We start from the raw sequence: 457,746 nt of genomic DNA, 5'->3' as shown, positions 1-457,746 counted from the left end.
CATCGCGGATTCGAGCAGCCGTTCGGGTCCATAATGACCGGTGAGCGACAACTCGGGCATGACCAGCAGGTCGAGCCCCGCCTCGTGGCCTTGCGCGATCCAGTCGAGATGGCGGTCCATATTGGCATCGACATCGCCGATCTCGCTGGCGAATTGCGCCGCACCGACCCGCAGTTTTCGTTCGCTCATAACCCGGCTCCCTTAGGCAAAGTGGCGGGCCGTCGCGCGGCCCGCCGATGGGTTCGTCAGATCAATCCGTTTTCCTTGAGGAACCCGGCGGCTACGTTCTCTACCGAAACCTTGTCGACATCCACCTTGGCGTTGAGGCCAGCCATCACCTTGTCGGTCAGTTTGGCCGCGAAAGCGTCCATCAGACCCGCCAGTTCCGGATGTTTGTCGAGCACGTCCTGGCGGATTACGGGTGCCAGAGCGTAGGAGGGGAAATAGCCTTTATCATCCTTCAGCGTGACGAAATCGAAGGCGGGAATGCGGCCATCGGTGGCGAAGACCACGCCGACATCCACCTGGCTGTCTTTCAGCGCCTGATAGACCAGCCCCGAATCCATCCGCTTGATATTCGCGCGGCCGAAATCGAAGCCGTAATCCTTCTGCAGAGGCTTGAGCCCGTCGGGCCGCGCGTAGAATTCCGCATTCGAGGCGAGGGTCAGCTTCGCGCCCCCATTTTCTTTCGCAGCCAGATCCGAGATCGTCTTGACCCCGAGCTTACCGGCCTCGCCCGCGCGCATCGCCAGCGCGTAAGTGTTGTTGGCCTCCGAGGGCTTGAGCCAGACGATCCCTTTCTTGGCGTCGAGCTCCTTGACCTTGTCGTAGGTCTGCTGCGCATTCAGCTTCTCGGTCACCTTGTTATAGGTGATCAGCGAGGTGCCGGTATATTCCCAGTAGATGTCGATCTGGCCATTTTCCATCGCCTGACGGACCGCGGCCGAGCCCATGCCCGAGCGGTCGGAGACGTCATAGCCCTTGGCGCTCAGATATTGTTCGGTGGCCGAGGCAAGGATTTGCTGTTCGGTGAAGTTCTTGCCACCGACGACAATTTCTTCGGCCTGAACGCTGCCTGCGGCCCCGAGAAGCGCGGCGCCCAGGAAGGCCGCCTTGAGAGTGTGAAACATCGCGTTTCCTCCGTGTTGGATTTGAGTTGCTTTTCTTGTCGTGCCCGCTGCTTCAGCGCAGCGGGTTCACCCCTTTGGGCACCAGGCGGAGCTGGGCCTGTCCCATCGTGAAATCGACCAGCACGGCAAGTGCGGCGGTCGGGATTGCGCCCGCCAGCAGCATGCCGGTGTCCATCAGGTCGATACCGGTAAAGATCAGTTCCCCCAGACCGCCTCCGCCGATCAGGAAGGCCAGCGGCGTGGTGCCGACATTGATCGCCAGCGCCGTGCGCACGCCCGAGAAGATGACGTAGAGCGCGTTGGGCAGCTCGACCTGGAAGAGGATCTGGCGCGGCGTCATGCCCATGCCGGTCGCGGCCTCGATCAAATGCGGCGGAACGGCGAGCAGGCCGGTATAGGTATTGCGCACGATCGGCAGGAGCGAGGCCACGAACAGCCCGAAAAAGGCGGGCGCGAAGCCGATGCCGAGCACCGTCATCGACAGCGCGATCACCGCGAGCGTCGGGATCGTCGTGCCGATGTTGAAGATCTGCATCACCGTTTCGGCGTAACGCTCCATCGCCGGGCGCGAGAGCCAGATCCCGGCCGGGATGCCCACGAGGATCGCCGCCCCGCCCGAGGCCGCGACGAGCACCATATGCTGTTTCGAGAGATAGACGATATCGCCCCAGTTATCGCCGATCTGACCGAGCAGCCCCGAGCTGCAGACCCAGATCCCCAGAAGGAACACGACGAGCAATTGCACATTGCGGCCGATCCCCGTTGCCTGTCGCACCATGCCCATACCCTCAGTTCAGTTCGGAACGCTTGTAGGTTTCACCCAGTGCGGCTGTGACCGCAGGTTGGGTGACGAGCCCGGCGAAGCGGCCCTGATCGTCGGTGCAGGCCAGCCACATCACGTCATTGGCGAACATCTCCGAGACCACGGCGCGCAGATCGGCACGCACCGGCACGGTCGCGGGCAGGCTATGGGCGAAATCGGCGATCGAGCCATCCGCGCCCTCCAGTTCCTCGGTCGTGACATAGCCCACGGGACGGTGGTCGGCGTCGATCACCACGACGATGCGTCCCGCGCTGCTGCGTGCGGCGTTGCGGGCCTCCTGCGGCGAGGCGCGACGCGAAACGACCGGGCAATTCGTATCGGTGACCTCTTCGGCAGTGACCAGACGCAGCCGTTTGAGCGTCCGGTCGGCACCGACGAAATCGGCGACGAACGGGTTCGCGGGATGGGCGAGGATCTGGTCGGGCGCGTCGAATTGCTCGATCTTACCGGACCGGAAAATCGCGATCTTGTCGCCCATCTTCACCGCCTCGTCGATATCGTGGCTGACGAACATGATGGTTTTCTTCAATTCCGCCTGCATCTTCAGGAACTCGTCCTGGATGATCTCGCGGTTGATCGGATCGATTGCGCCGAAGGGTTCGTCCATCAGCATCACCGGCGGGTCCGCCGCCAGCGCACGGATCACACCGATACGCTGTTGCTGGCCGCCCGAAAGCTCCTTGGGATAGCGGTGCAGGAATTGCCGCGGATCGAGCCCCACGAGGTCGATGAGCTCGGAAGCCCGCGCCCGCGCCTTCTTGATGTCCCAGCCCAGCATTTTCGGGACGACGCAGATATTTTCCTCGATCGTCATGTTCGGGAACAGGCCGATCTGCTGGATCACGTAGCCGATCTGGCGGCGCAGCTCGATATCGTTGAGCCTAGACGTATCCTCGCCGTTGATCAGGATCCGCCCCGAGGTCGGCGGGATCAGCCGGTTGATCATCTTCAGCGCGGTGGTCTTGCCGCAGCCCGAGGGCCCGAGCAGCACGCAGATATCTCCGCTGGGCACCGTCATGTTCACCTTGTCGGCGGCGACGATCGTCGTGGTCGGCAGGGTGAACGTCTTGGTCAGGTTCTCAAGCTCGATCATGTCTGTGGTCCTTTGAAGCTGGGGCCAAAATTGGGCGATTCAGTGCTTGAGTCCGGCTGGCGTGAGGCGCTTTTGCAGTTGCAAGAGCGCCCAATCGGCAAGGATCGCGAGAAGGGAAACGGCGAGCGCGCCGGTGATGAGTTGGCGCGGATCGGTCTGGCTGATCCCGCGCGAGATCAGCACCCCCAACCCGCCAGCGCCGATATAGGCGGCAATCGCGGCGACCCCGATATTCATCACGACAGCGGTGCGCACACCGGCCATGATCACCGGCACCGCGATCGGAATCTCGACCTGCCAGAGCCGCTGCGCGGCCGTCATGCCCATCCCCCTCGCAGCCTCGCGCAAGGCGGGGTCGACATTGGTGATCGCGGTGTAGGTGTTGCGCACGATCGGCAGCTGCGAATAGAGCAGGATCGCGATCACCGCGGGCAGCCATCCGATCCCCTGTCCGATATGCGACAGGATCGGGATCATCAGGCCGAACAGCGCGATCGAGGGGATCGTGACGATGATCGAGGCGATATAGAGCACGATATCGGCGGCACGTCGGTTTTGGGTAATTGCAATGCCGAGCGGCACTCCGGTCAGGATCGCGAGGCCGACCGCAGTGCCGACGATGGCGATATGCTGAAGCGCCATCCCGAGGATCGAGCTCCAGTTGTTAGCGATGAATTGGATGATCTCCATGCGTCCTCCGAAACCGCCAAATCGCGCATCTCGGAGACACACGTTCACTTTCGAGGGACGTTAGTGCAGGCGACAAGAGCCGGACTGACAGAGTTCCGCCACTTAATAGCAACAAATCGCCATCTCTACTCGCGTCAGGTAAATTCGGTCGATGGGGCTGTGGGTGTCGCGCTTGCTCTGCTCATCGCCGCTGAAACAGCAACCTGAGGCAGAACGCAGTCTCTGCGAGGATCGTCAGCCCATATGCAGGGGCGAAAGCCGCCGAGAGGTCGGGGGCGAGAAACCGGATCCCGCTGCCAATCAGATAGACCAGACCGGCCAGCGCGAGCCCCGCTCCGAAGATTTTCGCGAAGAGGCCCGAGCGCCAGACGAGAACGCCCATCATCAGGCTGTTCACACCGAAGAATACCAGCCCGAGATCGTAGCCATGACCATGCAGGTCGAGAAAGATCAGCGCCAGCGACTGGGCATCGGCCACATCATGGGCGTTTGTCAGAAGCAGCCAGGCCGTCTGCAAGGCCATCAGATTTGCCGCGATGAGGACGGCCTGAATCAACCGAAACACCATAGCCGACAGGGCAAGACCCGGAGCGACGCTGCGGAAAATCAGATAGAGCAAGACGGCAAGCCCCGCATCGCTCAGCGCCATCACCAGATCGGCTATGATCGCCAGCCGGAACTGGCCCGGTGCCGCCAGTATCGCTGCGGCCGTGCCTGCGGCATCCGAAAGATCGATCAGGGGAGCGCGCAGGCCAAGCTCGGCGCCGAGCCCCATGACGATGATGATGAGGTAGAGCAGCCCGGCGAGGCGCGACTTTCGGATCAGGTCGTCGGTCAGGGAAAGTTGGGCCACGCGGAAGTCCTCCGTTGATTGACGCTCACGCCGCTCTCGATTGCGCTACGCGCGAAGCGCGGAAGCTATTGGCAACCCGCGGACGGTTCCCGCGCTGCCCGGCCCAGACCGAGATCAGAACGATAGCCGCGCCGCTCATCTGGAGCAACGACAGGCCCTGCCCCAGCCAGAGCCAGCCGAGGGTGACCGCCGTGACCGGGCTCATCATCCCCAGCATCGAGACCGCGCCGGGCTCGAGACGGGCAATGCCCCGGAACCAGATCGCATAGGTCGCGCCCGCCCCGATCAGGCCAAGCCAGATCAGCCCTGACAGGTTCAGCGCAGTCAGCGGCGGCAGGGACGGCTCGACGATCAAAGCCAGCGGCAGCAGAACCAGCCCGCCCGCCGTCAGTTGCCAGCCGGTGAAACTCAGCGCCGAGACAGGCGGCTGCCATTTGCGGCTCAGCACGGTGCCCGCCGCCATCGACGCGGCTCCGCCAATACCGGCAATGACACCGACGGGATCGAGCGCGGCCTCTGGCCCCAGCAGAAGAAGCGCGACGCCCAGAACGCCCGTCGCCGCAGCAGTGACGGCCCCGGTGCGCACCGGCGTGCCAAGCCAGCCGCGCGCCATGAGGATGACCATCATCGCCTGAAGCGAGCCGAGCGTCGCCGCGACCCCGCCGGGCAGACGATAGGCCGCCACGAAAAGAAGGCTCCAGAACAGAGCGAAGTTCAGGCTGCCAAGGAGGAAGGTGCGGCCAAGCCATGCACGCGGCGGCAGCGATCGCGTGAGCGCAAGCAGCAACAGCCCCGCAGGCAAGGCGCGCAGGGCCGCAAGCGTGATGGGGTAGCCAGCGGGCAGCGCCTCGGTGGTGACGAGATAGGTGCTCCCCCAGATAGCGGGGGCGAGTGCCGTGAGGAAAATATCGGTAGTGCGTGACATCGGACGACTCGTATTCAGGGACAAGCGAGAGAGAGAGAGAGAGAAGACGGGGCCTCGGGGCGGTATCGGTGCGCCGCGTGAAGGTGCCTTTGGCGCCTTCGGTCGGGGCGTTCACAGAAAGTGGCGCGGAGAGAGGCAGGGACGCTCAGGCCAAGGCTCGAGCCCGATATCGCGCATCAGATGGGGCGAGAGATCACGCGGCACGCGACGCGGATGGAAGCGCTGATGCCGGAGACCACGGAACAACAAACGGATTTTCATCAGGGGCCCTCCTCACGCGACGAGTTTCAGGGAACTGCGCAACTGTGCCGCGAGATCTTCACGCGTCCCGTTCACGAGCCGCGCGCCCGTTTCCCGGACGATCAGCGCGGGGATGGAGCGGACCTGAAGGGCGCGGGCGCGTTGCCGATCTGCTTCGACGGCTTGGGCTGTGGCCGGATCGTCGAACGCCTCTGCGAAGGCCGCCGCCTCGAACCCGAGGCTTCGCGCGACGTCGCGCACGATGACCGGATCGGCGATGTTCCGGGCCTCGGTGAGATGCGCGCGTTGCAACCGGTCGAACATGTCCCAATGGCCGTCCTGCCCGCCCAGCGCCTCTGCGGCCTTGCATCCGAGCGCGGCGGTCATCCCGTGGGGATAGTCGAAATCAGCGGCCCGCATGGCCTCGATATCGACAAGCTCTGGCCGGTCGCTGACCTCTCTGCAGACCGCCCAATGCTCGAGGATGGTCTCGCGGGCGGCTTCGGGGGAGCCCCAGCGTGCGGCCATTTCGGCGCGATCTGCCTGCAGGACGAAACTGCGATGCCGGATGTCGAGATCGAACTCGGCGGCGAGGCTGCGCATCCGCGACGAGATGTTGAAGCACCAGCAGCAAACGACATCGTGAAAGAAATCGATGGTGAGCTTGGGCATCACGCGGCCTCCTCGTTCAGAGCGGCCCCCGCGAGCCGCGCCGCAATGCGCGCGACATGAGCGCCCTGGAAGCGGGCGCCCGCGAGATCGGTCTCGGCCGGTGTCCGTGACCCGTCCGCCCCGGCGATCGTGCCGGCGCCGTAGGGCGCACCGCCGACGATCCCGTCGGCCCGCGTCTGATCGGCGAAAGTGTAGGGCATCCCGGCGATGAGCATCCCGAAATGTTGCAGCGGGATCTGCGTGGAAAGCAGCGTCGCCTCGTGCCCGCCATGCTGCGAGCCGGTCGAGGTGAACACGGCGGCAACCTTGCCGACCAGCGCATTGCGCGCCCAAAGCCCGCCCGCCTGATCGAGGAAGGACTTCACCTGCCCGGCCATCATCCCGAACAGCGTGGGCGTGCCGAAGATGATCGCATCATAGGCTTCGAGATCGGCGGGGCTGGCGACGGGCGTATCGTCGGCGGCGAAGCCAGCCTTCTGCCGGATGTCATAGGGCAGAGTTTCGGGAACGCGGCGCAGATCGACATGCGTGCCGGGCACGCTGCGCGCCCCCTCCGCCTCGGCTTGGGCGAGCGCACGGACATGGCCGTAGCTGGAATAATAAAGAACGAGAACGCGGGTCATTGGATCCTCTCAGGGCATGGGTTTCATTGCCTGAGAAGATCGCGGATCAGCCGCGTCGGAATAAGCGGCCGAGGCGCAAATCACTCTTTACGCCGGTTGAAGAATGTCAGGCTTCCATCGCCGCCCGCAGATGATCGAGAAACGCCGTCACTTTGGCATCCATACCCAGCCGAGAGGCCGTCACGGCGAAAATCTCCGGTGCGGGCAGTTCCCACTCGGGCAGCACGCGCACCAGATCGCCGCGCCTCTCCGGCTTGTTCGAGACAAAATCCGGCAAGGTGCCGATGCCCTGACCCGCGATCAGCAGGTCGCGCAGCACGAGGCTGTTGCCCACGCGAATGGCGGGATCGAGATCGAGGCTGATCGCGCCCTCCGGCCCGTGCAGCGCCCATTTCGTCAGATGGTCGGCCAGCAGGAAGCCGATGCCCCTATGCCCCGCGATATCCTCCGGTCGCTGGGGACTGCCAGCCCGCGCGAGATAGGCGGGCGAAGCGAAGATGCGCTGCCGCATCGTGCCGATCTTGCGCGCGACCAGAGCCGAGTCCGGCATCGCCGGTCGGATGCGGATCGAGACATCGAAGCCGCCCTCCACCATGTCGACAACTCGGTCATCGAGCGAGAGCGACAGCCGCAGATCGGGATGCGCCTCCAGAAACTCCGGCAGGATCGGGGAAATCACCGTCTGCCCGAAGGAGCTGGAGGCGTTCACCTTCAGATGCCCGCGCACCGCTCCGGCCCCGTCGCGGATACGCGTCTCCACCGAAGTCACCGCGTCGAGGATGCCGCTCGCCTCGTCATAGTAGAGCCGCCCGGCATCGGTCAGAGACATCGAGCGCGTCGTGCGTGTCAGCAGCGAGCTCCCGAGGCTTTCTTCCAGCAGCTTTATTTCGCGGCTCAAAAGCGCAGGCGACACCCCGAGATCCTCCGCCGCGCGCGCGAAACTGCCGCGCTCGACGATGCGGCGGAAGGCTTGCATCACGGAAAGCTTGTCCATCTCGGAAGACCCTCGAAGCGGTCAGGTAGCGCTCCGAATAGCACGAATTTCGCAACAGGCGAACTGACTTGCCCGGTGCGATGAAAGGCCACTCAATCCGACGCCTTGCCGCGAAGTGAAATCCAGCGGCGAACGCGTGTCAGGCCGGGCTTCGACCCGGAGCCGCGCCCCCGCCTCGCCAGTATTGCCCCCGGCCTTTAAACGACCAGCTAAGCTGGCACAGTAATCTGGCGCAGTTCCTCAAGCTCTTCCTCGGACATGTCCAGCGCATCGCGGGTCAGATCGTGAAGCTCTTGCATCAACGATTGAGCCTGCTCGATCTCCTCCTGCGTGATCGGACGAGACGGATGGGCAAAGAAACCGAGTGAGCGGTCCAGTTCCCCGAGCGCAATGGCTTTTCCGAAGCGCAATCCGAAACGCGCGGCGGCGCCGAACACGTCACTCTCGTCACCGTCGGCGAGATCTGCCCAATCACAAATGCCCTGGTTGGAGATCGCCCAGCGGACCGCCGGGTCCACAAAAACGAGCTCTTTTTCAGTGTAGTAATCCACCCACTCTTTTGGATATGTGAGGTAGCGGAGGGTCGGATTGGCAAAGCGAATATGCAAGCCTAACGCGAATGTCCAATCGGAAACCCGATTCAGACGTTGCAAGCGGTCCTCGATTATGCGCAGTCTATCCAATCTTCGCCTCCTGACCACATCGGGTTAATTCTCGCCGATGTCTATGGCGTATTTAGCGCCGTTTTCCCAGAGCCTACGATTAGTACATTAGGAATAAAAGACCTGACCAATGAAGCCCAGCGATTGCAAGCCCCTTTTCGCAGAGCTCGCACCTGAAGGTTGTTATGTGGCAATCCGCGTGGGCTTTTACGCGCCCGAAGTAGAGATGAACCTCTTCTCTGCCGAATGGATCGACCACTACACCCGGATAGGGGGCGCGTTATCAGACCCTTTGCTGCACTGGGCGCGTGACAATTCAGGACATGCGCATTGGCACGAAATTTCGGTTCCGGGTAAGACTTCTATCCTTGCAGATTACGAGCGCTTTGGTCTGTCACACGGTTGCGTTGTCTCGATCCCAGGGTCCGACGAAGTCCCGAAGCGCTCCGTAGGCATTTTTGCCCGTCACGACCGGAACTTCTCAGCTTCGGAGCTGTCCAAGCTCGAACAAGCTTTGAAGAACTTGCACGAAGACGGCGCAAAGCCTCTCACCGGCCCGCAGCTGGAAGCGCTCAAGCTCTATTCCGAGGGGTATCTCTATAAGCAGATCGCTCATACCCTCGACATTTCTCAAGGTGCGGTAAAGCTGCGCCTCAAGAACGGAGCCGATCGGCTGAAGGCTCGATCCGTTCGGGAAGCGGCTCACATTGCCGCCAGCCGCGGCTTGCTGTAACACTATGTTATGAGAATGCCTCAACGGCAGATGTCTGATCCATAGAAACGCGCATTGCTCTCAAATCTATCGGTCAAGATACAGGGGGGCCGCAGTGGACATCATTGATCTTGGCTCGCGACGCCCAACGACTGAAGACTACGTGTCCTACATCGAGACGATGTGCGATACGCTCGAACTCGACTATGGCTCTTACGCTTCGGTCAACCCGGTAACCGGGGATGTCGTCGGATATGCAAACTACGCAGACGACTGGAAGCAGCACTATATCTCGCGAAATCTCCACCGCGTCGATCCGACACTGCATGTTGCAAGCCGAAGCATAGCTCCCGTCGACTGGCAACGCTTCGAACGGGATCAGAAATTCCATTCCGTATTCCGGGCAGCTGCCGATTTTGGGGTGAGCTCTCAGGGATTGACGGTGCCCATCCGGGGTCCCTATGGCGATCGCGGATTGCTGTCGGTGACGAGGCACTGCTCGCTCGAGGAGTGGGGGAAACTGAAGAAGCACATCATGGGGCACCTTCAGACCGCAGCGGTTCACATGCATGACTCTGTCATGCGAAGCACTAACCTTTTCAATGCTTTGGGCTTCCCTGCCCTCTCCGCGCGCGAAGTCGAAATTCTTCAATGGACGGCTGTCGGGAAGCAGCAGCAAGACATCGGCGACATTCTCTCGATCTCCCATCGCACGGTCGAAATTCATCTGCGATCGGCGAGAACTAAACTTGGTGCGATGACAACGAGCCAAGCTGTCGGGCGGGCCATCGGCATGGGTTTGATCCTGCCCGGCTGAAATCTACGCACAAGCCCCGGAGCATGCCCCCAACAGGCGTCGTGCCGCTTCCCCGGCCCCTTGCAGGCGCGCTCGTCGCCCAAGCACCACGAAAAAATCCGCCAGAATTTCGTCGCAGCGCGTTTTCGCGATCGAAACGTCAAAGTGAAACCCGATGTTCCTGCGAGGTGTTCCGCACCTATAAGGGGTTTCCCTTATTCACAGAGCCGTCGTTTGAAACCTATAAATCGAGCAAGAAATCAAACGGTGGACACCAAAATGATCATTATCGTCGACTCGCTCAACTCTCACGAACATTCTGATCTTCTTGCGGAAATGCACCGGCTAAGAGCGCGCGTCTTCGAAGGCCGCCTGGGCTGGGACGTAAACGTCTCCGACGGCATGGAGCGCGACGCATTTGATGATCTCGACCCTGCCCATGTCATTAGCCTTGACGACCAGGGCCGGGTCGTCGGCTGCATGCGGCTCTTGCAAACGACTGGCCCGCATATGCTGTCGGATGTCTTTTCTTGCCTGCTCGACGGGGAGCCGCCAATCCGCAGCCCTCATGTCTGGGAGGCGACCCGCTTTTGTGTCGATACGAGCTTGCTCGGGCGCGGCCCGACCCGCAATTCGATCTCCTATGTCACCAGCGAGGTGATGATTGGGGCTTTCGAATACGGGATGGGCGCTGGCATCACCGACGCAGTGGCCGTGATCGACCCTGTCATGAACCGCGTCATGCAAAGGTCCGGGAACGCACCCTACGGCTATCTCGGCTCGCCGCATCCGATGGGCAAGGTAACCGCACTCGCAGCACTCATGGATTGCTCTGAAAAGCGCATCGAGAGCCTGAGAGCGTTCTCCGGCATTCGCCACGATGTGTTTGAACTTCAAGCCTACGAGGAGACCTCCTGATGGACATCGTCCAGCTCCTTCAGATGTCGAATTTTTCCTGGGGCCCTTCGATTGGCGACAATGATCGCGACAATCATCAGTGGATCTCCTGTCTCTTGGCTGATCTCGTAAGCTATTCCGAAGACAACCATCTGGACGAAGTCGGCGACATTCTTGCTGAAGCGCTGGAGAAGATCGCGCCTTTGGTGGCAAATCATGACGAGAATACGCAGGCGGCAACCTTCTCTCATATCGCGAGACCGGAAAACGTCGTCTTGCTGCGGGCTTGATCGGGGAGCAATTTGCGGACTGATTCCGCATGCCTTCAATCTTGGGTCTCGGTCAGAGAGAAAATGCATCGAGCGCGGACTGTAGAAGGTCTCTCCTTTGAGCAGTTCATCGTGGCACCGAGCGTTGAAGCTTTCGTAACATCCATTCTCCCAGGGTGACCCAGGCTCGATGCACGCGGCCTTCGCGACAACGGCGGCAACCAGTCCTGAACTGCCTGCGCCACGATCTACGTGCCGTTGTCCGAGCGGATGTAGGCTGGAACGCCGCGTGAGGCATGACCAACAAGCACCGCACCCTGCCGCGCTATCGGGGCGTTCGCCGCGCCACTGGCACGACTCTCACCCTTTTCGGAGAGCGTGAATCACGAAGCCGCGAACGGCGCCAGCCAAGTAAAGGGCTCTGCCCCCGGCAAACGCGCTGAGAAGCTTGGATTCAGCCAATAAAACGCCGCCCCATAACCTTGCCTTATGACTATGATTATAATTTCCAAATTTTTATTTATCACGCCATCTGCTATGAGCATCGGGCAAGGCGGGGAGCCCCGCGCCGCAGCCCCTATTTCGGACAAGCAGCGGCATGTCAGACCCTGACCGGTCTCCCCGATCAACCCGTGCTCAGCAGGAGGAAGCACAGATGGATGGAAACGAAGTGAACACCGGCGGCAAGTGCCCGGTGATGCATGGCGGAAATACCGAGCTTGGCTCGAACGTGATGAATTGGTGGCCGCAGGCGCTCAATCTCGACATCCTGCACCAGCATGACACCAAGACCGACCCGCTGGGGCGCAGCTTCGACTATGCCGAAGAGGTCGAGAAGCTCGACTACGAGGCGCTGAAGGCCGATCTGCATGCGCTGCTGACCGAAAGCCAGGAGTGGTGGCCGGCTGACTGGGGCCATTACGGCGGTCTGATGATCCGCCTCGCCTGGCACTCGGCGGGTTCCTACCGTCTCGCGGACGGGCGCGGCGGCGCGGGCACCGGCAATATCCGCTTCGCACCGCTCAACTCCTGGCCCGACAATGCGAGCCTCGACAAGGCCCGCCGCCTTCTCTGGCCGCTCAAGAAGAAATACGGCAACCGGCTCAGCTGGGCGGATCTGATCATTCTCGCAGGCACCGTCGCCTATGAAAGCATGGGCCTGAAGACCTTCGGCTTCGGCTTCGGGCGCGAGGACATCTGGCATCCCGAGAAGGACACTTACTGGGGCGCCGAGAAGGAATGGCTCGCGCCGTCGGACGAGCGCTACGCCAATGTCGACAAGCCCGACACGATGGAAAACCCGCTCGCCGCCGTGCAGATGGGCCTGATCTACGTGAACCCCGAGGGCGTCAACGGCCAGCCCGACCCGATGAAGACCGCGGCGCAAGTCCGTGAGACCTTCGCGCGCATGGCGATGAATGACGAGGAAACCGCCGCGCTGACCGCGGGCGGCCACACCGTCGGCAAGACCCACGGCAATGGCGATGCGTCGGCGCTCGGCGCGGAGCCTGAAGCGGCCGATGTCGATCAGCAGGGCCTCGGCTGGTTCAACCCGAACCTCAAGGGGCAAGCGAGCAACGCGATCACCGGCGGGCCGGAAGGCGCCTGGACGACGAACCCGCTCGAATTCGACATGGGCTATTTCGAGATGCTCTTCGGCCATGAGTGGGAAGTCACCCAGAGCCCCGCTGGCGCGAAACAGTGGAAGCCGGTGGACATCGCCGAAGAGGACATGCCGCTCGACACTTCGGACCCGAGCCAGCGCCGGATGCCGATGATGACCGATGCCGACATGGCGATGAAGGTCGACCCGATCTACAACGAGATCTGCCAGAAATTCATGACCGATCCGGAGTATTTCAAGGAGACCTTCGCCCGCGCATGGTTCAAACTGACCCACCGCGACATGGGTCCGAAGGTCCGCTACAAGGGCCCGTGGGTGCCCTCGGAAGATCTGGTCTGGCAAGACCCGGTCCCCGCCGGTTCGACCGATTGGGACGTGGCGGCTGTGAAGGCGAAGATCGCGGCCTCGGATCTGTCGGTGGCCGAACTGGTTTCGACCGCATGGGACAGCGCGCGCACCTATCGCGGCTCGGACATGCGCGGCGGCGCCAATGGCGCGCGCATCCGTCTCGCCCCGCAGAAGGACTGGGAGGGCAACGAGCCCGCACGTCTGCAAAAGGTGCTCTCGGTGCTTGAGCCGATCGCGGCGGAAGCCGGTGCCTCGGTGGCCGATGTGATCGTGCTGGCGGGCAATGTCGGCGTCGAGCAGGCGATCAAGGCGGCCGGTCATGACGCGACGGTGCCCTTCGCGCCGGGTCGTGGCGATGCAACCGACGAGATGACCGATGCGGACAGCTTCGACGTGCTCGAACCGCTCGCTGACGGGTTCCGCAACTGGCTCAAGAAGGACTACATCGTCTCGCCCGAGGAGATGCTTCTGGATCGTGCCCAGCTGATAGGGCTGACCGCGCATGAAATGACCGTCCTGATCGGCGGCATGCGGGCCATCGGCACGAACTACGGTGGCACCAAGCACGGCGTCTTCACCGACCGCGAAGGCCAGCTGACGACCGATTTCTTCGTCAACCTGACCGATATGGGCTACAGCTGGCATCCGGTGGGCGACGGCACCTACGAGATCCGCGACCGCAAGACCGGCGCGGTTAAGTGGACCGCGAGCCGCGTCGATCTGGTCTTCGGCTCGAACGCAATCCTGCGCGCCTATGCGGAGGTCTATGCCCAGGACGATGCGGGCGAGAAGTTCGTGGAGGACTTCGTAGCCGCCTGGACTAAGGTGATGAACGCCGATCGCTTCGATCTGGCCTGATCGCCTGTCTTACAGAAAACCGCGCCCCTCGCAGGATGACCTGCGGGGGGCGTTTTCGTTTGGGGGGCCACAGTTTGCGTAGCAGAGGGCAGCGCCCGATCGCCGGGTGGGCGCCCTGCCCTTCGTGGTCAGCGCTTTATCCCGGCCAAATCCGGATGACCTCGACCCGCGCGCGCAGGTCACCAAAGCGCCCGCCCGAGGGGGCGGTCGGGCGCTGCCCGGGCCGCTTTGCGGCTACTGCGGGCGGGGCATCGTCCAACTTAAAGCGCCGCCGTCGTCACGTAGCGCAGCGCGCGGGCCACCTGTTCGGGGGTGCGCGCCACCGCATTGGCCGCCGCGTCGACCTCCTTGAGCGCATGGTCATGCTCGGGCGGCTGGATCACGATGATCGGCTTGCCGAGCGCCGCCGCATAGCCCGCGTCAAAGGCCGCGTTCCACTGCTTGTATTTCTCGCCGAAACACACCACGAGCACATCGCAGCGCTCGATCCCGGTGCGGATACGGATCGCGTTGAGCGACGCGCCCTTGCGGTCATGCCAGAACTTGTCCTCTTCCGCGCCGAAGATCTCGACCCCGCAATCATCCGAGGCCCCGTGATCCGTCACCGGCCCTGACCATTCGATCTCGAGCCCCTCGCAGGCAGATTTCACTGCCTCGCGCCAATCGGTGTGAATCTCGCCGGCCAGATAGACATTCAGTTTCATCGCATCCTCTTTTCGCTGTCGCGAGGCCCCGCTTCGGGCCGCCTCGCTTTTCCGGCGTGATCCTTGAGGATCGGGACCAGCTTGGCAACCTCTCCGGTTGTCCGCCCCCCGATCCGCTTCCGAGGCATTTGATCCGGCAGCGTCCCCAACGAGGGGCTTCACAGCGCTGACGACAAAGTGGAGCAACCGTCATCGTCCTCACCTTCATGCAATGCGAAGGATGATCGACACAGTGAAACATCGCTGGGGAAACCACAAAATGCCTCGGAGAGAACAGGCTAGTCGCGCGAACCGCGGCGCTCGACCTAGAGGATCGCGGTGAACCCTATAGTTTCTCATAGATTGCGTGGACTTGGCACAGTGGCGTGAAATGCGCGTGATCGGCTCGATCTGCCGGGCCGTGATGACACACTCACAACTCGGGGTATTCTCATGACATTCAAATTCGCGCTCGCGGCGTCAGCCGCCTGTCTTGCGCTGTCCGCTTGCAACAGCAGCAATGGCTCCTCCGGCGCCCTAACGTCGGCAGAGGCGCAAAACATTGATGCTACTTATTCTGACTATCAGGCCCGGATCGACGACGGCAGCCTGACGACGACCACGCCCACAGGGCAAGCGTCAATGTCGGGCTATATGGGCGTTAGCGGCGTCAATCCCGAGGACCCCACCACGACGGTGCTCGGGGAATTGGCGATGGATGTCGATTTCGATGCTGGCACGCTGACCGGGAAAGGGTCCAGCTTCGGCATCTATAGCGGCGACGTCCTGACCAAAGAAACCGATGTAACCGGCTCGCTCGACGTGGCGGGCACTGTCTCTGGCTCGGACATGGCCGCGACCGCAACGGGCACGATGTCGGATGGCAGTTCTCCGGGCGCAGATTTCGCTCTGGATATGAATGGCAGCTTCTATGACGACGCGGGCACGCTGACTGCGGTGGGCGACGTCTCCGGCACAATGACCGATGCAGGCAGCGAGCCCGTCAATGTCACTGGCAATTACTACGCCACCGAGAATTGAGGCACGGCTCTTCCTGCACAGGCCGGGCGTCCTGCGCCCGGTCTCTTTCCGACTCGCCGAGAGGCAATCGACGAACGCGATGCGACACCGCTCTTCCTTTCACATGATCTGGCTTGCCCTCGCGCTTGCAGCCTCCATGCTCCTGCCGACGCGCAGCTTCGCGGAGCAGACAGTCTCAGATTGGCTCGGCGTGGCCAATGCGCAGCTCGCGCAGGGAAAACCGGGGCGGGCGCTGCTGATTTTCGGCGCAATCGCGGCGCGCCATCCGGAATTTTCTCCGGCACAGACCGGGTTGGAGCAAAGCTTCAAAAAACTTGGCTCCGTGCGCCGCAACGAGGCGTTCCTGCGCTATGCGCTCGCCAAGGATCCAAAGCACGAAGACACGCTTCTCGCGGCCTGGCAGGCACTTGATCGCATGCATCCGCTGCGCTTCTCTGTCACCGCCTCGATCCTGCCGAGCAGCAACGTCGATCACGTCGCCTCGGAGCGTTATCTCGTGACCGATTTCGGCACATTTCTGATCGATAGCGGTGGGAACGAGACCTCCGGGGTCGGGCTGGGCTATGGCGCGAAGCTGGACTGGTTTGTGCAGCCGCGACCGGGGCATCGCATCCGGCTTCGCGCCTCCTTTGCGGGGGCGTGGTATCACAGTGCGACCCTACGCTACTCGGAGCCCGCGCTTGCCGTGCAATACCAGCATCTCGGTGGTCGCGCGCCGTGGTCGCTAGAGGCATATATCCGCGACAGGCGCTATGGCGGCGGGTCGCAGGACATCACCTCGGACAATTTCACACGCGGCGTGTGGTTCGCGAAAGCGTGGCGGTCCGCAGGGGCCGGGCGCACGCTTCTCCGGCTGGGCGGCGAGTATGTTAACTACAGCGAAAAGCCCTATTTGACTGGACCGAGATATCGCGTCGACCTTGCGCACCGAACCCGATTAGGGAGGCGCAGCAGCTTGAGCTACGGCCTGCGGTTGGAGCGCGCCTTGCCCCGGAAGGACTATCATCGCTATTCCGGCGCAGAGCTGCGCGTGGGCATCGAGCGGCCCTTGATCGAAGGGCTTCGAGGGGGGATGTCACTCAGCTACGGAGAGCGTCACTACGACGCGGCCTTTCCGATCGTTGGCGTGCATCGCCGGGACCGGACGGCAAGCCTCGGCCTGAGCCTGAAGTTGGAACGCGCCAAAATCCTCGGTCGAGCCCCAAGGATTACCTGCACCGCGCGCCGCACGCGGTCGAATGTTGCGTTATACACGACAAACTCGGTCGATTGCGCTCTTTCCCTCAAACTTGATTTTTGAGGAAAATCTGGCACCGTATGTCAAAAGATAATCGGCATGCTCTTTCTGTTTCGTTTTTTCTCGAGCGTATGGCTCGACGGTTCGGTAGCCGATCATCCAGTTGATTTCTTTTTTGGGGGGGAAGCCGACTTGCCATCTGCCACATGTGTTTTTTCAGAAACCTTCGCGCTTTGAGGCATGGCCCGTCTGCACAGACCAAACTGACCTAATGCCGAATATTATTTCGCATCATGAGATCTACGACGCCGCGCTTGACGATGAGCTCTTCACCTTGCTCCCCGACATGCTCGCGCGAGAGATCGACATCCCCTCCGCGGTCTTCATCTGGCTTCATCCAGGCGACTACCGAGAAATAACAGCCGGAACACAGGCGGAGGCCAATCTCGACTACAATTCCTTCGAGGGTCACGACCCTTGGTTGGCCCATGGCACACCGGAGAAGTGCGGCAAGGGGCTTTTTCGGCTGTCAGACCACGTCGGCCCACAAGAGTTCGAACGCAGCGAAATGTATAACGACTTCATCTTGAAGAACCGGATCGATCGCTACTGGTGTCTCGGGATGATGCAGAGCACGCGCGACGGTCTGGTCGCGACGGCGTTTCACAAGGGCAAGCGCGGGGGCGATTTCACTGATCCCGAATTGCAGACTCTCGACGCGCATGTCGAGGATCTGGGACGGCTGCACAAAATCCGCCGGGAGCTGCACCGCGCCAGTATCCGGCAGGTCACCGCAACCGACCACAGCCTGCTCAACGATGCCCCGATTTTCGAACTCGACCATGAGGGGCGCCTTGTGCGCATGAACGGGATGGCCGAGATCCTTGTCGAACTCCATCCGCTTCTGGTGCTCGACTTCGAACGGAAATTGCGCTCACGCGGTGCGATACACCAAGGTTTGCGCCAAGCCATTGGACGCTCGACGGATGCGGAGAAAAGCGAGGCGGGGTCGCTCGATCTACCTCAGATGCGCGCAACTGACGGACGCATTGTCCCGAGGCTGAGACTGAACCTGCTGCCGCGAACCGACGGCGGCCGAAAGGTCTTGGTTATCGTGACGAGCGAAGAAGAGGATGGGCTACGTAATCTGGCCGAAGCCCCGCGTGAGAAGATGCGGCTCACCCCACGCGAGCGGAACGTTCTGCACGGATTGGTCCGAGGGCGCCGACGGGACCAGCTCGCCCATGACCTCGACATCGCTATACCGACAATCGATCTGCACAGCGCCAATCTCCGCCGTAAACTCGGGGCACGGACGATCGTAGAGGCCGTCGCGATCGCCTTGAAGTTTGGGCTGATGTAAGTCCCGCGACTTGCGTGCCTGGCATCGCTCACCGGTATGTCGCGATGATCTTAGTGGGGTTCGAGGCATTTGCCATTCTGTGAGCCGATATAGGCATTCCCACCACAGTCTGCTTCGGCGGCGCGCTCACTGGAACCGCCTGGCTTGGGCCAGACGGAACCATGTCATCCGGTCGACGATCTGTTCTTTTGCTTGAGCGTTTGCAGCCGGCGAGACGCTTGCGCAATCAGCCCAGCACCCGCGACCTTGTCCGCAGCAAATCAAGCGGATTGTAGAGTGTCATGATGTAGAAGAAGGCGATCATGTAAATTGTCGCTGCGCCGAAGAGCTGAGCCGCCTCCGCTGACACGCCCATGCTGTAGGGCCCACCCCAGGTTTCGGCCGTGCTCCAGATTGCGAATGACAGCAGGAAGCCGACCGGCGCCATGATTCTCAGCCCGCGCCCGCTGATTAGGGACGCCGCCACCAGTGCCTCGGTCAGCGCCACAAGAACCGCGACCAGATGTGGACCCATTGCGTTTGTCACACCCAGAAACAACTGGTCGTAGCTGGCGGCAAGCGTGCCTTTCATATCCGCCTGCGCGGATGTGAGGAAATCCGTGAAGTGGTTCAGGAAGTAGGGCTGAAATTTCAGCAGCGCATCATATCCCCAAAGCAAACCAAAGCCATTCCGCGCGAGGGTCAGCATCTCGTTCTTCGACACATCCGGATCTGTCCGCAGACGCTGCACTCCGATCAGGAACGCGAAGACCACGACATAGGGAAGAGCGACCCCGGGGTCTGTCCCATCTTGGCCGAAATCCCCACCATGCTGAAACACGATCCAGACGAACCCGGCATAGCAGATCCCGACCCAACTCATCGGGACCACACCGCGGTTGGACATGATCGAAAGGGCCACTGCCAACTCCACGAAAGCCAGGACGATCACCAGCAGATGCAGAACCGGGCTCGAGGTCGGAAGTCCCAGCGCCTGAGCCGACGCGACTTTGTGCTGCCAGCTCAGAGAGGTCCATGCGTCGTAGATGAGCACGATACCGAAAAGGATCTGAATCCATTTGAAACTGGCGTAGCTGACCGAAGATGTCCGCGTGCTGTCCTCGCCCTCCATCCCAAGCGCGGCCAGCGCTCGACGAAAACGCCCTTCTGAAGCAGGAGCGCCGCCAACAGGTTTCTTTATCGCAGATTTCATTGTGCTTTCCTCCTCTGGGACGCCATGCAAGACAAAGCTTCATCGCTGATGTCCCGACGTCTGAGGATGTCTGCGTAGGTCTCCTTGGTCTCTGTGAGCATTGACTCTCGTCAACACGCAGCTTCACACCATCGACATCCCAAAGTGAGAGCCCATTGGTCACGGGACCTGGAAGCGCGAATTTCGTTTCGCCGAGCAGGAAAGCTGTCATCAGGATGTCAGCGCAAAGCGTAGAATGGTTGTTTCGCGCGGTTTGAATGCGGCGCCTTGTGGCCCTCCAAGCTCGCCGTCATCGGCAAAGTTGCTTGGCATCGGATCGCGCAGTTTCTCGACATGTTCCATACGCACTCGGATCGCCCGGACAGGTTCGGAAAGGAGCGATCGTTTTTGCCCGACGATGCTCCTTTCCCAACGCCAAGCGACCGGGAAGCCATTGACGTCCGTCAGTGCGCAAAATCGGTCACCTGCTTTGCTGAGAAGTGTTCGAAATCCTGGGAGGAGAAAGCAATGAACGGTGTGGTGGTTTCAAGCATGGCAGCACTCCTGCTGCTGACAACAAGCGCTCTGGCGCAGGAGGATGCCGGTCGCGAGGAATACATGGTCGCCTGCGCTGGATGCCATGGCGAGTCCGCGAAGGGGAATGGCCCGTTGGCAGGGCTGCTGGATATCCAGACACCCGACCTCACGAGCCTTGCGGCGAAGAAGGACAATGGCGAATTCCCGTTCGACTACGCGCTTCGGATGATAGATGGGCGAAACGAGACGCGGGCGCATGGTAGTAAGATGCCGGTCTGGGGGGACCGTTACGCGGCCTCGGCGACCAGCGAGCGCGGAGAGACGGCGGACATGGTGGCCCGGGGGCGCATCCTATCCCTCATCTATTATCTGGCCTCGATACAGCAGTAACGCCCGCGCGCGACCCGTATTCCGACCGGCCGGATCGTCGCCCGAGCGGCCATCCGGCGCACGGGTATTCCGTGCTCAGCCCGCGACACCCGTCCTCGCGGGCTTCAGTGCCGCGCCTCCCTGTCTGACGACTTTCGGCTTTGGGCCGCCTGTGAACGGCGGCCCAGTTATCCAGACCTCTAAAGGCCCGGAAATCCCACGCGCGTCTTCTGGCAGCATCCCGCGCCGGGGTGCCATGCTTGACGCGTCATGGAAGGACACCTGCATCTCTATCTCTCAAGGGCAAGACCTCGTGGAACTTTCCGCTCGCCGTGAATTCCACCGCCTCAAGGCTTGCCCTCACCGCGACATTCTCCAAGCCATTATCGCGAAACACCCGTTGGACCGACGCGATGACGTCTTCGAAGACTGGTCCTGCCGTTACCTTGCCAGCCAACTGCACGCGCAGTTCGAACTCTCTCTCGCCCGTCTGGATCAGCTGGACACGCTGAGCGTCGTCATGCTCCAGATCGAAGACGAGCGGCGACAGCGTCACCTCGCCCACGCGAACCAGCGTCGCCTGGCGCCCCTCCACCTCGAAACTGCGGAATGGCGACCCGCAGGGGCACGCGTCCTGATGGAACCGAACGCAGTCACCGAGATCGTATCGGATGAAGGGCTGCACCTCGTTGGCAAGCACCGTCAGGAGCACGGCCGCCGACAGCCTTCCATCTGGAACAGGCCGCATAGCCTCGTCGACCGCTTCGAGGATGACCCAGTCCTCGTTCACGTGCTTTCGCCCGTGGCTGCAGGTGAAAGCAAGCGCAAGGCACTCGGTGCTGCCATAGAAATCCGCGATGCCGTATTTCAGCGAGGGGAAGGCCCGCAGGGCCCTCCTGCGCAGGTCCTCGGTGAGCGTCTCGCCTCCCGTGCTGAAAAGCGCCGGTTCGACATGCAGGCGCCCCGCTTCCTTTTCCCGGACGAGGATGGCCAACATGCTCGGGTAGGTCACGATCCAGGCCACGCTCGGGATCGCATTGAGTTTATCGACGAGCTGGTCGATCGGCTGTTCGGCCTCGATGAAGTTCAACCCAAGTCCCTTTGCCAAGGACGGATTGAGCCGCTGCATCAGCTTGTTGAACCCGTTGCCGGCGAAATGACCGTTCCCGCCGGTGACCGTCACTCTCACGCCGAGCTTGCGCACGTCGCGCATGAGCCGCCAATGGTAGCGCTCGAAGCGCGCCATCATGATTCCGTAGTAATATTCCACGAAAGACGCGGGCAGGACGATGACCGCAGGTTCCCCCGACGTTCCGGAGGTCTGGAAAACGGCGACATCGTCAATTGGCACACCCGCATTTTCGATGTCCCGGAGATGCGCGCGCGCTTGTTCGAAGGAAAGCGTACGGATCGTCAGCCACTCGTCGAATGCCCTCATGAGATCGGGCTTGCGCGTCACCGGCAAATCGCGGAGCTCGATCTCGCTTGAAGGTCGCAGCTCTCGATAGAGCCTGCCGAACAACGGCGAGTCGCGCCGCGCCTTATCCACGAGGTGTCGCAGTCTCCGAAGCTGCCTGGACTCAATACGCTTTCGTCCGCCCCAGCCCGTCCAAAGCCCGTCGGCACAGTATCCCAGTGCTCTGAGTAGACTGAAACGCATGTCTGCCTGCGATGCCCTTCCACCTGTGGCGTTAAAATACCCGTCGGTTGCAGAATAGAGCACCGGGGTCAGCGCAAATTGACCTTCGTCAAAGCGCAACAATATGCTGGATCGTCATCACATAGCATATCCTGAGAACCGGTATTTGCGCGGTGACCGACATTCAGGCGAAGGGCGGTTTCGGGCCGAGATATTCCTTCTCCCCAAAAGGGAGCATGGATATTAGCTTCGCCAAGCACGAATGGCCGGTTCCATGCTCAGGCTGTGTGGGCAGTCCGCCGTATGACGCGCCTGCCCCGCCCCCCATGCGAGCGGGTGGAGCAGGAATAAACTCGGCGAGCAATCTTCTTCGTCCGTTTCTCATAAAATGCTAGAATTCGCCGTCTCGCCAAGGATTTCGGCGGCGGCGACGGAAATTTGGACTGCAGAGAACGAGGCTTGGCGATGGAAGCGACAACGGAACGACATCACATCGTTGGCGGCGGCATCGCGGGACTTGCCACGGCGGTCTTTCTGCTACGCGACGCGGGCGTGGATGGCGCGGCGATCCATGTCTACGAACAACTCGGCACTGCGGGCGGTTCGCTGGACGGATCGGGCGATGGCGAGGACGGGTATCTCGTCCGCGGCGGCCGGATGTTCGAGGAGCATTTCGCCTGCACGTTCGATCTGCTCGGCTCGATCCCCTCGGCGGACGATCCCGCCACCTCGGCAGCACAGGACATCTTCGCCTTCAACCGCATGGTGCCCGGCTCGGCCAATTGCCGCATCGTGCGCGGCGGCAAACCGGCAGAGGACCGCTTTGACCTCACGCTCACGGCGCAGGACATCGTCGATATCAACCGCCTGATCCTGCATCGCGAAGGGTCTCTCGGAGCCCAGACGATCGAGGACTGGTTCCAGCCCACCTTTCTGAACAGCAACTTCTGGCTGATGTGGTCGACGATGTTCTCCTTCCAACCATGGCATTCCGTGGTCGAGATGCGGCGCTACCTGCGACGGTTCATCCATCTCTTTCCCGGTTTCACCCGGATCGCCGGCATCCTGCGCACCCGCTACAATCAATATGACTCCCTGATCGCGCCAATCGTGAGCTGGCTGCGCGACCGAGGCGTGCAAATCGTCACCGGCACGCAGGTCGTCGACGTGCGGATCGAGGGTTCGCGTCAGGGCCGCCGCGTCAGTGCGCTGGCCCTTGCCAGCGGCGAGGAGATCCCGGTCGCCGAGACCGACAGGGTCTATCTCACGCTCGGGTCGATGACCGATGCCTCGGTGACGGGGGCGAACGATCGCGCGCCCAGCCGTGATGACCGCGAGGGCGGCGCCTGGACGCTGTGGCGCAAGCTGGCGGCGGAACATGAAGGTTTCGGCCGCCCGGAGGCGTTCTGCGACGAAACTGACAAAACCGCGTGGCATTCCTTCACGGTCACGCTCGACAGCCCCGATTTCTTCGAGTTCATGGAGGATTTCACCGGTAACCGCACGGGCACGGGCGGGCTGGTGACCTTCGCGGATTCGGGCTGGACGCTCTCGATCGTGCTCTTTCACCAACCCCATTTCCGCGGCCAGAAACACGGCACCTATGTCTTCTGGGGATATGGCCTGCGCGGAGATCGTCCCGGCGACTTCACCACGAAACCGATGTGGGAGGCGACCGGCGACGAGATCCTGACCGAGCTGTTCGGCCATATGGGCCTGACGCCTGAACAGCAGGCCTGGTTCAAAACCGCCCGCGTGATCCCCTGCCGGATGCCGTTCATCACCAGCCAGTTCATGCCGCGCCAACCCGGGGATCGCCCCGACACGAGACCCAGCGGTGCCAGCAACTTCGCGATCATCGGGCAATTCTGCGAACTCCCGCGCGATTGCGTCTTTACGGTGGAATATTCCGTCCGCTCGGCCCGGGCCGCGGTGGCGAGCCTGACGGGACGGATCACACCTCCCCCGCCGGTCGCACGCACGGACCTCGACCCCAAAGTGCTCTTCAACGCCGCGCGGGTGCTGATGGGCATGTAGCCCTTCAGAACGTGCGGCCTGTGGCCGATGCCGGCTCGGTCTGCCACAGCCTTCGACGACGCGCTGACAGGAGCGGCGACGCGGCTCAGGAGGCCAGCTTTTTCTCGGCAGCGAAGGGGCTGAGGCCCAGCCATTTCTGCATCGAGGCCACCACCTCTCGAGGCCCGATAAGGTCGAGCTTGCGGGCGGCCTTCGATACGGTCGTGAGGCCCATCCAGATCTCCGTCATCGTGCGCAAATCCGTCGTGACAAAGAGGTCGACATCGAACCCCGGATCGACCTGACACAGATCGACATCGCCGTTCGCCTCTACGATCAGCCACCACGAGGATTTTGACGCCGCGAGCTCGGGGAAGTGGAAATTCAGCACAGTCCGGCCCGGTGGAAGCGGGGAAGGATCGAGATTGCGGCGCATGTCCCACATCAGCAGCGACACATCGAGCCGCTCCAGAGATGGCTCGGATTCCACCCATTTCTGCCCCCAGATCCCGAAGGCCTCGACAAGCGGCAGCAGGTCCTTTCCCGCATCGGTCAGAAGGTAGTCGACGGCTTGAGTGCCCTCGACCGGGTGTCTCTCGACGATTCCGGCCGCCTCCAGCTCCCGCAGGCGCTGCGCGAGCAGAGAGCGTGACATTCGCGGCACGCCCCGCCGGATATCGTTGAACCGGGTGGAGCCCGCCACGAGCTCTCGCACGAGGACCATCGTCCACCGCGTGCAGAGGATTTCGGCGGCCATCGCGACCGGACAAAACTGGAAATAGCTGGCGTTGGACATCGGAGACCCCCTCCCTGGCTGTCTCCATCATAGCGCAAATTGGCGTTTCTGTATCCAACCCTGTGTCCGCGGTGGCCAGTCCAGTTTCGCCACTGGTTTGAGATTCGCAGCGCCGTCATCCTTCTAGAACCGTAAACAAGCGAACTTGGCAGACACGCAAAGGAGTAAATCGCATCGCCGTGCGCCATGGTCTCACAGGGAGGAAGACATGTCGGAATTCATTGAACTGAACGGGTTGGACGGTGCACGCAAGAAAGTCACCAGCGCGGACCGCGAGCCCCTTGCAGCCGCCTTGCGCGGCAAAGTCCTGATCGAGGGAGATGAGGGCTATGACACCGCGCGGTCGATCTGGAACGGGATGATCGACCGCAAACCGGGGCTTGTCGTGCATGCGATGGGAGCCAGTGACATTCAGGCTGCGGTCTCTTTTGCCGCCGAGAAGGGATTGCGCATGGCCGTGCGGTCCGGCGGCCACCAGATCGCCGGCCTCGCAGTCGAAGACGGCTCGCTGATGCTGGACCTGTCGGGCATGCGGTCGGTTCACGTCGACCCCGAAGCTGGGACAGTCCGGGCCGAGCCGGGAGCGACGCTGGGCGATGTGGATCGCGAGTCGCAGGTGCATGGGCTTGCGGTTCCTGTCGGCGTGAACTCCACCACCGGGATTGCGGGGCTGACACTTGGCGGCGGCTTCGGCTGGATCACCCGGAAATACGGGATGACCATCGACAACCTTTTGTCGGCTGATGTCGTGCTGGCCGATGGGCGCTGCATACGGACGTCGAAAACGGAGCATCCGGATCTCTTCTGGGCGCTGTGCGGCGGGGGCGGCAATTTCGGGGTGGTTGCCTCTTTCGAATTTCAGGCACACGCCATCGGCACCGAGGTCCTGTCCGGCCTTGTCATCCACCCATTCGCGGAGGCTGCCGCCCTGCTGCCGAAGTTTCAGGAGATATGCGACAAGGCCCCGGACGAGCTGACGGTCTGGTCGGTCCTGCGCAAGGCGCCTCCCCTGCCATTCCTTCCCGAAGACTGGCACGGGCGCGAGGTGCTGATCTTCGCGGCCTGCTACGTGGGCGACATGGCCAAGGGCGAAGAGGCCATGTGCGAGCTGAGGGCCCTCGGCACGCCCATCGTCGATGTGATCGGGCCGCACCCCTTTACCGGCTGGCAGGCGGCCTTCGACCCTCTGCTGACGCCCGGGGCGCGAAACTACTGGAAGAGCCGGGATTTCCTGAAACTCGGATCCGGCACGATGGAGGCGATCCTCGGCGCGGTGGAAGACCTGCCCGATCCGCAATGCGAGATCTTCATCGCCCATGTCGGCGGCGCGATGGCCCGCGTCCCGTCAGAGGCGACCGCCTTTCCGCAGCGCGACAGCCACTTCACCATGAACGTCCACACCCGCTGGGACGATCCGGCGCAGGATACGGCCTGCATCACCTGGGCGCGCGATCTGTTCAACGCCACTGCGGCGGATGCGGCGCCCAGCGTCTATGTGAACTTCCTGCCCGAAGATGACGCCGACCGCCTCGCGGAAGCCTACGGTGGAAACCTGAACCGGCTGCGGGAGGTCAAGGCGCGCTACGACCCCACGAACCTCTTCCGGGTCAACCACAACATCCAGCCGCAGCAGGTGCGGCAGGCCGCGCAATGAGCCTCCACCCCGGGCGCGCGCCAGCGCCCGGGGTCACGCTGCCGATGCACTGCATAGTCACCAAGGAGCCAGAACGATGGAACAGACCCTTTACGAACGGCTGGGCGGGAAGCCCGGGATCAAGGCCCTCGTCGATGACGTCCTCGAGGCGCATATGCAAAACCCGGAGATCAGCGCCCGCTTCCTGCCGTATCGCGAAAGACCGGACGACCTGAACACAGCCAAAGCCCATCTCTGCGATTTCTTCGGCGCTGGCAGTGGCGGTCCCGAGCAATATACCGGCCGCGACATGGTGGCAGCGCATCGTGGCATGAATATCAGCACGGGCGAATACATGGCTGCAATCGATGACATCATGTCGGTCATGGCCGCGCATGACATCGACGAACAGACCCGCAAGGACGTGCTGATGATCAGCTATTCTCTCAAGGGCGACATTACGAACCAATGAACACTGTCTGACGGGGAGGCTGTGTCTCCAGTCATCGGGCGCAGTTTTGAGAGCGTCGATGCCTTTCACGCACCGATTGGTCGGCACTGACACTCGGCGCGCCAAGCTCAGGCGACCGAGAGGGAGGAAGTTGAACCGAGGTGCCCGGTCCACTGGACGCGAGACCGAGCACTACCCCGTTCGTTTGCTCTCCCAAGCGTCGCAATGGTCACGACTCAATCCCAATTCGCGCCTCCAGCCGCCTCGGGCGACGCGCTCTTGCAGAGCCCTGCCCCTTCCTTTAGAGGCCCGCTCAACCGGTCGCAGCCTACCCGGTCATCAAAACAAGGGTTCAAATATGAAGACTCTCGTCATCTGCTCGGGCGGACTCGATTCCGTATCGCTCGCCCATATCGTCGCCGCTGAGGGTAATCTCACGCGGCTCGTCTCCTTCGATTACGGACAACGGCACCGCAAGGAGCTTGATTACGCCGCCGCCGCCGCGCGCCGCCTTGGCGTGCCGCATCACCTCATCGACATGCGCCCGATCGGGGCCGCGCTGACCGGATCGGCGCTGACCGACGATATCGACGTGCCCGACGGGCATTACGCCGAAGAGACGATGCGCATCACCGTTGTCCCGAACCGCAACGCGATCATGCTCGCCATCGGCTTCGGCGTGGCCGCCGCAAATGGCGACGAAGCGGTGGCGACTGCGGTGCATGGGGGCGATCACTTCATCTACCCCGATTGCCGCCCTGCCTTCACTGAAAGCTTCGATGCGATGCAGCGCATGGCGCTAGACGGCTATGCCGATGTGCGGCTCCATACGCCCTTCGTGCATCGCTCGAAGGCCGACATCGTGGCCGAGGGCGCCAAACACGGCACGCCCTTTGCTGAGACGTGGTCGTGCTACAAAGGCGGCGAGGTGCATTGCGGGCGCTGCGGCACCTGTGTCGAGCGGCGCGAGGCGTTCCACCTTGCGGGCGTCGAAGACCCGACCGCCTATGTCGATCCCGATTTCTGGGCCAAGGCCGTCGCCGAGAAGGAGGCCCGCTGATGTTCCGTATCCGCAAGGAATTCCACTTCTCCGCCTCGCACCAGCTTTCGAATCTGCCCGCCGATCACCAATGCGCGCGGCTGCACGGGCACAATTACATCGTGGTGGTCGAGCTCGCCGCCGCGACGCTCGATGAAAACGGGTTCGTGCGCGACTATCACGATCTGAAACCGCTCAAGACCTATATCGACGACACCTTCGACCATCGCCACCTCAACGACGTGATGGAGGTGCCCTCGACCGCCGAGAACATGGCCAAGCATTTCTACGACTGGTGCAAAGCACGCTGGCCCGAGACCAGCGCGGCACTGGTCAGCGAAACGCCCAAGACCTGGGCGGAATACCGTCCATGACCACCCTGCGCATCGCCGAGATTTTCGGCCCGACCATTCAGGGCGAAGGCGCGCTGATCGGCGAGCCCACGCTCTTCGTGCGCGCGGGCGGCTGCGATTACCGCTGCGCGTGGTGCGACAGCCTCCACGCGGTCGACAGCGCCTATCGCCACACATGGGCGCCGATGAGTTCCGAGGAAGTCTGGGCAGAGCTGCGCCGTCTGTCGGGCGACCGGCCACTGACGATCTCGCTCAGCGGAGGCAACCCGGCCATTCAGGATTTCGGACCGCTGATCGCGCTCGGGCGGGCCGCTGGCTACCGTTTCGCCTGCGAAACACAGGGCTCTGTCGCGCGGCCGTGGTTCGGCGATCTCGACACGCTGGTGCTGTCGCCCAAGCCGCCCTCGAGCGGAGAGCAGGTCGATTGGGACGCCTTTGCCGAGTGCGTGGCAGCCGGACACGCGGCCCGCAGCACCGTGATGAAGATCGTGATCTTCGACCGGGCGGATTACGACTGGGCCAAGTCGGCCCATGCCCGCCACCCCGATCTGCCGCTCTTTCTTCAGCCGGGAAATCCCGAGGTCGATCCCGAAGTGCCGGTCGATCCGCAGGGCCTGGCCGACCGGCTTGGCTGGCTGACGGAAACCGCCATGGCGGACAGCTGGTTCGTCCCCCGTATTCTGCCGCAGTTGCATGTCCTGATCTGGGGCAACAAACGCGGCGTCTGACACATCGGAGACCGAAAATGACAGACTCGATCTATAGCGATCTCAAGCAGCTCGGCGGCGCGACCCGCATCCCGGCAAGCCCGGAAGAGGCCGAGCTCGAACGCGTGGCCAATCCGCAGGCCGATATCAGCTACAACGTGCGCTTCACGGCACCTGAGTTTACCTCGCTCTGCCCGATGACGGGGCAGCCCGACTTCGCGCATCTGGTGATCGACTATGTGCCGGGGCAATGGCTGGTGGAGTCGAAATCGCTGAAGCTTTACCTCACCTCGTTCCGCAATCACGGGGCGTTCCACGAGGATTGCACGATCTCGATCGCGCGGCGGCTGGTCGATTTCCTCGAACCGCAATGGCTTCGCATCGGCGGCTACTGGTATCCGCGCGGCGGCATCCCGATCGACGTGTTCTGGCAGACCGGGGCGATGCCCCAGGGGGTCTGGATCCCCGATCAGGGTGTTCCGCCCTATCGCGGGCGTGGCTGAGCTTCGCCGCGTCACGGCCTCGGGGCTAAGCTTTCATGCTTCGCCCCGGGCCAAGCCTTTGCGTGGCGGTCGTCGGACCTGTCGAAGTTATTCTACACGCACCAGCGTCCACATCCCCATGACGTAGTGGCCAGGAATGTTGCAGTAGAGGATGTATTCGCCCGGCTTCAGCGTCACCGTAAGCGAGCCGCTCTGACCGGGATCGAGTTCCGAGACCTCGCCGAGATGGCCGGCCTTTTCTTCTTCGACCCGCATCTCGTCCTTGTCGTATGGCAGGTCCTCGGTCGCGCTCTTGATCGGGGCCACGATCATCTCATGCACGGTGCCCTTGGAGTCGTTCTTGACCTCGAAGGTGACCTTGCCCGCAGGCACGATCGACGGTGTCGCGGCAACTCCCATCGTAGCCTTCGAGACCCGCTCGCCGGCGCCAGCCATGTTGAAGCCCATGGGCAGCAGCTGCCCCAGATCGTCCATCGAATTGTCGCCCTTGTCCCAGAGCGAAACATTCACGGTGGTTGCCTCGGCGGCCATTGCTGGCGTGATAGCCAAAGTTGGCAGAGCCGCGAGGGCGAGGGCAATAGCGGAGCGTCTCGTGAATTTCATCTTCAATTCCCTTCTCTGTCTTGAGTTTTCTAGTTTTCGGAGCAGGGATAACTCCTTGTGGGACAAGCTGTTTTGACCCAGATCACGCATCACGCCACTGTGACGGCCCGGCCCAACTCGCGTAGCGAGCAGCCATGTCGTGACGGCTTCCAGTAAGTGGGGACGCGCCGCACTCCACTGGCGTTTTCGCGCGGGGGCATGACGATACCAAAGGGGTTTCTCCGATGATTGGGCGTCTTGACCGTTTTGGAAGTAATGGCCGCGCGTCGGACCGCGCATTTTTCCCAGAACATCGATATCTATCGCGCGCCAACCTGGGACAGTGGAGATACCTGGCTATCTACGATGCAGCGCATCGCGCGCGAGGGAGGATGCGCGACTGGAACGCCTTCGCGTCTAAGCATGGGATCCGACCTCAACCAGACGAAACCCACTATGTGGCTTAATCCTCATAAGTCGACCGAACAGCATGGAGAGCGCGACCCTTCGGGTGGAAACCCTTTCTCTGCAGGATGCACATGCCGCAGCTTCTCGGGGTTTCGGACAATCCATATTGCTTTGATCTTGCCGGAATGAACCGCGAAGGCCGTGGTTTGCAGGACTCCGTTTTCCCGCACGACATATCCTGTTGCTCCGTTGATCAACTGCTGTCTCGGAATAGGCCCATTCGTCAGCTTGCCCTTCCGGGCCAAGCCTTCGAAGAAGCGCGCGGCGTTCCGGCTCCCTCTCAGCACGTTGATCGCCGCCGGAACTTTGCCGTCGCCATCCGTATGAACCTCGATATCTTCAGCGAAGATTTCCAGCAGCCGATTCATATCGCCCTCGCGGCTTGCGGCCCAGAATGCCGCGACAAGCGGGTGGGTCTCCTCTGCCCGTTGCGGCGCGCTCTGATCGGCACCGGCAAGCTTGCGTCTTGCCCGCGAGACCAGCTGCCGACAATTTGCGGAAGACCGCCCTACGACCGCCGAAATCTCGTCGAAACTGTAATCGAACCCGTCGCGAAGTATGCGTATCTCACCAACGACCCGGCTTTTGAAAGGGGCGCCATTTGGGCTTTCGGGACCACCGTTGCCAACTCCGCTCCCAGCAAGAAATCTTAGCTGAACACTCCAGTTTCAAACTGCCAGCTTTCAAAGCTCAGACCACATAAAGCGATTGCCGGTTGGGGCTGGATACAGCTTCAGTGGCAAGTCTCAAGAGATGCGCAGATGCCCAAATTTCGCCTTAAGGTTGTTTTAATCTAGGACGAGGAAGCACATTTTTGCTTCTCATTGATTTTGGAATTTTTCTTAGGACTTTGAAATGGATTGGAAGTTTTCCAGAAGCGTCGCTGCTGAGGCGAGCTCTCTCGATGAATCTACGCCAGGTCAAGACAACAGCGCCTCAACGAGCAGAAACTCACGTTGCGTGGCTCGGCGCCTTCTCCCAAAGCGTTGCATTGTCTACTGCGGCGAACCCGGTGTGATCAGAGATGAACTCGCCCAAATCTGCGAACATGAGGGCGCAAGGCTGCTCACTTGTTCGGAAGGAGCGCTACCCGGCGCTTGGCTTGCGCTTCACACCGAAGAGATCGACATCTTGATGGTCGATGGCGATTACTTGGGGGAGATGGAAGACACAATTGATTACTGCATGCGCGTGAGACGTGCCTGCCCCTCACTCCCTGTGATACTGGTCTCCAGCGAAATGCGGGCGGATGACCTCACCTGCGAGCGTATGCAAGCCTGCGATGTAACTCTCAAGGCACCCGTCTCTCAGGCTCGGCTTGAAAACGCGCTTATAACCGCCCGTCAGAACAATGCGTTCTTTCTGTCACGCCTTCATCCTCAGATTACGGTGCATGTCCACTGGGCTTAGGTAGCGGCCACCGGTCCGATCCGGCGTCCATGACTCCGCGTCGACACGTTAGGCATCAACGGCATCGCTGCGCAGAGGAGCGGATGGCGATTCAGCAGGACTTGTCGATCGTGCAGAATCGAAACGCACTGCGACACCAGCCTCCGATCGCGGCTGGGCGAGAGACCCCTGGCAGGTCAGGGGCGCTGCAAGGTCGGCTAAGGGCCCAAAACCTCCTTCCGCCCAAAAGGGCGGAGAACCGCCGTTCGCTGCGATCTCATGAGGCTTTTGGATATTGAGAGAAGGGGCATTCAGCAACAAGACTGACGCTATCGATCATTCGATTATTCGATCATTTCCTGAAGCGCCTCCAGCGCTGAAATTTCGATGCACCGGGCACTATGCAGCCGAATTAGCCCGTCCTTCTTCAGCCTGCTCAGGCCGCGGGATACTGTCTCGATGGTCAGACCAAGGTAATCCGCGATATCGGAGCGGGTCATGGAGAGTTCCACGTAATGCTGCCCTCCCTGACGGTTGGCCATATCGAGCAAGAACGATACAAGACGCTCGCCCGCGTATTGCCGACCAAGAACCAGCTGTTGACCTTGCGCGGCGAGAAGGTGTGCCTTGAGTGCGCTCAGCCAAACTTCAGTCAGGGAAACCTGCACATCGTGAACGGCAACCGAGCTATCCTCGATCGCTTCCGCAAAGAACTCATAAGTGCCGTGCGCGGCAAAACCGAAGACCTCGCCCGGCATGCAGAAGGCCAGGATCTGGCGCCGGCCATCAGCGAACAGATGGTAGAGACGGACCATCCCGCCTTTAACCGTGAAAATCTTTCCGGCGTGGTCACCCTGTCCAAAGATGAGTTCGCCCGCAGCATAGTTGGTCACCGGGTTCACGGGGGAGGTGGCAAACGTGTTCTTGTGATTTCCAACCTTCGCGATCCGGGCCAGTGCGGCGAATTCGCGGTTGCTTTGAATGGTCATGGTGATCTCCCTGTCCTACGCAGGAAGATTCATCGCGCATATCCATCGTTTGCGAAATTCGGAGATGTCCGTACGGGATTCTACTTAGAGCGAACCTTTGGATTGAGGCTGCGCGCGACTGCCTCGACAAGTCGTTCCCCAAGGAGGGGCTTTAGCAGGATGGTGCCCCTGAAGGTATCAGGCATCGTCGGTAGGCGGTCAGCCAAAAGAACGATTGGAACGGCAAAACCCATGACCAAGTGCCACCCATCTTCCTCTGAGGAAATGGCGTCTTCGTCGATCACCGCGCAGCCGATTTCTGCTGACCCCGATACCTCTCGCATCGTCCGGAGACTGCCAGACGACATAACAAGCAAACCCTCTGCCTCAAGAGCAAAGGCTATGGATCGTCGCAACCCGTCATCCCGGGCAACGACAAAGACGAATCGCCGCGTGTCCAGCTGTCCTCTCCTTGCGATAACGCAGAGATAGTTTTTCCCCTGCGCACGCTATACTGCCTCAGACAAGCGCGTCCGGCGTTGAGGTAAGTCAATTTGAGAATGTGTGCGGGCGCCCGGCTATTGCGCGAGGAACCCCGCTGCGAGTGCCATTCGCACGAGTTCGGGCAGACTCCCGGCTGCCATCTTGGACATCACCGACGCCCGATGGACTTCGACCGTACGGGGACTGATATTGAGATCGTAGGCGATCGTCTTGTTCGGTAGGCCTGACACGACACCGGACAATACCTCCTTCTCCCGTCCGCTCAGACGGTCGAGACGGCTGCGAATGGCATCGGTGTTCTCAATCTCGACTTCTGCTTCCAACTCGGAGGCGATGCGGTTTATCGCCTCGATCAGGCTTTCTTCTTCGAAGGGTTTCTCGATGAAGTCGCGGGCGCCCGCTTTCATCGCTTCGACCGCCAATGGCACGTCGCCGTGGCCCGTAACCACGATCGCGGGAATGCGAACCTGAAGGCGTCTCAGCTGGCGAAGTAGCTCAACACCATCAAGATCTGGCATCCTCAGGTCGGTCACCAAGCACGCTTGTTGGATCGTTGGCGCTGCAGCGAGAAAGTCGGTCGCAGACTGGTGTTGTCGCACCGTGAAGCCCGCCATCGTGAGCATAAAGGCAAGTGACTTTCTCACCACTTCCTCGTCGTCGACGAGGTGAACCATAAAATTATCCGGCAGCATGTGCTCTCTCATCTTCGTAGATTGGCAAGGTGAAACGGAAGGTCGCACCACCGTCGGCATTCTTCGACACTTCGATGGTGCCTCCATGGGACTCGATGATGCGCTTGGAGATCGAAAGCCCGATCCCCATACCTCCGGACTTCGTTGTCACGAACGGTTTGAAGAGTTGCGACGCGATTTCCTCAGATATCCCTGGCCCGGTATCGGAGACTTCCACGACCACTTGCTCAGGGCCATCTGCGAAAGTCCGTACGCTCAACCTTCTTGCATCACTGTTGCGCATAGCTTCGATCGCATTGCGCATCAGGTTGGTTAGCACCTGCTGTATCTGAACGCGATCGACCAACAGCGGGCCCACTGTGGGATCGAATTCGAAGTCTGACTGAACGCCCGCGTCGTTCGTACCCATCAGCGCGAGAGCGCTCGCTTCCTCGACAAGTCTGCGGAGATTCTCGACAGAATTCTGGCTGTCACCTCGGACAACGAGTTCCCTCAGGTGGCGGATGATCTGGCCCGCCCGAAGCGACTGTCGAGCCATTTCCTCGACCGCTTCCCGCATTCTCGCGGCAGTTGAGTCGGGGACCTGTTGCAGCAGGCGAGTACACCCCTGCGCATAGTTGGCAATGGCTGACAACGGCTGGTTCAATTCGTGGGCCAGAGTGGAAGCCATCTCGCCCAGTTCGTTCAATCGTGCGAGGCGCGCCAACTCCGCCTCGACCTCTTGCAGCTGTGCGCGCGAGTTGGTGCGTTCGGTCAGGTCTTCTACGAAGCCGGCGAAGAAAGTCTCCTCACCGTGGCGGATCTCTCCGACCGTCAGCTTCATGGGAAAGGTTGAACCGTCCTTGCGCCGCCCGACAACGATCCGGTCGATGCCGATAATGCGCTTCTGACCCGTAGTGAGGTAGCGCTGGATGTAACCGTCATGCTCGCCATGATAGGGCTCCGGCATCAGCATTTTGACGTTCTGCCCGACGACGTCGACTTCGGCGTGGCCAAACTGTCTTTCGGCTGCCGCGTTGAAGGATGTCATGATTCCATTGGCATCGATGACGATCGTTGCATCCGGCGACGAGTTGAACAGGGTACGCAGATGTGCCTCGCGTTCCCGAAGCTCCTTCTCCGTATCATCCATCTGCCGACGCGTGCGATGGAGCATCTCGCCCATCCAGGCGATGACGAAAGCGACAACTACGAACACCGCATAAGGCAATAGAGGCATCGCCTCGAGACTATGTAGGCTGAACAACGCCGCACTTCCGATGACCGACAGTCCGATCGCGAGTAGAGCCGGACCTATTCCCCCGATCACCGAGGCGGTCAGGATTGCTGGAAGGAATATGATAAGGAGCGAGCCGTCGTTGAGCACGCCCCGAAGAGCGAGCCCCATCAATGCAACGGTGGCCACCGCGACTGCTGCGATCGCATATCGATAGAGGTTTCGCCGAAACAGCGCACCAGCGGCGGCGCGCTGATGCTCCTTCCTACTTTCTTTTGCCCGCTCCGCCGTCACGGCTCCCAGCCTCCTGGCTTAAACCCAGCTCGTCGGCGACGTCATTATCATCGCCGTCAAACAGGTGATTACGCCCTATGAACCATGTCACTCGCAGGCCGCGGCAGCGCGAGACCGCACATTTCCGAAAAGGAGTATCTCCCGCATAGCTTTGTTTCTCAACCCATTGAGGTGAAGGAAATCCAACAATGCTCAAGTGCGTTGACGAAACACCGCGAACTCGAGCAGACACGCCTGCCCTCTCAATGTTGCGCCGGATAAAACCTGCAAAGCCCTGCTGCTCCGCAGCACTTAATGAGGCAGGAGGACAACCGCCATCGGTCGTTCACGGCATCCCCCGTGACGGGCGGAATTCGTTCCTTCGCTGCGCTCATTGCGAATGTCTGGTTCCGCTCAACAGCGAAGGTTATCGCGCCCGAAACCAGATTATCTCTGCGCTCGATATGCTTTTCCCTAAGCGGAAACTGCCTATCAAACCTCGCTCTCCAACATTTTGAATCCAGATCTCTGGCACCCTTGGTCAAGACGGCCCGACGGTCCACTTTCAACGCGATCTGTCCGCTTGCCTTCCGATATGGCCGTCGGGCGGCGGCGACACGAAAGTGACGATTTGTATTGGCAAAGGCTCAGCCCCGCCTTCCCGTCTCTATTCCGCAACACTCACACCGGATCACGAACTCGTTGATGCAAATCAACTCAAGCGGCTGGGGGATGTGTTACCCCGAGGCTGAAGTCCGTGCGAGGGAACTTCAGAAACGCGCCGAGGCAAACGCACGGACATATCGTCAGTACGATCGAGTGAAGAGTCGCTTGTTTCGCGTGCGAAATTTATCGTGGCGATCGCCTTGGGAATGGGACAAAAAATGACAAATACTCTGCTCACCAATTTGAAAAGAACCGTAGCGCCGGCGGCTTTGCTGCTGTGCCTCGGGAATCCGGCCTGGTCGGGCACATTTGATGACGCGCCCGTCATCAGCGTGACCGGTGACGGGCTCATCTTCTCCGATCCGACGGAAGGCGTCCTGCCTCCCGGGCTCAAAGCCGTCACGGGCGAGGTCAACGCCGACTTTCCCAACACGGACAATCCGAAGGACATCACCAACTGCCTGATGTCGAACACGCCGGACTTCACCTGCACGGCCCCTCCCGGCTCGGGCAAACGGGTGAAGACGCAGCTGACCGGCCCGACGCCGATGGATATCATGCTCTCGACGCAATCGAGCAGCGGCGTCACGGAATACTACACCTACGGCAAGACCTCGAACCTCACCGGCGCCCGTATTCTGGCCTTCAAGGTGCAGCTCGGCACCGGCTCGGGTGACAGCTTCACCCCCTTCGATACGGCCGATCCCGCGACCGCAGCGCTGTTCGATCAGGATTACAACTCGAAATTCAACCTGCCCGACGGGCTCTTCGGGGATGGCGGTCAGGAAGAGGCAGGCATCGGCTTCTTCGACAGCACCTCCGCCGAGATGACCATTGCGAACACCGACAACACGCTCGACGCGACCGACCTGTCGAACAGCGTTCTGGCCAACTATTTCGGCAACTCGCTGATCGACAACAGCATGCTGCCGAAAGCCTTCTTCTGGGACGCGACCGGCACGCCTGTCGCCTCGGACGAGGCCCAGCTCATCGCGTGGTACAACCTGAGCGCCGGCCAGTGGCAGTATGGCAATCTGGGCGTCGACAGCTCGACCTATCTGGATGACAAGCTGCAGGCGATGGCCGACTCGCTGGGCGTGACGGTCGCGGATCTCGGCTATACCGGCGGCGGCGCCGTGCCTGCCGATATCGTCGCGGCGATGCAGGCCAATGGCCTCTACACGCAGGACGTGGTCGAGGATCTTCGTAACCTCAACCTGAACTACATCATCGATCTCGGCGATGTCGCGGGCAACAACGTCACGATGCGCATCGCGCCGATCTTCGCGCCGATCGTCGAGCAGACCGCGACCCGCTACCAGTTCGCAACCGCCGGGCGCCTCGATGCGGCCGCCAACATCCCCTATCTCGATATCGGGAATGCGGAGACCTATCAGACCGCGATCAGCGACATCATGGCGATCGAGGATCCGGTCGCGCGCAACGACATGCTCGAGACGACGGGCTACAGCTTCCTGCCCGCCTTCAGCGCTGTCGGCTTCGAGTTCGGTCAGAACATCACGAATGGGATCGGTCGTCCGGTTGCGCAGAAGCAGAACGGATCGGTCACGCTTTCGACGATGGGCGGGCCGACCTCGTGGAAGATCGGGGACGACACCTATGCCTTCGTCTCGGCGGGTGCGCAGAAGGCCAATTACGACCGCACCACCAATGCGATCGGCTATGACGTCAACTCGCATTACATGATGGTCGGCGGCGAGAAATTCGTCGACAATCAAGTCTCGGTCGGCCTCTTCGGCGGCTACTCGGACGGCACCTCCGATGCCGATCAGAGCCGCGGCAGCATCGATGGCTCCGGCGGCTTCGTCGGTGGCTTCGTGCGGACGGCCTTCGGCAATGGCGGCGCGGCGCAGTTCATGATCGGCTATCAGGACCTTTCCTACGACATGAGCCGCAATGTCATGGGGTCGACCGCACGGGCGAGCACGGACGGCCATCAGGTCTTCGGCGCAATCGATGCCGAGTACATGTTCGGCCAAGATCGTCTTCGCTTCGGCCCGACGGGTTCGCTCGAAATGTATCACCTCTCGGTGGACGGCTTCGACGAAACCGGCGCGGGCGCGTGGAACCTCTCCGTCGGGGATCAATCCGGGACCGTAACCGTCGCCTCCGCCGGGATGCGTGGCCAATATGCGCTGTCTTCGAGCGCACAGGCCCCGACCCTGTCCGGTGCGATCAAGTACAACAAGGTCAGCGGCGACGATCAGCTCGTTCAGACCGCTTTCGTCGGGCTGCCCTCCAGCGCAACCCCGGTCGATGGCTTCGACATGAACTGGGTGACGGCGGATGTCGGGATCGACGTGCCGCTCAGCCAGACCGGGACGTTCTCCTCCAGCCTGCATGCCGGGATCTCGGGGACCTTCTCGAGCGACTATGAGAGCCACGCGCTGCAGGTTTCCTTCAACGCGAAATTCTGAGCGCGAAGCTCTGAGCGCTCACAGACCTAAACGAAGACACCGCGGCGCTTTTCAGCGCCGCGGTGCATGTTTTTGAGGCTCCATAGGAAAACAGTCGCTACTGATGATGACGGGCTCTCCAAGATTCTTATGCCCTCGCCTTATCGCACCTTCGTCCAGATCGCGTTCTGCTCGTGCAACGATTCGTCGATATAGGGCTGTCGACAAGAAGGCCCCCGGAATCGCATTTTGAACCCGTTCCGGTCATTCGCTGCGAATGGTTTGATGGTCCACTTCGGGCCGCTTCCGATCGCTATCACTGTCAAGATGCGAGAGCTGTAGCGCTTTGATTTTTCAAAAGTGCGATTAACTACCAGTTCCTTTCTCCTCGCCTTTCTTGTCGCTGTCGACCTGTTCCTGCATGTTGCTTTCTTCGGGGACCGTGGGATGCACTTCCGCCGCCGACTTCTCGGCCGCTTCCCGTTCGGATTCCCGCATTAGAAGGCGTTCAATCCGCGCTTCGAGGAGCCTGGCTTTCGCATCTTGTGCCGCAATCTCCTTCGCAAGATCCCGATAGAGAGATATTGCTATTAAGATCATCAGGATCATGAACGGAAAGGCCGCGATGATGGACACTGCCCGCAGGCTCTCAAGGCCACCTGTCAGCAGCAGAACCACCACCATCAAAAGCTGCAATGTGCCCCAGAGAAGTCGCACTGCCCGTGTGGGGTTGAGCACGCCCTTGGACGTGAACATGCCCAACACGAAGGTGGCAGAGTCGGCCGATGTCACGAGAAACATCCCCACAAGCGCGATTGACGCGACCGTTAGAATCGTGCCGCCGGGTAGTTGCTCAAGCAGGACATAGAGACCAGCCGGCACTTCCTTGGCCACTGCATCGGCAATACCGGCATGCTCGTAGATCTCGAAATGAATGGCAGCGCCTCCGAAAGTCGCGAACCACAGCATGCTGAGCGCCACTGGCACGATCATAACACCCAAGACGAATTCTCGGATCGTCCGCCCGCGCGAGATACGCGCGATAAAACTGCCGACGAACGGTGCCCAGCTCAGCCCCCAGGCCCAGTAGAAGAGCGTCCATTGCTCGACCCACGCTCCGGTGGAATAGGGTGAGGTGACAAGGCTCATCTGCAGGACGTTTCCGAGGTACTCGCCCACGGTCTGGGTCAACACCCCGAAAATGAAAGACGTGGGACCGAACGCCAGCACCAGTATGAGCAACGCGGCGGCGAGAAGCATGTTGGCGTTGCTCAGAAGTCGGACGCCACGGTCGAGAGGTGTCATCGCCGAGACCATGAAAAGCCCTCCGATAATGGCGACAATCACGAACTGCGCCGAAAACCCGTATGGCACCCCGGCCAGGCGTGCTATTCCACTGTTGATCTGAAGCGCGCCGAGACCAAGCGTCGTTGCCACCCCAAAAACCGTCGAAACCACGGTGAGCACGTCGATGGCCTTGCCCCATCCGGAGTCCACATGATCCCCGAGCAGGGATCGAAACGTCTCGCTGATGAGGCCGTGACTTTCGTGACGGAACCGGACATATGCGATCGCGAGGCCCACCAAGGCGAAGTTTCCCCATTGATGCAGTCCCCAATGGAAGAAAGCGAAGCGCATGCCGCTCTGGGCGGCATCGGCCGTGCGCGGCAAGCCAGCCCCAAGCGGTGGCTGGTTGAAGTGCATCATCGGTTCGGCCACACCCCAGAAGACAAGCCCGACACCCATGCCGCCGGAAAAAATCATCGCAAGCCAACTCGCGAAAGGGAACTCAGGCGGATCGTCTGCAGCGCCAAGCTTGATCGTTCCGAAGCGCGAGACGGCCAAGAACAGCATGAAACCGACAAAGCTGGTCGTCACCAGAAGGTACATCCAGCCAATATTGGTCGCTGTAGCGTGTAGGATCGCTTGGGCGACCCGGCGAATGGCCTCCGGGGCGATAGCGGCGGCAATGACGAAGATCACCACAATACCGATCGAAACGCGGAACACGGCGCCCACATCTCCGAGGAGTGAAGCTGCAGGACCTTCTGCTGGCTTCATGAGACGTCTCCTGTGCATTCGGTAATCTCTCGTCGTCCGTCCCCATGTATGCCTGTCTTATGGCATGGTTACAACTGGGCCCCGGCCCTTCGCGACAGCCAGCATTCGGCCACATGGCGGAGATTCTCTGCAGCAGCCTCGAATGTCGGCTCTGGGCCGAGGCTGTGTGGAAACTGAAGTCCATGGTATATTTCCGCAAGGCAGCGGGAGGCACGGATGGCGGGTTTCATTGATGGCATCGACCGGGAGCAAGCCACGCTTTTCCCCGAGCGTCTCGAAGATTGGATTGGGGAGGATCATCTGGTCCGTGTCGTCGACCTCTTCGTCGATGAGCTCGATCTTCTCGCGCTCGGGTTCGGACGCTGTGTGCCTGCTCGAACCGGTCGCCCGGGCTACCATCCATCCGTCCTCCTGAAGCTCTTCATCTATGGCTACCTGAACCGGATCCCGTCCAGCCGCCGCCTGGAACGCGAAGCCGGTCGCAATGTCGAGCTGATGTGGCTAACCGGTCGCCTGGTGCCCGACCACAAGACCATCTCCGACTTCCGGCGGGACAATGGCCCGGCCATCCGCAGGACCTGCGCACAGTTTGTGGAACTATGCCGCCGGATTGGCGTGCTGAAGGGGGATTGCGTTGCCATCGACGGCAGCAAGTTCAAGGCAGTGAATAACCGCGACCACAACTTCACGAAGAACAAGATCGCCAGCCGTCTGGCACATCTCGAGCGCGATGTTGAGCGCTACATCGATGAGATGGTGCGCATAGACCGTCAGGAGGAGGGTAAGGCCCGGGCCGAAAAGGTTGCCCATCTCGCCCGTCGCTATGGCCGCATCCGGCAGGAGATCGCGCGGCTGAAGTCAATGGAGAAGGCTTTGGCCGATGCGCCCGACGGGCAGATATCGCTGACCGATCCCGATGCCCGCGCCATGTCGACCAGCGCCCGGCACAGCGGCATGGTCGGCTACAATGTGCAGACAGCGGTCGATACCGAGACGCATCTGGTCGTGGTGCACGACGTTACCAATCAAGGTTTCGATCGAGACCAGCTCAGCCCAATGGCGACCGCCGCCAAGGAAGCCCTGCGGCGCGACGACCTGCACGCCGTCGCCGACAAGGGATATTTCAGTGGGGCTCAAATCCTGGCTTGCCATCAAGCGGGGATCACCACGACCGTGTCGCGCCCGGAAACCTCGGGCAACCGGGCCAAAGGTATGTATGTGAAGGCCGATTTTGCCTATGACCCGGCACGCGATGTCTATACCTGCCCCGCGGGTGAAGAGTTGACCTACCGCTACACGCGCGAGGAAGACGGGCTGCAGGTCGGTCGCTACTGGACCAATGCCTGTCAGCATTGTCCGGTCCGGCACCGCTGCACCAGTGGTAAGGAACGCCGGATCACGCGATGGGAGCATGAGCATCTGGTCGATGCGATGCGCGAAAGGCTGAGCGGGGACGCGGACCCGATGACCCTGCGCCGCTGCACGGTCGAACACCCGTTCGGCACGATCAAGGCTTGGATGGGGCACACCCATTTCCTGACGCGGAGGCTGAAGAATGTCAGCACCGAAATGGCGCTCAATGTTTTGGCCTATAATATCAAGCGAGTGATCGCGCTGATTGGCCTCCGGCGCCTGATGCAGGCCATTCCGGCCTGATCGGGCAGCCGCCCCGGGCTCAGTCGTCATGCTCTGCCCAGCAAGGGCTCACCAGGCCGCGATGCGCGCGAAGGAATGGTCGAAGGCCGCGAAAAACGAGCCGTGCGGAAAACTTGCATCAGAAAGCCCTCGTCGACGGGTTTCCACACAGCCTCGGCCGAATTCGCCTCTATTGATAGCAAGAACAGGGACCAACTTGGCGCCCCGAGGTGCAAAGGTCCTACGTCTGATCGGGATGCAATTTTAGCTAGGATCCTGAGGCGACACAGACTCACGCGGCGCGACTTCCCTACAAGTCCGGACACCAGGAGGCTCACGAACGCTCTGATGATAGGCCGCTTCCGCGAACGTGGCGACGACCGGGAATTCCAGATCTTCGAACGCTCTCGGCCAAAGCAATGCCTCGCTCGCCCTTAGGCGATCACGGCCCCCAGTCAGTATCTACCAGCGCGCGACAGAGTTCCGTGCACGATCTAGCGGACAGCGCGGACGGCTCGAAAGCGCCATTGACCGTATGGCGCTCGACTATCTCCGCCTTGATACGTGACGCTTGGATATGGTGCATGCTCCAGTCAGCGAACATGCGCATGTTCGCATCTGCTGCGCATATCACTTGGACCTCTGTGTGCCGATTGTCCTGCATGATGCGCATGAACGTTCCGGCGACCGCAGATCGCTCGCCCTCGAGCACTTGCATGAACCAGTGATCGTCGACAACCAGCGCGCCAGTTATCTTGTCGCGAAGGTTGTTGATGCGGGATCGATCGAGAAGTCGATCCAGCTCTCCGGCGGCCAATGGCTCATGTTTCGATGCGTAGAGAAGCCTCGTTAGCAGCATTGTGCCCCCTTCGTGTGACGCATTGCGCTGCGTCAGCCTGACTTGCCTCATCTCCGGTGGATAGTGCGAAATACCAATTAGGCCCCCTTGGAATCTTCGCCTTGTCACGGTTTAGCAAGACGGCATGCGAAGACGCAGATCCGTTATCCCAACCGCGACTTGGCCGGCCCTCACCAAGAGATCCAGCACGCCGCGGATCATCCGGTCATGCCACAGGCCATAGTCCCACTCAGGTGACCAAGTGGTTATATCCGCGACGATACACGCCACATCGGCGCAGCGCAGCCCAAGCCGCGCTGGGCGCCGAGCACAAACTCAGACAGGTCGAACAGGGAAATGTCGCGCACATCAAGGGCGAACAGGCCATCGACAACCCTTGAGGTTCCTCCACCAACGTCGATCACCGGGCAGAGAGACGTAAAACTGGCAAGTTCGCCCAGTTCGAGCGATATCTCCGGACTGTCCTGACGCCAGCTGAGCTCGTCTTCACTCTTGCCGCCCTATTTCCGTTCCCAGTGGTCCTTTGGAGCCCCGTTCACTTATCCTCTGCGCCCGCGGTCCGGTAGGGCATAGCGAACAAGGATACGATTGTCTGCAAGCCATCTAAGAAACGCGAGGCTATCCACCAGAAGCCCAAGCTTTCGGCATTTCTAAGACCACTGTCCACGTAGATGCAAACACGGCAGTCGCCTTTGCAACAAGCTTCCATTTCCTGGCTCAAGAAAATAACGGCCACACCGGCTCCGATGCCTTGCCACTCAGCCAAAAGACATTCGCATTACGCCACAAATCGGGGAGCATGCACTATGCCGAGCACGTCCCTGCGAGCTCAGCGAAGGATCTTCTAGGGTCGAAATTTACCTTGGATGAGAAAATCGAATTCTCTCTCCGTGAAAGGCTTGTCGTTCAGCCTCTCCTCAAGAAGAAAACGCTCGACCGTAAAATAACTAAGGCGGAATACTCGGACGCGAGGAAACTGCCGCATGTCGAAGAAAACATATCCATCGAAGACGCCATCGGGGTCAACTTCATAAAAAAGAGGGGTGTGGCACTCGTTTTCAGCTCCCTTTTCCTCAACAAGAGAGGCGGAAAACACCAAACGCGGAATAATCGTGAGTGGAGGTAGGTTTGAGATCACGTTGCGGCGGACCGCGATGGCTTCGGCCCGATTATGGACAATCTTGAAGCCATTGGGATCAGACAGATCCAGCACCACGCCCGCCACAAAGTCATCTAGGACGGTAGAAGACCGACCAAGATCAATCACCGCCTCATTGCTCATCCCGAGAGCTACAGAAATGGGACGGGGGTCAATGCCAACCTCAGGAGCTCTGGGTAGATGTAGATCGCGTTCGAAGTCTTTCATGAGACAACCTTTCCAAAGAAAAATGCCGAACCTTAGGCGCCACGGCTAGAACAAGCATATTGGAGGCAGCGTAAATTTTCAGGCTTTTTGTGCCACCTCTTCTCGGAAAACTGTGGACAACCGAAGCACAGCTGAAGCGCGCCAAATACCGAAAAATCGCCTCCATTCGGCGAAGATTTTCTGGCTCGATGAAAGAAGGAAAGAAAAACCGTCAGGTCGTTAGGCTCAGGCCTCATAACCAGAAGAGGACTGTCGCCGCGAGGGCTATAGCAGAGAGGAATACCTTCGGGCATCTATCGCAGCGGGCCGCCAGGCGCCGCCTACCCTTGAGCCTACCGAACATGATTTTGATCCGGTTTCGGCGTTTCTAGTGTGAACAGGCATGCAATTTTGTCCCTGTAGCGGGGTAATCGGCATCCCCACCCCCCCCCCCCTTAACACTGATGTAGATGATGCCCCGCGGTCATCGGGGAACACAGTGTGGGATGTCGGTTGTGGAGACGATCGCAAAGATCCGGCTGGCGTATTTTCAGGATTGAGGCATTTAGCCGCCATTGGTTCGAGGCCAATGCCGAACAAGTCGAGCAAGCAGATTTGCCGAGAGCTGCGGGTCTCACGGAACACGGTGCGCGAGATGGTGCGCCTCGCCGACCATCCTTGGCAATGCGTGACCGAAGACGCCTGAGCGCCGCAAGCGACGCCCTCCGAAGATGACGAGCGCTACGCCCTCTTTCGAGGAGGCGCAGCCGAGATCTCAGATCGCATTGGACGCAGGCCCCCCCCCGAAATCGCGTTCACCCACGTAACCGCACCGCGGGCTCTGGTCGCCCCGCGACTCCGGCGGGGGCGCAATAGACCCGACCCTGCGCGGCATCCGGTGTCTCGATCCCTTCCTGAGCCGTGGTCACGAAGAGCGTCGTGAACTCCGCTCCGCCAAAGGCCGGGCAGGAGCTGTGCCGCCCACCGACCGCGATCGCCCGGTCGAAGCGCCCGTCGGGCAGGTAGCGCGCCACGCGCCCTGCCCCCCATTGTGCGCTCCAGAGTGCGCCCTCGGCATCGGTCTGCGCGCCGTCAGGGTTCAGCCCCTCGGCGCTCAGATCGACGAAGATCTCCGGCGCGCCCTCGGGCCAGCCCTGCGCATCGAGCGCGACACTCATGATCTTTCCGGTCGGGGTGTCGGCGAAATAGGCGCGCCGCCCATCGGGAGCGAAACAGATCGAATTGGGGATCGTGATCTCGGGAAAGAGCCGCTCCAGCGTGCCCTCGAAATAACGATAGATCGCCCCCGTGCCCGTCTCCGCGTTCTTGCCCATGGTCGAGGCCCAGAAGCCCCCCATCGGATCGGCCCGGCCATCGTTGCAACGGGTATCGCGGCGGTCTGCCTCGATCGCGGCGAGCGGTCCATGCGCGCCCGAGGCGATGTCGAAGCGGCGCAGCCCGGTCTCGGTCGAAATCACCAGTGTCTCGGCATCGACCCAGCCCGCCGCGGACGCCATCTGACCAAGCGCCCATTCGCGCGGCCCGGTCGCGTCGCGGCTGAGCATCCGACCCGCGAGGATGTCGAACCAGAACAGCTGGCCGCGTCCGGGATGCCAGAACGGCCCCTCGCCAAGGAAACAGGCGCGGTCGTCGTAAATCTCGAAACTCATGCCCCGCAGGCCTCGTCATAGCTCGCGACCAGCGCGCGGGCCTTCTCGGCAACGGTCTCCACGCTGTCGCCGGGTTTGTAGATCGACGAGCCGATGCCGTAGCCGGCCGCGCCCGCCTCGTGCCACTCGGCCATATTCGCGGCCGAGACACCGCCCACCGCATAAAGCGGCACCTCGTGCGGCAGCACAGCGCGCATCGCACGCAGCCCTTTGGGCCCGATCAGCTCGCCCGGGAACAGCTTGAGCCCATCCGCCCCTGCGGCGAGCGCCGCGAAGGCCTCGGTCGGGGTCATCACGCCAGGAAAGCTCTGCAGCCCGGCGGCTTTCGAGGCGGCGATCACCTCGGTGTTGCAATTGGGCGAGACGATCAGCTTCGCGCCGGTCGCGGCGACGGCCTCGACCTGATCCGTGGTCAGGACCGTCCCCGCCCCGATCAGCGCGGCGGAGCCGAAGCGCTCCACCATCGCGGCGATACTGTCGAGCGGATCGGGCGAGTTCAGCGGCACCTCGATCCGGGTCACGCCCGCGGCGATCAGCGCCTCGCAGACGGGGAGGGCTTCAGCGGGGGTGATCCCGCGCAGGATGGCGATGATGGGACGGCTCATGTGTCAGCTCCGATGGTCTGGCGCGCGGCATAGAGCCCCGCGAGGGTCACGTCTTCGGCGTCATGGCTGGCAGCTTGGATGCCGCAACCGGCCAGCGCCCGGGTATAAAGCGGGCTGAGAACCGGGCTTCCGATCAGCGCGACGGGCTGGCCCTGCCAGAGATCGCGCGCGGCGGCCAGTTCCCAGCCGATCAGCAGCCCAGAGAGGCGCGCGGCGGCGGTCTCGGGCGATTGCGCGCCCAGAAGCGCCCCGGCGCGCAGCGCGAAAAGCGCGCCATAAGCTGCCGCCGGATCGGCCAAAGCCTCCGCCACAGCAGCATCGAACGCGGCCATGTCCGAACACCCTTCCCCGATCGTGTGGCGCAGCACCGAGCGATGCGCGAGCAGGTCGTAGATCTCGCCGGTCATACAGCTGCGGAACCGCCCGATCCGGCCCGCGCGCAGGGCCACCCATTTCGTATGGGTGCCCGGCAGGCAGATCGTGCCCTCGAAATCGGGCGTGCGCAGCAGAAAGCCCGCAATCTGGGTCTCCTCGCCGCGCATCACGTCGGGCGGGCTGTCCTGACGCAGGCCGCAGGTGATATAGACCGGGCGCGCCGCGTGATCGGGCACCCGCACGAGGCGCGGCTGGGCGGCGCAAGGCACCGGTGCGTAAGGCGCCTCGGCCCAGCCCTGACGCGAGCCGACCATGCCGCAGGTCACGACCGGGGCCGCGCCCCAGCCTGCAACGGCCTCTTCCAGCACCGGGCCGAACTCGGCGGGGGTGAGCTTGCCCATCCCCTGCTCCGAGCTCCGTCGGTCGAGCACCTCGCGCCCGCGCATCGCCCAGACGCGCAGATGCGTCGTGCCCCAATCGGCGGCGATCCAGTCGGGAGCCGCGTCACTCATAGTCTTTCTCCTTCAATCACGTGAATGCGCTCGGGGAAGGTCCAGGGCAGGGTGATCCCCTGCCCCATCAGCGCTTGCCCGCTGAGCGTAATCGGTCCGGTCTTGAGCGCAGGCGTCCCACGCGACAACCGGGGCAGGTCTTCCAAGGTGATCAGCCGCAACCGGTAGCGCGCCGCGGGATCGAGCCCGGTAAGCCGCAAGGGGCGCGGAAGGATCTGCGCGGAACTCGTCGCCTGCCCCGCGAAAGCCACGAAACGGCTGCCATCCTCGGCCAGTTGCAACTCGGCGATCACAGCCGGGTCGGCGCTGTCGAGCCGCAGGAGATCCGCGCGCATCCGCCAGTCGCGGTTGCCCTTCCACCAGCGGGTGACGTTGGTCAGAACCTCGGCCTCTTCCTCGGTCAATTCGCGCGGATCCATCTCGAAGCCCATATGGCGTTGCGCCGCGACCCATGCCCGGGTGCGAATGTCGATCACCCGGCCCGAGGTATGGCACTGGCGCGGGCCGACATGAGAGCCGGTGACGCAGCTCGGCAGGAACAGTGCCGCGTCATGCTGGATGCGCAGGCGTTCGAGCGCGTCGTTGCTATCCGAGAGCCAGACCCGACCGGTGCGCTCGAGAATGCCGAAATCGATCCGCCCGCCTCCCGAGGCGCAGCTTTCGAACTCGACCTCAGGATGGGCCGCGCGCAGCCGGTCGAGCAGATCGTAGAGGCCGCGCGCCTGCGCGGCGTCGGGATACGGCAGCACCCGATTGTGGTCCCATTTGACGTAGGAGATCGCATAGGCCGAGAGCACCGCGTCGATCGCCGCGAAAAGATGGTCACGCACCGCAGGGTTCGCCATGTCGAGCACGCGCTGCTGACGGCCTTCGATCTGATCCTCCGGGCCCAGCAGCCAGTCGGGATGGGCCCGCGCCAGATCGCTGTCGCGATTGACCATCTCCGGCTCGAACCAGAGGCCGAACTCCATCCCAAGGCTTTGGACATGATCGACCAGCGGCGTCAGCCCGTCGGGATATTTGCGCGGATCGACAGTCCAGTCGCCCAGCGACGTGGTGTCGTCGTCGCGCGTGCCGAACCAGCCATCATCGAGCACGAAACGCTCCGCGCCAAGTGCGGCGGCGCGCTCTGCGATGGATTTCAACTCGGCCAGATCGTGGTCGAAATAGACCGCTTCCCAGCAGTTGTAATGCGCCGGCCGCGCCTTCGCCCAAGGGGCGTGTTTGCGCAGATGGCGCTGGAAGGCGACCGCGCAGCTATTCGAGCCGGCCTCCGAGAAGGCGGCATACAGCGTCGCAGTCTCAAACCGCGTCGCCGGTTCGGGCTCGGAACCGCTGGCGTGGCCAAACTGGATTTGGCGGCGCCCGTCGGGCAGTTCCTCGGCGACCATTCGGTGCCCGCCGGACCAGCCGTAATGGAAGGCACGGGTCTCGCCTTGGGTCTTGGTGGCGCCGCGAGACGGCAGGATCAGCCCGGGGAAATGTTCGTGCCCGGTGCGACCGGTATGATTGTCGCGCAGGCGCTGGCCGGGACGCCACGGCGTCGGCTCGATCTGGAATTCACCGATCCAGCGACCCGAGACTTCCAGCATCTCGTCGGCCAGCTGCGGGCCGGGGAAAACCGGGGCGGCGAGCCAATGAAGCGTGATCGGCGTGGCGCTCTCCAACTCCGCCCGCGCTGCAATCAGTCCGGTCTCGGCGTCGAGCGTGAAGCTGGCCCTGTAGCTCACGCCCGACGCCGCATCGCGATAGACCAGCGTAAGCCGATCCTCGCGAAGCTCTTCCGACGCGAAGCGGAAGGCAGGCCGCAGCGGCCGCCCTGCCCCGTCGCGCGCGATCAGGCCCGGCTCTCCGGGGAAGCTCTGGCTGGCCTCGGGGCAGATCGAAATCTCGGGCGCGCGGTCGAGCATCCCGCCGGTGACATCCGGCACACTCGCCGCGGCCAAGCCCGCGAGGTCTTCCCCCTCGGGCAGCGCCGCGCCCCAATAGACGATCTCGGGAAGCCGGTCGTCTTGACCCGCCAGAACGAGGCTCTGGCGGGCGTCTTGCAAATGCCATGTGCGGATCATTTCACCGCCCCGAGCGTCAGCCCTGCGATGAAGTGTTTCTGCATCAGGAAGAACATCGCCACGGGGGGCAGCGCGGCAAGGATCGAGCCTGCCGACACCAGTTGCCACGCCGCGACCCATTGGCCGTTGAGCGATTGCAACCCGGCTGTGATCGGCTGGGTATCCGCCCCCGTGGTCAGAACCGTCGCCCAGAAATAGTCGTTCCAGATGAAGGTGAAGATCAGCACCGACAGCGCCGCGATCGCGGGCCGCACCAAGGGCAGCACGATATGCCAGAAGATCTGCCATTCGCCGACACCTTCAACGCGAGCGGCCTCGATCAGTTCTTTCGGCAGCGCCTTGATAAAGTTGCGCATGAAGAGCGTGCAGAACCCGGTCTGGAAGGCGACATGAAAGAGCGCGAGCCCGGTGATCGTGTCATAGAGCCCCATCTTCACCGTCAGGTCGCGCACCGGCACCATCAGGATCTGGAAGGGCACGAAGTTCCCCGCCACGAAGATGAAGAAGATCAGCAGGTTGCCCTTGAACTTGTAGACGGCGAGCGCAAAGCCCGTCAGGCAGGACAGCGCCACCGCCCCGATCACCGTCGGGATCGTCACCTTGAACGAGTTCAGCATGTAGCTGGCAAAGGGCGAGTTCTTGAACACGTCGAGATAGTTCGAAAACGCCAGATAGGACGGTATGCCGAAATAATTGCCCTGCGCGAGATCGCTCGACGGGCGGATCGAGGTGACGGCGACGCCCAGAAGCGGCAGCAACCAGACCACCAGCATCACCGGAAGGGCGACCTGATAGGTCAGCCGGGCGGCGGGGCTCATGGATTGAATGGGTTTGGGAAACATCTCACAGGCCCCTTTCGTCGCGCCACATCTTCCAGATGAAGCCCGAAATGAAGATCATCATGATCGCGAACAGCACCACCGCGATCGCCGCGCCATAGCCCATGCGATAGCCGTATTCCGAAAGCGCCTGCTCATACATGTAGTAAGACAGCACCCTCGAGGAGCCGAAGGGCCCGCCATCGGTCATGATCGAGACGAGATCGAAGCTGCGCAGCGCACCGATCACGGTGACGACGACAGCGATGAAAGTGGCCGGGCGCAATTGCGGCAGCACCACATACCAGAGCATCTTGATCCCCTTCGCCCCATCCAGACGCGCCGCTTCGATCTGGTCGGGCGCGACCGCGTTCAGACCGGTGAGATAGAGGATCATGCAATAGGCGATCTGCGGCCACAGACCGGCGGCGATGATCCCGTAGGTCACCGTGTTCGGATTGGCGAGGATCGCGATCCCGGTCCCGTCGAGCCATTTCGTCAGCTCGAAGAACAGCCCGAAGCCCGGTGCGTAGAACCACGAGAAGATCAGGCCGACCACGACCTGAGAGATCACGAAGGGGAAGAAGAACAGCGATTTGTAGATCCGGATTCCGCGGACGGTCTGGTTCAGGAACAGCGCGATGAACAGCCCGAACGGGATCGCCAGCATATAGAGCACCAGCCAGATCAGGTTGTTCTTGAGGCTGGTATAGAAAGCGTCGTCATCGAGCAGCTCGAGATAGTTCTCGATCCCGATCCAGTGCTTCGCGCTCAGCCCGTCCCATTGGAAGAAAGAGATCCACATCGACTCGCCGATCGGGATCAGCACGTAGATCAGGAACATCAGCGCGCCGGGGGCGAGAAACAGCCAGGGCGCAAGTTTGCGGTTCAACCGGCGGCGGCGCGGTGCGGGTATGCCGGTCTCCGCGCGCGGCTCGGACATAGCGGGTGAGACGGTCATCGTCGCACTCCTCGGATCTGGAAAAACAGGAAGGGGCGGCGCCCTGTTGCAGGCACCGCCCCGTGGGGAGGATCAGTTCTTGTAGACGCGCTGACGCACCTTCTCGAGGCGCTCGAGGATCGCGTCGAGATGATCGGGATAGGCCATGAACTCCTGGAAGCCTTCCATGCCCGCCTTCGCCATCTGCGCAGGCGCATCACGATCGAAGAACTGCGCAATACCGCCATCGGCCGTGGACAGAACCTTGAAGCCCGCCTGCAGATAAGGGTCGTCGCCCACCGAAGAGTTCTTGTTGATCGGCAGCTGACCGAGCTCTTCGTTCATCTTGGTCTGAACATCGGCCCGCGCGACATAGGCGAGGAACTTCTTGGCGTCCGCCTTGTTCTTCGCGCCTGCTGGGATGTGGATCGTATCGGTCGGCGCTTCTTCGGCGCGCGGGATATCCGGGTTGATCGTCGGGAAGTCCATGAAGCCCAGCGTGTCATTGGTCATCCCGCCATCCTTGAAGGTGGCGACGGCGAAGTTGCCCATGACGTAATTCGCGGCCTTGCCCTGCACGATGTTCGATACCGCATCCTGCCAGTCGATCGCGGCGACGTTCTTCGTGGTGTAGGGCAGAACCTTCTTCCACTCCGCGAAGACGGCCTTCACCCGGTCATCGGTCCACGGAATCTCGCCGCTGGTGAGCTTCATGTGGAAATCGTAGCCGTTGGTGCGCAGGTCGAGATAGTCGAAGATCCCTGCCGCCGGCCAGAGCGCCTTGGTGCCCGTGGTCAGGCAGTCGACGCCGATCTCCTTGAACTTCTTGCAGTTCGAGATGAACTCGTCCCAGGTCTTGGGCACGTCCACCCCGGCCTTCTTGTAGACGTCTTTGTTATAGTAGATGCCCCACTGGTAATAGGTATAGGGCACACCCCATTGCTTGCCGTCGATAGTCATCGACTTGAGCGCGGAGCCGAGGCTGTCCTTGAGCCCGTTCTCCTCCCAGACATCGGACACATCGGTGAACTGCCCGGCATTGACGAAGGGCGCCATGCGGTTGCCCGCATACCAGTTCGCCAGATCGGGGCTGTCGGCGGTCAGGAAATTGCGGATCGCGGTCTTGTAGCCCTCGTGATCGAAGGTGTTCACCTCGACTTTCACATCCGGATTTTCGGCCTCGAAGCCTTTCACGAGCTGTTCGAACGCGGCTTTCGGCGCCGGGTCGGACGCATCGGTGAAGAGCTTGAGCACGCGCTGCTCGGCCATCGCCGGAATGGCGATAGAGCCCATCAGCGCCACAAGCGCGGTGGTTTTCAGGAAATTCATTCGGTTCTCCTCCCGTTTCAGTAGCACATGGCTCAAAGATTTTATTTTCAAATATTGGAACCATGTTTTACATATTGAAATGCTGCCGCGAATCTCTCATCCTGTCAACAGCCCTGAGGAGGAGCCCATGAACGACGCCACGCCAAAGCCAGAGAAATCGGACGGCACGGTTGGACGCACGCTGACCGTGCTCGACCGCGTTGCCGAATTCGGCCGCCCCGTGCGTTTCGCCGAGTTGCTGCCGGTCTGCGATCTGCCCAAGGCGACCCTGTATCGTTTCCTGCAAACCCTGACGAACCAGGGCATGCTCGCCTTCGACGAGGAGCGTCAAACCTATAGGCCGGGCCTGCGCCTCGTGCGCCTCGCCCATGCGGCCTGGGCGCAAAGCTCGCTCGCGCCGATTGCGGCGCCCTACCTCGACCAGCTGTCGAAGGAGACCGGCCAGACGCTGCACCTCGCGCAGCTCGATCAGGGCATGGTGCTCTATGTCGACAAGCGCAACGCCGCGCGCCCGGTCGAGATGTTCTCGCAATCGGGCAAGGTCGGTCCGGCCTATTGCACGGGCGTGGGCAAGGCGATGCTCGCCTATCTGCCGGAGGACGCGCTGCAGAACGCACTGACGCGGCAGAGCTTCCATCGCTTCACCGAACATACTCTGACCGACGCGACGAGCCTGCGCGCGGAGCTGGAGAACATCCGCAAGCGCGGTTTTGCCTGGGATGATGAGGAGCATGAACCCGGCATCCGCTGCATCGCCGCCCCGATCCTGTCGCCGCAGGGCCGCGTGCTGGGCGCGCTCTCGATCACCTCGGGCCAGCCCGACGGCCACAAACAACTCGAAACCTATGCCCCGCTGATCCTCGAGACGGCGGAGAAGATCGCGAAAGCGGCCAGTGACTGGCGCTTTCCGGAACAGAAACGCGCCGACTGAACCCCGGCGCGTAGAAAAAGGGAGGAGACCCCGTGAGCGGAGTCGCATTGGAGAAGATCGTCAAACGGTTTGGCGATGCGGAGGTAATCCACGGCGTCGATCTGGCGGTCGAGCCGGGGGAATTCTGTGTCTTCGTCGGGCCATCCGGCTGTGGCAAGTCGACGCTTTTGCGGATGATCGCGGGGTTGGAGGAGACCTCGGACGGTGCGATCCGCATCGGCGGACGCGAAGTCACGAAGGCCGAACCCGCCGAGCGCGGCATCGCGATGGTGTTTCAAACCTACGCGCTCTACCCGCATATGACAGTGGGCGAGAATATGGGCTTCGGGCTGAAGATGAACGGCCATCCGAAGGCCCAGATCAGTGACAAGGTGCAGGAAGCCGCGCGGATCCTGAAGCTGGAGCCGCTTCTGGACCGTAAGCCTGCCGCACTCTCGGGCGGTCAGCGCCAGCGTGTGGCCATCGGCCGCGCGATCACCCGCGGCCCGGAGGTGTTCCTCTTCGACGAACCGCTCTCCAACCTCGATGCCGAATTGCGCGTCGAGATGCGCGCCGAGATCGCGCGTCTGCACCGCGAGATCGGGGCGACGATGATCTACGTCACCCACGATCAGGTCGAGGCGATGACGATGGCCGACAAGATCGTGGTGCTGCGCGCGGGCAATATCGAACAGGTCGGAAGCCCGATGGAGCTTTACGACGATCCCGACAATCGCTTCGTTGCGGGCTTCATGGGCTCGCCTTCGATGAACTTCCTCGCCGCGACCGTGGTGGAGGGGCAGCTTGACGTGCCAGCTCTGGGTCAGCGCGTCGACAGTCCCGTCGCCTTGCCTGCTGACGGCACGAAGCTGGAAATCGGCATCCGACCCAACGCGCTGCGCCTGAGCGGCTCGGAGGGCAATTTCACCATCGAGATGGCCGAGAACCTTGGCGGCGTCAGCTATGCGCATCTCGACGCGGCCTCCGGCGAGCGCGTCGTGGTCGAAACCGATCAGCGCCTCCACGGCGCGGTCGGCAGCAAGACCGGGATCAACTTCGATCCGGCCTCGGTCTATGTGTTCGACACCAGCACGGGCGCACGGGTGCGCGGATGAGCCTTGCCATCGGCCTCGTGGGGCTGGGAGCGATCGCCCGCGCCCAGCACCTTCCCGCGATCGCGGAGACTGACGGCGTGCATCTCGCCGCCATCGCGAGCCGCAATGCCACCCTGCCCGACTTGCCAAGCTATCCCGACCTGCGCGCGATGCTGGACGCCGAGCCCGAGATCGGTGCCGTCTCGCTCTGCACACCGCCGCAGGGGCGGTTCGATCAGGCGATGGCGGTGCTGCGCGCGGGCCGTCACCTGATGCTCGAAAAGCCGCCCGGCATGACGCTGAGCGAGGTCGAGGCGCTGCGGGAGACCGCGGCCAAGGCGGGACTGACGATCTTCGCCACCTGGCATTCGCGCGAGGCGGCAGCCGTGGAAGCCGCGCGCAAGTGGCTCGCCGGGCGCGAGATTTCCGAGATCCGGATCGACTGGCGCGAGGATGTACGCAAGTGGCATCCCGGGCAGGAGTGGATCTGGCAACCGGGCGGGCTCGGGGTCTTCGATCCCGGCATCAACGCGCTCTCGATCCTGACCCGCATCCTGCCCCGGCCCGTGCGGCTGACAGCAGCCGCGCTCAGCATCCCGCAGGGCCGCCAGACCCCGATCGCCGCCGATCTGGAGATGCGCGCGGGCGACACCGCGATCACCGCCGCCTTCGACTGGCGGGAAACCGGCGACGAGCTGTGGCGCATCACCCTTCAGACCGAACGCGGCACGGCCATGCTCGACAAGGGCGGCGCGGAGTTCAGCACCGATGGCGAGGTGATCGCCACGGGCGAGAACCGCGAATACGCCAATCTCTACGCCCGGATGCGCGATCTGGTGCGCGCCGGCCAAAGCGATCTCGACCTCGCGCCGATGCGCCTTGTCGCAGACGCCTTCATCAATGCACGTTTCGCGATCACCTATCCGTTCGACACCTGATCGCGCCGACCAACTCCGAGGACCGTTATGAAAATCACCGCCATCGAAACCTTCATCGTGCCGCCGCGCTGGTGTTTCGTGAAAATCTCCACCGATGAGGGCATTTCCGGCTGGGGCGAACCGGTGCTGGAAGGTCGCGCAGCCTCTGTCGCCGCCTGCGTCGAGGAACTGTCGGATTACCTGATCGGCAAGGATCCTAGCCATATTCAGGACCACTGGACGGTGATGTATCGCGGCGGGTTCTATCGCGGCGGCGGAATCCACATGTCAGCGATCGCCGGGCTCGATCAGGCACTTTGGGACATCAAGGGCAAGGCGCTAGGCGTGCCGGTCCATTCGCTTCTGGGTGGCCAGCAGCGCGACCGTATCCGGGTCTATAGCTGGATCGGCGGCGACCGTCCGGGCGACACCGCGCGGATGGCACGGGACTGCGGCGACCGGGGCTTCACGGCGGTGAAGATGAACGGCACCGAGGAACTGCAATTCATCGACTCCCACGACAAGATCGACGCCGTGCTGGCGCGCGTGCAGGCGATCCGCGAGGAGATGGGCCCCGATTTCGGCATCGGCGTCGACTTCCACGGTCGCGTCCATCGCCCGATGGCGAAGCAGCTCGCGAAGGAGCTCGAGCCCTACAACCTGATGTTCATCGAAGAGCCCGTGCTGAGCGAAAACGCCGAGGCGCTGCGCGAGATCGCCAACCATTGCTCCACCCCGATCGCACTGGGCGAGCGGCTTTACACGCGATGGGATTTCAAATCGATCCTGCAGGGCGGTTACGTCGACATCGTCCAGCCCGACCCGTCCCATTCCGGCGGCATCACCGAGACCTACCGGATCGCGGCAATGGCCGAAGCGCATGACGTGGCTCTGGCGCTGCATTGCCCGCTGGGGCCGGTCGCGCTGGCGGCGAACCTGCAGCTCGATGCGGTCTGCTACAACGCCTTCATTCAGGAACAGTCGCTGGGCATCCATTACAACAAGGGCTCGGACCTGCTCGATTATCTGAGCAACCCGTCGGTCTTCGAATATGACGACGGCTTCGTCGCGATCCCGCAAGGCCCCGGCCTCGGCGTCGAGGTCAACGAGGAGAAAGTCCGCCAGGCGGCCGCTGAGGGCCACCGCTGGCGCAACCCGATCTGGCGCCATGCCGATGGCAGCTTCGCGGAGTGGTAATCATGAGAGAGATCAGCAAACTGAACGAAGGCTGGACATTCGCAGAAGGCTTCGACGCATCCAAGGTCGCAAAGCCGCTGCAGGGCGAGACGGTCACCCTGCCCCATAACGCCGCCGACCTGCCGATGAGCTATTTCGACGAAGCCGCGTTCCAGCGCCCTTTCACCTATCAGCACGAGATCGCGTGGGACGATGCGTGGACGGGCAAGCTGGTGCGGCTGCGGTTCGATGCGGCGATGGCCGATGCCGTGGTCTATGCGAACGGCTCGGAAGTGCTGCGCCACCGCGACGGCTACACGCCCTTCACCGTCGATCTGACGGAGCGGTTCGCAGACGGCAGGGCGCTGGTGACGGTGCATATCGACGGGTCGGAAAATCCCGAGATCCCGCCCTTCGGTGGCCGGATCGACTATCTCACCTATGCCGGGATCTATCGCGATGTCTGGCTGGAAGTACTCCCCGAGGCCCATATCGCAAGCGTGAAGATCGAGACGCCCGACGTGCTGGCCGAGACCAAGCGCGTTCTGATCAAGCTCGACGCGCCGGGCGCGGTGGAGGCGGTTCTGTCGGACGCCGAAGGGCGGGAGATCGCGCGCAGCCAAGGCACGGGCGAGATCTCCTTCGAGAGCCTGAGCGGTATCACGCTCTGGTCACCCGAGACGCCCGCGCTCTACACGCTGACGCTGACCCTGAGTGAGAGCGGCGACCGCCTCACCCAGCGCTTCGGCTTCCGTCACGCCGAATTCACGCCCGAGGGCTTCTTCCTCAACGGCAATCGCGTGGTCCTGCGCGGCCTCAACCGCCACCAGAGCTTCCCCTATTCGGGCTATGCTCAGGGCAAACGCAGTCAGGAACGCGACGCGGACATCCTGCGCTACGATCTGGGCTGCAACATCGCGCGCACCTCGCATTATCCGCAGAGCCCCTATTTCCTCGACCGCTGCGACGAGATCGGCCTGATGGTCTTCGAGGAAATCCCCGGCTGGCAGCATATCGGCGGCGATGTCTGGCAAGACGAATCCGTCGCCAATGTCGAGCGGATGATCCGGCGCGACTGGAACCATCCCTCGATCATCATCTGGGGCGTGCGGATCAACGAAAGCCCCGATGCGGAAGCGTTCTACAAGCGCACCAATGCCCTCGCGCATGAGCTGGATGCGACGCGCCCGACCGGCGGCGTGCGCTGCATCACCGACAGCCAGCTGCTCGAAGACGTCTACACGATGAACGATTTCATCCTTGGCGATTTCGAACTGCCCTTCTCGAACCGCCCGCGCACGAGCTTGCGCGACCAGCAGGAGGTGACGGGGCTACCCAAGCGCGTGCCCTATCTGGTGACCGAGTATAACGGGCACATGTATCCGACCAAGTCGGGCGACCCCGAGCATCGCCAGCACGAGCATGTGCTGCGCCATCTCGACGTGCTCAACGCCGCCCATGACCCCGATGCCGGGCTCGCGGGCTGCATCGGCTGGTGCATGTTCGACTACAACACCCACAAGGATTTCGGCGCGGGCGACCGGATTTGCCATCATGGCGTGATGTCGATCTTCCGCGAGCCGAAATTCGCAACCTACGCCTATGCGAGCCAGCGCGACCCGGACGAGGCAATCGTGATGGAGCCGGTCACCGTCTGGTCGCGCGGCGAGCGCAATATCGGCGGGGTGATCCCGCTGATCGTGCTGACGAATTGCGACGAGGTGGAGCTATCCTATGCCGATGTGGTCAAGCGCGTCGGTCCCGACCGCACCCGCTTCCCGCATCTGCCGCATGCGCCGGTCGTCATCGATTACGAGCATTTCACCCCCGACGAGGTGACCGCCTGGGGCGAGAGCTGGCATGCGGGTCGCCTGCGCGGCTATCGCAACGGCGAATTGGTGATCGAGCGCGACTTCCCCGCCGATGCGATGTTCGATCGGCTGGAACTGGCGCCCGATGTCACGAAGGCCGAGGCCGATGCGAGCGATGAGATCCGGGTGATGATCCGCGCCCGCGATCAGGCCGGCAACAAGCTGCATTTCCTCAACGAGCCGGTCTTCCTGACCGTCGAGGGCCCGGCTAGGCTGATCGGCCCCGACTGCCCCGTTCTTCAGGGCGGCGCCACGGGCTGCTGGCTGCGGCTGACCGGCGATGCGGGCACGATCCGGGTCACGGCACGGCTACGCGACCGGGTGGAAATCGTGGAGATCGCGGCACTGTGAGAGCAGCGCAGGATGGCGCTGCCTCTGCATTGTGGATAGGGATTCCGCGGGGGTCGGGTCAGATAGTCTCGCGGTGGCGGAACTTACCCGCGCCGACCTGCGCGCTCACCGCGCCGAAACCCACTACACCCGCAAGCGCTTGAAAGCCTCGGCGGGCTACACGAAAGAGGATGAACCCGCATGAGCGCCCTGATCCCGGTCTTCGACGGTCATAACGATTTCCTCCTTCGCCTACTGCGCGATCCCGAGGCCCGCGAGACGACCTGGCTGAGCGACACCGGCACGGGCCAGCTCGATCTGCCCCGGATGCGCGCGGGCGGTTTCGTGGGTGGGTTTTTCGCGGTCTATATCCCCTCGCCGGTCGCCCATGACGATCCCGATTTCGACGCGATCATGCGCAATCCGCCCTTTTCGCTGCCGCTGCCCGAGGCGATCCCCTTCGAGGACGCGCTGCCGGTCGCGATGAAGATGGTCGGCCACCTGATGTGGATGGAGCGCGAGGGCAGCCTGAAGATCTGCCGCTCGGTCGCTGATATTCGCGCCGCGATCGTGGGAGGCAAGATCGCCGCGATCCTGCATTTCGAGGGCGCCGAGCCGATCGGGCCCGACCTCGATGCGCTGCACGTCTGGCATGCGATGGGGCTGCGCTCGCTCGGGCCGGTCTGGTCGCGCCCGACGGCCTTCGGCCATGGGGTGCCCTTCGCCTACCCGTCCTCGCCCGATACCGGCGACGGGCTGACCGAGGCAGGCAAGCGGCTGGTGGCGGAATGCAACCGGCTGAAGATCATGATCGACCTGAGCCATCTGAACGAGAAGGGCTTCGACGATGTCGCGGCGCTGTCCGATGCGCCGCTGGTCGCCACCCATTCCAACGTGCATGCGCTCTGCCCCTCGTCGCGTAACCTTACCGATCGGCAGCTCGCGATGATCCGCGAAAGCGATGGCATGGTCGGGCTGAACTACGCGCTCGGGTTTCTGCGCGAGGACGGCAAGGCAGAGCCCTTCGCCGGATTCGACCCGATGCTGCGCCATCTCGATTACCTGATCGAGAAACTGGGCGAGGACCGGGTCGGGCTAGGGTCTGATTTCGACGGAGCGGCGATCCCGCCCGATCTGGGCGATGCGGCGGGGCTGCCGCGCCTGATCGAGGCGATGCGTGCGCATGGCTATGGCGAAGCGCTGATCGAGAAGCTCGCGCATGGCAACTGGCTGGCGGCTCTCGAGCGGAGCTGGGGCGGCTGAGCGGAGCAGTTCACGGCGTTTGAAGCCCGCGTCTCGAGGAGACTCGGAAACGCACATGCGCCGGCATGCAAACCGGGCCACGCGGGCGGGCCTGCCGCCTATTTGAAGAGCTTCAGCAGACCTTTCGCAGCCTCCTCCTTGAGCTTCTGCTTCGCCGCATCCTCGGTGCTCTGGCCGTCTTGGGGCGTAATCCCGAGCTTCTTGGCGATCTCTGCATCCGCTTTCGCCTTCAGGTCCTGCTTCGCCGCATCGACCTTGTCGCCCGAGAGCGCCTTCATATCGAGGCCGAATTTCGGCTTCGCCCAGGGACCCGTGATCGAGAGCGGCACCTTCACCCCGCCCGTGCCATCGGCCTTGCTGAGCGCGGTCGGCGTGACGGTGTAATCGAGGCTCTGCGCCCCGATATCGACAAGCCCCTTGCCTGCAGCACTCAGAAGCGGCGCTTTCAATTCGAGGTAGTCATTCGACAGCACCCCGTTGGCGATGGTGAAGCTCGCGGTGATCTGATCGAAGATCGTCTTCGCTCCCTCCCCCACATAGTTCAGATCGAGCGTGCGCAGCATCCCCACCAGATCGAGCCCCTCCAGCGCCCCCTTGCCGAAGGCGACATCGCCCGAGCCCGAAAGCGAGCGCACCAGCGCGGCCTGGCTGTTGCCCGAGGCCAGAAGCTTCACCGCCAAATCCGCCTTCGCATCGAGCCGCGTGTAATCGGCCAGATCGCTCAGAAGCGGCTGCATCGAGACGCCCTTTGCCACCAGATCGGCGGAGGCCGAGAACCCGCTGCGTGCATTCGCCACCACCTGCCCGGTGACGCTGCCGCCATAGGCCGAGACCTGACGCAGATCCGCCACCGCGCGGCCGTTCTCGATCGTGATCTGCGCTTTGGTCGGGCCCAGCTTGGCAGTGCCGAAATCGATGGAACTCGCATCGAGCACGATCTTACCATCCAGCGCCCGTAGGCCCGTGGCGTCGATCGGCGCGTTCGACCAACCGCTGGTGCCAGAGCCAGAACCGGAGGAGGCCTCGCCCGATCCAGTCGCGCCCGACGCCCCGGCCAGCGCCGAGAGATCAAGCGCGCCCGCATCGATCTGGGCATCGATCCGCGGCTTGCCTTTCGCGAAGGAAAGATCGCCCGCCACGCTCAGCGCATTGTCGTCGAGCGTGAGATTGCCGCCGCGTAGCTGCATCGCGCCATCCGCACCCAGGGTCACATCGCCCTTCGCGGTAATCGTATCACGCCCCAACCCTTTCGGCAGATCCGGCGCAGCCTGCCCGAAGACCGCCGCCAGCGCGGCCGGGTCCTTGACGTTAGCAGTGAGCGCCCCTTTCGCCGCCAAGGGAGCCGTCCCGAAGGTGCCCTTGAAGCCGATCGACGACGCATCGAGGGTCAGCGCAAGATCGGTGGGGGCCGGATCGCCCGCAAGGAAGGACGCGAAGGCTCCGAGCGTGCCATTGACCTTCAGCGCCTTACCATTGACCTGCCCCGTCAGGTCCAGCCTCGCCGGACCGTCGAAGGACGGAAGCGCGAGGCTCGCATCGAGGTGGGTGAGCGCAAGGCGCTGGCCACTCGCATGATCGATCCACCTCACCGATCCGTCGCTGATTTCCCCTTTGTCGAGACTGAAAGCCATGAACCTCCCCCACCAATCCTGTAGGTTGGAAGGGGTTTCGGATCAGGCGGCAGCCTGATCCCCGACCGTCCCGGCCGGGTTGATCGTTTCCGCGTTCTGGCGACGGCGGCCCTCCGCGAGCCCCCAGTTCAGCAGGACGCGGGCTGCGGCTTCGTCTCGCCCGAGACGACAGCCACAGTCGCAATCATGGTGGCGCTTTGCGAGTGCCTTCTTCCGCACGGCGCCGCAGTCCGGGCAGCGCTGTGACGGCTTCAGCTCTCGCGTCTTCGCCTCAAGGAACTCCGCACCAGCCTCTTCCGCTTTGTATCGGAGCATGTTCAAAAACCCGGCCGGGGCCGTGTCCAGGATCGATCTGTTCAGGCCCGCCTTCTGGGCCACATTCCGGCCCGGCGCCTCCGCGGTGCCCCGGGCTGAAGCGGTCATGTTGCGCACAGCCAGCGCCTCGGTCGCGATCAGGCGGTGCCGACCGGCGATCCGCGCACTCGCCTTGTGCAGGAAGTCCTTCCGGCGCGCGGCGATCTTCGCATGACGCCGCGCCAGATCGCGTCGATGCTTTTGCAGCGCCCGCCGGGAGATCTTTCGCGCCCGGGCCGCGGACGAGAGCCGGCGTTGCTCGGCTTTGAGGCCCTCGGCCTCGAGGTCAAGGTAGCGCGGATTCGGCAGCTCCTCGAAGGCGCCATCTTCAAGCGCGAGCGTGGCAAAGGTCGAGACGCCCCAATCGAGCCCCACGGCCTGCCCCTCGGCCGACGCACGCTCGGCGCAGCTGGTCTCGACGACCACGTTGAGCATCCAGCCGTGGATCGTCCGGGTCACATCGGCCTTGAGCACGCGGCCCGGCGTGCGCGCGACGCCCCGCATTCGCATGCGCCCGATGCCGAACAACGTGGCGTGGCCGTGCCGGCCGCCGTCGCGCATCTCGACCCTGAAGCCTTTGCCGTGCTCCTTGTAGCCCCAACCACGGAAGCGCTCGGCGCTCTTGAAGCGAGGGAAGCCCGGCGCCTGCCCCGCGCGCAGGCGGCGAAAGAAGGCCTGGAAAGCAAGATCCAGGCGCTTCAGAACGACCTGGGCCTCATGGGTGTGCACGAGCCCGCGCCAGCCCTCGAGGCCGAGGCGGATCTCCTTCAGCGCCTTTTCCTGGTCGGAGCGCGAGACCCGGGTCTCGCTGTGTCGCCAGGCGCCGATCCGCTCCTCGAGTGCGGCGTTCCACAGGTCTTTCAAAAGCAGGTGCTTGCGCCACAGCGCCGCCGCCTGAGCCGGCGACGGATAGAGCTTGAAGGAGAGGGATCGAGTTGCGGCCATGGTCTAATTATTATATTGGTTCCCAAATGACATATCAATACTACAGACATACAAATAATTGCATTTTTAGCATCCACTACCATATGGTTCTGGTGACGAAACAGCGCCGGGAGGTGCTGACATCCGAAATGCTGCGGGCGGCAGAGACTGCGATCCGGGAGCGCTGCGATGTTCGCGGCGGGTCGCTGGAGGAGTTCAGCGCGGAGGCCGATCACATCCATATCCTGTTCTCGTTGCCGCCCGCCGAGGCGGTCGCCGATTTTGCAAATGCGGTGAAGACCACAACGTCGCGGCGGCTCCGGAGGGACTTCCCGAGCCTGAAGCGCCTTGGCGGCGCCCTGTGGTCGCCGAGCTACTTCGTCAGCAGTTGCGGCGGCGCCCCGCTGGAAACGATCAAGGAATACATCCGCTCGCAGGAGCGACCGGACTGACCTCACCAGCCCGAAGGTCTTCCCCACCAATCCCGTAGGTTGGAAGGGGCTTGTGGTGAGGCCTTTTGGTGATGCTTGAACGCGCTCGCGACTACTAGCGTCTCGCGGCTGATTTTGGTGACCTCACCGAGGAAGAAGTGCAATGACTCAAGAGCCAACCGATCTCCGGCGGTGCCTACTTCGAGGGTGGTGGCTGCGATGCAGGCCCGGAAGATGAAGAAGCGCACTGAGTGATTGCGCGCCTCACACCTCGGAAGAGGTAACCTTACGCATGACGCATGGCGGCTGCATTGCCAATCTCGCAGAAGTTCTCGACGCAACACGTGCTGGAACGTAAGCGCAGGGGCACAGCTTGCCTCCCTAGACTGTGGGTCCGACATCGGCCAACCTGACAGCAACTTGGCCCTCGTCCCCCTCCAGCGCGACCACGCCACTCGCACCGTCTGCTTGGTCCGATCACATTCGCTGAAGTAGGACACGGCACGGTGCGCAACGATTTTTCCAAGGCACTCATTGCTGAAGGGTAAGGTTGCGCAACCCCCGTCCAAGAACCATATCCCTCCCGCCAATAAGAGGGGGACCGTATGACTTTGCGCGACCGGATCGCGATGGCGCTCGACACATCAGCTTTCAGGAACACGATCACGGCCGTGATCCTGTTCAACGCATTGCTTCTAGGACTGGAGACGTCGGAGCGCGCGATAGCCTTGGCTGGCGATCTGATCCGGCTGCTCGATATGCTATGCCTGTCGGTTTTCGTGATCGAGATTGGACTTAAGCTCGTGGTGCATCGGCTAGCTTTCTTCCGCTCCGGCTGGAACCTGTTCGATTTCACCATCGTCGGTGTATCGCTTCTGCCCGGCGCGCAGGTCTTCAGCGTGCTGCGGGCGCTGCGCGTGCTGAGGCTCTTGCGCATCATTTCGGTCGCGCCACGCCTGCGCCGGGTGGTCGAAGGACTGATCAGCGCCTTGCCGGGCATGGGCAGCGTGTTCCTATTGATGGGCATCATCTTCTACATCGCGAGCGTGATGGCGACGAAATTGTTCGGCGCGAGTTTCCCGCAGTGGTTCGGCTCGCTGGGACAATCAGCCTATTCGCTGTTCCAGATCATGACGCTCGAGAGCTGGTCGATGGGCATTGTGCGCCCAGTGATGGAAACCCACCCTCTGGCCTGGGCCTTCTTCGTGCCCTTCATCATGGTCACGACCTTCGCAGTGGTGAACCTTCTGGTGGGCCTGATCGTGAATTCGATGCAGGACGCCCATTCCGAAGAGGAGACCACGCGTGCGCCGGCGGATGTCCTTCACCATCGACTCCGCCGTCGGCTTCGCTGTTCCGGGTTTCTGTCTCATCTTCACTCCTGAGCTACTCCCCATCTCTTGGACAGGATCTGGCGTAAATTAAGCTACTCGTTGCATCTGCTGACCGGGTTGGTTGATATCATTTCTCTGGCCATAGACCAGCGCCGGTGGCTTGCCGCCGAGGGCTGAGTGCGGGCGCTGGTGGCTGTAGAAGGTCATCCATTTCCGGATCGCCGCCTTTGTCTCCGATCCTGTCTCCCAGGCATGCAGGTAGACGCATTCGTATTTCAGGGTTCGCCACAGCCGCTCGATGAAGATGTTGTCGAGGAATCGGCCTTTCCCATCCATCGAGATGCGCACGCCCGACCGGCGGAGCCGATCCGTCCAAGCGAAGGACGTGAACTGAGAACCCTGATCCGTATTCATTATCTCGGGCGGGCCGAACTTGTGGATGGCTTCGTTCAGCGCCTCGACACAGAAGTCGGCCTCCAGGGTGTTCGAGATCCGCCAAGACAGAACCTTGCGGGTGTGCCAGTCCATGATCGCCACGAGGTAGAGGAACCCGCGCCGCATGGGCAGGTAGGTGATATCCGAGCACCAGACCTGGTTCGGGCGATCCACCCGCAGACCTCGCAGCAGGTAGGGATAGGTCTTGTGCCCCTTCGCCGGCCTGCTTGTGTTGGGTTTCTGGTAAATCGGCATGAGCCCCATCAGGCGCATCAGTCGCCGTATCCGCTTCTCGTTCACCAGGTGGCCGTCGTTACGCAGGTGCCAGGTCATCTGGCGGACACCGAAGAACGGGGTCTCCAGGAACTGCTCGTCGATCTGCCGCATCAGGCCGAGGTTCTGTTCGGTTTCGCCCTTCGGCTCGTAGTAATAGGATGAGCGTGCGATCGACAGCAGCTTGCACTGCTGCCCAATCGACAGATCCGAATGGTTCGGCTCGATCATGCCACGCCTCACTTCCCGCCCCAAGGCTTCAGCTTTCGTTCCAAAAAAGAGTTGGCCACCGCCAGCTCCCCGATCTTGGCGTGGAGCTCCTTCACCTGCTCCTCGTCGATCTCGGGCTTCCTTCGGCCCCCGCGCTCGAACACGCCCGACGCGCCTTCGAGCAAGGCCCGCTTCCATTGATGGATCATCGTTGGATGCACCCCGAACCGGCTCGCCAGCTCGGCCGCTGTCTCTTCACCCTTCAGGGCTTCCAGCGCGACCTTTGCCTTGAACTCGGGCGCGTGCTGCTTGCGTTTCGACATCTCTGATCTCCTTCTCGTCGAAGATCAGCAGACTGCAAATCGTAGCTTATGTCAGTGTCCGAATTTCAGGGGGTAGCTCAAATCTCCCAATGCGCCTCATGACATTACGCGAGCGTAGATCAACTCAACGTTATATGAACACAAGGTCAGGAAATCCGCAATAACTGGTGGCCCGTTTCATTGCTACGAAAGTCGGGTTAGCGATAAAATTTTTTTCTATTTATTTTCAAATGGCCCCGGTTGCGTCGCGCGCCCCGCTGGCTCTTATTATATACAGGCGGAGATTTTCATGGCCGCAGACCACATCGAAATTGAGTATCTAGAAGGTGGCATAATCCAGATTCGCACAGGGATCTGGTCGGACAAGATGCCGCTCAAGCTGGCAGCTCCGGTCGCGGACTGGTATGAGTTGATGCACAGCAAAAAAGGCTATGGCGGGTATCTCAAAATGGCGCGTGCGCTGCGGGAGGCATCAGAGAAATATTGTTCTGATTACATGGTCATGCCTTCGAACCCCAAGACATCAGATAATCGTAGCGCACAGTTTTTTTGTCCTGCCACTGATAACCTTCTACGACAGCCTGAACAGGTCAGGGCATGATAATTGGCGCTCGTCGAACCCAAGCGGCTTCCTGAAAATAAACAGGTTTCTAGAGGAATTGAAGACGCGCCGCCAACTAGCGCGCCTTTCCATTTTGGGGGCGATGCAGTATATTTAAACGCCTTTTCTGATCATCGTTGAGCTTGTTAATACGTTGATTTTCATCTTGACCGTCAATTTTCTTCGGGTAGAGCGCTGCGCGCGCGAGACAGCCAAGGGGCGGCGTTTCCCGATCGGTTTAGGGGCGCGTCAGGGAAAAACTGCGAAAATCAGGCTCTCCCGATCTGCTCGTCACGGGGCCTGAGAGTATAGTATGCGCAACGCCTTGCGCGTATCTGTGGTTGATAGCACATCATTGAGCGTCTCGAATTGCTTGCGTGCGGCGGTGGTGTCGCCGATGTTAAGATAAGCATAGCCGCGCAAAAGGGCGAGATCGCGCGATAAACCATTTTCCATCTCTTCTAGCGCATCGAAATAATCAATTGCGTGCTGGTACTCCTTGCGATCATAAGCCTGAATACCGCGCTGGTTTAGAATTATGGCTTCCACTTGGCGACGTTGTGACGGGGTATAAGAGGTCTGGGCCGCGATGCGTGCGGCTTCCTCCGTCATGTCCAGCTTGAGGTAAGACAGCGCTAGGCCGAATTTGGCGTCGCGGATAGCATCGCCACTCAGCCCGCTTTGCGATGCGGCTAAGAAATAAGCCATGGCTTCAAGCGGCCGCTCAAGATTATAAGCGCACCAGGCCCGCTCATAGGCGATATCGATCGAGCGCGGGTTGGCAGAATTCGCCAGGCATGCGTGGTTGTTTCCTGCTTTCGCGGCTGCCCGCGTGGCGTTCAGCCGCCGATCTCCGTGCAACGGTAAGCGAGTGCGCTTTGGAGCCGTTGCAGTGGTGACCTGGGTAGCAGGCTTTGGTGTGGTCAGCTTTGCGGGACTGCTCGGCTTGGCTTCGGCGCCAGCCGCTTTGGGGCTTGTCGCTTGGGTGCCGCGCCCCTTGAGCAGGCGCTCTTGCAAGCCCCTGAAGGTTGTCGCTTGGGACGGGAACCTCTGTCTTGCAAGATCGACCAAGCCGATAAGCTGTTGGTTGGTCGTTACTTTCTCGGCTTTCTCAATCGTCGCGATGATGTCTGGCGTATTTGTGCATGTGCCGACGATCTGGCGATAGGCAGCCAGTGCGCCGCGTGCGTTGTCATTGCTGATTTGCAGCTTGGCAAGCTGCCAGATATTATTGATCCTGTTGCAGCTCATCAATACAGGGGACCGAGATGCAATGTTGATCGCCGCCGCGGTATCTTCTGCGCTGATGGCGCGATCAAATTTCGCTTGACTTTCTGCTAGATCAAGTTGGTTCTGCATTTCCGCAGGAACTTTCCACGTCGGATATTTCTCGGAGACTTGCTGGACGAGCTTGCGCGCGCCATCGATATCACCGCGTGAAATGAGCGTATAGATATCGGAAATCTCTGTTGTCGGTTCAATCTGCGAGAGATCTGCCAAATTGGAAGGCGGTGTCCAATTCGGGAATTTTAATTTCAGTTGGCGGGCTTCAGCCTTCACAGCGGCTTCATCATTGTTCTCAATGTAGAAGCGCAATGCACGCAGGTCTTCAGCACTTGGAGCGTTTTGTGCGTCGGCTTGAACATGTAAGAGCAATGCTGCCGCAAAGGTCATAGAGAGAGTCGCGGGCCGAAAAGCGCGAGGGAGATATTTCATATCGGTACACATTCGGGGGCAGAAACGATCTGCGCAATTAGGGTCATAAGATGCAGCGTCGCAGGATAGTAGGGTTGTTCGTCGGTTCGAAAGAACGGAATTTTCGCTCCGAATCGGGAGTGCGAGGCGCATTCTGAAAAAGCGGCAAGCGCCCCGTAGCCAAGACTTGAGCTTGCCTCAAGAACCGCACCGCTCTTTCGGTCCATTACGGTCACGTATTCGCCGTTCTGAAGGTTGCCGCTGGTCTCTGCCTGTAAATAGGCTCTCACTTGATCTGCAACGGCCAAGTGTGCCGCATTGCCCGACCAAATTAGGAACAGCGCAACACGCATTGCCTCGTATCCATTCTTGTCCGACATGTTTACCGCCGGTGTCATGCCGCTCGTGCCAACCTCAATCCAATCCGGCATCAGCCCTTGAGTGGCCAGGTCGGTCATTAAGGCCTCGCCGTCCGAGGCGCATGTGGCGAGAGCGTTGATACCAGTGGCGGCGGCAATTTCGCGCATCGCGCGCGGCATATAATAGGACGGGTTGATGATCTGCGCGTTCTTGCGCGCAAAGCCCTCAGCGGCGGGTGTCAGCAAAAGCCGCCCTGATCCGTCCCTGGCCTCAACAACACAGTTCTTGACCAGACTCTCGGCGATCGCAGTCGCGCGACGTCGCAGGGATAGCATTCCGGTTGCCCGACTGTGGAGGACGAGCGCCCATGCATAGAATAGATCACCATCGGTGGCGTTGTTCCGGTCGGCAACGCTCACCGTTTGATTGGGCAGCCAGCGCCACGCGAGAAGCGCATCGCTGCGGATCGCAAGGTTGGCTTCGGTCCAGCGATAGATCGCGTCAAAGGTTGCGTTGTCGTGAAAAAGTGCGGCCATGAGTAGCCCATAGCCTTGGCTTTCTGAATGGCTAGCCCCTTGCTGCAGCTTGTCGATGACACGGCCCTCAGGGCTCAAAAAGGCAGCTTTCCATGCCGACCAGGCCTCGGCGAGCGGTTGGTTTGGGCCCGCGAGGCTGTTCGGCATCGACTGCGCCACCGCCGAAGTGCTTCCTAGCAGGGGAAAGAGGCCGACACTGGCGACTGTGCGCAAAGCTGCCCTTCTATTCATTTTTTACGTTTCCCTCTGGTTGAGATGACAAATACCAGGGCCAGAACGATTGACAAAACGGTCAGGCCGAACAGCAACAGAACAAAATACAACGGCGACCATGATGCGAAATTCCCCGCTACAGCCCTGAAGTTCCCAAGGCTCAAGGGTTCTTCCAGCACGGGGGGAGCACTTGCGTCCTGCCAATTCTCCCACTTCCCGTCTTCCGTAAGCAGGGAGAATTGTCCGCGTGGCGCGTTGGAGGACAGCCGCGCTCGTGCGATCGCATCGGCGATTTGGGCCGCATCGCTATTCGGAGGCACGATCAGCGAGAGCTTATGCGGACGTTTGGGGTCGGTGAGCACGAGGGCGGCTTTCCCCCGCCGGTTTGCAAGCCACTCCTTGAGAGGTGGATCGCCCGGCTGGGCGAGATCGGAAATTTTTTTGCCGATAGCCTCCAGCGAAAAGAGCAGCTTCGAGGCGTTGAAAAACCCATAATCCGGGTTCTCGATCGACGCTTGGGCTCGTGTGTCAGGCGCACCAAAAAACACGTTTTCAAGGGTGCGCGGTTGTACGCCAAGCTTTCCGAGCGAGACGTTTTGCAGGTTGTCGAGTGCAACGATCTTCAACTGTGCATCGCTGATCGGCGGTATGCCACTGATTGGACGCAAAGACGATGCGAGTGTTGTCGTCAATTTTTCGATGTGCGATTGGAGTGCAGCGGACCCGCTCGCAACAAGCTGGTTGGGACGGAGCGCGGCGACCAGGCTATTCATGCCGATAAATTTCATGCGCGGTGAGGACGGAACCAACAGGGAAGATCCGTCGAGGATCGTCATGAGGGGCGTGTCGCTCTTGGGGCAGGGACGATCTGGCGGGTTACCAGGTGCGATTGTGACAAAGGTCACGTTGTTAACCCCCGATTTGAGTATATTCGCCGGAAACCTGATGTCGAGTGGGGGCTGCACCTTGCCGCCGTTTGTGTCCAAGGGCAGCAATCGAACAGTGACCCCATCAACTTTCACCAGCATCAATGCGCCTTGCGGCAAATCTGCTGCGAAGCCATATGACAGACGCAAGGTGGCCTTGGCAGAGGACAGAATAAGCCAGTCGTTAGGCAGCCGGAATTGCAAAGACTGTTCTGTATACCGATTATACGCGTTGAGATCGGTGAACTGCAGTTCCTTTAGGCTTGTCGCGACGCCCGGCATCAACTTACCGATGTCCGGCACCGGAGCAGATTGTGGTAAAATCTTATCCAATGCGGACAGAACGTCTTTGGCTTTGGGATTCAGCATCAAGACTTCCGCCCCATCAGCGCCGCGTCTGACCTCCAATGGCGTGGGTAGATTGTCGCGCAGGGTTATCCGTGCGATTGGATGTGTAGCTGCGCCGTTGGCGTAGAGCCCTTCCGTAACAAGGGTGATCGCCTGGGTGCCAGCGCTGGCAGCGGAGAGCTTTTCTGACATAGAGCGCATAAACGTTTGGGGCGGCTCGCCGGCCGCGCGCACAGTCACGCGACCGTAGCGTCCCACCTGAGCGGCCAAAGCCATTCTAAAGCCATTGGCATCAGTGGGCAAATTGGTAGATGAAACGATAGCGCCGCTCTGGGCCAGGTCGAACTCAGTCCAGATCTGAAAGCTTGCTTTGGGTCCGCAGAAAATCCGATGCGCCTGTTTGGCCTGCACCGTAATGGTATTGCGGCCTTCAACCAAGAGGTTTGAGGGCACAGAGATGGTCTTGAAGCCTTCGAAAGCAGCCGGGGCGACCGCTGGAAGCGGGGTTCCGTTTACGTTGATCAGGATCCGCGATTGGCTGGATTGCACATTGATGCTGTTACGATAGCGTAATTGAACACCTTCGACCGGCTTGAGCGCCGGAATATCTAGCGTGAGGTGGGCAGTTTGGCGTTCGCCTGTAAGGCGCATGACGTGGTCGGTCACTGCCCTATCGGCTTGGAATGGCAGAAGCAGCAAATGCGAAGGCTGTGCGAGGGATGATGGGCCAGCTTCCGTCTTGCGCGCATATTGGTGCAACGACATCGCTGGCTCGCTCGCGGCATCACCTCGGTCGGCTTGCGCCTTCAAAGTCTCAAGCAGTGGACTCAGGTCTATCAATTGTGGTTGGGAGGTCGAAAGAGCTCCACGCGCACCAGGTATGGTTTGCGCGGGAAGGGCTTCACGAAATGGCCCAATCAAAAGGCCAATGGCCAAAACAGCCAGTTTGATGCCAACGCGATTTCGCTGTTTTCTCATCACAAAACGCTCTCTTTGGCTGCGTTGGCCTCTTCGAGGGCACGTTGACGCTCCTCACGCTCTTGGGCATCGATATCCACACCGAAGGCCAGGAGGTGCGCAGGGGGGCGTTCCGCCACTCCGGTAGCGTCGACGTTATTGCGCCGAGCAAAGGCGCGTCCAAGCTCCAGCAGCAAATTAGGAAAGCCGCGGATGAATAGCGATCCCGCAAAGGCAAATCCCGTGATCACGCCCTTGCCAGTCTCCAATGAGCGTCGAACCCGAAGCCAGTTCTCGCTGTCGCCAAAGATCAGGAAGGCAACGGCTTCTTGAACATTCTGTGGTTGTCCGGCCTCCAGCACCAACCCAAGCATCTGTCCATTGGGTGTGGAGGAGACCGTTCTGATACGTGCCAGAACCGGGGCCTCCAGATGTGGCGAATTCACGAATTTCGGCTGGAAATAGACACGGCTGCCCGCTTGAAGCTTTGGGTTAGCAACGGCTTGCTCCAGCAACAAACGAACACCGGTGGTCGAAGCATCCTTAATAGTAACAGGCGCTTCCAGAGGCACATCGGTTTCCAGGCCTTCGGCCGACCACATTTTTCCGGCAACATTCATGTCCACACGTGGCGAGGCCCGTCGCTGCTGTTTCTCTGAAATGGCGCTGTAAGCGACGGACGCCATAAGGAAATTGAAAACAGCCCATCCGCCCACGACGCTTAGCACGGGTCGGTCGCCGGGGAACAACATCCAGCGTACCACGAGCGCCACGACCCCGGATAGCATGGCTAACCATTGAAAGGTCAATGGCCAGTGAATCGGTGAGATGTAATCCTCGTTCAGCGTCTCATCCTTGGCGGTAACGTTGAACCGTGCCCCGCGCGGTCGCAGCACCGTCCGGAGTACTGCCCGGGCGAGGTAGGGCGCTTGCGCGATCTCGTATATTTCCGAGATGAGTGGCCAGCGAAAACGCTTGTAAATTGCGTTCTGAACCATAAAGGCAATCGCGAGATAACTCAGCATATAGGCCATTACTTCTGGGAAGGTTGCTACAAAAATCTCAACCCCGAAGAACAGGTAGATAAGCGGAACGTAAAGATAAGTGAGCCGCATCAACGGAAACAGCCAGAAGCTCATCGAATTGATGTAGCATAGCCGTTGAGGCAGCCGCAGACCTTTCCGAAATAGCGGGTTCTTAAGCATTAGCATCTGCATCATGCCTGCGGCCCATCGGCCGCGTTGCTGAATGAAAGAAGCAAAAGTTTCGGGCTGCAATCCTGCAATCATGGCTCGGTTGAGGTAAAAACTCTTCCAGCCGGAGGCGTGGATCTCCAGCGCCGTTTCGGCATCTTCCGTGATCGTCTCACCGGCAAAACCGCCAACGCTGTCCAAGGCCGCGCGCCTCAGTACGGCGGCCGAGCCGCAAAAGAAGGCTCCGCCCCAGCGATCCAGTCCGCGGTGGATCTGAGAATAGAACATCTCATTTTCAGGGGGGCAGTTGCGCGGTAGCCGCAGATTGCGCTCAATAGGATCGCTGTTGATGAAAAAGTGGGGTGTCTGGACCAAGAAAAGTTTCGGATCGTCGACGAAATACCCTACGGTACGTGCGAGAAAGTCTCGCGAAGGAACGTGGTCGGCATCGAACACAACGACGAGATCCCCCGACAGCGTTTCCAGCGCTGCACTCATGTTTCCGGCCTTGGCATTTTCGTTGCGTGCCCGGGTGGAGTATTTCACGCCAAGATTGGCACAGAGCGCCTGAAGTTCTGCCCGCCGCTTGCGGGATGCTGCAGCCAGTTGAGGGTCTGAGGAGTTGCAGCGTTGGTCGGTCCCCCCGTCGTCACATAGGACGACCGTGCGTTTCTCGGGCGGGTAGATCATGTTCTTGGCTGCGGCGAGCGTGACGCTCAGCATCTCGACCGGCTCGTTATAGGAGGGCACCAGAATATCGACCGTCGGCAACTTCTCGGGCGACACTTGGGGAGGGAACGGCCGTTCGGTCGGGTCCGCCGAGATGAAGGCGTTCAGGAAAAATACGAGGATTGAATAGGTTTCGACCAACAACAAAAGCAAGGCAACGAAGAAGGATACCGAAACCGAAGGATCGGGCAAAGTTTCGGTGACCCGCCATATCCAGTAGCGCGAGATGATCACCGAGGCCGTAGCCAAGAGTGCGAAGCGCGGGATGATCTTTGTGGCGAACGGCTTGAGGATCGCGACCGTGGCGACCGCAACAATACCCAAGAAGGCCTGACCCGAGACCGAAGTGGGCACACTGATCAGAACGGCGATGGGAACGAGAACAAGACACCACAAAATGAATGTAGGTGCATTTCGCGTGGTGCTTCGGGCGCCAAATAAGCTCATTGTCAAGGTCTGCTTTCGTGATGGATCGGCCGCGTCATTGCAAAGGCGCCGCAAGGGGTGACAATGTCAGATTGCCACCCGACCGCGTGCTTACATCTGCCACCACACCAAGTCGGATTTGAGCATCTTGAATAGGTTTCAACGCTGTTTGGGTGGAGCCATGGACGCAATTGCGCAGCATCACATCCATCGCGTTGGCCCCCTTCGGCAGAACGCGGGCATGGGGCTCTAGGCGACGAAATGCCAAGACACAGCGTGTCTGCCTTCCGGCATCATATTCCTGCCAGAAATAGACGCCGAGGCTGTCGGTGGTGCTGCGAAGGTTTCGTTCGTCGATTTTTTTGAAGGGAGCGGGCACGCCGCCTGCGTGTTCGATGAACTGGTTCAGCTCGAACCGTCCTGTCGTCCGTCCATTCGTAGCGAGCGCCATTAGGAGCAAGAAATTATCTCCCGGCAGTGTCGTAGGGTTTGCCAAACCAATTTTCTGCTCGTATTCCGTGCCCACCTGACGGTGCAACATGATCAACGCATCTTCAGGAGATGCCCAAAGCTGGCTTAGGCGGCCAAGTGCATATTGTGTGGTTGTTTGCACTGCGGAGCCAAGCTGCGAAAACGAGGGGGCGGAGGTGCAGGCTGCAAGAGCCAATACCCCACCTAGCACCGCTCTGCGCAGGAAAATATTCGCAAGAGAAACCGCGTTTCTTGTCGTCACGTCCATCTCTTTCGCTTGTTGTGTTGAACGCCCATAGGTTGAAAGTTGAGGATAGACACATGCATGTAGTATTAGAGTATAGAAATGATTTCTATGTGCATTGAGGTCTTTGTCGATTTTGTTGCTTTTTTGCCTGCTCCGAAACGCATTGCGAAGTCTGCCCGCTGGTAGAGCGTTGCAAGTTATCGCGACTAGAAATTTGATTTGATTTTAGTCAGTCTTTTTAGGAGGTTGAAGGGTGTGTTGGCCTTGGTCTTGGCCCCGAGTTGGTCAGGTGCGTCTGTGACCCTTTCCTTCTCGATGGTTGTGGGCGTGATGTGCAAATCGACGAACTTTCGTCAAGCCTGCTTTGGGCTGAACGTTGCTTAGGCTCCGCTCTTCCCCGTTGGGTTGAGTGAGGCGCCACGTCGATAGGCGGTCGCAGCAAAGGTTTCAGGGGGCATGGGCTTGCCGCTAAGATACCCTTGGATCGTATGGCAGCCTTCGGCCTTCAGCCATCTCAATTGGGCCATGTTCTCGACGCCCTCGGCAACGCAGCGCAATCCAAAGGAGTTGGCTAGCTTCAAGATCGCGCGGACGATGGTCTCCGAATCTTCGGCTCCATCGGCGCGACCAAGCCCCTCGATGAAGCTTTTGTCGATTTTAATCTCTGAGACGATCAGTCGCTGCAGATAGCTGAGCGATGAATAGCCGGTACCGAAATCGTCAATCGAAAGGCGGATGCCTGCTTGTCGAAATTGATCAATATTATGAAACGCATTTTGCGACGACGACACAAGAGAGGTTTCTGTGATCTCGATTATGACGTTCGAGAAAGGTACGCCATGCGTGGATATAAGCTCTAAAAGATGTGGTGCCAAAGTGGGGTTTTCGAAGCTTTGCGGAGAGAGATTCACGCTGGCTTTGACCTCAAACCCGTCTCTCAACCAGCTGCCAAGCTGACGTGCGAACATCCCTAACACATGGAAGTCAATTTCCGAGATTAGCCCCGCGGCGTCCGCGATCGGAATGAATTCGGCGGGGCTAACTCTGCCGAGAGCTGGAGAGTTCCAGCGCAAAAGGGCCTCGGTCCCAACAAGCGCGAAACCATCGGACAGGGAGAATTTTGGTTGGAAGGCCAGTTCAAACTGATCGCTTTGCAGAGCGTGCCGCATCGCTTGCAAAACGGCGCTGCGGCGCGAGAACTGGGCGTCCATTGTCTGGGTGTAGAGGATGTATCGATTGCCGCCCGCAGACTTTGCCGAGTCATTCGCCATTCCCGCCTGCCGGATCAAGGCTTGGGGGGAGGCTTCTGCTGAGTTGTGGGTGGTTACGCCGATACTGGCGGTGATGAAGATCGTGGTGTCGTGCAGGTCGAACGGTTCGGTGATGGCCAAGCAGATTTGGTTCAACAGGTCCTTGGCCTCGTTTTGAGGCTTTCGGAAAAAACATGCAAAGGAGTCGTCTCCAAATCTCGCTATTACCATGTCCTTGCGGGCAATCTTGCGCAGTCGCGCTGCTGTGGCTCGCACGAGGTCGTCGCCGAGATCATATCCAAGGACTGTTTTGATCTGCTTGAAGCGATCAAGGTCGATGATTGCAAAGTAAAGTTCGGAAGGGGCCTGGGAGCTCTCGGTCATTGCCGATGCAAGCAGGCGTTTCATATGGGGGTGATTTGGAAGACCGCTCAGCTTGTCGTATTCTGCGTCGTGAAGCGCCTTGGCTGCAGCGCGGCGTTTGACCTCTTCGGCCTCGTACTGAAGGCTTATATCCGTCATGATGATAAGCATGCGCGCGTTTGACGCTGCCTCGGTGAGCGGGGAGGCATTGATCGACAGGACGCGCTGGGCCTTGCCGGGCATGTTTAGTGCCATAATCATATTTCGGATCTTCGCCCCGCTTTCCATCACTTGCGAGAGTGCTGAATAAGGGGCGGTAGCCGCGTCGTCGCTCAAAGGGGCTAGAGGCCAGTCCCTGGCGGGCGGGAAGGTGCCGCTCGTTTCTGTCTGCAAAAGCCGTCTGGCTTCGTCATTCGCAAAAACGCATTCGCCTGCGCTGTTGCAGGCGATGATTGCAGAGATGCCGGTCTCGGTGATAGCGGCAAGAAAGTCACGCTCAGCTCGCAGCGTGCTTTCAAGTTCGCGGCTTTTGGTGATCACTGTTTCAACAAAGACAAAGCCAGAGAGTTGGCCTGTTGTGTCTTTGAGTGGCTGCATGTTGAACGTCACCCAATAGGGCGTTCCCGCTGCATCGTAATTGATGTTCTCTCCCTCAAACGGCTTGCCTTCAGAGATCGCACGCCTCACATTTCGTACGGTCTCGCGATTGCTCGCCTCGCCTATCAGCAAATCACTCAGATCGAGCCCGCGGATGTTGCGCAGCGCGTAGCCCGTTTGCTCTTCGAATGCGGTGTTGGTCCAGACAATCCGCTGTTCGGTATCGACGATTGTCGTCAAATTCGTGATCATCTCGACGATGCGGCTAAGGTGTTTAGAGGCGTCGGGAGGGGGTATGCGAGAGCCGGCTTCACGCAAGATCACCTGATACCTCGGTCCCTCGTCGCCAGAGTCACGATGTAAGCATGCGACTGAAAGGTCGTATTTGCGGATGCCCTTCGCAGCCTTCAACTCAAATCTGCGGGCTTGGATTGGGCCGTTCGTGTCAACGTCACGTATTGCTTGGCGGATTTCGTGCGTCAACTCGGACGAAAAAACCTCCTCGATCATCATTCTCGCCTCGGCGTTGGCGGGTCCGATATCAATTTCGGGTGCAGCGGCATCCATGCGCATTACGCGCCCCCCGGCGGACAGTTCGCAGAAAATACAGTGCGGGTCTTGCAGTGGTTCCGCATCAACTTGCGTCGGCTCGATATAGGGTATCAATCTGCGGACATGCGCATTTTGATCTTTGCGTCCGCCCAGTTGGCGCATAGTTGTTTGCACCAATTCTCCAACAACACCAAGGAACTGATTTTCTGCTTCAATGTCGATACTGGCCGGGCTGGCGTTCTCTATCCCAATGAGGCCCGTCAACCCGGCTTCGCCGTTCATAGGAATTAGCCAGGTGGTGCCGGCAAGGGGCTCAGGAAAGCGCTCGCCAGCGCGGACACGGGTGCCAAAGCCGTCATTCAGCAAATCACGCCAAGGTGAGATTGCGGCGGCTGGCAATATTGAGGGCGCTGCGTTCCGATCGACCGCGCTCGCAGCAATCCACTGAGCGATCAGGTGCAGGGCCCCGTTTTCTTGCATCTGATAGACATATGCGCGACTGGCCTTGAAAAATTCCGTTGTGCGTCGAAGTGCCGTGTGAATGGATGCTTCGAAATTTTCCGCCGTAGAGCTGAGTGCCAGACGCATCATCGTCGCAAGATAGTCCTGCCGCAGCTGTGGCTCAGTTTCGGAGTGAAGCGGTGTCATATGTCAATCTGATGCGTGTTGAAGGGGCAAACTGGGATCGGCAGGGCATGTTGCGAACGGCGTTTCATCGGTGCCATGAAGGTAGGGCTTTGCGAGAGAGGCCGCCAAGCGGGTTTCAGGAAGCCGGACGAGACAGCAAGCATGGCGTTAGGTCACGGAGGCGCGAACTTTGTGTCTGTTTTTGGTTTTTGGGCCGGTTTTGTCGGGCGTTTGTCCGCGAGGCATGATCTTGCCGTTTTATGTTACTGTTCACCGTTCGTGTCTTCCCTAATAGTGAGGCGCGCAATGTGCATCGCGAGCAGCATCGCGCCGAGGCGGCGTATGGTTGGCTTTGCCCCGATCTGTAAGGTCGGATAGGGGCAAAGCAATTGCCCCGGCACAAGATTGCGCCGCGTAAGTTCGATTGTACCGTGCGGCGCATCTGTATCAATGTCTTATGTTATTATGGCCGTCCGGGCCAATCGTTCGGTTGCGGCCAGCGGATTTGGCTGCGTAAAGTCGTTTGTCGGCCATATCAATCAGGTCAGACAAGGCTGTCCGATCAAGAGGACGTTCGGCGATCCCAGCAGAAAACCTTAACTCCAGACCGTCGAGGCCAAGATTTTCTCCGGCCGCAAAGATGATTTCACGCAGCTCTTCAATGCGGTCTTCGAGCGTTTTGATGTCGAGGTTCGGAGAAAGTACCACGAACTCTTCGCCGCCGATCCGGAAAAGACGGTCTTCGCGTCGGAACGCCCGACGCAAAGCTCCTGAAACCGCAATGAGCGCGCGGTCGCCAGCTGCATGGCCAAAACGGTCATTGATCGATTTAAAGTGATCGATATCGATCACCGTCACCATGATGGGCCCCTTTTCTAAGCTGCACGACGCGACCATTTCGTCGAACTCGTCCGACAGAGCCCGTCGATTAAGTAGTCCTGTTAATGGGTCCGATAGGGCTTCATTCTTAATACGATGATGTTCCATGCGCATATCGCGCAACTTCTCATCATTCACACTCAATTCTTTCTTGAGCGTTTTTGTTGCAATTTTCCGCTCTGTAATATCGAAGAAAACGAAGAGCCAACCGAGAAACCGGTCATCTGATCCAAAGGGTCTGGGAATGTGCGAGGTCTGCACCTCGAATTCGCGTGTCCCGATTAAGACGTCTTCTACGGCACCCGGTTGATATGCTTGCATCAACGTTTCGAGCAATTTTTCAAGGCCTGGGATTTCGCTGGCGGGAATATTGGACGAATCTCGCAACGAAAACAGTTCTGTGGCTGTCGCGTTATGCTCCAAAACACGTCCGTCGCGACCAACGACAAGTACTGCGTTGGGTAGGGTTTCAAAGACCATATCCCGTGCCACTGAAGCGATCTGGAACGTTTGATTGGATAAAATCAGTAGAGAATAAAGCAACAGGATCACCGAAAACATGAACGGTGTCGGATCGATTCCTGCGATAGTCCAGCCGCTGAATACATAGGCAATATTTGCAACTATTGGCACAATCGTCAGAATGAAAATCTGCAAAAAATGGAGCCGGTAGCTTCCATGCGCGCGCGCGGCAGCGCGAAAGAGGATGACGAAGCCGCCCAGAATAAATACGTAAAGCAGAAGTGATGATAGGGCGAAAAAGGGTCCGTGATCATAGTGAAGCGCGGCGCCTCGGACATCTGAAACCGGCGCCGATGCACGGCTGTAAAACAGCCAGTGCCATGGGTTGGTAAAGCACAGAAGCGAAATGAAGCTCGGAACTACAATAAGCAGCGCTTTTTGCCATCGCTCCATTGGGCCGGTTTCGCCCCGCGCATAACGATAGACGAACAAGAACCAAGATACAGGGACTAGGCCAATGGCTGGAAAGGCTAAAGTCCCCCAAGCGGCCTTGCAGAATGGCACAACCGACCATAGTTCCATGATGGCGGCGAACAGCCACCATATCAGCGCGAGATTGGTGATCATGAAAAATCGCTTGCCAAAAAATTCTTGGTTGCGAGCTATCCAGAAATAAAGAAAACAAAATCCAAAAAGTATGGAGAGTGCAAAATATCCTGCAAGCCCATGTGGCTGCAATTCGAAAAACTGATCAAAGCTGGTTAGGGGAGCGATCACGATATTAGTTCCATTTTAAAAGATCTTTGTTCGTGGAGGCGGCGACGATTGGCGAGGGGCTAAATCGTTGAGTGCGAAAAGCGCTGAGTGGGCGTAACGAGCACTTCCGTGGTTCCGGGCGCAAAATATTTCCCGAAACATAGGGCAACGATCTGCCTGACGCAGTGTAACTCTATTTTGCCTCCAAAATGTTCAACTTCTAGATGCTTTCATCCATACCCGGCATTTGCACGCCACGGGGCGGTGCCGTTGATCGGAACATCACTCGTATGCTCAAGTGTGGCGGGCGGATGATGCATCTTTTCCTCTGACGGAAGAGTGGATAGCGCGATTTCGACTGTTTGTCGCTGAAAAAAACATGATCAGCGACGCTCTTGCGTTCGGTTGTAGCGGTGCGACCGTGTCGAGATCATGTTCGACAGACTCAAGAGCTGGTGCTGCGTTGTGATCCTCAGTGATAGAAGCTCGAAGCCTTTCCCGTCTGCTTTCGTCCTCGCTGTAGTCGCCACCTTCTTGTTCTGGAAATTGACGAGTCTGGAGTCTGGCCTCTCAACCTTCCTTGATGGGACATATCCCGCCGCGGCCAGCGCCTTGCAGGCGTGCGAGCCGATATAGCCCGCACCACCCGTTACCAACACATGCTTCATTGCTTACTCGGCAGCCTGCCGCATCGCGGAGAGATCGGAGAGATACTCGCCGAACTCATCCTTCAAATCGGGACGCTGGAGGCCGAAGACCACCGTTGCCTGCAGGAAGCCCGCCTTCGAGCCGCAGTCGTAGCGCTGCCCGTCGAAGCGATAGGCGTAGACCGAGTTGCCGCCATGGATTTCCTGCGCGATCGCGTCGGTAAGCTGGATTTCGCCGCCAGCCCCCGCCTTGCGCGCATCGAGGTTCCACATGATGCGCGGGGTGAGGATGTAGCGCCCGATCACCGCGAGGTTCGAGGGGGCATCCTCGGGCTTGGGCTTCTCGACCATGCCGTTGACGGGCAGGCGCGGACCGTCGCCGGGGCCGACATCCAGAACACCGTAGGAGGCGGTCTTGTCGGCGGGGACTTCCATCGCCGCGACGTAGTTCCCGCCGGTCTCGTTATAGGCTTCCATCATCTGCTGCAGACAGGGTTTGTCGGCGGCAATGACGTCATCGGTCAGGATCACGGCGAAGGCTTCGTCATGCACCATGCGGCGCGCGCACCAGACCGCGTGGCCCAGACCCAGCGGCTGGTTCTGGCGGACATAGGCGATCGCGCCGCTGTCCATATTGGTCTGCTGCAATTCTTCGAGGATCTCGGTCTTGCCCTTCCGCGCCAGCGCGTTTTCGAGCTCGGGGGCTTTGTCGAAATAATCCTCCAGCGCCGATTTGCCGCGCGAGGTGACGAAGATGAACTCCTCGATACCCGCAGCACGCGCCTCGTCGATGGCGTATTGGATAAGCGGGCGGTCCACCAACGTGAGGATCTCTTTCGGGATCGACTTCGTCGCGGGGAGGAAGCGGGTTCCGAGGCCGGCCACCGGGAAGATCGCCTTCGTCACCTTGCTTTTCATTCGTCACCTATCGAGTTGCTGCAAATATATCGTCAAATGTTGGTTCATTGTGTCCCCAAAAACGCAATTCAACAAGGCATGCGTTTTGACCTGCCTGAATAGCTCTGTCTATCATGGACGCCTTCTTCGCTAATTTTGAGGCAAGGAGGCCATGATGACAGCGCCACAAGTCACCTTGTTCGCGATCCTCGGCGCAACCCTCTCGCTGTTCTTATGGGGGAGGCTTCGCCACGATCTGGTAGGCTTGGCCTCGCTGATGGCCTGCGTCTTGACCGGATTGGTTCCGGCCGATGCGGCGTTTGCGGGATTTGGTCATCCTGCCGTGATTACGGTGGCCTGCGTTCTGATACTAAGTCAGGGCTTGCAGAATACCGGGGCGGTGGACTGGCTGGCGCAGGCAATTCTACCTTCCGAGGCAAAGCGTCTGACCAGCATGACGGCGCTCGTCGCTCTTTCGGCTGTTCTTTCTGGCTTCATGAACAACGTCGGAGCGCTCGCGCTTCTAATGCCGATCGCGATCCGGCTCGCAGGGCGGCTGGACCTGACACCTGGGCAGATGCTGATGCCCCTGGCCTTTGGCACGATCCTCGGCGGCATGACCACGCTGGTCGGCACACCGCCTAACCTGATCGTCTCGGGCTTTCGCGCCGAAGCCGGATTGGGGCAGTTCGGTATGTTCGACTATGCCCCCGTGGGTGTGGCGGTCGCCTTCGTCGGCGTGGCTTTCATCGTGCTTCTGGGATGGCGCATCGTGCCTGCGCGCAAACCGATGAGCACGGCAGGTTTCGACACTGGCAGCTATCTGACCGAGGTTCGAGTGCCGGATAAAAGTAAGGCCGTGGGACTGACCCTGCGCAAGTTCGAACGCGGGATTGAAAAAAGCGGCGCGCAGATCATTGGGCTGGTCCGCAACAACGTGCGGATGACGGCGCCAAATGGCGGACGGCGCATACAGGCGGACGACGTTTTGATCCTGGAGGCCGAGGCTCAAGAGCTGGCCGAAGTGTTGTCGGCCTTCGGCATCACGCTTGAAGAGGAGGAGAGCGGCTCGGCGCGAGCGGAACGGAAATCCGGAGAGACAACACCGCAGACTGAAAAGGACGAAGCCGAGACCAATAAGTCCGCCGAGGACACCGATGCAGCGACGAAGCCTTCGGACCGCGACGAGGATATCGTGTTGCGCGAATTCGCGGTGCTGCCGGGCTCCACGATCGTCGGGCTGTCCGCGACAGACCTGCGGCTGCGGACGCGCTACGGCCTCAATCTTCTGGCCGTCTCACGCGAAGGGCGTCCCCCGCGGACGCGGCTGCGCACACTGAAGCTGAAGCCTGGCGATCTGCTGATGATGCAGGGGCCCGCCGAGATCATGGCTGATTTCATGAACGAGACCAGCTGCGCGCCTTTGGGAGAGCGCGAATTGCATCTTCCCAATGCGCGCATGGCAATCATCGCCAGCGCGCTCTTGCTTGGCTCTATCGGAATTGCCACCTTCGGCCTGCTGCCGGCATCCGTGGCCTTTACCTTGGGAGTTCTGGGCTCGATGCTGCTGCGAACCGTGCCGCCCAGGCAGGTCTACACAGCCATCGACTGGCCTGTCATCGTCCTGCTGGGATCGCTGATCCCGGTGGCTGGCGCGATGCAGACCACCGGTGCGGCAGATGTTCTGGCGCGTTTCTTGGTCGAAACTGTTGCGCGCGGGAACGCCATCGCGGCTCTGGCGGCAATCCTGATCACTACGATGTTCCTCTCCGATTTGATGAATAATGCGGCCACGGCAGCAGTTCTCAGTCCAATTGCCCTGGGCATTGCAGCGTCGCTAAAAGTGAACCCCGACAGTTTCCTGATGGCCGTGGCGATCGGCGCGTCTTGTGCTTTCCTCACGCCAATCGGGCATCAGAACAACACACTCATCCTCGGGTCGGGCGGTTTTCGCTTCGGCGACTACTGGAAGCTTGGGCTGCCGCTCGAGGTGATCGTCGTTGCCGTAAGCTTGCCGCTGCTGCTGATCGTTTGGCCGCTCTAGGCTCCAGCGAAGGCACGCCCTGACCGGCAGGCCTCCAGAACATCGCCATCGGCCCGACACTGTCGGCCAGCCGACACACTCAGGCTCACTGCGCCCGGCGGCCTCACTTCTGGCTTTTACACGGGTGACCGCAACAGTGTCTTCGTTGTGTTAACGGGCTATTTACTCTCAACTTGTTAGCGTGCCCACTCGTGCAGTTGCTAGGAGAATGCAATGAAACAACCGACCCAACCTGACACGGCAGAAGCCGTTCTGCTCGACTACGTCGAGCGATATGGCTTAACGGAGAGAGCGCGAAGATACTTCCTCAACCTTGGCCAAGAGGAAGCATCCGATGGATCACGCGCCGAAGCTCGATACCCAAAAGACGATCAACACACTTCCTGAAAGACGGGAGCCTTATTGGAACATTCTCGAGTATTGTCGCCACATTGGCCTCGAGAAAAAACCAGCCAAGCCCCTTCATTGGGTAGCTCGGATCCGTAAGAAGGATGGCCGCTATAAGCAGCAGCGGCTCGGACCCGCAGTTTCGGAAAACTCACAGGGCCTTTCCTACGAAGCGGCGATCACGCTCGCACGCGCCTGGTTCGCCGAGCAGGAACTCCGGGGCATCGCCTCTGCGAGCTTCCCAGTGGGGACCACACAGCATCTGCGATATTCGAAGAGTGACGCTGGCTTCACTGTGGGCGACGCCCTGATCGACTATGTGGAATGGAAGCGCATTGCTGCCACGAAGACGACCTTTGAGACGCTTGTCGCACTGATCAACTTTCATATCCTGCCGCGCCTCGGAACAGTTCAGCTCGATGACCTCACCGGCAACACAATCACCAAGTTCTGTCGTGCCATCCTTGAGACGCCACCCAAGCGGGGAAACCAGGCGCTCGGGACAAAGGTGAAGATTGAAAGCCTCGACCCGGATGCATTGCGGCGCAGGAAAGGAACACTGAACACACTGCTGGGGATCTTGCGAATTGCCATGCAGATGGCATGGGAGAACGGCCACACCGCCTCAGAACGCTCTTGGCGCTGCATCCACCGCGTCCCGAATTTGGAAGTGCCTCGCCAGATCTTCCTTACCCGCGCACAGTGTCGCGAGCTGATCGACGCATGCCGCCCAGATCTTGCGGACTTGGTGCGCGCAGCGCTTTACACGGGCTGTCGCGTGTCTGAGCTTTCAGCGCTTCGCGTGTGCGATGTCGGAAAAGACATCTTTGGCATTTACGTCTCCTCCCCCAAAGGCTGGCGACCACGCTATGTTTATCTCCCGGAGGAAGGGATGCGATTTTTCTTGGCCAAATGCGCCGGGAAAGCAGACGACGACATCGTCTTTCGCACCGGCGGAGGCCAGATCTGGAAAACCTGTCACAAGCATCTCTTCAAAGCAGCTGTCGAGAAGTCCGGGCTGCCGCATGAATTCGTGTTCCACGGGTTGCGGCACACTTATGCCAGTCAGCTTGTGCAAGCCGGTATGCCGCTTGCCATCGTCGCGCGTCAACTCGGCCACGCGAACACGGACACGGTGAGCCGGACCTACGGCCATCTGTCTTGCGAAAGCATCGAGCGTGAACTCGCTCTACGATTTGCCGCGTTAGAAAATCAGCCTCGCGAATATGACGTGCGAATGCGGTCTTTACGGAAATCTTTGCAAGCGCTGCCTCCCGTGATCCCCGCCTCTTCGTGGCCGCGGAGCAACTTCGCACTGTGCCGAGGTGACGAACTTCAGTTTGTCAGCCGCAGAGGAGCCTGAGGCATTCGCGGCCTTAGTGCAGAGGACGTGACCTGCCCTCCGCGGAATTCCTCAACGTAGTGTAGAGTCTGCGCCAACTCTGAAGGAGCAGACGAATGCGAAAATTTCGCCCGCAAGAGTGGGCAGAACTGCGTTCGATTTCAGCAGTTGGGCATCAATCCCGCGTGCTTGCTGCGTCGGGAACCGAATGCGCTGAAAACGCCATGCCGGAATTGCGGTGGCGACCCTCAGACACGCGACTGGCTTTACCCCATTTGGCACACGCGCAGCTTCTCTCTAACGCTGGGCCTCCCTCGCCCCGAAACGAGAGAGAACACCTCTTCGAAATTGTCGCACCATCGGTCGAAGCGCGCCCTCCGTCGCCTCCAAGTATACTGCCAACCCAAAGATGAGAAGTGAGGCGATGAAAGCCGTCTCACGCAGTGCCGCGCTCTCCCAAACATAGGAAATATCCTCAACAAACATCATCGTCGACGCAACGACGAGAACACCAGACATCACTAAATATCCGTAAGGCGAGACGACAAGCATGAACAGCGAGAGCCCGAGAAAACCGCCACAGACACCGATCAGATAGAAGACAAATTCCCGCAAAGAAGATCCATCGGGGGCATAAATGAGCCCCCAGGTGAGTGGAGCGCCCAACATCGAAAAACAAAAAATAACGAAACACGCAGCGGCTATGGTCAACTTTCGCCGCAACGCGAGCGCCAAGAGGGAAAGAGTTACGACGAGAAGAACAGCTTCTAAACCGACCAAGGGCGGGCTTGTAAGACCTAAACCATTCAAGTTTTCACCCTCTAAGTTTCGCTAAAGCAGCGCCGTGCTTGAGACCAACTCACCGCGTGATCAGCACAACGCCCGCGAAAACCACAAAGATCAGCAGAAATCCCCACACGCCGGACCGGTTCAGGAGAGGCGCGCTCCGACCGCAAGCGCCACATCGATTTGCTCCGAAACGCATCCGATGCGAGCAAGACTCGCATTTGAAAATACGCAGAGAGCGGCCTTTGGCTTTTTGAAATTCACTCATTGCTATGCCTAAATAAATCAGTAAGAAAATTTTTAGCAGATCGTCTAAAAGCGATGAAAATTAGAAGCTTTCATCGCCCTGAAAGGCACCGAAGCACGCTGCGATCAGCTCCGATAGATTAATGCAGGCTTCCATTCTAGTTGCAAAATAAATTCTTCCTTTTTAAGTTCAGCAAATTGAGATCACCACCTTGAGTTGAAACACTCCAAGACATCCGACCATTACACACCCAGTGCGTGTATAGCCTTATCGAGAGCTGAGCCTGAGTGTGTGCACGTCGCAAATTGCGAACGGGCTACGCAATTTGATTCGTTTATGACATACTTGCGAAAGTTATGAGCCGCCTCGAAGATACATTGCAGAGCAGCACGCGATATAGAACCCCGGTCTTCCACCTGTAGAAACCGCCTATCGCGCCGCGCAATTCGCCGCAGAAAGCTTTGCAAGGCATTCGGACATTTTACCTCCGGGTGATCCGGATATTTGAGGCATCGTCGCTCTGATCGCTCAACGGCTGCGTCTGCTCGGATCCGGACTCTCTCCGAGGTCGAAGACTTTCCGCGTCTCGCAGATGACCCGAGCAGTTATCGGGCTCACTGACTACACGACTGGCGAGCCTGTCGGCACGCTCAGGCTCATTGCGCCCGGCGGAGCCGCCTGCGGCTTCCACGTGGGCGCCCAGCTCTGAATCGATGAAGACCATCGAGGCTCGGCCCTATCGAAAACACTCGTCGAAACCATGGGAGATCTGCTCGGGGGATCGCCCAGCAAGAACGAGGACGGGTTGGGGTTTTCTACGGCTGGCTATCGGGCGCGCGAACGAGTTCGCGAGAGCATCGAAGCGGCTGTGCGGCACGCTGGATACCCGAGAGAGAATGTCGCTTGCGAAATGCGAGGCACACGGGCCGACAAACATGTTCGTCGGCCTGGCTGGAAAGGCAAAGGCGACCTACACTGGGCGTGGCTTTTTCTTAGTCCGGCGAGGCCCCGTCAGACGCAGACGTCTGTTAGCGCCTGTTGGCCGAGGCGCAAGACGGGTGCGAGGAGCTTTGAGTTGGGCATCAATCTTGATGAATCGAGGTTCGGGAAGGTCACAGGCCTCGAGCGCCTTGAGATCCTCTTCTGTCATCTTCGCTGGCTCCGAAAGGGTGGCTCGCAAGACATAAGCGGCCACCGCCGCTCCGCCGGAGAGCACGGTGAGCACGCCCGCAATGATGTATTCGGCCAGATCAATGACACATCCTTTTCCCGGCACTGTAGCGACGAAACATCAAAAAGATCAAACTCGGAATTGCTCGGGTTGGACCTGCGATATCGGCGAAACGCATCAATGTCATAGCGGATCGATCAGGGTTGGCCCCGCCTCCTTTGCGGAATACTGACGCGCGACGAGCCCTCGAAGCAGCCGTTGTTGCCGGTCAGTCACCAGCGCGCTGTCGCGCATCTCGAATTCGCGAAGTCAGCATCTCCGATCAAGCGAGACAGAGCACGGGCTTTAAGGCTCTAATTAAGTTTCACCGAGGACCACGCATGGAAGATCGTAAGGCTCCGGGGAGGACCGTCTTTCGGACTTGAGGCTGGCGGCGTAGGTCCGGAGCTATGTCCGACCATAGATACAGACCCGAAATTGAGATCCTTTCTGTCACCGATACCGGGCGCCGTCGGCGTTGGACGGATGAAGAGAAGGTGCGCATCGTTGAAGAAAGCTTTGGCGGTAGAGGGCGTGTCGCCGAGACAGCCCGGCGTCATGATATTGGCCGCACCCTGCTGGTGCGCTGGCGTCGCCAATACCGCGAAGGCAGGCTGACGAGCGGCGATGCACGACCGCAGTTCACACCGTTGGCCATCGCCGCTCCTGAAGAAGCGGAGGATCAAGGCGGACCGTTTGCACCGGTTCCGACGCCAGAGACAGCCGAGGTCCTGATGGCAGATATTACCCTCGCGAATGGCCGTCGCCTGTCTGTGGCGGCCACGATTGACCCGATGGTGCTGGCGCGCCTCGTGCAAGCCCTGGATCCGTCATGATCGCGTTCCCGGCGGGGGTGCGCGTCTGGATCGCGGGCGGAGTGACTGACATGCGGCGCGGTATGAACACCTTGGCGTTGACGGTGCAGCAGGGTCTGGGGCGCGATCCCCATGCCGGCGAGATCTTCTGCTTTCGCGGGCGCAAGGGCGAGCTGGTCAAGCTTCTCTGGCACGACGGGGTGGGCATGTCGCTCTATACGAAGCGGCTGGAGGCGGGGAAGTTCATCTGGCCGACCAGTGGAAGCGGCGAGGCGGTGCAGATCTCCGCGGCCCAGCTCGGTTATCTTCTGGAGGGGATCGACTGGCGCAATCCACGCTGGACCCAACGCCCTGCAAAGGCGGGATAAATTGGCCTCATCGACCTTATTTGCATGGGCTTTCCGATGCCGGCATGGTAGGTCTTGGCCATGTCGAACAACGCTTCCGAGATTGCCAGATTGCGCGCCGCGCTCGCGGCCTCCGAGGCCCGTGCCGAGGCCGCCGAGAGCGAGCTGGCGCAGACCCGGGCGGTGGTCTCGACCTCCGAGGCGATGATCAAGCATCTCCGGCTCGAGATCGCCAAGCTCCGACGCGAGCAATACGGCCACAGCTCGGAACGCCGCGCCCGACTGATCGACCAGATGGAATTGCAGCTCGAGGAACTCGAAGCCGCGGCCACCGAAGACGAGATTGCCGCCGAGAAGCTGGCGAAGACCACGATCGTCGCGGGGCTCAAACGTCGCCGCCCGGCGCGCAAGCCTTTCCCGGAGCATCTGCCGCGCGAGCGCGTGGTGATCGCGGCGCCCACGGCCTGTTCCTGCTGCGGCTCGGATCGCATCGTGAAGATGGGGGAAGACGTCACCGAGACGTTGGAGGTGATCCCGCGGCAGTGGAAGGTGATCCAGACCGTCCGCGAGAAGTTCACCTGCCGGACCTGCGAGAAGATCAGCCAACCGCCGGCGCCCTTCCACGCCACGCCGCGCGGATGGGCTGGCCCGAACCTGCTGGCGACGATCCTCTTTGAGAAGTTTGGACAGCATCAGCCGCTCAATCGCCAGGCCGAACGCTATGCCCGGGAAGGCGTCGATCTCAGCCTGTCGACCCTCGCCGACCAGGTTGGCGCCTGCGCCGCCGCGCTGGAGCCGATCCATGCGTTGATCGGTGCCCATGTTCTGGATGGCGACCGCTTGCATGGCGACGATACGACAGTGCCGCTGTTGGCGAAGGGCGGGACAAAAACCGCCCGGCTCTGGACCTATGTCAGGGATGACCGACCCTTCGGCGGCGGGGCTCCACCTGCCGCGCTGTTCCAGTTCTCCCGCGACCGAGGAATGACCAACCCGAACCGGCATCTCGCCGGATGGCAGGGTATCCTGCAAGCCGATGCCTATGGGGGCTACAACGACCTCTACCGCGCCGACCGTGACCCGGGGCCGGTCGAGTCTGCGCTATGCTGGAGCCACGCCCGGCGCAAGTTCTTCGAGCTCGCCGACATCAAGGGGAACGCCCGGAAGGGCAAGCCGGCCCATGATATCTCCCCCGTCGCGCTGGAGGCCGTGGCCCGTATCGACGCGATCTTCGACATCGAGCGCGGAATCAACGGGCTGACGGCTGCAAAACGGCAGGCGGCCAGGCACCAGCTGTCCCGGCCTCTGGTCGAGGAGCTTCATGACTGGCTGCGTGCCGAGCGCGACCGGCTGTCGAAGCACAACCCGGTCGCCAAGGCGATCGACTACATGTTCAAGGCGGAGCGCTGGCCAGCCTTTACCGGGTTCCTCGAGGACGGCAGGATCTGCCTGACGAACAATGCCGCGGAGCGGGCGCTGCGCGGCATCGCCCTTGGCCGCAAGTCCTGGCTCTTCGCTGGCTCCGAGCGCGGCGGGGACCGCGCCGCCTTCATGTATTCCCTGATCGTTACCGCCAAGATGAACGATGTCGACCCTCAGGCCTGGCTCGCCGATGTCCTCGTCCGGTTGCCTGGCACGACCGCCTCCCGGGTGCCGGATCTGTTGCCCTGGAACTGGGCCCGGGCTGAGCAAAGGATAGCCGCATGACCCTGATCGCCCGCCTCCGGATCATCCTGAACGACGTCGACCCGCAGCCGATGCGCCATATCGAGGTGCCGCTGAAGATCAGGCTCGACCGGCTGCATGCGGTCATACAGGCTGCCATGGGCTGGACAGATACCCACCTCTACGAGTTCCGCGCCGGTGATGCCGGTTGGGGCGTGCCCGACCCGGACGGGTTCTACGACGGCCCCATGGACGCGAAGAAGACGACGTTGGAAAAGGTGCTCGAGGACACCGGCGCCAGGACGATCCAGTATATCTATGACTTCGGCGATGACTGGGACCACAGCATCCGTATCGAGCGGGTCTACGAGGCCATCCCCGGCATGATCTACCCACGGCTTCTCAAGGCGACCGGTGCCTGTCCACCCGAGGACGTCGGCGGTGCCTGGGGCTACGAGGAGTTCCTCGAAGCCCTCGCCGATCCCGATCACGAGCAACACGAGGACATGCTCCACTGGTCCGGTGGGGACTTCGACGCCGAAGATGCCGGGATCGACAGCATCCTTGAACGCTTCAACCGGCTTGCCAAGAAATGGGCCCCGCGGGCTCGCAAACCCAAAGCCCCCAAGGGCACGACCTGAGAATTGCTCCCATGTGCGGTCCACGCCGGATGGTTACGGAAGATCTCTACAGAAAACGACAAGAAGAAAAGGCGCGAAGCCGCGCTGAGGATGAAGAACGCCTGGCTAGGGGCGAAGTCAGCTCCAGCGAGCTGCAGCGTCAGAATCTCGCGTTCAAGGATGTCCGAACTGACCGGGTCAGCTTCGTGAAGAGCCGCGAGCCGAAATCCATCAAGTTCCTCAGCCTTTGAGGCTGCTATACCCAGCGATCAGGAACCGGCTCCCAAGCGAGGAATTGGCCCGCAACTGCGCGACGGCTTGCGTGTATGAGAGAAGATCCCTTCTGCGAGATCAATATGCTAAGCGTCCGACGTGATCAGTATCGCTTTCAGGTCGATCCATTCGAAGGATCATCCCCCTCGTCGCCGTCGTCATCCGTCGTTCTTTCGCCAAAATAAGCGTCTCCGGAAAGGGGCTGCGAATTGACCCAACGGATGTCTTCCGCACTCAGGCTTGTCACATCTTTGATATGCCGGCGCTCACGCATCACACTCCAGAAGGCCGCCACAGCGAACACGCCCATGAGGATCATACCGGCTGTCACATTCCAGTCCATACCGCGCTCCTTCCGTCGAACTTAGACCGGATAGGGCTAAATAAGTCAAACTGGCCCGAGATCATTGCTTCACCAGAAGCGCCTCTGAGAAGAAGCGTAGGGATGCCGATGCTTGTCGCAGTTTTCGCCGCAGCGCTGAGGGCAGATCACCTCCCCGTGTCGGCACGTCTGCGACAACCGCGATAGCCGCTCACGAGGAGCGCGCCGTCGCACATCTCCAAAACGCGAAGTCGGCGTCCCCGATCAAACGAGACAAAGCAGGCACTTTCAGGCTATAAGTAGGTTTCACGGAGGACCGCGCATGGAAGATCTTTACAGGAAACGGCAAGAAGAGAAGGCGCGAAGCCGCGCGAAGGATGAGGAGCGCCTGGCGAGAGGCGAGGTCAGTCCCAGCGAGTTGCAGCATCAGAATTTCGCGTTCAAGAAAGTCCGAGCCGACCGGGTCGGCTTCGTGAAGAGCCGCGAGCCAAAATCCATCAAGTTCCTCAGCCTTTGAGGCTGCTATGTCTAGAGATCAGGAACTGGCGAGAGCGAGAACTCAACGCCCAAGGGTCCTCGGCGAGCTGGAGGCACTGCTGCGAGCGGACAATCCAGACCTCAACCTCTTTATCTCGGCCCGCGCCCATTATGGCGAGGCTGGCTTGGCCCATCTACATCTCTATGGGGTCGAGGGCGACCGCGAACGTAAATCCCGGCTGATGAAATTTGCGACAGCCTGGCTTCTGGAACGCGGCATATCGATCGAGCTTCAGGAAGGACACGACGTCTACGACATTCGTCCATGGCGCGAGGCCCAGGGGGGCAGAACTCAAGATATGGGATCTCTGGACGAGCTGGACGAGATCTGAAAGCGCGTGAACCAGGGTCGGCAGAAGAGAAATTGCGGGGGACACTAAGAGGCTTGTGCGCCCCCTCCCCCTCGAAGCTGGGCGACCTTCCAATGCCCCGAATACCCTTTCTTCAAATGGGCCGCGACGATCTGAAAGCCGCTTTGTGGCCAGCTCTTCGGTGTGTCGACGAAGAGCAATTCCGCAATTCCGAATCCGGCCTCCTGGAGATCCCGCAACCGCGCCTTCGTCGTCAGGTTCGTGAGTGGCGCGAGCCAAACGACATTTTCCGAGACCTGCATAGCGTGTCGCGTAAATGTCCTAAGCTCGGACCAGGGAGGATTGGTGACAACCCACTCCACGCGATCGGACCAAGACAGAAAGTCGCGCCCTTCACTGATCTCGCACCAGTGGGGCTCCACGTGATCCGGGAAATGATCGAAGAACGCCCCTTCCCCGCGCGACGGATCGAGGACTCGCCCGGCCATCGCATGCGAAAAATGTTCGATGATCGCCTTGGCGAGGTCAGGCGGGGTCATGACCCGGTCCTGTTCCGCCTCATTCTTAGGCGGCGCCAACCCGCGTCCTTTCGCGAGATCGCTCCGTTCCAGTGGGTTGCGGAGGCGGAGCAGTCGCAAGGCCGCGGCAAGCGTCGCAACCCGTCCGGAGAACTCTGCCTCCAAGGCAATTATCCTCACGCGGCTGCAGCCGATCTTGCGGGCGAGAGCCTGCTGCGAAAACCCGTGCGCACGCCGCCGCTCCGCGAGCACACGTCCCATATGTTCCGCGGGCTCAGTGACACGCCAGCGTAAGCCAAGGATCGGCAAGACGGCCTCGAGCGTGAGGATCGTGCCTGCCCCGGTCTCCAGGGCGCGCACCGTCGGGATGCTGATATTGGCGCGGGAGGCGAGTTCGGCCTGCGTAAGCCCGCGCCCCACGCGTTCGGCTCTCAGGATCTCGAAAAAGGCCATGTGCGAAAATCTTTCCATCGAAAGCTCACAGATAGAAAGAAAAAGCGACACAGTGCAACCGCTAGCGCTAGCGCTAGGCGCTCCCGAAAACGAGCGGCAATGAGCTCCGGCGAAATTTTCTCTACTTCCTAAAAAATCGAGAATCCGTTTTTTTCAGCCTCGGCACTTAGACTGAACGCATCACCAGATCCGCCCCGGATCACCTTACCCGTCCCCGCCGAGCCTCGCTCGCGCGGTCTCAGGAGATGCATGCCATGGCCCAGCGTCCTTTTGCGCCGAATATGCGAAAATCTCATCGTGCAACTGGGTTCACCAAGGCCGACGAAGAGCTTCTCGAGCGGCTCATGAAAGCCCGGCTGCAGGTCGCCGAACTGATGCTGGAAAAACCAATTTATGCCCCGATTTTCGAGAGACTGGAGCGCGAAATCGCGGCCATCGAGGCGCGCCGGATCGAGGACCCTCTGGCGCGCGCAAGGGCGATCCTGCGTGGCCTACCAAGTGACGCGGCCTCCCCGTCCGACGATCAAGACGATATGCCAGAGCCTTGGTAGGTTTGACTGGCTTATCCGTCTTTGAGGCCAAAAGGCTGCAGTGTAGGGCAGCCAAGCCATCATGCAGGAAAGTAAGAAAAAATCCAAAATTCAATCAAAACAAACTTTAACAAAAATCACCTTCATACCTACCTAATTCAACAACAAAGAACCAAGACGCTCAAGAAACAACAAACAGCTCAGAAATCTCAAACAAATTTCGCGAAACCACGCCGCGATGCTGACGACCATGCCCCCACCACCAGCACGCTTCAAATATCCGACCTCGAAAAATCCTGGTCCGCGCTGGCATGCGAGAGCCGCGACCAGCTTCGAGACGACATGTCGAAAGCTTACGCCCCCTATATTGTCGCTCCCAGTAACGCCGTCGCCCCCCCCCCGCCCAACTTGGGGTCAACGGCTATTTTGATCGGTCTCGGCGCATACATCAAAACGACCTCGAGAATATTCCGGTCTTCTGGGTAGCGGGTTTCCTGTTCATCATGGTCGACCCCGCGCGTCGGGTGGCAGAGGCTCTGATGTTTGCGTTTGTTGCCACAAGGATCGCGCACTTCTTGGCTTATGCGACGCACCAAACTCGCGAAATCCGGGCGGTCCTCTACACCATCGGCTCTCTGCTCGTGAGCTACATGGCTCTTCATGTTCTCTGGAATGCGATCGCATAGGAGCGAGCAAAAGGGAGGGGCCTGCGCCTTTCAGCGCAGCTAGGCGCCGGAAGAGCCGTCTCGCTGGTCTAGGCGCATGCGTTCCGTAGCCACAGAGACCAGCGCTATCGTCGAAACCGCGGTTCTTGCAGCATTTGCACGGCGATGCCCGGCCCGTCCTTCGCACATCAAATCTAAACTCACACGCGACGCGCCCTCGGATACACCCTCATCCGAGGCTTTCTACCTCCCGCAGCGCCACCCATGTTCTGCAACGGATATCCGATCGACACGTTCATGATCCGCGTCTTACCGACAAGGAGCTCAGTTCGGTGATGCGTATGCCCGAAGAACCAATCGGCCGGCTGATATTCTAGGATGAGATCCTTCAGATCGCTCGCATAGCACCAGCTGAGTTTCTGGCCAGCCGGCAGCACATCGGCGATCGGCGCGTGATGGGTAACCACCGCGGTTTCCCCATCAAAACGCTCCACCAGCTTTGAGCGCAGCCAAGAGAGATGCTCGCGGTGTCTCGCGATCGTATCAGCCGGCCGAGCTTTCCTGTATCCGGCAGAGGCAACCCGGATGTAGCGGTAATCGTTCATCTTCGCCCGGGCATCAAGATCACGACTCTCGAGAGTTCCTTGTCCCTCCTGGAAGTCCGTCCAGAGCGTGCAGCACAGGTAGCGCTTGTTGCCGAAGATGATCTCCCGCTTCTGAGCGAAGTTTGCCCCAGCGTCGCGCGCGATCTGCTCGAGCCGATCGTCACCGTCCAACGCGTGATGATAGTAGTCGTGGTTGCCAGGAACGATGAATACACGCTCAAGATCGATGCACTGACCGATGATCTCGAGCGCCTGCTTCCATCTCACCTTCGGCTTGTTCGTCAGATCACCTGCGATGATCATCGCATCGAAACCGCGGTTTCCGAAGAGATCGAACGGATTGCGTCCTGCCTCGAGCCACATATCAAGATGCAGATCCGCTGTGATGAGCACGCCGTTTTTCATCTGATGCCTCCATTTGCAACGGCACAAGTTTACCGCGGTAAACTCGGGCCAGAACTACACGCACAACTCCAAGACCGAGGGTTCAAGAGCGCTCAGTTTACCGCGGTAAACTCGGACCAGAGCCACCTACACAATTCCAACGAAGAGGCGTTTAAGCTCACTCAGTTTACCGCGGTAAACTCAAAAACCATACGCAACTACAATAGGTTACGACGGCCGCATTGACGCATTGTGCGCGCCATTCGGCCCATCTGGCGCAGGCTTGGCGGCCTCCCGATCTCGCACATCTCCTCTACGAACACGCGCACGCGTTCCATCTCATCATGCTCCACATCATCCCCGGCCGCACGCTTGAAGAACGCCACGAGGTGCGCAGGCTTACTCACATCGACCCGGAAAACCTGGCACCGGTCGAGAAGCGGAGCTGGAATCTGGTGCTCGTAATTGGCGGTCAGGATCCAGTTCACATGGCTCATATCGATGCGCGTGCGCAAAAATGGACAAGTGAAGTGTTCCGCGCTCGATCTCTCGAGGACCTGTAGAAGCGATGTTGTGAGAGATGTCGCAGACCTGTAACTTGAGTTAATTGCACCGCCAGCCTTGCAAACCTCATCCACAACGATCACCGGATTTGCAACCGCGGTTGCAGTGATCAATTCTACCGGAACACCTGACCTCGCGGAGGCCCAGCCATGTTCAACGCCTGCGATCCTGAACCCGGCCCCGCCTGCGCCAACATCGATGATCTCGCGCGGCGTTCGCGCAAGATCAGCGACCAGCCGCGCGAAATGCGTCTTCCCGCATCCCGGAGCACCGACGAGGATCATCGGATCGAAACGCAGCCCGACGCCTCCAGAGGCGACATGTGCGAGCCCTTGGTTCATGATCGAGGTCGACACCTGGTCGAGCCATGGCGCCTCCGCATGCAAAGAAGCCGCAAGTTCATAGACGGACTCCGCGGTTTCCGGACCCGCAAGTCTGGCCCCATGCGTATAAAGGTGATGCAGCCGTTTGACGGACCTATCGCTGATATTCTTGTCGACCTCGAAGGTGCCATTGAACTTCTGATCGACAAGTCGCTCGACAGCGCGATTGATCCGGCGTCTTCGTTCGCCAGCTTTCCATAGATCTTCGTCCTCAGCAAAGAAGTCGTCGACTTCGACATCATCCGCGTCTGGCGGGAACATGCGTCCGCTTCGGATCGCGAAGTCTCCGTTGACCGCATTTGTAACTGATTGCCTTGAATGGCTGGAAGAGATTGGCTTTTGAAAGAGAACTTGAACGCGCTTTTGCGGCATGGCTATCACCACCGTTTGAGAAATGACCTGACTGAAATCTCGACACCGATATGCACCCGGTTAAGGGCACTGCTCACGATATCGAGCAGGTAATCTCCAACGTGGTGGTTTGGGTGTTCATGGTGAGACGGTATCCCGGGATAGGCGAATGCGTCAAGCGCGCCACATCCGGATAGGTCAAACCTGTCGGGAATGGTCTTTGGATTGCGGACGATATGGGGGGCGTGGAGGTATTTCGCGAATTTCTCAAAGCAAATCACTCCAGCGCTTCTGCGGAAAGTGCGAGCGATCGACGGTCTGGATGAGACGATCCCAGTCGAAGAATGATGCGAAAATACGAGCGGAGGTCCTGCCGGAAAAATTCGGAGACCAATTTCCTTCGCGCGAGAGCCGCTCGGCGGCGAAGTCTTCGTCGCGCGGTGCGTTCGCACGAACATCTGGAAACTCGAAACGCTCCGATGCTGGCATGACGATCCGCGCGAGGATCGGCTCATCTCGGAACTTGAGCGCGTATAAAAAGTGCTCTCGCGCGAGGCAGGTCAGCGCTCACGGACGCCCTCATAAAAGCGCGCCATGAAAGTGGGCTCACCCAACGCGACCTTGCGAAAAAACTCGGCTGTCTCCCGGCTACGGTCGCAAACATCGAAACCGGTCAGCGGCGTATCGACGTGATCGAACTGATCGCCCTCGCGGACGCGCTCGAAGTTCCTGCCCGCGATCTTTTCGAGATCGCCCTGCAAAACACGACCCCCGAAGAGCTCTTCAACAATTTCAGCCGGGCCACACGTCCGCGCGGTGCGAAAAACACCTGACCTCCCTCATGCGACAAACGGATAGCGCTGGCTGGCTCGGGGCAGTGGACTGAGCTGCCACATGCCGTGGGTCGACGATTCATTGCGGCGGCCGACCGGGTAGACCAGAAACTGCAGTATCTGGCCCCCTTGCGAAAACAGAGCAGAGAACCCCGATCTTTGCTCTGGCGATGTGAGAGAAGTCTGCGTGCGAAAATCCATCGAGTGCCTATCCTGATGGCCTCCGTTCGAAGATTGCCCGAGGTCCCGCACTCGGGGAAGCGAGCTCCATGAAGGGTACTCAATCGGAGAAGCCCCGCTGCAGAAAGGCGAAGAGATCCCGCGCCTTCACCCTAGGAGCTCACTCGCCCGAGCTCCGCATCGGCACTCCATTCTCGACGACCAATTTCTATTCCAGTCTAAAGCGCGGTCTGTGCTATCGTCCCTCCTGGGAGGCGACGCGCCATGAGAGATGCAGGGCATGTCGAGGAAATCGGACGGGTGCTGGACGGCAGCCAGACCGGGCGGGACAGTTTCGTTTCGGCCTCTTGGCGGCGTTGTGTCGAGCTATACGGCATGGATCCGACGCGCTCCGACCCTGCCCATATCGTGACCGAGGCAGAGCTGCGCGATCATCGCAAGCAGGCGGAATGGATGATCGCCGCGGCGCGCTCCGGGTTGCAGTCGCTCTTCCGGCAGGTGGCAGGACAGAATTACGTGTTACTGCTGACCGATGCCAAAGGGGTCTGTGTCGATTTCTTCGGCGACGATCTCTTCACCGAAGACCTGCGCAGCGCGGGGCTCTATCTGGGATCGAACTGGTCTGAGGATCTGGCCGGAACCTGCGGTGTCGGAGCTTGCATCGTGACGCAAGAGCCTGTGACCGTGCATCAGGACGACCATTTCGGAAACGCCCATACTGTTTTGTCCTGCACCGCCGCGCCGATCTTCGACAGTCTCGGGCAATTGGCGGCGGTTCTCGACATTTCGCTTTTGCGCTCGCCCACGCCCAAGAGCAGCCAGAACCTCGCGATGAACCTCGTGACCTCTGCGGCACGACGGGTCGAGATGGCCAACCTGATGGCCGAGAGCCCGCGCGACTGGGTGCTGCGCCTGTCCGCCAGCCCTGAGTTCCTCGATGTCGATCCCGAGGCCGCTGTGCGGCTCGATGGCTCCGGTCGCGTGCTGGGCTATACCCGCGCCGCGCGGCGGTTGTTTCCCGAAGGCGCCCCGATCCTCGGGCGCGGGATCGATGAGGTGCTCAGCATCAGCGTCGATGACCTGCCCGACCTGATGCGTGACCGCCCGACCGAGGAGCGGGTGATCGAGATGCGCGATGGCGGGGCGTTGTTTGGCCATGCGATCGCACCGAAATCGCCACGTCGTCCCCATCAGGGAATGAGCCGGGGCGGGCCGCTCGCGGGTCTGACCGGGGGCGATCCGGAGATGAATCGTTTGATCGGACAGGCTGAGCGGCTGGCGCCAGGCACAGTGCCCCTGCTGATCTGTGGTGAGACCGGCACCGGAAAGACAAAACTCGCCCGAGCGATCCACATGACCAGCAAGGCGCAAGGGTTTATCAGCCTCGAATGCGCAGGGCTCGATCCGCAAACGCTGATGCAAAGCTGCGCCGAGGCGATGGGGCCGACGACGCTCCTGCTACGCCGGATCGAAGAGATCGCTCCGGAGACGGCGATCGCGCTCGGCGGGCTCCTTGACCGGCGCCCCGAATTGCGAACACTCGCGACGAGCTGCTTTGAGCCCAGCCAGATCGCGCTGCCCCGCCCGCTATTCCATCGGCTCGCAGGGGGTGTGCTCAACGTGCCGCCACTGCGGATGCGGCGCGATCTCGACTGGCTGATGTCGCGTCATCTGCGCCGTCACGCCGGCGACGCGGTTCGGCTGTCGCCCTCGGCGCGGGCCGAATTGCTGGGACGTAGCTGGCCCGGCAATATCCGCGAGCTCGAACAAGTTCTCGACGTGGCGGCGGCGCTCTGCGTCGGATCGGTGATCGACCTACTCGACCTGCCTGCCCCCCTCGAAGTAACCCCGCAAATCGAGAAGGCTCTGCCCGCACCGAGTGACCCGTGGGACACGCTCGAGGAGGTTTTGGACGCCTGCGAGTGGAACATGGCGCGCGCCGCCCGGCGGCTCGGGGTCAACCGCTCCACCATCCTGCGCCGGATTCGCAAGGCCGGGTTGCGTCCGCCCGAGTGATCTGTTGCGCCCTTGTTGCGCGCGCAACATGCCGCGCCGCAGCAGTCGCTTTTCCTCCCTTTGCACGCGTCGCGACCATGGATCGCTCAGCGATCACGCGCCGATACTCCTCCTAGAGACACGCGCAGAGGAGGAGACGCGATGCTTGATACCACCATCAACACCCAGACCCAGGACATGCTGGACAGCCTCAACGCCGCGCTGGAGAGCGGCGATATCGACCGCGCGGCCGCGCTGTTTGCGACCGACAGCTACTGGCGCGACCTCGTCGCAGTCAGCTGGAACCTGAAAACCGTGGAAGGGCCGGACGGCGTGGCCGACATGCTGAGAAACCAGCTCGAGCACACCCGCCCCGGCAATTTCGAGATCCAGTCGGGCGAGATCCCCGCCGAGGAGGGAGGCGTGATCACCGTCTGGGTCACTTTCGAGACGAAGTCGGGCCGCGGCTGGGGCCTGATGCGCATCCGAGATGGCCGCATCTGGACGCTGCTGACCGCGCTTCAGGAACTCAAAGGCTTTGAGGAAAACCGCGGCACGCGCCGTCCGATGGGCGCTGAACATGGCGCGCGCAAGAACCGGACCTCGTGGAAGGAGCGCCGCGAGGCGGAAGAAGCCGATCTCGGCTATGGCACGCAGCCTTACGTGCTGATCGTTGGCGGCGGACAGGGCGGGATCGCGCTGGGCGCGCGGCTGCGCCAGCTTGGCGTGCCTGCGATCGTGCTGGATAAGCATGACCGGCCGGGCGACCAGTGGCGGAGCCGTTACAAGTCGCTCTGCCTGCATGACCCGATCTGGTATGACCATCTGCCCTACATCAAGTTCCCCGACAACTGGCCCGTTTTCACGCCCAAGGACAAGGTCGGCGACTGGCTCGAGATGTATACCAAGGTGATGGAGATCAATTACTGGACGCGCTCCGAGGTGACGCGCGCCAGCTATGACGAGGCCACCGGCAAGTGGACGGTCGAGGTCAATCGTGACGGAGAGACGGTGACTCTGGAGCCGACGCAGCTTGTGCTCGCGACCGGAATGTCTGGCAAGCCGAACATGCCGCATTTCCCCGGCATGGATGATTTCAAGGGCACGATCCAGCACTCGTCGCAGCATGAGGGGCCCGACCCGTGGGCCGGCAAGAAAGTGGTCGTGATCGGCTCGAACAACTCCGCCCATGACATTTGCGCAGCGCTCTGGGAAGGCGATGCGGATGTGACCATGGTGCAGCGATCCTCCACCCATATCGTGCGCTCGGACTCGCTGATGGAGATCGGGCTCGGCGCGCTCTACTCGGAAGAGGCGCTCGCCAACGGAGTCACAACCGAGAAGGCGGACATGATCTTCGCCTCCCTGCCCTACAAGATCATGCATGAGTTCCAGATCCCGCTTTATGACCAGATGCGCGAGCGCGATGCGGAGTTCTATGCAGGACTGGAAAAGGCGGGCTTTGATCTGGACTGGGGCGATGACGGCTCGGGGCTGTTCATGAAATATCTGCGCCGCGGCTCGGGCTATTACATCGACGTGGGCGCCAGCCAGCTGATCATCGATGGCGAGGTGAAGCTGGCCAAGGGTCAGGTCGATCATTTCGAGGAGGACGCAGTGGTGCTTGCCGATGGCACGCGCTTGCCCACCGATCTGGTGGTCTTCGCAACGGGCTACGGCTCGATGAACGGTTGGGCAGCCGATCTGATCAGCCAAGAGGTCGCCGACAAGGTTGGCAAGGTCTGGGGGCTTGGCTCGGACACGACCAAGGATCCCGGCCCGTGGGAAGGCGAACAGCGCAATATGTGGAAGCCGACCCAGCAGGAGCATCTGTGGTTCATGGGCGGCAACCTGCACCAATCGCGGCATTACTCGCTCTATCTCGCGCTGCAACTGAAAGCGCGGCTGGAGGGGCTGGAGACGCCGGTCTACGGGCTCCAGCGGGTCCACCACCTCTCCTGACCTCATCCCTATCCCGGCCCCCTCACGGGCCGGGAGAACTTTTCCCATTGAACGGAGACATTCCATGAAAGCTGCACGTTGGCACGGCGTGAAAGACATTCGCGTCGAGGAAATCGACACCCCTACCCCCGGTCCCGGAGAGGTCGCGATCAAGGTCGCATGGACCGGGATCTGCGGGTCCGATCTGCACGAATATTTGGCGGGCCCGATCTTCGTCCCGGTTGAGCAGGATCATCCGCTCAGCCATGATAAGGCGCCGATCACCATGGGGCACGAATATTGCGGGACCGTGGCGGAGCTGGGAGAAGGCGTCACGGGACTTAACATCGGCGACCGTGTCGCGATCGAGCCGATCTTCGCCTGCGGCACCTGCGCCGCCTGCCTTGAGGGCAAATACAACCTCTGCGACAGCCTCGGTTTTGTCGGGCTCTCCGGGGGGCATGGCGGTTTCGCAGCGACCTCGGTTGTGCCCGCACGGATGGTTCACAAGATGCCCGACGCGCTATCGATGGAACAGGGCGCGTTGGTCGAGCCCGCCGCCGTCGCGCTGCATGCGGTGCGCATGTCGAAGATCAAGGCCGGGGACACGGCTGCTGTCTTCGGCGCGGGGCCGATCGGGCTTTTGGTCGTCGAGGCACTGCGCGTCGCGGGCGCGGCCCAGATCCATGTCGTAGAACCCTCAGTTGAACGCCGCGAAAAAGCGCTCGAACTCGGCGCCACCAGCGCCATCGACCCGACGGCGGAAGACCCCGTCGCGAAAATTCGTGACGCCACCGGCGGTGTTCATGTCGCTTTCGAAGTGACCGGCGTGCCGCGCGTTCTGCCGCAATGCATCGACAGCACCCGCCACGAAGGTCAGACGCTGATCGTCTCGATCTGGGAGGGGGACGCTTCCTTCCAACCCAATACGGCCGTTCTGAAAGAGCGCCAACTGCAGGGCACCATCGCTTACCGCAATGTATATCCGGCGGTGATGGAGCTGATGGTGCAGGGCTATTTCAGCGCCGACAAGCTGGTGACCAAGCGGATCAAGATCGACGAAATCGTGGAGCAAGGTTTCGAGGCGCTCGTCGCGGAGAAATCCCAGGTGAAGATCTTGGTGGAAGCGCCAGAGTGAAACCTTACCGCTCGATCTGCGCTGCGCGCGCCGCATACTAAAACTGCGCGCAACAGATCGGTGAGTCTCCCTCGCAAGACACCGACATCTCTTCAAAGCAGCTCTGGTCACATAGAGCGGCGCCCCGGCGCTCGACGGATAGAGCGCCGGGGTGGGGTATCAACCGATCTGCGCGGCAGCGGGACCGAAGAACTCATAGTGGATGCGAGCGTCTGGAACGTTTGCAGCCTTCAGGCCGGAAACCATCTCCTGCATGAATCCCGTCGGGCCACAGATGAAATAGTCCGCCCTGGCCGGATCGCTGATCTGCACGAGCCAGTTCGGATCGACGCGGCCGGTATGAACCCCGTTTGCGACATCACTCTTTTCCGGCACCTCGTAGAAGACGTGGCTCTCATGCGCCTTCGCGCGGGAGGTCGCGGCAAGCGCATGGGACTGGCCGTTCCGCGTCGCGTGGACATAGACCATCCGCAGATCGCCGCCGCCGTAGCTCTCCAGCATCGAGATCATCGGAGTGAGGCCAACGCCGCCTGACAGCAGAACCACCTCTCGCTTGTCTGCGGGATCGAGGAAGAACTCGCCAGCGGGCGCGGCCACGTCTAACTCGGCGCCGACCTCGACCACATCATGCAGCCAGTTGGAAATCCGCCCGCCGGGCTCGCGCTTGACGGTGATGCGGTAGGACTGACCATCCGGCGCCGAGGAGATCGAGTAGTTGCGCCGATATTCCTCGCCTTCCGCAGGAGCAAAGCGGAAGCTCAGATACTGACCGGGGCGATGCTTGAGAACAGGCAACCCATCCACGGGATAGAGCGTGAAGGACGCGATCTCGGAGGTTTCGCTGTCCTTCGCACCAACCTTGAAGCGCCGCCACCCGCGCCAGCCGCCGTCCTTTTCTTCCGCACCGGCGTAGATCTCTTCCTCCCGCGCGATGAGCGTATTGGCAAGGAACCAGTAGGCCTCCCCCCAGGCATTCAGGATCTCGGGGGTCGCGGCCTCGCCCAACACCTCGGCGACAGCGCCCAGCAGCGCTTCGCCGACATGGGGGTAATGCTCGGGGAGGATCTGCAAACCGACATGTTTCTGTGCAATCCGTTCCAGCGCATCGGCCAAGACCCCGGGATTCCGGATATGGGTCGCATAGGCCACCAGCGCCCCCGCGAGCGCTTTGTGCTGCGGCGAGTTGCCATGCTGATGCGACATGTTGAACAGCGCCCGAATTTCGGGAGCAGCGAGCAGCCTGCGATACATGACCGGCACGATCTGATCGACGTGCTCGGCGACGACGGGTGCAGTGGCTTCGATGATCGCGAGTGTGTTTTCCGAGAGCGGCTTGGCCATCATTGTCTCCTAGGTTATAAAACATGCCGATGATCCGCATCTATTCTCCCGCGAATTAAGATGCCAATCACAGGTATGTTTTTCCTGTGCGACATTCTGTCCGGCCTCGTGATACGAGACGGGTCGCTTGGGAGCCCGATCAGGAGAGATGTGCGAATGCGCTTGAACGACACCACGGACCTCGCCTTGCGCGTCATGATCTATGCGGCGTCGATGAAAGACCGCCGTTTCACGATCGATCATCTCGTCGAGGCCTATCATGCGCCCCGAAGCACGGTCATGAAGGTTGTCAACGCGTTGACCCGAGGCGAATTTCTGACTGCACAACGCGGTCGGTCCGGCGGCTTGGGGCTTGCACGTGCCGCCCAAGAGATCGGCGTCGGAACAATTGTGCGCCACATGGAGACGGATTTCGATCTGGTCGAATGTATGCGCAGCGGCGGCGATTGCACGATCACAGCGTCCTGCCGTTTGATTTCCCCCTTGGCGGAAGCCCGCGCGGCTTTCTTGGCAACGCTGGACAACTACACGATTGCGGATATCGCGATCTCGCCGCGCGATTTCGGGCTGGCGATCTCGTAAGGCCGATACACCGAGCTGCTTTTGGGGTTGGCACGGCACTTATCTCGATGGGTCAAAGAGCCTTCAACCCGATGTGGAAGAAGGGAAGCGCGCGCCCTATCGCTGAGCTGCTCTCTGATCGTTGAACAGAATCTGGCACAATATAACCTACTCGTTGCACCTTCTGATCGGGTTGGTTGAGGTCGCCTCTCTGCCCATACACTAGCGGCGGTGGCTCACCGCCAACCGGGCTCCCGCGCAGATGAATGAAACCTCAGTTGTGAGTCACCACGAAAAAAGCGCGAACATCTTTCCTTTCTTCCTAAAGAGGATAGGGTCGTCACATTAACGTGTAAAAGACGGATCCCATCCGGGCATGCATTGGGGCAACGACAAGACAGGTTCAGTATTTCTGGAACGATGTGTGGCAATCGACCTCGAGGTCGACCCATCGACGGCTCGCATATTTTCCCTTGCAGCGGCCAGCGCCGTCATCGGCAGCGAGGCACTCGTCCTCGGGCCCCGCGTTGAGGCAGGGTTGCCCAGGCTCGAGGAATTCTGCGCCGACTTCGACCACGTGATCGGACATAATATCCTGCGCCACGACCTGCCCCATTTGATGGCGGCATCGCCTCGCTTCGCGCGTCTCACCCAAGCTCCAATAGACACGCTTTGGCTTAACCCGCTCGCTTTCCCACGTAATCCCTACCACCACCTGGTGAAGCATTATCAGGACGGACGCTTGCAGAGCGGGCATGTGAATGACCCCGAGTGCGATGCGAGGCTCGTCTTTGAAGTCTTGGGCAATCAAATCGGCGCCTTCGCGGAGATCGGGCGGCAATCCCCCGATGCCTTGGTCGCTTACCACTATCTCTGTAGCCGGATGCCCCGCAGCGAAGGGTTCGATCGGCTTTTCACGGCAATCCGAGGCGCGCCGACGCCCGGTTTGGCAGAGGCCCGCAACGCGATCGAACGCCTGCTTGAGGCGTCATCCTGCGCTGCGCAGCGGACACAAGTTCTGAAGGGTCTCGACGATAGCTCGCTCAGCTGGCCCCTGGCTTATGCACTGTCCTGGATCTCGGTTGCGGGCGGTGACTCCGTGATGCCCCCTTGGGTCCGCGCGCAGTTCCGCGACGCCGCGCGGATCGTTCGCACCTTGCGCGACACGAGATGCGACGACACTGCCTGCCAATATTGCGCGGCTCACAACGACCCCAAGCAAGCGCTGAGCCGCTGGTTCGGCTTCGAAAGCTTTCGTCCGGAGCCTGTCGATGAATTCGGGCGCCCCCTTCAGGAACGCATCGTCGAGACTGCGATGCGACGCGAAAGCCTTCTCGGGATCCTTCCGACCGGCACGGGAAAATCCATCTGCTATCAGATCCCTGCCCTTTCGCGCTTCGACAAGACCGGGGCGCTGACCGTTGTCATTTCCCCTCTGGTCGCGCTCATGGCGGATCAGGTCCAGGGCCTTGCACGAGCCGGAATTTCCACTGCGGTCACCATAAACGGCCTGCTTTCGCTTCCGGAACGGCAAGACGCCTTGGACAAGGTGCGCCTTGGCGAGGCTGCGATCTTGCTGATCTCGCCTGAGCAATTGCGCAGCACCTCGGTCCGCTCGGTGCTCGCCCAGCGCGAAGTCGGCCTCTGGGTTCTCGACGAGGCACATTGCGTCTCGAAATGGGGGCATGATTTCAGGCCGGACTATCGCTATGTGAGCCGTTTCATCAAGGAAAGCTCGGGCGAAGACGTAGCCCCCGTTCTCTGTCTGACCGCCACGGCGAAACCCGATGTCGTTCGGGACATCCGTGAACATTTCAGCACGCGTCTCGGGTGCGAGCTCACGCTGCTGGACGGTGGCGCATCACGGACGAACCTGAGCTTCAGCGTGTTGCCAACTCAGAGGCAGACGAAGCTGGCCGATATCCTTACTGCGCTCGAAGAAGATTTACCGGCAAGCGGGGTTTCAGGGGCTGTTGTCTATTGTGCCACTCGAAACTCCACCGAACGTGTGGCGGAATTTCTTCGACAGCAGGGGCTTGCGGCGGAGCGCTATCATGCGGGGCTTACCGCCGATGAGAAGCGCGAAATCCAGGAAGCGTTCCGAGTGGGTGAGTTGCGTGTGATCGCCGCCACCAACGCCTTCGGAATGGGCATCGACAAACCCGACATCCGGCTCGTCGTGCATGGGGATGTGCCGGGTTCTCTGGAGAATTACCTGCAAGAAGCCGGGCGTGCGGGACGAGATCGGGATCCTGCGAAATGTATTCTCCTATTCAATTCGGAAGATGTCGACCGGCAGTTCAATCTGAGCGCTCGCTCTCGCCTCGCCCGTCACGAGATCGGAGCAATCCTGAAGGCAGTCCGAAGGCTCGATGTTCGATCGGGCAAAAAGGGTGAAGTCATCGCCACCCCAGGCGAAATCGTCCACGAGGAAAAGGACCGGGATTTCCAGCGAGACAGCGCCACCGAAGACACCCGCGTGAAGACAGCTGTGGCTTGGCTCGAAGAGGCGACACTTCTCCGGCGGGAAGAAAACCGCGTTCAGGTCTTCCCTGCTTCGCTTCTCGTGCGAAGCGTCGATCAGGTCCGCAAAATCCTCGATGCCGCGGAGATAACCGGAAATCGCAAGAAGCAACTTCTCGGCATCGTTCAGCACATCATCAACGCGCCAGCGGATGAGGGTATCTCGACCGACCAACTGAGCGGCGCAAGCGGCCTCACCGGGCCGGCATTGCGAAAGGCGATGACTGATCTAGAGGCGCTCGGGATCGCCAATAACGATACCAACATCGCGATCCATATACATATTGGCGGCGCAACGTCTTCACGCGCACGCTTCGAGTCTGCAGCGAGGTTGGAGCGCGACCTGATCGCGCAGATGCGCGAGGACGCACCCGATGCCGATAATGGCGAAGCATCCGCATTCAATCTTGCCGCGACGAGCCAGGCACTGCGGGAGAAGGGCCACGGCACGGTCCGTCCGGATGTCGTTGAAAGCCTCCTGCGCGGGATGGCACAGGACGGGCGCGACATGGAAGGCGGGCGGGGCAACCTGCATTTGCGCAAAGCCTCGCGTTCGAGTCTGTTCGTGCGGCTGCAACGCTCATGGTCCGTGATCGAAAAGACTGCAGAACTTCGACGGCTTGGTGCGGAACGGCTCCTTGAGCATCTCGTCGGCCGGGTCCAGAAAGGGCTACGCGGAAAAGATATCGCCGTCGAGACCACCTTGGGAGCGCTACTTGGCGCCATCACCGGCGATGCGATGCTGCGCAGCTCCGTCAACGATCCGAACAAGCTGATGGATCGCGCCTTGCTCTGGTTGCACGAGCAGCAGGTTGTGGCTTTGGGCAAAGGGCTATCCGTCTTCCGTCCCGCCATAACCCTGCATCTCAATCCGAAGGGCGGTCAATTCACGACGCAGCACTTCGCCCCTCTGGAGGATCATTACACCGAACAGACCATCCAGACGCATGTGATGGCTGCCTATGGCGAGAAAGGTCTCAATAGCATCAATGATGCAGAACGGTTGGCGGCCGATTACTTCGTGCTCGATCGCGACGCGTTCATGCGCCGCTGGATGCCGGGGCGCGGGACCGAATTTCGGCGGCAAGCCACGGGCGAGGTCTGGAAGCAGATCGTTGAAGACTTGGGCAACAGCACGCAGGAAAAAATCGTTCAGGACGCACGCGAGCAGACAAATGTCTTGGTCCTTGCCGGGCCAGGCTCGGGCAAGACCCGCGTGCTCGTTCACCGCATCGCCTATCTGGTGAAAATCAAGCGCGAGGATCCAAGCGGCATTCTCGTTCTTGCCTATAACCGGCACGCCGCAGCGGAAATCCGGGAACGTCTTCGTCGTCTTATCGGCGACGATGCGCGTTTCGTGACCGTCTCCACCATTCATGCGCTCGCAATGCGGCTCGTCGGCGCAAGCTTTGCCGGCCGCGCCAGTGCGGAGGGCCAAGACTTCGACACGCTCCTGATGGATGCGGTGCGCTTGCTTCGCGGTGACGGTCTGGACAAGGTCGAAGCTGAGGCGCTGCGCGACACTCTCATTCAAGGCTACCGCTGGATACTCGTCGATGAGTATCAGGATGTCGGCCCGGAAGAATATGCCCTGATCTCAGCCGTGGCCGGGCGGAGCTTAGAAGATCCGGATCTGCGGATCAGCCTTTTTGCCGTCGGCGATGACGACCAGAACATCTATTCCTTCGCAGGTGCGTCCATCCGCCATATCAGACAATTCGAGCAGGACTACAGCGCCAAGCCATTCTTCCTGACCGAGAACTATCGCTCGAGCCATCATATCATCACCGCCGCGAATGCCGTGATCGAGGCGGCCTCCGAGCGAATGAAACTGGGTCACGACATCACGGTCGACAAAGACCGGGCCAAAGCCCCACCCGGCGGCGTTATGGAGAGTCTGGATCCTGTGGCACAGGGGCGTGTACAGATCCTGAGTTGCCCGTCAGGAAATGACGCACAGGCGATGGCGGCGCTAGAGGAAATGGTGCGCCTGTCGCAATTGATCCCGGACTGGACGTGGTCGCGGGCCGCAATCATCTCGCGAGACTGGCGCAAACTCGCGCCAGTGCGCGACTTTGCGGAAGCGCTCGGCATTCCGGTCGAGTTCGCGAACGAAAAACTGCCCGGGCTGTGGCGCATGCGCGAGATGCAGAGCTTCATAGAGGCGCTTCGCGCGGACCATGGGCGCGTCGTCTCGCTGGGCGATCTCACCGAAATTCTCAATGCGATCCCGTCCTCGCGCTGGACCGATCGCATCGGCGAGGGTCTTGGCCTGCTCGCGCGAGAAGTGGATGGTCGAAACCTACCGGCACCGGATGTGATCGAATGGTTCGCCGAATGGTCACGCGAGGCCTGGGGCGAACAACGCGGTCTCAAGCTCCTGACAGCGCATCGGGCCAAGGGGCTCGAATTCGACGATGTTGTCATTCTCGATGGTGGTTGGGAACGCCCCTCGCGCAACGAAGATCAGGATGCGCCGCGTCGACTGTTCTACGTCGCCATGACGCGGGCGCGCCGCAACCTGATCGTCATGAGCAACGACAATCACGAATATCTGCCCGCCCAGTCGACCTCTATCGTGAGCCGGACGGCAAATCCGGATTTGACAGCTTTCCCGGGCCCGCGGCGCCACTATCAGTCGGCAGAGATGCGGATGGTCGATCTATCTTTCGCGGGCCGACAACGCACAGGTCACCCCGCCCTGCGTGCAATCCTCGAAGCGAATGTTGGAAACGCGATCTCCCTGACGCAGGATAATGATCGCTGGTATCTAAAGGATGCTCAGGGCCGCAGCCTCGGTCGAATGTCGAAGAGTTTTGTTCCGCCGCCGAATACCCGTTTTGCCCGAGGCGAAATCGCCGCAATTCTACGCTGGCGGAAGGAAAACGGTGACGAGGCCTTTCACCATATGCTGAAGCGCGATGCTTGGGAGGTGGTGATACCGGAACTGGTGTTTGAGGCGGATTAATTCACCGCAACGGCTATACTTTCCCTCAGTAGACAGGGAGGCCATGCAGCCGAGAAGCTATTTTCGGACGCTCTCTCGCCGGAGCCAAAGTCCGGAAATTTTGACTTTTCCGGACTTTCCTTGTGGAATTGAAACCCTCAATGGAGGTCGCCATGGGCGCACATGAGATCGTCGGTATGCTCGGGTTCATCGCTTTTGGCGCGGCGGCGATCATTCCTGTCTTGATTGAACGCGCTCGCGACTACAAGCGTCTGGCCGCTGAATTTGGCGCCCTCACCGAGGAAGAAGCGCAATGGCTCATAAGCCAGCCGATCTCCGACGATGTCTACTTCGAAGACGGTGGCTACGGCGCCAGCCCGGAAGATGAAAAGCACACTGAGTGATTGCGCGCCTCACATCTCGGACGAGAGAACCTCGCGCTAGGCGGTCGGCGTTTTCAAGACTGCCGCCCCCTTCATGCGAGCAGGCGGTTTCGCAGCCTGAAGGTGCTCGACCAACGACATCGCGTCGCCTGAATGTATAGTGTCGAGCATGCAAAAGACGGGAGCGCCCCTGCTCGACTAACGTCATGGAGCAGCTTTGAGGGTGCTCGGATCACGACATCCCGTGCAGTCAGTCGAGCACCCCACACTCCCCGCAAGGCATTGAATTATATCGAATCGAGATAATGTCCCATGCCGCAAAACGAGCCCCCCTCTTTGGTAGTTACGTGGCTATGATCGCCCCCGGCTGCGCGATCACCTTGAGCGCGCAGCCGGGGACGCGAGAAAGACAGTAATCACGGCTTGCTCTGGAGTGCATCTGGGCCGAAATTCGCAGAAGCTTTTGCTTAGCGCCTCTGGCGATTGCTCCAACCTGTCTCGTTCGGCGTCAACACCAATCAGCGCAGGTCGCGGCTGGATTAATGTTTCATGGGAAGTCAAAATGTGTCGCGAAGACCTGAAAGTCGCTCTTAGGCGAAGATATTTGAGGACGACCCACACCACACGTTCGCACCATTTCAGAAAGTCGCACTCCAAGTTATCCGGAAAATGTGTGGAGGACGCGGCCTCACCGCACGACGGATCGAGAACTCGACCGACCATCGATGAGCGCCTTGTCGAAGTCAGACGGAATCCTGAAGCAGTCCTGGTCCGCGCCGTTCTGCGGCGGGACTGGATACCTAGCCCGCCGTCTCTTCGGTCTCTGCGTTTTCGGCAGCCCAGTTGGCTGCGTCCTCCACCGCGACCGCGGAAGCCGTGGGCACAAGGTTCAAATAGGCATCGGTCTCTGATGCCGGGAGCGCCTCGGTTTGGCTCATGCGATAGAGTGCGTAGAACACGATAGCCGAGAAAGTGCCGCCGAGTACGATCCAAAAGAAGAACGGGCCGAAAGCATCCATGGCAACACCTACCGCTATCGGTCCGATAATAGCCCCCAGGCCAAAAGTGAACACCAGACCGCCCGAGGTCGCTGGCATGTCCTCGGCGGGCACGTTGTCGTTGGTATAAGCTAGAAGTAGCGCATATAGCGGCGTGGTCGTACCACCGGCAAAGAAGGCCGCGCCCATGATCGGAACCAGTGGGTCGGAAAAGAGCCAGGCAGGCGGGCTCTGTGCGATCCAACCCATCCCGCAGGCCACCATGCCAAGAAACGCCGTGCCGCAGATCACCTTGCGTCGGTCCAGCCGGTCAGACAGCCAGCCGATGGGCACCTGCATCAGCATTGCGCCACCGAAGAGCATCGCCACGAAGAGTGCGATCTGGTTGGCACTCAGGCCGATCTCGCTACCGAAAACCGCCCCCATCCCTGACTGGCTCGCATAGATGCTCCCCAACAGGAAAATGCCGATGGTGCCCAGCGGAGAGGCGGCGAAGAGCTCCTTGAGACCGCCGGGTTTGGCCACCTCAACAGGGGGCACAGGCTGAATCGAGAGCAAGATCGGCGCAAAGGAGATAGACACTAGGATCGATGCCCCGATAAAAAGTGCCGCATTGGCCGCGTCGCCGAGCGTAAGTAGGCCCTGTGCCGCGATAATGCCCATCGTTTGGGCAAGCATATAAGCAGAGAGCATCTTGCCGCGGTTTTCGTTCGTGGTGGCATTGTTGAGCCAGCTTTCGGCAACAACATAGATGCCCGACATGCAAAAACCGATGAGGATACGCAGAGCGGTCCATGACCAAGGCTCTGCCCATAATGTGAATGCGATCAGGGCCGCGGACATGAAGCTGCCCAGCGCCGCGAAGACGCGCACATGGCCAACCCGTTGGATCAGGACAGGAGTGAAACGCGCGCCAGACAGGAAACCGAGAAAGTAGCCTGAGGTCACGATAGATAGCTCCGCCGAGGAGAACCCTTCAATCCCGCCGCGCAGCCCCATCAGGGTAAAATGCATCCCGTTACCGAGCATGATAAGCACGATGCCTAAGAGTAGCGCCCAGACGGAGGCCAACATTCTTGTCATCTGAAGCCTCCGTGCTGCTGTAGGTAGCCTACATATTTATCAAGCTTGAAATAGGTCATCGCTGCAAGAGGAATGCCGCAACGCGGAGGATGTCCCAACTTGGCACAACATGCACATGTTTATCCAAGCGTCGGAACCACCGAGAAAATGTTGACATGATCACAGATTGAAAACGGTCAGCTCGCCTCTCCGGTTGGCAACCAAACTCATCCGCACGCAACGCCTTACGACTCCTAACCTGTGATCAGAGGATGCTCTGCCCGGTCGCGGCCCAGTCCGCCGTGAAAGTCTCGAGCCCCTTGTCGGTCAGCGGATGCTTGACGAGTGCCCCGATCAATCCGGGCGGTAGGGTGCCGGCATCCGCTCCCGCTAACAAAGCTCCGGTGACGTGATTTGCAGACCGCAAGGATGCCGCCAGTATTTGCGTGTCCAGCGTAGAATAGGTGTCGAACACCTGCCGGATATCCCGGAGCAGTTGGGTGCCGTCGAGATTGATATCGTCGAGGCGACCGACGAAGGGCGAGACATAGGTTGCGCCGGCTTTCGCCGCAAGGAGCGCCTGATTTACCGAAAAGCACAGCGTTACATTGGTCTCGCGGCCCTCTTCTCGAAGGGTGCGGCAAGCCCGGAGCCCCGCCATAGTAAGCGGCAACTTGATACAGACGTTGGATGCGATCTTCCCGAGCACCGCCGCCTCGCGCATCATCGTCTCGTAATCGGTGCCCGCGACTTCGGCGGAGACCGGGCCATCGACCATCGCGGCGATCTCGGCGATCGCTTCGAGAATATGTGCGCCGCTCTTGGCGATCAGGCTCGGATTAGTCGTCACCCCGTCGATCAGATGCGCCTCCGCAAGCGCGCGGATCGCCTCGATATCGGCGGTGTCAGCGAAAATCTTCATGTCGTTTTCCTTTCGTCGTCAACTCGGCTCACCGGTGCAATGACCGGTAAGGGTGAGGTCGGCCTCAACGCTCTGCTCGAGCACACGGCGCGCGTTTTCGAGGTCGTTCCGGCAGGCCCGGGCAAGCGCGTCCTCGGGGGACAGCCCATGCTCGATCCACCGCGAGACGAGCCGGGCCTTGAGCACCTCCATGGGCAGCGCGAGCATCACGGTCGCGTCGAACAACCGCGCGAGCCCGGCCCAGTCACCGGCGCCAAACAGCAGGTAGTTCCCCTCGACGATCACGATCCGCCGGTCCGGGGGCAGCACGCCCGCCTCCGGAAGGGTTCGGTCCTGCGCGCGGCTGAACAGCGGGTAGCGGATCTCGGTCCGGTCATCGCGCAACCGGCGCACCAATGCCCTGAAGCCCACCACATCGAAGGTCGCGGGCGCCCCTTTCACCGTGCGCAAGTTCCGCCTGTCGAGCTCTTCGTTGTCCAGATGGAACCCGTCCATCGGCACCAGAGCCGCCGCGTCCGTCGCGCGGCCGCGGGCGTTCAGGGCCACGGTCACGGCTTCAGCCATCGTCGATTTCCCCGAACCGGGCGGTCCCGCGATGGCAATCAAAACTCGCCCGTGATCACGGGGCTGCCTGTCGACCAGATCGAGAATGGCCTCCAGCTGTGCCTTGGTCGCGCCCATCGCTTAGGCTGCCTCGTTCACGTCATCGGGCTGCTTCGCGCCGGTCATGTAGGCAACCGCATCCGACATAGAATGGTTCTTCGGATCGATCACGCAAAGCCGCTTGCCCAACCGGTGGACGTGGACCCGATCCGCCACCTCGAAGACGTGCGGCATGTTGTGCGAGATCAGGATGATCGGCAGACCTTTTGCCTTGAGATCGAGGATCAGGTTGAGCACCTGACGGCTCTCTTTCACGCCGAGCGCCGCCGTCGGCTCGTCCATGATGATCACCTTCGACCCGAAAGCCGCCGCACGGGCCACCGCCACGCCCTGACGCTGACCACCCGACAGCGTCTCGACCGCCTGATCAATGTCCTGAATGGTCGCCAGCCCCAGATCGTTGAGCTTCTCTCGGGCGAAGGCGCGCATCGCGGGTTTGTCGAGCATCCGCAGCCATTTGCCCATCGGACCGGCGCGGCGCAACTCGCGCCCGACGAACATGTTGTCGACGATCGACAGCGCGGGAGAGAGCGCCAGCGTCTGGTAGACCGTCGCGATCCCGGCATCCTGCGCCTCGAGCGGGCTCTTGAAGGAGATCGATTTGCCTTCGAGCTTGATCTCGCCCTCGTCGGCCGTAACGGCCCCGGAAATCGCCTTGATGAGCGAGGATTTTCCGGCCCCGTTATCGCCGATCACGGCAAGGATTTCGCCCGGGTAGAGATCGAAGTCGCATTCGTCGAGGGCGGTGACGCGGCCATAGCGTTTGACCAGACCGCGTGCGGTGAGAATGGGTTCTTGCGTCATGCCGAAACCTTTCTGATCCATTGGTCGATAGCGACCGCGATGATGATGAGCCAGCCGATGGCGAAGACCTGCCAGAGCACGTCCACATTCGCGAGCCGCAGCCCCGACTGGAACACGCCCACGATCAGCGCCCCGAACAATGCGCCGAGGATCGAGCCGCGCCCGCCGAAGAGCGAGATGCCCCCGATCACCACGGCGGTGATGGAATGCAGGTTCGCCTCGTAGAAGGCCTGCGGCGAGATCGAGCCCACGCGGCCGATCGATGCCCAGGCCGCAATCGCGCAGACGAGCCCGGCCAGACCGTAGACCGACAGCAGCGTGCGGTCGGTGCGGATGCCCGCCAGTTCCGCCGCGTCCTTGTCGTCGCCCACGGCATAGACGTGGCGGCCCCAGGCGGTCTTGTTCAGCAGATACCAGAGCACGAGGAACACCACGACCATCAGGACCGACCCATAGGTCAGTCGCGCATTGCCGACGGTGATCGTGTTGCCGAAGAACTTCAGAAGGGGCGCGAACTTGTCGATATCCTGCGAGCGGATCGACTGCGCGCCCGAAAGCCACAGGTTCAGCGCGTAGAAGATCGACCAGGTGCCAAGCGTGGTGATGAAGGGCGGCAGTTTCACCTTGGTGACGAGGAAGCCGTTCAGTAAACCGGCGCCGGTGCCGCCTGCGAAGGAGATCAGCAGCGCGATCGGTGCGGGCACGCCCATATAGACGGCAAGGTTGCCGGCGATCACCGACATCAGCACCATGATCGCCGCCACCGACAGATCGATGCCTGCAGTCAGGATGATCAGCGATTGCGCCGCAGCCAGCATCCCGATGATCGAGACCTGCTGCATGATCAGGGTCAGGTTGAAGGCGGAGAAGAACTTGCCCCCTGCGACCAGGCCGAAAACGGCGACGGACAACAGCAGCACGATCACCGGCACCATCGTCGGATTGCCGTGCAGCCCGTGCTGGATCGTGCCGAGAAGCCCGCGCTTCTTAGTCTTGAAGGCCGCGACAGTCTTGTCGCTTTGGTCGAGGCCGTGCTCGAAGGACTGGCCGCGAGGCGGAACGGTCTGGGTCATGTCCGTCATCCTCTATGTGCAATGTGGAGTGAAGGGCCGTCACCCGGCCCAATGGAAAGGGCCACCGCGCGGGCGGCCCCTTCCGATCTTTCAGGCGGGGATCAGCCCCAGCACTGCTTCAGGCCTTCTTCCGACGAGATCGAGTCGACGCCGTCGACCGGCTGGTCGGTGATCAGCGTCACGCCGGTGTTGTAGAAGTCGAGACCTTCGGAGTTCTGCGGCTTGGTGCCGTCCTTGGCGAAGGCCGCGATCGCTTCGATACCCATCGAGGCCATCTTCAGCGGGAACTGCATCGAGGTCGCGCCGATGATGCCTTCCTTGACGTTCTGCACGCCCGGGCAGCCGCCATCGACCGAAACGATGATCGCCTGATCCTGCATGCCGACCGATTTCAGCGCCTCATAGGCACCGGCCGCCGCGGGCTCGTTGATCGTGTAGACGACATTGATGCCCGGATCTTTCTGGAGAAGGTTCTCCATCGCGGTGCGGCCACCCTGCTCGTTGCCGTTGGTCACGTCATGGCCGACGATACGCGGATCGTCTTCGTCGCCGATCTTCTTCGGATCTTTGATGTCGATGCCGAAGCCCTTCATGAAGCCCTGATCGCGCAGGTAATCGACCGAGACCTGGCTCGGGTTGAGGTCGAGGAAGCCGATCTTCGCATCCGCGGCCTTGTCGCCCATTTTCGCCTTGGCCCATTGGCCGATCAGTTCGCCTGCCTTGAAGTTGTCGGTGGCGAAGGTCGCATCGGCGGTGTCGGCGGGCTCGAACGGGGTGTCGAGCGCGATCACCAGCGCACCGGCGTCACGCGCCTTCGTGACCGCAGGCGCAAGCGCGCGGCTGTCGGACGGGGTGATCAGGATACCCTTGGCGCCTGCCGCGATGCAGCTTTCGACCGCCGCGACCTGGCTTTCCACGTCGCCGTCGAGCTTGCCCGCATAGGTGTTGAGCGTGATGCCCATCTCTTTCGCCTTGGCCGTCGCACCCTCTTTCATCTTCACGAAGAAGGGGTTGGTGTCGGTCTTGGTGATCAGGCAGGCGGTGGTTTCCGCCCAAGCGCCCGTCGCCATCAGGCCAAGCGCGGTTGCACCGAGAATTGCGGTTTTCTTCATCATGTCAGGTCTCCTCCCTTTCTGAGATGCATCCGGTGCATCCATTCAAACTTCATGGAAAAGTGTCTTCGCGTCCGATCGCGATGCGCGTCGCACCCGCTTTGACGGTGCCGCCGCGCTGCCGACGGAGCCTCCCTCCCCAGAAGCCACCAAGAGCTAGCGCTCTGAGCTTTCTCCTGTCAATAAAAACTTTCGGATGAATTTTTAATTAGTTCAAATTCTCAATGTTGCTTGCGCCCCTCCGGGCCTCCGCGTAGCATCCGATCATCCACGAACCACGCATGAACCCGATGCGTGACCTTCCCGGTCCGGTGAGAGATGACGACAGCACGCCCCGAAAAAACCCTGAATGCCGTTCCGCTCATGGGCACCAACCAGCTCACGGTAAGAGACCTTAACGAGCGCCTCGTGCTGCACTTGATCCGCCGCCACGGCACGCTTACGAAGGCCGAGGCGACCCGCGCGACCGGCCTTTCCGCCAACGCGGTCTCGGAGATCTTCAAGGCACTTGAGCAAGACGACCTGTTGCTGCGCGGTGACCCGGTCCGGGGCCGCGTGGGCCAGCCCTCCGTGCCGATGCGCCTCAACCCCGAAGCGAAACACTACCTCGGCCTGAAGATCGGCCGACGGAGCTTCGACATGGTCGTGATCGACTTTACCGGCGCCGTCATGGCCCGCCGCTCGGCGCGCCACGATTACCCGACCCGGACCGCGCTCCTCTCGTTCATCAAGGACAATCTCCGCCCGCTGCTACGCTCGGCGAAACTGAAGCGCGAAGACGTGGCTGCCAGCGGCATCGCGATCCCCTCCGAGCTCTGGCATTGGGCCGAAGATTTCGACGCGCCGGCTGAAGAGCTCGAGAGATGGCGGAGCTTCGACGCGCAAGTCGAGCTGGACTCCCTTCTTCCCGGGCCGATCTCCGTCGAGAATGACGGCACCGCGGCCTGTCGCGGCGAGCTGGTTTTCGGGCCGCCCAACGACAAGCAGGACTACATCTATTTCTTCATCGGCACCTTCATCGGGGGCGGCGTCGTCCTCAATGGCAGCGTCTTTTCCGGGCGGTCGGGAAACTCCGGAGGCTTCGGGCCGCTGCGGATTCCCGATGAACCCGGCGGGCATCGGCTGATCGACCACGCCTCGCTCTCCGTGCTCGAGCGCCTCCTGGCGGATCAGCAAAGCGACCCCGGATTGGTCCATGATGACCGTGCCGACTGGTCGTCCATCGAGCCGGCGCTCTCGCTCTGGATCACGCGCGCCGCCAGAAGCCTCGCCCATGCGATCGTCTCCGCACAGGCGGTGATCGATTTCGAGGCGGTCATCATCGACGGCGCGCTTCCCCAAAATATCCGCGACAGGATAGTGACGGAGGTCGACCGGCATTTCTCTCACCTCGATCTTCAAGGGGTCTATCACCCCGAAATCCGTGCCGGGCATTTCGGCTCGATCATTCGCGCCGTAGGTGCCGCCGCTCACTCGATCTCCACCGACTTCATGATTGACCAGAACACCCTGCTTCGGAAAGCACCGCCCGATCAATTCTCAAGATAGGTATTCACTGCCAGTGATCGACCAACCCGATGACGGCGTGGCTCCCCTCCCCTTCCGGCGCGGACGGATTACTCACCCCATCGAGTTGGTCACGCGTCGCAACGCGCACATTCCTTGAGGTGTGCCGCGGCATGCTGTGCAGCGATTTCTGTAAGGCACTCATTGCTTAAGGGTAAGGTTGCGCAAGCCGCGCCCAGGGACCATATCCCTCCGGCCAATAAGAGGGGGACTGCATGACCTTGCGCGACCGGATCGCGATGACGCTCGACACGTCGACTTTTAGAAACACGATCACGGGCGTGATCCTGTTCAACGCATTGCTTCTTGGACTGGAGACATCGGAGCGCGCGATGACCTTGGCTGGCGATCTGATCCGGCTGCTCGATATGCTATGCCTGTCGGTCTTCGTGATCGAGATCGGGCTGAAGCTCGTTGTGCATCGGCTAGCTTTCTTCCGCTCCGGCTGGAACCTGTTCGATTTCACCATCGTCGGTGTATCGCTTCTGCCCGGCGCGCAGGTCTTCAGCGTGCTGCGGGCACTGCGCGTACTGAGGCTCTTGCGCATCATTTCGGTCGCGCCACGCCTGCGCCGCGTGGTCGAGGGGCTGATCAGCGCCTTGCCGGGCATGGGCAGCGTGTTCCTATTGATGGGCATCATCTTCTACATCGCGAGCGTGATGGCGACGAAGTTGTTCGGCGCGAGTTTCCCGCAGTGGTTCGGCTCGCTGGGACAATCAGCCTATTCGCTGTTCCAGATCATGACGCTCGAGAGCTGGTCGATGGGCATTGTGCGCCCAGTGATGGAAACCCACCCTCTGGCCTGGGCCTTCTTCGTGCCCTTCATCATGGTCACGACCTTCGCAGTGGTGAACCTTCTGGTGGGCCTGATCGTGAATTCGATGCAGGACGCCCATTCCGAAGAGGAGACCACGCGCACCGATGCGTATCGCGACGAGGTTCTCCTGCGGCTCGACGCGATCGAGCGACGGATCGGCGATGTTCGGAGAGGCGACCAAACGGGCGAGTGAGGCGGGGAGCCGGGGCGCGTATGAGGCAACCTCGACCGGACTTTGAAGGCGTGAGTTACCATGGGGGAGCCCACTATCGATCATAGTCCGCCCTATCTGATTGCGAGGCTCTGCGGACATACCTCTCTGGCTGCAAAGGCGCGCAGATCCTCGTAGAATTCGACGAACGCCATTACAAACGGAGCAATTGGACCACGACCATGTTCAGTAGAAAAAAAGAAAGCGTCAGACACAAATCCGTCATCTTCCCGTCGCCCTCTCGCCACCTTCTCGCGCAAGGGTTGAGTGGATGTCGCTTCAAATTAAGGAACGACATTTTCTCCAAATAGCTATCTTGGAGCCGAAAATGCATATTTCTTCGTCTGTTTCTTACTTGATATCTCTGCTTTGTCCGAGATGTGATCCCATTTTTTCAGCCCGCCTTGAGGCCCTCAAGGCCATCCAGGCTTTTCCACCCCACCGCTATCGACGGCGTGAACCACCCACACCCTTTCAAGCACATCGTCAAATGACCTGACGCAGTGAGCCCCTCAATCTGTCAGGTGGATAGCGGGAGCAGCCGGGCAATTGCCCGGCTGCTTCGCGTTAATATGTAAATAGATGGAGTGGTTGGGCGGCGTTCGTGCCGGCCTTGAACCGGTGGCGACTCGGCCCTCGCCATCACGCCAACGCAATCCATTGCGATTGATGAAGATAATCCCGCTCAACACCCGCCCGTCATCGACCCGTGGCCTTCCGTGCGGCTTCGGAAAGCAGGGCTCAAGACGTGCCATCTGTGTGTTGCTCAACCAGAAGAGATCAGACATGTCACCGATCCGTTTTACGAGCCGTGAATTACGCAGCGCGGCGAAAATCAATGCATCCTGACCCTAAGATCGACCAGGCATTTGAAATATAAAATCTCCGCCGCCATTAATAAAACGACGCCACTCATCGAAAATCCCACATTCAGCGCGCACAAGAATACTTTTCTTATATAACATGCACACATTAATTAGGAAAAAATAAAAAATAAAACTCAAAAACCCACAAAACAGCATCGCAAACCCAAAATCGCCGACCATCCTAATCACATCACACTTTTGCGATCACGCCAGGAGGGCGCCAATTCAACTTGCACCCACAACAACAACAAGATAGCCACAATCTTACATTATCTAAAAGCACGTTTTAAATATTCCAAAACATTCCTTATGACTACCATCCACGAGATAAGGCAAGCTGTATTTGACGTCTCATCCAGCGGAGAGATCGTCAACTACGATCGAGCTGGAAGCGAATTCCTCAAGCAACACTTCAACATCATAAATATTGATGGCCTGACGATTTCGACAATCACACAGAACCGAAAAATCCTCGAAGCCATAACAAATGCCACCACCCGAAAGGCACCAACGGCAACCATTATAAATACGCCACGGGAAGAATTCCGAGAGCTACGGCAGATAAACGTCATCCCGCTGGTCGAGAATACCGCCAGAGTTATTCTTTTTCTAGAAACAAAAAAAGATTCACTGTGCAAGCCTCACTCACGCAAGCTTACGAACCGCGAACACCAAGTATTAGATCTCGTCGCCAACGGGAAACGTCGCGGTCAGATAGCTTTCCATCTGTCAGTCTCCCTGCCAACTGTTGACCATCATCTGTCAAACATTCGCAAGAAACTCGAGGCACGCACGACGAGTGAAGCCCTTGCAACCGCAGTCAAACTCGAACTCGTTCACCACTGACTAGGCGTTTAGAACTTTGCGATGAGATTAATCCCGCAATCGACCGAGCGATAGCTGTAGAGCGCGACGTTTGAATGGCTTTGATGCATGGTGCATTCCACTTTAGGGATGCCATTCAGGACCTTCATCGACAAAAACCTGGCCGAAAGTGTCACAGATAGACCTCGATCCCGCCGCGCGTATCCAAGCAAGGGAAAGGTGTGGTCAAACCCGCGCCAATCGCCTGTGACCTCAATCCCGCCGACAAGAGACTTCGTGATCAACTTTGTAATCCCGGCGTGAGCGGATACTCGTTTGAAACGCTGATATTCCAACCGAGGCAGAGACCGCTCAAGATTCACTCCATAGCTTATAGACATGCGATCGCCGAGCGGTCGCGAGATCGTCATGCCGACCACATAATCTGGGCCGCTCAAGTTTGGCTTTTCTAGATAACTGCGGTATTCGCCACGCATATATATGCCTAGGCGTTTTCGACTGGATAATATCCAATGCTTGTCGAAAGAGAGTCCCTTCGTCGCGACATCCGAAGTAATCTCATTCGGCTTGCCATCATAGACACGTCGGCGTGCAAAGGCCTCGAGCCCCCAAGGAGCCGGAGCTTCGAGCGCCTCAAAGCGCGCCGATACCATCGGCGCAATCGATCGCAACGACCCTCTTCGATACCAGCCTCCACGCGCGCCAGTGCGGAAACGAAATCGGTAGCCGGGGTGAGGATGGATTATAAGGTCCCCATAGAGTCCAAATCCGATTCCGACACCGGTCTTCTGCGACCCGCCGTCGCTGATCAGGAATGTCCCCGCGTTCGTGACGAAATACCTGCTCGACGAGGAATGCCCGAGATTGGAGGTCGGCAACACGCCAAAGTTTGCGGAAATCCGAAACGGGTGCGTCCGGTCGAGGCGCTGCAAAGCGGCGGCATAGGCAGACATATGCTTGCGATCATGCTCGATCGCGTATCGCAGAAACCTATCGCTGCGCCTCACGGAACCGAGGCGCGCGAAGGTGCCATCAAGCGCCTGTTGCGCAGGCGCGTAATTGGGTCGGCGCGCGATCACCTCTCCTAGCACGAGCACCGATTGCGGGATCCGCCCCTGAGCGGCGAGATCCTCACCGAGCTTTGTCCAGTCGGCGAGACTGCGCACCGTCGCCCCCTCCGCCGCGACCCCGAATAGCACATAGGCAAGCACGAGTCCCAGGAATCGAATACTCGAGGCAATAGTCATTCTTCGCTCCGAACGGCAAACCGGGGACCCGTCAGGCCCCCGGTCGATGTCAGTTTTCGGTGTTTACTCGGAAGCTTGGAACGCACCTTCATTCAACTGAGAAGTGCCAGTCGCGTCTGTCAATGTGCCTTGCATCGTCCCATGCGCGAGCAGTTTGCCGGAATTATCGTAAACGGTGCCCGTCATGTTGAGATCGACGTTGCCGGTCTCCGATCCAGTCGACAGTGTCCCGGTTGCCTGCGCGTCGATTTGGTTGGTATTCACGACATTACCTTTGATATCGAGCGAGCCTGAGAGGTCACCGACATAGGTTTTCTGCGTCTCGTTATACTGGCCGAGATCGGTTGCCTTCCCCGTCACAGTCGCGGCATCGAAATCAACATCCATTGCCAACTTACCTGCCGCGAGAATCGTATCGGTGTTATTTGGATCGTTCGGGAGCACAACCCCCATCACACCTGTCATCGATGCGGTGCCGGTCGGGTCTGCTGCCGGCTTAAGCGAGCCCTTGTCGATTTGGTTTTGCGTAGCGTCGTAGCCCTGCACTGCGTTCATCATGTCTGGCACAGACAAGGCCCCAGACGTATCGCCAACGCCCCCACCAGTCACACCCGAAACGCCCCCACCAGTCACACCCGAAACCGCGTCAGTCGAAGTCCCCATGCATGCAGATAAAAGAAAACACCCAGCCATCGCTGCTGCCGGAAATACAATGCGCATAATGCACCCCTTATTTTTTTTGTCCCTACGCCCCCCAGTCCGATCCCGGGCAGGTCCCGGGCAATTGATGAAACGCGAGCGAAGCACGCAACTTATGGCTTTTCATAGCTATGGGACCTTATAAGTTGACACGCATTGCCGAAGGTGCGGCGCGCGCCGTCATGACATGCGCGGCTGAAACCGCCCACTGCGCCGACACTCTCTCCCCAGCCTTGTCGTCAATGAAACAAGCCCGGAGCGCGGACCTGAACAGTCGGCGGAGCGTCGGCAACGCATTGAAATGAGAGAGCTTTGAACTCTGACGAACGTGCTCGAACTCAACACCTGCACAGGGCTCACGCCCGGATCGCCCATCAATTTCGCGTGATGTCCCCGGGATGACGTTAAGTAAGAGACGCCGACGCGTGGATCGCTTCAAACGCTCCCGCCTTTCGACAACAGCCCCCATTCTCGTCAAGCCGCGCAATCGAGCTGCGAAGTCAGGACGAGCCGATCGCTCCGATCTTCTACCCCAAGGGCAAATAATGGAAGAGAGGGCGAACCGAGCGCACGCCCGAAATGAGACGTCGATCTGATACGAATGCAAAGGTAGCGCCAAGATGCTCGATTAACAGCATGAGGGGTTCGGTTCGCGACATGGCATGTCGTTGGTCGAGCGCCCCAACCCTGCCGCAAGTCATTTCCGACCGGGCCACGGGACTACTGGATGAAAGACCCGTGGCAGGTCACTGCCCATGCTCACCACCGATAGGAGCACCGCAGAGCATCGAAGCGTCAAGAATGGCGACCCGCGAAGACCGAGCGAACGATGATGTGGAAGCGCGTCGACACTTTCTTTCGCGCTCGCCGACGGCCTTTCGACGACAGAACACCTCATCTCGGCTCAAGCTCCACCCGACACGATGATCTTCCGGATATTTGCAATCTTCATGGACGTTCATGGTCGAAACTCGCTGCATTGAATCCCGACCGACTGCACCGGGCTTATAACCGATTGGCGATCTTGGTCTGAGAAAATCAGCAGAGTCTTTCGGGATAGCGGTCTCTCTTGGGGCCTCTCTTCATTTGGGCAATCGGCATCGGACACCCCATCCCGGCTCGTCCGTTTCCTCAGCGTGCGAAGGCCGCGAGGCACCGACCCCGAGGTCCCTGGACAGCGCACCGTGCGCCCATGCTTGAAAAGCCGACGCACGGGTCCCACCATAAGGAGACCCGGGGAAGACCTCGCCCGACTACAAGGTCTGCACGCTGGACCCCTGACCTGTAAACGAAGACATTCTATGCGCAGCACCCCAGACCGTATCCGCCAAGCCGTGAGCTTCGAACTCATTGGCCTCCTCATCGTCACACCGCTCTTCGCCTGGGCCTTCGATCATCCCATGGAGGAAATGGGCGTGCTGGTCGTTCTCGGGGCGACTGCGGCCACCGTCTGGAACTATCTATTCAACCTGGCCTTCGATCACATCCTGCTCTGGCGCCGTGGCGATGTCCGCAAGACAATGCCGCTTCGGATCTCTCACGCGGTGCTTTTCGAGGTGACGCTGCTTACCCTGCTCCTGCCGATTTTCGCATGGTGGCTCGACGCCTCTCTGCTGACCATTCTCATGATGGAACTGTCCTTTGCAGGCTTCTACCTCGTCTACGCCTTCGTTTTCACTTGGGGATACGATACGATCTTTCCGCCTCAGAAACGCGAACGGATGGCATAAATATGGAAGATGATGCTACCGGAGGAGCCCCCGCCTGCTTTGCCCATCTTCTGGTCGATGGGCATCTGGTCGATCCCGAGACTGCACGCGACGTGGCGCGGTTCAGGTGGGCGGAGCGCGCTCGGCTTGTGGCCGCGCGGGCCTTGTCAACAGAAGACCGAGAACGCGTGACCGCGCGCTTGATTGACGGTCTCGAGAGGATCGTGCCCCTCGATCCTGCCACCACTGTGGCGGTCTATTGGCCGGTCCGGGGCGAACCGGATCTGCGGCTCTGGATGCGCAAGGCACACGACGCCGGGGCCGAAGTTCTATTGCCCGTCGTCATCGCGCGAGATGCGCCGCTCGAATTCCATACGTGGTCCCCGGAATGCCGGATGGTGCGCGGCGTCTGGAACGTTCCCGTGCCAGCCGCAGGCGAGCCTCGCACGCCCGACATCGTGATCGTCCCACTTGTTGGTTTCGATACGACCCTGCACCGCCTCGGAAACGGGGGTGGCTATTACGACCGCACGCTCGCCCGTTTTGAGAAAAAGCCGCGGGTGGTTGGCATCGGCTTTTCGAACTGCGGCTTGCCGACCATCTACCCGATGTCCTGGGATGTGCCGATGGACGAGATCCTTCTGTCGGATGGCACGCATATGACGAGATAGCGCAGAGACGAGCTGAGCCGTGGCGCATCGCCGCCTCTAACGGCAGGGCTCCGCGCCGAACCTCTTCGACCGTAACCGGCGCGTCGGATGCCGCGTTCGATTTCGCGACACAGGCCACCCGCCTTGCGAGCAAGCATCGACAGCTTTCGTCAGATCAGACATTGCATTGATGCCCAACGGGCAATCGGTATGACCGCATGTGTTGGACGTGCTGATGATGGTTGAGGTGATCGGTCTTTCTATTGCGGCTCTTACCACGGCGGGCGTGATCCTGCGTCCCTTCGGCTGAGCCGACTGGATCTTTGCCGTGAGCGGCGCCGCAGCGGTGGTTCTTCTGGGGGCACCACCACACTCCGACGCCCCGCATGCCATCGAAGGCCGAGAGGTCTACTTCTTTCTGGTCGGCACGATGCTTCTCGCAGAAGTCGCGGGCCGCGAGGACCTTTTCGAGCATCTTTCCGCCCGCGCGGTGCGGGCGGCGGCGGGGTCTGCGCGGCGCCTGTTTTTCATCCTCTATCTGGTCGGCGCAGGCGTGACGGTTTTCCTGTCGAACGATACTACGGTCGTCGTGCTGACGCCTGCCGTCCTCGCGGTGACGCGCCATGCGCGCGTGCCGCCCCTGCCCTATCTCTTCACCTGCGCCATCGTCGCAAATGCGGCGAGTTTCGTCCTGCCGATCTCGAACCCTGCCAATCTCGTGCTCTACCATGGTGTCCTCCCGCACCTCGGCGATTGGCTCGCGCGGCTCGCTTTGCCTGCTCTCGTTGCGATCGTCGTCAGCTATCTCTCTCTTCGCTAGGCGACGCGCCATGATCTGGGCACAGAGCCCGGGACGCCCGATGTCCCCGCGCTTTCGCGGGGTGGCTGGGTCGCGGCGGCCGGGCTGAGCCTTTCGGCGGTGGCGCTGGTCACGGTCTCATCTCTGGGCGGCAGGCTGGGACTTGCGACGCTCAGTGCCGGAGCCGTCGTGGCGCTGGTGGTAGCGTTGACCACCCGGCGGTCTCCCTTGCCCCTCTTACGGCACCTGACATGGGGCGTGCTGCCGCTCGTCGCCGGGTTTTTTCGTGCTGGTCGCCATGCTGGACCGCATTGGGTTCCTTTCGCCCCTCGACCAATGGCTTGGGCAGATCTCCGCAGCCTCGCCGCGCGGGTGGCAGCGGGGGCAAGCGGCATCGCGAGCAACCACGCCAACAACCTGCCTGTCGGACTGGCTGCCGCCGCGGCCGCGACAGCAGGAGACCTCGGGGATCTCATGCGCGACTGCCTCTTGATTGGCGTGGATCTTGGACCGAACCTCCCGGTGACTGGGTCGCTCGCAAACACTCCTCTGGCTCGCGACCCTTCGCCGGTCCGGCCTTCACGTCTCCGCAGCCCCGTTCCTGGGCGTCGGGCTCAGGGTCATGCCGCCCGCGCTGATCCTGGCACTTCTGATCCGCCTGCGCCTCCCGGGACAAGGGGCTTGAAGAAACTAGGTGCCATGTGGCGAGGCCAGCGGGCATGGCCCGCTGAACACGCGCCCAAAATAGATAAATATTAAATCCGCCAGGGAACCGCAGATGTGCGATAGCGTTGATCTAGGTCTTCTGACCACAAGTTGGTCTATCGCAATCGCGTATTGTCCCTGTGTCCTGGCAAAGCGCACCTTCTCCTCAGGCACCAAGGTAATATGATGCGCAACGATGCGACCAAAGTTCTCGTCGTCGAGGACGAGGCCATCATAAGGATGGATCTCGTTCTTGGGCTCGAAGAACTCGGCTATTATGTGCTTGAGGCGAGCTCCGCTGATGCTGCACTCAGCCTACTAGACGCGTGGCAGGAAATTGACCTGCTAATTACCGATATCGACATGCCCGGCAAAATGAACGGAGCGGGGCTCGCGCATGAGGTGCGGCGCAGGTTTCCCGCATGCCAGATCATCATCATGTCGGGGCATTCAGCGCCCGAAACGCTAGACCTCCCCAAGCGCAGTGCTTTTATGCCAAAACCGATCAGCCCTGGCGAACTCGCAGCGACCTTCACCTGACGAAAAGCTCTGAATATCCGCGATTGCGCCTAAGACGGCATCCTCAGCGTGAAGGTCGTGCCGGCTGACGCGGCGTCCGGTTCCCGGATTAGAATTCTGACAGCCGAATGACCTATCCGCTAAGAAAGCGAAGCGGCAGGAGTTTCCTCCCGCCGCTTTGCCTCCCGACGAGTCGTGTGGCGCGCGTCATTAAGTTTTTGCGAAACCTCACATCGCTCAGCCCTCTTGCCAGGAATTCCGGTCCCGAATTTCAGACAAACTATTCCTGAATACCGCCCGGTAGGGCGCTGCGCTCGTCCGGTATCTTTTCTTCGGACAAACTCCGGAAGAAGTGATGCCAAGCAAGAGCAGCATGGCCCTTGGAATGCGCGAGGTCCTTCGTCTGGGACGTCTTGCCCGCAGGCATTTTTTCGACAGCCATATTTCGGCCCTCCCTTTAATCCCCGAGAGATACTCGGAAAATTCCTGTGGATGACCGAAATATCCGGTCAGCGTCGCGGCTTTTTCTCGCGCGGGGACGGTGCCGCAGCACTTTCGTCCGAATTCCGTTCCAAACGCGCCGCGCGCAAACTCGCGGTCAGCTCCGCTCTTTTCTCGGCGTCATCGTCACGGATGAGGCGCACTGCGGCATCCGTCTTGTCCTGAGCCGTCGCGGCTTTCCGAGGCAGATCACGGAAAAAGCCGTCCACGTTGTAATTGCGGGGCATATGCCCTCCTTGGTCGCGAAATCCGGCCCACCGGGCCGGATATGGAACCTTTGAGTTCAGCCGAGCGCCAGATTGCAGGCGGACTCACGCCCGTCGCGTCCGGTTTCGATCTCGTAGATGACGGCCTGTCCGTCATCGAGCTGCGAGAGGCCCGCGCGCTCGAGGGCCGAAATGTGGACAAAAATGTCACGTCCACCCGTCTTCGCTTCGATAAAGCCGAAGCCTTTGGTTTGGTTGAACCACTTCACGGTGCCATTGGCCATCGTGATGTCTCCTCAAATATTGCGGTCCGCGGAATGCGACAGCCCGGCTCAGTCAATTCAATAAGGCAGACTGAAGCCAAGTAGGGAGACAGGTTGCAGAAGGGAATAACGTAGCCTGTTTATTCTACGCCAATTTGGCTCATTTAGCAAAGGAAATGCGCGGCGCTCCATCGCGTTGTCCGGCCTCCCCTGACGACAGCCGATTAATATCGAGCACAATCAATCTGTTGTGCGAAAACGCGGGCGCGCGCTGCAATTTCCTCGCAATAGTGGCGCAGATCGCTTATCTGTGAACTCGCATATCTTAATTCTCGGACCCTGTTCCTTCCGGCTCAGCGACGATCTTGAGCTTTGTCGGGCCGCGCGTTTTCGAAGGCGGCATAAGGAAAAGGAGCCTCACCCGGCCCATAGCGCCGTTCGAGCAGACGAGTCGCTCACAAAACGTGCCGTGCGGGTTCTGGCCGATTGCACATATTCCACCCCTTGCGCGTTCGCCGCGAGCTTCGCACATCGAAAGTGCCCGATAGTGAGCCGCGCGCGTTGACGCTGACGGGGCACTATCCGAACGCAAAGACATCTCGCGCGCAATACCGCGCGTCGACCCAATTCACCGCATGGCGCAGGCCTCGCCCGCACCGTGCCTCCGTGATCGCGCGACCAGTCAAACTGGTCCCCTCACGAATTCTTGGAAAGATACGAACCTTGATCGAAATTTACTGGGGCAAGCCCATCTCTCTTGTCGTGTCGCCTGAGGGCGACGTCAAAAACTTCAGCACCATCGAGCAGGTGCATCACTGGCTTCGCAAGAAGTGGCCCGTCGCCGACACCGCGCAAGACCATGCGATCGGGCGTGTCGAGGCCGCCATGGACTGCCTCGGTTCCGTGGGAGATGCGCGCAGCGCCTTCCTTGGCGCCGCCTGCACCGCAGGTTTCGTGCCATTTGAACCAGCGGCTCGTGCCCTTGCGGCCTGACCGGTTAGACCCCGCGGCAGCCCGTCCGCAGCGGAGCCCTCCGGGCGAAGCGCGAAGGCTACAGGCTCTGCGATCGAAACTTTTCGACGGCCTGTTTGTCTCACCGCAAGCTGACCCCACCGATCGTGCAAGATGCGGACAATGTCTGGCGCAAGGGCATGGGCGCCTCCTTCTTGATGATCCCGCCCTGGCTTCCGGCCGCCGAAGCGAGCGCGCAGGTCGAGGCCTTTCTCGATATCGAGAAAGGCCGTCCGCCCTCAGCCTCGAACGCGCACCTGAGCTAAGAGACGCATTTCTCATCTCATTCCTCGGTTGCATCTTGTATCGCCGCCCGCCAGCCCCATCTATAAGAGGCTTAGTTATTCCGACCGCACCCTGTCTCCTTCATCGGCCTCAGTTTGCTTTTCGATCTGACCGGCCGACCTGTCGCATCCTGCGGGCAGATTTTCAAACAAGGAGACAACACGATGGCCAATGGCACCGTGAAATGGTTCAACCCCGGCAAAGGCTTCGGCTTCATCCAACCCGAGAACGGTCGTAAGGACGTATTCCTGCACATCAGCGCGCTCGAACGAGCGGGCCTTTCCCAGGTCGACGACGGTCAGAAAGTGACCTTCGAGATCGAGACCGGCCGCGATGGCCGGGAATCCGCCAAGGATCTCGAACTCGCCTGATAAAATCGTTCGCGGTCCGGTGTCTTCCGGTCCGCGAACGCACCCATGTTGCGAGAGTCTTCTCTGCTCGAATACCTTTGCGCAGTCCAGGTTCGAAACATCTGTAGAACCACCCATCCGGCATTGCGGATCAGGATGTGCGGGCGGGTTCAAAATTCACCTGTCTACGCGGAGAACGATCATGGGCTATTCCCCTCAAAAGAAACAACTCGACCTCAAGGATTTCCTGAGCCAGCCCGCCAAGAAAGGCTTTCGGAAAGGCGTCGGTTTTCGTCGTGCGCCAACAAATCCGACCCCAGTCAAAGCCGGCGCAAAACAGGCTGTGACGAAATAAAAAGCTGCGCCGAGTTAATTGATTTCCCCGCTCCCCGAGTGAACCTGCCTGATGGCCGCCCCCCGAGAGACGGGGCTGATCAGTCGGCGTTCAGTGCAAGCCGTTTTCCTGAAGGCCTATTGAGACGTCTTGATCCTTGTTTTGGGCCACGAAACCCTCATGGGTGATGGCCTCCTCGCTGGCCAAGTTCGCCAAAGATTCGGTGCACTACGACTCTTCTCCAGCTTTGGTGATGACCGTTACGCGACATCGTTTCTCTCGCACCGCGCTACCGGCCTTCGGATTGCACTGATAAAAGTGAGACAGGTTGACTGACGCATCCGCCATAGCGGATGTTTGGCTTTCTATCGGGCATTCGAAGCGATGGTAAAAACTGGTGGCCGAACAGGCATATAACGCCGCAAGCCGCTCCGAGCGATTGGCCCGCCGCCTGCATCCAGCAAGATGGGGCGCACACTCGCAAAAGAACAACACAGCTTGAAGTGTCTTGCGGTAGTCGTCGAGAACTCGGCCATGCCAGGTCGGCGTGTGGGATGCAGCGAGCCGCCGCTTGGCCCCAAATCAGTCAGCACAGTCAATCGTGACATTTCCACATTGACGTGGATCACGGACTTAAGCTCCCTTCTCATGGCATCCAACGACAAGTGAACCCACTTTCGCACGCGTTTTGCCTTACCAAGCATTGCTCGCCGAACAGGATATCTGGATGCCCAATGATCCATACGAAACCCTTGGCCTGACCAAGACTGCGACGGCTGACGAAATCAAGAAGGCGTATCGCAAACTGGTGCGGACAAGCCATCCGGATCTGCACCCGGATGACGCGGGGGCCGAAGCGCGGTTCAAGGCGATCTCGGCCGCCTATGAGATCTTGAAAGATCCCGATACGCGTGCGCGCTATGACGCGGGAGAAATCGACAGTCTCGGCGCAGAACGTCCGCGGCGACAGTATTACCGTGATTTCTCGGGGGCCTCCGATAACACCTACCAGCACGGGCGCGGGTTTGGACCAGATGTTGATCCGGCAGATATCTTCGCGGACATATTGCGCAATCGCGGGCGGCCTGGCGCTGGCGACTTCGGCGACCGTGGGTTTTCCGCGCGCGGCGCCGACGCGCGGTATTCGCTCACCGTGCCATTTCTGGATGCAGCGCGGGGGGCGGAAACCCAGATAACGCTACCCGATGGACAAAGCCTGACCGTCAAGATCCCACAGGGCACCGAAGACGGCCAGACACTTCGGTTACGCGGCAAAGGTGCGCCTGGATATGGAGATGCCCCCGCGGGAGACGCGCTGATTACCGTTCTCGTGGGGTCCCACCCGGTGTTCGACCGCGAGGGGGATGACATCCTTGTAACGCTCCCGATCACCATCGAAGAGGCTATTCTCGGTGGCAAGGTCACCACACCGACCATTGACGGCCCAGTTGGGCTCACCATCCCAGCGGGCGCAAATTCGGGCCAGGTCTTACGTTTACGGGGACGTGGCATCGCCAACGCAAAGCGCAAAACCAAGGGCGATCAGCGGGTTGAGCTGAAGATCGTTACACCGCCCGACATTGACGAGGCCCTGCGTGATTTCCTCACCGAGTGGCGCAAGACACATAGCTTCGATCCGCGTGTCGACTTGATGAAAAGGGCCAGCGCATGACGGACAGTTTTTCCGAAGAGGACGTGATCTCCAACGTCACCCGGCTCACACGAAGTCAGCTTTTGAGCTATGTCGAAGGCGAGCTCGTCCGACCGGAAAAGAGTGACACCGGCTATGTTTTCCGCCGCGTCGACATCGCGCGATTGGAGTTATTGTGCGATCTTTCCCATGATCTTGACCTCGACGAAACGGCGCTGGCTATCGTGATCTCGCTCCTTGACCAGCTGCATGCTGCGCGACAGGATCTCGTTACGATTGCCCGCGCGCTAGACAGCCTGCCACCGGAACTTCAGACGCGTGTCCTGGCAGCAATGAAACGGCCATGAACACAATGCGCCTCTCCCCCTTTGGAGAAAAGACTAACCTCAAAACGAGGACATTTCAGGGGAACAGGTCACCTGCCTTGTAGTAGTATGGCGGCTCGTTTCATTAACTGCCTCGAAGTGCGGACACTACAGGGAGATTAGAAATGGAAGACCCAATTCAGCTCGGCCAAGGCGTATTCGTGACTGGCGCAGAAAAAACGATCTTCCGATTTGAAGGACGCGCACGGGATGGCTTCGTCACTATTAGCGGACCAGGCGGATTCACGTGCGATGTGCCGGAAGATTGTATTCAAGCTGTCAAAAAGCGCAGCCGGAAGGAATTCGGAAATATCGACTTCCATCGCGACTGACCGCCTGGAATTGAGCCACTGGAACACTCTGAGAATGTCGGCTCCAACACGCTTTGCGCAGCCGCACGAGCGATTGAACCCACAAAACGCGCATCATCTGATTAACGCCTTCACAGGTCGTCGAAACCTACCTCCTCCGCCACGGACACGGCGGCCCGCCCGCTTTGAACGGAGACCTCAACAGAGAGATCGTAGAGCGCGTTGCCATATCCTGAAAAGCTGCCCGAAATCGGTGAGACCTGATGGATGCCTCGACCGACCGCGACCGGTATCAGGTTCTGCGACCCGACGCTGCGATTTGTCGGATCGAATGCGATCCATCCGGCACCGGGGACGAATATCTCGACCCATGCGTGGGTCGCCCCTGAGCCAGCCGACCCCACAAGGTTCATTTCGGGATTGAAGAGATATCCCGAGACGATGCGGGCTCCGAAGCCGAGATGGCGGACGGCCTCGGCAAGCAGGACCGCGAAGTCGCGGCACGATCCCCAGCCTCGGTCGAGGGTTTCGGTCGGCGACTGGGTGCCCTCGTCGTCCCGGCTCTGGTAGGCAATCTGCGTGAACACACCGGTGCTGATGTCCTTCAACAGAGACAATGTGTCGGTCGGGCGCGCCATGACGAAGCCCTCGACCCAGCGGGAAAGGCTGCCTTTGGGGTCTTGGTATTGCGGGGTGGTCAGCGCCCCCAAGTCCGTCCAGTCGTCCGCGGCGTAGAGAAAAGGATACTGGGCTGCCGAGGAAGCGATAGCAAAGACCGGCCAGGCCGACGCGGTCAGCTCCACGGACGCGCGGCTTTCGATTGCCAGATGATCAGTCTGACCGTCGAACACGGCGGTGGCGATCGCGTTGCCGGCCACATCATGCGCCCACGTTATGTGCGCCGTCGGCGTAATGGAAAGTGCGTGCGAGAGCAGCCGCAATTCGCGCGTCTCACGCGGGCGCAGCATCAACCTGTGCGGCCCGAGAGAGACGTCTCCCCGGTATCGGTAGGTCGTGGTGTGAACGATGTCGAGACAGGCCAAATGGCGCTCCAATAAGGTCCGAAAAAAGTGGCGCCCGCGCCTATGCCCTTGCCGGTCAGCGGTGTCGCGATGGAGCCGGCCTGACCGCCAGGCGCTTCGCTAAGCCTCTCATTTCTCGCGGTCCTGACGGATACCGCGCTATGTTTCAAGCTTGCGAGGGCTCGCGTGTTTCCGGCCTCGTCGGCATCCCTTCGTTTTCTGCCGCCCGAATGGACGCTTCGTAGCGCCGTCTTTCGGGGGCCGTCAGGGGCTCCAGTCCGGGTAGATCGGGATCAGGCGACCGGAATACCGAGTAGAGATGGCGCAGATGCGCCTCCGAGACACCATCAGCCTTCATGACGAGGCGCACCATCGGATCCGAAAGCATCTCTTCCACGAAAAAGTCCGACAGGGCGCGGCCCGTAAGCCTGTCCTTGGCACGCGCGTGATCGAGATCGGCCAGAGAAACCGTCAGCGTCCTCGCAAGCCCTGGATGCGAGGCCTTGGGATGCAGCTTCACCAGAACGGACGCTTTCCAGGTTTCGGGGTCCTTCCGATCCGGAGGAGAGACCAGCTCCGTCTCGATCTCATACTCTCCCGCCGGGAGTGTCTCGGTAAATCCCGGAAGGCTGAACGGGCGGGAAAAAACCGCAATGGTCTTGCGTGTAAACTCTTCCACCGGCGCAATCCTCTCACATGATGAGCGAATGGCTCGCGCCCCTTGTCAGGAGCGGGGCGCGGGCCTGTTCAGGTCTCACGAAGTCTTGGATTTCGCGGGCGCGTCCTCACTGGCGGCTTTGGGCTCGCTCTTCTCTGCAGGGGGCTTGGCGGTCTTCTCGGGCGTTGGCTTCAGCGCCGCAGCGGCCCGAGTGGTCAGGTCCTTGAAGGACATGTCATCGATCCTTTTATCGCCCGACGTCAACTCTTGGTCCATGTCGGACCGGGATGCTTGTCGTCGGTCTGATCTATATGGGGACGAGGGACCTACTTTACGACGGTCAGGCGCCGATGAATCTGAGATCAGGTGCAATTTCCGGTCCAGCCCCCGAACTCCTTAAGCGCATCCCGATCCGATGTCCGGGACATTCGCACGGGCCAGTCAATGGCGAAAGACCCGTGGCAGGTCATCGCGAGAACAACCGGCAGATAGCTGTGTCGGGAACACCGGTGCAAATCACGTGACACCCCGTGGAGCGCAAATGAGCTTCATGCAACTTCTCTGCAATGGCCTGGCTTGCGCAGGGCGGAGCGCCTGGCGATAGTTCGAAAGGAAAATTCAGGACAAGTAGGGATGCGCATGCAAACACTCCGACCTCATGGCCTCGAGTGTGTCACATGGAATGTCCATCGGGGACGCGGGCAGGACAACCGCGTCGATCCGGAACGCATTGTCGACGTGCTTGCATCGGAAGTCTGCGCGCACGGCCCGGAGGTTCTCGCCTTGCAGGAGGCTGATGAGGAAACACCTCCACACGCAGGACTTCTCGATCTCAAAAGGATCGAAGCCGAGACCGGGCTTCGATCCATCCATAGCAACGCGGCGCTGCGCTGGGGGCCGCAGAGCGATGGGTTTCTGGGCGCCATCCTATTTCTCCATCCCGATTTCGAGATCACCGCCACCCATGTCCTCGACCTGCCCGGCCATTGCCATCGCGGCGCGGTGGTGGTGGACACACGAAAGAATGGCAAGGCGCTGAGAATCCTGACCACCCATCTTTCGCTGGGGCAGATGCTGCGCGCCGCGCAAATGCGCACGATCGGGCAGTTCCTGTTTCGGCGCCCGGAGATGCCGACGATCGTGCTGGGAGATCTGAACGAGTGGCGGCCCTGGGGTGGTCTGGCATTCTCGAAAAAGCTCGTCGGGCTGCGCCTGTCGGGCCCGGTGCGCAGAACCTTCCCCGCCACCCGCCCCCTATTGCCGCTCGATCGGATCCTGAGCGACCAGCCCGCTGCCGTGCGCGAAGCGCGGGTTCTCGACGGGCCGGGTATTCGCGTGGCCTCGGATCACCGGCCGCTGGCGGCGCAGGTGCTACTGGCCTGAACGGCGCGGCCACATCCGGCGTAGAAGCCCGTCGCGCAGCCAGAGCGTATGATAGAAGGCTGCGCCGATATGCAGCGCGATCAGGGCAATCAGGCCAAGCCGCGCATAGGCATGAATCGCCTTCGCGGCCGTTTCGAGCCCTTTCTCCTTTGCCACGAGGCGCGGCAGGCCCAGAGCGTCGAGCCCTTCGATCGGATAACCGCCCGCGCGCACGCGCGTGTAGCCCGAAACCACCATCACGAAGACCAGAAGATAGAGAAGCGCATGTGTCACATGGGCGACGCGTGCCTGCCAGTGCGGCGTGGTCGCGGGCAGCGGCGGCGGAGGATGAGCGATCCGATACCCAAGCCGGATCAGCATCAGCGCACCGATGATTACGCCCGCGTTTTTGTGAAAGAGGTAAAGCAGATCCCGGACCGAAGGCGCCAGCCCTTCGGCGATCATCACCTGCCCCGCAGCGATCAACCCGAGGACAAGCACCGCCACGCTCCAGTGCAGCCAGCGGGCCGGGGCCGAATATGCCGCATTCTCCTCATGTCGAGTCTTGCGCATGCTTGCCCCCCAGATTCTCCGAATTATTCGGCTATTCGCTTGCCATAATGAACCATATCATGCGCCATTGCGTTTCTTTAACTATTGTCACGCCGGGGTTGTCTTCATGATCCAGTCGCCTCTCGCGCCACAACAGTTTCAGCGCCTTCTGGCTGCGGCACGCGCGGACCGTCCGTCGGGGGCGGCGTTGCGTATGGCATCGCTGGGGCTGCCGCTGGGACTGGTGGCGGCGTCGATCATCGCGCCCTGGGGGGGCGCCCTTGCCTTCCTGAGCTTCAGCGCCGTCGCCTTCGGAACGATCGCAATTTCACTCGCCTTCTGGCGCTCCTACCCACATGGCCGGCTGGGCCTGTGCAACGTGGTTACGCTTTCGCGCGCCGCCCTGATCGTAACCTTGCTCGCCCCGCTTCTCGCGCGCGATCCGACCACGGAAATCCTTGCCTGGTCGATCACGGCGATCGCGACACTGGCCTTCGCGATGGACGGGCTCGATGGCTGGCTGGCGCGCCGCACTGCGCTGGTGTCGCGCATTGGCGCACGCTTCGACATGGAAACCGATGCGGCGCTTGGCTTCGTGCTGTCGGTCCTTGTCTTTGCCTCGGGCACGGTCGGGGCCTGGGTCCTGCTGCTAGGTTCGATGCGCTATATCTACATTGCGCTGGCGCAGGCCCTTCCCTGGCTGAATGCCCCGCTGCCCGAGAGCTTCCGGCGCAAGACGATCTGCGTGGTCCAGATCGCAGCACTCATCGTGCTGACAATCCCCGGCGTTGATGGCCTGCCCGCGCAGATCATCGCCGCCGCCGCCACGCTCGCGCTCGCCTGGTCTTTCGCGACCGATATCCTCTGGCTCTCCCGGGCCCGCGCTTGATGAGCGCAGGGCGTAAAATCGCGGGGCTGCTGCTCGCGGCTTGGGTATTTCAGATCGCTCTGGTGCTGCCGGACTACCCGGATGGCCTCGTGCTCAAGACATTTCTGCGCGTCCCACTCGAGCTGCCAGCGATCTTGCTGAGCCTCGCCGTTCTGTCTAGGGGATGGCGCGCGACCAACGCCATCCGAGCCCTGCTTGCGGTCGCGCTGGTGGTGATGGTGCTTCTGAAAATCGCCGATATCGGCAGCTTCATCGCCTTTTCCCGACCGTTCAATCTCGCGGTCGACAGTTTCGTTTTCGATGCTGGACCGAGGCTTGCCGCACGCACGATCGGCCTGCCGCTGACCCTGCTGGCCGGGATCGGCTTGATTGTCGGACTTGGTGCCCTGATCACCGCGCTCTGGTGGGCAAGCGGACAATGGACGGGGCTCGTGCGCGGGGTCGGATGGCGTGCGGGCGCAAGCCTTGGCGCGGCGCTTTGCATTGCTGCCGTAGCACTTCAGGTTTCCGGAACAGCACTCAAGCGTTGGCCCTGGCGCGCCGATACGACCCGGATCGCGGGGTATCACCTCACCCGCTATGTCGAGACCACGCGGAGCCTGCGGCTGTTTTATGCGGCAGCCCAAACCGACCCTTACGCGGGCGCAACCGATCTCTTCACGCGGCTTCAGGGCCGTGATGTACTGATCGTCTTCATCGAGAGCTACGGGCGCGCGAGCTTCGACAACCCGCTCTATGCACCGACGCATCTGGGCACGCTCAAGGCCGCCGAGCCGCGCCTGAGACAGGCCGGCTTGGCGATGCGGTCGGGTTGGCTGACCTCGCCCACGGCGGGCGGGCAGAGCTGGCTTGCGCATTCCACGCTGGAATCAGGGCTGACGATTTCCGATCAGACGCGTTATCGGGCCTTGCTCGCGAGCCCCCGCAAGGCCCTGTTCGATCTTGCCGCGGCCTCGGGACTGCGGACGATTGCGGTAATGCCAGGCATTACGATGGACTGGCCCGAGGGGCCAAAACAGGGGTTCCAGACCATCCTCGCCGCAGCCGATCTCGGCTATCGCGGCGATCCGTTCAACTTCGTGACGATGCCCGATCAGTTCACCCTTGCCGCCTTTGACCGGCTCGTGCCGCGCAGTCGGCCCGACGATCCGCTGCTTGCACAGATCGTGCTGCTGTCCTCGCATGCACCCTGGGTCCCGGTGCCGCATCTCGTGCCTTGGAACACGGTCGGCAACGGCACGATTTTCAATGAGATGGCCAATTCCGGCGATCCGCCCAAAATCGTCTGGCGTGATCGCGACCGGGTGCGCGACCAGTATCGCAAAGCCATCGACTATTCGCTGCAATCCATTCTGGCCTTTGCCGAACGGCAAACACGCCACCCCCCGCTGATGATCGTTCTCGGCGACCACCAACCCGCCTCTTTCGTAGCCCAGAGCGAGAGCCGGGACGTGCCGGTTCACCTGATCGGCCCGCCCGATCTGGTCGCCCTGTTTGACGGTTGGAACTGGACCGAAGGGCTCGTGCCCGATGCGCAGACCCCGGTCTGGCCGATGCGCGATTTCCGCGATCGCTTCATCAAGACGCTCAGCGCAGAACCGTCGGAGGCAAGCGGATGACGCGTCTGGCTCTCAAGTTGATCACGGTCGCGACCGTTCTGGCGGTCACGCTCTATTTCGTCGATCCGACCATCGTATTGTCGCATCTTCGCATGGCGGATTGGCGCTGGCTCGCCCTTGCGGGGATCGCGGTCAATCTGCAGACGGTGCTCTCGGCGCTGCGCTGGCAGGTCACCGCGCGCGCGCTTGGGCAGCGGATTGAGACGGGCGAGGCGATCGGGGAGTATTACCTCGCGCAGCTGGTGAACCAGACCCTGCCCGGCGGGGTGCTTGGGGATGCGGGCCGGGCGATGCGGGCGCGCCGCTCGGCCAATCTCTTGCGTTCCAGCCAGGCCGTCGTGATCGAACGGCTGGCGGGGCAGATCGCACTGGCCGCGGTGGTTCTGGTTGCACTGCTGCTGACGGGACGATTGGTGTGGGCGCTCGAGCTTTTGGGGGCCGCGCTGACGCTGTGGCTTCTCGCGCGCAGCTGGGACCGTTTGGCGCGGCTTCTCGCGCCGCTGCGTCGTGCGCTTCTGGGGCGCGAGGTGCGGGCACGCCAGATCGCGCTCGGGCTGTCGATCGTGACCTGCAATCTTCTGGCCTTCGCCTTCGCCGCGCGTGCGATCGGCACGCAGCTTTCGCCGAGCGCGATCGTGACGCTCGTGCCGCTTATCCTGAGCGCGATGGTGATCCCGCTCAGTATCGCCGGATGGGGCTGGCGCGAGGGGGCAGCTGCGGCGCTGTTCCCGCTGGCGGGCGCAACGCCCGAGGCGGGGCTTGCAGCCGCGACCGCCTTCGGCGCGACCCTGATCGCCTCGGCGCTGCCCGGTCTCGGCTGGGTGCTGCTGCGTCGCGACGCGGCCGCCGCAACTACGTCAAAAGCAAAATGAAGCCCGCGCAGGACGCGCTAAGTTGAACAGCAAGGATAGCGAGGAATTTTTCATGAAACGAAACGCTCTTACCCGCCGCGGATTTCTGGCGACCGGCGCCGGCGGCGTTCTCGCCACGAGTTTAGGGCTGCACCCGGTGCTCGCCGCAGGCACCGTTAACCTGCAGCTGTCCTGGCTGCATTCGGTGCAGTTCGGCGGCAGCTATATCGCGAAGTCGAAGGGCTACTGGTCCGATCAGGGTCTCGACGTGAGCCTCACGCCGGGCGGGCCGAACGCGCCGGTCGAGCCGCCGGTCGTCTCGGGCACCGCGCTCGTCGGCATCTCGGCGGCCGATTATACCGCCGCTGCGGTCGCTCAGGGCGCGCCCTTCAAGATCATCGCCGTCGCGATGCAGAAGAACCCCTTCGCCATCGCCTCGCTGCCGGCGAACCCGGTGAGAGAACCGAAGGATCTAGAGGGCAAGAAGATCGGCATGGCGCTGGCCAATACGCCTGTGCTCAAGGCGCTCTGCACGCTCAACGACGTGAATTTCGACGCGATCGAAGTGGTACCGACGCAATATGACGCGGCGCCTCTGGTGGCTGGTCAGGTCGATTGCCTGCTGTGCTGGGCCACCGATCTGCCCGTCGCGATGACGATGAAGGGGCTCGATCCGGTGACGATGCTGATGGCCGATTTCGGCTATGCGGTGCAATCGCAGACCTATATCGCAACCGAGGACAGCCTCGCCAATCGCCGCAAGGAACTGGTCGAATTGCTGCGCGGCGAGATCCGGGGCTGGGCCGATTATCACAAGGACACCGATGCCGCGGCCGAACTGACGGTCAAGATGTTCCCCGATGCGGGGCTCGATCTGGAGACGCAGAAACTGCAAGCGAAACGTCAGGTGCCGCTGATGTTCTCGGACGTCACCGATGAACACGGTTTCGGCTGGTTCACCGATGAGAGCATCGCGGAAAACGTCAAGACGCTCGCGCTGCTGGACAAGCCGGTGATGGCGGATCTGTGGGATCGCTCGATCCTCGAAGAGATCCATGCCAGCTGAGCGCGCGCCCGACACAGCGCCGGGCATCACCTGCTCGGGGCTTTCGCGAAGCTTCGGAACGGGTGCGGCACGGATCGACGCGCTGGCCCTAATCGACCTGCATCTCGAAGGCGGCCGGACGACCGCCTTCGTCGGCCCGTCGGGCTGCGGGAAATCGACCCTGCTGCGGCTGATCGCGGGGCTTGACCCGCCAAGCGCGGGCCGTGTGCGCATCGGCGTCGAGACGCCGCTGGAAATGCGCCGCCGCGCCGGGCTGTCGGTCGCGTTTCAGGATGCGGCCCTGCTGCCATGGCGATCGGTGCGCGGCAATATCGCGCTTGCACGCAAGCTCGCGCGGATGGCGCCGGACCCTGCGAAGGTCGATGATCTGATCGCGACCGTGGGGCTTGCAGGCTTCGAGGATCGCCGCCCTGCGGATCTCTCGGGCGGGATGCGCCAGCGCGCGGCGATCGCACGTTGCCTCGCGACCGATCCGCAGCTGCTGCTCCTCGACGAGCCCTTCGGCGCGGTGGACGAGCTGACGCGCGCACGGCTCAATCAAGAATTGCCGGCGCTGTGGCAGGCGCGCGGGGTGACGGCGGTGATGATCACGCATTCGATCTCGGAGGCGGTGCGCATCGCCGATCGGGTCGTCGTGCTCTCGCCCCGCCCGGCGCGGGTGGTGGCCGATATCACCGTGCCGCTACCGCATCCGCGCGAGAAGGGTCCGGCGCTGGATGCACTGATCGAGGAGGTCGGCGCTGCGCTCGCCCGCCACGCGCCCGCGCCTCCCCCGGCCCGGATAGCCTCATGAGCGCGCCCGCATGATCCTCTCCCCCGCCCGATGGCGCAGGCCCCGGACCGACTGGCTGCGTAGCATCGCGACCGCGCTGGTGGCGCTGATCGCGTGGGAGGCTCTGGCCCGCGCGCTCGCGGGCACCTATCTGATTGCCGGACCGCTGGAGATCGCCTCATACCTTTCCGATCACGCCGGACTGATCCTGCGCGCGACCGGCTGGACCGCGCTCGCGGCGGCGGGCGGTTACGTGATAGGCAACCTCACCGCGATCGCGCTGGCGGCAGTGGCAATCCTGATCCCCGGGGCGGCGCGGCTGATTTCCTCGCTCGCGCTGATTGTCTTTTGCCTACCGCTGGTCGCGACCGGACCCATCCTGCGTGTTCTCTGGGGGCCGGGACTGGGGCCACAGGTGACGTTGGCCGCGCTCGCGGTCTATTACACGACGTTCCTGCCGCTGCTGGTGGGGCTGCGGGCGGCCCCGCCGAACTGGTTCGACCTCGTGCGCAGCTATGGGCGCGGCGGTTGGACCGCGCTTGTCGAGGTGCGCGCGATGGCCGCGCTACCTTACCTTATCGCCGGCCTCCAGATCGCCGCCCCCGCCGCGTTCCTGGGCGCGCTGGTGGGAGAGTTCACCGGGGCCGAACGCGGCATGGGCGTGCTGACGATCCGCGCGATGCGCAGCCTCGATGTGGCGGGCACCTGGTCGCTGGCAACCATAGCCGCCGCGGTGTCAATGCTGGCCCATGCCGGAATCGGATGGCTCTGGCGCAGGCTCGACGACGCGCCGCCGCCGCTGATCCTCGCGAGCCTGCCCGATGCCCGCACGGACCGCCGCTGGGCGACCCGGCTGAACCTGATCCTCGTCGTGCTGGTGGTGATTGCCCTCTGGTGGCTGTCGATGGAGTTCGCCGGGCTGAACCGGTTCTTCGCCAAGCGGCCCGACGACATCTGGGCCTTTCTCGTCACCGCAAGCGGCGCCGCCGATCACCGCACGACCCTCTTTGCAGCCCTCGGACAGACGCTGAGCCTTGCCCTGCCCGGCTATGCCCTGGGCCTCGCGCTCGGGCTGGGCCTCGCCATCGCGCTCCTGATGCTTCCTGCGCTGGCGCGAGCGATCATGCCGCTCGCGGTGGCCCTGCGCGCGATCCCCATCGTCATCACCGCCCCGCTCGTCGTGGTTGCGATGGGGCGCGGCGCGACAGGCACGATCACCATCACCGCCGTGATGACCTTCTTTCCAACTTTCATCGCCTGCTATCAGGGCCTCAAACGCACACCCGCCGCGCTGATCGACCTCTTTGAGAGCTATGCCGCGACCCGGTGGGAACGGCTGACGCTGGTGCAGTTTCCCGCGATGCTGCCCGCATTCTTCTCCGCCGCACGGATGGCGGTGCCAGCGGCAATTCTGGCGACGACCACAGCGGAATGGCTAGCCACGGGACACGGGATCGGTGGGCTGATGGCACTAACCGCCTCCACCTCGGATTACGGAATGCTATGGAGTTCTGTCGTTCTGCTGGCTCTCGTCGCAGTCGCGGCCTATGCCGCCATTGAACGGATCGAGCGCGCTGTTCTGCGCCGCTACGGAGCCGAGCAACTGGTCCGCTGATATTGTCGAGGGAGTTCACATGACACGAGCCGCCTTCGCCATCCCGGGCGACATCACGCAACTGACCGGGGGGCATCTACGAGCGCAAACTGCTTGAGGCGCTGCGCGCGGCAGGCCGCGACGTCGCCCATATCGAACTGCCCCCCAGCTTCCCCGGCGCGTCGGCGCAAGAGACCGCAACGGCGCGCGCCCAGCTGACCGCCATTCCCGCCGACCGGCCGGTGATCCTCGATGGGCTGGTCTTCGGCTCGATCGAGACGGAGGTGCTCGATGCGATGGCGGCGCCCGTGGTCGCGATGCAGCATCACCCGCTGGGGCTCGAGACCGGCGTGCCCGCGCCGCGCGCGCGACATCTGCTGGCCCGTGAGGCCGAGAACCTCAAGCGCGCCGCGCATGTCGTCGTGCCCAGCCCTCATACCAGCGCGATCCTGCAGGCTGAGTTCGGCGTCGCGCCCGAGCGGATCTCGATCGCCCTGCCCGGCTTCGACCGGCCCGCCCATTGCGACATCGCTAAATCCGCCCCCCCTGATCCTCTCGGTCGGATTGCTGGCCGCGCGAAAGGGGCATGACGTTCTGATCGACGCGCTGGCGCGGATCACCGATCTCGACCGGCAGGCGCAGATCGTGGGAAGCGCGCATGCTCCTGAGGTCGCGCGCGCACTCGCCAAACAGATCGAAAGGCTTGGGCTGGGCGGTAAGGTTCTCCTGATGGGACGGGTGGAACGGGAGGAGCTTGACGCATCCTATCATACCGCGACCCTTTTCGCCTTGGCGACGCGATGTTGCATGGTTTGCCGATCGTGTCCTGCCGCACCGGCGCGGTCCCCGATACTGTGCCAAAGAAAGCAGGACTATTGGTGCCAGTCGATGCGCCTGTGGCTTTCGCAAACGCCTTGAGAGGCCTCTTGCGCGATTCCGAATTGCGCGTCGAAATGGCGGCCGCGTCCCGTGCAGCTGGCGCCCGGCTTCCAGACTGGAGCACCGCGGCAGATATCATGGGGGCAGCGCTCGATCGTGTGAATTCAGCCCTCGATTGAGACGATGGCGCGGTTTGCGCGGCATGCCATGCATCTCTCGCGGTGATGCAGAAACAAGCAGTTGCCCCCAAACTGTCTGGTCACACGGGGCCTTGGTATATGGTTCTCGCACTTCCGCCGGACCTGACTGGACCCATTTTATCATCTAAGGGCTCGCGTCTTTTCGAGAAGCGCTGATCGCTCCTGATCGCGATGCCAAATCTCGGGCGGCGAAGATCTTACGCCGTAGCTCCCTTGTCGCGACAACTTTGTCAGGGTCGGCGCATTTCGCCTCGTCGCCTTGGCGTTGGAAAGCATGGACATCGACACCTTGCGAATCCACGATGACGAGGCTCTTCCGCCACATCCCCGCGAGCGTCCAGCGTCGAAACTGGCGATAGACGCTGGATCATTTGCCGAACTCCTGAGAGACCGAGCGCTCGAGGAACGCCCATTCTTCATCCGAAATCACACCGCGTTCCGAATTGGCCTCCATCGTTAATCCCATGTCTTGAAAAACGCTCGACATATCTTGTGAAGTTGTTTCGCGCCCTCAATCCTCGATGACGAGACTAAGGACTGAACCAGCGGCTGGGTGAGGAAATTTCGTTCACGTCACTGGTTTTCTTTGTTTGCGAATTCAAGGGGACCTTTCGATTATCTTCGCTTCGGCTCCGCGCCGCCGTGATGTCAGCGCCTCAGTTCAGTGAGGATCACGGACTGGCGGAGAGGCGCCGAGACCTGCGACATGTGCAGGCCTGAGTTGTGCTCACTTTCTCAGCTCATCTTGGACTTCAAGCGTCATCCTATTTTGCTGAACGCGCAGCTCAACTTTACGGCTCACGCGCCGGGATACCCCCCTCCGCGAGCCGTCCGCGCAGCCGCGCCGAAACCTCGACAGTGGTTCCATCAGTCGGAAACTCGACCGTCGCGCTGGGATGTGGGTGGCCGTCCACGATGACCTCGACAGGACCGCCGCCTAGGCCCACCGGATCTTCGACCTTGAGCGCTATCGTGCCGGCTGCCCCGCGGATGCGAGCGCGGTAACCGCCCCAACCCTTTGGCAAGCAAGGAGCGATTCGCAAAGCGCCCCCAACAAGTTCCAGCCCGAGGATCGCCTCGACGCCCAGCCGCCAGGACCAGGCGGCGGCACCGGTATACCAGGTCCAGCCCGCGCGCCCCTCGAATGGTGCCGCGCCCCCGACATCGGCAGGCATCACATAAGGCTCTGCGCGGTAGCGCTCGGCATCTTCCCGAGAGGCGCTGCGACGAATCGGATTGATCAGGTCGAATATACGGAAGGCTTCCTCGCCGTTCCCGATCTTTGCCTGTGCCATGCCGAGCCAGGTAGCGGCGTGGGTATATTGGCCGCCGTTCTCGCGCACGCCGGGTGGATAGGCCCGGATGTAGCCCGGATCGCGGGGCGTGCGGTCGAAGGGTGGCGTGAGGAGACGCACGAGGCGCAACTCTCGATCGACCAACCATTCCGACGCTGCTTTCATCGCCTGCAGGCTACGATCTCTCTCGAGCCCGCCGGCCAGAACCGACCAAGATTGGGCAATGCTGTCGATGCGGCACTCGTCGCAGTCCTGCGAACCCCAGGGTCGACCGTCATCGTCAAAGGCGCGCATATACCATGCGCCATCCCAGGCCGCATTGTCGACCGCCCGTTTCAATTCTCGTGCGCGGCGTTGCCAATGCTCAATCTGGTCGTCGCGCCCGCCCCACCGGGCCAAGTCGGCGAAACCTTCCGCGCAATGGGAGGCAAACCAAGCCAGCCAAACGCTTTCTCCCCTTCCGTGATTGCCGACACGATCCATCCCGTCGTTCCAATCCCCAGCCCCGATCAGTGGCAGGCCGTGCTGCCCCGAGGTGACACCACGGGTCAGTGCCCGACGGCAATGTTCGAACAGAGGCGAGGCCTGTGCGCTGCACGGGAAGGCCGCGTATCTATCGTCTTCGTCCTCAGCGAGCGTTGGCGCCACAAGAAACGGAACCTCTTCGTCGAGAATGCTGATATCTCCGGTGGAGCGCACGTAGCGATGGGTGGCGTAGACCAGCCACAGCATGTCATCCGAGCAGCGCGTCCGCACGCCGCGGCCTTCCGGCGGATGCCACCAGTGCAGCACATCGCCCTCCTCGAACTGATGTCCGGCGCAGTCGAGAATATGGGCGCGAACGCGAGCGGGTTCCGAGAAGAGGAAGGCCATCATGTCCTGCAATTGATCGCGAAAGCCGATGCCACCGCCAGCCTGGTTGAACCCGGCGCGTGCCATAATACGGGAGGAGAGCGCCTGATAAGGTAGCCAACGGTTCACCATCAGGTCAAAGGCGGGATCGGGCGTCTCGACCGTCACCGCCCCTAACCGCTGGTGCCACGCCGCGAGAGTGGCCTCCAAGGCCTGGGCTGCACGCCCGACATCGGCCCATTCGATCGCGAGCGCCTCCGCATCCTCGATATTCGCGCCATCCCCGAGCACGAAAACTACCTCCTCGCTGGCCCCTGGAGCGAGATCGAGATGGACCTGATATGCCGCGCAGGCATCGCGAATTGCATCGCATTTACCTCCGAGCGACCAACGTCGCAGCCCTTCGGGATGTTTGACATCGTTATCCGCGCCGTAGAACGCAGCCCGATCGCAGGTCAGGCTATGCGCTGGATGGCTGGCGGTGAGAAACGCGACACGCGCCGCGAATTCCGGTTGCCAGCCGTTTCGGGCGATCAGCGCCCGGCTGGCCGCGTGATATGCACAGGTCACATGTGGCCGCGAGGCACTGGGCAACCCGCCGAGTTGCCATTCGGCGATATAGGTTGCGGTGATGCGGCGCGGACGGTCGGTGGTGTTGCGCAGCCGCAGGTAGGCGAGTTTTACTGATGCTTCGGGAGGCACGAAAACGGTGAGTTTCTGTTCGAGCCCTTGGCTTGTCCGTGTCCATTCGGTGCTACCGGTGCGGTGAACTGCTTCGCAAGGAGCTTCGTCCCCCGCGGGCAATGGCGTCGGTGTCCAGACTTTCGCTGTTTCCTCGTCTCGCAGATAAAGGGCCTCGCCCTGAGCATCAGTTACCGGATCGTTCGACCATGGCGTCAGTCGGTGCTCTCCGGCATTGAGGCTCCAGGTAAACCCGAGGCCTGCCTCCGAGACGATGGTGCCAAAGTGGTCATTCGCGAGCACGTTGCACCAGGGGGTCGGCGGAACGCGGCTGGCATCAAGGTGAATGACATAGGCGTCGCCATCCTTTGAGAATCCTCCGTAACCATTTTCGAAGCGCAGCCCCTGCGCTGGGGCTCGCGGTGGTTGGATCTCTCTCTCTGGTTGGCCATCAGGCGTGAAACGAGGCGACTTGTCGCGCAGTTCCTCCATCGATTGTAGCGCCTCTGTCAGCGTCTCGGCCGCTCCGTCGAGCACCACCCGCGCCAATTCCTCGAGTGCGCGGCGCTGGGTCTCGGCAATGCGGTCGGCGCTATGCAGATGCACGCCTCCGTCACCACCTAGCCCCTCTGCCAGACCCGCATCGCGCAGCGCGTCGCGTAATCGTGCATTGATCGGCTCCTCATAGCTGGATGCCCCTGTGCTCAGGATCACCAAATCTGTCCTCAACCCATGCCGATGCCACCATCGATGCGCACGCACCGCCGCGGGTAAAAGCGCCGCGTGGTCGGCATCAGCCACCCGCACGAGCACGATCGGCAGATCGCCTGACAGCCCCAGCCCCCAGAGGTCGTGCTGACCGGGCAGGAAACCGGTCAGAGACTCGGCACGCTTGACCGGCGGTCGGACGAGTTCTGCGGCAACCGCTTGAGCTGCGCGCAGCTCTGCACCGGACGCCCCGAGCTGATCCGCCTCGATCGCAATGCTGCGCTTGGCGTCCTCAAATGCCCAATCGAGCGTCTCGCCGCCGGAATAGCGGCTGGCAATTTCGATCGCGGTTTCACGCGAACCAGCGGCGACGGTCATGAATGCCAGTTGCACCCGTGCGCCCGGTGCGAGCCGAACCTTAGCCCGCAGCGCCGACGCTGGGTCGAGCGTCCAACCCGCGGTCGCCTCCGGTGGGCGCTGCAGCCAGTCCAGTGGTTCGCTACTACCATAGCGACCAAGGATCGCACGGCGGTCGCTGTCGAAGCCGCCGAACTGCACCGCGTTAGACCCGCCTAGCAGGCGTTGGAGCATGACTGGCGGTCGGTCGGAGGGGCGGCGCGGGCGCCGGGTAAAGAGCAATGCATCGAGCCCGACCAGCGGCTCGCTCTGCACGAATAGCTTGCTGAAAGCAGGGTGCCGCTCGTGGGAGGCGAATGAGGCCAGGGCGACCTCGGCATAACTCGACACCTCGATCTCGCGCGTGGCCTGACTCTCATTGACCAAGGTGACTCGGCGAAGCTCGACATCGTCTGCTTGGACGGTAACGATTTCCTGCGTCGCGGCGATCTCGTTCTTATGCAGGTGGAAGCTTGCTCGGTCAGGATAAAAGGTGATATCCACCGCTTGGTTGGATCTTCGGCGGAAATCCCAAATCGTGCCGTTCTCGGCATCACGCAGGAACAGTCCAGCCCGGGCTGCGTGGCCGAGGTCGCCCGGCCAGAGCGTTAAAGATTGCCCCTGCCACCACAGTGCGCTGTCTCCACCATCGCTGATCCAGGACGACAGGCGACCGTTGCCGATGACATGGAGCTGCGGCGCCCCGATATCGGGCGCTGGCCAGCCATCCAGAGGGGGCACGGCCCGGCGCTCGAGCTCAGGCAGGGGCGGCGGGCCGGCCTTGGGGAGCGGCTCGGGGACGTATTCCCATGGCACCCTCTCCTGCAGCAGCATTTCCATCGCCGCAACCCGCGGATCGCGGTTAAAGCGCCGCACGAGCCTGTCGCCTGTGAGTGCATTGTCGATGGCCGACAGCAGCATTCCCTGATGATGGGCCATGAAGGTCTGCACCGGGGTGAAACGCGCGCCGGGGCTGCGCTCAGTGGTGAAGTCAGCCGCGTCGTAGAAGCCGTATCGCCCTTGCATTCCCATGGCATCCAGCCGGCGCAGGTTGGCAACCGCGGTTGCCGGCGCCACGGCAAGCGCCAGCGCGCTGGCATAGGGCGAAACCACGTAGTCTTCATCGAGCCCGCGCTTGAGACCCAGCCCGGGGACGCCGAAGGCGCGATACTGGTAGCGATGCGAAGCGTCGCGCGTGGCGAAGGCGGCTTCCGACACCCCCCAGGGCAGACCCAACCTTTCGCCGTAGCGCTTCTGCACCGCGACCGCCGCCGCCTCGCTTTGCCCCAGGAGCCGCCCCGGACCGCTGCGCAATAGCAGCGCGGGCATGAGATATTCGAACATTGAGCCGTTCCAGGACAGCACGGTCAGGTCGCGGCCCGGATGCGCCAGTGGTCGTCCAAGGTGGAACCAGTGCTCGACGGGGACATCTCCCTTGGCGATCGCAAAGTAGCTTGCCAGCCGCGCCTCAGAAGCCAGCAGGTCATAGCGGTGCTGGTCCATCTGGTCCTGGCTCAGATTGTAGCCAATGAAGAACGTTCGGGTCTCGCGGTCGTAGAGCAGACCGAATTCCATCGCCAGAGCTAAGCGATGGGCATGCTCGGCGCTGACCGTGAGGCTGTCGCGAAGGGCGCTTCGCGCAGCCAGCCCTTGCGTGAACGCAGCGCGAAGGGTGTCGTGCCAAGGATCGGCCTCCCCGTCTCCAATCAGACCCCGTGCGGTCTCAATTGCGGTCTCAGTGTCCTCGAGGCGAAGATCGGGCGGCAGGACCTCGGCAAGCTGAGCGGCGAGTGCCTCCTGCCCAGGTGGCGGCGCGGCGACAAGGGGCGTCCACGGGCAAAGCGTCTCTAGATCTCGAATGAAGCTGATCACATGGTGGATGCTGCGTTCGAGCCAGAGATGGATCTCTCGGGAATCTGTCGCCGGCGCGGCTTCGATCGCGGCCGGAAGCTCCGCTGAGAGCGCGGGCAGCCCCGTGTCCCGCATTGCGTCGGCGCTCGCGGCCCAGTCCTCCGGCCGGTTGCGAACCCGCGCCGCTTCGGCGATCAGGTCGTCGAGACGAGCGAGCAGCGGGGCGGACGGTTGCGACGGCATCGCCGCGAGGGCATCGCGCAGCAGTCCGAAACTGTCCGCAAGACCGTCCCACGAAACAGATGACACCGGCGGACCTTGGGCCGCCTCCCGGCACCCCTCCGCGAGCGTCACCAAGGCCACCGCAAGGTTGCCGCTGTCGACGGTGGAGACATAGCGCGGCTCCAACGGTTCGAGGGTGCGGGTATCGAACCAGTTCAGGATATGACCGTGGTAGCGCTCGAGCCGCTCAAGCGTGGCCAGCACATTAGCCGCTCGCGCGACGAGGGCGGGCAACCCGGAATGACCAAGGTCAAACGCAGAGAGCGCTGAAAGTAGCAACATGCCGACATTGGTGGGTGAAGAGCGGTGAGCTATCTCTTCATGCGGCTCGGTTTGATAATTGTCGGGCGGTAGCCAGTTGTCCTCAGGCCCTGCATAGGTCTCGAAATACAACCAGGTGCGACGCGCGAGGTGGCGCAGGAAACGCTGGTCGTCACAACTCAGAGCTTCTTCAGGGCGACGCAGAGGGCGGGCGATCAGCTGCGCGATCTCGGGAGAGATCAGCCATAGGAGCAGAAGCGGCGCTGCACCGGGCAACGCTTCCGGGGCAAAAGCCGTCAGCGTGGCCGCCATAGCCACGGCCAATATCGGTGCGCCAGCCATCTCCTCCCAGGCACGCCTGCGATCCGCGCTGTCCGCGGTGGCGACATGGGCAGAGGATGTCCATTCGAGCATCCGCCTGCGCGAGACCATCATTCTCCACAGCGCACGACAAATTGCGTCGAGCGAGACGAATGCTTCATGAGCCATGAAAACGACGGCAAGGGTCCAGCGCCGGGCGTGATCGAGGAACTGGCGCGTCCGCTCGCGCACTACGCCGCGTCTGCGCCCGTGGATAAAGCCCGCAATGGCGTCTGTTATCAGGTAGACTCCCGGAGCGACTACGGTGAGCACAGACCACACAAACGCATCCGACGGCACGAGAAGCCAGCCGATCAGAGCGAGTAGCACCAAAACCGGCGGGATCAGGCTGCGGCGCAGGTTGTCGATGATTTTCCAGCGGTCGAGAGGCGAAAGCGGATTCTTGAATTGCTTTTCGCCGCGCCCGGGCACAGTGCGCTGGAGCCAGGGCAACAATTGCCAGTCGCCGCGTATCCAGCGGTGCCAGCGGCGGGTAAATTCGGGATAGTTGCCCGGGAAATTCTCATAGAAAACGATGTCTGACGCGAGCGCGGCCCGCCCGTGCAGGCCTTCGAACAGGTCATGGCTGAGTATCGCATTCTCCGGCACCCGCCCGCGCAGGCTCTGGCTGAATGCTGCGGCGTCATAGGCCCCCTTTCCCGTGAAAACGCCCTCGCCAAAAAGGTCCTGGTAGACGTCCGACACCGCCCGACTATAGATGTCGATCGCCGTGTCGCCAGTATAGAGCCGGGCGAAAAGCGAGGCCGACCCCGCCTCTGGCGAAATCTCGATCCGCGGCTGGATGAAGGTATAGCCCGAGATCACGCGCTCGCCTGTCGGATCGAACTCCACTCGGTTGAGTGGATGGGCAAGCGTGCCGATCAACCGGTGGATCGTGCCCGGCGGGGCGATGGTGTCTGCATCCAGCGTGACCACGAAGCGCACGATACCAAGGGCGTCGGTATTGCCCTCGGTCAGGGGAAAGGCCGACACTGCATCGCCGTGAAGGAATGCATTGAATTCTTCGAGCTTGCCGCGCTTGCGCTCCCATCCCATCCACACGCCTTCTGCCGGGTTCCAGCGCCGCCGCCGGTGCATCAGAGCGAAGGGGTGACCGGGGCTGTATCGGCCGTTCAGCTTCCGGATGCCCTCGGTGAGAGCGTCTTCTACGCCCGCATCTGATGACAGGGTTTCGCTGGCGGCGTCTGCCAGGTCGCTCAGGATCACGTAGTGCAGGCGCGGGTCGGGGTTGGTAAGCCAGTGCCGCTCGAGTTGGGAGATGAGCCTCGAAACCTCGTCATGCGCGGCGATGATCACCGGCAGGACGACGGCCGTCTCGCAACCTTTCGGCAGGCCGTCACGGAAGTCGAGCTTGGGTAGCGTCCGGGGCGGGATCGTCTGAGTTACAAGCCAATTGACAACAGTGACGGCGATGATCGAGGCCGGCATGAGCGACAGGAGCGCGGTCACGATCGACGCAGTGACCGACGCGTTGTTCACAGCAAGCAATACCAGCGGCACGGTCATCGCCACCGCTCCCACCGCTATCAACGCGACGGCATAGGAGGCGCCCGCATGAGCCAGGACCCAGCGTCGCCACGCCGCCGCGGCATGTGCGCGAAAGCCCACCTGACGCTCCAATTGGTGGCGCCCGTCGCCGACAAGCCACCAGCCCACATGGTTGGCGCGGGGCGCCCCGGCATGGGCGGTAGCCACCGAGATCGCCTCATCGGCGACCCGTGTTTCGGACCAGTCGGAGCCCTCGGAAAGCTCCTCCACCGCCTTGCGATAGCTGTCGCGCGTGTCGAAATCCATCGCGTCGTAGATACCTGCCGGATCCTTCCGTAGGATCGCCTCGACCCGGCTCGTCGCCTCGAAGACCTCCTCCCACGGCACGCGCGAGATGGCCGAAAGCGCCATGATGGCACGCGAGACCGCCTCGGTCGGGTCGTGGGCCTCTCCGTAAGCGGCTCCGGGCGTCGCTCTGAAAGGAGGGTCGATCTCTTCGATCAATTCAGAGAAAGCCACGACGATGGTCTCGAGGCATGCCAGCCGCAACATCGCCGGAAAGGCCCAGAGTTCCGCGATCGTCAGGGCCGTGCCGCGTTGAAAGGCGGTCAGGAACCTCTCTGCGGCCCCGAAATTTACCTGCATATGCGCAGCTTCGAGGAATCCATGCGCGGCCAGAAAGATCCGCGGCAGACCGCGGCACTCGGGCGTAGCGAGGCTGGGCAGGCGGCGATAGAAATCGGGCGGCATGTCTGCCTGAACCTGACGAATGGCGCGGCGAACGTGATACTCGTTGTCGAGCAACCATTCGGCGGCCTTGGTCGCTGCCGGAGGCGGATGAAACGAACTGCGCTGTGCCCTGACAAGCCATTTCGGGATCGCATTAAGCTCTTCCCAGACCGGTGCGGGGCGCGGAGCGCCCGTGCAGATCTCGAGGTGGTGGCTCAAGCTCTCGGCTGCGTGATCGAGCAGTTCCTCCGGCCCGGCGCCAGCTGTCCGATCTGGCGCCTCGGTCACACCGGCGCCCTAACCATACGTGATCGCCATGGCGCGGCCTGCGCCGAAGGCCTCGATCCGGCTTCGGGGCGGCGCACCAGAAGCACGGGAACAGTGGCCGCCGAGATCAGGTATTCCGCCGTGCTGCCGATCGGCAGGTCAGGATGCGCCCCCTGCCCGCGCGCACTGAGCACCACCAGGCTGGCGGCTTCCTCGTTCACGGCTCGGGCGAGCGCCCGACGCGGGTCTTCACCACTGAGCAGGCGCACGCGCGTGCGCAACGCGTCGGCGGGCAACAGTGCCCGGATTCTGTCGAGATAGGCTTGGGCCACGCGTTCGTTGCGGTGGCGCAGATCGGCGCGCAAGGCCTCGTCATGGGCGTCGGGCGGACTGTTTCCGGTAAGGCTTATGTCCGGCACCGCGTGCAACAGGACCAATTCGGCGCTCCGGCTCTGGGCGACACGCAGGGCAATCGGCAACACCGCCTCCGCCCAGGTCGAGCTGTCGAGCGGCACCAGAACACGCTCCCCGGACTTCTGTCGCGTCACGTCATTCGCGGGGGTCTCGGGGACGATCAAGACAGAGCCTGCGGCGTGCTCGGCGACCTGACGCACCGTGCTGCCGAGACCCCATTCGGTCCAGCGGTCGCGTCCACCGACGCCCAGCACCGTCAGATCCACTCCGGTTTCATGCGCCTTGCGGCAGATGCAGTCCGCAGTGGCTCCGCTCATCACCTCCGTGTGGATATCGGGAAGGGTGCAGATTTCGCCGACAAGCCGACCAAGTTCGGCCTCTTCCTCTCGGCGACCGAGGTTCCAATCGACTGGATCGACCGGACGTCGCATAGCTTGCGTGCCAGTCTCCATCACCCGAAGCACCGTCAACTCGGCTCCCATGACTTCGGCAATGGCCGCAGCCTCCGCCAGAACCCGACGCGACTGCGGCGAATGATCGAGACAGGCCATCACGTGACGAAAATACAAAGAAGAACCTCTGGGGCGGCCCATCGCACCCAACAAGTCGCGCGCCGAATTTGGATGCAATTCTCGCATCGAAACCTCCTTGGCGAGATATTTTATGTTAAGGCAACCCCTTACTGGCCTGCGACTTCTTTTCTACCAGATACGGGATGCAGAAACATTGATACAACGCAACGAGGTGGAAGGGGCTGAAGCGCGTGATCTGTCACTCGAATAAACTCTCGTGTCTTCGATCATCCGTCTCCAGTGGCGCTCGGAGGCGTGAATGTCGCGCTGCGAACACTATTTCGATCCGGCGCGCATCGAGTTCGCCAAGCATCGGATGGAAGCGGCGATGTACGGGCCCAATCCTCGCCTGAGGCACGGGCAATGTAGTGAAGCCCCCTCGTCTCAACGGAGTTGCCCGATAAAGTAATCTCCCACATGATGACTGCCGAGTTTCCTGCAGATCAGATTGCACCTGACGCCGCTCCCCGACGCGAGAAGGAGCCACATGCCGTCCCCACCCTATCCGCCCCCGACAAGCGCGGCAAATCTTCACCCAGTCGACACCCGGCTTCTGGCGGAAGAGCAGCATATCATCTCGAGGCTCCATGCACTGCCCCCGAGTGAGGCCCTTCAGGCGGTCTCAGCCAGGGCGGAAGGACTTAGCAGCGAGGAAGCCGCGCATCGCCGGGTCGCGCACGGTCCCAACCGGCTTCCCGAACCGCCCCGACGAAGCCCGCTGTTGCGCTTCCTGGCGCACTTCCACAACGTGCTGATCTATGTGCTGCTCGCCTCCGCCGCGGTGACGGGGGCTCTTCAGCATTGGCTGGACACGGGCGTGATCCTCGCCGTGGTAATCGTCAACACGTTGATCGGCTATGTCCAAGAAGGCCGCGCCGAGCAAGCGATGGCCGCGATCCGGGGTATGCTGGCGCCGCGCTCGGCGGTGCTCCGCGACGGGCGCCGACAAAACCTTGACGCGGCCGATCTGGTGCCCGGCGACATCGTGCTGATCGAGGCAGGTGATCGGGTGCCAGCCGATCTGCGGCTGATCGCGGCCCGGGGGCTGAAGGCAGAGGAGGCGATCCTGACCGGCGAATCCGTGCCGGTCGACAAGGGCACGGCATCGGTCGCGGAGGAAGCGCCGCTGGGCGACCGGAATTCGATGCTCTTCTCGGGCACGCTGGTCGCCGCCGGGGCGGGCCGCGGCGTCGTCGTGGCGACAGGCGCACAGACTCAGATCGGCCGGATCAGCGGCATGCTGAACCAGGTCGATACGCTGACGACGCCGCTCGTCGCACAGATGGACCGCTTCGCCCGCTGGCTGACGGTCTTCATCCTTATGGTGGCGGTGACGCTACTGACCTACGGCTACTTCGTCGGACACCTGCCCTTTTCCGACCTGTTCATGGCCGTCGTCGGGCTCTCGGTAGCTGCGATCCCCGAGGGATTGCCAGCGGTGTTGACGATCACCCTCGCTGTCGGGGTGCAGGCGATGGCCCGACGCAACGCCATCGTCCGCCGCCTGCCGGCGATCGAGACGCTGGGCGCGGTGTCGGTGATTTGCTCGGACAAGACCGGAACACTGACGCGCAACGAAATGACGGTCGCCTCCCTGGCCGCGACCGGGCACATCTATTCCGTGATGGGCAGCGGATACGCGCCCGAAGGCGCGGTGCGCTGGCGCGATGCCGATATCGACCCGGACGACCACGCGGTGCTGATGGAATTCGCCCGCGCCGCGGCCCTTTGCAACGATGCGCTGCTGCACAGTCATGCCGAAGGCTGGCGTGTCGAGGGCGACCCGATGGAGGGCGCGCTCATGGCGCTCGCAGGCAAGGTCACTCGAGATGGGCCCGAACCCTTCCGCGAATGGACCCGTGCCGATGCAATCCCCTTCGATGCCGCGCATCGCTACATGGCCACGCTGCACCGCGACCGCGAAGGCCGCGCCTTCATCCACGTCAAGGGCGCGCCCGAGGCGGTGCTGGCGCTCTGTGACGACCAGCGCAGCGCCGACGGCAGCACGGAACCGCTGGACGTCGATCACTGGCACGCAGCGATCGAGGAGCTCGCTGCCGAGGGCCAGCGGGTAATCGCGGTCGCCACACGCGCGGTGTCTGCGGGCCACACCGAGTTGATGTCGGCTGACCTTGAGGGTCAGCTGACCCTCGTCGGATTGATCGGCCTGATCGATCCCCCGCGGGCCGAGGCCATCGACGCGGTCGCCGACTGCCATGCCGCGGGAATCCAAGTGAAGATGATCACCGGAGACCATGCCGCCACGGCGCGCGCCATCGCCGGAAGAATCGGGCTGAAGAACGCCGAGCGCGTGCTCACCGGAGCGGATATCGAGGCGATGGACGACGCCGAATTGGCCGACGCGGCCGTGAAGACAGACATCTTCGCGCGCACCTCTCCGGCCCACAAATTACGGCTCGTCACCGCCCTGCAATCGCGCGGGCTGACCGTCGCCATGACCGGAGACGGGGTCAATGACGCACCGGCGCTCAAGCGCGCCGATGCCGGGATCGCCATGGGTCGGAAGGGCAGCGAGGCGGCCAAGGAGGCCGCCGAATTCGTGCTCGCCGATGACAATTTCGCGTCTATCGCCGCCGCAGTGCGCGAGGGCCGGACGGTTTATGACAACATCAAAAAGGTCATCAGCTGGACACTACCCACCAATGCTGGCGAGGCAATGACGATCATCGCGGCGCTCTTCGCCGGCATGACATTGCCGATCTCGGCGGTGCAGATCCTCTGGGTAAACCTGATTACCGCCGTGACGCTGGGCGTCGCGCTCGCCTTCGAGCCGTCCGAGCCCGGCACCATGCGTCGCCCGCCTCGCCCGCGCGCCGCGCCTCTGCTTGCGGGTCAGCTGATCTGGCACATCGTGCTCGTCTCGGCGCTGTTTCTGATGGCGGTCTTCGGGGTTTATTTCCACGCCATCGACCGGGGTTATCCACCCGTCCTCGCGCAGACGATGGCAATGAACACGTTGGTCGTGCTCGAGATTTTTCATCTCTTCTTCATCCGTAACATCCACGGCACCTCACTCACCTGGGCGGCTGCGCGGGGAACGCCGATCATCTGGGTCTGCGTGCTGACCGTCGTAGCCGCTCAGCTCGCGATCACCTACGCCCCCCCTTTGCAGAAGGTGTTCGGAACACAAGCGGTGCCGTTCCCCGAAGGCGTATTGATCATCCTGATCGGCGTCGTTTTCTTCGTTTTGATAGAGATCGAGAAGCAGATGCGGCTCGCACTTCGAAGCCTCACGCCCTGATAAGAACCGATTTCAGGAAGATCAAAAGGGCGGACCTCTTCGCATTGTTGCGCTAACTCCGGCTCTCGAAAGAACCCTAAATCCCGGTCAAAGCCTGCGCACGGAATTTCCGCCTGCGACGATTGCGCGGATCAGCTCTGCCGTGGCCAGGTGCGCCTCCCCTGCGAGAGATACGGCAGCCGCGTGTTCATGACTTGTGGCCGCATCTTCGAGCACGCCGACGACCTCGGCCTCCGACAGCAAACCGCGATCGTTCATCGCCAAGAGCAACGCCTCGCAGATCGACAGCGCAGCGATCCCTGCATATTCCGATTTCGAGGACATTGGTTTCGGCCTTTCCTTGTGGAATTTGGGTCGCCACCGGCTGGTAATGGTGCCAACATGCAATATGACAGAAATTCCTTTCGGCTGGACTGATCGAAAGCAGCTTAAGCTTGCGATACCAGGTCTGTGCTGACCGGGACCAATGGAAAGCAAGCCACGGATGGAAAACACACCACTCGCGCGTAAGCTTTCGGCATTCGTCACCCTAACGGATCAGGAACGCACGGCTCTGAAGCTCTTATTTCGCCACCGCCGCTCGTTCGCGGCGGGACGCGATCTGGTTCATCAGGGCCAATCCGAACACGCCACCTATATTCTCTCGAAAGGATGGGTCTCCTCCTACAAGATCCAGCCCGATGGCGGGCGACAGATCGTCGACTTTCAGGTCCCCGGTGACTTCCTGGGCCTGCGCAGCATACTTTTGCGCACCTCCGATCACAGCTTCGAGCCAGTGGTCGAGATCGAGGCGGCAGAAGTGCGGCTGGATGAGTTGCTCGATGTTTTTAAGACCACACCGCGGCTTGCGACCGCCATACTTTGGGCGGCCTCTCGCGACGAGGCGATGGTCGTCGAGCATCTTGTGGGGATTGGCCGTCGCAGCGCGGATAAACGCGTCGCACATTTTCTTCTCGAGCTTGGCGCACGGCTCTCCTTTGTCGGCTTCGCAGACAAGCGCGGCTTCGATTGTCCGCTCACGCAGTATCATCTGGCCGATGCCCTGGGGCTCAGCGCGATACACGTCAACAGAGCGCTGCGCCAGCTGCGCGAGGTTGGGCTGGTCACCTTTCGCTCCGGCCGCGTTTCCTTCCACGATTACAACCGGCTGATCACCGAGGCAGAGTTCGATCCCTCCTACATGGATCAGGACGGCCCTTTGCTGACTTGATTGCGCTCGGCACGCTGATCCATGTCAGGACCGATCCTTGTGATTGCGATTATGTTGACGGGAAGTTCTCAGCGGAGGTCATCAAGACTGACCTGAAAAAACAATTATTTAGGCGAGGTCTACATGCTGCTTGATAGTCAACTCACCTGCGCACCAACATCGACCTGTCTCCAGTTCGTGGAGGATGGAATTGGATTTTTCGGGGAGATTGACGCGTGCGCGGCGAAAGCCTTGGCAATGCGAACACACGTCGCCCGCTTCCCGTCGGGCACGACCATCTTTGCCCAGGGCGAACCCGCGATCTGGATCGGCATTCTCTGTTCGGGAGCCGTGAAAGTCGTCAACCAGACTGAAGACGGTGAAATGCACATCCTGAGCCTGCTCTCTACCGGCGACATCGTTGGTGATATCGGTGCTACCGAGAACAGACTGGCCTGGGAAGCTGCAACGGATGTTACCCTGTGCTGGATGACGCGTTCGAGTTTTGAAACGCTGCTGTCCGAGCACGAAGCGTTGCAGAAAGGCTATCTCGCCGCGACCATCCGTCAGCTCGAGAAGGAGCGCCTCTGGATGTCGTCCCTGCGCGGCAAGGGAACAACTCAACGTATTGCGGCCTTATTGTTCGCTCAGCTGCCGCCCCAGTCCGGCACGACCGAGACACATTTGCCGATATCGCTCAAGCGGCGCGACATCGCCTCTCTGCTGGATATGTCCTCCGAGACGCTTTGCAGGGCTCTCAACAAGATCAGGGGGATTGGGGCAATCCGCATGCCGACGCCCGCTCTGATCGTCGTGCAGCAGCCTGGCACTTTGCTAGCGATCGCAAAAGGCGTGGAGCCGCCGCTCCCCAACGGCATGATGAACTACGGCATGAGGAACCGACCGAAACTCAACGACTCGTTTCCGATAACGGCCCATACGCCAAGGCGCATGAAGTCAGTCATGATCAAGGCCATCGAAGATGAAATCGGCTTTCTGCTGCCAATCGGGAGGCCATGAGCAGACGCTGCGACCGCGCATCTGCGCTCGAAACCACCTTGCTGACAGCGTGTTATACGAGGACCCAGTGGTCAATCCGCCGAGATTCATCTGAGGCGTCGGCGCAACGGGTGCTCGCCGCATGCAAGGCCCTGAAATCGGGATAGCTGAAAGTGAATGCTCCCCGTTCTCTGCTCACACATCGTGTTCCGAGAAAAGGGAGTTCGTTCGGTCAGCGCGAGCGTCAGGATCTGGTCGTCGCGGGGAAGGTGTCCGGTTCCAAACCATCGTCCTCGCGGATACCGGCAGCTCAGTTTCTCTGTGAGATGAGCTGATGGGATGAACTGCCTTCAGATCGCTCGATCAACGAGGATGAGCGATCACAGCGTCCTGCCGTTTGATTTCTCCCTTGGCGGAAGCCCGGGCGGCTTTCTTGGCGACGCTCGACAACTACACGATTGCCGATATCGCGATCTCGCCGCGCGATTTTGGGCTGGCAGCATCATAAGGCTAACGAACAGGTAGTTTTGACGTCGTGCCAGCCTCGTTTCGGAAAAAACACCCCGCTTGGAGCTTTCGCCGTGCGCGCAAGTCCACCGACACCGCCTGATCCAGCCGATAAAGGCTTGGCCCTCACGGGCCAAGGCAGCCAGTCAACCGCCAGCTATCTGGGGAGCGCGGCTGACTGGCCGCCGCCTCATGGCGCGCGTCGCGCCCAAACCCCGAAGCGGCCGGTTTTTGCGCCGCCCAATGGCAGGATTTTACTCCGCCGTTGCCACCGATAACGCTGAGCGGAGTGTTGTCGCCTGAAAACATATTGAGCACAGCGACCAGCAAACCCGCGATCGCAAGTGGAAAGATGGTAAAAAATTGGAAATCCTCGAAGACATGGGCCGCCCAAATTGATCAGCAAGCGCTTGGAGCGAATCAAAAAAGCTGCCGATCGCCCTCTTGCCTTCCGTGACGGCCTCCACTGCCCAACGTCTCACCCGCGACGCTACTTCAGGGCCCCGCGCGAACCCCGGACTTGTCAGAGCCATCCGGGTGCGCGCCCGGATATGCGGCGGAAAATCTCGATCGAGGGCAACAGGCCCGTCGCGCAAACCGAGAGACACCAGCTCAATCTCAAATCGGCGCTATTCGCGGCACTTTCCTGGCCACCTTGGCGAAGCTGCAAGGCAGCATGAATATTGGAGACGAGTGTCCTGTGCGGACCGACAGCGGTCAGACCCGGCTTGAACGAAACACCGCTTGGCACTCCGAGACTGAGTGTTGCGCGCGCTGCAACCAGTCAAGCGCGCGCAACGGTGTCGATGGCCTGCCGCCACATTGGATGAGACCGAAGGCGGCCCTGTTACATCTTCGGCATAATCACGGTGTCGATGACATGGATCACACCGTTGCTGGCCTCGATATCGGCCTGTGTGACATTGGCATCGTCGACCATGACTGCGGGTTCGGTCTTGATCGTCACCTGCGAGCCCTGGACGGTCTCAGCCATCATCCCGTCGGTCAAATCTCCCGACATCACCTTGCCCGGCACGACGTGATAAGTGAGGATCGCGGTGAGCTTATCCTTGTTCTCCGGTTTGAGCAGGTCATCGACGGTGCCTTCGGGAAGTTTGGCGAAGGCCTCGTCCGTCGGGGCGAAGACGGTGAAAGGACCATCGCCTTTGAGCGTATCGACGAGGCCCGCCGCCTGAACGGCGGCGACCAACGTACCGAAGCTGCCTGCGCCGACGGCGGTATCGACGATATCCATCTTGCCGTGATCATCTGCGTAAATCGGCGTCGAAACGAAGGCAGTGCCTACGATGACCGCCGCCATGAAAGTTCTTCTCAGCATACTCATACTCCCTGATTGGGCCCCGTTTTGGCCATGAGAGGGATACGCCATTTAAGCGGATTCGGATCACGAGGGCCTCTTGAATTTGCACGCGATCGCGAGATCGCGAGATCAGGTGGACCCGCACATGTTCAGAATTGTCAGCCGGTCCGCGCTCAGTGGAAGCCGTTTTCCTGAATGTCTATCAAGAACTTCGCAATCCTTTCTTTGAGCTCTGACGAATGTGTTCGAACTCAACACCTGCACAGGGCTCACGCCCGGAGCGCCCATCAAATACGCGTGATATCTCTGGGGTGACGTTAAGCAAGAGACGCCGACGCTTACCTTGCGTCAGCTCACCACATCACAACCCAGAGTTATTTTTATATTTACTTCAGCACCTTGCATGCATATTATGTCTGAGCGATCCGGTTAGTGTTCTCTCTTCGGAAGGATTGAAATGTCCTTCCGAAAGGAGGATCGGCAACGATAGCACGCCGAACAGTTCGAAGATCTCTCAACTGGGAGATCAGCGGGCCGCAAGGTGCAAGACCGGATCGCACTCCCCCCCTGAGAACGACGACCAGTTCTATGCCCATCAGCCGTTGCGCGGCGCCGTGGATCAACGCGCGCAGAAAATTCGTGTCATCGCTCCCGACGATCAAGCCCGGAAGGTCGATCATGATCTCAGTCATCGTGCCCTCCTTCGTTTTCATCGGTCGTTGAACAAACCTAAACTGCGAAGAAGCACGGTGGCCGTCAGCCCAGCCGCGCGCTGCGCTACGTCAGAGGCTTCGCGCGCGGCCCCTTCCACCATCTAGAGAAGCGTTACCGTCTATCACCGACACCATGAAGCGCGTGCTTGGAGAGAACGTCCCAAGATTTCGCCCGGGAGACCGGACCTGAGACGCCTGCGAGCGCTTGGCGGCGGCAGAAGTGACGAGATTCGAAAGAAAAGCGCTCAAAGTGAAGGAAATCGACACGAGGTGACGGTTCTCTACGCGGATGATCTTGCAGATTTGGTGAAAAAAATCTAACTAAACATTATCAAAGTGATTATTTTCGTGGCGCGGTGATGAATTTCTACGGACGCAAGCTCCCTGGCCCAGGCCAGGTTGCAGGATATGGCTGGCTGATCAGCGAGCTCGACCTGCGCACGCCCATGCCGCGCCGCCTGGCTCTCGTCTCCGATCACCACGAACGCCGGTCCGAGCCGGAATGGGAGATATTTCGATCGGAGCAATGGCCGGGTGAGGCCGTCTTTGATCACCTGACCTTTGCCATCAAGAACGAAGGCATCGATCTTCGGATCATGCATGAGGTCACAAGGGTTGCAGACCCTTCCGAGATTTCCCGAGCCTTGATGGGAGCGACCGGCCTCGTCGCGCGTCGACTTTGGTTCTTTTGGGAATGGCTGACAGGCGAGATGCTGGACCTGCCTGACCTTGGGAAAGTGAAGTATCAACCCGCGCTCGATCCAGACATCTATTTCGCTATCGATCCAGGGATTCGATCGGCCCGCCACAAGATTATCGATAACTTGCCCGGCACCCCGGCCTTTTGTCCTCTCGTGCAGAGGTCCCAGAAGCTCGAGCGGCTGATCGCGCTGCAACTGCCAACTCTGGCAAGGGAGATCACAGGAAAGGCGCCGCAGCATATCGTGTCGCGCGCCGCGGCTTTCCTGTTGCTTGACGATTCCAAGGCTTCCTTTGCGATCGAGCAGGAGAAACCAGGCCCCCAGCGAGCAGCCCGCTGGGCACGTGCAATCGGCGAGGCGGGAAGCCATCCGCTATCGCAGGGCGAGCTTGAGCGCCTGCAACAGATTGTCTTGCGAGATGCACGCTTCGTGACGATGGGGGTTCGCAAGGAGGGTGGCTTCATTGGTAGCCACAGCCGCGACGGAAGGGTCCCGGAGCCGGTGCATATCAGCGCCCGCCATGAAGATCTGGCTGACCTCCTCGAGGGAATCGCACTCTATGAAACGCGGGCTCTCGAGGGCGGTTTTGACCCGATGGTGGTCGCGGCCGCGGTGGCGTTCGGTTTTGTCTACATCCACCCCTTCGAGGATGGGAACGGTCGTCTCCATCGGTATCTGCTGCACCATGTTTTGGCCCGTGGCGGGTTCAACCCGACGGGCCTGGTCTTCCCGATCAGCGTCGTGGTCCACCGGCGTATCGAGGAATACAGCGTTGTTCTAAAGTCCGTCTCGGAGCCTATGATGGAGTTCATCGAGTGGAAGCCCACGGCCCGGGGGAATGTGGAAGTCCTGTCGGATACAGCGGCGCTTTACCGCTTCTTCGACAGCACCATGCATGCCGAGTTCGTCGCCGATTGTGTCAGGGAAACGGTCGAGCAGGACCTACCCAGGGAAATTGACTACATTGAGCGCTATGATCGGTTCAAATCCAGTGTCGACGCGTTACTGGACATGCCCGCCCCAATGGTGGATTTACTGCGAGGTTTTCTGGAACAAGGCAACGGCACGCTATCCAGACGTGCCTTGCGCAAGGAGTTCTCGACGCTGACGGAAGAGGAAGTCACCGTGATCGAGGCGGCCTACGCGGCAGCCTGGCCTCCCGACTGAACTCCTCCAGGCCTACCCCATTCCCGGCCCATTAACCTCCTCATCGCACGACTGCTGCAGGCCGCCGACCCCGACCTCCCCGGCACGCACCAAGAGATCCAGCACACCACGGATCATCCGGTCTTCGTCGCTCTCGCCAAGCTCCGCGAGGCAGAGCGGCATATACTTCATCACGATGACGCCTTCCGAGATATCAGCACGGCCGTCGGTGAGCGCGGCAGTGACCTCGCCAACGGCGGCCTGCGTTTCCACGCGCGTTGGTGGTCGCAATTGAACGAGATGAACGGCCCCGCCTGGAGGCCCTGCCATTATCGAAGCGTATGCTCAAATCCGCTAATCGATCCCCTGATGTCATAGGAGACCCTTCAACTTTTCTTCGGGCTCGCCAGCTTATCTTCAGGGGAACTGTCAGCGACTTTTGGCTCTGACGATCAATAGATCTTCATGCACGAACGAGATCCGCTCCGAGAAATCGGATCGGGCGGGAGAGCTTTCGAAAAACCAGTGTCAGCTGAAGCGAGTCTCTATTCGGCCGTGTGGGGAGCTCTCAAATGCGACTGCCGCGCAACGAAAGGACAGGCCATGCGTTCGACCCGCGGAAGCAGGGTCGATTTCGCCCGCAGCTGCCGGGCGCACCAGCGCCCCATCTCGCCATGCGGAAGAAGCACGGTGGAGAGCGCGGGCGAGAGGTGCTGCGCGATCTCCTGGTCGTCGTAGCCGACCACGGCGATATCCGCTCCGACGCGCACGCCATGTTCCTTCAGCGCTTCGTAACACCCGAGTGCGGTCAGGTCGTTGGCGCAGAAAATCGCTTCGGGGGGCGCATCGAGGGAGAGCAGCGCGCGGCTTTCGCGGTAGCCGCCGCTCGGCATGAAATTCCCCTGTCGGATCAACTCGGGTTCAGGCTCCAGGCCGCTTTCGCGCATCGCGCGGATGAAACCCTCCTGACGCTGCTCGGACGCTTCCATCCAGGCTTCGCCCGCGATGAACGCGATCCGTCGATAGCCCTCGCTAATCAGCGCCCTCGTTGCGGCGTGGCCGCCGCGCCGCTCCGCAGGCACCACCGCGCGGAACAGGCCCTCCTTGTCATGGCAATTGAGCAGCACCGCGCGATGCTTGCGGAGCGCGACATGGGGTGACACCTCGCGCGTGAGGATCGAGGCATAGACCACCCCATCGAGCCCGTCGCGCTGCCATTTCTGCAAAACTTGCTGTTCGTAGCCCGAATCCCCCCCTGTCATCGCGATCTCCACGAGCGCGCCGTCGGACCAGGCCTGTTCCTGGAACGCCTCGATGGAGATCGACGCGAAGGGGCTCGTTGCGATTTCGTCGATCATGAAACCGTAAGTCGCGGGACGACTGCGCGACGGCGGGCGCCCGGCTGAACGGTATCGGTAATCCAGCGCCTCGGCGGCCTTGAGAACCCGATCCCGGGTCTCCTTGCCGATCCGCATGTCCTCCTGCCCGTTCAGCACGAACGATACCGTCGATTGCGACACCCCGGCTGCGAGGGCCACGTCCTTCATCGTCACTTTCGCTTTTTTTTGCTTTTTCTTTTCAGGTTCTTGCATCGCGAAAATCCGGGATCCGAGGAAATTTCATTGACAGGTGGCGGTCTCTATCTGACATTGCTAATATTATTAGCACAAGAGCTAATGCGAGCTTTGGGAGGAGGCGCATGGCACGGCAAACGACCGGGAAACGCAAAAGGACGCTCTCGCAGCAGCAGGCGGCATGGGCGCTTCTGGCCCCATTTCTCGCCACCTATTGCGCCTTTCTCGTCTACCCTTTCTTCAAAGGCGTCTGGATCAGCCTGCACGACTGGAATCTTCTCGCAGTGGCAATGAACCCCGCGGCAGCGAAATGGGTCGGGCTGCACAATTACGTTCACATGCTCTGGGGACGAAACATCACCTGGGGGCCACTGTCGCACCCCCTCGTCCAGCTTCTCGCGCTCGCCGTTCTGGCTGGCGCGTTCGGACTTCACCGGGCGGGCCGTTTGAGTGGCCGCAGCGCGATCCCGATCGCGATCGCGGCTCTACTCATCTTTCTCCTCCTCGGCTTCACGCCCGGTGAAGGCGGTCGCTGGTTCGATCGCAGGTTCTGGCCGACCGTCGGCAACACGGTGCTGTTCGTGACGCTCGCAGCCCCGGGCACCACCATTGCGGCGCTTTTGCTGGCAGCCGCGCTCAATCGCGAGACCCGGATGATGGCCGTGTTCCGCACGTTGTTCTTCCTGAGCCAGGTCCTCTCGGTGACGGTCGTCACCCTGATCTGGCAGATCATGTTCTCGCCCACACAGGGGCTGATCGACAACGTGATCCGGGTGTTCGGCGGCTCTCCGGTCAGCTGGCTCACCGATCCGCATTTCGCGATGCTGGCGATCGTGGTCACGACGATCTGGTGGTCGCTGGGCATCGCCATGATCCTGTTCCTCGCCGGGATCCAGGACATCAACCGCGAAATCTACGAGGCGGCGGCACTCGACAATGCGCGGGGATGGAAATCGTTCTGGTTCATCACCCTGCCGAACCTCAAACGAACCATCACGCTCGTCGTCGTCTTGCAGATCATCCTGCATTTCCAGGTCTTCGGGCAGTCGCACCTGATGACGCAAGGCGGCCCGGATGACCGCACCCAAGTGCTTGTGCGCTACATCTACCAGTCGGCTTTCCGCGACAGCGAGATCGGGCGCGCCTCGGCCATGGCGGTCTTCCTCTTCGCGATCATGAGCGTCTTCGCCGTGATCCAGTTCCTCATCGGTCGGGAGAAAAGCGAATGACGTCGAAACGTAGCTATTACTGGCTCTGCATAGCGCTCGCCATTCCCGCCTTTATCTGGCTCGTGCCGACGCTCTGGATGGTATCGCTCTCGTTCCAGCCGAACGAGGTTCTGGCGCGAACCACCGCTTCGACCTGGCTGGGTATGATCCCGATCCCTTTCACGTGGGACAATTACGCAAAGCTCTTTTCCTTCGGGGATACGCCGCGCTGGTTTTTCAACTCGATCGTCGTTGCAGGTGGCATGACCCTCGCGGTGCTCGCCGTCTCGACGACCGCAGGCTATGCGCTCGCCCGGCTCGAATTTCGCTTCAAGACCGCAATCACCATCTTCATTCTGCTCGGCCTGATGGTGCCGGAACAGGCGATCTTTATTCCGCTCTACACGATGTTGGCCAAGTTCGGCTGGCACAACAGCTATGGCGCGCTGATCCTGCCGCGCGTGGCTGTGCCGATCGGCGTCTTCCTGATGATGCAGTTCTTCAAGGCCGCGCCGAAGGATATCGAGGACGCCGCGCGCATCGACGGGGTGGGACCGTTCCAGATCTTCTGGTTCGTGATGCTGCCCCTCGCGCGTCCCGCAATGATGACGCTTGCGATCCTTACGTTCCTCTACGCGTGGAACGACTATCTCTGGCCGCTGGTTTCGGCGAGCCACAAGGAAATGTTCACCATCACGCTGGGCCTTGCGAGCCTGCAATCGAACTTCGCGCAATCGGAAGGGCTGGGCCGCGTCATGGCCTCGGGCGTGATCGCCTCGCTTCCGGTCGTCGTCCTTTTCCTGATCTTCCAGCGCTATGTCGTGCAAGCGATGACCGTAGGCGGAAGCAAGGGATAACCGGGGCGCAATTGCCCCATTCATACGGGAGGAAACCATGAAACATCTTGCTCTGGGCCTGGCGCTTGCGGCGGGACTGGCAAGCCCGGCCGCGGCCGAGCCTGTCACCGTCAATCTCGCGCGGTTCTTCGGTGCTTGTGAGAATGCCGGAACCGACACCAAGACCAGCGTCGGCGAAGCCTGCATCATCCAGTCGATCATCAACGCGGCCAGCAAGGAGATTCCCGATGTAACGGTGAAGACCCTGCCGACCGATTGGGGGAATTACTATGACCACGTAAAGGCGATGTTCGCGGCGGGCAATCCACCCGATATCTTCGTCATTCATCGTTCCTCGATTCCCGAATTCGCCTCGCTGGGCGCCCTGGCCGATATTGGACCGGACCTCAAAGCCGCGGGCATCGACACGTCGGACTGGACCGAAGGCGCGAAGAAGGCCGTGACCTACGACGGCAAGATCGTCGCCGTGCCGATGGATTTCCACGCCAACCTCTGGCACGTGAACATGGACATCATGAAGAAGGCAGGCCTCGTGAAGGACGGCAAGCCGATCCTTCCTCACAGCCCCGAGGAACTGCTCGCCCAAGCCAAGAAGGTGAAGGAGGCGACCGGCAAGGACTATCTCGCCGCCGATTTCTCGCAATTCCCGATCGGCGTGCGGCTGGTCCTGTCTCTGATCTGGCAACAGGGCTCTAACATCTTCGACGGCGACACCGCGACAATCGACACGCCCGAGGCCCTCAACGCGGTCAAGGCGATCACCCAGCTCTTCGATGGCGGCTATGCCAACCCCAAGCTGAACTATGCCGACAGCCAGCAGGAATTCCTAAACGGCAACGCGGCGGTGCTCGTCAATGGCACTTGGGTCGTCAACGAATATACCAAGCAGGCAGAGAACCCCGACACAGGCCTCAAGGACTACTACGTATCTGACTTCCCGCAACTTTTCGGCCAGCCCGCGACCTGGGCGGACAACCACACCTGGGCGATCCCCTCGACGCTGAAGGATCAGCACCCGGAGAAATACAAGGCCGCACTGAAGGTCGCAGCCTTCATCTACAATCACGACGCGGATTGGGCGCGCACGGGCCACATGGCGGTGCGCAAGTCGGTGCTCGAGAGCAAGGCCTATCGCGATCTGCCGCACCGTGCCGAATACGTGGGCACCGAGAAGATCGCGCACGATACGCCGGCCTCGCCGGAATACAGCAAGATCCAGGACGCGCTGAACCGCAACCTGCAATCGATTTGGCTGACCGGAAAGGACCCGAAGAAGGCCCTCGCCGAAGCGCAGAACGAGGTGCAGGACATCCTCGACCAGTAACCGAACTGCGCTCGCAGTCACCCCCGGAGGCGTTCGATCCGCACGCCTCCGGACCTCCCAGCCCCATGAGGACAAGATGAAAGACGACAGGCTTGAGCAGGCAGACCGGTGGAGCGCTGAACGCGCCTGGACATGGCGCCGCGAGATCGGATGGCTTTGTGGCTTCAACTACCTGCCGAGCGTCGCGGTCAACTTCGTCGAGTTCTGGCGCGGCGCGGATTTCGCCCCCGAGGTCATCGAACGCGAACTGGGCTGGGCGCGCGAGATCGGGTTCAACGTCGTGCGCGTCAACCTGCCCTTCGTCGTCTGGCAGGCCGAGGGGACCGCGCTGCTCGACCGGGTGGACCGCTTCCTCACCATCGCGGCCTCTCACCGTCTTGGCGTCATCCTCTGCCCATTCGATGATTGCGAATTTTCTGGCAAGCCGGCAACGCCCGGGCCGCAGCCCGACCCCGTGCCCGGCATCCATAACAGTCGCGCCGTAGGCAGCCCCGGCAGAGCGATCGTTGAGGATCCGTCCCGCCGGCCCGAGCTTGAAACCTATCTGAGGGCGATCGTCATGCGGTTTCGCGCAGACTCCCGCGTCATCTTGTGGGACCTCTATAACGAACCGGGAAACCGGATGATTTTCCGCTCCGGTCGCTATGAGAGCTACCCCGAAAGGCTTGAGGAAGCGAGCCTGTCTCTGATGTGTGACTGCTTTGCTTGGGCACGGGAGTGCGCCCCCAGCCAGCCGCTCACCGTGGCCGCATGGTCGGTGCCTGGAGATGGCACGCCCTACACGACGGAAATCGACCGAACCGCGCTCGCACTCTCCGATGTCGTGACCTTCCACGCCTATGTGCCGCGCGCAAGAATGGAGGCGACGATCGCGGCGCTCAGCGCGCTGAAGCGGCCCTTGATCTGCACCGAATGGATGGCACGCAGCCTCGACAGCACGATCGCCGAGCAGATTCCGCTGTTTCGCGAAACCGGCGTCGGCGCGTTGCAATGGGGCTTCGTGCGCGGCCGCAGTCAAACCTGGCTGCCTTGGCCCGACGGCGTGTCCGGCACGGCCAAGATCGGCGCGGACGGCGCGTGGTTCCACGACCTCGTGGACGAGACTGGTCAGCCCTACTCGTCGGCAGAAGTTTTGGAGATCAAAGCCGCGACCCGGCGTTAAACTCGCGGAGAACCTGTCCTGCGGGATCATGGTAGAAGGACGCTCCGCAAATCCGGCATTCGCGTCGCCAGGATCGAAAGTCCGGTAGGGCCGAACGATGTGTCAGCACCACGAAACACTGAGCCGCGCACCATCGCGCTATCGCTTGGCTCTCCTGCGTCAGTCAGCTTTCGCCGCCTCAGGCTCGCGCGCCTTCTCCAGCAGCTCCGCTACCACCGGGTTCGGAAACCGGCGCTGCAGGGTCACGGCGTAGAAATCCTCGCCAATATCGAGATCGAAGGGCGCGGTCACCAGCAAGCCCTCGCGAAGCTCGTCGGCCAGAACCACCGCGGGTGTAATTGCAAGGCCTGCATCCTCCCGGGCCAGAAGGCGGATCATGGCCATGTCGTCGACTTCCGCCGCCACTTGCGGGCGCAGCCCGAGTCGCGTGATCAGACTGTCGAACCCGGTCCGGATCGAACTGTCGGTGGGCAGGATCACAGGCTCCTCGCGCAGCATCTCCTCAAGCGTGGCGTGCCGCAGCCGGTGCGGCGTGCCATGCAAGAGAACCTTCTGTTCTGCGACGCGATGCGCGATGAAGCTCGAGAACACGTCACGGGCGGGCGGCTCGGTCGTCAGAACCACGTCGAGCGCCATCGCCTGCAGCGCCTCGAACAGCACGTTCGCGCTGCCTGAGCGAAGCACGATCTCGACATCCTGACGCCCGATGATCGGTGCGAGAAACCCGATCTGGAAGTTCCGCGAAAGCGTCGAGAGCGCCCCGATGCGCACCGCTTGACGCCCCGCCGAAGCTTGCCGCAACGTGGCTTCAAGTTCTTCGCCCGCCTCGAAAATCCGCTCCGAATAGTCGAGCGTGATATGACCCACCTCAGTCAAAACCAATTGGCGACCGCGGCGCTCGAACAGCTGGTGCCCGATCCGCGCCTCTAATGTGCGGATCTGCGTCGAGAGCGCCGATTGCGAAACGTTCAAACGATCCGCCGTGCGCGTCAGGTTTCCGTCCTTCGCGACCTCGTGGAAATAGCGCAGATGATGATAGTTCAGCTCCGACATCGTTCCATTAAACAGAACGATATGAGGCAAACAATGAATTTTTATTCAAGATGAACCACCGCTACCTCTCCCCGGAACGGAATGGAGGTTGCCATGTCTTATCTTCTACTGCTGCCCTCGGCGCTTTTGATCGCGGTCGGGACAAATCTGCTTCTTCGACCTGCGACACGGGCCGGGGCGCGCCTGCGTGGGCCGGAACTGGCCGCGGTGCTGGGGCTGCTCGCTACACTCATCGCGGCGGTGACGCTTGCGCTGTCAGGGCCTCAGACGAGCCCGCTCCTTGGCGCGGCGGGCATCGGGCTGTCGGCGCGCAGCGATATCATCAGCATCTCGCTGGCGCTGACGGTCGGCTTCGTCGGCTGGGTGACGCTGCGCTTCTCGCGGGTCGCCCTCGATGGCGAGGCGCGGCAAAGCTGGTTCATGGGCTGGATGAGCCTGACACTCGCCTGCGTTCTGGCTCTGGTGGTGGCGGGCAACCTGTTCCAACTGATGGTCGCCTGGGTCGCAGTCGGCTCGGGCCTGCAGCGACTCCTGCTCTTCTACCCCAAGCGTCCCGGCGCGCAGCGGGCGGCACGCAAGAAATCCCTTAGCGGGCTGATCGCAAGCGGCGCGCTTCTGATCGCGGTGAGCCTGCTCGCGTATGGTTTCGGCACCACCGACATCGCGCGTATCGCCGAGGCCGTGCGCGCCGGAAACGGGCCGTCCTCGCTCTGGATCGTGGCCGGGCTTCTGGCCGTCGCTGCGGTGTTCAAATCCGCGCTGATTCCGACCCATGGCTGGCTGACCGAGGTGATGGAGGCCCCGACCCCGGTCTCGGCACTGATGCATGCGGGCGTGGTCAATGCCGGAGGCTTCCTGCTGATCCGCTTCGCGGACGTGATGCTCGCAGCGCCCGGGGTCCTGGCGGCGCTGGCGCTGATCGGCGGGCTCAGCGCACTCATCGCGGCAGCGGTGGCGACGACGCAATCGGCGGTGAAGACCTCGCTTGCCTGGTCCACCTGTGCGCAGATGAGCTTCATGGTGCTGCAATGCGGGCTGGCGCTATTCCCGCTGGCGCTGCTGCATATCGTGGCGCATTCGCTCTACAAGGCGCATGCCTTCCTGTCCTCCGGCAGCGCGGTCGCCGCAGTGGCGCAGCAGCGCCGGCCCGGCCCTGTCGCTGTGCCGGGCGCCGGGGCGGTGCTGCGTGCTTTCGCGCTCTCGCTTGCGATCTATGGAGGGGCGCTCGCGCTCTCCGGGCTCTGGCACGAGCCGCCACAGGCGATCGCGCTCGGTGCCATCCTCGTCTTCGGTGTGGCCTACCTGATCGCGCAGGGGCTGGCGGAGGCCGCACCCTGGCCTCTGTTCTGGCGCACGACGCTGATGTCTCTGGGCGCGACCCTTGGCTATTTCGCGCTGCATTGGGGGGCGAATGCGCTCTCGGCGGGCACCCTGCCGCCGCCGCCCGTCGCCGATCCGCTGATCTGGCTCGTGATGCTCCTGACCGTCGTGGGCTTCGGTCTCGCAGCCTGGGCGCAGGCGACCTTCACGCTCTGGGGCAGCCATCCGGCTGCGGCGGGGCTGCGGGTCCATCTGATGAACGGTCTCTATCTCAACGCGCTCTCCGATCGGTTGATCGGGCAGACGCCCCTCAAGAAAGGTTAAGGCAATGAGTTTCCACAGCTATCAGTTTCCCGGCGCCACACTGCAACTCTTTGCCGCCGCCGAAGATGCGTTGGCACAGATCCCGCCCGCCTTCGGTCTGGAGGCGACGGTCGCGGTAAACCCCTACCTCGGTCAGGCCGGAGAGAGCCGCCTTCAGGCCGCGAGCCGGCTGGCGCGGGTGGCGGGCGCGCGGATCACCGCCCCGCGCGAGGTGATCGCCGCGTGGCTCGAGGCCGGGCGCGTGACGGAGCAGGACATCGCCGCCGCCGCTTTCGAGGCCGGGCTCGATCCCGATCAGGTGCAAAAGGCGCTTCATGCCCCTTCGCCCGCCTTTTGCCCCGATCCAACGCTGGCCGATCTGGCGGCGCGGAAAACCGGGCAGGATTGGCCCGCTCTGATCGCGGACCGGGTCGGTCTGTGGGCTGGCGGGCATTTCGACAAGGGGCAAGCGCTCTGGCCCGCACCGGGCGGATCGGCCTTCAAAGCGTGGCGGGCTTTCGCGCTACGCGACCTGACGCCGGGCTTACACGGACTGCGCGGCTTCTGCGCCTTCGTAGCGAGCCTGCCCACGGATCCACGTGCAGCCTTCGCGGAACTGACAGGACGGCTTGATCTGAGCGCGGAGGCCGCGCCGCTCTATCTGCACCGGCTCGCGATGAGCCTTGGCGGTTGGGCACAATATGTGCGCGGGCTCGGCTGGGCCGATGGGCTGAAGGGCGAACGCAACGCGCTGGGGTTCGAGATGTTAGTGATCCGGCTCGCTTGGGAGGTGGCGCTGCTCGACTGCTTCGCCGACCAACTCGCCATGCCCTGGACGCAGGCGCTGAAAGCTCATGCCGCGCCGCTGGAGCCGAGCCTCGATCTACGCATCGATCTGGCCCTGCAGGAGGCTGCCGATCAGGCCGAGGAGCGGGCGCTGGCCGAAAAGCTCGCCACCTCGGGAGGCAGGGCCGGCGCGCCGCCGCCGGACATTCAGGCGATCTTCTGTATCGATGTGCGCTCCGAACCGTTCCGGCGGGCGCTGGAATCCGCTGATCCCGGGGTGCAGACGCGTGGCTTCGCGGGGTTCTTCGGCCTGCCGATCGCGCATCTCGGGCTCGCCTCGGATCAGCGCGAGGCGCGGGCGCCGGTGCTGCTGGAGGCGGCGCTCAACTCGCAGGTCGCGGTGGGCGGCAAGGCCGATCAGGCGGAACGGATCACCCGGCGCGCGACCCGCGCCTGGGGCCGGTTCAAACTGGCCGCGGTTTCGTCCTTCGCCTTCGTGGAGGCGGCCGGACCACTCTATCTGGGCAAGCTATTCGGGTCGGCGATGGCGCAGGACGACGCCCCGTCCCCTGAACCCGTGCCCGCACTCGACCTGCCCTCGGACGAGCGGATCGCACTCGCGGGCCGGGTGTTGCGGGCAATGTCGCTTACCTCCGATTTCGCGCCAGTGGTGCTGATCGCGGGGCATGGGGCGCATGTCACAAACGCGCCGCATGCAAGCGCCCTGCAATGCGGGGCTTGCGGTGGTCATGCGGGCGATGTGAACGCGCGGCTTCTGGCTGAGCTGCTCAATGATCCGGTGGTGCGCAAGGGGCTGTCGCGGAACGGTATCGCGATCCCACCTGAGACGCGCTTCCTCGCGGGGCTGCATGACACGGTCAGCGACGCGCTGCACCTGTTCGACGAAGGGCTCGGCGCGGTGCCGCAGGCGCATCTGGTGCGGCTGCAGGCGGCGCTCGCGAAGGCGGGCGAAATCGCGCGGACGGCACGGGCGCAGGCCCTGCCCCGCGCGGCTTTCGAGGCTGATTTGCCTCGGCGCGGCAAGGACTGGTCCGAGCTGCGGCCGGAATGGGGTCTGGCCGGATGCCGCGCCTTCATCGTGGCACCGAGGGCGCGCAGTCTGGGCTGTGATCTTGGCGGGCGAGCCTTCCTGCACGATTACCATTGGCGGCAGGATGACGGCTTCGCGACGCTGGAACTGATCCTGACCGCCCCTGCGGTAGTCACCAGCTGGATCGCGCTGCAATATCATGGCTCAGCCACCGCGCCCGAGGTCTTCGGGGCAGGCAACAAGCTGCTGCACAACGTTGTCGGCGGTATCGGCGTGTTCGAGGGCAATGGCGGCGATCTGCGGGTCGGTCTGCCGATGCAGTCCCTGCATGACGGGGAACAGTTGCGCCACGATCCTCTGCGGCTCTCGGTCGTCGTCGCGGCCCCGAAGGAGGCGATCTCCGGCGTGCTGGAGCGGCATCCGCAACTTAAAACCCTGTTCGACAATGGCTGGCTGTCGCTGCAGGCGATGGATGACGCGGGCCGGATCTGCGCGCGCTATGAACAAGGCGCGTGGATCGCGAGAGATCAGCCGCCCGCGATCCGCGCCGCCTGAGCGCACAGGTTGACGGATCGAAGCGCGGCCCTGTCCCCTCGTTGCGGCGCAAGGGGCGGAGCCGCGCGATCGTCGGTCTGCGAGGGGCCGACCAGTCCGCATTCAGTAAAAGCCGATTTCCTTAACGTCGACGGAGGCCTCATAATCCTTGCCATAGGCAACGACGCCGATGGATTTGAGGTCTTTCGCGCGAGGCTCGGCGCGCAGCATTCCGCCCGATGGCGTGAAAGCTGTGAAGGGTAGTTGAACCTCCGTCCAGCGTGCAGTCGCGTGAAAACGAGCCTGATAATATTGCCAGGGCAACAGCATCGTGCGGCTGCGCAGATGGACAAAGTAATCCTCGTCATTGCCGCGCATGACGATCCGCACGCCGCGCGCGCCCTCTGGTGGCGCATCGAGTTTCATCTGCATCTGGATGAAACCACCGCGGTTCTCAGTGCTGACCTTGCCGCTGAGGCGGGCGAAATGCGTGGCGCCCTCGCGCTCGAAGCTGACCTGCCCCGTCGAGACGCCGCCCATCACCGTATCGGTGAAGACACGCCAGCGGGTCTCTGGGTGGTTCGAAAAGGTCTCTGGGGGCATTTCTGGGGGCATCGGTTCACCTTGGGCAGAGATCGTCGCGCCAACGAGCATTGCGATCGTGAGCAGGAATTTGAGGGGCACGGGTATCCTCCAGCCTCAGGTTGCGGGGTCAAGAATATCACGCGGCAATCGCAGCACGAGGGCGATCGCCGCCAGTTTCAGCGCGCAGGGCACGAGCGCATAGCTGACATTGAGCGCATCGAGTGCCGCCCGGCTGTTCTCGCCATCGGGCTGGTAGCCGAAATACTGAAGCAGCGGCAGCACGGTCCCGGCGGCGATCGCCAGCGTCGCCTTGGCGCTGAAGTTCCAGATCCCGAAGGCCTGCCCCGCCTGAAGCCCCGCACGCGACAGGGCGGCGGCAAAGAGCGCCGAGAGGATCACCATATCCGCGCCAAGCGCGATGCCCGAGCCGATGCAGATCGCCGCGAAGGACAACGCGGCGCCCGGCGGCAGGCTGAACGCGCCGATGAAACTCACGATCGCGAGGATCATCGCGGCCAGAAGCACCCGGCGGGCGCCGACACGTCGGGCGAGACGTCCCCAGACAGGCGCGCTTGCGCCCGCGGCGATGAAGAAAAGGATGAGGAAGGGCCCGGCGAGATCAGGCAGGCCAAGACGGTCTCCCACGAAGAACAGAAAAAGCGTCGATGTCACCGCCACCGGCAGGCTGTTGACGAAGGCCAGCAGCAGGAGCCAGCCTGCGCCGGACCCGATCAGCCCTCGCCAGTTCAGTCGCATCGACGCCACTTGCGTCTTGCACCACAGCGGCCGTGCCAACACCGTCGCGATTAGAGCCAGACCCGCGATGAGCCAGCCGAACGCCACATAACCATCTTCTTGCGCGGAGACATTCGCAAGCAGCGTCGGCGCAATCGCCCCGAGAGTCACACCGATCAGAACACCCGTTTCGCGCCAACCCGCAAGGCTCAGCTGCGCCCGGGGCTGCCCCGTGCCCGCGAAGGCAGCGCTCTGGCCGTAGATCAGGATCGTCCCAAGGCTATAGCCCGTAAACGCCACGACCAGCCCCCCGGTCAGCCAGAGCGCAGGATGTCCCTCCAGTGGCAGCGAAAACACCGCCACGCAGCCCGCCGCGAGCAGCCCCATCGCAAGGACTGCGAACCCAGCTCGAAAACGCGCCCAACGGTCTGTCACATATCCCAACAGCGGATCCTGCAGGAAATCCACGATCCGGATCAGCAGCAGGATCGCTCCGACTTGACCAAGCGACAGATCAAGTCGCGTGGCCGCGAAACTCGGCAGGTGGATATAAATCGGGATACTCGCCGTGGCGAGCGCCATCGCGAGAAAGCCCACGCGCCAGTAGTCTCTGGGTCGCTCCACCGGGGACGCGCTCATCGGGCGCGTCGTCCTGTGAGCCTGACGAAGAGCCAGACGACGCCGGGGCGCAGTTTCAGAAAGACGCGATAGGTCAGTTCGAGGAGGGCCTTGACGAACGGCCACCGTGCGATGCGCGCCAGACCACGCCAGCGCGGAAGATGGGACCAAAGTTCGACGAAAGCGGCAGCCCCCGAGACGAGATGCCCATCCCCCTTGCGGACGTGGAAACGTGCCAGCGCATCGGCCCGGCTCAGCCCGTCAGGCAGGGTCGCGCTCGGCTCGGAGAGATCGACGAACGCGAGCGCCTCCGCGCCCGGCGTCTCCCTATAGAGACCGATCTCCGCGCGACACAACGGACACCCTCCGTCATAGTAAACGGTCGCCTTGGAGGTTTTGTGCATCGCGGCATGGCGCACGCTATCACCCATCTTCAGTTTGGTTGATGAGTGTTACGCGGTTTGACGATACGAGGATCTTTTCCCGGAGGAAGCTTCTCCCAAATACCCCGGCGAGAGCGTGGACTGTCCTGATGCCAGCTGAGCTCGTCTTCACGCTTGCTGTCCTATTTCCGCTCCCAGTGGTCCTTTCGAGCGCCCTCCACTTATCCTCTGCGCCCGCGGTCCGGTAGGGCATAGCGAACAAGGATACGATTGTCTGCAAGCCATCTGAGAAACGCGGGGCTATTCACGTCGCATGCCCCGTTTGAAACCGAGACAGATCGCGCGCGTCATCCCGGCCCGCAAATGCGGGTCGGTGATGTTGCCTAAGTCGCGCGGGCTAAAGACAAACCCGTCCCAGATCAGCACAAAAGGCATATCAGCATTTAGCAGCCACCTTAGCCGAGCGCTAGAATGTTGCGAAGAAGCGCCCCTTTCCAGCCACCGACATGCGCACGTCAATTCGCTCCAACTCATTGGTGTCCGTCACCAGCCATCATGCCGCGCCTAATGGGCAACCATAACGTGCCTGACGACCGAGTAATCCTCTAAGGCGTAGGAAGACATATCCTTGCCATATCCCGATTGTTTCATGCCTCCGTGCGGCATCTCATTGGTCAGCATGAAATGGGTATTAACCCAAGTACAACCATATTGCAGCCTCGCGGCAACCTGCATTCCCTTGGACACGTCCTTGGTCCACACCGACGAGGCGAGGCCATAATCGCTGTCATTGGCCCATTTGATCGCATCGTCGGGATCGTCGAACCGCGTGACGGAGACCACGGGGCCAAAGACCTCGCGCCGCACGATCTCATCGGTCTGAAGAGCGCCCGCAACCACCGTAGGCTTGTAGTAGAATCCCCGCCCCTCGGGTCGTTCGCCCCCAGTGGTGATCTCGATATGATTGGCTTCGCGCGCGCGCGCCACGAAACTCGCAACCCGGTCGCTCTGGCGCTGCGAAATGAGCGGCCCGATCTCGTTAAGGCTGTCATCCTCGTGACCATAAGAGATCTGTGCGACCGCATCCGTCAAACCAGCGACAAACTTGTCGTAGACCTCGCCCTGCACATAGACGCGGCAGGCGGCGGTGCAGTCTTGGCCCGCATTGTAGAAACTGAAGGCGCGCAGCCCTTCAATGGTGGCCTCGAGATCAGCATCGTTGAACACGATAACTGGGGCCTTGCCGCCCAGTTCAAGATGCGTGCGCTTGATCGTCTTGTTGGCGGCTTCCAAAATCTTACGCCCCGTCGCGATATCGCCAGTAACCGAAATCATCGCCACTTTCGGATGGTTAATCAGCGCAGAGCCCACCGTTTCGCCGCGACCTAGAATGATGTTCACAACGCCTTCGGGCAACACCTCGGCAAAGATATTTGCCATGGCCAACGCGGTCAGCGGGGTCTGCTCGGACGGTTTGAACACCACCGTATTCCCCGCCCCAATCGCAGGCGCGATCTTCCAAGCCATCATCATCAGCGGATAGTTCCAGGGCGCGATCGAGGCGACGATGCCGATCGGATCGCGGCGGACCATCGACGTATGTCCTTCAAGATATTCCCCTGCCACCGGCCCGGTCATGCAACGCACCGCGCCCGCGAAAAACCGGAAGCAATCCACGATGGCGGGAAGTTCATCCCCCAGCGCGAGCTGGCCGGGTTTACCGCAATTGAGCGCCTCAAGCACCGCAAGTTTTTCCGCCTCCGCCTCGATCCGGTCAGCGATCTTAAGCAGATAGCCCGAACGTTCGGCAGGCGTGGTGCGCGACCAAGCTGTGAAAGCCTTCTCAGCGGCGTCCACCGCCTCTTCGACCTGCGCAAGAGAAGCTTCGGGCAGCGTGGTGATGATCTCACCGGTGCGCGGGTTGAGGATGCTCTCCTCAGTCTCGGTGCCGGAAACGAGCTTTGCGCCGATCAGCATTTGCGTGTCCATGGGGATCTCCCTGTTTTTATTTGTCTGAACCGGCGGTGTGTTCGCCGTCTTTTGTGAGGTAATAGGCCGCGAGGATTGGAAGGACCGTCACAAGGACCACCGCCATCGCGACCACATTGGTCACAGGGCGCTGGCGTGGGCGGACGAGCTCTTCGAGCATCCAGATCGGCAGAGTGGTTTGGTTGCCAGCGGTGAAAGTGGTGACGATGACCTCATCGAAACTGAGGGCAAAGGCCAGCATCCCACCCGCCAGCAAGGCGGTTGCGATATTGGGCAGGATCACGAGGCGGAAGGTCTGCACCCCGTCCGCGCCCAGATCCATGGCGGCATCGATCAGCGCCCCCGACGTGCGCCGAAACCGCGCCACCGCATTGTTATAGACAATCACGATACAAAAAGTCGCGTGGCCCAAAACGATGGTCCAAGTGCTGAACGGAATATCCAGCAAAGAGAAGGCCGAGCGCAGGGAAATCCCGGTGATGATTCCCGGCAAAGCGATGGGCAGGATCACCAGAAGCGAAATTGTTTCGCGGCCAAAAAACTTGGAGCGCGCCACAGCAGCGGCTGTCAACGTGCCCAAGATCAGCGCCAGACTGGTCGAGATCGCCGCAACTTTCACCGAAAGGGCCATGGCCTCCCAGACATCCTTGCGCCCCAAGGTGACACCGATCCATTTCAGCGTGTAACCGGGCGGCGGCCATTGAAAGCTCTTCTCCTCAGTCGAGAAGGCGTAGAGGAAAATCAGCGCGATGGGGGCGAGCAGGAAAACGAGCCCACCGAATGCGGCCAGCTTGAGACCCAGAGGAGATCGGTTGTCAGAGTGCATCGAATGCTCCCATCTTGCGTGCGCCCCACAGGTAGATGCCCATGATCACGATCGGCACCACGGTGAAGGCGGCGGCAAGCGGGATGTTCCCAGCCGTGCCCTGCTGGGTATAGACCGCCTGCCCGATGAAGAGGCGCGAATTGCCCACGATCTGGGGCACGATGTAGTCGCCCAGAGTCAGCGAAAAGGTGAAAATCGAGCCAGCCACCACTCCCGGAAGCGCGAGAGGCAGCAACACCATGCGAAAGTTCTGCCTTGGCGTTGCGCCAAGATCGGAAGCGGCCTCGGTGAGATCTTTGGAGACCCGCTCCAAAGCCGCCTGCACGGGAATGATCATGTAGGGCAACCAGATATAGAGAAATACGAGGAAGGTGCCGATATAGCTGACCGACAAGGAATTTCCGCCGATCACGGGCAACGATAAAACCCCCTCCAGCAGCCATGTCAGATGCAGCTTGGCAAAAATCCAGTTCAGGATGCCTTCCTTGGCAAGCACGAGCTTCCAAGCGTAAACCTTGACCAGATAGCTCGACCAGAGCGGCAACATGACGCCCACGTAAAACAGCGCCTTCCATTTGCCCTTCGCATAGCGAGCAGCAAAATAGGCGATAGGAAAGGCCAGGATCGCCGCGGCGATCGTAACCGATGCGGCCATCGCCACGGTGCGCAGGATGATGTCGAGATTGTAGGGCCGCAGCAGCTCGCCATAGGTTTTCAGCGTAAACTCATGGACCACGACGCCCGAAAATTCGTCGATGGAGAAGAAGCTCTGGATCAGCAGTGCGATGAGCGCGCCGATATAGACGATCCCCAGCCACAGCGTGATCGGCAACACCAGAAGAAAGACGAACATGCGAGGGTGGCGGATGATCCAGTCCACCGCACGCGCCAGCGGCCCGGAGCGCGGGGCGAAAAGCGCAGCATTTGAGCTTAGATCGCTCATGCTTCCCGCTCCATCAGATGCACCCGCGCAGGGTCCCAGGAAATCCGCGCCGCCTCGCCCACATCAGGGGTATCTTCGCGCGCCGGGATCAGAGCGGTCAGGCTTTGCCCCGCAAGAATGAGCGAAAGCTTGGTCACCCGGCCGTGAAAGAACCGACCCGTGACCGTCGCCTCTCGCCCGGCAGGATCAAGCACCACATCCTCGGGGCGCAGCGAGGCCCATTGGCCCACATCCCCGACTCCCGCCAGATCGGCGGGAAGCACGTTGGAGGAGCCGACAAAATCGGCCACGAAACGCGTATTGGGGCAGCGGTAGATTTCTTCGGAGGTGCCGATCTGCTGGATTTTCCCCTCAGCGAAGACGGCAACACGATCGGCCATCGACAGCGCCTCGTCCTGATCGTGGGTGACGAACACAAAGGTAAGACCCAGCGCGAGTTGCAACTTGCGCAGCTCTTCCTGCATCTGCTCGCGCAACTTTAGATCAAGCGCCCCCAAAGGCTCGTCCAGTAACACCACGCGCGGCTTGTTGATCAACGCGCGCGCCAGCGCGACACGCTGGCGTTGCCCGCCAGACAACTCCCCAGCGCGGCGATCACCATAGCCGCTCAGTTCGACAAGTTCCAAAGCCTCTTCGGCAGCGCGGGAACGCTCAGCCTTTCCCACGCCCTTCACCCGCAACCCGAAAGCCACGTTCTCGCGCACATTCATATGCGGAAACAATGCGTAGTTCTGAAATACAGTATTCACGTTGCGCAGATAGGGCGGCACGCCCTCGGCACGTTCACCAAAAATCGCAATATGCCCGGCGGTCGGTTGTTCGAACCCCGCGATAAGACGCAGGCAGGTCGTCTTACCCGAACCGGATGGGCCGAGCATGGCGAAGAATTCTCCATCACGGATCGAAAGGTCGACCTCGTCCACGGCTTTTACGGATCCGAAATGGCGCGAAACGCCTTGGAAGGTCACGGCATCAGTCATCTTTGGTCTTTCTGGGAGAATGCGCCCGGACCCGAAAAGGGGTCGGCTCCGGGCGGTCTGGAGCGATTAGCGGCCGCCAATCACACCGATGTAGTCGGACACCCAGCGGTAGTAGGGCACGCAATTGTCTTGGCCGTCACAGTTCGACACCGGAGTTTGCCAGAACTTGATCTTGTCGAAATCGTCGAGACCGTTCTCGGAACAGCCCGCAGCGGTTTGCATCCCCGATCCGTCGGTGCAAGCCTCGGGCACGGAGGGCACTGCACCAAACCACACCGAGAGATCGGATTGCAGGTTCGAATTCAGCGAATGCTCCATGAACATATAGGCGCAATTCGGGTGTGCGGCCTCAGAATGGAGCATCAGCGTATCGGCCCAGCCCGTTGCGCCCTCTTGCGGAATCACAGACGCGATCGGCAGGCCGTCGGCCTTGAGCAGGTTGACCATGAACGGCCAGGAGGAGGAGGCCACCATACCTTCGTTCTTGAAATCGTCGATCTGGATGAAAGCGTCATGCCAATAGCGCGACACCAGCGTGCGTTGCGTGCGTAGAAGATCGAGCGCGGCGGCATATTGGTCTTCGTTAAGCTCATAAGGGCTGGTGATGCCAAGCTCGGGCTTGTGGGCCATCAAATACATCGCGGCATCCGCGATGTAGATCGGCCCGTCATATGCCTGCACGCGCCCCTTGTTGCTTTCGCCATCCGGGAGGGTCATCTCCTCGAACACGACGTTCCAGCTTTTGGGCGCCTCGCCGAACACCTCGGTGTTATACATCAGCACGTTCGGCCCCCACATGAAGGGCGTGCCGTAATGGGTGCCTTTGACGGTGTGCCACGGGGCGTCCTTCAGGCGATCATCGACGCGCGACCAGCTTGGGATCAGATCGATATTGACCGGCTGCACGCGACCACCTGCAATCAGGCGCAACGAAGCATCGCCCGAAGCAGTCACTAGATCGAAGCCCCCTTCGTTCATCAATGCGACCATTTCGTCCGAGGTGTTGGCGGTTTTGATTTCGACCTTGCAGCTCGTCGCCTCTTCAAACTTGGTGACCCAGTCGAAGGCCGGATCGGTCTCGCCGCGCTCGATGTAACCCGGCCATGCGACGATGGAGACGCTGCCTTCCCCTGCGCCCACTTCACTCAGCATATCGGCGGCCTGCAGCGGAAGCGTTGTGGCAGCCGTGAGTGCAAGGCCTGATACGCAGGCTTTGAAAAACTGTTTCATGATGACTTTCCCTGTTGCAACGAGAGTTGGAACTCTCTTGCACACCAGCCTGTGAAACTCCGTGAGCTTTCACAAATTCAATTCTCAGGTTTTAGCTATCGAAAAAACAGATACCTTGGAATCATCGCGTATTTTTATGGACTTGCGCCGCAAGAACAAATTCACGCGCCACACGCGAAAGAGGGGCACCTTTTCTCCAAACGACTCCAACCTGCACAACTGGAAGGCTTCCCGACACATCTCTGGACACGATGCGGTCCCCTTCGAGAGACCAGCGGCGATAGACCATTTCCGGCAAGAGCGCGATTCCCGCGCCCGTCGCGACCAGCGAGCGCACGGCCTCCACAGAGCGGGTTCGAAAAGCCACACGCGGGCGCGCCCCAAACGCCGACAGCAGCTTGCGCGTCGCTTCCTCGACCTCGTCGATCCTCAACATGATCATCGGCTCGCCCGTGAGATCCTCAATCGAGACGGAGGTCCGCGTCGTCAGCTCGTGCCCGTTGGGCAGCCAGAGCTGGTAGGGAGAGGTATCGATGATCTCGCTCTGTAGCGCCATGCGGTCGCGCATGTTGCTAGTCACCATCACCGCCACGTCCAACTCTCCGCCGACTAGGAGATGCTCGAGGTAATCGCCCGAGTCTTCCGATGCCGTCACCTCGACTTGCGGATTGGCACGCCGGAACCGGGCAAGAATATCCGATAGCACATAGCCCGCCACGAGCGACGTCACCCCTACATGCAGGGTCCCGGTCAGGTCGTCGCTCTCCTGCGTCAAGGCATGTCGGGCATCGGCGACCCTCGCGAGAATGCCCGTGGCATGGCGCAGAAACTGATGTCCTTTATGTGTAATCTCTAGCCCGCGTGCATGACGAGTGAACAACTGCACGCCGAGATCAGCCTCCAACTCACGGATCGCTTCGGTCACCGCGGATTGTGAGATCGCAAGCGTTTGCGCGGCGCCCGACACGGTGCCGGCCTCGGCGACCGCGATAAAGTAGCGAAGCTGTTTGAGTGAAAATGCCATCTCATGTTCTTAGCGTGTCAATAGCAGCGACGTCTATCGCGCACGGAATTTCTTGATAGACCGCACAACTCTGAATTGGCGCACCAGTTTTGTCGTGAAACCGTCAGCGTCAGAGATGGCATTCTCTGCGAGAGCTGGAGCCTAGATGACAAGACGTGTCAATGCGCGTTCAAAATTGTGACTAGCTTGCTCGCGACAACGGTAATGACAACCATGTGTGATTTTCTGGCATCTCGCGATCGGTCAGCGACGTTTTGATAACCGGGCTATATTGGCTAGCAACCAGAGCAACCTGAGTGTCCGGAGCCACCATCACAGCATGACATAGGCGTCAAAACTGTGCCCTTCGTGGCAGCGAAGGTTCGTCCGCAGCCAAGGCGCGCAGCTTGGCAGCAACTGTTCAGGCCGCCTGCCCTTTTTCCGCTGGCCGTCGCTGCCCAGATCACTGCATTCCCGGTCCGTCAAACTCCTCATCGCGCGCCGGCTGCAGCGCACCAACCCCGGCCTCACCAGCCCGCACCAAGAGATCCAGCACAGCACGGATCATCCAGTCCTCCGCAGTGTCACCGAGCGCCTTGAGGGAGGCAGGCATATCCTCCATCACGATGTCGCCACCCGAGATTTCGGCACGGCCGTCGGAAAGCGCCGCGATGACATCGCGCAGGGCGGCCTGCTTTTGCGCAAAATCCAGGGCTCTTCGGTCGAGCTCCGCGAACGCCCCCTGCATCTGTGCCGCAATCGCTTTGCGCGCGGCATGTTGCTTCGTCGATAGCCGCGCTTTTCGCGGCCCGTCGCGCAAGAGCCCGCAGTGCTCTCCGACCGCCCGGTGGTAATCGTCCTGGAACTGACGCATGGCCGCACGGTAGGCGACCATTTCCGGAACCTCACCCCGCAGTTTTCGAGCCGCCTTCAGATGGGTGCGGTTCTCTTCCTTCCACTCCGCAAGCGTCTGGGCATTCTCAGCGTGCGCCTTTCGTGAAGCCGAGCGCCACGCCTCGAGACGCGTGGCATTATGCACCTTGTTGCGCGCGATGGTCTCCGGTCGTTTGCCAAGAGCCCGTTTGCGCGGCCTCGGCGGAAGAGGCTTGGGGATGGGGCGCGGGAGAGAGCAAATGGCCGAAGGGGTCTCGCAGGAGGCGCGAACCTCCGCGGCTGCGCGCTTGCCCGCATGCAGCTTGTTCGCATCGAGTTTCGGGTCTTCGACATTGATCGCAAGGATGTGGAGGTGGACATGGGTCTCATCGAGATGCAGCACTGCTGCCCACTCAATTCCCTTGGGCATGCGCCTTTCGAAATGCGTGAGCACCCGTTCCGCCCAGCTGAGGATTTGCGGACGATAGCACTTCTCATCACGCCTGAAGGCCTCCACCGAAAGGGGGTGCGAGTGAATTTCCGTGTAGAGCGTCGCTGCATCCCGGCGCAGCCGACGCTGATAGCTCGTGCCTTTCGCACTTTTCACGGTCTCACGGATCTTCTGCACCTTCTCGGTCCAGAGCACCTCGAGCTTCTTGAGCGTCGTCGTGCCGTCAAGCTTGATCGGCGCTTTCGGCTCGGCGACATGGCCCGAATAGCGTGGCACCCGCATCGCCTCGCCAAAGACCTGCTCGGCCGTGTTCACCTGCTCGGGCGCTTCCTTCACCTTGCGTGGGGCCGCCGAATAGCATTCGATATGGACAAACTGATAGCTCATGGATCACCTCTTTCCTTTGCTGGCTCTCGCTCGAGGATAAGAGGGCGACCTGAAAAAACGGGCAGGAGACCGGTGCGCAAAACGGCGCCGGGAAAACTAGCTATATGACAGACTATAGCTAGGTTTTTCGAACGGCGGGATTGCGGGCCGGGGCGACAGTGCCGACAAGGGCGCCATGGATACGCTTGTCTTCGTCGCCTCCAAGCTCATAGCTCTCCTGCTACGCGCAGAAACCTGGGAAGCGCTTTTACTCACAGGCGCGCTGATCGCGCTCGTGAGCGGGCGCCTGCGCGCGGCACGCAGGATGCTTTCCGTAGCGCTGGCGAGCCTCCTCGCTCTGGGGATATTTCCCCTTGGCGATCTCCTCATCGCGCCCCTGGAGCGGACCTATCCGGCCAACCCGCGGCTCACCCATGTCGATGGGATCATCGTCCTGGGCGGTGCCGAAGACGGTGCCGGCACGGCTCGCCACCACCAGGTCCAACTCAACGCCGCCGCCGAGCGCGTCACCACCGGGCTCGGCCTGGCGCATCGCTTTCCGGATGCCAGGATCCTGCTCTCTGGCGGCAGCGGCGCCCTGCACGATCTGGCACGAGAGAGCATGCCGGGCGCCGACGTCATGGCCGCGGCGTTTCGCGAAACGGGTATTCCACAGCCCCGGCTTCTTCTCGAGAGCCGCTCGCGCAACACCACCGAGAATGCACGTTTCAGCTACAACCTCGCCCAGCCCAGACCAGAGGAGACTTGGCTCCTTGTCACCAGCGCGTTCCACATGAGACGCGCGATGGCGAGCTTTGAGCGCGCCGGATGGGACGGGCTCATCCCCTACCCTGTCGATTATCGCGCAGAGGGGTTTCTCGATGGCATCGGCTGGAATCTCGCGGGCCATCTCGACACGCTGGATCTTGCGATCAAGGAATGGGTCGGGATCTGGGCTTATGCGGCGAGCGGGAGATAGCTTCTCCGGGTGATGACGAAAACATGGCCCGGTTTCCTCCCACACTGGGAGCGCCTATAGGAGGGTCGAACAGATTTTTCCCGGGCCGCCGTTTTCATGAAGATACCGGAACGCGCTTGCGAGGCGTGCCGAACGGGTCGATCGCCCGATCTTACGGGAGACGACCGGTCAGTTTGAGAACTTGTTTAGGACGTTCATTTTGCGATCTGTCGGGTCACAGACACAGGCTGGGGCTTCCGCTAGGAAAAGCTACGCAAATCGCTGAATTGAACCGAGATCACCTCGCCGGGATAATCCGAGGGTTTCGGCAGGTCCGCAATCAACGTCGTCGGCCCTCTTCCAGCCTGCGCCACAGCCTGTCCGTCTGGACCCGCGATGATAGACTTGCCACCAAAGACAATTTCGCGATCCGGTCCCGTATAATTCGCATAGACAACGGTGACTGCATTCTCGCTCGCGCGTGCCCGCACGAGCAGATCGGGGACGTGATCATAGCCAACCGGATTCGCTGTCGGCACGAGGATTAGGTCGGCCTTGGATCGAGCGAGAGCCCTGGCATGTTCGGGAAACTCGATATCATAGCAAATCAGCAGACCGGTCCGCGTGCCCTCCAGATCGAACACGGGCGGTGGCTCCGCGCCGAACGCAAAGCTCGCACGCTCCATCTCGCCAAAAAGCTGGATCTTGCGATAATGTCCGACCCGCGCGCCGCTCTTGTCGAACACGGATGCCGCGTTGAACACCTCATCGCCCAACCGTTCGGCCCAGCCATAGCAGATCGCGCATCCGTATTTCCGTGCCATGTCGCCCATCGCGGCGCACCACTCTCCCCCGAGTGGCTGCGCCTGCGCACGATGGTCCTCGGGCCGGTTGTAGCCGGGCAGGATCAGCTCGGGCAGCACGATCAGATCGGCGCCGAGCGACGCCACGCCGTTCACCCATGTCTCGATGATCGGCAGTATCTGCGCCGGGTCAGAAGAAAGCGGCTGCGGCTGGACGAGCGCGATTTTCATGTTTGTCTCCATTCTCGACAGACAAGGTATCGCTTGCGCCGCAGCCCGGCAATCAGCGTGCGGCGCGCAAGATTTGCTCCACACCTTCCGGATCCAAGGGTGTCGGATTTCCTCCAGCGCACGGATCACGCAAGGCATCGGCGATCAGATCGGGAAAATCACTGTCATTCACCTTTACGCCCATCTCGCTCAGCGTCGAGGGCATGTCGATGCGCGCCTGCAACGCCTCGAGCCAGGCAAGAACCGCCGCGCCGGGATCGTCGCCCTCGAGCCGCAATTCATGCGCGAGCGTCGCCATCTGTTCTCTCACGGCAGGCAGGTTGAAGCGGAGCACATGGGGCATCAGCACCGCATTGAGCATTCCGTGATGCGCATCGTAACGCGCGCCCAACGGATGCGCCAAGGCATGAACCGCACCGAGCCCCTTTTGCAAGGCCGTGCAGGCCATCGCGGAGGCGACGATCATGTTCGAGCGCGCCTCCAGATTTTCGGGCTCCCAATAGGCCGTCGCGAGAGCCCCGTCGATCATCTTCAGCGCCGTCAGCGCCAAGCCATCGGCCATCGGGTGCCAGCCCGGCGCGCAGAGCGCTTCCAGCGCATGCGAGAGCGCATCCATACCGGTTGCGGCCGTCAGAGTGGGCGGCAAGCCAACGGTCAGCTCGGGATCGAGGATCACCAGTTCCGGCAGCATCTCGGGGTGGAAGATGATGACCTTGCGATGGGTCTCGGTATCGGTGATCACCGACGATCTGCCGAATTCGGAGCCCGTCCCCGCGGTCGTCGGAATGGCGATGACCGGCACCATGCCCTCGGTCTGGACGCGCCGGAAGTTGTCGCCGACATCCTCGAAATCCATCAGGGGACGCGACTGCCCCGCCATCATCGCAACCGCCTTGGCAGCATCCATCGCGGACCCTCCGCCAAGCGCTATGACGCAATCATGGCCGCCCGCGTGCAAGACCTCCCGTCCCGCCATGACATTTTCCACAGTGGGGTTCGGCTGCACATCGTGGAAGAAGCCGGGCTCCATGCCTGCGGCTTTCAGGACCTCCAGCGCCTGCATCGCGATCGAAGACGTGGCGAGGCCCCTGTCGGTAATCAGCAGCGGCGCTGTCGCGCCGATCTCCGCGAGGCCTGCCGGAAGATCGGACAGGCGCCCGGCTCCGAACCAGACTTGCGTCGGGAAACTCCAGCGAGTCCGAAGGCTCGCAAAATCGAATTCACTCATTGGAAGGTCCTGTCGAAGTGATCAGCTCTCGGCAATCGCGCTCAGGCGACGACGGGCTGCGCGTTTGCGCAACCTGTCGACGGCGAAGATCAATACCAAGGCGGGGATGAAAGTCAGCGTGGCGAGGGCCGGGTAGATCGGGGACGAACCCACGGCGATCCCCGAGAAGACGAAGGTCGGGAGCGTGCGCGTCGAGCCCGAGAGGCTGTAGGTAATGTAGAAATTCCCCCACGATAGCAGGAAGGCGAAGATCGCGGCCGAGAAGATTCCCGGCCAGATCAGCGGAAGCGTGATCTCCCGCAGGATCTGCCAGCGGGTTGCCCCCGCATCCTCGGCGGCATAGTCGAGCGTATTGTCGTAGCCCTGCATCTGCACCGAGATGATCACGATACAGAACGGCGTGATGTAGATGACATGTCCGATCACCGCAGACCAAAGCCCGGGCGACATGTTCAGCCAGCCGGCCAGCACCGAGAACCACAAGAGCATCACGACGCCCAGCAGAAGCTGCGGGAATAAAAGCGGCGCGAAGGTCAGGATGCGGAAACCCCATTGGAAGCGAAACTTGTAGCGGCTCCAGGCGAAGGCGCCCCCGATGCCGAGAAGCGTCGCGAAAACCGTCGCGAGCACCGCGAGAAGCGCCGAGTTGCCAAGCGCGGACCAGAAGTCGCGATCCGCCAGCAACTCGCCATACCAGCGGGTCGAGAATTCGGGGATCGGCCAGGACAGGAAGCGGCTCTTGGTGAAGGAGAACAGAACCAGCGTGGCGATCGGAATGTAGAAGAAAATCAGCGCGGCAAACACGGAGCCATAGAGCAGGACATCCGCAATTCGCTTTTCCATGCGATCAGTCATTTACCACCCTCCGCGCCTGCCAGAGCGCGACCGCTCCGAACACCGTCAAAGCCGCTGCCCCGATCACGATCAGCACGAGCGTCAGCGCCGCCCCCAAGGGCCAGTTCACGCGGGTCTCGAAGCTCTGGCGGATCAGTTCCGCCGCAAGCGGAGAGGTCCCGCCCCCCATCACCTTCGGCTCGAGAAACACACCGAGGCTGAGAACGAACACCAGAACCGCCCCCGCCCAGATGCCGGGCTTGGCAAGCGGCAGAGTCACCTCGATGAAGGCGCGCAACCGGGACGCACCCGCGTCACGTGCCGCGAGCACCAGATCCCCATCTATCCGCGCCATGGAGAGCGCGATGGTGAAGATCGTGTAGGGCAGCAGGTTGTAGACCATGCCGATCATCGTCGCGTTCGGCGTGAAGAGCACGTTCACCGCGGCCGGGGGGAACCCGATCGCCTCGAGCGTGCCGTTCAGCACGCCGGAGCGGTCGAGAAACAGCACCCAACCGAAGGTCTTCAAAACCGCATCGGTGAGAAAGGCAAAGACCATCAACAGGGTGATATGGTCGGACCAGCGCGACAGGCGATGCAGCATGCCATAGGCGATCGGGATCGCGAGGATGGTGCAAAGCACAGTGCAGACCAGCGCCATCATCAAGGTCCGCCACATGATCGTCCAGTAGTGGACCTGGCTGAACACGTCGGTCCAGACCTTCAGATCCCAAGTCCAGACGAGCCGATAGTATTGCGTGCCCTGAAAGCTCAGGAGCGCCGTCATGATCAGCGGGATCACGAAGAACAGTCCCATCAGCAGCAAGAGCGGCAAAGTCGACAGGCGCAGCGCGCCGTCTCGCCAGGATTTCTGTATCTCGGCCATCGCTTACGCCTCCACGGCGAACAGGTCGCCCAGCGCGAGACCGAGCCTCACCGGGTCGCCCTGCTTCGCCGGCAAGGTGGAGGTGCCGGGGATATCCATCACGATCTCGGTTCCGGCCGCCGCGATCCGATACTGGATCGAGGCTCCCCGGATGAAGAACTCGTTCACCGTCCCAGAAATGGAGCAGTCAGCGCTTTCGCCCGGCGCAAGCAGGCGCAGCATTTCGGGACGGATCATCAGCGCCGCATCAGCCCCCGCCGCAACACCGGGCGCGACCTGATCGGTGGCGATGATCGGGTTTGCGCAGTCAAGAACGTCGCAGGCGAACCGGAATGCATCGCCCTCCCGCGTGACCTTGGCGGGCAGGAGATTGGTATCCCCGATGAACCCGGCCACGAAAGCATTCGCGGGACGGTAATAAATCTCGGACGGCTCGCCCAGTTGCACGATCTTCCCCGCGCGCATCACGCAAATCCGGTCGGCGAGCATCATCGCCTCTTCGAGGTCATGCGTGACGTGGACGAAGCTCGTCCCGACATGGCGATGCAGGTGCTTGAGCTCAGCCTGCAGGGATTTCTTGAGCTTCGCATCGAGCGCGCTCATCGGCTCGTCCAAGAGCAGCACCGGCGGCTGCGACACCATCGACCGCGCGAGCGCCACGCGCTGTTGTTCCCCGCCCGAGAGCTCGTGCGGGTATCGGTTGAGGTAGCTTTCCTTGAGATGCATCAGCTCCAGCATCCGGCGCACCGCCGCGTCGATCTCGGGCTTCGGGCGTTTGGCCAGATGCAGCGGAAAGCCGATATTCTGCGCGACGGTCTTGTGCGGGAAAAGCGCGAGCTTCTGGAACACCATCCGCGTCGGTCGAGCCGAGGCGGGAATCTCCGTCATATCCGCCCCGTCGATCACGAGACTGCCTGCCGACAGGTCCTCGAAACCGGCCAGGATCTTGAGCAGCGTGGTCTTGCCGCAGCCCGAAGGCCCGACGAGCGCCAGAAACTCCCCATTGGCGACTTCCAATGAGATATCGGTCAGCGCGCGATAGGTGCCGTAGTATTTATCGATTCCGGTGGCTTTGATGATGGGAGAAACCAAGGGGGACTTCCTGTCTCAGAAAGGGAGCAAGGGCGGCGAAACCGCCCTTGCAAATCGGGAGATCAACGCGCGGCGGCCAGTTCCTGAGACCAGATTTCGAGCATCTGGTCGATATTCGGCGCCACGTTGTGGAAGTGGGACTTGTCCCAGGCCTCCCACATGTAATCCATCTGCAGCACGTCCTTCTGCTCGTCGGTGAACAGAGCTTCGGCTTCCTGCGAGGGCACGAGGTTGCAGGTCGCTTCCGTCCAGGCGAGTTTGACGGCCACTTCCGGCGAGGTCAGGTTGCGCAGCAGCGCCTTGGCCTTGGCGTCGTCGACGGGGTCTTTCACGATCCCGCCCGCTTCCATCCAGATGATGCCCTGGTTCAAGCCGTCTTTCGGCTCGGGCACGATCGACATGATCTCTTTCTGGCCATCCTTGCGCAGCGCCGAGGTGCAGTAGGTGCCGCCCCCGATCAAGGTTCTGAACGAGCCATCCATCAGGCCTTTCTGCGCGACCGACAGGTCTCCGACGATCGCCCGCGTGTTCTTGAAGAGCGCGCGCAGCACGAGGCGGATCTCGTTGAGCTCGGCGTCGTCGAGCTCCTTGTAGGGATCGATCCCGGCATAGAGCGCCATCGGCATGATCGGCCAGTCGCCCCAGTCGAGCACACAGATCTTGTCCTTGTAGGCCGGATCGAAACAAGGCGCGTAGCTGCTCCAGTTCTCCAGCTTGTCATACTTGGTGTTGACGGTCGGCCCGACCCAGCCCCAGCGCGTCGGCAGGCCCGTGGTCTTCCCGTCGAAATCCAGCGGCGCGAAGGGCGCGCGGAACTGGGGGTAGAAGCTCTCGTAGACATCGGCGAACTCGGCATCGTCGAGGAATTCCCCGATATCGGCCGGCCCCATGCGCTGCACCCACGGGCTGTCGGTGGCCACGACGTCGAAATCGCGCCATGCGCCGGCTGCGAGCTTGGCGAAACCGCCGGGGCTGTCGGTGATGAGGTCGATCGAGATCGAAACGTCGTTCGCCTCCTCGAAGGGCTTGATGATGTCGGGGCTGTCATAGCCCTCCCAGCACATGAACTTCATGGAGGTGGCGGCATGAGCCTTTCGCGGCATCAGCCCTGCCCCCGCGAGCCCCGCCGCGCCCATGCCTTGCAGGAAGGTTCGGCGATTGGGCGAAAACATCGGTATTCCCTTGGACTTTGTCATCTCTCTTTACTCCCGGTTGGTTGGATCAAGGCCAGCTTTCTTTTCTTGTTTCAGACGACCTCTAGGTATCTTTCCCGTTCCCACGTGCTCACATGGCGAAGGAAAGTTGCGTATTCGTGGCGGCGCGCGCGCACGAAACTGTCGATGAACACGTCGCCGAAAATCTCTCGGGCGACCTGGCTTTCGTTCAGCCGTTCTGCGGCCATGCCAAGATCGCTCGGGAAGCGGGTTTCGGGCGACGGTTCCAGAAGATACTGGTCCCCCGAGGCAGGCGGGCCGGGATTGAGCTCGTTCTCGATCCCCCACAACCCGGCTCCGAGGCACATGGCCAAGGCCAGATGCGGGTTCGTATCGGCTGACGGCACACGGAATTCCACGCGGGTCGCATCGGGGCTGTCATTCATCACCCGGGCCGCGACCGTGCGGTTCTGGATCGCCCAGGAGGCCGCCGTGGGCGCCCACATTCCCGGAACCATCCGGCGATAGGCATTCACTGTCTGGCTGCACAGCGCGAGCATCTCCGGCATCAAGGCGACCAGCCCGGCGATGAAGTGTCGGGCGGTCTTGCTCAGCCCGTCCGCATCGCCCGGATCGACAAAGGCGGGGCTGTTGTCGGTCAAGTTGCGCAGCGAGACATGCAGGTGTCCGGACTGCCCCGAGAGGTTTTCATTCAGCTTCGACATGAAGCAGGCGGTGAGCCCGTGGCGCCGGAAATAGGTCTTCGCGAAGTTCTTGAACAAAGCGGCATCGTCGGCGGCTTTCACACCGGGCGCATGTGTCAGCGGCACTTCGAGACAGCCGGGGCCAAGTTCCGTATGCAGCGCGTCGAGACCGATTCCGAGGCTCTCCATCATCGCCACGAGCCCATCCAGCAGACCGTGCTCATTCGCCAGCGTCTCGAGCGAGTAGGTCTTATTGCCGAGCGCATAGTGCTTGGGCTCAGCAAACCCGCCGTCGCGCAGGCTTGCCGCGTCCTCGTCGAGAACATTGAACTCGAACTCAAAAGCCGAATGGACCGAGAACCCCATGTCGCGCGCTTTCTCGAGTTGGCGGATCAACTGATTTCGTCCCGACCGCTCTCCGAAGGGCATCGCGTAATCGGCGATGCAGATCGCCTGATCCCCCTCAAAGGGCCAGGCGCGCACCGTCTCAGGGAAAAGCTGCGCCGGAACATCGGTATAGTCGCCGCTCCCATAGGTTTCCTCGGCGCTATCCCAATTGTAGAGCACATCGCAGAACGGGTAGCCGCCCTTGGCCAGCTTCTCCGCCTTGGCGCGCGCGACCCGTTTGACCCGGAACATCCCGTCCTGATCAAAAATCCCGATATGCACATATTGCGCGCCGATCCGATCGAGCATTTCGTGCATATCGACATGATGGGGGGTATCAGCTTGCATTCCGCAGCATTCCATTTTTTCCTAATCCGGTTCAGCTTAGAGCCTTGGCTGAGCCTACCAATACCCCCCGAGGGGTATGCCGCGACGCCCGCAAGGGGCGCTGCGGATCAAAGCGAGACCGGGAACGATGTCAGGATGGAATGAGCGCATCGCGGATGCGATCACTGCGATGGGAACCGAAGAGTTCGCCCGAACGCTCGACCGGGCGACGGAGACGCTGTTTCCCTACAAGATTTGCATGGTCTTTGCCTATGAGGGCAACGCGACGCCGCAATCGCTCTACCACAACCTGCCGCCGGATGCGGCGCGGATCGTGATCTGGGATTACTGCACCGGCCCGTATCTGCTCGACCCGTTCTACGCCGAGACCGAACGGCGGCGCTCGGGGATGGCCGGTCTCAGGCAGATGGCCCCAGACAAGTTCTTCCAGTCGGAATATTACGCCAAGCATTACAGCCGCACCGGCATTCGCGACGAGATCGGTATCTTCGCGGCAATCGGGCCGAAGCGGGTCGCAGTGATCAGCTTTGCCCGGGAACGTGGCCAGCCAGTCTTCAGTGCGCGCGAGCGGGCGCGTCTCGCCGAGGTGGGCCCCGTCATCGAAGCCCTGATGCGCAGCCATTGGGGCGTCACGGCAGCGCGCGAGGCACGCGACGATGCGGCAGAGACCGCCCTGCCCCCTCTACAGGTCCTGCTCGACCGCATTGCCGGAGGGGTGCTGACTCCGCGCGAGACCGAGGTGATCGCGATGGTGCTGCGTGGCTATTCGACGACCGCGATCGGGGCAAACCTCGAGATCAGCGACGAGACGGTGAAAGTCCATCGCAAGAACGCCTACCGGAAGCTGTCGATCTCGTCTCAAGCGCAGCTCTTCTCGCTCTTCCTGAAGGCGCTGGACGAAAGCTCTGCGCCACTTCGCGAGACGCATGTGGCGTCGCTCCGGAAGCGAGGATAGCCCGGGCTTTTCGCAACTGCTTGCCGGGTTAGGGATTGGTCGGTTTCGTCCGCCCCGCTAAGCGCCTATAGACAAACGTAGCGCATTTTCCCGGGCCGTCATTTTCATGAAGATCACCGTTATCACCGCCGTCTACAATTCTGAAGCCACCGTCGGCGAGGCTATCGAGAGCGTCGGACGACAAACCCATCCCGATCTTGAGCACCTTATCATCGAGGGGAAATCGAAGGACGGTTCGCTCGCCGCGATCGAACGCGCCGCCCATGACCGGATGACCCTCGTCAGCGAGCCCGACAAGGGGATCTATGATGCGCTCAACAAGGGCGTGACGAAGGCGTCCGGTGACATCGTCGGCTTCGTCCACAGCGACGACTTTCTCGCCCATGAAAACGTGCTTTCCCGCGTCGCTGCCGCATTCGAGGACCCGCAGGTCGAAGCGGTCTTCTCCAATCTCGATTATGTCTCGCAAGCCGATACGACAAAGGTGGTGCGACACTGGGCAACGGGCCTCTATAGCCCAGCGAAACTCAGACGCGGCTGGATGCCGGCCCACCCCACCCTCTATCTCCGGTGCTCGGTCTACGAGCGCCTCGGCGGCTTCGATACCAGCTTTCGGATCGCCGCCGATTACGACTTCATCCTGCGCTATTTCTCGCAAGCGACCGGTCGCTCGGTCTATATCCCCGAAGTGCTCTACAAGATGCGTTTGGGCGGCGTGAGCAATCGCAACCTCGCCCGGATCCGCGAGAAGATGGGCGAGGATTGGCGCGCGATCCGCGGCAACCTGCGGGCACGACGAGCTGCCCTCCAGACAAACCGGGCGCCTTTCCTCGTTCGACGCCTAAGTCTCCCGCCATGCTTCACCGGCCGATCTCCGCTGCTTCCAAGCAGCTTACGATCACACGCCCGTGACTTCCCTTGTCGGATGACTGGATTTGCATAAACACCCTTTTAGCGGGTGCAGCAGTCTGTTACCGCTCAACTTTGAACGATGTCGGATTTTCGACCCCAAACTGCGAACACCCCTCCCCTCAGGCTGCCCCGAGTCAGCGCTGATGCGGTAGCCTGCCAGAATGGCGCCTCCTAATGGCAGGCCAGCGCAGCAAGATCCAGGAAGATGTTCGCTTTCGTATCCTGCGTCTGCTCGAGGAAAACCCGGAACTGTCGCAGCGCGACCTCGCCCGCGAGGTGGGCATCAGCACCGGGAGCGTGAACTACTTGCTCAAGGCGCTCACCGAGAAAGGCTTCGTGAAGCTCGGGAACTTCAAGGCGGCAGAAGACAAGCGACGCTACGCCTACCTGCTGACGCCGAAAGGCGTGGCGGAGAAGGCGGCGATTACGCAGCGGTTTTTGGCAAGGAAGATGGCGGAGTTTGAGGCGTTGAAGGCGGAGATTGAGGCGCTTCGAGCGGACATTGACAGCGGTGTCTCTGGCAGTTGTGCGAATGGGCAATAATGGCCCTTAGAGGCTATCAGGTGCTTTGCCGTCTAAGAGAGGGCAGTCTCAGGCAATTCGCCTTGCGTCGTCTCAGGCAGAGCTCCGCCTCCAGCCTTCAGCTCTCCGGCCTTGCGAAAGAGCCCTCCGACCCCATCAACCGTTGACCGGGCAGAGCCGATAAAGAGCGGGCCCGCCGTTTCGGGTTCTCATATCCAAAACCAGGAGGCGTTAAAAAGTGACTAAGGCTAAAACATCTGCTTCAACCACCTTGAACCATGGAACGCGCTTACCGCCGACAGGCGCGAGCGAGGTCCGGCTGTGAGCCTCCCAGTCCGACCAACTGTCTCCTTCGAGATGATAGACAAGGCGTTTCTCAAGGCATCACGTGAGTGGCTCTTGGACCCGACTTTCAGAGAGCTAATAATGGCTCAGCCGGTCGATAAAGCAGCACAAGAAGCATGGTTTGCATCACTTGCCGAGAGAAGCGACTATTTGATCTGGGGCCTCAAGACCTCCGAGTGGATCGGAGCCTGTGGCATCAAGAACATCGACTTCGACAACCGTTCGGCTGAGTACTGGGGCTACATCTACCCAGCCCACCTTCGTGGCGCAGGGATCGGCTGGCAGGTGCTCCACTTCATAGTCAGCAAAGCCCGCAGCTTCGGAATCGATAAGTTGTGGTTGCGCGTAAGCAAAAACAATCAGTCTGCAATTTTGACCTACGAACGTTGGGGCTTTTCCAGAGTTTGCAGCGAGGGGCACGATATCATCAGGATGGAGTTATTTCTGTGAATGGCGTCCGTATCATTTCCTATGAGGCGGAGCATGAAGCGGCTTGGAACGCCTTTGTCGCGCAATCTCGCAACGGCACTTTCCTGCATTCCCGCACTTTTATGGACTATCACGCCGATCGTTTCGAGGATCGGTCTGCTATTGCCGTCTCGGGAGATGAAATTGTTGGGCTGTTCGCCGCTCATGCGGCGGGTCAGAAAATCGCAAGCCACAACGGCATGACTTTCGGGGGCCTCGTCTATGGCATGGACCATCGAGCCTCGCTCGTTTGCGACGTGCTCGGAGCCCTCATTGAGCACTACGGATCACTGGGGTTCAGCAAGATGACGTATAAACCAGTTCCTCATATATTCCACAAATACCCTTCAGAAGAAGATCTCTATGCGATCTTCCGGCAAAGCGGAAAGTTAATCCGTCGCGACCTTTCAGCAGTCATACCACCTAACGGCCCAGCCAAGATCAGCACATTGCGTAAACGGGGCAACAAAAAGGCTCTGAAAAACAACGTAGCTATTCGCGAGGGTGACTTTTACGGATTGTTTCACAAGCTGTTGGAGCAGACGCTCAAAAAGCACGGTGCCGATCCGGTTCATTCTCTAAGCGACTTCGACATTTTGAAGCAAAGGGTTCCAGACCGGATCAAGCTGATTGGTGCTTTTGAGGGCGATGAGCTCGTGGCCGGGACCTGGCTGTTCCTCTTTGGCCACGTTATTCACACGCAGTACTTGGCTAGCTCGCAAAGAGGGCAGGAAATCGGCGCGCTAGATATGGTGATTTTCCGCGTGCTTGAGTTGGCCAAAGACCAGAATCTTCATGTAAGTTTCGGAGCCTCGACCGAAAGCGGTGGGGCGGTATTGAACGAAGGGCTAATGGCGCAGAAAGAGGGCTTTGGTGCCCGCGCAATGGTCCTAGACCAATACGAAATCGCGATATGAGGTTGAGATGAACCCCTCCAGAATAAAGGCACCGCGCGGCTCGGTCCGCATGATCGATCTGCCACAAATCCACGACCCCCGCGGCGACTTGACCTTTGTCGAGGGTGGCAACCATATCCCCTTTGACATCCGCCGGGTCTATTACCTCTATAACGTGCCCGTAGATTCCGACCGCGGAGGCCATGCCCACAGGAAACTCGAGCAGATCGTCTTCGCCCTGTCCGGCAGTTTCCGGATAAAGATCGACGATGGCGAGACTAAATCGGAATACTGGCTCCGCGATCCCCGCAAGGGTCTCTACATCAGCCGCATGATCTGGCGAGAAATCGACAGCTTCAGCCAAGGCGCAGTTTGCATGGTACTGGCCTCGCGATCCTATGAGGAGACGGATTACTACCGCAACTATGACGACTTCCTCGCGGCCATCTAGGGACAGCCGAGCATGACCATCCCCTTCCTCGACCTGAGCGCCGCCTACCACGAGCTGAAAACCGAGATCGACACCGCCGTAAACCGAGTGCTTGAAAGCGGCTGGTATGTCCTTGGCCCCGAGGTCGAAATATTCGAAACCGAATGGGCAGCCTTTTGCGAGGCGGACCATGCTGTCGGCCTTGGCAATGGCCTAGACGCGCTCGTCCTGGCGCTGCGTGCGCTGGAGGTGCTGCCGGGCGACGAGGTGATCGTGCCGTCGAACACCTATATCGCCACCTGGCTTGCTGTCAGCGCAGTAGGCGCAACGCCGGTACCGGTCGAGCCCGACCCGGCAACCCAAAACATCGACCCGGGGCGCATCGCGGCCGCGATCACCTCCCGCACCAAGGCATTGCTGCCCGTTCACCTATATGGGCAACCGGCCGACCTCGATCCGATCCTCGAACTTGCTCGCGACAAGGAAATCGCCGTGATCGAGGACGCAGCCCAGGCCCATGGCGCGCGCTACAAGGGACGCCGGATCGGCGCCCATGGCGACGTAGTGTGCTGGAGTTTTTACCCCGGCAAGAATCTCGGTGGGTTTGGTGACGGGGGGGCGGTGACGACCAACCGCGCCGACCTGGCCGATCGCATCCGGATGCTACGCAACTACGGCAGCCGCGAAAAATACGTCAACGAGGTCAAGGGCGTGAACTCGCGCCTCGATCCGATCCAGGCAGCGGTGCTGCGCGCGAAGCTACCCCATCTTGACAGCTGGACCGAACGCCGCCGCGAGATCGCCGCCGCCTATGGCCAAGGACTGGCGGACAGCGGCCTGATCTTGCCCCAGGAGCCCAACTGGGCGGAGCCGGTCTGGCACCTTTATGTAGTTCGCTCGCCCGCGCGTGGTGCCTTGCAGGCGCGCCTGAAGACGGCCGGGGTGGGCACCTTGATCCACTATCCCGTCCCGCCGCATATGCAGGACGCCTATGCCGAGTTGGGGATCCCCGCCGAAAGCCTGCCGCTTGCGCGGCAATTGGCAGGCGAAGTGTTGAGCCTGCCGATTGGGCCGCAGCTGAGGCTGGACGAGGCGCACAAGGTCATCCAGGCAGTTTTCAAAATAACTGAATGAGTAGCACAAACTCCTACCGCACAATCCTGCGCTCCTCGTCGATCATAGCCGGGGCGCAGGTCGTCAACATCCTGGTCGGGCTGATCCGGATGAAGATCATCGCTGTACTTATCGGGCCCGCAGGCGTCGGCCTCCTCGGGCTCTATGCCAATCTGCTTCAGACGGCGACCATGATCGCGGGGCTCGGCCTAGACAACGTCGGCACAAGACAGATCGCCACCGCTCATGCGGAAGGCAGTGTAAATGCCGCTGGACGTAGACGACGGATCATGTTTTGGGGCGCCGCGCTTCTGGCAGCGTTGGGGGCGCTAATCTTCTGGCTTTCCAGCGGGCTGATTGCCCAAGTTGTGCTTGGCGATTCAGAAAGAGCACACTATTTAGCTTGGCTGTCTATCGGAGTCGCGCTCAATGTTGGCGCGGTCTCTCAGAGCGCCCTGCTCACCGGCATGCGGCGGATCGGAGATCTTGGACGCATCAGCATTCTGGCGGGCGTTCTCGGCACTGTCGCCAACCTTGCCATTGTCTGGGTCTGGGGGATGCACGGGCTGATCGCGATAGTCCTGGTCACGCCGGTGGCCACCTTCCTTTTGGGCCATATCTTCGTGTCTCGCCTTGGTCCGGCTAAGGGCGAGCGACCGACACTGAAAGAGATGGCGCGCGAGTGGGGCCAAATGGCGCGCCTCGGTTTCGCTTTCATGATCAGTGGCTTGGTCGCGACCATCGGCATACTCATGATGCGAACATTGGTGCAGCGCGAGCTGGGCCCTGACGCACTGGGGCAATTCCAGGCAGCTTGGGCAATCGGGATGACCTATCTCGGCTTTGTCCTCGGCGCGATGGGCACCGACTATTTTCCGCGCCTAGCCACAGTCATAAACGATCCCAAAACCGCAACGCGGCTGGTGAACGAGCAAACAGAGGTTGCTCTTCTGCTCGCCGCACCCATCCTGCTAACAATGCTTGGCTTCTTGCCTTGGCTAATCAAATTGCTTTACACGCAGGACTTCGCCCCGGCTGTCGAGGTGTTGCGATGGCAGTTGTTGGGGGACATCCTGAAGGTGATGAGCTGGCCGTTAGGCTTCGTCATCATTGCAGCGGGGGCGGGCAAAACATTTGTTGCGACAGAAGCGATCGGGATGGCGGTTCTCCTGCTCGCCGCCTTCGTCGGATTGCCAATCACTGGCATTACATCGACGGGGATTGCATTTCTGGCAATGTATACGGTCTACCTTCCTCTTGTATACTGGCTGGCCTACCGCCTCATCCGGTTTCGCTTCAATCGCGCCGTACAGCGGCAAGCTCTCACCCTAATTATAGCGGCACTTGCCGTGGACATCACTGGCCGATGGAACGCACCGCTCGGGGCCTCGCTTGGTCTCGTTAGCGCGATCGCGATGGGCCTTTGGGCGCTGGTGCGGCTTGCCGACATGACGGGCGCGACAGGCAAGCTTGGCCGGATTGCAAGCCTGGGAAGGCGACTGAGGGCATGGATGAATCGAAGGACAGCAGAATGACTGGCACCCAGCAAGATCGCCCACTCGTCACCTTCGCGCTATTCGCTTTCAATCAGGAGAAGTACATCCACGCAGCCGTCGAAGGGGCCTTGGCGCAAACCTACGAGCCGCTGGAGATCATCCTTTCCGACGATTGCTCAACGGACCGGACCTTTGAGATCATGCAGGAGATGGTAGCGAACTATGACGGGCCTCATCGGCTGGTCTTGCGCCGGAACTCGCCGAACCTCGGTTTGATTGAACATGTGAACCTAGTGTTCGGCATCGCGTCGGCCGAGTACATCGTTGCCGCCGCCGGCGATGACGTCTCCGTGCCCCATCGCGTGGAGAAGCTATTCTCCTGCTTCGAAGAAATGCCTTTGCTTATCCACTCCGACTGCGCCTGCATGGATGAGCGCGGCCGGTCCTTACCGTATGGGAAACCCAAGACGGACATAGAGGATAGAAACCTTCTGGACATTTGCCGCTCCAGAGCTCTCTACCTCGGCGCGACAGGCGCTTGGCACAAAGACCTCGTGAGGATGTTCGGACCGATAACGCAACTGGATACCTATGAAGACCTCGTGCTGGGATACAGGGCAGCATTAGCAGGTCGCGTAGCATATGTGGACGAAGCACTGGTGCGCTACCGGGTCGGCACCGGAACCACCTCAGAAGAACCCGAGCAACATCTCCGCAGAGCCAAGGCGATACAAGTTCGCAAAGCGGCTCTTGGATCGCTTAGGCAGAGGAAGAGTGATACCCTCAAGCATGCACCAGACAGGCATGATCTTTTGCGATTGATCGAGCGTCAGATATGCGTTGAGAGTGCCGTCATTCAATTCCGAACCGACATGAAATCCTTTATCCTTCATTATTCATATAGATGGCCGGTCGTTTCTTACTTGGCGAGAGCGGCCACGGGCAGGATGATGAGGGCTGTTTCTCTCTCGCAGCGATAGGAAATTTCTATCACCCGCACGACTACATGTTTTCCTCCGAGACAAATGTTCGAAGAAACGGCTGGACGGGTGCGTCTGCTAGCCTCCACGCGCCCTCTTCACCAATGCAAAATCTGCGCTGCGTAAGAATGGGAAAAGAAAACTTTTTCATCGCAAGGCCATATTTGAGCGCCTTGAACAAGCGATGCGCACGCGTGCGTCGTAATTTCACGCCCCTACAGAAAGGGATAAGGCAACATGATTAGTGTCGTCGGCGGCTCCGGTTTTATTGGCACCCGCTTCTGTCAACTTCTATCTGAGCGAGGCATTGCCTTCGAGATCATCGATCTCAAGTACAGCCGCCGCTTTCCCGACCGGACCAAGATCGCCGACATTCGCGATATCGCCTCTGTGCGGGCCGAATTGAGTGGCGATGTGATCGTCCATCTTGCTGCTGTCCATCGCGACGACGTACGCGATCCTGTGCTTTACGCGCAGACCAATATCGAAGGGACACGCAACCTATGCCAGGTCGCCACCGAGACCGGGGTCGACAAGATTGTCTTCACGAGCAGCGTTGCCGTCTACGGTTTCGCCGAACCGGGCACCGGTGAAACAGGGAAGATCAATCCGTTCAATGAATACGGGCGCACCAAATTCGAGGCCGAAGAGGTGCTACGAGACTGGCAGGTTGCCGGTCAAGGACAGCGGTCCCTCATCATTGTGCGCCCGACCGTGGTCTTCGGTGAAGGCAATCGCGGCAATGTTTTCAACCTACTGAACCAGATCGCCTCGGGCCGCTTCTTGATGGTGGGATCGGGAGCCAACCGCAAGTCCATGGCCTATGTGGGCAATATCGCGGCCTTCCTCCAGCATTCCTTGACAGTCGACTGCCACTATGGCGTTTTCAACTATGTCGACGATCCGGATTTCGACATGAACACGCTGGTGACCGAAGTGCGCGGGACCCTTACCGGCGCCAAGAGTGTAGGCCCTCGTCTGCCATACGCGGTAGGTCTGGCAATGGGGCATGCCGCTGACCTCGTGGCGCGGCTAACTAAGCGCAACCTACCGCTGAGCGCGATCAGGGTGAAGAAATTTTGCGGGACAACCAGCTTTGCCTCGGCTAAGGGGGCACTAGATGGTTTTGTTCCTCCTTACACCCTGAGAGATGGGCTGACACGCACGTTGGAGGCTGAATTCCTCTCGCCCGATCCAGATAGTGAAGTCTTCTTCACCGAGTAACCCGGAAACGCGGACCGTACCCCTTGCCCCTTCGCCCAGAGCCGTTGATTTCACCGCCCCAAAGAGTGCCATCATCAGGTCCATGAGCAACGAATTCCATCTGTCTGAAATGCGAAAATCATACCCAAATGCAATAACCGCATCCGTAGCGCCTGTGCGCCGATGTTTCTGCATCTCTTTCTACGAAGGTTCACTCGACTTGCTGAAATATGTCGACGATGACTTTTTCATCTATTTCAAAGGGGAGATGAACCGCACCGCCCACGATGATTTTGCAGATGAGCGTAAGGCTTGGATCCCGAATACCGGCTACAATTTGCATGCCTACCTAGACTTCATAGTACGCAACTACGAGGATCTGCCTGACATCGTGGTGTTCTGTAAAAACAGCACTTATCCCAGACACGTTTCGGAAGCGATCTTTGCTCGACTGAGCCAACGAAATGTCTACACCCCCATCGTCGACCCGGAAAGCTGGGAGGGCATGCGCTTCCCGGTTGCGGTGCGATCAAGCGCAGGGGATTACCTCGAGATCAACGACAGTTGGTACGCCCGCGATCGGCGGGGACGCTATTTCGACGATTTTACAAGCTTTTTCAACTTCATCTTCGCGGAGGCAGCGTACCCGACCTACGTGCGCTTCGGCCCTGGCGGCAACGTGGTAGTACCGCGCAACAACATCCTGCTGCGCAGTCGGGCTTTTTACCAGAACCTGCTGAGCTTCATCGACTATGAGCCCTTGGCCCTAGAGTCATTTTTTGTCGAGCGGTCGCTCGATGCGATTTTCTGCGCCCCATTCGAGGAAAGCGCAGAAATGCGCCAAGTACTCGACAACGAAGCCTTGGCGCAACTCGCTGCTCGCCCCCGTCGTCCCCTGCCCGGGCACAAGCCCTGGCGACGTGCGCTGACCAAACTTCACTATACGGCCGCACGCCTGAGCAATGCTGCTTTTGGAATGCCCCGTGGCTAAGGCGACGAAGAAAACGGAAAGAGACGCGATGACGACAACAAATCCCGACCCTTGTTCTCGTCCTACCGGCGAGAATCGTCAGGTGCTCGATGTCTTTCTGTTCTTCAATGAGCTCGACCTGCTGGAATTGCGACTCCACTGCCTGAACGATGTCGTCGATAAGTTCATTCTGACCGAATGCACGGAGACCTTTTCGGGCAAGGCCAAGCCGATGTACTTCGCCGAAAACCGCGAGCGCTTCCGGACGTTCGAAGACAAAATCGTCTACAATCCGGTCGGCCCTGACGAGCTCGCCCTGCTCCGCGGTCCCGAGTGGCGGTCGTGGGTCACGGATCTCGACCGCAGTCTCAAGCACAAGCACTCGGGCCGACCGGCGCGCGAATTGCACCGCTCGTTGCTGCGTGAGATCAGCCATCGCGACGCTGCCGTGCTTGGCCTCAGCCGGCAGGCCCGGCCCGGAGATCTGGTCCTGCTGAGCGATGTCGACGAAATCCCCGCCCCCGAGACAGTGCGGGCCGTCGCAGCCAAGAGCTTAACGCAGCCGTCTTATTTCGAGATGAAATGGTTCCTCTACTGGATCAACAATCGGATCCAGCAGCCTTGGTATGGCACGGTCGCCCTCGACTACGCCATGCTCGAGGGCCAATCTCTGGACATGCTGCGCTATGCCGCCAGCGACCCGAGTGGCATTCCGGGGCCAGTCATCGGCGATGGCGGCTGGCATTTCAGCTATCTTGGCGGCGAAAAGGCGATTTCGGCCAAGCTGTCCGCGCTGCCCTATCAGGGATTGCGGGCCGAATTCGCCCTCCTGCTCAACCGGCTGCGGCGGAGCGGCTGGCAGTCGGTTCTGGACCGCAATTCCGACCTGCTATTGCAGGATCGCAACTTGTGCCTGGAGCCGCTCGATGACAGCTATCCGGCGGCGCTGCACGAATTGCCGGGTTTCATCGATACCTATGCACGCCGAACCGCATGACCCGAGAACATGAGCCGAACAAGAAATGAGTCAGCGCCAATGATCCAGACAAGGTTTCTTTCCGGACAGGGCCTCGGAAACCAGCTGTGGACCTATGCGGCAGCGCGCGGGATCGCCGAACATCTTGGCCGTCCCCATGTCGTGACAGGCCGCGACGTCTTCAAGGGAGCGGAGTTTCTCGACATCGATTTCGGCGAAGACCCGGAACCGGACGCCCCGGTGGCCCGCTTCAACGAAGCCCTGTTCTACGATCCTGAGCTGAAATACTTCTCATCCAGCTACGACATCCGCACCGAGCATCTGCCGCCGCGCGTCCAGCTCGACGGCCTATTCCAGAGCGAACGTTACTTCCATGGTCGGGAGATGGAACTGAAGAACTGGATCCGTCCCAACGCGAGCGTGCTGTCGGCTGCCGAACGCTACCGCGATGTCGGCGTTCTGAATTTGCGCGGGGGCGAGTATAAGCGACACAAAGCGCTAATCCTTCCGCGAAGCTATTGGGACATGGCCGTGGACTTGCTCCGCCGCAAGGTGGGCGCAACCGAGATACTCGTGGTCACCGACGATCCAAGCTACGCACGCGCCTTCCTGCCCGAATTCCCAGTGCTAGAGGGGGGCGTGGCAGAGTGTTACGCGGCATTGATGGGAGCCAAGGCGCTTGCCGTCTCAAATTCCAGCTTCTCCTATTTCCCGATCAAAACCCGCGGCGACCGGCCCTTCGTCATCGCTCCCGAGCACTGGGCGCGCTATGGGCACCCGGCGCGACGCTGGGCAATGCCCGCCAATCTCTATCGCGACTGGCACTGGCTGAGTCCGACGGGAGAACTGCGGAGCCACAAGGAGTGCCGCGACGCTGCTGAGGCCGACGCGAACTGGTACGAGGCCGAATTCAGCGTTCGCATACCGCCCTCAATGGGTATCGGCCTGCCCCGAATTCGCTTCATTCCGGCGGGGCTAAAACGGCCGATCAAACGTGCCGCAGCGCGCCTCTTTCCCACGCGGATCGGTTAGGATGACCCGCACCGCAAGCCTTTTGCGTCGTCATCCTACCGCAGCGCGGAGGCCAGGGACGATTGCGCAACTTGATCACCGGACCGTAGGCTATGATGCTGCGCGTCGGCAGCATGGCTTTCTCACGCTTCTCAAGCGCCTTCTGGCCTTGATCATTTTTACGATCGCTCTGTCCTCGCTCCAGCACGAGAACCTTCCTGACTACCTAGCTTATCAGAGGATGTTCGACACAACTTACCCGTTTGGCAGTAAATACTACGGTTTCTACTTAACCGCCTCGCTGACCAAAGCCGCAGGGTTGGGATATCTCGGTTTCAGGAACCTAGTGCTATTTCTTGGGATCCTTCTCGCCTACTTGCTCGTCCGCGCTCGTCGCCCCCAGCAAACAGCAGGCAAGACGTCATGGCGGTCCGCCCGAAGAAATGGCTTCATGCTGCTGCTGTTGATCTTTGCTTTCATACTGGAATTCTATTTAATCCGGCTGCGCGCGGGCCTTTCAATCTTCTTCTTTGCGATAGTGATCCTGACCTGGACACGCAAACTGAGAGGGGCGGGCAGACTTGTAGCCCTTCGGCTAACACAATTGACCTGCCTGTTCTTTAGTGCAGTCATTCACTTAGAGACTTTTGTCTCCCTGGCACTATTCCTTCTGGTCCCGGTCATCTGGACCTCTCGGTTTTCGACCACATTTCGCTCAAACGGCAAAGTGTTCTTCGTGATTTCTAGCCTACTTTGGGCCGCTCTCTTTTCTTTGGTGACAAAGGATGCGGCAGAAATCCGTGGAGCGCATCTCAATTCGCAACTCAACTTTGTACGTTTCTTGGCAATTTCGCCTGCCCCAATACTTCTCTGGTTGCCGATTTGGACCTTTTTCCGACGTTCGGCTCCCAACGCGAATATCAGGAGCCGAAAGTGGCGTCATGAGTACTTTCCTTACATGTTTGCCCTCAATTATGTAGCTGCTGCATCGATGCTGGCGCTGTTCTACCTATCAGGCCATATCGTCACCAGCGGCGAGGCAATCGTCCGTATCATGACGCTTTCGTCTCTTGGGGCAATCTTCTCGATCTCGTATTGGGGCGTATCGACCCGCAACAGCGTGGCGCTCTACATCACAGTCTGCAATGCACTGTTCTTCGTGAACACAATCGCAAGTACGGTTTTCCATTGGCACACCGCCTGAAAACGGAAGGCATCTGCATGCCAGGGCTTGCCGCGTGACCGACGCGCCGCTTCTCAGCGTCCTCATCCCCGCCTATGAGTATTCCGAGGGTGTGGAGCGTATCCTGCAGGCGCTGGAACCGTTGTCGCCGGATGTCGAGTTGTTGATCTTCGACGATTCCCCAGCCCCAGACATGGCCGGTCTGATAGAGGAGCATGCAAGCCGATGGCCGGGCATGCGATACCATCACAATCCGTCCGCACTGGGCGGGCCGCTGGGGGCGGGCAACAACTGGAATGCGCTGCTCGACGCAGCGCGCGGCCGTTACTGCCTGCTCATGCATCATGACGAGATGCCGCTGGGGCCGGAGTTCTGCAGCCGGCTTCGGACTGCCCTGATGGATAGAACCGCGCCGGATGTTTTGCTGCTCGATGTCGTCCTGCTCGACGGTGCATTGCGGCCGCTGCGCCGCCACGTTCCGGCCTGGCTGCGTTGGAGCGTGGTGCGATACGCTCCGGGCTACCTGTTCCGGCGCAATGTCATCGGGCCGACCGCCTCGCTGGTGGTCCGACGCGAGTATTTTCCGCGTTTCGACCCGTCGCTGCGCTGGCTGATCGATGTCGAGCTCTACGTTCGGCTTTGCAGAGCCAGACTGAAATGGCAGAGGCTGGCTGGCTTGGAAGTCGGTTCGGTACAACGAAGCGACGGCACGATCACGGCGTCTCTGAGCAGCGAGCTTCATCATATCGACGCTGCTGAACGCGTGGCGCTCCGGCCCCGCTTCCCCCGCGACCGGCTCTGGCTCGGCGCCCCGGTCGGCGGCGCCCTGCGCGCGGTCGAGCAGGTCCTATGGCTCTCGCTGCGCATCGTGGAGCGCGCCTGGACGCGCCTGGTTCGATTGAAACCGAGGAGTTCCCGATGATCCTTGCCAATCTGATTGGTGGCCTAGGCAACCAAATGTTCCAATATGCCTGCGCCACCGCGCTGGCGCGCGAGACCGGGCAAGAGCTACGCTTCTGCGTCGACGGTTTCTCGGCCTATGCGGCCGACCGCGCCTTGGCCCTGGAAAGCGTCTTCGGCATCGCGCTGCCACGGGCGACGCAAGCCGATCTTGCCGGCGTCATCGGCGGCTGGCGCAGCGGCACCACCATGCGGCGGCTGCTGGCCCGTCCCGCCGCCGCGCCGCTGCGGGGTTGCAAATTCGTTGCCGAGAAGGGCTTTTCCCACCGCCCGGACCTCCGCGCGCGGCTGGGCGATGGCGGCTACCTGCACGGCTATTGGCAAAGCGAGCGCTACTTCAATGCCCATGCCGCGGCAATTCGCGATGCCTTCCGGTTCTCCGTTCCGCTCGAGCCGGAGAACCAAGCCCTTGCCGCACGCATCGCCGCCGGCCCGGCCATCGGCCTGCATGTGCGCCGCGGCGACTATCTCAACAATGCCAAGGTTCTGGCGCTGCACGGGCTATGCAACCCCGGATATTACCGCGAGGCAATCGCCCGACTCCAGGCCCAGCACCCCGAAGCGAAGCTGTTCGCCTTTTCCGACGATCCCGACTGGGTGGAGCAACAGATATTGAATAACCTGCCGGACAGCGAATGCGTTCGCCACAACGGCGGACAGCAAAGCTATCGGGACATGCAGATGATGGCCCTGTGCGATCACCAGATCATTGCCAACAGCTCCTTCAGCTGGTGGGCCGCATGGCTAAATCCGAAACCGCACAAGCGGATCATCGCGCCCAGACAGTGGTTTGCTGATCCGTCACTGGATGCGTCGAATATCGTGCCGCAGGAATGGGAGCGCCTCTGATATGAATGATATGAAATCGGGACCGACCGCCGCCCATGGCTTGCCCAAGGGATTCGAGGGTGGTTTCACGGTTCTCATGGCTGTCTACGGGGGCGATGACCCGGAGCGGTTCACCCGCGCCCTCGAAAGCGTATTCGCCAACAGTCTTCCGCCCGATCAGATGCTCTTGGTCGTGGACGGACCGGTCCCGGACGCGCTCGAAACGCAAATCGACAAGCTGCAGGCCACGGAGCTCTGCGTCCGGGTGCATCGCCTGCCCGAGAACCGGGGCCTGGCCATGGCTTTGAATGCTGGCTTGGCACTGGTCGAAACCGAATGGGTAGTGCGGGCTGATTCAGATGACATTAATCGTCCTGATCGCTTTGCCAAGCAGGCCGCCGCCATCAACGCAACGTCATCTCCGATCGACCTGCTCGGCGGGGCAATACAAGAGATCGACTTCGACGACGCGCCGATGGCAGTCCGGCGCACGACCGAGGGGCCCGAGAACATTCGCAAATTTGCCCGCAAACGCAATCCGTTCAACCATATGACCGTCGCCTATCGCACCGCGCCTACGCGTGAAGTAGGGGGCTATCCTAATATCCATCTCAAGGAAGATTATGCACTGTGGGCGAGCTTGCTGAAAGCCGGAGCGCGAGTGGAGAACCTCCCCGAGATTTTAGTGGACGCAACAACTGGGCACGATATGTATCGCCGCCGGGGCGGGACACGATATGCTTTGGCCGAGTTTCAACTCCAGCAGCACCTAGTCCGTTGCGGCTTAAAATCTTGGCCGTATGCAATTGTCCACGGTCTAGCTCGCTCAATTATCTTCCTTTTGCCAGCGCCCGCTAGAGCGCAGTTCTATCGTTTAGTCCTGCGAGGCTGATGCGACACAGTATTCTTGGCAAATGCCCCAAAATCCCAACGAAGTAGCGAGCCATGTTTATTAGCCCCACGCCAATCCGAGACTTGAATGTGATCACTCCCAAGCGATTCGGCGATCACCGTGGATTTTTCTCCGAGAGCTATTCGGCGAAGCGATTTGCCGAGGCCGGGATCGATATCGGCTTCGTGCAGGACAACCATTCGGTCTCCGAGGCTGTCGGCACCGTGCGCGGGTTGCATTTTCAAGCCCCGCCCCATGCGCAGGCGAAGCTCGTGCGCTGTGGGCGTGGGCGGCTCTGGGATGTCGCCGTCGATATCCGCAAGGGCAGCCCGACCTACGGCCAGTGGTTCGGCACCGAGCTGAGCTTCGAGACCGGCAAGCAGCTTCTGATCCCTGCAGGCTTCGCACATGGGTTCGTCACGCTCGAGCCGGGGACCGAGATCGTCTACAAATGTTCGGATTACTACGCGCCCGAATGCGAAGGCGCGATCCGCTGGGACGATCCGGATCTGGGCATCGACTGGCCGCTTTCCGCAGGAATAGAGCCTGTTTTGTCCGGAAAGGATGCCGAAGCACCCCTGTTTGCCGCGCTCAATAGCCCCTTCACCTGGGAGGGCGCAGCATGAAGATCCTCGTCACCGGCGGTGCCGGGTTCATCGGCTCCGCAGTCGTCCGTCTCGCCGTCTCGCGCGGCCATGAGGTCGTCAACCTCGACGCGCTGACCTATGCCGCCTGCCTCGAGAATGTCGCGCCCGTCGCCAACAGCCCGCTCTACGCCTTCGAGCAGGCCGATATCCGCGATCCTGAGGCGCTGACGGCGATCTTCGCGCGCCACAAGCCTGACGCGGTGATGCATCTCGCGGCCGAAAGCCATGTCGACCGCTCGATCGACGGTCCGGGAGCCTTCATCGAGACGAACGTGATGGGCACCTACAACATGCTGCAGGCGGCGCGTGCCTACTGGGAGGGTGAAGGTCGCCCCGAGAGCTTCCGCTTCCATCACATCTCGACCGACGAGGTCTATGGCACGCTTGGCCCCACGGGCCAGTTCACCGAAGAGACGCCCTATGCGCCGAACAGTCCCTATTCCGCCTCGAAAGCGGGCTCGGACCATCTCGTGCGCGCCTGGCATGAGACCTATGGGCTGCCGGTCGTGCTCACGAACTGCTCGAACAATTACGGCCCCTACCACTTCCCGGAAAAGCTGATCCCGGTCGTGATCCTGAACGCGCTCGCGGGAAAGCCGCTGCCGATCTATGGCGACGGGTCCAACGTGCGCGATTGGCTCTATGTCGAGGATCACGCTGACGCGCTGCTTCTGGTGCTGGAGAAGGGTGCCTTGGGCCGAAGCTACAATATCGGCGGTGAGAACGAGCGGTCGAACCTCGAGTTGGTCCAGACGATCTGCACCATTCTCGACAAGCTGCGTCCGGGCGAGACGCCTTACGCCGATCTGATCACTTTCGTCACCGACCGCCCCGGCCACGATGCGCGCTACGCGATCGACCCGACCCGCATCCGCGAGGAGCTGGGCTGGCGTCCGAGCGTGACGGTCGAGGAAGGGCTCGAGCGCACGGTGCGCTGGTATCTCGAGAACGAGGATTGGTGGCGCCCGCTGCTGGAGCGGCACGGTGTCGGCGAAAGGCTGGGCAAGGCATGATCCTCGTCTTCGGACAGACCGGCCAAGTCGCGCTGGAGTTACAGCGCCTCGTGCCCGATGCGGTGTTTTTGGGCCGGAATAGGGTCGATTTGCGTGATCCCGGTGCCGCTGCACAGGCGATCCGGGAGGCCAAGCCCGAGGCCGTGATCAACGCCGCCGCCTATACGGCTGTCGACAAGGCCGAAGAAGAAGAGGCGCTCGCGCAGGCGGTCAATGGCGACGCGCCCGCGGCGATGGCCGAAGCCTGCCGCGACCTCGGCATTCCCTTCGTTCACATCTCCACCGATTACGTCTTCGACGGTTCGGGCCAGACGCCGTTCAAGCCGACCGATCCGACTGCACCGCTGGGTGCCTATGGCCGGACCAAGCTCGCCGGAGAACAGGCGATCCGGGCGACGGGTGGCACCTTCGCCATCCTGCGCACCAGCTGGGTCTTCTCGGCACATGGCGGGAATTTCGTGAAGACGATGCTGCGCCTGTCCGAGAGCCGCGATCACCTGACGATCGTCGCCGACCAGATCGGTGGACCGACACCGGCCAAGGCCATCGCCGAGGCTTGCCTGACCATCGCAAAGGAACTGCAGCGCACGCCCGAAAAAAGCGGCGTTTACCATTTCTCAGGCTCTCCCGATGTAAGCTGGGCAGGCTTCGCGCGGGAGATATTCGCGCGGGCCGGGCGCGGCGTGACGGTGGAGGACATTCCCAGCGCCGACTATCCGACGCCTGCGAAACGGCCGCTCAACTCGCGGCTCGACTGCAGCGATCTGGCCGTGTTCGGCCTGAACAGACCCGATTGGAGATCGGGATTGAATGAAGTGTTAATTGAATTGGGAGCGGTATGACTAATCGCAAAGGCATTATTCTGGCGGGCGGCTCGGGCACGCGGCTCTATCCGATCACGATGGGCGTTTCGAAGCAGCTTCTGCCGGTCTATGACAAGCCGATGATCTACTACCCGCTGACGACGCTGATGCTGGCAGGCATCCGCGAGATCGCGGTGATCACGACGCCGCATGATCAGGAGCAGTTCATCCGCACCCTCGGCGATGGCAGCCAATGGGGGCTGAGCCTGACCTATATAACGCAGCCCTCGCCCGACGGTCTGGCGCAGGCCTATCTGCTGGCCGAGGAGTTCCTCGCCGGCAGCCCTTCGGCGATGGTTCTGGGCGACAACATCTTCTTCGGCGCGGGGCTCGGCGAGATCCTCAAAGCGGCGAATGCGACGGAGCGCGGCGGCACCGTCTTCGGCTATCGCGTGCGCGATCCGGAGCGGTATGGCGTGGTGGATTTCGACGAGAGCGGCACCGTGCGTTCGATTATCGAGAAGCCCGAAGTGCCGCCGTCGCAATTCGCGGTGACGGGGCTCTACTTCCTCGACGAAACCGCGCCCGAACGTGCCAAGACGATCACACCTTCGGCGCGTGGCGAGTTGGAGATCACGACACTTCTCGAAACCTACCTGCATGACGGCGCGCTCTCGGTCACCCAGATGGGCCGCGGCTTTGCTTGGCTCGACACCGGAACGCATGGCAGCCTGCTCGATGCGGGGAATTTCGTGCGCACGCTGGAGGAGCGGCAAGGCCTGCAAAGCGGTTCGCCCGACGAGATCGCCTTCGAGAAGGGATGGATCTGCAGTCAGGAACTGGCCGACCGTGCGAAGAAATTCGGCAAGAACGCTTACGGAAGGTATCTATGCGAAATTGCGGAACCGTGATTGACACGGACAATCTACCAAGGCAGCGGCAAGCTCAATATTGCAGCTTGCCTCTTTTTTCTGCGCTTTCTTTATTGCGGCGCACCTAAATCTCAGTCGTAATTGTACAATCACCGCCTCATGCGAGCGACATTTCGGCCGTAAACCCGCGTCAGCACTCATCCCCGAAAGCAAGTTCAGCCACCATCGCCTAAAGGCACTGCCACCGGCGGGCAAGGACGGTAGCAATGCTCGCACCACCTCTTCCGGCAAACGATTTAGACCTAAAACTTCGAGCCTATTCTAAATCTTGTTATGACATCATTTTCCCCGAAAAAAAATTCATCGGTTCCTGTAGGCGCGGCACTCGGTTGGCGACTTTCACTGTCGACACCAGTTTTTTCGGGAAAAGACCTACTGGTTTTTTTTAATCAAGCACTCTTAGTGGCTAAATCAATTCGTTCGCCGACAACGCCCTTTAGTCCGAACAAAACAACCCAAAGGAAGGTTTATGAAAAAAGCCCTCATCACAGGCATCACCGGTCAAGATGGCTCCTACCTTGCAGAACTCTTGTTGGGAAAGGGTTACGAGGTCCACGGCATTAAGCGCCGCGCCTCGCTCTTCAACACCCAGCGGATCGACCATATTTACGAGGATCCGCACAGCAACCACGCCCAGATGAAACTACATTACGGTGATCTGTCGGACACGTCGAACCTAACGCGTCTGATCCGCGATATCGAGCCGGACGAGGTCTACAATCTCGGCGCACAGAGCCACGTCGCGGTCTCGTTTGAGGCTCCGGAATACACCGCCGATGTCGACGCCATTGGCACATTGCGGCTCTTGGAAGCGATCCGGTTTCTGGGGCTCGAGAAGACAACCCGCTTTTATCAGGCATCGACCTCCGAACTCTACGGTCTCGTCCAGGAAACCCCGCAAAAGGAAACCACCCCTTTCCACCCGCGCTCGCCTTATGGGGTGGCCAAGCTTTACGCCTACTGGATCGCGGTGAACTACCGTGAGGCCTATGGGATGTATGCCTGTAACGGGATCCTGTTCAATCACGAGAGCCCGCGGCGCGGCGAAACCTTTGTGACGCGCAAGATCACGCGCGGCTTGTCGAACATTGCTTTGGGCTTGGAGCCGTGCCTCTACATGGGCAACATCGATAGCTTGCGCGACTGGGGCCACGCCAAGGACTACGTTCGCATGCAGTGGATGATGCTCCAGCAGGACGCGCCGGAAGATTTCGTGATCGCCACCGGCAAGCAGTATTCCGTGCGCGAGTTCATCACCTGGACGGCGCGCGAGCTCGGGATCGAGCTGGAATTCTCGGGCTCCGGCACCGAGGAGATCGCGACCGTTGCATCTGTCAAAGGCGACAAGGCACCCGCGCTGAAGGTCGGCGACGTCGTGATGCGGATCGACCCGCGCTATTTCCGTCCCGCCGAGGTGGACACGCTGCTGGGTGACCCGACCAAAGCCAAGGAAAAGCTCGGTTGGGTGCCCGAGATCACCGCGCAGGAAATGTGTGCCGAGATGGTCGCAGAGGACCACAAGGCCGCGCGGCGTTACGCGCTCCTCAAGGAACACGGGCTGGACCTGCCGGTCTCGCTCGAAGGCTGAGGCGATCCGATGACCAAGATTTATATTGCAGGCCATCGCGGCATGGTGGGCGGCGCGATCCTGCGCCAGTTGGAGACGTGCAAGACCAAGGGCGAGACGCTGGAGCTGATCACCCGCACGCATTCTGAACTCGATCTGACCGATCAGGCGGCGGTGCGCGACTTCATGCAGACCGAGCGCCCCGACGTGGTGATCCTCGCAGCCGCGAAAGTCGGCGGAATCCATGCCAACAACACTTATCCGGCGGAATTCATCTACGAAAACCTGATGATCGAGGCCAACGTGATCCATCAAGCCTTCGCCGCCGGGGTCACGAAGCTCCTGCAGCTCGGCTCGTCCTGCATCTACCCGAAAGCCGCCCCGCAGCCGATGGCGGAGGATGCACTGCTGACCGGGCCCTTGGAGCCTACGAACGAGCCCTATGCGATCGCGAAGATCGCCGGGATCAAGCTTTGCGAGAGCTACAACCGCCAACATGGCGTGGACTACCGCTCGGTCATGCCGACGAATCTCTACGGGCCGGGCGACAACTTCCATCCCCAGAACAGTCATGTGCTGCCCGCGCTGATCCGGCGCTTCCACGAGGCGGCGTGCGACGGGTTAGAGGAGGTCACGATCTGGGGCACCGGCACGCCGCGGCGTGAGTTCCTGCATGTCGATGACATGGCCGAGGCCTCGCTCTTCGTGCTCGACCTTCCCAAGGCGGAGTATGACACGAATACCGATCCGATGCTGAGCCATATCAACGTGGGCTCGGGGAGCGACATCTCGATCCTGAAGCTGGCGCAGATGGTCGCGAAGGTGACCGGTTTTGAGGGCCGGATCACTACCGACCCGTCGAAGCCGGATGGAACGATGCGCAAGCTGATGGATGTCAGCCGCCTGAAAGCGATGGGCTGGCAGGCGCGTATCGACCTCGAAGACGGGATCGCCGAGACCTATCGCTGGTTCATCGATAATGCCGACACCGCCAGGACGTGAGAGAGAGATCATGAGCAAGACGATCCACCCCGTCCTCCTCTGTGGCGGCTCGGGCACGCGGCTCTGGCCGCTCTCGCGAAAGAGCTACCCCAAGCAGTTCGTCAACCTGATGGGCGAGGAGAGCCTGTTCCAGGCTTCGGCCAAACGGCTCGCGGGCGACGGCTTCGCCGCGCCTTCGGTAATCACCGGCGCGGATTTCCGCTTCGTGGTGATCGAACAACTGGCCGCGCTCGAAATCGCCCCCGCCGATATCCTGATCGAGCCGTCCGCCCGAAACACCGCCGCGGCTATCTGCGCGGGCGCTCTCGTCCTCGAGGCCCGCGAACCCGGCGCACTGATGCTGATAGCGCCCTCCGATCACGTCATCCCAGATCCTGCGCGCTTCCGCGCGGCGGTCGAGACGGCCGCCCCGGCGGCCGAGGCCGGACAGCTGGTCACCTTCGGCATCCGTCCCGATCGACCCGAGACCGGCTACGGCTGGTTGGAGTTGAGCGAAGCCCCGGACGCGGAATTCTCCGCGACCCCGCAGCCGCTGAAATCCTTCGTCGAGAAGCCCAATCTGGCGGAAGCCGAGGCGCTGCTCGAGAACGGTATGCATCTCTGGAATGCGGGCCTCTTCCTTTTCTCGACCTCGGCGATCCTTGAGGCCTTCGCACGACACGCCCCCGAGACGCTCGCGCAGGCCAAAGCTGCCGTCGAAGCAGCGGAGCGTGACCTAGCGTTCACCCGGCTCGCGCCCGAGCCTTGGGCGCAGCTCGAAGACATCTCGATCGACTACGCGGTGATGGAACGCGCCGACAACCTGACCGTCGTGCCCTATGGCGGCGCATGGTCGGATCTCGGCGACTGGCAGGCTGTCTGGCGTGAGCAGAACCCCGACGAGCATGGCATCGTCGCGACCGGCCCCGCCACCGCAATCGACTGTCGCGACACGCTTCTGCATTCAACCGATAACGCTCAGGAACTGGTCGGGATCGGGCTTGAAGATATCATTGCGGTCGCCATGCCCGATGCTGTCCTCGTCGCCCATAAGGACCGTGCGCAGGACGTGAAGAAAGCCGTCGCCGAACTCAAAGCCAAGGGCGCCACCCAGGCCGAGACCCTGCCCCGCGACTTCCGCCCCTGGGGGTGGTATGAAAGCCTCGTCATCGGCAAACGCTTCCAGGTGAAGCGGATCCACGTCCATCCCGGCGCAGCACTGAGCCTGCAAAGCCACCACCACCGCGCCGAACACTGGATCGTCGTCGAGGGCACCGCGAAAGTGACGATCGACGACGAGGTGAAGCTCGTGAGCGAAAACCAGTCCGTCTACATCCCGCTTGGTGCCGTCCACCGGATGGAAAACCCCGGCAAGGTGCCGCTGACACTGATCGAAGTGCAAACCGGCAGCTATCTCGGCGAGGATGACATCATCCGCTACGATGATGTCTATGCGCGCGGGCAAGGCGCGAAAGGGTAAGAGCGCGGCTTTTCTCTAAAGAAAAACAGCGCAAATCTCAAAGCCCTTAACGGAAACGAAGAGCCGCGACTATTTTGGTCGCGGCTCTTTGTGTTGGGAAATCTTTTCATCGGGATGCCATCGAAGCAAAGAATTCCTGACATCCACTTTTTCTGAGGACGAGTAGAACACGATTGCGGAACAGGCCCCGCAGCGTGCTCAGAATGCGATCGGATCGAGGAGCCCTGCGATCACCGCAAGTCGCCCCCCTTCCCCATAGCGCTCGCGCCCCAACGCATGCCCCATCACGTCCCGCCGGATTCGCTCATCGATCCCAGCAGCAAGCATCCGATCCTCAAACGCGTGCCGCAAGCTGTAGAGAGAATGCCGCTCGCTCTCCAGGAGGTCTGCATCCCGCAGGTAGCTGTTCACCGTGGCGCTCAGCGTCGTGGAGCTCTCGCGATAGCGCGAAAACCCGTCCGGAAACGCCCGCATCGCATCGAGCGACACCCCGTGCAGCGGCATGACGCGTTCCGCATTCTGCGTCTTCAGAACCCGACCGATCGGCTGCAGGAGTAAATGCGGGATCGGATCCTCGAGCCGGATCTCCTCGGGCCGTAGCGCTGCGATTTCGCTCGGACGCAGCCCCGTATTCACCATCACCAGCAGGATCGCTCGCGCCTGCGGCTCCAGCCCATCGAGCGCACCGACGGCCAGCAAGCGGCCCCGCACCCAGTCGTCCGAGAAAGACGGCCGCCGCGCGGCCTTCCCCTGTCGAAAACCGAGATCATCAAGCGGCAGCTCGAGCCCGAGCCGCTTGTCTCGGTTCACGCGCTTTAGCACCGCACCGAGATGCGTCAGATCCTTGTTCGCCGAATTCGCTGTGAGCCCTTCGGATGCCATCCGCTCTGCCCACCAATCGCGGAAATCTAGGAAATCGTCGATCGTGAGATCGGCAAGCGGCTTGTCACCGACAACCGCGATGAAATTCTGCACCGCCTTGATATGCGGGTAACGCCAGCGCCGAACCTGATCCGCGCTCTTGCCCAAGATTTTGTCACGCGCGAGCCCCCAGAACAACTCGAGCGCCCGCGATACGGTGATCAACGGAAGCTCCGCCCCACCAAGAAGGGAATCCGCCCCGAGCGGATCACGCATCTCGTCACTGGCAACCAGATCGATACGCGCGAGTAGCTCTTGCACAGGCAGACGCGCCACCTTGCGCGCATCGAGAAATCGGTAGCCGCGCGCCTTCGCAAACCGCTTGGCCGCAGCAAACCGCGCCTCCGCATCTTCCGTGTCGCCATCGAGCATCGCCTCCCAGACCTCGACCTGCTCGGCCCAAAGCACCGGGGCCTTCTGTCGCGCCACCGTCTCTGACCCCGTCCGAAGGCTGATCACCACCTCGCGGCGCGGATCGACAGAGGCATATCCCTTGGGAACCCGCCGACGCAGATGCCAGACGTCGCCACGCTTGGTGATATTCATCGCACATCTCCGGTAAAGAGCCTTGTGTATAGCCATGTGTAGCACGAAAGCCTCGCATACGGAAGTAAATTCGAGGCAAGTATTTGTTTTATTTCATCATTTTTTATAACCAACTTAAGGACAGGCGCAAATATGTCGGAGAGGAATTCCGCCAAAAAGCCCCGAGAAGGGAACATGAGATCACGCCGCGCCTACGTCAGACGCGCCGGGCGTGATCGATCACCTGAGCAAGCACACCAGCGGCCATTTCCTGCGCGGACCGGGCATGTGCGACATATCCGAAGGGTTCGACAAGCCGCGCAATTCCCGCGTCCTCCACCCCGGCGGCACTCAAGGCCGCTTCGCGCAATTGACGCGCCCGAAGGCTTCCCTGCGCCCCGATATAGAAAGCGCGAGTCTCCAAGGCATGCGTCAAAAGTGCGGTTTCGCGCTCATGGTCGTGGAAGAAAAGCGTGACGGCCGTGCGATAATCGACATGGGCCGTATCGGGCCAGGTCTTGCCGGGAAACGCGCATGCGCCTGCAATGCCATCGCGCGTCTCCTCGGCTCCGGCATATAGCGTGACCGGCAATCCCGCAGCCTGCGCAAGCGCGGAAAAGCCCCGAGGCTCGGGACCGTCGCCAAAGACCAGAACCCGCACTTTGGGGCGCAAGGTCATCGTCAGACCGCCGCGCGTCGCGCCGTTTTCGATCTGGCCATCCGGCAGCACCGTCAGCGTCGCATTTTCACGCGCGACCAGACGGCGATGCACCACGTCCAGAACCTCACGATCCGGGGCTGGCAGCAAGGTTACTTCCAGCCCTCCCCCACAAGGCAGTTGAATATCCATGAAAGGCGACCCGCGCCCGTAACGCAGCACCGTCGGAGCGCCGGTTTTCAACGCCTCCACCGCGTGAAGCGCGACATCCTCGTCGATACATCCCGACGACAAATTGCCGAACCGCCGCCCGGCACCATCGACTGCCATGCCAGAGCCGAGCGGGCGATATGACGGCCCCTCGACATGGCTGATGAAACACAGACACATTGGCCCCGGCCCCAAGAACCGAGCCAAGGGCCATTCGGTCTCGCATAGAACTGTCGTTGACTGATCCATGCCATTTACCCTCTTAGAAAGGTGTCCGTTTCTCTGCATATCTCGAACTCGGATCGGCGTCCCAAAGTCGCCCCGCCTCCTTGCGACGAAGCTCATCCAATTCCGTTACATGCGGCCAACGCGACACGCCGCGACGTCTTCGGACGGTTTCGCTTCGCAGGTTCAAATCTCGCGCTCTCTCCCGGACCTACGCGCCGCGCTTTGACCCGAGAGAGAGGAGTAGATCGATCACAGCGCCTGGGATCTCTTAACCGATAATCAGCACTGGAAAGGAGGCCACGAGGATCAGCACACCCAGCATCACGCCGACATAGGGCAGCGCACCGGCAAAGATGGATTCCAGGGAGACGCTCCGGTCTCCAAGCGTCGAATGCACCGTGAAGATCGAAATCCCGAAGGGCGGTGTGAGCAACCCGACCTCGACCGCAATCACCGTGATGATGCCGAACTGGATCAAGTCGTAACCAAGGTGCTGCGCGATCGGAGCTGCGATAGGAACCACGATCAGCAGGATCGAACTGCTATCCAGGATCATACCGAGAAGCAGCACCAGCAGCACATAGACGATCAGGAACCCGACCGGGCCAAAGCCGCTGCCGCTCACAAAGGCGCCGATAGCGGCCGGGATACCTGCGACGGCAAGCATCTGGCTGTAGAAGCCAGCGGCCACCAGCAGCGCGAGGATGCCGACCGAGATGGTGCCAGTCTGGCTCAGCACCGCCCAGCAACCGCGCAGGTTCAGGCTACGCCGGAAGATCGCAATGATCAGCGCCGCGAAGGCTCCGACGCCCCCGGCTTCCGTCGGGGTGAAGAACCCGGAATAAAGACCGCCGAGAACGAAGGTCACCAGCACGATGATCGGGACGATCTTGCGCAGGAGTTCTCCCGTCGACAGGTCATCATAGGTCTGCGCCTCGGGGTCGGTCTCTTGGGCTTTGGGGGCGGCAAAGACGATGCCGGGCGCGAATTTCGCAGCCAACAGGATCCACAGCACGAAGCCCGTCGCCAACAGCGCACCAGGCACCAGCCCCGCGATGAACATCCGGCCGATGGATTGCTCGGCCAACACGCCATAGATGATCAGAAGCAGGCTCGGTGGGATGAGCATCCCGAGAACCGAACTGCCCGCGACGGTGCCCGCGGAAAACGAGGGCGAATAACCGTGGCGCGTCATCTCAGGCACGGCGACCTTGGTGAAGACCGCCGCCGAAGCGATGGAAACGCCGGTCACGGCGGCAAAGACGGTGTTGGCCGCCACGGTGGCGATGCCAAGGCCGCCAAGCAGACGGCGCAGCAGCGCCTCGGCGACGTCAAACGTATCCTTGCCCACATTCGAGATGCTGACGAGGTGCCCCATCAGAACAAAGAGCGGGATCGTCGCGAAGAGATAGTTGGCAACGCCATTGTAAGCGGCGATGGACATGAGCCGCATGGAAAGGTCGAAATTGCCGCGAAGGATCCAGACCCCGGCAAAGGCCACGACCAGGAGCGCCACGGCGATGCGCATCCCCAAGAGCACGAGCGCGAAGAGCACGCCAATGAGGATCAGTCCTATGGTGATGCTGCTCATGTCAGAAGTGCTCCTCAGTCGGGCGGTTCAGCAGGGTCTCGACGGCCGAAAAGATGCAGGCGAAACTGGTGACAGAGGCCCCCAGTACCACCAACAGGTGGAAGGGGAAGGTCGGCAGCGTCCAGACGCCGCGCACCCCGAAAAACTCGGAGCTGACCCAGGCGTCATGCGTATCGGGCCAAGCGGCCAGCGCCACCAGTCCGAAGATGACCGCCCCGGCAAATGTAAACAGGCTGTCCAGTAGCCGCACCGACCGGGGCGACAGGCGCTGGAGCCCACGCATCAGGAAATCCGACCGGATCAGGGTGCCGTTCAGCGCGGCAGCTGGCAGCAGCAGGAAGACGATGGCCACGACCGAGCGGGCCGCGATCTCGGCGACGCCGATGATCGGCGCGGCCAGAAAATTGCGACCGACCACGTCGGCGACGATCAGCAGCATGATGGCAAAAATCCACAGCACGCCCACCGCCGCCATCGCGTTCAGGGCAAGCTGGAGCCCGCGCCGAAGCGCGGGCAGGCTGGTAGCCAGGAGACTGGCGCGTTGCATAGAGGCTCCCTCAGTTGCGCGCGGGATCGAAGCCATGGCTTCAGATCCCGGCGGTCCAGTCGCGGGCAGGTTTGATGCCACGCGCTTCCAGTTCGCCAAAATACGCTTTGGCCACCGTTGCCGCCGCCGCACCATTGGCCTCAAGCCAGGGCTTCGCGACGTCGGGGAGCGTCTCGGCCCAGCGTTCGCGCTCTGCGGGAGCCATTTCGGTGATCTGCAGCCCAGCGCCCTTCATCTCGGTGATCGCCTCGGTCGTGCGTTTCGTGATGTAGTCGCCATGCGCACGCGAGGTGATACGTCCCGCCTCTTTCAGCGCGGCCTGCACGGGCTCGGGCAGCCGGTCGTAGAAGCCCTTGTTCACCGCGATCCCGCCGAAATACATCGAGCCGAAGCCGACCCGGGTCAGATGCGGCGCAACCTCGTAGACCCGTGTGGGCTGGATGCCGCTGGCGAAGGAGAGCGTGCCCTCGGAAACGCCGGTCTGGATATCGGTGTAATAGGTGGTCAGCGCGCCATCCACCGGCGTGCAACCGGTCTCCGCCAGCCAGTTGGCCGAGGTGCCCGGCGCGTTGAGGCGGCGGTTCCGGATGTCATCGACCGAGGTGATGGGGAATTTGGCGTAGACGTCGTAGCTGTCGGTTACCAGCGAGGACAGATGCACCATATTCTGGTCGGTCCACCCTGCGCGCAGCTCCGGCAGCTCGTCGGTCAGCTTGTCGAAGATGTCGATGGTGACGTTATGATCGACATTCGCGAAGGGGGTGAAATAGGTCACGTTCTGCAGCGGCATCGCCGAGCCTTCCCAGACCGTCCCCACCATGCCCACATCGACGATGCCGTCGCGCACCGCCGTGCGGGTATCCTTGAACTTGTAGAGCGTGCCGCCGTAATTCTCGTTCCAGCTCACGGAATACTCGCCGCCCGCATCCGCCAGCAGCTTTTCGAGCGCCGGTTGCAGTGCGTTCTGCATGGCGTAGACCCAGATATTGTTGGTCGGGTGGCTCGACCCGATCTGAATCGAGATGTTCTGAGCCGCGATGCTGCGGGTGTTCAGAAAGGGCAGCGCCAAGGCTGCCGAGGACATGGCCACAAAGGCCCTGCGTGTGGTTGTCATTGGTATCCTCCTCCCAAGGATGGTTCTTGTTATACGCGCTTTTTTCGTGTCTGGCCTGACCTCGCTGCGCGCCAGCGGATCAGGTCGGCCCAGCCTCCTCCGGTTGGGCCAACGCATCGGAAAAGTTCGTGAAAAAGGCGTCGGTCAGCTTCTGCGCCGTAGCGCCGATCAGCCGATTGCCGAGAGAGGCGAGCTTTCCGCCCACCGCGATATCGGCATCATAGCAAAGCCGCGTGCCGTCCGCCTCGGGCACCAGCGTCACCTGTGCCGCCCCCTTGGCGAACCCCGCGACCCCGCCCGAGCCTTTGCCGGACAACGTGCAGGATTGACCGGGCACGATATCGCTCAGCGTGACCGCGCCCTTGAAGCGGGCCGAAACCGGGCCGATCTTGAGCTTCACCACGGCGGTGAATTCGGTTTCGCTCAGCTGTTCGAGGCTTTCGCAACCGGGAATGGCTTCGGCCAGCACGTCACGGTCGAAGAGTGCCGCCCAGACGGTCTGGGGGTCGGCGCTCAGGAGCTGCTCTCCTTCAAGCTTCATGGATCGGTCCTTTGCTTTCGGGCCGCGTCGAGCGCATCAAGGATGCGCAGCGGCGTCATGGGTGTCTGGGTGAGCCGTGCGCCAAAGGGGCGCAGCGCGTCATTCACCGCGTTCATCGCGGCGGCGCCGGCAGCGGCGGTTCCCGCTTCGCCCACGCCCTTGGCGCCAAGGATCGTGTCCTCGGTCGGCGTTTCGATATGGGCGATTTCGATATCGGGCATCTCGCAGGCCATGGGCACGAGATAATCGGCGAGCGACCCGTTGGTGAGCTGGCCGTCAGTGTCGTATTGGCATTCCTCGAAGAAGGCGGGGCCAAGCCCCTGCACCACGCCGCCGCGGATCTGTTCGTCGACCAGAAGCGGATTGATGATGCGACCACAATCCTCGACGACCCAATGTTTCAGGATCCGCACGATGCCGGTTTCCACATCGACCTCGACCAGACTGCCCTGGATGCCGTTGGTGAAATCGAACGGGTAGCCGGAGGGCGCGAAATGATGCGCGACGGTGAGCGAATGATCGACCCCGTCGGGCAGCGTGTCGGGGCGGTAGGTGGCGACGCGGCCAATCTCTTCGAGCGTGATGCGCGCCTCGCCCGTGGCGACATCGACAACCGCGCCATCTTCGAGCCGCAGTGTCGCCGGATCGGCCTGCAGTAGCGCGCCCGCCAAGGTCAAAATCCGTTCGCGCAGCTTGCGTCCGGCGCGCAGCGCCGTCTCGCCGCCGATGCCCGCGCCCCGGCAGGCCCAGGTGGCGCCGCCGCTTGGCGTGGTCGCGGTGTCGCCCGTGGTGACGCTCACCCGTTCGGGCGAAACACCCAGCTGATCGGCGACCACCTGCGCGATGATCGTCTCGGTGCCCTGCCCCTGCTCGGTGACCGAGATGGCGCAATGGATGTCGCCAGAGGGCGTCATCCGCACCACTGCGCCGTCCTGGGCCGAGATCCGCGCCCCGCCGACGCCGTAGAACGCCGCGCCGGGATTAGTGATCTCGACAAAGGAGGCGATGCCGAACCCGCGATAGATGCCCTGTTCGCGCAGTCGAGCCTGATCGGCACGTAGCGCGTCGGGGTCCATCATCTCGCGCAGCTTGGCCAGACTGGCCTGATGCGAGAGCTTCTCGAACTGATAGCCGGTGGCCGACACATGCGGATAAGCATCGTCGGCAATCAGGTTGCGGGCACGGATCTCGAACGGATCGAGGCCCGTGACCTCCGCCGCCCGTTCGACCAGCGCCTCGGTCACCGCACAGGCGATGGGATGCCCCACCGCGCGATACTGGCTCGTTTGCACCTTGTTCTGAAAGGCGACCTGCAGCCGTCCGCGATAATCGGGCATGTTGTAGGGAGCGCCCATGAGGCGGATCACCTGATTGCCCTCGGCAGCGCTGGTGCGCGGATAGGCCGAGACCGCACCGACCGGCGCCAGATCATCGACGTCCATCGCGAGGATCTTGCCCTCCGCGTCCAGCGCCATGCGGCCTTTCACGATATGATCGCGAGCATGGATGTCGGAAAGAAAGCTTTCCAGCCGGTCGGCCACGTAGCGCACCGGGCGCTCGAGGATCATGCTCGCCGCGACGGCGCCCATCTCTTCGTTATAGACATGCAGCTTCATGCCGAACGAGCCGCCCACATCGGGTGCGATGACGCGGACCTTGCCCTCGGGCAGACCGAAGTGGCGCGCATAGACGTCCTGGAACTGATAGGGTGTCTGCGTCCCGTGATGCACGGTGAGCGCGCCACTCGACGGGTCGAAATCGGCGATCACCGCGCGCGGCTCGAGCGTGACGGCGGTGTGGCGGCCAAAAGTGAAGCTGGCCTCGACCACATGCGCGGCATCGGCGAAGGCCTCGTTCACCGCTGGCGTTTCCAACAGCGCCTCGTAACACAGATTGTTTCGCGCAGCACTGTTCGCCAAGGGCGCGCCGTCCTGCAAGGCCGCAGCGCCATCGGTCACCGGCTCGGAATCCTCGATATCCACCATCACCAAGTCGGCGGCATCCTCGGCCTCGGCCCGGCTCTTGGCGATGATCATCGCCACCGGCTGGCCGGTCCACAGCACTTCCTCCTCGGCGAGGATGTTCATCGGCGGGCTCTGCATGCCTGCGAAATGCGCGAGCGTGCCGACCCACGGCTTGCAGCGCGCGTTCAGCTCGGCGGCGGTCAGGATCCGCACCACGCCGGGGGATTGTTCGGCTTCGCTCGTGTCGATCTCGACGAGCCGACCCTTTGCCATCGGGCTGCGGACAAAGACAGCGTGCAGCATGCGCGGCAAGGTGAGGTCGCTGACAAAGTGCCCCCGACCCGAGAGGTGGCGACGCGCATTCTCGCGGCGCTGCGACTGGCCGATATGCATGGTCATTTCGCCGCCTCCGTCCGGGCCGCGCGGTCGCGGGCGGTGGTGTCGATGGCGTCCACGATGGCCTCGTAGCCTGTGCAGCGGCAGTAATTGCCCGACAGCGCGTCGCGGATTTCGTCTCGGGTCGGTGCCGGGTTCGCCTCCAGCAACGCCTGCGCGCTCATCAGCATTCCATTCGTGCAAAAACCGCATTGCAGCGCGTTGCGGTCGTGGAAACGCGCCTGAAGATCGGCCGCAGCCCCGGTCTCGTTGAGCCCCTCGATCGTCTCGATCGTGCTCCCCTCCGCCTGCACCGCCAGCACGAGGCAGGCATGCACCGGAACGCCGTCCATGAGCACCAGACAGGCCCCGCAGGCACCCATTTCGCAGCCCAGATGCGTGCCCGTCAGGCCCAGATCCTCGCGCAGGAAATCGGCGAGACTGGTGCGGGGGAGAACGGCTTCCTGAACCTGTTCACCATTCACGGTCGTGCTCAACATAACCTTCATTGAACAGCCTCCATCCGGGTCAGCACCCGTCCCAGGAGGACGCGCGCGAGTTGCAGGCGACGCTCTGCCGGGAAACCGGGATCGTCGGGTGGGTCGAGATCGGTGGCCAGGGCGGCCTGAGCGCGGGCAATGGAGTCCGTTGAAAGCGGCGCGCCTTTCAGCGCGTCTTGCGCTGCGGTGGCGCGCATCGGGGTGACACCCACCGAAAACAGCGTCACCGACGCATCGGAAACCACGCCATCGGACAGATCGGCCTGTGCGGCAACGCCCACCATGGCGTAATCGCCCCGGCGACGCGCGATCTCGTCGAAGCCGAACATCCGTCCTTCGGGAGGGAGCGGCACGTGAATGGCGGTCAGCACTTCGCCGGGGATGAGGGCGGTTTCGTAGAGGTCGAGGAAAAAATCGTCGGCGGCGATCATGCGCTGGCCTTCGGGGCCCATGACCTCGAGCTCCGCCCGCATCGCCAGCACAGCAGCCGGGAATTCCGATGCCGGATCGGCGAGCGCCAGATTGCCACCGATCGTGCCACGATTGCGAATTGCCGGGTGCGCGACATGGGGTGCAGCGCGGGAAAGCAGCGGCGCATGGCGCGCGATCAACGGATTGGCCAGAACTTCCGCATGACGGGTCATCGCACCGATGCGCAGCGCATCGCCCTGTAGCTCGACACCGTGCAGTTCGGCAATTTGCGAGATATCGATCAGCCGCGACGGCGCCTGCAGACGCAGCGCCATCGAGGGCACGACACTGTGCCCGCCCGACAGGTAGACCGCGTCGCCGCCCGCGTCGGAATGCAGCGCCCATGCCTCAGCAAGACTGCGCGCACGCAGAAATTCGAACGATGGTAGTTTCACTTATCCTCCTCTGGCCCGCAGCTCTCCCCAGCTACAAAGTGACCAATTGGTAACTTCTATAATGCAGGACAATCGGGACCGGTCAAGAAAAAATGACCAGTTGGTTACTACAATAGTTTGCATTAGGCTCGGGATAAGAGAAGAGAGACAGGCATGACCTCGGAGAAAAAGACCGAAAATCAACGGCCGCGCCGCAAGAACATGCGCGGGGAGGAACGCGAAAAACTGATCGTCACCGAGGCGGTCCGGTTCTTCGCCGAATCGGGATTTGAGGGCCAGACACGCGAACTGGCCAAGCGTATGGGCGTGTCCCACGCGGTCATCTACCGGCATTTCGAAAGCAAGGACGCACTGATCGAACGCGTCTACGAGCATGTTTTTCTCGAGCGCTGGAACCCGGACTGGGAACAGCTGGTGCTCGAAGGCGGCCGCTCTCTTCAGGATCGCCTTACGCAATTCTACATCGAATACTCTGAACGGGTGTTCGACTATGACTGGGTTCGCATTTTCGTGTCGTCCGGGCTGAAGTCCTACGGGCTGACCGAACGCTACCTCGATATCATTCGAACGAAGATCATCGAACCGGCTGCGATGGAATTGCGCGCTTCCCGGCAAGACGCCGAAGACCGCGCTGCGCCAGACACCGACGAGGTCGAACTCCTCTGGGGGCTACACGGAGCGGTGTTCTACATCGCCATTCGAAAATTCGTCTACAACATGCCCTTGGAAATCGACGTCGAAGCAACTGTGCGCGCCACCGTGACGAATTTCTTCGAGGGCGCGCTTCAAGACACTTCACCGCACTGACCTGCCCCAGCGCTGCGTCGTTCAGATCGGGAGCCTGCGGGTTTGGCTTTGATGTTCAGGGGCTTGCGGCGGCGTTTTGTATCTGGGCGACGAATGCGGCTTGAGCGCGTTGGAATTGCGCGCCTTGTCGGAGCGGAGCAGCTACGACAAAGGGATAGCACCACAACTTGCCTTCCCCGGCACCCGTCGATAGCTTCAGGCCAATCCAAACAAGCGGGGGAGGCGGACCATGGCGCTTTGCAGCGATGCGGCGATGGTGCTGTTCTATGACATCGACGGTGACACCGCCGACCACGACCACTGGCACAGCCATGAGCACCTGCATGAGCGCCTCTCGGTTCCTGGGTTCCTGCGGGCGACGCGCTGGATCGCGACCGAGAGCGGGCCACGCTACATGGTCACCTATGAAGTCAGCGGGACCGACGTGGCGACGTCGCAGGGCTACCTCGACCGCCTGAACAACCCCACATCCTGGACTGGTGCGATCATGCCGAGATTTCGCGGCATGATGCGCGGTTTCTGCACGATTCCGGCGAGCGAGGGCTACGGTCTGGGCGGTTTCGCCACCGCCTTCCGCTTTCAACCCGGCCCCGGAAATGAAGACGCTGCGGCTTCCTGGATCGCACAGGAGGTGCTGCGGGAGATCGCCTATCGCCCGGGTATCGCCAGCGTTCAGCTGCTTCGTCCGACTGCACCGCCGCCGATGACGCGCGAGCAAGCACTGCGCGGCGCCGATGCTCCGATGCCGTGGCTACTCATCGCCACCGGCTATGACGCTGCGCTGCTGGGTCAGGCGGTGGAGCGCGGTTTCGATCCGGCTTCGGAAGCCGCTGCCGGGCTGATCGGCGACGTCGTCGCGACGCATTATGTGCTGAATCACACCGCGACTGCCGACGAGGTCGCGCGCACGCCCAAGCCGCAGTTTCCGCGTTAAGTTATTCCAGTCTGCGGCGGGGGAAGTTCACCGGCGCAGAACCGTTTGAAGCCACGCTATGAATAGAGCGAAGCCAGACCAACACGTAATTCAATTTTGAGGATTTTAGTGGTGCCCGGAGGCGGACTCGAACCACCGACACGCGAATTTTCAATCCGCTGCTCTACCAACTGAGCTATCCGGGCACTGCGACCTTTCGGTCTTGGTGGAGCGGTTACTAGACGAGGGCGCGGGGGGTGTCCAGAGGGATTTCGCAGAAATTTACGGGAACTTGCGAAACGTCTCAGTGCGGCTTGCCGGGGGGCGTATCATCGCCTGCGGGACCGGTCGGCGCGCGCTCTTCTTCCTCGGCGATATCGCCGGGAATGACGTAGGATCCGTTCAGCCAGCGCGCCAGATCGACATCGGCGCAACGCTTCGAACAGAAGGGGCGATATTTCGGGTCGGCAACCTTGCCGCAGATCGGACAGCTCATTTCGCCTCCCTGTTCTGGCCCCGCAGAAGGCGCACGAGCGGGACGCGGTCGCGCTTGCGTTGCATCTCGAAATTACCCAGCGGCGTCCAGCCTGCGAGCGACGTCTCGGGCTCGCCTTTGACGGCGCGGCGCAGCTGCTGCTCGAGCGCCTGACGGTCGCGTTTGGGCATCGGGGCGAAATCGATCACGACCTGCCCTCCAAGGCCGCGCAGGCGCAGCTGACGGGGCAATTCGCGAGCCGCGGCGATATTCGCTTTGAGCGCCGCGGCGGGTGTCGTGTCGTTGCCGGTATTGACGTCGACCGCGATCAGGGCGCGAGTCGGCTCGATCATCAGATGCGCCCCGCCCGGCAGATCGACCCGCGGGTGCAGAAGCGCTTCGATCGCGTCGGTAACGCCGTGATCGTCGAACCCGCCTTCGATTACCTCGTCCGGCACCGGTTCGGCCCAGTCGCGCCAAGCTTCTTCATGCGGATCGGGCGCGTCGACGAGAAGCTCCGGCCCGCCCTCAACGTCGTTGGTCACGGCCTCGGCCAGTTCGCGCATCGCCGCGACATCCTCAGCCACCTCTTCGAGCGGCACATGGGCCGCGGCGGAGCGCAGGATCACGCCCATATCCGAGCCTTCCATCACCGCCTCGGCTGCTGCCTGCAAATCGGCGCGCAGTTCCTCTTCATGGATCCGGCGCGAGACGTTGATGCCGGGCGCGCCGGGGGTGACGATGGCGTAGCGCGATTTGAACAGCGCGCGCAGCGTCACGGGCAGCGCCTTGCCGGGCTCGGTGCCGCCAGAGACCATGCAGATCACGGTCTGGCCGGGGGCAAGCCCCTTTACCTCTTTCAAGAAGCCACGTCCGCCTTCGGGCAGATCGACGAAGACGCCGCCCTGCCCTTTCATCTGGCGACCGATCGTGCCGCGCAGAATCGCGCCGGGGGCGAAGCTGATCTCCTCCGAGGTGTCGATAATCAGGTCTTCCAGTTGCCCGTCGACCATCAGCGCCGCCGCTTCGCGACCGGCGATCTCGTCCAGCAGAACCACGCGCCCCTGCATTACACTTCCCCTCGAATGCCCGCGCTCGCGAGCAGCGTTGCGGTTTCTGCGAGCGGCAGGCCCACGACTGCGGTGAAAGATCCTTGAATCCACGGGACGAAAACTCCGCCGCGTCCCTGGATCGCGTAGCCGCCCGCCTTGCCGTGCCATTCGCCCGAGGCGAGATAGCCGTTCACGTCCTCGTCGCTGAGCGGCTTGAACTTCACCACCGTATCGACAAGCCGTTCGCGCAGGCGCTGCGCCGTGCGCACCGCCACAGCGGTAAACACATGGTGCCGACGCCCGGAGAGCAGCCAGAGAAACTCCGCCGCTTCTTTCTCGTCTTCGGGTTTGCCCAAGATACGGCGCCCGCAGGTCACCGTGGTATCGGCGCTCAGCAGCACCTCGTCATCGGCCACATCGAGCGCCATCGCTTTCTCGCGGGCCATGCGGGCGACATAGTCGCGCGCGGCCTCGCCCTTGAACGGCGTCTCGTCGATATCGGCGGGGCGCACGTCAAAAGGCTCCAGCCCGAGCTGGGCCAGAAGCTCTCGCCGTCGCGGGCTCGCCGAGCCGAGGATCAGCTTCACTTGAAGCGGTAGTTGATACGACCCTTCGTGAGGTCGTAGGTGTTCATTTCCACCTGAACCTTGTCGCCTGCCAGAACACGGATGCGGTTCTTACGCATCTTGCCTGCCATATGCGCGATGATCTCATGGCCGTTTTCCAGCTCGACCCGAAACGTCGCGTTAGGCAGGAGTTCCTTCACGACACCGGGAAATTCGAGCATTTCTTCCTTGGCCATGGTCACTCCATAAATGGTTACCCGCGTCATCTGCGGGCGAGCGTTTAAATGCGCTCGTAAGCCGCGAAATTCAAGGGCAATGTCAAGGCTGGGCGGGGTTTTCCGAGGCGATCCGGATTATTTGGGCCGCTTCGGACTGCTCGGACCAATGTTTGAAGGGCAAAACGGTTCCTGCGGTGCGGCTTTGCGCGACGCGATCCAAGTCCACCGTCGCGAAGGTCCAGCCGGGTGAGTCGGGCGCCCCTTCGGCCACGATCCCGCTTTCCGGCCAGAGCCCGTCGGGTGGCGCGAAGATCGCAGCCGTGCCGCGGTTCTCGTCCACAGCCGGACACCAGAGCGCGTCGCCCACGGTGGGCGCCTGCACGGTCACGCATTGGTTTTCCAGCGCGCGCGCCATCGCGCCGATCCGCACCCGATTATAGCCCGCGAACGTGTCGGTGCAGGAGGGCACGAGGATGATCTCCGCCCCCGCCTCGGCCAGCGCGCGCGCCAGCAGGGGGAATTCGCTGTCGTAGCAGATCGTGACGCCGATCTTGCCGAGCGCGGTGTCGAAGAGCACCAGCCCCTCGCCTGCATCGACATGCCAGATCTCGCGCTCGAACCGCGTCATGATCACCTTGTCCTGATGCCCGATCAGCCCGCCGGGGCCGAACAGGCTCGCTCGGTTGACGCGCTTGGTGCCGTCGATGACGGGTCCGGAGGGGGCGAGAATATGCAAGCCATGCTCCGCCGCGAGGTCGGCGAACAGCGCTTCCATGTCCGCCCGCAGCCCGGCCACATGGACCAGCGCGGCTTCCAGATCGCCCGCGACCTCTGCGCCGCCGAGGCTCGCCAGTTCCATTGCGCCATATTCGGGAAAGACCAGAAGCTGCGCGCCCTGCCCTGCGGCCTCGGCCACCCAAGCCGCGACCTTCGCCGCATAGCCCGCCCAATCCTCGAACCAGTCGAGCGGATAGGCCGCCGCCGCGATCGTCACCTCGCGGCTCACAGCGTGCGCCCCCAGAATTGCAGCGCCTTCTCGGTCTGGCTCTTCTCACCCAGATCGGTCCATTTGAACCGAGCGATCACGCCCTCCATCGGCGCATAGCCGCGCTTGCGCCAGAACCCGTCGAGCGGGCGATACGCGGCAGGTTTGAGCCGATGATCGTCGGGCCGGATCACCGAGCAGAAGACCGAATGGCTGCGCCCCAACTCGCGCGCATGGGCCTCGCGGTGGTCGAAGAAGGCGTGACCCAGCCCCTGCCCGCGATAGTCGGGCAGAAGGACCGACTCGGCACAGTAGAACACGTCTTCCAGTTTCAGCCCGGTGCTTGCGAACGGTGCGGCGAAATCACCGGCGTGATCTTCAAGCGGCGTGCCCGTCGCGGCGCCCACCAGCGTCGCCCCGTCGAAGGCACCGACGACCACGGCGGCCTCGCTCTCCCGATAGCTCTGGATATAGCGCCGCTCATAGTCGAGCGATCCATCGTAGATGTAGGGCCAGTCCCGAAACACCGCGATCCGCAGCCGCGCCACGTCGTCGAGCGCCGCATCCAGCGCCTCTCCGGTCAGCCGCCGCACCTCCATCATGAGACCTGCGCGATCCAGTCGGCGAGGTTGTAATAGGTGACGACGCGCGTGATCTTGCCCTCGTCGAGCGTGAAGAACGCCGCTTTCATGGACCTGATCTTTTCTGATCAGGTCCATTTTCCTGCTTCATCGTGGCCGGTTTCACGACAGGATCAGTCCCGCCGCCAGAGCCTTCCACTCCACAAGCTGACACCGGACGGACCTTGAGGTCCTCGCTACCGGCCAGATTCTTGAGGTTGATCGCCGCATTGATGTCGCGATCGTGCTGCGCGCCGCAATTGGCGCAGGTCCATGAGCGGACCGAGAGCGGAAGAAGTTCCGCTTTGGTGTGACATGCCGAACAGATCTTGCTGGACGCAAAGAACCTGCCGGCGGCAACAAGAATGCCACCAAGGCGCGCGAGCTTGTAGCTCAGCTGCCGACGGAACTCGAAAAACCCCATATCGGAAATGGCGCGGGAAAGATGCCGGTTCGCCATCATGCCGCGAACATTGAGGTCTTCGATGACCACTGTGCTGGCTTCACGCGACAGCTTGTTAGTGAGCTTGTGCAACCCATCGTGGCGGATGTTGCGGATGCGTGCATGGAGCTTTGCAATCCGGGCACGAGACCGTGCCCGATTTTTCCCGCCCTTTTGTTTTCGCGCATGAGATCTCTGCAGTCGTGCGAGCCGCTTCAGGTTGCGACCCAAGGATTTTGAACCGGAGAACTTGCGGCCGTCGCTCAAGGTGGCCAGATCCGTAACGCCGAGATCGACGCCGATGACCGCCCCTTCGGGGCGAGGTGTAAAGCTGTGATCGATCTCAACCGCAATCGCCGCGAACCACCGGCCCGCCTCCCGCGAGATGGTGACGGATTTCAAGGTTGGATTCATGTCGGAACCAAAGCGCAGGGCCTCCCGCATAGACACCCAGCCAATGCGCGGCAGTTTCAGGCGTCGCCCTTCGACACGGAATGTCCCGGGGCCATTGTCCGGCCGAAAGCTCTCACGACAGAGATCTTTTGCTTTGAAGTTGGGATAGCGGGAGCGCCCCTCGAAGAACCCCTTGAACGCGGCACCAAGATTCTTGATAGCCTGCTGTGGAACCGCTTTGGGCGCATGCAGCATCCAGGGGTATTCAGCCCGCTTGATGGCATTGAGTTCGCGTCGCAGCGCAGCCTCGGAAGGCTTGGGCAGGGAATTGTTTTCGCAATGCGCGGTATATTGGGATTTCCATCGGTCGAGAGCCCAGTTCCAGCTGAACCGGGCGATGCCGGCGCATTGCGCAAACAGTGCGTCCTGCGCCTTGTCTACATCGAGGGCGATGCGGTGAACTGTCATGATCCGGGTAGAGATCGCTGCTCCATCAAGTGCCATCATCGCCCCCTTCGGCCGCGGCCTTGATGTCTGCGATCAATTTCGCACTCTTGCGGGAGCGCGCACCGTAGAGCCGTGCGCTGAACACCGTGACGATCTCAAGCACGTCCCGGGCAAGATCCTCTTCAAAGCTGGTGTCTTCGCCCTGGTTCAGGATTACGACCTCGACGTTCTTCGCCTCACAGATCGCGAAGACGAGCTCGGCGCCGAAGCGCAGCAAACGATCCTTGTGAGTGATGACCAGTCGGCCGACGCGATCCTCGACAATGTCTTCGAGTAGGCGCTTGAGGCCCTTCTTGCGATAGTTCATGCCAGAGCCGAGATCGGTGAGCACCTCGTAGGTCCAGCCCTGCCCGGCGCAATAGGCCTCGAGAAGCTGCGCCTGGCGCTCCAGGTCAGGTTTCTGGTCATGGGAGGAAACGCGTGCGTAGGCAACCGTGCGCCGAGCAGCGTTATCCTGCTGCCGATGGAGCTCCGGCTGAAGTTTGGCGAGGTCATAGCGGCGCCGCCCACCCTCGGTTACGAGGTCGGGTTTGAGCTTGCCGCTCTCATCCCATCTGCGCAAGGTGAGCGGAGTCACGCCCAGGGCCTTTGCGGCCTCGCCAATACTTACAAGCCTCTTCATCATTTCGATAATATATGATGCGAAAAGTATAAGTCAAATGGAAGCTGTTAAAGCCCCCGCCGGCAGAACATAGCTTTGCCCATGCGCCTCGGGCAGCCAGTCATCGGTTTCCAGATAGACGCCGTTCACGATGAACTCCGCCGCCGCCCGCGTGCCTGAGTCATTGGCCATGATGACCATGTCGGTCAGCTGCTCGCGATAGCAGCGGCTCATATGCTTGTTGAATTCGCGGAACGCCTCGATCCCGTGGCGGATCTTTCCCTCGTTCACATGATGCGCGAAAGGCTCGCCCAGCTGGGCCTCCATCCCTGCCGTATCGCCTGTGTTGAAGGCGTCGTAGTAACGCGAGATCGTGTCGAGAGTGCGGGCGCGCGGCATGGGCTTACTCCTGAGGCGGACCGAAACGGTCGATGAGATGGCGGCGGATCTGGTCGCGGGTGTCGCGATAGGCGGCAAGCTTGGCCTCGCGCGTCTCGCCGATCCCGGTCGGATCGAGGATCGGCCAGTATTCCACGTCGAGATGGAAGAACCGGGTCAGCTCCAGCGCCTGACGCTGCGAGGCGGGCGAGAGCGCGATCACTAGGTCAAAAGCCGACAGATCATCACCCCATTCCTGCAGCTCGGTGAAAGAGCGCGCGCGGTGACGCTCGAGATTGACGCCGATCTCGGCCATCACCGCGATGGTGAAGCCGTCGATCTCCAAATCGGCCTTCACGCCCACCGACTGCACGTAACATTCGGTGCCGTAGAATTTCTTCATCATCCCCTCGGCCATCGGGGAGCGCGTGGAGTTATGATCGCACGCAAAAAGAACGGAGTTGGGGATCTCGCCCATCCGTTTACCTCGGGGCGAGAACGGCAACGAGGGTGAAGAGGCGCCGCGCCGTGTCGATGTCAATCTCGGCCTTGCCTTCGAGACGCTCCTGCAAGATGCGCGCGCCTTCGTTATGGATGCCGCGCCGGGCCATATCGATCGCTTCGATCTGGCTGGGCGGCAGTTTCTTGACCGCCTCGAAATAGCTCTCGCAGATCTGGAAATAATCCTTCACCGCCTGCCGGAACGGGCCGAAGGACAGATGAAACTCCGCCACTTTCGCGCCGCTCTCGGTTTCGGTGTCGAAAACCAGCCGCCGGTCGCGCACGCCAAGCGTCAGTGCGAACGGCCCTTCGGGTGCAGGTTGCCCGTCGCGGCCCGGGATGTTGAAGCTGTTATCCTCGAGCAGATCGTAGATCGCGACCTTGCGCTCCTGCTCGATCTCGGGCGAGGGCGCGGGCAGCCCGCCCGTGTCCAGCTGGATATGCGAGATCCGGGCCATCACCCCTCCCCTTCGTCATTGAGCGCATCGAGCCGCGCACGCACCGACAGCCCATGCGCCTCTAGGCTTTCCGATTTCGCCAGAACCTCGGCCGAAGGGCCGATCGCCTTCAGCGCGCCGGGCGTCATCTTCGCCAGCGTCGTGCGCTTGATGAAATCCATCACCGACAGGCCCGAGGAAAACCGCGCCGAGCGCGCCGTGGGCAGAACGTGGTTCGGCCCGCCAATGTAATCGCCGATCGCTTCGGGCGTGTAGGCGCCAAGGAAGATCGCGCCGGCATGGGTGATCGCTTCGGAGAGCCAATCGGGATCGGCGACGCACAGCTCCAGATGCTCGGGGGCGACCCGGTTCGACAGCTCGGCCGCCTCCATCAGATCGCGCGCGACGATCACCGCCCCGAAGTCACGCCAGCTCGCACCTGCAATCGCACGGCGCTCCAGCGTCTCGAGCCGTTTCTCGACCGCCGCGACGACCGCCTTACCGAAAGCCTCGTCGGTGGTGATCAGGATCGCCTGTGCGCTTTCGTCATGCTCGGCCTGGCTCATCAGGTCGAGCGCGATCCAATCCGGGTCACCCGTGCCATCCGCGATCACGAGGATTTCCGACGGCCCCGCGATCATGTCGATGCCCACGCGCCCAAAGACGCGCCGCTTGGCCGCCGCCACGAAAGCGTTGCCCGGCCCGGTGATCTTGTCGACCGCCGTGATCGTCTCGGTCCCGTAGGCCAGCGCAGCAATCGCCTGCGCGCCCCCCATCCGGTAGACCGTATCGACGCCCGCCAGTTGCGCGGCCAGCAGCACCAGCGGGTTCACCGCCCCGCCCGGCGTCGGACAGGCCACCACCAGACGCTCCACGCCCGCGACCTTTGCCGGGATCGCGTTCATCAGCACCGAAGAGGGATAGCTCGCCAGCCCGCCGGGCACATAGAGTCCCGCCGCCGAGACCGGCCCCCAGCGCCAGCCAAGTTCCGCCCCGCTCGCGTCGATCCAACGCGCGTCATGGGGCATCTGGCGCTCGTGATAGGCGCGGATACGCTCGGCCGCCAGTTCCAGCGCCGCGCGCTCCTCGGCGGGCACTTTCGCGACCTCGGCCTCGATCTCTTCGGGAGCAAACGCCAGCGTCTCGGGCGTCAGCTCCAGTCGGTCGAATTTGGCGGTCAGCTCGATCAGTGCCGCATCGCCCCGCTTGCGGATATCCGCGATGATCCCGGCCACGACAGCATCCACATCGGGGCTGTCCTCGCGCTTCATCCCCAGAAGTTCGACAAACCGGGCCTCAAAGCCCTCTTCGCGCGTGTCCAGAAAGTGCGGCATCGACAGTCTCCTATTGCGCTCTTCGGATTAGAGACTCCCGCCCTGCCCCGCAAGCGCGACCCTGCCCCCAAGGGCAATTCCACTTCGACTTGGCGTAAATATCCCCGCCGGAGGCATCTCCGGCGGCAAAACGCGGCTCACTCGGGATGATGCGGCACCTTGCCGGAGGGCGCCCGATAGGGACGTTCGACATCGCGCAGATCGACATCGAGACATTCGACATCGGTCGCCAGCGCGCCATCGCCCGCCAGCGTCAGGGTCACGCGACCAGCGCCGTCTTCGGCCTCTTCAAAGGTGATATCGAGGATCGAAAGCACCACGTCGCGATCCGAGCGATCGATCCCCATGCTTGCGACATGGGTGACGTCCGAGATCACCAGCAGCGACCGCACACGCTCATAGGGGCGCTTCTCGGCCTCGGCCTGCGCCTTATCCTCCCAGCGGAACCGGTTGATCAGCAGCGCCAGCCGCCGGGACTTCGCCTCCCAGGCGATCTCGGTGATCGGCAGCACGGCATCCTGCACCAGCGCCGCGATCACGGAGAGGTCGTCGCGGGTCTCGGCGCGCAGCGCAATCGCGCCTTCGCCGCCCTCTTCGAATTTCGCATCACGGGTCATTGGGTCACCTCTGCATTCGATATGGGGAAGACGGCGGGGATTGCCAGCCGATCAATTCGCTTTCACGCGCTCGATATGCGCTCCGACGCCCGCCAGTTTCTCCTCGACGCGCTCATAGCCGCGATCGAGGTGATAGACACGGCTGACGACGGTCTCGCCTTCCGCGGCCAGCCCTGCGAGGATCAGCGACACGGAGGCCCGCAGGTCGGTCGCCATCACCGGCGCGCCTTTGAGCTTCTCGACGCCATGGACCGTCGCATGACCGCCATGGACGTCTATATTCGCCCCCATCCGCACCAGTTCAGGCGCGTGCATGAAGCGATTCTCGAAAATCTTCTCTTCCAGAACGCTGGTGCCCTCGGCGGTGCAAAGAAGCGCCATCATCTGCGCCTGAAGATCGGTCGGGAAGCCGGGGAACGGCTCGGTCGTTACGTCGACCGCGCGGATGCGGCCATTCTTGCGCGCGACCTTGAGGCCGGTATGGGTCTGCTCGACCGAGATGCCCGCCGCGTCGAGTTTCTCGCAGAAGCTCTCCAGCAGATCGATTCGACCGCCCAGGCACTCCACCTCGCCGCCGCAGATCGCGGGTGCGAGCATATAGGTGCCGAGCTCGATCCGGTCGGCGACCACCGGGTGAGTCGCGCCGTGCAGCCGATCCTTGCCCTCGATCACGATTTCAGAGGTGCCGTCGCCCTCGATCTGCGCACCCATCGCACGCAGGCATTTCGCCAGATCGACGATTTCCGGCTCGCGGGCTGCGTTCTTCAGCACGCTCGTGCCCTTCGCGAGCGAGGCCGCCATCAGGAAGTTCTCGGTCGCGCCAACGGACGCAAAGCGCATCTCGTGGGTGGCGCCTTTCAGCCCGCCCTTCGCTTCGGCATGCAGATAGCCATCCTTCAGCTCGATCTCCGCCCCGAGCGCCGCGAGCGCGTCGACATGGATATCCATCGGGCGCGCGCCGATCGCACAGCCGCCGGGCAGCGACACGACCGCATGGCCCAGACGTGCCAGCAGCGGCCCCAGCACCAGATTCGAGGCGCGCATCTTGCGGACGATTTCATAATCCGCGACCGGGTTGATCTCGCCATGACACGAGGTCGCCAGAACCTTGCCATCCTGCAGCGCAGTCACTTCCGCGCCGAGGCTCGCCAGCAATTCGGTCATCGTGCGGATGTCCGACAGGCGCGGCGCATTGGTCAGGGTCAGCGGCTCATCGCTGAGCAGCGTGGCCGGCATCAGCGCGAGACAGGCGTTTTTCGCCCCCGCGATCGGGATTTGGCCGGAAAGTGGCCCGTTGCCGCGTACGACGATGCTGTCCATGTCAACTGCCCTCGGATTCGTTGTTATTCGGCGGCTTGGATTCGGATTTGCGGGCGCGCGCCTGCGCCTTGCGCCGCTGCAGATTCGCGCGCAGCGCCTGCGCCCGACGCTCTTCGCGGCTCAATTCCGCATCGCGGGACGTGCCCGATCCATCTTTCTTTCCGCCTGTCATGGCGCCTCGTTTAACCCGCCTGTGAAATCCTGTCGAGAGAGAGCAAGATTTGCCCTTGCACCCCCGCGCGATTGCGTCTAAATCCCCGCCACGGTCGAAGCGACGGACCGAAACCGGCGCTGCTGTAGCTCAGCGGTAGAGCACTCCCTTGGTAAGGGAGAGGTCGAGAGTTCAAGTCTCTCCAGCAGCACCACTTCCCCTTTTAGCAGAACTATCCGCGACAAGTCCCTAACGGGCTCGTTTCGCATGTCTTGAACCAAAGCGCCCCGCAGCCTCGACCGGTGAGCGGGTTACCACATCCACCCCGCGCTCGATTGGCGGCTTCGCCTGCGCGGCGCGGTGTCGGGAAACTGGTATTCGCCGAAGGAACTGCGCTTCGTGAAGCCGAGCCTTTCGGTGCGCTACGACCGTCTCATCGCAGGGGCGCCCTGGGGCGCGACCATCGAGGTCGGGCGCAGTTTCTATGCCGCGGCACCGGGACAGACGCGATCCGATGCGACCGATACGAGTCTCAGTCTCGACCGCCACTGGCGCCTCGCCCATGATGCGAACCTCACGGTCATCGGCTCCGTCACGCAAAGCCGTTTCGAAGAAAAGCGCCACCTAAACGGGCCGCGCTACGCGCTCAATCTGGGCTACGACCGGGCCATTTGGCGAAGGTCACGAGTCGACCTCGGGTTGCAGCTTGAGCGCGCGGATGTGCGCAGCGACTATCAAAGCTACACGCGCGCGGCCCTGACCGCCGGAGCCAGCCGTCGCCTCACGAAAAGGCTGAGCGCGAAGCTCTCTGCGACCGTGGGCCTGCGCGATTTCGATGGCGACTTTCCTCTGTTCGGGAAGGCGCGAATGGATCGCGATATTTCCCTCACCGCCTCGGTCGGCCTGGACCGCTTCAAGGTGATGGGCACGACGCCGCAGCTAAGCTGCACCGCGCGCCGCAACCGGTCGAACGTCTCGCTCTACAGCTATCGTTCGCTCGATTGCGGCGTGCATTTCATAAGCCGGCTCTAAGAGCGTCTTCTTCGCAGAGACCCAATTCCACGACCCGTGCGACGACGGTATTGGTCGTGCGAAGGCCGAATTTCTCGCGCAGGTTCCGCAGATGCATATTCACCGTCGAGACCGAGAGGCCCAATGCGACGGCCAGCTCCCCCCGGCCTTGCTGCAGCAGGTTCAGGTTCTCGACCGACGCCTTCGTCAATTGCACCTGAACGCGCACGCCCTTCATGTTCTCGCCGTAGACTTCGGACAGCGCCACGCCGAGCGGATAATACACGCCCGAGGCGCCCCGGTCAGGATATTGATGAAGGCTTCGGCCTTGGCAACGGGTGCGCTCAATGCAACCGCCCCCGCGACGAGCTTGATGTTCTGGAACATCCTTTCCTCCCATATATGAACCTCCCCCACCAATCCCGTAGGTTGGAAGGGGTTTCGGATCAGGCGGCTGCCTGATCCCCGACCGTCCCGGCCGGGTTGATTGTTTCCGCGTTCTGGCGATGGCGGCTCTGCGCGAGCCCCCACCGCAACAAAACGAGGGCCGCGGCCTCATCTCTCCCGAGATGGCAGCCGCAGTCGCAATCGTGGCGGCGTTCCGCGAGCGTCTTCTTCCGCAGCGCGCCGCAGTCCGGGCAGCGCTGTGACGGCTTCAGCTCTCGCGTCTTCGCCTCAAGGAACTCCGCACCAGCTTCTTCCGCTTTGTATCGGAGCATGTTCAAAAACCCGGCCGGGGCCGTGTCCAGGATCGATCTGTTCAGGCCCGCCTTCTGGGCCACATTCCGGCCCGGCGCCTCCGCGGTGCCGCGGACCGAGCCGGTCATGTTGCGCACCGCCAGCGCCTCGGTTGCGATCAGGCGGTGCCGCCCGGCGATCCGCGCACTCGTCTTGTGCAGGAAGTCCTTCCGGCGCGCGGCAATCTTCGCATGGCGTCGCGCCAGATCGCGACGATGCTTTTGCAGCGCCCGCCGGGAAATCTTCCGCGCCCGGGCCGCGGCCGAGAGCCGGCGCTGCTCGGCCTTGAGGCTCTCGGCCTCGAGGTCAAGGTGACGCGGGTTCGGGACCTCCTCGAAGGTGCCATCCTCATGCGCGAGCGTGGCGAATGTCGAGACGCCCCAATCGAGCCCCGCGGCCGGTCCCTCGGCCGGCGCGCGCTCGGCGCAACCGGTCTCTACGACCACGTTGAGCATCCAGCCATGAACTGTTCGGGTCACATCGGCCTTGAGCACGCGGCCTGGCGTGCGCGCGACGCCCCGCATCCGCATGCGCCCGATGCCGAACAGAGTGGCGTGGCCGTGGCGACCGCCGTCGCGCATCTCGACCCTGAAGCCGTTGCCATGCTGCTTGTAGCCCCAGCCGCGGAAGCGCGCGGCGCTCTTGAAACGCGGAAAGCCCGGCGCACCGCCCGCGCGCAGGCGGCGGAAGAAGGCCTGGAAGGCGAGATCCAGGCGCTTCAGAACGATCTGGGCCTCATGGGTGTGGACGAGCCCGCGCCAGCCCTCGAGCCCCATGCGGATTTCCTTCAGCGCCTTCTCCTGATCGGAGCGCGTGATCCGGGTCTCGCTGCGCCGCCAGGCGCCGATCCGCTCCTCGAGCGCGGCGTTCCACAGGTCTTTCAGCAGCAGGTGCTTGCGCCATAGCGCCGCCTCCTGCGCGGGCGACGGGTAGAGCTTGAAGGAGAGGGATCGAGTTGCGGTCATGGCGTGATTATTATATTGGTTCCTACATGTCGGATCAATCCTATAGCCGTACGAACAATTGCGTTTTCAGCCTCCACTACTATATGGTTCTGGTAACGAAGCGGCGCCGAGCAGTGCTGACGGACGAAATGCTGCGAGCGGCCGAGATCGCGATCCGTGAGCGCTGCGATGTTCGCGGCGGGGCGCTGGAGGAGTTCGGCGCGGAGGCCGATCACATCCATATCCTGTTCTCGCTGCCGCCCGCCGAGGCGGTCGCTGATTTCGCGAATGCGGTGAAGACCACGACGTCGCGGCGGCTCCGAAGAGACTTCCCGAGCCTGAAGCGCCTCGGCGGCGCCCTCTGGTCGCCGAGCTATTTCGTGAGCAGTTGCGGTGGAGCGCCGCTGGAAACGATCAAGGAATATGTCCGATCGCAAGAGCGACCGGACTGACCTCACCAGCCCGAAGGGCTCCCCCACCAATCCCGTAGGCTGGAAGGGCTTGTGGTGAGGCCTTTGGGTCATTGCCCGCAAAGAGATGCGGGGCCGCCTCCAGAGTGACGCGTTTTGCGCACGGATCAATTCAATTCACGTCGATGAAACGAGAAAGCGGAGAATTCTCCGCTTGAGGTGAAGGCGGGCCCGACCGACCGAAATTTGCTCTACTGGGCAGAAGTTGCGGATTTCGCTGGGCGCTTGACGCGCATCACCCTATCTGCTCGGAAGCACCTGATTTCCATCTTCAAAGCCCCCTATGCGCTCATCGCCTCCCTTCCGATACGCCCCCGACCGCTGGCCCCCTGCATTGCGCTGGGCCGTCCTCCTCGCAGGCTCCGCGCTTCTGGCCTTCGCGCTGAGTCTCGCGCATCTCTCGGCGGCGCTTCTTCTGGGGCCGATGGCGGTCGCGATCGCGCTTGCCGCGAGCGGCGGGGCGGTGCGGCTGCCGCCTCTGGGCTTCATCGCGGCGCAGGGTGTCGTGGGCGTGATGATCGCCTCGAAGCTTCCCGCCTCGATCCTGCCCGAGATCGCCCGCGACTGGCCGATCTTCCTTGCCGGGACGCTCTCCACCGTGCTGGGGGCGAGCGTGCTCGGCTGGGTGATGGCGCGTGCGGGCGGCTTGCCCGGCACGACGGCGATCTGGGGCTCCTCCCCCGGCGCGGCGACCGCGATGACGCTTATGTCGGACGATTACGGCGCTGACATGCGGCTTGTCGCCGTGATGCAATATACCCGCGTCGCCTGCTGTGCGATCGCCGCAACTGCCGTCGTGCAGATTTTCGGCGTGGCGCAGGCGAGGGATGTCGGCGCGGCACTCGCCGAGCAAGGCCCGATGGACTTCTTCGCCGCGGTCGAGACGCTCGCGCTCGGGATCGGGGCGGCCTTTCTGGGCGTGCGGCTGCGCATTCCGGGTGGCGGGCTGCTGCTGCCGATGGCCTTCGGCTTGATCGCGAGCGCCACGGGCCTTCTGGAGATCACCCTGCCCCAGACCGTGCTCGCAATCAGCTATGCGGTCGTCGGCTGGGGGATCGGGATGCGCTTCACCCGCGCCGTGCTGCGCCATGCCGCAAGGCTGCTGCCACGCATCCTCGGCTCGATCATCGCGCTGATCGCGCTCTGCGCCGCCTTCGCGATGGGATTGGTCTATTTCGCCGGGATCGAGCCGGTGACCGCCTATCTCGCCACCAGCCCCGGCGGAGCGGATTCGGTCGCGATCATCGCAGCGGGCACGCAGGTCGATGTGCCCTTCGTCATGGCGATGCAGATTGGCCGCTTCCTGCTGGTGCTGATCGCAGGTCCCGCACTCGCCCGCGCATTGTCACGCAGGCGAGGCGATGCCTGAAGGCCCGGTCAGTTTCTGAACTGGGTGTCGCCGTGATTGTAGGGCTGCTGCTGGATCATCAGCACGCCGGAATTGTCGTCGGGATCGTTGTCGTAGTGATCCTTCTCGGTCACGCCCGGCAGCTGCCCGAACGCCTTCGACAATTTCAGCGGCGAGAAGGTGAAGGGCACCTTGTCGTGCAGCCACGGCATGTCGCGCAGCGCGCTCGATACCGAATCCGCGCACATCATCTTGTTGACCGAACCGTTGCGCTCCACGCGGGCCATCAGCTGATCGGCCTGCGCCATCGTGATCGGAAGCTTCTGGGCCCGCACATACCAGCTCTCGCGGGCATGATAGTCGATGTAGAATTTCCGCATCTTCTCGGTAATGCCGAAATGCACATCGTGGCGCTCGGGCGCCCAGGGATGATTCCAGGTGCCTGCCGGATCGAAGATGATCCGCTCGCGCCCGTTGATCAGCAGCGCCGAATGCCCACCCGACCCGGTATTGGTCGAGATCACGGTGTAGAGCGTAACCGAAGGCGGCTCGTCGGAAACATAGCGATATTTGGCGACCTCGGCATCCGAGGCATAGATATTATCCGCCCCGCAGCCAGCCAGAAGAAGCGGCAGCATCAGACAGACAAGAAGCACGCGCATCATCTGCCCGATCTCCCGTTCCCAAGCGTGTCTTTTTCAGCCGCCGCCGGTCGCGTCAGCCGCCTACGAGAGCGAGAAACACCAGAAAGCAGATGATCACAATCACCGAAATCGTGACGAAGCGAACAAAACCGCTGAATGTTCTCTCCTGATCACGAATGTCCATATTGCCCGGTTTATACTCGGCCATTGCGCGTTCTCCCTTTTGCGCTGTCTCCCAGAGGGAAAACTAGCCGAGCCGCGACAAGCTGTCACGCCTCGTCTTGAGGCTTCGCGCTGTCGGACGCATTTTCTTGCTCCAGCGCGCGGGCGAGCCGGAAGCCGATCCGGCGCGGCGCTTCGTCCGCAGCCGGTTTCGGCTGGGCGATCAGCATCACGTTGAGCTGGTTTACATGCTGGATGAGCTGCGTGCGCGCACCGTATTCGTCGGTGCCGTAGAAGGTGAGGATGTCGGGGTCGAAAAAGCCGATCCCCTCGATCTGCAGCACCCCCGCCTCGCCGCCGGTGAGGCCAAGCACGACCTCCTCGTCTTCCTGCAACTGCTCTTCAAAGTTCTGGATATAGAGCAGGACCCGTTCATAGGCCCATTGCGCCGGGCTCTTATCCTCGGGCCGTCCGCGGGCCAGTTCGGGCGGAAGCGGTTTGACCTCGGCAGTCTTCGGCGCGTTCTCCGAGGTATGCACCACCTTCGCATTCGGAAGGGCGGCTTCCTCATGGGCTTCGGCGGTGGTGCGTATCTCGGTCATTTCAGGCTCCAGAGCCAGGCGCCGTCCTCTCGCAAGGTGCGGCTCACCTCCCCTTTGTGCCAAAGATGGTTGAGATGCGCCATCGCTTCGACCATCGCGAGCCCGTGGGTGCTCTCGTCGATCTGGCGTTTGAACAGCGGCGGGAAGCACTCGCAGGCGGTACGCGGGGTGTCGAGGTGCTTGCGCAGACGTTTCAGCGCGCCCTCGTGGTTCTCGATCATCTGACGCAGCCGCAGCGGCAGCCCGGTGAAGGGCAGCTTGTGGCCGGGCAGCACGAGGTGGCGATCCTCCGCGATCTCGGCAAAGCGCGCGCAGGAGGTCAGCCAATCGGCCAGCGGATCGGCCTCGGGTTCGGTCGCATAGACGCCGAGATTGGCCGAGATCGAGGGCAGAAGCTGATCGCCGCCAAGAACCAGATCGTCGTCGAGGCTCCACAGCGTCGCATGTTCGGGCGCGTGCCCGTCGCCCATCTTCACCGCCCAGCGCCGCCCGCCGAGGGTGATCTCGTCGCCCTCCACGATCCGGGTGAAGCCAAGCGGCAGCGCGTGGACGCAATCGGCAAAGTTGAAGGGCCGTTCGTTGGCGCGCTTGTCCAGAAGCGCCGGGTCCATCCCGGCGCGCCGGTAATAGGTCAGCGTCTCGGCCACGGGCCGATCCTGCGGATCGAGTTGCAGCATCCGCGCAAACAGCCACGAGGTCCGGGTCGTGATCAGCTCCGCGCCCTGCTCCTGCAGCCAGCCCGCCAGCCCGATGTGATCGGGGTGGTAATGCGTCACCAAGACCCTGGTGACCGGCTTGCCGCCCAGCGGGCCATCCATCGCCGCCTGCAGCGCCGCGCGGCATTTGCGCGTGTCGATGCCGGGATCGACCAGCGCCCAGCCATCGCCCTCATCGAGCGCGAAGCAATTGACGTGATCGAGCGCCATCGGCAGCGGCAGACGGATCCACATCACCCCGGGCGCGACCTCGACCGCTCCGCCCGGCTCGGGCGGCTCCGCCCAAGGGTAGCGGATGCCATTCGTCGACACGGGAGCGCCGTCGCCCCTCATGCCTCGAGATCTTCGACGCTCAGCGCGTAGAGCCCTTCCGCCCCTTCCTTGGCCTCGGCCAGCGAGGCCGCATAGGCGGGCATCAGGCGGCGGATATAGACGGCGGCCAGATGCCCGCGCGCGGAATCGCGGCCCTCGGCCATCGCGGCGCGCAGGTGGTAATAGCCACCCAGCACCCGCGCGAAAGCGTCGAGATAGGGCACGGCCCCCGCGAAGCGGTCCTGCATGCCCTGGCTGACCATCCATTCGGTATGCTCGCGCAGCTCCTCGGCGGCCTGCCAGACGTCTTCGGCCAGCACCGGGAAGGCCTCGCGCGCGCCCTGCGCCTCGTCCTCGATCTCCTGCAGCAGACGGAAGGCGGCCTTGCCCTCGTCCATCATCTTTCGGCCCACAAGGTCCATCGCCTGAATGCCGTTAGTGCCCTCGTAGATCGTGGTGATCCGCACATCGCGCAGATATTGCGCGGCACCGGTTTCCTCGATGAAGCCCATGCCGCCATGCACCTGCACGCCGGTCGAGGCCACGCGGATGCCCATATCGGTGCCGTAAGCCTTCGCGATCGGCGTCAGCAGCGCCGCGCGGGCCTGCCAGTTCGCATCATTCGTCGCGCGCCCCATATCGATCGCGACGCCACAGGCCAGCGCGATCGAACGCGCCGCGAAAATCTCGGCCTTCATGCCCGCCAGCATCCGGCGCACATCGGCATGCTCGACGATCGGCGCAAACTGCACCCGGTCCTTCGCATAGGCCAGCGCCTGCTGATAGGCGGCCTCGGCCACGCCGATGCCTTGCGCACCCACGTTCAGACGCGCGTTGTTCATCATCGTGAACATCGCGGCCATGCCCTTGTTCTCTTCACCGACCAGCCAGCCGGTCGCGCCCTCATAGCTCATCACACAGGTGGGCGAGCCGTGGATGCCCAGCTTGTGCTCCAGCGAGACCACTTTCAGCGAATTCGCCACGCCCGGCTTGCCGTCGGCGTCCGGGATCAGCTTCGGCACCATGAAGAGGCTGATGCCCTTCGTGCCGGGGGCCGCATCGGGAAGACGCGCCAGCACGAGATGGCAGGTATTCTCGACGCAGTCATTGTCGCCCCAGGTGATGAAAATCTTCTGCCCCGAGATCGCATAGGTGCCGTCATCGTTCGGCACGGCCTTCGTCGTCAGCGCGCCGACATCCGAGCCCGCCCCCGGTTCGGTCAGGTTCATCGTGCCCGACCATTCGCCCGAGATCAGCTTGGGCAGATAGAGCGCCTTGATCTCGTCGGAGGCGTGATGCTCCAGCGCCTCGATCTGGCCCTGCGTCAGCAGCGGGCTGAGCTGCAGCGACAGGTTCGCGCCCGAGAGCATATCGTTGAAACCGACATTGAGCGCCTGCGGCAGGCCCATCCCGCCATGCTCCGGGTCCGCCGCGATGCCGATCCAGCCGCCCTCGGCCAGCGCCGCGAAGGCCTCCTTGAAGCCAGCAGGCGAGCGCACAACGCCGTTCTCGAGTTTTGCGGGCGTCAGATCGCCATCGCGATTGGTCGGCGCGATCACCTCGTCGCACAGTTTGCCGCCTTCGGTGAGGATCGCCTCGACCATATCGGGGGTCGCCTCGGCGAACATCTCGGTAGCCGCGACCGGCGCAAGCGGCACGACGTGGTCGAGGATGAAGCGAATATCGGTGACGGGGGAACGGTAAGTCATGGGTCTCCTCCGGGCAGCTTGGCAATTGCCACGCGCGCGTCTATGTCCTGTCGGGTTGCCGATACCCTACCGCAAGGGCAGCCCCCTTCAACTCCAACGCTGCGTCACGACTGCATGAGCCAAGACACGAAACTCCTTTCCGCCGATGCCGAGGGCTATGCGCAGGCAGCCGCCTTGCTGCGCGCGGGCGAACTGGTCGCGATGCCGACCGAGACGGTCTACGGGCTTGCAGGTGATGCGCGCAACGACCGCGCGGTGGCCGCGATCTTCGCGGCGAAGGGGCGTCCGAAGTTCAATCCGCTGATCGTGCATCTGCCGTCGATCGAAGCGGCGGAAGAGATCGCCGTGGTCTCCGACGCCGCACGCCATATCGCCGCGCGTTACTGGCCGGGACCGCTGACGCTGGTCCTGCCGCTGCGCCCAGAAGCCGGGCTCTCCGATCTGGTGACGGCCGGGCATGACACGGTCGCGATCCGCCTGCCCGCGCATCCGGTCGCCCGCGCGCTGCTGACCGAATTCGGCGGCCCTCTGGCCGCGCCCTCGGCCAATCCCTCGGGCAAGATCAGCCCGACCACCGCGCAGCATGTGATGGACGGGCTCGGCGGCAAGATCGCGGCGGTGATCGATGGCGGCCCCTGCGAGGTCGGGGTGGAATCCACTATCCTCGCGCTCGACCCGCCCGCGCTGCTGCGCCCCGGCGGGGTCGCCGCCGAAGAGGTCGAGGCACTGATCGGCCAGCCCCTGCCCACCGGCGGCGACGCGGCCAAGCCAAACGCGCCGGGGCAGCTCAAATCGCATTACGCGCCGGGCGCCGCGGTGCTGTTGGACGTGACCGCGCCGCGCCCGGATGCGGTCTGGATCGGTTTCGGTGGCGATTGCCCGACCGCCGATCTGAACCTCTCGCCCACGGGCGATCTGACCGAGGCGGCGGCGAACCTCTTCGCGATGCTGCGCAAGGGTGACGCGCTCGCCCAAACGCGCGGCCTCACCACACTCGCCTTCGCCCCGATCCCGGAAACCGGCCTCGGCCGCGCGATTAACGACCGCCTGCGCCGCGCGGCAGCCCCGCGCGACTGATCGCCTCTTCGTTTTGGCTTAAATATCCCGGGGGTGAGGCGCGGACGCGCCGAGGGGGCGGAGCCCCGATCAGCCCTCAGGCATGACCCGCCGCAGCAGAAAGCGTTCGCGGGTCGATCCCCATGCCCTCGAGCGCGCGCACCCATTTGGTCTCATGCTCGGCATCGAGCGCGAGGTCGGCATCGCTGTCAGCGGTGAGCCAGCCATTGTCGAGGATTTCTTCCTCCAGCTGACCCGGTCCCCAGCCCGCATAGCCCAGCGCCATCAGCGCCTGGTTCGGGCCGCGCCCCATCGCGATATCTTCGAGAATGTCGCGTGTGCCGGTCATCCGCAGCCGGTCGGTGACTTCCATCTGGCCCTCGCCGGTCGTCCAATCGGGTGAATGGAGCACGAAGCCGCGCCCGGTCTCGACCGGACCGCCAAAGAGGATCGGCTGATCGAAGCGGATATCCGCACCGGGCCGTTCGATATCGAGGCTTTCGAGAAGGTCCGAGAAGGCGGGCGTCGGCAAGGGTTTGTTGATGATCAGACCCATCGCACCCTCATCGGAATGGGCGCAGACGGCGATCACCGAATGCTCGAATCGCGGATCCCCCATACCGGGCATCGCGATCAGAAACTTACCTGTCAGGTCCATCTCGCTCCCCTTCGCAGTTGCATCCCATCTCTATTCAAGGTGGCGCGAGCGGCGCGTCTATTCAAGCCAGACGCAGGAATTGTTTCGCATTGCGGCGCGCCGGGACAAAATGTTGCACGCTTCTGTCGCGTTTGTGACTTCTGAACGTGCAGGGAAGCGACTAGGTAAGACATATGACACGTTTGTTACCAGCCATGGGGATCCTGCTCGGCTGCTGCCCGCTCGGCGTGGCGGCGCAGGAAGCCGTAGCACAGATCGCAGCACAGGAGCAGGTCGCGCCGCAAGACGCGTCCATGCCCGCACTGCCGACGCCTCCGGGGCTGGAGCAGGCGCAGCTGCGCGCAGGCGGAAAAGGCGCCAACGGCACCCGCATGGCGGCGCTGGAAATCGCGCTCGCGCCCGGCTGGAAAACCTATTGGCGCTCGCCCGGCGATGCGGGCATCCCGCCGCATATCCAGTTCACCGGATCGAGCAACCTCGCCTCGGCCGTGGTTCACTGGCCTGCGCCGGAAGTCTTCCTGTCCTCCGGCATGCGCACCGTCGGCTATCACGATGGCGTCGTGCTGCCGATTTCGGTGACGCCGAAAGATCCGGGCAAGCCGGTGCAGTTGAAAGCCGATGTGATGATCGGGATCTGCGACAATATCTGCGTGCCGGTCAGCCTGCACCTGCAGACCGAGGTCACCGGAGACGGCACGCCCGATCCGAAAATTCAGGCGGCGCTCGCGCGTGAGCCGCGCAAGATCGCCCCGCAGACGCGCTGCGAGACAGAGCCAATGAAGGATGGGGTCCGGCTGACGGCGCGGGTCGATCTGCCGCCCGCGATCGGCACGGAAAACGCGCTTCTGGAACTCGCCTCGCGCCCGGTCTGGGTCTCCGAGGCCGACAGCCATCGCGAGGGCGATACCCTCGTGACCAGCGCCGACTTCGTGCCGCCGGACGCGAAGCCCTTCGACCTCGACCCCAGCGATCTGCGCATCACCGTGCTCTCGGATCGCGGCGCGGTCGAGATCATGGGCTGCACCGAGTAATCAACTCTCTCGGAGGTCAGGCTTCCGGCGGCGGTCTGTGGCGGATATGGCCGCGCAGCAGCCGGGGCGCGATCAGCCCCGCCCCCATCGCCACCATCCCCGCGATCAGCGCGAAGCCTCCGAAGGCGGGCATCAGCGCCTGACCCTCCCACATCGCGCGCCCCAGCGTGAGCGCGAAGCCCACGACCATCAGCGCCGCGACGCCGGCCAGCACGCCACGCAGCCGCACGACCCGCACGCCGTGACGCACCGCCTGCACCTGCCGCCCGAAATCGAGCTGCACCGCGAGCACTGCGGGCACGACCAGCAGCACGATGATCATCCCGAAGCCCAGCCCGTAGACCAGCGTGATCACCGTGGATTTCAGGAACAGGGCCGAGCTGGATTGCTCGTAGAGAAGCGGCGCAAGACCCAGAACCGTCGTCAGCGTCGTCAGCAGCACCGGGCGCAGACGGTCGGCGACCGCATCGACGATCGCGGGCACGATCCCGCGCTTCTCGGCGTATTCGTCGACCGTAGAGATCAGCACGATCGCATCGTTGATGATGATCCCGATCATCCCGATCCCGCCGACCACGGCGAACATCGACATCGGCAGGTTCCAGACATAGTGGCCCCAGATCGCGCCGACTGCGCCGAAGGGGATCACCGACATCACAACGATCGGCCGCGTCCAGCTCGCGAAGATCCACGCGAGCACGATGTAGATGCCGATCAGGCACATAATCAGACCGATCAGCGCGTCGCTCATGAAGTCGCGCTCCTGCTCGGCCTGCCCGGTGAGCGTATAGGCCACGCCGCGTTCCTCGGCGATGCGCGGCAGGATATCGTCGGAGATGCGCGCGAGGATCTCGTTGGCCCGTGCGGGATCGTCCTCGGAGACATCGCCCGTGACCGAGACCTGCCGCACGCCATCCTCGCGCCGGATCGTCGAGAAGCCCGTCTGGCTGCGCACCGAGACGATGTCGGCCAGCGGCACCCATTCGCCGCCGGGCGCGCGCAGCTGCATCCGGTCGATGAAATCGGCGGCCAGCTCTTCCTCGGGCAGTTCCACACGGATCGTGGCCGAGCGCACCCCGTCGGGGAAGCTCGCAGCCTCGGTGCCGTTCAGACGCGCGCGCAATTCACGGCCCAGCGTCGCGATGTCGAAGCCCAGCGCCTCGCCCTGCGGGGTGAGATCGAGGATCAGCTCCTGCTTGTCATAGGCGAGGTTGTCCTCCACCGCCGAGACCTCGGGGAATTGCGCAAGCTGCGTCTTCAGGTCTTCGGCGGCGTCTTTCAGAATCCGCGTCTCGTTGCCCGAGAACTGCACCGCGATCCCGTCCCCGGCGCCGCCGGAGCGGAAGCGGCGGAAGCTGATCTCTTCGACCAGCGGCAGGCGCGGCGTCTCGGCCTGCAGCCGCGAGACGAAATCGAAGCTGGAATAAGGCCGGTAATCGGGATCGATCACCTCGATCGAAAGCGAGCCGAGGAGATCGGCATCCTTGGTATCGGCAGAGGCCAGCCCCCGCCCCGATGCGCCGCCGATCTGCCCGATCGCGTATTCGACGGGGTTCACGCCGTATTCGTCCTCGAATTCCTTCGCGACCTTGGTCACGGTCGCCTGCATCGTGCGCATCATCTCTTCGGTGTCGGCCCGGGTCGCGCCCTCGACCATCGAGAATGCGCCGTTCACGGTGGACTGCTCGGGCGGATTGAAGAAGCGCCACTGCACCTTGCCCGACATCACGAAGCTGACCTGCCACAGCAAAAGCGCGATCGCCGCCGCGATCACCGGGTAGCGCCCGATGACGATCAGCCGGGTGAGCGGCTTCATCACCACGCGGCGGAACCAGTCGAGCCCGCGGTTCACCTGCCGCGAGGGCCAGTCGTACCACTTGCCCTCAGAGGTGTGGCGCAGCGCGTGGCTCATGTGGTTGGGCAGGATCACGAAACACTCGATCAGCGAGGCGGCGAGCACCGCGATCACCGTGTAGGGAATATCGACGATCATGTTGCCCATGCGCCCGCCGATCACCGTCAGCCCTGCGAAGGCGATCACGGTCGTCAGGGTCGAGGCGAAGACCGGGGCGGCCATGCGCCGCGCGCCATTCTCGGCGGCGAGCACCGGATGCTCGCCCAGATGTCGCGCGCGGAAATCGGCATGCTCGCCCACCACGATCGCATCATCGACCACGATCCCCAGCGTCAGGATGAGCGCGAAGATCGAGATCATGTTCAGCGTCATGCCGGTGAAATACATCACCGCCAGCGCCGCAGCCATCGAGGTCGGGATCCCCATCGCCACCCAGAAGGCCGTGCGCGCGTTGAGGAACAGGAACAGCAGCACCAGAACGAGGCTCAGCCCCAGCACCCCGTTGCCTACCAGCAGATCGAGGCGCTGCGTGATGGCGTCGGACCGGGTGCGCACCAGATCCATCGAGGTGCCCGCAGGCAGCGTCGGCTGCATCTGGTCGATCACGCCTTCGACCTTGTGCTGGATCGCGATCGCATCGCCCGCCGCCGAGCGCGCGACGTTGATCACCACCGCCGCGTTGTCGCCGACGAAATAGGCTCGGTTCCGGTCGCCGCCTTCGACACGGATATTGGCGACATCGCCCACGGTTAGCTGCGAGCCATCCGGTTCGGTGCGGATCACGAGGTTCTCGATCTCGGGCGCGGAGCGGCGCTCTTCGCCCGTGCGCACGCGCGTGGCGCCGCCCGCCACTTCGCCTGCCGGATCGGTATTCGCCTCAGCCGAGATCACGTCGATGATCTGGGTCAGCGTCACGTCATGGGCCATCATCGAGACGGTCGGCACTTCGACGACCGTTTCGGGGGCGGCGATCCCGGCAAGCGAGGTGCGCGTGACGCCCTGCTGATAGAGCCGCACCACCGCCTCGTCGCCCAAACGGCCCAGCTGCTCCGGCGAGAGCGGCCCGGTGATCACCAGATCGGTCACCGTGTCGCGCCAGACGCCGCGCGCCACTTCGGGCTCCTCCGCGCCTTCGGGCAGATCGCCTGCCGAGGCCAGCGCGTTCTCGACATCATTGACCGCGCGGGACATGTCCCAATCGGGTTCGAAATCGAGACTGATGCGCGCCGAGCCTTCCGAGGCGCGGCTGTCCGAGGCTTCCACCCCCTCGACCGAGATCAGCGAGGGCTCCAGCACCTGAACGATGGCGCGGTCGACCTCTTCGGCCCCGGCCCCGTCCCATTTCACCGAGACGGTGATCGATTCCTCGACCGAATCCGGGAAGAACTGCGCGCGCATCCGCGGCAGGGCGACGAGCCCCGCGCAGAGCATCACGACCAGCACGATATTCGCCAGCGTCGCGTGGCGGGTGAAGAGGCCGATCAACCCGCGGGCGGGCGGCAGCTCTCTGGGATCGAGGCCAGACGCCATCTCAGCCTCCGATCCGGGATTCGAGCTTCTCGACGGTGGCGACGGGCACCTCGTCCTGCTTCAGCTCGGCAAGGAAGCGTTTCTTGGCATTGTCGGGCATCGCGGTATTCGTCTCGACGAAGCTGACCAGCTTGGCGCGGCGCTCGGGATCGAGTTTGATCGTATCGGGCGCGGTGGCCGCCTGCGGCTGACCGGGGCGCATCGGGCGCAGCTTGATCCCGCGGCCCAGAAGTGGCGTGCGCTCGGCGACGATCTCGGTGCCGGGCGCGAATTTGGCGCGGATGATGACGGCATCGCCCTGACGGCGTAGCACGGTGACATCAGCGCTTTCCAGGCGATCCTCGGGGCCGAGCACGAGAACGGTGCTATCCGCGTCCACCGCCGCAGCAGGGATTTCCGCGACATTCTCGAGCGCGGGCTCTTTCAGGCGGACGGTCACGAAATCGCCCGGACGCAGATTGCCCAGACCGTCGGTGACGCGCGCGAACAGCAGGCGCCCCGTCACCCCGTCATCGACCGCCGCCGAGACGCGCGAAAGCTCGGCCTTGGCCGTCAGCGTCTCCTCCCCCGCGACCAGTTCCACCCCCACGGGCAGATCGCGCAGCGCGCCCCGATCGTCGGTCAGGCGCGCGAATTGCGCGGTTGAGACGCGGAAGGCGATTACCAGCGCGTTGGGATCGATCAGCTTGCCCAGCATCTCGTTATTCGACACCAGCCCGCCCGCGACCGCGTTCACCTCGGCCAGCCGCCCCGAGAATTCGGCGCGAATTTCGGTATCGGCCAGTTTGCGATCGGCTTCGGTCAGGCTGATCTTGGCGCGGGTCAGCGAGGTGCGCGCGGTATCGAGCTGCGCCTGCGCGGTCGACAATGCCGAGCGGCGGTTCAGCACCGCCTGATCGGCCGCCGAGGCCGCCAGTTCCGAGGTCTCGAGATTGGCCGCCGAGCCAACGCCCCGCTCCGAGAGCGAGCGCTGCCGGTCGAGCGCCTTGAGCCGCAAGTCCGCCTGCCGCTGCGCCGCTGTCACATCGTCCTTCGAAATGGCCAAAGCGCGCTCCGCCTGCGCAAGCGCGGCCTCTGCCTCGGCCACGGTCGCCGCGGCGCTGTCGCGCGCCGCCTGCGCCTCCGCCGGGTCGAGCTTGACCAGAAGCTCGCCCTTCTCGACCTCCGCGCCATCCTCGAAATCGGGGGCAAGCTCGACAATCGTGCCCGCCGCCGAGGCGCGCAACTCAAGCTCGCGGGTCGAGCGCACCTCGCCATAGGCGGTCAGCACCGGCGACATCGTCTTGAAGGTGACAGGGATCACATTGGCCGCAAAAACCCGTTCGCGCGCGGTGGGCGCACGCCCGCTCTCGGCATTGCGGGCCTGCATCGCCTGAAAGATCGAGAAGCCGCCCATCGCCAGCAGGCCGACGGTCAGCGCCAGAAGAAACAGCCCCATCAGGGAGCGGGTGAGAAAGCGCATGGCGTCTCCGATCTGTCGTCAGTGCTGCGGGCGCTCGCAATTGCCCACGGTCGCGCGATTTCCATGTTACCTTGCCGAAATAGGTGCAGGGAATGGTTATCTCTACGCGTCACGGCGCCGCGTCCGTCACTTTTTCACGAAAGCGCGACCGTTTGGCGCGGTTTACGCTTGGTCGAGACGGGCGCGAATTTGCAGAAGATCGGCCCAGGCTTCGCGCTTGGCGACCGGATTGCGCAGCAGATAGGCCGGGTGCGTCATCGGCAGCGTGGGCCGCCCGAAGGCCTCGGCCCAGGTGCCGCGCAACCGCAAGATGCCGCGCTTGCCCAGCGCCGCCGCACAGGCAGCGTTGCCCATCAGAACGATCAGGTCGGGATCGGCCAGATCGACATGGCGGGCGAGGAAGGGCAGCATCTGTGCGATCTCGGCAGGCGAGGGATCGCGATTGCCCGGCGGACGCCAGGGCAGGACATTGGTGATATAGAGCGCGGCTTCGGCATCGGGCGATTGCCGCGACAGGCCGATCGCCGCGAACATCTTGTCGAGCAGATGCCCCGCGCGGCCCACGAAAGGCAGGCCCTTCTGGTCCTCCTCGCGCCCCGGCGCCTCGCCGATGATCATCACCCGCGCGGCGGGCTTGCCATCGGCAAAGACCGTATTGCGCGCCCCGAGCTTCAGATCGCACATCTCATAGGAGTCGATGGCGGCGCGCAGCGCTTCGAGCGTGTCGGCCTTGCCCGCCGCATCGCGTGCAACGACGACCGGATCGGGCCCCTCGATCTTCGCCATCTGCGCGACCGGCGGCAATTCCCGGTCCGGCGCGGGCGCGGCCTCGGGGGCCTTCGCCTTGGCCTGCGCCGATTTGTCGGGCAACTCGTAGCAATCGACGGGCGTATCGCCGATGACGGTATCGACGCCCATTTCCAGCTGCCATTCGAGGGCGGCCAGAGCGGCGTGATAGTCGAGTTCCGGGGTCGGCTGAGTCTCCATTGCGCGACCCTACCCCATGGGCGCTGCGACGGTAAAGCGGCTGGACGCCCGCCCCCCCGTTTGCCATAAGCGATGCAGTCTAACCGGAGCATCGCGCAATGGCTTTTCGCCCAAGGCACCTGCTGGGGATCGAACATCTGAGCCCCGAGGATATCCTCACCGTTCTCGACCTCGCTGAAAAATATGTGGATCTGAACCGTCGCACGGTGAAAAAGACCGATGCGCTGGCGGGGATGACCGCGATCAACATGTTCTTCGAGAATTCGACGCGGACCCAATCCAGTTTCGAGCTTGCGGGCAAGCGGCTCGGCGCGGATGTGATGAACATGTCGATGCAGACCTCGTCGGTGAAGAAGGGCGAGACCCTGATCGACACCGCACTGACGCTGAACGCGATGCATCCCGATCTGCTGGTGGTGCGCCATGGCGCGTCCGGCGCGGTCGATCTGCTGGCGCAGAAGGTCGAATGCGCGGTGATCAATGCGGGCGACGGCAAGCATGAACATCCCACGCAGGCGCTTCTGGATGCGCTGACGATCCGGCGTGAGAAGGGCCGGATCAAACGCCTGACGGTGGCGATCTGCGGCGATGTCGCCCATAGCCGCGTCGCGCGCTCCAACCTGATCCTGCTGGGCAAGATGGAGAACCGCGTGCGCCTGATCGCGCCGCCGACCCTGATGCCCTCGGGCGTGCAAGAATTCGGCTGCGAGGTCTATCACGACATGCGCGAAGGCCTGCGCGACGCCGATGTGGTGATGATGCTGCGGCTTCAGAAAGAGCGCATGGACGGTGGCTTCATCCCCTCCGAACGCGAATATTTCCACCGCTACGGGCTGGATGCGGAGAAGCTCGCCTATGCCAAGGAAGACGCGATCGTCATGCATCCCGGCCCGATGAACCGCGGCGTCGAGATCGACGGCACCATCGCCGACGACATCAACCGCTCGGTCATTCAGGAACAGGTCGAGATGGGCGTGGCGGTGCGCATGGCGGTGATGGACCTCTTGGCGCGCAACCTGCGGGCCGAGCGCGGGCGCGCGCTCACGGAGGGCACCTATGTCTGAGATCAAGCGCGACGAGGTTCTCAACTACCGCCCCGGCCCCGAAAGCGAATTGCCGCTGGACGAGGGCGAAAAGGTTCTGGCCGTCTTCACGGCGGACAAGAAACGCTACTGGACCGATCACGCGGTGCTGGCGGTGATCGGCGCGGTTCTGGTCTCGACAGTGCTGTTCTGGCTCGGCAAGCCCGATCAGGTGGTGATCGCGAGCTTCGCCGTCGTGGTCGGCATGGCGGCGCGCGGGCTCTATTTCCGCTCGGAGGCCTTCGCGCGGCGCTGGCAGCTGACCGACAAGCGGCTCATCGGGCCGCAGGGAAAGCAAGTAATGCTGCTGCGAATCTCCGGCGTGCGGTCGCTGATGGGCGATGTGCAGGTCGTGACGAAGGCGGGCGACAAGCATCTGATCCGCCACCTCGCCGATGCGGGCCCGGTGGTGCGTGAGATCGAGAGCGCGCAGGCCGCGCGCAAACTGGTGGCGAAGTGAGGCACGACGCATGACCCTTTTCCTCGAAAACGCCAAGCTGATCGATCCCGAGGCGCTGACCGAAACCCTCGGCAACGTGGTGATCGACGGCGGCAAGATCGCGGCGATCGGCGATATGTCCGCCCCCGCCGATGCCGAAGTTATCGATTGCGGCGGCAAATACCTCGCGCCGGGGATCGTCGATCTGGGCGTGAAGATCGGTGAGCCGGGCGAGCGCCATATGGAAAGCTTCCGCACGGCGGCGATGGCCGCCGCAGCCGGGGGCGTGACCACCATCATCGCCCGTCCCGACACGCAGCCCGCCATCGACAACCCCGAGACGCTGGAATTCGTCACCCGCCGCGCGGCGGACGCGCCGGTGCGCATCCTGCATATGGCGGCGCTGACCAAGGGCCGCGACGGGCAGGAGATGACCGAGATCGGCTTTCTGAAAGATGCGGGCGCAGTGGCCTTCACCGATGTCACCCGCGTCTCGGATCAGACCAAGGTGCTGCAACGCGCCTTCACCTATGCGGCCCATCTGGGCGCTCTGGTGATCGGCCATCCGCAAGAGCCGGTCCTGTCGAAAGGCACCGCCGTGACCTCGGGCAAATTCGCCTCGCTGCGGGGCTTGCCGGGCGTGTCGCCGATGGCCGAACGGATGGGGCTCGACCGCGATCTGGCGCTGGTGGAGATGACCGGCCTCGCCTATCACGCCGACCAGATCACCACCGCGAAGGCCCTGCCCGCGCTGAGCCGCGCAAAAGAGGCCGGGCTCGATGTGACCGCCGGGGTCTCGATCCACCACCTGACGCTCAATGCGCTCGACGTGGGCGATTACCGGACCTTCTTCAAACTGACGCCGCCGCTGCGCGACGAGGAAGACCGGCTTGCGGTGATCGAGGCGGTGGCCGACGGCACGATCGACGTGATCTGCTCGCTGCACACGCCGGCGGACGAGGAATCCAAGCGCCTGCCCTTCGAGGAAGCGGCCTCCGGCGCGGTCGGGCTCGAGACGATCCTGCCCGCCGCGATGCGCCTTTACCACGCTGGCCAGCTGACCCTGCCGCAGCTGTTCCGGGCGATGTCGCTGAACCCGGCGAAGCGTCTGGGACTGTCGCAGGGACGGCTTTGCGAGGGTGCTCCGGCCGATCTCGTGCTCTTCGATCCGGATGCGCCTTTCGTGCTCGATCGCTTCAAACTGCGCTCAAAATCGAAGAATACCCCCTTCGATACTGCTCGAATGGAAGGCAAAACGCTTGCCACATTCGTCGCGGGGGTGCAGGTTTATGACAACAATAACGACTCATAAATGAGGCGAGGGCAGGCTTATGCCGGGAATTGAGAACGGGTCAGCATGGCTCGGGCTGGTGGCTGCACTGGGCTACCTGCTCGGATCTGTGCCGTTTGGGCTCGTTATCACCAAGCTTTTCAAACTGGGCGACCTGCGCAAAATCGGCTCCGGCAATATCGGCGCGACCAATGTTTTGCGCACCGGTAGCAAGAGCGCGGCCCTTGCGACCCTGCTCCTCGACAGCGGCAAAGGCGCGATTGCGGTTCTCATCGCCCGCTACACGCTGGGCGAGACCGCCGCGCAGGTGGCGGGCGCCGCCGCCTTCATCGGTCATATCTATCCCGTCTGGTTGCGCTTTCAGGGCGGCAAAGGGGTCGCGACCTTCCTCGGCACGATGATTGCGCTGGCCTGGCCCGTGGGCCTTGCGACCTGCGCCGTCTGGCTGGTCACGGCGCTGCTGACGCGGATTTCCTCGCTCGCGGCGCTGGTCTCGGCGGCGGCGACGGTGCCGCTGGCCTATTTCCTCGGCTATCGCGAATTGATGATGCTGGCGGCGGGCCTGTCGGTGCTGATCTTCTGGCGGCACCGCACCAATATCGCGCGTCTCGCGATGGGCACGGAGCCGAAGATCGGCAAGAAGACCTGAGCCGTCCCGGACGCGAGTTCAGACGTGCTGGCCCGCGTTCACCTCGATCTCGGTGCCGGTGACGTAGCTCGACGCGTCCGAGCACAGGAACCAGATTACATCCGCAACTTCCGAAGGCTGCCCGAGCCTGCGCAGCGGCAGCTTCTCGACGATCTTCTCGGTGCCGGGGCTGAGAATCGAGGTTTCGATCTCGCCCGGCGCGATGGCGTTCACGCGCACCCCGAGCGGCCCGAAATCATGTGCCATCTCGCGCGTCAGCGCCTTGAGCGCGGCCTTCGACGTGGAATAGGCCGCCCCCGCGAAAGGATGCACCCGCAGGCCCGCGATGGAAGTCACGTTGACCACGGCGCCCTGCGCCGCCGACAGTTCCTCGACCAGCCCGCGGGCGAGCACGATGGAGGCGAAAAAGTTCACATGGAACACCTGCCCCCAGGTGCGCAGATCGGTGTCGAGCGTATTGAGCCGCTCGCCCTCGGGCCCTTTCGGCGAGATGCCTGCGTTGTTCACCAGCGCGTGCAGCTGCCCGTCGATCCGGCTGCGAATATCGGCAATCGCGTCGATCACCTCGTCGGGCTTAGCGAGATCGACTTGGATGTGATCCTCGCGCCCGCCGCCCCACGGGCATTGCTCAGGGAAAGGCTGGCGCGAACAGGTGATGACGCGCCACCCTTCGGCGGCGAAGCGTTTCACCGTGGCGTGGCCGATGCCCCGGCTCGCCCCCGTCAGCAGCATTACTTTGCGATCATCCATTACTCGAACTCCCCGTCAGCGCGCTCCCGACCCTAGTAGGTTTTGTTCCGAGCGCAACGGCCCCGATTGCGCCCTTCCAAACCCGGCGCGAACGGTCTAGCAAGATGAGACCACCCTGCCCGAGGACCAGCCAGATGAGAAAGCAGACCATGGATCGTGACTGGATCGCCACCGCCCGCACCCTCTCGGAAGCCTTGCCCTACCTGCAACGCTATTCCGGCGCCGTGGTCGTGGTGAAATTCGGCGGCAACGCGATGGGCGACGAAGAGGCGATGGCCGATTTCGCCCGCGATATCGTGCTGATGCGTCAGGTCGGCATCTTCCCGGTCGTGGTGCATGGCGGCGGGCCGATGATCAACGAGATGCTGGGCAAGCTCGGCATCGAGAGCCAATGGGTCCGCGGCAAGCGCGTCACCGACAAAGCCACCGTCGAAGTGGTCGAGATGATCCTCTCCGGCCTCGTCAACAAGCGCATCGTGCAGGCGATCAACGACCAAGGCGGACGCGCGGTCGGGATCTCGGGCAAGGATGACGACCTGATGGTCTGCGAGGCGGACGATCCCGAACTGGGCTTCGTCGGTCGCCCGGTCGAGATGAACGTGCAGGTGATCCGCGACCTCTACAATGCGGGCATGATCCCGGTGATCGCCCCGGTCGCGACTGGCATGGCCGATAACGAGACCTTCAACGTCAATGGCGACACCGCAGCCGGCGCCATCGCGGGCGCGCTGCGCGCCGATCGCCTGCTGCTGCTGACCGATGTGGCGGGCGTTAAGAACAAGGCGGGCGAGGTGATGACCCAGCTCACCCCCGACGACGTGACCGCCCTGATCGAAGACGGCACCATCGCGGGCGGCATGATCCCGAAGGTCGAGACCGCGCTGAAAGCGGTCGACGAGGGCGTGCGCGCGGTGGTCATCGTCGACGGGCGCGTCGCCAATGCCTGCCTGCTGGAGCTGTTCACCGAACATGGGGCGGGCTCGATGATCCGCTCGACCGAGCCGCGCGTGAAACCGCGCAGTGAGTGAGACGCCCCCGGTAATCGCGGCCCTCGCCGCGGCGCTGGCCCCGCACTGGCTCTTCGTGTCGGGGCTGCTGCATGAGGATGGTGAGACGATCGCGCTGATCTCGCCCGACGAGCCGGGTTTTTGGGATCACGTCACCGCTCAGCCGGAATTCGCCGAGGACGCGCCCGATCCGCTGGACCGCTGGTCTGCGCGGGTGATCGGCGCCCTCGCACGGCAATTTGAAGCCCGCGCTCTCTTTCCATTCACCGGCCCGCCCTGGCAGCCTTTCGTGAGCTGGGCCGTGAAAAGCGGCGAGAGCTTCGCCTCGCCGGTCCACCTGATGTGCCATGCGCATATGGGCCTCTGGGCCTCGGTGCGGGGCGCGCTGGCCCTGCCTGGCTTGCTTCCCCTGCCCGCGCCCGCCGCCAATCCCTGCGTCGGATGCCCCGCACCCTGTGCCACCGCTTGCCCGGTCGATGCGCTCAAACCCGACGGCTACGACACGGAAAGCTGTCACGCGCATCTCGACCGCCCCGAAGGTGCGGCCTGTCGCGATCACGGCTGCCTTGCAAGACGCGCTTGCCCGGCAGGTGAAAGCTATGGCAGGCTGCCCCAGCAATCCGCATGGCATATGAGGCAGTTTCACCCATGACCCCGCTCGGCTATCGCCGCCTGATCCTGACCCGTCATGCCAAATCCAGCTGGGACGACCCGGCGATGGAGGATCGCGATCGCCCGCTCAATGCGCGCGGGCGCGCCGCAGCGCTTGAACTGGGCGATTTCCTCGCCTCGCGCGGACTGGAGCCGGAAGAGGTGCTCTGCTCCTCGGCGACGCGCACCCGCGAGACTTGGGACCGGGTCGAGCGCGCGGTGATCGAGACGCGGCCGCAGGTGAGCTATGTCGAGGATCTCTACCACGCAGCCCCCGAGATGATGCTGCAGGTTCTGCGCACCGCCACGGCGCCGACGGTGATGATGCTGGGCCATAACCCGGGCATCGCGGAATTCGCGCATCGCCTGCCCGCACGCGCGCTGCACGATCCCGATTTCCGCCGCTTCCCGACCTGCGCCACGCTGATCGTCGATTTCCAGATCGACAGCTGGGACGAGGTGCAGCCGGGCCAGGGATCGGTGCTCGATTTCTTCACGCCGACCCGGCGCGGCTGAACGCAGCTTTTCCCTCCCGTGATCGTGACGTTAGGGCACGGTTTTCTATGGCCAGCCGCGCGCCTGTGCCCTATCTCTCGGGCGTAATCATCACAGGAGGGTTTCCATGTCCGCTCAAACGCCCAAACGCATCGCCGTCACCGGGGCTGCCGGTCAGATCTGCTACGCGCTGCTGTTCCGCATCGCCAAGGGGGATGTCTACGGTCCCGATCAGCCGGTGATCTTGCAGCTTCTGGACCTGCCGCAGGCGCTCGACGCGGTGCGTGGCGTGGTGATGGAGCTGGAAGACTGCGCCTTCCCGCTGCTCGCCAGCACCGTCGTGACCGACGATCCGGTGACCGCTTTCACCGATATCGATGCCGCCTTCTTCGTGGGCTCGCGCCCGCGCACCAAAGGCATGGAGCGCCGCGACCTGCTGTCGGCCAATGCCGAGATCTTCCGCGTGCAGGGTGAAGCGCTCGACAAGGCCGCCAAGCGTGACGCGAAATGCGTGGTCGTCGGCAACCCGGCCAACACCAACGCGATGATCCTCGCAGCCAACGCGCCGAACTTCCCGACCGAGAACATCACCGCGATGATCCGGCTCGACCATAACCGCGCGCTGACGCAATTCGCGTCGAAGGCCGATCTGCATGTCGACGACATCGAGCGCTTCGTGGTCTGGGGCAACCACTCGCCCACCATGTTCGCCGACTGGACCGAAGCCGAAGCGAAGGGCCGCAAGCTCTCCGAGATCATCGGCGACGAGACCTGGTATCGCGAGACGCTGATCCCGCAGGTCGCGACCCGTGGCGCCGCGATCATCGAAGCGCGTGGTGCCTCCTCGGCCGCCTCCGCCGCCAATGCCGCGATCGATCACATGTATGACTGGATCCACGGCACCGACGGCAAGTGGGTGTCGATGGCTGTGCCGTCGACCGGCCTCTACGACATCCCCGAGGGGCTGATGGTCGGCCTGCCGGTGATCTGCAAGGACGGCCATTACGAGCGCGTCGAAGGTCTGGAATTCAACGATTTCCAAAAAGAGATGATGGCGCGCACCGTGGGCGAGCTGGAAGAAGAGCGCGAAGCGGTTTCCGACCTGCTTTAAATCGGAAGCGATTATAGAAAAGGGGCGGCACGAGTATTCGCGCCGCCCCTTTTTTTAATTCTTCGCCTTGGCGGAAATATCCCACGGGGGTCTGGGGGTGTGAACCCCCCAGCTTGCCCTCAGTGCCCGAGGATCTGGCTCAGGAACTGCTGGGTCCGCTCGGATTTCGGGTTGTTGAAGAAGTCATGCGGGTTGTTCTGCTCGACGATCTGACCGTCGGCCATGAAGATCACCCGGTTCGCCACCGCCTGCGCGAAGCCCATCTCGTGGGTCACGCAGAGCATGGTCATCCCCTCTTCCGCGAGCTCGATCATCGTGTCGAGCACTTCCTTGATCATCTCCGGATCGAGCGCCGAGGTCGGCTCGTCGAACAGCATGATCCGCGGCTTCATGCACAGCGAACGCGCGATCGCCACACGCTGCTGCTGGCCGCCCGAGAGCTGGCCGGGATACTTGTCGGCCTGCTCGGGGATTTTCACCTTCTCGAGGTAATGCATCGCCGTGGCTTCGGCTTCCTTCTTGGGCGTCTTGCGCACCCAGATCGGGGCCAGCGTCAGGTTCTCGAGAATGGTCAGATGCGGGAACAGGTTGAAGTGCTGGAACACCATGCCGACTTCGCGGCGGACCTTGTCGATGTTCTTCAGGTCATTCGTCAGCTCGATCCCGTCGACGACGATCTTGCCCGCCTGGTGTTCCTCCAGACGGTTGATGCAGCGGATCAGCGTCGATTTCCCCGAGCCCGAAGGCCCGGCGATGACGATACGCTCGCCACGCTGCACGGTCAGATCGATGTCGCGCAGAACGTGGAACTGGCCGTACCACTTGTTCATGTTCTCGATCTGAATCGCGACCTCGTCGGAGACCTGCATATGGCTGCGGTCGACCTGACGTTCGAATTGCGGTTCGGTCATTGTGTCTAGTCCCCGATTAATGGTTATCACGCTGCAGTCGACGCTCGAGGGCCATCGAGTAGCGCGACATAGCGAAGTTCAGGATGAAGAAGATGGCGCCGACGAAGATGAAGGGCTCCCAGTAGATGCCTTTCCAGTTGAAGTCGGCGCGGATGAAGTCCGGGATGCCCTTGAGCGGGTCGAAGAGACCCACGAACACGACCAGCGTCGTATCCTTGAACATGCCGATGAAGGTGGAGACGATGCCCGGGATCGAGATCTTCAGCGCCTGCGGCAGGATGATCAGCCGCTGCGCCTTCCAGTAATCGAGCCCCAGCGCATCCGCCGCCTCGTATTGGCCCCGCGGAAGTGCTGCCAGACCGCCGCGGATCACCTCGGCGATGTAAGCGGCTGCGAAGAAGGTCACGAGGATCATCACCCGCAGGATGATGTCGAAATTCGTGCCCGGCGGCAGGAAGTAATTCAGCAGCAACGAGGCCACGAACAGCAGCGTGATCAGAGGCACGCCGCGGATGAACTCGATGAAGACCACCGAGAAGGCTTTGACCAGCGGCATGTCCGATTGCCGCCCGAGCGCGAGAACGATCCCCAGCGGCAGCGACATCATGATGCCGCCCACGCCCAGCGTGATCGCCAGCAGGAAGCCCCCGAACTTGGCGGAGTCCACCGATTCCAGCCCCCAGGGCAGGATCGCCTGCAACCCGTCGATGAGCGGGCCCACCACGAAGAGGAAGTAGAGGATCGCGACCAAAGCGCCGATCGAGAAAGCCATGATCGAGCCAAGCCGCGGTGACAGCACCAACAGGATCGCCGCGCCCAGCACGAAGCCTGCGAAGATCATGATCGGCGTCCAGCCGGAGCCGCCCCAGAGCAGCCAGACGGCGAGGAACGGGTAGACCGGCGTGAACCACGCGAGCACGCGCGGCACCCAGGTGAAGAGAAGCGGGCCCACCGCCACGAAGAGCAGCAGGAAGGTCAGGATCGGGCGCCAGTAAAGCTCCGGCGGGTAGAACCCGAAGATGAACTGGTGCCAACGCTCGCGGATCACCCCCCAGCAGGCGCCGGTCGCGCCTTCGCCGTAACGGTCGGTGATGATCGTGCGGCATTCCTTGATCGAGTTGGCGTCCCAGACGCCATGCAGGAACCACGGCAGGAAATGCATAACCAGCGTGTAGATCACGGCCACGCCCAGAAGGGTCAGCAGCGTGTTCAGCCAGCCCGAGAACAGGTTCTCGCGCAGCCATTGGACCGCACCGGACTGCCCTGCGGGGGCAGGCTGTTGCGGCAGCATCGTGTCGCGGACATAGGCGACGGAATGGGCTTGTGTATCGCTCATCTCACCGCTCCTTCAGCTTCACGCGATTGTTGTAGACGTTCATCACGCCCGAGATCGACAGCGAGATCGCGAGGTAGATCAGCATCATCAGCGTGATCGCCTCAAGCTCGCGCCCGGTCTGGTTCAGGGTGATGCCGCCCAACGTGCCGCGCAGTTCCAGATAGCCCACGGCGATCGCGAGCGAGGAGTTCTTCGTCAGGTTCAGATATTGCGAGATCAGCGGCGGGATGATGACCCGCAGCGCCTGCGGCAGGATCACGAGGCTCATCGTGCGATTGGCCCGCAGACCCAGCGCGAAGGCGGCCTCGGTCTGACCTTTCGAGATGGCGAGGATACCGGCGCGGACGATCTCCGCGATGAAGGCCGCCGTATAGAGCGACAGGCCGAGCCAGAGCGCCACGAAGGAGTTCGACACGTTCGTGCCGCCGGTGAAGTTGAAGCCCTTGATCTGGGGCTCTTCGGGATTGATCCCGAGCGCGAAGGCAAGGATCACGACGGGCGCGACGAGTATCAGTGCGCTCTTCCACCACATTGTAGGTCGGACCCCGGTCGCCTCCTGTACCTTGGCGGCGTGGGTCAGCATCCGCTTGTTCACCCAGATCGAGGCGATCAGCACGATCACCAGCGCAAGAAAGTTGAGCGAGATCGGCGCAAGCGCCGTGTCGAGCGAGCCGAGCGAGCGATCGAAATGCACCGAGGGGATCGCGGTGTAGCGATTGGTGAAAGCGACCGAGTCGAGCAGCATCGAAGCCTGTGCCTCGCCCGTCTGCTGGTTCACCTTATAGGCGTTGGGCGACGGAGCCACATCGGTCAGAAGCGCGATCGCCACCAGGATCCACAGCAGCACCGGAATGTTGCGGAAGACCTCGACATAGACGGTCATCAGCCGCGCCACGAGCCAGTTCTTCGACAGGCGCAGCACGCCCACGACGACCCCGATGATCGTCGCGGCGACGCAGCCCAGGAAGGACACCCAGAGCGTGTTGATCAGACCGACAAGCAGCGCACGTCCGTGGCTCATGTCGTTGTTATACGGGATGATCGCATTGCCGATATCGTAACCGGCCCTCTGCCCGAGGAAGGAGAAATTGAAATCCTTCCCGAGGTCGTTGAGGTTCTGGATCACATTGTCCACCAGCCATGCCGCGCCGCCCATCACGAGGATGAAGACGATCGCCTGAATCGTCAGGGAGCGATAACGCGTGTCATAGATAAGCTGGCTGAGCCGGAAGCCCTGCTCCGGCGCGTCGGGCGCGCTTGTCATTCTTATTTCCCCTGTTGCCGCGTCGTTATTTTTGTCTGGCCATTCTTGCGGGCCTTAGTGGGGATGTCTCCCCTACGCACGGTCTCTTGAAAACGGAACAGGGGCGCGGATTGAACCGCGCCCCTGCCGGGCCCTTCTTAGCGGAAGGGAGGAGCGTACATCAGACCGCCTTGGGTCCACTGAGCGTTCAGGCCACGGGCCAGACCGATCGGGGTCTGCTCGCCGATGGTCGCGGCGAAGATTTCACCGTAGTTGCCGTTGGCCTTGATGGCTTTGACGGCCCAATCCTTGTCGAGGCCGATCATCGCGCCGAGGTCACCCTCGGTGCCGAGCAGGCGGTTGACTTCCGGGTTGTCGGTGCCTTTGGCCAGCTCGTCGATATTCGCCGAGGTCACGCCGTATTCTTCAGCGCCGATCAGCGCGAAGATGGTCCAGCGGACGATGTCGGTCCACTGATCGTCGCCCTGACGGACGGCCGGAGCCAGCGGCTCTTTCGAGATGATTTCCGGCAGGATCACGTAGTCGGCCGGGTTCGCGAAAGCGGCGCGGGTCGCGGCGAGGCCGGACGCGTCGGTGGTGTAGGCGTCACAAGCGCCGGCGAGGAACTGCTGTTCGCCTTCGGCGTTCGAATCAACCGTGATCGGCTGATAGGACATGTTGTTGGCCTTGAAGTAGTCGGCGAGGTTCAGCTCGGTCGTGGTACCGGTCTGGATACAGATCGAAGCACCGTCGAGTTCCTTGGCCGAGGTCACGCCCGAATCCTTGCGGACCATGAAGCCCTGACCGTCGTAGTAGTTGGTCGCGGTGAACTGGAGCTTCAGGTCGGTGTCGCGCGAGAAGGTCCAGGTGGTGTTGCGTGCGAGCAGGTCCACTTCGCCCGAACCGAGCGCGGTGAAGCGCGTCTGGCCCGAGGTGGGGACATATTTAACCTTCGAGGGGTCGCCCAGTACAGCGGCGGCGACGGCCTGGCAGACCGCGACGTCGAAGCCGGACCAGTTACCGTTGGCATCCGGCGCGGCGAAGCCGACGAGACCGGTGTTCACGCCGCAGATCAGCTCTCCGCGCGATTTCACGTCATCGAGCGTGGCCGCGCCAGCCAGCCCGGCAGTCAGCGTCGCAGCCGTCAGCGCGCCGAAAAAGACGGATTTCTTCATTTTTACCTCTTCCTGTTGTCGCCGCTCTGACAGAGCGGTTCTTGGTCCCTCACGGACCTGGTCGATCGTGTCTACATGACACGGAGTACCGAAAGTTTGGTCCATCCGATCAAAGAACGTCAAGGCCAGTTTCCGGAATTCGTGAGGCCCCCTGCGTAAATCATCAGCAACTGCCGATGCTTTTGGCAGGTCAATAAGCAGCGTGAGAATCTGCGGCAGTCACCTTTCGGTGAGCGCCCAAATTCGAGCCGCGTCACACAGCGCCTCGCGCTTGTGTGCGGCGATCTCCGCCGCCTCTTCATCGTCGCCCCATTGGGTGATTTGCCAGTCTTCGTCGAGCCGCGAAAGCTCCCACGCTTCCTCGGCCGAGAGCCTGCCGCGGGTCACGGCCAGCCCGAGAACGAGGGAGCCGGTAATGCCCACGAGATCATGCAGCGCCGCCAGCGCGAAGGGGTCGAGGTTTGCCACCTCCGCCTCCAGCCGCGCCAGATGATCGGCAGGCTGATCGACCGGCAGGATGCCCGTCGTGACCTTCAGCTCCGCGCCGTAGGTTTGCGCCGCCCATTCCAGCAGCGGGTCCCATTTCGCGGTCTGAAGCTCGACCAGCTCCGTCGGAGCCACGGCGCGGTAGCACAGAAGATCGGTGCCGCCGAATTCGCAGACATGGATGACGACCTCGGGATGCTGATGCGCCACTTTGTCGATCGCCGCATTGGCAGAGCGGGTGACGGGCATCGTATGGGGCTGGATCGCGCCGTCCTGCGCGTCCCATTCAGCCGCGATAGCCTCGGCATAGGCGCGGGTCGGCACCGTCAGCGCGGCTTTCGCCGGCGTCTTCACCGCACGCCCGTCCAGCGCCACGCCGAATCCTTCGGGGTGCTCGGTTACGGTGGTTTCGGTCCAGAACCGCTTGGCCGCCCATTCGCTCATGCGCTCATCTCCCACAGATCCAGAAGTGTCGTTTCCAGCCCGTCGAAATCATCGACCATCTGATGCGCGCCCGCCGCTTCGAGCAGGTGCGGCGCGTGGTAGCCCCAGCGCACGCCGATGGTCGCGACGCCCGCGCTGCGGCCCATCTCGATGTCGAAGCTGGTATCGCCGATCATCACCGCGTCGCGCGCGTCCACGCCCGCCTCGCTCAGCGCCGCGCCGATCATCGACGGGTGCGGCTTCGAGGGGTGATCGTCGGCGGTCTGTTGGCTGACGAAGAGCCCGTCCAGACCGTGATACTCGATCAGCGCGCGCAGACCGCGGCGGGACTTGCCGGTGGCGACCGCCAGCAGCATGTCGTCGCGCGCGGCGAGCTTGCGCAGCAGCGCCTCGGCCCCGGGATAGAGCGGCGCGGGCGAGGCTGCGCGGGCGGTCTTGTAGCTTTGCTTGTAGCCCTCGACGATACGCGCCTGCGTCTCCGCATCGTGCTCCGGCGCAAGCCGCGCTACCGCGAGCGGCAGCGACAGACCCACGATCTGCAACACGGCGGAGGCCGGCGGGGCTGGCAGACCCGCCGCCTCGAACCCAATCGTCATCGCGTGGGTGATGTGGTTCTGGCTATCCGAGATCGTACCATCGACGTCGAAGATCGCGAGCTTCATTTCAGATCCTCGAACGGGTCGGCGGGCACGTCGCGCTCATGCCAATCGAGCAGATCCCAGGTCCGCTTCATATGTTCGGGCAGCGGCGCGGTCAGCGTGATCCGCTTCTTCGTGATCGGATGATCGAAGCTGATCTGGCGGGCATGCAGGTGCAGCTTGCGGGAAATCTCGCCACCCAGTTGCGCGCCCCAACCGTCGCCCATGTTCTCCTGACTCGAGCCACCATATTTGCCGTCGCCGATGATCGGGTTGCCGATCTCGGCCATATGCGCGCGCAGCTGGTGGGTCCGCCCGGTGATCGGCACCAGCGCGACCCAGCTGACCCGCTGGCCGAGGATGTGCAGCGTGAAGTAATCGGTGGTCGCGCGTTTGGCACCTTCGGTCTTGTCGACCTTGGCGGGATGGATGCAGATCATCTTCTCGCCTTCGCCGCCACGGCCATGGCCCGGCGCTTTCACCAGACCGAAGCGGATCGTGCCGGTCTTCGGTTCGGGCGCTCCTGCGACGGCCGCCCAATAGATCTTGCGCGTGGTCTTGCCGCGGAACGCCTCGGACAGGCGGCGCGCGACGCGGTCGGTGCGCGCGAGCAGCAGAACGCCGGAGGTGTCCTTGTCCAGGCGATGCACCAGCTTCGGCTTGTCCTTGTAGCCGAATTTCAGCGCCTCGCTCAGCCCGTCGACATGGCGGTTGCCCTGCCCCGAACCGCCCTGCGAGGGCAGCCCCGGCGGCTTGTTGAGCGCGATGATATGCTCGTCCTTCCAGAGCACGCAGCTTTGGATGAATTTCGCATCCGCATCAGAGATGCCCTCGGTCTTCGGCGCGGGCGCGGAATCGGGGATCGGCGGCACCCGGATTTCCTGCCCCGGCGCGACACGGGAATTGGCCTTCACCCGGCCCTTGTCCACGCGCAGATCGCCCTTGCGGCAGAACTTCTCGATCATGCCCTGGGACAGTTGCGGGAAACGCTTTTTCAGAAACCGGTCGAGGCGCTGTTCGCCCTCGTCCTCGGTGACGGTGATATGCTGGACGCCGCTCATAGCATGGCCCTCATCAATAGAACGCCCGCGACGAGGCCCAGAAGCCCCGCGCCGACCGACAGTCCGATATAGCTGACTGCCAAAGTGACATCGCCTTTCTCGATCAAGCGATAGGCTTCGAGCGAGAAGGAGGAGAAAGTGGTGAAGCCGCCGAGAAAGCCGGTCGCGAGGAAGGCGTTCCAATGGGTCAGCTGCTTGTCACCGAGGAACACCACGAGCGCGCCCATCAGGAACGAGCCGAGGATGTTCACCGTGATGACGCCCAGCGGGAAAGGCTGCGCGCCGAAGCTGCGCATCATTCCGACGCCAACGAGGTAGCGCCCCGATGCACCCATCGCGCCGCCTAGCGCGACCTGCAAAATCGTAGAAAGCATCGCTGTCTCCTTTGGCGCCCTAAGAGCGGTCACAGGCCTGAATGTCAAGATTTGCGCTGTTCACGCAGCTTGGCAAACCAGTCGACCCGTTTTTTCAACTCGCGCTCGAAGCCACGCTCGACCGGCTGATAGAGGACCGGGCGCTTCATCGTGTCGGGGAAGTAGTTCTGCCCCGAGAAGCCGTCCTCGGCGTCGTGGTCATAGGCATAGCCCGCGCCGTAGCCCTGTTCGGACATCAGCTTGGTCGGGGCGTTGAGGATATGCTTGGGCGGCGGCTCCGATCCGGTCTTCTGCGCCTGCGCCCGCGCGCCCTTGTAGGCGACGTAACCCGCGTTGGATTTCGGCGCGAGCGCGAGATAGATCACCGTCTGCGCCAGCGCCAGCTCCCCCTCGGGCGAGCCGATCCGCTCGTAGATTTCCCACGCATGGAGCGCATGGGTCTGGGCCTGCGGGTCGGCCAGCCCGATATCCTCGACCGCCATGCGCACGAAGCGCCGCGCGAGATAGCGCGGGTCCTCGCCGCCCTCCAGCATCCGCGCGAACCAATAGAGCGCGGCATCCGGGTCCGATCCACGCACGGATTTATGGAGTGCCGAGATCAGGTTGTAATGCTCATCGCCCGACTTGTCGTATTTCGCCGCGCGGCGCATCAGCCGGGTCGACAGCGCGTCGGTGTCGAGCGTGCCGGTGACTTTCCACGCCGCCACCTGCTCGATCAGGTTGAGAAGTGCGCGGCCGTCGCCATCGGCCATTTCCAGCAGCGCTTCGCGCGCCTTGCCACTGAGCGGCAGCGGACGATCGAGCGCCTTCTCGGCGCGCTGTGCGAGGCGTTCGAGATCGGCGAGGTCGAGCCGCTCCAGCACCATGACCTGCGCCCGGCTGAGCACAGCGGCGTTCAGCTCGAAGCTCGGGTTCTCGGTGGTGGCGCCCACCAGCATGATCGTGCCGTCTTCCATATGGGGCAGGAAGCTGTCCTGCTGCGCCTTGTTGAAACGGTGGATCTCGTCGACGAAGAGGAGCGTTCCCCTGCCCTGCCCGCGCCGCAGCTTGGCGGCCTCGAAGACTTTGCGCAGTTCCGGCACGCCGGTGAAGATCGCGGAAATCTGGACGAAGGCGCGATCGGAGGCATCAGCCAGCAGTCGCGCGATGGTGGTCTTGCCGACGCCCGGCGGCCCCCAGAGGATCAGCGATCCGAGCGAGCCCGCGGCCAGCATCGCCCCCAAAGGTCCATCGGGGCCAAGCACCTGTTCCTGACCGATCACCTCCCCCAGAGTTTTCGGGCGGATGCGATCAGCGAGCGGGCGCGGCGCTTCGGGCGCAGGCGCATTGGGGTCGGGGGGCGTGTCGAATAGGTCGGCCATGATGGCGTGAACCTAGTGTCTAGCTCCGCCTACGAAAAGCCCCCGCGCGTGTGGGGCGCACGGAGGCTCTCATCTTTCCCATCCCTTTAATGAAGGTTTTGGGAAAAGTTCATCGATACGACCTGGTTCTTGATCCCGTCGATCTCCATCACCGGCCCCATCGCGGTCATGTCCACACCAACCCGGCCCGCCCAACGCGGCCAATTCGCGTTCAGAAGGGTAAGGGCGGAACTGGCGCCGAGTTCACGCGCCGAATTGCCGATTTCCTGCACGAGACGTGCATGAACCTTGCGGCGCATCGCCATCGGGACGTCATGGGACACGAAGAGACGCGAGCTTTCCCAGACGGTCTCGCTGACCGGAGCTTCGTCATAGAGAAGATTGGACGGGATCGTCGCGAGCAGCCCCCGCTGCGCATCGCGGATCATGTAGCTGTAGATCCCGCAGGTCGCCGTGGTGGGCGTCAGACGGTTGCCTGCCAGCACCTTGCCCAATTCGTCATGAACCACCACCCAGCGGCTCGCAGGGGTGTCATACTGGTCATATTCCATGCCCATCGCTTCAGGCAGGTCCCATTTGTTCTGGACAATGAAGAGCTCGCGCCTAGCGCGGAGCATGTTTGCGAAAAGCTCACCATGATTATGAAAATTGGTGAACGAAAGCGTTGTGGTCTGCATGTCTTCCTCCTGCAGGTTAGTCACAGTACAGCCGTGCGGAGGGTCAACAACACTATAACAGGCGGAAATCCTTTGCGCGCTGAATAGCTTCGGCGGTCGTCCGAGCCATCAGTCTTGCGCGCGCAGAATTCAGCCGCGCCTTGAGCGCGCTTTCCGAAATCCCAAGTTTCGCGGCCGCCGCCGCGTGTCGGTCACCCCCAGCCACACATCGCAGGGCTTCGATCTGAGCTCTCGTGAGTTCCTCAGGCGGTTGAGTCATGTCGTGCAATTCGCGCACGATAAACTCAAAGGTCTCGATCTCGGGTAGGTCGAATTCCCGATCATCGCGCGCCATGCTTGCGATAGTACGGGACCGGATCGGGCCGCATGAGACTGTCGCCCCGTAGATCAGACCATAGTGTTTGGCCTCATCGAAGAGACGGAAAGGATCGGGCAAGCGCGGGTCACTCCACCGGATTGAACCGGTCTCGCTAAACCCCCAAGCAGTCATCGGGTCACGGAGCACATAGCCGTTTGCGGTGTAATGATCGAGCCAGGCCTTGTCGTAAGTCTGGAACGTCATCAAAGGCGCCGTAAAACGAATATGCAGTCCAACAAAATAACCGCTTGGAGCTAAACGATCCAAGTCACGAAGTTTCAAATCGATTCTGCTCTGTATCGACATATCTTTTTAGACAGTTTGGAATTAACCCGGTCAACTTAAAAGTGTTCGCGGCGTGCGGAGTTCGCTCCGACAGTGACATTACGTCCCTACCCGCCCACGCGAATACACTCGCGAATGCGCCTCACCTGCGCAATAACCTTTTGCGGGAGAATTGCGAGAAAATGCAGGCGGAAATAAGAAAATCCCGCCAAATTGGCGGGATTTCCCAATTCTCATTGATTTCGCAGGGAAATCGGTCGCGAGGATCAATCCCCGGCAGCCTCTTCGGCTTCGACGCGTGCCTTATCTGCCGCACCTTTTGCGTCCAGATCGCGCTCGACGAATTCGATGATCGCCATCGGAGCCATGTCGCCGTAACGGAAACCGGCTTTCATAATACGAACGTAGCCGCCCTGACGATCCTTGTAGCGCGGGCCGAGGATGTCGAAGAGTTTCGCGACATACTGGTCCTGCTTGAGCTGCGAAGCCGCCTGACGGCGTGCGTGCAGATCACCGCGCTTGGCGAGGGTGATCAGCTTCTCGATGACCGGGCGCAGTTCTTTCGCCTTCGGCAGGGTCGTCTTGATCTGCTCGTGCTCGATCAGCGAGCCAGCCATGTTGGCGAAGAGCGCCTTGCGGTGCTCATGGGTACGGTTGAGGCGGCGGTAGCCACGTGCGTGACGCATTGTCTATCTCCAATTTTGCGTTTTGCTTTGTCAGGCCCGCGATGCGTGTCACCGGCTCACCTTGGGGTCTTGTGACCCAGATCGTCCCCGGCAGTCCGGGCATTGGAGGGGCGTTTAGCCAACGCCCCTCAATTCGTCAATCAGAACTGGTCTTCGAAACGCTTGGCCAGATCTTCGATGTTCTCCGGCGGCCAATCTTCGACTTCCATCCCGAGATGCAGGCCCATGCCCGAGAGCACTTCCTTGATCTCGTTCAGCGACTTGCGGCCGAAGTTCGGGGTGCGGAGCATCTCGGCTTCGGTCTTCTGGATCAGGTCGCCGATATAGACGATGTTGTCGTTCTTCAGGCAGTTCGCCGAACGCACGGACAGTTCCAGCTCGTCCACTTTCTTCAGCAGAAGCGGGTTGAACTCGAGACCGTCGTCCTGGTCCTGCTTGCCAGCCGATTCCGGTTCTTCGAAGTTCACGAAGATCGACAGCTGATCCTGCAGGATGCGGGCAGCAAACGCCACCGCGTCCTCCGCCGAGAGCGACCCGTCGGTCTCGACCTTCATGGTCAGCTTGTCATAGTCCAGAACCTGACCTTCACGGGTCGGCTGCACTTCGTAGGCAACTTTCTTGACCGGCGAATAGATCGCGTCGACCGGGATCAGGCCGATCGGCGCATCCTCGGGACGGTTCTTGTCGGCGGCGACGTAGCCCTTGCCGGTGTTCACGGTCAATTCCATGAACAGGTCGGCACCATCGTCGAGGTGGCAGATCACGTGATCCTTGTTCAGGACCTCGATGCCCGCGGTCTCGGTGATGTCGCCAGCGGTCACGATGCCTGGGCCCTTGGCCGAGATCGAGAGGCGCTTCGGACCTTCAACGTCCATACGCAAAGCCACGCCCTTGAGGTTCAGGACGATGTCGGTGACGTCTTCACGAACGCCTGCGACCGAGGAGAACTCGTGCAGCACGTTGTCGATCTGGACGCTGGTGATCGCGGCGCCCTGAAGCGACGAGAGCAGCACGCGGCGCAGCGCGTTGCCGAGCGTCAGACCAAAGCCACGCTCGAGCGGTTCGGCGACGATCGTCGCCTGACGCAGCGGGTCGTTGCCGGGCTTGATTTCAAGCTGCGTCGGCTTGATGAGTTCAGCCCAATTCTTGTGGATCATGCGTTTGCCTCCATACCTGTCCCAGACCCATGCCCAATGTCGGGGACGCCCGAGGATAAAACCGAAAAATGCGGGCGGGCCGCACGGGAAATCCGCACGGCCCGACCGTCGTAATCTTGATTAGACGCGGCGACGCTTCGGCGGGCGGCAGCCGTTATGGGCGATCGGGGACACGTCACGGATCGAGGTGACGGTCAGACCGACCGCAGCCAGCGCGCGCAGCGCCGATTCACGACCCGAACCGGGGCCCTGAACTTCGACGTCCACGGTGCGCAGACCGTGTTCCTGAGCCTTTTTGGCCGCATCTTCTGCAGCCATCTGAGCGGCGTAGGGGGTCGACTTTCGCGAGCCCTTGAAACCCATCGTGCCAGCGGACGACCACGAGATCGCGTTGCCCTGCACGTCAGAAATCAGGATTTTGGTGTTGTTGAACGAGGAGTTCACATGAACGACGCCAGCGGCGATGTTCTTGCGTTCCTTGCGCTTAGCGCGAACCTTTTCACGAGCCATTTGTCCTGCCTCCCCTTACTTCTTCTTGCCAGCGATGGGTTTCGCCGGACCTTTGCGCGTACGCGCATTCGTATGGGTGCGCTGACCGCGCACGGGCAGGTTGCGACGATGACGCAGGCCACGGTAGCAGCCGAGATCCATCAGGCGCTTGACGTTCATCTGAACTTCACGGCGCAGGTCGCCCTCGACGGTGTAGTTGGCGTCGATATGTTCGCGGATTGCGAGCACTTCGGAATCCGAAAGCTCGTTGACGCGACGGGTCACGTCGACACCGGTAGCTTCGCAGATCTGCTTAGCCGAGTGAGGACCGATCCCGGTGATGTAGGTAAGTGCGATCGGGACGCGTTTCCCGGTCGGAATGTTGACGCCAGCAATACGAGCCAAAGCGTGTATCCTTTCGTTGCGAGCCCGTAACCCCAGGCCCTTTTTTCACAACACGAGGCCCGAAACTGCCGCTTCGGACCCCACGATCAACTCCCTCGAGAATCTTCCCTTCTCGGAAACGATTCCCGTCGGAGACGCCGTGACCTAGAGGCAAACGCCCTCCGGGTCAAGGCTTCATTTACGACTACTCTTGCTGATCGAGAATTCGTGCGATCGACGTCGCCACGGTCTCGATTTCGGCCAGCCCCTCGATCGTGAACAGATCGCCGGCGTGGTAGTAGTAGCCGATCAGCGGAGAGGTCTTCTTGTAATACTCCATCAACCGGGTGCGCAGGCTGTCTTCGTTGTCATCCGCGCGGCGCTTCACGTCGGTGCTGCCGCACTTTTCGCATTTGCCGTCTGCGGGCCAGGGCTTGGTCTGGTCGTGATAGACCTCGCCGCAGCCGCCGCAGGTCGAGCGACCGGTGATGCGGGCGACGAGCGCTTCGTCATCCACCTGCATCTCGATCACCGCGTCGAGCTTGGTGCCCATCTTGGCAAGCAGCTTGCCCAGAGCGTCGGCCTGTCCCAGCGTGCGCGGGAAGCCGTCGAAGATGAAGCCCTCGCCACCCGCGGCGAGCTTTTCCTCGATCAGACCGATGACGATCTCGTCGGTCACGAGCTGGCCCTTGGCCATGACATCGGCAACGAGATTGCCCATCTCGGTGCCCGAGTCCTTCGCTTCACGCAGCATGTCGCCGGTGGAGAGTTGGACCATGCCGCGCTCTTCGACGAGACGGCGGGCCTGGGTGCCCTTGCCCGCGCCGGGCGGGCCGAGAAGAATGATATTTGCCATGTCGGCTCCCCCTGAAAACGCTTGGCGGATTTAGCGGCGCGCGGGCGGCTTGCGCGGCCCCTTCTTCTTCTTGCCCGAACGGCCGCGAAGTTGCGAGCGCTCGATCAGACCCTCGTATTGGTGGGCCAGAAGATGCGACTGAATTTGGTTGATGGTGTCCATCGACACGGTGACCACGATCAGAACCGAGGTGCCGCCGAAGTAGAACGGGATGGACAGCTGCGAACGCAGGATCTCGGGCAGAAGGCAGACTGCGGCGAGATAGGCGGAACCGATCACGAGAATGCGGCTGACGACGTAGTCGAGATATTCCTCGGTCTTCTTGCCGGGACGGATGCCGGGCACGAAGCCGCCTTGGCTCTTCAGGTTATCCGCGACCTCGTCCGATTTGAACGACACGTTCGCGGTGTAGAAGTAGGCGAAGAACACGATCATCGCGACGTAGAAAAGCAGGTAGAGCGGCTGACCCGGCCCGAAATAGGCGAGGATCGTCGACATCACCGGGCCGGTGTTCTGGCCCGAGAAGGTCGCGATGGTGGTCGGCAGCAGCAGCAGCGACGAGGCGAAGATCGCCGGGATGACGCCCGCCGGGTTCACCTTGATCGGCAGGTGGCTGGAGCCGCCGTCATAGACCTTCATCCCCACCTGACGGCGCGGATACTGGATATGGATCTTGCGCAGCGCGCGTTCCATGAAGACCACGAAGGTAATCACGATCGCGATCATCAGGATCACCCCGAGGATCACCGGAGTGGAGATCGCACCGGCGCGGCCCTGCTCGAGGAAGCGCGCCAGAGCCGCCGGGATTTCCGCGACGATACCGACGAAGATGATGAGCGAGATGCCGTTGCCGATGCCGCGTGCGGTGATCTGCTCACCCAGCCACATCAGGAACATGGTGCCGCCGACGAGCGTGATGACCACGGCAGCGACGAAGAACAGGCCCGGATCATGCGCCAGATCGCCCTTTTCGAGCGAGACGGCCAGACCCCATGCCTGGAAGGTCGCCAGAGCAACGGTCGCATAGCGCGTGATCTGGTTGATCTTCTTGCGACCCTGCTCGCCTTCCTTCTTCATCTGCTCGAGTGCGGGCACCAGAGCGGTCAGAAGCTGGATGATGATCGAGGCCGAGATGTAGGGCATGATGCCGAGCGCGAAGACGCCCATCCGGCCGAGCGCGCCGCCCGTGAACATCGACAACACGCCGCCGAGGCCAGAGCCCGCGCTTTGCATGAATTCGCGCAGTGCCTGCGCGTCGATGCCCGGAACCGGAATATAGGTCCCGAGGCGGTAGATGATCAGCAAACCAATGGTGAAGAAGATGCGCTGGCGCAGCTCGGTGGCTTTGCCCAGGGCGTCCCAGCTGAGGTTCGCCGCCATTTGCTCTGCAGCAGATGCCATATGCTCGTCTCTTTCATGTAAAGCGCCGCCCAACCGGTTCCCGGTCGGCGGCGCCTAGAAAACCTTCGCCTATGTAATCGGGCCGGAGCCCGCTCACAACAGCTTATTCAGCGGCCTGCGCCACCGTGACCGAGCCGCCAGCCTTCTCGACAGCCTCAACGGCCGATTTCGAAGCGCCGGTGACCTTCAGAGCCACTTTCGACTTGATGTCGCCCTTGGCGAGAACACGCACGCCATCGAGCTTGCGGCGCACGATACCGGCCGCGACCAGCGCGTCTTCGGTGATGTCCGACTTCGCGTCGAGCTTGCCGGCCTCGATGAATTTCTCGATCTGGCCAAGGTTCACGACGTTGAACTTCTTCGCGTTCGGCTTGGTGAAGCCACGCTTCGGCAGACGACGATAGAGCGGCATCTGGCCGCCTTCGTAACCGTTCAGGGCCACACCCGAACGCGACTTCTGACCTTTGATACCACGGCCAGCCATCTTGCCTTTGCCCGAGCCGGGACCGCGGGCGACGCGTTTTTTCTTCTGGGCCGCGCCGTCGTTGTCGCGCAGTTCATTGAGTTTCATATCGCTTCTCCTTGCCGGAACACCTTCCCGAAGCGAGTGCGGAAGGGACACGGCTTTTCATGTTGATTCTGATGCGGCCATCGGGCCACCGGGGGCGTATAGTGCGTTTGCCCCGCGCACGCAACTCCCGCGTTTTCGCGCAATCGGGGCGGTGTCGCGGCCAGCGCGCACCCTGCCCCACCGGGCCGGTCGCCCGAAGGTCACGCGCCTCAGGCGTGGTATCGCGCCTCCGATCTCCCGACACCCTATCACGATGCCGCGATGAGCCAGCCGGTGGTCTATCGAGACGCCAACGCGCCGGTCGGCGAGCCCGAACAGACGAAGCTGTCGGCACGACCGGGGCCGCCTCTTATCCCGCGCGGCGCTTGACCTTCCCGCCCCCCGCTCGCTACTGCACAGACAGCATTGGCGAGGGACTTTCATGACGCGCATCCTGATCACCGGCACCGCAGGCTTCATCGGCTACCATCTGGCGAAGCTGCTGCTCGACGAGGGCTATCGGGTGCATGGCTATGACGGGATGACCGACTATTACGATGTCGCCCTGAAACAGCGCCGCCATGCGATGCTGCTGCAGAACCCGAATTTCTCCGCGACCGAGGGGATGCTCGAAGATCTCGAAACCTTCGACGCGATGGCGGATGAGTTCAAACCCGAGATCATCGTCCATCTCGCAGCGCAGGCGGGCGTGCGCTACAGCCTCGAACAGCCCCGCGCCTATATCGACGCCAATATCGTCGGCACCTTCAACGTGATGGAGGCCGCGCGCCGCCACGAGGTGCAGCACTTGCTGATGGCTTCGACCTCCTCCGTCTACGGCGCGAACGAGGACATGCCCTATGCCGAGACCGACAAGGCCGACACGCAGTTGACGATCTACGCCGCGACAAAGAAGGCGACCGAGTCGATGGGCCATTCCTATGCTCATCTGTGGAACCTGCCGACGACCATGTTCCGCTTCTTCACGGTCTACGGGCCGTGGGGCCGCCCCGACATGGCGCTGTTCAAGTTCACCGATGCGATCCTGAACGACCGCCCGATCGACATCTACAATCACGGCGAGATGTATCGCGACTTCACCTATGTCGAAGACCTCGTGCGTGGCATCCGCCTGCTGATCGACGCGGTGCCCGAGCGCCCCGCGTCGCGCGACGAGATCGCCGAGGGCGACAGCCTCTCGCCCGTGGCCCCCTACCGGATCGTCAATATCGGCAATTCCGACAAGGTGCAGCTTCTGGATTTCGTCGATGCGCTGGAGGCCGAGCTGGGCCGCCCCGCGCAGCGCAATTACATGGAGATGCAGAAAGGCGACGTGCCCGCGACCTGGGCCGATGCCTCGCTACTGCAATCCCTCACCGGATACCGTCCGCAGACCGATGTGCGCGAGGGGATCGCGAAATTCGTGGCGTGGTTCCGCGACTATTACGGGAAATAACCCGGCCGCCCCCTTGCCGCAGCGCAGCGATCGCCTAAGTCACGGGGCTGATACCCGGCGCTACACCTATTTTCGGAGACTACCCATGACGCTCGAACCCCGCCACGCGCGGGCCGTGATCCTGTCGCTGGCCCTTGGCACTTTCGGTATCGGCGTGATCGAGTTCGCGTCCATGGGGCTGCTGCCCTATTACGCGGCCGATTTCGGGATCACCGAGGCGCGGGCGGGTCATGCTATCTCGGCCTATGCGCTTGGCGTCGTGATCGGCGCACCGCTTCTGGCGGTGATCGGCGCGAAAATCCCGCGCAAGCAATTCCTGATCGGGTTGATGGGGTTCTATGCGGTGGCGAACCTGCTGGCCGGGTTCGCACCGAATATGGATGCCTTCATGGCGGCGCGCTTCGCCTCGGGCCTGCCGCATGGCGCCTATTTCGGGATGGCGATGCTGTTAGCCGCCGATCTGATGCCCGTAGGCAAACGCGCTCAGGGCATCGCGATGGTGATCTCGGGGCTGACGATCGCGAATATCGTGGGCGTGCCGCTGGCGGGTGCGATCGGGCAGAACTTCGGCTGGCGCTGGGGCTTCGCCATCGTCGCGGTGATCTGCGCGGCCTCCGCCCTGATGATTTTGCGGGTCGCCCCCGCGACGCCGCGCGACCCGAATGCCAGCCCGATGCGTGAGCTGGGCGCGCTCGCCAATCGCTCGGTCTGGCTGACGCTGCTGGTGGGCTCCATCGGCTTCGGCGGCATCTTCGCGGTCTATTCCTACCTGTCGGCGGCGATGATCGACACGCAGGCGGGCCCCGCCTGGACGATCCCCGTGGCGCTTTCGGCCTTCGGCGTGGGCGGCACTCTGGGCAACTGGATCTCGGGCCAGCTGTCTGACTGGTCGCGCTTCGGCGCGGGCGTGATCCTGCTTTGCGGGATGATCGTGATGTCGATCCTCTACACCTTCACCATCGGCAACTGGGTCGCGATGTCGGTGGCGATGATCGCACTGGGGTCGACCGCCGGGATGGTGATCCCGATGCAGATGCGGCTGATGGAGGTCGCGGGCGAGGCCCAGACGCTCGCCGCTGCCCTCAATCACGCAGCCTTCAACCTCGCCAATGCGATCGGGCCGTTCCTTGCCGGGATCGCGCTTGCGAACGGCTATGGCTGGACGGCTACCGGCTATGTCGGCGCGGGGCTGGCGGCGGCGGGGCTCGTGTTCCTCGCCATCGCGTGGCTCGATAGCCGCCGTCCCGCCGCCGTTCCCGCTTAGGCCTTCTCGATGCGCACCGGGACGCCCTTCGAGCCGGGCGTCTTCGACAGCTCGTCATTGAGGCCCACCGGCACAAGCACGTTGCATTCGGGGTAATAGCCCCCGACCGTGCCGCGCGGCAGCTCGAAGGTGATGACGCTCAGCCCGGTCTTGCGACGCGCGACGCCGTCCTCCATGTCGCCATGGACCACGACCGGATCACCATGCGCGAGCCCCAGATCGGCCATGTCGATCTTGTTCATCAGCAGCACGTCGCGCGTCCCTTCGATGCCGCGGAACCGGTCCGAATAGCCGTAGATCGTGGTGTTGAACTGGTCGTTCGAGCGCATGGTGATCATCCGGAAACGCCCCGGCTTGTCCTCGAAGCCAAGCGCGTTGAGCTTCGACGGTGTGGTGAATTCCAGCTTGCCGCTTTCCGTCTTCCATATGCGATCATGCGCCGGGTTGCCGCGCCAGAAGCCGCCCGGCTCGTTCATCCGCGCGTTGAAGCCGCGGAAGTCGTCCGGGTAGGTCGCCTCGATCAGATCGCGGACGACGGAATAATCCTTCACCCATTCGTCCCATTGCAGCTTCGGGTTCGGCGCGCAGGCGGCTTTCGCAATGCCGCAGGTGATGGCCAGTTCGGATTTCAGCTTGTCCGAGGCGGGCGTGCTTTTGCCGAGCGAGCCGTGTATTTTCGAGAAGCTGTCCTCGACCGAGACATATTGGTTGCCGCTCTCCTGCTCGTCCTTCTCGGACCGGCTGAGACACGGCAGGATATAGGCCACCTCGCCCGGATAGAGATGCGAGCGGTTGAGCTTGGTCGAGATCATCACCGTCAGCTTCTGCTTCGGCCAAGCCTCTTCGATCCGCTCGCTGTCGGGCAGTGCGCGCACGAGGTTGCCGCCGAGCGAGAACATGGCCGAAACCTTGCCCTCCATCATCGCCTGCGCCGCGTCGACGATGTGATAGCCGCCTTCCTCCGGCGGCTCGAAGCCGTAAAGCGCGCGCAAGCGATCCATCGGGATCAGCTTGGCCTTCTCGGCGATGCCCACCGTGCGCTGGCCCTGCACGTTCGAGTGCCCGCGCACCGGGCAACAGCCCGCGCCCTTGCGCCCGATATTGCCGCGCAGCGCGAGGAAGTTCACCAGCATCCCGATATTGGTCGCGCCATGGGCGTGCTGGGTCAGCCCCATCCCATAGACGCCGATGACCTTCTTGGCGTGGATATAGACATCTGCCGCCTGACGCAGTTCGGCCTCGGACAGCCCGCATTCCTCGGTGATCTTGTCCCACGGTGTCGTGCGGCAGAAGGTCAGGAACCCGTCATAATTGACCGCGTGTTCTTTCAGAAAATCCCAGTCAATGATCGCGGCGCGGCCCTGCTCCTGGGCCTTCTCATCCTCTTCGATCACCGCCTTGCACAGCCCGGTCAGCGCCGCGATGTCCGAGCCCGCTTTGAGCTGGTGATACTGGTCGGAGATCTTGGTTTCGCGGCCCGTCGCCATATCGTAGAGGTTCTGCGGATCGACGAAGCTGACGAGGCCCTGCTCTTTCACCGGGTTGAAGGTGACGATCTTCGCACCGCGATCCTTCGCCGCCTTCAGCGGATGCAGGAAGCGCGGCGAGTTGGTACCGGGGTTCTGGCCGAAGAAGAAGAAGCAATCGGTCTCCTCGAGGTCTTCCCAAAGCACGGTGCCCACCGACGAGCCGATCACCTTCTTCAGGCCGACCGAGGTCGTCTCGTGACACATGTTCGAGCTTTGCGGCAGGTTGTTGTTGCCATAGGCGCGCGCCATCAGCGCCCAAAGATAGCTGGCCTCCAGCCCGGCATGGCCCGAGGAATAGAACACCACCTCCTGCTTCGGCAGGTCTTTCAGGATCGACCCGATCTCGGAAAAGGCCTCGTCCCAGCTGACCTCGACATAGCGGTCGGTGGCGCGGTCATAGCGCATCGGCGCGGTCAGGCGGCCGGTCTTTTCCAGCTCGTGATCGGACCAGTCCTTGAGCTCTGCAACTGTGTGGTCGTCCCAGAATTCCGGCGTGTGGCGCGACTTGGTCATCTCCCACAGCGTCGCCTTCGCCCCGTTCTCGCAAAATTCGAACGGGTGGTAATTGGCGGGTTTCGGGAAGGCGCAGGACGAGCACATGAGACCGCCCGGTTTGTTCTGACGCTCCAGCTCGCGAAGCACATCGGGCGAGGGCCAGGACTCGCCGAAGACCCGGGCAATCCCCCGCATCGAGCCCCAACCACCGGAGGGGCCGCTCTCTTCGGGTAGTTTATCAAGCTTGTCAGACATGGCGCGTCGCTCCTCCGGCGTCGAGCCGCGCATATGAAATTGCGCGCGCCCCGAGGGGCGCGCGCAGGCCAGCCGACCGGCTGAAGGCCGCAGAGGGAAAGGCTCTGCATATGATGCGCGGGATGTGGGTCACATCGTTCCAACCCTGCCTGCGCCCGGTCGGTTCCGGCCGTCCCGTAGTCTCACTCAGTAGTGATGCTCATGCTCCGATGTCTTGCCGCGGAACACCCAATAGGCATAGGCGGTATAGGCGAGAATGATCGGTAGGAAGATTGCCGCACCGACCAGAATGAAGCCCTGCGACATCGCCGTGGTGGACGCCTCGCGGATCGTGATCGAGGCGGGCACGATATAGGGGAAGATCGACAGGCCGAGCCCCGCGAAACACAGGACGAAGATCGCGATGCCGGACAGATAGGCCATCACGCCGCGATCCGAGCGAATGCATTTCCAGTAGCCGAACGCCGCCGCGAGCAGCAACAGCGGCACCACTGCGCTCAGGATGATCCCGGGCCAAGCGAACCAACGATTGTAGTATTCGGGATGCAGGAACGGCGTCGCCAGTGAGGCGAGGCCGATGAAGCCAAGCGTCGCGATCAGAGACACCTGCCCGACGCGCCGCGCCAGATCGTAAAGCCCGTGCGAGGTCTTGATGACGAGCCAGGCCGAACCCAGCATCACATAGCCCGCGACCAGCGCCAGCGCGGTGCCGAGCGAGAACCAGCTGACCCAGTCGAACGGGCCGCCGGTGAAGGTGCGGCCGGTCACTTCGGGGCCGCGCAGCAGCCCGCCGAGGATCGCGCCCTGCGCCAGCGTCGCGATCAGCGAGCCGCCGAAGAACGCCTTGTCCCAGAGCTTCTGCCAGCGGCGGGTCTTGCCGCGAAACTCGAAGGCCACGCCTCGAAAGGCGAGCGAGAGCAGCATGATGATGATCGGCACATAAAGCGCGTTGAGGATGATCCCGTAAGCCAGCGGGAAGACGGCGAGCAGACCGCCGCCCCCCATCACCAGCCATGTCTCGTTGCCGTCCCAGACCGGCGCGACCGAATTCATCGCGCGGGTGCGGTTCTCCTCGGAGCCGAGGAAGGGAAAGAGGATGCCGATGCCAAGGTCGAACCCGTCGAGCACGACATAGGTCAGGATCGCGAAGGCGATGATTGCGGCCCAGATGTCGGGCAGGTAGTGGGCGAAGCCGCTCATGCGTGGGCCTCCTCTTTCTCGGTGGTGACATCGTTGGCGAGCATCGCACCCGCCACGCCGCCGGCGCGCTGGGGCGTATTCTCGACAGGCTCGGCGCCTTCGGGGCCGCGCTTCATCAGACGACCGAGGTAGAAGATCCCCGAGCCGAACAGGAACGCGTAGACCAGCACGAAGCCGATCAGAGCGGCCCAAGCCGCGCCGTGGCTGAGGTTCGACACCGATTCCGCGGTCGTGAAGTGACCGTAGACCGTATAGGGCTGGCGGCCGAATTCGGTGGTGAACCAGCCCATGATGATCGCGAGGAACCCGCCGGGCGCGAAGACCAGCGCCACTTTGTGGAACAGCCCCGGCTCGTGCAGGCGCTTGCGCCACATCAGCCAGCCGCCCCAAAGCCCGATCGCCGCGAAGGCGAAGCCGAGCCCCACCATGATGCGGAAGGTGAAGAAGACGATCGTCATCGGCGGGCGTTCATCCGGCGGGAAGTCCCCGAGGCCGGGCACTTCGCCGTCGAGCGAATGCGTCAGGATCAGCGACGAGGCATAGGGCACCTCGATCTTGTAATCGGTGCGCTCCTGGCTCGGGTTCGGAATGCCGAACAGGATCAGGCCCGCGCCCTTGCTGGTTTCCCAATGCCCTTCCATCGCCGCGATCTTGGCGGGCTGGTGTTCGAGCGTGTTGAGCCCGTGCTGGTCGCCTGCGAAAATCTGGATCGGCGCGGTCACGAGGATCATCGCCACCGCCATGCGGAACATCGTGCGCACCGCGTCATCCGCCGTGCCCTTGATGTGGTGCCAAGCCCCGACCCCGGCCACGACGAGCGCCGTGGTCAGGTAGGCCGCCAGCACCATATGCACGAAGCGATAGGGCAGCGACGGGTTAAAGATCACCTCCCACCAGTCCTTCGGGATGAACTGGCCGACGTCGTTCATCGCAAAGCCCGCGGGCGTCTGCATCCAGCTGTTGACCGAGAGGATCCAGAAGGCCGAGAGCAACGTGCCGAAGGCCACCATCGTCACGGCGAACATGTAGATCCACTTGTTCACCCGGTTGCGCCCGAAGAGCATGATCCCGAGGAAACCGGCCTCGAGGAAGAAGGCCGTCATCACCTCGTAGCCCATCAGCGGCCCGATCACCGGTCCCGCCTTGTCGGAGAAATGCGCGAAGTTCAGGCCGAACTCGTAAGACATCACGACGCCCGAGACGACGCCCATCCCGAAGACCACCGCGAAGATGTGTTTCCAGAACTCGAAAATTCTGAGGTAGACGTCCTTGCCGGTGATCATCCTCAGCGCTTCGAGCACCATCAGGTAGCTCGCCGTACCGATGGAAAAGGCCGGGAAAACGATATGCGCCGAAACGACGAAGGCGAATTGCGCCCGCGCCAGGTCGAGTGTCGGTATGTCGAATATACTCATTTCAGTCCGCGTTTCTGCTGGGTTCAAGGGCGAGCTAGACTACTGAGTGGTTACGGCAACCTTGGCTCCGTGGTTCACCTTGTCGCACTGTGGCGGCATGTCGCAGAACCAATGAAATAAGCCCGCGCGGGGTTCCGCACGGGCTTTCAACACTACTTGGACTTTGCGCCGTCAGGCCGCTTGCTTCAGATCCACACTCGCCGGAATGAACTCTTCGTGAAGCGCCTTGATGACCGGCTTCAGGTCGCCGCGTTCGAGCACGTATTGCACATCGACATTGCGCGGCCCCTGAGTCGCACCGAGGCTTTCCATACCCGCTTTCGCGATCGCCTGCAGACCCCGGGTCAGAACCGAGAGGCCTTTCAGGTCACGCCCGATGACCGAAGCCATCGACAGCATGCGCGCCGAGATTTCCGCCGAAGGGTAGATCTCGCAGAGGTCTTTCTCGACCTTCTGGAGCACTTCGATCGGCGCGTCGACATAGTGGGTGATCGTGTTCGCGTTCGACGCTTTCGACACGATGCGCACGCCATGACGCGTCAGCACTTCTAGGATCTTGGCGTCGTAACCCTTCACGCCGACCATGTCCTGTTCGAACACTTCCAGCGCGATGATATCGAGCCCGGTCACCATCTCGACCGCCGCTTCCTTGGCGGGCTTGTCGTCGATGAGCGTGCCCGGATCGCTCGGGTCGAACGCGTTGGTGACGCGCAGCGGAACATCCGCCTGGCGCAGGGTCTTGGCGGCTTTCGGGTGGATCGCCTCCATGCCCATGTTCGACATCTGGTCGGCCACGTCATAGTTCGTGTGACCCAGCTTGCGCACCTTGCCTTCGCCCACCAGCTTCGGGTCGGCCGAGGACAGGTGGAATTCCTTATGGATGATCGCCTCGCGCGCGCCGGTGAGGGCTGCGAGCATCGAGAAGGTCACCTCGGAATAGCCACGGTCGAATTCCCGCATCAGGCCTTCGGCGCATTGCGCATAGCCCGTCACGATCGGCATCTCGGTCGCGGGATCGACATCTTTCATCGCCCCCATGATCCGGCCTTCAAGGTCGTGATCGGTTTCATCGCGCCAACCGGACAGGTCGACGAGACGTGCGTTCACGCCGTTGCGCTGCAGCAGGAGCGTAGTGACGAAAGCGGAATGCGCCTCGCCCAGACCCGACAGCAGCTCGCGGATCTGCAGCATGTGCTGCGAGAGGCGGAAGTGCCCGTAGGAGCACAGGCGCTGCAGGTCGATCAGGCAGTTGCGCGCGCCTTCGATACGCTCGCGCACGAATTCGGTGGCCTGCGAGATGTCGCCCGGATGCGTCAGCACGCTCTCATGGGCTTCGACCATCGCCGAGGAGACGCGGCTCAGCGCCTCGTGCCAGCCATGTTCGCTATCGGCCTTGGCGAATTGCGCATAGACGCCCGCCTCGCCCGACTTCTTATGTTCGAGCAGCAGATTGGTGATGCCACCAAACGCCGAGACGACGAAAATGCGGTTGTAAAGATCGGCGCCCTTGCGGTCTCCGATGAACAGCGTGTCGAGCAGCTCGTTCACGCGGCTCATCGAGGTGCCGCCGATCTTTTCGACTGTGTGATTCTGGTGGGTCAATTTGGCCCCCTTACGAATTTTCCAGTTCTTCGGCCGGCGCATACGAGCCGTCCTCACGGTGAACTTCGTTGCCGGTCACCGGCGGGTTGAAGCAGCAGGCCATGACGAGGTCTTCGTCACCCGCGACGAGGCGGTGATGGTCATGCAGGTTCAGCGCATACATGACACCCGGTTTGATTTCGTGGCGCGTGCCGTTGTCGAGCTCGGTGATGTGGCCGTTGCCCGAGATGCAGTAGACGCTCTCGAAATGGTGCTTGTAGTGGAACGTGTGGTCCGAGCCGGCCTTCAGCGTGGTGATGTGGAAGCTGAAGCCCATCTTGTCGTCGGCGAGCAGCATGCGCACGCTCGTCCAGTCGGCATCCGCCACGGCACGGTCGGTGTTTTTCAATTCGTTGAAGTCGCGAACGATCATTGTCGTGTCTCCGTATCTTAATTTCTTGGTCGCTGGGGGAGGCAGCGGCGGATTACTCCGCCGCAATGTCCGTGCGCTCGCCGGTCACCTCGGTGGCGGCTTCGCGCAGGATCTCCAGACCCTTGCGGAATTGTTCCATCGGCGTGGTCAGCGGTGCGAGGACCTTCACGACCTGGTCGTCATTGCCCGAAGTCTCGATCACGAGACCTTTTTCGAAGCAGCGACCGCAGATCGCCGAGGCGAGCTCGCCGGTGCCGACATCGACACCCTGCATCAGACCACGGCCCTTGAGGAAGGCACCCGGCACGAGATCGGCCACAGCGGCCAGACCTTCACGCAGGACGTCGGATTTCACGGCCAGTTCCTTCTGGAACTTGTCGTCGGCCCAGAACTTCTCGATCGCCACGGTGGCGGTCACGAAGGCATGGGTGTTGCCGCGGAAGGTGCCGTTATGCTCAGCCGGGCCGAACACGTCGTAGTCGGGACGCACCAGAACCAGCGCCATCGGCATGCCGAAGCCCGAGATCGACTTCGCCTGGGTCACGACGTCCGGCATCACGTCCATCTCCTCGAAGGAGAAGAAGGTACCGGTGCGGCCGCAGCCTGCCTGAATGTCGTCGATGATGAACAGCGCACCGTGCTTGCGGGCGACTTGCTCGACGCCTTTCACGAATTCCGGGCTTGCGGCGTTGAGACCGCCCTCGCCCTGAACCGTCTCCAGCATGATCGCCGCCGGGGCGTCGATACCGCCCGAGGCGTCCGAGAGCATCTGGTCGAGCAGCGCGACCGAATCGACACCATCGGCATAGGCGTCATAGGGCATGCGGGTCACGCCATGCGTGTCCATGCCGGCGCCACCGCGGTGATAGCCGTTACCGGTCGCCGCCAGCGCACCCATGGTCACGCCATGGAAGCCGTTGGTGAAGGCGATGATATTGGTGCGGCCGGTCGCCTTGCGCGCGATCTTCATCGCGGCTTCGACGGCATTCGCACCGGTCGGGCCGATGAACATCAGCTTATGGTCCATGCCGCGCGGCGCGAGGATGTGCTCCTCGAAAGCGCTCAGGAACTTGCCCTTGCTGTCGGTGTGCAGGTCGAGCGCGTGACCCATCTTGTTCTCGGTCAGGTGCTCGATCAGCGCCTGCTTCATGTCCGGGTCGTTATGGCCGTAGTTCAGCGACGAGCAACCGGCGAGGAAGTCGATATAGGTGTTGCCCTCGGCGTCGGTCAGTTCCGAGCCTTGCGCGCTGGTGAAAACGGTATCGAAGCCACGGCAATAGGAGCGGGCCTCAGATTCGCGTTGGGTAAAGATCGTCTTATCCGTCGAATGAACGGTCATGGGGGACTCCATAGAATTGGGGGGAATGAGGAGGGGGACGCGCGCCTGAGATCAGGCGGCGGCACGCGCCTCCTCGGGGAAGGTGATGGTGACCATATGCTCGGTCGAGGCATGGCCATCGAAATGGTCTTCTTCGTGGAAGTGCGCCTCATCGGTCAGCTCGCCGCCGATCGAACGCGCGAAGGAGCGGAAGAGCGCCCAGCTCGCTTCGTTGCTTTCGGTGATGGTCGTCTTCAACTTGGTGCAGTCTTCGGCGACGTCGCGCTGGATGAGGTGGCGCAGCATGCGCTTACCAAGGCCAAGACCGCGTGCGTCGGGGGAAACAGCCACTTGCCACACGAAGAACGTGTCCGGCTCGGACGGGGCGATGTAGCCCGAAATCCAGCCGACGACTTCGCCTTCGCGCTCCACGAGGACACAGGTGTCCCCGAAGTGATCGCACTGCAGAAGGTTGCAATACATCGAATTTTCATCAAGCGGCTTGCAGCGACGGATCAGCTTCCAGATTTCGCTGCCGTCTTCGGACTCCGGCTTACGGAAGACCAGTTTAGAACCCTTCTTGATCGACTCGACTTGCGGCACGGCTCTTTCCTCTCGTTTGCTTCGGTAGCCTAAGTAGTTCATGTGGTCGAAAATTTCAACCACCTAACTAACGGAACCCGGAAAAGTTCCGCTTATAGCCTTATATTCTTGCCTATAAGCCCTAAATACCGTTAGTATGACGAAGCAAATGAGTAAAAACAAACACGATAAGCTTAGCAAAGCCAAGCAATTGCAGAGCACGGAACTCTCTGCGATACTGGGCCGTCTTGATAAAAAAGGGGCCCGCCGCCTGATGGAGCGTGTCGATACGAGCCTGATCGCTTTGCGTAGAATCCTGCGCGCGACCGAAATGTTCGGCCGCGACCTGGCCAAGGCTGCCGGGCTGACGCCTGCGCAGTTCCGCGTGCTGCAGGTGATTTCCGAAAAAGGTTGGTCCACGCCGAAGGCGATCGCCCAGCGCATGGGCGTGAGTCAGGCGACGATGACGGCGCTGATCGACAAGCTCGAACGCAAGGGCATGGTGACCCGTCAGCGATCCGAGCGCGACCGCCGTCAGACCGATATCGTGATTACCAAACTTGGCGCGAGCGCCATCGACGAAGCCCCCGACGCGCTGCAACAGATCTTCGTGCGCCGCTTCGAGGCGCTGGAAGACTGGGAACAGGCGCAGATCATCGCCTCGCTCGAGCGCGTGGCCTCGATGCTCGACGCACATGATATCGACGCGGCGCCGGTTCTGGATTGGGGCGACATCTCGGGCAAGCCGAACTGATCGGCCCCAAACCGATCAGGCTTTGACCCACGCCCCATCGGGGCCCCGCGTGAATTCGTCGGCCCCGATCGGCTCGAAGCTCATGTCGCGCGCCCCGTAAAGCGTGATCGACAGAGCGTCGCGCCCCCCTTCAATCACATTGAACGTATTGGGCTCGCCGCGCAGGCGCGAGGACAGACCCGTCCCCGCCTGCACGAACAGGATGCCCGGGACCGCCGAGAAGGGTGCCACCGATCCGCTGTGCAGATGCCCCGACAGCACGAGATCCGCGCCGCAGTCCGACATGCCCTCCAGCGCATCCCCTGCCCCGTCCATGAGCGCCTTGTCGACCTCGGGCCCATGTTCGAGCGGATGGTGCATCACCGCGATTCGCAGCCTCTCTCCCGCCTCGCCGAACTCCCGACACAGCCGAGAGATCGTCCGCTCGGGCACCTTGCCGCGCTGCCAGGCGAAGCGGTTCACGGTATTCACACCGACCGCCTTCACGCGATCGGTCTCGAAGATCGGCTCCAGATTATGATTGATCGCGGATTTGTAGCGCCCGAAGGGCTTGAGCATCCGCAGGAAGAGGTTGTCGAGCGGCGTGTCGTGATTGCCGGGCACCGAAAGCGTCTCGCTTTCGATCTGCTCCACGAAGCACCGCGCCTGCGCGAACTGGCCGCGTCGGGCGCGCTGCGTGAAGTCCCCGGAAATCACCGTCAGATCCGGTGCGAGCCGGTTCACCGCCGTCAGGAGCGGCGTCTCGAGCTCGGGCAGGCTGCGCCCGAAATGCAAATCGGAAAGGTGAACGATACGGGTCATGCGGTCGCGTCTTGGGTCTCGGTGTCCGTGTCCTCGGCTGGCAGCACGATCCATAGCGGCGCGTCGGACATCTTGAAGCGGTAGGGGCTTTCTTCGCGGCACTTCTCACCGTCGAAGGCCAGCAATCCGCGCCCGCGGGCGGTTTCGATCTCGAAGGATTTCGCACGGATCAATTCGTAATCCTCGCCCCGTTTGGTCTTGCGGCGCACCAGCCGCGACGACAGGCGGAAGAGGTCGCGGCGGCTCTGCGCCTTCGCCACCAGCACTGCGAAGGCGTCGTCGCTGATGACCGTCGCCCCATCGAGCCCGAAGAAATCGAGCTGATAGGCCGAGCGCGCGATGAAGACGAGCGCGGTGCGGCGGCTTCTGGTTTCCCCGTCCGCCGTGAGCTTCAACCGCATCGGGCGCTGGAAGCGCAGGAAGGTCTTGAAGACCGACCAATGCGCCACGATCCGGCGACGGCCCCAACGGGCGTAGATGTCTTCGCGCGCCTTGAGGATCGACGGGTAGATACCGAGCGACGCGTTGTTCAGAAACACCCGCCCGTTCACCTCGCCGACCCGGATCGGATGGGCGCTGCCCTCGCGGATCGCCCACGCCGCCTCCTCCGCATCCTCGGAGAGGCGCAGCCCGCGCGCAAAGAAGTTGAACGTGCCGAGCGGCAGCACCGCCATCGGCACCTCCTGCCCCACCAGCGCGCCCGCGACGGCCATTGCAGTGCCGTCTCCCCCCGCCGCGACGATCATCTCCGCACCGTCGTCGAGCGCCTTGCGGACGGTCGCCACAATGTCGCTTTCCGGGGACCACCGGTAAAGCGACGCACCGTCACCAAGCGCGTCCATCGCGCGGCGGATCGCCTCTTCATCTTTCGCGTTGCCGCCCGAAGAGGGGTTCGCGATCAGCGCGACCGCCTGCCGGCGCAATGCGACGCTTGGCTCCGGCGGGGTGCCATTCGTCAATTTTTCATCGCCTTTTTCGCCATTCATCCCGGACTGGAGCGCGGATTTCGCGTCTCGATCCACGAGGCTATCAGGCCCCGTATCATTCTCCGGTTTGACGGAATCCTTCGGCTCGGCAGTCATCATGTCACCTCTTCGTCGCGGCTGTAACGCCGCAGGGAGGTGGAAAGGTCCGTGAAAAGGTTGCGCCTCGGGACTTGGTTATTTACGACATAGAGTGTCGGAATTTGGCAAGTCTTGCGACCATTATCGCGTGAGCGTGACTGTGCGAAGATTCCAACCTGGGGAAAAACCGGGACTTATCGCGACCGATATCGCGGCGGCAGCCCGCGCGGATCGCATCAATCAAAGCTGCCGCAACAGGAGGACCTGGATGAACAAGAAAGCGCTTGCCGCGTTACTGACGGCGCTGCCGCTGGCGACCTTCTCGGCGCCTGCTTTCGCCGCAGACGGCGAATGTGGTTCCGTTACCGAAGCCGAAATGAACTGGGCTTCGGCCGGGGTCGCTGCTTGGGTCGACAAGATCATTCTCGAAAACGGCTACGGCTGTGACGTGACGCTGGTGACCGGCGACACGATGCCCACCTTTACCTCGATGAACGAGAAGGGTGAGCCCGACATCGCACCCGAGCTTTGGGTGAACGCGGTGAAAGTCGCGCTCGACAAGGCCGTCAGCGAAGACCGCCTCGTGATCGCTGCCGAAATCCTCAAGGATGGCGGCGAAGAAGGCTGGTGGATCCCGAAATACGTCGCCGACGAGCACCCCGAGATCAAGACGGTCGACGATGCGCTGGCGCATCCCGATCTGTTCCCCGATCCCGAAGAGCCGTCCATCGGTGGCGTCTACAACTGCCCGTCGGGATGGAACTGCCAGATCTCGACCGCGAACCGCTTCAAGGCTCACAAGGCCGAGGAGAAGGGCTTCAAGCTGGTCGACACCGGTTCGGCTGCGGGTCTCGACGGCTCGATCGCCAATGCCTACGAGTCCAAGAAGGGCTGGCTGGGTTACTACTGGGCCCCGACCGCGATCCTCGGCAAATACCCGATGGTCAAGCTCGACGCCGGCGTCGAGGGCGACAAGGAAGCCTGGGACAAGTGCAACTCGCAGGCCGATTGCGTCGATCCCAAGCCCAACGCCTACCCGACCTCGGACGTGTACACGGTCGTGACCAAGGAATTCGCCGAGAACAACGCGGTGGCGATGGACTACCTCGGCAAGCGTGAATGGTCGAACAAGACCGTGGGCGAATTCCTCGCATGGCAGGCCGACAACCAAGGCACCAACGAGGACACCGCTTACTACTTCCTCGAGAACTATCCGGACGTCTGGAAGGCATGGCTTTCCGACGATGTGATCAAGAAGGTCGAGGACGCGCTCTGAGCGGGCGATCCGAGATTTTGGCGCGCGTGAGGGGAGCCTCGCGCGCGTTTTCTTTTAACCGGCGCAAATAATCGACCGGAGGACATAACAAGATGGCATCTTCATGCTGGGGCTTGCCGGAACTGCTCTGTGAGTTCCCTTCCCTTCCCAACTCCACCCTGCGTCACATGCGCATGGGCATCGACGACGGGTTTCGCGGCATCGTTCGCGCTTATTCCGATCAAATCGACGCGGCCACCCGGCCGCTTCAATGGTTTCTCAACACCCTAGAACACGCCTTCGTGGACACGCCGTGGTTCATCATCTTCGCGCTGATCCTCGTCGTGGTGTGGTTCGCCTCGCGCAATCCGAAGATCGTGCTCGGCTCGTCCATGGGCCTTGCCTTCATCGGCATCTTCGGCCTGTGGGAGGACACGATGACCACCCTCGCGATGGTCACGGTGGCGACGCTGATCGCGATCGTCCTCGGCCTGCCGATCGGCATCCTGATGGCGCGTTCGGACCGGATGCAGAAAATCCTGACGCCGGTTCTCGACGTCATGCAGACCATGCCATCCTTCGTCTACCTGATCCCGGTCGTCGTGATCTTCGGTATCGGTAAGGTGCCCGGCGTGATCGCCGTGGTGATCTACGCGATCCCGCCGATGATTCGCCTGACCAATCTGGGCATCCGCCTCGTGGACAAGGAAGTCATCGAAGCCGCGGACGCCTTCGGCGCCAATCCCCGTCAGAAGCTCTGGGGCGTGCAGCTTCCGCTGTCGCTGCCGACGATCATGGCGGGCGTCAACCAGACCATCATGATGGCGCTGGCGATGGTCGTCGTGGCCTCGATGGTCGGCGTTGGTGGCCTCGGTAAAAACGTGCTGCAGGCGATTAACAACCAGTTCTTCACCATCGGCTTCCTGAACGGCTTCGCACTCGTTGCGATCGCGATCATCTTCGACCGCGCGAGCCAGGCGTTCGGCAAGCGGCTGCAGAAACATTCGGAGGCTGGCCATGACTGATGCCACGACCAACACCGATACCGGCAACCGCTCGGGCATCGAGATCCGCAATCTCTACAAGATCTTCGGGGCGCGCCCCAAGGATTACGTGGAGAAGGTGCAGGCCGGCATGGGCAAGGAAGAGCTCAACGACAAGCACAAGCACGTTCTGGGCCTGCAAGACATCAACCTAGACCTGCCGCCGGGCAAGATCTCGGTGATCATGGGTCTGTCGGGCTCGGGCAAGTCGACGCTCATCCGCCACATCAACGGGCTGATCATGCCCACGGCCGGGGAGATCCTCTATAACGGCCGCGACGTGGTGAAGATGAACGAAGAGGAGCTGCGGGAATTCCGTCGCCATGAGACGGCGATGGTGTTCCAGAAGTTCGCGCTTCTGCCGCACCGGACCGTGCTGGAAAACACCTGCTACGGGCTGGATATCCAAGGGGTCGACCGGTCGAAATCGGAACCGATCGCGAAGAAATGGATCGAGCGCGTTGGGCTCGCGGGCTACGAGGATAACTATCCGAACCAGCTCTCGGGCGGGATGCAGCAGCGGGTGGGCCTTGCCCGCGCGCTGGCCAACGATGCGGACATCCTGTTGATGGACGAAGCGTTCTCGGCACTCGACCCGCTGATCCGCATGGATATGCAGAAGGTGCTTCTGGATCTTCAGGCCGAGCTGAAGAAGACCATCGTCTTCATCACCCACGACCTCGACGAGGCGCTGCGCCTTGGCGACAAGATCGCCATCCTGCGTGACGGCGCGCTCAATCAGGTCGGCACGGGGCAGGAAATCGTGCTGCGCCCGGCGAATGAATACATCGCCGAGTTCGTGCGCGAGGTGAACCGTGGCCGTGTGATCCGCGCCGAAACCATCGCCTTGCCGTTGCCCGAGGGCGAGTTGCCGAAGATGAAGGTGAAAGCCAGCTCGGTGCTCGAAAAGATCGCGCGCCGGATGGCCGATGCCGAGGTGCGTACGGCAACGGTTGTCGACGCGGCCAACAAGCCGATCGGGGTGGTCGACATGACGACGATCCTGACGGCAATGGTCACGCCCGCGAGCGTCGAAGAAGGCGATGACGAGGTCGAGGAAGACAACGCCGCCTGAATACTACGGGGTCGCCGCGCCAGCGTGGCGGCCCTGCCCGGCCAGTGCCGTCAGAGCCAGCTTGGTCCACGACGCGACAATCGCGTCATGTTGGCGCTGGTGTGGTTTCCGATCTGCGTGATCGACGCCGAAATCGCCCGATCCGCCGTTTGCCCCCGCAGAAGCGCGAATGCCGCAGCCTCCGCCGCCGCAGCGACCGCCACGGGCTTTTCCTGCACCATCTGAAGCGATTCGAGCGGGGAGACATCCCAGAGCCCCATCATTCCCGCAACGCGCATCGAAATCACCGCTTGTGCCTCCAAGCCGATCCGCGCGGCCTCGAAGCCAATGCGCATAAAAGACAGGGGATCCATACCAACACCTCGAACCAGAACATCGCTGCAAAGCGACGTCAGGTCGTCAGGATCGCAGGTATCGGTTAAGCTAATGCACTCTTCTTCACCGTCGAGCATAGAAAAATCAGATTTTCGCGAGATGAGCATTCGTGAAGCCCCGTTATGGCTATGACGCACAGACTTTTCGCCTTGCATTCACGGTACTGTGACCCATCCTTTTAACGTCACTCGCGTATTGACAGTACAAGGACGTGAACCAAATGGTTCAAAATCGCGCGCAGGTCGGCCGGCGGGGTCGTATTCGCGTGCAAACAGGGATTCTGACGGGACAGCCAAATGATCAAACGCCTCCTCATCGCCCTCGTCGCGCTCATCCTCGTGGTGGGTGGCGTCGTCGGCTACAATCTTTTCCGCTCGAAGATGATCGCGCAGTTCTTCGCAAACATGACACAGCCCCCCGTGGCGGTTTCGGTCAGCGAAGTGAAGCCGATCACCTGGCAACCGGGCCTCGAGGCGATCGGCACTGCCGCCGCCGTGCGCGGCACCGAACTGGCCGTCGAAATGGGCGGCACGGTTCAGGAGATCCATTTCAAGGCGAATGACAAGGTCGAGAAGGGCCAGATCCTCATGCAGATCGACGACAGCTCCGAGCGCGCCGATCTGGCCTCGGCCAAGGCCGCTCAGGATCTCGCCGAGACCAATCTCAAGCGCGCGCGCCAGCTTGCCGACCGGGGCGTGTCCGCCACGTCCAATCTCGATCAGGCCGAGGCCAGCGCGCAGGAAGCGCGCGCAAGCGTCGCGAAGCTGCAGGCCGTGCTCGAGAAGAAGCGCCTGACCGCGCCCTTCGCGGGCATCATCGGCATCCCGCAGGTGGAGGTCGGCCAGTATGTCGGCACCGGCACCACCTATGCGACGCTGCAGGATCGCGACCATATGCGCGTCGATTTCACCCTCTCCGAACAGCAGGCGCGTCACGCCGAAGCGGGCCAGACCGTCAAGGTGAAGACCGAGGACGGCTCGGTCGATCTGGAAGGCAAGATCACCGGCATCGAACCCAAGATCGACCCGAATTCGCGGCTCGTGACCCTGCGCGCCGAGGTCCCCAACGGCGAAGGAAAGCTGACGCCCGGCCAGTTCGTCCACGTCACGGTCGTGCTGCCCTCCGAGGACAACGTGATCGCGCTGCCGCAAACGGTGGTGAGCTCGAACCTCTACGGCGACTCGGTCTTTGTGGTGCGCAAGCAAACGCCCGAGGGCGCGGATCAGCCGCAACTGGTGGCCAAGCAGGTCTTCATCACGCTCGGCCGCCGCTCGGGCACGCTCGTCGAAGTGACGAAGGGGCTGAAGGCGGGCGACATGGTCGTCAACGCGGGTCAGAACAAGCTGAACTCCGGCGCGACGGTGAGCATCGACAACGCGATTTCGCCCGATCCCGACGCCCCCTCGACCGAAGAGGTGATGAAAGCCTTCGGCATGGAGGGCAACGCGGTAGCAAGCTCCGACACGACGTCGGACGCCCAATCGGACACGACCTCAGACGGCGCGAAGGCGCAGTAAGGCCAAGCCCATGAACATCTCCGAGATCTTCATCCGCCGCCCCGTCCTGTCGATGGTGCTGGGCGCGTTCATGCTCCTGCTCGGCGCGCAGGCCTATTTCAACCTGCCTGTCCGCCAATATCCGGAAGTCGAGGAAACGGTAGTCACGATCACCACCGCCTATCCCGGCGCCTCGCCCGAACTGATTCAGGGCTTCATCACCTCGCCGCTGGCCGCCGCCGTGGCGACCACTGAGAACGTCGATTACGTCACGACCCAGTCGCGGCCCTCGGCCTCGGTTATCTCGGTCCATATGAAGCTCGGGTCGAACTCCGACGCGGCGATGACCGAAGTGCTCTCGAAGGTGCAGCAGGTCAAAGGCCAGCTGCCCTCTGCCGCGAAGGACCCGGTGATCCAGAAGGGCACCGGCCAGACCTTCGCGCTGATGTATCTCGCGGCGCTCAACCCCAACATGACGCCCGAGCAGCTGACCGAATATCTGCGCCGGGTGATCCGTCCGCGCATGTCCACGATTCCGGGCGTGGCCCAGACCCAGATCATCGGCGCTTCCGATTACGCGATGCGGGTCTGGATCGATCCGGACAAGCTCGCCGCGCGCGGCGTCACGGCATCGGAAGTCGTGGGTGCGATTCAGGCGTCGAACTTCCTCTCGGCCCCGGGCAAGACGAAGAACGAATACGTCGCCCAGTCGATCACGCTGCAATCCACGCTGCAAACGCCCGAAGCCTTCGGCAAGCTGCCGATCTCGGGCAAGGGCGATGACGTGGTGCGGCTGCGCGATGTCGCGAAGATCGAACTCGCCAAGGCCTCCGAGAACGAGATCGTCACCTTCGAGGGCAAGGAGGGCACCTTCCTCGGCGTCTATCCGACGCCCGCCGCCAACCCGCTCGATACGGCGGCGGCGGTGCGCAAGGCGCTGCCCGACATCAACGCCTCGCTCCCCGAAGGCATGAAGATCCAGCTGGTCTACGACTCGACCGAGACGATCTCGGCCTCGATCCACGAGGTGTTCAAGACCATCGGCGAAGCGGTCGCGATCGTGACCGTGGTGATCCTGCTGTTCCTCGGGTCGCTGCGCTCGGTGGCAATGCCTATCGTGACCATTCCGCTCTCGCTGATCGGGGTGCTCGCGGTGCTCTTGGCGCTGGGATACTCAATCAACCTTCTCACATTGCTGGCAATGGTGCTGGCGATCGGTCTCGTGGTCGATGACGCGATCGTGGTGGTGGAGAATATCCACCGACATATCGAAGAGGGGATGAAACCGATCCCGGCCGCCGTGCAGGGCATGAAGGAGATCACCGGGCCGGTCATCGCGATGACGATCACGCTGGCCGCGGTGCTCGCCCCTCTGGGCTTCACCGGCGGGCTGACGGGGCAGTTGTTCCGGGAATTCGCCTTCGCACTAGCGGGGTCGGTGATCCTGTCGGGGGTGATCGCCCTGACGATCACGCCGATGATGTCGGGCCGCCTGCTGAGACATGGCGAGTCCAAGGGCTTCCAGGCCTTCGTCGACCGCAATTTCGACCGGCTTTCGGGCTGGTACGGGCGGCGCGTCGATGGCTCGCTCGATCTGCGGGGGATCACCCTGCTCATTGTCGTCTCGCTCGTGGGCGTGACCGGGTTCATGCTGATGAACACCAATTCCGAGCTTGCCCCGGATGAGGATAACGGTGCGCTCTTCGCGATCCTGAACGGGCCGCGCTACGCGACCAGTGAGTACACCCAGAAATATATCGACCAGGTCGGGCGCGACACGGCCGATATTCCCGAAGTGCGCACCGATTTCTCGATCGCGGGCTTCGGCGGCGACAGCTCTCAGGGCATCTATATCTGGGCGCTCAAGGACTGGGCGGATCGCAATCGCAGTCAGAAGGAAATCCAGCAGGAGATTCAGGGCGATCTCGGCAAATCGACCGGGTTGAAAGGCTTTGCCTTCGCCCCGCCGTCGCTGCCGGGCACCGGTGGCGGCCTGCCGATCTCGGTGGTGATCCAGTCGATCCACTCCGCGAAACGCGTCGCCGAGGTGGCCGAGGAGATCAAGAACAAGGCGCAGGCCTCGGGCAAGTTCATCGTCGTGCAGAACTCGCTCAACTTCGACAGCCCGCAGGTCAATGTCACGATCGACCGCGACCGGGCGGCGGCGCTGAACGTGCCGGTCTCCGATATCGGCTCGACCTTGGGCTTGCTGGTGGGCGAGGCGTCGGTGGCGCAGTTCGACCGCGACTCCAACAGCTACGACATCATCCCGCAGGTGCCGCAGCGGTTCCGCGCGAACCCGGAAGAACTGGGCCGCTACTTCGTGCGCTCGTTGTCGGGGGCGATGATCCCGCTATCGTCGCTCGTGAAGATCGACACCGGGGTGAACGCGTCTTCGATCGAACAGTTCGACCAGCTGAACGCGGCCACGATCACGGCGCTGCCGCTGCCCGGTGGCTCCACCGGCGAGGGCGTGCAGACCATCGTCGACATCGCCAAGCAGGTGATGCCCGAAGGCTTCTACGTGAACTATTCGGGCCAGTCGCGGATCGAGACGCAGCAGGGCAACACCATCCTGATCGCCTTCGCGGCGGCCGTGCTGGTGATCTACCTCGTGCTCGCCGCGCAGTTCGAGAGCTTCCGCGACCCATTCATCATCATGATGACGGTGCCGCTGACGATCTTCGGGGCCGTGCTGCCGCTGAACCTCGGGTTGGGCACGCTCAACATCTATTCCGAGGTGGGGCTGATCACGCTGGTCGGCCTGATCACGAAGCACGGGATTCTGATGGTCGAATTCGCCAATCAGCAGCGCGAGCAGTCGGGCCTCACCCGCCGGCAGGCCATCGTGAAGGCCGCGCAGACCCGTCTGCGTCCGATCCTGATGACCACCGCCGCGATGGCGCTGGCCGTGGTGCCGCTGATCCTCGCGCAAGGCGCGGGCGCAGAGGCGCGCAAGGCGATGGGCCTCGTGATCTTCTCGGGGATTCTGATCGGGACGATGTTCACGCTGTTCGTGGTGCCGATGTTCTACACGTTCATCGCGCCCTCGGATAAATCTTTCAAGGAAGCGGAAGCGAAGCGTCTGGCCGCAGGCTGACGCATAAAGACAAGGCTGGGGGCTTCGCGCCCCCAGACCCCCGCGGGATATTTGGGCCAAGGCGAAGTGTCAGAGCTTCGCCTTGGCCCAAAATCATTCCCGGGGTGAGATTTCGTGGATAGGAGCGGCAGCCCCTGCCCCGCTCAGAGATGGGCGAGGTAGCTCGTCACGGCGGGGCGCACGCTGGATTGACCGGCATTGCGCGCCTGCTGGATCACCTGCCGCAGCTCGCCCAGATCGGCGCGACGGATCAGGTGTTTGACCGGGCCGATTGAGGCGGGCCGCATCGAGAGCGTGCGGATGCCGAGCGCCGCGAAGGTCAGCGACTCGATCGGGCGGCCTGCATCCTCGCCGCAGAAGCTGAGATGGGTGTCCGAGACCGCACAGCGCGCGATGATCCGTTCGAGGAAGTTCAGGAACGACCCGTCGAGCGTATCGTAGCGGCGGCGCACCCGTTCGTTCTCGCGGTCGGCGGCGAAGAAGAACTGCTTCAGGTCGTTGCCGCCGATCGAGATGAAATCGCAATCGCGGTAGAAGCTATCGGGGGCGAAGCCGAGGCTCGGGGTTTCCAGCATCGCACCGATGCGCAGCTCTTCAGGCACGGTGCGGCCCAGCTGCGCCTCGCGGTCGCGCACCCGCAGCAGCGTGTCGCGCGCGGCATAGAATTCCTCGGGCAGCGCGATGAAGGGAAACATGATCGAGGTCGGGCGGCCGTCGGCTGCGCGCAGGAGCGCCTGCAGCTGCATCCGCAGAATCCCCGGCTTGTCGAGCCCCACCCGCAGCGCGCGCCAGCCCATCGCGGGGTTCGGCTCGTCCTGCGGTTTCATATAGGGCACGACCTTGTCGGAGCCGATATCGAGCGTGCGGAAATTCACCCGTTTGCCGTCGGCGGCATCCATCACCCGCTTGTAGAGCTGCACCAGCTCGTTGCGGCGCGGTACCTTGGTGCGGGTCAGGAATTGCAGCTCGGTGCGGAACAGGCCCACCCCGTCGGCGCCGGAGCCCTTCAGCGAGGGCAGATCCGCCATCAGCCCCGCATTCATCATCAGCGAGACGGTCTGGCCCGATTTGTCCATCGCGGGCTGGTCGCGCAGCGAGGCGTAGCGTTTCTGTGCCTCCGCCTGCATCGCGATCTTGTCGCGGAAGGCATGGGCCACGCTTTCCTCGGGGCGCAGATGCACCACGCCCTGATCGCCGTCGACGAGGATCGGATCGCCGTTCAGCGCCTCGGCGGTGATCCGGCCCGCATGGATCACCAGCGGGATCGAGAGCGCGCGGGTGACGATCGCGGCATGCGATCCGACGGAGCCTTCCTCCAGCACCACGCCCTTGAGCTTGCGGTCATAGTCGAGCAGTTCCGCCGGGCCGATATTGCGCGCCACCAGCACCGGGTTTTCCGGCATCTCGGCGCCGGTATCGCTGCCCTGCCCCGTCAGCTGCCGCAGCAGGCGGTTCGACAGGTCGTCGAGATCGTTGAGCCGTTCGCGCAGGTAAGGATCGGGCGCCTTGCGCATCCGGTCGCGCGCGGCGTTTTGTTCTTTCTCGACCGCGGCTTCGGCAGAGAGACCGGCGGCGATGTCTTCGAGCATCCGCCGCTTCCAGCCCTTCGAGGCCGCGAGCATCTTGAAGGTCTCCAGCACCTGCCGCTGATCCTTGTCGATCAGGGTCGGGCTGGCCAGCATCTCGTCGATCTTGCCGCGCAGTTCGGTGATCGCCTCTTCGAGACGCGCAGCCTCGGCCTCGGGATCCTCGGCCACCGGGTTCGTCACGACGACGCGCGGCTCGTGCAGCCAGACGCGGCCCTCGGCGGCGCCTTCCTGACCCGTCGCGCCGCGGAACATGACCGGGAAGCGATGCGTCGCGCCGATCTCGGAGTTCTCGCCGCCGGTGAAAGCGCCGAGTTCGGTCATTTCGGCCAGCACCATCGCGACGACCTCGAGCCCGTAAAGTTCATCATCCGAGAAGCTGCGCTCGTCCTTCGACTGCACGACCAGAACGCCCAGCTTCTCGCCCACGCGCTGGATCGGCACGCCGACGAAGCTGGAATAGATCTCTTCGCCCGTCTCCGGCATGTAGCGGAAACCCGGCTCGGAGGGCGCATCGGCGGAGTTGATCGGACGACCCGACCGCGCCACGCGGCCCACGAGACCCTCGCCCAACCGCATCCGCGTGTGGTGGACAGCCTCTGCCTTCAGGCCCTCGGTGGCGCAAAGCTCGAGCGTTTCGGGATCGCGGAACAGATAGATCGAGCACACTTCGGTGCCCATCGAATCCGCGATGATCTGGGTGATGTGATTGAGCCGGTCCTGCCCGTCGCCCTCTGTGGCCAGCGTATCGCGCAGGCGTCGCAACAGCGTGCGACTATCACTTTCGCTCAGTTCCACCATCCGCGCAGGTCGTCCCTGTTTCTGCGGCCCTTCGGGTTACTCAGGCCTTGTCGAGTTCGAAGGCATCATGCAGGGCCTGAACCGCCAGTTCCAGATATTTGCGGTCGACCAGCACCGAAATCTTGATTTCCGACGTAGCGATAACCTTGATGTTCACGTTTTCAGCGGCCAGCGCCTTGAACATCTTCGCCGCGACCCCCGCATGGGAGCGCATACCGATGCCCACGACGGAGATTTTCGCCACGTCTTCGTCGGCGACCAGTTCGTCGAACTTGATCAAGCCAGCGTCGCGGGCGTCTTCCATCGCCTTGCGGGCGCGCGCGACCTGATTGACCGGGCAGGAGAAGGTCATGTCGGTAACCTTGACCTCATGCTCGGCCTGACGCTCGGAGATGTTCTGGACGATCATGTCGACATTCACCCCCGCATCGGCGAGCGGCCCGAAGATCGCGCTGGCGATGCCGGGGCGGTCTTCGACCGTCACGAGGGTCATTTTCGCTTCGTCGCGGGAAAAGGCGACGCCGGAGACAACTTTCGATTCCATGATTTTATCCTCGTCGCAGACCAGAGTGCCCGAATTCTCCGTGGTTTCCTCGAAGGAGCTTAGCACGCGCAGCGGCACCTTGTAGCGCATCGCGAGCTCGACCGAGCGGGTTTGCAGAACCTTCGCCCCGAGGCTCGCGAGTTCCAGCATCTCCTCGAAGGCGATGCGGTCGAGCTTGCGCGCCTTCGAGGAGACGCGCGGGTCGGTGGTGTAGATGCCGTCGACATCGGTGTAGATGTCGCAACGCTCCGCGCCGAATGCGGCGGCGAAGGCCACGGCGGTCGTGTCGGAGCCGCCCCGGCCGAGCGTGGTGATCCGGTTCTCCGGCGAAAGCCCCTGGAAGCCCGCGATCACCGCGACCTTGAAGCCTTCGGAAAATTTCTGGTCGAGATTTTCGCGCGGGATCGACAAGAAACGCGCCGCGCCATGCGCCGAGGTCGTGTTGATCGGCACCTGCCAGCCCTGCCAGCTGCGCGCGGAGACACCCATCTCCTGCAGGCGCAGCGACATCAGACCGGCTGTGATATTCTCGCCCGAGGCGACCACGGCGTCATATTCGCGCGCATCGTAGAGCGGCGAAGTGGTCTCGACCCAGTTGACGAGTTCATTGGTCTTGCCCGACATCGCGGAGACAATGACGATGACATCGTAACCGCGTTCGACTTCGCGCTTCACCTTTTCGGCGGCGTTGGCGATCCGGTCGAGATCGGCGACGGAAGTGCCGCCGAATTTCATCACCAGAATGGGCATGGAAATCCCCCTTGGGCAGAGTCGGGCCTCTGCTAGCTCAAGCCGTTGGGCCGCGCAAGAGATTTGGCGTTTTGAGGGCCTCAGATCGGCGCTGGAGCGCTGCCCCTCTTCGCTTTCGCGAATTCACCCCGGGATATTTGGAAAGAGCGAAAAGGGTCAGTTCGTCTTGCGCGTGGACAGGAAGGGCAGCGGCAGAACCGGCAGCCCGTCCTCCAACATCTTGCGCGCCTCTTCGGGCTTCGCCTCGCCGTGGATCGCGCGCTTCTTGGCGGTGCCCTCATGCATCGCCCGCGCTTCCGTGGCGAAATTCATGCCGACGTAATCGGAATTCTTCTCGATCTCGCGGCGCACCGCGGCGAAGGCCTGTTCGGCCTCGGATTGCGGCTGCGAGAGAGGGCGCTCGGGGGCGGGCTCGCCCGTCTTGCGCGCCTGTGCGACAGGCGGCGCCATCAGCGATTTCTCGACCTTTTTCGAACCGCAGATCGCACATTCCAGCTGGCCTGCGGATTTGAGCGCCTCGAACCCGGAGGCCGAGGGGAACCAACTGTCGAAGCGGTGCTCATTCTCGCATTGCAGCGTATAACGGATCATGTCTGCATCTCCCGGATGCATATGGAAATAAGCGTTTTAGGCCGCGATGCAAGCGCATCGCAGTCGCTCAGAGCCGCGCGAGGAGCGCCTTTGCAAGGCTTTCGACATCGGCAGGCGGGCCAAGAGCCCCCCGTGCGGCGCGCGCCATTTCGGCCTGCGCGCCGGCGTCGAGCGCGATGAAGGCGGCCGCAATATCGGCTTCGGTTTCGCAAAGCTGTGCCCCGCCTGCCGCGTCGAGTGCGGCAAAGGCCTCGGCGAAATTCGCGACATCGGGACCGTGCAGCAAGGCGCAGCCGAAGCCCGCGGGCTCGTAGGGGGTATGGCCGCCCTTTTCGACGAGCGAACCGCCGACGAAACACAGGCCTGCGCTCGCATACCAGCGGCCCATCTCGCCCAGCGTGTCGGCCAGATAGACCTCCGCCGTCGGAGGCTCGTCCTTCGAGCGGGTGGCATGGTGCAGCCCGGCCTTGGCGATCAGCGCCGCGATCTCGGGCGAACGGCGCGGATGGCGCGGGGCGAGGATCAGGCGCAGGCCGGGGCGGCGCGCGCGCGCCTTCGCGAAGGCGGCAAGGATCGGTGCGTCTTCCCCCTCATGGGTCGAGGCGGCCAGAACCGTATCGCTGCGCGGCCAGTCGAGCGGCACGCCGCGCGCGACGGTGATCGCCGTCTTGAGATTGGCGGGCGGCATCAGTCGGTCGCGCGGCAGACCGAGATCGAGGAACCGCGCCTCGGACCCCGCATCCTGCGCCGAGAGCGCGGTGATCTGGGCGATCATCGGCTGCACCATCCCGATCTTCGCCCAGCGCGCGGCAGAGCGGGCCGACATCCGTGCGCCGATCACGAAGATCGATCGTTTTTCCTGCGCCACCAGCGCCATGCGGTTCGGCCAAAGTTCATTCTCGATCACGACCAGCGCGCGGGGATCGTGCCGCGACAGGAAGCGCCGCAGCACCGCGCGATGATCGAGCGGCGCCATGCGGATCGCGATGCGCGGATCGGCCCAGCCCTGCCCCAGCTCGCGCGCCGTCACCGTGTTCACCGTCACCAAAAGCTGCAACGCGGGATCTGCGGCCAGCAGCGCATCGATCAAAGGCTTGGCGGAGGTCAGCTCTCCATTCGACGCGGCATGCAGCCACAGACGGTGCGGCGCGGCCTCCCCGCCGCCCAACCGCTCCGCCAGGGCGGTCCGGCTTTCCCGCCCGCGCAGCACGCGCCAGAGCAGCGCCGCCAGAACAGGCAGGCTCGCGATACTGACGAGAAGGCGGTAAAGGACCATCACAGGCTCCGGCGAGATTTGCGCCATAGAACGGATCACCCCCCTCACAGGCAAGCCCTTCGTGGCGTTTTCGCAAAGCGACTTTGCGCAAATGAACGGGCCATGACCTTGTTTCCCGCGCGGCAGCTTGCGACAGTCATGCCCGGAGGCGCAGTTCGGGAGGGGCTTATGGAGCAATACGATTACATCGTCGTCGGCGGCGGCAGCGCAGGCTGCGTTCTGGCGAACCGCCTGTCGGAGGACCCCAAGCACAAGGTGCTGCTGCTCGAAGCAGGCGGGCGCGACAATTACCACTGGGTGCATATCCCGGTGGGCTACCTTTACTGCATCGGCAATCCGCGCACCGACTGGGGCTACAAGTCGAAGGCCGATGCCGGGCTGAACGGGCGCGAGCTGCTCTATCCGCGCGGGCGTATCCTTGGCGGCTGCTCCTCGATCAACGGCATGATCTACATGCGCGGTCAGGCGCGCGATTACGACATGTGGGCGCAGTCGGGCAATCCCGGCTGGAGCTGGGACGACGTGCTGCCGCTGTTCAAGAAGCAGGAAGATTTCTATCGCGGCGAGAGCGACCTGCACGGCGCGGGCGGAGAGTTGCGGGTGGAAGAAGCTCGCGTGCGCTGGGAGATGCTCGACACGTTCCTCGAGGCCGCCGAAGAGGCAGGCTTCCCACGCACCGACGATTTCAACACCGGCACCAACGAGGGCGGCGGTTATTTCCACGTCACGCAGAAAGCCGGCTGGCGCTGGAGCGCGGTGAAAGCCTTCCTGAGACCCGCGATGAAACGCCCCAACCTGCGGATCGAGACCAATGCGCAGGTCGAGAAGCTCCTGATCGAGGACGGCCGCGTCCTCGGCATCCGCTACAATCAGAACGGCCAGAGCCATGACGTGAAGGCGGGCGAAACGGTGCTCTCGGCAGGCTCGATCGGCTCCGTGCAGATTCTCGAGCTGTCGGGGATCGGGCGCGGTGACGTACTGTCCGAGCATGGCATCACCCCGGTGGCCGAGGTCGATGGCGTGGGCGAGAACCTGCAGGACCACCTGCAACTGCGCCTCATCTACAAGGTCTCGGGCGTCAAGAGCCTCAACACCATGTCCTCGACGCTTTGGGGCAAGGCGAAGATCGGCATGGAATATGCGCTGTTCCGCTCAGGTCCGATGTCGATGTCGCCCTCGCAAGCCGGCATCTTCACGCGCAGCTTCCCCGAGAAGGAAACGCCCGATCTGGAATATCACGTCCAGCCCGTCAGCCTCGACAAGTTCGGCGATGCGGTCCACCCCTTCCCCGGCATGACCGCGAGCGTGTGCAACCTGCGCCCCGAAAGCCGCGGCCATGTGCATATCACCTCGCCCGATTTCCGCGCCCATCCCGAGATCGCGCCGAATTACCTCTCGACCGAGGGCGACCGCCGCGTCGCCGCCGAAGCGATCCGGCAGGTCCGCCGCGTGGCCTCGCAACCCGCCTTCGCGAAATACAAACCCGAAGAGTACAAGCCCGGCCCGGACTATCAGACCGAAGCCGAGCTGGTGAAAGCCGCAGGCGATATCGGCACCACGATATTCCACCCGGTCGGCACCTGCCGGATGGGCTCGGATGACGGCGCCGTGGTGGACTCGCGGCTGCGGTTGAATGCGCTGAAGGGGCTGCGCATCGCGGATGCCTCGGTGATGCCGACGATCACCTCGGGCAACACCAACGCGCCGACGATGATGATCGCCGAGAAGGCGGCGCAGATGATCCTCGAGGATGCGAAGGGCTGAGGCTCCGCCTCCCCCTGAGGCTTGGAGGGGGCGCGGCCCCCGCTCCTTCGGAGCCCCCCGGGATATTTTCGCCAAGGCGAAGAGAGGTTTCCTTCCTCTTGGTCTAAATATCCCCGCCGGAGGCATCCGACCGCGACCAGAGGCGCGGCGCTTCGATCACGTGGCGATGCGGGCGACAAGCTCCTCGCGCAGCACGCCCTCATCGGTGCCGGTATCGCGCGCAAGGCGCTTGAGGCCGAAATGGACGCGGGCGATTTCCTGATAATAGCTGGTGAAAGCGTAGTTGACGGCCGCGCCTGCGACCGCGCCAAGAACCGGGGCCGCCTGAGCCGCAAGCTTCTGCCCCAGCACGATCGACAGGCGCGGCGCGACCTTGGCGATCAGCGATTTCAGGCTCGGCCCGGTGATCGTAGCGCGCGCGGCGAGGAAGCTCAGGTCCATCCCGTCATCATCTTCGAGCGGCCCGGCAGAGGCGAAGACCCGCAGACATTCGAGCCGCACCTCTTCCGAGGCCGGATCGAAGCCATGTTCGGCCGCGATGCCCTGAATGGCGCGCAGCAGCATGGTGACCGTGAACGGCAATTCCGCGAGCGAACTGCCCAAGCCCCCGACACCGCCCGCCGCGCCCATCGCGGTGGTCAGCGTGCGGTTCATCCAGTCGGGCCGGTCCGAAACGATCCCGCGCGAGCGCTCGGCGGCGGTCATCGCCCCTGACAGTGCGCGTTCCGTCGCCCCATCCAGCCCATTGCGGACTGGGGTGGGCAATTTGCCCAAGAGCCCCTCGGCAGAGCCTCCGATATAGCCGATCACCTGCATCACCACGCCGCCCGCCGCGCGGTGGCGTTTCGCGAGCGAGTCGAGCTGCCCCAGAATCGCCGGGTCGCTCACGGGGGGAAGAATATCTGCCATCATCGCCTCCTTGCCTTTTCCTGATATGGGGCGGCGGGAGCGCTTCGGCAATCAGTCGTCTTTCTCGACCTGACCGCGCACGCCCTCCCAGGCGCCGGGCACCAGTTCGAGCCCCAGAACGCGGTCGGGGTTGGTGGGCGGCGGCATCTCGACATCGTCGAGCTTTGCGAAGCCAAAGCGCTGGTAATAAGGCGCATCGCCCACCAGCAGCACCCGCTCCCAGCCCAGATCGGCGGCGCGCGAGAGGCTTTCATGCATCAGGATTCCGCCCAGACCTTCGCCCTGCCGCGTCGGGTGGACCGCGATCGGCCCCAGCAGCAGCACGCGCTTGCCGCCCACCCTGACCGGCCAGAAGCGGATCACGGCAGCGAGGATGCCGTCCTGGCGCAGCGTGAGGCAAAGCGGGCGCACCGGATCGACCCCGTCGCGCAGCCGGTAGGAGGACAGCGCCGTGCGACCCGGCGCGAAGCAGAGGTCATAGAGCGCCTCGACTTCCCACCAGTCTTCCGCCGTCTCTTGTTCGAGCTGATACATACGCCCGCCGCCCCTTTCAGGCTGCCCCTTTCCTGCGCGGTAGCATGCGCTAAGTTCGGGATCAAACAGGAGAAAGCATGTTCTATCGCACCTCGGATGGCCACCCTCTCGCCCATAACCCGTTCAATTCCATCGTCGCCCCGCGTCCGATCGGCTGGATTTCGACGCGCAGCGAGATGGGCGACAACCTTGCGCCCTACTCCTTCTTCAACGCAGTCGCCTATACGCCGCCGCAGGTGATCTTCTCCTCGACCGGGGTGAAGCCCGACCGCGACGGCACGAAGGACAGCGTCTCGCAGCTGCGCGAAGCAGGCGTGTTCTGCGCCAATCTCGTGACCTATGCGCTGAAGGATCAGATGAACGCCTCCTGCGCCAATTTCCCGGCCGGCACGGATGAGTTCGCCGAATGCGGGATCGAGAAGGCGGAATGCGAGACCATCGACTGCCCGCGCGTGGCGGCGGCGCCCGCCTCGCTCGAATGCCGCGTGGTGCAGGTGATCAAGCTCTTGGGCGAGGGCAATTACCTCGTGCATGGCGAGGTGACGGGCATCCATATCGCCGACGATTGCCTCAAGGACGGGCTCTATGCGCCGCCCGACCGTCTCGTGCGGCTCGGCAATCGCGGCGATTACGCGGCCGTGTCGGAAACCTTCGAGATGCTCCGGCCTAAGCTCTGACCCGCGCGCGGGCCCGGCTGCGGCGGCCTTCGATCAGCGTGTAGAGGCCGCTCGCCACGATCAGGGCTGCACCCACGATCATCGCCGCATCGGGCCGCTCGCCGAACACCACCGCGCCGAGGATCAGCGCGAAGATCAGGCGGGTGTAGCGGAAGGGCGTGATGACCGAGACCTCGCCCATCCGCATCGCCTTGGTCAGCGACCAATAGGCGAGGCTGCCGAAGGCCACCGCACCAGCCACGTCGCGCAGCGCAAAGAGATCGGGCGTCGTCACACCGCCGAAGATCAGCAGGATCAGCACGCCGGTCGGGATCAGCATCATGAAGCCGTAGAAGCTGAGCTGAAAATTCGACAGGACCGGCGGGCAGGCGCGCGTCGCCAGATCGCGCCCCGCGAAGCCCAGCATCCCCAGCACGGTCCAAAGGGCTGCCGGGACGAAGCCGTCGAGGCCGGGGCGCAGCACGATCAGCACGCCGATGAACCCGATCCCCACTGCGACCCAGCGGCGAATGCCGACGCGTTCGGAAAACACCACCGCCGCACCCGCGACCACCACGAGCGGCGTCGCCTGCAGGATCGCGGAGGCGTTCGAGAGCGGCGTCAGCGCGATCCCCAGCGTGTAGCCGAGACGCCCCACCACTTCGAGCGCGAGCTTTATCAGGAGCGGTTTCGACGCGAGCGCCGGATGCAGCAGCCGCTGGCCGCGCGCGGTGATGAGCACGCCGAAGACCACCATCCCGCCGAGGCCGAACAGCATCAGTACCACGCCCACCGCGAGATGGGTCGAGGCGGATTTGACGAACATGTCTTCCATCGCGAAGGCCGCCATCGCGACGACCATCAGCACCGAGCCGCGGATATTTTCCATAGATCCTCCCGTGGGGACTCCCATACCCCCCTGCGCCGATAGACCGCGCGGCAAGTGGCTGCAATCCCTCTTTCCTCCCGGGGCCGTGGCGCTTAGGCTCGCCGCGACGCGGAAAAGACAGGCGAAGGATGCGCAGAATGGACAGAATGATCGGGGTGATCGGCGGCTCGGGCGTCTATCAGATCAACGGGCTCGAAGGGGCCGAATGGATCACCGTCGAGACGCCGTTCGGCGCCCCCTCCGATCAGGTGCTGACCGGCACGCTGGACGGCGTGAAGATGGCCTTCCTGCCCCGCCACGGGCGCGGCCATGTCGAGACGCCGACCACCGTTCCCTATCGCGCCAATATCGCCGCGATGAAACAGCTAGGCGTCACCGATCTGATCGCCGTCTCCGCCGTGGGCTCGCTGAAAGAGGCCTATGCGCCGGGCGATTTCCTGATCGTGGACCAGTATATCGACCGCACCTTCGCCCGCGAGAAGACCTTCTTCGGCCCCGGCATGGTGGGCCATGTCTCGGTCGCCCACCCGGTGTGCGCGGAACTGTCGGCCGCCTGTGCCGAGGCCGCGCGCAAGACCGGCGTGAGCGTCCATGAGGGCGGCACCTATGTCGCGATGGAGGGGCCGCAATTCTCGACCAAGGCCGAGAGCGAGCTTTACCGCCAGTGGGGGGCCGACGTGATCGGCATGACTGGCATGCCCGAGGCTAAGCTCGCCCGCGAGGCGGAGCTGCATTACGCCTGTGTCGCGATGATCACCGATTACGACTGCTGGCATCCCGATCATGATGCCGTGGATGTCGCGCAGGTCGTGGCGGTCGCGATGAAGAACGCCGACAAGGCGCGCGATCTGGTCGCGGCTCTGCCCGGTCTGCTGAAAGGTGAAGCAGGCGATTGCGCCACCGGCTGCACCCACGCCCTCGACAGCGCGATCATGACCGCCCCCGACAAGCGCGACCCCGAGATGGCGCGCAAACTGAAGACCATCGCGGGCCGCGTGCTCGACCTCTGAGGATCCCATGACCAACGTCAAAGACTATATCCGCACCATCGCCGATTTCCCCCATGAGGGGATCATGTTCCGCGATGTGACGACGCTCTTCGCCGATCCGCGCGGCTTCCGCATGGCGATCGATCAGTTGCTGCACCCGTGGGCGGGCCAGCAGATCGACAAGGTCGTGGGGCTGGAAGCGCGCGGCTTCATCATCGGCGGCGCGATCGCGCATCAGCTCTCGAAAGGCTTCGTGCCGATCCGCAAGAAGGGCAAGCTGCCCGGTCAGACGATTTCGCAGGCCTATCAGCTGGAATATGGCGAGGCGGTGATGGAGATGCACGAAGATGCGATCAAGCCCGGCGAGAAGGTTCTGGTCGTCGACGATCTTCTGGCCACCGGCGGCACCGCGCAGGCGGGCATCCAACTGATCGAGCGCGTCGGCGGCGAGATCGTGGGCCTGTCCTTCATCGTCGATCTGCCGGAACTGGGCGGGCGCAAGCTGCTCGAAGATCGCGGCATGAATGTCAGCGTTCTGTGCGAATTCGAGGGGGCGTGAGCCCCCATCCCGTCCCCGCCATTCTCGCCGTCGTGATCCGCGACGGGCAGGCGCTGCTGGTGCAGCGGGCGAACCCGCCCGATGCCGGGCTCTGGGGCTTTCCCGGCGGCAAGGTCGAGTTCGGCGAGACGCTTCTTGCGGCGGCAGAGCGCGAATTGCTTGAAGAGACCGGCGTGCAGGCGCGGGCCACCCATGCCTTCAACGCGCTCGACGTCCTCGCCGATGACGGGGAGGGCACGCTGGAGCATCACTTCGTGCTGGTCGCAGTCGAATGCCCGTGGCAGGCCGGAGAGCCGGTCGCCGCCGACGATGCGCTGGATGCGCGCTGGGTGGCTATCGACCGGATGGAGGAAGACCTTCCCCTCAGCCGAGACGTGGCGCGGATCGCGCGGCAGGCCGCCGCGCTGGGAGCGCGTTAACGTTTTTCTTACGCGAATCGACCTAACCTGACCGGGCCAGATGGTTCGGCTGCTTGCAATGACACGTGAACCAGAACGCCGCGCTCCGCCTGCTCTCCTGGCGGGGCGCGTTTCTCTTGGCCCTCAGCGCTCCGCCAGCACCGCGCCGGGGTTCAGGATGCCTTTCGGGTCCAGCGCCGCCTTGATCGCGCGCATCGCGGCCAGTTTGCCCGGATCGCCGTAACGCTCCAGATCGCCCACCTTGAGCCGCCCGATCCCGTGCTCGGCCGAGATCGAGCCGCCAAAGCGGTCGACCAGATCATAGACCGTCTCGGGGATCGCGCGGCGCAGGTTCTCGTATTCCTTGCGGTCGCGCCCCTCGGCGGGGAAGGCGTTGAAATGCAGATTGCCGTCACCGACATGGCCGAAGCAGTTGATACGGATATTGCCGAGATCGAGAAGCGCGCCACGCGCCTCTTCGATGAAAGCGGCCAGTTTCGGCAGCGGCAGCGAGATGTCATGGCTCGAGATAGACCCGATCCGCTTGTTCGCTTCCGGCAGGCTCTCGCGCAGGGTCCACATCTGGGCGCGCTGGCTTTCGGAACTTGCGATCACCCCGTCGCTGACCAGCCCCTCGGCGGCCTCGAACAGCTCTGCCAGCGCCTCCTCCGGCGCCAGCCCTTCGGGCAGACCGATCTCGATCAGCACCGACCAGTCGGGGCGCGCCTCGAAAGGGTGATGCACCTCCGGCCCGACCTCGTCGAGAAAGCGCAGCCCCTGCCCCGAGATCATCTCGAAGGCCGAAACGCAGCCCGGCATCCGGGCCTCGGCCAGTTCCAGAAGTTCCAGCGCGGCGGCGGGGCTTTCGACCACCATCATCGCCGTGCCGACCGCCGCCGGGCGCGGGAACAGCCGCAGGGTCGCCGCCGTGATGATCCCGAGCGTGCCTTCGGAGCCGATCAGCAGGTCCTTAAGATCGTAGCCGGTATTGTCCTTGCGCAGATGCTTGAGGCCCGAGATCACCGTGCCATCGGCCAGCACAGCCTCGACGCCGAGACACAGCTCGCGCGCATTGCCGTAGCGCAGCACGTTCACCCCGCCCGCATTGGTCGCCAGCACACCGCCGATCCGGGCAGAGCCCTGGCTTGCGATGCTCAGCGGGAACAGCCGCGCCGCGCCTTCCGCCGCCTGCTGCGCCTCGAGCAGCGTCGCGCCGGCCTCGATCTCCAGCACATGGCCGGTGACCGCGCGCACGGCATTCATTTTCTCGAGGCTCAGGACGACCGGCGCGGGACCGTCTTCGGTGATCTGGCCGCCGACCAGACCGGTGCCCCCGCCATAGGGCAGCACGGCGACGCCCGCCGCGTGGCAGTGCCTCAGAACCGCCGCGACCTCTTCAGTCGACGTCGGCTTCACCAGAACTCCGCCAAGGCCGTGATACCGCCCGCGCGGCTCTTCCAGATAGGACGCGCCCGGCGCCCCGAGGCTCAAGCCCGGCACCGCCTCCCGCAGCGTCTCGACGAAACTTTCATCAGCGGCGGTGCGCATCTCTGCCTCCTTCGGCTTGGCTGAAATATCCCGGGGGGTGAGCCGGGATCAGCGGCTTTCCGGTGGAAGGACGCCCCGGCGAACGCCCGTAGCACAAGCGAAGGGCCGGACGTCCGTCGCCAGCATATCCGTCCCTATCGGACATCCGTCCGTCCCCGGCGATCCGAGCGCAGGTTGGAATAGAGGACGTGATTGCGCCAGCGCCCGTTGATCTGCAGGTAGCTTTGCGCGACGCCCTCATATTTGAAGCCGGACTTCTCCAGCACCCCGCGCGAGGCCGCGTTCTCGGGCAGGCAGGCCGCCTCGATGCGGCTCAGGTCGAGCTTGGTGAAAGCGTAATGCACCACGGCCTCGATCGCCTCGCGCATATAGCCCTGACGCGCGTGGCGTCGGCCGATCCAATAGCCCAGCGTCCCCGCCTGCGCCGGTCCGCGCCGGATATTGTCGAGCGTGATCGCCCCCAGAAAAATGTCGTCGCGGCGCGAGAACAGGAAAACGGGAACGGCGGTGCCATTCGCGATCGCGCGCGCCGCCCAATAGACCCGGTTCGAGAACGCCTTGCGGCTAAGGTGATCGGCGGACCAGCTCGGCTCCCACGGCACCAGAAAGTCGCGGCTGTCCTCGCGCAGGCTGGCCCACGGACGATAATCCCCATGCTGCGGCGGACGCAGGATCATGCGATCCGTATCGATCCGCAGCTGACGACGACGCGCGAACATCAGGCGGCGAGCCTTTCGCGCAGCTCCCCAAGCTCGGGCGCATCTTTGACCGGGCCGTAAAGCGCCATGGCCGTGCGCCCGCCGACGGCGAGCCGTTCGCCGAAATCGCGCACCGCATCGCGGGTGACGCTGTCGATCCGCGCCGAGGCCTCGTCGATCCCGGGCACCCGTCCCCAGATATAGAGGCTGCGCGCCATGCGTTCCGCGCGCGCCGAGGCGCTTTCCAGCCCCATCAGCAGCCCCGCCTTGATCTGGGCGCGGGCGCGGGCGATCTCGACCTCGGTCATGTCTTCAGCGGCGCGTTTCAGCTCGTCGATAGTCAGCTCGGCCAGACCGCGGACCTCGTCGCCGGAAGTGCCCGCATAGACGGTGAACATGCCGGTATCCTCGTAGGCGCCGGCCTGCGAGAAGATCGTGTAGCACAACCCGCGCTCTTCGCGGATCTTCTGGAACAGGCGCGAGGACATCCCCCCGCCCATCGCCACCGAATAGACCTGCGCGGTGTAGAGATCGGCGTCGCGATAGCTGGGCGACTCGATGCCAAGCGCGAAATGCGCCTGTTCGAGCTGTTTGATCTCGCGCCGCTCGTTGCCGATCCATTTCGCGGGATAGGGCGCGGGGTTCAGCGCGGGGCGTAGGTCGCCGAAGATATCCTCGGCACGCTTCACGATTTCCGCGTGATCGACCGCACCCGCCGCCGAGAGGATCATCTGATCGGGGCCGTAATGCTCGGTCACGAAAGCCGAGAGGTCGTCGCGCGCGAAGCTGCGGACCTTCTCCGCCGGGCCGAGGATCGTGCGGCCCATCGGCTGATCGGGGTACGCGGCCTCTTGCAGCCAGTCGAAGATCACATCGTCGGGCGTGTCGAGCGATTGGCCGATCTCTTGCAAGATCACGCCGCGCTCCACCTCGATCTCGCGCTGATCGAAGACCGGGTTCAAGAGGATGTCCGAAATCACGTCGAGCGCGAGCGGCACGTCTTCAGCCAGCACGCGCGCGTAATAGGCGGTCATCTCGCGCGAGGTATAGGCATTGATATAGCCGCCCACGTCCTCGATGGCTTCCGCGATCTGCAGCGCGGAGCGCGTCTTGGTGCCCTTGAACGCCATATGTTCGAGGAAATGCGCGATGCCGTTCTGCTCGGGGCGCTCGTGGCGGCCACCGGCCGTGATCCAGACGCCGATCGCGGCAGAGGCGAGGCCCGGCATCGACTCGGTGATGATGCGCAGACCGTTCTTCAGGGTGGTCATTTCGATCATGTGCGGCGGCGCTCCCGGATCAGGGCTTCGAGGTCGGCGAGATCGTTCGGCACGCGGGTCACGCGCTCCTCGCGGGTGAACAGATCGGCCATGCGCGGCGGCAGGTCGGGGCGGATGCCCGTCGCCTCTTCCACCGCATCGGGGAATTTCGCGGGATGCGCGGTGGCGAGCGTGATCATCGGCGTGGCCGGGTCACGCGCGACCGCCGTTTTGCCGACGTTCACGCCGACAGCCGAATGCGGGCAGAGCAGCTCGCCGGTTTCCTTGAGCGTGTCGCCGATCTCTTCCATCGTGCGCGCCTCGCCGACCGAGCCGCTGTCGTAGATATCCCGCAGCGCACCGATGGCGTTTTCAGAGACGGTGAAGGAGCCTTCGGTTTTCAGCTCGTCCATCAGCTTCTCGATCGCGGCCCCGTCCTTGCCATAGGCCCAGAACAGCGCGCGCTCGAAGTTCGAGCTCACCTCGATATCCATCGACGGCGAGATCGAGGGCGTGACGCCCTGCTTGGTGTAATCGCCCTTCTCGAGGCAGCGGTGCAGGATGTCGTTCTGGTTCGTCGCGATCACCAGACGCTCGACCGGCAGACCCATTTCCTTCGCGAGGAAGCCCGCGAAGATATCGCCGAAATTACCGGTGGGCACGGTGAAGGAAACCTTGCGCTGCGGCGCACCGAGCGCCACGGCGGAGGAGAAGAAATACACGATCTGCGCCAGCACGCGGGCGAAGTTGATCGAGTTCACACCCGCCAGACCGACCTCGTCGCGGAAGTCGAAATCGTTGAACATGTCCTTCAGCTTGCCCTGGCAATCGTCGAAATCGCCGTCGAGCGCGAGCGCGTGGACATTGCCCTCGATGGGCGTCGTCATCTGGCGACGCTGCACTTCCGAGACACGGCCATGCGGGAAGAGGATGAACACATCGACATTGTCGAGCCCTCGGAAGGCCTCGATCGCCGCCGAGCCGGTATCGCCCGAGGTGGCGCCGACGATGGTGATCTTCTGATTGCGCTTTTGCAGTTCGATCTGGAACAGCTGCCCGATCACCTGCATCGCGAAATCCTTGAACGCGAGCGTCGGGCCGTGGAACAGCTCCAGAAGGAAGTGGTTCGGCGCCAGCTGCACCATCGGCGCGCGGGCGACATGGCCGAAGCCGGAACAGGCGCGCGTGATGGCGCCGCGCAGTTCCTCGTCCGAGAAGGTCTCGGAGACGAAGGGCTTCATCACACGGAACGCGACTTCCTCGTAGGGCTGCCCTGCGAGCGCGGCGATCTCATCGGCGGAGAACTGCGGCACGGTCTCGGGCACATAAAGCCCGCCGTCACGGGCAAGCCCCGTCAGCATCGCATCGCCGAAATTCAGAACCGGGGCTTTGCCCCGAGTGGAAACATAACGCATCGTCAATCCTCAGGCCTGTTGCCGCCTGATACGCCAGAGAAGAAAGATTGTCATCCCAGCCCAGACGATTGCGAGCAAAAACCAGGTGATTGCGTAGCCGAGGTGGTCATTCGGGATGCCGGTGATGGTGACGGGGACCGGGGTTATGCCCTGCGCGGCCCCCTGAACGGTGCGGGCGACGATCAGGATCGGCTCGGTGCCGAGCTTCGCGGCCATCGCGGGTACGTCGCGGGCAAACCAGATGCCGGTCTTGGCATCGGGCTCGGGCGTATAGCTATCGGCCTCTTCGGGCCAGTGCAGGTTGCCAGTGACGGTGAGCTCCGTGGCGGGGCGGTCGGTGCCCTTTTCGCCTTCGGGGATGAAGCCACGGTCGAGCAGGATCTTGCGGCCCTGATCGGTCTCGAAAGCGTCGATGACCCGGTAGCCCGCGCCGACGCCCTTCTGACCCGAAAGCACGAGGATTTCCTGCCCCGTCGTGCGCCCGCTTACCGTGACGGGTTCGTATTTCAGCGGCTTGGTGTCGGTGCCCTTGGTCGGCAGCGCCTGCGGCTGACCTACGATCTTGGCGGAAATTTCGGCCAGCATCGCCTCTTTCCAGCCAAGGCGCTGCACCTGCCAGATGCCGAGCGAGATCAGGATCGCGCAGCCGACGACGCCCAGCAGCAGCGGAAAGATGTAGCGTTTCATCAAGCCTCCAACAAAGCGGCGCGAGGGTCGCCCCCCGCGCCGATCTGCGCATTTGCCTGTGATGGCCGGGGGCGCTTACGCGCTGCCCCAGATATAGATCGACGCGAACAGGAAGAGCCAGACCACATCGACGAAGTGCCAATACCAGGCGGCGGCCTCGAAGCCGACATGCTCGTTCTGGGTCATCTGGCCCTTCACGATGCGGATCAGGCAGACCAGCAGGAAGATCGTCCCGATGATCACGTGTGCGCCGTGGAAGCCCGTCGCCATGAAGAAGTTGGCGCCGTAGATATTGCCCGCCAGACCGAAGGCCGCGTGGCTATACTCGTACGCCTGCAGCACCGTGAAACAGGCGCCGAGGACGACCGTGAGGATCAGGCCCTGCTTGACCTGGCTGCGGTCGTTTTCATGCACCAGCGCGTGGTGTGCCCAGGTGAGCGTCACGCCCGACAGGAGCAGGATCACGGTGTTGATCAGCGGCAGGTGCCACGGATCGAAAGTCTGGATGCCTTCGGGCGGCCAGACGCCATCCTGAATGGGGCTCATCGGCCCCATCGGATACATCGCGTGCTTGAAGAAGCTCCAGAACCAGGCCGCGAAGAACATCACTTCGGACATGATGAACAGGATGAAGCCATAGCGCAGGCCGATCCGCACCACCGGGGTGTGATCGCCCACTTCGCCCTCGTGGACTACGTCCGACCACCAGCCATACATGGTGTAGAGCACCACGAGCAGGCCGCCGAAGAAGACGTAATGGGTAATGCTCTGCATCCAGAGCACCGCCCCGAAGAGCATGATGAAGCCGCCCACGGCACCGAGGAATGGCCAGATCGAGGGCGGTAGGATGTGGTAGTCGTGGTTCTTTGCGTGGGCCATGCGTCTCCCTCCGATGGCTAGTTGACCGTCTCCGTCTCCCTTTGACGGACCGAGGCAGTTTCCTCCGGCTCGGGAAGGTCGGTTTCATAGAAAGTATAGCTCAACGTGATCGCGTGAATCCGCTTCGCATCGGCATCCTCGACGATGTCGGGATCGACGAAGAAGCTCACCGGCATCTGCACCCTCTCCCCGGGTTGCAGCACCTGTTCGGTGAAGCAGAAACACTGGATCTTGTCGAAATAGTAGCCAGCCACGTCGGGCGAGACATTGTAGCTCGCCGTGCCCGCGATCGGATGATCGGTCGGGTTGTAGGCCTCGTAGAAGGCGAGCCCGTTCTGCCCGATCTTCAGTTTCATCTCGGTCTGGACCGGCTTGAACTCCCACGGCATGCCGCGCGCGACATTGGCGTCGAAACGCACGAGGATCTCGCGGTCGAGCACTTTGTCGGGCAGCACCTCGGCGGTGTTGGTCGTACCGCCATAGCCGGTCGTCTTGCAGAACCAGTTGTAGAACGGCACCGCAGCCCAGGCCCCTGCCCCCATCACGACGATCACCGCGAGCAGCGAGAGCAGCACGCGGGTGTTCGACCGATCTGCGGGGCGTTGGGTCATTGCGAAGCCCCTTCCGCCGGCAGCACCGAGGCGCGCGGCTGGTGATCGTAGGCTTCCATTTTCGAGCCGTTCTCGACCTTGACCACGGTCAGACCGAAGACGATTGCGACGAACCCGAGAAGAACCGCGCCCAGCCCCGCATTGCGCGAGAACCGACGGATATGAAGGTCACTGTCCCGGGTGATTGCCATCGCTTACCAGACTCCCAAACCGATATAGCTCAGCCCCGCTTCGGCCAGCAAAGCCGCGAAATGCGCGAAGAGGTAGATGAGCGAGAAATAGAAGAAGCGCTTCTCGACCGCGTATTTGTCGGCCTCCGCCTGCGCTTCGGTGCGGGCGTGGATCTCGATCGCGCCCTTGATGAAGAGCGCATTCATGATCAGCGCCGTCGCGAAATAGACCGGGCCGCCGATCGAGGTGAAACCGGTGCCGACCGCGATGGGGGCGAGGATGAAGGCGTAGAACAGGATGTTCTTGCGCGTCACCACCCGACCGTGGGTCGAGGTCAGCATCGGCACTTTCGCCTCGTCGTAATCGGCCTTCATGAACAGCGCGAGCGACCAGAAATGCGGCGGCGTCCAGAGGAAGACCAGAAGGAACATCGCCACGGATGCGATCGAGATACCGCCCGTCGACACGGCCCAGCCGATCATCGGAGGGAAAGCGCCCGCCGCGCCACCGATCACGATGTTCTGCGGCGTCGCGCGCTTGAGCCACATCGTGTAGACGACGACGTAGAAGAAGATGGTGAAGGCGAGGAACAGGCCCGAGAAGATATTCGTGGCCAGCGCCAGCATCACGCAGGAGATGCCCGACAGCGCGAGGCCGAAGCCCAGCGCCTCGCGCTCCGACACGCGGCCCGCCGGGATCGGACGGTTCCGGGTGCGGCGCATGATCCGGTCGATATCCGCGTCATACCACATGTTCAGCGCGCCCGAGGCCCCGCCGCCCAGCGCGATGAACAGGATCGCGACGAATCCCACGAAGGGATGCACCGGATTCGGCGCCACCACGAGACCGACGAAGGCGGTGAAGACCACCAGCGACATCACGCGCGGCTTCAGAAGCGCGATGTAGTCGCCGAACCGCGCCTCGTTGTCCTGTTGGCGGATATAGCTGATGTCACTCATGAAAGCGTCCCTCGGGTGTTATCGCACAATGAATTCAGTTCTGTGCGACCCGAACCGCGCCATCCGTCTCGACCGAGGCGAAGTCATTCTTCGCACGCTCAAGCCAGTTAGCGTAAACTTCCGGTGAGACAACTTTGACCACGATGGGCATGTAAGCGTGATTGGTGCCGCAAAGCTCCGAACACTGGCCGAAATACACACCTTCTTGATCGGCCTTAAACCACAATTGCGCGATCCGGCCCGGCACGGCGTCCTGCTTCACGGCGAAAGCGGGCACGGTCCAGCTGTGAATCACGTCTGCGCCAGTGACTTGCACGACGATCGTCTTGCCCGCGGGCACCACCATCGCGTTGTCGGCTGCCAGCAGATATTCGTCGGGCGCATAGCCATGATCTGCGAGTTCGTCTTTCGCGAGCATCAGCGAATCGAACGCCACGCCCTCATCGGGGTATTCGTAGCCCCAGTACCACTGGTAGCCGGTCACCTTCACGGTGATGTCGCCTTCCGGGATTTCCTGCTGATTCCACAGCGCGGGCAGCGAAAACGCCCCGATCGCCACGAGAATTATGATCGGCACGAAGGTCCAGGTGATTTCGAGCGGCGTGTTATGGGTGAAGCTGCGCGGCGTCGGATTGCTGCGGCTGTTGAAGCGCAGGATCGCGTAGATGATCAGCGCGAACACGAAAACGCAGATCGCGGCGATGATCACCAGCAGCATATGGTCGAGCCATTGCTGATCCTCCGCGAGGTTCGAGGACGCGGGCTGGAACCCCGTGCCGCCCAGATGCGGCTTACCGATCACCGGCAGCCCCTTGATCATGTCCTGAGCCGAGGCCTGCCCGGCGACGAGCGTCAACATAACAGCCGACGTGACAGTGGCCGCGATGCCGCGGCCCTTGCTTGCAAAGCGCATAAGTCCCATGTCTCCCTTTTGGCGGCGTTTCTCCCTGCCGCCCGACGGCGTTCGGCTCTCCCAAACCGTTCACCGTTGCGTGTTCTCACTTTAAAATCATATTGGGAGGGTGGCGCAAGCAAAAGCTGCGACATTTTGTCAAAATTGATCGCCTTAGCAGGAGTCCAGATGACCAAGCCCGACCGTTTCGCCCCTTTCGAGGACAAGCTCGACCAGGATCGCGCGCTGCATCTGCTGCGTGAAGCGACATCAGGGGCCGAGGATGGCGAGCTGTTTCTCGAACAGCGCCGGTCCGAGGCCCTGGTCTTCGACGATGGCCGGGTGAAGACCGCCTCCTACGACGCCTCCGAAGGATTCGGCCTGCGCGCGGTGAAGGGCGATGTCGCGGGCTATGCCCATTCGACCGAGATCTCCGAAGCCGCGCTGAAGCGGGCGACAGAGACGGCGCGGCTGGCCGTGGGCGATGGCGGCGGCACGATGGCACCGCCGCCCAAAGGCACGAACCTGAATCTTTATAGTGATACGGATCCCGTCTCGGATACGCCCTTCGCCGCGAAGATCGACATCCTGCGCGAGATCGACGCGTTTGCCCGCGACCTCGACCCGCGCGTCGTGCAGGTCTCGGCCTCGATGGCGGCGAGCTTGCAGGAAGTGTTCATCCTGCGCCCCGAGGGCGGGCTGGTCTCGGATATCCGCCCGATGGCGCGGATCAACATCTCGGTCATCGTGGAAGAGAACGGACGCCGCGAATCCGGCGGTCATGGCGGCGGCGGGCGGTTCGGCCTGACGGGCCTGATCGAGCCCGCGCATTGGCAGCCGGTCGCGCGCGAGGCGCTACGCATCGCGCTGGTGAACCTGCGCGCAGAACCCGCGCCTGCGGGCGTGATGGATGTGGTGCTTGGGCCGGGCTGGCCGGGCGTGCTGCTGCACGAAGCGGTCGGCCACGGGCTCGAAGGCGACTTCAACCGCAAGAAATCTTCGGCCTTCGCCGGGCTGATGGGGCAGCAGGTGGCGGCGAAGGGCGTCACGGTGCTCGATGACGGCACGATTCCCGACCGGCGCGGTTCGATCACGATCGACGACGAGGGCACGCCCTCGGGCAAGAACGTGTTGATCGAGGATGGCGTGCTCGTGGGCTACATGCAGGACCGCCAGAACGCGCGCCTGATGGGCGTCGAGGCCACCGGCAACGGGCGGCGCGAGAGCTTTGCCCATGCCCCGATGCCGCGCATGACCAACACCTATATGCTGGGCGGCGATGCCGATCCGGGCGAGATCCTCGCCGATCTGAATGACGGCATCTATGCGGTCGGCTTCGGCGGCGGTCAGGTCGACATCACCAACGGCAAGTTCGTCTTCAACTGCACCGAAGCCTATCGCGTGAAGAACGGCGTCGTCGGCGCACCGGTGCGAGGCGCGACGCTGATCGGCGATGGGCCGACCGCGATGCAGCATATCCGCGCCATCGGCAACGACCTCGCGCTGGATCCCGGCATCGGCAATTGCGGCAAGGCGGGCCAATGGGTGCCGGTGGGTGTCGGCCAGCCGACCCTGATGATCGGCGGCCTGACCGTGGGCGGCTCGGCCGCGTAAACGATTCGCCGACGGGCGTGGGGGAGACGATCCGGCGAGGCCTTCCCCGCGCCCCCCAAGCGACCAATCGGTGGCGCCGAAAATCTGCAACTAAAACGTGAAAAATTTATCCCAAACGCGTTACGACACGGGTTTTGGTAACGAGTTATTAAGAATAACCCGGCAGAAAGGGCGGGCGATTGAGGCGGAGGGCCGGATGGAAACAGATTTGTTTTCTTACCCCACCCCCTTCACCCCACCCACCACGGAAGAAGATGAACTGCCGGTTCTTCGCCTCATTCGTTCCCGACGTGTCGGGCCCACAACCTTCCACAGATTGATCGGTGAACATGGCTCCGCGGCGGCAGCGCTCGCGGCTCTGCCCGAAGTGGCACGCGCGGCGGGCGTTACCGATTACGCCCCCTGCCCCGAAAAACAGGCCCGCGCCGAGATCAAGGCGGGCAAGGCCGCCGGCGCGCGGCTGTTGATCCATGGCGGGCCGGGCTATCCCGCAGCACTCGCCGAGATTGACGACGCACCGCCCGTGCTCTGGGCGCTTGGTCAGCTGGAATTGCTCACCCGCCCGATGGTCGCGCTGGTCGGCGCGCGCAATGCCTCTTCGCTGGGCCTGCGCATGGCGAAGCGGCTGAGCGAAAGTCTCGGCGAGGCGGGCATCTGCGTGGTCTCCGGGCTGGCGCGCGGGATCGACGCCGCCGCCCATGAGGCCGCCCTGCCCACGGGCACGATCGCGGTGCAGGCGGGAGGGATCGACGTGATCTATCCGCAGGAGAATACGGCGCTCGCCCGGCAAATGGCCGAGACCGGGCTGCGGCTGACCGAGGCCCCGCCCGGCACCCAGCCGCAGGCACGCCACTTCCCTGCGCGCAACCGGATCATCTCGGGGCTCAGCGCAGGCGTCGTCGTGGTCGAGGCGGCGCTGAAATCGGGCAGCCTGATCACCGCGCGTGACGCGCTCGATCAGGGGCGCGAGGTGATGGCCGTGCCGGGCCATCCGATGGACGGGCGCGCGGCGCCACCGGACCCGCGCCCTGCGCCAAACCCTCCGCCAGCGCGCCGCGCCGTGACAAGCGGCGATCTCGGCGCAAAGATCCTCGAACGGCTCGGCCCCTCGCCCACCGCCGAGGATCAGGTGATCCGCGATCTCGACGTGCCTGCCGCGGTCTTCTCGCAAGCCCTCACCGCGCTCGAAATCGAGGGCAAGATCGAGCGGCATCGCGGCGGGCTGATCAGCCGTCCGCTCTGAGAGGGACGGGATTACCTCAGGGTCAGGACGCATTGACAATTCGCCCCAAACGCCCACATGTTCCGCGCCCAGACCCTTTTTGCACTGAATAGTGAGGACCTTATGGCTGTTGTTGTCGTCGAATCCCCTGCCAAGGCCAAGACGATCAACAAATATCTAGGGTCTGACTACACCGTTCTCGCCTCCTTCGGCCACGTCCGCGACCTGCCTCCGAAAGACGGCTCGGTCGATCCCGAGCACGATTTCGAGATGAAATGGGAAGTCGCGAGCGACTCGAAAAAACACATCAAGGCGATCACCGACGCGCTGAAAGACGACGACACGCTGATCCTCGCAACTGACCCTGATCGCGAAGGCGAAGCGATCTCGTGGCACCTGCAGGAAGCGCTGGAGAAGAAGCTCAAGGGCAAGAACGTCTCCCGCGTCACCTTCAACGCGATCACCAAAACCGCGATTCAGGAAGCTATGAAACATCCGCGCGACGTCGATGCCCCGCTGGTGGAGGCCTATCTGGCCCGCCGCGCGCTCGACTATCTCGTGGGCTTCAACCTCTCGCCGGTCCTGTGGCGCAAGCTGCCCGGCGCGAAATCGGCGGGCCGCGTGCAGTCGGTCTGCCTGCGTCTCATCGTCGAGCGCGAGATGGAGATCGAAGCCTTCAAGCCGCGCGAATACTGGACGGTGAAGGTGATCCTGACGACGCCGCGCGGTCAGGAATACGAGGCGCGCCTGTCGGTTCTGGGCGGCAAGAAGCTCGAGAAATACGACCTCGAGAACGAAACCGCGGCCGAGATGGCGGTGCAGGCGATCACGTCGCGCGATCTCAGCGTGACCTCGGTCGAGGCGAAACCCGCAAATCGCAACCCCTACCCGCCCTTCATGACCTCGACGCTGCAGCAGGAAGCCAGCCGCAAGTTCGGCTTCGGCGCGCGCGCCACGATGTCGGCGGCGCAGCGTCTCTACGAGGCCGGTCACATCACCTATATGCGGACCGACGGCATCGACATGGCACCCGAGGCCGTGATGCAGGCCCGCGATGCGATCAAGGACAAGTTCGGCGACAGTTACGTCCCGAAATCTCCGCGCATGTACAAGAACAAGGCGAAGAACGCGCAGGAAGCGCACGAATGTATCCGCCCGACGGATATGTCGAAGTCGCCCGACAAGCTGAAGCTCTCCGACGATCAGTGGAAGCTGTATGATCTGATCTGGAAGCGCACGATCGCGTCGCAGATGGAGGCCGCGCGGTTCGAGCGCACGACCGTTCTCGTCGGCTCCGGCGATGAGCAGGTGGAACTGCGCGCGACCGGCTCCGTCGTCGTGTTCGACGGCTTCCTGAAAGTCTACGATCAGGGCCGCGACGACGACGAGGGCGAGGACAGCAACCGCCTGCCGCAGATTCACGAGGGCGAAGAGGCCAAGAAGGGCGACATCACGCCCGAGCAGCACTTCACCCAACCGCCGCCGCGCTACACCGAGGCGACGCTGGTCAAGCGGATGGAAGAGCTAGGCATCGGGCGCCCCTCCACCTATGCCTCGATCGTCACGACGATTCAGGATCGCGGCTATGTGCGCAAGGACAAGAACCGCCTGATGCCCGAGGATACCGGGCGGCTGGTGACGGCCTTCCTGTCGAATTACTTCAAGCGCTACGTCGAATACGATTTCACCGCCGATCTGGAAGATCAGCTCGACGATATCTCGGCGGGCGATCGCGACTATAAGGAAGTGCTCAAGCGCTTCTGGCGCGATTTCTCGGCGGCTCTGGAAGAGACGTCGGAGCTGCGCATCTCGGAAGTTCTCGACAAGATCGACGAGGTTCTCAGCCCCCATCTCTATCCGCCGCGCCCCGACGGGTCCGACCCGCGCATCTGCCCGCTTTGCGGCAACGGCAAGCTGCATCTGAAGACCGCGCGCTCCGGCGGGGCCTTCATCGGCTGCGGCAACTATCCCGAATGCCGCTTCACCCGGCCTCTCTCCGCGCCCGATGGCGATGACGAGGTGCAGGCGCTCGACGGCAAGGTGCTGGGCTATGACGAGGATCAGGCGATCACGCTGCGCGTCGGTCGCTTCGGCCCCTACGTCCAGAAGGGCGAGCCGACCGAGGATGTGCCCAAACCGCCGCGCGCCTCGCTGCCCAAGGGCTGGAAACCCGAGGAAATCGATCTGGAGAAAGCGCTGCTTCTCTTGAGTCTGCCGCGCGAGATCGGCCCGCACCCGGAAGATGGCGAGCTGGTCGAAGCCGGGATCGGGCGCTACGGGCCCTACGTCAAGAAGGGCCGGATCTACGCGAACCTGCCCGAGGTCGACGAGGTCTTCACCATCGGCATGAACCGGGCCGTGGAGGTGATCGCCCAGAAAGCCGCCAAAGGCGGGCGCGGAGCCGCTGCGAAGCCGCTCAAGGAGCTGGGCGAACACCCCGAGGGCGGCCCGATCGCGGTCATGCCGGGGCGCTACGGGCCTTACGTCAAATGGGGCAAGATCAACGCGACCCTGCCGAAAGAGCTGGAGCCGGAATCCGTCACGCTCGAAGACGCGCTTCCGCTGATCGAGGCGAAAGCGGCGAAGAAGGGCGGCGCGAAGAAGAAAGCCGCCCCCAAGAAGACAGCCGCGAAAAAGCCCGCTGCGAAGAAACCGGCCGCCAAGAAGACCGCCGCGAAGAAACCCGCGGCGAAAAAGACGGCAACCAAGAAGACCGACGAGGAGTGAGGCGCCCGCGCCCCACTTCTTCTCGATCAAAATATCCCGGGGGAGCGCGACAGCGCGGGGGCAGAGCCCCCCCTCTCTGAGGTCTTGTCGCCCTACGGCGACGGGGACGACCCCCCTCTCTCTCAAGTCTTGTCGCCCGACGGCGACGGGGGCAGAGCCCCTCCCCCGGTCTATTTACGCGTGAAGTTGATCCTGGCACCCGCCTTCGCCGCATCGCAGCAATTGACTCCCCCCCGCCCCGGCGTCATCTTCACGCGCACATGAGCGGAGGATATCCATGAACAAGATTTACGGTTCCGCGGAAGAGGCCCTGGACGGGCTTCTTTTCGACGGAATGCTGATCGCGGCCGGGGGCTTCGGGCTTTGCGGCATCCCCGAAATGCTGATCGACGCGCTGGTCGAGAGCAAGGTCAAGGACATCACGGTCGCGTCGAACAACTGCGGCGTGGACGGGTTCGGCCTCGGCAAGCTGCTCGATACCAAGCAGATCAAGAAGATGATGTCGTCCTACGTGGGCGAGAACGCGGAATTCATGCGCCAGTATCTGAGCGGCGAGCTCGAGCTGGAATTTAACCCGCAGGGCACGCTGGCAGAGCGCATGCGCGCCGCCGGCCACGGCATCCCCGGTTTCTACACCAAGACCGGCTACGGCACGCAGATCGCCGAAGGCAAAGAGGTGAAGGTGTTCAACGGCGAGCACTACATCCTCGAAGAGGGCATTTTCGCCGACGTCTCCATCGTGAAGGCGTGGAAAGCGGACGAGACCGGCAATGCGATCTTCCGCAAGACGGCGCGCAACTTCAATCCGCCGGCGGCGATGTGCGGCAAGGTCTGCGTGATGGAAGTCGAAGAGATCGTGCCCGTGGGCTCGCTCGACCCCGACTGCATCCACCTGCCCGGCATCTACGTGCACCGCCTGATCCAGGGCGAGCACGAGAAGCGCATCGAGAAAGTCACCACCCGCGAAAAGAAGGAGGCCTGACCCATGGCATGGGATAGAAATCAGATGGCCGCCCGCGCGGCGCAGGAGCTTGAAGACGGCACCTATGTGAACCTCGGCATCGGCATCCCTACGCTGGTCCCGAACTTCATCCCCGAGGGCGTGCACGTCACGCTGCAATCGGAGAACGGCATGCTCGGCATGGGCCCCTTCCCCTATGAGGGCGAAGAGGATCCCGACCTGATCAACGCCGGCAAGCAGACGATCACCGAACTGCCCAACACGGTCTATTTCGACAGCTCGATGAGCTTCGGCATGATCCGCGGCGGCAAGATCGCGATGGCGATCCTCGGCGCGATGGAAGTGGCCGAGAATGGCGATCTGGCGAACTGGATGATCCCCGGCAAGCTGGTGAAGGGTATGGGCGGCGCGATGGACCTCGTGGCGGGCGTGAAGCGCGTCATCGTCGTGATGGACCACACCAACAAGCATGGCGACAGCAAGCTGCTGAAGGAATGCACCCTGCCGCTGACCGGCACCGGCGTCGTCAACCGCATCATCACCAATCTCGGTGTGCTCGATGTGGTCGAGGGCGGGCTGAAGATCGTCGAATGCGCCGAGGGCGTCACCGAAGACGAGATCCGTGCCGCCACCGAGGCGACGATCATCAACTGATCGCCTTCCATAGGCTAGAGACGTGAAGAGCGGCCCTCAGGGGTCGCTCTTTGCCATTTGGGTGACCTGGAAGACGCAGCCGTCGCTCACCAGCTGTGGACGCGTCGCACAGAGCCCCCGTGCCACGTTCCACGCCGCCAGCACCTTCGGCACGTAGTCGCGCGTCTCCGCAAAGGGCGGCACGCCGTCATTGCGCTTCACCGCGTTCTCGCCCGCGTTATAGGCGGCGATCACCATCAGCGGATCGCGGTCGAATTCCTTCATCAGCCAGTCGAGATAGCTCACCCCGCCCGCGATGTTCTGCGCCGGGTCCTTGCTGTCTTCGACGTCGAACCGCTCAGCGGTGGCCGGGATCAGCTGCATCAGCCCCACGGCGCCTGCATGGCTTTGCACGTCATGCCGTCCGCCCGATTCCACAGCGATCATCGCCAGCACCAGCGCGGGCGAGACCTCGGTTCCGATGGTCGAGCGCAGGATATCGGTGCCATGCGTGCGCGCGATCTTGGCCAGATCGTTGAGCCGCGGTTCGCGCACCCTTGTGCCATTCGGTCCCTGCGACAGCGCGGAGATCGCCTGATCGAACCGACCCGCACGCTCTCCAAGGCGCGGCGAGACCTTTTTCCAATACCACGCGTAATGCGCAGGCGCGCGCGGGGTGGGCGTAGAGGCCGCTGCGTTCCCCGTCGCGCTGTCCTCTTTGGCAGGCGCCGTTTCCGGCTCCCAAGGCTGCTTCGCCATCGCGGCGAGTTGGCGCTTCTGTTCCTCGGGGTCGATCTGGATCGTGATGAAGCGCTTGGTGCCGGGCGCAGGCGGCTTGACCGTCTTTGGCTTCACGCTCTTGAAGACGGGAGCCGCAGGCTCGGCCCCCACGGGCGCGACCACGGCCACCATCGCACTGCAGAGGATTCCTGCGAAAACTTTGCGCATCTGCGCCACCTGCTCACTGCCTCGCGCGGCTCTCGAGGGCCGCTTTAGCCAGACTATCCCTGAAAACCCGGAAAAATTCCAGAGAATCCGCCCTTTTCAGGCCGACGATTCGTGGTCCGACAGCCGAAATTCGGACGAAAAATGCAAATCTCACAAAAAGTTAGATTTTTGTTTCGTTAATTAACAATGACTTAGCGGATTCGTCAGCCGCAATTTTCGTTTTCGCGAAATCGCCTGCGATGCGCCCAAATCGCGCCACGTTCCGGGGGCCATATGTCCCCATACCGCGAGACGGAAACCGGCACGGACGCCAACCGAGATTGCGGGGCAGAGACAAACCTTAGGAGAGACACCATGATGAAGTTTTTCAAAATCAAGAAGTTCCACGACGAAGAAGACGGCGCTGTGACCGTTGACTGGGTTGTGCTGACCGCTGCTGTCGTCGGCCTCGGCGCCGCTGCAATGGCGCTGATCCGTAGCCAAACCGGTGAGCTCAGCGGCAAAATCGCAGAATATCTTGACGGCGCCAAAGTTGAGAAGACCTTCACCGACACCGAGTCCGGCTTCACCAATAACGGCACGGATGATAGCTGAACCTCATAAAAAGATCTTTATGGGCCGCTTTGTTGGCGGCCCATTTCATATCCGAGTGACGACGATGCTGGCCTGACATCTCAAGTAATGACCCCACGCCAGAATTTTCACTTCAATCCGGCGAATGCTTTCCTCTGAAGGCCTATATTTAGGGAAACTATGCCATGTTACCGACGAACCCCAATCGAGCTCGCCTTCTAAAAGACGAAGAGGGAGCAGTGACCGTAGATTGGGTGGTGTTGACAGCGTCCCTAGTCGCTCTGGGCTCGATGGCGACGGTGCTTATCTGGCAGGAAACTGCAAGTGTTTCTGGAAAGACGGCCGAGTTTCTTGACGGGCAGAAACTTGTCTCAACCTTTGCTGAAAATGAAATCAATAGCGAAGGCACAACCGGCATCGATTGAATTCACTTAATCAGCTTCGACGTGACACGGTTTCGCCATTGTTCTTGTTTATACTGCGCGAAGATGCCCCCACGCCGATCGGAACCGAAAAAGGATGAACACATGCGACTGATCTTCGTTCTATTCTTGGTTGCAGGCGTCGGCCTCGCTGGTGTCGCCGTTATGATGGCGCAGGGACAGATCGCGCAGTTTCAAGCAGAACGCGATCAGTTGGCCGCGATGCAGAAAAACGCGCCGAAGCTTGCTGAAGTCGTGGTCGCGCGTAAACCGCTTAAATACGGTGAGCATTTCGGGCCGGAAGACCTTGCGATTATCAAGATTCAAGCAAATGCGGTGCCGAAAAACGCCTTTACCGTAATCGCTGCAAAGCAAGGCACCCCGGAAGCCACACGGGCCGCGTTCTTGGAGGGAGAAACCCGTGACCGGGCTTCGATGCGCTCTCTTGCGCCCGGCGAAATGCTGCTCGCCTCGCGTGTCACTCAACCGGGTGAGAACGCGGGCATCATGGCCAGCCTACCTGACGGTCGTCGCGCATTTACCATCCAAGTCTCGTCGAGCTCAGCCGTCTCGGGATTCTTGCGTCCGGGCGATCTGGTCGATGTATATTGGTCCGGCCAAATCGACGGCGAGCCGGTAACCAAGCTGATCGACAGCAATCTGAAACTGATCGCGATCGATCAGAGCACCAATCCCGACCGTACAAAAGCGACGCAAATCGCCCGCTCGGTCACCGCCGAAGTCAGCCCCGAGCAGGTCGCGGCCCTGACACTCGCGCAGAACACCGGGCGCCTGACCCTCTCGCTCGTCGGCCTCGACAACAGCGCACAGCTTGGCCAGATCGAAATCAACCGTGACGAGCTGCTTGGTATCCAGAAGCAAGAGGCCAAGAAGGTAGAAAAAGCGCAGGTCTGCACGATCAAGACCCGCAAGGGCACGGAAGTCATCGAGACGCCGATCCCCTGCACCAACTAAATAAATGACAAATATCAGTCATTTGCGCGGAGCCCTTCGGGGCCCCGCTTTTACATGTGACCGTTTATCCACATCAAGAACGGCGCTCAATCCATTGATTCTTGCAAAAAAACAGGTCTTGGCGCATTCTCCTTTGCAATAATGGACCAAAACAGTCCCTAAGCAGACAAAAGATTTGCGAGTGGCGTGATCGGAGAGGCAGGGTCACAGATGAAATTGAAAACCTTAATGCAGGCCTGCCTATGCGGCATGGCGCTGAGCGTCGCGGTGATGAGCCCGGTGCAAGCAGACACGTTGCGGATTCTGTCCGGGGCGACTCAGGCTCCGCTGACGGTTCCGTTGAACCGCGCGGTGGTCGTGGAAAGCGACACGCCGTTTTCGGAACTCTCGATCGCCAATCCCGGCATCGCGGACATCCAGACCCTTTCGGATCGCTCGATCTACGTGCTGGGCAAGGTGCCGGGCCGGACGACGCTGACGATCCTTGGTGCCGATGGCAAGCTGGTTTCGAATGTCGACGTTCAGGTGACCCCGGACCTCGCGGAGTTCAAGGAACGCCTCAAACAGATCCTGCCCGGCGAGAACATTCAGGTGCGCACTGCGAATGACGGGATCGTCCTATCGGGCACGGTCTCCTCGGCGCAGAAGCTCAGCCGCGCGCTGGAACTCGCCAATCGTTACGCGCCCGACCGGGTGTCGAACCTGATGATGGTCGGCGGTACGCAGCAGGTCATGCTGAAAGTGCGCTTCGCCGAGATGCAGCGCTCGGTCGCGAAAAGCCTTAGCTCCTCGATCAATGCGAGCGTCGGTCCGCGTGGTGGCTTCGGGACCGGGGCTGGCTTCGGCGGCACCCAGACTACCACCCTCGGCGCGACCACTCAAAGCTACGACAACGGCATCGGCCTTGGCCTCACCCGTGGCACGTTCCAACTGGGCGTTCTCATCCAGGCGCTGGAAAACAAAGGCGTCGTACGCACCCTCGCGGAACCGAACCTGACCGCACTTTCGGGCCAGTCGGCGGATTTCCTCGCCGGTGGCGAATATCCGATCCCGGTGCTCAACAACGGCGATGTCTCGATCCAGTACAAACCGTTCGGCGTCGAGATGTCCTTCACGCCGCGCGTGGTGGACGGTGACGTGATCAACCTAGAAATCGCCGCCTCGGTCTCCTCGATCGACACGGCGAACGGTTATACGAGTGGTACGTTCAACGTCAGCGCTTTCAAGAAACGCTCGACCTCGACCACGGTTGAGATGCGCGACGGCGAAAGCTTCGCGATCGCGGGCCTGCTTCAGGACGACTTCAACGATTCCGTGGGCCAGATTCCGTGGCTCGGCGATGTGCCGGTGCTCGGCGCGCTGTTCCGCTCGACCGAATTCGAACGCAAGCAATCCGAACTCGTGATCATCGTCACGCCGCATCTTGTCTCGCCCGTCAAGGGTGACACGCTGGCGCTGCCGACGGATCGCCTGAAGCCGCCAACCGAGTCCGAGCTGTTTCTCAACGGCAGAACCTCGGGCGGCAAAGCGCCGCAAAAAGGCCCTGCTGCAGAAGTCGCCAAGCAGGACTTCTCCGGCTCCTATGGCTATGTGATGGAGTGAGCGAGATGGCTGGAAACATGAAACTGCGTACTCTCGCGATCACCATCGGCACCGTCGCGGCACTGGCTGGCTGCACCGAAGGCACCCAGACCTTCAATTCCGAGGTCGGCTCAACCACGGAAGGATCGCTGGGCTTCGGCTCCGCCATCGCACAGAATCAGGCGATGATGAGCGGCGACAAAAGCTACGTCATCAATATGACGCGCAAGTTCGCCGCCGATGTGCCGAACACGGTGCATTTCGCCTTCAACTCGTCGGTGCTCGATGCGCCGGCGCGCAATGCGCTGTCGCAGCAGGCGAACTGGATCCGACAGAACCCGGAAGTGCGCTTCCGCGTCTACGGACATACCGACCTTGTCGGCTCCAACGCTTATAACAAGGCTCTGGGGCTGCGCCGCGCGCGTGCGGTGGTGAATTTCCTCGTCTCGCAGGGCATCTCGCGGTCTCGGCTCGAGGCGCTCGTGTCCTACGGCGAAACGCATCCGCTGGTCTACACGCAGGCCCCGAACGAACAGAATCGTCGCACCGTCACCGAGGTCTCGGGTTTCGTGACCAAGGGCAAACCGATGTTGCTCGACGGCAAGTACGCGGCGGTGATCTATCGCGACTACATCGCCTCTGCAGCGGCCAGCAGCGGCGACAGTGGCGGCGGCGGCAACTAAGCTTCTGAAATTACTAACCTCGTCGCATTTTGCGGTAGAGAACATCTTTTGACGGCGGGCGCTTTCAACAAAGCCCGCCGTTTTTCTTTATCGTCTCTCTTTATCCCACAATTGAAACAGTCTGGCCCCAATGTCGCCCAGATTGGAACCGAGATTGATCCTCGACGGAATAGGCGCGTCCAGCGAGTCGCGTCCGGTCCGCGGTGTATCAACAGAGTTAACGGAACACCGCCGCGGGTCATGAAAAAGAGGACAGAGGCAATGACTGCAGCAGCTATCATGACTTCGGAGCCGGCCCCGATTCAGGCCTGCACCGTGTCCCGCGATGTGTCGAATTTCGACCTGCTGATCGAGGATATGGAGACCGAGCTTGGTGAAAGCTGGGGCGACTTGACCTTTGATGAAGCGGTAATTTTCCTGAGCCAACCCGACGCGGAACAGCTCGAGTTCATCGCGATCGCCGTGGATGGCGAAGACGAGGACGAGCTGACCAAGATCTCCGGCATCATCACCGAGGCGAAGGACCGCAATATTCGCGTCATCCTGATCGCCGACGAGGTCAGCCCGATCGCGCTGCATCAGCTGCTGCGCCTCGGCGCCGATGATTTCGTCCCCTACCCGCTTCCCGAAGGTGCGCTCCATGACGCGATCGAGCGTCTGGGCCAAGCCGCGCCGCCGCCCGAGATGGCACCCAACATGAACGCTCCGACATTCTCGGCGAGCGGCAATCATGACGGTGTCGTTCTTCCGGTCCACGGCCTGTCCGGCGGTGTCGGGGCCAGCACCTTCGCGGTGAACCTCGCCTGGGAAATGGCGACGATCCATGACGGTAAGAAGAAGAAAAAAGATCCTTCGACCTCGCCGAAAGTTTGCCTGCTCGATCTCGATCTGCAATTCGGCGCTGCGGCGACCTATCTCGACCTGCCGCGCCGTGAGGTGATCTACGAGATGCTCGCCGATACCGAGCATATGGATAAGGAAACCTTCCGGCAGGCGATGCTCAGCTTCAACGACAAGCTCGATGTGCTGACCGCGCCGACCGACATGCTGCCGCTCGATCTGCTGAGCGGCGAGGATCTGGAGCGCCTGATCGACATGGCGCGCGCGCATTACGATTTCGTCGTGATCGACATGCCCTCGACCGTGGTCAGCTGGACCGAGACGGTGCTGAACAAGGCGCATCTCTATTTCGCGCTGATCGAGCTGGACATGCGCTCGGCCCAGAACGTGCTGCGGATGCAGCGTGCGCTGAAATCCGAAGGTCTGCCGACCGAGAAGCTGCGCTACGTGCTCAACCGCGCGCCGAAATTCACCGATCTGAACGGCAAGGCCCGCGTGAAGCGGCTGGCCGAGAGCCTCGATATCTCGCTCGAACTGCTGATGAGCGATGGCGGCAAGCAGATCACGCAGGCCAACGACCACGGGCTCCCGCTGGCGCTCTCGGCGCCGAAAGTGCCGCTGCGCAAGGAATTCCAGAAGCTCGCCGGCTCGCTGGTGGAGCTGAACGAAGCCGTCGAAGCGGCAGCCTGACCCGAAAGGACACGTCCAGATGTTTTCGCGCTACAAGAAAGACGGGGCAAAGCCCACCAACGGCAAGGCCGCCCCCCCGCCGCCCGCGCCCGGTGCCGCCAAGCCGCCGCCGATCGACGCTGCGCCGAAGACGCAGGTGCATCGCAAGTTGGCTCCCCAGAAGGTCGCCGCCGACCCGGTGGCCGCCGACAAGGAAAAGAAGCGCAAACAGCGCCTTCAGGAACTCAAGGTGGAGCTGCACAAGCGCCTGCTGGAGAACCTGAACCTCGCCGCGCTCGAGCACGCCTCGGAACGCGAGCTGCGCGCGGAGATCGCCGACATCACTGCCGAGGCGATGACCGAGCTTTCGGTCGCGCTGAACGCGCAGGACCGCCAGGCGCTGCAGCAGGAGCTGTATGACGAGGTCATGGGTCTCGGCCCGCTCGAGCCGCTGCTCAAGGACGAGACCGTCAACGATATTCTGGTCAACGGCCCGCAGCAGATCTTCATCGAGCGCGACGGCAAGCTCGAACTGAGCGACATCACCTTCAAGGACGAGCGCCACCTGCTGCGCATCATCGACAAGATCGTGTCGGCCGTGGGTCGTCGCGTCGATGAATCCAACCCTTACGTGGACGCCCGTCTCGCCGATGGCTCGCGCTTCAACGCGATGGTGCCGCCGATCGCGGTGGACGGCTCGCTCGTCTCCATTCGTAAGTTCAAGAAGGACAAGCTCGGGATCGACGATCTCGTCAATTACGGCGCCTTCACCGAGGAAATCGCGGCCTATCTGCAAGCCGCCGTCGCGACGCGTCTCAACGTGATCGTCTCGGGCGGGACGGGTTCGGGTAAGACGACCACGCTCAATGCGCTGTCGTCCTTCATCGACAACTCCGAGCGTATTCTGACGATCGAGGACACGGCCGAACTTCAGCTGCAACAGACCCACGTGGGCCGGATGGAAAGCCGTCCGCCGAACGTCGAAGGCAAGGGCGCGGTCACCCAGCGCGACTGTCTCAGGAACGCGCTGCGGATGCGTCCCGACCGTATCATCGTCGGCGAAACGCGCGGCGAGGAAGTGATCGACATGTTGCAGGCCATGAACACCGGCCACGACGGGTCGATGACAACGATCCACGCGAACTCCGCCCGTGACGGCGTGGCGCGTCTGGAGAACATGATCTCGATGTCGGGCATCGAGATGCCGATGAAGGCGATGCGCAGCCAGATCGCATCGGCTGTGAACCTGATCGTGCAGGCCTCGCGTCTGCAGGACGGCTCGCGCCGCATGGTTTCTGTGACGGAAATCACCGGCATGGAAGGCGACGTGATCTCGATGCAGGAAGTCTTCCGCTACGAGCGTCTCGGCCTCGCGCCCGACGGCAAGATCATCGGCCGCTTCACCGCGACCGGCGTGCGCTCGCATTATTCCGATCGGTTCCGGCAATGGGGCTACGACCTGCCGGCTTCGATCTACGAACCCGTGCAGGACTAAGGACACCCCGCCATGGCGACCCCCATTATCTACCTGCTGATCTTCGTCGCAGTTCTGCTGCTCGTCGAAGGCGTCTATCTGCTGTTCTTCGGCAAATCGATCTCGCTCAACAAACGGGTCAATCGACGCCTGGAGATGCTCAACAAGGGCGAACGGCGCGAAGAGGTGCTGGAACGTCTGCGCAAGGAAGCGACGCAGCACAGCGACGCGCGCTCGATCCCGCTCTATTCGCTGCTGGCCGAAAAGGCGCAGAAGGGCAATATCGCCTTCTCGCCGATGGCGCTGATCGGCATCATGGCCTTCGCCTGTTTCGCGTCCTTCATGGCCCTGACGCTGAGCTCGCAGGCGGGCCTCTTCATCCGCCTCTTCCTCGCGCTCTTCATGGGCGTGGGCGGCGTGTTCTTCTGGGTCTCCTCGAAGGCCAAGAAGCGCATGGCGCTGATGGAGGAACAACTTCCCGACGCGGTGGAACTGATGGTGCGCAGCTTGCGCGTCGGCCACCCTCTGGCCTCCGCGATCCAGGCGGTCGCACGCGAAATCCCCGATCCGATGGGCACCGAGTTCGGTATCATCGCCGACGAAGCGGCTTACGGGCGCAACGTGGCCGAGGCGATCTCGGAAATGGCCGAACGTCTCGATATGCAGGATCTGCGCTTCCTCGCAGTCGCCGTGTCGATCCAGCAGACTTCGGGCGGCAACCTCGCCGAAGTGCTCGAAGGCCTGTCGAAGGTCATCCGCTCGCGCTTCCGGCTGTTCCGCCGCGTGAAGGCCATTACCGCAGAGCCGCGCTGGTCGGGTATCTTCCTGTCGGCCTTCCCTGTCATCGTGATGGTGATCATTCAGGTCGTCTCGCCCGATTATTACGACGAGGTGAAAACGACCGCCGCCTTCATTCCGGCCGCCATCGTGGTGTTCCTGCTACTCGGCGCCAACGTGATCTTCATGAAGGTCATGACAACCATCAAGGTTTGAGGAGAGCCCAATGGATTTCGCAGCCATCAACCAGATGCTGACCGATGCGCTTGGGCCGATGGGCCCGATGATCGCTCTGGCGGCGCTTGGCGGGCTTCTGGTGCTCGCCGCGGTCCCAGCGCTCCTGAAGAAGCGCGAGGACCCGTTCGACAAGATCCGCGGAAAAGCCCCGCGCCCGCCACGCCAGAACACAGGTGGGAACACGGACAAAACCAACCAGAAGCTGCGCGACACCCAGAGCGACAAGCTGCAGAAATATTCGGCCTTCCTCGAGCCGCAAAACGCCGAGGAACTCTCAGAATCGCGCAAATGGCTGCAATCGGCGGGCTATCGCGGCCCGAATGCCGTGCGCACCTTCCACGCGATCCAGTTCGCGGCGGGAATCGGCCTGCTCGCGCTCGGCTCGCTCTATGTCGTGCTCTACAATGCCTCCGCTCCCGAAGGGCAAGCGATGGGGATGCTGGGAACGGTGATGTGGGTGCTCGGCCCCGGCGGCGTCGGCTATTACGGCCCGAAATACTGGGTAAACAAGCGCGTGAATGCGCGCACCGACGAGATGCAGAACGGCTTCCCCGACTCCCTCGACATGCTTCTGGTCTGCGTCGAGGCGGGCCAATCGCTCGATCAGGGGATCATCCGGGTCTCGAAAGAGCTGAACAAATCCTACCCGGCGCTGTCGGAGGAATTCGCGATGGTCGCGCATGAGATCAAGGCCGGTCTCGACAAATCGACCGTGCTGCGCAACTTCGGCGAACGCTCGGGCGTGCCGGATATCGCGAGCTTCGTGACCGTGATGATCCAGTCGCAGCAATTCGGCACCTCGATCGCCGAAGCCCTGCGCCTCTATGCCGCCGATATGCGCGACAAGCGGATCATGCGCGCCGAGGAAGCCGCGAACAAAATCCCGACCAAGATGACGCTGGGCACGATGATGTTCACCGTGCCGCCGCTTCTGATCATTCTTGTTGGCCCATCGATCTATGATATGCTTGAGACCTTCAAGAATATAGGCATTTGACGGCATGATCCCAAAGCGCCGCGGCCTGATACTGGCCGCGCTGACACTAAGCACACTGGCCGCCTGCAACCCGGGCGGCCTTTCGGCTGAGAAACGGGGCGCATTCGCCCCCGGCACCAAACCCGGCGCGGAAGCGGTCGACGGGCTCCTCGTCGGCCACCGGCTGATGGAAGCGGGCGAATACGAGCTTGCTCTGAAAGCCTATTACCGCGCGGCGGGCCAGCATGGCGCTACGGCGGAAATCCTCTCGGGTATCGGCTCGGCCGACCTGAAACTCGGACGTCTGAACCAAGCCGAACAGATGCTGCGCCGCGCGACCGAGGCCGACCAGACCTTCGTGCCGGCATGGAACAACCTTGGCGTCGTTCTGATGGAGCGCGGAAAATACGCCGAAGCCGCGCGCGTCTTCAAACTGGCCTTCGCGCTGGACAGTGGCCAATCGGACGCGATCAAGCAAAACCTCAAGCGGGCGCTCGCAAAAATTATAGAGCCGGGTTACGCTGCGCCACAGGACAAGCAGTTCACGCTCGTCAGAAAAGGGGTCGGTGACTACCTGCTGCTGACGAAGCACTGAGGCTCGAGCAAAAAGGACGCAGGTAACATGCGCCACCCGATCTTTCTGGCAGCCTTGGCTGGCTGCGCGATGACTCTCTCCGGCTGTATGGGCAATAACAGCGACGCCGAAGTCGCCCGCGCGATGAAAAGCGTGAATGCCGTTGATGAGACCAACCTTACCGACATCATGCTGACGGTCGCCGATCCGAACGAGGCCGTGACCTATTTCACCCGGCTGTCCAACGACCATCCCGACCGGATCGACGCAAAGCGTGGGCTCGCGAAATCGCTGGTGCGCGCGCAAAAGCCCGTGCAGGCCGTGAAGGTCTGGCAAGAGGTTCTCACGATGCCGGGCGCGACCAATGACGATCGCGTGTCGATGGCCGAGGCGCAGATCCGCTCCAATGACTGGTCCGGGGCGAAGGCGACGCTGGACACCGTGCCGCCGACCCATGAGACCTATGACCGCTACCGGCTCGAAGCGATGGTCGCCGATAGCGAGAAAAAGTGGAAGAAGGCCGACAGCTTCTACGAGACCGCGGCGGGCCTGACCACGAAGCCCGCGGGCATCTACAACAACTGGGGCTTCTCCAAGCTCAGCCGCGGCGATGCCGCAGGCGCCGAGAAGCTGTTCAAGGAAGCGCTCACCTACGATCCGACCCGCTTCACCACGAAGAACAACCTCGTGCTCGCGCGGGCCAGCCAGGGCAAATACGACCTGCCCGTGATCGACATGACCCAGATGGAACGCGCGCAGCTTCTGTATACGGCGGGTCTGGCGGCAGTGAAGCGCGGCGACGTCAATATCGGCAAGACGCTGTTGCAAGACGCGATCGACACCAATCCGCAGTATTTCGCGGAGGCCGACCGGGCGCTGAAGGCGCTCGATCAGGGATCGTCGAGCGCGCTGAAAGGCTAAGAGGATGCTCGGTCTCGCTCCGCCGCTTTCGGCGCTGATCTTTCTGGTGCTGATCACCCCGGTTTGCGCCTGGGTGGTCTTCACCGACCTCAAATACATGAAGATCCGCAACAAGGCGGTGCTGGCGCTTCTGGTGATCTTCGCTTTCGCGGGGCCGTTCCTCTTGCCGATCGACGTCTATGCCTGGCGGTGGAGCCATGCGCTGGTCGTCTTTCTTGTCGGCTACATCCTGAACCAGATCGCGCATTTCGGTGCGGGCGACGCGAAATTCGCAGCCGCCGCCGCGCCGTTCTTCTCGCATGAGCTGTTCGATGTGCAGCTGACGATGTTCCTGCTCTGCGCCTTCCTGCTCGCGGCCTTCGCCGCGCACCGGATCTTTCGCGCAATCCCCGCCGTGGTGAAGGCCACGCCCGACTGGGTGAGCTGGAAGCGCAAGGACTTCCCGATGGGGCTGGCGCTGGTCGGCACGCTCTGGGCGTATCTGCTGCTCGTGGCGCTAGGCTGATTGTTCAGCCCAGCGATCGGGTATCGCGGCGATTACCCGGTTTTTCCAACATTTGGCCACAATCACCGGCAAGATTGGCCCGGACTGATCTTAGCCCCCGCGCAGGACCAAAGCGGGGTGCACAGCCGAGAGGACGCGCCAGATGAACATGATGACCTCGAATGTCATCGCCCCGGCCCCGCCGCGCGCGCTGGAGGAAACCGGGCTGAACGTCGTGATGATGCGGGACATCCTGCTCAAGACGATGTTCCGCACCAATACGGACACGGCCTCTGCGCTGTCCAAGCTGGTCTGCCTGCCGATCACGATGGTGCAGGACCTGATCGACATGTGCCGCAAGCAGGGCCTGCTGGAGGCGATGGGCACGCTGCACGCCAATTCCGGCGGCGAGATGGGCTTCCAGCTTTCCGACACCGGCAAGGCGCGCGCGCTCGACGCGCTGGCGCAGTCGGAATATTACGGCGCGATGCCGGTGCCGCTGACCGTCTATCGCGAGCAGGTGAAGCGCCAGTCGATCCGTAACATCCAGCTGACCCGCCAGCAGCTTCTGGGCGCGATGGGGCACCTGATCCTGCCGCCCGACCTGATCGGCCAGCTTGGCCCGGCGGTCTCCTCGGGGCGCTCGATCCTGATGTATGGCCCGCCCGGCAACGGGAAATCCTCGATCTCGAACGGCATCCGCGACGCAATCGGCGACAATATCTTCATCCCCCGCGCCATCGAATATGCGGGCCAGATCATCACCGTCTACGACCCGATCGTGCACACCCCCGTCCCGGTCGAGGAAGATGACCCGACCTCGCTGCGCAAGCGCGGGATGCAGTTCGACCAGCGCTACGTCTATTGCGAGCGCCCGACCGTGATCACCGGCGGTGAACTTTCGCTCGACATGCTCGACCTGAAATACAACGCGACCGCGCGCACCTATACCGCGCCGCTGCAGTTCAAATCGGCGGGCGGCGTCTTCATCGTGGACGACCTTGGCCGTCAGGCCGAGCCGCCGCAGAAGCTGGTGAACCGCTGGATCGTGCCGCTCGAAGAGAACCGCGATATCCTCTCGCTGCAATCGGGCGAGAAATTCGAGGTGCCCTTCGACACGCTCGTGATCTTCTCGACCAACTTCCACCCGAACGAGATCTTCGATAAAGCGGCGCTGCGTCGTATCTTCTTCAAGATCAAGATCGACGGGCCGAACCAGTCCGACTATCTCAAGATCTTCCAGATGATGGCGAAGAAGCGCAACATGCCGCTCGACGAGAAGGCGCTGCTGCATCTGCTGAAGGTGAAGTACCCCACCATCGACAATATCTACGCGAATTATCAGCCGGTCTTCCTGATCGACCAGATGATCTCGATCTGCGAATTCGAGGGCATCCCCTATCAGATGACGCCGGAGCTGGTGGATCGCGCTTGGGACAACATGTTCGTCAGAGACGAGGTGATCGTCCACTAAAGGCGCTACTGGGCAGCCATCCGGTCAGCTCCCGGGGAATTACGGAAGCCAGCCGCCTCGACCTGCGGCTGGTAGGTGCGCGAGACGGGCACCTCTACGCCATCGGCCATCTGCAGGAAGGTCCGGCCCTTCTCCTTGCGCAACCCGCGCACCGCGTCGCGCGCCACCCAATGCGAGCGATGGACCTGCAGGCCAGGCGTCCCCTCGGTCTCGGCAATCGCATCGGCAAGCCGGATCAGCAGGCTCGTCTCCCCCGCCTCGGTCACCACGTCGACATAGTGGTCGTTCACCGCGAGGCGGATCAGCGGCGCGCGCAGGTCAGGCTCGAGCCGATACAGCAAACGCGGCGCGCGCGAAGAGAGCGTCCCCTCACCGGCAGCCTCGACGTCCCGGCGGGCCTCCTTCTCCGCGGCAGCCACCGGGGCCTCCTGCGCCCGCCTCGGACGCCCCTGCTGAGGCGTCATCCAGTGCCGCAGGGTCGAGCCTGCCATCGAGAGGCCGAGGATATAGGCCGCCATATGGAAAATCTCGAAGCCCCCGAACTTCGGATCCGTCGCGAGCAGCAGCACGAGCAGGTAAAGCGGCGCAGTCAGCACCAGCGCCGAAAGACCGGCAAGCGTGGGCGCCTCGTAGCGGAACCGGCGGAAACCCAGCTTGCGCCGCACAAAAATGCGGATCGCCGCGCCGATCAGGATGCCGACCGCGACACTGAGCGGCCAGAAAATCACCCGCGCACCGAGCGACATGGATTCGAGAGTATTGAACGGTCCGGCCACGATGCCGAATAGCGATGCCACGACCCAGATCACCGGCAGAGCCGGGATCTTCAACGCCCGCCAATATATTTTCCAGAATCCTGCCATCGCCGCCACGCCCCAATTGACGCTTAGGTAACGCAAGCGTTACAGGTCCGACAACGGCAAAGGCCGTTTTTCCCCGCCCAACCTGTGGAAATCCTTACCCACCTTTGTCAGGCAGTCAGACCTTCAGGTTCGGGAAGGTTGTTCGCGCGGCAGCAGGCGGTCACGGTATTGGCCAGAAGGCAGGCGATGGTCATCGGACCGACGCCGCCCGGAACCGGGGTGATCGCGCCCGCGACCTCCTTGGCGCTGTCGAAATCGACGTCGCCCACCAGCCGGGTCTTGCCCTCGCCTTTCTCGGGCGCGTCGATCCGGTTGATACCGACATCGATCACGGTCGCACCGGGCTTCACCCAGTCGCCCGGGATCATGCGCGGGCGGCCCACGGCGGCCACAAGGATATCGGCACCCCGGCAGACATCGGCGAGATCCTTGGTGCGGCTATGCGCGATGGTGACGGTGCAGCTGTCGCGCAGCAGCAGCTGCGCCATCGGCTTGCCGACGATGTTGGAGCGCCCCACCACGACGGCGTTCAGCCCCGAGAGGCTGCCCAGCTGGTCGCGCAGCATCATCAGGCAGCCCAGCGGCGTGCAGGGCACCATCGATTTCTGCCCGGTGCCCAGAAGGCCCACATTGAGGATATGGAACCCGTCGACATCCTTCGCGGGAGTGATCGAGTTGATCACCTTCTCCTCGTCGATGTGATCGGGCAACGGCAGCTGAACGAGGATGCCATGCACCGCCGGATCGGCGTTGAGCTTCTCGACCAGCGCCAGCAGATCGGCCTCGGAGGTCTCAACGGGCAGCTTGTGCTCGTAGGAGTTCATCCCGGCTTCGAGCGTCTGCTTGCCCTTGTTGCGCACATAGACCTGGCTGGCCGGGTCTTCGCCCACCAGCACCACCGCGAGGCCCGGCGTGATGCCGTGTTCCTCCTGCAGCCGGGTGACATGCTCGGCCACTTTCTCGCGCACGCTCGCTGCGAAGGCCTTCCCGTCGATGATCGTCGCCGTCATTTCATTCCTCCGTCACTCCGCCGCCGCGAAGGTCGTGCGGTAATGGTCCATCTGCATGCGGGTCGCGCGGACCGCGTTGTTCATCAGCGTCGAGACCGTGACCGGCCCCACCCCGCCCGGCACCGGCGTGATCCAGCCCGCCACCTCGGCGCAGCTGTCGAAATCGGCGTCGCCCACGGTGCGCCCCTCGACCCGGTTGATGCCGATATCGATCAGCGCCGCGCCGGGTTTGAGCATCTCGCCATGCACCAGCCCCGGCTTGCCCACCGCGACGAACACGGCATCGGCGGCGCGCGAATGCACCGAGACCTGCCGCGTCATGTGGTGGCACACGGTGACGGTGGCGCCGAGCCCCATCATCAGAAAGGCGATCGGCTTGCCCACGATCTCGGAGTGGCCGATCACGCAGACATTGAGACCTTCGGTCTGGAGCGGCAGGGATTTCAGGATCTCCACGGCCGCGACGGCGGTGCAGGGGCCGAGCTCCAGCTCGTTATAGACGATATTGCCGATCGAGGCGGGGTGCATCCCCTCCACGTCCTTGAGCGGATGCACCGCCTTCTGCAGGACCTTGACCGGGATATGGGCGGGCAGCGGGCGCTGGATGATGATGCCATTGACGCGCGGATCGGCGTTCAGACCGGCCAGCACGCCTTGGAGCTGCTCTAGACTGATCGTCTCGGGGTAGTTGCGCACCTCGAAGGCTACACCGGCTTTCTCGGCGTATTTCTTCTGATTGCGGACATAGAGTTCGGCCGCCGCGACATCGCCGACAGAGACCGAGACGAGGCGCGGAGCCCAGCCCGCCTCCGAGAGCCGCTGCGCTTCGGCATAGGTCTCGTCCAGCTTGACCTGCGCAAGCGCCTTTCCGTCAATGATCGTGGCGCTCATCGGGGTCTCCCTTGCCCAGAACCTGTTCTTCCTGCGCGATGAAATGCTCGATCATCTCGCGCCACAGACGGTCGGCGAGATCGGGATCGAGCCCGGCAGGACCGGCGGCGGCGCGCACTTTCGCCACCACATCCTCGACCCGGTCGGGGATGCGTGCGGGCCAGCCATTTCCCTGTTTGAGTTCCGCCGCACGGGCGATCAGCCGGGTGCGCGCACCGAGCATCTCGACCAGCTCCCGGTCGAGCGCATCGATGGCGACGCGCAGCTCTTCCATCGTGTGCAGGTCTGACGGAGATTTCATCGACAAGGCTCCCGGAACACTCGCGCCCCCTATCGCAGCTTGGCCCAACAAGCTCAAGACCGCGCGCCTAGAACAAACCCGTGATGCGGCCTTCGGCATCGAGGCCGATCGTCTCCGCAGCCGGGTGCCGGGGAAGGCCCGGCATGGTCATGATTTCACCGCAGATCACCACGACGAACCCCGCCCCCGCCGAGAGCCGCACCTCGCGGATCGGCAGCGTATGGCCCGAGGGCGCCCCGCGCAGCGTCGGGTCCGCGCTGAAGGAATACTGCGTCTTGGCCACGCAGATCGGCAGGTTTCCATAGCCCGCCGCCTCCCAGTCACGCAGTTGGTTGAGGATCTTCTGATCGGCATAGACGTCGCTCGCGTGGTAGATGCGCGTGGCGATGGTTTCGATCTTCTCAAACAGCGGCATGTCATCGGGATAGAGCGGCGCGAATTGCGACGGGCTTTCGGTCAGCGCGACGATCTTCTCCGCCAGCGCCTCGGTCCCCGCGCCGCCTTCGGCCCAATGGGTGCACAGAACCGCCTCCACGCCCTGCGCTTCGGCGGCGTCGCGCACCGCTGCGATCTCGTCCTCGGTATCGGCAGTGAAGCGGTTGATCGCGACCACAACCGGCACGCCGAATTTCTTCATATTCGCGATGTGACGCGCGAGATTGGCGCAGCCCGCCTCGACGGCGGCCACGTTTTCCGCGCCGAGATCCGCTTTTGCGACACCGCCATTCATCTTCAGCGCCCGCACCGTTGCCACGACCACCGCAGCATTCGGGCTCAGCCCGGCCTTGCGGCATTTGATGTCGAAGAATTTCTCCGCCCCCAGATCGGCCCCGAAGCCCGCTTCGGTCACGACGTAATCGGCCAGCTTCAGCGCGCTTTGCGTCGCGATCACCGAATTGCAGCCATGCGCGATATTGGCGAAGGGGCCGCCATGCACGAAGGCGGGCGTGCCCTCCAGCGTCTGCACGAGATTGGGCTGCAGCGCCTCTTTCAACAGCACCACCATCGCGCCATCGGCCCCGATCTCGGCGCAGGTCACGGGCGAGCGGTCGCGGCGATAGGCCACGACGATCCGACCCAGCCGTTCCTGCAAATCCGTCAGATCGCGGCTGAGGCAGAGGCAGGCCATGACCTCGGAGGCCACGGTGATGTCGAAACCGGTCTGGCGCGGAAAGCCGTTCGAGACACCGCCAAGGCTGACGACGATGTCGCGCAGCGCCCGGTCGTTCATGTCGAGCACACGCCGCCATGTGACCCGGCGCGCGTCGACCTCGAGCGCGTTGCCCCAATGGATGTGGTTGTCGATCATCGCCGAGAGCAGGTTATGCGCGGCGCCGACGGCGTGGAAATCGCCGGTAAAATGGAGGTTCATCGACTCCATCGGCACGACCTGCGCGTAGCCGCCGCCCGCGGCCCCGCCCTTCATCCCGAAATTCGGACCGAGCGAGGCTTCGCGCAGGCAGATCGCGGCGCGCTTGCCGATCCGAGACAGCCCGTCGCCCAGACCCACGGTCGTCGTCGTCTTGCCCTCGCCCGCAGGGGTCGGCGAGATCGCGGTGACGAGGATCAGCTTGCCGGTCTCGCGCTCATCCAGACCCGCGATGAACTCCGCCTCCAGCTTCGCCTTGTCGCGGCCATAGGGGATCAGCGCGTCTTCGGGAATATCCAGCTTCGCCGCGATTTCCGGCATCGGGCGCAGCGTCGCGGCACGGGCAATCTCTAAGTCACTCGTCATCGGGTCCTCCTGCTGAGGGAGGGTAGTCATTTGACGGCCCGGCGAAAGGGAAAGAAGCGACCGTTGCGGGATTAAATCGCCTCAGCGGACCTCGTCCATCAACTCCCAGGCGCGCTGATCGGGGATATGCAGCCGCAGGGTTTCGCCCACGACCAGACGGCCGGGACGCTCCACCCAAGCGGTCACGCCGCGCCGACCTTGGGCGGCCGGTTTGTAACGTTTACCCTTCTCGGGATAGTGCTCTTCGATCACCCGGCCCGGCAGGACACAGGCGCGGTTCTCCATATCCACGACGAGGGTCAGCCCGGTCTCGTTCTGCAGCCGCGCCGAGGGCGGGATATGGGTGAGATCCGGCAGGCCGCGCAGCACGATCGTCGCGCCGACCCAGGAAGGGTCGATTTCCGGCACGCCCATCGCGAAAGCGGTCTCGGCCAACTCCTCCGCCGACAGGATCGTCAGCTGGCGGACATTGGCGATCTCGATGCCCTTGGGATGCTGATCGGTCACCCGCGAGCAGGAAGGGCGCGTGCGCCCGCCATGCAGCTCTCCCACGGGACCGTCGAAGGTGAAGTCGATCTCTTCGACCGGGGTCGAGGTAAGTTGTCCCTCGGTGGTCACCAGCCCGAGCCAGACGACCTCCCCTTGATATTGCGTGGGTTTCAGCGCGGCCATCAGCCCCTCTTTGACAAGACGACAAACAGACGACGGAACGGGAAAAAGACGCTGCCGTCGTCCCGCAAAGGATAAACCGTCTCGAGCGCGGTTTCATAGCGTTCGATGAGAACCTGCGCTTCAGTGTCGCCTAGGAGCCGCAGGAAAGGACGCATCGCCGTGCTTTCGGTGAAGCGGCGCACCGGATGCGCGCCCGGCGTGGGCTCCAACTCCTGCAGATATTCGGTGTGCCAGATATCGACCTCGCCCAGAGGGCTGAGCATCTTCGCGTAATCCACCGCCGGGGCCACGGGCGGCACCCAGCCCGCGAAGTTGAACCGGTCGGGGAACATCTCCTGCGACAGCTCGCGCAGGATGCGATGCGACGGCGCGCCATGCTGGGCGGGCATCTGCACCGCCAGAACGCCGCCCTCGCGCAGCTCTCCGGCCAGACGTGGGAAGAGCGTTGCGTGATCGGGCAGCCAATGCAGCGCCGCGTTCGAGAAGATCATCGCCGGCGGCTTGTTGGGCGCCCATTCGGAAATGTCGACCAGATCGCAGTGGTGATAGGCGCCGGTCGCCGCGGCGCGCTTCAGCATCGCCTCGGAATTGTCGACGCCCACTATCTTGCGCTTGGGGTAGTGGTGGTTCAGCGCCTCGGACACCGCGCCATTGCCGCAGCCCAGATCGATGATCTTGCCGCGTTCGGGCAGTTGCGGCACCCGCGCCAGAAGGTCGAGTGCCGGGCGCAGCCTCAGATTGCGGAACCGCGCATAAGCGTCTGGGTCCCAATCGGCTGCGCCCGGCACTGAAGCGTCACGCGTGACCATTCTCGCGAACCTTCGCGGTCAGGCCGAAGGCTCGGGGGTGGTTTCCGCCCCGCCGTCGCCCTGATCCTTTTTCTTGGACGTTTTGGGCAGCGCGGTCACCGACGGCAGGCTCCCCGAGGAGCTGTCGTCATCGTCACCGCCCAGCGGCTCTCCGGAGAGGACCTTCTTGATCTCGTCGCCGGTGAGGGTCTCGTATTCCAGAAGGCCCTGGGCCAGACGTTCCCAATCCTCGATCCGGTCGGTGAGGATGCGGCGCGCCTCTTGGTAGCCCTCTTCGATCAGGCCGCGCACCTCTTCCTCGATCAGCTCTTTCGTCTTGGTCGAGACCGAGAAGCCGGCAGTGTTGCCCTGATAGCCCTCATGCGCCTCGGCATAGTCGATATTGCCGACCTTCTCGGACATGCCCCAGCGCATCACCATGGCACGGGCAATCGCCGACGCCTGCTGAATGTCGCCGGCCGGACCGTTCGAGACATGCTCTTCGCCCCATTTCAGGATCTCGGCCGCCTTGCCCGCCATGGTCATGGCGATCTTCTGCTTGGCCTCGTCCTTGTGGTAGTTGAGCTTGTCCATCTCGGGCAGCGAGACGACCATACCCAGCGCCTGACCGCGCGGAATGATCGTGGCCTTGTAGACCGGATCGCATTTCGGCAGCGACAGGCCGACGATGGCGTGACCGGCCTCGTGATAGGCGGTCATCTCCTTCTGCTCGGGGGTGAGGACCATCGAGCGGCGCTCGACACCCAGCATCACCTTGTCCTTCGCGTTCTCGAAATCTTCCATCGAGACGAAGCGACGCCCGACGCGGGCCGCCATCAGCGCGGCCTCGTTGACGAGGTTCATCAGGTCGGCACCCGAGAAGCCCGGCGTGCCGCGCGCAATGGTGCGCAGGTCGACATCCGGCCCCACCGGCACTTTGCGCGAGTGAACCGTCAGGATCTTCTCGCGGCCCTTGATGTCGGGGTTCGGGACGTGGATCTGACGGTCGAAGCGGCCCGGACGCAGCAGCGCGGGGTCGAGCACGTCTTTACGGTTCGTCGCCGCGATGATGATGATGCCTTCGTTGGCCTCGAAGCCGTCCATCTCGACCAGAAGCTGGTTGAGGGTCTGTTCGCGCTCGTCATTGCCGCCGCCGATGCCGACGCCACGGGCACGGCCCACCGCGTCGATCTCGTCGATGAAGACGATACAGGGCGCGTTCTTCTTGGCCTGCTCGAACATGTCGCGGACACGGGATGCGCCGACACCCACGAACATCTCGACGAAGTCGGAGCCCGAAATGGTGAAGAAGGGCACGCCCGCCTCGCCCGCAATGGCGCGGGCCAGAAGCGTCTTACCGGTACCCGGAGGGCCCACCAGCAGCGCGCCTTTCGGGATCTTACCGCCGAGGCGCGAGAATTTCTGCGGGTTGCGCAGGAATTCCACGATCTCTTCGAGTTCTTCCTTGGCTTCGTCGATGCCCGCCACGTCGTCGAACGTCACGCGGCCATGTTTCTCGGTCAGCAGCTTCGCCTTGGACTTGCCGAAGCCCATCGCGCCGCCTTTTCCACCGCCCTGCATCCGGTTCATGAAGAAGATCCAGATGCCGATCAGCACGAGGAAGGGAAGCCAGACGCCCAGCAGCGACATGAAGCCCGATTGCTGCTGTTTGACGACGGTCACCGCGATGCCCTTGTCGATCAGCTTCTCTGCGATCTGATCTTCCATCGGCTTGATGGTGGTGAAGCTTGTGCCGTCGGCGAGCTGGTAGCGCACCTCTTCGCCATCGAGTCGGGCGTTCTTCACCTCGCCTTTATCGACGGCGTCCATGAACTCCGAGTAGGTCGCTTGGGACGAGTTCATCGAAGATTGCCCATCACCGAAAAGGTTGAACAGGGCTAAAATCAGCAGGAACAGCACCGCCCAAAAGGCCAGATTGCGCGCATTACCCAAGGAATATCCTCCAATCGTATCGGGCGGCTGACCTGCGGTCGCCGCCTCTTCCTCAGTGAAAATAGGCATTACGCGCCGGGGTTCAACGTCGAATTAGCCAAGTGGCGAATGCGTCGCGGGAAATCCACGCCTGCCAGCCCGTGCCAAAGCCCGCGATCGGCGCCGCGACAAGCGTCTCGCCGCGCCAAATGGCGGGGCTTGCGGCAAGCGAGGCACGCGGAAGGCCGGTGTCGCGCCAGTGGGGACATTGGCGCAATCCCGCCTCCCCCAGCACCGCGACTTCCGCGACGTCCACTGCGGGTCCGGTGACCTGCCAGCGGTCCCAAAGCGCGGCGCCAGCTTCGACAGCCACGCGCAGGTCGGCCACAGCCTGCGCCTCGCGGGTGATGCGGATCGCGTCTTTGCCGGATGTGATCCGACAGCCATGCAGGGTGCGATCGCCGGGTTGCGCGATCTCAGACAGCAAGCCCTGCACCTTGGCGGCGCGCGGCGCATAATCCGCCCCGGAGACCCAGCGCAGCGCCGCCACGATCAGACGGCGCTGCAATTCCGGGTCCATCGCGGCGAAGCCCGCCGCATCGATCAGCAGATCGCCTGACTGCTCGGAGACGTGGCGTGCGACCTCCGCCATCAGCAACCGGTGCAGCGCCGCATTCGCCGCCGAGAGGTTCTCCGTCACCCCGGCGATCGCCTGCGCATCGATGCCCAAAGGCGCAAGCGCCCCGAGCGCCTGACGCGCCTTGACCCGGTCGAAGCGGTCATTCGCGTTGGAGGGGTCGTCGATCCACGTGATGCCTTCCGCGCGCAGATGGTCGCGCAACGACTCGCGCGTCTGGCCGAGAAACGGACGATGCCATGTCACGCCTTCGGCCTCGAACCGCGGGCGCATACCCGACAGCCCTTCAAGCCCCGCCTCGCGGGCGAGCCGCATCAGGAAGGTCTCGGCCTGATCGTTGGCGGTATGCCCCAGCGCGACATGGGCAATCCCGTTTTCGCGCGCCCAAGCGCCGATCAGCCGCAACCGAGCCCGGCGCGCGGCATCCATCAGGTTGCCTTCGGCGCTGGCTCCGTCCCAGCGCAGGACGGCATGCGCAATGCCGCGATCCGCGCAGAAACGCCCGACAAAGGCAGCTTCCTCGGCGGCCTCGGGGCGCAGCCCGTGATCCACCGTCACCGCAGCGACCTCGAAATGCGCAGCCAGCAGCACCAGCGTCGCCATCGAATCCGAGCCCCCGGAAACGGCAACCTCGACGCGTCGGGGCGCATCGGGGTCAAAACCGTGTCTTGCGATTTCGTCCAGCGTCACCGGACCGCGCTCACTGGCATCCCAGCGATTGCTGCGCGCTCTGCGCCTCGCCCGCCGCCGACGAACCCGGGAAGCGTGCGCTCACCTGACCCAGCGTGGTGCAGGCCTCGCTCTGCTGGCCAAGCTGCCCCAGCGCCTTGCCGAGCGACAGCAGGTTGTCCGCTGCCCGCGACCCTTTCGGATCGGCCGAGAACCCGTCGAGCCACGCGCGTGCAGCGCCCGCCTCGTCGCCCTGCTTTTGCAGCGCGAGACCGCGATAATACATCGCGTCGCTGGTCAGCGGGGAGCCGGGATAGGTCTGCCGGAAGGTCGTGAGAAGATCGGCCGCCGAGGCGTAATCGCCATCCTCATAGGCTTTCTTGCCCGCTTCGAAATCCGATTTCTCGTTGATCGCGAGATCGGGGCCGGGCGTGGAATCCGGCGCAGGGCCGGTAACCGAGGGCGCATTGGTCGGCGCGTCGCCTCCCAGCGGCTTGGCCATGCCCAGCTTCGAAATGTCGCAGTTCTCTTCCATCTCGCAGACCCGGAAATTCAGATCGCCGATCCGCTTCGTGCCATCGGCGACGACGCGGTTGATCTTGTTTTCCAGCTCTTCGACGCGGTCGGTCATATGCGACAGCGACAGCTCCATCGAGTCCATGCGCTGCAGAGCGGAATCGCCGCCCGCTTTCTGCAGCCCAGCCTGGCCAGAGGATTTCAGCTCCTGACGCAGGCTGTCGATCTCGGTCTGAAGCTGACCCAGTTCGGTCTTGATATCCGCCAGCGTCTGGGCGCGGTTCGCGTCCTGAGCCAGCGCGGGCGCGGCTGCCAGAACAGCCGCGCCGAGAAGCAAAGCTCTCAGCATCGCGATCAGCTCCCGACCGCCGATTGCGAGATCACCGTCACGGCGCGACGGTTCTTCTTGTAGCACTCTTCGGTGGAGCAGATCGCCAGCGGGCGTTCCTTGCCGTAGGAGACGGTGCGCAGGCGGTTGCCGGCCACACCTTGGCTGATCAGGTATTCCTGCACGGCCGAGGCACGGCGTGCGCCGAGCGCGAGGTTGTATTCGCGGGTGCCCTGCTCGTCGGCATGGCCTTCGATGATCGCAGTGTAGCCCGGGTGGCTCACCAGCCAGCTTGCCTGCTGGGACAGGATGCCGCGCGCGGTGTCGGTCAGGGTCGATTGGTCAACCTGGAAATGCACCATGTCGCCGATGGTCTGGCTGAAATAGGCCGGCGAGTTCGGATCGTTGATCCCGCCCTGGGTGATACCGCCTGCACCGCCCGGGCCGAGCGCGCCGCCGGGGCCGGTCGCACCGGAGCCGTATTGATCGGGGTTCGAACAGGCCGCGAGGCCCAGCATCGAGATGGCCAGAACGGCCTTCACTGCAAAATTCATGGTTTCCGCCTTTGTTGATCTGCCCTTTTCGGGCGAGCCTACCAGTTTCTCTAACGCTTGTTAATCCGCTCTCATGGCAGAAGCGGCGACCAGGCCGGGTCCGATGCGGCGCCCGGCGTGGAGACTTTCTTCAGGTTGCGCCCGGAGATATCGACCGAATAGAGCGAGGCCGACCCTTGGGCGCCGGGGCTCTCCCGGGTGAACATGATCACGCGGCCATTGGGCGACCAGGTCGGGCCCTCGTCGAGGAAGGACGAGGTCAGCAGACGCTCTTCCGAGCCATCGGTGCGCATCACGCCGATATGGAAGCGGCCCTGGTTCTGCTTGGTGAAGGCGATCATGTCGCCGCGCGGCGACCACACGGGGGTCGAATAGCGCCCGTCGCCGAAGCTGATCCGCGTCGCATCGCCGCCGCCCGCCGGCATGATGTAGAGCTGCTGGGTGCCCGAGCGGTCGGATTCGAACACGATCCGTGAACCGTCGGGCGAAAAGCTGGGCGAGGTTTCGATCGCAGGCGAGGTCGTCAGGCGCTGGGTCTGGCCCGAGCTGATATTCATCATCCACAGATCGGTATTGCCGTTCTGCTCCATCGAATAGACGATCTTCGTGCCATCGGGCGAGAAGCGCGGCGCGAAGGTCATCGTGCCGGGCACTTCCGGCAGAAGCCGCGCCGAGGCGGTGGCCACGTCGAGCATCTTGATCCGCGGGAAACCGGTCTCGAAAGTGGTGTAAAGGACCTTGGTGCCGTCACGCGAGAAGCGCGGCGCGAGCACGATGGTCGAGGCATCGGTGAGATAGGTCACGTTCGCGCCGTCGTAATCCATCACGGCGAGCCGTTTCTGGCGGTTGTCCTTCGGCCCGCTTTCCGAGACGAAGACCACACGGCTGTCGAAATAGGGCCCCTCGCCCGTGATGCGCGAATAGATCACGTCCGAGACCTTATGCGCCAGACGCCGCCAGCTGGCCGGCGAGGCCGCGAGCTGCTGCCCGTCGCCCATCTGCTGGCCGGAGAACACGTCGAAGAGGCGGAACTTCACAACCACCTTGCCGCCCTGCATCCCGACCGAGCCCACGACCAGCGCCTGCGCGTTGATCGCCTGCCAGTCGGAATATTTCACCGGCGTATCGAAGCTCGACACGTTCTGGATATAGGCGGATTTCGGGATTTCGCGGAACAGGCCCGTGCCCGTCAGATCGCTCGAGATCACCTGCGTGATCTGGCTCGCCATATCGGCGGCCTGCGGGCTTTCGGGGATGAAGCCCGCGATCGCGAACGGCATCGGCTCGATCACGCCATCGGTGATCTCGATATGCAGCGGTTCGGAATCCTGCGCGGTTGCGGCGATGGGTGCCAGCATCACAGCCGCCAGCAAACTGAGAACGAAACGCATCATGTCACACACTCCCTTTCCGGGTCTTGCCCGGTTTGTAACGCGCTGCGGCACGATCGTGCATCACAACCCCATGACACCGCGCGGAAATTCGCCGATCCACCGTCATTTCATCCTCATTTTTTCGGGATTGAAGTCGATGGTGATCGTTTTCCAGCGGTCGTATTTCTCCGGCGGCAGCGGGAACCCGTCCGAGCCGCACAGAACGATGGCGCGACGCCCGGCCTCGAAGGCCTGATCGACCGCGTTGCCGGTGCCGCCCGTCGCCCCGACCAGCTTGATCGAGGAGATGATCGGATGGCCGTCGGGCTGCATGTCGACCGACAGCGTCACTGTGGTGCGCAGAGCATCCGAGCTGAGCGCGCCGGTATTCCAGCATTGCTTGATGTCGACGATCAGCGCGTCTTTCTCGCCCGCGGTGATCGGCGGTCCCGTCGGCGCGGAGCCGGTGCCGCCCGTGCCCTCGCCACCCAAGGCTGCCGCCAGAGCATCGTTCACCGAAGCGCTGTCGACTTTCTTCGGCTCGCTCGGCGCGGGCTTGGTTTCTGCCGGTTTCGGCTCGGCGGGCTTCTTCTCGGCGGGCTTCTTCTCTGCGGGCGCGGCGGCCGTCTGCGTCTCTTTCGGCGCAGGCGGTTTGGGCTTGGCGCTCGGACGCGGCGAGGCCAGCGGCGCGGAGCTTTCCGGCTTGTCCTCGGTCTTGTTCGCCTCGGTCACGATCTCCGTCGAAGCTTCCGGCGGCGCGGTCGCCTCCTTCGGCTTCTCGACCGGCTGATCGGGCGTCTCGGCGGGTTTGGGGGCCTCTTGCGGCTGCGCCTGCGGGTCGACTTTCGCTTCGGGCGGCGGCTCGGGCGCAGGGGTCGGGGCCACGCGCGGCGCCTGTTTCGGCTTCGGCGCGGGAGAGATATCGGGCGTGACCGTCGGCGAGGGTTCCTCGACCGGCGGCACGATTTCGGGCGGCGTGTCGCTCACCTCGGCGGGCGGCGTCGGCTCTTGCAGCGCCGAGACGTCGGGCTGCGCATCAGGGGCCGGATCGGGCTGCTGCATCGCCTGCGGCTCGGGTTCGGGCTTGGCCTGCGGCTCGGGCGCGGGCGTTTCGGGCGGCGGGGCCGTCTCGGAGGGCGTATCGGGCGCCGTGGGCGCAACCGGGTCCGGCGTCGGCTGCGGCGCGTCCTTCGGGGCCGAGGCCATCATCGTGTTGAAGTCCTGCTCGGACATCACCGCGACCTGGCTGATCACCACCGGCTTGTTCGGCTTCGGGAAGAACCACTGCCCCCCGGCAATGACCCAGAAGAGCACGCCCACATGCAGCGCGCCCGACAGGCCGTAACCGATCTTGTCCGCACGGTTCATGCGATGCCCCCTGGGCTCAGTTCCCCGCAGGCGCCGTCAATTGCGGCCCTCCGGTATCGGTGACGAGCGTGATGTTCGAGAACCCCGCGCCGTTGAGCGCGCCCATCACCTGCACCACCTGAGAATAGGAAATCTTGCCGTCGGCGCGCAGGAAGACCTTGTCGCTGTTGCGCTCTGCCGCGATCGCCTTGAGACGGTCGATCAGCTGATCCTGCGGCACTTCCGAGTTCATCAGCGAAACCTTCCCGTCCGCCTGGATCGAGACCGTCAGCGGCACTTCCTGCTCGGTCGGCACGGCCTTGGCCGCCGTCTTCGGCAGTTCCAGCGGCACGCCCACCGTCATCATCGGTGCGGCGACCATGAAGATCACCAGCAGCACCAGCATCACGTCGACCATCGGCGTGACGTTGATCTCGCTCATCGCGGCGTGACGCCCGCGCCCGCTCCTGCGGCGCCGCGATCCGCCCGATCCGCGTTTTGCAACACCCGCGCCCATGATCAGCTATCCAACTGGCGCGACAGGATGGTCGAGAACTCGTCCGCGAAGGCCTCGTAGTTGCCCGCGATGCGATCGGCATCGGACGACAGCTTGTTGTAGAAGATCACCGCCGGGATCGCCGCGAGCAGGCCCAGCGCGGTCGCGACGAGCGCTTCCGAGATGCCGGGCGCCACGACGGCGAGCGAGGTGTTCTGCGAGATCGCGATCTCCTCGAAGGCGACCTTGATCCCCCAGACCGTGCCGAACAGGCCCACGAAGGGCGAGATCGAGCCCACGGTCGCAAGGAAGGTCAGCCCGTAATTGAGGTTCTCGGTGGCTTTCTGGATCGCGACATCCATCGAGCGTTCGATCCGCGCCTGCGCGCCGGTGATCAGCGCGCCGTCCTGACGGTGCGACCGACGCCATTCCAGCATGCCGGCGGCGAAGATCTTCTGGCTCGCGCCATCAGGCGCAGGGCCGATCTGGTCGAACAGCTCGTCGAGCGGCTCACCCGACCAGAAGGCCCGGTCGAAGGCTTCCGCCTCGGAGCGCGCCGCGCGATAGGCAATGAATTTGCGGATGATGATCGCCCAGGACCAGAAGCTGGCCACGACGAGGATGATCATCACGAGTTTGACGGTCAGCGATGCGCGCAGAAAGAGCGCCAGCAGGGAGAAATCGATCTCCTGCGCCATCGCAAGCGAAGAATGGTCCATAGGTACTGCTCGCCGGTTGGGGCCACGTTATCGGGCCTCTGATTACCAGCGATTCTATATCAGCAGTAAGAGGAACGCCATAACAACAATGTAACCGGCGAAACCCCGCCGCTTTTCAATGCAGTTTCGGGGCCAGTTTCCGGCGAATATCGGCGGGAAGCCGCTGAGCCGCCCCCGCTTCGTTGAGACAGACGATGGTGACCTGCGCGGTGAACAGCACTTCGCCGTCGCGCTGCACGGTCTGCTCCATCACGAAACGCGCGCCCGTTTCGGCCACCAGATCGGTCGTGATCACCAGCTCGTCGTCGAATTTCGCGGGGCGCAGATAATCGGCCTCGACCCGGCGCACCGCGAAGACCACCCCGTGATCGGCCTTCAGCGCGATCTGATCCACGCCCAGCGCGCGGACGAATTCGGACCGCCCGCGTTCGATGAACTTCAGGTAATTGGCGTAATAGACGATCCCCGCGAGATCGGTGTCCTCGTAATAGACCCGGATCGGAAACTCATGCGCCATTCTCGTTCTCCTGATCGTCCGGCTCCGCCTCGCCCACTTCGCGCGACAATTCCCGCACCGCCTCTGCGGCCTCTCCCTGACGCAGACCTGCGCGAGCCGCAAGGCGCAGCGCGTGGCTCGGATCTTTCGCAACAGCCGGCATCGTCGGATCGTAGCCTGCCGCAATCACCGCCGCGATCTCGGGGCGCAGCACGGTCACGCCGCGCGCCACAGCCAGCGGCGAGCGTTTCACGAAAGCCTTGTCGGACCAGAGCAGGATCATCTGCACCGCTTGGCTCAACGCGATCACCTCGGCAGGCACCTCGTCGAGCCCCGCATCCATCCGCACGAAGGCGAAACAGGCCCGGATCGCGCCCTCCTTGTCGAAGCGGAAGACGCGATACTGGTTTGCGCCTTGATCGTCGAGCCGGATCACCAGATCCTGCAGCCCGTCGATCAGGTGATCGAGATTGGGCACCTCGAGCAATTCCTGCCAGTCGCGGAAGAAGAAGATCATCAGGTTCGCGCCAAGCTCGGGATCGGTCTCGGCCATCTTGTGCCCGGCCAGCGCGACCACCGCCTCGACCGCGCCTTTCACGGTCGCCAGCGTCGCAGCCTCCACCCCGAACACCACCGGCACGACCGGGCGCCCCCAGCGCGCGAACAGATACTCGTCGGAGGAACGCCGGAAGAGCTGCTCCACCATTTCGCCCGTGATCTCTGTCTGTTCCGACATGCCGCCTCCCTCGCTTCGCCCTGACCCTAAGAGATCGCGACGGAGGGCGAAAGGGGCCAACCCCAACTGCCGCGATCCACGGCTCTTGCCTGCAGCGGCATTTCGGCTTGGCACAAATATCCCGGGGGAGCGCCCGACAGGGCGTGGGGGCAGCGCCCCCTCTTCTTCGGCATTGGCGCCCCCACAGTGACGGGCGGCAGCCCTCCCTGATCTGCGCTTGCCGCCCTGCGGTCGCACGCCTATAAGGGCGGCATGTTCTTGCTGGCTGCATATCCGCGAATTACCTGCCCGGCGCTCTGACGCGTCAGGGTAGCCGGGATATTGCGCCAAGCCCCGAGGCGTGCGCGCGCACGCCCTTCCCTTTCCCAAGGACGACAATTCCATGAGTTCCGACCAGACCACCGAGACGACCGCCCCCGATTATCGCGGCACCGTCTTCCTGCCGAAAACCGACTTCCCGATGCGCGCGGGCCTGCCCATGCGCGAGCCCGACTGGCTGGCACGCTGGGAGAAGATCGGCGTCTACGACCGCCTGCGCGAGAAGGCCGCGAAGGACAACCGCCCGAGCTTCGTGCTCCATGACGGCCCTCCCTATGCGAACGGCCATCTCCATATCGGCCACGCGCTCAACAAGATCCTGAAGGATTTCATCACCCGCTCGCAGCAGATGATGGGCCGCGATGCGCGCTACGTGCCGGGCTGGGACTGTCACGGCCTTCCGATCGAGTGGAAGATCGAGGAGCAGTACCGCGCCAAGGGTCTCGACAAGGATAATGTTGACGTGGTGGCCTTCCGCCGCGAATGCCGCGCCTTCGCCGAGAACTGGGTCGACATCCAGCGCGAGGAATTCAAGCGTCTGGGCGTTTATGGCAACTGGGCCGATCCTTACCTGACGATGAACTACCATGCCGAGGCGGTGATCGCCGAGGAGTTCATGAAGTTCCTGATGAACGGCACGCTCTATCAGGGCTCCAAGCCCGTGATGTGGTCACCGGTCGAGAAGACCGCGCTGGCCGAGGCCGAGGTCGAGTATCACGACCACACCAGCCACACGATCTGGGTGCGCTTCAAGGTGCGCCGGGGCGGCAACGCGGCGATGCCGACCGAGGATGCGGTCGAGTATGACGCGGCCGATCAGGCGCTGCTGGCCGATCAGCTGCATGAAGCGAGCGTCGTGATCTGGACCACGACGCCGTGGACGATCCCGCAAAACCGCGCCGTCTCCTTCCACCCGACGATCGGCTACGGCCTCTACCGGGTCGATACGCTGGGCGAGAAATCGACCGCCGAGGAAGGCGAGCTGCTGCTGATGGCCGATGCGCTGGCGCAATCGGTGATGGATCAGGCGAAAGTCGAGAGCTTCACCCGCGTCCGCGACGTGACCGCGGCGGAGCTGGAAGGGCTGACCCTGTCGCACCCCTATGCCGGCGTCGACGGCGCGAATGGCGAATGGGATTTCGACGTGCCGCTCCTGCCGGGCGATCACGTCACCGACGAGGCGGGGACGGGCTTCGTGCACACCGCGCCGTCGCATGGTGACGACGACTATCAGATGGGCCTGAAGTTCGGCCTGCCGATGACCTACAACGTCGAACCCGACGGCACTTACCGCAAGGATCTGCCGCTATTCGGCGGCGAGGCGATCGTTGCGGCGGACGGCAAGGACGGCCCGGCGAACGTGTCGAACATCAAGCAGCTCGCTTGGGCCGGTGCGCTTCTCGCCAAGGGCAAGATCAAGCACTCCTACCCGCATAGCTGGCGCTCGAAAGCACCGCTGATCTATCGCAACACGCCGCAATGGTTCGCCGCGATCGACCACACGCTCGACGATGGCATGGGCACCTATGGCGATACGATCCGCAAGCGCGCGCTGACCTCGATCGAGGAACTGGTGACCTTCACGCCCGAGAAGGGCAAGAACCGCCTGCATTCGATGATCGAGAACCGTCCCGACTGGGTGCTGAGCCGTCAGCGCGCCTGGGGCGTGCCGCTGACCTGCTTCGTCAAGAAGGGCGCCAAGCCCACCGACGAGGACTTCCTGCTGCGCAATGCCGAAGCCAATGCGCGCGTCATCGCCGCCTTCGAGACCGAGGGCGCGGATGCGTGGTATGAGGACGGGTTCAAAGCGAAGGTTCTCGAAGGCCTGGTGAACCCCGACGATTACGAGCAGGTCTTCGACGTACTCGACGTGTGGTTCGACAGCGGGTCCACCCATGCCTTCGTGCTGCGCGACCGCGCGGACGGGGCCGAGGACGGCATCGCCGATGTTTACCTCGAAGGCACCGACCAGCACCGCGGCTGGTTCCACTCCTCGCTGCTGCAGGCCTGCGCCACGAAGGGCCGCGCGCCCTATCGCAACGTGGTGACGCACGGGTTCACGCTCGACGAGAAGGGCATGAAGATGTCCAAGTCGCTGGGCAACACGATCGTGCCCGAGGAAGTCATCAAGCAATATGGCGCGGATATCCTGCGCCTCTGGGTTGCGCAGACCGACTTCACCGAGGATCAACGCATCGGCCCGGAGATCCTGAAAGGCGTCGCGGACAGCTACCGCCGCCTGCGCAACACGCTGCGCTTCATGCTGGGCAATCTCGACGGGTTCTCCGACGCCGAGCGAGTCGATCCGGCGGAGATGCCGGAGCTGGAGCGCTGGGTGCTGCATCGTCTGGCGCAGCTCGATGTGGAGGTGCGCAAGGGCTATGATGCGTTCGACTTCCAGGGCGTGTTCCAGCAGCTGTTCAACTTCTGCACCGTGGACCTGTCGGCCTTCTATTTCGACATCCGCAAGGACGCGCTCTATTGCGACCCGGAAGACGGCCTGCGCCGCCGTTCGGCGCGTACGGTGCTCGATCTGCTGTTCCACCGCCTGACGACCTGGCTCGCGCCGATCCTCGTTTTCACGATGGAAGACGTGTGGCTGTCGCGCTTCCCGGGCGACGATGCCTCGGTGCACCTGCAGGACATCCCGGAGACGCCCGAAGCCTGGGCCGACGCGAGCCTTGCCGCGAAATGGGACGGCATCCGCCGCGCCCGCCGCGTGGTGACGGCGGCGCTGGAAGTGCAGCGCTCGGCCAAGGTGATCGGGGCCTCGCTCGAGGCAGCGCCTGTCGTGCATGTCGAGGATGCGGACGTTCTGGCGGCGCTGAAATCGGTGCCCTTCGAGGATCTCTGCATCACCTCGGATATCGCTCTGACCGCCGATCCGGCTCCGCAGGAAGCGTACCGCCTACCCGAAGTCTCGGGCATCTCGGTGGTCTTCGAGAAGGCGGATGGCGAGAAATGCGAACGCTGCTGGAAGATCCTGCCCGATGTCGGCACGCATAAGCATCCCGGCACCTGCAAACGGTGCGATGCGGCGCTGGACTGAGCAGACCGCTTCCAACGACAGAATGAAGGGCACCCCGCGCGGGTGCCCTTTTTCATGTCACCTCAGGACGGCATCTGATGCGGCGGCAGAGCCGGAGGCCCGAACCGGTTGCCGCCCGTGGAGCCGCGCTGAACGGTAAAGAAGAGCAGAACCAGCGTCCCGATCACCGGGATCAGCGTGATCAGGGCCCACCAGCCGGTCCGGTCGATATCGTGCAGTCGCCGCACCAGCACCGCGAGCGCTGGCAGGAACACGACGAGAGAGAAGATCCCGCCGAGCAGCGACGCGTCGTGCCGCATCATCATCGGACCGAAGAGGATGCGGTCCAAGATGCCGAAGACGATGTTGCCGAGAAAGATGAACAGAACGAACCACCAAAATTCAGGCCGGGCGGCGCGGCCCGTGAAGGTCACGTAGTTCGAGAAACATTTGCGGATTGCGTCGCTGAACTCCATCGGAGCGTCTCCCTCTGTTTATGTGCCGTAGGGAGAGCTTAGCCGCAGGATGGGATGTCAGGCCAGCCCGAATGCGGCGGAGACGGTTCACGCCAATCACGGCGAGTTTTCGAGCTCAGACGGCGTCCCTGTCGCGCAGCCAGCGTTGCAGCGTGCGCTCCTCGGCCTGTGCCTGCTCGCGCTTTGCCAGCTCCGCCGCGCGTTCGGCGCGGGCGCGGTCGAGAAGCGTGTCGTAGGTTTTCGCCTCTCGAAACAGCTCTCGCATCCGGTCTTCGAGCGGCACGCGGCGCTCGTTCAGCGCGCCGATTTCCTGATCGAGCCACGAGACCGTCTCGCGCACCGCCTCGCGAAACCCCGCCGCATAGGGCGCGGTCTCGGGCGAGGTGACGTGAAGCTCGGCCCGGGCGCGCTCCGTCAGCGTATCGCGCTCGCCTTCCAGCCGCGCGACCTGCGCGTTCAGTTTCGATAGCTCGCCAGCCTGCTCTTCGAGTTCGCGCCTGCGCAGCCGCCCGATCACCTCCAGAGCCGCGATCCGGTTGCGCGCCATCGCCCGCTTACGCCGCCTGCGGCAGCTCTTTCTGCGCCTGTTCGACGGCGTAGAAATCGGGCTGATAGACGGTGGGAATGCTGCCGCGACCGATCTCGATGCAGATATTCGGCGGATGGTCACTTACCAGCGCCACGAAGATATCGCGGATCACGGCATAGAATGCGGAATCCTCTTCCTCGATCTGGCGCAGACGGCCGGACATCGGCTGCACGAAGCAATAGGCAAGGAACACGCCGAGGAAAGTCCCGACGAGCGCGCCGCCGATCATGCCGCCCAGAATCTCCGGCGGCTGGTCGATCGCCCCCATCGTTTTGATCACGCCCAGAACGGCCGCGATGATGCCGATGGCAGGAAGCGCGTCAGAGACGGTCTGAAGCGCCGAGGCCGGCGCCATGACCTCGCGGTGATGCTTCTTGAGCTTGCGGTTGATGACATCCTCGGTCTGGTATTTGTCATCGAAGTTCATCGCCAGCATCCGGAAGCTGTCGGTGATCAGCTGGATCGCGAAATGGTCCTTCAGGATGCGCGGATAGCGACCGAAGATCTCGCTCTCTTCCGGGGTCTCGATATGCGAGTCGAGCGCGATGATCCCCTTGTTGCGATACATCCGCGACAGTTCGAACAGCAGATTGAGCAGGTCGGTGTAGTCCGCCGTCTTCCACTGGCTGCCCTTCATCGCCTTCATGAGCCCGCGCCCCGAGCGGCGGATCATGCTGAAAGAGTTCGCGATCAGGAAAGAGCCCAAGGCGGCGCCGCCGATCATCATCCCTTCGAAGGGCAGTGCGTGAATGAGAACGTCCATGCTGCCGCCGGAGAGAAGGAAGCCGCCGAACACGAGGCCCACGACGGCCAACAGGCCAAGGATGATCGTCATTGTTCTTTGTCCGTGTGTTTCGCGCCCTGCGGTCTTCCACCGACAGCCGCCGTTTCCTGAAATTCTCGGCCAAATCTCCGGTGACGCCTCCGTTAAGTCAAGTATAAATGCCGATTTCGTCAGTATTATTAAGCATAGTTTTCAAATACCGCACGATTAACAAGGAAACTTGACCGGCTATTCATGAATAGATAGGCTCATTTCAACACGGATCTTGCATTCAGGGCATTTCATGAGCGCCAGCGCGGAAGCCATAGCCTTTCTGCTCGAAGAGCAGGACCTGCGCCATCTGTTCCAGCAATGGCCGCAGCAGATGTGTCTGGCCGTGGGCCTCGACCCGGAAGGCGGCTGTGCGATGCTGGTCTTTCACGCAAGCGAGGCCGAGCGCGTCCTGCCCCGGCTCGCACGTTCGATGAACTGGCGCGCGGATGAGTTCAGCGTCATTCCGAAGATCGACGGTTACCGGACCCGGCGGATGCTGTTTTCCGACGAGCAGAAGATCCTCTCGCTCGTGCATGAGACCGACGATCTTCCCGAGATCGCGCGCGATTACGCGATCAATTTCGCCTATGCCGCCGATGAGGGGCTCGACCCGGAAGCGCTGACCGATGCGAAATCGGCCTCGGTCTCGCCCGCGATGCGCGAGGTGGAGCGGCTTCTGTCAGAGCTGAACCCGGAGCAATCCACGACCACGCCGCCCGCAAGCAAGATCGCCGCGCCCCCGCCACGTGCCAGCACTGAGGCCGCGCGCGCCACCGGCGAGGATGGCGGCCCGCCTGGGTTCCGGCGGTTGAGCGATACCCACCGGGCCGAGGCGCTGATGGCGACTTGCGAAATTAGCCTCAGCGCCGACACCGTGCGCATTTCCATCGAAGATGCCGGCGCCGATGCGCAAAGCTTCGGGGTGCGGGACGTCTATTTCCGTGACGATCTGCACAGCTTCGCCATTCCGGTCGCCGAACTGGTGCGGCAGGGCGCGACCGCCATGCCCGGTCAGATTCACGCCCCCGCAGACCATTTTCCCGCCTCGCTCCTTGCGACCCTGCGGCGGACTCCGCTTTCGGCGCGACTGACCGCGCTCGACCACTTCATCTTCATCGCACCCGAAGCCGCGAAACCGCAGGCTACCCCCCTCGCCGCCCCGCCGCGCGAGGCCACCGGCAAGCTCCCGGTGAAGCGCGCGGGTGCGAAGCCGCAGATGCGCACGATGCTGGGTGGTGCGGCACTGCTGTTCTTCTCGGCGCTGGCCTTGCAACTTGGCCTGACGCCCGCGCTCAGCCACGGCGAAGCGCGGAAGGTCTCGCTCGATACGATCCGCGAATCCGTCTTCCAGTCGCTTGCAGATCAACAAACCGGCGAGGAGCGCTGAGCCATGGATTGCGCCATCATCACCCCGATCGGCCCCGGCCACCGCGCGCTGTTCGAAGAAAGCTGCGCGCCTTCCGTCGAGACCGCGATGGGCTTCTCCAAGGGCCCGTTCGACCAGATCCATCACTACGCGATGGACGACACGCAAGGCCTGCACGGCCGGTCTGCGCGCCGCAACGCCGCGATCCGGCAGGCACAGGAGGCGGGCATCGCATGGATCTTCTTCCTCGATGCGGATGACGTGATGACCCCGAACGCCTTCGAGGCATTCGGGCGAGTCCTGTCTGACATCCCAGAGCTCGACGCCGCCTTCGGTCTGCTCTGCCATTTCGACGAAAATGGCGAACCCAATTTGCGTGAGGGTCAACCGGTGCAATTGGACAGCTACGACGAACTGATAGGCTGGGATCCGTTCGTAGCGCTGGAAATGGGCCATTTCGTCCGCACGGAAGCTGCTGCTGCCATCGGCTTCGACGAGACGATGGATACCGGCGAAGACTACACCTACTACTATGAGCTCTGGCAGAGATTTTGCTGCGTTAAGCGGCCCGAGATTTTTTACGTAATCCGGCGATGGCAATCCTCTTCCGGGCCACGTAGCGCTACCGGCAAAGCTTGGACCGAAGTGGTACGTCGGCTCTGGGCGACACAAGTCGCGGCGCATCCGATTTGGACCGAGGTCTCAGACGCAGGAGTTCTAGCGCGGATGCTGGTGACCAACCCGCTCGACATCATCCAAAACAACTACCTACATGGGCGGTTCTTCGAAGAGAGTTCGCTCAAGAAGCTACACAACCTCCTCGGCGTGGCGCACCCGCATATCGTCGAGGTCGGCGCGAATATCGGCAATCACGTCGTCTGGTATGCGCAGCACCTGGCCCCGACCCGGATCTATCCGGTGGAGCCGAACCCCGCCGCTTTGACCCTTCTGGAAGGCAATATCGCCGCGAACGGGATCGAAGATCTGATTGACCGGCGCGGGATGGGCTTCGGCGTGGGCCGCGCGGAGGGCAGCTTCCGCGCCGAGACGACGCAGGAAAACAACCTCGGGGCCACAACGCTGATCGCCGATGATGCGGGCGAATTGAAAGTCGTGACGCTGGATGCGCTGATGACCGATGCCCGCGCCGATTTCCTCAAGATCGACGCCGAAGGGATGGAGCTCGATGTGCTCGCCGGGGCCGAGGCGCTGATCGCGCGCGACCGCCCGCTGATCTGGGTCGAGACCCGCCGCGACAATCTCCTTGCCTTCGCGCAGGAGTGGTGCCGCGCGCATGATTACGTGCTGATCGACAGCGTGTTCTACGTCCACTCGATCGACTACTTCGCCATTCCGAGGGAACGCGCATGACCCAGACCACCCTCTCGCGCAAAGACCGGCGCGCCCGGGCCGCGAAAGCCGCGAAGTATTACGGCATCGCTGACGGCGCCGCAGCGCTGACGATGCACGAGGCCTATGAGGCGCTGGCTGAAGCCGATGGCCCGAAGGCCGCACGCTTGGCACATGAGGTCAGTCAGAGCCACCCGGTCAACCGCCACCCGTGGCTCGTGCTGGGCACCGTCGCGCTGGATCGCCGCGAGGCAGAGGCGGCAACGCAATTCTTCGAGCGCGCGCTGCTGATCGCCCCCACCGATGCGATGGGTCTTGCGGGGCTGGGCAAGGCGCGGGTTCTGCAGGCCGATATCTTCGCCGCGGTCGATCTGTTCGCGCGGGCGATCCAGCATGGCAGCGAAGATGTCTCGATGGCGCGTCTCTACTCCGATCTGATGGGGCGGCTCGACCGTTCCACTACCGCAGGGCAAGCCCTGCGCAAGATGGCCGAGCGAGTGAAGACGGCCGAGCTGTGGCTGCTCACCGCCGAAGCCTTTGCGCGCGGCGAGAGCAATGCCGAGGCTGCGCCCGCCTTTGAGGAAGCCGCCCGGCTCGCGCCGAAGCCAATCACTCACCGGATCGGACTGCTCAAGGCGAAACTCTTCCGGCAGGACTATACAGGCGCGCTCGCCCATGCCGACGCGCTGCGGAGCGACCCCGAGGTGACGCCCGCGCAGCTCGATGAGATCGCGACGCTGCGCATGGCGGCGCTGCGGGCGAGTGGCGCGCCGTCGCGCGCGCTCGACACGCTTTCGCACCGGTTCCAGGACCCGGTCTATTACCAGCGTGCGCTCGGGTTTGCCGCCCAGTGCCATCTCGATCTTGATGCGTTGCACGAGGCACGCATCGCCTTCCGTGAGGCGCGTCACATCCTCGACGGGGCCGGGCCTTGGGTCAGCCGCGCCTACGGGACCTTCCTAATGGGCGAGGGCGATTTTGCGACAGGCGCAATCGAATATGCGGGACGCCAGCCCGATGCCAACCGCCGCCGCATCCCCTATGAGAATTCCGCCCCCGAACGGCTGGCTGCGCGCGAACGGCTCTTTCTGATCGACGAACAAGGGATTGGCGATCAACTGGCGCTGTTGCCGATCATCGACCGCGCCCCCCTGCCTGCCGGAGCGAAGGTGACCTTCGTGGGCGAGGCGCGGATGAAGCCGCTGGTCCAGCGCTGTCGCCTCGATGTCGATTTCGCGGAGACCTCCGTCAGCGACAAGCTGAACCTTGCGCCGGAAGAGATGATCTTCGTGGGCGATCTGGTGCGCTATCTCAGCGTCGAGGCGCTCGCGGAACAGCCGCTGGGCGGCTATCTGCGCGCGGATGCCGAACGGGTCGAGGCGATCCGCGCCCGCTACCGCGAGATAGCGCAAGGCGGCCCGATCGTGGGCATCGCCTGGCATAGCAGCGACCCGATAACCGGCGCGCATCGCTCCCTCGCGCTCGAGACCCTGCTGACGGCGCTGCCCGAGGGTGCGCTGGTGGTGAACCTGCAATATGGCGCGCGGGAGGCGGAGCTTGCACAGGCCGCCCGGACCCGCCCCGATCTGACGCTTTTCGACGATCCAGAGATCGACCAGCTCGCCGATCTCGACGGGTTCGCCGCGCAGATCATGGCGCTCGACCGGGTGGTGAGCATCGACAACACCACCGCCCATGTCTGCGGCGCGTTGGGGCATCCCGACAGCCATGTGCTGATCCCGAAAGGGGCGGCTTGCATGTGGTATTGGGGCCGTCAGGGCAGCCCGGATCGCTGGTATGGCAATCTGCAGCTTCATCGCCAGACGCAGCTCGGCGACTGGAGTGGTCCGCTTTCCGAGATCGCCGCGCTTTAAGGGCCGCTCAGGGCGGGGGGCTTAGGCGCCCTCGCCGTCCCCCTCATCGGGAAGCGGCACGTCGAACCCCGCCTCCAGAAGCAGCCGATAGGTCTCGGCGAAAGCCTGCATCGATCCAAGCTGCTCCGCTTTGCGTTGCGAGAAGAACACCGTCGCGCTTTGGTGGAACCGGATCGCGGCATCCGTGTCGGGATCGGCGCCGGGGCGATACGCGCCCACCCGGATCAGATCCTCCATATCCGCATATTTCCCGAGCGCGCGCCGGGCCGCCTGCATGATGCGATACTCGGCATCGGTATGGCAGTCCGGCAGCATCCGCGAGATGCTTTTCTGCACGTTCACCGCCGGGTAGCGGTCCTGCTCGGCGATGTGGCGGTCGAGCACGATATGGCCGTCCACGATCCCGCGCACGGTGTCGGCGATGGGCTCGTTCATGTCATCGCCATCGACCAGCACCGTGTAGAGCCCGGTGATATCGCCCGTCCCTTCGACGCCGGGCCCGGCCCGTTCCAGCAGATGCGGCAGTTCCGCGAAGACTGTCGGCGGGTAACCCCGGGTGGTTGGCGGCTCGCCCCCGGAGAGGCCGATCTCGCGCTGCGCCATCGCGAAGCGGGTGACGGAATCGATCAGCAGCAACACCTGCTTGCCCTGATCGCGGAAATGCTCGGCCACGGCGGTCGCGGTCCATGCCGCCTGACGACGCAGCAAGGGCGGCTCGTCGCCCGTCGCCACTACGACAACCGCGCGCGCCATCCCCTCGGGACCGAGATCGTTCTGGATGAAGTCCTGCACCTCGCGGCCACGCTCGCCCACCAGTCCGATCACGATCACATCCGTATCGGTATTGCGCGCGAGCATCGCCATCAGCGTCGATTTCCCGACGCCCGAGCCCGCGAAGACGCCCATGCGCTGGCCGCGGCAGATCGGGGTGAAGATGTCGAAGACCTTGATCTGCGTCTCCAGCTTCGCGCCGACCCGCTTGCGGTCGAAGGCGCGCGGCGGGGCGGACTTGAGGTCGCGCGCCGTCTCGCCCGGGGTCCAGCCGGTGCCGCTGCGCACGGGGCGGCCCAGCGCATCCACGACCTGACCGATCCAGCTTTCATCGGGATGGATCAGATCGCCGTGCTGATCGAGTTCGACGCGATCCCCCACCGAGACGCCATCCCAGCTGCCGAACGGCAGAACGCGGGTTCCGGCCTCGTTCAGCCCGACCGCCTCGGCCAGCACCGGGCCGCGCCGCCCGTGCACCATGCACCGCTGACCGATTCCCATCGCGCGTTCGAGCCCGACGACAGTCAGCGACAGGCCCGTGACCGAATGGACATGACCGACAATTCTTGCCTCGTCGGCCTCGTCAACCGCATAATTCAAGGAAGAAAAAATCGTATTCACAAGGATAAACCCTACCAATCCATTCTCATACCGATATACTATCCATGAAAACGGAGCGATCCAACGTGAAACTTGATACGATATCCTTTTTTAACCTCGCCTCGGATCGGATGCATTGGCTTGCGGCCCGCCAGAAGGTGCTGGCCGAGAACATCGCCAATGCCGACACGCCGAATTATCGCGCGCGGGATGTGACCGACTTCCAGAGCTTCCTCGAGAAGAGCGACGCGGACCGCTCAACTGGCGGCCCGCTGCACGAAACCACGGTCGAAACCGTGGGCGGCAGCGGCGCCTGGGACAGCAGCCTCGACGGCAATAACGTGGCGCTGGAGCAGCAATCCGTGATGGCGAGCGAGAATGCCGATCAATACCGGCTGGCGGCGAACCTCTATCGCAAGGCCTTCCAGCTTCTCAATGCCGCCAGCGGCAAGGAATAACCCGGGGAGACGACCATGAGCATGGACCCTCTGAAATCAATCGGTGCGATCGCGGCAAGCGGGCTGCGGGCGCAGGGGGAGCGGCTGAAGGTCGTCTCCGAAAACGTGGCCAACGCGGATTCGACGGGCTCGACGCCGGGCGCGGATCCGTATCGCCGCAAGACCATTTCCTTCGGCGAGATGGTCGACGACGCCTCGGGCGCCTCGATGGTCGATGTTACCGAAGTCGGGCGCGACACCTCTGATTTCGTGCTGAAATACGACCCTGCCCATCCGGCCGCCAATGCCGACGGCTTCGTGAAGATTCCGAACGTCAATCCGATCATCGAGATGAGCAATATGCGCGAAGCGGCGCGCAGCTACGAAGCCAACCTGAACATGCTCGAGACCGGCCGCCAGATGCGCCGCGAGATGATCGACCTCCTCAAATAGGTGAAGCATGAGCGATCCAGTCCTCTCCAATGCAGCGATCCGGGGCGCCTATGGCGCGTCGCGCAGCCTGAGCGGCGGCCCGGCCTCCGCACATGAAGCCAAATCCGCCGGGCAGAGCTTCGGCGACATGCTCAAAGGCGCCGCCGAAGAGGCGGTGCAGACGATGCGCGCGGCCGATACGACCGCGCAGGCGGGGCTGACCGGGCAGGCCAGCACGCAACAGGTCGTCGAGGCGACCATGGCGATGGAATCCACCGTCAAGGTCACGGTGGCGATGCGCGACAAGCTGGTCGAGGCCTATCAGGAAATCATGCGGATGCCGATCTGAGGCAGGCGGGGGCGACATGGAAGAAGCCGATGTCTATGCGATCATGTCGGACACGATCTGGACGATCCTTATGGGGGCCGGCCCTATTCTTGCGCTCGCGCTGCTCGTCGGGCTCGGCATCGCGATCTTTCAGGCGCTGACGCAGGTTCAGGAGATGACGCTGACCTTCGTGCCGAAGATCGTCGCGATCTTCGTCGGTCTCGTCCTCGCCCTGCCCTTCATCTACGCAACGCTGTCGCATCTGTCGGACACCGTCTTCGATCTCATCATGAACGGGCCCGCGTGATGGCGCGGGTGGTGTGGTTCTGGCCCTTGGCCGCGCTCGCGCTTGCGAGCCTCGCCGCGACAGGACCGGCACGGGCCGAAGGCTGGGCGGGATTCTACACCTCCAGCCGTCCGAGCGTGCCCGAGGCAACCACGCCTCTCCCCGCCACCCTCGGCAATGACCAGCAATGCCTGCGCCAGATTTTCGCGGCGCAGGACCGCTACGGCATCCCCGACAACCTGCTGCTCGCGATCGGCCTGCAGGAGGCGGGGTTTCGCAACAAGGGTCGACTGACCGTCTGGCCGTGGAGCGTGAACGCCGCCGGTGAGGGCCGGGTTTTCGACAGCCGCGAGGCCGCGATGGCTTGGGTGCATCAAAAACAGGCCGCGGGCGTCTCCTCGATCGATACGGGCTGCATGCAGGTGAACCGCAAATGGCACCCGGACGCGTTCGACTCGCTGGCCCAATCCTTCGATCCGGCGGCGAATGTGGATTATGCCGCGCGGTTTCTGGTCGACCTGCACCGGCGGACAGGGGATTGGTGGATTGCTGCGGGCTCGTATCACTCCTTCACCCCAGAGGCGCGCCAGACCTATCTGACCGCGCTCAAGCGCAATCTCGCGGTGGCGCAGAAACGTGGCGACTATTTCGTCCAACTCGCCGGGGCCGCCCCCGTGGACGCGCCCGCGCCGAGCACCTCGCCGCGCCCTGCGCGCCGGAAACTTCCCGTCTTCTGGTCGGCTGACCTGACGGCGGACCAGGGCATGCGGCTGTCGATCTATTCGACCAGTGACCTGCAACCCGTGCTTCCCAATTTCACGCGAACGAATTGAGCGAGCGATGAGCCAAAAACAGACCAGTCTCGGCCAGAACCTCGTAGGGCTTGGCATCAAGAACCGCGATATCGGGTTCGCGATTGGCGTGACGCTGATCCTCGGGATGCTGTTCGTCCCGCTGCCGCCGATCATTCTGGATTTCGGCCTCGCGATCTCGCTGTCGGTCTCGGTGCTGATCCTGATGGTCGCGCTGTGGATTCCGAAACCGCTGGAGTTCAACTCCTTCCCGACGTTGCTTCTGGTCGTGACGATGCTGCGGCTATCGCTCAACATCTCCTCGACGCGGCTCATTCTGAGCCAGGGCCATACCGGGCCCGGCGCGGCGGGCGGCGTCATCGAGGGGTTCTCGCGCTTCATCGTGGGCGGGGATTTCGTGATCGGGATCGTGATTTTCGCGATCCTCGTGGTGATCAACTTCGTCGTCATCACCAAGGGCTCGACCCGGATCGCCGAAGTCTCCGCGCGGTTCTCGCTCGATGCGATGCCGGGCAAGCAGATGGCGATCGACGCCGATCTCGGCGCCGGTCTGATCGACGAGGTGGAGGCCAAGCGCCGCCGCAAGGAGCTAGAGGACGAGAGCGGCTTCTTCGGCGCAATGGACGGTGCGTCGAAATTCGTGCGCGGCGATGCGGTGGCCGGCATCATCATCACGCTGATCAATGTCGTGGGCGGCATCCTGATCGGCGTCGTCCAGCACGGGCTGAGCGTCTCTCAGGCGGCGGGCAACTACACGGTCCTGACGATCGGCGACGGGCTGGTGACGCAGATCCCGGCGCTGGTGGTGTCGCTGGCGGCGGGCCTGATCGTCACGAAAGGCGGCACCGAGGGCGCGGCGAACGAGGCGGTGCTGGGGCAGCTGTCGAACTTCCCCAAGGCGCTCTACATGGCGGCAGTGCTTCTTGCCGGGATCGGGCTGTTGCCGGGCTTCCCCATCGTGGTGTTTTTCGCGCTGGCCGGGCTCCTCGCCGGACTTGGCTGGCTGATGCAGGAACAGGCCGCCCTGCGCGCCAGCGACGAGGCGGCGGCGGAGGCCCGCGCGGCCCAGATGGAAGAGACCTCGGGCGAGACGACGCAGCAGCAACTCAAGCTCGACGAGCTGCGCCTCAGCCTCGGCGCGGGGCTCGTTCCGCTGATCTCGAGCATGGATGCCGCCCTGCCCGGCAAGGTCAAAAGCCTGCGCAACCTCTTCATGAAGGATTACGGCTTCGTCCTCCCCTCGGTGCGCATCAAGGATGACCCGATGCTGCCGACGAACAGCTATTCGATTCTCGTGCAGGGCGTCGAAGCGGCGAAAGGCGAGCTGCGCCCCAACCTCGTGATGGTGATCGACCCGTCCGGCGATCAGGTGAAGCTGCCCGGCGAGCGGATCAAGGAGCCCACCTTCGGGCTGAGCGCGGTCTGGATCGACCCGGCACGCGCCTCCGAGGCCGAACAGCAGGGCCACACGGTCGTGGACCCCGAGAGCGTGATCACCACCCACCTCACCGAGATCATCAAGGAGCATATGTCCGAACTGCTCACCTATGGCGCGGTAAAGAAGCTCTTGGCCGAGCTGGACCGCGACTACCAGAAACTCGCGAGCGATATTTCCAACTCCGCCCCGGAGATTCTGCTGCAGCAGGTGCTTCAATCGCTGCTGGCCGAGCGGATCTCGATCCGCAATCTGCCGCTGATCATCGAGGCCGTGGCCGAGGCCGCGCCGTCGAACACCAACCCCGCCGTGATCACCGAGCGGGTCCGCGCCCGCCTCGCCAACCAGATCTGCCGCGCGCTGGCGGATGGTTCGGGCTTCGTGCCGGTGCTGACCATGTCGGGGGCGTGGGAGCATGAATTCGGCGAAGCGGTGAAGACCAATGGCAAGGAGCGGACATTCCTGATGTCGCCGCAGCGCGTGCAGGAATTCGTGCTGGAGGCGCGTCAGGAAATCCAGCGCCACGCGGCACGCGACGAGTGGCCCGCGCTGATGGTCGCGCCGGAAGTGCGTGGCTATGTCCGCTCGATGCTCGAACGGGTCAGCCCGATGACGCAGGTGATCTCGCATAACGAGGTGCACCGGAAGGCCGCGATGAAGACGGTCGGGACGATCGGGGCCTGAGGGGTGAACGGGCTCAGCGCATTTCTCGACGGGCAGCTCTTCGGCTATCTCATCGTCTTTGCCCGGCTTGGCAGCGCGCTGATGTTCATGCCGGGCTTCGGCGAAATGCAGGTGCCGACCCGCAGCCGTCTGGCGATGGCGGTGGTGTTCAGCCTCGCGCTTTACCCCGCGACGCCCGTGATGCCGATGCAGCCCGACAATCTCGTGACCTTTGCGATCTATCTCGGGCTCGAGGTGACCACGGGCCTCTGGATCGGGCTGACCGCGCGGGTGCTGTTCAGCGCGCTGCAATTCGCGGGCCATCAGGCCGGGCAGGTTTCCGGCCTCGCCAATGCGTTCGCGCCGAGCCTCGGATCTTTCGAGGGCTCCACCATGATCGCGAGCTTCCTGCTGATCTCCGGCGTTGCGCTGATCTTCGTCACGAATACGCATCACATCATCATCCGTGCGCTGCTCTATTCCTACGACGTCTTCCCGCCGGGCACGCTGCTGCTGGGCGACATGGCGAAGCAGATCGTCAAAGCCGCGTCGGCGAGCCTTTATATCGGGGCGGCCATCGCGGCGCCCTTCTTCGTCATGGGGCTGATCTTCAATCTCGGGATGGGGCTTGCGAACCGGATGATGCCCGCGCTGCCGGTCTTCTTCGTCGCGGCGCCCGCGCTGATCGCGTCGGGCCTGCTGATCCTCGCGGCGGCCTCGCCCAGCATGCTGCATGTCTTCCTCGGCCAGTTCACCGACTGGCTCGGCACTTTCGTCATACCCTAAGGAGCGCGCGGTGGCCGAAGGCGACGAACAGGACAAATCCTCCAAGACCGAAGAGCCGACAGACAAGCGGCTGAAATCGGCGCGCGAGAAAGGCGACGTGCCCTCCTCGCGCGAGACCGGCAACATGATGTCGGTCTTCTCGCTGCTGCTCATCGTGGTGTTCGTCCTGCCGGTCGTCGCGGGCCGGGCAATGACGTCGCTCGGCCAGGTCTTCTCCGGAGCGGGCCAGGTGAAGATCGGCCAGGGGTCGGCAGGCGCGCGCGATATCGGCGACATCCTCAGCCTGCTCTTCGGTGAGATCGCCAGCTGGGCTGCCCCGATCTTCGGCGTGATGCTTCTGGCCGCGCTGTTCGGCGTGTTGATCCAGGGCGAAACCGTAGTGTCGTCCGAGCGGATGAAACCGAAACTGTCGAAGCTCTCGCCGCTCGCCGGGCTCAAGAAGATGTTCTCGCCCGGCGCGCTGGTCGAATTCGCGAAAAGCATCACCAAGGTTCTGGTCATCGGTGCGCTCGCGCTCTGGGTGGCGAAACGTGCGGTCACCGGGATCTGGCAGGGCGAGAATTTCCTGCCCGAGCATATCCCCAGCTACGCGGCCCATTGGGCGAGCTGGCTGCTGAGCGCGGCGATGGTGTTCCTCGTGCCGATCACCATTGGCGATATCATCTGGAAGCGGTTCGAATGGCGGCGCAAGCTGCGCATGTCGCTCAAGGAAATCCGTGACGAGATGAAGGATTCCGAGGGCGATCCGCAGATCAAGGGCCGCCGCACGGAGATCGCACGCCAGCGGGCCCGTCAGCGCATGGTGCAGGCGGTGCCGACCGCGAGCGTGATCGTGACGAACCCGACGCATTACGCCGTGGCGCTGAAATACGAACAGGGCAGCGACGCCGCCCCTATTTGCGTCGCCAAAGGGGCCGATGCGGTGGCCGCGCGCATCCGCCAGATCGCGCGCGAGAACGAGGTGCCGATCGTCGAGAACAAGCCCCTCGCCCGCACGCTTCACGCCACGATCGACGTGGATGACACGGTGCCGGTCGAGCATTGGCAGGCGGTCGCGGAGATCATCGGCTACGTCATGGACCTGCGCCGCAACATCCGGCGCGCACCGCCGAAAGGCTCGGTGTTGCGGGTCGATGAGGAATAAAAAGGGGGCTGCGCGCCCCCTTTCCCCAATCAGAAACACTGCGCCGCGATGCACGGACTATGACGCCCAAACGGTTCAGTTGAGCTTAACGTTCACCAGCTTCTGGTCGCCCGGCAGCTTCGAGCGTTCGAGAATGATCTTGGATACCGCCCGCGCGCGCACCGGGTTCATCTCGGCCATGATCGGGGCGACCTCGCGCTCCTTCATCGTGGCCAGCACCATGACCGTCACCTCGATATCGAGGTCGTTCATGATCGACGCCGCCGCCGCGGGCTTCATGTTCTTGTAGATCGACACGAGGCGATCGACGTCGTCGCTATGGGACTTGTCGACCTTGTCGAGCAGCTTGGTCACCTTGTCCTTCAACTCGGTCAGATGCTGCGACTGGGTGTCGAGACCCTGCTTGGCAAGCTCGATCTCGGCGCTGCGGGCGTCGAGTTTCTTCTTCTGCTCGGCGAGGAGGTCGCGTTCCTGCCGCACGGACATCAACAGCTCTTCCGGCGTCGGTCCGCAGCCGCCGGTCGCATCGGCGGAGGCATCGCTCGCCGGCGTCGCGGCGGCATCCTTCTCCGCCCCGCTGGCGAGCGCGGCCTGCAACAGCGAATCCGGGAACGGGATCATGTCGGAGGGAAGGCTGGTCGCGAGTTTCGCACCGCCCGAAAGCAGCAATACGCCCACGAGAACCTGAAGCGGACGGCCCTTCACCATTGGCCCTGCGCCTCCCGGCGCACGCGGGTCTGCTCGAAGAAGCTTTTGACCAGTTCGGCCTTGCCGGTCACACGGGTCAGCCCCATCGGCGCTTTCGGCGCGGCGCGGCGCGAGTTGAAGGTCAGGGCGGGCGCGGCCTCTTGCGCGGGCGCCGGTTCGGGCGCGGGCGTTTTCTGCGCCTCGGCGACGGCGTCCTTCATCTCCTCGACGGAGAGTTGCGACTTGTCCACGGCCGCGGAGAAGGCCGCGACGAGCGGCTCCATCTCTTCAAGAACGAGCATGAGCTTTTTCACCCGCCGCGTGATCACCACGCCATAGGCCATCAGCCCGACAAGAGACACGAGAATAATCGCGTTAATCAGCATCGACATCATTGCTCCACTCGTCCTTTCCCATGAGGTTCGCGGTCACTTTCAGTGCCATCGACCCGTTTTGCTTCTTGCCCATTTCGCCTTCGAGAACCGGGCTCCCGGCACAGAGCAACAGGACCGGATGGCTGTCGTCGATCCGCAGATCGAGCGTGTCCCCGACTTTCCAGTCCAGAATCTCGCGCATCGGCACCACCAGCTCGTGCAGCTGCGCGGTAAGCGCCACCGAAGACTCTTCGATCTTCTGTTTCAGCTGCGTGCGCCACGAGCTGTCCGCACCGAGCCGATCCCCGAAGAAGATCTTGGTGAGCAGCGGGCGCACCGGCTCGAGCGTGGCATAGGGCAGGATCAGGTGGACCTCGCCATCATAGCCCTCGAGACTGACCTTGAGCGGCACGCGGACCGTGGGGCTGTTGGGCTGGGCGATATTGGCGAATTGCGGGTTGCTCTCCATCCGGTCGACCTGGAAGGAAACTTCGCAAATCTGCCGGAACCCCACCGCCATATCGGCAAGGATGCGTTCGGCGACCTGCTCGCCCATCCGGCGCTCGATCGTGGTGAAACCGTGCTTGGCATCCTTCGCCCGGCCCGACGGCTGGCCGCCCAGCATCAGTTCGAGCGCGGAGAACAGGAAGACCGGATCCTGCGAAAGGATAAACTGGTCATCCCAAGGATCGGCCTGCGCGACCGCGATCAAACCATGCTTGGGCAGGCTTTTCATCGCGTCGGCAAAGGGCAGGTATTCGACCTCGCCCAGCGTCACATCCAACACCGAACCGGTCAGCGATTTGAGCGAGCTGGAGAAAGACAGAACGAAGCGCTCGAAGATCACGTCCAGCATCGGCAGGCGCTCGTAATTGAGCATCGACATACGGATGATCTCGTCTTCGACCTCTGCCGTTGTCGTGGCCGCCGTCGCTATGTCCGCCTGTTCCGCCATCGTCACTGCACCACCAGATCGCTGATGAGAATTTCGCTCGGCGTGTCATCGCCCACGACCGCGCGGGCGCGCTTGAGCAGTTCCGCCTTGAGCTTGATGAGGCCGATGCTGCCGCGCAGATCCTCGACCGTCATCTGACGCAGGAACCCGGTGAAGGTGTCGCGGATGAAGGGCTTCTTCTCGGCCATCTTGGCCTCGGCATCCGGCGATTCGGGATAGACCAGCGCGAGGTGAAGCTTGAGATAGCGCGCGGCGGGCGTGCCGTCTGCGGTCGTCTCGGTGATGTTCACCACGATGTCGTCGAAATCCAGCAGCGCATCCGCGCCAGCTGCACCCGAAGCGCCATGCCCGGCCGACTCTGCAGCGCTTCCCCCGGTGAGCGCCGAGACGCCGCCGAAGGCCACGAAGCCGCCGCAGAACATGGCCACGACCGCGAGCGCACCCGCCGCCATGACGAGACGCTTGTGGTCGCGCAAGGTCCGCCAGCGCGTTTCGGGCGCTTCGGCAACCTCTTCTTCATCAACGGCCGCATCAAACATCGGCTATCACGCCTCTCTTCGTCGAATTTAAAGATAAAATCCGATCTCAACTGGATATCATGAAGTATATACATCCGCACTTTACTTGCAATACAAAGATAGAATATCCTCTACAGGATCAATTAAGAATAACTGGTGTTCGCCGTGCAGCAATTCTTGCAGAACCTTCAATCCTTGGGACGGCGCAAGCTCCTGATGCTTGGGGCTGTCGGTGTCGTCAGCGTTCTCGCGCTGGTCTTCGGCCTCTCCGTCGTAACGGCCCCGAGCTACAAGCTGCTCTACAGCCAGCTTTCGCCCTCCAGCGCCGCGGGAATCGTCGACGCGCTCGATCAGGCGGGGTTCAAGACGCAGCTTTCCGCAGATGGCAGTGCGGTATCGGTTCCCGAGGGCGATATCGCCCGCGCCCGCATGGCGCTGGCCGAGAAGAACCTGCCCGTGGATGGCGAACCCGGCTGGGAGCTGTTCGACAATGCGAGCGGCTTCGGCATGAACACCTTCATGCAGCATGTGAACCGGCTGCGCGCGATGGAGGGCGAGCTGGCGCGCTCGATCCAAACCATCGACGGGGTGCGTAGCGCCCGCGTCCATCTGGTTCTGCCCGAGCGCGAAGCCTTCTCGCGCACCAGCCCCGATCCGAGCGCCAGCGTCATCGTCCGCGCCGCCTCCACCCGCGGCATCAGCCGCAAGGAGGCACTGGCGATTCGCAACCTGATCGCGGCTGCGGTGCCCAATCTCGACGGCAACCGGGTGACGGTGCTCTCGGCCAGCGGCGAGACGATCCTCGCGGAGAATTCCGACGCCGCCGGGCAAGCGACGCTGCAGTCGAACAAGGCCGCGACCGAGGACCGGATGGCGCGCTCGATCGAGCAGATCCTGACGGCGCGTGTCGGTGCGGGCAACGCCCGCGTGCAGGTCAATGTCGATCTGTCCAACCAGCGCGAAGTCGTGGTGCAGCAAAGCTTCGATCCCGATCAGCAGGTTATCCGCTCCACCCAGAACAATGCCGAGCAGCAGAAGGGCGTGAAGAACGGCGATTCCGGCGTGAACACCGGCAACAACATCCCCGGCGCGCTCGGCGGTCCCGGCGCGGGCAACACGACCGACAGCCGCAGCAAGAACGGCGAGTCGGTGCAATACGAGATCGGCAACACCCGGCGCGAGACCACGACCGAAGCCGGTGCGGTCAAGCGCGTCTCGGTCGCGGTGCTGGTGAACGGCATCTACAACGTGCAGGACGACGGGTCGCTGAAATACGAACAACGCTCGCCGGAAGAGATCGCACGCCTCACTGCGCTGGTGAAATCGGCGATCGGCTACGACCAGAACCGCGGCGATACCGTCTCCGTCGATAGCCTCCGCTTCATCGATTACTCGATGGAGGTCGGCGGCCCGGTGGGCCCGACGCTGATGCAGCGGCTGTCGGACAATATCGTCTCGATTCTGCGCTGGGTCTTCGCCCTGCTGATCGTGGTCGCGGTGCTTGTCTTCGGCCTGCGCCCCCTGCTGAACCGGGCCGACCGCGAACGCGCCCGGCTGAGCGAGAAGACCGGCGCCGGGGCGCTCGCAGCCCCGGAAGGCGAGACGGAGGCGGAGGCGCCTGCGGGCAACAACCTGCCCGCCGCGCCCGCCAACGCCGTCGCACCCCGCACGCAGGAGGCCGCCGAACCCGCAGCCCCCGTCCAACGCGCGGAGCGCTACGACCCCGCCGGGGATGATGAGCTGATCACCAACTTCGCAATCAGCGGTGCGATCCTGAAGCGCAAGGTCTCCGCGATCCAGAAGATCGCCGAAGACGAGCCGCAAGAGGCCCTCAAGGTCCTGCGCGGCTGGCTGTTGAACGAGGCGTGAGATGACGGTTTTCCAGCGCGATTTCGATGAAGAGATGCAGGCGGAAGATGCCCGCCGCACCGCCGAACGGCTGAAAGTGTTCACCCAGGCCGATCTCGATGCGGCAGCGGCGGCTGCGCGCGCCGAGGGGTTCGAAGCGGGCCGTGCGCAGGGTCGCAATGAGGCCACCGCCGAAAGCACAGCGTCGCTCGAGGCGCGCCAGACCGAGGCGCTGGAGAAATTCGCCCCCGAGATCGCGACGCTTCTGGGCAATCAGCTGGCCCATCAGACCGCGTTGGAGCGGCACCTTTGCGGTTTCGCGCTGCGCGTTTGCGAAAAGATCTTCCCCGAATTCATCGAGAGCTGCTCGACCGCGCGGGTCGAGATGCAGATCCGGCGGGCGATGGAAATCGCGCTGCGCAAACCGAGCCTCACGATCCGCCTCTCCCCCGCCAATGTCGCGGGGCTGACGCCGGTGATCGAGGCCTGCGCCGGGCCGAACAGCCCCGCCCTGAACATCGTCGCGGACCCGGCGCTTGCCGATGGCGACATCCATGCCGACTGGGATGACGGCGTGATGGATTACAGCTTCGAGACGGTCTGCCGCAGCATCCTCATCGCTTTGCGGCAGACCGTCTCGCCCCAAGCCACACCAATCAGGAAAGCCGTGTAAATGTCCGACAACGATACGCCCGAATCCACGCAACCGCCTGAGACGCCGGAAACCGAAGCGCAGCCGACGCAAGACGAAGCCCGCGCGGCTGCGGCGGAGACCCTTCTGCACAGCCTCGCCAGCAAGCAGGCCGCGAGCGACGGTGACGGGCAGAACGTCAACGCGATGCTCAATGTCGGGCTCTCGGTTCAGATCGTGCTGGGCCAGAGCCGTATCCCGATCTCGCAGCTTCTCAACCTGAGCCGCGGCTCGGTCATCGAGCTCGAGAAGAAGATCGGCGAGCCGGTGGACGTGGTGATCAATGACCGGCTCGTCGCGCGCGGCGATCTGGTGAAGGTTGGCGAGAACCGCCTCGGCGTCACCCTGACCGAGATCGTCAAAGACTACGTCCCGACACGATGACCACCCTCGCGAAGCGATCTTTGATGGCGAAGGCTGGCCTGCCGCTCTTCGTCCTGACCCTCGCCGCGTCGCTCGCGTTCAGCGGCAGCGCCGAGGCGCAGGAGGCGGGCGGCTTGCTTGGCGATCTGGCGCAGGGGCTCAACAATGCCGCCCCGGGCAGCGACGCCGCCGCCAGCCTGAGCGGGCGGATCATCCAGCTGATCGCGCTGATGACCGTGCTGAGCATCGCGCCGGGCGTCCTCGTCGTCATGACCAGCTTCACCCGCTTCGTGATCGTCTTCTCGATGCTGCGCTCCGCTCTGGGGCTGAACCAGACGCCGCCGAACATGGTGCTGAGCGCGATGGCGCTGTTCATGACCTTCTTCGTGATGCAGCCGGTCTTCGACGATGCCTGGACCGGCGGGCTGCGGCCGCTTCTGAACAACACGGTGACCGAGGAACAGGCGATCGTGCGGATCGGCGCGCCGTTCAAGGCTTTCATGTTCGCCAATACGCGCCCCAAGGATCTGAAGCTCTTTGCCGATCTCGTCCGCGACAACGAAGCAGGGCAAAACGCCGAACCCGCGCCCGAGACGCCCGCGCCTGCCACGGCGGAGGAAGCGAGCTGGCGCACCCTCGTGCCCGCCTTCATGATCTCCGAACTGCGGCGCGCCTTCACCATCGGCTTCCTGATCTACCTGCCCTTCATCGCGATCGACCTCATCGTCGCCTCGGTGCTGATGAGTGCGGGCATGATGATGTTGCCGCCGGTGATGATCTCGCTGCCCTTCAAGGTGATCTTCTTCGTGCTGATCGACGGCTGGTACATGCTCGCAGGCAGCATGATGCAATCCTATGTCGCCTATGGCGGGGGCGGCTGAGCCTCGGCGCCGCCCCTATCCTTATAAAACACCTAACCGCAAAGAATAGCGCGCGATCCTGATTGAGAATACAAGGATAGACTGCTATTCTTGCCGAGACTTCAGAACAGATCGAGCGCCGACGATGAAAACCTCCCGGGATTACAAGAAACTCCGCGGCCCCGAGAAGGCGGCGATCCTTTTCCTCTGCCTTGGGGAGAAGCATGGCGCCGGGCTGATGCAGAGGCTCGACGATTACGACATCCACTCGATCACCCACGCGATCTCGTCTCTCGGCACGATCCCCGCCGATGTCGTGGAAGAGGTGATGAGCGAGTTCATGGAAACAGCCGGCGACGGCGGCGGTATCGTCGGGTCGATGGAAATGGCCCAAAGCATGCTCAAAGGGTTCCTGCCCGAAGATCGCGTGACCGACATCATGCACGAGATCCAGGGCCCGCTGGTGGGGCGCAATATCTGGGAGAACTTCTCTGCGCTCAACGAACAGGTGATCGCCAATTACCTCAAGGATGAGCACGATCAGACGGTCGCGGCGATCCTGAGCAAGGTGAAGCCCGAGGTGGCCTCGAAAGTGCTGCCGCTCTTGGGCGAAGAGCGCATGATGGAGGTGCTGGAGCGGATGATCGGCATCGACACCGTGCCGCGCTACGTCTTCCAGAATATCGAGGAGACGCTGCAGAAAGAGTTCATGAGTTCGGCGACGCGCAACACCGGGCCCGATCCGCAGCAGCGCATGGCCGACCTCTTCAACAAGCTCGACAGCAAGCTGTTCGACGACATCACCCAGCGTCTGGAGACGCGCATTCCCGAGGCGTTCGGCGCGATCAAAGCGAAGATGTTCACCTTCGACGATCTGTGCAAGCTCGACCAGCAGAGCCTCGTCAAAGTCATGCGCGGGGTCGAAGGGCAAACGCTGCCGCTCGCCTTGCGCGGGGCCAAGAAGGAGGTGCGCGATTACTTCCTGAGCGCCCTGCCCTCCCGCTCGCGCGACATGCTAAACGAGGAAATGACCGCGATGGGCCCGGTGCGCGGGCGCGAAGTGCAAGAGGCGCAATCCGCGCTGGTGGACTATGCGCTCGAACTGTCGCGCGACGACGAGATCCGCATCCCGCTCGACGATGATGACGTGATCATCGACTGAGTCCGGCCGCGATCTGCGGCCATGCTTACCGGTAGCGCGAGGCCGAGAAAGTCGCGATCGCGGTCAGATCGAAGGTCGCGGGCACGAACTGGCCCGAGCCGCCCTGAACCGCGCCTTGCATCAGCGTCACCGCAGCATTCCCCGCAGCCCCACCGGTCGAGAAATTGTTCGCATCGTACACGGCGACGAAATGGGAGACCAGATTGTCGACCTCCTTCGGGTCCTTGAGCTTCGTGATGTCGAACTTGTCCTCGAAAATCTGTTTCTGCCGTTCGACATCGAGCTTCACCACGTCATTCGGGATGCCCAGAGCCGTGCGCATGAACTGCGCCGTATCCTTGTCTTTCAGGACGGAATACCAAGTTTTGAGGCCACCGACCTTCTGGCGGAATTCGAGAACGGACCCGACGGTCGGGTTCTGATCACTCTCGCCATTGATGAACTGCTGGCTGACATATTGATCGACGATCTTGTCCTGCCAGGCGGTCGAGGAGGTGTTCGTATTCGCCGTTCCGCCATTGGTGAAACCAAGCGCATCGTAGAGCTTGCGAAACCGCGGATCGGTGAGCCGGTTCACCAGCGAGGTCTTGTCGGCAGAATCGCTCGACAGGATTTCGCGCATCATCGCCTTGCCGAACATCTGGTCTTTCAGATCGAAGGCTTTCATCACGAAACTATAGGTGTCGTAATCGCCGACCAGATCGGCCGCAGTGTGGATATTGGCGATCTTTTCGCGGAAGCGGCTGATCGCGCGGGCGTGCTGCGGCTCTTGTGCCAGTTGGTCCAGCTGCTTGGCCTGCGTCCGGTCGATCAGTTTCAGCGCGAGGCGGCTGCTCATGCCCGAGATCGTCAGCATTCTTCCCCCTCGAGCGCCGTAGCCGGGCTCGCAGTTTCGGACAGGCGGGCGAACAGTTCCTCTTCGCGTCGCATGACCGGGCGCAGCGCGCTCAACGCCTTGTAGTAATCGCCCTGAGACACCCAGTTCGCGGCCTCGAAGACGCCGCCGACAACGGGAGAGCTGAAGATCGTGACAAGATCGGCGAGCTGCTCCTGAATGACCGGCACCAGCGTGTCGCGCGTGTCGGCGCGAATCAGCGCGGTCTGGATCAGGAAATAGGCCTGCTTCACCGGGGTCGGCTCTGAGGTCTCGTCCAGAAGATCCTCCGCCCGGATCACGTCGGCGGTGTTCTCGATCTGAAGCGTCTGGCGACGGTTGGCATTTCGGATCACGCATCCATTGACCACGATCCGCTCGTTCGGTTTCAACGTCAGTCGTAATGCCATGACCCGCGCCCCTTCTTATTCCGCAGCCACCGGCTCGCCAGCGTCGCCGCTGAGCCCGCGGATGATGTTGCGATTCACCTCGACGAGGGGTGCGACCGTGCCGCCACCGCCCATCACGGTCTGCGTCTCCCGCTCGACCCAGAGCGCGAGCGAGATCAGCGCCGCTTTCAGCTCGGCGGGGAACGTGTTCCCGGGCTCGGCTAGATCATCGCGCAGCGCCATCCAGATGCGCTCGTTTTCCCAAAGCGCGGTGCGCAAGCCCTGCGCCAGAAGCCCCAGCCGCTCGTAACCGGTGGCGCTGTCGAACGCGGCCATATGGGCCTCCAGCTCTCCGGTGACGCGCGACAGGATGCGGCGCTCGATCTGCCTCGGAGACTCGGTTTCGGAAATGGTTCGCTTATAAGCGGCGACACTCATGCAAGCTCTCCTCTCGATATTCTTTTCTTCTCTTTCGCCGAGCTTAACACGGCGCGGTTAAAGGCGTTTTTAAACTTTGGTGGAAAAGACAATCCAAGCACGGTAAAAGAAAAGGCCCCGCAATGCACGGGGCCTTTCCATTCATTTCATCACCACCGATTAGCGGAACAGGCTCAGAAGGTTCTGAGGACCCTGGTTCGCGATCGAGAGCGACTGCGTCGCGAGCTGCTGCTGGACCTGGTAGGACTGAAGGCGCGCAGCCTCCTTTTCCATGTCCGCATCGACCATGTTGCCGGTGCCAGTGTCCAGCTTGTCGGTCAGCTTGTTGAGGAAGTTCTGCTGGGATTCCAGCGACTTCTCTGCAACGCCGAGCGAGGTCGCGTTGTCGATCGCCGTCGAGAGCTGATCTTCGGCGGTCGTCATCGCGTTCGCCAGCGCGTTCGCGGACCCATTGGTGTCCGAGATGTCGATCGCATTGAGCGTCGACTGGATCGCGGTGAGGTCGACAGCGTTGAAGGTGATCGAGGTCGTCTGAAACGAGCCGCTTGCCCGGCTGATACCGGTCACAACCGAAACGGCGCCGGTCGTGTTCACCATGTTGTCGCCGTTGAAGGTGGACTGCTGGATCGTTGTCCCGATCTGGGTCACGATGTTGTCGAGTTCCTTCTGGACCGCGTCGTGGTCAACCGCCGCGCCCTGGGCGAACGAGACACGCTCGACGAACTGCTGGGCGAGGTCTTTCACGGACTCTGCACCAAGACGCGCGGTCGAAACCGAGTTCTTGGTCAGGGTCAGACCTTCGTTGATCGACTTGTACATGCCGCTGTCGCTGTTCATCGATTCCGAAATCGAGAAATAGGCGGCATTGTCTTTCGCCGAGTTGATTTTCTTGCCGGTCGAAATGCGGTTCTGCGTGTCCTCGAGACCCTTGTTCACCGAACGCAGGGTCGAAAGAGCATTCATCGCGGAGGTATTGGTAAGAATGGACGACATTTCTAGTCACTCCTCATTCTGAAAGATATTTGTTTTCGTCTTCTGACAGAAAAACGGCGCGAGCCGTGGAGAGGAATTTTGGACCGAAGATTAAGCGCGGGTTAACGAATGCGGGAAACCTAGAATTCCCTGTCGATATGCATCTGCGGACCGTCCTGTCCTGTGACCGGTTTGCCACTCTTTCCATAGAGACCATCGAGACTGTGCCGGTTCCGGATCTTCTCGATCTCGCGCACGATATCCCGGGTCGCCTCGGACATCCGCGACAGCAGAACGCTGTTATCCTGCACGGCGGTCTTCAGTTGGCGGAGCTTCTCGCGAAGCGCGGGGGCGGCATCCTCAGACGCTTCCAGAAACGGCTCGATCACGGGGATCTTCAACTCGATCCGCTTCAGCAGGTCCGCCTTGCGATCATAAAGCTCGGTGACGCGATCGAGATGCCCCGCCTCGACCGCCGCGATTTCTTCATGCAGCAGATCGAGCGTCGCATCGATATTCGCCTCGAAAGCGGCGAGGTTGGCGTCGTCCTCGTCGGTCAGAACGGGGCCTTCGGCGGCGATATCGCGCCGGGCCTGCATCCGCTTGCGAAAACGCGACGGGGTCTCGTCAGCCATGGTCATCTCCGTTCGAGTTATAGGCGCCGATCATCCGCTCGACGCTCTGCGCGATCCCGGTCCGGCCGGAGGCGGCGATCTCGCCGGCGATGCCGCGTGCGAGGAAGGACTTCCACATCTCCTCGGCGTGACCACCATCCAGCCCACCCATCTTCACGGTCTTCATCATCTCGCCCACGGCCTGCTGCAGAAACGTCGCCTCGAAATTCTTGGCGATCTCCTTCGCGTCCTGCGCCTTCGCACCGGATGCGGCAGGCGCCTTGAGCGATGCAGCCGAGAGCGACGGCTTCGACGGATCGAGCGGGTTCATCAGATGATCTCCAGATCGGCATGAAGCGCGCCGGCGGCCTTGATCGCCTGCAGGATCGAGATCGTCTGCCGGGCGCCCACGCCGATTGCGTTGAGGCCGTCCACGAGGTCCTGAAGGCTGACATCGCCCCCCTGGAGCACGCTGAACTGGGTGTTTTTCTCTTCGACCTGCACATCCGTTTCGGGCACCACGACCGTCTGCCCGATGGAGATCGGTTTCGGCTGACTGACCGCGTAGCTTTCCTTGACCTTCACGGTCAGACCGCCCTGACTGATCGCGACCTGATCGATCCGCACATTCGAGCCGATCACGATGGTCCCGGATTTCTCGTCGACCACCACCTTGGCGACGGAGTCGGGCGTAACGGGCAGGTTTTCGATCATTGCCAGAAGCTCCGGGACGCCGTATTTGCCCTTCGCCTGCACCTCGATGGTGGAGGGGTCGAGCATCTGCGCGGTGTTGTGGCCGAGCTTGTCATTGATCACGCCCGCCACCCGTGAGGCGGTCGTGAAATCGGGCTCGCGCAAGGACAGGCGCACGGATTTCATCGAGTTCAATTCGAAATCGATCTCTTTCTCGACGATGGCGCCGTTCTCCATGCGCGCGACGGTCGGCACGCCGTCCACGATGCTCGCCGCGTTGCCCTTCGCGCTATAGCCCGCAACCGAAATCGGCCCCTGCCCTACGGCATAGATCTCGCCATCGGCCCCGACGAGCGGCGTCACGATCAGCGTGCCGCCGCGCAGACTGTCCGCATTGCCGAGCGAAGAGATCGTCACGTCGATCGTCGAGCCTCGGCGGGCGAAGGGCGGCAGTTTTGCCGTCACCATCACCGCAGCGGTATTCTTCGTCTTGATCGCATCGCCGGACAAATTGCCGACGCCGAGCCGTTCGAGCATCCCCTCGATCGACTTCTTGGTGAAGGGGCTGCCGTTGAGAGTGTCGCCGGTCCCGTTCAGGCCGACCACGAGGCCGTAGCCCACCAGCTGGTTCTCACGCACGCCTTCAAAACTGGCGATATCCTTGATGCGGACCTGTGCGGCGGCCGGGATTGCCAGGAGCGCCCCCGCAATGACGGAGAGCGCGACGAGCGCCCCACGAACCCCGGCGTAAGAAAACGACGCCCGATTACCTTTTCGGCGCAAAGAAGCAAGCATAGTTTCCTCACATCACCAGCACGTTCCGCCAAATTAAAGCAAAACATAAATAGTGTCCAATATAAATCAGCACTATTCTTGACTAATCCTTTGTGGCAACCTAGCGTGACCTTGCCGCTTGTGCGAGAAACTTGCCCGGGATGGAGGCCTGCATGAATATTTACGTCTTTGAGCCTCGCGATGGCCGCGTTCGCGGCCTGCTCAGCGAGCTGGAGAGCGTTGGGCTGCAACCCGTCCTCGTCCCCGCATCCTTCTTCGCGTCCGATCTCAGCACGCTGAACCAGAAGGGCGTCGACACGCGGGCGATCCTGATCGGCGACTGCCCGGAAGTGACCGACTATATCCGGGCCATCCGTAGCTGCGGCTGCCGCAACCCGGTTCTGGTGATGCGCGACTTCAAGAACTCGCGCGACGCCTCGGAAGCGCTCGATGCGGGGGCTGACGATGTCATGGTCAGCCCGATCAAGGGGATCGAGGCGCTGTCGCGGATCAACTCGATCATCCGGCGCTCCTATGGCCACGCCGCCGAGAGCATCAGCGTCGGCGAGATCACCGCCTTCTTCGACGGTCGCGACCCGCTGGTCTCCGGCGCGCGACTGAAGCTGTCGAACCGCGAACACGCGATCTTCCAGCACCTGGCGCTAAACGCGAACAAGGTGATTGCGAAAGGCGCGATCTATGACGCGGTCTACGGGATGAGCGACGACCAGCCTTTCGACAAGGTCATCGACGTCTATATCTGCAAGCTTCGCAAGAAGATCGCGGATGCGGCCGATAGCGGCCACCAATATATCGAGACGGTCTACGGTCGGGGCTACAAGTTCAGCGAACTGGACAGCGCCGATGACGCGAAGCTCGCGGCCTATAGCAAGCGCGATGCGGTCGGCACGGTCGCCGCGCGCTAAGCCGCGCGGTTACATGTAATTCAGGATCGACAGTTTCGACATCTGAGCCGCCACGCTGTAGCTCGCGTTGAGCTGTGTCTGGAGCGCCGTCATCCGGGTCGCGGCCTCATAGGGATCGACCGAGACGTAATCCGACAGACGACTCTTGAGCACCGAATCCATCGATTGCTGCTGCGTCAGCTTCACGTCGAGCCGCTTCTGCTTCGCACCCAGCGCAGTCTCGGAATTGCGCAGCCCCTCAACGCCATCGCTCAGCGCTTTGACCCCGGCGGCCATCCAGCTTTTATACGCGTCCGGATCCTTGATCTTCGACACGTCGGTCGAGGCAAACAGCGCGAGCCCCTTGATCAGGCTGCGGAATTCGGGATCGTCGGCCTGCATCCCGTAATCGAGCGTCTCGCCATCCCCGATCAGCGCCGTTTTGCGCGGCGCCCCGGCTGTCGTATCGCCCTGGAAGAAGGTCGAGCTGTAGCGTTGCGTCGGATCGGCATTGGTATCGTCGAACACGCTGTCGATCTGCGACAGCATCGCCGTCGCCTGAGTGGCATCCGCGGGACCGCTGCCCACGATCCCCGACAGAACATCCTTCGGCGACAGCCCCGTCGCGCCATTCGTCACGTCATAGCCCCGCAGCGCGGCCTTGTCCGAAGCCACGCCGGAGAACAGATGCTCCCCGTCGAGCGAGACATTCAGGCTCGTCATGATGGTGTCGAGGGCGGCGCGCGCGCTTTGCTGCAGGGTCGCCGCCGCGGCGCCGGGCTGGTCGAGGTTCCCGACCGCGAGCCCGAGCACATCCTGTGCGGCCCCGCGCGCCGTCGACGCGCTGGAGGCGATCATATCCAGCTTGCTCCCGAGGAGCTTGTTCGAGGTAATGAAATGCGAATTGGTCGTCGCGCGATCTTCCAGCGCGAGCACGAAGGCCGATTTCGCCCCCATATCCGCATAGACATCGGATTTGCGTCCGGTCGCGACCTCGTCGCTCGTCCGCTGCAGCTCTGCCGTGGTGCGGCTGACCGACCGCCGCGAGATCACGCTCATCTGCAGGGTCGACAGCGAATTCCGGATTAGGGGGATCATCGTTCAGTCTCCTCAGACGGCGGCAAGCAGCGTGTCCATCATCTTCATGACGGCGGACATCATTTTCGAATTCGCGGCATAGCTTTGCTGGATCGTTATCAGCTTCTGCATCTCGTCATCGACATTCACGCCCTGAATGCCCTGGCGCGTGCCGTTCACCGTCTCGGCGGCGGTGCGCGCCGCGGCGAACCGTTCCTGCGCGCGGGTGCCCTCGAATTCCTGCGCCGAGATCATGTTGCTTCCGTAATCGCGCAGCGACTGCGACGCCTCCAATCCGGTGCCCGGGTCCGCCGAAAGCGGATCGTCGAACATTGACACGAAGGCTTCGATCTGGGTCGAGTCGCCCGCAGCGCCCGGTGTGGTCGCACCGATTCCGTCGCGCAGACGCGAGAGCTGGCCGCCCTGCGCCGGGTCCACCGCCGCATTGACCGAGATCCGGCCCGCCAACCCTTCGAGCTTGGCCGGATCGAATGCCGCGCCTGCGTCGGTGAAAAGCCCCGCCTGCCCCGGCGCGAGCGAGGCATCGGCCCCCTCGAACCCCTGCACGAGCCCCCGCGCCATCTCGTCGAGCTGAAGCTGGAAGCGCGGCAGAACGTCCTTCTTCACTGCGAACAGACCGGCGAGGCTGCCATTCTGGAAGCCGCGCGCATCGGTGGAGTCCGGGGTGATATTCGTTTTGCCCGCAAACAGCGTTCCGGCCGTCTGGTCATAGGTGATGTAGCTGGCCTGATCCCCATCGACGAGCGGCGTGCCCCCGGCGGTATAGAGCGTGGCCCGCCCATCGGTGGAGCGGCGCACCTGCATGTCGATCAGCTTCGACGCCTTTTCCACCAGCACATCCATCCGGTCCCCCAGATCGGCTGCACCGAGCGAGCCGGGCGGCGCGTCCGAGATTTGCTTGTTGAGCGAGGTGATCTTGTGCAGCGTCTCGTTGAAATCCGAGACGTCGTATTTGATCTCCATATCGACCTCGCCGCCGACCCGCGCGAGCATGTCGCTGCTTTGGTTGAGCGAGGTCACCATCTCCTGCGCGGAGGACGCCACGCCGTTTTGCGCAGCGTTACTGCCGGGATTGTTCACCAGCGCGATCATCGAGCTGCGCAGATCGGTCAGGCGATCCGCGGGCGAGAGGCCATCGCCCGGCTGGCCGAGGGTCGCCGTATATTCGCCCACCGCCTCGTAGATCGCCTGCTCGCGCGCCATGGCCGAGGAATGCTGCCGATACATGCGGTTAAGAGAGGCGTCGACTTCGCGCCGCGCCTCGCCGGTTTGCACGAGGCCGCCCGCAGTCGTGACCTGCGGCAACTCCTTGCGCACATAGCCCTCGGTGCTCGCGTTCGCGATATTCCGCGAGGTCGCTTCCGATTGCATCTGCGCCGTGCGCAGACCGCTCGTGCTCGCCTGGAGGGCGCCCGTCAGGCTCATCGGCTTACTCCGTTCTCAGCGTGAGGATCAGCGTTTGAGACGCGTGGTCTCGTCGAGCATCTCGTCCATCGTGGTGACGATCTTCGCGTTGGTGGAATAGGCCCGCTGAGTGCGGATCAGATCGCTCAATTCCTGCGCAATATCGACATTCGATCCTTCAAGCGTCCCCGAGGAAATCGTGCCCACCGGGCCCTCGTTCGCCTTGTGGATCGTGAAGTCGCCACTGTTGCGGGTCAGCCGATAGGCGTCGCCATCGACCTCCTGCATCCCGTTCGGATTCGCCACATGGGCGAGCGGAATCTTGTAGAGCGCCTCCCGCTGGCCGTTGTCGAAGATCCCGTACATCGTGCCGGTATCATCGATCTCCATCCGGGTCAGCGCGCCGGCGGACGAGCCGTCGGTGTCGAATTTCTGCGGGGTGAAGTCCCCGGCGAACTGGGTCATCCCGTCGAAGCTGTTCAGCGCGCCGAGACCGACGTCGATCGGCTGGGTCGTGCCACCGTCATTCATCGTCAGGCTCATGACGCCCGTGGTCGTGTCCATCGAGAAGGCGCCGGGCGCCGTGGCGAGATTGGTCACGCCGGAATAGCTGACCGGGGCGCCCGCATTGGGCCCGCTGGCGGCGAAATCGACCGTGACCTGACCGTAGGGAACGCCGTCGCCATCGGACACGGTGACGTCCCACTGGTTCTGGGTCGCGGTCGGCTGCCAGGAATATTCGAGCCGCTTCGCCGCACCGAGCGGCGTGAAATATTGCGAGGACGAGGTGAAGGGCGCGCCCGGCGTCGCGTTTCCGGTTTCCTGCGAGGGCAGATTGCCTTGCACACTGACCGTGGTCGTCGCCTTCGCGCTCAGCGTTGCATCGGTCACGTTCACCGTCTTCAGCCCATTGAAGCTGTTGCCGTCGATCGAGCCGAGCTTGCCGTCGGTATAGGGGTAGCCCGAGAGGAAATAGCCCGCCGAATTGACAAGATCGCCGTTCTCGTCGGGCTTGAACGACCCGGCGCGCGTCATGACGTAATCGGATTCGACGCTCGTATTGGCTCTGCCGGACACGACGAAGAACCCGTTGCCGTTCACCGCGAAATCGGTTGCGGAACTGGTCGGGATCACCGCGCCCCCGTTCGTCACGTCGGAGGAAACGACAGCATTGACGCCCGAGGGCGCATCAAGCCCGCCGCTCGGTGTCATGGTCACCATCTGGGCGAAGCTGCGCTTGTAGCCCGTGGTATTCGCATTCGCGATATTCTCGGAAATTTCGCCAACGGCGACGGAGTTTGCGTTCAGGCCGCTCACGCCGGTCTGCATCGCGCTCGAAATACTCATGGTTTTATCCTCTCATGTCCGAAGAGAAGGGGGTCCTATCTAGGAGATATGCGACTGATGTTTAACTGGAGTTAAAAATATCTGCGTTTTGTCTTTGGCGATGCTGGCGAGGGGCAATGCATAGCAAAGATATCTACCCGCCAGCCTGCTTCGCCTCCGACCCAACCATCTCGAGCGCATCATCCGCCTTGCGCAGCCGGTCCCGCGCAGCCGCGTCCATCAGCGGACTGAGCTTGGCGGGCTCCGCCAGAAGGCTTGCGACGAGCTTGTTCAGATCTTCGCGCCCCGCCAGACGCGGGAAAACCTCGGCGACGCTGCGGGCCGTGGTCAGATCGCCGGAGCGGTAGGCGGCCAGCAGCAATTCGACCGCGTCGGTCTCGGAGAAATCGTCCGGGGCTTTCTTCCACAACTCGCGATAGGACCGGGTCGCCGCCTTCCAATCGCCCTTCTTCCAGTGGAGCCGCGCCTGAAGCCGCAGATGATCGACCGAGTGCGAGGTCACCTTGGCCTGCAAGGCCGCATCGGTCTTCCCGGCCTCCGCCAGAACGCGGGCCTGCAGCGCGTTGAACTGGTTCAGCTCCTGCGCATCGGCGGGACGCTCGGAAGCCTCCAACACCTTGGCGGCGCGGGCGAATTGCCCCCCGCGCGCAAGCGCCTCCGCCTCGCGCAGCGCCAGATAGGCCATCCGATCTTGCGACACCGCCTCGGGGTTGTCCTTGCGCTGTGCGCTCAACGCTTCCCGGATTTTGCGATATTCCGTGGCGGCCTGGGTCGTAGCACCCAGCTCCAGCAGGCGATCCGCGAATTGCTCTGCATAGGTCTGAAAATCGGGACGGAGCTCGTAATAGGCCTCCAACCGCTGATGCCCGTCGGCAAAATCCGTGAGCGAAATCTTCCCCGCCGCGCCCTTCGCATAGAATGCCTTGAGCAGCTTGTCGGCAGCCTGCGCCGCCGCGCGCGCCTGAGGACGCTCGGGGAACCGGGAGAGGATCTCGCCATAGGCAATCAGCGCATCCACATCGTGGCCGGACGTCTCGCCCAGATGCGCGCGCTGTTCGAGCGCCTGAAGGTCGAACCTGTCGCCGCGCCACGCAAGGTTAGCCTCGGCGAGCATCGACAAACCTTGGTCGGGCGTCAGCGCTCCATGCTCGAGCCCCAGACTGACCAATGCAAGCCGCGCCCGCTGCGCGTACCGATCCTGCCCCTTCGCCGCTTCGCGATAGGCGGCATAGGCCTTGTCGGGATGATGCGATTGCTCGGCCACACGGCCGAGAAGGAAGCTATAGACCGGCTGCGATTTAAGCTCGGGATAGTCGTCGAAATCCCGGCTCAGCCGCTGGGCCAGAGACCATTTCCTGACCGCGATCGCGCCTTCCAGAAGCGCGGGCAAGCAGGCCTCTACGAAAACGGGCGGATAGGACGGAAGCCGGTCAGCTGCGCCCGCGAGATTGCCGTCAAGCTCCACCGCGTCGCCCTGCGTGATCGCGTTCAGCGCCGCCCAGAGGTGATAGTCCTGCCAGTTCGCCCAGTCGGCATTCGGCAGGAGCGTGCCAGTCGGCACCCCCGTCCCTTCCATAATGCTGAACCCGGCCGCGATCGCGCGCCAGCGGGCCTGCTCTGCCGGGATCAAACCGTCGGGCATTTCATCGCCCAGCACAGAGCGCCCCTCGGGCAACATTACATGGGCGAGATAGAATTCCGCGAGATCGAGCCGCGCAATGGCGCGCGACGACCCCGGCTCGGCTGCGGCGAAGCCAGCGGTCAGAACATCGCGATCCGCGAGGAACCCCGCCTGCGTGTATTGCGCGAAATCGAAAGGAGGAGGCGCGGGGAGCGTCTCCGCCGCAGCACCGCCGCACAGCAGACAGAGCGCCAAAATGCTGCCGATGAAGGGGAAACCGCCTCGCAATTCCATCACCTCTTGCTCAAACGCACCAGAATTCCTTCGCGCAATAAAGAATAGTATTGATTATTCCAAGAAGAGCAAACATTATTGAATGGAAATTGGCAGCGATCCAAGCACAAAGCCACAAGATCCATTCTCGCGGACGGAAATTCATGGATAGCTCAAATTACGTCTCTCTATCCCTCGCCTCGACGCTGTGGCGCAGCCTCGACATCTCGGCCAACAATATGGCCAATGCCAACACGGCTGGCTTCAAGGCCGAACGCTCGCTGACCGAGAGCTACAACTCGAAGGGCAATGCGGGCCCCGAGGATGACGTGAGCTACGTGCTCGACAAGGGATCCTATCTCGATGACCGACAGGGCTCGCTGACCAAGACGTCCAATCCGCTCGATGTCGCGCTGAACGGGGACGGCTGGCTCGCCTATACGACACCCGAGGGGCAGACGGCTTTCGGGCGCGACGGGCGGCTGGCCGTCGACCCGCAGGGCAATCTCGTGACGCTGACGGGCAACAAGGTTCTCGACCGGGGCGGCGCGCCGATCGCGATCCCGCCGGGCGAGGAGATCACGATCTCCCGCGATGGCACGATCTCGGGGCCCAATAGCGGCACCATCGGCACGCTGGGCATGTTCACCGTGCCCGACATCCAGAGCTTCAACCGACTGGGCGGCGGCCTCTTTGCCGCGCCCGGAGGTGCCGCCCCCGCCTTCACCCCGTCTGACACGACGCAGGTCGCGCAGGGCTTCGTTGAGGAGAGCAATGTCCAGCCGGTCGTCGAGATGACCCGGATGATGGACATCCAGCGCTCCTACGAGCGGGCGGTGAAGTTGATGGATGAACAGAACACCCTTCGTCAGGAAACACTGCGCAGGCTTGGCAAAGTCTGACCGGCGCGAAAAGGAGCTGAACCATGAGAGCACTTGGAATTGCCGCGACGGGGATGCTGGCTCAGCAGACCAATGTGGACGTGATCTCGAACAACATCGCGAACGCGAACACCACCGGCTACAAGAGCAGCCGCGCCGCCTTTCAGGATCTGGTCTACCAGTCGCTGCAACGCGAAGGCTCGCTGACCTCGGCCGATGGGACCGCGCGCCCTGTGGGCGTCGATATCGGCCTCGGCGTGCAAAGCGCGGGCGTCGTGCGGCTCAACACGCAAGGCGGTCTGGTGCAGACCGAAAACCAGCTCGATCTCGCGATCGACGGCGGCGGCTATTTCACCCTCAACATGCCCGATGGCAGTCAGGCCTACACCCGGGCCGGCACTTTCCAGCTGAGCCCCGAGGGCCAGATCGTGTCGATGGACGGCTATGAGGTCGCGCCCGGGATCAACGTCCCGGCCAACACCACGAATGTCGAGATCAACCAGCAGGGCCTCGTGATGGCCTATGTCGGCAAGGACCCGACCCCGGTGCAGATCGGCCAGATCACGATGTCGACCTTCGTCAACGAGGCGGGGATGAAACCGCTGGGCAACAACCTTCTGCAGGCGACGACCGCCTCGGGCGAGCCGACCGAAGCGCTGCCGGGCGATCCGGGCGTCGGCATCCTGCGTCAGGGCTACCTCGAGAGCTCCAACGTCAACATCATCCAGCAGATCACCGACCTGATCTCGGCGCAGCGTGCCTATGAGATGAACTCCAAGGCGATCGAGACGGCCGATCAGATGATGTCCACCTCGAACCAGATCAAGTGATGCCATGATCCCGAAATTCGCCTCCGCGACTGCCGTTCTCGCCACGCTCGTCACCGCACTTCTCGCCAGTCCCGCGAGCGCGGAACCCGTGCGGGTGCTGATCGCCGAGAAGGCAGAGCAGTCCTGGGGCCTCGAGATGCCGCCGAGCGGCCATTTCGAGATCACGCTGCAAGACAGCGCCCCCGGCGACGCGGAGATGATCAGCGATTTCTGGATGGATCGCTCCACGGGGCAGTTTCTCGCGAACGTGGTCGAGGCGTCGGGCGACGTGCGCCGTCTCGGGGGGCTTGCGCTGCTGAACGTGCCCGTCCCGGTGCCGACGCAGCAGATCCTCCCCGGCGCCATCCTGTCGGGCGATGATTTCCAGATGGTCGACCTGCCCTATGGCCAAGTCGGCGCCTATGCCGTGACGCAGCTCGATCATCTGGCCGGGATGCAGGTGCGCCGCGTGCTCGCCCGCGGGCGTCCGGTGATGAGCCAGTCGATCATCGAGCCGATCATCATCTCGCGCGGCGACCCGGTCTCGATCGAATATTCGAAAGGCGCGATGTCGCTGACCGCGCCCGGCAAGGCGATCTCCGACGCCCATGCGGATCAGTCGGTGCGCGTGGTCAATCTCGTGAGCAACAAGATTGTCGAAGGTATCGCCAAGCCCGACGGCAAAGTGGAGATTCAGAAGTGAGACATCCGTTCTACATCCTGCCGATGCTCGCGCTGGCCGCCTGTGGACCCGGCTCGGCCTTCGAGCGCGACCCGAAGGTGAGCGACATGGTCGTCGATGGCGACACGATCCCCGAGGTGAACCGGGTCAGCGTCCCGATGCCGCCGCTGGAGCCTGCGCGCGTTCCGCAGCGCGCCGAGGCGGCTTCGCTCTGGCAGACCGGCTCCACCGGCTTCTTCGGCGATCAGCGCGCCGACAAGGTGGGCGATCTGCTGACCGTCGACATCGACATCAACGACGAGGCGCAGCTTCAGAACGCCTCCCAGCGCAGCCGCGACGGCAGCCAGAGCGTCGGCTTCCCGACCTTCCTCGGCTATGGCGGCAAGATTGCGAAGATCCTGCCCGGCGTCAGCGAGAAAGACCTGCCCACGGGCAGCAATATCGTCGATCTCAGCTCGCAATCGAGCGCCAGCGGCACCGGCTCGATCAAGCGCAACGAGACGATCAGCCTCAAGGTCGCAGCCCTCGTGATCCGGAAGCTGCAAAACGGGAATTTCGTCATCGCCGGACGCCAGGAGGTGAAGGTCAATCACGAGCTGCGCGAGTTGCGCGTGGCCGGGATCATCCGTCCCGAAGACATCCGGATGGACAACACCATCCCCTACGAGAAGATCGCCGAGGCGCGCATCTCCTATGGCGGGCGCGGCCAGATCAGCAAGGTGCAACAGCCCCGATACGGGGAAGACGCGCTCGACGTCGTCCTGCCCTACTGAGCGCGACCGATGCCGCGTTGGAGAACACTTGTGCTGCTCATCGTGGTGGTGCCGATCGTCGCGGCGGGCCTCGGCTATCTTGGCGGCAGCCAGATCGCGCCGGGGCCCAAAGCGCCCGAAGCCCCACCCGAGCCTGCCCCGCGCGACATCGCGCTGGGGGCGATCACGGTCCCGATCTTCCGGGCGCGCGCGGTCAGCTATCTGACGGTCGATGTGACGCTGGTTCTGAAGGGCGAAGAGCTCCCCGATGGACCGGCGCTCGTGCCGAAACTGCGCGACGAGACGATCGACCTGCTGACCAGACTCGCGGACAATCGGATCTTCGAACCCGATACGGTGACGCCCGACGACCTCGTCCCGCTGCTCGAGCGCGGCCTCCAGGACCGTGTGCCCGGCCTGCAGGCGGCGAAGGTAAACAGCGCGGCGCCATTCAAGCAAGGATAGCAAAGCCCCGCCGCGCGCCGCGCCGCCGGGGGACACTCGCGTCAGCCCGACACCGCCACGATGAGCGAGCTGGGCACTTCCTCGCCATTGCGCAGAACCAGCGACTGCCCCTGCGACGAGAACCGCACCTGCTCGACCTGCGTGCTGGGATAGGTGTCGTAGGAAACCGCATTGCCATCGGTATCCTGTGCGTCGATCTCGACCCGGAACGTGTCATCCGGCACCGGCAGCCCCGCGGAATCGCGCCCGTCCCAGTTCAGCGCGATCTTCTCGCCCGAACGTCCGGGCAGGCCTGTGATCCGGCGCAGTTCAGTCCCGTCCTGCGTCTTGATGATCGCGGTCACCTTGTCGGCGGGCGCGGCAAGCTCGTAGCTGGTGCTGGCCTGACCGTCGCGCAGCTCGATCCGGTCGGAAGCGAGCGACACCGTCTTGCCCATCAGGGCCACATCCGCCATCCCGCCCATCGCACTCAGCTTCGCGTCGATGGTCTTGAGGTTGGTATTGGTCTGCACCGATTGCTCGACCTGACTGAGTTGCGCCAGCTGCGAGACGAATTGCGTCGAGTCCATCGGCTTCAGCGGGTCCTGATTTTTGATCTGCGCCGTCAGCAGCTGCAGAAAGCTGTTGTAATCCGCCGAGAGCTTCGACTGCGCCGGATTTGCCGTGGAGGTCGTGTCGGTCGCGGACGCGGCCGGATTGGTGCTTGTCGGGGAGATGCTCATCTGTGGCTCCTCAGGTCCTGATATCCAGTTGTCCGTCGTCGATGGTGGGCTGCCAATCGGCGCCCAGCACGGGGACGTCTTCGTCAATGATCGCGCTCTGGCCGGAGGAGCGTTCTTCTCCGCCCTCGCCATGACCGCCGAACTGCTCGAAATCGAGCGCGCCGCTATCCATCTGCAGGCCCTGCCCCGCCAGGATCGCCGCGAGCGTCTCGCGATCCCCGCGCAATGCGCTCAGCACCGCCGGACTTTCGGCCCGAACGACCACGTTGACCTGACCGCGCTTGTCACGCTCCACGTCGATCTCGATATCGCCCAACCCGCGCGGGGTCAGGGCCACGCGGGTGCGTCCCTCCTGCAGATCGGCGCGCCGAAGTTGCGTCGCGACGAAGGCCGCAAAGCGCGGCGAGGGCTGAGCCGTCGCCTGCCCCGTTTGTGCCGCCGCCTCGCTGCGGGCTGCGTGACTTGCGTCATGCTGCGTGAGCCGTGCCACGGCCGCATCGGGCAGAGCCCCGGCGCGGGCGGCCTCGGCGAATGGCTGCGCCGGCTTGGGGTCGGCTTTGCTCGGCGCGGTGGGCAACAGTGCTGCCTGCGCGTCGGCCTTGCCAGTCTTCCCCGCGCCTTTCGCGGCCGCTTCCAGAATGGCGCGCACGCGCGGGTCCATGTCGTTCTGCGGGACCTCCGGCGCCAGTGGCGCAGGCACCGCCCCGGCAAGCCCCTGCGGAACGGAGGTGATGGCCTGCTGCTGCGGCTGCGGCGCCTCAGGTTTCGGCTGCGCCGCCGGAGAGGAAAGGTCGCCCGCAGAATGCGCGGGCATCAGCGCCGTTACCGATTGGGTCTGCGCGCCGCCCTTTTGCACTGATGCGGGCTCAGGCGGCTTCGCTTGCAGACCGAGCGAGACCAGAAGGCTCGCGAAGACCTCGTCGATCGTGTCGCTTTTGTCGCGCGCATGATCCGAGGCGGGCTTTGCCTCCGCGCCGCCAGTTTGCAGCGGCATCCCTTTTAGCGCTTGGGCGAGAGCTTCCTGCAATTTCGTGCCATGCGCGGCGTCGAACTCGGCGAGCACCGTCGCGAGCGAGGTGCCCAGCTCTTTCAGCACCGTCCCGATCGGCTTGCCCTGCGCCAATTCTGCCAGCGCACCATCCCGAACCTTCTGCAGCATCCCGGCCAGCTCGGCCTGAAGCGCGGGGGTCTGGGCAAGGATCGCCGCTGTCGCACCCTTGGGCGAAGCGGCCACCGCCGACGCCCCCGCCTTCGCGGCACTGCCCGCATCCGGTTGCGCGCCCTGCAAAAGCGATCCGAAGCCGGTCGCCTCCGATGACGGCGTCCGCCCGGCCCCTGCGCCAGAGGCCGTCGTCTTCAGCAATATCGCAGCTATCGCATCCATCTCGTCGTCCTCGTCACACTAAACCCAAGCGCTTGCTCCGGCGTCCCGACGCCGCCTGCCACTCCGTGAAGGGCGCGAACCAGTCGCGGTCCTTTTCGTAGCCAAGCTGCTCGAGCAGATCGAACAGCACCGGGAAGCGCGAGAATTGATCGAAGATGCGCGCCCGATGTTCTTCGTCGAGCCACTTCGCGCGGGCCTTCTCGACCGGGCGCACGCCGTTAAGCGCTCCTTTCAAATCTTCCGGGATTTCGGCACTACCGAAATTGGAGAAGTGTCCCTCGAATTGCAGATCGAGCGCATCGCCCAACTTCTGCTGAATCCTGTCGGGATCATCCACCAGGTCTTCATATTTCAGAAGGAAGACGCCTTGCGGGAAAATGCCGGATCTCAGCACGGTCGCGATCGCCTCGTGGATCTGCAGCAGCCCCGGCATGACCGGCGCGGGCGCATCCGGGCCGCCGATGAAATACATCTCATCTGCTGAGATAAAGTAGTTGTCCGGCACCGCCGAATGACGGCTCACGAGGATGTCGCGCGGATCGCGCAGCGGCACGATCAGATCTATCCGCTTGTTGCGGACATTGGCCCGCGCGATATTCGCGATCTGGAAAATATCCAGCGGCCGCTTGCTGACCCAGTCGCCCGGCTGCCCGATCGTGGACAGCGCGCTGGTCTCGCGCGGCGGGATCTCGAACCCTTTCAGGGTCTCGCGCAGCATATTGTAGAACAGCGTCGTGCCCGCGCGCCCATGTCCTGCGATCATCAGATGACGTGCCATCCCAGCCCTCTCAGTTCAGCATCGCAGGGCTGAACCCGCGCTTTTCAAGGCATCGCTTCAACCGGATGAGCGCGCGCTTTTCGACCTGCCGGGCGCGCTCGCGGCTCATCCCGAGATCGCGGGCCAGATCGTCGAGCGACTCCGGCGGCGTCTGCAATTTGCGCCGCAAGACCATCTCGCGATCCGGCGCATCCAGATCGCCCAGCGCATCTTCCAGAACCTCATGCGCGGCGCGCGCGGCGGATGCGGCCACAGTCTGCTCTTCGGGCGTGAGGTCCGGGCTGCGCATCATCTCCATCACCTCGGCGTCGCTGTCATCGAACGACCTGGCATCGAGCGCCACCAGACCGGTCAGAAGCTGGCTCGCCTCGGGATTGTCGAGCCGCCCCATCCGCGCATCGAGATAGACCCGCGCCGGCACATCGATCACCGTCTTGATCCGGGCGAGCGCATTGAGGACGCAGGTCATCACCCACCAGTGCGAATAGGTAGAGAACCGCACATCCTGCGTCAGATCGAACCGTTCGGCGGCGCGCATCAGACCGATGATCCCTTCCGCCACGAGGTCTTCGAGCTCGACCGGATTGGTCGCCCAGCGACGCGCCTGCGCATAGGCCTGACGGACATGCGAGCGCAGGAGAATTTCGAGCGAGTCCCGATCCCCATATTCCTGCCAGCGCGAGATGGCCTGCCGTTCTTCTTCAACATTCAGAAATGGCGCATCAAGTGCAGCACGGAAGCTCAATGCAAACATTACTCCGCCTCTATCCGCTCTATTCTTGATGAACAGAAGACCACGGGGGCATGTTTGGAGAAAGCTTTACTTGATTAAAGGCAAGTTAATCGGAGGCTTTTCTGGTTAACCTCGGATTAATTCTGCGGGAGGCCGCGCCGCCTCCCGGGACGGCGCGGCATACTCATGACTGTGTCAGACTGGCCCGGTCCGCCAACCGAGCGCAGAACGCATAGCGGCCGTTTTCCACGGCCTTCGCGCTCACAGGCGACTGCCCGTCGCGGTCGCGCCGCGATCCCGCGCATCTTCGTGAACGGAAAAGCCACCGCGTGCGGGCGACGCCATCGCCGGCAGCCGGAGGTCGATCGCACGGTCCCCAAAACCATGCTTCACCCCTGCGACATGCGTCGGCTCGATCACCACGAGGCTTCCATAAGGCACCTCGATTCCAAGCTCTTCTGCAAGAATGTCACCAAGCGATATACCCGGCAGAAGCTCTTCGGCTTCGGGCAGCACGAGCAAGCTTGCATCCTTGCGAGTCGAGCGCAGCAGAACAGTGTGCGCAGGCAGAAGCGCAGCCGCCACCAAGCTCCCTTGGGAGCCCGCGGATGATGACGCTTGCGTCACCGAACCCTCCCAAATCTGCGCTAACAAATCGTTATTTTTCATAGACATCCCTGATCCCTGTGTCCCCCAATTCCAGTGACAACAGATTATCAGCGATTCAGGATCGGGTAAGGTTAAGGATTGTTAAACCGTGAGGCGAGTAAGGGTAGATTTTCCGTAAAAAGACCGTGAAACCAGCCCCTCGAGTTATCCCCAGACCAACATCGCGTGAGGCGGCCGCAGGCCTGTTTTTCATAGACTCGAACGCTAAGGGTTGTGGTTGCAACCTCGACCATCCACAGCTTGTCGATGCTCCAGCCACAGGTTGTGCGTTCACGGACAATCGCTGAGACGTTAACAATTCGGCGCTTGACAGCTACTACCGCAAAACACGTCACGGCGACTCGGCGACTCAACCTTAGGTTGCGTCAGCTTGCTGTCTTCCTTGGGGAATCTCGTAGAACGAGTATCCAGCCGCCCGAATCGTTTCCACGACGTATCTTTCTCCAAAGGCACCGCGCAACTTCTTGCGAATCTTGGTGATGTGAACGTCGAATTTGCGGTCACCGTAGACCCACATGCATTTATCGATTCGACGCGACAGCGCGTCGCGCGTCACGATTCGCCCGCCGCTCCGGATCAGCTCGCACATGATCTCCCCTTCCATCGGGGTGAGCTGCACCGCTTCGGCAGCGTCGGGCCCGGTCAGCCGGTTTTCCTTGTCGATCTTCAACCGAGCGACGCGCTTTTCTTCGCCCGGGAAGCTGATTGGCAGACTGCTCCCCGCACGCAGCCATAGCCGCGCAGCCAATTCTCTCTCGGAATAAGGCTCACGCAGCACATCATCGGCGCCCGCCAGAATCATTTCGGCGGCCAGTTCTCCGCCCGTGGTCGGATCGACGAAGAGGACGAGGCTCTCCATCTCGCTGCCACGCGCGGTGCGGATCAGATCCGCCGCACCCTCTGGCTCCGCGAGATTGATTAACAACAGGCGTGGGCTTCCATGCAGCAGGATGTACTGCTCCGCCTCGAATGCTTTCGCAAAAGGCAAAGGATCCCAGCCGCAGCACTCGCGAAAGAAGCCGGCCAACTGGCCTTGCTTCGCCTCGTCTTCCGCTACGATGATGACGTTCTGTCTCCGCATGGCATCTGCGCCAAACAAAAGGCAACTCCCCGAATACCCCAGCGCTTCGGGTCGAAACTTAGGTCTCGCGCCCATCCCCGTTGCGCAGTCACTTCCGATTAACGCTGAACGCCAGACGGGATCTCAGAGCATAAATCCGCCGAGCCTGACATCTTTGCATTTTCGAATTTTTTTACCTGCGATATGCGATACTTCACGCTTTCGTGCCTGACAAGCCGCGCGCACACTTTGAAATAGCGCGTAACTGCGGCGTTTTGCGGGAAAAAATCGATTTCTTTGACCTAACTTTAAGATTTCCTTCAATCTTTCCCCCTAAGGACAAAAATATGTGAGTGGAGACATGACGCAACATCCTCCGGCCCGGACCGGCGAGCCTGCGACCTCCCGCATCCCTGCGGTGCCGATCTCGGAAAGCGTGTATCCGGATCGGTTGATCTGCCTGGAAACGGGCCGTCCGATCAAGATGTTGAGGCGTCACCTCAGAAATCTGCTCGGAATGACCTTCGAGGAATATCGCGCGAAATGGGGACTTCCGCCGGACTATCCGACCAGCGCCCCGGACTATCAGCTCGCCAAAGAGCGGTGGCTCATGCGCGACAAACTGCACTGACCAGCCCTAGGACAGTCAAAGCATTCAGCGAAACAATCCGGTTTAGGAAATGTATCTTTGCAAGGAACCCAAGCACAGATACGTGCGTTTGTTGACAGAAACAGAGGTTGCCCGTAACTTTCTCTACTAGTCCGGGGAGAGTGCAAATTTTAAGCATTGGAGAGACCAGATGTCGAAGGATCGGCCCACGGACGCAGCAAACATTATCGCGACAGTTGCTGCCGCCTATGCCGCCCGTTCGGATGTAACGGCGGATCAGGTGGTCGACCTCGTGGCGAAGCTCTCCGCGCAGTTCGGCGAAGAGCTGAACGACGCGGCGGTCTCTCATGCGATGGACACAACCACGGCCAGCTCCAGCCCCGCGCGGCCGCACCCCGCGCTTCCTATTGAAGACGCCGTGACCGAAGATAAGGTCTTCTGCCTGTGCTGCGGGCGCGGGTTCAAGATGCTCAAACGCCATCTCGGCTCGGAACACGGGCTGAGCGAAGACGAATACCGGACCCTGTTCAACCTGCCCGCGGATATGCCGCTGGTCGCGCCCAGCTATTCGGCGCGAAAAGCTGCCTATGCCAAGAAGGTCGGGTTGGGCAAACACAGCCGCGACGACCTCGACGCCTCGCTCCACGGGGCGTGATAGCGGGCAGCAGGGCGCAAGCCTTTCTGCTCAAAACGGATTCCAAAGTCAGCGCCGCGCATCTTTGTTTCCAGATCATGAACGATTGTCGCCCTTTTTTGGCCCACATTTAATCCGAGAACCCACAGTCAGGGGCTGCAGGAGACGTATGCCCTGAGAATACGGCTGGCTCCGGTCAGCGAGGTGGGAAAGGGCAATCCATGGCACGGTCGAACCAAGCGCCGATCATTGTGAAGCGGAGCGACGACGATCACGAATCCGAGCATCATGGCGGTGCATGGAAAGTCGCCTACGCGGACTTCATGACCGCGATGATGGCCTTCTTCCTGCTGATGTGGATTCTGTCCGTGTCGGACGAGAACCAACTGACCGGGATCGCCGATTACTTCGCTCCGGCGAAAATCTCGATGCAGGCGCCCGGCGGCACCGGCCCGCTCGCAGGCGAGACGCTCGGCCCGAAAGGGATCATGAACGCGTCGCGCGCCAATGATGCGATCCCCGCCAATCCCGGCATCGGAAGCGTGACCGATCCCTCGACCGAAATGGCCAACGCCTCCGGGAAATCCAAGGACACCACGCCCGACGCGACGGCTGAAAAGCTCGCGACCGCGGCGCAGGCGACGGCCAAGGCCGGCGACGCGACCGACGCCAAGACCGCTGCGGTCACGCCGCATGCCGTCGATGACGCCCGCTTCGAGACGCTTCAAACCCGCATCACGCAAGCGATCCAGCACGTCCCGGACCTCCGCCCGCTGCAGCAGAACGTCCTGTTCCGCCGCACGCCGGACGGGCTGAATATCGAGGTCGTGGATCAGGCAGGCAAAGCCATGTTCGCCTCGGGCAGCGCGAAGATCGACGGGCCGACGTTGAAGCTGATGGATCAGCTTGGCCGCGCCCTCTCCGATCTGCCCAATGACGTGCTGATCGCGGGCCACACCGACTCGGTGCCCTATCAGAAAGCGGGCGGCACCTACGGGAACTGGGAACTGTCCTCGGACCGCGCCAATGCGACGCGCCGGGCCCTCGTAACCGCCGGGGTCGCTCCGGAGCGTATCACCCGCGTCTCGGGCCTGTCGGACACCGATCCGCTGAAACCGGCAGAGCCCCGCGATCCCTCGAACCGCCGGATCACCGTGACCCTCGCCTATCTTCATCCGAAAACCGATGCGCCCGCACCGACCGATACGGCGACGCCGCGGCTCGAGGCGAAGGCGGAGCCCGTGGCCCCGCAACCGGTCCCGGCAGTCGAACACGCGGCCCCCGAAACCGTCGCGCCCGCCGCGCCGGGCACGCAGGAACAGCCGCAGCAATACAGCTCCGTCGCGCTCGACGATCTGCGCAGCGCCCTGCAATAACCCTCATCATCAAAGAAAAACGCCGGCGCGATCCTCATCGCGCCGGCGTTTTCTTGTCTTCGCTTGGGTCGGAACCTCAGATCAGACCGGCATGCGCCATCGCGGCATCGATCGCGGTCTTCGTCTCGGGCAGAAGCTCGGTCAGCGGCAGGCGCACCTCGGCCGAGCACATGCCCAGCTTCGACATCGCGTATTTTGCACCCGCAACGCCCGGCTCGAGGAAGATCGCCATATGCAGCGGCATCAGCTTGTCCTGATAGCTCAGCGCCTTGGCGTAATCGCCCGCAAGCGTCGCTTCCTGGAATTCCGCGCAAAGCTTCGGCGCGACATTCGCCGTCACCGAGATGCAGCCCACGCCGCCATGTGCGTTGAAGCCGAGCGCGGTCGCGTCCTCGCCCGACAGCTGGATGAAATCGGGCCCGCAGGTCGCGCGCTGCATCGAGACACGCTCCAGCTTGCCGGTCGCGTCCTTCACACCAACGATCCGCGGCAGCTTGGCCAGTTCGCCCATGGTCTCGGGGATCATGTCGATCACCGAGCGGCCGGGGATGTTGTAGATCACGATCGGCAATTCGCAGGCATCGTGCAGCGCGCGGTAATGCTCGATCATGCCGCGTTGCGTCGGCTTGTTGTAATAGGGCGTCACGACGAGCGCCGCATCGGCCCCGGTTTCGGCGGCGTGCTGGATCAGCCGGACGCCTTCCGCGGTCGAGTTCGAGCCCGCGCCCGCGATGATCGGGATACGGCCCTTCGCGGCTTTCACGACCTCGGTGATGACGGTCATGTGCTCGGCATGGCTCACCGTCGGGCTTTCACCGGTGGTGCCGACCGGCACGAGGCCGTGGCTGCCCTGGTCGATATGCCACTCGACGAGTTTCTTGAGCGTGTCCAGATCCAGTTCGCCGTCCTTGAACGGCGTGACCAGTGCGGGAAGAGACCCTTTGAACATGACACGCTCCTTTTTTTGGTTGGGCCGGGAAGGTGAGTCGTCCCGGCGGAAATCGGCCGGGTTATAGGCGGTTGCGCGACGGTTGCCAACTTGTGATTCATCCCCATCTGTGAGAGGCCCGTAGCAAAGGGACAAACCCGCGACCACGAGCAGCCATGATGATCCGACGCCAGTTCCTCGCCGCGCTTGCGGCTTCGAGTTTCGCGCTCTCGCCGGCCGCGCTTCGCGCCGCGAGTTCCGCGCTGTCCGATGCTTTCGCCGCGGCCAATTCCGGCAACTGGGACGAGGCCGAAAATCTCGCGCGCCGCGTGGGCCCCTTGGGCTTCGATGTCATCGAGTGGAAACGCCTGCGCGACGGCGAAGGAGACTTCGCCGACTATCTCGATTTCGCCACCCGCCGCGCCGATTGGCCCGGCATGCCGTGGCTGCGCGAGAAGGGCGAGGCCACGCTCGACGGCATCCCCCCGCGCGAGGTGATCGCCTATTTCAAGCTCGGTCCGCCGCAGACCGGCACCGGCGCGCTGGCGTTGATTGGTGCGCATCTTGCCCTGGGACAGAAGGCGTTGGCGGCCGAGGTCGCCAAGACCGCGTGGCGCCAACTGCCAATGGACGAAGACGAGCAGGCGAAGTTCTTGGCCGATTACCCCTCGCTCATCTCCGCCGATCATGGCGGGCGGATGCAGAACATGCTCGATCGCGGGCATCTCTCGGATGCGCGCCGGATGATCGGTCTGGTCACGCCCGGCACCAAGGCCGTGGCCGAGGCGCGGATCGCCCTGCAGGCACGCGAGCAGGGCGTGGACGATCTCGTCGCCGCCGTCCCCCAATACATGGTCGAGCGTTCCGCAGGGCTTGCCCGCGACCGCGCGATGTGGCGCTGGCGCGCCGGGCTGGAAGACGGCGCGGCAGAGCTGATCCTCGAGCGGTCGAAATCCGCAACCGATCTGGAAGACCCAGACCTTTGGGCGACGCTCCGCAGCTATCAGTCGCGCTGGGACCTGCGCGCGGGCAATACGCAGCGTGCCTATGATCTGGCCTCCTCGCACCATCTGGAACCGGGCGGCGCGGATTACGCCGATCTCGAATGGGTCGCGGGCTATGCCGCGTTGAAACTGGGCCGCGCCGATACAGCCTACAGCCATTTCCACAATCTCGAGAAGGCGGTGGACGGGCCGATCTCGTCGTCGCGGGCATGGTATTGGCAAGGCCGCGCGCTGGAGGTTCTGGGCCGCAGCGACGAAGCCAAGGCCGCATGGCGCAAAGGCGCGGAAAATCAGGACGCCTATTACGGGCTCCTGTCGGCGGAGCGGCTGAACCTGCCCCTGCCCACGAATTTCGCCAAGGGCCCCGACCTGCCCGACTGGCGGCGCTACAAGCTGCGCCATTCTTCCGTCTTCAAGGCCGCGCAGCTGCTCTATGAGGCCGGGGAAAACGAGCTGGGCGCGCGCTTCGTTTTGCACCTGGAAGAGAGCCTCGGGCCGGGCAATTTCGGTGCGCTCACGAATTTCGCGCTTGAGGAGGACGACACCTATCTCGCGCTGATCATCGGCAAACGCGCCGCGCTGAAGGGCGAGATCATCGCGCAGGCGCTCTGGCCGATCCCGGGGCTGACGAGCCATGATCTGGGCGTGCCGGAAGAAGTCGTCCTCGCGGTCGCCCGGCGCGAGAGCCAGTTCGCGATCGGCGTCGGCTCTCCGGTGGGCGCGCAGGGTCTGATGCAGCTGATGCCCGGCACCGCGAAGATGATGGCGGAGAAAACCGGTCTGCCCTACGAGAAGGCACGGCTGACGACCGACGCGACCTATAACCTCAAGCTGGGCGGCGCCTATCTGGCCGAGCTGCGCGACGAATTCGGACCGTCTTCGGTGCTGGTCGCCTCGGGCTACAACGCCGGGCCCGGACGTCCGCGCAACTGGATCGAGGATCGCGGCGATCCGCGGATCGGCACGGTCGACGTGATCGACTGGGTCGAGATGATCCCCTTCACCGAGACCCGCAACTACGTGATGCGCGTCTCCGAGGCGATCCCGCCCTACCGCGCGCGGCTGGGCAAGGGCGAGGTGAAATTCACCGACATCCTGCGCGGTGACGTGACGGATTGAGGGGCGTTGCCTCCCCGTCGCCGCAGGGCGACAAATGAAAAGAGGAGAGGGGCGCTGCCCCTCGGCCTGACAGCCTCACCCCGGGATATTTTGTCCAAAACGAAAGAGGCGGTTACGACCCTTCGGCCACCACCCGCGCGCGCCACAGGGTAAAGAGCCCCGCGCTGACCACGACGCCCGCGCCGATGACCACGTTCCATTCCAGCGACTCGCCGAAGACGACGACGCCCAGCGTCGAGGCGAAGACCAGTTGCAGATAGGCGAAGGGCTGGATCGCCGAGGCCTCGGCCACCTCATAGGCCTTGATCAGCAGGAAATGCCCGGTCGCGGCGGTGAAGCACAGCACGACCATCCACGCCCAGTCCGACGCGATCATGTTCTCCCAGTGCCAGATGCCGACTGCCGTGATCACCAGCGCCCCGATCACGCCAGTGTAGAAGAAGGACACCGAGGCCGGATCGACGCGGCCCACATAGCGCGTCATCAGCGAGTAGAGCGCGAACAGCGTCGCCGCCGCCAGCGGGATCAGCGCATAGGGCGAGAACACTCCGAAGCCGGGCTTGAGGATGATGAGTACCCCGATGAAGCCCACCCCGATCGCTGCCACGCGCCGCCAGCCGACCTTCTCGCCCAGCACCGGCCCGGAAAGCCCTGCGACCAGCAGCGGGTAGCAGGCGAAGACCGCATGGGAATGGACGAGCCCGAGATAGACGAAGGCCTGCACCATCACGACCACTTCGGTGATCAGGATGAGCGAGCGGATCACCTGCGCCCAAGGCAGGCCCGAGCGCGTCGCCCGCTTGATCCCGCCGGGGCTGCGCGCCGCGATCACCAGCACGAAGGCCGCGAAGAACCAGAAGCGCACCATGAGCGCCATGTAGACGTTGTAGGTCTCGGCCAGATGGCGCGAGATGCCGTCCTGAAGCGCGAAGATGAAGGTCACGGCGACCATCAGCGCAATGCCGCGGCGGGTCGATTGTTCAACCATGTTTCGCCCCGCGCGACATATGGCGTTTGCGCCCGAAACCCGGGCTGCGGTTGACCTCGAAACCCGCGGCCTCGAGGGCGCGGCGCACGAAGCCTGCCGCCGTATAGGTCGCGAAGGAGCCGCCCGGCACCGTATGCGCGCCGACCTCGACCATCAGATCCTCGCCCCAAAGCTCGGGGTTCTTCGCGGGCGAGAACCCGTCGAGGAACCACGCATCGGCTTTTCCCGCCCAAGCGGGAAGCGCCGCGCGCGCATCGCCCTCGAGGATCTCCACCGCGATCGGACCGAGTTGAAACTGGCGCTGCCCTGCAGCCCAAGCTTCCAGATAGGGACCGGCCACGGGCGCGACCTCCGGAAATGCGTCCAGCGCCCGTGCGATGTCGTCGGCCTCCATCGGGTAGGCCTCGAAAGAAGTGAAGCGGATCGGGAAGTCCTCGGGACAGGCCAGCCGCAGCGACAGCAGGTTCAGCCCCGTGCCGAAGCCCAGCTCAGCCACGTGAAAGCCCGGACGCAGCCGCGCGGGAAGATCATTGCCCGCCAGAAACACATGCCGCGTCTCGTCCAGACCGCCCGCAAGGCTGAAATAGGGATCGTCGAACCGCCGCGAGACCGGCACAAGGTCATCGCGCCAATCGAGATCGGCTTTGCTCTGGTCAGGGGCGTTCATCGGGGATAGTCCACAGTCTCCGGCCCAGCCTTGAAGCAGGAGGCGCGAAATGACAAGCGGCAGACACGACATAACCGTGCGCGGCGGCGGCATCTTCGGCCTCGCGATCGCGTATCAGGCAGCGAAGCGCGGCGCGAAAGTCCGGCTGATCGAGCGCAGCCGCATTGGCGCGGGCAGCTCGGGCGGCCATGTCGGCGCGCTCGCCCCGCATGTGCCGGAGAACTGGAACCCCAAGAAACAGTTCCAATTCGAGAGCCTGCGCATGGCGGAAGCCTTCTGGGCCGACGTGCAGCGCATTGGTGGCGGCGATCCGGGCTATGCGCGTCTCGGTCGACTGCAGCCGCTGGCGGATGAGGCGCAGATCGCGCGCGCCAAAGACCGCGCGGCAGGGGCGGCCGAGCTATGGCAGGGCTTCGCCACATGGCGCGTGGCCGAGGCTGCGGAATTCGGCGCCTTCGCGCCCCCCTCGCCCACCGGGCTCGTGATCCATGACACGCTCACCGCCCGCGCCAATCCGCGCGCCGCCGGGGCCGCGCTGGTCGCGGCGCTCAAAGCGATGGGCGCGGAGATCGTGATCGGCGAGGCCGAGGGGGGCGGTCCGGTCATCCACGCGACCGGCGCGGAAGGACTGGCAGAGCTGAACGCGGTGGTCGGCAAAACCGTCGGCACCGGCGTGAAGGGCCAATCGGCGCTCTTCCGATACGCGGCAGGAGACGTGCCGCAGCTTTTCGCCGACAGCCTCCACATCATTCCCCATTCAGACGACACGGTCGCGATCGGGTCGACCTCCGAGCGCGAATTCGATGCCCCGGACACGACCGATGCGCAGCTCGACGCGCTGATCGAGAAAGCCCGCGCGCTTTGCCCGCCGCTGACCGAGGCGCCGGTGATCGACCGTTGGGCCGGGGTGCGCCCGCGTGCCAAATCCCGCGCGCCGATGCTGGGCGACTGGCCCGACCGTCCGGAACATTTCATCGCCAATGGCGGGTTCAAGATCGGCTTCGGGATGGCGCCGAAAGTGGCAGAGGTGATGGTCGATCTGGTGCTGGAGGGGCGCGACACGATCCCCGAAGGCTTCCGCGTGACCGACAACCTGTAAGGGGCTCCGCCCCCGGCCTGCGGCCTCCCCCGGGATATTTCGCCCAAGAGGAAGAAAAACGCCCGGCTCGAACCCGGTTGCGGGCGGCAGGCCGGGCGCTTCCCCTTGGGCGGTCATCGGCGTCCCCGCCTGTTCCGCGAGATCAGGGTCAGGTGATTCTGGTTACGGAAGGTTTAATTTCCTCTTGGCGGAAATATCCCGGGGGGCGCGCGTCAGCGCGCGGGGGCAGCGCCCCCACCGACATGGCCCGCCCGCGAGACCTCTGCCTCGGTGATCCCGAAGCGCGGCGCGAATTTCTCCCGTGCCGCGATCAGGCGCGGATCGTCGGGGCGCAGGCCCAGCGTGCGGATGAACTCGACGCGGCTTTGGGTCTTGAGCTGATCGCGCGAAATCGCGGTGCCCATCAGCCGGTCGATCACCTCGCCGCCCGCCGTGACGTGGAACCATTTCGAGAAGTCGCGGAAATGGTGCTGGTTGTGCAGCGTCGAGACATGGCGCTCGATCGCAGTCTTCTTCACGGTGACATGGGCGGTGGTGTGGAACCATTCATAGGCGAGGAAGGTCGCGGCCCCGCCCAGCGGCACGACGGCCACGGCGATATCGAACGCATGGGGCACGCCGATCAGCGACAGCACCGCCCAAAGGAGCGCGGTATTGCCCACGAGCACCGGCACGATCACCGAGAGCGGCGCGAACAGAAGCGGCCAGCAGGTCGGGAATTCGTGGTGGCCGTAATGCACCCGGTAGAGCCAGTTGAAGGCCCATTGCCGCTTCGGTGGCGCCATGTGGAAGATGTAGCGGTGGAGCCCGTATTCGTTGAGCATCTGCGCCGGGATCCCCAGCAGCGCGACCGCCCAGAGCCACCAAGGCCCCTGCGCGATCCAATAGGCCGCCGCGGCGACGACTGCGATCATCACCCAGATCGACAGATGGGACAGCATCAGCCGCATCCGCATCGCGAAAATCTCCCGAAATCTCCTCCGGGGATCAGCCTGCCACGGGTTACGCGCGCGTCAAAGCGTTTCGCAACGTCAGTCGTTCTCGTGCGGGATGTTCTTTTCCCGCTCGACCGCCAGTTCGCCCTTCGAGGTATCGGCATCGGCTGTGTGCACCGCCCAGTCGCCCTCGCCTGCGGGCTTCGGCAGTTTCTCGGCCGGCCAGTCGCGGAAGATATTGGCCTTCGAGATGAAATGCGCGGTGATCGGGGCCGTCAGGAAGATGAAGATGGTGACCATCAACTCGTGCAGGGTCACGTGGCCCTGCTTCACCGCGAACCAGACCATCGAGGCGATCAGGATCGCGCCCACGCCCAGCGTCGCGGCCTTGGTCGGCGCGTGCAGGCGGGTCATCGGGTCGGGCAGTTTGACCAGCCCGAAGCTGCCGACGAGGCCGAAGATGCCGCCGATCACGAGCAGCGCGGAAATCAGGATGTCCCAGAACAGTTCCATCACGCCCTCACTCGATAATGTCGCCGCGCAGGATGAACTTGGCGAAGGAGACCGTCGCCACGAAGCCCGTCATTGCGTAAAGGATCGACGCTTCGAAGAAGAGCGCCGTGCCTTCCCAGATGCCGAACAGCACGATCATCGCGATCGCGTTGATCGCCATCGTGTCGAGCGCGAGAACCCGGTCGGTCACGCCCGGCGCCTTGACGACCCGGTAGAGGTTGAACAGCAGCGCCAGCGAATAGCAGGCGATGGCGAAGATCAGGGCATAGGTGATCATTCGAAAATCTCCTTCAGGCGGGCCTCGTAGCGGGACTTGATCTCGTCGCGCACCTCATCGGCATCGGGCGCATGCAGCGCGTGGACCAGCAGCGAGTGCCCGTCGGCGGCCAGCTCCGCCGTCAGCGTGCCGGGCGTCATCGTGATCGTGCCCGCAAGCACCGTCACCGCCTCGGGCGTGACGATATCGAGCGGCACCGTGACCCAGGCGGGGTGCAGCTTGGAATTGGGCATGAAGAGCACGATCTTCGCCACGGTGATATTCGCGACGATGATATCCCAGATCACGATGAAGATGTACTCGATGATCTTCAGCGGCTTCGCGAAACGCGGGCGCGCAGGCCAGTAGGGCGCGGTGATCCACGGGATCACGAGACCGACGAGGATCGCGAAGACCAGCGAATTGAGCGTGTAGCTATTGGCCAGCATCAGCCAGACCATCACCAGCGTGACGGTCAGGTAGGGGTGGGGAAGGATCTTGCGGATCATCTCTTTGCTCCCCTCAATGCGCCGCGGCCGGGGCGTCCTGCCCCGTCTCGGTTCCGGTGTGGGTGTCGGCCTGATCGGCGGGCGGAGCGTCGGCATGCGGATCGGCGGCACTGGTGTCGCCGCCATGCGCGTCCTCGGCCTGCATTTCCTCGCTCACTTCCATATGGCCATGCTCATGGGCGCCGATGCGCGCCGCCTCCTGCGCGCGCTCTTCCGCGCCGGCGAGAACCGCGTCGATATACTGCGACGGCGTGAACAGCTGCGCGGAGGTGCCCTGCAACCAGGTGCTCGCAGGTCCGGCCAGCGCGGTCAGCGCCACCGACCCGGCCAGCAGGATACCGGTCGCGGTAAAGGCGAGGCCCGGCGAGCTCGCATCCTTCGGCGCGGGCGGCAGATCGTCTTCCTCGGCCTCGACCGCGTAGGAGCGCCAGAACACTTGGCTACCCGCACGGGCATAGCCCACGATGGCGATCAGCGAGGTCACCAGAACCGTCGCCCAAAGCGCCCATTGGCCGCGCGTCGCATCGAGGATCATCAGCTTGCCGAGGAAACCCGAGAGCGGCGGCATCCCGGCCATCGCGATCGCGCCCATGAAGAACATGCCCGCCATCAGCCCGTGGTTCTTCATCAGCGGCGCATCGGTGAAGCCGAGCCCCCAGCGCCCGCGCCGCTCGCGCACGAGATCGGCGATCAGGAACATCGCCCCGGCGATCAGCGTCGAGTGGATCATGTAGTAAAGACCCGCCGTGGTCGCGCCCTGAGTGAACTGCGCAAATGCCAGCATCATCGTCCCGACCGAGCCGATCACCGCATAGGCGACCGTGCGGCCCATGTCGCGGGCGCCGAGAATGCCGATCATCCCGATCGCGATCGTCAGGAACGCGGAGGGCAGCAGGATGTCATGGGCAAGCGTGCCGATCGTGCCGGTGATCGGGAAGATCAGCGTATAGACGCGGACGATCGCATAGGTCCCGACCTTGGTCATGATCGCAAACAGCGCCGCCACCGGGCCGGGTGCATTGGTGTAGGTCGCGGGCAGCCAGAACTGCAGCGGCACCAGCGCGGCCTTGACCGCGAAGACCAACATCAGAAGCGCCGCACCGACCTTGATCAGCGCCGTCTGCTCGGAGGGCATCTCGGCCACCTTCACCGCCAGATCGGCCATGTTGAGCGTACCTGCCGTCGCGTAGATCGTCCCCAGCGCGAAGAGGAACAGCGTCGAGCCCGCGAGGTTGTAGACCACGTATTGCACGCCCGATTTCAGCCGTGCGCGCCCGCCGCCATGGATCATCAGACCATAGGAGGCGATCAGCAGCACTTCAAAGAAGACGAACAGGTTGAACGCGTCGCCCGTCAGGAAGGCGCCGTTGATCCCCATCATCTGGAACTGCATCAGCGAGTGGAAATGCCAGCCGCGTTTGTCCCAGCCCGAGCCGATCGCATAGAGCACGATCACGAGGCCGAGGATCGAGGTCAGCAGCAGCATCAGCGCGGACAGCCGGTCAAGGACCAGCACGATGCCGTAGGGCGGCTCCCAGTTGCCGAGGCGATAGACCTCGGGCGGGCCCATCGAGGCCGACACCATCAGCACGATGGCCAGCACCAGAAGCGCCGACATGCCGAGGATCGAGGCCACGCGCTGCGTGACCAGATCGTAGCGCATCCACAGCACGATCAGCGGCGCAAGCATCGCCGGGATCAGGACGGGCGCGATGATCCAATGCTCCATCATTGGCCGTCCTCCTCTTCCTCGAGGTCGATGCGGTCATTGCCCGCCTCGATGAAGGCGCCAAGCGCGAGCATCACGACCACCGCCGTCATCCCGAAGGAGATCACGATCGCGGTCAGAACCAGCGCCTGCGGGATCGGGTCGGTATAGGAGGTGACGCCGTCGCGCAGGATCGGCGGCTGGTTGATTACCAGACGACCGGTGGCGAACAGGAACACGTTCACCGCGTAGGACAGCAGCGACATGCCCACCACCACGGGGAAGGTGCGCAGACGCAGGATCATGTAGATGCCGGCGGCGGTCAGCACGCCGATGGCCGATGCAACGAGCACTTCCATCAGTGATCGCCCCCGTTGGTCTTCTTGTTCTCGTGCACGGTGTCACGCTCGTTCTGGGTGGCTTCGCGTGCGGCGCGGGCGGTCTTCCACCAGCGGCGCGGCACTTTGGCTTCGGGCGGATAGGGCCCGGCCGAGAGCGGCGCGAGCACGCGGGCCTCCGGCTTCTCGGCCGCGATATGCGCGCCCTCTTCGCCGCCTTCCTCGCCCATTGCGGCGCGGCGCGCGAGGCGGCTCAGCCCGCCAAGCGCCAGCATCACCGAGCCGACGACGCCGAGGAACACGCCGAGGTCGAAGCCCGCAGCGGTCGCCAGCTCGAACTTGTCGAGGCCGGGCAGCTTCACATAGCCGAAATCGGAGGTCAGGAAGGGCATGTCGTTGAAGAACGCCCCGGCCCCGGTGATCCCCGCGACCAGCACGCCGGACGCGATCAGCACGTGGTAATAGACCTTCTGGCGCGCCTGCGTCCATGCAAAGCCCGAGGCCATGTATTGCGTCACCAGCGCGATCGCGACGACGAGACCGGCGATGAAGCCGCCGCCGGGCTCATTGTGGCCGCGCAGGAAGATATAGAGCCCCACGACCAGCGCGATCGGCATCATCACCCGCGTCACGATCAGCAACATCAGCGGGTGCTTGTCGCCGCCACGCGGCACGTCGGGACGCCACGCGATCAGCTTGCGCGAGGACGCGCCCTGCAGCAGCGCCTCGGTCAGCGCGAAGATCACCAGCGCGGCGATGCCCAGCACCGTGATCTCGCCGAACGTATCGTAGCCACGGAAGTCCACGAGGATCACGTTCACCACGTTGTCCCCGCCCGCGAGGTTGTAGCTGTTGTCGAGCATGTAGCCGGACATCGTCGGGAAGGCGAAATCGCGGGTCAGCAGCGCGTAGATCAGCCCCGAGACCGCGACGCCCGCCGCGACCGAAAGCCCGACGTCGAAGCCGATCTTCATCCGGCTGGATTCGATCGAGGTGATCTTGGGCAGGAAGTTCAGCGCGAGAAGCATCAGCACCGTCGTCACGATCTCGACCGAGATCTGCGTCAGCGCGAGGTCGGGCGCCGAGAGGAAGATGAAGGAGATCGAGACGGTGAGGCCGACGATCCCGATCAGCACCAGCGCGAGGATGCGGTTGTGATGGAAGGCGACGATACAGATCGTGGCCGTCAGCAGCAGCAGCCACGAGGTCACCGCCGCGCCGTTCACCGGCGTCAGCGCACGGGTCTGCGGCCCCAGCGTGCCGCTCATGAAGGCGTAGAGCCCAACCCCGACCGCAGTTATCGTGAACAGCATCAGGTAACGCGCCATCGCGCCGGTATGCAGCCCCTGCGTGATCCACGCGGCAAGGCTCTGCACCTTCGCGACCACCCAGTCGAACATCACCTTGGCCTCGGGGCGCGGGATGGCGTCCCAGATGCGCTGGAACGGGCGATGCGCGGCGAGCAGAGCGATACCGCCGGTGACGGCAATGGCCGACATGATCAGCGCGGGCGTGACGCCGTGCCAGATCTTAAGCTCGTGCATGTGATAGCCGCCACCGACGACCGCATTGGTCGCCATCTGGACATAGCCGCCCGCCACCGCCATCGGGAACAGACCGATCGCGATCACGAGGAAGGCGAGGAAAGCCGGGCTGATCCACATGCCGAAGGGCGGATCATGCGGGGTCTTCGGCAGGTCCTGCGGCGGCGGGCCGAAGAAACCGTGGCTGATGAAGCGGAAGGCGTAGGTGGCCGAGAACAGCGCCGCGATGGTGGCAAGCGCCGGGATCAGCCAGCTATTGTCGAGCCACTTCGTATGCGCGGCGGCCTCCAGCATCATCTCTTTCGACAGGAACCCGTTGAAGAAGGGGATACCGGCCATCGACAGCGCCGCGATGGTCGCGATCACGAAGGTGATCGGCATCAGCTTGCGCAGCCCCGAGACGCGGGTCAGGTCACGCGTGCCCGCCTCGTGATCGACGATGCCCGCCGACATGAACAGTGCCGCCTTGAAGGTCGCGTGGTTGATGATGTGGAACACGGCGGCCAGCGCCCCGGCCTCGGTCCCCAGCCCCAGCATGAAGGTGATGAGCCCCAGATGCGAGACCGTCGAGAAGGCCAGAAGCGCCTTCATGTCGTGTTTGAAAATCGCGATCTTCGCGGCGATCAGCATGGTGATCAGGCCGACGCTCGCGACGATATAGAACCATTCCGGCGTGCCCGAGAGCACCGGCCACATCCGCGCCATCAGGAACAGCCCTGCCTTCACCATCGTGGCGGAGTGCAGATAGGCCGAGACCGGCGTCGGCGCCGCCATCGCGTGCGGCAGCCAGAAATGGAACGGGAACTGGGCGGATTTGGTGAAAGCCCCGCCGAGGATCAGCAGCAGCGCCGGGATGTAATAGGGGCTCGCCTGAATGGCGTCCTTGTGCTGCAGGATTTCCGAGATGTCGTAGCTGCCCGCGATATTGCCGAGGATCAGCATCCCCGCGATCATCGACAGACCGCCCAGACCGGTCACGGTCAGCGCCATACGCGCGCCCTGACGGCCCGCGGGCAGGTGCTTCCAATAGCCGATGAGCAGGAAGGAGCTGAGCGAGGTCAGCTCCCAGAAGATCAGCAAAAGCAGGATATTGTCGGACAGCACGATGCCCACCATCGCGCCCTGGAACAGCAGCAAGTAGGTGTAGAACTGACCGACCGGGTCCTTGTTCGACAGGTAGAACCGCGCATAGAGGATGATCAGCAACCCGATCCCGAGGATCAGCGTCGCGAAGAGCATCCCCAGACCGTCGATCCAGAAATTCACGTTCAGGCCCAGCCAGGGCAGCCAGTCGATCTTGGTCTCGACGACACCGCCTGCCATCACGGTCGGCAGGTTCAGCAACAATCCGAGCAGCGCCAGCCCCGTGAACAGGGCCGAAACCGCGGCGGCATTGGTGCGTCCGGTGCGGATAAGGATCGACGGCATGGCTGCGCCCAGGAAGGGCAAAGCGGCGATCAAGGCAGGCGACATCTTCTCTCCGGTCCGTTCTTTGGCGGGCCTTGGGGCGATGGATGCGACCGCACTCTCCCCCCGCGCAAGCATTACTTTACCTGCGCACAGGGGGCATGTCTGTCAAGCTTCGCGACGGCGTTTCCTGAGTAGAATCGCAAGGCATTGTGCGGAGGCCGCCTCAAAGCGGCAGCGATCGGCCCCTCTCCCGCCATTTTGCACATGCGGCATTCTGCGGCACAAATGTCGCTGAATCGGCGGGAAATCGCGCTTTTCGATGCATGGATGGGCGATGTTATGCGAGAATCGCATGGCTCGACCCTGTCCGCCCGATGGGCCTCGCTTCCCCTCTTGCAGTTTTTCCGGGCATGTGGCTATGCAAATTGCAGCACGGCGGTTTTTCTCCGTGCGAAGCGACTGTAATCGCAGGGAAACAGATGCCTAATCCCCGCACTGTGCAAGTGCCCCATTTCTCCCGCCGACAGCTCCTCGCCGCCGGTTCCGCTTTTGGCGCGTTCGCCGCCACGGGAGGCTGGCCCGGCCATGCGCTCGCGCAAGACAGCGCCCCCGCAGCCGACCCCTCCTCCGCGCCAGCCTCGCCCCCTGCCGCACCGCAGCAATCGCCGTTTTCCTTCGACGATCTCGCGGCGCGGATGCAGAAGGCCGCGAAGAACGAAGCCGTACCGCCCGAGACCAGCTCGGCCGATTTCCTGAGCAAGCTGGACTACGACAGCTACCGGATGATCCGCTTCGACCCGGACAAGTCGCGCTTCGAGAATATCGAAGACACGCGCTTCGAATTGCAGGCCTTCCATCTGGGCTGGCTGTTTAAAGAGCCGGTGCATCTCTCCAGCATCGACAACGGGCAAGCGAGCCCGATGACCTTCTCGACCGACGATTTCATCTACCAGAGCAAAGCGCGCAAGATCGTCCCCGAACATGCGCCCCTGCCCGGCGTCGCAGGCTTCCGCCTGCACAGCCCGATCAACCGCCCCGATGTCATGGACGAGCTGATCGCGTTTCAGGGCGCATCCTACTTCCGCGCGCTCGGGCGCGGCTCGGCTTATGGGCTCTCGGCGCGCGGGCTCGCGGTGAACACCGGCATCTCGGTCGCCGAGGAATTCCCGCGTTTCACCCAGTTCTGGGTCGAGACCCCGGCCTCGGGCGCGACCTCGATCACCGTCTTCGCCGAGATGCACTCCGCCTCGCTGACGGGGGCCTACAAATTCGTCATCACCCCGGGCGAGGCTACCTCGGTCGACGTGACCGCACGGCTCTTCATCCGCGAGGACATTCAGCAGCTCGGTGTCGCGCCGCTGACCTCGATGTTCCTCTACGGGCCGCGCAACCGGCACAATTTCGACGACTATCGCCCGCGCGTACACGACAGCGACGGGCTGGCGATCGAGCAAGCCGACGGCGACAAGCTGTGGCGGCCGCTGCAGAACCCCGACAAGCTCGCCTCCTCCTATTTCGCGGAGAGCGCGCCGAAGAGCTTCGGCCTCTATCAGCGCGAGCGCGACTTCGATCACTATCAGGACGCCTCGGCCCGTTACGAGCGCCGCCCCTCGGTCCGCGTGACGCCGCAGGGCGACTGGGGCAAGGGCATGGTTCGGCTGGTCGAGATCCCCTCGAAACTCGAGGTGAACGACAATATCGTCGCTTTCTGGGTGCCCGAAGCTCCGGCAAAAGCAGGCGATGCGCTGGAATTCGCCTATCGGCTGGAATGGGGCGACCTGCCCCCCGATCCGAGCGATCAGCGCGCCTATGTCGATCAGACCTGGGCCGGGACCGGCGGTGTATCGGGTGTCGAGAACACCAAGGGCACCCGTAAATTCGTCATTGATTTCAAGGGCGGAGAGATTTCGCGCCTCCCCGCGTCGGCGGTCGACGAAATCAAGCCGGTCACCCACGCGAACAAGGGCAAGATCGAAACGCAGACCCTTTCGAAGGTCGAACAGGACAATGTCTGGCGTCTCGTTCTGGATATTTCCGCCGATGGCGACGCGCCCGTGGAACTCTCTGCCACTCTTGCTGGTTTTGGACGGAACCTCTCCGAGACCTGGCTCTACCAGTGGACCAAAACATGATTTCACATTTGACGCTGCCGGAAGTGCCGGCGCTGACCGATCAGCCGCGCGCCCAGCGCCGGCTGTCGCCCGAAGACCTCATTGCCGGGCCCGCCGCGCTGCCGGTGGCCCCGATGGCCATGCCCGCTCAACAGATCGAACCCGATCTTCGGCTGAGCACCCGGCTCGCCCGGATGCTGACCCGCCGCCCGGTCGGGGAAGGCACCTGACATGTCCGCGCTCGCGCGTCCTCGCGGCGCATTGCTGATCGGCCTGCGCGCTCTGGCGCTCGGGCTGGCGGCGCTTGCAGGTATCGGAGCCTTCGTTCTGTTCATTCAGTTCGGGCAGGCCGATGGCTTGCAGACGCTCGACGTGGTGCGCGCGCTCCTGATCCTGATCTCGACGCTCTGGCTCGCATGGGGCGCGGTGCAGGCGCTGATCGGGCTGACCTCGCGCGCCGAGCCGCCGCCGCGCGTGGACCCGCATGCGCGCATTCAGGGCCGCACGGTCGTGCTGGTGCCGGTCTATAACGAAGACCCGGTCTCCACCTTTTCGCGCGTCGCCGCGATGGACGCCTCGCTCGCCGCGACCGGTGACGACGCGGAAGTGCATTTCGCGATCCTCTCGGACACCCGCAAGGATGACATTGCCCAGCGCGAGGTGCAGGTCTTCGCCCATCTGGTCGAAGAGCGCGACGGGCTGGGCCGTTTCTTCTACCGGCGTCGGCTGAACAATACCGGCAAGAAGGCCGGTAATATCGAGGATTTCATCACCCGCTCCGGCGCGGCCTATGATTTCGCGCTAATCCTCGATGCCGACAGCCTGATGGAAGGCGAGACGATCCTGCAGATGATCCGCCGGATCGAGGCCGAGCCGCGTCTGGGCCTGCTGCAGACCCTGCCGAAAGTGGTGCGGGGGCGCTCGCGCTTCGCCCGTGCGATGCAATTCTCGGCCAGCTTCTTCTCACCCGTCTTCGCCCGTGGCCTTGCGATGCTGCAGGGCAGGACCGGCCCGTTCTGGGGCCACAACGCCATCGTGCGCACCCGCGCCTTCGCCGAAAGCTGCGGCCTGCCCGCGCTGAAGGGGCAGCCGCCCTTCGGCGGGCATGTGATGAGCCACGACTATGTCGAGGCGGCACTTCTGGCGCGCAACGGCTGGCTCGTGCGGCTCGATGACGATCTGGAGGGCTCGTTCGAGGAAGGCCCCGAAAACATCGTCGATCATGCCAAGCGCGACCGCCGCTGGTGTCAGGGCAATCTGCAGCACGCGCGCATCATCGGCGCGCCGGGGCTGCGCGGCTGGTCGCGGTTCGTCTTCGCGCAGGGCATCATGGCCTATATCGCGCCGCTGTTCTGGCTGGGCTTTCTCGTGGCCTCGGTCGCGGCGCCCCTGTTCGTGCCGCCGCCGGATTACTTCCCCGAGCCCTATTGGCCCTTCCCCTATTTCCCGCCCTCGGAAGCCTCGAAAGCGATCGGCCTCGCCATCGGCATCTTCGGGCTTCTGCTGGTGCCGAAATTGCTGATCGCGGCGCGTGCGGCGATGAACGGCACCGCGCGGGGCTTCGGCGGCGGCAACATCGCCTTCGCTTCGACGCTGAGCGAGTTGCTCTTCTCCTCCCTCACCGCCCCGGTGCTGCTGGCCTTCGCCACGCGTTCGGTCTTTCAGGTGCTGTTCGGCGCGGATGGCGGCTGGCCCACCAACAACCGCGGCGACGGACGGCTGAGCGTGGCCGACGGCTTCAACGCGGCGTGGTGGATCGTCGCCATCGGGGCAGCGGGCCTTGCCGTCACATGGTGGCTCGCGCCGGGTCTGCTGTTCTGGCTGCTGCCGGTCGGTCTGCCGATGATCGCAGCGCCTTGGCTGATCTCGTGGTCGTCGCAGCCCTCGGACTCGCAGCTGATGCTGGTGCCGAGCGAGATCGAGACGCCCCGCATCCTGCGTCTGCACGATGCGATCTTCACCCGCTGGGAAAACGCTTTCCCGGCCCCCGAGGACGACCGCGCCGGTTTCGCGGACGCCCCTCACCGGAGCCCCGCACATGCGTAACATCGCGCTGATGAAACCCGGGCGCGACCTGCGGATCGACCTGTTCCGCGGCCTCGCGCTGGTGATGATCTATATCGACCACATCCCCGGCAATCTCTACGAGCATTTTACCTCCCGCAATCTGGGCCTCTCGGATGCGGCGGAGGGCTTCGTCTTCATGTCCGGCCTTGCCGCCGCGCTGGCTTACGGTCCGGCGCTGGCGAAAGGGCTGAACTGGGAAGGCACGTCGCGGCTTTGGGGACGGGCGTGGCTTCTCTACCTCGTGCATACCCTGACCGCCGTCTGGGCGATCGCGATCGTCTCGGCCGCCGTGCAGTTCTGGGGCAACGAGGCGATGCTGACCAAGAACGCGATGAAGATCTATGGCACCGATCCGTTCGGCTTCCTGATCGGGATCGCGACGCTGGGCCACCAGCTGGGCTATGTGAACATCCTGCCGATGTATATGGCGCTCCTGTTGATGGCGCCCGCGCTGATCCGCATCGGTCAGCACAGCAAATTGGCGTTGCTGGCGACCTCGGTCGGGCTCTGGGTGGCGACGGGGCTGTTCCGGCTGAACCTGCCGAACTACCCGATGGAGGGCGGCTGGTTCTTCAACCCGCTGGCATGGCAACTGGTGTTCAGCCTCGGCATCCTGACGGGACTGGCGCTGCGCCAAGGCAAACGGCTGGTGCCGGTGAAAGGCTGGATCATCGCGCTCGCGGCGGGCTGGCTGACGCTGACCTTCGTCTGGGTTCACAACGGCTGGATGCTGAAGAATTTCGGCCACGCGGTCTGGCAGCTGCGTCAGTGGAACGTGCCCTTCTTCATCGCGGGCTTCGACAAGACCTTCGTGTCGCTGCCGCGCCTGTCGCACCTGTTGGCGCTTGCCTATATCCTGTCGCTGCCGGGGATCATCCCGCGCATCGCCGAGGCGCGCGTGCTGGAGCCGATCCGAATGCTGGGCCGTCACTCGCTGCCGATCTTCGCGCTCGGCACGGTGCTGGCGATCGCGGGCCAGACGGTGAAGCAGGTGCATCCGGGCGGAATTTGGCAGGACAGCGTGCTGATCTTCGGCGGGCTCGCACTCCAATTCGCCTTCGCCTACGGGCGCGACAATTTCGGCGCGAAGGCCGTGGCGCGACGCCGGAAGGCGCGCGAAGAGGACGTCCCCGCGTCGACCCCGGTGCAGCTGCACGCAGCGGAATAGCTCAGCTCTGGGCTCAGCTCAGGATCAGACCGTCCGAGCGTGCCGCCTGTTCCTTGATCGCCTTCACGGCGGCCTGAACCTTCGGCGTGCGGTGCAGATCGACATGGGTCACCAGCCACAGGTTGGTGTCCCAGGTCTCGTAAGGCTTCACCACCTCTTCGAGCGTCGGATCGGCGCGGCCCATCGGCACGGTCAGGAAGCCCAAACCAAGCCCCGCCTTGATCGCATCGACCTGGCTTTCATGCTCGTTCGCGCGAAACACGACCTGCTCGTCCGGCACGTTGTCGCGTAGCCAGCGATAGAACGGCGCGCGGCTGTCGCGGTTGTCGTTCGAGACGAAGCGATGCTTGGCGAGCTCTTCCTTGGAACGCGGAATTCCGAAGCGCTCGACATAGGCGTGGCTCGCATAGAGCGCGTTCTGCATCCGGCCCAGCGACTGCACCACGTTGTCGGGCTCGGTCGGACGGTTGCCCGCGCGGATCGCGACATGCGCCTCGCCATATTCCAGCCGGAACACGCGCTGATCGGTGAGATAGCGCAGACGCAGCCCGGAATATTCGCCCAACAGCTTTTCCATCGCGGGCAGGACAAGCACCGAAACCGCGGTCAGCGAGGTCACGATCAATTCGCCCGTGACTTCGTCGCCGGCGCCTGCGATCCGGGCGGCGAGCTGGCTGAACTGGTCCTCGGTCGCCTGCCCCACGGAGAGCAATTGCTGCCCCGCTTCGGTCGGCGTGTAGCCACGCGGATGGCGCTGGAACAGCTTCGTGCCCAGCTTGTCTTCCAAGGCATCGACATGGCGGATCACCGTCGCGTGGTGAACGCCCAAAACCTCTGCCGCCCCCGAGACGGTGCCGATGCGCGCCACGTGGAAAGCGGTGCGGATTTCATCCCAACTGTCAAAGCTCATGCTGTGCATCCGTGAACATAATCTGCTCGATCATGCCCGTTGCGTTCTGGATTGCAAGAGACAAGTAAGGCGCAGACCGAAATTCACGACCCCACATCGAACACGTTTTACGGAGTCCTCCCCATGACTAAGACCCTTCGTATCGACAGCTCCATCAAAGGCGACGCGTCGATCTCCAAACGCCTCACCGACAAGATCGTCGAGCGGCTCGGCGGCGACGTCACCACCCGCGACGCAACCGCCATCCCCACCATCGACGGTGCGTGGCTCGGCGCGGCCTACACCCCCGCCGACCAGCGCAGCGACGAACAGAAAGAGCTGCTCGCCCTGTCCGACGAGTTGATCGCAGAGGTGAAAGCCGCCGACACGATCGTCATCGGCTGCGGCGTTTACAACTTCGGCGTCACCGGCCCGCTCAAGCACTGGATCGACATGATCTGCCGCGTGGGCGAGACCTTCCGCTACACCGAAGCTGGCCCTGAAGGCCTCGCCGGTCCGAAGCGCGTCATCATCGCCTATTCCTCCGGCGGCGTGCCGCAGGGCTCCGCCTTCGATTTCGCGACGCCCTACATCAAGCAGGTTCTGGGCTTCATCGGCATCACCGACGTGACCGTGGTGGCCGCCGAGGGCGTGAACCTCGACGAGGCTGCGGCGGTCGCCAAGGCCGAGGAGCAGATCATCCACCTCGCGGCCTGATCCCCAGTCTGCAAAGACGTCCCTACCTCCCCCGACTGGCCCCGTGGATAACACCGCGGGGCCTTTTCTGTCTCAACCGGGGTGATCGGCGCGCCGATAGGCCTGTTCGATCTCGATCAGGCGCTGCTTGCGCCAGAGCCCGCCGCCATATCCCGTCAGCGAGCCATCGGCGCCGATCACCCGGTGGCAGGGCACGACGAGCGCGATCTGGTTCGCACCGTTGGCCCGCGCCACCGCCCGCACCGCCGAAGGCCGCCCGATCGCCGCCGCGATCTGCCCATAGCTGCGGGTCTGCCCGGCGGGGATGCGCTGCAACTCGGCCCAGACCGCCTGCGAGAACGCGCTGCCCGCCTGCGCCAGCGGCGTATCGAACCGCGCCGAGCGCCCGGCGAAATAGGCGGCGAGCTCCGTCTCGATCTGATCGGTCGGCGCGAAGCGTCCGAGACCCAGGTCCCCTTTCGCATCCTCGCGCAGCCGCGCAAGCTCTGCGGGCAGCCCCTTCCGCTCGACGAACTCCAGCAGGTGCAGGTGCCGCTCGCTCGCCACCGCGATCATGTCGCCCAGCGGTGTCGCGATCCAGTCGGCGCGCAGCACGCCGCCCTGCCGCAACGCCGCTGGTGGACAGCCCAGCAGGCCCGCGAAGGCGCGCCGGAAGGCGCTGGCGGAGTCGAAACTCGCCTCATGCTGCGCGGAGATCACCTTTTGCCCCTCGGCCAGACTGCCGAACCCCTCGCGCAACCGCCGCTGCCGCGCCATTTCCAGGAATGTCATTCCGAACTGCCGCTTGAAGCTGCGGCGCACCGTGGACAGGTCGAACCCCATCCGCGCGATGTCTTCCTCGCGCCAGCGTCGCCCCGGATCGGCCTCGAGCGCCGCCAGAAGCGCGCCGATGGCAGGATCGGCTTGCGCGGCGGGACCAAGGGGGTGGCAGCGTTTACAAGGCCGGAACCCGGCGGCGATACACGCCCCGACGGTGTCGTGAAAACTGCAATTCTCCGGGCGTGGCTTGCGCGCAGGACAGGTCAGCCGACAGAAGATGCCGGTCGTCGCGACACAGACATAGGCCTGCCCGTCGAACCGGGCATCGCGGGCGAGAAGCGCCTGATAAAGCGTATCGTGATCGGGCAGGTCAAACAGCATGGCGCGACATTACCACTCCCGCAGCACCCCGCCGCCGAAAAACGGGCGGCGATTTCACTTTGCCAACTGGCGAGGCCGACAGGCGCAAAGCCCCTGTCGCGGTTGACTCCGCGGGGCCTTTGTCATAGTTCACGCGAGATTTCCCCGGAGGACGAATCCCTCCGGTCCCGGCATGAGGTCGGGATCGCCACCAGTCAGCGCGTTGCGCCCACTGGTGCGCTTGTCGTTTGTCCCGGCCCCAATCACAGGAGGGTGGCCCATGTTCGAAAGTCTATCAGAGCGCCTAGGTGGCGTCTTCGACCGGCTGACCAAACAAGGTGCGCTTTCCGCCGATGACGTGAAAACGGCCATGCGCGAAGTGCGCGTCGCGCTTCTCGAAGCCGACGTTTCGCTGCCGGTCGCCCGCCAGTTCATCAAATCTGTCGAGGGCAAGGCCACCGGCGCCGCGGTCACCAAATCGGTCACGCCGGGCCAGCAGGTCGTAAAGATCGTCCATGACGAGCTGATCAAGATGCTCGCGGGCGAAGAGGCCGCCGATGCACTGAAGATCGACAACCCGCCCGCGCCGATCCTGATGGTCGGCCTGCAGGGCTCGGGTAAGACCACCACCACCGCCAAGCTCGCCAAGCGCCTCAAGGACCGCGAAGGCAAGCGCGTGCTGATGGCCTCGCTCGACACCAACCGCCCGGCGGCAATGGAGCAGCTGCAGATTCTCGGCACCCAGATCGGCGTCGACACGCTGCCGATCGTGAAGGGCGAGAGCGCCGTGCAGATCGCCAAGCGCGCGAAGCAGCAGGCGACGCTCGGCGGCTATGACGTCTACATGCTCGACACCGCGGGCCGTCTGCATATCGACGAAGTGCTGATGGACGAGGTTCAGGCGGTGCGCGACGTCGCGAACCCGCGTGAGACGCTCCTCGTCGTCGATGGCCTGACCGGCCAGGACGCGGTCAACGTCGCGACCGAGTTCGACGAGAAGGTCGGCGTCTCGGGCGTCGTGCTGACCCGGATGGACGGCGACGGTCGCGGCGGTGCGGCGCTCTCGATGCGCGCGGTCACCGGCAAGCCGATCCGCTTCGTGGGTCTGGGCGAGAAGATGGACGCGCTCGAGACCTTCGAGGCCGAGCGTATCGCGGGCCGCATCCTCGGTATGGGCGACATCGTCGCCCTCGTGGAGCGCGCGCAGGAAACGCTGGAACAGGAACAGGCGGAGCGCATGGCCAAGCGCTTCCAGAAGGGCCTGTTCAACATGAACGACATGAAGAACCAGCTCGATCAGATGATCAAAATGGGCGGGATGCAGGGCGTCATGGGAATGATGCCGGGCATGTCGAAATACGCCAAGCAGGCCGAAGATGCGGGCCTGAACGACAAGACGATCACCCACCAGATCGCGCTCATCAACTCGATGACCAAGAAAGAGCGCGCCAACCCGCAGATCCTTCAGGCGAGCCGCAAGAAGCGCATCGCGGCGGGCGCAGGTCTCGAGGTCTCCGACCTCAACAAGCTGCTGAAAATGCACCGTCAGATGTCCGACTCGATGAAGAAGCTCTCTAAGATGGGCAAGGGCGGCATGATGAAACAGGCGATGAAGATGATGGGCGGCAAGGGCGGCGGCGCGCCGGATCTGGCCAACATGGATCCCGCCGAGGTCGAAGCCGCCGCCAAGGCGATGGGCGGCAAGCTGCCCAAGGGCGGCATGCCCGGTCTGGGCGGTGCGCTGCCGCCGGGCCTGTCGGGCTTCGGCAAGAAGAAGTGACCCGATGACCGTCGCGCTGTCTCCCACCCCTGTTCTCGAGACCGAGCGTCTCGTGCTCCGCGCCCCGAAGGCTGCGGATTGGGCGGCATGGCGCGACTTCTACATGTCCGAGCGCAGCCACTGGTTCCGCCCGGTGAAAGAGCCGACCCCGGAAGCCGCCTGGCGCAGCTTCGCGGCGATCACCGGCCATTGGGTGCTGCGCGGCTGGGGCATGTTCGTGATGACCGAGCGCGGCTCGGATCAGGGGTTCGGGGCGCTCGGTCCCTGGATGCCCGAGAGCTGGCCCGAGGCCGAGATCGCGTGGTCGGTCTGGTCGGAAGACGCCGAGGGCAAGGGCTACGTGGCCGAGGCTGCACGCGCGGTGATCGCGCATGCGTTCCGGGATCTGAACTGGTCCACCGCGGTCAGCTACATCGACCCGAACAACACCCGTTCGACCGCGTTGGCCGAGCGTCTGGGCGCGCGCCCCGACCCGCAGGCCGCCTATCCCGGGGAGCCGCCGATCGTCGTCTGGCGCCACCCCGCACCGAAGGAGGCCGCCGCATGAGCGATGCAACCACCCGTGCCGCTGAGTTGCTGAAAGAGCATCGCGACAGCATCGACCGGCTCGATGCGGTGATGATCTACACGCTGGCCGAACGCTTTGCCCAGACGCAGGCCGTCGGCAAGCTGAAGGCAGAGCACGACCTTCCGCCCTCCGATCCCGATCGGGAGGCCAAGCAGATCGCCCGGCTCGAAAAGCTGGCGAGCGATTCCGGGCTCGACCCGGAATTCGCGAAGAAGTTCCTCAATTTCGTGATTTCGGAAGTGATCCGGCATCACGAGAAATTCCAGAAATGACGGGCCATCCGGCCCATCACCAGCCATCCAAAGGAGACAACTGACATGGCTATGAAAATCCGCCTCGCTCGTGGGGGTTCCAAGAAGCGTCCGTTCTATTCGATCGTCGCTACCGACTCGCGCATGCCGCGTGACGGCCGCTTCCTCGAGAAGCTGGGCACCTACAACCCGCTGCTGCCGAAAGACAGCGAAGACCGCGTGAAGATGAACATCGAGCGCGTGAAGTACTGGCTCGACCAGGGCGCGCAGCCGACCGACCGCATCGCGCGCTTCCTCGAAGCCGCTGGCGAGCGCAGCAAGCCGACCCGCGCCAACATGAAGAAAGCCGTTCCGGGCAAGAAAGCCCAGGAGCGCGCCGAGCAGCGTGCCGCCAAGGCCGCCGAGGCGAACGCCGCTGAAGAAGCACCCGCCGAAGAATAATCGGCAGCTATGGATGGCTGGCGGGCCGGGCGCGATAGGTGCCCGGCCCCTGCCCCATCCGATCTAGCACAGAGGACCGCATCATGACCCAACCCGAACGCGTCTGCGTGGGTGCCATTGCCGGAGCTTTCGGCGTGCAGGGCGAAGTGCGCCTCAAGAGTTTCTGCGCCGAACCCGAGGATATCGTGGGCTACGCCCCGCTTTATACCGAAGACGGCGCGCGCCAGTTCGACGTGACGCTGACGCGGGGCCTGAAAAACGGGCTTGGCGCGCGACTGTCGGGCGTGGCCACGAAGGAAGAGGCTGATGCGCTACGCGGGGTGACCCTCTGGGCCGACCGCGACAAGCTGCCCTCTCTTCCTGACGACGAATTCTACCATGCCGACCTGATCGGGCTGACGGTGGTCGATACCGGCGGCGCCAAGATCGGCACCGTGCGCGCGGTCCACAATCACGGCGCGGGCGACATTCTCGAAATCTACGCGCCCGGGCGCAAACAGGCGCTACTGCTGCCCTTCACCAAGGCCATCGTGCCGACCGTGGACCTCGCCGCGCAGCGCATCGTCGCCGACCCGCCCGAGGATCTGTAATCGGATGCGCGTGATCGTCCATCCGGGCTTTCACAAGACCGGCACCTCCACGATCCAGACCGGACTGCGCGAAGCCAGCGCCCATCTGCCAGATTGGGTGATCGCGCTGCGCGAGGATATTCCCGACGCAGCCGCCGCCGCCCGAGCCTATTCGCTGACGCGCGATCCGTTCGAGTTGGGGCTCTATCAAGCCGCGCTCGCCAATTGGGCCGATGCCCTTCCCGAAGACAGCACGCAGGCCGTGATCTCGATCGAAGGGCTCGCAGGCCATATGCCGGGCCGCGATGGCGTGCTGGACTATTCCGCGACGCCCGCCCTGATGGGCGCGCTGGCCGAGGTATTCCGCGCGAAATACGAAGACGCGCTGGAGTTGCAGCTGTTTCTGACGACGCGCGAAAAGACCGCGTGGATCGAGAGCCTGCATTGGCAGCATGTGCGCAGCGGCATGTTGACGGACACGCTCGACAGCTTCCGCAAACGACTGTCGGGCTTCGACCTCGCCCCCGTTCTGCGTGCGATCGTGAGCACTGTGGACCCCGCCCCGGTGACATGGGTGATGCTCGACGAAGCCCGCGACAATCCCCACGGCCCGCTGACGCCGCTCCTCGATCTCATGGGCGTCCCCCCCGAGGTGCGCGCGTCGCTGGGCCTCGGGATCACGGCCAATGCACGCCCGCGGAGGGTGGACCGGGCGGCGCTGGCCGACCAACTCGCCGCAATCAACGCGGAAGGGTTGCCGCGCGAGGCTACAAAAGAGAAAAAGCGCGCCATATTGCGGGCAGCATGGCGCGAAGAGGCAGAGGCGAAATCCGATGAGTGACGACAAACCCAAGCTCGCGACCAAGTCGCATGGCCGCCTGACGATCTCGCCGACGCGCAAGCCCAGTTCGCTGATGGACGAGCCGCCGCGACTGAAAGGCGCGTGGACCGCGAAGATCGTCACGCTCTTCCCCGAAGCCTTCCCCGGCACGCTGGGCCTGAGCCTTCTGGGCCGCGCCCGCGATCTGGGCCTCTGGGCGCTGGAGACGATCGACCTGCGCCCCTTCGGCATCGGCAAGCACCGCAACGTCGACGACACCCCCGCCGGTGGCGGCGCGGGCATGGTGCTGCGCGCCGATGTGGTGGGCGAGGCGCTCAAGCAGGCCGCCCACGGCACGCCGGATGACCGCGCGCGCTGGCCGGTCGTCTATCTCTCGCCGCGCGGCAAGCCCCTGACGCAGGAGATGGCGCGCCGCTTTGCCGAGGCCGATGGCATGACGCTTCTTTGCGGGCGGTTCGAAGGCGTGGACGAGCGTGTGCTGGAACATTTCGGCGTCGAGGAAGTCTCGATCGGCGATTTCGTCCTGACGGGGGGCGAAGTGGCCGCCCAAGTGCTGATCGACGCCACCGTGCGGCTTCTTCCGGGCGTGCTCGGCAATGCCGAGAGCGCGGTCGAGGAAAGCCATTCCAGCGGGCTGCTGGAGCATCCCCAATACACCCGCCCCGCCGAATGGGAAGGCCGTTCGACCCCCGAAGTGCTGACCTCGGGGAACCACAAGAAGATCGAAGACTGGCGCCGCGAGATGAGCGAAAAGCTCACGCAGGAACGGCGGCCGGATTTGTGGAAGAAGCGTGGGGAGTGAGGGCCAGTTGAAGCCCAAGGTGCATCTAGAAGCTTCGCGCCCCTTGGCTCAACACTTGGAATCTAGACCTAAATACAGACATTATCGGTCCGGCTTTGTGTAATCCGAAGTGTAGATTTTTTCCCGATTTCCTGACATTTCAACTCCGCCGCCTCTGGCGTCATTAGATCACCGGTGGCTGTCGAGCCTATTATTACAGGGCCAGAGTTCAGGGATGGCGTACAACCGACCGCTGCGATTGGTAGCACGCATACAAGCAAGATAAGTCCTTTTGGTTGCACTGTATGCTCTTCCCGGCTTCTGTTTGCTTTCCAATCAGATTTTCGCAGGCGCCTAGGTCCGTCGAACCTCAGGTTCTCGAATGATACCAGATGTTCGCCTCGTCCGCATAGCGAACCTCGCCACCCCCACTTCCCCCTTGATCCGTTACCCATTTCCCCGTAATACGCGCGGGTCCGGAGCCGGAATCGGCCCTCGGACCCTTTTGCTGTTGCCCGGCGGAGCCTTCTTCGGTCCGCGACACGGCACCGGCGAAGGGCGCAAAAAGCGAAAGACGACCTGAAATCTCCCGCGGGCGCGACCCTGAAAAGGCGACCGGACCCGATGAAGACGCGGAGCTCTGAGGCGGCGAAACCTTCACGGGACAAACCGTGAGCATGTGAAAGGACGTTGCGATGAACCTGATCGCACAGCTCGAGGCGGAACAAATCGCCGAGCTCAACAAGACCATCCCGGATTTCAAAGCCGGTGACACCATTCGCGTCGGCTACAAAGTGACCGAAGGCACCCGTTCGCGCGTGCAGGCCTATGAAGGCGTCTGCATCTCGCGCAAGGGCGGCGACACGCTGGCGGCTTCGTTCACCGTGCGCAAGATCTCCTTCGGCGAAGGCGTGGAGCGTGTGTTCCCGCTCTATTCGACCAACATCGACTCGATCGAAGTGGTCCGCCGTGGCCGCGTGCGTCGCGCCAAGCTGTACTACCTGCGCGCCCGTCGCGGTAAGTCGGCTCGTATCGCCGAAGACACCCACTACAAGCCCAAAGCTGCGAAATAAGGAGCGGGACGATGAAAGCCGAAACCCATCCCGACTACCACACGATCACCGTCAAGATGACCGACGGGACCGAGTATCAGACCCGCTCGACCTGGGGCTCCGAGGGCGACACCCTCACCCTCGACATCGACCCGACCTCGCACCCGGCGTGGAACGGCGGTTCGTCGCGCCTCATGGACACCGGTGGTCGCGTGTCGAAGTTCAAGAACAAATATGCCGGCCTCGGCTTCTAAGCCTGAGCTGCATGACTGTTACGGAAAAGGGCGCCTCGCGGGCGCCCTTTTTCATGCGCGCCCCGACGCCTCTCTATCGAAGCCTCACCGCCCCCCGCGATAGACCTTGCGCAGTTCCGGCACGGCGATGACGATCAGCAGCGCCGCAGCCAGCGCGAAGACCATCGGGCCGATGCGCTCATATCCCAGCACGCCTGCGATACCGCCCGCGAAGAAGGAACACAGCGTCGCGACATGCAGCAGGAGCCGCGATCGCAGCACCTGCCTGGTTTCCGCATCGCGCGCGCCCGGCAAAAGCGCCGCAAGCTCCAGCCCCAGATCGGTCGCGATGCCGGACACATGGCTCGTGCGCACCCGCCCGTCCGAGATTTTCGTGCTCGCCGCGTTCTGCAGCCCCATCAGGAAGCTGAGCCCGATCATCATCAGGTGCTCGCTCATCGCCGCGGCCCAGACCATGTCCAGGATCGTCAGCACGATCAGCAACGCGGCTTCCAGCAGGATCGACAGCGCGTAGATCCCGTGCAGCCGCCGACGCTGCCCCACGTCGATCAGCACGCCAGACGCAAAGGCCCCGAAGACGAAGGCCAGCAACAGAAGCAGAAACCAGATCGCCGTGCCGAACCGCCCCAGCGCGAGCAGGTCCGTGGCGGTCGAGACATTCCCGGTCATGTTGGCCGAGAAATAGCCAAGCGCCCGGAACCCGGCCGCGTTCACCGCCCCCGCGACCAGCGCCAGCCAGATCGCCAGCGCGAGGTCGATCGAAACGCTCCGATCGTCTCCGGCATGTATCAGCACCGCTTGCCCCCTACGCTCACTCCGTCTCGCCCCGACTATCGACGCCACCTGCGCAAAAGCAAGTCTTCGGCATGCAGAACCCTCTCTGCCCTCGTCGCCTACACTCAAGCCAGCACCGAGACATGGCGCTAAACCGAGGACGCAATCGGCAAGATCCACACGCTCGACTGGCCCTGAAGCCGCAAGCGGTGCGTCTCGGCGCTCCCCCCTAGCCCTTCCCATGATTCCCTAGTAAACCCGCGCTCAAACGCTCCACAGCAAGAGGGTCCTACATGGCGCGCCATCTTATTACCTCGGCTATTCCCTATATCAACGGCATCAAGCACCTCGGCAATCTCGTGGGCTCGCAGCTGCCGGCTGATCTCTTCGCCCGCTACCAGCGCGCGCGGGGCAACGAGGTGATGTTCATCTGCGCCACCGACGAGCACGGCACCCCCGCCGAACTGGCCGCCGCGAAAGCAGGCAAGCCGGTCGCCGAATATTGCGCGGAGATGCACGAGGTGCAGGCCAAGATCGCGGAAGGCTTCCGCCTCAGCTTCGATCACTTCGGGCGCTCGTCCAGCTCGCAGAACCATCGCCTGACGCAGCATTTCGCGGTGAAGCTGGCCGAGGCCGGGCTGATCCGCGAAGTCTCGGAAACCCAGATGTATTCCAAGGCCGACGGGCGCTTCCTGCCCGACCGCTATATCGAGGGCACCTGCCCCAATTGCGGCTTCGAGAGCGCGCGCGGCGATCAATGCGACAACTGCACCAAGCAGCTCGACCCGGTCGACCTGATCAACCCGCATTCGACGATCTCGGGTTCGACCGATCTGGAGATGCGCGAGACCAAGCACCTGTTCCTGCGCCAGTCGGCGATGAAGGATCAGCTCGATGCGTGGATCGACAGCAAGTCCGACTGGCCGGTGCTGACCACCTCGATCGCGAAGAAATGGCTCCATGACGGCGACGGGCTACAGGACCGCGGCATCACCCGCGATCTCAGCTGGGGCGTGCCCGCGCAATTCGAGGGTGCGCCGTGGTCGGGCATGGAAGGCAAAGTCTTCTATGTCTGGTTCGACGCGCCAATCGAATATATCGCCGCGACCGAGGAGTGGACCGAGAAGACGGGCGGCGACTGGGAACGCTGGTGGCGCACCGACAAGGGCGCCGACGACGTGACCTACACCCAGTTCATGGGCAAGGATAACGTACCCTTCCACACGCTGAGCTTCCCCGCGACGATCCTTGGCTCGGGCGAGCCGTGGAAGCTCGTCGATTACATCAAATCGTTCAACTACCTGAACTACGATGGCGGCCAGTTCTCGACCTCGCGCGGCCGTGGCGTCTTCATGGATCAGGCGCTGGAGCTTCTGCCCGCCGATTACTGGCGCTGGTGGCTTCTGTCCCACGCGCCCGAAAGCGCGGATGCCGAATTCACCTGGGAGAATTTCCAGGTCTCGGCGAACAAGGACCTCGCCGATGTTCTGGGCAACTTCGTCAGCCGGATCACCAAGTTCACCCGCTCGAAATTCGGCGAGGCGATCCCGGAAGGCGGCAGCTGGGGCGAGCAGGAAGCGGCCCTGATCGAGGATCTGACCACCCGCATCCGCGCCTACGAGACGCATATGGAAGAGAAGGATATCCGCAAGGCGGCGATGGAGCTGCGCGGGATCTGGGTCGCGGGCAACGAATACCTGCAGGCGTCGGCACCGTGGTCGGTGTTCAAGACCGATCCCGATCAGGCAGCGGCCATCGCACGGCTCGCGCTGAACCTGATCCCGATCTACGCGGTGCTCTCCGCGCCCTTCATTCCCGATGCGGCGAAGATCATGCTCGAGGCGATGGGCGACGAGGATCGCGACTGGCCGGGCGATGTGAAAACGGCGCTCGAAGCGCTGCCCGCAGGCCACGCCTTCACCACGCCCGAGGTGCTCTTCCGCAAGATCACGGATGACGAGCGCGAAGAGTGGCAGGAACGCTTCGCAGGCACCCGCGACTGAGGCGCATCAGGGGCTCCGCCCCTCTTCGCTTTCGCGAATTCACCCCGGGATATTTCCGGCAATTGGAAGCAAGAACCTGCCCTCTTCCAACTGCCTCAAATATCCCGGGGGAGTTCCCGCAGGGAGCGGGGGCAGCGCCCCCCTACCCGGCCGGTTTCTCGCCCGCCCGCCAAGCCGAGAGCGCGGCGTTTTCCTCTGACGAAGTGGTGGCGAGCGCTGCGGGAGGCACAGCCGGCACCTTCTTCATCCGGAAATAATGCGCCTCGCGCGCACCGAAATAGAAGCTGACCACCGCGCCCAGAAGCCACCAAAGCGGCTCGGGCACGTAGCTCAGCCCGACCATCCGCTGCGCGAAGCCGACCGGGTCGAGCATCGCATAGACGAAGAGTCCCACGATCCCGAAAGCGAGCACCGGGCGCGGCAGGCGGTTGAGACCGTTCACGATCCGGTCGAAGCGGCCGGGGCGGATGTATTCGAACTCCGCCCCGTGTTCCTGAAGCGCTGCGAGATAGGTGGCCTGCGCGGCCGCGAGCTCCTTTGTGGCATTGGGCACGAAGACCTCCGCCACCGAACTGGCGGCCTCGCCTGCCGCCTTCACCGCCCCCGCACCGCCGAGCAGTTTCTCGATCATGCCCATTTCGCCACCCGCTTGCGATGCTCGCCCTCGGTGAGGTGAAAGCGCGGCGAGATGAACTCCTCGGCGCGGCGGATCCAGCCGCCCTTCCTGCCCGCGCGCGTCGTTGCGTATTTGCGGCTGGCAGGCCGGGCATCGGCGATCCGGTAGTAGTAGTTACGCCGCGCGATCCCGTAGGCATCGGCGAAATAGCCGGGCGCGGCCGCATCGGCGAGCTCGGCGGCGGCGATGGTCTGCGGGCCGATGATCCCGTCCACCACGACGCGCTGGCCCATATCGCCCAGCAGGCGTTGCAGGATGACGACCGCATTGCCGCCTGCATTCACATACATGTCGAAGACCGAGGCCTGCACCGAAGGCGGCAACCGGTCGATGCGCGGGCTCTTGTAGTAATGCTCGATGAAAATCTCGGCGGCCTGCGCGGGGTCGAGCGAACGGACATCCATCTCGTCCACCCGGCCATCGCCGGTCAGATCGCGCCCCAACCGGCGCAGGGTTCCGAGCGTGACGCCATGTTTGGTCGCACCGCCCGGATCGTCCGGATCATCGACATAACCGCCTTCGCGCGCGACGATCTCCGCCGCGATCTGAGTGACCGATTTCATGGCCTGCCTCCGTTGATGACAACGTCAGGCAGGCTCGGGCCGTGCGATTAAGAGGGCTAGAAGAGAGCGTTCGCCGGGGTCGCGATCAGGAGGACGGGCCCTCGTAGACGCCCTGTTCCTTCAGCGCGTCCGCGACTTCCTTGGGCATGTAATTCTCATCATGCTTGGCGAGGATTTCAGAGGCCACGAACGTGTCGCCTTCCATCTTGCCCGTGCCGATCATGCCCTGACCCTCTTTGAAGAGGTCCGGCAGGACGCCCGCGAATTTTACCGGGACGGTCGCGCCGCCATCGGTGACCTTGAATTCGATGACCTCGCCCTGACCGCGCTTGAGCGAGCCTTTCTCGACCAGCCCGCCGAGGCGGAACACCTCGCCGGGCTGCGGCGGTTCGGTGGCAAGCTGCGAAGGCGCACGGAAGAAGTTGATGCCGCCGCGCATCGAATAGCCGATCGTGACGGTCGCGATCACCAAGGCCAGCGCAGCAACGCTGAGCACCTGGATACGACGTTTCTTCTTCAGACTCTTCATCTCTTCGCCTCCTGAGATGCCGCTTCGTCTACCTTACCGCGCCGGCCTTGCCATTGACGCGGATCAAGGGAAGACGGGGGCGAGCATCAGCCCTTCGCTTTCCTCCAGCCCGAGCATGAGGTTCGCGTTCTGGATCGCTTGTCCCGACGACCCCTTGCAGAGGTTGTCGATAGCCACGACCACGAGCGCGCGCCCGGGGATCCTATCTCCTGATACACCAATATGGGCATAATTGGAGCCAGTTACAGACCTGGTGGACGGAACTGCGCCGAAAGGTAGCATTTCGATGAAAGTTTCTTCCGCGTAGCGGTCGGCCAGCGCCTTGTAGACGGCCTCGGGCTCGCCTTTCACATAGGCGGAGGCGAGGATGCCGCGGTTGAAGGGCGCCAGATGCGGGGTGAATTGCACCATCACGGGGCGGCCCGCCAAGGCACTGAATTCCTGATCGAATTCACCAAGGTGGCGATGCTTGCCGCCTTGCGAATAGGGGGCGACACCGCCCGACAGCTCCGCATGGAGCAGGTTTTCCTTCAGCGAGCGGCCCGCGCCCGACACACCGTTCTTCAGATCGAGGATGATATCGTCGAGGTCGATCACCCCGGCCTCGATCAGCGGGCGGATCGCGAATTGGCCCGCGGCGGCGTTACAGCCCGTGCCCGCAACCAGCCGCGCGTCGCGAATCGCATCGCGGTAGAACTCGGTCAGCCCGTAGACCGCCTCTTTCTGCAGTTCGACCGCGGCATGGGGCTTGCCATACCATTTCTCGTAATCCGCCGGATCGCGCAGCCGGAAATCGGCCGAGAGGTCCACGATCTTCAGATCGCGCGGCAGCTCCTTGATGACCGCCTGCGAGGTCGCATGCGGCAGCGCGCAGAAGGCCAGATCGACATTCGAGAAGTCGATCTCTTCGATCTTCACCAGATCGGGGAGGCCCAGATGGCGCAGATGCGGGAACACGTCGCCCATCGCCATACCGGCCTTTCGCTCGCCCGAGAGGGCCACGATTTCCATATTCGGATGGGTGGCGATCAGCCGGACGAGTTCGGCGCCGGTGTAGCCCGATGCGCCCAGAATCGCGATTTTCTTCGTCATATCAACCTCTGCGCTTGTCGCTCGGCTCTCCCTTACCCTAAGCTCACACTCAAATAAACTCCGTGTGAAACGGGGCAAGGCGAGAGTGAACGAGGCAGGGCGATGGCAGAGCAGTGGTATTACGCCGATGGCAAGGATCCCGTCGGCCCGTTCCCCGCAGAACATATGATGGACATGGTCCGGGCCGGGCGCATCAAAGCCGAGACGATGGTCTGGCAGGACGGCATGGAGGGGTGGGAGCCTGCGGGCGATCACTTCTTCCGACGCCCGCCGGAAACCTCGGCCACGGGCGCCGACCCGCAGAGCGGCGCGACGAATTACGCGGCCCGCATCGCGCAGCGCCATCAGCAGGAGGGCAAGCTCTCCTCAGCCGACCCCCGCGCCTATGCCGATGCCTCGATCGAACGCGAGCGCACGCAACGCGGGATCGGAGCGGACGGGATGTATGCCGGAGCGCCTTCGCGCGGTTTCGGCGAGGCGATCAAGGTTTGCTTCCGCAAATACGCGACCTTCAAGGGCCGGGCGAGCCGGTCGGAATACTGGTGGTTCGCGCTTTTCGTCATGCTGGCGAGCATCGCTGGCGCGATTGCCGAAGGGTCGATGGGCGAGGACGGCACGGCGATCAGCGCGGTGATCACTATCGCGACCTTCTTGCCCTCGATCTCGGCGCAGGTTCGTCGCCTGCATGACACCGATCGCTCAGGCTGGTGGGTTGGCGGCTACCTGCTTGCGAGCCTGTGCGGCGGCCTCGTGATCGCTCTGACCGTCATATCGTCCGGGGTTCAGGATCCAGCAGCGATGGCGGGCATGTCCGCAGCACTATTGGCGATCTGGGGGATCGTGATGCTGGTCTGGGGCATCGCGCTTTTCATCTTCATGCTCAAGCGCGGCACGCGCGGGCCCAACCGGTTCGGCTGAGGCGCCCGTAGGTCAGGCCGCCTCGAACCGGATCGAATAGCGCAGAAACTGCGTCGCGTGGCTCGACACCGAGGCCGGATCGCCCGTGGTCAGGAATTTCGATTCCGTGCCCGCGCCTCTGAATTCGGGACGACGCTCGAGATAATCCGCAAGGCTTTCGGCCACCAGATTGGCCTGGCTGTAGACATCGACCGTGTCGCCCAGCGCTTCCTGGAAGGTCTTCTGCATCAGCGGGTAATGGGTGCAGCCAAGGATCGCGGCCTCGGGCTTGGGCATCCGGCGCTTGAGCGCCTCGACATGGGATTTCACCAGCGCTTCGGCGAGGATCTCGTCGCCGGTCTCGATCGCATCGACCACGCCGCCGCAGGGCTGCGCCTCGACATCGACGCCAATCGCGCGGAAGGCCAGTTCGCGCTGGAACGCGCGAGACGCCACCGTCGCGGGCGTCGCAAACAGCGCCACATGTTTCACCGCCACTTCGCGCGGCGGGGAGTTGTCGCCCCATTTGCGTTCGGTCAGCGCCTCGATCATCGGCACGAAGACGCCCAGCACGCGCTTGCCCTCGGGGATCCAGGTCTCCTGCATCCGCTTGAGCGCGGCGGCAGAGGCCGTGTTACAGGCGAGGATCACCAGATCGCAGCCTTCCTCCCACAGACGCTCGACGCCCGCGCAGGTCAGGTTGAAGATGTCATCGGCATCGCGCACCCCGTAGGGCGCATGTGCGTTGTCGCCATAATAGCAAAAGGCCATGTCCGGCAGCCGCTTGGCGCAGGCATCATAGACCGTCAGCCCGCCCAGACCTGAATCGAAAACGCCTACTGCCATGCTCGCGCCCCTCGCCCGTCCGGGCCGCAACAGGCGCCGGTCAGTTTCTATATTTCGCCTCGAACTCGAAGCCATAGCCGTAAGACTTCAAGGGAGTCGGCGACAAGTCATACGTCGCACGGCGCAGGAAATCCATCATCTGTTTCGGGCTCTCACGCAGCGGTGCGAGATCGGCCTGCGGGATCGGCTCACCCACGCAGAGTCGCACCGGCCGATTGGCGTGGCGTTTGAACTCGCGGATCATCAGCCCCATGCGCAGGCTGTAATGCAGATGGCTCGCCAGCTGGAACAGACGGCTGTTATGGCCCTCGAAGAAGACCGGCACCACGGTCGCATCGGATTTCGCGATCATCTTGGCGGTGAAATTGCGCCAGCCCGGATCCATCGGCGCACCGAAGGGCTTGGCGGCGGTCGAGACCGTGCCGCCCGGAAACACCCCGATCGCGCCGCCATCGCCGAGGTAGCGCAGGGCGTCCGAACGGGTGCGCAGATTGGCCTTCATGGCCTCTTTCGTCTCGGAAAAATCCACCGGCAGGATGATGCGGTCGATCTCTTCGGCGCGTTTGAAGACATTATGAGCGAGGATGCGGAAGTCGCCGCGGATGCGCGACAGCAGCAGGCCCATGATCAGCCCGTCGAGGATGCCGTAAGGGTGGTTCGCGATCAGCACCAGCGGCCCGGTCTGCGGGATATTGGCCAGCGCCCCGCGGGTCACCTCGATCTGCAGCCCGTAGCGCTCCGCCATCACCTGCCAGAAATCCGCGCCTTGCGCGATGTCGTGCTCGTAGCCGCGGGCACGCCGGATCAACCCGATCCGCCCGGTCGCGTTCTCCATCGCGCGGATCAGAACCCGTGCGCCTTTCGAGCGCGCGGACCAAGCATATGAGATTTCCTGTGTGGCGTGGCGGACAGGCATCCGGGGGGCCATCGGGGTGGCGGTCATCTCGAACCTCCGCAACATGGGCTGGCTTCACTCTGCCAGCGCCATGTCACGAAGGTACGACACTCAGATGACAGCCCTCACTCGGCAGCCATTTTCTGCGGCGTGCCGCCTGCGCGGAAAGCGGCGAGAAGTTCCTCGCGCCGCTTCGCCGCCATTTGCTCGGCCTGTGTCTTGACCGGGCCGAAGCCGCGGATGGTCAGCGGCAGCTTGGCCAGTTCGCGCGCGATCTCCATCGTCTCCGGCGTGACCTTGGGCAGCACTTCGGCCATGTCGGCCTCGTATTGCTTGATCAGCGCGCGCTCCATCTTGCGCTCGGCGGCATAGCCGAAGGGATCGAACGGCGTACCGCGCAGCCCCTTGAGCTTCGCCAGAAGACGGAAGTTGCGCTCCATGCCGGGGCCGAATTCGCGCTTCTTCGGGCGACCGTCCGAGCCTTCCTTGGACAGGATCGGCGGGGCGAGATGGAAGTGCATCTCGAAATCGCCCTCGAACTCGGCCCGCGCCTTCTCTGCCGTGGACAGATGCAGCCGCGCGACCTCGTATTCGTCCTTATAGGCCAAGAGCTTGTGATAGCCCTTCGCGACCGCTTCACGCAGCTCCGACGGCGCCTCGTCCACCAGTTTGCGGAAACGCTTGGCGAGCCGCTTGTTCTGGTAGTCGACGAGATGGCTGGCCCGGAACTCGATCGGATCGACCGGGGCCTTCACGACTTCCGCCGCCATCGCCTTCGCGGCTTCTGCCGGGAAAGCCATCGCCCAGCGCCCCAGATCGAAGGCGCGCTTGTTCTCGGCGGGTTTGGCACCGTTCAGCTCGATCGCCCGGAAGATCGCCTCGAGGGTCAGCGGCACGTAGCCTTGCTGCCACGCAGCCCCCAGCACGACCATGTTCGAGTAGATCGAGTCGCCCAGCATCTGCCGCGCCAGTTCCGAGGTATCGGCAAAGGCCACGCGGTCCTTCAGCCGCGCCTCGAGGCTCAGCCGAAGCTGTTCGCCCGGCAGGCGGAAGTCGCGGTTGCGGGTGAATTCGCCGGTGACGATCTCGTGGCTGTTGATGACGGCGCCGGTGCGGCCCGTCGTCATCAGCCCCAAGGTCTTCGCGCCCGCCGAGACCACCAGATCGCCGCCGATCACGCAATCGGCCTCGCCCACGGCGACGCGAATTGCCGAGATATCCTCGGGCTTGTTCGCGATGCGCAGGTGGATATGCACCGCCCCGCCCTTCTGGGCGAGACCGGCCATCTCCATCATGCCCGCGCCCTTGCCGTCGATATGGGCGGCCATGGCAAGCACCGCGCCGATGGTCACGACGCCCGTGCCGCCAACGCCGGTGATCACCACGTTATGGGTGCCGTCGATCGCGGGCAGCGTGGGCTGCGGCAGGTCCGGCAGGTCGAGCGCCTGCGCCTCGGCCTTCTTCACCTTCGCCCCGTGCAGCGTCACGAAGCTGGGACAGAACCCGTCGAGGCAGCGGAAGTCCTTGTTGCAGGACGACTGGTCGATCGCGCGCTTGGTGCCCAGCTCGGTTTCCTCCGGCACGATGGAGACGCAGTTCGACTGCACCCCGCAATCGCCGCAGCCTTCGCAGACATCCGTGTTGATGAAGACGCGCTTGTCCGGATCTGGGAACTTGCCGCGCTTGCGGCGGCGACGCTTCTCGGCGGCGCAGGTCTGGACATAGATCAGCGCCGAGACGCCTTTCGTCTTCGCCAGACGTTTCTGCACGGCCATCAGCTCGGCCCGTTCGACCTTCTCGACGCCCGCGGGGAAAGTGGACAGGTCCAGCTCTTCCTTCTCGTCATAGACCACCACGACCGGCTTCACGCCCATCGCCACGATCTCCGACGCGATCTGTTGCGCGGTCAGCCCACCCTCGTTCTCCTGCCCGCCGGTCATCGCGACCGCGTCGTTGAACAGGATCTTGTAGGTGATGTTGGTGCCGGCCGCCAAAGCCGCCCGGATCGCCTGCGCGCCCGAGTGGTTATAGGTGCCGTCACCGAGGTTCTGGAACATATGCTCCCGCGTCGAGAACGGGGCCTCGCCGACCCAGTTCACACCCTCGCCGCCCATATGGGTGAAGCCTTCGGTGTTCCGGCCCATCCATTGCACCATGTAGTGGCAGCCGATCCCGGCATAGGCGCGCTCGCCCTCGGGCACCTTGGTCGAGCTGTTATGCGGGCAGCCCGAGCAATACCACGGCGTGCGGGTCGCGATCTCCGGCGCGTTATCGGCGCGTTGGGCGGCTTCGATCTTCTCGATACCCGCCTTGATCGCATCCGTGCCCCGGCCCTCTTCGATGAAGATGTCGCCGAGCTTGCGCGCGATCATCACCGGGTCGAGCGCGTAGCGCGTGGGGAACAGCTCCACCTGACGGCCATTCTCCCAGGTATCACCCTTGTGCCAGCCATAGACGCGGCGGCCGCGACGGTCGTCGAAGATCGCCTCCTTGACCTGCACCTCGATCAGCTTGCGCTTTTCCTCGACGACGATGATCAGCTCAAGCCCCTCGGCCCATTCATGGAACGAGGTCATGTCGAGCGGGAAGGTCTGGCCGATCTTGTAGGTGGTGATGCCGAGCCGTTCGGCCTCGGCCTCGTCGATCCCCAGAAGCGAGAGCGCATGGGTCTGGTCGAGCCAGTTCTTGCCTGCCGCCACCAGACCGATCTTCGCCCCGGGCTTACCCCAGACGCGATTGTCGATGCGGTTCGCGCGGGCGAATGCCTCGGCCGCATAGCGTTTGAAGTCGATCATCCGCGCTTCTTGCGCCACCGGCGTGTCGCCAAGACGGATGTTCAGCCCGCCTTCGGGCATCTTGAAGTCGGGGATCACGAATTGTTGACGGAAGGGATCGCCGTCGACGACTGCCGTCGCCTCGACCGTATCCTTCATCGTTTTCAGACCCACCCAGACCCCGGCGAAGCGGCTGAGCGCATAGCCGTACAGCCCGAAATCGAGGATTTCCTGCACGCCCGCGGGCGACAGAACCGGCATGTAGGCATCGACCATCGCCCAGTCGGACTGGTGCAGCACGGTCGAGGATTCGCCGGTGTGGTCGTCGCCCATCGCCATCAGGACGCCGCCGTATTTCGACGTGCCCGCCATATTGGCGTGGCGCATCACATCGCCAGAGCGATCGACGCCCGGTCCTTTGCCGTACCAGAGGCCGAAAACGCCGTCATACTTGCCTTCGCCGCGCAATTCCGCCTGCTGCGAGCCCCACAGCGCGGTCGCCGCGAGGTCTTCGTTCAGGCCCGGCTCGAAGCGAACATCGCTCTCTTCCAGCACGGTCTTGGCGCGCGCCATCTGCAAATCGACAGCGCCGAGCGGCGAACCGCGATAGCCTGTGACATAGCCGGCCGTATGCAGTCCCGCCGCCTTGTCGCGCGCGGCCTGAGCCAGAACGAGACGCACCAAAGCCTGCGTCCCGTTCAGCAAAACCGGAGATTTCGTAAGGTCGAACCGATCCGCTAGGGATATTTCTTGCCTTCCCATTAAGCACCTCCCCTTGCTAACTGGGCATGGAGACATGGTAGGTCATAATATCTGACCTAGAAAGCGGAAAATTGTTACTTAGCGGTTTCGTAAATCGTCAAGATTAATGTAAAGAAACTTGCGCGGAACAGCAGATGATAAAGCGAAAGTGACCTTAATGGATTGGGACAAGCTCAGAATCTTTCATGCAGTGGCCGATGCGGGGTCTTTGACCCATGCTGGCGACGCATTGCATCTGTCTCAATCTGCCGTGAGCAGACAGATCCGGGCGCTCGAAGAGGCCCTCGGAACGACTCTTTTTCACCGTCACGCCCGCGGACTGATTCTCACCGAGCAGGGCGAATTGCTGTTCGAAGCCACCTCGTCGATGGCGAAAAAGCTCGACAGCGCCTCCGCACGCATCCGTGACAGCGAAGAAGAAGTCTTCGGCGAGCTGCGCGTGACCACCACGACGGGCTTCGGCACGCTCTGGCTCGCGCCGCGCCTGACGAAGCTCTACGAGAAGTATCCCGATCTGAAGATCGACCTCATGCTGGAGGAGCGGGTTCTCGACCTGCCGATGCGCGAGGCCGATGTCGCCGTGCGCATGAAAGAGCCCGCGCAGGCCGACCTGATCCGCAAGCGCCTGCTGAACATCCGGATGCGGCTTTACGCGACATCCGAGTATCTCGCGAAATGGGGCTCGCCCGAAAAGATCGAGGATCTGCGCAAGCATCGCCTGATCTGCCAGACCCCGCGCACCCCGCAGGTACAGGCGGGCGCGCAGCTCGCGCGGCAGGTTCTGGCCTTCGATCAAAGCTCGACGCTGACGGTGAACAACTACTTCGGCGTGCTGCAAGCCGTGCTGAACCATATCGGCATCGGCATCCTGCCCGACTACCTGACCGCCGATTTCAACGACCTCCAGCGGGTGCTGCCCGATCTGGAATCGGTCGAGATCCCGATCTTCCTCGCCTACCCCGAAGAGCTGCGCTCTTCGCGCCGTGTGACCGCTTTCCGCGACTTCATTCAGGAAGAAATCACCAACTATCGGCGCTTCAAGGCGGGCGATTCAACCTAGGGTTGCACCGCGACTTTACCGCAACGCATACCGGCCATGATGCGCCCGCAGCATGTTTTCCCTTGATGCGTTAACAAACTGCCCATAAATGAGGCTCAGAAGGGTTGGCCGTGCCGAAAGGCGCAGCACCTTCTACCTCCCTGTTGGACTTTGGCCGAGCTTTGCTCGGCCTTTTTTTTGTCCAACGCCCGGATGCGGCTTTCACGCACGGCGCGAAGCCCCCTCCCCACAGCGCCGATCTCACGAAGTTTCTCGCGGTCGCGACCGAGCAAACCCCGCTCTACGCGCAACTATCCCCTTCGGTTCATTAAAAAATCCACGATCTCGTTCACAAAAATTTCAGTGAACTTTCGCCGGTTCAGCCCGTTCCTTTCCCGACGCCAGCAACGGCGCAGCACTTGAGTAACCAGTTGGAAGGATTCAGACATGACTACCGCCAAAAACATCTTTGCCGCTTCGACCGCTCTTATTGGCGCGATGACCATCGCAGGCTCGGCTTCGGCCCTCGACCTGTCGAAAGTGCCCTCCACGAATAATGATGACGGCCAGTATTACGGCATCGCCGACTATCGCACCGGCACCGTGCCGGGTCAGGAAACCTCGACGGGCACGCCGCCCGCGGTGACCTCCTCGAACACCTTCGAGTCGACCGACCAGTACGGCATCACCGACGTGAAGACCGGCACCGCGACGTTCAACAGCACCTCGATGGGTGAGGAAATGATCCCCGCGCAGCGCCAGCTGACCGACGAAGCCGGCATCGCGGGCATGAAAACCGCCGCCAATGCCGAAGACAAGGCAATGAGCGTCGACGGCAACATCATCGGCATGATCGAGAAGGTCGAGGCGAATGACGGCTACGACACCGTCTATATCCGCACCTCGCCGAAGCTCGACACCACCGTGTCGCTGTTCAAGATCAACGTGCCGAAAGGCGCAGCCGCCAATGGTCAGGTCAAGCTCGGCTGGACCGTGTCGGAACTGCTGACCAATCTCGAGACGCAGGTGGACATGCGCTCGTAATCCGGGCTGCACTTGATACGTGCTTTTTCGACGCGGGGCCTTCGGGCCTCGCGTTTTTTCTTTCCGCAACGTCCGGCCTCTCTTTTCCCCCTGCGCATATTCGCCTAATAGGGGCGGCGAAGCCGATGCCGGAGGATCCTCATGAACGAGCCGCAGATCACGCCTGATCTCATCGCAGCCCATGGCCTGAAACCCGACGAGTACGACCGGATCCTCGAGATCATCGGACGCGAGCCGACATTCACCGAGCTCGGGATCTTCTCGGCGATGTGGAACGAGCACTGCTCCTACAAGTCGTCGAAGAAATGGCTGCGCACGCTGCACACCGAGGGCGAACAGGTCATCTGCGGTCCGGGCGAGAATGCGGGCGTTGTCGATATCGGCGACGGGCAGGCCGTGGTCTTCAAGATGGAGAGCCACAACCACCCCTCCTATATCGAACCGCATCAGGGGGCTGCGACCGGCGTGGGCGGCATCCTGCGCGACGTGTTCACCATGGGCGCACGCCCGGTGGCCGCGATGGACAGCCTGAGCTTCGGCATGCCCGACCACCCCAAGACCTCCCATGTCGTGAAAGGCGTGGTCGAGGGCGTGGGCGGTTACGGCAACTGCTTCGGCGTGCCGAACGTGGGCGGCGAAGTGCGCTTCCACCCCTCCTATAACGGCAACTGCCTTGTGAACGCCTTCGCGGCGGGCCTCGCGGATGCCGACAAGATCTTCTACTCCGCCGCGTCCGGCATCGGCATGCCGGTCGTCTATCTAGGTGCCAAGACGGGCCGCGACGGCGTCGGCGGCGCGACCATGGCCTCGGCCGAGTTCGACGACACGATCGAAGAGAAGCGCCCCACCGTTCAGGTCGGCGACCCCTTCACCGAGAAATGCCTGCTGGAGGCCTGCCTCGAGCTGATGCAGACCGGCGCGGTGATCTCGATCCAGGACATGGGGGCCGCGGGCCTGACCTGTTCCGCGGTCGAGATGGGCGACAAGGGCGGCCTCGGCGTGCAGCTTAACCTCGACGCGGTGCCGCAGCGCGAAGCCGCGATGACCGCCTATGAGATGATGCTCTCGGAGAGCCAGGAGCGGATGCTCATGGTCCTCAACCCCGAGAAGGAAGACATCGCGCGCGAGATCTTCGTGAAATGGGATCTCGATTTCGCCATCGTCGGCGAGACCATCGCGGAAGACCGCTTCCTGATCGTGCATGGCAACGAGGTGAAAGCCGACGTGCCGCTGTCGAAACTGTCCTCGGAAGCCCCCGAATACGATCGTCCGTGGGTCGAGACGCCCGTCGCGACCGCTGGCGAGGCGCTGCCCGAGATCGGCGCGATCGATGCGCTCAAGGCGCTGATCGGCTCGCCGAACTACGCGCATAAGTCCTGGGTCTATGAGCAATACGACACGCAGGTGATGGGCGACACGGTGCGCCGTCCGGGGCTCGGCGCGGGCGTCGTGCGCGTGCACGGCACCGACAAGGCGCTGGCCTTCAGCGCCGATGTGACCCCGCGCTACGTCAAGGCGAACCCGTTCGAGGGCGGCAAGCAGGCGGTGGCCGAAGCCTATCGCAACCTGACCGCCGTGGGCGCGAAGCCGCTGGCCTCGACCGACAACCTGAACTTCGGCAACCCCGAAAAGCCCGAGATCATGGGCCAGTTCGTGGGCGCCATCAAAGGTATCGACGCCGCGGTGCGCGCGCTCGACATGCCGATCGTGTCGGGCAACGTCTCGCTTTACAACGAGACCGACGGCACCGGTATCCTGCCCACGCCGACCATCGGCGCGGTCGGCCTGCTGAGCTCGCTCGACGAGCTGATCGCGGGCCTGCCGACGGCGGGCGACGTGGCGATGGTGATCGGCGAGACCAAGGGGCACCTCGATCAATCCGCGCTGGCGTTTGAAGCCTTCGGGCTCGAGTCGGGCGACGCGCCCGAGGTCGATCTCGATGTCGAGAAACGCAATGGCGAGTTCCTGCGCGAGAACCGCGCGCTGGTCAAAGGCGCGAGCGATCTCTCGGATGGGGGCCTCGCGCTTGCAGCTTTCGAGATGGCGGAAGAGGCGGGTCTGGGCGTTACGCTCGAGGCAGACGACATCGCGACGCTCTTCGGCGAGGATCAGGGCCGCTACCTCGTGGCCTGCTCCTTCGATCAGGCCGAGGCGCTGATGGTCGCCGCCCGCAAGGCTGACGTGCCGCTTTACACCGTGGGTCGCTTCGGCGGCGACACGGTCGGCTTCGGTTCGGACAGCGCCCCGCTTGAGGAGCTGTCGACCCTCTATCGCAGCGCGTTCAAAGCAGCGATCGACGCCTGAGTTCTGTGACCTGACGCAGAGCGGACATGCGCGCCGGGCGGTTCCTGACCGCCCGCGCACAAGCTAATGTCGCGGCGATCCACCGATTTCAGGTTCCCGCTTTGACAAGTTCCACGCTCGCCTATGCCGCCCGGCTGTTCCTCGCCGCGACGCTCGCCCTGACTGCCGCCCGGTTACTGGGCCTGACCAATATCTATTGGGCGGCGATGCCGATCTGGGTGGTGATCCAACCCCATCGCGAAGACATGGCCCTGCGCGCGGTGCTGCGGGTCGCAGGCACCTTGGTCGGCGCCGGCATCGGGATCGCCGCTCTGACTTGGCTGCCCGTGCCGGGAATCGCGCTAACCGTGGCACTGACCGCCGCCGTGGGTGTCGGCATCGCCTACCGGATCGGAACGCATTGGGCCTATGGCTTCACGCTGATGGCGATCACGATCGGCGTGGTGGTGATACCCGCGCTGGGGATGGGCGCGGATGCGATCCCGCTCGCGCTCGACCGGGTCGCCTGCACCCTTCTGGGCGTCATCTCGGTGACGGCGGTGAACTGGCTCTTCACGCCGGCCCGTCGCGCGCCGATGCCGCCGCGCCCGAACCCGCATTTCGCCCAGCAGCTTTGGCTGCGCATGGCGGCGGTGGCGGTGCTCACCGGCGGGGCCACGCTGATCGACGCCCATTTCACCCACCCCGCCGCGACGGCCGCCGCGCTTTCCGTGATCGTCTTCTCCTCGGTTCTGGGCTCCATGCCGAATCCGCGCCCCGCCGTGCGCTTCCTCATTCCCGGTGTCGCGCTTGGCGTGCTCGCCGCCGTCACCTATCGCGGGCTCACGCATCTGTCGGGCGGCGATCAGACCGAGCTTCTGATCCTCGCCTTCGCCTTCATCGCGGGCGGTGCGCTGCTGCGCGCCCATCCCCGCACCACGTTGATGGGGATCGACATCAACATGTGCTTCCTGCTCGCCGGAGAGATCGGCGCGCCGGGCCATTCCCTGCCCGTGACGGCCGCCGGAGCCGCCGCGATGTTCATCGGCAGTGTGGTCATCGCGACGCTCATGTTCTTCCTGTCGCGATTGCACCCGCCAGCGGCCACCGCATAGGTCCGCGCCCCCGCGCATCCCCTTGCAGCCAGCCGCCGCGCCACTTAAGTTTGCGGCAAAGGACGAGGAGCCCTATTTATGGCAATGGAAGCCCATGACATCGAAGCCCTGATCCGGGCCGAATTCCCCGATGCCAAGATCACGATCACCGATCTCGCCGGGGACGGGAATCATTGGGCAGCGGAGGTCATCGACGAGAGCTTCCGCGGCAAGAACCGCGTCCAGCAACAGCGCGCGGTCTATGCCGCGCTCAAAGGGGCGATGGACGGGCCGAACGGGGTGCTGCATGCGCTCGCTTTGACCACCAAAGCGCCCGAGTGATTTCACACACGTCTCCAAGCGGGACGGAGAAAGGATTTAGCGATGAACGCGCAAGACCAAATCGCCCAGCAAATCTCTGAGAATGACGTCGTTCTCTTCATGAAGGGCACCAAGGACATGCCGCAATGCGGGTTTTCGAGCCGCGTCGCGGGCGTGCTCAACTTCATGGGCGTGACCTACAAGGACGTCAACGTGCTCGCGGATCAGGATATCCGTCAGGGCATCAAGGACTATTCGGACTGGCCGACCATCCCGCAGCTCTACGTCAAAGGCGAGTTCGTCGGCGGCTGCGACATCATCACCGAGATGACCCTCTCGGGCGAGCTGGATCAGCTGTTCGAGACCAAAGGCGTGAGCTTCAACAAGGACGCCGCCGAGCAGATCCGCGCCGCCAACGCCTAAGCGCAGATCAAGGTTTAACCGAAAGCCCCGTCACTCTGTGGCGGGGCTTTTGCGTTTAAGCGTCGGTCTGAGTCGGGCGCGGCCTGGCGGCCCTGCACCCGCGTCTCACTTGCGCCCGATGAAGCGGTCGAACCAGCCCTTCGCGCCTTCCTCGGCATCGTCCCAGGCCTCGCTCGCATCCTCGAATAGCGGATCGATCGAGCGTTGGCGGAACTGCCGCCACATCGCCCGAATTGTCAGCAAGACGATGACCAGCAGCGTCAGGATGATGATGCTGCCCCAGGGAATGATCCGCGTATCGGGCCCCGGCACGACCTTCAGCCCGACCGCATTGGGATAGATCGTCAGCCAGCGCGAGCGCCAGCCATAGCGCGTCACCGACACCCAGATCGGATCGGCCGAGGTCGAGATCAGCGACTCCGCCTGCGCCTGCAGGTCCGAACTGTCGAGCTTGAAATAAGGCGGCCAGCCCCAGCCGGTATCCTCGTTGCGGAAGACCAGCGTCTTGCCGTTGGGACGCACCGAGTTGATGAAGCGCACGTCGCGGCTGGTCGCGGTCGCAGTGCCGACGTCGGGCGCGGCCCAGAAGATCGAGTTCTCGCCGAAATCGACGCGGCGCACCTCGGTGCCGACGATCCGCACGATGTCATGACGCGGCAGG

At 62.7% G+C, this 457,746-nt stretch carries 429 protein-coding genes, 2 tRNA genes and 9 pseudogenes (2 of these 440 cut by a window edge); 200 read left to right on the top strand and 240 right to left on the bottom strand.

The features are described from left to right. From AXZ77_RS04075 to AXZ77_RS04025, 11 genes are all read right to left on the bottom strand, one after another. Positions 1-189, bottom strand: the start of a protein-coding gene (locus AXZ77_RS04075; RefSeq protein ID WP_098410153.1) for a nitrilase-related carbon-nitrogen hydrolase. It extends 687 nt beyond the left edge of the window; only the first 189 of its 876 coding nucleotides appear in the window; its start codon is at positions 187-189; the stop codon falls past the left edge of the window. Between the two features lie 56 nt (positions 190-245). Next, positions 246-1,130 carry a glycine betaine ABC transporter substrate-binding protein gene (locus AXZ77_RS04070; RefSeq protein WP_098410152.1) on the bottom strand — a complete coding sequence of 295 codons (885 nt, stop codon included), beginning with the start codon at positions 1,128-1,130 and terminating at the stop codon, positions 246-248. 52 nt (positions 1,131-1,182) lie between these two features. After that, positions 1,183-1,908 carry an ABC transporter permease gene (locus AXZ77_RS04065; protein ID WP_255266409.1) on the bottom strand — a complete coding sequence of 242 codons (726 nt, stop codon included), beginning with the start codon at positions 1,906-1,908 and terminating at the stop codon, positions 1,183-1,185. A 10-nt stretch (positions 1,909-1,918) separates the two neighbouring features. Continuing rightward, complete coding sequence (locus AXZ77_RS04060) at positions 1,919-3,046, bottom strand: ABC transporter ATP-binding protein (RefSeq protein ID WP_098410150.1); 1,128 nt, start codon at positions 3,044-3,046, stop codon at positions 1,919-1,921. 39 nt (positions 3,047-3,085) lie between these two features. Continuing rightward, a complete protein-coding gene (locus tag AXZ77_RS04055; RefSeq protein ID WP_098410149.1) occupies positions 3,086-3,736 on the bottom strand; it encodes an ABC transporter permease in 651 nt (216 codons plus the stop codon). Positions 3,737-3,917: 181 nt separating this feature from the next. Then, the gene (locus AXZ77_RS04050; RefSeq protein ID WP_098410148.1) at positions 3,918-4,589 is read right to left on the bottom strand and encodes a DUF4386 domain-containing protein; all 672 of its coding nucleotides are present in this window, start codon (positions 4,587-4,589) and stop codon (positions 3,918-3,920) included. A gap of 25 nt (positions 4,590-4,614) precedes the next feature. Then, on the bottom strand, positions 4,615-5,514 hold the full coding sequence (locus tag AXZ77_RS04045; RefSeq protein ID WP_098410147.1) for an EamA family transporter: 900 nt from the start codon (positions 5,512-5,514) through the stop codon (positions 4,615-4,617). Positions 5,515-5,787: 273 nt separating this feature from the next. Next, positions 5,788-6,426: a DsbA family protein gene (locus tag AXZ77_RS04040; protein WP_098410146.1), complete on the bottom strand. Its 639-nt coding sequence runs from the start codon at positions 6,424-6,426 to the stop codon at positions 5,788-5,790. Further along, entirely contained in the window at positions 6,426-7,049 is a 624-nt protein-coding gene (gene wrbA, locus AXZ77_RS04035; protein WP_098410145.1) for an NAD(P)H:quinone oxidoreductase, read from the bottom strand. The genes AXZ77_RS04040 and wrbA overlap by 1 nt, the downstream gene beginning before the upstream one ends. Before the next feature lie 106 nt (positions 7,050-7,155). After that, positions 7,156-8,043: a LysR family transcriptional regulator gene (locus tag AXZ77_RS04030; RefSeq protein WP_098410144.1), complete on the bottom strand. Its 888-nt coding sequence runs from the start codon at positions 8,041-8,043 to the stop codon at positions 7,156-7,158. A gap of 209 nt (positions 8,044-8,252) precedes the next feature. Continuing rightward, positions 8,253-8,726 (bottom strand): autoinducer binding domain-containing protein, encoded by a 474-nt coding sequence (locus tag AXZ77_RS04025; RefSeq protein WP_098410143.1) that lies wholly within the window; start codon positions 8,724-8,726, stop codon positions 8,253-8,255. Between the two features lie 109 nt (positions 8,727-8,835). On the opposite strand from AXZ77_RS04025, the gene AXZ77_RS04020 reads away from it, so the two are divergent. The 4 genes from AXZ77_RS04020 to AXZ77_RS19495 all read left to right on the top strand — a co-directional run bounded on the left by AXZ77_RS04020 (position 8,836) and on the right by AXZ77_RS19495 (position 11,400). Beyond that, entirely contained in the window at positions 8,836-9,438 is a 603-nt protein-coding gene (locus AXZ77_RS04020; protein ID WP_098410142.1) for an autoinducer binding domain-containing protein, read from the top strand. A gap of 94 nt (positions 9,439-9,532) precedes the next feature. Then, on the top strand, positions 9,533-10,234 hold the full coding sequence (locus AXZ77_RS04015; protein ID WP_098410141.1) for a LuxR family transcriptional regulator: 702 nt from the start codon (positions 9,533-9,535) through the stop codon (positions 10,232-10,234). A 258-nt stretch (positions 10,235-10,492) separates the two neighbouring features. After that, complete coding sequence (locus AXZ77_RS04010; protein WP_098410140.1) at positions 10,493-11,131, top strand: acyl-homoserine-lactone synthase; 639 nt, start codon at positions 10,493-10,495, stop codon at positions 11,129-11,131. After that, entirely contained in the window at positions 11,131-11,400 is a 270-nt protein-coding gene (locus AXZ77_RS19495; RefSeq protein ID WP_176535922.1) for a hypothetical protein, read from the top strand. The genes AXZ77_RS04010 and AXZ77_RS19495 overlap by 1 nt, the downstream gene beginning before the upstream one ends. 78 nt (positions 11,401-11,478) lie before the next feature. On the opposite strand, the pseudogene AXZ77_RS04005 reads toward AXZ77_RS19495, so the two are convergent. After that, positions 11,479-11,669 (bottom strand): annotated as a pseudogene (locus tag AXZ77_RS04005) (integrase core domain-containing protein); the annotation flags it as partial. Between the two features lie 365 nt (positions 11,670-12,034). Here AXZ77_RS04005 and katG point away from each other — a divergent pair. Next, positions 12,035-14,209, top strand: a complete 2,175-nt coding sequence (gene katG / locus AXZ77_RS04000; protein ID WP_098410139.1) for a catalase/peroxidase HPI — start codon at positions 12,035-12,037, stop codon at positions 14,207-14,209. A gap of 260 nt (positions 14,210-14,469) precedes the next feature. Here the strand turns inward: katG and AXZ77_RS03995 are convergent, their stop codons facing one another. After that, a complete protein-coding gene (locus tag AXZ77_RS03995) occupies positions 14,470-14,913 on the bottom strand; it encodes a YtoQ family protein (protein ID WP_098410138.1) in 444 nt (147 codons plus the stop codon). Positions 14,914-15,345: 432 nt separating this feature from the next. Here AXZ77_RS03995 and AXZ77_RS03990 point away from each other — a divergent pair, with 432 nt between their 5' ends. From AXZ77_RS03990 to AXZ77_RS03980, 3 genes are all read left to right on the top strand, one after another. Then, positions 15,346-15,933 (top strand): hypothetical protein, encoded by a 588-nt coding sequence (locus AXZ77_RS03990; protein WP_141536222.1) that lies wholly within the window; start codon positions 15,346-15,348, stop codon positions 15,931-15,933. Then, on the top strand, positions 15,899-17,233 hold the full coding sequence (locus tag AXZ77_RS03985; protein WP_176535958.1) for a surface lipoprotein assembly modifier: 1,335 nt from the start codon (positions 15,899-15,901) through the stop codon (positions 17,231-17,233). Before AXZ77_RS03990 ends, AXZ77_RS03985 begins: the two co-directional genes overlap by 35 nt. 208 nt (positions 17,234-17,441) lie before the next feature. Further along, positions 17,442-18,533: a LuxR C-terminal-related transcriptional regulator gene (locus AXZ77_RS03980; RefSeq protein WP_098410135.1), complete on the top strand. Its 1,092-nt coding sequence runs from the start codon at positions 17,442-17,444 to the stop codon at positions 18,531-18,533. A 226-nt stretch (positions 18,534-18,759) separates the two neighbouring features. Here AXZ77_RS03980 and AXZ77_RS03975 read toward each other — a convergent pair whose 3' ends face one another. After that, positions 18,760-19,725 (bottom strand): hypothetical protein, encoded by a 966-nt coding sequence (locus AXZ77_RS03975; protein ID WP_141536221.1) that lies wholly within the window; start codon positions 19,723-19,725, stop codon positions 18,760-18,762. A gap of 267 nt (positions 19,726-19,992) precedes the next feature. Here AXZ77_RS03975 and AXZ77_RS19720 point away from each other — a divergent pair, with 267 nt between their 5' ends. Continuing rightward, a complete protein-coding gene (locus AXZ77_RS19720) occupies positions 19,993-20,631 on the top strand; it encodes a hypothetical protein (protein ID WP_255266408.1) in 639 nt (212 codons plus the stop codon). Positions 20,632-20,878: 247 nt separating this feature from the next. Here AXZ77_RS19720 and AXZ77_RS03965 read toward each other — a convergent pair whose 3' ends face one another. After that, on the bottom strand, positions 20,879-22,159 hold the full coding sequence (locus tag AXZ77_RS03965) for a phenylacetate--CoA ligase family protein (protein WP_255266407.1): 1,281 nt from the start codon (positions 22,157-22,159) through the stop codon (positions 20,879-20,881). 555 nt (positions 22,160-22,714) lie between these two features. On the opposite strand from AXZ77_RS03965, the gene AXZ77_RS03960 reads away from it, so the two are divergent. Further along, a complete protein-coding gene (locus tag AXZ77_RS03960) occupies positions 22,715-24,286 on the top strand; it encodes an oleate hydratase (protein WP_098410133.1) in 1,572 nt (523 codons plus the stop codon). Between the two features lie 85 nt (positions 24,287-24,371). On the opposite strand, the gene AXZ77_RS03955 is transcribed toward AXZ77_RS03960, so the two are convergent. Beyond that, the gene (locus tag AXZ77_RS03955) at positions 24,372-25,061 is read right to left on the bottom strand and encodes a helix-turn-helix domain-containing protein (protein WP_098410132.1); all 690 of its coding nucleotides are present in this window, start codon (positions 25,059-25,061) and stop codon (positions 24,372-24,374) included. Between the two features lie 208 nt (positions 25,062-25,269). Between AXZ77_RS03955 and AXZ77_RS03950 the strand changes: the two genes are divergently transcribed. The 6 genes from AXZ77_RS03950 to queF all read left to right on the top strand — a co-directional run bounded on the left by AXZ77_RS03950 (position 25,270) and on the right by queF (position 29,747). Then, positions 25,270-26,715, top strand: a complete 1,446-nt coding sequence (locus tag AXZ77_RS03950; protein WP_098410131.1) for an FAD-binding oxidoreductase — start codon at positions 25,270-25,272, stop codon at positions 26,713-26,715. 76 nt (positions 26,716-26,791) lie between these two features. Beyond that, positions 26,792-27,166 carry a group 1 truncated hemoglobin gene (locus tag AXZ77_RS03945; protein ID WP_098410130.1) on the top strand — a complete coding sequence of 125 codons (375 nt, stop codon included), beginning with the start codon at positions 26,792-26,794 and terminating at the stop codon, positions 27,164-27,166. A gap of 337 nt (positions 27,167-27,503) precedes the next feature. Beyond that, positions 27,504-28,205, top strand: coding sequence for a 7-cyano-7-deazaguanine synthase QueC (gene queC, locus AXZ77_RS03940; RefSeq protein ID WP_098410129.1), 702 nt, complete (start codon positions 27,504-27,506; stop codon positions 28,203-28,205). Continuing rightward, a complete protein-coding gene (queD, locus tag AXZ77_RS03935; protein ID WP_098410128.1) occupies positions 28,205-28,558 on the top strand; it encodes a 6-carboxytetrahydropterin synthase QueD in 354 nt (117 codons plus the stop codon). Before queC ends, queD begins: the two co-directional genes overlap by 1 nt. Continuing rightward, positions 28,555-29,265: a 7-carboxy-7-deazaguanine synthase QueE gene (queE, locus tag AXZ77_RS03930; protein ID WP_098410127.1), complete on the top strand. Its 711-nt coding sequence runs from the start codon at positions 28,555-28,557 to the stop codon at positions 29,263-29,265. The genes queD and queE overlap by 4 nt, the downstream gene beginning before the upstream one ends. Before the next feature lie 17 nt (positions 29,266-29,282). Continuing rightward, the gene (gene queF, locus AXZ77_RS03925; protein ID WP_098410126.1) at positions 29,283-29,747 is read left to right on the top strand and encodes a preQ(1) synthase; all 465 of its coding nucleotides are present in this window, start codon (positions 29,283-29,285) and stop codon (positions 29,745-29,747) included. Positions 29,748-29,834: 87 nt separating this feature from the next. Here queF and AXZ77_RS03920 read toward each other — a convergent pair whose 3' ends face one another. The 6 genes and pseudogenes from AXZ77_RS03920 to AXZ77_RS03885 all read right to left on the bottom strand — a co-directional run bounded on the left by AXZ77_RS03920 (position 29,835) and on the right by AXZ77_RS03885 (position 35,860). Further along, positions 29,835-30,350: a plastocyanin/azurin family copper-binding protein gene (locus AXZ77_RS03920; protein ID WP_098412430.1), complete on the bottom strand. Its 516-nt coding sequence runs from the start codon at positions 30,348-30,350 to the stop codon at positions 29,835-29,837. A 449-nt stretch (positions 30,351-30,799) separates the two neighbouring features. After that, positions 30,800-31,165 carry a hypothetical protein gene (locus AXZ77_RS19795; RefSeq protein ID WP_176535957.1) on the bottom strand — a complete coding sequence of 122 codons (366 nt, stop codon included), beginning with the start codon at positions 31,163-31,165 and terminating at the stop codon, positions 30,800-30,802. A 99-nt stretch (positions 31,166-31,264) separates the two neighbouring features. Then, a pseudogene (locus AXZ77_RS19825) lies at positions 31,265-31,357 on the bottom strand (RNA polymerase sigma-70 factor); the annotation flags it as partial. Positions 31,358-32,530: 1,173 nt separating this feature from the next. After that, the gene (locus AXZ77_RS03900; RefSeq protein WP_098410123.1) at positions 32,531-33,175 is read right to left on the bottom strand and encodes a helix-turn-helix domain-containing protein; all 645 of its coding nucleotides are present in this window, start codon (positions 33,173-33,175) and stop codon (positions 32,531-32,533) included. Between the two features lie 557 nt (positions 33,176-33,732). Further along, complete coding sequence (fixJ, locus tag AXZ77_RS03890; RefSeq protein ID WP_098410121.1) at positions 33,733-34,350, bottom strand: response regulator FixJ; 618 nt, start codon at positions 34,348-34,350, stop codon at positions 33,733-33,735. Next, positions 34,337-35,860: a PAS domain-containing sensor histidine kinase gene (locus AXZ77_RS03885; RefSeq protein ID WP_218000468.1), complete on the bottom strand. Its 1,524-nt coding sequence runs from the start codon at positions 35,858-35,860 to the stop codon at positions 34,337-34,339. Before AXZ77_RS03885 ends, fixJ begins: the two co-directional genes overlap by 14 nt. 863 nt (positions 35,861-36,723) lie before the next feature. Here AXZ77_RS03885 and AXZ77_RS03880 point away from each other — a divergent pair. Continuing rightward, complete coding sequence (locus AXZ77_RS03880) at positions 36,724-38,943, top strand: choice-of-anchor F family protein (RefSeq protein ID WP_176535956.1); 2,220 nt, start codon at positions 36,724-36,726, stop codon at positions 38,941-38,943. Between the two features lie 345 nt (positions 38,944-39,288). Here the strand turns inward: AXZ77_RS03880 and AXZ77_RS03875 are convergent, their stop codons facing one another. Continuing rightward, a complete protein-coding gene (locus AXZ77_RS03875; RefSeq protein WP_098410119.1) occupies positions 39,289-40,983 on the bottom strand; it encodes a BCCT family transporter in 1,695 nt (564 codons plus the stop codon). Between the two features lie 216 nt (positions 40,984-41,199). On the opposite strand from AXZ77_RS03875, the gene AXZ77_RS03870 reads away from it, so the two are divergent. Next, positions 41,200-42,639: an IS1182-like element ISPse1 family transposase gene (locus tag AXZ77_RS03870; RefSeq protein WP_098410118.1), complete on the top strand. Its 1,440-nt coding sequence runs from the start codon at positions 41,200-41,202 to the stop codon at positions 42,637-42,639. 421 nt (positions 42,640-43,060) lie between these two features. Here AXZ77_RS03870 and AXZ77_RS03865 read toward each other — a convergent pair whose 3' ends face one another. From AXZ77_RS03865 to AXZ77_RS03825, 10 genes and pseudogenes are all read right to left on the bottom strand, one after another. Further along, a complete protein-coding gene (locus AXZ77_RS03865) occupies positions 43,061-43,477 on the bottom strand; it encodes a BLUF domain-containing protein (protein ID WP_176535955.1) in 417 nt (138 codons plus the stop codon). Positions 43,478-44,321: 844 nt separating this feature from the next. Beyond that, complete coding sequence (locus tag AXZ77_RS03860; RefSeq protein ID WP_098410116.1) at positions 44,322-44,843, bottom strand: hypothetical protein; 522 nt, start codon at positions 44,841-44,843, stop codon at positions 44,322-44,324. 232 nt (positions 44,844-45,075) lie between these two features. Continuing rightward, positions 45,076-45,210: pseudogene (locus AXZ77_RS19275) on the bottom strand (IS5/IS1182 family transposase); the annotation flags it as partial. Between the two features lie 427 nt (positions 45,211-45,637). Then, entirely contained in the window at positions 45,638-46,492 is an 855-nt protein-coding gene (locus AXZ77_RS03855; RefSeq protein WP_098410115.1) for an SMP-30/gluconolactonase/LRE family protein, read from the bottom strand. Next, positions 46,489-47,097: a 2-dehydro-3-deoxy-6-phosphogalactonate aldolase gene (locus tag AXZ77_RS03850; RefSeq protein WP_098410114.1), complete on the bottom strand. Its 609-nt coding sequence runs from the start codon at positions 47,095-47,097 to the stop codon at positions 46,489-46,491. Before AXZ77_RS03850 ends, AXZ77_RS03855 begins: the two co-directional genes overlap by 4 nt. Continuing rightward, the gene (locus AXZ77_RS03845; protein ID WP_098410113.1) at positions 47,094-47,984 is read right to left on the bottom strand and encodes a 2-dehydro-3-deoxygalactonokinase; all 891 of its coding nucleotides are present in this window, start codon (positions 47,982-47,984) and stop codon (positions 47,094-47,096) included. Before AXZ77_RS03845 ends, AXZ77_RS03850 begins: the two co-directional genes overlap by 4 nt. Next, positions 47,981-50,053 carry an alpha-galactosidase gene (locus AXZ77_RS03840; protein ID WP_098410112.1) on the bottom strand — a complete coding sequence of 691 codons (2,073 nt, stop codon included), beginning with the start codon at positions 50,051-50,053 and terminating at the stop codon, positions 47,981-47,983. Before AXZ77_RS03840 ends, AXZ77_RS03845 begins: the two co-directional genes overlap by 4 nt. Then, positions 50,050-50,895, bottom strand: a complete 846-nt coding sequence (locus tag AXZ77_RS03835; protein WP_098410111.1) for a carbohydrate ABC transporter permease — start codon at positions 50,893-50,895, stop codon at positions 50,050-50,052. Before AXZ77_RS03835 ends, AXZ77_RS03840 begins: the two co-directional genes overlap by 4 nt. A gap of 1 nt (position 50,896) precedes the next feature. Next, positions 50,897-51,814: a carbohydrate ABC transporter permease gene (locus AXZ77_RS03830; RefSeq protein WP_255266555.1), complete on the bottom strand. Its 918-nt coding sequence runs from the start codon at positions 51,812-51,814 to the stop codon at positions 50,897-50,899. Between the two features lie 90 nt (positions 51,815-51,904). Then, on the bottom strand, positions 51,905-53,140 hold the full coding sequence (locus AXZ77_RS03825; protein WP_098410110.1) for an ABC transporter substrate-binding protein: 1,236 nt from the start codon (positions 53,138-53,140) through the stop codon (positions 51,905-51,907). A 127-nt stretch (positions 53,141-53,267) separates the two neighbouring features. Between AXZ77_RS03825 and AXZ77_RS03820 the strand changes: the two genes are divergently transcribed. The 6 genes from AXZ77_RS03820 (at position 53,268) to AXZ77_RS03795 (ending at position 60,701) form a co-directional block, all read left to right on the top strand. Next, positions 53,268-54,071 carry an IclR family transcriptional regulator gene (locus AXZ77_RS03820; protein ID WP_098410109.1) on the top strand — a complete coding sequence of 268 codons (804 nt, stop codon included), beginning with the start codon at positions 53,268-53,270 and terminating at the stop codon, positions 54,069-54,071. A gap of 32 nt (positions 54,072-54,103) precedes the next feature. Continuing rightward, on the top strand, positions 54,104-55,165 hold the full coding sequence (locus AXZ77_RS03815; RefSeq protein WP_098410108.1) for an ABC transporter ATP-binding protein: 1,062 nt from the start codon (positions 54,104-54,106) through the stop codon (positions 55,163-55,165). Further along, positions 55,162-56,082 (top strand): Gfo/Idh/MocA family protein, encoded by a 921-nt coding sequence (locus AXZ77_RS03810; protein ID WP_098410107.1) that lies wholly within the window; start codon positions 55,162-55,164, stop codon positions 56,080-56,082. Before AXZ77_RS03815 ends, AXZ77_RS03810 begins: the two co-directional genes overlap by 4 nt. Positions 56,083-56,109: 27 nt before the next feature. After that, entirely contained in the window at positions 56,110-57,258 is a 1,149-nt protein-coding gene (gene dgoD, locus AXZ77_RS03805) for a galactonate dehydratase (RefSeq protein WP_098410106.1), read from the top strand. A 2-nt stretch (positions 57,259-57,260) separates the two neighbouring features. Further along, positions 57,261-59,459 carry a glycoside hydrolase family 2 TIM barrel-domain containing protein gene (locus AXZ77_RS03800; RefSeq protein ID WP_141536219.1) on the top strand — a complete coding sequence of 733 codons (2,199 nt, stop codon included), beginning with the start codon at positions 57,261-57,263 and terminating at the stop codon, positions 59,457-59,459. Positions 59,460-59,639: 180 nt separating this feature from the next. After that, positions 59,640-60,701, top strand: a complete 1,062-nt coding sequence (locus tag AXZ77_RS03795) for a dipeptidase (RefSeq protein WP_098410105.1) — start codon at positions 59,640-59,642, stop codon at positions 60,699-60,701. 98 nt (positions 60,702-60,799) lie between these two features. On the opposite strand, the gene AXZ77_RS03790 is transcribed toward AXZ77_RS03795, so the two are convergent. Continuing rightward, positions 60,800-62,332 carry an AsmA-like C-terminal region-containing protein gene (locus AXZ77_RS03790; protein WP_098410104.1) on the bottom strand — a complete coding sequence of 511 codons (1,533 nt, stop codon included), beginning with the start codon at positions 62,330-62,332 and terminating at the stop codon, positions 60,800-60,802. 42 nt (positions 62,333-62,374) lie between these two features. Continuing rightward, positions 62,375-63,631: an RNA-guided endonuclease TnpB family protein gene (locus tag AXZ77_RS03785; RefSeq protein WP_098410103.1), complete on the bottom strand. Its 1,257-nt coding sequence runs from the start codon at positions 63,629-63,631 to the stop codon at positions 62,375-62,377. Between the two features lie 26 nt (positions 63,632-63,657). Here AXZ77_RS03785 and tnpA (AXZ77_RS03780) point away from each other — a divergent pair, with 26 nt between their 5' ends. Then, positions 63,658-64,062, top strand: coding sequence for an IS200/IS605 family transposase (gene tnpA, locus AXZ77_RS03780; RefSeq protein WP_098410102.1), 405 nt, complete (start codon positions 63,658-63,660; stop codon positions 64,060-64,062). A 584-nt stretch (positions 64,063-64,646) separates the two neighbouring features. Beyond that, the gene (locus AXZ77_RS03775) at positions 64,647-65,426 is read left to right on the top strand and encodes an ion transporter (RefSeq protein ID WP_098410101.1); all 780 of its coding nucleotides are present in this window, start codon (positions 64,647-64,649) and stop codon (positions 65,424-65,426) included. Between the two features lie 36 nt (positions 65,427-65,462). Here the strand turns inward: AXZ77_RS03775 and AXZ77_RS03770 are convergent. Continuing rightward, positions 65,463-66,616, bottom strand: a protein-coding gene (locus AXZ77_RS03770; RefSeq protein ID WP_098410100.1) for an IS3 family transposase whose coding sequence is annotated in 2 segments (ribosomal slippage) — positions 65,463-66,343 and positions 66,343-66,616 — 1,155 coding nt in all. Because the reading frame shifts where the segments join, the coding sequence is not laid out codon by codon here. 289 nt (positions 66,617-66,905) lie between these two features. Between AXZ77_RS03770 and AXZ77_RS03765 the strand changes: the two genes are divergently transcribed. Next, on the top strand, positions 66,906-67,217 hold the full coding sequence (locus tag AXZ77_RS03765) for a hypothetical protein (RefSeq protein WP_098410099.1): 312 nt from the start codon (positions 66,906-66,908) through the stop codon (positions 67,215-67,217). Positions 67,218-67,508: 291 nt separating this feature from the next. Here the strand turns inward: AXZ77_RS03765 and AXZ77_RS03760 are convergent, their stop codons facing one another. The 9 genes from AXZ77_RS03760 to galU form a co-directional block, all read right to left on the bottom strand. Continuing rightward, positions 67,509-68,891, bottom strand: a complete 1,383-nt coding sequence (locus AXZ77_RS03760; protein ID WP_098410098.1) for a hypothetical protein — start codon at positions 68,889-68,891, stop codon at positions 67,509-67,511. A gap of 38 nt (positions 68,892-68,929) precedes the next feature. After that, positions 68,930-69,955 carry a glycosyl hydrolase family 8 gene (locus AXZ77_RS03755; RefSeq protein ID WP_098412428.1) on the bottom strand — a complete coding sequence of 342 codons (1,026 nt, stop codon included), beginning with the start codon at positions 69,953-69,955 and terminating at the stop codon, positions 68,930-68,932. 80 nt (positions 69,956-70,035) lie between these two features. Beyond that, entirely contained in the window at positions 70,036-72,273 is a 2,238-nt protein-coding gene (locus AXZ77_RS03750; RefSeq protein WP_098410097.1) for a cellulose biosynthesis cyclic di-GMP-binding regulatory protein BcsB, read from the bottom strand. Further along, complete coding sequence (gene bcsA, locus AXZ77_RS03745; RefSeq protein ID WP_098410096.1) at positions 72,273-74,621, bottom strand: UDP-forming cellulose synthase catalytic subunit; 2,349 nt, start codon at positions 74,619-74,621, stop codon at positions 72,273-72,275. The genes AXZ77_RS03750 and bcsA overlap by 1 nt, the downstream gene beginning before the upstream one ends. A 34-nt stretch (positions 74,622-74,655) precedes the next feature. Further along, a complete protein-coding gene (locus AXZ77_RS03740) occupies positions 74,656-75,339 on the bottom strand; it encodes a hypothetical protein (RefSeq protein WP_141536218.1) in 684 nt (227 codons plus the stop codon). Between the two features lie 359 nt (positions 75,340-75,698). Beyond that, positions 75,699-78,728: an EAL domain-containing protein gene (locus AXZ77_RS03735; RefSeq protein ID WP_098410094.1), complete on the bottom strand. Its 3,030-nt coding sequence runs from the start codon at positions 78,726-78,728 to the stop codon at positions 75,699-75,701. 426 nt (positions 78,729-79,154) lie between these two features. Beyond that, positions 79,155-80,825 carry a histidine kinase N-terminal 7TM domain-containing protein gene (locus AXZ77_RS03730; RefSeq protein WP_098410093.1) on the bottom strand — a complete coding sequence of 557 codons (1,671 nt, stop codon included), beginning with the start codon at positions 80,823-80,825 and terminating at the stop codon, positions 79,155-79,157. Positions 80,826-81,187: 362 nt separating this feature from the next. Further along, the gene (locus AXZ77_RS19705) at positions 81,188-81,472 is read right to left on the bottom strand and encodes an NAD-dependent epimerase/dehydratase family protein (protein ID WP_255266405.1); all 285 of its coding nucleotides are present in this window, start codon (positions 81,470-81,472) and stop codon (positions 81,188-81,190) included. Positions 81,473-81,475: 3 nt separating this feature from the next. Beyond that, entirely contained in the window at positions 81,476-82,369 is an 894-nt protein-coding gene (gene galU, locus AXZ77_RS03720) for a UTP--glucose-1-phosphate uridylyltransferase GalU (RefSeq protein WP_098410091.1), read from the bottom strand. 154 nt (positions 82,370-82,523) lie between these two features. On the opposite strand from galU, the gene AXZ77_RS03715 reads away from it, so the two are divergent. Both AXZ77_RS03715 and AXZ77_RS03710 read left to right on the top strand, forming a co-directional pair. Next, positions 82,524-84,392: an SLC13 family permease gene (locus AXZ77_RS03715; protein WP_098410090.1), complete on the top strand. Its 1,869-nt coding sequence runs from the start codon at positions 82,524-82,526 to the stop codon at positions 84,390-84,392. 334 nt (positions 84,393-84,726) lie between these two features. After that, the gene (locus AXZ77_RS03710; RefSeq protein WP_098410089.1) at positions 84,727-86,142 is read left to right on the top strand and encodes a site-specific integrase; all 1,416 of its coding nucleotides are present in this window, start codon (positions 84,727-84,729) and stop codon (positions 86,140-86,142) included. 276 nt (positions 86,143-86,418) lie between these two features. Here the strand turns inward: AXZ77_RS03710 and AXZ77_RS03705 are convergent, their stop codons facing one another. Further along, positions 86,419-86,931 carry a hypothetical protein gene (locus tag AXZ77_RS03705; protein ID WP_141536217.1) on the bottom strand — a complete coding sequence of 171 codons (513 nt, stop codon included), beginning with the start codon at positions 86,929-86,931 and terminating at the stop codon, positions 86,419-86,421. 1,843 nt (positions 86,932-88,774) lie between these two features. Here AXZ77_RS03705 and AXZ77_RS03700 point away from each other — a divergent pair. The 5 genes from AXZ77_RS03700 to AXZ77_RS03680 are packed head-to-tail and all read left to right on the top strand — an operon-like array spanning position 88,775 to position 92,062. Then, complete coding sequence (locus tag AXZ77_RS03700; protein ID WP_098410087.1) at positions 88,775-89,200, top strand: transposase; 426 nt, start codon at positions 88,775-88,777, stop codon at positions 89,198-89,200. After that, the gene (tnpB, locus tag AXZ77_RS03695; protein ID WP_098410086.1) at positions 89,197-89,547 is read left to right on the top strand and encodes an IS66 family insertion sequence element accessory protein TnpB; all 351 of its coding nucleotides are present in this window, start codon (positions 89,197-89,199) and stop codon (positions 89,545-89,547) included. Before AXZ77_RS03700 ends, tnpB begins: the two co-directional genes overlap by 4 nt. A 60-nt stretch (positions 89,548-89,607) precedes the next feature. Next, complete coding sequence (locus AXZ77_RS03690; protein WP_098410085.1) at positions 89,608-91,233, top strand: IS66 family transposase; 1,626 nt, start codon at positions 89,608-89,610, stop codon at positions 91,231-91,233. Then, positions 91,230-91,832, top strand: a complete 603-nt coding sequence (locus AXZ77_RS03685) for a plasmid pRiA4b ORF-3 family protein (protein ID WP_098410084.1) — start codon at positions 91,230-91,232, stop codon at positions 91,830-91,832. Before AXZ77_RS03690 ends, AXZ77_RS03685 begins: the two co-directional genes overlap by 4 nt. Positions 91,833-91,861: 29 nt before the next feature. Next, positions 91,862-92,062: a hypothetical protein gene (locus AXZ77_RS03680; protein WP_098410083.1), complete on the top strand. Its 201-nt coding sequence runs from the start codon at positions 91,862-91,864 to the stop codon at positions 92,060-92,062. A gap of 137 nt (positions 92,063-92,199) precedes the next feature. On the opposite strand, the gene AXZ77_RS03675 is transcribed toward AXZ77_RS03680, so the two are convergent. After that, positions 92,200-92,427 (bottom strand): hypothetical protein, encoded by a 228-nt coding sequence (locus AXZ77_RS03675; RefSeq protein WP_098410082.1) that lies wholly within the window; start codon positions 92,425-92,427, stop codon positions 92,200-92,202. 301 nt (positions 92,428-92,728) lie between these two features. Here AXZ77_RS03675 and AXZ77_RS03670 point away from each other — a divergent pair, with 301 nt between their 5' ends. Together AXZ77_RS03670 and AXZ77_RS03665 are read left to right on the top strand one after the other, a co-directional pair. Continuing rightward, the gene (locus tag AXZ77_RS03670) at positions 92,729-92,923 is read left to right on the top strand and encodes a hypothetical protein (protein ID WP_098410081.1); all 195 of its coding nucleotides are present in this window, start codon (positions 92,729-92,731) and stop codon (positions 92,921-92,923) included. Between the two features lie 7 nt (positions 92,924-92,930). Further along, a complete protein-coding gene (locus tag AXZ77_RS03665) occupies positions 92,931-93,275 on the top strand; it encodes a hypothetical protein (RefSeq protein ID WP_098410080.1) in 345 nt (114 codons plus the stop codon). A gap of 44 nt (positions 93,276-93,319) precedes the next feature. Here the strand turns inward: AXZ77_RS03665 and AXZ77_RS19670 are convergent, their stop codons facing one another. Beyond that, positions 93,320-94,225, bottom strand: coding sequence for a helix-turn-helix transcriptional regulator (locus AXZ77_RS19670; protein ID WP_218000467.1), 906 nt, complete (start codon positions 94,223-94,225; stop codon positions 93,320-93,322). A gap of 254 nt (positions 94,226-94,479) precedes the next feature. Here AXZ77_RS19670 and AXZ77_RS03655 point away from each other — a divergent pair, with 254 nt between their 5' ends. Continuing rightward, the gene (locus tag AXZ77_RS03655) at positions 94,480-94,776 is read left to right on the top strand and encodes a hypothetical protein (protein ID WP_098410078.1); all 297 of its coding nucleotides are present in this window, start codon (positions 94,480-94,482) and stop codon (positions 94,774-94,776) included. A gap of 407 nt (positions 94,777-95,183) precedes the next feature. Beyond that, positions 95,184-95,441, top strand: a pseudogene (locus tag AXZ77_RS19820) (MAPEG family protein); the annotation flags it as partial. Positions 95,442-95,620: 179 nt separating this feature from the next. On the opposite strand, the gene AXZ77_RS03645 reads toward AXZ77_RS19820, so the two are convergent. The 3 genes from AXZ77_RS03645 to AXZ77_RS19250 form a co-directional block, all read right to left on the bottom strand. Next, a complete protein-coding gene (locus tag AXZ77_RS03645) occupies positions 95,621-96,430 on the bottom strand; it encodes a metallophosphoesterase (RefSeq protein ID WP_098410076.1) in 810 nt (269 codons plus the stop codon). Between the two features lie 197 nt (positions 96,431-96,627). Then, positions 96,628-97,728, bottom strand: a complete 1,101-nt coding sequence (locus tag AXZ77_RS03640) for an AAA family ATPase (protein ID WP_098410075.1) — start codon at positions 97,726-97,728, stop codon at positions 96,628-96,630. Positions 97,729-97,974: 246 nt separating this feature from the next. Next, positions 97,975-98,196: a hypothetical protein gene (locus AXZ77_RS19250; RefSeq protein ID WP_141536216.1), complete on the bottom strand. Its 222-nt coding sequence runs from the start codon at positions 98,194-98,196 to the stop codon at positions 97,975-97,977. A 44-nt stretch (positions 98,197-98,240) separates the two neighbouring features. Here AXZ77_RS19250 and AXZ77_RS03635 point away from each other — a divergent pair, with 44 nt between their 5' ends. From AXZ77_RS03635 to AXZ77_RS03620, 4 genes are all read left to right on the top strand, one after another. Then, positions 98,241-98,540: a helix-turn-helix domain-containing protein gene (locus AXZ77_RS03635; protein WP_098410074.1), complete on the top strand. Its 300-nt coding sequence runs from the start codon at positions 98,241-98,243 to the stop codon at positions 98,538-98,540. 444 nt (positions 98,541-98,984) lie between these two features. After that, positions 98,985-100,736, top strand: a complete 1,752-nt coding sequence (locus AXZ77_RS03630) for a sigma-54-dependent Fis family transcriptional regulator (RefSeq protein ID WP_098410073.1) — start codon at positions 98,985-98,987, stop codon at positions 100,734-100,736. 141 nt (positions 100,737-100,877) lie between these two features. Continuing rightward, on the top strand, positions 100,878-102,677 hold the full coding sequence (locus AXZ77_RS03625; protein WP_098410072.1) for an NAD(P)/FAD-dependent oxidoreductase: 1,800 nt from the start codon (positions 100,878-100,880) through the stop codon (positions 102,675-102,677). A 64-nt stretch (positions 102,678-102,741) separates the two neighbouring features. Then, positions 102,742-103,794 (top strand): 2,3-butanediol dehydrogenase, encoded by a 1,053-nt coding sequence (locus AXZ77_RS03620; RefSeq protein WP_098410071.1) that lies wholly within the window; start codon positions 102,742-102,744, stop codon positions 103,792-103,794. Positions 103,795-103,953: 159 nt separating this feature from the next. Here AXZ77_RS03620 and hmpA read toward each other — a convergent pair whose 3' ends face one another. Continuing rightward, positions 103,954-105,135, bottom strand: coding sequence for an NO-inducible flavohemoprotein (gene hmpA, locus AXZ77_RS03615; protein ID WP_098410070.1), 1,182 nt, complete (start codon positions 105,133-105,135; stop codon positions 103,954-103,956). A 156-nt stretch (positions 105,136-105,291) separates the two neighbouring features. Here hmpA and AXZ77_RS03610 point away from each other — a divergent pair, with 156 nt between their 5' ends. The 3 genes from AXZ77_RS03610 (at position 105,292) to AXZ77_RS03600 (ending at position 111,570) form a co-directional block, all read left to right on the top strand. Further along, complete coding sequence (locus AXZ77_RS03610; RefSeq protein WP_098410069.1) at positions 105,292-105,717, top strand: Rrf2 family transcriptional regulator; 426 nt, start codon at positions 105,292-105,294, stop codon at positions 105,715-105,717. A 355-nt stretch (positions 105,718-106,072) separates the two neighbouring features. Continuing rightward, positions 106,073-111,187 carry a RecQ family ATP-dependent DNA helicase gene (locus AXZ77_RS03605; protein WP_098410068.1) on the top strand — a complete coding sequence of 1,705 codons (5,115 nt, stop codon included), beginning with the start codon at positions 106,073-106,075 and terminating at the stop codon, positions 111,185-111,187. A gap of 152 nt (positions 111,188-111,339) precedes the next feature. Next, the gene (locus tag AXZ77_RS03600; protein WP_141536215.1) at positions 111,340-111,570 is read left to right on the top strand and encodes a hypothetical protein; all 231 of its coding nucleotides are present in this window, start codon (positions 111,340-111,342) and stop codon (positions 111,568-111,570) included. 779 nt (positions 111,571-112,349) lie between these two features. Here the strand turns inward: AXZ77_RS03600 and AXZ77_RS03595 are convergent. The 6 genes from AXZ77_RS03595 to AXZ77_RS03570 all read right to left on the bottom strand — a co-directional run bounded on the left by AXZ77_RS03595 (position 112,350) and on the right by AXZ77_RS03570 (position 118,183). After that, positions 112,350-113,630: an MFS transporter gene (locus AXZ77_RS03595; protein WP_098410066.1), complete on the bottom strand. Its 1,281-nt coding sequence runs from the start codon at positions 113,628-113,630 to the stop codon at positions 112,350-112,352. Positions 113,631-113,874: 244 nt separating this feature from the next. Next, positions 113,875-114,531 (bottom strand): fructose-6-phosphate aldolase, encoded by a 657-nt coding sequence (gene fsa, locus AXZ77_RS03590; protein WP_098410065.1) that lies wholly within the window; start codon positions 114,529-114,531, stop codon positions 113,875-113,877. A gap of 18 nt (positions 114,532-114,549) precedes the next feature. Further along, the gene (locus AXZ77_RS03585; protein ID WP_141536214.1) at positions 114,550-115,212 is read right to left on the bottom strand and encodes a uridine kinase; all 663 of its coding nucleotides are present in this window, start codon (positions 115,210-115,212) and stop codon (positions 114,550-114,552) included. 3 nt (positions 115,213-115,215) lie between these two features. After that, positions 115,216-115,998 carry an ATP-binding cassette domain-containing protein gene (locus AXZ77_RS03580; RefSeq protein WP_098410064.1) on the bottom strand — a complete coding sequence of 261 codons (783 nt, stop codon included), beginning with the start codon at positions 115,996-115,998 and terminating at the stop codon, positions 115,216-115,218. Then, positions 115,995-117,071: an ABC transporter permease gene (locus AXZ77_RS03575; RefSeq protein ID WP_098410063.1), complete on the bottom strand. Its 1,077-nt coding sequence runs from the start codon at positions 117,069-117,071 to the stop codon at positions 115,995-115,997. The genes AXZ77_RS03580 and AXZ77_RS03575 overlap by 4 nt, the downstream gene beginning before the upstream one ends. A 101-nt stretch (positions 117,072-117,172) precedes the next feature. After that, the gene (locus AXZ77_RS03570) at positions 117,173-118,183 is read right to left on the bottom strand and encodes a sugar ABC transporter substrate-binding protein (RefSeq protein ID WP_218000507.1); all 1,011 of its coding nucleotides are present in this window, start codon (positions 118,181-118,183) and stop codon (positions 117,173-117,175) included. A 318-nt stretch (positions 118,184-118,501) separates the two neighbouring features. Between AXZ77_RS03570 and AXZ77_RS03565 the strand changes: the two genes are divergently transcribed. Both AXZ77_RS03565 and AXZ77_RS03560 read left to right on the top strand, forming a co-directional pair. Then, positions 118,502-119,731 (top strand): ROK family transcriptional regulator, encoded by a 1,230-nt coding sequence (locus AXZ77_RS03565; RefSeq protein ID WP_098410061.1) that lies wholly within the window; start codon positions 118,502-118,504, stop codon positions 119,729-119,731. 233 nt (positions 119,732-119,964) lie between these two features. Further along, entirely contained in the window at positions 119,965-120,759 is a 795-nt protein-coding gene (locus AXZ77_RS03560) for an ion transporter (RefSeq protein WP_098410060.1), read from the top strand. A 659-nt stretch (positions 120,760-121,418) separates the two neighbouring features. Here the strand turns inward: AXZ77_RS03560 and AXZ77_RS03550 are convergent. Beyond that, a pseudogene (locus tag AXZ77_RS03550) lies at positions 121,419-121,565 on the bottom strand (transposase); the annotation flags it as partial. A 387-nt stretch (positions 121,566-121,952) separates the two neighbouring features. On the opposite strand from AXZ77_RS03550, the gene AXZ77_RS03545 reads away from it, so the two are divergent. Further along, positions 121,953-122,489 (top strand): helix-turn-helix transcriptional regulator, encoded by a 537-nt coding sequence (locus AXZ77_RS03545; protein WP_098410058.1) that lies wholly within the window; start codon positions 121,953-121,955, stop codon positions 122,487-122,489. Between the two features lie 8 nt (positions 122,490-122,497). On the opposite strand, the gene AXZ77_RS03540 is transcribed toward AXZ77_RS03545, so the two are convergent. Further along, positions 122,498-123,715 (bottom strand): surface lipoprotein assembly modifier, encoded by a 1,218-nt coding sequence (locus AXZ77_RS03540; RefSeq protein WP_098410057.1) that lies wholly within the window; start codon positions 123,713-123,715, stop codon positions 122,498-122,500. Positions 123,716-123,778: 63 nt separating this feature from the next. Next, entirely contained in the window at positions 123,779-124,273 is a 495-nt protein-coding gene (locus tag AXZ77_RS03535; protein ID WP_098410056.1) for a hypothetical protein, read from the bottom strand. 1,442 nt (positions 124,274-125,715) lie between these two features. Here AXZ77_RS03535 and AXZ77_RS03530 point away from each other — a divergent pair. The 4 genes from AXZ77_RS03530 (at position 125,716) to AXZ77_RS03515 (ending at position 128,817) form a co-directional block, all read left to right on the top strand. Continuing rightward, positions 125,716-126,144 (top strand): PACE efflux transporter, encoded by a 429-nt coding sequence (locus AXZ77_RS03530; protein ID WP_098410055.1) that lies wholly within the window; start codon positions 125,716-125,718, stop codon positions 126,142-126,144. Between the two features lie 2 nt (positions 126,145-126,146). Further along, the gene (locus AXZ77_RS03525; protein ID WP_098410054.1) at positions 126,147-126,794 is read left to right on the top strand and encodes a 5-formyltetrahydrofolate cyclo-ligase; all 648 of its coding nucleotides are present in this window, start codon (positions 126,147-126,149) and stop codon (positions 126,792-126,794) included. A gap of 307 nt (positions 126,795-127,101) precedes the next feature. Then, positions 127,102-127,593, top strand: coding sequence for an SLC13 family permease (locus AXZ77_RS19665; RefSeq protein WP_218000466.1), 492 nt, complete (start codon positions 127,102-127,104; stop codon positions 127,591-127,593). Between the two features lie 870 nt (positions 127,594-128,463). Next, positions 128,464-128,817, top strand: coding sequence for a response regulator (locus AXZ77_RS03515; protein WP_218000465.1), 354 nt, complete (start codon positions 128,464-128,466; stop codon positions 128,815-128,817). A gap of 259 nt (positions 128,818-129,076) precedes the next feature. Here the strand turns inward: AXZ77_RS03515 and AXZ77_RS19485 are convergent, their stop codons facing one another. The 3 genes from AXZ77_RS19485 to AXZ77_RS03505 form a co-directional block, all read right to left on the bottom strand. Continuing rightward, positions 129,077-129,238: a hypothetical protein gene (locus AXZ77_RS19485; protein WP_172976259.1), complete on the bottom strand. Its 162-nt coding sequence runs from the start codon at positions 129,236-129,238 to the stop codon at positions 129,077-129,079. Positions 129,239-129,305: 67 nt separating this feature from the next. Next, positions 129,306-129,524, bottom strand: coding sequence for a hypothetical protein (locus tag AXZ77_RS03510; protein ID WP_098410052.1), 219 nt, complete (start codon positions 129,522-129,524; stop codon positions 129,306-129,308). Between the two features lie 56 nt (positions 129,525-129,580). Beyond that, positions 129,581-129,787 carry a cold-shock protein gene (locus AXZ77_RS03505; RefSeq protein WP_098410051.1) on the bottom strand — a complete coding sequence of 69 codons (207 nt, stop codon included), beginning with the start codon at positions 129,785-129,787 and terminating at the stop codon, positions 129,581-129,583. Between the two features lie 702 nt (positions 129,788-130,489). Here AXZ77_RS03505 and AXZ77_RS03500 point away from each other — a divergent pair. The 7 genes from AXZ77_RS03500 to AXZ77_RS19245 all read left to right on the top strand — a co-directional run bounded on the left by AXZ77_RS03500 (position 130,490) and on the right by AXZ77_RS19245 (position 134,094). Beyond that, positions 130,490-130,759, top strand: a complete 270-nt coding sequence (locus AXZ77_RS03500; RefSeq protein WP_098410050.1) for a DUF982 domain-containing protein — start codon at positions 130,490-130,492, stop codon at positions 130,757-130,759. Positions 130,760-130,854: 95 nt separating this feature from the next. Further along, positions 130,855-131,043, top strand: coding sequence for a hypothetical protein (locus AXZ77_RS03495; RefSeq protein ID WP_098410049.1), 189 nt, complete (start codon positions 130,855-130,857; stop codon positions 131,041-131,043). Between the two features lie 183 nt (positions 131,044-131,226). After that, positions 131,227-131,433, top strand: coding sequence for a cold-shock protein (locus AXZ77_RS03490; protein ID WP_098410048.1), 207 nt, complete (start codon positions 131,227-131,229; stop codon positions 131,431-131,433). A 181-nt stretch (positions 131,434-131,614) separates the two neighbouring features. Next, positions 131,615-131,767 carry a hypothetical protein gene (locus AXZ77_RS19480; protein WP_157771556.1) on the top strand — a complete coding sequence of 51 codons (153 nt, stop codon included), beginning with the start codon at positions 131,615-131,617 and terminating at the stop codon, positions 131,765-131,767. Between the two features lie 706 nt (positions 131,768-132,473). Then, positions 132,474-133,418 carry a DnaJ C-terminal domain-containing protein gene (locus AXZ77_RS03485; RefSeq protein ID WP_098410047.1) on the top strand — a complete coding sequence of 315 codons (945 nt, stop codon included), beginning with the start codon at positions 132,474-132,476 and terminating at the stop codon, positions 133,416-133,418. After that, positions 133,415-133,744 carry a chaperone modulator CbpM gene (locus AXZ77_RS03480; RefSeq protein WP_098410046.1) on the top strand — a complete coding sequence of 110 codons (330 nt, stop codon included), beginning with the start codon at positions 133,415-133,417 and terminating at the stop codon, positions 133,742-133,744. Before AXZ77_RS03485 ends, AXZ77_RS03480 begins: the two co-directional genes overlap by 4 nt. Before the next feature lie 143 nt (positions 133,745-133,887). Beyond that, complete coding sequence (locus tag AXZ77_RS19245) at positions 133,888-134,094, top strand: hypothetical protein (RefSeq protein ID WP_141536212.1); 207 nt, start codon at positions 133,888-133,890, stop codon at positions 134,092-134,094. A 110-nt stretch (positions 134,095-134,204) separates the two neighbouring features. Here the strand turns inward: AXZ77_RS19245 and AXZ77_RS03470 are convergent, their stop codons facing one another. The 3 genes from AXZ77_RS03470 to AXZ77_RS19475 form a co-directional block, all read right to left on the bottom strand. Further along, entirely contained in the window at positions 134,205-135,116 is a 912-nt protein-coding gene (locus AXZ77_RS03470; protein ID WP_098410044.1) for a transglutaminase family protein, read from the bottom strand. A gap of 145 nt (positions 135,117-135,261) precedes the next feature. Continuing rightward, positions 135,262-135,774 (bottom strand): hypothetical protein, encoded by a 513-nt coding sequence (locus AXZ77_RS03465; protein WP_098410043.1) that lies wholly within the window; start codon positions 135,772-135,774, stop codon positions 135,262-135,264. Between the two features lie 75 nt (positions 135,775-135,849). Next, positions 135,850-135,987 carry a hypothetical protein gene (locus AXZ77_RS19475; RefSeq protein ID WP_168172818.1) on the bottom strand — a complete coding sequence of 46 codons (138 nt, stop codon included), beginning with the start codon at positions 135,985-135,987 and terminating at the stop codon, positions 135,850-135,852. A gap of 399 nt (positions 135,988-136,386) precedes the next feature. On the opposite strand from AXZ77_RS19475, the gene AXZ77_RS03455 reads away from it, so the two are divergent. Next, on the top strand, positions 136,387-137,136 hold the full coding sequence (locus tag AXZ77_RS03455; protein WP_255266404.1) for an endonuclease/exonuclease/phosphatase family protein: 750 nt from the start codon (positions 136,387-136,389) through the stop codon (positions 137,134-137,136). On the opposite strand, the gene AXZ77_RS03450 is transcribed toward AXZ77_RS03455, so the two are convergent. Then, positions 137,125-137,688, bottom strand: a complete 564-nt coding sequence (locus AXZ77_RS03450) for a cytochrome b (protein ID WP_078540097.1) — start codon at positions 137,686-137,688, stop codon at positions 137,125-137,127. The two genes, AXZ77_RS03455 and AXZ77_RS03450, sit on opposite strands and share 12 nt — an antisense overlap. 106 nt (positions 137,689-137,794) lie before the next feature. Here AXZ77_RS03450 and AXZ77_RS03445 point away from each other — a divergent pair, with 106 nt between their 5' ends. From AXZ77_RS03445 to AXZ77_RS19810, 8 genes and pseudogenes are all read left to right on the top strand, one after another. Then, complete coding sequence (locus AXZ77_RS03445; protein WP_255266403.1) at positions 137,795-138,556, top strand: CDP-alcohol phosphatidyltransferase family protein; 762 nt, start codon at positions 137,795-137,797, stop codon at positions 138,554-138,556. Next, positions 138,556-140,175 (top strand): sulfatase-like hydrolase/transferase, encoded by a 1,620-nt coding sequence (locus tag AXZ77_RS03440; RefSeq protein ID WP_098410041.1) that lies wholly within the window; start codon positions 138,556-138,558, stop codon positions 140,173-140,175. The genes AXZ77_RS03445 and AXZ77_RS03440 overlap by 1 nt, the downstream gene beginning before the upstream one ends. Next, on the top strand, positions 140,172-141,047 hold the full coding sequence (locus AXZ77_RS03435; protein WP_078540099.1) for a lysylphosphatidylglycerol synthase transmembrane domain-containing protein: 876 nt from the start codon (positions 140,172-140,174) through the stop codon (positions 141,045-141,047). The genes AXZ77_RS03440 and AXZ77_RS03435 overlap by 4 nt, the downstream gene beginning before the upstream one ends. Positions 141,048-141,099: 52 nt before the next feature. Then, positions 141,100-142,092 (top strand): ABC transporter substrate-binding protein, encoded by a 993-nt coding sequence (locus AXZ77_RS03430; protein ID WP_078540443.1) that lies wholly within the window; start codon positions 141,100-141,102, stop codon positions 142,090-142,092. Further along, on the top strand, positions 142,082-142,885 hold the full coding sequence (locus AXZ77_RS03425; RefSeq protein WP_098410040.1) for an ABC transporter ATP-binding protein: 804 nt from the start codon (positions 142,082-142,084) through the stop codon (positions 142,883-142,885). Before AXZ77_RS03430 ends, AXZ77_RS03425 begins: the two co-directional genes overlap by 11 nt. A gap of 10 nt (positions 142,886-142,895) precedes the next feature. Next, on the top strand, positions 142,896-144,479 hold the full coding sequence (locus tag AXZ77_RS03420; RefSeq protein ID WP_098410039.1) for an ABC transporter permease: 1,584 nt from the start codon (positions 142,896-142,898) through the stop codon (positions 144,477-144,479). A gap of 221 nt (positions 144,480-144,700) precedes the next feature. Next, positions 144,701-145,048 (top strand): glycosyltransferase, encoded by a 348-nt coding sequence (locus tag AXZ77_RS19815; protein ID WP_369679767.1) that lies wholly within the window; start codon positions 144,701-144,703, stop codon positions 145,046-145,048. Then, positions 145,023-145,516: pseudogene (locus tag AXZ77_RS19810) on the top strand (glycosyltransferase). Before AXZ77_RS19815 ends, AXZ77_RS19810 begins: the two are co-directional and overlap by 26 nt. 812 nt (positions 145,517-146,328) lie before the next feature. On the opposite strand, the gene AXZ77_RS03410 reads toward AXZ77_RS19810, so the two are convergent. Continuing rightward, on the bottom strand, positions 146,329-154,749 hold the full coding sequence (locus AXZ77_RS03410) for a glucoamylase family protein (protein ID WP_255266402.1): 8,421 nt from the start codon (positions 154,747-154,749) through the stop codon (positions 146,329-146,331). Beyond that, positions 154,746-155,711, bottom strand: coding sequence for a universal stress protein (locus tag AXZ77_RS03405; RefSeq protein ID WP_176535952.1), 966 nt, complete (start codon positions 155,709-155,711; stop codon positions 154,746-154,748). Before AXZ77_RS03405 ends, AXZ77_RS03410 begins: the two co-directional genes overlap by 4 nt. Positions 155,712-156,306: 595 nt before the next feature. Here AXZ77_RS03405 and AXZ77_RS03400 point away from each other — a divergent pair. Further along, positions 156,307-158,976, top strand: a complete 2,670-nt coding sequence (locus AXZ77_RS03400; protein ID WP_255266552.1) for a cation-transporting P-type ATPase — start codon at positions 156,307-156,309, stop codon at positions 158,974-158,976. A gap of 87 nt (positions 158,977-159,063) precedes the next feature. Here AXZ77_RS03400 and AXZ77_RS03395 read toward each other — a convergent pair whose 3' ends face one another. Next, positions 159,064-159,300 carry a hypothetical protein gene (locus tag AXZ77_RS03395; RefSeq protein WP_098410036.1) on the bottom strand — a complete coding sequence of 79 codons (237 nt, stop codon included), beginning with the start codon at positions 159,298-159,300 and terminating at the stop codon, positions 159,064-159,066. 160 nt (positions 159,301-159,460) lie between these two features. On the opposite strand from AXZ77_RS03395, the gene AXZ77_RS03390 reads away from it, so the two are divergent. Both AXZ77_RS03390 and AXZ77_RS03385 read left to right on the top strand, forming a co-directional pair. After that, positions 159,461-160,186 (top strand): Crp/Fnr family transcriptional regulator, encoded by a 726-nt coding sequence (locus AXZ77_RS03390; protein ID WP_255266401.1) that lies wholly within the window; start codon positions 159,461-159,463, stop codon positions 160,184-160,186. A gap of 123 nt (positions 160,187-160,309) precedes the next feature. After that, a complete protein-coding gene (locus AXZ77_RS03385) occupies positions 160,310-161,185 on the top strand; it encodes a Crp/Fnr family transcriptional regulator (protein WP_098410034.1) in 876 nt (291 codons plus the stop codon). Positions 161,186-162,518: 1,333 nt separating this feature from the next. Here AXZ77_RS03385 and AXZ77_RS03380 read toward each other — a convergent pair. Together AXZ77_RS03380 and AXZ77_RS03375 are read right to left on the bottom strand one after the other, a co-directional pair. Beyond that, positions 162,519-163,010, bottom strand: a complete 492-nt coding sequence (locus tag AXZ77_RS03380) for a fasciclin domain-containing protein (protein ID WP_098410033.1) — start codon at positions 163,008-163,010, stop codon at positions 162,519-162,521. 392 nt (positions 163,011-163,402) lie between these two features. Beyond that, positions 163,403-163,684 (bottom strand): hypothetical protein, encoded by a 282-nt coding sequence (locus tag AXZ77_RS03375; RefSeq protein WP_098410032.1) that lies wholly within the window; start codon positions 163,682-163,684, stop codon positions 163,403-163,405. Between the two features lie 380 nt (positions 163,685-164,064). On the opposite strand from AXZ77_RS03375, the gene AXZ77_RS03370 reads away from it, so the two are divergent. After that, positions 164,065-165,573, top strand: a complete 1,509-nt coding sequence (locus tag AXZ77_RS03370; RefSeq protein ID WP_098410031.1) for a Fic family protein — start codon at positions 164,065-164,067, stop codon at positions 165,571-165,573. 12 nt (positions 165,574-165,585) lie between these two features. Here the strand turns inward: AXZ77_RS03370 and AXZ77_RS19470 are convergent, their stop codons facing one another. After that, a complete protein-coding gene (locus AXZ77_RS19470; protein ID WP_098410030.1) occupies positions 165,586-165,825 on the bottom strand; it encodes a hypothetical protein in 240 nt (79 codons plus the stop codon). A gap of 272 nt (positions 165,826-166,097) precedes the next feature. Further along, positions 166,098-167,090, bottom strand: a complete 993-nt coding sequence (locus tag AXZ77_RS03360) for a LacI family DNA-binding transcriptional regulator (RefSeq protein ID WP_176535951.1) — start codon at positions 167,088-167,090, stop codon at positions 166,098-166,100. A 161-nt stretch (positions 167,091-167,251) separates the two neighbouring features. On the opposite strand from AXZ77_RS03360, the gene AXZ77_RS03355 reads away from it, so the two are divergent. From AXZ77_RS03355 to AXZ77_RS03340, 4 genes are all read left to right on the top strand, one after another. Further along, the gene (locus AXZ77_RS03355) at positions 167,252-168,355 is read left to right on the top strand and encodes a carbohydrate ABC transporter permease (protein ID WP_098410028.1); all 1,104 of its coding nucleotides are present in this window, start codon (positions 167,252-167,254) and stop codon (positions 168,353-168,355) included. Continuing rightward, a complete protein-coding gene (locus tag AXZ77_RS03350) occupies positions 168,352-169,191 on the top strand; it encodes a carbohydrate ABC transporter permease (RefSeq protein WP_098410027.1) in 840 nt (279 codons plus the stop codon). Before AXZ77_RS03355 ends, AXZ77_RS03350 begins: the two co-directional genes overlap by 4 nt. 37 nt (positions 169,192-169,228) lie before the next feature. Beyond that, positions 169,229-170,515: an extracellular solute-binding protein gene (locus tag AXZ77_RS03345; RefSeq protein ID WP_098410026.1), complete on the top strand. Its 1,287-nt coding sequence runs from the start codon at positions 169,229-169,231 to the stop codon at positions 170,513-170,515. Between the two features lie 76 nt (positions 170,516-170,591). Continuing rightward, a complete protein-coding gene (locus tag AXZ77_RS03340) occupies positions 170,592-171,677 on the top strand; it encodes a 1,4-beta-xylanase (RefSeq protein ID WP_098410025.1) in 1,086 nt (361 codons plus the stop codon). A 159-nt stretch (positions 171,678-171,836) separates the two neighbouring features. On the opposite strand, the gene AXZ77_RS03335 is transcribed toward AXZ77_RS03340, so the two are convergent. Next, positions 171,837-172,730: a LysR family transcriptional regulator gene (locus AXZ77_RS03335; protein ID WP_098410024.1), complete on the bottom strand. Its 894-nt coding sequence runs from the start codon at positions 172,728-172,730 to the stop codon at positions 171,837-171,839. A gap of 93 nt (positions 172,731-172,823) precedes the next feature. Here AXZ77_RS03335 and AXZ77_RS03330 point away from each other — a divergent pair, with 93 nt between their 5' ends. Then, the gene (locus tag AXZ77_RS03330) at positions 172,824-174,374 is read left to right on the top strand and encodes a proton-conducting transporter membrane subunit (protein WP_218000464.1); all 1,551 of its coding nucleotides are present in this window, start codon (positions 172,824-172,826) and stop codon (positions 174,372-174,374) included. Positions 174,375-174,378: 4 nt separating this feature from the next. Beyond that, on the top strand, positions 174,379-176,745 hold the full coding sequence (locus tag AXZ77_RS03325; protein WP_098410022.1) for a YbcC family protein: 2,367 nt from the start codon (positions 174,379-174,381) through the stop codon (positions 176,743-176,745). A 102-nt stretch (positions 176,746-176,847) separates the two neighbouring features. Here the strand turns inward: AXZ77_RS03325 and AXZ77_RS03320 are convergent, their stop codons facing one another. The 10 genes from AXZ77_RS03320 to AXZ77_RS03275 all read right to left on the bottom strand — a co-directional run bounded on the left by AXZ77_RS03320 (position 176,848) and on the right by AXZ77_RS03275 (position 187,727). Next, the gene (locus AXZ77_RS03320; protein ID WP_255266400.1) at positions 176,848-177,408 is read right to left on the bottom strand and encodes a CIA30 family protein; all 561 of its coding nucleotides are present in this window, start codon (positions 177,406-177,408) and stop codon (positions 176,848-176,850) included. A gap of 15 nt (positions 177,409-177,423) precedes the next feature. Beyond that, positions 177,424-178,683, bottom strand: coding sequence for an MFS transporter (locus AXZ77_RS03315; RefSeq protein WP_255266399.1), 1,260 nt, complete (start codon positions 178,681-178,683; stop codon positions 177,424-177,426). Continuing rightward, on the bottom strand, positions 178,680-179,093 hold the full coding sequence (locus tag AXZ77_RS03310) for a thiol-disulfide oxidoreductase DCC family protein (protein WP_098410021.1): 414 nt from the start codon (positions 179,091-179,093) through the stop codon (positions 178,680-178,682). Before AXZ77_RS03310 ends, AXZ77_RS03315 begins: the two co-directional genes overlap by 4 nt. A 516-nt stretch (positions 179,094-179,609) precedes the next feature. Continuing rightward, entirely contained in the window at positions 179,610-181,034 is a 1,425-nt protein-coding gene (locus tag AXZ77_RS03305; protein WP_098410020.1) for a gamma-aminobutyraldehyde dehydrogenase, read from the bottom strand. 16 nt (positions 181,035-181,050) lie between these two features. After that, on the bottom strand, positions 181,051-181,860 hold the full coding sequence (locus AXZ77_RS03300) for an ABC transporter permease (protein WP_078530831.1): 810 nt from the start codon (positions 181,858-181,860) through the stop codon (positions 181,051-181,053). Next, a complete protein-coding gene (locus AXZ77_RS03295) occupies positions 181,850-182,803 on the bottom strand; it encodes an ABC transporter permease (protein WP_078530832.1) in 954 nt (317 codons plus the stop codon). The genes AXZ77_RS03300 and AXZ77_RS03295 overlap by 11 nt, the downstream gene beginning before the upstream one ends. Next, positions 182,800-183,783, bottom strand: a complete 984-nt coding sequence (locus AXZ77_RS03290) for an ABC transporter ATP-binding protein (protein ID WP_098410019.1) — start codon at positions 183,781-183,783, stop codon at positions 182,800-182,802. The genes AXZ77_RS03295 and AXZ77_RS03290 overlap by 4 nt, the downstream gene beginning before the upstream one ends. A gap of 66 nt (positions 183,784-183,849) precedes the next feature. After that, positions 183,850-185,013: an ABC transporter substrate-binding protein gene (locus AXZ77_RS03285; protein WP_098410018.1), complete on the bottom strand. Its 1,164-nt coding sequence runs from the start codon at positions 185,011-185,013 to the stop codon at positions 183,850-183,852. Between the two features lie 121 nt (positions 185,014-185,134). Continuing rightward, positions 185,135-186,037: a LysR family transcriptional regulator gene (locus AXZ77_RS03280; protein WP_098410017.1), complete on the bottom strand. Its 903-nt coding sequence runs from the start codon at positions 186,035-186,037 to the stop codon at positions 185,135-185,137. A gap of 442 nt (positions 186,038-186,479) precedes the next feature. Then, positions 186,480-187,727 carry a Mob protein gene (locus AXZ77_RS03275; RefSeq protein WP_098410016.1) on the bottom strand — a complete coding sequence of 416 codons (1,248 nt, stop codon included), beginning with the start codon at positions 187,725-187,727 and terminating at the stop codon, positions 186,480-186,482. A 175-nt stretch (positions 187,728-187,902) separates the two neighbouring features. Between AXZ77_RS03275 and AXZ77_RS03270 the strand changes: the two genes are divergently transcribed. After that, complete coding sequence (locus tag AXZ77_RS03270) at positions 187,903-188,685, top strand: YdcF family protein (protein ID WP_098410015.1); 783 nt, start codon at positions 187,903-187,905, stop codon at positions 188,683-188,685. Between the two features lie 239 nt (positions 188,686-188,924). On the opposite strand, the gene AXZ77_RS03265 is transcribed toward AXZ77_RS03270, so the two are convergent. The 7 genes from AXZ77_RS03265 to AXZ77_RS03235 form a co-directional block, all read right to left on the bottom strand. Next, positions 188,925-189,698 carry a carbon-nitrogen hydrolase family protein gene (locus tag AXZ77_RS03265; RefSeq protein ID WP_176535950.1) on the bottom strand — a complete coding sequence of 258 codons (774 nt, stop codon included), beginning with the start codon at positions 189,696-189,698 and terminating at the stop codon, positions 188,925-188,927. 52 nt (positions 189,699-189,750) lie between these two features. Next, a complete protein-coding gene (locus tag AXZ77_RS03260) occupies positions 189,751-190,926 on the bottom strand; it encodes an iron-containing alcohol dehydrogenase (RefSeq protein WP_098410013.1) in 1,176 nt (391 codons plus the stop codon). Between the two features lie 21 nt (positions 190,927-190,947). Further along, positions 190,948-191,781, bottom strand: coding sequence for an ABC transporter permease (locus tag AXZ77_RS03255; protein WP_078519941.1), 834 nt, complete (start codon positions 191,779-191,781; stop codon positions 190,948-190,950). After that, complete coding sequence (locus tag AXZ77_RS03250; RefSeq protein WP_098410012.1) at positions 191,774-192,646, bottom strand: ABC transporter permease; 873 nt, start codon at positions 192,644-192,646, stop codon at positions 191,774-191,776. Before AXZ77_RS03250 ends, AXZ77_RS03255 begins: the two co-directional genes overlap by 8 nt. A 3-nt stretch (positions 192,647-192,649) precedes the next feature. After that, the gene (locus AXZ77_RS03245) at positions 192,650-193,738 is read right to left on the bottom strand and encodes an ABC transporter ATP-binding protein (protein WP_098410011.1); all 1,089 of its coding nucleotides are present in this window, start codon (positions 193,736-193,738) and stop codon (positions 192,650-192,652) included. Between the two features lie 62 nt (positions 193,739-193,800). Next, entirely contained in the window at positions 193,801-194,934 is a 1,134-nt protein-coding gene (locus tag AXZ77_RS03240; RefSeq protein WP_098412422.1) for a PotD/PotF family extracellular solute-binding protein, read from the bottom strand. Positions 194,935-194,984: 50 nt separating this feature from the next. After that, positions 194,985-196,331, bottom strand: coding sequence for a glutamine synthetase family protein (locus AXZ77_RS03235; RefSeq protein ID WP_255266398.1), 1,347 nt, complete (start codon positions 196,329-196,331; stop codon positions 194,985-194,987). Between the two features lie 127 nt (positions 196,332-196,458). On the opposite strand from AXZ77_RS03235, the gene AXZ77_RS03230 reads away from it, so the two are divergent. The 24 genes from AXZ77_RS03230 (at position 196,459) to AXZ77_RS03115 (ending at position 219,894) form a co-directional block, all read left to right on the top strand. Then, positions 196,459-197,286 carry a helix-turn-helix transcriptional regulator gene (locus AXZ77_RS03230; protein WP_176535949.1) on the top strand — a complete coding sequence of 276 codons (828 nt, stop codon included), beginning with the start codon at positions 196,459-196,461 and terminating at the stop codon, positions 197,284-197,286. Between the two features lie 106 nt (positions 197,287-197,392). Continuing rightward, complete coding sequence (locus tag AXZ77_RS03225; protein WP_098410009.1) at positions 197,393-198,229, top strand: glycosyltransferase family 2 protein; 837 nt, start codon at positions 197,393-197,395, stop codon at positions 198,227-198,229. Positions 198,230-198,372: 143 nt separating this feature from the next. Further along, positions 198,373-198,741 (top strand): MarR family EPS-associated transcriptional regulator, encoded by a 369-nt coding sequence (locus AXZ77_RS03220; RefSeq protein ID WP_098410008.1) that lies wholly within the window; start codon positions 198,373-198,375, stop codon positions 198,739-198,741. Between the two features lie 336 nt (positions 198,742-199,077). Continuing rightward, on the top strand, positions 199,078-199,515 hold the full coding sequence (locus AXZ77_RS03215) for a GNAT family N-acetyltransferase (protein WP_098410007.1): 438 nt from the start codon (positions 199,078-199,080) through the stop codon (positions 199,513-199,515). Continuing rightward, positions 199,512-200,450, top strand: coding sequence for a GNAT family N-acetyltransferase (locus tag AXZ77_RS03210; protein ID WP_098410006.1), 939 nt, complete (start codon positions 199,512-199,514; stop codon positions 200,448-200,450). The genes AXZ77_RS03215 and AXZ77_RS03210 overlap by 4 nt, the downstream gene beginning before the upstream one ends. A 7-nt stretch (positions 200,451-200,457) precedes the next feature. Beyond that, on the top strand, positions 200,458-200,880 hold the full coding sequence (locus tag AXZ77_RS03205; protein ID WP_098410005.1) for an FdtA/QdtA family cupin domain-containing protein: 423 nt from the start codon (positions 200,458-200,460) through the stop codon (positions 200,878-200,880). 12 nt (positions 200,881-200,892) lie between these two features. Further along, positions 200,893-201,993: a DegT/DnrJ/EryC1/StrS aminotransferase family protein gene (locus tag AXZ77_RS03200; protein ID WP_098410004.1), complete on the top strand. Its 1,101-nt coding sequence runs from the start codon at positions 200,893-200,895 to the stop codon at positions 201,991-201,993. Then, complete coding sequence (locus AXZ77_RS03195) at positions 201,990-203,507, top strand: O-antigen translocase (RefSeq protein WP_098410003.1); 1,518 nt, start codon at positions 201,990-201,992, stop codon at positions 203,505-203,507. The genes AXZ77_RS03200 and AXZ77_RS03195 overlap by 4 nt, the downstream gene beginning before the upstream one ends. Continuing rightward, positions 203,504-204,448 (top strand): glycosyltransferase, encoded by a 945-nt coding sequence (locus tag AXZ77_RS03190; RefSeq protein WP_176535947.1) that lies wholly within the window; start codon positions 203,504-203,506, stop codon positions 204,446-204,448. Before AXZ77_RS03195 ends, AXZ77_RS03190 begins: the two co-directional genes overlap by 4 nt. A 237-nt stretch (positions 204,449-204,685) precedes the next feature. Beyond that, positions 204,686-205,672, top strand: coding sequence for an NAD(P)-dependent oxidoreductase (locus AXZ77_RS03185; RefSeq protein ID WP_098410001.1), 987 nt, complete (start codon positions 204,686-204,688; stop codon positions 205,670-205,672). Positions 205,673-205,754: 82 nt separating this feature from the next. Beyond that, a complete protein-coding gene (locus AXZ77_RS03180; RefSeq protein WP_098410000.1) occupies positions 205,755-206,642 on the top strand; it encodes a DUF3431 domain-containing protein in 888 nt (295 codons plus the stop codon). Positions 206,643-206,670: 28 nt separating this feature from the next. Beyond that, a complete protein-coding gene (locus tag AXZ77_RS03175; protein WP_098409999.1) occupies positions 206,671-207,618 on the top strand; it encodes a hypothetical protein in 948 nt (315 codons plus the stop codon). A gap of 39 nt (positions 207,619-207,657) precedes the next feature. Beyond that, entirely contained in the window at positions 207,658-208,629 is a 972-nt protein-coding gene (locus tag AXZ77_RS03170) for a hypothetical protein (RefSeq protein ID WP_098409998.1), read from the top strand. Between the two features lies 1 nt (position 208,630). Next, the gene (locus tag AXZ77_RS03165; protein WP_098409997.1) at positions 208,631-209,812 is read left to right on the top strand and encodes a hypothetical protein; all 1,182 of its coding nucleotides are present in this window, start codon (positions 208,631-208,633) and stop codon (positions 209,810-209,812) included. A gap of 34 nt (positions 209,813-209,846) precedes the next feature. Beyond that, the gene (locus tag AXZ77_RS03160; RefSeq protein ID WP_141536210.1) at positions 209,847-210,713 is read left to right on the top strand and encodes a glycosyltransferase family A protein; all 867 of its coding nucleotides are present in this window, start codon (positions 209,847-209,849) and stop codon (positions 210,711-210,713) included. Then, positions 210,710-211,600 (top strand): alpha-1,2-fucosyltransferase, encoded by an 891-nt coding sequence (locus tag AXZ77_RS03155; RefSeq protein WP_176535946.1) that lies wholly within the window; start codon positions 210,710-210,712, stop codon positions 211,598-211,600. The genes AXZ77_RS03160 and AXZ77_RS03155 overlap by 4 nt, the downstream gene beginning before the upstream one ends. A gap of 1 nt (position 211,601) precedes the next feature. After that, on the top strand, positions 211,602-212,471 hold the full coding sequence (locus AXZ77_RS03150) for a glycosyltransferase (RefSeq protein ID WP_176535945.1): 870 nt from the start codon (positions 211,602-211,604) through the stop codon (positions 212,469-212,471). 53 nt (positions 212,472-212,524) lie between these two features. Beyond that, a complete protein-coding gene (gene rfbC, locus AXZ77_RS03145) occupies positions 212,525-213,097 on the top strand; it encodes a dTDP-4-dehydrorhamnose 3,5-epimerase (RefSeq protein ID WP_098409993.1) in 573 nt (190 codons plus the stop codon). Further along, the gene (gene rfbB / locus AXZ77_RS03140) at positions 213,094-214,131 is read left to right on the top strand and encodes a dTDP-glucose 4,6-dehydratase (protein WP_098409992.1); all 1,038 of its coding nucleotides are present in this window, start codon (positions 213,094-213,096) and stop codon (positions 214,129-214,131) included. The genes rfbC and rfbB overlap by 4 nt, the downstream gene beginning before the upstream one ends. Beyond that, positions 214,128-214,973, top strand: a complete 846-nt coding sequence (gene rfbD, locus AXZ77_RS03135; protein ID WP_098409991.1) for a dTDP-4-dehydrorhamnose reductase — start codon at positions 214,128-214,130, stop codon at positions 214,971-214,973. The genes rfbB and rfbD overlap by 4 nt, the downstream gene beginning before the upstream one ends. Next, a complete protein-coding gene (gene rfbA / locus AXZ77_RS03130) occupies positions 214,970-215,845 on the top strand; it encodes a glucose-1-phosphate thymidylyltransferase RfbA (protein ID WP_098409990.1) in 876 nt (291 codons plus the stop codon). The genes rfbD and rfbA overlap by 4 nt, the downstream gene beginning before the upstream one ends. 490 nt (positions 215,846-216,335) lie before the next feature. Beyond that, positions 216,336-217,454: a GDP-mannose 4,6-dehydratase gene (gene gmd, locus AXZ77_RS03125; protein ID WP_098409989.1), complete on the top strand. Its 1,119-nt coding sequence runs from the start codon at positions 216,336-216,338 to the stop codon at positions 217,452-217,454. Positions 217,455-217,463: 9 nt separating this feature from the next. Further along, positions 217,464-218,435, top strand: a complete 972-nt coding sequence (locus tag AXZ77_RS03120; RefSeq protein WP_098409988.1) for a GDP-L-fucose synthase — start codon at positions 217,464-217,466, stop codon at positions 218,433-218,435. 10 nt (positions 218,436-218,445) lie between these two features. Continuing rightward, the gene (locus AXZ77_RS03115) at positions 218,446-219,894 is read left to right on the top strand and encodes a mannose-1-phosphate guanylyltransferase/mannose-6-phosphate isomerase (RefSeq protein ID WP_098409987.1); all 1,449 of its coding nucleotides are present in this window, start codon (positions 218,446-218,448) and stop codon (positions 219,892-219,894) included. Between the two features lie 198 nt (positions 219,895-220,092). Here AXZ77_RS03115 and AXZ77_RS03110 read toward each other — a convergent pair whose 3' ends face one another. From AXZ77_RS03110 to AXZ77_RS03070, 9 genes are all read right to left on the bottom strand, one after another. After that, positions 220,093-221,361 carry a DUF6538 domain-containing protein gene (locus tag AXZ77_RS03110; RefSeq protein ID WP_098409986.1) on the bottom strand — a complete coding sequence of 423 codons (1,269 nt, stop codon included), beginning with the start codon at positions 221,359-221,361 and terminating at the stop codon, positions 220,093-220,095. Positions 221,362-221,557: 196 nt separating this feature from the next. Continuing rightward, positions 221,558-222,553: an XdhC family protein gene (locus AXZ77_RS03105; RefSeq protein WP_098409985.1), complete on the bottom strand. Its 996-nt coding sequence runs from the start codon at positions 222,551-222,553 to the stop codon at positions 221,558-221,560. 151 nt (positions 222,554-222,704) lie between these two features. Continuing rightward, positions 222,705-224,027, bottom strand: coding sequence for a TRAP transporter large permease (locus tag AXZ77_RS03100; RefSeq protein ID WP_098409984.1), 1,323 nt, complete (start codon positions 224,025-224,027; stop codon positions 222,705-222,707). A 1-nt stretch (position 224,028) separates the two neighbouring features. Further along, entirely contained in the window at positions 224,029-224,574 is a 546-nt protein-coding gene (locus tag AXZ77_RS03095; protein WP_176535944.1) for a TRAP transporter small permease subunit, read from the bottom strand. A gap of 40 nt (positions 224,575-224,614) precedes the next feature. Then, entirely contained in the window at positions 224,615-225,688 is a 1,074-nt protein-coding gene (locus AXZ77_RS03090) for a C4-dicarboxylate TRAP transporter substrate-binding protein (RefSeq protein ID WP_078601945.1), read from the bottom strand. Positions 225,689-225,767: 79 nt separating this feature from the next. Then, entirely contained in the window at positions 225,768-226,229 is a 462-nt protein-coding gene (locus AXZ77_RS03085) for a CoxG family protein (RefSeq protein WP_083077612.1), read from the bottom strand. Beyond that, positions 226,226-228,592: a xanthine dehydrogenase family protein molybdopterin-binding subunit gene (locus AXZ77_RS03080; protein WP_098409981.1), complete on the bottom strand. Its 2,367-nt coding sequence runs from the start codon at positions 228,590-228,592 to the stop codon at positions 226,226-226,228. The genes AXZ77_RS03085 and AXZ77_RS03080 overlap by 4 nt, the downstream gene beginning before the upstream one ends. Continuing rightward, on the bottom strand, positions 228,589-229,077 hold the full coding sequence (locus AXZ77_RS03075) for a (2Fe-2S)-binding protein (RefSeq protein ID WP_098409980.1): 489 nt from the start codon (positions 229,075-229,077) through the stop codon (positions 228,589-228,591). The genes AXZ77_RS03080 and AXZ77_RS03075 overlap by 4 nt, the downstream gene beginning before the upstream one ends. Next, positions 229,074-229,934: a xanthine dehydrogenase family protein subunit M gene (locus tag AXZ77_RS03070; RefSeq protein ID WP_098409979.1), complete on the bottom strand. Its 861-nt coding sequence runs from the start codon at positions 229,932-229,934 to the stop codon at positions 229,074-229,076. Before AXZ77_RS03070 ends, AXZ77_RS03075 begins: the two co-directional genes overlap by 4 nt. Before the next feature lie 153 nt (positions 229,935-230,087). Here AXZ77_RS03070 and AXZ77_RS03065 point away from each other — a divergent pair, with 153 nt between their 5' ends. Both AXZ77_RS03065 and AXZ77_RS03060 read left to right on the top strand, forming a co-directional pair. Next, on the top strand, positions 230,088-230,741 hold the full coding sequence (locus tag AXZ77_RS03065) for a TetR/AcrR family transcriptional regulator (protein WP_218000463.1): 654 nt from the start codon (positions 230,088-230,090) through the stop codon (positions 230,739-230,741). A 229-nt stretch (positions 230,742-230,970) separates the two neighbouring features. Further along, positions 230,971-231,675, top strand: coding sequence for a hypothetical protein (locus tag AXZ77_RS03060; protein ID WP_098409978.1), 705 nt, complete (start codon positions 230,971-230,973; stop codon positions 231,673-231,675). A gap of 109 nt (positions 231,676-231,784) precedes the next feature. Here the strand turns inward: AXZ77_RS03060 and AXZ77_RS03055 are convergent. From AXZ77_RS03055 to AXZ77_RS19465, 17 genes and pseudogenes are all read right to left on the bottom strand, one after another. After that, positions 231,785-231,860: transfer RNA gene (locus AXZ77_RS03055), tRNA-Phe, on the bottom strand. Between the two features lie 98 nt (positions 231,861-231,958). Next, positions 231,959-232,150 (bottom strand): DNA gyrase inhibitor YacG, encoded by a 192-nt coding sequence (locus AXZ77_RS03050; protein WP_098409977.1) that lies wholly within the window; start codon positions 232,148-232,150, stop codon positions 231,959-231,961. After that, positions 232,147-233,199 (bottom strand): ribonuclease E/G, encoded by a 1,053-nt coding sequence (locus tag AXZ77_RS03045; protein WP_098409976.1) that lies wholly within the window; start codon positions 233,197-233,199, stop codon positions 232,147-232,149. The genes AXZ77_RS03050 and AXZ77_RS03045 overlap by 4 nt, the downstream gene beginning before the upstream one ends. Next, positions 233,199-233,768: a nucleoside triphosphate pyrophosphatase gene (locus AXZ77_RS03040; RefSeq protein WP_098409975.1), complete on the bottom strand. Its 570-nt coding sequence runs from the start codon at positions 233,766-233,768 to the stop codon at positions 233,199-233,201. The genes AXZ77_RS03045 and AXZ77_RS03040 overlap by 1 nt, the downstream gene beginning before the upstream one ends. Next, on the bottom strand, positions 233,765-233,983 hold the full coding sequence (infA, locus tag AXZ77_RS03035; RefSeq protein WP_010397442.1) for a translation initiation factor IF-1: 219 nt from the start codon (positions 233,981-233,983) through the stop codon (positions 233,765-233,767). The genes AXZ77_RS03040 and infA overlap by 4 nt, the downstream gene beginning before the upstream one ends. A gap of 82 nt (positions 233,984-234,065) precedes the next feature. Further along, positions 234,066-234,959, bottom strand: a complete 894-nt coding sequence (locus AXZ77_RS03030; protein WP_098412419.1) for a carbon-nitrogen hydrolase family protein — start codon at positions 234,957-234,959, stop codon at positions 234,066-234,068. A gap of 8 nt (positions 234,960-234,967) precedes the next feature. Continuing rightward, positions 234,968-235,549 (bottom strand): GNAT family N-acetyltransferase, encoded by a 582-nt coding sequence (locus tag AXZ77_RS03025; protein ID WP_098412418.1) that lies wholly within the window; start codon positions 235,547-235,549, stop codon positions 234,968-234,970. After that, a pseudogene (locus tag AXZ77_RS19235) lies at positions 235,549-235,632 on the bottom strand (isopropylmalate/homocitrate/citramalate synthase); the annotation flags it as partial. The pseudogene AXZ77_RS19235 and the gene AXZ77_RS03025, both read right to left, overlap by 1 nt. Positions 235,633-235,637: 5 nt before the next feature. Beyond that, the gene (locus AXZ77_RS03020) at positions 235,638-236,909 is read right to left on the bottom strand and encodes an RNA-guided endonuclease TnpB family protein (RefSeq protein ID WP_218000462.1); all 1,272 of its coding nucleotides are present in this window, start codon (positions 236,907-236,909) and stop codon (positions 235,638-235,640) included. After that, the gene (locus AXZ77_RS03015) at positions 236,899-237,534 is read right to left on the bottom strand and encodes an IS607 family transposase (protein WP_098409974.1); all 636 of its coding nucleotides are present in this window, start codon (positions 237,532-237,534) and stop codon (positions 236,899-236,901) included. Before AXZ77_RS03015 ends, AXZ77_RS03020 begins: the two co-directional genes overlap by 11 nt. A gap of 51 nt (positions 237,535-237,585) precedes the next feature. Then, positions 237,586-237,912: pseudogene (locus AXZ77_RS03010) on the bottom strand (nuclear transport factor 2 family protein); the annotation flags it as partial. Positions 237,913-237,916: 4 nt separating this feature from the next. Continuing rightward, a complete protein-coding gene (locus AXZ77_RS03005; RefSeq protein ID WP_075775991.1) occupies positions 237,917-238,369 on the bottom strand; it encodes a low molecular weight phosphatase family protein in 453 nt (150 codons plus the stop codon). A gap of 4 nt (positions 238,370-238,373) precedes the next feature. Continuing rightward, positions 238,374-238,850, bottom strand: coding sequence for a UPF0262 family protein (locus AXZ77_RS03000; RefSeq protein ID WP_078521735.1), 477 nt, complete (start codon positions 238,848-238,850; stop codon positions 238,374-238,376). Next, positions 238,850-240,163 carry a histidinol dehydrogenase gene (hisD, locus tag AXZ77_RS02995; RefSeq protein ID WP_098409972.1) on the bottom strand — a complete coding sequence of 438 codons (1,314 nt, stop codon included), beginning with the start codon at positions 240,161-240,163 and terminating at the stop codon, positions 238,850-238,852. The genes AXZ77_RS03000 and hisD overlap by 1 nt, the downstream gene beginning before the upstream one ends. 137 nt (positions 240,164-240,300) lie before the next feature. Next, on the bottom strand, positions 240,301-240,780 hold the full coding sequence (locus AXZ77_RS02990) for a DUF2948 family protein (RefSeq protein WP_098409971.1): 480 nt from the start codon (positions 240,778-240,780) through the stop codon (positions 240,301-240,303). A gap of 51 nt (positions 240,781-240,831) precedes the next feature. Then, positions 240,832-242,100 (bottom strand): UDP-N-acetylglucosamine 1-carboxyvinyltransferase, encoded by a 1,269-nt coding sequence (murA, locus tag AXZ77_RS02985; RefSeq protein WP_083077647.1) that lies wholly within the window; start codon positions 242,098-242,100, stop codon positions 240,832-240,834. Position 242,101: 1 nt separating this feature from the next. Then, a complete protein-coding gene (locus AXZ77_RS19465; protein ID WP_165756964.1) occupies positions 242,102-242,272 on the bottom strand; it encodes a hypothetical protein in 171 nt (56 codons plus the stop codon). Between the two features lie 118 nt (positions 242,273-242,390). Between AXZ77_RS19465 and AXZ77_RS02980 the strand changes: the two genes are divergently transcribed. After that, positions 242,391-242,465, top strand: a tRNA-Thr gene (locus tag AXZ77_RS02980). A 185-nt stretch (positions 242,466-242,650) separates the two neighbouring features. After that, positions 242,651-243,283: a surface lipoprotein assembly modifier gene (locus AXZ77_RS02975; protein WP_255266397.1), complete on the top strand. Its 633-nt coding sequence runs from the start codon at positions 242,651-242,653 to the stop codon at positions 243,281-243,283. Between the two features lie 106 nt (positions 243,284-243,389). Here AXZ77_RS02975 and AXZ77_RS02970 read toward each other — a convergent pair. Both AXZ77_RS02970 and AXZ77_RS02965 read right to left on the bottom strand, forming a co-directional pair. Next, positions 243,390-243,649, bottom strand: a pseudogene (locus AXZ77_RS02970) (TAXI family TRAP transporter solute-binding subunit); the annotation flags it as partial. A 59-nt stretch (positions 243,650-243,708) separates the two neighbouring features. Continuing rightward, complete coding sequence (locus AXZ77_RS02965) at positions 243,709-244,965, bottom strand: RNA-guided endonuclease TnpB family protein (RefSeq protein WP_098409969.1); 1,257 nt, start codon at positions 244,963-244,965, stop codon at positions 243,709-243,711. 26 nt (positions 244,966-244,991) lie between these two features. On the opposite strand from AXZ77_RS02965, the gene tnpA (AXZ77_RS02960) reads away from it, so the two are divergent. Further along, positions 244,992-245,396 carry an IS200/IS605 family transposase gene (gene tnpA, locus AXZ77_RS02960; RefSeq protein ID WP_141536208.1) on the top strand — a complete coding sequence of 135 codons (405 nt, stop codon included), beginning with the start codon at positions 244,992-244,994 and terminating at the stop codon, positions 245,394-245,396. Between the two features lie 352 nt (positions 245,397-245,748). After that, positions 245,749-246,783, top strand: coding sequence for an AbrB family transcriptional regulator (locus AXZ77_RS02955; RefSeq protein WP_255266396.1), 1,035 nt, complete (start codon positions 245,749-245,751; stop codon positions 246,781-246,783). Between the two features lie 8 nt (positions 246,784-246,791). Here AXZ77_RS02955 and AXZ77_RS02950 read toward each other — a convergent pair whose 3' ends face one another. The 5 genes from AXZ77_RS02950 to AXZ77_RS02930 all read right to left on the bottom strand — a co-directional run bounded on the left by AXZ77_RS02950 (position 246,792) and on the right by AXZ77_RS02930 (position 250,907). After that, positions 246,792-247,427: a hypothetical protein gene (locus tag AXZ77_RS02950; RefSeq protein ID WP_246831640.1), complete on the bottom strand. Its 636-nt coding sequence runs from the start codon at positions 247,425-247,427 to the stop codon at positions 246,792-246,794. A gap of 52 nt (positions 247,428-247,479) precedes the next feature. Continuing rightward, the gene (locus tag AXZ77_RS02945) at positions 247,480-247,614 is read right to left on the bottom strand and encodes an aa3-type cytochrome c oxidase subunit IV (protein ID WP_078521743.1); all 135 of its coding nucleotides are present in this window, start codon (positions 247,612-247,614) and stop codon (positions 247,480-247,482) included. Positions 247,615-247,675: 61 nt separating this feature from the next. Further along, entirely contained in the window at positions 247,676-248,170 is a 495-nt protein-coding gene (locus AXZ77_RS02940; protein WP_098409966.1) for a DUF6173 family protein, read from the bottom strand. Then, the gene (locus AXZ77_RS02935; protein WP_098409965.1) at positions 248,167-249,219 is read right to left on the bottom strand and encodes an MBL fold metallo-hydrolase; all 1,053 of its coding nucleotides are present in this window, start codon (positions 249,217-249,219) and stop codon (positions 248,167-248,169) included. The genes AXZ77_RS02940 and AXZ77_RS02935 overlap by 4 nt, the downstream gene beginning before the upstream one ends. Then, positions 249,216-250,907 (bottom strand): acyl-CoA dehydrogenase, encoded by a 1,692-nt coding sequence (locus AXZ77_RS02930; protein ID WP_098409964.1) that lies wholly within the window; start codon positions 250,905-250,907, stop codon positions 249,216-249,218. The genes AXZ77_RS02935 and AXZ77_RS02930 overlap by 4 nt, the downstream gene beginning before the upstream one ends. A gap of 114 nt (positions 250,908-251,021) precedes the next feature. Here AXZ77_RS02930 and AXZ77_RS02925 point away from each other — a divergent pair, with 114 nt between their 5' ends. Then, positions 251,022-251,984, top strand: coding sequence for an L-threonylcarbamoyladenylate synthase (locus AXZ77_RS02925; protein WP_098409963.1), 963 nt, complete (start codon positions 251,022-251,024; stop codon positions 251,982-251,984). A 76-nt stretch (positions 251,985-252,060) separates the two neighbouring features. Here the strand turns inward: AXZ77_RS02925 and AXZ77_RS02920 are convergent, their stop codons facing one another. Further along, positions 252,061-252,621, bottom strand: a complete 561-nt coding sequence (locus AXZ77_RS02920) for a YqgE/AlgH family protein (RefSeq protein ID WP_078521749.1) — start codon at positions 252,619-252,621, stop codon at positions 252,061-252,063. A 173-nt stretch (positions 252,622-252,794) separates the two neighbouring features. Between AXZ77_RS02920 and AXZ77_RS02915 the strand changes: the two genes are divergently transcribed. Continuing rightward, positions 252,795-253,652 (top strand): protein-disulfide reductase DsbD domain-containing protein, encoded by an 858-nt coding sequence (locus AXZ77_RS02915; protein ID WP_098409962.1) that lies wholly within the window; start codon positions 252,795-252,797, stop codon positions 253,650-253,652. Positions 253,653-253,668: 16 nt separating this feature from the next. On the opposite strand, the gene AXZ77_RS02910 is transcribed toward AXZ77_RS02915, so the two are convergent. From AXZ77_RS02910 to AXZ77_RS02900, 3 genes are all read right to left on the bottom strand, one after another. Further along, positions 253,669-257,037 carry an efflux RND transporter permease subunit gene (locus AXZ77_RS02910; protein ID WP_098409961.1) on the bottom strand — a complete coding sequence of 1,123 codons (3,369 nt, stop codon included), beginning with the start codon at positions 257,035-257,037 and terminating at the stop codon, positions 253,669-253,671. A gap of 1 nt (position 257,038) precedes the next feature. Beyond that, positions 257,039-258,499 carry an efflux RND transporter periplasmic adaptor subunit gene (locus tag AXZ77_RS02905; RefSeq protein WP_098409960.1) on the bottom strand — a complete coding sequence of 487 codons (1,461 nt, stop codon included), beginning with the start codon at positions 258,497-258,499 and terminating at the stop codon, positions 257,039-257,041. 162 nt (positions 258,500-258,661) lie between these two features. Beyond that, complete coding sequence (locus tag AXZ77_RS02900) at positions 258,662-259,486, bottom strand: uracil-DNA glycosylase family protein (protein ID WP_098409959.1); 825 nt, start codon at positions 259,484-259,486, stop codon at positions 258,662-258,664. A 98-nt stretch (positions 259,487-259,584) separates the two neighbouring features. Here AXZ77_RS02900 and AXZ77_RS02895 point away from each other — a divergent pair, with 98 nt between their 5' ends. From AXZ77_RS02895 to plsY, 4 genes are read left to right on the top strand one after another with little or no spacing between them, the layout of a single operon-like run. Next, entirely contained in the window at positions 259,585-260,550 is a 966-nt protein-coding gene (locus AXZ77_RS02895) for an aspartate carbamoyltransferase catalytic subunit (protein ID WP_098409958.1), read from the top strand. Continuing rightward, positions 260,543-261,028: a hypothetical protein gene (locus tag AXZ77_RS02890; RefSeq protein WP_098409957.1), complete on the top strand. Its 486-nt coding sequence runs from the start codon at positions 260,543-260,545 to the stop codon at positions 261,026-261,028. Before AXZ77_RS02895 ends, AXZ77_RS02890 begins: the two co-directional genes overlap by 8 nt. Positions 261,029-261,038: 10 nt before the next feature. After that, positions 261,039-262,319 carry a dihydroorotase gene (gene pyrC / locus AXZ77_RS02885; RefSeq protein ID WP_098409956.1) on the top strand — a complete coding sequence of 427 codons (1,281 nt, stop codon included), beginning with the start codon at positions 261,039-261,041 and terminating at the stop codon, positions 262,317-262,319. A 19-nt stretch (positions 262,320-262,338) separates the two neighbouring features. After that, positions 262,339-262,947: a glycerol-3-phosphate 1-O-acyltransferase PlsY gene (gene plsY, locus AXZ77_RS02880; protein WP_078521757.1), complete on the top strand. Its 609-nt coding sequence runs from the start codon at positions 262,339-262,341 to the stop codon at positions 262,945-262,947. Positions 262,948-262,965: 18 nt separating this feature from the next. Here the strand turns inward: plsY and AXZ77_RS02875 are convergent, their stop codons facing one another. Further along, positions 262,966-263,697 (bottom strand): SDR family NAD(P)-dependent oxidoreductase, encoded by a 732-nt coding sequence (locus tag AXZ77_RS02875; protein WP_078545340.1) that lies wholly within the window; start codon positions 263,695-263,697, stop codon positions 262,966-262,968. A 149-nt stretch (positions 263,698-263,846) separates the two neighbouring features. Between AXZ77_RS02875 and argB the strand changes: the two genes are divergently transcribed. From argB to AXZ77_RS02855, 4 genes are all read left to right on the top strand, one after another. Further along, the gene (gene argB, locus AXZ77_RS02870) at positions 263,847-264,725 is read left to right on the top strand and encodes an acetylglutamate kinase (RefSeq protein ID WP_098409955.1); all 879 of its coding nucleotides are present in this window, start codon (positions 263,847-263,849) and stop codon (positions 264,723-264,725) included. Beyond that, complete coding sequence (locus tag AXZ77_RS02865; protein WP_098409954.1) at positions 264,718-265,356, top strand: ferredoxin; 639 nt, start codon at positions 264,718-264,720, stop codon at positions 265,354-265,356. Before argB ends, AXZ77_RS02865 begins: the two co-directional genes overlap by 8 nt. Then, entirely contained in the window at positions 265,353-265,871 is a 519-nt protein-coding gene (locus tag AXZ77_RS02860; protein WP_098409953.1) for a histidine phosphatase family protein, read from the top strand. Before AXZ77_RS02865 ends, AXZ77_RS02860 begins: the two co-directional genes overlap by 4 nt. A gap of 106 nt (positions 265,872-265,977) precedes the next feature. After that, positions 265,978-266,961, top strand: a complete 984-nt coding sequence (locus AXZ77_RS02855) for a malate dehydrogenase (RefSeq protein ID WP_098409952.1) — start codon at positions 265,978-265,980, stop codon at positions 266,959-266,961. A 119-nt stretch (positions 266,962-267,080) separates the two neighbouring features. On the opposite strand, the gene AXZ77_RS02850 is transcribed toward AXZ77_RS02855, so the two are convergent. From AXZ77_RS02850 to rplO, 18 genes are all read right to left on the bottom strand, one after another. Then, positions 267,081-267,872: an amino acid ABC transporter ATP-binding protein gene (locus tag AXZ77_RS02850; protein ID WP_078540191.1), complete on the bottom strand. Its 792-nt coding sequence runs from the start codon at positions 267,870-267,872 to the stop codon at positions 267,081-267,083. Positions 267,873-267,888: 16 nt separating this feature from the next. Next, positions 267,889-269,208 (bottom strand): amino acid ABC transporter permease, encoded by a 1,320-nt coding sequence (locus AXZ77_RS02845; RefSeq protein WP_098409951.1) that lies wholly within the window; start codon positions 269,206-269,208, stop codon positions 267,889-267,891. Between the two features lies 1 nt (position 269,209). After that, positions 269,210-270,472, bottom strand: a complete 1,263-nt coding sequence (locus tag AXZ77_RS02840) for an amino acid ABC transporter permease (protein ID WP_098409950.1) — start codon at positions 270,470-270,472, stop codon at positions 269,210-269,212. A gap of 137 nt (positions 270,473-270,609) precedes the next feature. Next, the gene (locus AXZ77_RS02835; protein WP_098409949.1) at positions 270,610-271,626 is read right to left on the bottom strand and encodes an amino acid ABC transporter substrate-binding protein; all 1,017 of its coding nucleotides are present in this window, start codon (positions 271,624-271,626) and stop codon (positions 270,610-270,612) included. Between the two features lie 219 nt (positions 271,627-271,845). Continuing rightward, the gene (locus AXZ77_RS02830) at positions 271,846-272,556 is read right to left on the bottom strand and encodes an ATP12 family chaperone protein (RefSeq protein ID WP_098409948.1); all 711 of its coding nucleotides are present in this window, start codon (positions 272,554-272,556) and stop codon (positions 271,846-271,848) included. Continuing rightward, positions 272,553-273,218, bottom strand: coding sequence for an HAD-IA family hydrolase (locus AXZ77_RS02825; RefSeq protein ID WP_098409947.1), 666 nt, complete (start codon positions 273,216-273,218; stop codon positions 272,553-272,555). The genes AXZ77_RS02830 and AXZ77_RS02825 overlap by 4 nt, the downstream gene beginning before the upstream one ends. Then, positions 273,215-274,255, bottom strand: coding sequence for an RluA family pseudouridine synthase (locus AXZ77_RS02820; RefSeq protein WP_098409946.1), 1,041 nt, complete (start codon positions 274,253-274,255; stop codon positions 273,215-273,217). Before AXZ77_RS02820 ends, AXZ77_RS02825 begins: the two co-directional genes overlap by 4 nt. Continuing rightward, positions 274,252-274,629 carry a fluoride efflux transporter CrcB gene (gene crcB / locus AXZ77_RS02815; protein ID WP_078521781.1) on the bottom strand — a complete coding sequence of 126 codons (378 nt, stop codon included), beginning with the start codon at positions 274,627-274,629 and terminating at the stop codon, positions 274,252-274,254. The genes AXZ77_RS02820 and crcB overlap by 4 nt, the downstream gene beginning before the upstream one ends. 44 nt (positions 274,630-274,673) lie before the next feature. Then, the gene (locus tag AXZ77_RS02810; RefSeq protein ID WP_098409945.1) at positions 274,674-275,990 is read right to left on the bottom strand and encodes a replication-associated recombination protein A; all 1,317 of its coding nucleotides are present in this window, start codon (positions 275,988-275,990) and stop codon (positions 274,674-274,676) included. Positions 275,991-276,076: 86 nt separating this feature from the next. Then, positions 276,077-276,667, bottom strand: coding sequence for an acyl-homoserine-lactone synthase (locus AXZ77_RS02805; protein WP_078521785.1), 591 nt, complete (start codon positions 276,665-276,667; stop codon positions 276,077-276,079). 52 nt (positions 276,668-276,719) lie between these two features. Then, a complete protein-coding gene (locus tag AXZ77_RS02800; RefSeq protein WP_098409944.1) occupies positions 276,720-277,331 on the bottom strand; it encodes an autoinducer binding domain-containing protein in 612 nt (203 codons plus the stop codon). Positions 277,332-277,576: 245 nt separating this feature from the next. Next, complete coding sequence (rplQ, locus tag AXZ77_RS02795; RefSeq protein WP_098409943.1) at positions 277,577-277,996, bottom strand: 50S ribosomal protein L17; 420 nt, start codon at positions 277,994-277,996, stop codon at positions 277,577-277,579. Positions 277,997-278,136: 140 nt separating this feature from the next. Beyond that, positions 278,137-279,153: a DNA-directed RNA polymerase subunit alpha gene (locus tag AXZ77_RS02790; protein ID WP_098409942.1), complete on the bottom strand. Its 1,017-nt coding sequence runs from the start codon at positions 279,151-279,153 to the stop codon at positions 278,137-278,139. Between the two features lie 120 nt (positions 279,154-279,273). Next, entirely contained in the window at positions 279,274-279,663 is a 390-nt protein-coding gene (rpsK, locus tag AXZ77_RS02785; RefSeq protein ID WP_098409941.1) for a 30S ribosomal protein S11, read from the bottom strand. Positions 279,664-279,678: 15 nt separating this feature from the next. Further along, the gene (gene rpsM / locus AXZ77_RS02780) at positions 279,679-280,047 is read right to left on the bottom strand and encodes a 30S ribosomal protein S13 (RefSeq protein ID WP_078521793.1); all 369 of its coding nucleotides are present in this window, start codon (positions 280,045-280,047) and stop codon (positions 279,679-279,681) included. A gap of 184 nt (positions 280,048-280,231) precedes the next feature. After that, entirely contained in the window at positions 280,232-280,882 is a 651-nt protein-coding gene (locus tag AXZ77_RS02775; protein WP_098409940.1) for an adenylate kinase, read from the bottom strand. A gap of 30 nt (positions 280,883-280,912) precedes the next feature. Beyond that, the gene (gene secY / locus AXZ77_RS02770) at positions 280,913-282,283 is read right to left on the bottom strand and encodes a preprotein translocase subunit SecY (RefSeq protein WP_078540199.1); all 1,371 of its coding nucleotides are present in this window, start codon (positions 282,281-282,283) and stop codon (positions 280,913-280,915) included. A gap of 103 nt (positions 282,284-282,386) precedes the next feature. Further along, positions 282,387-282,854, bottom strand: a complete 468-nt coding sequence (gene rplO / locus AXZ77_RS02765) for a 50S ribosomal protein L15 (protein WP_098409939.1) — start codon at positions 282,852-282,854, stop codon at positions 282,387-282,389. Positions 282,855-283,275: 421 nt separating this feature from the next. Between rplO and AXZ77_RS02760 the strand changes: the two genes are divergently transcribed. Both AXZ77_RS02760 and AXZ77_RS02755 read left to right on the top strand, forming a co-directional pair. Further along, positions 283,276-284,289, top strand: coding sequence for an SDR family NAD(P)-dependent oxidoreductase (locus AXZ77_RS02760; protein WP_098409938.1), 1,014 nt, complete (start codon positions 283,276-283,278; stop codon positions 284,287-284,289). Between the two features lie 85 nt (positions 284,290-284,374). After that, positions 284,375-285,553 carry an MFS transporter gene (locus tag AXZ77_RS02755; RefSeq protein WP_098409937.1) on the top strand — a complete coding sequence of 393 codons (1,179 nt, stop codon included), beginning with the start codon at positions 284,375-284,377 and terminating at the stop codon, positions 285,551-285,553. Here the strand turns inward: AXZ77_RS02755 and AXZ77_RS02750 are convergent. From AXZ77_RS02750 to ectA, 7 genes are all read right to left on the bottom strand, one after another. Then, positions 285,550-287,832, bottom strand: coding sequence for an FdhF/YdeP family oxidoreductase (locus AXZ77_RS02750; RefSeq protein WP_098409936.1), 2,283 nt, complete (start codon positions 287,830-287,832; stop codon positions 285,550-285,552). The two genes, AXZ77_RS02755 and AXZ77_RS02750, sit on opposite strands and share 4 nt — an antisense overlap. Before the next feature lie 186 nt (positions 287,833-288,018). Continuing rightward, positions 288,019-289,032, bottom strand: coding sequence for a cytochrome d ubiquinol oxidase subunit II (gene cydB, locus AXZ77_RS02745; RefSeq protein ID WP_098409935.1), 1,014 nt, complete (start codon positions 289,030-289,032; stop codon positions 288,019-288,021). Continuing rightward, positions 289,029-290,447, bottom strand: coding sequence for a cytochrome ubiquinol oxidase subunit I (locus tag AXZ77_RS02740; protein ID WP_098409934.1), 1,419 nt, complete (start codon positions 290,445-290,447; stop codon positions 289,029-289,031). The genes cydB and AXZ77_RS02740 overlap by 4 nt, the downstream gene beginning before the upstream one ends. A 171-nt stretch (positions 290,448-290,618) precedes the next feature. Then, complete coding sequence (locus tag AXZ77_RS02735; protein ID WP_255266395.1) at positions 290,619-292,049, bottom strand: aspartate kinase; 1,431 nt, start codon at positions 292,047-292,049, stop codon at positions 290,619-290,621. Positions 292,050-292,059: 10 nt separating this feature from the next. After that, on the bottom strand, positions 292,060-292,461 hold the full coding sequence (locus tag AXZ77_RS02730; RefSeq protein ID WP_078540207.1) for an ectoine synthase: 402 nt from the start codon (positions 292,459-292,461) through the stop codon (positions 292,060-292,062). Positions 292,462-292,513: 52 nt separating this feature from the next. Beyond that, entirely contained in the window at positions 292,514-293,800 is a 1,287-nt protein-coding gene (gene ectB / locus AXZ77_RS02725) for a diaminobutyrate--2-oxoglutarate transaminase (protein WP_098409932.1), read from the bottom strand. Between the two features lie 51 nt (positions 293,801-293,851). Further along, complete coding sequence (gene ectA, locus AXZ77_RS02720; protein ID WP_255266394.1) at positions 293,852-294,382, bottom strand: diaminobutyrate acetyltransferase; 531 nt, start codon at positions 294,380-294,382, stop codon at positions 293,852-293,854. Between the two features lie 253 nt (positions 294,383-294,635). Between ectA and AXZ77_RS02715 the strand changes: the two genes are divergently transcribed. After that, the gene (locus AXZ77_RS02715; protein ID WP_098412416.1) at positions 294,636-295,115 is read left to right on the top strand and encodes a MarR family winged helix-turn-helix transcriptional regulator; all 480 of its coding nucleotides are present in this window, start codon (positions 294,636-294,638) and stop codon (positions 295,113-295,115) included. Positions 295,116-295,130: 15 nt separating this feature from the next. Here the strand turns inward: AXZ77_RS02715 and AXZ77_RS02710 are convergent, their stop codons facing one another. Together AXZ77_RS02710 and AXZ77_RS02705 are read right to left on the bottom strand one after the other, a co-directional pair. Beyond that, positions 295,131-295,916, bottom strand: coding sequence for a metallophosphoesterase (locus AXZ77_RS02710; protein WP_098409930.1), 786 nt, complete (start codon positions 295,914-295,916; stop codon positions 295,131-295,133). Continuing rightward, complete coding sequence (locus AXZ77_RS02705; RefSeq protein WP_255266393.1) at positions 295,913-297,001, bottom strand: diacylglycerol kinase family protein; 1,089 nt, start codon at positions 296,999-297,001, stop codon at positions 295,913-295,915. Before AXZ77_RS02705 ends, AXZ77_RS02710 begins: the two co-directional genes overlap by 4 nt. Positions 297,002-297,248: 247 nt before the next feature. On the opposite strand from AXZ77_RS02705, the gene AXZ77_RS02700 reads away from it, so the two are divergent. The 3 genes from AXZ77_RS02700 (at position 297,249) to AXZ77_RS02690 (ending at position 300,353) form a co-directional block, all read left to right on the top strand. Continuing rightward, on the top strand, positions 297,249-298,256 hold the full coding sequence (locus AXZ77_RS02700) for an ABC transporter substrate-binding protein (RefSeq protein WP_078602056.1): 1,008 nt from the start codon (positions 297,249-297,251) through the stop codon (positions 298,254-298,256). Positions 298,257-298,348: 92 nt separating this feature from the next. Then, a complete protein-coding gene (locus AXZ77_RS02695) occupies positions 298,349-299,260 on the top strand; it encodes a proline/glycine betaine ABC transporter permease (protein WP_098409929.1) in 912 nt (303 codons plus the stop codon). Continuing rightward, positions 299,253-300,353 (top strand): glycine betaine/L-proline ABC transporter ATP-binding protein, encoded by a 1,101-nt coding sequence (locus tag AXZ77_RS02690; protein ID WP_098409928.1) that lies wholly within the window; start codon positions 299,253-299,255, stop codon positions 300,351-300,353. Before AXZ77_RS02695 ends, AXZ77_RS02690 begins: the two co-directional genes overlap by 8 nt. A 50-nt stretch (positions 300,354-300,403) precedes the next feature. Here AXZ77_RS02690 and AXZ77_RS02685 read toward each other — a convergent pair whose 3' ends face one another. Next, positions 300,404-300,835 (bottom strand): hypothetical protein, encoded by a 432-nt coding sequence (locus tag AXZ77_RS02685; RefSeq protein ID WP_141536207.1) that lies wholly within the window; start codon positions 300,833-300,835, stop codon positions 300,404-300,406. 189 nt (positions 300,836-301,024) lie between these two features. On the opposite strand from AXZ77_RS02685, the gene AXZ77_RS02680 reads away from it, so the two are divergent. Further along, complete coding sequence (locus tag AXZ77_RS02680) at positions 301,025-302,245, top strand: efflux RND transporter periplasmic adaptor subunit (RefSeq protein WP_098409926.1); 1,221 nt, start codon at positions 301,025-301,027, stop codon at positions 302,243-302,245. A gap of 10 nt (positions 302,246-302,255) precedes the next feature. Then, positions 302,256-305,324: an efflux RND transporter permease subunit gene (locus tag AXZ77_RS02675; protein WP_098409925.1), complete on the top strand. Its 3,069-nt coding sequence runs from the start codon at positions 302,256-302,258 to the stop codon at positions 305,322-305,324. Between the two features lie 143 nt (positions 305,325-305,467). On the opposite strand, the gene ptsP is transcribed toward AXZ77_RS02675, so the two are convergent. The 4 genes from ptsP to AXZ77_RS02655 all read right to left on the bottom strand — a co-directional run bounded on the left by ptsP (position 305,468) and on the right by AXZ77_RS02655 (position 310,872). Continuing rightward, positions 305,468-307,711: a phosphoenolpyruvate--protein phosphotransferase gene (ptsP, locus tag AXZ77_RS02670; RefSeq protein ID WP_098409924.1), complete on the bottom strand. Its 2,244-nt coding sequence runs from the start codon at positions 307,709-307,711 to the stop codon at positions 305,468-305,470. A gap of 40 nt (positions 307,712-307,751) precedes the next feature. Next, the gene (locus AXZ77_RS02665; protein ID WP_098409923.1) at positions 307,752-309,005 is read right to left on the bottom strand and encodes an aspartate kinase; all 1,254 of its coding nucleotides are present in this window, start codon (positions 309,003-309,005) and stop codon (positions 307,752-307,754) included. Positions 309,006-309,161: 156 nt separating this feature from the next. Further along, positions 309,162-309,596 carry a DUF1178 family protein gene (locus tag AXZ77_RS02660; RefSeq protein WP_098409922.1) on the bottom strand — a complete coding sequence of 145 codons (435 nt, stop codon included), beginning with the start codon at positions 309,594-309,596 and terminating at the stop codon, positions 309,162-309,164. Positions 309,597-309,663: 67 nt separating this feature from the next. After that, positions 309,664-310,872 carry a 3-deoxy-D-manno-octulosonic acid transferase gene (locus AXZ77_RS02655; RefSeq protein ID WP_098412414.1) on the bottom strand — a complete coding sequence of 403 codons (1,209 nt, stop codon included), beginning with the start codon at positions 310,870-310,872 and terminating at the stop codon, positions 309,664-309,666. Between the two features lie 168 nt (positions 310,873-311,040). Here AXZ77_RS02655 and AXZ77_RS02650 point away from each other — a divergent pair, with 168 nt between their 5' ends. Further along, entirely contained in the window at positions 311,041-312,636 is a 1,596-nt protein-coding gene (locus AXZ77_RS02650; RefSeq protein WP_098409921.1) for a GMC family oxidoreductase, read from the top strand. A gap of 156 nt (positions 312,637-312,792) precedes the next feature. On the opposite strand, the gene AXZ77_RS02645 is transcribed toward AXZ77_RS02650, so the two are convergent. Both AXZ77_RS02645 and AXZ77_RS02640 read right to left on the bottom strand, forming a co-directional pair. Further along, positions 312,793-313,548, bottom strand: coding sequence for an EcsC family protein (locus AXZ77_RS02645; RefSeq protein ID WP_098409920.1), 756 nt, complete (start codon positions 313,546-313,548; stop codon positions 312,793-312,795). A 48-nt stretch (positions 313,549-313,596) separates the two neighbouring features. Next, a complete protein-coding gene (locus AXZ77_RS02640; RefSeq protein ID WP_078540219.1) occupies positions 313,597-314,079 on the bottom strand; it encodes a GNAT family N-acetyltransferase in 483 nt (160 codons plus the stop codon). A 77-nt stretch (positions 314,080-314,156) separates the two neighbouring features. Between AXZ77_RS02640 and AXZ77_RS02635 the strand changes: the two genes are divergently transcribed. Beyond that, on the top strand, positions 314,157-314,756 hold the full coding sequence (locus AXZ77_RS02635; RefSeq protein WP_098409919.1) for a flavin reductase family protein: 600 nt from the start codon (positions 314,157-314,159) through the stop codon (positions 314,754-314,756). On the opposite strand, the gene AXZ77_RS02630 is transcribed toward AXZ77_RS02635, so the two are convergent. Then, a complete protein-coding gene (locus AXZ77_RS02630) occupies positions 314,746-315,624 on the bottom strand; it encodes a DMT family transporter (protein WP_098409918.1) in 879 nt (292 codons plus the stop codon). The genes AXZ77_RS02635 and AXZ77_RS02630 overlap by 11 nt on opposite strands. A gap of 137 nt (positions 315,625-315,761) precedes the next feature. On the opposite strand from AXZ77_RS02630, the gene AXZ77_RS02625 reads away from it, so the two are divergent. From AXZ77_RS02625 to AXZ77_RS02615, 3 genes are read left to right on the top strand one after another with little or no spacing between them, the layout of a single operon-like run. After that, on the top strand, positions 315,762-316,634 hold the full coding sequence (locus AXZ77_RS02625) for an S-methyl-5'-thioadenosine phosphorylase (protein ID WP_098409917.1): 873 nt from the start codon (positions 315,762-315,764) through the stop codon (positions 316,632-316,634). 7 nt (positions 316,635-316,641) lie between these two features. After that, positions 316,642-317,172, top strand: coding sequence for an adenine phosphoribosyltransferase (locus AXZ77_RS02620; protein ID WP_078521850.1), 531 nt, complete (start codon positions 316,642-316,644; stop codon positions 317,170-317,172). Further along, the gene (locus AXZ77_RS02615; RefSeq protein WP_098409916.1) at positions 317,169-317,591 is read left to right on the top strand and encodes an NUDIX hydrolase; all 423 of its coding nucleotides are present in this window, start codon (positions 317,169-317,171) and stop codon (positions 317,589-317,591) included. Before AXZ77_RS02620 ends, AXZ77_RS02615 begins: the two co-directional genes overlap by 4 nt. A 123-nt stretch (positions 317,592-317,714) precedes the next feature. On the opposite strand, the gene AXZ77_RS02610 is transcribed toward AXZ77_RS02615, so the two are convergent. From AXZ77_RS02610 to coxB, 10 genes are all read right to left on the bottom strand, one after another. Next, the gene (locus tag AXZ77_RS02610) at positions 317,715-319,118 is read right to left on the bottom strand and encodes an FAD-binding oxidoreductase (RefSeq protein ID WP_098409915.1); all 1,404 of its coding nucleotides are present in this window, start codon (positions 319,116-319,118) and stop codon (positions 317,715-317,717) included. 134 nt (positions 319,119-319,252) lie between these two features. After that, on the bottom strand, positions 319,253-319,837 hold the full coding sequence (locus tag AXZ77_RS02605) for a GNAT family N-acetyltransferase (protein ID WP_098409914.1): 585 nt from the start codon (positions 319,835-319,837) through the stop codon (positions 319,253-319,255). After that, positions 319,837-321,096 (bottom strand): pitrilysin family protein, encoded by a 1,260-nt coding sequence (locus AXZ77_RS02600; protein ID WP_078540225.1) that lies wholly within the window; start codon positions 321,094-321,096, stop codon positions 319,837-319,839. Before AXZ77_RS02600 ends, AXZ77_RS02605 begins: the two co-directional genes overlap by 1 nt. Then, the gene (thrC, locus tag AXZ77_RS02595) at positions 321,093-322,490 is read right to left on the bottom strand and encodes a threonine synthase (protein WP_098409913.1); all 1,398 of its coding nucleotides are present in this window, start codon (positions 322,488-322,490) and stop codon (positions 321,093-321,095) included. The genes AXZ77_RS02600 and thrC overlap by 4 nt, the downstream gene beginning before the upstream one ends. A gap of 9 nt (positions 322,491-322,499) precedes the next feature. After that, positions 322,500-323,180 (bottom strand): SURF1 family protein, encoded by a 681-nt coding sequence (locus AXZ77_RS02590; protein WP_176535942.1) that lies wholly within the window; start codon positions 323,178-323,180, stop codon positions 322,500-322,502. A gap of 72 nt (positions 323,181-323,252) precedes the next feature. Further along, positions 323,253-324,056 carry a cytochrome c oxidase subunit 3 gene (locus AXZ77_RS02585; protein WP_098409911.1) on the bottom strand — a complete coding sequence of 268 codons (804 nt, stop codon included), beginning with the start codon at positions 324,054-324,056 and terminating at the stop codon, positions 323,253-323,255. A gap of 17 nt (positions 324,057-324,073) precedes the next feature. Beyond that, complete coding sequence (locus tag AXZ77_RS02580; protein WP_078521866.1) at positions 324,074-324,667, bottom strand: cytochrome c oxidase assembly protein; 594 nt, start codon at positions 324,665-324,667, stop codon at positions 324,074-324,076. Next, a complete protein-coding gene (locus AXZ77_RS02575) occupies positions 324,664-324,858 on the bottom strand; it encodes a hypothetical protein (protein WP_078540229.1) in 195 nt (64 codons plus the stop codon). The genes AXZ77_RS02580 and AXZ77_RS02575 overlap by 4 nt, the downstream gene beginning before the upstream one ends. A gap of 3 nt (positions 324,859-324,861) precedes the next feature. Next, entirely contained in the window at positions 324,862-325,797 is a 936-nt protein-coding gene (cyoE, locus tag AXZ77_RS02570) for a heme o synthase (protein ID WP_098409910.1), read from the bottom strand. A gap of 34 nt (positions 325,798-325,831) precedes the next feature. Further along, on the bottom strand, positions 325,832-326,710 hold the full coding sequence (gene coxB, locus AXZ77_RS02565; protein WP_098409909.1) for a cytochrome c oxidase subunit II: 879 nt from the start codon (positions 326,708-326,710) through the stop codon (positions 325,832-325,834). 168 nt (positions 326,711-326,878) lie between these two features. On the opposite strand from coxB, the gene tldD reads away from it, so the two are divergent. The 5 genes from tldD to AXZ77_RS02540 all read left to right on the top strand — a co-directional run bounded on the left by tldD (position 326,879) and on the right by AXZ77_RS02540 (position 333,867). After that, complete coding sequence (gene tldD, locus AXZ77_RS02560) at positions 326,879-328,303, top strand: metalloprotease TldD (RefSeq protein WP_098409908.1); 1,425 nt, start codon at positions 326,879-326,881, stop codon at positions 328,301-328,303. Positions 328,304-328,499: 196 nt separating this feature from the next. Then, the gene (gene dprA / locus AXZ77_RS02555) at positions 328,500-329,546 is read left to right on the top strand and encodes a DNA-processing protein DprA (protein ID WP_098409907.1); all 1,047 of its coding nucleotides are present in this window, start codon (positions 328,500-328,502) and stop codon (positions 329,544-329,546) included. A gap of 102 nt (positions 329,547-329,648) precedes the next feature. Continuing rightward, on the top strand, positions 329,649-332,252 hold the full coding sequence (topA, locus tag AXZ77_RS02550) for a type I DNA topoisomerase (protein ID WP_098409906.1): 2,604 nt from the start codon (positions 329,649-329,651) through the stop codon (positions 332,250-332,252). Positions 332,253-332,529: 277 nt separating this feature from the next. Continuing rightward, on the top strand, positions 332,530-333,234 hold the full coding sequence (locus AXZ77_RS02545) for a CoA transferase subunit A (protein ID WP_078521876.1): 705 nt from the start codon (positions 332,530-332,532) through the stop codon (positions 333,232-333,234). A gap of 3 nt (positions 333,235-333,237) precedes the next feature. Continuing rightward, entirely contained in the window at positions 333,238-333,867 is a 630-nt protein-coding gene (locus AXZ77_RS02540) for a CoA transferase subunit B (RefSeq protein WP_078602074.1), read from the top strand. A 36-nt stretch (positions 333,868-333,903) separates the two neighbouring features. On the opposite strand, the gene AXZ77_RS02535 is transcribed toward AXZ77_RS02540, so the two are convergent. Next, positions 333,904-334,794: a lytic transglycosylase domain-containing protein gene (locus AXZ77_RS02535; RefSeq protein ID WP_255266392.1), complete on the bottom strand. Its 891-nt coding sequence runs from the start codon at positions 334,792-334,794 to the stop codon at positions 333,904-333,906. 354 nt (positions 334,795-335,148) lie between these two features. Between AXZ77_RS02535 and AXZ77_RS02530 the strand changes: the two genes are divergently transcribed. The 13 genes from AXZ77_RS02530 to AXZ77_RS02470 all read left to right on the top strand — a co-directional run bounded on the left by AXZ77_RS02530 (position 335,149) and on the right by AXZ77_RS02470 (position 347,454). Further along, positions 335,149-335,388: a hypothetical protein gene (locus AXZ77_RS02530; protein WP_098409905.1), complete on the top strand. Its 240-nt coding sequence runs from the start codon at positions 335,149-335,151 to the stop codon at positions 335,386-335,388. 164 nt (positions 335,389-335,552) lie between these two features. Further along, positions 335,553-335,792 carry a hypothetical protein gene (locus AXZ77_RS02525; protein ID WP_098409904.1) on the top strand — a complete coding sequence of 80 codons (240 nt, stop codon included), beginning with the start codon at positions 335,553-335,555 and terminating at the stop codon, positions 335,790-335,792. A 102-nt stretch (positions 335,793-335,894) separates the two neighbouring features. Continuing rightward, the gene (cpaB, locus tag AXZ77_RS02520; RefSeq protein ID WP_098409903.1) at positions 335,895-336,764 is read left to right on the top strand and encodes a Flp pilus assembly protein CpaB; all 870 of its coding nucleotides are present in this window, start codon (positions 335,895-335,897) and stop codon (positions 336,762-336,764) included. A 210-nt stretch (positions 336,765-336,974) separates the two neighbouring features. Continuing rightward, positions 336,975-338,366, top strand: coding sequence for a type II and III secretion system protein family protein (locus AXZ77_RS02515; protein WP_098409902.1), 1,392 nt, complete (start codon positions 336,975-336,977; stop codon positions 338,364-338,366). A 17-nt stretch (positions 338,367-338,383) separates the two neighbouring features. Beyond that, positions 338,384-339,028 (top strand): OmpA family protein, encoded by a 645-nt coding sequence (locus AXZ77_RS02510; protein ID WP_255266391.1) that lies wholly within the window; start codon positions 338,384-338,386, stop codon positions 339,026-339,028. A gap of 261 nt (positions 339,029-339,289) precedes the next feature. Next, positions 339,290-340,558 (top strand): AAA family ATPase, encoded by a 1,269-nt coding sequence (locus AXZ77_RS02505; protein WP_098409900.1) that lies wholly within the window; start codon positions 339,290-339,292, stop codon positions 340,556-340,558. A 19-nt stretch (positions 340,559-340,577) separates the two neighbouring features. Then, positions 340,578-342,032 (top strand): CpaF family protein, encoded by a 1,455-nt coding sequence (locus AXZ77_RS02500; protein WP_098409899.1) that lies wholly within the window; start codon positions 340,578-340,580, stop codon positions 342,030-342,032. Positions 342,033-342,044: 12 nt separating this feature from the next. Next, positions 342,045-343,004, top strand: a complete 960-nt coding sequence (locus AXZ77_RS02495; RefSeq protein ID WP_098409898.1) for a type II secretion system F family protein — start codon at positions 342,045-342,047, stop codon at positions 343,002-343,004. 10 nt (positions 343,005-343,014) lie between these two features. Next, the gene (locus AXZ77_RS02490; RefSeq protein ID WP_098409897.1) at positions 343,015-344,022 is read left to right on the top strand and encodes a type II secretion system F family protein; all 1,008 of its coding nucleotides are present in this window, start codon (positions 343,015-343,017) and stop codon (positions 344,020-344,022) included. A gap of 4 nt (positions 344,023-344,026) precedes the next feature. Continuing rightward, entirely contained in the window at positions 344,027-344,596 is a 570-nt protein-coding gene (locus AXZ77_RS02485; RefSeq protein ID WP_098409896.1) for a tetratricopeptide repeat protein, read from the top strand. Positions 344,597-344,623: 27 nt separating this feature from the next. Further along, positions 344,624-345,496, top strand: coding sequence for a lipopolysaccharide assembly protein LapB (locus AXZ77_RS02480; RefSeq protein ID WP_098409895.1), 873 nt, complete (start codon positions 344,624-344,626; stop codon positions 345,494-345,496). A gap of 4 nt (positions 345,497-345,500) precedes the next feature. Beyond that, entirely contained in the window at positions 345,501-346,001 is a 501-nt protein-coding gene (locus AXZ77_RS02475; RefSeq protein ID WP_078602081.1) for a prepilin peptidase, read from the top strand. A 142-nt stretch (positions 346,002-346,143) separates the two neighbouring features. Continuing rightward, the gene (locus AXZ77_RS02470) at positions 346,144-347,454 is read left to right on the top strand and encodes an ATPase (protein ID WP_078602082.1); all 1,311 of its coding nucleotides are present in this window, start codon (positions 346,144-346,146) and stop codon (positions 347,452-347,454) included. Between the two features lie 5 nt (positions 347,455-347,459). Here AXZ77_RS02470 and AXZ77_RS02465 read toward each other — a convergent pair whose 3' ends face one another. The 17 genes from AXZ77_RS02465 to AXZ77_RS02385 all read right to left on the bottom strand — a co-directional run bounded on the left by AXZ77_RS02465 (position 347,460) and on the right by AXZ77_RS02385 (position 363,487). Continuing rightward, the gene (locus AXZ77_RS02465; RefSeq protein WP_141536206.1) at positions 347,460-348,317 is read right to left on the bottom strand and encodes a LytTR family DNA-binding domain-containing protein; all 858 of its coding nucleotides are present in this window, start codon (positions 348,315-348,317) and stop codon (positions 347,460-347,462) included. Between the two features lie 107 nt (positions 348,318-348,424). After that, positions 348,425-349,327 carry a bifunctional methylenetetrahydrofolate dehydrogenase/methenyltetrahydrofolate cyclohydrolase FolD gene (folD, locus tag AXZ77_RS02460; protein ID WP_078545214.1) on the bottom strand — a complete coding sequence of 301 codons (903 nt, stop codon included), beginning with the start codon at positions 349,325-349,327 and terminating at the stop codon, positions 348,425-348,427. Between the two features lie 12 nt (positions 349,328-349,339). Then, positions 349,340-350,218 (bottom strand): bifunctional 5,10-methylenetetrahydrofolate dehydrogenase/5,10-methenyltetrahydrofolate cyclohydrolase, encoded by an 879-nt coding sequence (locus tag AXZ77_RS02455; protein WP_098409893.1) that lies wholly within the window; start codon positions 350,216-350,218, stop codon positions 349,340-349,342. Next, a complete protein-coding gene (locus AXZ77_RS02450) occupies positions 350,199-350,519 on the bottom strand; it encodes a chorismate mutase (protein WP_078521910.1) in 321 nt (106 codons plus the stop codon). Before AXZ77_RS02450 ends, AXZ77_RS02455 begins: the two co-directional genes overlap by 20 nt. Before the next feature lie 67 nt (positions 350,520-350,586). Then, entirely contained in the window at positions 350,587-352,254 is a 1,668-nt protein-coding gene (locus AXZ77_RS02445) for a formate--tetrahydrofolate ligase (RefSeq protein ID WP_098409892.1), read from the bottom strand. Positions 352,255-352,335: 81 nt separating this feature from the next. Then, positions 352,336-352,926: a sulfurase gene (locus AXZ77_RS02440; protein WP_098409891.1), complete on the bottom strand. Its 591-nt coding sequence runs from the start codon at positions 352,924-352,926 to the stop codon at positions 352,336-352,338. Further along, the gene (locus AXZ77_RS02435) at positions 352,926-353,735 is read right to left on the bottom strand and encodes a methyltransferase domain-containing protein (protein WP_098409890.1); all 810 of its coding nucleotides are present in this window, start codon (positions 353,733-353,735) and stop codon (positions 352,926-352,928) included. The genes AXZ77_RS02440 and AXZ77_RS02435 overlap by 1 nt, the downstream gene beginning before the upstream one ends. 18 nt (positions 353,736-353,753) lie before the next feature. After that, positions 353,754-355,667 carry an ATP-dependent zinc metalloprotease FtsH gene (ftsH, locus tag AXZ77_RS02430; protein ID WP_098409889.1) on the bottom strand — a complete coding sequence of 638 codons (1,914 nt, stop codon included), beginning with the start codon at positions 355,665-355,667 and terminating at the stop codon, positions 353,754-353,756. An 82-nt stretch (positions 355,668-355,749) separates the two neighbouring features. Next, positions 355,750-356,973: a tRNA lysidine(34) synthetase TilS gene (gene tilS, locus AXZ77_RS02425; RefSeq protein ID WP_255266390.1), complete on the bottom strand. Its 1,224-nt coding sequence runs from the start codon at positions 356,971-356,973 to the stop codon at positions 355,750-355,752. A gap of 10 nt (positions 356,974-356,983) precedes the next feature. Then, a complete protein-coding gene (ybgF, locus tag AXZ77_RS02420; protein ID WP_369679766.1) occupies positions 356,984-357,817 on the bottom strand; it encodes a tol-pal system protein YbgF in 834 nt (277 codons plus the stop codon). Between the two features lie 5 nt (positions 357,818-357,822). Further along, the gene (gene pal / locus AXZ77_RS02415; protein WP_098409887.1) at positions 357,823-358,350 is read right to left on the bottom strand and encodes a peptidoglycan-associated lipoprotein Pal; all 528 of its coding nucleotides are present in this window, start codon (positions 358,348-358,350) and stop codon (positions 357,823-357,825) included. Positions 358,351-358,421: 71 nt separating this feature from the next. Further along, positions 358,422-359,744 (bottom strand): Tol-Pal system beta propeller repeat protein TolB, encoded by a 1,323-nt coding sequence (tolB, locus tag AXZ77_RS02410; protein ID WP_098409886.1) that lies wholly within the window; start codon positions 359,742-359,744, stop codon positions 358,422-358,424. Positions 359,745-359,846: 102 nt separating this feature from the next. Beyond that, complete coding sequence (locus tag AXZ77_RS02405) at positions 359,847-361,091, bottom strand: cell envelope biogenesis protein TolA (RefSeq protein WP_141536205.1); 1,245 nt, start codon at positions 361,089-361,091, stop codon at positions 359,847-359,849. A gap of 16 nt (positions 361,092-361,107) precedes the next feature. Next, positions 361,108-361,587 (bottom strand): protein TolR, encoded by a 480-nt coding sequence (gene tolR, locus AXZ77_RS02400; protein ID WP_098409884.1) that lies wholly within the window; start codon positions 361,585-361,587, stop codon positions 361,108-361,110. A 2-nt stretch (positions 361,588-361,589) separates the two neighbouring features. Continuing rightward, entirely contained in the window at positions 361,590-362,285 is a 696-nt protein-coding gene (gene tolQ, locus AXZ77_RS02395; RefSeq protein ID WP_098409883.1) for a protein TolQ, read from the bottom strand. A 115-nt stretch (positions 362,286-362,400) separates the two neighbouring features. Then, complete coding sequence (gene ybgC, locus AXZ77_RS02390) at positions 362,401-362,802, bottom strand: tol-pal system-associated acyl-CoA thioesterase (protein WP_098409882.1); 402 nt, start codon at positions 362,800-362,802, stop codon at positions 362,401-362,403. Further along, positions 362,792-363,487: a hypothetical protein gene (locus AXZ77_RS02385; RefSeq protein WP_255266551.1), complete on the bottom strand. Its 696-nt coding sequence runs from the start codon at positions 363,485-363,487 to the stop codon at positions 362,792-362,794. Before AXZ77_RS02385 ends, ybgC begins: the two co-directional genes overlap by 11 nt. 412 nt (positions 363,488-363,899) lie before the next feature. On the opposite strand from AXZ77_RS02385, the gene ileS reads away from it, so the two are divergent. Further along, complete coding sequence (gene ileS, locus AXZ77_RS02380) at positions 363,900-366,884, top strand: isoleucine--tRNA ligase (protein WP_098409881.1); 2,985 nt, start codon at positions 363,900-363,902, stop codon at positions 366,882-366,884. Between the two features lie 62 nt (positions 366,885-366,946). Here the strand turns inward: ileS and AXZ77_RS02375 are convergent, their stop codons facing one another. The 3 genes from AXZ77_RS02375 to motA all read right to left on the bottom strand — a co-directional run bounded on the left by AXZ77_RS02375 (position 366,947) and on the right by motA (position 368,763). Then, complete coding sequence (locus AXZ77_RS02375; RefSeq protein WP_078521936.1) at positions 366,947-367,339, bottom strand: DUF805 domain-containing protein; 393 nt, start codon at positions 367,337-367,339, stop codon at positions 366,947-366,949. Positions 367,340-367,454: 115 nt separating this feature from the next. After that, positions 367,455-367,886, bottom strand: a complete 432-nt coding sequence (locus AXZ77_RS02370) for a flagellar FliJ family protein (RefSeq protein ID WP_078540255.1) — start codon at positions 367,884-367,886, stop codon at positions 367,455-367,457. A gap of 7 nt (positions 367,887-367,893) precedes the next feature. Continuing rightward, positions 367,894-368,763 carry a flagellar motor stator protein MotA gene (gene motA, locus AXZ77_RS02365; protein WP_098409880.1) on the bottom strand — a complete coding sequence of 290 codons (870 nt, stop codon included), beginning with the start codon at positions 368,761-368,763 and terminating at the stop codon, positions 367,894-367,896. A gap of 232 nt (positions 368,764-368,995) precedes the next feature. Here motA and AXZ77_RS02360 point away from each other — a divergent pair, with 232 nt between their 5' ends. The 3 genes from AXZ77_RS02360 to AXZ77_RS02350 are packed head-to-tail and all read left to right on the top strand — an operon-like array spanning position 368,996 to position 373,335. Beyond that, positions 368,996-370,132, top strand: a complete 1,137-nt coding sequence (locus AXZ77_RS02360) for a hypothetical protein (RefSeq protein ID WP_098409879.1) — start codon at positions 368,996-368,998, stop codon at positions 370,130-370,132. Between the two features lie 3 nt (positions 370,133-370,135). Further along, the gene (locus tag AXZ77_RS02355; RefSeq protein ID WP_098409878.1) at positions 370,136-371,482 is read left to right on the top strand and encodes an FkbM family methyltransferase; all 1,347 of its coding nucleotides are present in this window, start codon (positions 370,136-370,138) and stop codon (positions 371,480-371,482) included. Beyond that, the gene (locus AXZ77_RS02350) at positions 371,479-373,335 is read left to right on the top strand and encodes a hypothetical protein (protein WP_098409877.1); all 1,857 of its coding nucleotides are present in this window, start codon (positions 371,479-371,481) and stop codon (positions 373,333-373,335) included. Before AXZ77_RS02355 ends, AXZ77_RS02350 begins: the two co-directional genes overlap by 4 nt. Positions 373,336-373,356: 21 nt before the next feature. Here the strand turns inward: AXZ77_RS02350 and AXZ77_RS02345 are convergent, their stop codons facing one another. Further along, a complete protein-coding gene (locus tag AXZ77_RS02345) occupies positions 373,357-374,706 on the bottom strand; it encodes a FliI/YscN family ATPase (RefSeq protein ID WP_218000461.1) in 1,350 nt (449 codons plus the stop codon). A gap of 86 nt (positions 374,707-374,792) precedes the next feature. Here AXZ77_RS02345 and AXZ77_RS02340 point away from each other — a divergent pair, with 86 nt between their 5' ends. The 8 genes from AXZ77_RS02340 to flhB are packed head-to-tail and all read left to right on the top strand — an operon-like array spanning position 374,793 to position 381,029. Next, complete coding sequence (locus AXZ77_RS02340; protein ID WP_176535941.1) at positions 374,793-375,164, top strand: flagellar basal body protein; 372 nt, start codon at positions 374,793-374,795, stop codon at positions 375,162-375,164. 21 nt (positions 375,165-375,185) lie between these two features. Beyond that, positions 375,186-375,596 carry a flagellar basal body rod protein FlgC gene (gene flgC, locus AXZ77_RS02335; protein ID WP_098412411.1) on the top strand — a complete coding sequence of 137 codons (411 nt, stop codon included), beginning with the start codon at positions 375,186-375,188 and terminating at the stop codon, positions 375,594-375,596. Positions 375,597-375,603: 7 nt separating this feature from the next. After that, entirely contained in the window at positions 375,604-375,924 is a 321-nt protein-coding gene (locus AXZ77_RS02330) for a flagellar hook-basal body complex protein FliE (protein ID WP_083077746.1), read from the top strand. A 16-nt stretch (positions 375,925-375,940) separates the two neighbouring features. Beyond that, on the top strand, positions 375,941-376,210 hold the full coding sequence (gene fliQ, locus AXZ77_RS02325) for a flagellar biosynthesis protein FliQ (protein ID WP_078540262.1): 270 nt from the start codon (positions 375,941-375,943) through the stop codon (positions 376,208-376,210). After that, positions 376,210-377,022 carry a lytic transglycosylase domain-containing protein gene (locus tag AXZ77_RS02320; protein WP_098409874.1) on the top strand — a complete coding sequence of 271 codons (813 nt, stop codon included), beginning with the start codon at positions 376,210-376,212 and terminating at the stop codon, positions 377,020-377,022. The genes fliQ and AXZ77_RS02320 overlap by 1 nt, the downstream gene beginning before the upstream one ends. 7 nt (positions 377,023-377,029) lie before the next feature. Next, positions 377,030-379,120: a flagellar biosynthesis protein FlhA gene (gene flhA / locus AXZ77_RS02315; RefSeq protein WP_098409873.1), complete on the top strand. Its 2,091-nt coding sequence runs from the start codon at positions 377,030-377,032 to the stop codon at positions 379,118-379,120. Positions 379,121-379,123: 3 nt separating this feature from the next. Continuing rightward, positions 379,124-379,885, top strand: coding sequence for a flagellar biosynthetic protein FliR (locus AXZ77_RS02310; RefSeq protein WP_255266389.1), 762 nt, complete (start codon positions 379,124-379,126; stop codon positions 379,883-379,885). Between the two features lie 10 nt (positions 379,886-379,895). Continuing rightward, a complete protein-coding gene (flhB, locus tag AXZ77_RS02305; protein WP_255266388.1) occupies positions 379,896-381,029 on the top strand; it encodes a flagellar biosynthesis protein FlhB in 1,134 nt (377 codons plus the stop codon). Positions 381,030-381,104: 75 nt separating this feature from the next. On the opposite strand, the gene AXZ77_RS02300 is transcribed toward flhB, so the two are convergent. From AXZ77_RS02300 to fliL, 4 genes are read right to left on the bottom strand one after another with little or no spacing between them, the layout of a single operon-like run. After that, complete coding sequence (locus tag AXZ77_RS02300) at positions 381,105-381,737, bottom strand: MotE family protein (RefSeq protein ID WP_078521961.1); 633 nt, start codon at positions 381,735-381,737, stop codon at positions 381,105-381,107. Further along, positions 381,731-382,108, bottom strand: a complete 378-nt coding sequence (locus AXZ77_RS02295; protein ID WP_098412410.1) for a flagellar motor switch protein — start codon at positions 382,106-382,108, stop codon at positions 381,731-381,733. The genes AXZ77_RS02300 and AXZ77_RS02295 overlap by 7 nt, the downstream gene beginning before the upstream one ends. Continuing rightward, positions 382,092-383,045: a flagellar motor switch protein FliM gene (locus tag AXZ77_RS02290; RefSeq protein WP_098409871.1), complete on the bottom strand. Its 954-nt coding sequence runs from the start codon at positions 383,043-383,045 to the stop codon at positions 382,092-382,094. Before AXZ77_RS02290 ends, AXZ77_RS02295 begins: the two co-directional genes overlap by 17 nt. 2 nt (positions 383,046-383,047) lie before the next feature. Continuing rightward, a complete protein-coding gene (fliL, locus tag AXZ77_RS02285; RefSeq protein WP_098409870.1) occupies positions 383,048-383,584 on the bottom strand; it encodes a flagellar basal body-associated protein FliL in 537 nt (178 codons plus the stop codon). A gap of 144 nt (positions 383,585-383,728) precedes the next feature. Between fliL and fliF the strand changes: the two genes are divergently transcribed. The 5 genes from fliF (at position 383,729) to AXZ77_RS02260 (ending at position 388,487) form a co-directional block, all read left to right on the top strand. After that, entirely contained in the window at positions 383,729-385,432 is a 1,704-nt protein-coding gene (gene fliF / locus AXZ77_RS02280; RefSeq protein ID WP_098412409.1) for a flagellar basal-body MS-ring/collar protein FliF, read from the top strand. 1 nt (position 385,433) lies between these two features. Further along, positions 385,434-386,084, top strand: coding sequence for a FliH/SctL family protein (locus AXZ77_RS02275; RefSeq protein ID WP_098409869.1), 651 nt, complete (start codon positions 385,434-385,436; stop codon positions 386,082-386,084). After that, positions 386,085-386,486, top strand: coding sequence for a FliM/FliN family flagellar motor switch protein (locus tag AXZ77_RS02270; RefSeq protein ID WP_098409868.1), 402 nt, complete (start codon positions 386,085-386,087; stop codon positions 386,484-386,486). A gap of 23 nt (positions 386,487-386,509) precedes the next feature. Further along, positions 386,510-387,346, top strand: coding sequence for a flagellar type III secretion system pore protein FliP (gene fliP, locus AXZ77_RS02265; protein WP_098412408.1), 837 nt, complete (start codon positions 386,510-386,512; stop codon positions 387,344-387,346). Positions 387,347-387,470: 124 nt separating this feature from the next. Next, a complete protein-coding gene (locus AXZ77_RS02260; RefSeq protein ID WP_098409867.1) occupies positions 387,471-388,487 on the top strand; it encodes a flagellar motor switch protein FliG in 1,017 nt (338 codons plus the stop codon). A gap of 25 nt (positions 388,488-388,512) precedes the next feature. Here the strand turns inward: AXZ77_RS02260 and AXZ77_RS02255 are convergent, their stop codons facing one another. The 7 genes from AXZ77_RS02255 to AXZ77_RS02225 form a co-directional block, all read right to left on the bottom strand. After that, on the bottom strand, positions 388,513-389,343 hold the full coding sequence (locus AXZ77_RS02255; protein ID WP_098409866.1) for a DUF1217 domain-containing protein: 831 nt from the start codon (positions 389,341-389,343) through the stop codon (positions 388,513-388,515). Next, positions 389,337-389,771, bottom strand: a complete 435-nt coding sequence (locus AXZ77_RS02250) for a flagellar biosynthesis repressor FlbT (protein WP_098409865.1) — start codon at positions 389,769-389,771, stop codon at positions 389,337-389,339. Before AXZ77_RS02250 ends, AXZ77_RS02255 begins: the two co-directional genes overlap by 7 nt. Positions 389,772-389,786: 15 nt before the next feature. Further along, on the bottom strand, positions 389,787-390,188 hold the full coding sequence (locus AXZ77_RS02245) for a flagellar biosynthesis regulator FlaF (RefSeq protein ID WP_098409864.1): 402 nt from the start codon (positions 390,186-390,188) through the stop codon (positions 389,787-389,789). Between the two features lie 159 nt (positions 390,189-390,347). Then, positions 390,348-391,181, bottom strand: coding sequence for a flagellin (locus AXZ77_RS02240; RefSeq protein ID WP_098409863.1), 834 nt, complete (start codon positions 391,179-391,181; stop codon positions 390,348-390,350). A 119-nt stretch (positions 391,182-391,300) separates the two neighbouring features. Next, positions 391,301-391,795 carry a flagellar biosynthesis protein FlgI gene (locus tag AXZ77_RS02235; RefSeq protein ID WP_098409862.1) on the bottom strand — a complete coding sequence of 165 codons (495 nt, stop codon included), beginning with the start codon at positions 391,793-391,795 and terminating at the stop codon, positions 391,301-391,303. After that, the gene (locus tag AXZ77_RS02230; RefSeq protein ID WP_098409861.1) at positions 391,788-392,105 is read right to left on the bottom strand and encodes a rod-binding protein; all 318 of its coding nucleotides are present in this window, start codon (positions 392,103-392,105) and stop codon (positions 391,788-391,790) included. The genes AXZ77_RS02235 and AXZ77_RS02230 overlap by 8 nt, the downstream gene beginning before the upstream one ends. Continuing rightward, positions 392,105-393,262 (bottom strand): flagellar basal body P-ring protein FlgI, encoded by a 1,158-nt coding sequence (locus AXZ77_RS02225; RefSeq protein ID WP_098409860.1) that lies wholly within the window; start codon positions 393,260-393,262, stop codon positions 392,105-392,107. Before AXZ77_RS02225 ends, AXZ77_RS02230 begins: the two co-directional genes overlap by 1 nt. Before the next feature lie 152 nt (positions 393,263-393,414). On the opposite strand from AXZ77_RS02225, the gene AXZ77_RS02220 reads away from it, so the two are divergent. Next, a complete protein-coding gene (locus AXZ77_RS02220; RefSeq protein WP_078602215.1) occupies positions 393,415-394,167 on the top strand; it encodes a response regulator transcription factor in 753 nt (250 codons plus the stop codon). Positions 394,168-394,176: 9 nt separating this feature from the next. Here AXZ77_RS02220 and AXZ77_RS02215 read toward each other — a convergent pair whose 3' ends face one another. The 4 genes from AXZ77_RS02215 to AXZ77_RS02200 all read right to left on the bottom strand — a co-directional run bounded on the left by AXZ77_RS02215 (position 394,177) and on the right by AXZ77_RS02200 (position 399,910). Beyond that, positions 394,177-395,244, bottom strand: coding sequence for a flagellin (locus AXZ77_RS02215; RefSeq protein ID WP_098409859.1), 1,068 nt, complete (start codon positions 395,242-395,244; stop codon positions 394,177-394,179). 12 nt (positions 395,245-395,256) lie between these two features. Continuing rightward, positions 395,257-396,669, bottom strand: a complete 1,413-nt coding sequence (gene flgK / locus AXZ77_RS02210) for a flagellar hook-associated protein FlgK (RefSeq protein WP_098409858.1) — start codon at positions 396,667-396,669, stop codon at positions 395,257-395,259. Positions 396,670-396,696: 27 nt separating this feature from the next. Further along, on the bottom strand, positions 396,697-397,995 hold the full coding sequence (locus tag AXZ77_RS02205) for a flagellar hook protein FlgE (protein ID WP_098409857.1): 1,299 nt from the start codon (positions 397,993-397,995) through the stop codon (positions 396,697-396,699). Between the two features lie 133 nt (positions 397,996-398,128). Then, positions 398,129-399,910, bottom strand: coding sequence for a lipopolysaccharide assembly protein LapB (locus AXZ77_RS02200; RefSeq protein WP_098409856.1), 1,782 nt, complete (start codon positions 399,908-399,910; stop codon positions 398,129-398,131). Between the two features lie 143 nt (positions 399,911-400,053). Between AXZ77_RS02200 and flgF the strand changes: the two genes are divergently transcribed. Genes flgF through AXZ77_RS02175 form a run of 5 tightly spaced genes read left to right on the top strand, consistent with a single transcriptional unit; the run spans position 400,054 to position 403,478 of the window. Continuing rightward, entirely contained in the window at positions 400,054-400,791 is a 738-nt protein-coding gene (gene flgF, locus AXZ77_RS02195) for a flagellar basal-body rod protein FlgF (protein ID WP_098409855.1), read from the top strand. 23 nt (positions 400,792-400,814) lie between these two features. After that, the gene (flgG, locus tag AXZ77_RS02190) at positions 400,815-401,600 is read left to right on the top strand and encodes a flagellar basal-body rod protein FlgG (protein WP_078522000.1); all 786 of its coding nucleotides are present in this window, start codon (positions 400,815-400,817) and stop codon (positions 401,598-401,600) included. Between the two features lie 4 nt (positions 401,601-401,604). Beyond that, positions 401,605-402,282 carry a flagellar basal body P-ring formation chaperone FlgA gene (flgA, locus tag AXZ77_RS02185; RefSeq protein ID WP_098409854.1) on the top strand — a complete coding sequence of 226 codons (678 nt, stop codon included), beginning with the start codon at positions 401,605-401,607 and terminating at the stop codon, positions 402,280-402,282. Beyond that, positions 402,279-403,034: a flagellar basal body L-ring protein FlgH gene (gene flgH, locus AXZ77_RS02180; protein WP_369679765.1), complete on the top strand. Its 756-nt coding sequence runs from the start codon at positions 402,279-402,281 to the stop codon at positions 403,032-403,034. The genes flgA and flgH overlap by 4 nt, the downstream gene beginning before the upstream one ends. Before the next feature lie 30 nt (positions 403,035-403,064). Beyond that, complete coding sequence (locus AXZ77_RS02175) at positions 403,065-403,478, top strand: hypothetical protein (protein ID WP_098409853.1); 414 nt, start codon at positions 403,065-403,067, stop codon at positions 403,476-403,478. Between the two features lie 41 nt (positions 403,479-403,519). Here AXZ77_RS02175 and AXZ77_RS02170 read toward each other — a convergent pair whose 3' ends face one another. The 6 genes from AXZ77_RS02170 to AXZ77_RS02145 all read right to left on the bottom strand — a co-directional run bounded on the left by AXZ77_RS02170 (position 403,520) and on the right by AXZ77_RS02145 (position 408,863). Continuing rightward, positions 403,520-404,200 carry a flagellar hook assembly protein FlgD gene (locus tag AXZ77_RS02170; RefSeq protein ID WP_176535940.1) on the bottom strand — a complete coding sequence of 227 codons (681 nt, stop codon included), beginning with the start codon at positions 404,198-404,200 and terminating at the stop codon, positions 403,520-403,522. Between the two features lie 10 nt (positions 404,201-404,210). After that, the gene (locus AXZ77_RS02165; RefSeq protein ID WP_098409851.1) at positions 404,211-405,584 is read right to left on the bottom strand and encodes a flagellar hook-length control protein FliK; all 1,374 of its coding nucleotides are present in this window, start codon (positions 405,582-405,584) and stop codon (positions 404,211-404,213) included. 13 nt (positions 405,585-405,597) lie between these two features. Then, a complete protein-coding gene (locus tag AXZ77_RS02160; RefSeq protein WP_098409850.1) occupies positions 405,598-406,362 on the bottom strand; it encodes a sulfotransferase domain-containing protein in 765 nt (254 codons plus the stop codon). A gap of 10 nt (positions 406,363-406,372) precedes the next feature. Further along, a complete protein-coding gene (locus AXZ77_RS02155; RefSeq protein ID WP_098409849.1) occupies positions 406,373-407,116 on the bottom strand; it encodes a sigma-70 family RNA polymerase sigma factor in 744 nt (247 codons plus the stop codon). A gap of 240 nt (positions 407,117-407,356) precedes the next feature. Next, a complete protein-coding gene (locus AXZ77_RS02150) occupies positions 407,357-407,764 on the bottom strand; it encodes a hypothetical protein (protein ID WP_141536204.1) in 408 nt (135 codons plus the stop codon). 355 nt (positions 407,765-408,119) lie between these two features. Further along, positions 408,120-408,863, bottom strand: coding sequence for a response regulator transcription factor (locus AXZ77_RS02145; RefSeq protein ID WP_176535939.1), 744 nt, complete (start codon positions 408,861-408,863; stop codon positions 408,120-408,122). 322 nt (positions 408,864-409,185) lie between these two features. On the opposite strand from AXZ77_RS02145, the gene AXZ77_RS02140 reads away from it, so the two are divergent. From AXZ77_RS02140 to AXZ77_RS02130, 3 genes are all read left to right on the top strand, one after another. Further along, positions 409,186-409,455, top strand: a complete 270-nt coding sequence (locus tag AXZ77_RS02140) for a MucR family transcriptional regulator (protein WP_098409846.1) — start codon at positions 409,186-409,188, stop codon at positions 409,453-409,455. Positions 409,456-409,624: 169 nt separating this feature from the next. Then, on the top strand, positions 409,625-410,089 hold the full coding sequence (locus AXZ77_RS02135) for a MucR family transcriptional regulator (RefSeq protein ID WP_098409845.1): 465 nt from the start codon (positions 409,625-409,627) through the stop codon (positions 410,087-410,089). Between the two features lie 200 nt (positions 410,090-410,289). Further along, positions 410,290-411,444, top strand: a complete 1,155-nt coding sequence (locus tag AXZ77_RS02130) for a flagellar motor protein MotB (protein WP_098409844.1) — start codon at positions 410,290-410,292, stop codon at positions 411,442-411,444. 76 nt (positions 411,445-411,520) lie between these two features. Here the strand turns inward: AXZ77_RS02130 and dapA are convergent, their stop codons facing one another. Further along, entirely contained in the window at positions 411,521-412,393 is an 873-nt protein-coding gene (dapA, locus tag AXZ77_RS02125) for a 4-hydroxy-tetrahydrodipicolinate synthase (protein ID WP_078522012.1), read from the bottom strand. Positions 412,394-412,551: 158 nt separating this feature from the next. On the opposite strand from dapA, the gene AXZ77_RS02120 reads away from it, so the two are divergent. Beyond that, positions 412,552-414,495, top strand: a complete 1,944-nt coding sequence (locus tag AXZ77_RS02120) for a lytic transglycosylase domain-containing protein (RefSeq protein WP_176535938.1) — start codon at positions 412,552-412,554, stop codon at positions 414,493-414,495. Between the two features lie 112 nt (positions 414,496-414,607). Here AXZ77_RS02120 and AXZ77_RS02115 read toward each other — a convergent pair whose 3' ends face one another. Further along, positions 414,608-415,483: a DMT family transporter gene (locus AXZ77_RS02115; protein WP_098409842.1), complete on the bottom strand. Its 876-nt coding sequence runs from the start codon at positions 415,481-415,483 to the stop codon at positions 414,608-414,610. Beyond that, positions 415,476-416,150 (bottom strand): tRNA (5-methylaminomethyl-2-thiouridine)(34)-methyltransferase MnmD, encoded by a 675-nt coding sequence (gene mnmD / locus AXZ77_RS02110; RefSeq protein ID WP_098409841.1) that lies wholly within the window; start codon positions 416,148-416,150, stop codon positions 415,476-415,478. The genes AXZ77_RS02115 and mnmD overlap by 8 nt, the downstream gene beginning before the upstream one ends. Positions 416,151-416,199: 49 nt before the next feature. Here mnmD and AXZ77_RS02105 point away from each other — a divergent pair, with 49 nt between their 5' ends. Continuing rightward, complete coding sequence (locus AXZ77_RS02105; protein ID WP_098409840.1) at positions 416,200-417,249, top strand: FAD-binding oxidoreductase; 1,050 nt, start codon at positions 416,200-416,202, stop codon at positions 417,247-417,249. Positions 417,250-417,461: 212 nt separating this feature from the next. Here AXZ77_RS02105 and AXZ77_RS02100 read toward each other — a convergent pair whose 3' ends face one another. The 7 genes from AXZ77_RS02100 to AXZ77_RS02070 all read right to left on the bottom strand — a co-directional run bounded on the left by AXZ77_RS02100 (position 417,462) and on the right by AXZ77_RS02070 (position 424,525). Beyond that, entirely contained in the window at positions 417,462-418,205 is a 744-nt protein-coding gene (locus AXZ77_RS02100; RefSeq protein ID WP_098409839.1) for a sterol desaturase family protein, read from the bottom strand. A gap of 75 nt (positions 418,206-418,280) precedes the next feature. After that, positions 418,281-418,697, bottom strand: coding sequence for a Na+/H+ antiporter subunit G (locus AXZ77_RS02095; RefSeq protein WP_078540299.1), 417 nt, complete (start codon positions 418,695-418,697; stop codon positions 418,281-418,283). Between the two features lie 7 nt (positions 418,698-418,704). Beyond that, the gene (locus tag AXZ77_RS02090; RefSeq protein ID WP_078522019.1) at positions 418,705-418,974 is read right to left on the bottom strand and encodes a K+/H+ antiporter subunit F; all 270 of its coding nucleotides are present in this window, start codon (positions 418,972-418,974) and stop codon (positions 418,705-418,707) included. Beyond that, entirely contained in the window at positions 418,971-419,462 is a 492-nt protein-coding gene (locus tag AXZ77_RS02085) for a Na+/H+ antiporter subunit E (protein WP_078522020.1), read from the bottom strand. Before AXZ77_RS02085 ends, AXZ77_RS02090 begins: the two co-directional genes overlap by 4 nt. A gap of 13 nt (positions 419,463-419,475) precedes the next feature. After that, positions 419,476-421,191 carry a monovalent cation/H+ antiporter subunit D gene (locus AXZ77_RS02080; RefSeq protein WP_098412406.1) on the bottom strand — a complete coding sequence of 572 codons (1,716 nt, stop codon included), beginning with the start codon at positions 421,189-421,191 and terminating at the stop codon, positions 419,476-419,478. Next, positions 421,191-421,529 (bottom strand): Na+/H+ antiporter subunit C, encoded by a 339-nt coding sequence (locus tag AXZ77_RS02075; RefSeq protein WP_078522021.1) that lies wholly within the window; start codon positions 421,527-421,529, stop codon positions 421,191-421,193. Before AXZ77_RS02075 ends, AXZ77_RS02080 begins: the two co-directional genes overlap by 1 nt. Beyond that, positions 421,529-424,525 carry a monovalent cation/H+ antiporter subunit A gene (locus AXZ77_RS02070; RefSeq protein WP_098409838.1) on the bottom strand — a complete coding sequence of 999 codons (2,997 nt, stop codon included), beginning with the start codon at positions 424,523-424,525 and terminating at the stop codon, positions 421,529-421,531. Before AXZ77_RS02070 ends, AXZ77_RS02075 begins: the two co-directional genes overlap by 1 nt. Positions 424,526-424,941: 416 nt before the next feature. Between AXZ77_RS02070 and AXZ77_RS02065 the strand changes: the two genes are divergently transcribed. From AXZ77_RS02065 to AXZ77_RS02050, 4 genes are read left to right on the top strand one after another with little or no spacing between them, the layout of a single operon-like run. Further along, a complete protein-coding gene (locus AXZ77_RS02065) occupies positions 424,942-426,594 on the top strand; it encodes a glucan biosynthesis protein (RefSeq protein ID WP_098409837.1) in 1,653 nt (550 codons plus the stop codon). Next, positions 426,591-426,803, top strand: a complete 213-nt coding sequence (locus tag AXZ77_RS02060) for a hypothetical protein (protein WP_098409836.1) — start codon at positions 426,591-426,593, stop codon at positions 426,801-426,803. The genes AXZ77_RS02065 and AXZ77_RS02060 overlap by 4 nt, the downstream gene beginning before the upstream one ends. 1 nt (position 426,804) lies before the next feature. Continuing rightward, a complete protein-coding gene (mdoH, locus tag AXZ77_RS02055; RefSeq protein WP_098409835.1) occupies positions 426,805-428,619 on the top strand; it encodes a glucans biosynthesis glucosyltransferase MdoH in 1,815 nt (604 codons plus the stop codon). Continuing rightward, positions 428,612-429,808 carry an OpgC family protein gene (locus AXZ77_RS02050; RefSeq protein WP_176535937.1) on the top strand — a complete coding sequence of 399 codons (1,197 nt, stop codon included), beginning with the start codon at positions 428,612-428,614 and terminating at the stop codon, positions 429,806-429,808. The genes mdoH and AXZ77_RS02050 overlap by 8 nt, the downstream gene beginning before the upstream one ends. A gap of 13 nt (positions 429,809-429,821) precedes the next feature. On the opposite strand, the gene AXZ77_RS02045 is transcribed toward AXZ77_RS02050, so the two are convergent. After that, entirely contained in the window at positions 429,822-430,718 is an 897-nt protein-coding gene (locus AXZ77_RS02045) for a LysR family transcriptional regulator (protein WP_078522028.1), read from the bottom strand. A 123-nt stretch (positions 430,719-430,841) separates the two neighbouring features. On the opposite strand from AXZ77_RS02045, the gene AXZ77_RS02040 reads away from it, so the two are divergent. Beyond that, positions 430,842-431,414 (top strand): FMN-dependent NADH-azoreductase, encoded by a 573-nt coding sequence (locus AXZ77_RS02040; RefSeq protein WP_098409833.1) that lies wholly within the window; start codon positions 430,842-430,844, stop codon positions 431,412-431,414. A 72-nt stretch (positions 431,415-431,486) separates the two neighbouring features. Here the strand turns inward: AXZ77_RS02040 and AXZ77_RS02035 are convergent, their stop codons facing one another. After that, positions 431,487-432,554 carry a bifunctional transcriptional activator/DNA repair enzyme AdaA gene (locus AXZ77_RS02035; protein WP_098409832.1) on the bottom strand — a complete coding sequence of 356 codons (1,068 nt, stop codon included), beginning with the start codon at positions 432,552-432,554 and terminating at the stop codon, positions 431,487-431,489. 259 nt (positions 432,555-432,813) lie between these two features. Between AXZ77_RS02035 and ffh the strand changes: the two genes are divergently transcribed. From ffh to rpmE, 9 genes are all read left to right on the top strand, one after another. Beyond that, positions 432,814-434,313 (top strand): signal recognition particle protein, encoded by a 1,500-nt coding sequence (ffh, locus tag AXZ77_RS02030; protein ID WP_098409831.1) that lies wholly within the window; start codon positions 432,814-432,816, stop codon positions 434,311-434,313. A gap of 4 nt (positions 434,314-434,317) precedes the next feature. After that, positions 434,318-434,860 (top strand): GNAT family N-acetyltransferase, encoded by a 543-nt coding sequence (locus tag AXZ77_RS02025; RefSeq protein WP_098409830.1) that lies wholly within the window; start codon positions 434,318-434,320, stop codon positions 434,858-434,860. Further along, positions 434,857-435,153, top strand: a complete 297-nt coding sequence (locus AXZ77_RS02020; protein WP_078522032.1) for a chorismate mutase — start codon at positions 434,857-434,859, stop codon at positions 435,151-435,153. The genes AXZ77_RS02025 and AXZ77_RS02020 overlap by 4 nt, the downstream gene beginning before the upstream one ends. Before the next feature lie 45 nt (positions 435,154-435,198). Further along, positions 435,199-435,573, top strand: a complete 375-nt coding sequence (gene rpsP, locus AXZ77_RS02015; protein WP_078540310.1) for a 30S ribosomal protein S16 — start codon at positions 435,199-435,201, stop codon at positions 435,571-435,573. Between the two features lie 83 nt (positions 435,574-435,656). After that, the gene (gene rimM / locus AXZ77_RS02010) at positions 435,657-436,163 is read left to right on the top strand and encodes a ribosome maturation factor RimM (protein ID WP_098409829.1); all 507 of its coding nucleotides are present in this window, start codon (positions 435,657-435,659) and stop codon (positions 436,161-436,163) included. Positions 436,164-436,167: 4 nt separating this feature from the next. After that, complete coding sequence (locus AXZ77_RS02005; RefSeq protein ID WP_098409828.1) at positions 436,168-436,983, top strand: hypothetical protein; 816 nt, start codon at positions 436,168-436,170, stop codon at positions 436,981-436,983. Beyond that, a complete protein-coding gene (trmD, locus tag AXZ77_RS02000; protein ID WP_098409827.1) occupies positions 436,976-437,785 on the top strand; it encodes a tRNA (guanosine(37)-N1)-methyltransferase TrmD in 810 nt (269 codons plus the stop codon). Before AXZ77_RS02005 ends, trmD begins: the two co-directional genes overlap by 8 nt. A 674-nt stretch (positions 437,786-438,459) precedes the next feature. Continuing rightward, positions 438,460-438,837, top strand: a complete 378-nt coding sequence (gene rplS / locus AXZ77_RS01995) for a 50S ribosomal protein L19 (protein WP_075775806.1) — start codon at positions 438,460-438,462, stop codon at positions 438,835-438,837. Positions 438,838-438,848: 11 nt separating this feature from the next. Continuing rightward, positions 438,849-439,070 carry a 50S ribosomal protein L31 gene (rpmE, locus tag AXZ77_RS01990; RefSeq protein WP_078522037.1) on the top strand — a complete coding sequence of 74 codons (222 nt, stop codon included), beginning with the start codon at positions 438,849-438,851 and terminating at the stop codon, positions 439,068-439,070. An 84-nt stretch (positions 439,071-439,154) separates the two neighbouring features. Here the strand turns inward: rpmE and AXZ77_RS01985 are convergent, their stop codons facing one another. Further along, the gene (locus tag AXZ77_RS01985; RefSeq protein ID WP_098409826.1) at positions 439,155-439,865 is read right to left on the bottom strand and encodes a YoaK family protein; all 711 of its coding nucleotides are present in this window, start codon (positions 439,863-439,865) and stop codon (positions 439,155-439,157) included. Positions 439,866-440,137: 272 nt separating this feature from the next. Between AXZ77_RS01985 and metG the strand changes: the two genes are divergently transcribed. Continuing rightward, complete coding sequence (gene metG / locus AXZ77_RS01980) at positions 440,138-441,847, top strand: methionine--tRNA ligase (RefSeq protein WP_098409825.1); 1,710 nt, start codon at positions 440,138-440,140, stop codon at positions 441,845-441,847. A 142-nt stretch (positions 441,848-441,989) separates the two neighbouring features. Here the strand turns inward: metG and AXZ77_RS01975 are convergent, their stop codons facing one another. The 4 genes from AXZ77_RS01975 to argC form a co-directional block, all read right to left on the bottom strand. Continuing rightward, positions 441,990-442,478 carry a holin family protein gene (locus AXZ77_RS01975; protein WP_369679764.1) on the bottom strand — a complete coding sequence of 163 codons (489 nt, stop codon included), beginning with the start codon at positions 442,476-442,478 and terminating at the stop codon, positions 441,990-441,992. Further along, a complete protein-coding gene (locus tag AXZ77_RS01970; protein ID WP_098409823.1) occupies positions 442,475-443,086 on the bottom strand; it encodes a holin-associated N-acetylmuramidase in 612 nt (203 codons plus the stop codon). Before AXZ77_RS01970 ends, AXZ77_RS01975 begins: the two co-directional genes overlap by 4 nt. Before the next feature lie 85 nt (positions 443,087-443,171). Next, positions 443,172-443,615 (bottom strand): cytochrome c maturation protein CcmE, encoded by a 444-nt coding sequence (gene ccmE / locus AXZ77_RS01965; protein ID WP_098409822.1) that lies wholly within the window; start codon positions 443,613-443,615, stop codon positions 443,172-443,174. A 63-nt stretch (positions 443,616-443,678) separates the two neighbouring features. Then, positions 443,679-444,707: an N-acetyl-gamma-glutamyl-phosphate reductase gene (argC, locus tag AXZ77_RS01960; protein ID WP_098409821.1), complete on the bottom strand. Its 1,029-nt coding sequence runs from the start codon at positions 444,705-444,707 to the stop codon at positions 443,679-443,681. Between the two features lie 102 nt (positions 444,708-444,809). On the opposite strand from argC, the gene AXZ77_RS01955 reads away from it, so the two are divergent. Continuing rightward, positions 444,810-445,625, top strand: coding sequence for a DUF805 domain-containing protein (locus AXZ77_RS01955; RefSeq protein WP_098409820.1), 816 nt, complete (start codon positions 444,810-444,812; stop codon positions 445,623-445,625). Between the two features lie 12 nt (positions 445,626-445,637). Here AXZ77_RS01955 and murI read toward each other — a convergent pair whose 3' ends face one another. The 3 genes from murI to AXZ77_RS01940 form a co-directional block, all read right to left on the bottom strand. Further along, complete coding sequence (gene murI, locus AXZ77_RS01950) at positions 445,638-446,450, bottom strand: glutamate racemase (protein WP_098409819.1); 813 nt, start codon at positions 446,448-446,450, stop codon at positions 445,638-445,640. A 40-nt stretch (positions 446,451-446,490) separates the two neighbouring features. Further along, the gene (locus AXZ77_RS01945) at positions 446,491-447,393 is read right to left on the bottom strand and encodes a lysophospholipid acyltransferase family protein (protein WP_098409818.1); all 903 of its coding nucleotides are present in this window, start codon (positions 447,391-447,393) and stop codon (positions 446,491-446,493) included. A gap of 77 nt (positions 447,394-447,470) precedes the next feature. Continuing rightward, positions 447,471-450,881 carry an indolepyruvate ferredoxin oxidoreductase family protein gene (locus AXZ77_RS01940; RefSeq protein WP_098409817.1) on the bottom strand — a complete coding sequence of 1,137 codons (3,411 nt, stop codon included), beginning with the start codon at positions 450,879-450,881 and terminating at the stop codon, positions 447,471-447,473. Positions 450,882-451,038: 157 nt separating this feature from the next. On the opposite strand from AXZ77_RS01940, the gene AXZ77_RS01935 reads away from it, so the two are divergent. The 6 genes from AXZ77_RS01935 to grxD all read left to right on the top strand — a co-directional run bounded on the left by AXZ77_RS01935 (position 451,039) and on the right by grxD (position 457,085). Further along, entirely contained in the window at positions 451,039-451,941 is a 903-nt protein-coding gene (locus AXZ77_RS01935; protein WP_098409816.1) for a LysR family transcriptional regulator, read from the top strand. 426 nt (positions 451,942-452,367) lie between these two features. After that, a complete protein-coding gene (locus AXZ77_RS01930; protein ID WP_098409815.1) occupies positions 452,368-452,964 on the top strand; it encodes a hypothetical protein in 597 nt (198 codons plus the stop codon). Between the two features lie 141 nt (positions 452,965-453,105). Continuing rightward, positions 453,106-455,268 carry a phosphoribosylformylglycinamidine synthase subunit PurL gene (purL, locus tag AXZ77_RS01925; protein WP_098409814.1) on the top strand — a complete coding sequence of 721 codons (2,163 nt, stop codon included), beginning with the start codon at positions 453,106-453,108 and terminating at the stop codon, positions 455,266-455,268. 101 nt (positions 455,269-455,369) lie between these two features. Continuing rightward, positions 455,370-456,362 (top strand): FUSC family protein, encoded by a 993-nt coding sequence (locus tag AXZ77_RS01920; RefSeq protein ID WP_176535936.1) that lies wholly within the window; start codon positions 455,370-455,372, stop codon positions 456,360-456,362. A 78-nt stretch (positions 456,363-456,440) separates the two neighbouring features. Beyond that, positions 456,441-456,683, top strand: coding sequence for a BolA/IbaG family iron-sulfur metabolism protein (locus AXZ77_RS01915; RefSeq protein ID WP_075775791.1), 243 nt, complete (start codon positions 456,441-456,443; stop codon positions 456,681-456,683). 42 nt (positions 456,684-456,725) lie between these two features. After that, positions 456,726-457,085, top strand: a complete 360-nt coding sequence (gene grxD / locus AXZ77_RS01910; RefSeq protein ID WP_078522053.1) for a Grx4 family monothiol glutaredoxin — start codon at positions 456,726-456,728, stop codon at positions 457,083-457,085. Between the two features lie 105 nt (positions 457,086-457,190). Here the strand turns inward: grxD and AXZ77_RS01905 are convergent, their stop codons facing one another. Next, positions 457,191-457,746 carry the 3' portion of a DUF1523 family protein gene (locus AXZ77_RS01905; RefSeq protein ID WP_078540327.1) on the bottom strand. Its footprint extends 68 nt past the window's final position, so 556 of the gene's 624 nt are visible here — the last part of the coding sequence; the start codon falls outside the window, past its right edge; its stop codon occupies positions 457,191-457,193.

Origin of the sequence: Thioclava sp. ES.031 (assembly GCF_002563775.1) — a bacterium.
GTDB lineage: Bacteria > Pseudomonadota > Alphaproteobacteria > Rhodobacterales > Rhodobacteraceae > Thioclava.
Note: the sequence above shows the minus strand (reverse complement) of the source record. Positions and strands in the feature narration are given on the sequence as shown.

Coding starts and splice junctions, on each gene's coding strand:
- rplO (WP_098409939.1), bottom strand. CDS start 282,854: ATGAAACTCAATGAACTGCGCGACAACGACGGCGCGGCCCAGAAGAAA.
- gmd (WP_098409989.1), top strand. CDS start 216,336: ATGAAAAAAGCCCTCATCACAGGCATCACCGGTCAAGATGGCTCCTAC.
- AXZ77_RS02830 (WP_098409948.1), bottom strand. CDS start 272,556: ATGAGCGAATGGGCGGCCAAGCGGTTCTGGACCGAAACCACCGTAACC.
- AXZ77_RS03440 (WP_098410041.1), top strand. CDS start 138,556: ATGAGCGCAGGGCGTAAAATCGCGGGGCTGCTGCTCGCGGCTTGGGTA.
- fsa (WP_098410065.1), bottom strand. CDS start 114,531: ATGAAGATTTTCGCTGACACCGCCGATATCGAGGCGATCCGCGCGCTT.
- AXZ77_RS02205 (WP_098409857.1), bottom strand. CDS start 397,995: ATGAGTATTTCGAGCGCGATGCAGACCGGCGTGAGCGGCCTGAACGCA.
- AXZ77_RS03760 (WP_098410098.1), bottom strand. CDS start 68,891: ATGACCTTTGCGGCAGCATTGCTCTTACATGTTCAAGCCGACGCACAA.
- AXZ77_RS02940 (WP_098409966.1), bottom strand. CDS start 248,170: ATGACCGAGATACGCACCACCGCCGAAGCCCATGAGGAAGCCGCCCTT.
- AXZ77_RS03300 (WP_078530831.1), bottom strand. CDS start 181,860: ATGCACTCTGACAACCGATCTCCTCTGGGTCTCAAGCTGGCCGCATTC.
- AXZ77_RS02025 (WP_098409830.1), top strand. CDS start 434,318: ATGACCGTCGCGCTGTCTCCCACCCCTGTTCTCGAGACCGAGCGTCTC.
- AXZ77_RS02505 (WP_098409900.1), top strand. CDS start 339,290: ATGACTGCAGCAGCTATCATGACTTCGGAGCCGGCCCCGATTCAGGCC.
- AXZ77_RS03690 (WP_098410085.1), top strand. CDS start 89,608: ATGTCGAACAACGCTTCCGAGATTGCCAGATTGCGCGCCGCGCTCGCG.
- AXZ77_RS03355 (WP_098410028.1), top strand. CDS start 167,252: ATGGCACGGCAAACGACCGGGAAACGCAAAAGGACGCTCTCGCAGCAG.
- AXZ77_RS03790 (WP_098410104.1), bottom strand. CDS start 62,332: ATGGCTTTCAGTCTCGACAAAGGGGAAATCAGCGACGGATCGGTGAGG.
- AXZ77_RS03425 (WP_098410040.1), top strand. CDS start 142,082: ATGCCAGCTGAGCGCGCGCCCGACACAGCGCCGGGCATCACCTGCTCG.
- rfbC (WP_098409993.1), top strand. CDS start 212,525: ATGTTTATTAGCCCCACGCCAATCCGAGACTTGAATGTGATCACTCCC.
- AXZ77_RS03290 (WP_098410019.1), bottom strand. CDS start 183,783: ATGACTGATGCCGTGACCTTCCAAGGCGTTTCGCGCCATTTCGGATCC.
- tnpA (WP_141536208.1), top strand. CDS start 244,992: ATGTCGGATCAATCCTATAGCCGTACGAACAATTGCGTTTTCAGCCTC.
- AXZ77_RS02490 (WP_098409897.1), top strand. CDS start 343,015: ATGGATTTCGCAGCCATCAACCAGATGCTGACCGATGCGCTTGGGCCG.
- AXZ77_RS03670 (WP_098410081.1), top strand. CDS start 92,729: ATGGAAGATCTTTACAGGAAACGGCAAGAAGAGAAGGCGCGAAGCCGC.
- AXZ77_RS03105 (WP_098409985.1), bottom strand. CDS start 222,553: ATGAGCTTCGTCGCAAGGAGGCGGGGCGACTTTGGGACGCCGATCCGA.
- AXZ77_RS19495 (WP_176535922.1), top strand. CDS start 11,131: ATGGACATCGTCCAGCTCCTTCAGATGTCGAATTTTTCCTGGGGCCCT.
- AXZ77_RS03680 (WP_098410083.1), top strand. CDS start 91,862: ATGGTTACGGAAGATCTCTACAGAAAACGACAAGAAGAAAAGGCGCGA.
- AXZ77_RS03880 (WP_176535956.1), top strand. CDS start 36,724: ATGACAAATACTCTGCTCACCAATTTGAAAAGAACCGTAGCGCCGGCG.
- AXZ77_RS03285 (WP_098410018.1), bottom strand. CDS start 185,013: ATGAAACAGTTTTTCAAAGCCTGCGTATCAGGCCTTGCACTCACGGCT.
- AXZ77_RS03375 (WP_098410032.1), bottom strand. CDS start 163,684: ATGACTGAGATCATGATCGACCTTCCGGGCTTGATCGTCGGGAGCGAT.
- AXZ77_RS03165 (WP_098409997.1), top strand. CDS start 208,631: ATGACCCGCACCGCAAGCCTTTTGCGTCGTCATCCTACCGCAGCGCGG.
- AXZ77_RS02435 (WP_098409890.1), bottom strand. CDS start 353,735: ATGGTCACGCGTGACGCTTCAGTGCCGGGCGCAGCCGATTGGGACCCA.
- AXZ77_RS02605 (WP_098409914.1), bottom strand. CDS start 319,837: ATGTTCGCGCGTCGTCGTCAGCTGCGGATCGATACGGATCGCATGATC.
- AXZ77_RS02095 (WP_078540299.1), bottom strand. CDS start 418,697: ATGGAACTGTTCTGGGACATCCTGATTTCCGCGCTGCTCGTGATCGGC.
- AXZ77_RS02585 (WP_098409911.1), bottom strand. CDS start 324,056: ATGGCCCACGCAAAGAACCACGACTACCACATCCTACCGCCCTCGATC.
- AXZ77_RS03450 (WP_078540097.1), bottom strand. CDS start 137,688: ATGCGCAAGACTCGACATGAGGAGAATGCGGCATATTCGGCCCCGGCC.
- AXZ77_RS03115 (WP_098409987.1), top strand. CDS start 218,446: ATGAGCAAGACGATCCACCCCGTCCTCCTCTGTGGCGGCTCGGGCACG.
- AXZ77_RS03845 (WP_098410113.1), bottom strand. CDS start 47,984: ATGAGTGACGCGGCTCCCGACTGGATCGCCGCCGATTGGGGCACGACG.
- AXZ77_RS03335 (WP_098410024.1), bottom strand. CDS start 172,730: ATGTCGGAGCTGAACTATCATCATCTGCGCTATTTCCACGAGGTCGCG.
- AXZ77_RS02945 (WP_078521743.1), bottom strand. CDS start 247,614: ATGGCCGAGTATAAACCGGGCAATATGGACATTCGTGATCAGGAGAGA.
- AXZ77_RS02035 (WP_098409832.1), bottom strand. CDS start 432,554: ATGCTGTTTGACCTGCCCGATCACGATACGCTTTATCAGGCGCTTCTC.
- AXZ77_RS19250 (WP_141536216.1), bottom strand. CDS start 98,196: ATGCCAGCATCGGAGCGTTTCGAGTTTCCAGATGTTCGTGCGAACGCA.
- AXZ77_RS03585 (WP_141536214.1), bottom strand. CDS start 115,212: ATGGGCGCGACCAAGGCACAGCTGGAGGCCATTCTCGATCTGGTCGAC.
- AXZ77_RS02290 (WP_098409871.1), bottom strand. CDS start 383,045: ATGGCGGAACAGGCGGACATAGCGACGGCGGCCACGACAACGGCAGAG.
- AXZ77_RS02075 (WP_078522021.1), bottom strand. CDS start 421,529: ATGGAAGTGCTCGTTGCATCGGCCATCGGCGTGCTGACCGCCGCCGGC.
- AXZ77_RS02635 (WP_098409919.1), top strand. CDS start 314,157: ATGTTCTATCGCACCTCGGATGGCCACCCTCTCGCCCATAACCCGTTC.
- AXZ77_RS02855 (WP_098409952.1), top strand. CDS start 265,978: ATGTCCGCTCAAACGCCCAAACGCATCGCCGTCACCGGGGCTGCCGGT.
- AXZ77_RS02650 (WP_098409921.1), top strand. CDS start 311,041: ATGGAGCAATACGATTACATCGTCGTCGGCGGCGGCAGCGCAGGCTGC.
- AXZ77_RS03150 (WP_176535945.1), top strand. CDS start 211,602: ATGAATGATATGAAATCGGGACCGACCGCCGCCCATGGCTTGCCCAAG.
- AXZ77_RS02480 (WP_098409895.1), top strand. CDS start 344,624: ATGCGCCACCCGATCTTTCTGGCAGCCTTGGCTGGCTGCGCGATGACT.
- AXZ77_RS03645 (WP_098410076.1), bottom strand. CDS start 96,430: ATGAAAAACGGCGTGCTCATCACAGCGGATCTGCATCTTGATATGTGG.
- galU (WP_098410091.1), bottom strand. CDS start 82,369: ATGAAAAGCAAGGTGACGAAGGCGATCTTCCCGGTGGCCGGCCTCGGA.
- AXZ77_RS03840 (WP_098410112.1), bottom strand. CDS start 50,053: ATGATCCGCACATGGCATTTGCAAGACGCCCGCCAGAGCCTCGTTCTG.
- flgK (WP_098409858.1), bottom strand. CDS start 396,669: ATGAGCCTGACGGGCGCCCTCCAGGCGAGCACGAGCGGTCTGCGCACG.
- AXZ77_RS19670 (WP_218000467.1), bottom strand. CDS start 94,225: ATGGCCTTTTTCGAGATCCTGAGAGCCGAACGCGTGGGGCGCGGGCTT.
- AXZ77_RS02360 (WP_098409879.1), top strand. CDS start 368,996: ATGAGCGCCAGCGCGGAAGCCATAGCCTTTCTGCTCGAAGAGCAGGAC.
- AXZ77_RS19795 (WP_176535957.1), bottom strand. CDS start 31,165: ATGAATCGGCTGCTGGAAATCTTCGCTGAAGATATCGAGGTTCATACG.
- AXZ77_RS03575 (WP_098410063.1), bottom strand. CDS start 117,071: ATGACCCAGACCGTTCCGCCTCGCGGCCAGTCCTTCGAGCACGGCCTC.
- AXZ77_RS03395 (WP_098410036.1), bottom strand. CDS start 159,300: ATGTCCTCGAAATCGGAATATGCAGGGATCGCTGCGCTGTCGATCTGC.
- AXZ77_RS03305 (WP_098410020.1), bottom strand. CDS start 181,034: ATGGACACGCAAATGCTGATCGGCGCAAAGCTCGTTTCCGGCACCGAG.
- AXZ77_RS02115 (WP_098409842.1), bottom strand. CDS start 415,483: ATGGTTGAACAATCGACCCGCCGCGGCATTGCGCTGATGGTCGCCGTG.
- AXZ77_RS03505 (WP_098410051.1), bottom strand. CDS start 129,787: ATGGCCAATGGCACCGTGAAGTGGTTCAACCAAACCAAAGGCTTCGGC.
- AXZ77_RS03955 (WP_098410132.1), bottom strand. CDS start 25,061: ATGTCCAACGCCAGCTATTTCCAGTTTTGTCCGGTCGCGATGGCCGCC.
- queD (WP_098410128.1), top strand. CDS start 28,205: ATGTTCCGTATCCGCAAGGAATTCCACTTCTCCGCCTCGCACCAGCTT.
- AXZ77_RS03655 (WP_098410078.1), top strand. CDS start 94,480: ATGGCCCAGCGTCCTTTTGCGCCGAATATGCGAAAATCTCATCGTGCA.
- AXZ77_RS02710 (WP_098409930.1), bottom strand. CDS start 295,916: ATGACCCGTATCGTTCACCTTTCCGATTTGCATTTCGGGCGCAGCCTG.
- AXZ77_RS03610 (WP_098410069.1), top strand. CDS start 105,292: ATGCGCTTGAACGACACCACGGACCTCGCCTTGCGCGTCATGATCTAT.
- flgC (WP_098412411.1), top strand. CDS start 375,186: ATGGACCCTCTGAAATCAATCGGTGCGATCGCGGCAAGCGGGCTGCGG.
- AXZ77_RS02965 (WP_098409969.1), bottom strand. CDS start 244,965: ATGACCGCAACTCGATCCCTCTCCTTCAAGCTCTACCCGTCGCCCGCG.
- AXZ77_RS02500 (WP_098409899.1), top strand. CDS start 340,578: ATGTTTTCGCGCTACAAGAAAGACGGGGCAAAGCCCACCAACGGCAAG.
- AXZ77_RS02685 (WP_141536207.1), bottom strand. CDS start 300,835: ATGCTCATCTCGCGAAAATCTGATTTTTCTATGCTCGACGGTGAAGAA.
- AXZ77_RS02270 (WP_098409868.1), top strand. CDS start 386,085: ATGTCCGACAACGATACGCCCGAATCCACGCAACCGCCTGAGACGCCG.
- AXZ77_RS03510 (WP_098410052.1), bottom strand. CDS start 129,524: ATGCCCCGCAATTACAACGTGGACGGCTTTTTCCGTGATCTGCCTCGG.
- flgG (WP_078522000.1), top strand. CDS start 400,815: ATGAGAGCACTTGGAATTGCCGCGACGGGGATGCTGGCTCAGCAGACC.
- AXZ77_RS02665 (WP_098409923.1), bottom strand. CDS start 309,005: ATGCCCATTCTGGTGATGAAATTCGGCGGCACTTCCGTCGCCGATCTC.
- AXZ77_RS03980 (WP_098410135.1), top strand. CDS start 17,442: ATGCCGAATATTATTTCGCATCATGAGATCTACGACGCCGCGCTTGAC.
- AXZ77_RS03480 (WP_098410046.1), top strand. CDS start 133,415: ATGACGGACAGTTTTTCCGAAGAGGACGTGATCTCCAACGTCACCCGG.
- wrbA (WP_098410145.1), bottom strand. CDS start 7,049: ATGACCCGCGTTCTCGTTCTTTATTATTCCAGCTACGGCCATGTCCGT.
- AXZ77_RS02510 (WP_255266391.1), top strand. CDS start 338,384: ATGAAACTGCGTACTCTCGCGATCACCATCGGCACCGTCGCGGCACTG.
- tnpA (WP_098410102.1), top strand. CDS start 63,658: ATGACATATCAATACTACAGACATACAAATAATTGCATTTTTAGCATC.
- AXZ77_RS03795 (WP_098410105.1), top strand. CDS start 59,640: ATGAGCGCCCTGATCCCGGTCTTCGACGGTCATAACGATTTCCTCCTT.
- AXZ77_RS03640 (WP_098410075.1), bottom strand. CDS start 97,728: ATGCCGCAAAAGCGCGTTCAAGTTCTCTTTCAAAAGCCAATCTCTTCC.
- AXZ77_RS02080 (WP_098412406.1), bottom strand. CDS start 421,191: ATGGAGCATTGGATCATCGCGCCCGTCCTGATCCCGGCGATGCTTGCG.
- AXZ77_RS03390 (WP_255266401.1), top strand. CDS start 159,461: ATGGAAAACACACCACTCGCGCGTAAGCTTTCGGCATTCGTCACCCTA.
- AXZ77_RS03195 (WP_098410003.1), top strand. CDS start 201,990: ATGAGTAGCACAAACTCCTACCGCACAATCCTGCGCTCCTCGTCGATC.
- AXZ77_RS03155 (WP_176535946.1), top strand. CDS start 210,710: ATGATCCTTGCCAATCTGATTGGTGGCCTAGGCAACCAAATGTTCCAA.
- AXZ77_RS03345 (WP_098410026.1), top strand. CDS start 169,229: ATGAAACATCTTGCTCTGGGCCTGGCGCTTGCGGCGGGACTGGCAAGC.
- AXZ77_RS03750 (WP_098410097.1), bottom strand. CDS start 72,273: ATGAGAAAACAGCGAAATCGCGTTGGCATCAAACTGGCTGTTTTGGCC.
- rfbA (WP_098409990.1), top strand. CDS start 214,970: ATGACTAATCGCAAAGGCATTATTCTGGCGGGCGGCTCGGGCACGCGG.
- AXZ77_RS04065 (WP_255266409.1), bottom strand. CDS start 1,908: ATGGTGCGACAGGCAACGGGGATCGGCCGCAATGTGCAATTGCTCGTC.
- AXZ77_RS02845 (WP_098409951.1), bottom strand. CDS start 269,208: ATGAGCGATACACAAGCCCATTCCGTCGCCTATGTCCGCGACACGATG.
- AXZ77_RS02235 (WP_098409862.1), bottom strand. CDS start 391,795: ATGGCTGACGAGACCCCGTCGCGTTTTCGCAAGCGGATGCAGGCCCGG.
- dgoD (WP_098410106.1), top strand. CDS start 56,110: ATGAAAATCACCGCCATCGAAACCTTCATCGTGCCGCCGCGCTGGTGT.
- AXZ77_RS02470 (WP_078602082.1), top strand. CDS start 346,144: ATGAACATGATGACCTCGAATGTCATCGCCCCGGCCCCGCCGCGCGCG.
- AXZ77_RS02170 (WP_176535940.1), bottom strand. CDS start 404,200: ATGAGCATCTCCCCGACAAGCACCAATCCGGCCGCGTCCGCGACCGAC.
- AXZ77_RS03620 (WP_098410071.1), top strand. CDS start 102,742: ATGAAAGCTGCACGTTGGCACGGCGTGAAAGACATTCGCGTCGAGGAA.
- AXZ77_RS03435 (WP_078540099.1), top strand. CDS start 140,172: ATGACGCGTCTGGCTCTCAAGTTGATCACGGTCGCGACCGTTCTGGCG.
- metG (WP_098409825.1), top strand. CDS start 440,138: ATGGCGCGCCATCTTATTACCTCGGCTATTCCCTATATCAACGGCATC.
- AXZ77_RS03920 (WP_098412430.1), bottom strand. CDS start 30,350: ATGAAATTCACGAGACGCTCCGCTATTGCCCTCGCCCTCGCGGCTCTG.
- AXZ77_RS03595 (WP_098410066.1), bottom strand. CDS start 113,630: ATGACAAGAATGTTGGCCTCCGTCTGGGCGCTACTCTTAGGCATCGTG.
- AXZ77_RS02925 (WP_098409963.1), top strand. CDS start 251,022: ATGAGCCAAGACACGAAACTCCTTTCCGCCGATGCCGAGGGCTATGCG.
- bcsA (WP_098410096.1), bottom strand. CDS start 74,621: ATGAGCTTATTTGGCGCCCGAAGCACCACGCGAAATGCACCTACATTC.
- AXZ77_RS03420 (WP_098410039.1), top strand. CDS start 142,896: ATGATCCTCTCCCCCGCCCGATGGCGCAGGCCCCGGACCGACTGGCTG.
- ptsP (WP_098409924.1), bottom strand. CDS start 307,711: ATGGTGGAACTGAGCGAAAGTGATAGTCGCACGCTGTTGCGACGCCTG.
- AXZ77_RS02990 (WP_098409971.1), bottom strand. CDS start 240,780: ATGACCCGTGATGCGAAATTCGAAGAGGGCGGCGAAGGCGCGATTGCG.
- AXZ77_RS02475 (WP_078602081.1), top strand. CDS start 345,501: ATGCTCGGTCTCGCTCCGCCGCTTTCGGCGCTGATCTTTCTGGTGCTG.
- AXZ77_RS03250 (WP_098410012.1), bottom strand. CDS start 192,646: ATGGCCGAGATACAGAAATCCTGGCGAGACGGCGCGCTGCGCCTGTCG.
- pal (WP_098409887.1), bottom strand. CDS start 358,350: ATGAATTTTGCAGTGAAGGCCGTTCTGGCCATCTCGATGCTGGGCCTC.
- rpmE (WP_078522037.1), top strand. CDS start 438,849: ATGAAAGCCGAAACCCATCCCGACTACCACACGATCACCGTCAAGATG.
- AXZ77_RS02370 (WP_078540255.1), bottom strand. CDS start 367,886: ATGGCGCGCAACCGGATCGCGGCTCTGGAGGTGATCGGGCGGCTGCGC.
- AXZ77_RS02105 (WP_098409840.1), top strand. CDS start 416,200: ATGACAAGCGGCAGACACGACATAACCGTGCGCGGCGGCGGCATCTTC.
- AXZ77_RS03900 (WP_098410123.1), bottom strand. CDS start 33,175: ATGACCATTCAAAGCAACCGCGAATTCGCCGCACTGGCCCGGATCGCG.
- AXZ77_RS03075 (WP_098409980.1), bottom strand. CDS start 229,077: ATGAAGGTTATGTTGAGCACGACCGTGAATGGTGAACAGGTTCAGGAA.
- AXZ77_RS02675 (WP_098409925.1), top strand. CDS start 302,256: ATGAACATCTCCGAGATCTTCATCCGCCGCCCCGTCCTGTCGATGGTG.
- AXZ77_RS02790 (WP_098409942.1), bottom strand. CDS start 279,153: ATGATCCACAAGAATTGGGCTGAACTCATCAAGCCGACGCAGCTTGAA.
- AXZ77_RS01975 (WP_369679764.1), bottom strand. CDS start 442,478: ATGATCGAGAAACTGCTCGGCGGTGCGGGGGCGGTGAAGGCGGCAGGC.
- AXZ77_RS02355 (WP_098409878.1), top strand. CDS start 370,136: ATGGATTGCGCCATCATCACCCCGATCGGCCCCGGCCACCGCGCGCTG.
- AXZ77_RS01930 (WP_098409815.1), top strand. CDS start 452,368: ATGACTACCGCCAAAAACATCTTTGCCGCTTCGACCGCTCTTATTGGC.
- AXZ77_RS03605 (WP_098410068.1), top strand. CDS start 106,073: ATGCATTGGGGCAACGACAAGACAGGTTCAGTATTTCTGGAACGATGT.
- AXZ77_RS02225 (WP_098409860.1), bottom strand. CDS start 393,262: ATGCTTGCTTCTTTGCGCCGAAAAGGTAATCGGGCGTCGTTTTCTTAC.
- AXZ77_RS03295 (WP_078530832.1), bottom strand. CDS start 182,803: ATGAGCGATCTAAGCTCAAATGCTGCGCTTTTCGCCCCGCGCTCCGGG.
- AXZ77_RS19485 (WP_172976259.1), bottom strand. CDS start 129,238: ATGGCTGTCGAAAAAATGCCTGCGGGCAAGACGTCCCAGACGAAGGAC.
- AXZ77_RS02530 (WP_098409905.1), top strand. CDS start 335,149: ATGATGAAGTTTTTCAAAATCAAGAAGTTCCACGACGAAGAAGACGGC.
- tolB (WP_098409886.1), bottom strand. CDS start 359,744: ATGATGCGTTTCGTTCTCAGTTTGCTGGCGGCTGTGATGCTGGCACCC.
- queF (WP_098410126.1), top strand. CDS start 29,283: ATGACAGACTCGATCTATAGCGATCTCAAGCAGCTCGGCGGCGCGACC.
- AXZ77_RS03265 (WP_176535950.1), bottom strand. CDS start 189,698: ATGAAAATCGCGCTCGTCCAGCCGCAGCCGCTTTCTTCTGACCCGGCG.
- AXZ77_RS03120 (WP_098409988.1), top strand. CDS start 217,464: ATGACCAAGATTTATATTGCAGGCCATCGCGGCATGGTGGGCGGCGCG.
- AXZ77_RS19465 (WP_165756964.1), bottom strand. CDS start 242,272: ATGACAGGCGGAAAGAAAGATGGATCGGGCACGTCCCGCGATGCGGAA.
- AXZ77_RS02020 (WP_078522032.1), top strand. CDS start 434,857: ATGAGCGATGCAACCACCCGTGCCGCTGAGTTGCTGAAAGAGCATCGC.
- AXZ77_RS03570 (WP_218000507.1), bottom strand. CDS start 118,183: ATGAAGAAAACCGCAATTCTCGGTGCAACCGCGCTTGGCCTGATGGCG.
- AXZ77_RS03315 (WP_255266399.1), bottom strand. CDS start 178,683: ATGAGCGCGTCCCCGGTGGAGCGACCCAGAGACTACTGGCGCGTGGGC.
- AXZ77_RS03685 (WP_098410084.1), top strand. CDS start 91,230: ATGACCCTGATCGCCCGCCTCCGGATCATCCTGAACGACGTCGACCCG.
- flhA (WP_098409873.1), top strand. CDS start 377,030: ATGAGCCAAAAACAGACCAGTCTCGGCCAGAACCTCGTAGGGCTTGGC.
- AXZ77_RS04045 (WP_098410147.1), bottom strand. CDS start 5,514: ATGTCACGCACTACCGATATTTTCCTCACGGCACTCGCCCCCGCTATC.
- AXZ77_RS03710 (WP_098410089.1), top strand. CDS start 84,727: ATGGATCACGCGCCGAAGCTCGATACCCAAAAGACGATCAACACACTT.
- rpsP (WP_078540310.1), top strand. CDS start 435,199: ATGGCTATGAAAATCCGCCTCGCTCGTGGGGGTTCCAAGAAGCGTCCG.
- AXZ77_RS03820 (WP_098410109.1), top strand. CDS start 53,268: ATGAACGACGCCACGCCAAAGCCAGAGAAATCGGACGGCACGGTTGGA.
- grxD (WP_078522053.1), top strand. CDS start 456,726: ATGAACGCGCAAGACCAAATCGCCCAGCAAATCTCTGAGAATGACGTC.
- AXZ77_RS02715 (WP_098412416.1), top strand. CDS start 294,636: ATGGAGCGTGTCGATACGAGCCTGATCGCTTTGCGTAGAATCCTGCGC.
- AXZ77_RS04010 (WP_098410140.1), top strand. CDS start 10,493: ATGATCATTATCGTCGACTCGCTCAACTCTCACGAACATTCTGATCTT.
- AXZ77_RS02950 (WP_246831640.1), bottom strand. CDS start 247,427: ATGATGCGCGTGCTTCTTGTCTGTCTGATGCTGCCGCTTCTTCTGGCT.
- argB (WP_098409955.1), top strand. CDS start 263,847: ATGGATCGTGACTGGATCGCCACCGCCCGCACCCTCTCGGAAGCCTTG.
- rplQ (WP_098409943.1), bottom strand. CDS start 277,996: ATGCGTCACGCACGTGGCTACCGCCGCCTCAACCGTACCCATGAGCAC.
- AXZ77_RS02045 (WP_078522028.1), bottom strand. CDS start 430,718: ATGAGCTTTGACAGTTGGGATGAAATCCGCACCGCTTTCCACGTGGCG.
- katG (WP_098410139.1), top strand. CDS start 12,035: ATGGATGGAAACGAAGTGAACACCGGCGGCAAGTGCCCGGTGATGCAT.
- tnpB (WP_098410086.1), top strand. CDS start 89,197: ATGATCGCGTTCCCGGCGGGGGTGCGCGTCTGGATCGCGGGCGGAGTG.
- AXZ77_RS03985 (WP_176535958.1), top strand. CDS start 15,899: ATGTCACTGGCAATTACTACGCCACCGAGAATTGAGGCACGGCTCTTC.
- AXZ77_RS02070 (WP_098409838.1), bottom strand. CDS start 424,525: ATGTCGCCTGCCTTGATCGCCGCTTTGCCCTTCCTGGGCGCAGCCATG.
- AXZ77_RS02660 (WP_098409922.1), bottom strand. CDS start 309,596: ATGATCCGTTATACGCTGCAATGCGAGAATGAGCACCGCTTCGACAGT.
- AXZ77_RS03270 (WP_098410015.1), top strand. CDS start 187,903: ATGGATACGCTTGTCTTCGTCGCCTCCAAGCTCATAGCTCTCCTGCTA.
- AXZ77_RS01955 (WP_098409820.1), top strand. CDS start 444,810: ATGGCAGAGCAGTGGTATTACGCCGATGGCAAGGATCCCGTCGGCCCG.
- AXZ77_RS02835 (WP_098409949.1), bottom strand. CDS start 271,626: ATGAAGAAATCCGTCTTTTTCGGCGCGCTGACGGCTGCGACGCTGACT.
- AXZ77_RS02150 (WP_141536204.1), bottom strand. CDS start 407,764: ATGAAAAATAACGATTTGTTAGCGCAGATTTGGGAGGGTTCGGTGACG.
- AXZ77_RS02245 (WP_098409864.1), bottom strand. CDS start 390,188: ATGAGTGTCGCCGCTTATAAGCGAACCATTTCCGAAACCGAGTCTCCG.
- AXZ77_RS02875 (WP_078545340.1), bottom strand. CDS start 263,697: ATGGATGATCGCAAAGTAATGCTGCTGACGGGGGCGAGCCGGGGCATC.
- AXZ77_RS02625 (WP_098409917.1), top strand. CDS start 315,762: ATGGACAGAATGATCGGGGTGATCGGCGGCTCGGGCGTCTATCAGATC.
- AXZ77_RS03485 (WP_098410047.1), top strand. CDS start 132,474: ATGCCCAATGATCCATACGAAACCCTTGGCCTGACCAAGACTGCGACG.
- AXZ77_RS03560 (WP_098410060.1), top strand. CDS start 119,965: ATGACCTTGCGCGACCGGATCGCGATGACGCTCGACACGTCGACTTTT.
- AXZ77_RS19475 (WP_168172818.1), bottom strand. CDS start 135,987: ATGTCCTTCAAGGACCTGACCACTCGGGCCGCTGCGGCGCTGAAGCCA.
- AXZ77_RS03280 (WP_098410017.1), bottom strand. CDS start 186,037: ATGGCATTTTCACTCAAACAGCTTCGCTACTTTATCGCGGTCGCCGAG.
- coxB (WP_098409909.1), bottom strand. CDS start 326,710: ATGCGCTTTGCAAGCAAGGGCCGCGGCATCGCGGCCACTGTCACGTCG.
- AXZ77_RS03535 (WP_098410056.1), bottom strand. CDS start 124,273: ATGATGAACGCAGTGCAGGGCTACGACGCTACGCAAAACCAAATCGAC.
- AXZ77_RS02140 (WP_098409846.1), top strand. CDS start 409,186: ATGACGCAACATCCTCCGGCCCGGACCGGCGAGCCTGCGACCTCCCGC.
- AXZ77_RS03180 (WP_098410000.1), top strand. CDS start 205,755: ATGAGCAACGAATTCCATCTGTCTGAAATGCGAAAATCATACCCAAAT.
- crcB (WP_078521781.1), bottom strand. CDS start 274,629: ATGCTTTCTACGATTTTGCAGGTCGCGCTAGGCGGCGCGATGGGTGCA.
- AXZ77_RS03625 (WP_098410072.1), top strand. CDS start 100,878: ATGCTTGATACCACCATCAACACCCAGACCCAGGACATGCTGGACAGC.
- AXZ77_RS03340 (WP_098410025.1), top strand. CDS start 170,592: ATGAAAGACGACAGGCTTGAGCAGGCAGACCGGTGGAGCGCTGAACGC.
- topA (WP_098409906.1), top strand. CDS start 329,649: ATGGCTGTTGTTGTCGTCGAATCCCCTGCCAAGGCCAAGACGATCAAC.
- infA (WP_010397442.1), bottom strand. CDS start 233,983: ATGGCCAAGGAAGAAATGCTCGAATTTCCCGGTGTCGTGAAGGAACTC.
- AXZ77_RS03430 (WP_078540443.1), top strand. CDS start 141,100: ATGAAACGAAACGCTCTTACCCGCCGCGGATTTCTGGCGACCGGCGCC.
- murA (WP_083077647.1), bottom strand. CDS start 242,100: ATGGACAGCATCGTCGTACGCGGCAACGGGCCACTTTCCGGCCAAATC.
- AXZ77_RS03445 (WP_255266403.1), top strand. CDS start 137,795: ATGATCCAGTCGCCTCTCGCGCCACAACAGTTTCAGCGCCTTCTGGCT.
- AXZ77_RS03350 (WP_098410027.1), top strand. CDS start 168,352: ATGACGTCGAAACGTAGCTATTACTGGCTCTGCATAGCGCTCGCCATT.
- AXZ77_RS02260 (WP_098409867.1), top strand. CDS start 387,471: ATGAAAACCTCCCGGGATTACAAGAAACTCCGCGGCCCCGAGAAGGCG.
- AXZ77_RS03540 (WP_098410057.1), bottom strand. CDS start 123,715: ATGACTATTGCCTCGAGTATTCGATTCCTGGGACTCGTGCTTGCCTAT.
- fliQ (WP_078540262.1), top strand. CDS start 375,941: ATGGAAGAAGCCGATGTCTATGCGATCATGTCGGACACGATCTGGACG.
- cydB (WP_098409935.1), bottom strand. CDS start 289,032: ATGAGCGGCTTCGCCCACTACCTGCCCGACATCTGGGCCGCAATCATC.
- AXZ77_RS02215 (WP_098409859.1), bottom strand. CDS start 395,244: ATGATCCCCCTAATCCGGAATTCGCTGTCGACCCTGCAGATGAGCGTG.
- thrC (WP_098409913.1), bottom strand. CDS start 322,490: ATGCGTTATGTTTCCACTCGGGGCAAAGCCCCGGTTCTGAATTTCGGC.
- AXZ77_RS02455 (WP_098409893.1), bottom strand. CDS start 350,218: ATGAGCGCCACGATCATTGACGGAAAGGCGCTTGCGCAGGTCAAGCTG.
- AXZ77_RS02220 (WP_078602215.1), top strand. CDS start 393,415: ATGAATATTTACGTCTTTGAGCCTCGCGATGGCCGCGTTCGCGGCCTG.
- flgA (WP_098409854.1), top strand. CDS start 401,605: ATGATCCCGAAATTCGCCTCCGCGACTGCCGTTCTCGCCACGCTCGTC.
- AXZ77_RS02130 (WP_098409844.1), top strand. CDS start 410,290: ATGGCACGGTCGAACCAAGCGCCGATCATTGTGAAGCGGAGCGACGAC.
- AXZ77_RS01940 (WP_098409817.1), bottom strand. CDS start 450,881: ATGGGAAGGCAAGAAATATCCCTAGCGGATCGGTTCGACCTTACGAAA.
- AXZ77_RS03765 (WP_098410099.1), top strand. CDS start 66,906: ATGGCCGCAGACCACATCGAAATTGAGTATCTAGAAGGTGGCATAATC.
- AXZ77_RS04030 (WP_098410144.1), bottom strand. CDS start 8,043: ATGGACAAGCTTTCCGTGATGCAAGCCTTCCGCCGCATCGTCGAGCGC.
- AXZ77_RS02165 (WP_098409851.1), bottom strand. CDS start 405,584: ATGGATGCGATAGCTGCGATATTGCTGAAGACGACGGCCTCTGGCGCA.
- AXZ77_RS03860 (WP_098410116.1), bottom strand. CDS start 44,843: ATGAAAGACTTCGAACGCGATCTACATCTACCCAGAGCTCCTGAGGTT.
- queC (WP_098410129.1), top strand. CDS start 27,504: ATGAAGACTCTCGTCATCTGCTCGGGCGGACTCGATTCCGTATCGCTC.
- AXZ77_RS03380 (WP_098410033.1), bottom strand. CDS start 163,010: ATGCTGAGAAGAACTTTCATGGCGGCGGTCATCGTAGGCACTGCCTTC.
- AXZ77_RS01935 (WP_098409816.1), top strand. CDS start 451,039: ATGGATTGGGACAAGCTCAGAATCTTTCATGCAGTGGCCGATGCGGGG.
- AXZ77_RS02440 (WP_098409891.1), bottom strand. CDS start 352,926: ATGGCCGCGCTGAAACCCACGCAATATCAAGGGGAGGTCGTCTGGCTC.
- AXZ77_RS03095 (WP_176535944.1), bottom strand. CDS start 224,574: ATGCAACGCGCCAGTCTCCTGGCTACCAGCCTGCCCGCGCTTCGGCGC.
- fixJ (WP_098410121.1), bottom strand. CDS start 34,350: ATGCTGCCGGATAATTTTATGGTTCACCTCGTCGACGACGAGGAAGTG.
- AXZ77_RS03835 (WP_098410111.1), bottom strand. CDS start 50,895: ATGTTTCCCAAACCCATTCAATCCATGAGCCCCGCCGCCCGGCTGACC.
- AXZ77_RS03220 (WP_098410008.1), top strand. CDS start 198,373: ATGGCAGGCCAGCGCAGCAAGATCCAGGAAGATGTTCGCTTTCGTATC.
- AXZ77_RS03185 (WP_098410001.1), top strand. CDS start 204,686: ATGATTAGTGTCGTCGGCGGCTCCGGTTTTATTGGCACCCGCTTCTGT.
- rplS (WP_075775806.1), top strand. CDS start 438,460: ATGAACCTGATCGCACAGCTCGAGGCGGAACAAATCGCCGAGCTCAAC.
- purL (WP_098409814.1), top strand. CDS start 453,106: ATGAACGAGCCGCAGATCACGCCTGATCTCATCGCAGCCCATGGCCTG.
- AXZ77_RS04020 (WP_098410142.1), top strand. CDS start 8,836: ATGAAGCCCAGCGATTGCAAGCCCCTTTTCGCAGAGCTCGCACCTGAA.
- AXZ77_RS02065 (WP_098409837.1), top strand. CDS start 424,942: ATGCCTAATCCCCGCACTGTGCAAGTGCCCCATTTCTCCCGCCGACAG.
- AXZ77_RS03015 (WP_098409974.1), bottom strand. CDS start 237,534: ATGAAGAGGCTTGTAAGTATTGGCGAGGCCGCAAAGGCCCTGGGCGTG.
- AXZ77_RS02690 (WP_098409928.1), top strand. CDS start 299,253: ATGACTGATGCCACGACCAACACCGATACCGGCAACCGCTCGGGCATC.
- AXZ77_RS03950 (WP_098410131.1), top strand. CDS start 25,270: ATGTCGGAATTCATTGAACTGAACGGGTTGGACGGTGCACGCAAGAAA.
- AXZ77_RS02655 (WP_098412414.1), bottom strand. CDS start 310,872: ATGGTCCTTTACCGCCTTCTCGTCAGTATCGCGAGCCTGCCTGTTCTG.
- AXZ77_RS02135 (WP_098409845.1), top strand. CDS start 409,625: ATGTCGAAGGATCGGCCCACGGACGCAGCAAACATTATCGCGACAGTT.
- AXZ77_RS02545 (WP_078521876.1), top strand. CDS start 332,530: ATGAACAAGATTTACGGTTCCGCGGAAGAGGCCCTGGACGGGCTTCTT.
- tldD (WP_098409908.1), top strand. CDS start 326,879: ATGACCAAGCCCGACCGTTTCGCCCCTTTCGAGGACAAGCTCGACCAG.
- AXZ77_RS03715 (WP_098410090.1), top strand. CDS start 82,524: ATGACAGCGCCACAAGTCACCTTGTTCGCGATCCTCGGCGCAACCCTC.
- AXZ77_RS03080 (WP_098409981.1), bottom strand. CDS start 228,592: ATGACCATGCATATCGGCCAGTCGCAGCGCCGCGAGAATGCGCGTCGC.
- AXZ77_RS04070 (WP_098410152.1), bottom strand. CDS start 1,130: ATGTTTCACACTCTCAAGGCGGCCTTCCTGGGCGCCGCGCTTCTCGGG.
- AXZ77_RS03810 (WP_098410107.1), top strand. CDS start 55,162: ATGAGCCTTGCCATCGGCCTCGTGGGGCTGGGAGCGATCGCCCGCGCC.
- AXZ77_RS03230 (WP_176535949.1), top strand. CDS start 196,459: ATGTCAGGATGGAATGAGCGCATCGCGGATGCGATCACTGCGATGGGA.
- AXZ77_RS03830 (WP_255266555.1), bottom strand. CDS start 51,814: ATGTCCGAGCCGCGCGCGGAGACCGGCATACCCGCACCGCGCCGCCGC.
- AXZ77_RS02695 (WP_098409929.1), top strand. CDS start 298,349: ATGGCATCTTCATGCTGGGGCTTGCCGGAACTGCTCTGTGAGTTCCCT.
- AXZ77_RS02250 (WP_098409865.1), bottom strand. CDS start 389,771: ATGGCATTACGACTGACGTTGAAACCGAACGAGCGGATCGTGGTCAAT.
- AXZ77_RS02275 (WP_098409869.1), top strand. CDS start 385,434: ATGACGGTTTTCCAGCGCGATTTCGATGAAGAGATGCAGGCGGAAGAT.
- AXZ77_RS02645 (WP_098409920.1), bottom strand. CDS start 313,548: ATGATGGCAGATATTCTTCCCCCCGTGAGCGACCCGGCGATTCTGGGG.
- rfbB (WP_098409992.1), top strand. CDS start 213,094: ATGAAGATCCTCGTCACCGGCGGTGCCGGGTTCATCGGCTCCGCAGTC.
- AXZ77_RS04060 (WP_098410150.1), bottom strand. CDS start 3,046: ATGATCGAGCTTGAGAACCTGACCAAGACGTTCACCCTGCCGACCACG.
- AXZ77_RS02915 (WP_098409962.1), top strand. CDS start 252,795: ATGACACGTTTGTTACCAGCCATGGGGATCCTGCTCGGCTGCTGCCCG.
- flgF (WP_098409855.1), top strand. CDS start 400,054: ATGGATAGCTCAAATTACGTCTCTCTATCCCTCGCCTCGACGCTGTGG.
- AXZ77_RS03630 (WP_098410073.1), top strand. CDS start 98,985: ATGAGAGATGCAGGGCATGTCGAGGAAATCGGACGGGTGCTGGACGGC.
- AXZ77_RS03215 (WP_098410007.1), top strand. CDS start 199,078: ATGATAGACAAGGCGTTTCTCAAGGCATCACGTGAGTGGCTCTTGGAC.
- dprA (WP_098409907.1), top strand. CDS start 328,500: ATGGAAACAGATTTGTTTTCTTACCCCACCCCCTTCACCCCACCCACC.
- AXZ77_RS02230 (WP_098409861.1), bottom strand. CDS start 392,105: ATGAACCCGCTCGATCCGTCGAAGCCGTCGCTCTCGGCTGCATCGCTC.
- AXZ77_RS03045 (WP_098409976.1), bottom strand. CDS start 233,199: ATGCAGGGGCGCGTGGTTCTGCTGGACGAGATCGCCGGTCGCGAAGCG.
- AXZ77_RS03020 (WP_218000462.1), bottom strand. CDS start 236,909: ATGGCACTTGATGGAGCAGCGATCTCTACCCGGATCATGACAGTTCAC.
- AXZ77_RS03225 (WP_098410009.1), top strand. CDS start 197,393: ATGAAGATCACCGTTATCACCGCCGTCTACAATTCTGAAGCCACCGTC.
- AXZ77_RS03700 (WP_098410087.1), top strand. CDS start 88,775: ATGTCCGACCATAGATACAGACCCGAAATTGAGATCCTTTCTGTCACC.
- mnmD (WP_098409841.1), bottom strand. CDS start 416,150: ATGAACGCCCCTGACCAGAGCAAAGCCGATCTCGATTGGCGCGATGAC.
- AXZ77_RS02240 (WP_098409863.1), bottom strand. CDS start 391,181: ATGTCGTCCATTCTTACCAATACCTCCGCGATGAATGCTCTTTCGACC.
- cyoE (WP_098409910.1), bottom strand. CDS start 325,797: ATGAGTGACATCAGCTATATCCGCCAACAGGACAACGAGGCGCGGTTC.
- AXZ77_RS02730 (WP_078540207.1), bottom strand. CDS start 292,461: ATGATCGTTCGCGACTTCAACGAATTGAAAAACACCGACCGTGCCGTG.
- AXZ77_RS03235 (WP_255266398.1), bottom strand. CDS start 196,331: ATGCAAGCTGATACCCCCCATCATGTCGATATGCACGAAATGCTCGAT.
- plsY (WP_078521757.1), top strand. CDS start 262,339: ATGCCGGGAATTGAGAACGGGTCAGCATGGCTCGGGCTGGTGGCTGCA.
- tolR (WP_098409884.1), bottom strand. CDS start 361,587: ATGGGCGCGGGTGTTGCAAAACGCGGATCGGGCGGATCGCGGCGCCGC.
- AXZ77_RS02100 (WP_098409839.1), bottom strand. CDS start 418,205: ATGCGGATGCGGCTGATGCTGTCCCATCTGTCGATCTGGGTGATGATC.
- AXZ77_RS03525 (WP_098410054.1), top strand. CDS start 126,147: ATGGAAGATGATGCTACCGGAGGAGCCCCCGCCTGCTTTGCCCATCTT.
- AXZ77_RS02540 (WP_078602074.1), top strand. CDS start 333,238: ATGGCATGGGATAGAAATCAGATGGCCGCCCGCGCGGCGCAGGAGCTT.
- cpaB (WP_098409903.1), top strand. CDS start 335,895: ATGCGACTGATCTTCGTTCTATTCTTGGTTGCAGGCGTCGGCCTCGCT.
- AXZ77_RS02350 (WP_098409877.1), top strand. CDS start 371,479: ATGACCCAGACCACCCTCTCGCGCAAAGACCGGCGCGCCCGGGCCGCG.
- ectB (WP_098409932.1), bottom strand. CDS start 293,800: ATGACCGTTCATTCGACGGATAAGACGATCTTTACCCAACGCGAATCT.
- AXZ77_RS02255 (WP_098409866.1), bottom strand. CDS start 389,343: ATGCTGACGATCTCGGGCATGAGCAGCCGCCTCGCGCTGAAACTGATC.
- AXZ77_RS03800 (WP_141536219.1), top strand. CDS start 57,261: ATGAGAGAGATCAGCAAACTGAACGAAGGCTGGACATTCGCAGAAGGC.
- AXZ77_RS02900 (WP_098409959.1), bottom strand. CDS start 259,486: ATGGAGACTCAGCCGACCCCGGAACTCGACTATCACGCCGCTCTGGCC.
- murI (WP_098409819.1), bottom strand. CDS start 446,450: ATGGCAGTAGGCGTTTTCGATTCAGGTCTGGGCGGGCTGACGGTCTAT.
- AXZ77_RS02760 (WP_098409938.1), top strand. CDS start 283,276: ATGACGCGCATCCTGATCACCGGCACCGCAGGCTTCATCGGCTACCAT.
- AXZ77_RS01915 (WP_075775791.1), top strand. CDS start 456,441: ATGGCAATGGAAGCCCATGACATCGAAGCCCTGATCCGGGCCGAATTC.
- AXZ77_RS03065 (WP_218000463.1), top strand. CDS start 230,088: ATGACCTCGGAGAAAAAGACCGAAAATCAACGGCCGCGCCGCAAGAAC.
- AXZ77_RS02320 (WP_098409874.1), top strand. CDS start 376,210: ATGGCGCGGGTGGTGTGGTTCTGGCCCTTGGCCGCGCTCGCGCTTGCG.
- AXZ77_RS03875 (WP_098410119.1), bottom strand. CDS start 40,983: ATGAAGCCAGCAGAAGGTCCTGCAGCTTCACTCCTCGGAGATGTGGGC.
- AXZ77_RS02445 (WP_098409892.1), bottom strand. CDS start 352,254: ATGACGAGTGACTTAGAGATTGCCCGTGCCGCGACGCTGCGCCCGATG.
- AXZ77_RS02295 (WP_098412410.1), bottom strand. CDS start 382,108: ATGTCGATGCTGATTAACGCGATTATTCTCGTGTCTCTTGTCGGGCTG.
- fliL (WP_098409870.1), bottom strand. CDS start 383,584: ATGTTTGATGCGGCCGTTGATGAAGAAGAGGTTGCCGAAGCGCCCGAA.
- AXZ77_RS02740 (WP_098409934.1), bottom strand. CDS start 290,447: ATGAGTATATTCGACATACCGACACTCGACCTGGCGCGGGCGCAATTC.
- AXZ77_RS03990 (WP_141536222.1), top strand. CDS start 15,346: ATGACATTCAAATTCGCGCTCGCGGCGTCAGCCGCCTGTCTTGCGCTG.
- AXZ77_RS19705 (WP_255266405.1), bottom strand. CDS start 81,472: ATGAAGCATGTGTTGGTAACGGGTGGTGCGGGCTATATCGGCTCGCAC.
- AXZ77_RS02485 (WP_098409896.1), top strand. CDS start 344,027: ATGATCCCAAAGCGCCGCGGCCTGATACTGGCCGCGCTGACACTAAGC.
- AXZ77_RS03050 (WP_098409977.1), bottom strand. CDS start 232,150: ATGAGCTGTCCGATCTGCGGCAAGGTTGCCGACCCGAAATATCGCCCC.
- ybgC (WP_098409882.1), bottom strand. CDS start 362,802: ATGGCGCATGAGTTTCCGATCCGGGTCTATTACGAGGACACCGATCTC.
- AXZ77_RS04055 (WP_098410149.1), bottom strand. CDS start 3,736: ATGGAGATCATCCAATTCATCGCTAACAACTGGAGCTCGATCCTCGGG.
- AXZ77_RS03545 (WP_098410058.1), top strand. CDS start 121,953: ATGACTACCATCCACGAGATAAGGCAAGCTGTATTTGACGTCTCATCC.
- AXZ77_RS02610 (WP_098409915.1), bottom strand. CDS start 319,118: ATGCGCACCGCCGCTGATGAAAGTTTCGTCGAGACGCTGCGGGAGGCG.
- AXZ77_RS02805 (WP_078521785.1), bottom strand. CDS start 276,667: ATGCAGACCACAACGCTTTCGTTCACCAATTTTCATAATCATGGTGAG.
- AXZ77_RS02040 (WP_098409833.1), top strand. CDS start 430,842: ATGACTAAGACCCTTCGTATCGACAGCTCCATCAAAGGCGACGCGTCG.
- AXZ77_RS02600 (WP_078540225.1), bottom strand. CDS start 321,096: ATGATCGAAATGACCACCCTGAAGAACGGTCTGCGCATCATCACCGAG.
- AXZ77_RS02050 (WP_176535937.1), top strand. CDS start 428,612: ATGCGTAACATCGCGCTGATGAAACCCGGGCGCGACCTGCGGATCGAC.
- AXZ77_RS03255 (WP_078519941.1), bottom strand. CDS start 191,781: ATGACTGATCGCATGGAAAAGCGAATTGCGGATGTCCTGCTCTATGGC.
- AXZ77_RS02515 (WP_098409902.1), top strand. CDS start 336,975: ATGAAATTGAAAACCTTAATGCAGGCCTGCCTATGCGGCATGGCGCTG.
- AXZ77_RS02825 (WP_098409947.1), bottom strand. CDS start 273,218: ATGAAGCTCGCGATCTTCGACGTCGATGGTACGATCTCGGATAGCCAG.
- AXZ77_RS01945 (WP_098409818.1), bottom strand. CDS start 447,393: ATGACCGCCACCCCGATGGCCCCCCGGATGCCTGTCCGCCACGCCACA.
- AXZ77_RS02810 (WP_098409945.1), bottom strand. CDS start 275,990: ATGGCCGACCTATTCGACACGCCCCCCGACCCCAATGCGCCTGCGCCC.
- secY (WP_078540199.1), bottom strand. CDS start 282,283: ATGGCATCTGCTGCAGAGCAAATGGCGGCGAACCTCAGCTGGGACGCC.
- AXZ77_RS03995 (WP_098410138.1), bottom strand. CDS start 14,913: ATGAAACTGAATGTCTATCTGGCCGGCGAGATTCACACCGATTGGCGC.
- AXZ77_RS03240 (WP_098412422.1), bottom strand. CDS start 194,934: ATGACAAAGTCCAAGGGAATACCGATGTTTTCGCCCAATCGCCGAACC.
- AXZ77_RS19245 (WP_141536212.1), top strand. CDS start 133,888: ATGGAAGACCCAATTCAGCTCGGCCAAGGCGTATTCGTGACTGGCGCA.
- AXZ77_RS03090 (WP_078601945.1), bottom strand. CDS start 225,688: ATGACAACCACACGCAGGGCCTTTGTGGCCATGTCCTCGGCAGCCTTG.
- AXZ77_RS02155 (WP_098409849.1), bottom strand. CDS start 407,116: ATGTTTGCATTGAGCTTCCGTGCTGCACTTGATGCGCCATTTCTGAAT.
- AXZ77_RS02580 (WP_078521866.1), bottom strand. CDS start 324,667: ATGACCCAACGCCCCGCAGATCGGTCGAACACCCGCGTGCTGCTCTCG.
- AXZ77_RS03170 (WP_098409998.1), top strand. CDS start 207,658: ATGATCCAGACAAGGTTTCTTTCCGGACAGGGCCTCGGAAACCAGCTG.
- AXZ77_RS03735 (WP_098410094.1), bottom strand. CDS start 78,728: ATGACACCGCTTCACTCCGAAACTGAGCCACAGCTGCGGCAGGACTAT.
- AXZ77_RS02910 (WP_098409961.1), bottom strand. CDS start 257,037: ATGGCGTCTGGCCTCGATCCCAGAGAGCTGCCGCCCGCCCGCGGGTTG.
- AXZ77_RS03005 (WP_075775991.1), bottom strand. CDS start 238,369: ATGGGCGAGATCCCCAACTCCGTTCTTTTTGCGTGCGATCATAACTCC.
- AXZ77_RS02705 (WP_255266393.1), bottom strand. CDS start 297,001: ATGATGACTGCCGAGCCGAAGGATTCCGTCAAACCGGAGAATGATACG.
- AXZ77_RS02630 (WP_098409918.1), bottom strand. CDS start 315,624: ATGGAAAATATCCGCGGCTCGGTGCTGATGGTCGTCGCGATGGCGGCC.
- motA (WP_098409880.1), bottom strand. CDS start 368,763: ATGACGATCATCCTTGGCCTGTTGGCCGTCGTGGGCCTCGTGTTCGGC.
- AXZ77_RS19480 (WP_157771556.1), top strand. CDS start 131,615: ATGGGCTATTCCCCTCAAAAGAAACAACTCGACCTCAAGGATTTCCTG.
- AXZ77_RS02300 (WP_078521961.1), bottom strand. CDS start 381,737: ATGGTGAAGGGCCGTCCGCTTCAGGTTCTCGTGGGCGTATTGCTGCTT.
- AXZ77_RS03960 (WP_098410133.1), top strand. CDS start 22,715: ATGGAAGCGACAACGGAACGACATCACATCGTTGGCGGCGGCATCGCG.
- AXZ77_RS02840 (WP_098409950.1), bottom strand. CDS start 270,472: ATGACAAGCGCGCCCGACGCGCCGGAGCAGGGCTTCCGGCTCAGCCAG.
- AXZ77_RS03825 (WP_098410110.1), bottom strand. CDS start 53,140: ATGAATTTCCTGAAAACCACCGCGCTTGTGGCGCTGATGGGCTCTATC.
- AXZ77_RS03370 (WP_098410031.1), top strand. CDS start 164,065: ATGAATTTCTACGGACGCAAGCTCCCTGGCCCAGGCCAGGTTGCAGGA.
- AXZ77_RS03110 (WP_098409986.1), bottom strand. CDS start 221,361: ATGAATATCACCAAGCGTGGCGACGTCTGGCATCTGCGTCGGCGGGTT.
- AXZ77_RS02160 (WP_098409850.1), bottom strand. CDS start 406,362: ATGGCACGTCATCTGATGATCGCAGGACATGGGCGCGCGGGCACGACG.
- AXZ77_RS03565 (WP_098410061.1), top strand. CDS start 118,502: ATGACGACAGCACGCCCCGAAAAAACCCTGAATGCCGTTCCGCTCATG.
- AXZ77_RS03000 (WP_078521735.1), bottom strand. CDS start 238,850: ATGGCCCGGATCTCGCATATCCAGCTGGACACGGGCGGGCTGCCCGCG.
- AXZ77_RS03025 (WP_098412418.1), bottom strand. CDS start 235,549: ATGGAGGTGCGGCGGCTGACCGGAGAGGCGCTGGATGCGGCGCTCGAC.
- AXZ77_RS03330 (WP_218000464.1), top strand. CDS start 172,824: ATGTCTTATCTTCTACTGCTGCCCTCGGCGCTTTTGATCGCGGTCGGG.
- AXZ77_RS03200 (WP_098410004.1), top strand. CDS start 200,893: ATGACCATCCCCTTCCTCGACCTGAGCGCCGCCTACCACGAGCTGAAA.
- AXZ77_RS02930 (WP_098409964.1), bottom strand. CDS start 250,907: ATGACTTACCGTTCCCCCGTCACCGATATTCGCTTCATCCTCGACCAC.
- AXZ77_RS02535 (WP_255266392.1), bottom strand. CDS start 334,794: ATGCGCAAAGTTTTCGCAGGAATCCTCTGCAGTGCGATGGTGGCCGTG.
- fliP (WP_098412408.1), top strand. CDS start 386,510: ATGGCGAAGGCTGGCCTGCCGCTCTTCGTCCTGACCCTCGCCGCGTCG.
- AXZ77_RS03580 (WP_098410064.1), bottom strand. CDS start 115,998: ATGACGCAAGAACCCATTCTCACCGCACGCGGTCTGGTCAAACGCTAT.
- AXZ77_RS02120 (WP_176535938.1), top strand. CDS start 412,552: ATGATCCGACGCCAGTTCCTCGCCGCGCTTGCGGCTTCGAGTTTCGCG.
- AXZ77_RS02330 (WP_083077746.1), top strand. CDS start 375,604: ATGAGCGATCCAGTCCTCTCCAATGCAGCGATCCGGGGCGCCTATGGC.
- AXZ77_RS03945 (WP_098410130.1), top strand. CDS start 26,792: ATGGAACAGACCCTTTACGAACGGCTGGGCGGGAAGCCCGGGATCAAG.
- AXZ77_RS03490 (WP_098410048.1), top strand. CDS start 131,227: ATGGCCAATGGCACCGTGAAATGGTTCAACCCCGGCAAAGGCTTCGGC.
- AXZ77_RS01970 (WP_098409823.1), bottom strand. CDS start 443,086: ATGAAATCGGTCACTCAGATCGCGGCGGAGATCGTCGCGCGCGAAGGC.
- AXZ77_RS02575 (WP_078540229.1), bottom strand. CDS start 324,858: ATGGCAATCACCCGGGACAGTGACCTTCATATCCGTCGGTTCTCGCGC.
- AXZ77_RS03205 (WP_098410005.1), top strand. CDS start 200,458: ATGAACCCCTCCAGAATAAAGGCACCGCGCGGCTCGGTCCGCATGATC.
- AXZ77_RS02895 (WP_098409958.1), top strand. CDS start 259,585: ATGGCTTTTCGCCCAAGGCACCTGCTGGGGATCGAACATCTGAGCCCC.
- argC (WP_098409821.1), bottom strand. CDS start 444,707: ATGACGAAGAAAATCGCGATTCTGGGCGCATCGGGCTACACCGGCGCC.
- AXZ77_RS02820 (WP_098409946.1), bottom strand. CDS start 274,255: ATGAGCGGCGTCCAGCATATCACCGTCACCGAGGACGAGGGCGAACAG.
- pyrC (WP_098409956.1), top strand. CDS start 261,039: ATGACCCTTTTCCTCGAAAACGCCAAGCTGATCGATCCCGAGGCGCTG.
- ffh (WP_098409831.1), top strand. CDS start 432,814: ATGTTCGAAAGTCTATCAGAGCGCCTAGGTGGCGTCTTCGACCGGCTG.
- AXZ77_RS02525 (WP_098409904.1), top strand. CDS start 335,553: ATGTTACCGACGAACCCCAATCGAGCTCGCCTTCTAAAAGACGAAGAG.
- AXZ77_RS02890 (WP_098409957.1), top strand. CDS start 260,543: ATGTCTGAGATCAAGCGCGACGAGGTTCTCAACTACCGCCCCGGCCCC.
- AXZ77_RS03175 (WP_098409999.1), top strand. CDS start 206,671: ATGACGACAACAAATCCCGACCCTTGTTCTCGTCCTACCGGCGAGAAT.
- AXZ77_RS02620 (WP_078521850.1), top strand. CDS start 316,642: ATGACCAACGTCAAAGACTATATCCGCACCATCGCCGATTTCCCCCAT.
- AXZ77_RS02755 (WP_098409937.1), top strand. CDS start 284,375: ATGACGCTCGAACCCCGCCACGCGCGGGCCGTGATCCTGTCGCTGGCC.
- rpsK (WP_098409941.1), bottom strand. CDS start 279,663: ATGGCTCGTGAAAAGGTTCGCGCTAAGCGCAAGGAACGCAAGAACATC.
- AXZ77_RS02905 (WP_098409960.1), bottom strand. CDS start 258,499: ATGCGCTTTCTCACCCGCTCCCTGATGGGGCTGTTTCTTCTGGCGCTG.
- AXZ77_RS02060 (WP_098409836.1), top strand. CDS start 426,591: ATGATTTCACATTTGACGCTGCCGGAAGTGCCGGCGCTGACCGATCAG.
- AXZ77_RS03085 (WP_083077612.1), bottom strand. CDS start 226,229: ATGAAGCTTGAAGGAGAGCAGCTCCTGAGCGCCGACCCCCAGACCGTC.
- AXZ77_RS03975 (WP_141536221.1), bottom strand. CDS start 19,725: ATGAAATCTGCGATAAAGAAACCTGTTGGCGGCGCTCCTGCTTCAGAA.
- AXZ77_RS03190 (WP_176535947.1), top strand. CDS start 203,504: ATGACTGGCACCCAGCAAGATCGCCCACTCGTCACCTTCGCGCTATTC.
- AXZ77_RS03060 (WP_098409978.1), top strand. CDS start 230,971: ATGGCGCTTTGCAGCGATGCGGCGATGGTGCTGTTCTATGACATCGAC.
- AXZ77_RS02920 (WP_078521749.1), bottom strand. CDS start 252,621: ATGGACCTGACAGGTAAGTTTCTGATCGCGATGCCCGGTATGGGGGAT.
- AXZ77_RS03740 (WP_141536218.1), bottom strand. CDS start 75,339: ATGGACGTGACGACAAGAAACGCGGTTTCTCTTGCGAATATTTTCCTG.
- AXZ77_RS02385 (WP_255266551.1), bottom strand. CDS start 363,487: ATGGTGGAGCAGCTCTTCCGGCGTTCCTCCGACGAGTATCTGTTCGCG.
- trmD (WP_098409827.1), top strand. CDS start 436,976: ATGAGTGACGACAAACCCAAGCTCGCGACCAAGTCGCATGGCCGCCTG.
- AXZ77_RS02200 (WP_098409856.1), bottom strand. CDS start 399,910: ATGGAATTGCGAGGCGGTTTCCCCTTCATCGGCAGCATTTTGGCGCTC.
- AXZ77_RS02700 (WP_078602056.1), top strand. CDS start 297,249: ATGAACAAGAAAGCGCTTGCCGCGTTACTGACGGCGCTGCCGCTGGCG.
- AXZ77_RS02465 (WP_141536206.1), bottom strand. CDS start 348,317: ATGGCAGGATTCTGGAAAATATATTGGCGGGCGTTGAAGATCCCGGCT.
- mdoH (WP_098409835.1), top strand. CDS start 426,805: ATGTCCGCGCTCGCGCGTCCTCGCGGCGCATTGCTGATCGGCCTGCGC.
- AXZ77_RS04040 (WP_098410146.1), bottom strand. CDS start 6,426: ATGCCCAAGCTCACCATCGATTTCTTTCACGATGTCGTTTGCTGCTGG.
- AXZ77_RS02640 (WP_078540219.1), bottom strand. CDS start 314,079: ATGTATCAGCTCGAACAAGAGACGGCGGAAGACTGGTGGGAAGTCGAG.
- ileS (WP_098409881.1), top strand. CDS start 363,900: ATGAGTTCCGACCAGACCACCGAGACGACCGCCCCCGATTATCGCGGC.
- AXZ77_RS03665 (WP_098410080.1), top strand. CDS start 92,931: ATGTCTAGAGATCAGGAACTGGCGAGAGCGAGAACTCAACGCCCAAGG.
- AXZ77_RS02935 (WP_098409965.1), bottom strand. CDS start 249,219: ATGAGGGGCGACGGCGCTCCCGTGTCGACGAATGGCATCCGCTACCCT.
- AXZ77_RS02860 (WP_098409953.1), top strand. CDS start 265,353: ATGACCCCGCTCGGCTATCGCCGCCTGATCCTGACCCGTCATGCCAAA.
- AXZ77_RS02495 (WP_098409898.1), top strand. CDS start 342,045: ATGGCGACCCCCATTATCTACCTGCTGATCTTCGTCGCAGTTCTGCTG.
- AXZ77_RS02405 (WP_141536205.1), bottom strand. CDS start 361,091: ATGAACCGTGCGGACAAGATCGGTTACGGCCTGTCGGGCGCGCTGCAT.
- AXZ77_RS03275 (WP_098410016.1), bottom strand. CDS start 187,727: ATGAGCTATCAGTTTGTCCATATCGAATGCTATTCGGCGGCCCCACGC.
- AXZ77_RS03600 (WP_141536215.1), top strand. CDS start 111,340: ATGGGCGCACATGAGATCGTCGGTATGCTCGGGTTCATCGCTTTTGGC.
- ccmE (WP_098409822.1), bottom strand. CDS start 443,615: ATGAAGAGTCTGAAGAAGAAACGTCGTATCCAGGTGCTCAGCGTTGCT.
- folD (WP_078545214.1), bottom strand. CDS start 349,327: ATGACGGCGACGATCATCGACGGGAAGGCCTTCGCAGCGAGCGTGCGC.
- AXZ77_RS03325 (WP_098410022.1), top strand. CDS start 174,379: ATGAGTTTCCACAGCTATCAGTTTCCCGGCGCCACACTGCAACTCTTT.
- AXZ77_RS02750 (WP_098409936.1), bottom strand. CDS start 287,832: ATGTCTGACAAGCTTGATAAACTACCCGAAGAGAGCGGCCCCTCCGGT.
- hmpA (WP_098410070.1), bottom strand. CDS start 105,135: ATGGCCAAGCCGCTCTCGGAAAACACACTCGCGATCATCGAAGCCACT.
- tolQ (WP_098409883.1), bottom strand. CDS start 362,285: ATGGACCATTCTTCGCTTGCGATGGCGCAGGAGATCGATTTCTCCCTG.
- AXZ77_RS02090 (WP_078522019.1), bottom strand. CDS start 418,974: ATGATCACCTATGCCCTGATCTTCGCCATCGCCTGCTATTCGCTGGCG.
- AXZ77_RS03455 (WP_255266404.1), top strand. CDS start 136,387: ATGCGCATGCAAACACTCCGACCTCATGGCCTCGAGTGTGTCACATGG.
- AXZ77_RS03755 (WP_098412428.1), bottom strand. CDS start 69,955: ATGCCGAACAGCCTCGCGGGCCCAAACCAACCGCTCGCCGAGGCCTGG.
- AXZ77_RS03515 (WP_218000465.1), top strand. CDS start 128,464: ATGCGCAACGATGCGACCAAAGTTCTCGTCGTCGAGGACGAGGCCATC.
- AXZ77_RS03260 (WP_098410013.1), bottom strand. CDS start 190,926: ATGAGTGAATTCGATTTTGCGAGCCTTCGGACTCGCTGGAGTTTCCCG.
- rfbD (WP_098409991.1), top strand. CDS start 214,128: ATGATCCTCGTCTTCGGACAGACCGGCCAAGTCGCGCTGGAGTTACAG.
- AXZ77_RS03865 (WP_176535955.1), bottom strand. CDS start 43,477: ATGCTGCTAACGAGGCTTCTCTACGCATCGAAACATGAGCCATTGGCC.
- AXZ77_RS02085 (WP_078522020.1), bottom strand. CDS start 419,462: ATGATCCGCAAGATCCTTCCCCACCCCTACCTGACCGTCACGCTGGTG.
- AXZ77_RS03100 (WP_098409984.1), bottom strand. CDS start 224,027: ATGAGCAGCATCACCATAGGACTGATCCTCATTGGCGTGCTCTTCGCG.
- AXZ77_RS02850 (WP_078540191.1), bottom strand. CDS start 267,872: ATGACCGAACCGCAATTCGAACGTCAGGTCGACCGCAGCCATATGCAG.
- AXZ77_RS03870 (WP_098410118.1), top strand. CDS start 41,200: ATGGCGGGTTTCATTGATGGCATCGACCGGGAGCAAGCCACGCTTTTC.
- AXZ77_RS03855 (WP_098410115.1), bottom strand. CDS start 46,492: ATGAGTTTCGAGATTTACGACGACCGCGCCTGTTTCCTTGGCGAGGGG.
- rimM (WP_098409829.1), top strand. CDS start 435,657: ATGACCCAACCCGAACGCGTCTGCGTGGGTGCCATTGCCGGAGCTTTC.
- AXZ77_RS03530 (WP_098410055.1), top strand. CDS start 125,716: ATGCGCAGCACCCCAGACCGTATCCGCCAAGCCGTGAGCTTCGAACTC.
- AXZ77_RS03850 (WP_098410114.1), bottom strand. CDS start 47,097: ATGAGCCGTCCCATCATCGCCATCCTGCGCGGGATCACCCCCGCTGAA.
- AXZ77_RS02375 (WP_078521936.1), bottom strand. CDS start 367,339: ATGGAGTTCAGCGACGCAATCCGCAAATGTTTCTCGAACTACGTGACC.
- AXZ77_RS03775 (WP_098410101.1), top strand. CDS start 64,647: ATGACTTTGCGCGACCGGATCGCGATGGCGCTCGACACATCAGCTTTC.
- AXZ77_RS03310 (WP_098410021.1), bottom strand. CDS start 179,093: ATGGGTGATAGCGTGCGCCATGCCGCGATGCACAAAACCTCCAAGGCG.
- hisD (WP_098409972.1), bottom strand. CDS start 240,163: ATGCCGCACTTTCTGGACACGCGCGAAGAGGGCTTTGAGGCCCGGTTT.
- ybgF (WP_369679766.1), bottom strand. CDS start 357,817: ATGCTGAGAGCTTTGCTTCTCGGCGCGGCTGTTCTGGCAGCCGCGCCC.
- AXZ77_RS02450 (WP_078521910.1), bottom strand. CDS start 350,519: ATGAAATCTCCGTCAGACCTGCACACGATGGAAGAGCTGCGCGTCGCC.
- AXZ77_RS02680 (WP_098409926.1), top strand. CDS start 301,025: ATGATCAAACGCCTCCTCATCGCCCTCGTCGCGCTCATCCTCGTGGTG.
- AXZ77_RS02005 (WP_098409828.1), top strand. CDS start 436,168: ATGCGCGTGATCGTCCATCCGGGCTTTCACAAGACCGGCACCTCCACG.
- AXZ77_RS02775 (WP_098409940.1), bottom strand. CDS start 280,882: ATGGCAAATATCATTCTTCTCGGCCCGCCCGGCGCGGGCAAGGGCACC.
- AXZ77_RS02800 (WP_098409944.1), bottom strand. CDS start 277,331: ATGTCGATACAGAGCAGAATCGATTTGAAACTTCGTGACTTGGATCGT.
- queE (WP_098410127.1), top strand. CDS start 28,555: ATGACCACCCTGCGCATCGCCGAGATTTTCGGCCCGACCATTCAGGGC.
- AXZ77_RS03785 (WP_098410103.1), bottom strand. CDS start 63,631: ATGGCCGCAACTCGATCCCTCTCCTTCAAGCTCTATCCGTCGCCGGCT.
- dapA (WP_078522012.1), bottom strand. CDS start 412,393: ATGTTCAAAGGGTCTCTTCCCGCACTGGTCACGCCGTTCAAGGACGGC.
- AXZ77_RS03675 (WP_098410082.1), bottom strand. CDS start 92,427: ATGGACTGGAATGTGACAGCCGGTATGATCCTCATGGGCGTGTTCGCT.
- AXZ77_RS03385 (WP_098410034.1), top strand. CDS start 160,310: ATGCTGCTTGATAGTCAACTCACCTGCGCACCAACATCGACCTGTCTC.